This is a genomic window from Microbispora sp. NBRC 16548 (genome assembly GCF_030268985.1).
Taxonomy (GTDB): domain Bacteria; phylum Actinomycetota; class Actinomycetes; order Streptosporangiales; family Streptosporangiaceae; genus Microbispora; species Microbispora catharanthi.
The window spans coordinates 222,674-622,139 of record NZ_BSSF01000006.1; the positions used below are offsets into that span (position 1 = coordinate 222,674).

The window sequence follows — 399,466 nt, forward strand, 5'->3', positions numbered from 1 at the left end:
CTGGAAGGCGTACGGCGAGGTGCGCGGCTTGTAGGCGCCGCCGCGCAGCAGCGTCGCGCCCGCCGCCTTGGCCATCAGCGCGGCCTCCAGCGTCTGCTCCGGCGTCTCGACCGCGCACGGGCCCGCGATCAGGGTGACGGTGTCCGGGCCGATCGGCACGCCGCGCACGGTCACCGTGGAGCGCTGGGGGTGGTTCTCCCGGCTCACGAGCTTGTACGGCGTGGAGACCCGCACGACGTCCGCGACGCCCGGCATGGCGCGCAGGTTCAGCGTGGCGAACTGCTCGACGTCGCCGATGAGGCCGACGATCGTACGGTTCACGCCGCGGCTCGCGAACGCCTCCCCTCCGGCGGCGGCGACGAGGTCGGCGATCGCCTCGATGTCGTCCTGCGTGGCCTCGGGGGTCATGACGATGACCATGGTGACTCCTGTCGCTGTGAACGGTGCGGGTCCGGAAAACGACGAAGGCCCCGGGTCCGTGTGGACCCGGGGCCTTCGTTCGCCGTGGCTGTCAGCGCAGCGCATGGAGGCGATCGGTCCTCACGGGTCCGTCGCCATACCAAAACGACCAAGCGGTGCGCATGTGACGCAATATAGCGCACGCTTCCTTGATCGTGCCGCACCCGCACCTCCGGGGTCCGGTGCGGCCGTCCTCCGGGCGGATGGCAGGATGGCGTGCGTGCCGGAGAAACCTGAGGAGGAGACGCGCCTGCCACCGGGCCAGTACGTCCCACGCGGACGGCCCGTCGTCCACTACGGGCGGGTCCCGGCGTTCCGCCCTGAGACGTGGCGTTTCCAGGTGTTCGGCGCCACGGCCTCGGGCCGGGTCCACGAGTTCTCGTGGGAGGAGTTCTCCGCGCTGCCCAGGACGACGGTCGTCGCGGACTTCCACTGCGTCACCAAGTTCTCCCTCATGGGCAACGAGTGGGGCGGCGTTCCCACGTCGGAGCTGCTCGACCGCGTCCCCCCGGCGCCGGGCGTGCGCCACGTCATGGTCTGGGCCGAGTACGGCTACAGCGCCAATGTGCGCATGTCCGACTTCGACCGCCCGACGACGCTGTTCGCCACACACCTCGACGAGAACCCGCTGTCCCCCGAACGCGGCTATCCCGTACGGATCGTGGTGCCGCACCTGTACGCGTGGAAGAGCGTGAAGTGGGTGCGCGCGGTCGAGTACCTGACCGAGGACCGGCGGGGCTTCTGGGAGGATCGCGGCTACCACAACGTGGCCGATCCCTGGAAGGAGCAGCGCTACTCATATCAGGAGGACCCGGGCGACGGCCCTCCGTGAGGCCGCCGAGCGGCTACGGTGTCCGGCGTGTCTTCAGCCGTCTGGGTCGCGCTGTGCGCGCTCTGCGGGGTCTGCGGCGGCGCACTGGGCCGCGCCCTCGCCTGCCGCGGGCCGGCCCCCGGCGGGCTGCCGGCGGAGGCGACGCTCCTCGCCCTGCGCGTCGCCGGGCGGGCGGCGGGCTCGCTGCGCGCCGGGCTCACCCGCGGCTCCGCCCGCCGCGCCGCACGGCACCTGCGGACGTTGCTCGGCACCGCCGGCCTGGTGGTCGCCACGAGCGACCGCGTCCTGGCCAGGGACGGCACGGGTGTGCCGGCGGACGAGGCGGTCCTCGCCGAGGTGCGCGCGACCATGGCGGGCGGCAGGCCACGCCGCGCCCCCGCCGCGGGCGGCGACCGGCACGGGGTGGTCGTCCCCCTGACCGTGGAAGGGCGGGCGGTCGGCGCGCTCGCGGTGTACGACGCGGAGATCGGCGCCGCCATGGTGCGCACGGCGGCCGAGGTGGGCCGCTGGATGTCCGGCCAGCTCGAACTCGCCGAACTCGACGCCTCCCGCAGGCGGACCCTGGAGGCGGAGGCGCGGGCCCTGCGGGCGCAGATCTCGCCCCACTTCGTGTACAACTCGCTCACCACGATCGCCTCGTTCGTCCGGACCGATCCCGAGCGCGCCCGCGAGTTGCTGCTCGACTTCGCCGACTTCATCCGGTACGCGCTGCGCCGGGCGGCCGACTTCACCTCGCTCGCCGACGAGCTGAGCTGCGTGGACCGCTACCTGCTGCTGGAGCAGGCGAGGTTCGGCGACCGGCTGCGCTTCACCGTCCAGGTCGCCCCCGAGGTGCTGCGGGTCGACGTGCCGTTCCTGTGCCTGCAACCCCTGGTGGAGAACGCCATCAAGCACGGCATGCCGGGCGAGGTCCGGGTCGTGATCAGGGACGCCGGGCCGGAGGCGCACATCTGGGTCGAGGACGACGGCGTCGGCATGGACCCCGAGCATCTGCGGGCCGCGCTCGCCGAGGAGAGCAGCGGGATCGGGCTGAGCAACGTGGATGTGCGCATGCGCCACCTCTACGGCCAGGACTACGGGCTCATGGTCGAGACGGCGCCCGGCAAGGGGACCCGCATCCGGCTGCGCATCCCCAAGACCCGCCCCCGGGCCGTCCCGGCCCGCTCCTGAACCCCGCCGGTCGGCGAGTGCACCGCAGGACGGGGTCCTGCGGCGGTCACGGGCGGGCGAGCACGTGCCCCGCCAGCAACCCGCGTCTCCGATGACCGCGTCTCCGATGACCGTGGCCCCCGATGACGGTGGCCCCCGATGGCCGGGCCGGGCGCTCAGCCGGTCAGGAGCGGGAGCCGGAGGACGAACCGGGCGCCGCGCGGGGAGTCCTCGACGCACAGGCTGCCCTCGTGTGCCACCGCGATCGCCCGGCACAGGGCCAGGCCGAGGCCGCTGCCGTCGGGGTCGAGGCGCCGTCCCGCCTCCAGGCGGGTGAAGGGTTCGAAGATGCGCTCCCTGTCCTCCTTGCCGACGCCGTCGCCGTCGTCGAGCACCACCACCAGCGCCTGGGCGCCGGCGCGCTCGGCGCTCACGTCCACCTGGCCGCTGGCGTGGCGCTGCGCGTTCACCAGAAGGTTCGTCACGATGCTGGCCAGCTGCACGCGGTTGCCGAGGACCCGCACGTCCGGCTCGGCCCTGGCGTGCACCGGCACGCCCGTGGTGCGCGCCGCCTCGGCGCGTACGAGCGCCCCGAGGTCGACCGGCTCGGACGAGCACGGCGTGTTGCGGAGCCGGGCGAAGGCGAGCAGCTCGTCGATGATCTGCTGCATGCGGTCGGCGGCGGGCAGCGACCTGGCGATCGCCTGCCGTGCGTCGATCTCCGGGTAGAGCAGCGCCTCCTCCAGCCCGGTGCGCAGGCCGGTGAGCGGGGACTTGAGCTCGTGGGACACGACGGCGGCGAACTCCCGCTGCCGCGTCACCGCCGACTCCAGCCGGCTGAGCGTCTGGTTCGCGGCCCGGGCCAGCCGGGCGATCTCGTCCCGGCCGGACGGCTCCGGCACCCGCAGGGACAGGTCGTTGGCGTTGATCTCCGACATCCGCTGCCGGATCGCGTTGATGGGGCGCAGGATGCGACCCGTCGCCCGCCAGGTCGTCCACGTCCACAGAGCGGCCAGCAGCACTCCGCCGGCGCCGATGAGGAACTCCAGCCGCCGCCCGCGCAGGGCGGGCGGCTGGTCCGTGCCGGTGTAAACGAAGTGGGGCTCGCCCCGCCAGAGCTCCCAGGACTGCAACGACGGGACCCGGGCGGCGGTGAGCATGACGCACCGCTCGCTCTCAGGGCACTCGATCACGTCCCGGAAACGGTTCTCCTCCGTCGGCCGGACCGTGCTCAGCGGCCGATCGCCGGCCATGGGCCCGGCCGTCACCACCCGGCCCCGCGAGTCGACGAGCTGGACGAGCGGGACCCGCGCCGTCGGCGCCGGCGGCGGAACCTGCCCGCGTTCCATCAGGCCGATCCACTCGGTCGCGACCCGGCGGGTCTCCCCGTAGATCTCGGCTTCGACCCGGTGGCGGATCAGCAGGCACAGGCCTGCTGCGATCACGGCGGCGACGAGCACGGACACCACCGCCACGGTCAGCGTCACGCGCGCCTGGATGGAGTGGGAGAAGGGAAGGAACGTGGCCGGCCTGATGCTCATCGAAGTTCCTCGTTGGGCCTGTCTTCCTGTCAACGGTAAGCAGCCGTAGCAGACAAAAGGCCTTATAGACGGCAAAAGCCGAATAGCTCTACCTAGTCTTGGCGTGGAGGTTGCCTCGGCATCGGCCACGACGGTGGCGGAGAGTATCGGGAATGTCACCTACCGCTCGGTCACCCCTTGCGCGGAGGGCGGGGCACGCGGCACGGTGGACGCCATGCTGCGTGTCCTCGCGGTGGACGACGAGGTCCCCGCTCTGTCCGAGCTCGCCTTCCTGCTCCGCCAGGACGCCCGGGTGGAGCACGTGAGCACGGCGACCGACGGCGGGGCCGCCCTGCACGACATGGTCCAGATGATCGCCGACGGGGAGCGCCTCGACGGCGTCTTCCTGGACGTGCGCATGCCGGGCCTCGACGGCCTCGACCTGGCCCGGCTCATCGGCGGTTTCCCCACGCCTCCCCGCCTGGTCTTCGTCAGCGCCCACGACTGCGCCGTCCAGGCGTTCGAGCTGGAGGCCGTCGACTACCTGCTCAAGCCCGTACGCCCGGAACGCCTGGCGGAGGCCGTACGCCGGCTCTCGGCCGCCGTCGCGCCTCCCGGCACCGAGGAGGACCTGGAGACGATCCCGGTCGAGCTCGGGGGCCGCACGAAGTTCGTGGCCCGGCAGGACGTGTGCTACGCCGAAGCCCACGGCGACTACGTGCGCCTGCACACGGCGGACGCCGCCTACCTCGTGCGGATGTCCCTCGCGGCGCTGGAACGCCGCTGGGCCGGCGCCGGGTTCGTCCGGGCCCACCGCAGCACCCTCGTCAACGCCCGGCACGTCAGCGAGCTGCGCTTCGACGCCGGGCGGGTGGTCCTGCAGGTGGGCGGAGAGACGCTGCCGGTGAGCAGGCGGCACACCCGGCAGGTGCGCGAGCAGCTCGTCCGCCAGTTCCGTCCCTGAGCCTCCACGCGATCACCCCGCATCCCGCGGCGCCTCAGGAGCGGGCCGGGGACACGACCATGCCGCTCTCGAAGGCGCGGGTCACGGCGGCGGCGACGCCGTGCCGGGGGAGCAGCCCCTTCTCGGCCGCCTCCCAGCCCGTGTAGGTGAGGGCCCACAGCACCTGCTGGATCCACTCGGCGCTGACGCCGGGGTCGAACACCCCCTCGGCCTGGCCGCGCTCGATGAGGGTGACGGTGGTCGGCACCGACAGATCGGGCTCGAAGCAGGCCGTGAACTCCTCGAGCACCCGGGGGTCGCCGAACAGGAACGCCAGGCGGTCCCCGGCGTCCACCAGGGCGGCGATCAGTCTCCGCATCGCCTCGAGCGGCGGGCCCTGGTCGATGGCCGCCCCCGCCGTCGACCTCTCCACCACGCGGAAGGAGTCGACGACGGCCGCGTTCACGAGGTCCTGCCGGTCGGAGAAGTAGCGGTGCAGCGTGCTGCGGCCGATCTGGGCGGCTTCGGCGATGTCCGCGAGCGTCGCGCCGCGGTCGCGGGCGAGGACCGAGGCCGCCGCGGCGAGGATGGCACGGCGCGTACGGCTGCGCGTGCCCGATTCCCTGGTGTCGGTCACCCCCGGAAGGCTAGCAGCGCCTCCATTAGGAGGCGGTTGTGGTTGATAATGAGACATTAAAGTCTCATTATGGAGCCATGAACTCTTACTCTATCCTCGCTGAGGGGCTTGGCAGGCGCTACGGCGAGACCAGAGCCCTCAACGGGTTCGACCTGAGGGTCGCCGGCGGGAGCGTGTGCGCGCTTCTCGGCCCGAACGGCGCGGGCAAGACCACCGCCGTCCGCGTGCTGACCACGCTGGCGCGACCGGACTCCGGCCGCGCGCTCGTGGCCGGGTTCGACGTCGCGCGGCAGCCGGCCGAGGTGCGCCGCCGCATCGGCCTGGCCGGGCAGGAGGCGGCCGTGGACGAGATCCTCACGGGGCGGGAGAACCTCGAGATGTGGGGGCGGCTCCACCACCTCCACGCGGCGGCGGCACGCCGCCGCGCGGGCGAGCTCCTGGAGCGGTTCGGGCTGTCCGAGGCGGCCGACCGGCGGGTCAGGCACTACTCCGGAGGAATGCGGCGGCGTCTCGACCTGGCCGCCGCGTTCCTTCAGGCCCCGCGCGTGCTCTTCCTCGACGAGCCGACCACCGGGCTCGACCCCCGCAGCCGCACGGAGGTCTGGCGCACCGTGCGCGGGCTCGCGGACGCCGGCAGCACCGTGCTCATGACGACGCAGTACCTGTTCGAGGCCGACCAGCTCGCCCGGCAGATCGCGGTGATCGACGGGGGGAGGGTGATCGCGGACGACACCCCCGAGCGTCTGAAGTCGCTGATCGGCGGCGACCACCTCGACCTCGTCGTGCGCGATCCCGCCCGCCTCGGCGACGCCGCCACGGTCCTCACGGGCGTCGCGCAGGCCGAGCCCGTGACCGACGCGGACGCCCGCCGCCTGACCGCCCCCGTACGCGACCGCGTCGGGGCGCTCACCACGGTCGTACGCGAGCTGGAGCGGCGCGGCATCGAGGTCGAGGACGTCTCTCTGCGCCGTCCGACCCTGGACGAGGTGTTCCTGAGCCTGACGGCGGAGGCGGCGGCGTGAGCGCCCTGGCCGCCCCGGACGCGCCGCCCCGGTGGGGCGAGCGGCTGCGCTGGACGCTGTCGGACGCGTCGGTCATCGCCCGCACCAACCTCAGACACTGGGTCCGCAACCCGGCCGCCGTCCTCAACCTGACGCTGTATCCGATCGTCATGGTCGTGCTGTTCGGCTACGTCCTCGGCAGCGCGATGAACGTCGCGGGCGGCGGCGACTACCGCGAGTTCCTGATGCCGGGCATGTTCTCCCAGACGATGGCGATGGGGGTGATGACCACGATGACGGTGGTCAGCCTGCAGACCGCCCGCGGGGTGACCGACCGCTACCGCTCGATGCCGATCTCGCGGCCCGGCGTGGTGCTCGGCCGCGCCTTCGCCGACATCGTCAACTCGGTGCTCGAACTGCTGATCCTGCTCGGGTGCGGCCTGGTCGCCGGATGGAGCTGGCACCGGGGGATCGGCGACGCCCTGGCCGCCGTCGGCCTGCTCCTCCTGCTGCGCTTCGCGCTCATCTGGGTGGGGATCTACCTCGGGCTGGCGCTCACCCCGGAGGCGGCGAGCGCGGCCTGGCTGCCGCTGCTGCCGCTCACGATGCTGGCCAACACCTTCGTGTCCCCGGCGCTCCTGCCGGGATGGCTCGGGGCGATCGCGGAGTGGAACCCGCTGTCGGCGACGGTCGCCACGTGCCGGATGCTGTTCGGCAACCCCGGCTGGCAGGGCGATTCCTGGGCCGCCGAGCACGCCCTGACGCTGGCGATCGGCTGGCCGCTGCTGATCACGCTCGTCTTCCTGCCTCTGTCCGCCCGGCGCTACCGCCGCCTCGGCGGCTGAGCTGGGCACACTCGTCGGGGGCGCGCGGGCCGACCCGGGGCGTCTTCGCGCGCCCCGATCTACCGCTCGTCGTCTCCCGGGGCCCGCTCGTCGTGCGGGAGCGGGCCGCATGGCGCTAACTAGAGACCGCTCGTCCGAAGGGCCATCCCCCCGCCCAACTACACCTCGTAGTCTTTCGCACGTCGCAAGACACGCGGGGTAATCACAAAGTGAGCAGGTTGTCACCGAGTGGTTACCAAGCGGGGCCCTACTCGGGGGGGAAGGGCCCCGCCAACGCGTATCGGGGGGGGGTGCGCGGCGATCCGGCCATACGGGGGCGCCGGATCGCCGCGAACGCCCCGTCCCCGCTTTCCCCGCAGGGCGCCTGCCCCTGAACGCGGGGGGCCGCTGCCCCTGAACGCGGGGTGCGGCTACCTCGGAACGCCGGGTACCCGCCGCGGCGCGGTGACCGGCGGCCCCGGGGACGCGCCGGTCAGGCGCCGCGCAGCTTCTTGAGCAGTTCGATGTCCTCGCGGTGCTTTTCCACCTTGCCGGGCGTCTCGATGCAGATGGGCACCCCGGCGGCCGTGGGGTGGCGCATCAGCTCGCCGAACGCCTGGGCGCCGATGTGCCCGGCCCCGATGTTCTCGTGCCGGTCCCGCTTGGAGCCGCAGGGGTCCTTCGAGTCGTTGGCGTGGATCAGCTTGAGCCGGCCGGGGGCGACGTCGTTCAGGGCGTCCATCATCTCCTTCACCCCGCCCGGCGCGGCCAGGTCGTGCCCCGCCGCGAAGGCGTGGCAGGTGTCGAGGCACACGCCCACCTTGGGGTGGTGGTCGAGGGCCTCCAGATAGGGACCGAGGTCCTGCACGGTCGCGCAGAGCATCTGGCCCTGGCCCGCCATCGGTTCGAGCAGCAGGTCGGGGCCGTCGTCCGGAAGCTCGTCCAGCACCGGCAGCAGGCGCTCGTGGATCTGGCGCATCGCGGCCTCGCGCGACTGGCTCACGGCCGAGCCGGTGTGGACGACCACGCCGAGCGCGCCGGTCTCGGCGCCCCTGCGCAGGGTGTGGCGGATCACCGCGATCGAGTTCTCCAGGGTCTCCGGCGTCGGCGACCCGCAGTTCACGAGATAGGCGGCGTGCAGGAAGACCGGCACGCCCGACTCGCGGAGCTTGGCGTCCTCGGCGGGGTTGCCCTCGCTGAGCGCCCAGCCCCGCGGGTTGGTGACGAAAACCTGGATCATCTCCGCGCCGATGTCGGCCGCGTACTTCAGCCCGCCCTTGGCGAGGCCGCCGGCGACGAAGACGTGTCCGCCGATGAGAGTGGAAGGAGTCATGATGCCCCCAGAGTATTGGCACAGCGTATTGGCGCAGGACATTGGCGCAGGCTGGCGCCGCCCCCTTGTTGCCACAGCCCCTTTTGCGGCAGCCCCTTTGTCACAGCCCCTTTGTCACAACGTACAAAGCGGCGCCCGGAGCAGGGCGTCCGGTTCGGACTTCGCGCCGCTGGAATCGCCTCGGGCCCGGCGGTTGACTGACGGGCATGCGCGAACTCGGCCGGGAGGACCTGCGGTCCTGCTGCGCCTCCGCCAGGTGGCTGGAGGCGGTCGCCGCGCGCGGGCCGTTCCGGGATCTCGACGGGCTCCGCCGCGCGAGCGAGGCGGCTCTCGCGGTGCTCACTTGGGACGACGTGCTGGAGGCGCTGGCGGCGCACCCGAGGATCGGCGAGCGGCCTGACGGCGCGGGACGCGAGGCCGCGTGGTCGCGGTCCGAGCAGTCCGGGACCGCGGACGCCGGCCGGGAGGTGCTCGGCGCGCTCCGCGAGGGCAACGCCGCCTACGAGAGCCGGTTCGGTCACGTCTACCTGGTCTGCGCGACGGGCCGGGAGGCCGGCCAACTGCTGGCGCTGCTGAGGGACCGGCTCGGCAACGACGAGGAGACCGAGCGCGAGGTCGTCAGGGACGAACTTTCGAAGATCGTCGCGATGCGGCTGACCAAGCTCTGGGAGGGCCGGTGAGCCTTTCGACGCACGTGCTCGACACCGCCGCCGGGCGGCCGGCCAAGGACCTGTTCGTACGGCTGTCGCGGCGCGCCGCGCACGGCTTCGTGCCGGTGGCCGAGGGCCGCACCGACGGCGACGGCCGCATCCGGGACTGGACGCCGCTGGGCCGGGAGTGGGACCCGGCCGAAGATCCGCGCCCGGGCACCTACCGGCTCGTGTTCGACACCGGCGCCTACCTGGGGGACGAGGCGTTCTTCCCCGAGGTGAGCGTCGTGTTCGCCATCCGGGAGGCCGGCGAGCACTACCACGTGCCGCTGCTGCTGAGCCCGTTCGCCTACTCGACCTACCGGGGGAGCTGACGTGGCCGTTCTGGGGCCGAACAGGTATGGCAAGGCCGAGACAAGGGTCGTGCGGGTGACCCGGCACGGCGACGCCCACCGGATCAAGGACCTCACGGTCAGCACGTCGCTGTCGGGCGACATGACCGAGGTGCACCTGAGCGGGGACAACAGCGCCGTCCTGCCCACCGACACGCAGAAGAACACGGTCTTCGCGTTCGCCAAGAAGCACGGCGTCGGGATGATCGAAGACTTCGCGCTGCTGCTGGCCCGTCATTTCGCGGACTCTCAGCCCGCGATCCACCACGCGAGGGTCGCCGTCGAGGAGCACGCCTGGGAGCGCAACGGCGCGTTCGGGCACTCGTTCGTCCGCTCGGGCCGGGAGGTCCGCACCTGCGTGGCCCACCACGACGGGACGCGGTCCTGGGTGGTCTCCGGGCTGCGCGACCTCGTGGTGCTCAACACGACCAACTCCGAGTTCTGGGGCTTCGCCAGGGACGAGTACACGACGCTGCCGGAGACCCGCGACCGCGTCCTGGCCACCGCGGTGGACGCGGCGTGGCGGCACGCGGACGCCTCCCAGGACTGGGACAAGACCTACGAGAACGCGCGGGGCGCCCTGCTCGCGGCCTTCGCCGACACCTACAGCCTGTCCCTGCAGCAGACGCTGTACGCCATGGGCACGCGCGTGCTGGCCGAGTGCCCGGGGGTCTGCGAGGTGCGGCTGTCGCTGCCGAACAAGCACCACTTCCTGGTGGATCTCGCGCCCTTCGGGCTGGACAACGACGGTGAGGTCTTCTTCGCCGCCGACCGGCCGTACGGGCTGATCGAGGGCACGGTGCTGCGCGAGGACGCGCCCGCCGCCGGCCCGGCCTGGGAGTAGCCGATGGACTTCCTGCGACCGCTTACCTGGGTGGACGCCCTGGCGCTGAAGGCCGAGCGGCCCGAGGCCACACCGATCCAGGGCGGCACCGACGTCATGGTGGAGATCAACCTCGACAAGGGCCGCCCGGCCGCCCTGCTCGACCTCACGCCGATCCCCGAGCTCCGGGAGTGGTCGCGGGAGGGCGGCGAGATCCGCGTGGGCGCGGGCGTGACCTACTCCCGGCTGATCGCCGAGCTCGGGGCCGAACTTCCCGGCCTGGCCCAGGCGTCCCGCACGGTCGGCTCGCCGCAGATCCGCAACCGGGGCACGGTCGCGGGCAATCTCGGCGCGGCCTCGCCCGCGGGCGACAGCCACCCGCCGCTGCTGGCCTGCGGCGCGGTCGTGGAGACCGAGTCGGTGCGCGGCACCCGGCTGATCCCGATCGGGGAGTTCTACACCGGCGTGAAGCGCAACGCGCTCGCCCCCGACGAGCTGATCCGCGCCGTGCGCGTCCCGGCCGCCACAGGACCGCAGTACTTCTCCAAGATCGGCACCAGGAACGCCATGGTGATCGCGGTGTGCTCGTTCGCGGTCGCGCTGGACCCGTCCGTGCGCCGGGTGGGCACCGGCATCGGCTCGGCCGCGCCGACCCCGCGCCACGCCCCGCGGGCCGAGGACTTCGCGGCAGGGGAACTGGACTGGGATGGCCGCGGCCCGCTCGATCCCGGTGCGGCGCGCCGCTTCGGCGAACTCGTGGCCGCCTCCGCCGCGCCCATCGACGACGTGCGGGGCCGCGCCGCCTACCGCACACACGCGCTGGCCGTGATGGCGCGCCGCGCGCTCGGCTGGGCATGGGACGACTTCAGAGCCGGCGACCGCAGGGGGAGCGCATGAGGGTGAACCTCACGGTGAACGGCCGCCCGATGACGGCCGACGACGTGTGGGAGGGCGAGAGCCTGCTGTACGTCCTGCGCGAGCGGCTCGGCCTGCCGGGCGCCAAGAACGCCTGCGAGCAGGGCGAATGCGGCTCCTGCACGGTCTATCTCGACGACACCCCGGTCTGCGCGTGCCTGGTCGCCGCCGGCCAGGCGGAGGGACGCGAGGTGGTGACGGTCGAGGGCCTGGCCGCCTCCGGCGGCGGGCTGGACGGTGAACTCGGCGGCGGTCTGAACAGCGGCCTGAACAGCGGACTGAACAGCGGGCTGAACGACGTGCAGCGCGCGTTCGTGGACGCGGGGGCCGTGCAGTGCGGCTTCTGCACGCCCGGTCTCGTCGTCCAGGCCCACGCGCTGCTCGCGGGGTCCGACGGCGTGCCGCCGGACGCCGACATCCGGGAGGCCCTGGCCGGCAACCTGTGCCGCTGCACCGGATACGAGAAGATCCTCGACGCGGTGCGCCTGGCCGCCGCCCGCCGCGCGGGGACGGCCTAGGCCGCCGCCCATGACGAAACACGATCCCGCCATCGTCCGCCTCCGGGGGGTTCCGTTGCCCGAAAGCCCGCGTCCGGTCGTCATCGAGAACGCCTACGTCGTCCCCGTCGCCGGGGAGGAGAGCGCGTCCGGCCACGTCGTCGTGGAGGACGGTCTGATCACGGCGGTCGGCCCCGGCCCGGCGCCGCGCGTGCCGGAGGGGGCGGAACGCGTCGACGGCTCCGGCTGCCTGGCCACCCCCGGCCTGGTCAACACCCACCACCACCTCTACCAGTGGGCGTCCCAGGGGGTGACACCGGACGGCACGCTGTTCGAGTGGCTGGTGGCCAGCTACCGGCTGTGGGCCCGGATGGACGCCGAGGTGGTGTCGGGCGCCGCGACGGCGGGGCTGGCCTGGCTGGCCCTGTCGGGCTGCACGACCTCGACCGACCACCACTACGTCTTCCCCAAGGGCAGGGGAGACCTCTTCGAGGCGGAGATCGAGGCCGCGCGGCGGGTCGGGCTGCGTTTCCATCCCTGCCGGGGGTCGATGGACCGTGGCGCCTCGCGCGGTGGCCTGCCGCCGGACGAGGTCGTGGAGGAGGTCGACGAGATCCTCCAGGCCACCGACGACGCGATCCGGAAATATCATGATCCGTCGTTCGGGTCGATGCTGCGCGTCGCGGTCGCCCCCTGCTCGCCGTTCTCGGTCAGCGGCGAACTCATGACCCGCTCGGCCGACCTCGCCCGCGCCCACGGCGTACGGCTGCACACGCACGTGGCGGAGACGGCCGACGAGGACGAGCACTGCAGGGAGCAGTTCGGCGTGCTGCCCGTCGAGTATCTCGACCGGCTCGGCTGGCTGGGTCCCGACGTGTGGCTGGCCCACTGCGTCCACCTGACCGACAAGGACGTGCGGCGCTTCGCCGAGACCGGCACGGGCACGGCCCACTGCCCGTCGTCCAACGGCCGTCTCGGGGCGGGCATCGCCCGGATCTCCGACCTGCTGGCCGCGGGCGCGCCGGTCGGGCTCGGCGTCGACGGCGCGGCCTCCAGCGAGATGACCCCGCTCGCCGGGGAGATCCGCATGGCCGTGCTCACGCAGCGGGCCCGTTACGGCCCGCGCGCGCTGACCGCCCGCCAGGCCCTGGAGATGGCCACGCTCGGCGGCGCCCGCTGCCTCGGCCGGGAGGCCGAGATCGGCTCGCTGGAGCCCGGCAAGCTCGCCGACGTGGCGCTGTGGCGGCTCGGCGGCTTCCACGCCGCGATCGACGATCCCGTGGTCGCCTTCGCGTACGGCGCGACCCCGCCGCTCGCCCGGCTGCTCGTGGGCGGCCGGACCGTCGTGGACGACGGCGAACTGCGCACCGTCCCGGGAGAGGAGGCCGCGCGGGCCGGGGCCGACGCCCATCGCCGGCTGACCACCATGGATCATGTCTGAGGCGTTCCCGGACACGATCGAAGGGCCACAGGTGAGCCACACCATGACAGGACACGTCGTCATCGCACCGGACAAGTTCCGAGGGTCGCTCACCTCGCCCGAGGTGGCCGCGCACGTGGCCGCCGGGCTGCGTTATCCGGGATTGGGGAACGTCCCGGTCGTCGAGCTGCCGGTGGCCGACGGGGGCGACGGCACCGTGGACGCGGTCGTGGCGAGCGGGTTCACCCGGGTCGAGACGGAGGTGACCGGGCCGGCCGGCGATCCGGTCACCGCGAGCTACGCCGTGCGGAACGAGCCCGGCGCACGGGTCGCGGTGATCGAGCTGGCCGAGGCGTCGGGCCTGCGCCGGCTGCCGGGTCCGCCCGGAGGGCGGCCGGAGGAGCACGTCCCGGTGCCGCTGACCGCGACCAGCCGAGGCACGGGTGAGCTGATCGCCCACGCCGTACGGCACGGCGCGACGCGGATCGTGCTCGGCCTCGGCGGCAGCGCCTGCACCGACGGCGGCGCGGGGATGGCCCAGGCCCTCGGCGTGCGGCTGCTCGACGCGGCCGGGAACGACCTGCCGCCGGGCGGCGCCGCGCTGCGCGACCTGCACGCCGTCGATGCCTCCGGCCGCCTGAGCGGGTTCGAGGTGATCGTGGCGAGCGACGTGGACAACCCGCTGCTCGGGCCGTACGGCGCGGCGGCGGTGTACGGCCCGCAGAAGGGCGCGAGCCCGCAGGACGTGGCCGTGCTGGAGGCCGGGCTGGCCCGGCTGGCGGCCGTCGCCGCGCACACCCACGGCCTGGCCGGCGCCGCCGAGCACGACGGTGTCGTGCGCGCGATGGGCGTGGCCGGGCGGCCGGGGGCGGGCGCCGCCGGCGGTGTGGGCTTCGGCGCGCTGACGTTCCTCGACGCCGAGATCCGCCCCGGCATCGGCTATCTGCTGGATCTGGTGGAGTTCGACCGCCACGTGGAGGGCGCCCAGTTGGTGATCACGGGCGAGGGCGCGATCGACGAGCAGACCCTGCGTGGCAAGGCGCCGGTCGGCGTCGCGGCGGCCGCGGCCAAGCACGGTGTGCCGGTGGTGGCCGTCTGCGGGCGGCGCACCGTCGGCGACGAGGAGCTGCGGGCGGCCGGCATCGAGGCGGCGTACGCGCTGACCGACATCGAGCCCGACGTGCGGCGGTGCATGGCCGAGGCCGGGCCGCTGCTTGAGCGGCTGGCGGCGCGGATCGCCGCCGGACATCTCACGACATGAGGAGTGGCGCGTGGGGGAACCGTACGACCTGGTGGTGAGGTCCCGGCGGACCGTGACCCCGGAGGGGGAGCGCCCGCTCGCGGTCGCCGTGCGCGGGGGCGTGATCGCGGCCCTGCGGCCCTACGACGAGCCGCCGGCGGCGGAGGAGTCCGCCGACCTCGGCGACCTGCCGCTGCTGCCCGGGCTGGTCGACTCCCACGTGCACGTCAACGAGCCCGGCCGCACCCACTGGGAGGGCTTCGCGACCGCCACCAGGGCGGCGGCGGCCGGGGGCGTGACCACGATCGTGGACATGCCGCTCAACTCGCTGCCCCCGACCGTGGACGTGGCGGCGCTGGAGGTCAAGCGGAAGGCCGCCGAGGGCCGGTGCCACGTCGACACGGGCTTTTGGGGCGGCGCGATCCCCAGCAACCTCGCCGATCTGCGGCCCCTGCACGAGGCCGGGGTGATGGGCGTCAAGTGCTTCCTGTCCCCGTCCGGGGTGGACGAGTTCCCCCCGCTCGACCACGACGGGCTGCGGGCCGCGCTGGCGGAGGTGGCGGCCTTCGACGGCCTGCTGATCGCGCACGCCGAGGACCCCGGGCTGCTGTCCGACCCCGGCGGCCCCGCGTACGACGACTTCCTGCGGTCACGCCCGCAGGAGGCCGAGCGCCGGGCCGTCGAGCAGGTGATCGCCCTCGCGGCGGAGACGGGCGCGCGGGCGCACATCGTGCACGTGTCGGCCGCCGCCTGCGTCGAACCGCTGCGGGCGGCGCAGGCGGCGGGGGTGCGCGTCACCGCCGAGACCTGCCCGCACTACCTGACCCTGGCGGCCGAGCAGGTCACCGGGCCCGCCTACAAGTGCTGCCCGCCGATCCGGGAGGCCGCCAACCGCGACGCGCTGTGGCAGGCGCTCGCCGACGGCGTGCTCATGGGGATCGTCTCCGACCACTCCCCGTCGACGCCCGACCTCAAGGTGCCCGACTTCGCCGCCGCCTGGGGCGGCATCTCCTCGCTCCAGGTCGGCCTGCCCGCCGTGTGGACCGCGGCCCGCGCCCGCGGGCACGGCCTGGCCGACGTGGCCCGCTGGATGGCCGAGGGACCGGCCCGCCTGGCCGGCCTGCCGCACAAGGGGGCGATCCGGGAGGGCGACGACGCGGACCTCGTCGCCTTCGACCCCGACGCCGAGTTCACGGTGGACGTCGCGACGCTCCACCACCGCAACCCGGTGTCTCCCTACCACGGTGCGCGGCTGGCGGGCGTGGTGCGCACCACCTGGTTGCGCGGCACGCCCGTCGACTTCGCCAGACCGCGTGGCCGGCTGCTGACGAGGGGAGCCCGATGACCGGCTTCACCCGCCTGCCCGATCTCGCCCTGCGCACGTACGGCGGGTCGGTCGTGGCCGCCAACGACGAGTCGTTCGCCGAGCGGGAGGCCCTGATCAGGCCGGGACCGGCCGAGTTCCGGCCGCACACCTTCGGGGCCAAGGGCCAGGTCTACGACGGCTGGGAGACCCGGCGGCGGCGCGAGCCCGGCCACGACTGGGCGATCGTGCGGCTCGGCCTGCCGGGGATCATCAGGGGCGTGGTCGTGGACACCGCGTGGTTCCGCGGCAACTACCCGCCGTACGCGTCGGTCGAGGCGTGCGCGGCCGAGGGCCATCCCTCGCCGGACGAGCTGGACGGCTGGGTGGAGGTCGTGCCGAAGAGCCCGCTGAAGGGCGACACGGTCCACGAGTTCGCCGTGACCGATCCCCGCCGCTTCACCCATGTGCGGCTGAACATCTTCCCCGACGGCGGCGTCGCCCGGCTGCGGGTCCACGGGCGGGTCGTGCCCGACCGGGCGTTCCTGGAGGGCCTCACCGTCGACCTCGCCGCGCTGGAGAACGGCGGCCTCGTGACCGCGTGCTCCGACGAGTTCTACTCCTCGCCGAACAACGTCCTCGCGCCCGGACTGGCCCGCAACCAGGCCGAGGGCTGGGAGACCGCCCGCCGTCGCGACGGCGGCAACGACTGGCTCGTCGTCGCCCTGGCCGGGCCCGGCCGGGTGGCCGTCGCCGAGATCGACACGACCAACCTGGTGTTCAACGCCCCTGGCTGGGCATCGCTGAAGGGCGTGGACGCGGACCGGGCGCCGCTGGAGGACGAGGACGCCTGGTTCCCGCTGCTGCCCAGGACGCGCCTGCAGCCCGACACCCGCCACCGCTTCCGCCTCGACGACGACCGCCGGATCACCCACGCCCGGCTCGACATCTACCCCGACGGCGGCCTCGCCCGCCTCCGCCTCCTCGGCACCCTCACCCCCTGCTCCCCGCCCTGACGGCGGGCTTGACGATTCACGCTCAGGAGTGAAGCATTTTCTCTACACTCGCACGACGTGGAGGAATGGGAGGTCCGCGTAACCAACGACCTCCTTAGCTGGATTCGCAAGCTGGACGATCGATCACGGGTACAGGTCGTCGACGCCATCGACAGGCTGGCCGAGATCGGTCCTGGGCTGGGCCGTCCGCTGGTCGACAGAATTGAGGGATCCAAGATTCACAATCTGAAGGAGTTGCGTCCTGGTTCCGCAGGCCGTTCCGAGATTCGGATCCTGTTCGTGTTCGATCCGTGGCGCTCGGCCATCCTTCTTACAGGCGGTGACAAGTCCGGTGACTGGTCGGGCTGGTATCGCCGCGCGATACCTCAAGCTGAGGAGCTGTACGAGGAGTATCTGAGAGAACGGGAGGCGGAGGAGGACCACTCATGACCAACTTTCCCAAATGGCGCGACCTCCGTGCGGACATCGTCGCCGAATCCGGCGGTGAGGAGGCTGTCGCCGAAGCGCGGCGGCGCAATGAGGCGTACATAGACGGCCACCGGCTCGCGGAACGCCGCAGGGCGCAGGGCCTGTCCCAGGCCGAGGTCGCGGACCGCATGGGGGTCACCAAGAGCCGTGTCTCGCAGATCGAGCGTGGTGAGGTGTCCACGGTGGAGGCCATAGCCCGCTACGTGCAGGCGCTGGGCGGCAAGATCCAGATATCCGCGGTGTTCGGCGACGACCTCTACATCCTCAGGGGAGCCGACCCCGACGCCGCCTGATGCCGATCGGGTCCGTCTCGCTTCGTCACCGGAGCCGCTTGGCGCTCCTGTCTGGGCACCGCGCCGCCGGGGCGGTGCCGGGCGGTGCCCGTGAGCGGGGCGGTGGCCGCGAACGGGATTCGGTAAGGCTTCCGGATTCGGGGTGTTCGGGACGATCACGACTGCTGCGCCGCGTACCGGCGGACGACCGGTTCCAGGTGGTCGACGTGGGGCCCGCTGAGACGCGCGAGTTCGGCGGGGGAGTGGACAAGGGCGATCCGGTCCAGCTCCGGGTCGCGACCCAGAGCCGTCTCCGACGCCACGAGATCCGCGAATCGTTCGTGCAGGAACGACGCGGGCCGGGGCGGAGCGAGGAACAGGACACCGGCGCTTCCGTCCTCATCCCGGGTGACCAGCCACAGGGTCAGATCACCGGGCGCCGTGTCGACACCGATCTCCTCGGCCAGCTCCCGCGTCGCATGCTTGCGCAGCGCGGCCGTGTCGAGGAGCCCGTCGTCCTCGGGAGGTTCGGCGGAACCGCCCGGAAGTTGCCAGCGGCCCGGAGCGGCCGTCCACGGCGACATCCGCACCACCAGGAGGCGCCCGTCGTCCGACGGCTGCACGACGCTGACGAAGAGGGACGGCAGCCACACTGTGGCGCCCGGAACACGGCGCAGGGCATGGAGCCGGTAGGTCGTCCGTGCCCAGGTGATGACCAGGCCGTCCGGATCATCCCGTGCCAGCCCCGCGCATGACACGGCCGGTCCGTCGAAGAGGGCCGGATTGGCCCGCACCGCCTCATCCCACGCGCGGTTCACGGCCGCCTGCTCTTCGGGTGGGATCCGCGGCGCGGCGGCTTCGACGAGGCGGAGCCGGCGAGTCTCCAGGAGTTCGACGACGGAAGGTTCTGGCAGGGCCTCGCTCACCGGCTCATGTTCGCACGTACACCCCCCGCCGGCTGTGACTCGTACGGCACAGGGGGGCGCGTCCCGGCACGGCTCGTGTCTCCGCTCCGCCCTCGGCGACGCGTACGGCCAGGCGCCGCCGGCCGGTCGCGCGGCTCCGCGCCGGGAAGCGGCCTCGGACAACCGTGCGACCGGGCCGTACGCGACCGGATACCCGGCGTCAGTGCCAGATGGTGATGGTGGTGCCCGCGGGCTGCTGGCCGAGCGGGTTCTCGCCGATCACGCGCTGGGTGCCCACGCCGGCCAGCTTGCGGACGTTCACCTTGAAGCCGGCCGCCTTCAGCTCGTTCACCGCGTCCTTCACGAACTTGAACCGTACGTCGGGCACGTTGACGACGGCGGGCGGGTTCTGGGAGGGGTCGGCGGGGTTGATCTCCCACGGCCAGTGGAAGCCTTGGTCCGGCCCGCGTGACACGGTCATGTGCACGATCGCCCCGGACACCACCTCGGCGCCTCCGGGAGGGTCCTGCGCGATCACGGTGCCCGGCGGGGCGTCGTCGGTGGTCTCGTCGATCTGGACGTTGAAGCCCTTCTCGCGCAGGAACTTCTCCGCCTGGTCGCGCATCATCTGCGTGACGTCCGGCATCAGCAGTCCGGCGCTGACGACGAAGTTGACCGTGCTGCCCTTCTTGACGCGCTTGCCCACCGGCGGGTTGGTACGGATGACCTGGTCGCGGGGGACGGTGTCGCTCGCGCTCTTGCTCACCCGCCCGGGAGTCAGCCCGACCTCGGCGATCTTCGCCCGGGCGTCCGTCAGGTTGAAACTCTCGACCTTCGGCACGGGGACCGTCTCCGGGCCTGCCGACGGGATGAGGGTGAGCACCGAGCCCTTGACCACCTCGGCGCCCAGTCCCGGCTCGGTGTCGAGAACGATGTCCTTCGGCACCTTGTCGTCGAACCGCTCCTTGCCGATCCGGACCTCGAAGCCGGCCTGCTGCGCCACCTGCCTGGCGACCGTGACGGGCTTGTTCACCAGGTCGGGGACCTTCGTGTAGCGGCCCTGGGAGAACCACCAGCCGGTGAAGGCGACGCCGGCCAGCATGACGAGGGCCAGCGCGGCGACGAACCAGACGGGCCTGATCCTGCGTCCCCGGCGCCGCTCCGCCTCGGCCGCGCCGGTCAGCAGTTCCGAGCGCGGCTGGATCATCGTGTGACCGAGCGGTGACCCGGGCTCCGCGAGCGCGTGCTGGGCGGTGCCGAACGACGAGGCCCCGCCGGCCGGCGGCATGGTCCGGTGCGCGCCCGTCCGTATGCCGCTGTGGGCGCCGGTGTCCGGGGCCCCGTGCGGGGCGGCGTGCGCACCGGTGTGCCCGGTCCTCGGCAGCGTACGGTGCACCTCGACGGCGGCGACGAGCATGGCGGTCGCGTCCGCCGGGCGCGCGGCGGGGTCCTTGTCGGTGGCCGCGGCGACGAGCGCGTCGATCGGCGGCGGCAGTTCGGGCACGATCGAGGACGGCGCGGGGACGGTCTCGTGCACGTGCCGGTAGGCGATCGACATCGGCGTCTCGCCCGCGTACGGCTGCCGCCCGGTGAGCAGCTCGAACAGCATGATTCCGGCGGCGTACACGTCGCTGCGGGCGTCGGCCGTGCCGGTCGTGACCTGCTCGGGCGACATGTAGCCGATCGTGCCGATCATCATGCCGGTCTTGGTCTGGTTGGTCGCCTCGATCGCGCGGGCCAGGCCGAAGTCCACGACCTTCACCCGGCCGTCGTCGGCGAGCAGCACGTTCTCGGGCTTGACGTCGCGGTGGATGAGCCCGGCCTGGTGGGCCGCGCCGAGGGCGGCGAGCACCGGGATGACCATCTCCAGGGCCTCGCGAGCCGGGAGGCGGCCGCGGCGGCGCAGGACGTCGCGCAGCGTCCGCCCCGGGACGTACTCCATCGACAGGTAGACGTGCGCCCCGTCGGTGCCCTGGTCGAAGACCTGCACGATGTTGGGGTGCGAGAGGCTGGCCACCGACTTGGCCTCGCCGATGAACCGCCGCACGAACTGCGGGTCCTCGGCCAGCGAGCGGTGCATCACCTTGACGGCGACCGTGCGGTCGAGCCGGACGTCCAGAGCCAGGTAGACGGAGGCCATGCCACCCCGGGCGATCCGGGACTCGACGCGGTAGCGCCCGTCGAGCAACTGCCCCACGAGCGGGTCGGTTAGCGTCGTGTCCACTCGCCAGAGTTTACGGGTGATTTGCCGCCCGGCGTGTTCCCGAATCCCAAACCGAGACCTATTCGGCCGCCTACCGTGCGGTCCGAAAAGCCGTGCCGATTCCGAAAACCGGGCTTACCAGACGAGGAAATCGTACGCCTTCCCGCCCGCCCGCGCAGACGTCTCGGGACGGGCGGGCGAGGGGAGGGCGGCTGGTCGCGGCGATGGCGGATTCAGGACGGGCGGGCGGGAGAGGACGCCTCGGCGTAGCGGCGGCGTGGGATGCGCCCGGCGAGGCGGGCCAGCCGCCCGGCCGTGACCGCCTGCCGCATGGCCGCGGCCATCAGGCCGGGCCGGTGGGCCCGGGTCACGGCGCTGGCCAGCAGCACGGCGTCGCAGCCCAGCTCCATCGCCAGCGCGGCGTCGCTGGCCGTGCCGATGCCGGCGTCGAGGATCACCGGCACCGTGGCGGCCTCGACGATCAGCTCGATGCTGTGCGGGTTGCGGATGCCCAGCCCGGAGCCGATCGGAGCGCCGAGCGGCATCACGGCGGCGCACCCGGCGTCCTGGAGCCTGCGGGCCAGCGCCGGGTCGTCGCCGATGTACGGCAGCACCACGAAACCGTCGGCGACCAGCCGCTCGGCGGCGTCGAAGGTCTCGATCGGGTCGGGCAGCAGGGTCCGCTCGTCCGCGATGACCTCCAGCTTGACCCAGTCGGTCTCCAGCGCCTCGCGGGCCAGGCGTGCGGTCAGCACCGCCTCCCCGGCGGTGAAGCACCCCGCCGTGTTCGGCAGCACCTTGATGCCGCGGGCGCGCAGCAGGTCGAGCACCGAACCGCGGGACTCCGGGTCGAGCCTGCGCATCGCGACGGTCGTCAGCTCGGTGCCGGACGCCTCCAGCGCCTGGTCGAGCACCTCCAGCGACGGCGCGCCGCCTGTGCCCATGATGAGCCGCGAGGTGAACTTCTCCCCGCCCAGCACGAGGACGTCGTCGGTCATGCTCACCCTCCCTGCACGGCCGTGAGCACCTCGACGCCGTCGCCGTCGGCGACCTGGGTGGAGTCCCAGGCGCTCCGGCTCACGACTTCGCCGTTCAGCGCCACCGCGACCCCGGACGTGAGGGGCGTGAGGGTCCGTACGGCGTCGCCGATCGTGGCGCCGTCCGGCAGTTCGGCCGCGCCTCCGTTGATCGTGACTTTCATTGGCTGAATCTCCCTGGATCGCAGAACCGGGCGACCGGAGGCACCTCGTCGCCGGTGAGGAACGCGGCGACGGCGTCGGCGGTGATCGGGGACAGCAGCACCCCGTTGCGTCCGTGCCCGGTCGCCGCGAGCACGCCGGGCGGCCCGGCCGGGCCGATGAGCGGCAGGTTGTCGGGCGTGCCCGGGCGGAAGCCGGTCGTCGTCTCGGCCAGTTCGAGCTCCGTGATGCCGGGCACCAGTTCGCGGGCGTCGCGCAGCAGCTCGTACACGCCTCCTGCGGTGACCCGCGCGTCGAACCCCATCTCCTGGGTCGTGGCGCCCAAAGTGATCTCTCCGTCGCCCCGGGGGACGAGGTAGGCGGGGGAGCCGTGCACCAGCCCCCTGACGCACCGGGTGAGGAAGCCCCGGGGCCCGCGCAGCCGGAGGATCTCGCCCTTCACCGGGCGTACCGGCAGGCCGGGCAGCAGGGACGCCGACCACGACCCGGCCGCCACGACGACCTGACCGGCCGCGACGGCGCCGCCGGACTCCAGCCGTACGCACGGAGCGCCGGGCCCCGGGGCGTCGATCCCGGCGACGCGCTCGGTCACCAGCGTGCCGCCCGCCTTCTCGAACGCCGCGAGGAGGGCGCGCACGACCCTGCGGGGGTTGACCCACGCGTCGTCGCGGGCCAGCAGCCCACCGCGTACGGAGGGGGAGAGCATCGGCTCGAAGGAGCGGCACTCGCGCCCGGTGAGCCGCTCGACCCGCAGGCCGAGCGTCCGCTCGAAGGCCGCGAGGTCGTCGAGGACGGCCATGTCGTCCGCGCCGCGGGCGACCTCAAGCGTGCCCTCGGTCCGGTAGTCGAGGTCGTCGCCGGTCTCGTCCTCAAGCTCCGCCCGGAACGCCGGCCAGGCCGCCAGCGACGCGAGGCCGAGCCGCAGCAGCGGCTCCTCCGTGTAGGTCACCTCGCTGACCGGCGCGAGCATCCCCGCCGACGCGTGAGTGGCGCCGCCTCCTGGCGCGGGGTCGACCACCGCCACCGACAGGCCCCGCCGCGCGGTGCGCCAGGCCGCGGCCAGGCCCTCCACCCCGCCGCCCACGATCACGACGTCGTAGCCGGACTGCGCGCCGGATGGCGGTGTGCGGGACACAGCGCTCCCTTCGCCGGCATTACCCGGATCAGGTCGGGGCGGTCGAGAGCCTCACGCTCTCCTCTCAGCCCGGTCCGCCGGGCTCCCGCGCGTCTTACGCCCACAAGGGTAGTACGCCCCCCATGACGGCCGATCGCCGGATCGGCGGGTACGGGGCCGTCCGCGGGCGCATGATGGCGCGACGTGGATCGACCCGAAGGAGGTACCCCATCATGGCCACGATGCTGTACTCGGCCACCATGTCCCTGGACGGCTTCATCGCCGGGCCGGGCGGCGACATGTCCTGGCTGACCGAACATCTCGGGCCCAACCCGACCGTGGACGCGCTCGTCGGCGACATCGGCGCGCTGCTCGTCGGCAACCGCACCTTCCGCGGTGACGACCCCTACCGGGACACCCCCCAGGAGGGCGAGCCGTTCGGTGGCGGGTGGAGCGGGCCGCAGTTCGTGCTCACCCACGACGTCCCGGCCGCGCCGGTGCCCGGCGTGACCTTCGTGACGGACTTCGGCGCCGCCGTCGCGGACGTCGCCGCGCAGTGCCTCGACGCGGGCCTGCTCGACGAGATCCTCGTGTGCGTGGCGCCGGTCATGCTCGGCGACGGCGTCCGGCTGTTCTCCCACCCCGGCGGCGACCGGGTCAGGCTCGAACGGATCAGCCTCACGCACGTGCCGCACGCCACGAACATCTGGATGCGCGTGGTGCGGTGAGGACCCGGCTTCCTTCACAACGTGGGCCCCCGCGGAAGTGCGCGTCAATTGCCCAACTCGTTATGGGGGGCCTGTTGGCCAGGGCCCCCGTTGACAATCTATGGTCAAGCTGTGGATCACGTCGTGGTGGTGGGTGCCGGCCTGGCCGGCGTGCGAAGCATCGAGGCGTTGAGGGCCGGTGGGTTCACCGGCCGCATCACGCTCATCGGCGAGGAACACCATCGCCCCTATGACCGGCCGCCGCTGTCGAAGGCGGTGCTGCTCGGAGAGACCGACTCCACCGTGGTCGACTCCGATCTCGACGCCCTCGACGTACGGCTGTGCCTCGGCACGGCGGCCAAGGGCCTGCGCGACGGCGTGCTGGAGACGACCGAGGGCGAGCTGGAGTACGACGGCCTGGTCATCGCCACCGGCGCCACGCCGATCCGCCTGCGCGGAGAGGGCCACCAGCACGTGCTGCGCACGATCGAGGACGCGCTCGCGCTGCGCGAGCGGCTCGTCCCAGGCGCCCGCGTGGCCGTCGTCGGGGCCGGCTGGATCGGCGCCGAGGTCGCCACCGCGGCGGCCAGGGCGGGGTGCGCGGTGACCGTGGTGGAGGCGGGGGAGAGCCCGCTCGCCGTGGCGCTCGGGCCCGCCGTGGGCAGCCATACCACCGACTGGTACGCGCGGGCGGGCGTCGAGCTGCGCCTCGGCGCGATGGTCGGCACCGTGGACTCCGACGGTCTCACGCTCATGTCCGGCGCCCGGGTGCCGGCCGACGTGGTCGTCACCGGCGTCGGGGTGCGCCCTGCCGTCGACTGGCTGAAGGGGTCGGCGGTCCGGCTCGACGACGGGGTGGTGGTCGACGAGCACCTGCGCACGTCGCTGCCCAACGTGGTCGCGGTGGGCGACTGCGCGAACTGGTGGTCGCGCAGGTTCCGCACCCGGCTGCGGGTCGAGCACTGGGACACCGCGCTCCAGGCCCCCGACACGGCCGCCGCCACCCTGCTGGGCGAGGAGGCGGTCTACGACCCCGTGCCGTACTTCTGGTCCGAGCAGTTCGGTCACATGGTGCAGTTCGCCGGTCACAGGGAGGCCGGCGACCGCATGGTGCTGCGCGGCGACCCGCGCAGGGACGCGAAGTGGTCGGTGTGCTGGCTGACGGCGGACGACCGGCTCGCCGCGGTGCTAACCGTCGACCGGCCGCGCGACGTGGTGCAGGGCCGCAAGATCATCGAGAGTGGCCGGCGGCTCGACCCCCAGCGGGTCGCGGATGCGGCCGTGCCGCTCCGCGACTGCATTATGGCCTAATCGAGGTGTTTCCTGGCAGCTCGCCTGTGGTAATGGTGGACCCGTGACGCTTACTGTTGCGCAGATCGACCGGGAGACCGACCAGCTCGTAGGGGAGTGGCTCCCCCTCTCGGACGCCGCCAAGAAGCTGGCACTGAGCATCGGCCGTGCCAAGCAACTCCTCAAGGACAAGAAGCTCGTCGGCGTCCGGCGGGGCGGCGGCGAGCCGCAGATCCCGGCGGTGTTCATCGCGGACGGCGAGGTGCTCAAGGGCCTGCCCGGCACGCTCACGGTCCTGTCGGACGCCGGGTACGACGAGGTGGAGTCGATCCGGTGGCTGTTCACCCCGGACGACTCGCTGCCGGGGTCCCCGATCGACGCGATCGTGAAGGGCCGGCACACCGAGGTCAAGCGCAGGGCCCAGGCCCTGGGCTTCTGACCCCGCCGCCGCGTGGCATTGTGGTCGGGTGAACGACATCCGGCGACAGCGGCTCGCGCAGGCCAGGCTCTACCTCTGCACTGACGGCAGGAGGGACCGCGGCGACCTGGAGAAGTTCCTCGACGCGGTCCTGTCCGGCGGAGTGGACATCGTCCAGCTGAGGGAGAAGGGCCTGGAGGCGCGCGAGGAGCTGGACCTGCTGGAGGTCTTCCGCGCGGCCTGCGACAGGCACGGCGCGCTGCTGGCGGTCAACGACCGGGCGGACGTGGCCTACGCCGCCCGGCCCGACATCCTGCACCTCGGCCAGGACGACCTCCCGGTCCCGGTGGCCCGGGAGATCCTCGGTCCCGATGTGCTCATCGGCAGGTCCACGCACTCGGCGGCCGAGGCGTCGGCCGCGGCCGTGGAGCCGGGGGTGGACTACTTCTGCTGCGGGCCGATCTGGCCCACGCCCACCAAGCCCGGCCGTCCGGCGCCCGGCCCCGCGCTGCTGGAGCACGCCGCGCGCCTGGGCACCGACCGGCCGTGGTTCGGCATCGGCGGCATCGACCTGGGCAACCTCGACGAGGTGATGGCGCACGGCGTGCGCCGCGCCGTGGTCGTCCGGGCCGTCACCGAGGCCGACGACCCGGGGGCCGCCGCCGCCGCGCTCAAGGCCCGGCTGTCCGCCGTCCCGCTCTGAGCGGAACGCCTCCTCCGGGCCCGTCCCGTCGCCCGCGACGCGGCCCGGTGGCAGACGGCGGCCCGGTGGTGCTGACTCGGTGCGGCCGGCGGCCCGGTGGTGCCTGCTCGGTGGTGCCTGCTCAGTGCTGCCCACTCAGGGGCTGTCTGCTCGGTGCTGCCTGCTCAGGGCGGCCGCCGGTCCTGCCGACGCGTCGCGTCAGGTGCGGCGGGACGTGGCGGCCACGGCCAGGGCGGCCAGTGCCGTGCGGGCCTCCTCCTCGATCGGCGCCTGGTCGAGGGCGTGCAGCGCGTCGTCGAGGTAGCGCTTGATCATGCCTTCGCACGCGGCCAGCGCGCCGGTCTCCTCGATCACCGTACGCAGCCGCCCGACCCCCTCGGCGTCCAGCCCGGGGTCGCCGAGCAGGGCCCGTACGACCGCCGTCTGTGCGGGGGTGGCCGAGGCGAGCGCACGCGCGATCAGGACGGTCCGCTTGCCCTCGCGAAGGTCGTCCCCGGCGGGCTTGCCGGTCTCCGCAGGGTCGCCGAACACGCCGAGGATGTCGTCGCGGAGCTGGAAGGCGATGCCCACCTGCTGGCCGTACTGCACGCAGAGCCGGTCGATCCAGGCGTGCGGGGCCCGGGCGGCGAGGACGAGCCCGAGCCTGAGCGGCTGCTCGACCGAGTATTTGCCGCTCTTGTAGAGCGCCACCCGCAGCGCGCTGTCGAACGTGCTCTCGCCCTGCGCCTGTTCGAGCAGGTCGAGGTACTGCCCGCACATCAGTTCGGTGAGCATGTAATCGTGCAGCGGCTGAGCGGCGGCGATCGCCTCGGGCGCCAGGCCGCTGGTGCGCCACATCTCCCCGGACCACACCAGCAGCAGGTTGCCCAGCAGCACGGCCGTTCCCTCGCCGAACTGCCGCCCGGAGCCGTGCCAGCCCGCTTCTGCGTGCATCCGTTCGAACCGGCGGTGCGCCGACGGCATGCCCCGGCGCACGTCGCTCGCGTCCATGACGTCGTCGTGGATGAGCGCGCTGGCCTGCAGGAGTTCCAGCGAGGCGGCGGCGAAGTGCAGTCCCGGGTCGTCGCCTCCCCCGGCGGCGCGCCAACCCCAGTGACAGAAGGCGGGGCGCAGCCTTTTGCCGCCCGCTAGGAAGTCCTCCGCGGCGGACAGCAGGGTGGCCAGATGAGGGTCACCGAAGTGTGGTCGCTGCCGGTCGAGGAACTCCCGGAGTGCGCGGTCCACCTCCGTACGGATGGAATCGAGCGAGGCGGCGGAAGCGGTCATGCTCAGAGACTAACCGGGGTTGATCCGGGCACCCAGCAGCAGATCCCCTCCAAGTGGGCCAACTCACTCTGATAGGGCAAATGTCCACATAGCAAGACCGCGGGGGCCGTGAAAACCGCCATCGCTGTACCCTTGCCGGTATGGCTCTCGGTCTGCCCTCACGGCTCCCTGATCGCGTCCCGACGGTCCGCGAACTGCTGGCCGCGGGCGAGCGCTCGTTCTCGTTCGAGTTCCTCCCGCCGAAGACCGACGAGGGGGAGCGCCAGCTGTGGAGGGCGATCCGCGAGCTGGAAGCCCTGCGGCCGACGTTCGTCTCCGTGACCTACGGCGCCGGCGGCTCGACCCGGGACCGCACGGTGGACATCGTCGAGCGGCTGGCGCACGAGACGACGCTGACCCCCGTCGCCCACTTCACCGCGGTCGACCACTCGATCCGCGAGCTGCGCCACCTCGTCGGCAGGTTCGCCGACGCGGGCGTGCGCAACATCCTCGCCGTACGCGGCGACCCGCGCGGCGGCAACCCCCTGGACGAGTGGGTCAAGCACCCGGAGGGCGTCCTGTACGCCGAGGAGCTGGTGCGGCTGATCCGCCAGGCGGGCGACTTCTGCGTGGGGGTGGCCGCCTTCCCGTACAAGCACCCCAGGTCGGCGACCATCGAGTCGGACACCAGGTATTTCGTGCAGAAGTGCCGGGCCGGCGCGGACTACGCGATCACCCAGATGTTCTTCAGGGCGGAGGACTACCTGCGGCTGCGCGACCGCGTGGCGGCCCAGGGGTGCGACACCCCGATCATCCCCGGCATCATGCCCGTGACGCAGATGAGCACGATCGCCCGGTCGGAGCAGCTGTCCGGTGCGCCGTTCCCGCCGGAGGTGGCCGAGCGGTTCGAGGCCGTCGCAGACGACCCGGCCGCGGTCCGCCGCCTCGGCATCGAGCACGCCGTCGAGCTGTGCCGGAAGCTTCTCGACGAGGGCGCGCCCGGCATCCACTTCATCACCTTCAACCGGTCGAGTGCGACCCGCGAGGTGTTCCAGGCGCTGCACAGCGTGCCCGCCGCCGTGGCCGGCTGAGCCGGCCGGTCCCGTCAGCCTTCGCGGGCCCCGGGCTCGGGCAGCGGCAGGCGCACGCCGGCGATGACGTACTCCTCGTAACCGCCCGGGAAGACGAACCGGGTCATCAGGTCGGCGAACCCGACGTCCCGGTAGAGGTGCCGGGCCACGGTGGGAGCGTCGTGCGTCGACAGCACCGCCGTGCGCTCCGGGCGGCCCTCGCACAGCGTGTGGATCAGCCGCCGGCCGATTCCCCGGCCCTGATACTCGGGGCGCACGTGGATCTCGGCGATCTCCAGGGCGTCGCCGAACCACGCGTTCGCCACCACCGGCCCGGCCCGGTCCTGCAGCGCCCCGCGCACGACGTCGTGCCACCACTGCCCCTGGCCGCCGTGGAAGCCGTACGCGAAGCCGGCGATGCCGGAGTCCTGCGTGTCCTCCGCGAGCACGCAGTCGAAGTCGGGATAGGTGGCGTGGTTGCGCATGATCGCCATGCGGCCCGCGAGCTGGTCCGACGGCGGGCGCATGGCGACCGTGTAGATCTCCAGCACGGTGTCCAGCACCGCCCTGAACTCGTCGGGCCCCACCCGTCGCAGTTGGATCACTCGTCGCACACTAGCAAAACGACGCCGGGCCGGTCCGGCAGGCGTCACTCCACCTCGGCGGCCGTGCCCCCGGTGATGCGCAGCAGCTCGTCGTAGGACGTGGGGAAGACGGTGTGGGGGTGCCCCGCGGCGGCCCACACGACGTCGTGCTTGCTCAGCCAGGTGTCCACCAGCGTCCGTACGGGCGCGGGGTGCCCGACCGGGGCGACGCCGCCGATGGGCTGCCGGGTGTGCTCGCGGACGAACTCCGGCGTGGCCCGCCGCACCTTCGCCGCGCCCACGAGCCGCGCGATCAGATCGGTGTTCACGCGGTGGGCGCCGCTGGTCAGCACCAGCAGCGGCGCGCCGTCCGCGTCGAAGATCAGGCTGTTGGCGATCGCGCCGACCTCGCAGCCCAGCTGGGCCGCCGCCGTGGCGGCCGTCGGGGCGGCCTCGTCGAGTACGACGACCTCGCCCGTCACCGCGTGGGCCCGCAGGGCCTCCTGAACCCGGACGACGTTCGGATGCAACTTTTCTGCCACCCGGTCACTCTAAACGGATTGCCAGGACATACGCGGCCGATTATGGCCACTTACGATCACGCGGCTCACAATCGGACCGTAAGGTGAGTCCTTTGATCGAGAAACGGGCTTATGAGGGGGTTGGTCATGATGAGGGGTCGACGGCGGCTGCTCGTCGCGGTGGGGGCGGCGACGTTCGCGACTGCCTTCGCGGCGACCGGCGTGAGCGGCACGGCGCAGGCGCGCACCGCCGTGCCGGCGGGGACCGTCACGGCGGGGACCGCGCTCCCGGCGCTTCAGGCGTCCTCGGCGCTCCCCGCGCTCCCTGCGTTCCCGCCGCGAAGCGCCGTTCCCGCCCGCGCCACCGGTTACCCGCCGTTCACCGCCCCGGGCAAGACGCTCAAGCTCGGCGCCAAGGGCTCCGTCGTGAAGGCGCTGCAGGCCCGGCTCAAGGAGCTCGGGTACGTGCCCGGCAGCGTCGACGGCCGGTACGGCGGGGCCACGCTGACGGCGGTCTGGGCGTTCCAGAAGGTGCAGGGGATCACGCCGACCAGCACGGTCGCGGCCCGCACCTGGAGGGCGCTGGAGAACCCCCGGGCGCCCAAGGTCCTGGTGCCCAGGGGCAAGGCGACCCGCGTCGAGGTGAACCTGACCAAGCAGGTGATGGTTCTGTACCGGGGCGGTACGCCGGTTCTGATCAGCCACATCTCCAGCGGCAGCGGCATCCCCTACACGGAGTACGCCACCTGGAACGGCAAGCGGCAGCGGTTCTCCGGCAGCGCCCGCACGCCGACCGGCGACTACGCGACCACCTGGCGGGCCAGGGGCTGGCACCGGTCCTACCTCGGGCAGCTCTACAACCCCATCTTCTTCAACGGCGGCATCGCGCTCCACGGCGCGCTGTCGGTGCCGCTCTACCCGGCGTCGCACGGCTGCGTGCGGCTGCCCATGAACGTGGCCGAGATCCTGCCCGGCATGCTCGGCAAGGGTGTCCCTGTGCACGTCAGGGGCGCCTTCAGGCGCTAACGCCATCCCCGGAGGGGCCCCGCGCGAGGTGGTCGCGCGGGGCCCCTCCGCCGTCTCCGGCCCGTGTTTCGAACGTGGTCCTCGAACACATATTCGTTGACAGCCTTGACAGGGGACATGATCGAATCTATGTTCGATGGAGTGGGCGTGGGACTCGCGGCTCGCGCCCACCCCGTTGGATTCGTGCCTTCGTCGTCGGCGGAGACGGATGCGGCACGGCCCGCGGCGTGGGTCGGACGGGGAGAGGGGAAGCTCCTCGTCCGGCCGCCCACGGGAGCCTGAGAAAGCGTCGGGCGATCTCGAGCGGTTCGCGGGATCTCCCGGCCGGCGAAATTGTCGGTGCGATCTGCGACTGTGAAGTCACCGGCGACTTTCGCCGGAGTGCCACGACTCAAGGAGGCGGGCATGACTGAGCAGAACGACGATCAGAAGAGCGGGCCCCGGCTCTCGCAGGCGGTTCTGGCACACCTCGCGGACGCCAGGGCATGCCTCGCGGACGCCACCGTCGGGCCCACCCCCGCGGACCGCTACGTGTCGGCCCATCTGGCGGCCCTCCGTGCGGCCGCCGGGATCCTCGCGGCCCGTCCGCGGCCGATGGACGGCCGCAGGCGGCGGCTGCGCAGCGCCTGGGAGCTGCTCCCGGAGGCCGAGCCCAAGCTCGCGGACTGGGCGGCCTACTTCGCGGTGAGCGCGACCAAGCGCGCGGCGGCCGAGGCCGGCATGGTCCGAGCCGTCACGCAGAACGACGCAGAGGAGATCATAGCGGAGGCGGACAGGTTCGTCGGCGAGGTCGAGTCGATCCTCGGCCTGCCCGGCCGTCCCACTCTGCCCATGGCCGGCTGACCTCCGTCTCCGCCCATGGCCCCGCTCGTCCGTCCGGCACGGCCCAGGCGTCCACAGCGCCGGCGCCAGGGTCGGCCAGGAGCCGGGGCGCCCACCCGTGATGCCGGGCACGAGGCGCGCACCGGGGTGATCAGACGGGGTCGCGCTCCAGCGGGCAGCTCATGCACCGTGGCCCGCCGCGTCCGCGGCCGAGCTCGCTGCCCCGGATCGTGATGACCTCGATGCCGTGCCTGCGCAGGTGGTTGTTGGTCGTGGTGTTGCGCTCGTAGGCCACGACCACGCCGGGTTCCAGCGCCAGCACGTTGCAGCCGTCGTCCCACTGCTCGCGCTCGGCCGCGTGCACGTCCTGCGTCGGCGTGAGGACCTTGATGTCGTCAAGGCCGAGGGCCCGCGCGATCGCCTTGTGCATGTCCTCCGGCGGGTGGTCGGTGACCTTCAGCTCCTTGTCGGTGTCGCCCGGCTCCACCGTGTACGACGGGAGCATGCCGAGCCCGGCGTACTTGGTGAACACGCCCACGTCGACGTTGGTCATCACGGTGTCGAGGTGCATGAACGCACGGGTCTTGGGCAGATCGAGCGCCACGATGCGGGTCGCCGACCCCGCCCGGAACAGATTGGTCGCCAGCATCTCCACGGCCTGCGGCTGGGTGCGCTCGCTCACCCCGACGAGCACGACGCCGTTGCCGAGCACCAGGACGTCGCCGCCCTCGATGGTGGCCGGGGCCATGCGCACGCCCTCGTACCAGACGTTGAATCCGCCGGCGTCGGGGTTGCCGTATCCCGCGGCGAACAGCGGGTGCCACCGGTAGACCGCCTCGTAGTTGACGGTCTCCCGCCTGCGCGCCTTCTTGCGCATCGCGTTGATCGACACCCCGTCGTACACCCAGCAGGAGGTGTCGCGGGCGAACAGGTGGTTGGGCAGCGGCGGGAGGACGAAGTCGTCCATGCCGAGCGTGTGGAAGGCGATGGAGCCGGGGTCGCAGCCCAGCTCCATGATCTCGCGTTTGGTGATCCCGCCGGTCAGCAGCGGCGCGAGCGTGTCCGCGTCGAGGGCGTCGAGTGTGTTGCGGATCGCGTCGGCGGCCAGCGGGCCGAACCAGTGCTCGTCGACGCTGCCGTCGAGGATGTGCTTGCGCGCGTCGGGGATCTCGATCACCTCCCGCAGGAGGTCGCCGAGGTGGTGCACCGTGACGCCGCGCCCGGCGAGCACCTCGCACCACTCCCGGTGCTCCTCCAGCGCGCGGTGCACCCACAGCACGTCGTCGAACAGCAGGCCGTCCTTGTTGCCCGGGGTGAGCCGCTTGAGCGCGAGTTCGGGTATGTCGACCAGGACCCGGCGAAGCCTGCCCACCTCGGAGCCCACGTAAAACGTCATGTCCTGACCTATCCCCGCGTGGCGGGAATCACTCGCACCGGCGGCTCCCCCTTGCGGAGGCGCCGCCTGTGACCACGCCGGAGAGGACGGACATCGGCACGGGGAGCCGCGTACGAACCGGGCGAGAGGTCAGAAGGACTCGACGGCGCGGCGGGCCTCGGCGTCGAGCACACCCCAGTGGATGAACTCCTCGGTCAGCTCGACCGGCGACTTGTCATAGATGACCGCGAGCGAGCGCAGGTCCTCCTGCCGGATGGACAGCACCTTGCCGTTGTAGTCGCCCCGCTGGCTCTGAATGGTGGCGGCGTAACGGGCAAGCGGGCCGGCCTTGTCCTTCGGCAGCTGCGACAGCCGCTCCAGGTCGATGACCAGCTTGGGAGCGGGCGCAAGAGGGCTGGGGGCGGCTCCGCCCGGAAGAAGCTCCGACACCGGCACTCCGTAGAAATCCGCGAGCTCGGCGAGCTTCTGCACGGTCACCGCGCGGTCGCCCCGCTCATAGGAGCCCACGACGACGGCCTTCCACCGTCCGCGGGACTTCTCTTCCACACCGTGCAGGGACAGCCCCTGCTGGGTTCGGATGGCGCGCAGGCGTGCGCCCAGCGACTTGGCGTAGTCAGACGGCATCGTGTGGCCCCCGGCTTTCTATGACTCTTCTCACTTGATTGTGCGTCCTTGTCCTAAGCGTTCCGAACACCGGGGCTGGTGCCCGTGACCGGCACCTTCGGTGACCGCTGCGTCGGGTTTTACCCAGGAAGGTCGCGTGTTGTGGTTACGGACAGTGACGGTAAAGCCGACACTCCCAAAGGTCAAGCTGATTGGAAAAAAGAGCGTCAAACAGTGCTCTCACCGAAATCACCGACACCCGGCGCGATGCGGCTTCCGATCCCCGGCCCGCCCCTCGCCCGGCCCCCGAACGTCCCGGAACGTCACCAGAACGTCACCGGAAGGTTCCCGAAGATCCCCAGTTCGCCCTCGTCACGCCGAGGGCGAACGGCTCCTCCGCGGCCATCACCCCTGGCGGGAGGGGGGTTCGCAGACGGCCCTGATACTCTAAGCAGAACCGACACCCTTTTAAGACCCGTCCCGTGAGGCGGGAAAGGTGGTGACTTTTTCATGTCTGATGCCCGAAATCAGGCCCGTGCCGTCCTGGAGGGGCCCGACATCCACCGGGCGCTCACCCGGATCGCGCACGAGATCCTCGAACGCACCAGGGGCGCGGAGAGCGTCGTCCTGCTCGGCATCCCCACCCGCGGCGCCACTCTCGCGCATCGCATCGCCGGGCGCATCGCGCAGTTCGAGGGGATCAAGGTCCCCGTCGGCGCCATCGACGTCACGATGTACCGCGACGATCTGCGCCTGCGGCCCGCGCGCCCGCTCGGCCGCACCGAACTGCCGCCGGACGGCGTGGACGGCAGGACCGTCGTCCTCGTGGACGACGTCCTCTACTCCGGCCGCACCGTGCGCGCCGCGCTCGACGCGCTGAACGACGTGGGCAGGCCCAGGGCCGTCCAACTGGCCACGCTCGTCGACCGCGGCCACAGGGAGCTGCCGATCCGCGCCGACTACGTCGGAAAAAACCTGCCGACCTCCAAGAGCGAGAAGGTCAAGGTCTTCCTGGAGGAGACGGACGGGCGCGACGCGGTCGTGCTCATCAAGGAGGACGACCGATGAAGCGTCACCTGATCTCGACCGGCGACCTCACCCGCGACGACGCGCTCCTCATCCTCGACACGGCCGAGGAGCTGGCGCGGGTCTCGCAGCGGTCCATCAAGAAGCTGCCGACGCTGCGCGGCCGCACGGTGGTGAACCTCTTCTTCGAGGACTCCACCCGGACCCGCATCTCCTTCGAGGCCGCGGCCAAGCGCCTGTCGGCCGATGTGATCAATTTCTCGGCCAAGGGGTCGAGCGTGTCCAAGGGCGAGTCGCTGAAGGACACCGCGCTCACCCTGGAGGCCATGGGCGCCGACGCCGTGGTGATCAGGCACAGCGCCTCGGGCGCGCCGCATCGCCTGGCCACCTGGGTGCGCGGCAGCGTGGTCAACGCCGGGGACGGCACCCACGAGCACCCCACCCAGGCGCTGCTCGACGCCTTCAGCATCCGCCGCCGGCTGGGCCGGCTTGAGGGCCTTAAGATCGCCGTCGTGGGCGACGTGCTGCACAGCCGGGTCGCCCGGTCCAACGTGCTGCTGCTGCACACGCTCGGCGCGGAGGTGACGCTGGTCGCGCCGCCGACCCTGCTGCCGGTGGCGGTCGGGACCTGGCCCTGCCAGATCTCGTACGACCTCGACGCCGTGCTGCCCAAGTCGGACGTCGTGATGATGCTGCGGGTCCAGCTGGAGCGGATGAACGCGGCCTACTTCCCCTCGGCGCGGGAGTACAGCCGCCGCTACGGCCTCGACCGCGACCGTTTCGCCCGCCTGCACGACGACGCCATCGTCATGCACCCCGGCCCGATGAACCGCGGCATGGAGATCTCCGCGGAGGTCGCCGACTCGCCGCGCTCGACGATCGTCGAGCAGGTCGCCAACGGCGTGACGGTCCGGATGGCCGTCCTCTACCTGCTGCTCGGCGGTTCCGAGCCTGCGATCGGAGGCGCCGAATGAGCACGTACGACCTTCACGAGGGGACTGTGACCACCATCCTCATCAGGGGCGCCCGCATCCTGGGCGGCGCCCCGAGCGACATCCTGCTGCGCGACGGCGTCGTGGCCGAGACCGGCGACCTCGCGGGCGCGAAGGCCGACCAGACGGTCGACGCCGACGGGCTGGTCGCCCTGCCCGGCCTGGTGGACCTGCACACCCACCTGCGCGAGCCCGGCCGGGAGGACGCCGAGACCGTCGAGACCGGCACCCAGGCCGCGGCGCGGGGCGGGTACACCGCCGTCCACGCGATGGCCAACACCTCCCCGGTGGCCGACACCGCCGGCGTGGTGGAACAGGTCTGGCGGCTCGGCCAGGAATACGGCCACTGCGACGTGCAGCCCGTGGGCGCCGTGACCTCCGGCCTCGAGGGCCGCCAGCTGGCCGAGCTCGGCGCGATGGCCGACTCCGCGGCCCGGGTGCGGGTCTTCTCCGACGACGGCAAGTGCGTGTCCGACGCCGTGCTGATGCGCCGGGCGCTGGAGTACGTCAAGGCGTTCGACGGCGTCGTGGCCCAGCACGCCCAGGAGCCCAGGCTGACCGAGGGCGCCCAGCTCAACGAGGGCGAGGTGTCGGCCAGGCTCGGCCTGACCGGCTGGCCGGCGGTCGCCGAGGAGGCGATCATCGCGCGCGACTGCCTGCTCGCCGCGCACGTCGGCTCCCGGCTGCACGTCTGCCACGTCTCCACCGCGGGCTCCGTCGAGATCATCCGCTGGGCCAAGTCGAAGGGCTGGGACGTGACCGCAGAGGTCACCCCCCACCACCTGCTGCTGACCGACTCCTGCGCGGAGCGGTCCCCGCTCGGGCCGTACAACCCGATCTACAAGGTGAACCCGCCGCTGCGCACCGCCGAGGACGTGCGGGCGCTGCGCGAGGCGCTGGCCGACGGCACGATCGACTGCGTGGCCACCGACCACGCCCCCCACCCGGTCGAGGACAAGGAGACCGAGTGGGCCGCGGCGGCCATGGGGATGATCGGCCTGGAGACCGCCCTGTCCGTGGTCCAGGAGGCCATGGTCGAGACCGGGCTGCTCGACTGGGCCGGCGTCGCCGACCGCATGTCGGCGCGGCCGGCCGCGATCGGCCGCCTGGCCGGGCACGGCCGCCCGATCGAGCCCGGCGCCCCCGGCAACGTCACGCTGTACGACCCGTCGGTCCGGCAGCCCGTCGACCCTGCCGCGATGGCGTCGAAGAGCCGCAACACCCCCTACGAGGGACTGACCCTGCCCGGCCGCGTCGTCGCCACGTTCCTGCGCGGCCGCCCCACCGTTCTCGAAGGGAAGCTCGTATGACAGCCCTGCTCGTGCTCGAGGACGGACGCGTCTTCGAGGGAACGCCGTACGGCGCCGTGGGCGAGACGTTCGGCGAGATGGTCTTCAACACCGGCATGACCGGCTACCAGGAGACGCTCACCGACCCCTCCTACCACCGCCAGATCGTCGCGATGACCGCCCCGCACATCGGCAACACCGGTGTCAACGACGAGGACCCCGAGTCCCGCAGGGTCTGGGTCGCGGGCTACGTGGTGCGCGAGCCGTCCCGGATCCCGTCGAACTGGCGCTCCCGCAGGACGCTCGACGACTACCTGCGCGACCAGGGCGTGGTCGGCATCGCGATGCCCGGCACCCGCGCCCTCACCCGCCACCTGCGCGAGCGCGGCGCGATGCGCGCGGGCATCTTCAGCGAGGGCGGCGAGATCGCCGACCTGGTCGAGCGGGTGCGGCGCTCGCCCGGCATGGAGGGCGCCGACCTGGCCCGCGAGGTCAGCACGGCCGAGCCGTACGTCGTGCCGGCGGTCGGGCGCAAGCGCTTCACCGTCGCCGCGGTCGACCTCGGCATCAAGGCCATGACCCCGCAGCGGATGTCCGAGCGGGGCTGCGAGGTGCACGTGCTGCCGGCGACCGCCAAGGCGGCCGACATCCTCGCCCTCGACCCCGACGGCGTCTTCTTCTCCAACGGCCCCGGCGACCCCGCCGCGGCCGGGTACGCGGTCGAGTCCCTGCGCGAGGTGCTGGACGAGAGCGTGCCGTTCTTCGGCATCTGCTTCGGCAACCAGATCCTCGGCCGGGCGCTCGGCCTCGGCACCTACAAGCTGCGGTACGGCCACCGCGGAGTGAACCAGCCGGTGCAGGACCGCAGGACCGGCAAGGTCGAGATCTCCGCGCACAACCACGGCTTCGCCGTGCGCGCGCCGCTCGACGGGCCCTTCGAGACCCCGTACGGCGCGGCCGAGGTGAGCCACGTCAACCTCAACGACGACTGCGTGGAGGGGCTGCGCCTGCTGGACCGCCCCGCGTTCAGCGTGCAGTACCACCCCGAGGCGGCCGCGGGCCCGCACGACGCCGCGTATTTGTTCGACGAGTTCTGCGAGCTGATGGACAAGAAGGGGGCCAAGGGTGCCTAAGCGTACGGACATCAGGTCCGTCATGGTGATCGGCTCCGGCCCGATCGTCATCGGACAGGCGTGCGAGTTCGACTACTCCGGCACCCAGGCCTGCCGCGTCCTGCGCAGCGAGGGATTCCGGGTCGTCCTCGTCAACAGCAACCCCGCCACGATCATGACGGACCCGGAGTTCGCCGACGCCACCTACGTCGAGCCGATCACGCCGGACATCGTCGAGAAGATCATCGCCAAGGAGCGGCCCGACGCGCTGCTGCCCACGCTGGGCGGCCAGACGGCGCTCAACACCGCCGTGGCGCTGCACGAGGCGGGCGTGCTCGACAAGTACGGCGTCGAGCTGATCGGCGCCGACATCGACGCCATCCAGGCGGGGGAGAACCGCGAGAGGTTCAAGGAGATCGTCGCCAAGGTCGCCGCCGAGCACGGCCTCAACGCCGAGTCGGCGCGCAGCGTGATCTGCCACACCATGGACGAGTGCCTGCGCGCGGCCGGCGAGCTGGGCTACCCGCTCGTCGTCCGCCCGAGCTTCACCATGGGCGGCGCGGGCTCCGGCTTCGCCCACGACGAGCAGGAACTGCGCCGCATCGCCGGCGCCGGCCTCGACGCGTCCCCGACCACCGAGGTGCTCCTGGAGGAGTCGATCCTCGGCTGGAAGGAGTACGAGCTCGAGGTCATGCGGGACCGCAACGACAACGTGGTCATCGTGTGCTCCATCGAGAACATCGACCCGATGGGCGTCCACACCGGCGACAGCGTGACGGTGGCGCCCGCGCTGACGCTGACCGACCGCGAGTACCAGAACATGCGCGACGTCGCGATCGCGGTCATCCGCGAGGTCGGCGTGGACACCGGCGGCTGCAACATCCAGTTCGCGGTCGACCCGCAGACCGGCCGGATGATCGTCATCGAGATGAACCCGCGCGTGTCGCGGTCGTCGGCGCTGGCGTCCAAGGCCACCGGCTTCCCCATCGCCAAGATCGCCGCCAAGCTCGCGATCGGCTACACCCTCGACGAGATCCCCAACGACATCACCAAGGAGACCCCGGCGTCGTTCGAGCCGTCGCTCGACTACATCGTGGTCAAGGTGCCGAGGTTCGCGTTCGAGAAGTTCGCCGGGGCCGACCAGACGCTGACCACCCACATGAAGTCGGTCGGCGAGGCGATGGCGATCGGCCGCTCCTTCCCCGAGGCGCTGCAGAAGGCGCTGCGGTCGATGGAGAAGAAGGGGTCGTCGTTCAGCTGGGCGGGCGAGCCCGGCGACCTGGACGAGCTCCTGGAGGCCTGCCGCACGCCGCACGACGGGCGGCTGCGCACCATGCAGCAGGCCATCAGGGCGGGCGCGACCCCCGAGCAGGTCCACGAGGCCACGTCGGTGGACCCGTGGTTCGTCGACCAGCTCTTCGCGATCGACGAGGTCGCCCGGTCGATCACCGCGCTCGACCGGCCCACCCTCGAGCTGGCCAAGCGGCACGGCTTCAGCGACGCGCAGATCGCCGAGATCCTGGGCGTGCCGGAGCCCGAGGTGCGGGCCAGGCGCCACGAGCACGGCGTCCGGCCCGTCTACAACACCGTGGACACCTGCGCCGCCGAGTTCGCCGCACGCACGCCGTACCTCTACTCGACGTACGACGAGGAGAACGAGGTGCCGGTGGGGGACCGGCCCAAGGTGATCATCCTGGGCAGCGGGCCCAACCGCATCGGCCAGGGCATCGAGTTCGACTACGCCTGCGTGCACGCGTCGTTCGAGCTGGCCAAGGCCGGCTACGAGACCGTGATGGTCAACTGCAACCCCGAGACCGTCTCGACCGACTACGACACCTCCGACCGGCTCTACTTCGAGCCGCTCACGCTGGAGGACGTCCTGGAGGTCGTGCACGCCGAGCAGGAGACCGGGCCGGTCGTCGGCGTCATCGTGCAGCTCGGCGGCCAGACGCCGCTCGGGCTCGCCCAGGCGCTCAAGGACGCGGGGGTGCCCGTGGTCGGCACCTCACCCGAGTCGATCCACCTCGCCGAGGACCGGGGCGCGTTCGGGCAGGTCCTCGCCGAGGCCGGGCTGCCCGCGCCCAGGCACGGCACCGCGACGACCGTGGAGGAGGCGCAGGCGGTCGCCGAGGAGATCGGTTACCCGGTGCTCGTGCGGCCGTCGTACGTGCTCGGCGGCGCCGGCATGGCCATCGTGTACGACGAGGACACCCTCGGGGCGTACATGGCGAAGGCGGCCTCCGAGCACCCGGTGCTGATCGACCGGTTCCTCGACGACGCCATCGAGATCGACGTGGACGCGCTGTTCGACGGCGAGGAGCTGTACCTCGGCGGCGTCATGGAGCACATCGAGGAGGCCGGCATCCACTCCGGCGACTCCGCGTGCGCGCTGCCGCCGATCACGCTGGGCGGCTTCGACATCAAGCGGATCCGCGCGGCCACCGAGGCCATCGCCCGCGGCGTGGGTGTGCGCGGCCTGCTGAACGTCCAGTACGCGATGGCCTCCAACGTGCTGTACGTCCTGGAGGCCAACCCCAGGGCCAGCCGTACGGTGCCGTTCGTGTCCAAGGCCACGGCGGTGCCGCTGGCCAAGGCGGCGGCGCGGCTGATGCTGGGCGCGACGATCGCCGAGTTGCGCGCCGAGGGCATGCTGCCGGCCGACTACGACGGCGGCACGCTGCCGATGGACGCGCCGGTCGCGGTCAAGGAGGCGGTGCTGCCGTTCAACCGCTTCCGCGGCGTGGACACCGTCCTCGGGCCGGAGATGCGCTCGACCGGCGAGGTCATGGGCATCGACGAGTTCTTCGGCACGGCCTTCGCCAAGTCGCAGTCGGCGGCCTACGGCGCGCTGCCGACCAAGGGACGGGCGTTCGTCTCGGTCGCGAACAAGGACAAGCGGGCCATGATCTTCCCCGTGAAGGCGCTCGCGGACCTCGGCTTCGAGATCCTGGCCACGGAGGGCACCGCCGAGGTGCTGCGCCGCAACGGCGTCCGTGCCAAGATCGTGCGCAAGCACAGCGACGGCACCGGTCCCGACGGCGAGTCGACGATCGTGCGGCGCATCCTCGACGGGGAGGTGGACCTCATCGTGAACACCCCGTTCAGCAGCCCCGGCCAGTCCGGGCCGCGCCTGGACGGGTACGAGATCCGCACCGCCGCCGTCAACCGCGGCATCGCCTGCATCACGACCGTCCAGGGCCTGGCTGCCGCCGTGCAGGGCATCCAGCACATCGTCAGAGGCGACATCGACGTGTGTTCCCTCCAGGAACACGCCAGGAGGCTGCGAGACTAGCCCGGGACACGCGGAGGGCTTGGGCGCCCGGAGCCGCGCGAGCGGAGCGAGCGCCAGGAACAGGGAGCGGAGAGTGGCCGGCAGTCCGGTTCAGGTCACGGGCACGGTGCTGACGACGCGCCGCGTGGACGCCTACCATGCGCTCACCGTCGTCGCGCCGGGCATCGCCGACCGGTTCCGGCCCGGCCACTTCGTCACGGTCGCCGTCGGGGGCCGCGACTCCTCGCTGCTCACCCGGCGGGCCTTCACGATCCATGACGTGAAGCCGGACTACGGTGGCACGGTGGAGCTCGTCTTCGGCGTGCGCGGTGCCGGGACGGCCTGGCTCGCCGACCTGCGGGCGCGCGACACGCTCGACATGGTCGGCCCGCTCGGCCGTCCCTTCCCTCTGCCCCGCGACCCCTGCACCTGCGTGCTGGTCGGCGACGAGCACGGCGCGGCGCCGCTGTTCGCGCTGGGGGACGCGCTGCAGCAGCGGGGCTGCCGCATCGACTTCGTGCTGGGGGCGCCGTCGGCCGACCGGGTCTTCGGGGCGCTGCGGGCCCGCCGGATGGGCGAGACGACCACGCTGACGACGGAGGACGGCTCGCTGGGCATGCGCGGCAAGGTGACCGACGTGCTGCCCGGCGTGATCGCCGACGCGCGGGCCGACGCGGTCTACGCGTGCGGGCCGATGGACACGCTGCGCGGCGTCACGGCGGTCGCCGTCGAGCTCGGCATCCCCGTGCAGGTGGCCGTGGAGGAGTCCATGGCCTGCGGCATCGGCGTCTGCATGACGTGTGTGGTGCCGGTCATCGGCGACGACGGCGTGACCCGAATGGTCCGGGCCTGCACCGAGGGGCCGGTGTTCCGGGGCGAGCGGGTGCGGTTCGACGACGTCGGGACGATCCCGTTCGACGCGCTCGGCGCGCCCGGCGGACGGCATGTCTGAGCCGAGGCGGGGGAGGCGGCCGTGACCGCCGACCTGCGGACCTACCTGGCCCATGTGGAGCTGCCCAACCCGGTGCTGACCGCCTCAGGCTGCGGCGGGACCGGCCGCGAGCTGGCCCAGTTCTCCGACGTCCACCGGCTGGGCGCGTTCGTCACCCGGTCGATCACCATGGCCCCCCGCGCGGGACGGCCGACGCCGCGGATGGCCGAGACCCCCTCCGGGCTGCTGAACGCCGTGGGTCTGCAGGGCCCCGGCGTCGAGGCGTTCCTGGAGCGCGAGCTGCCCTGGCTGGCCGAGCGCGGGGCCCGCACGGTCGTGTCGATCGGCGGCGGCACCGTGACCGAGTACACCGCGCTGGCGCGGCGCCTGGCCGGCGTCGACGGCATCACCGCCGTGGAGATCAACCTGTCGTGCCCGAACGTCGAGGACCGCGGTAGGGTGTTCGCCCGCGACGGGGCCGCCGCGGCGGAGGTCGTGGCCTCGGTGCGCGCGGCCACGCCGTACGAGGTGCCGGTGATCGCCAAGCTGTCCCCGGACGTGGCGGACGTCGTCGCGGTCGCACGCGCGTGCGTGGACGGCGGCGCCGACGCCCTCGCGATGATCAACACCCCGGTCGGGATGAGCATCGACGTGGACACGATGCGCCCCTCGCTCGCGGCGGGCACCGGCGGCCTGTCCGGCCCCGCCGTACGGCCCCTGGCGGTGCGCTGCGTATGGCAGGTCCACGCGGCGCTGCCGGGAGTGCCGATCATCGGCATGGGCGGCGTCTCGACCGGCAGGGACGCCCTTGAGCTCGTCCTGGCGGGCGCCTGCGCCGTCGCGGTGGGCACGGCGCTGTTCCACGACCCCTACGCCTGCCCGCGGGTCCTGAGGGAGCTTGAGGAGCTTCTGCAGGAGCGCGGGTTCGACCGGCTCGCCGACGCCGTGGGCCTGGCCCACCGCCCGGCGGGCGCGCAACCACGTTCGCGATCAGATCTCGAGGAGAGTTCGCTTTGACCACGCCCGCTCCCATCGCCGTCGCCCTGGACGCGCCCGACCTGGAGACCGCGGCCCGCTGGGCCGGCCTGGTCACCCCGCACGTCACCACGGTGAAGGTGGGACTGGAGCTCTACCTGCGGTACGGGCCCGACGTGATCGCCTCGGTGCGTGGCGCGAGCGGCGTGCAGGTCTTCCTGGACCTCAAGCTGCACGACATCCCGAACACCGTCGGCGCCGCCGCCCGGGCGGTCGCCCGGCTCAAGCCGACGTACCTCACCGTGCACGCCGCGGGGGGCCCCGCGATGGTCAGGGCGGCCGTCGAGGGGGCCCCCAACACCCAGATCGCGGCCGTGACGCTCCTGACGTCGCTTTCTGAGGCCGATCTCCGCCAGATCGGTATCCAGGGACCCCCTGCGGACGCCGCGCGCCGTATGGCCGCCGTGGCCGTCGGGGCGGGCGCCCAGGCCCTCGTCTGCTCGCCCAGGGAGGTCGCCGCCGTACGCGCGGAGGTCGGTCCGGACGTGACATTGATCACCCCCGGCGTACGGCCCGTCGGCGCCGACACCCAGGACCAGGCGCGGGTGGCCACTCCGGAGGACGCGATCGCCCACGGGGCCGACCTCCTCGTGATCGGGCGGCCCATCACCGGGGCGCCCGACCCGGGTGCGGCGGCCGCCGCGATCGCCGCCGCGCTGCGCCGCGTGAGCCCCTGATCGGGCGCCGGGCGGCCTGCGGCGCCGTCACCATGCGTCATCCCGCTCCGGGCCTGCTGAGGCGGTTTTGATCTACGAAGAGTGACTTTTCCAATACCAAAAGTAGTAAAATCAATTTTGTAGTCCGAGAAACCGCCCTTGACGTTGCCGTTACGGCCAAGACCAGCTAGTTTCCCCTCCCGTCCGAGTACATCGACAAGAAATTCGAGGTGACCCGGCGTGGCTCTTCCTCCCCTGACCCCCGAGCAGCGCGCCGCAGCTCTTGAGAAGGCTGCCAAGGCACGCAAGGAGCGTGCCGAGGTCAAGAACCGGCTCAAGCACGGCGCGGTTTCTCTGGCTGAGGTGCTGAAGGATGGGCAGACCGACGACGTCATCGGCAAGATGAAGGTCTCGGCTCTGCTGGAGTCGCTCCCTGGCGTCGGCAAGGTCCGCGCCAAGCAGCTCATGGAGCGCCTTGGTATCGCCGAATCCCGCCGCGTGCGGGGTCTCGGCGCCAACCAGCGCGCCTCCCTGGAGCGCGAGTTCGGCGGCGCCGAGAGCTGATCTCGGCGGCGTACGAGCGAGTTTCACGGGGGTAACGGAGTGACCGACACGTCCCGGTCCGCTGGAGATCGGGCCCACGAGGCAGTCGCGACCAGCGGGTTCAGGACGCGCGGCGGTGACTCCATGCCTCGCCCGCGCCTGACGGTCCTGTCCGGTCCGTCGGGTGTGGGGAAGTCCACGGTCGTCGCCGAGCTCCGGCGGTCCCACCCTGAGGTGTGGCTGTCGGTCTCGGTGACTACCCGGAAGCCCCGTCCGGGGGAGCAGCACGGCGTGGAGTACTTCTTCGCCGGCAACGACGAGTTCGACGAGCTCGTCGCCTCCGGCGAGCTTCTGGAGTGGGCCGAGTTCGCCGGCAACCGGTACGGCACGCCCAGGCGGCCGGTGCTGGAGAAGCTGGCGGCAGGCGTCCCCGCTCTGCTGGAGATCGACCTGCAGGGCGCCAGGCAGGTGCGTACGACGATGCCCGATGCCCTGCTGGTGTTCCTGGCCCCGCCGAGCTGGGAGGAGCTGGAGCGGCGGCTGCGCGGCCGCGGCACCGAGCCTCCCGACGTGATCGCCCGCCGCCTGGAGGTGGGCCGGATCGAACTCGCGGCGGAGAAGGAGTTCGATCTCACGATCGTCAACACGTCCGTCAAGGGCGTGTGCCATCGGCTGATAACCTTGATGGGACACTCACCTAGCCAGGGGAATCACTGACGTGGCAAGCAGCTCCGCCTACGCGGAAGGCATCACCAACCCGTCGATCGACGCGCTTCTCGACATCGTCGACAGCAAGTACAGCCTTGTGATCATGGGTGCGAAGCGGGCGCGCCAGATCAACGCTTACTACTCTCAGCTCGGCGAGGGCCTGCTGGAGTACGTGGGGCCCCTCGTGGAGACCCACGCCCAGGAGAAGCCGCTGTCCATCGCCCTGCGCGAGGTCTCCGAGGGCCTGCTCACCTCTGAGCCCATCGAGGGCTGAGCACCACTCCGTCGATGACGTCTGTCGTGCTGGGCGTGAGCGCCGGCATCGCGGTCTACAAGTCCTGCGAGCTGCTCCGCCTGTTCACCGAGTCGGGTCACGACGTGCGCGTCGTGCCGACCCGGGACGCTCTGCGGTTCGTGGGCGAGCCGACTTGGGCGGCGCTGTCGGGCAATCCGGTGACCACCGAGGTGTGGGAGTCGGTGCACGAGGTGCCGCACGTGCGCATCGGGCAGTCCGCCGATCTGGTGGTCGTCGCCCCGGCGACGGCGGACGTGCTGGCCCGCGCCGCGCACGGCATGGCCAACGACCTGCTCACCAACACCCTGCTCACGGCGCGCTGCCCGGTGGTGTTCGCGCCCGCGATGCACACCGAGATGTGGGAGCACCCGGCCACGCGGGCGAACGTGGCGACGCTGCGCGAGCGCGGCGCGATCGTGATCGAGCCCGCCGTCGGCAGGCTCACCGGCGCCGACACCGGTCCTGGGCGGCTGCCCGACCCCGCCGAGATCTTCGAGGTGTGCCGGCGTGTGCTGGCGGGCCGGCGCGAGGACCTGACCGGGCGGCACGTCGTCGTCTCCGCCGGGGGCACCCGCGAGGCGATCGACCCCGTGCGCTTCATCGGCAACCGGTCTTCCGGGCTGCAGGGATACGCCCTCGCCCGTACGGCCGTCGCCCGGGGCGCGGAGGTCACGCTCGTGGCGGCGAACGTGACGCTGCCCGATCCCGCGGGCGCGAAGGTCGTGCGGGTGGAGTCGGCGCGGCAGTTGCGCGACGCGGTCCTCGCGGCGGCCGAGCACGCCGACGCGGTCGTGATGGCCGCCGCGGTCGCGGACTTCCGGCCCGTACGGCAGAGCGACACGAAGATCAAGAAGTCGTCCGCCGAGCCCGACCCCATCCGTCTGGTGAAAAATCCGGACATCCTGGCCGAGTTGGGAGAGGTCCGCCGGGCCAGGCTGGAGACGTACGCCGCGGGCGACGCGGCGGCGGGCGGCGGGCGCGAGACGGGCGAGGGTCCGGGCGCCGCGAAGGAGGCCGGGACGGACGGGCCGCGCCCCCGGGTGATCGTGGGATTCGCGGCGGAGACCGACGACGTCCTGGCCAACGGCCGGGCCAAGCTGGAGCGCAAGGGCTGCGACCTGCTCGTGGTGAACCAGGTCGGAGAGAACCTGGCGTTCGGCACGCCGGACAACGCGGCCGTCGTCCTCACGGCGGAGGGCGGGTCCGTTGAGATTCCGAGGGGTCCCAAAGAGGATCTCGCCGACGTAGTGTGGGATTTGGTGGCGCAGCGTCTCGCCTGACCTTCGCGTGGTGCCGGCGCGGGCGCCCGCCCCGCCCCCACAGGTCGTGCGTCGAGGGAGCGATCGCCATGCCGGTGTCCGCCACGATCAGGGAGCGCTGCCGGGCGATGCTCGGTCCCGGCGAGGACATCCGCTACGTGTTTCCCGCGGTGGCCCTGCCGCCTCCCGCCACGATCGGTTTCCTCGTCGTGGTGACGGACCGGTCGATCACCCTGCTGTCCACCAAGATGTTCAGCAGGGACGAGCCGTCAGGGGTGTGGGCGCGCTACCCCCGCCGCACCCGCCTCGGGCCGGTCGAGTTCGGGTCGGGGCCCCGCATCGAGATCGGTGGCATGACCCTGGAGGTCGACGACGAGTACGCCGCCGTGGTGGCGGCGGCGGACGCGGAGGCGTTCTCGCCCGGTGACCTGCCCAGAGATCCCCTGCCCGACCTCTGACACGCCGTCCGCGAGCGCGGCGGGTCTTCCCGCGGGCGGCCGACCCGGCGACCCGAACCCGGATGGCTTCGCGGCTCCGCAGCGCCTGGGGCTAGACTCGCGTGAGCATCGAGTGGCCGCGGTGGGGCTGGGCTCTACCGCCGGTCACTCATGGACGTCAGCAGCCGCTGCATGAGGAGCCCTGAGTTGTCCCGTCGCCTGTTCACCTCCGAGTCGGTCACCGAGGGCCACCCGGACAAGATCGCCGACCAGATCAGTGACGCGATTCTCGACGCCATGCTCAAGGACGACCCCAAGAGCCGGGTCGCCGTCGAGACGCTGATCACTACTGGCCAGGTCCACGTCGCCGGCGAGGTGACGACGGAGACCTATGTCGACATCCCCGCCCTGATCCGCGAGAAGATCCTCGAGATCGGCTACGACGCCTCCCACAAGGGCTTCGACGGCGCCTCCTGCGGCGTGTCGGTGTCCATCGGAGCGCAGTCGCCGGACATCGCGCAGGGCGTGGACGACGCCTACGAGCACCGCGCGGGCGAGGGTTCCGACGACTTCGACCGTCAGGGCGCCGGCGACCAAGGCCTGATGTTCGGCTACGCCTGCCGTGAGACCCCCGAGCTGATGCCGCTGCCGATCCAGCTCGCGCACCGGATGGCCCGGCGCCTGTCCGAGGTGCGGAAGAACGGCACGGTTCCCTACCTGCGCCCGGACGGCAAGACCCAGGTCACCATCGAGTACGACGGTGACCGGCCCGTCCGCCTCGACACCGTGGTCGTCTCCACGCAGCACGCTCCGGAGATCGACCTGCGGGAGATGCTGACGCCCGACATCCGCGAGCACGTGGTCGAGCCGGTGCTGGCCGACCTGGAGATCGAGACCGAGGGCTACCGCCTGCTGGTCAACCCGACCGGCCGCTTCGAGATCGGCGGGCCCATGGGCGACGCCGGGCTCACCGGCCGCAAGATCATCATTGACACCTACGGCGGCATGGCCCGGCACGGCGGCGGCGCCTTCTCCGGCAAGGACCCGTCCAAGGTCGACCGCTCGGCCGCCTACGCCATGCGCTGGGTCGCCAAGAACGTCGTCGCGGCCGGCCTGGCCGACCGCTGCGAGGTCCAGGTCGCCTACGCCATCGGCAAGGCCCAGCCGGTCGGTCTGTTCGTCGAGACGTTCGGCACCGAGAAGGCGCCGGTCAACGTCATCCAGGACGCGGTGCTCCAGGTCTTCGACCTGCGTCCTGCCGCGATCATCCGTGACCTCGACCTGCTGCGCCCGATCTACTCCGAGACCGCCGCCTACGGCCACTTCGGCCGTGAGGGCTTCTCCTGGGAGTCCACGGACCGGGCCGACGCCCTGCGTAAGGCCGCGGGTCTGTGACCTGCGCCTGACGAGCACCGCGATCAGCGTCGCACCGGGCGGCGCCCGCCCCTGAGGGTGGGCGCCGCCCACGCGTGCCCGGCGGATTCCCGGACGTCCACAGGCGGCGGGCGTACGTGTGATTGCGGCTCGCCGGGTCTGGTAGGACGGAGACGTGACCGAGCCGACCCGCGCCCCGCATCCTCAGGAGGCGCTCCTTCCGGCGCCCCCGGCCGCCCCGCAGCGGCCCACAGAGCGGACGCGGGGAGGCACAGAGCGGACGCGGGGCAGCACAGAGCGGACGCGGGGGGGCACAGAGCGGACGCGGGGGACGGCTGAGCGGGCGCGCGGAAGCGCAGGGCGGGCGGGCGCGTCCAAGGGCGCGCGCGAGGCGGCGCCGAACCTTCCCGTCGCCAGGGTCGTCGTGGACACGCCGCTGCCGCACCTCGACCGGCCCTTCGACTACCTCGTGCCCACCACGATGGACGCCGAGGCGGTGCCCGGCTGCCGGGTGCGCGTCCGCTTCGCCGGGCAGCTCGCCGACGGCTACCTGCTCGAACGGCTCTCCGAGAGCGAGCACGAGGGCCGGCTGTCCTTCCTGGAACGGGTGATCTCCCCGGAGCCCGTCCTCACCCCCGACATCGCGCGGCTGGCCCGCGCCGTGGCCGACCGGTACGCCGGGACCATGTCCGATGTCCTGCGTCTGGCCGTTCCGCCGCGGCACGCCCGGGTCGAGGCCGAGGCGAGGACCCCCGCGCGCCGGGCGGCTTCCCCCGACGCCGCCGACGGCGACGTACCCCCGCCTGCCGCCGAGCCCGTACGCGCGACGGCGGACGCCGGTGGCCCGCGGTCAAGCCCCATCGAGGGCGCGGGACCCACAGAGCAGGATGCGGGGCCCACGGAGCAGAATGGGGGATTCACCGAGCAGGATGCGGGATCCACAGGGCAGGATGCGGCCCACGAAGACGCGGCACCCGCGGCGGCGATCCACGCGGTGACGCTCCAGGGGGAGGCGACGCCAGGGGAGGCCGCGCCACACGAGGCGGCGCCACAGGAGGCGGGGCCACACGAGGTGGCGCCACACGAGGCGGCGGGGCGGCGGGCGGCGCGGGCCTACGGCGACGCCTGGAGGGCCTACCCGGCGGGTGCCTCCTTCCTGGAGGCGTTGGCCGAGGGGAGGGCGCCGCGCGCCGTGTGGACGGCCCTGCCCGGCACGGACGCCGGCGGGCCGTCGTGGCCGCACGCCATCGCGGCCGCCGCGCGGGCGACGCTGGACGGCGGCCGGGGCGTCGTCGTGGTGGTGCCCGACGGCAAGGACGTGGCGCTGGTGACCGCGGCCCTGGGGGAGACGCCGCACGTGGCGATCACGGCGGACCTCGGGCCCGCGGAGCGCTACCGGCGCTGGCTCAAGGCGTTGCGCGGCGAGATCGGGATCGTGGTGGGCAACCGCCCCGCGGCGTACGCGCCGGTGGCCCGCCTCGGGCTGGCGGTCGTCTGGGACGACGGCGACGACCTGCACGCCGAGCGTCACGCGCCCTACCCGCACACGCGGGAGGTCCTCGGCCTGCGGGCGCACCAGGCCGGGGCGGGCCTGCTCGTCGGCGGCTACGCCCGCACCGCCGAGGCCACGGCGCTCGCCGAGACGGGCTGGGCGGCCCCGCTCGTCCCCGACCGGACGGCGGTCAGGGCCCGGGCGCCCCGGGTGCGCCCGGCGGGCGACGACGCGGAGCTGGCCCGCGACCAGGCGGCCAGGGCGGCCCGCCTGCCCAGCCTCGCCTGGCGGGCGCTGCGGGAGGGACTGGAGCACGGTCCCGTGCTCGTCCAGGTGCCGCGCAGGGGTTACCTGCCCGCGCTGGCGTGCCGCCACTGCCGCGCCCCCGCCCGCTGCTCGGGCCTGCCGCCGGTGCGCCCGGTCCCGGCGTCCGGGGCGGCCGATCCCGTGCTCGCGGAACCTGTGCTCGTGGAACCTGTGCTCGCGAAACCCATGCTCGCGGAACCCACGGCCACCGGACCCGTGTGCTCGGGCCCGCTCGCGCTGCGCGGCGGGCACGCCGTGCCGTACTGCCGCTGGTGCGGCCGGATCGCGGGCGACTGGCGCTGCCCGTCCTGCGGCGGGACCGGCGTGCGGGCCGTCATCGTGGGCGCGCGGCGCACCGCCGAGGAGCTGGGCCGGGCCTTTCCTTCGGTGGCCGTGCGCACCAGCGGGCGCGACGGCGTGCTCGCGACGGTGAGCGGTGCCCCTGCGCTGGTCGTGGCGACGCCGGGGGCCGAGCCGGTGCCGGACGGCGGCTACGCGGCCGCCGTGCTGCTCGACGGATGGGCGCTGCTGGGCCGTCCCGACCTGCGCGCGGCCGAGGAGGCGCTGCGGCGCTGGACGAACGCCGCCGCCCTGCTGCGGCCGGCGGGGGAGCTGGTCGTCCTGGCCGACGCCGCGGTGCCCGCCGTGCAGGCGCTGCTGCGCTGGGACCCCGTCACCTTCGCCGAACGCGAGCTCGACGAGCGGGCCGAGCTGGGCTTTCCCCCGGCCGTGCGGATGGCGACGCTGACGGGCCCGGGCGCGGCGGTCAGGGAGACGCTGGCGGGCGCCGGGCTGCCTCCCGGGGCGCAGGTGCTGGGGCCGGTGCCGGTGGAGGACGGGCTGGAACGGGCCATGGTCCGGGTGCCGCGCCACCTCGGGTCCGCGCTGGCCCGCGCGCTCAAGGGCGCCTCCGGTGTGCGCTCCGCGCGCAAGGCGCCGGACGTGGTACGTGTGAACATTGATCCGCTCGACCTCATCTGACCGATTCGCCTCGCACAAAGCGAGCCGTTAGCGTGCCTCTGTGTCGATCGAATGGGTGAACCGGGCCGTCGACGGCCTGCGTGCCTGGGGGCGCGAGCGGAACGTCGAGGTCGACGTCGACGAGGTACGTCTGCTGTGCGACTACGCCAGCGACTACCTGGAGGTGAACGAACTGGGCGATTTCCGGCCGGGAACCTTCGAGGAGCTCCTGCTGGAAATCTATCCGCGCAAGGTCATCGCGCCGCCGGAGAGCGCGCCGGAGACGGTCGCCGCGGCGCGGACACTGGTCGAGTTCCTGCTGGACACGGGCGAGATCGGCAGCAAGACGGCCGCCCGGATGCGGGAGACCATCGACCGCATCGAGCCGGAGATGCCGCAGGCGCTCGCGGACACGTCCAAGTTCGGCATGGCCAAGAGCCTGTTCAGCGCCATCGGACCCGACTCCCTGGAGCTCGACTCGGCCCGGGGGGTGGGGGCACAGGGCACGGAGGACGGCGACGAGTGCGACTGCCCCGGCTGCGCGCCCCTGCCGCCCGTACGGCTCGCGCCGCGCGAGGAGGTGGCGCTGGCCGTGCGCGAGGTGCCGCTGCTGCGCGACGCCCACCGGGTGGTGACGTGGCTGGTGGAGGGTGGCCGCACGGTGACGACGCGCCGGTCGCTGCGGGTCAGGGACGCGCGGGCGTGCACGGCCGAGCTCGGCGTCGAGTGTCCGGAACCGGCGTGGCGTCTCGCGCTCGACCTGGGCCTGGCCCGGCTCGACGGCACGGCCGTCGTGGTCGCGGAGGACTTCCGAGAGCTGAACGCGCGCGGTGAGGACGAGCTGCTCGACCTGTGGCGGTCGGCGCTGGAGTTCCTCATCGAGAGGTCCGTGCCGCTCACCGGGGAGGCGGTGGTGGACGAGGGGATGTCCCAGATCCACGACCTGCTCTACCGGCTGCAGTCGCCCGTCCCGGTGGACGCGCTCGCCGACTACCTGCGCGAAGTGGCCGCGGGGCGGCCGGTCGGCAGGCTGGACGAGGCGCTGAGCGCTCTGGCGTACGCGGGAACGGTCCAGCGCACCGAGGACGGCCTGGCCCTGACCTCGCACGCCCTGTGGGGCCTGCGGGAGGTGTACGCCGGCATGGGCCTGGACGCGCCGCTCGCGCCCGCACCGGCCGAGGGCGACGCGAGCGGGCTGATCGCCGGCCTGATCGGCGACGGCACGGCGGACGAGGCGGCCGAGCGGGACATCGCCGAGTGGCTGTCGCGGCGCACCGCCGAGCAGGCGGCGTCGGAGCTGCTCGCCGCCGTGGCCGGCGCCCCGGCGGAGGTGCGCGGGGTCGCCGTGACCATCGTGGACCGGCTGGGCGTCGAGGCGGCGCCGGTCGTGCGGTCCTACCTGGACGACGCCGAACTGCGCCCGCACGCCATCCACTGGCTGTCCTCGCGGGGCCTGGACGCGCCCGCGCTCACCCCCGAGGAGGTCCTGTGGGTGAGCGTCGACATGCTCGCGCTCGCACTGCCCGCCGCCGAGGCCGACCCGGAGGGTTTCGCGGAGAACATCGCGGCCTCGGGGCCGCCCGCCCATCTGATCGAGGACATGTGGCGGGTGGACCACCCCGACGTGGTCGAGGTTCTCGAACTGCTCGGCAGCACGCTGCCGGACCAGGCGGCCGCCAAAGCCGCCCGGAAAGCGGCGTTCAAGGCTCGTTCGCGGGGCATCAGGTGACTGCTGTGCAGTAAGTTGCTGGAATGGCCGACAGCGACGTGCTCACCTTCCCGCCGGTCGACATCGCCCCCGACGAGCAGCTCGTCCACGCGGTGCGGGAGGTCCCGCTCGTGCGGGACGCCCGCCGCATCGCCGAGTGGGTCGGGGCCCGGTGCGCCGCCTCTCCCCGGGGTGTGTGCGAGGTGACCGAGCAGGGGCTGCCGCACCCCGCCGAGGCCGAGGCGGTCGTCGCCGAGCTGGGCCTGGAGGCAGCCAGGCTGCGCCTGCTGTGGGTGGTCGCGGTCAACGGCCGTCTCGTGGAGGTCACCCGGCAGGGCGCCCGTCCCGGGCCCGGGGTGCCCGACCCCATGGAGTTCTGGGACGGCGTGGTCATGGACGTGCTCGACCGGACCGAGGAGGGCCTGACCGGGTCGGCCGTCGTCGACGAGCACCTCACCGAGATCCTCGCGACGATCTACTCGGTGCGTGAGGGCATGCCGCTCGCCGCCTTGGCCGGCGGCATCCTCCAGGCCCACGAAGTGGGCTGCGAGGCGCGGCCTGCGGACCTGCGGCGGCTGCGGATGACCCTGCCGGGGGAGCTGGCGGCGGCCATGGCGCTGCTGGAGTACTGCGGGCTGATCGAGCTGAGCGGGGAGCTCGTCCGGCTCAGCCAGCCGGGCGTGTGGGCCGTGCGCCGCGACCTGCTGAGGGAGGGCCACGACGCGCCGTCGCTCGGGGAGGTGGCCGCGCTCGCGGAGCTGGGCGCCGCCGACCTCATCGACGCCATGCTGACCGGCCGGGCCTCCGCCAGCGCCGCCACGCTGTGGCTGGAGCGCCGGGTGCCGGAGGACGCGGCGCGCGAGCTCATCAAGATCGCCGCGTCGGGCAACGCCGCCCAGCGCGGCACCGCGGGGACCGTGCTCGAGGAGCTGGGCCCGGAGGCCGCGCAGGCCGTGCGGGAGGCCCTGGACGAGCCGATGATGTGGCGCTACGCCGCGGCCTGGCTGGGCGTGCGGGACCTGGAGGCGCCGGCCCTCGGCGAGGGTGACGGGGCCTGGGTGGCGGTGGACACCCTCGCCGCCCTGCTCTACATCGGCGCGCCGGTCGACTCGGTGGCCCATTTCGACCTCCTCGGCGAGGATCTGCTCACGCTGGTGCCCGAGATGGGCCGGGCCGACCATCCCGACGCCCTCGCGGTGCTGGAGATGCTCGGCAGGCACCATCCCGATCCGCTGATCGCGAAGACCGCCAGGAAGACGGCGATGAAGGTGCGTTCACGCCCGTAGACTGGGGTGATCCTCCTCGTGTACGTGACGTGAACGGAGCCAACCCTTGGCCATTCAGCCGATCCGCCTGTTCGGCGACCCGGTGCTGCGCACTCCGGCCGAGCCGGTGGTCGACTTCGACAAGGAACTGCGCAAGCTCGTCAAGGACCTGACCGACACGATGATGGACGCGCCGGGCGCGGGCCTTGCCGCGCCGCAGATCGGCGTCGGCCTGCGCGTGTTCACCTACTACGTGGACGATCAGCTCGGGCACCTCATCAATCCCGAACTCGACCTCGGCGGCGAGACGGACGAGGAGGGCGAGGAGGGCTGCCTGTCCTTCCCCGGCCTGACCTTCCCGACGCCCCGCGCGATCAGGGCGGTGGCCAAGGGCTTCACCATGCACGGCGAGCCGGTGACGATCGAGGGCACCGACCTCATGGCGCGCTGCTTCCAGCACGAGACCGACCACCTGGACGGCGTGCTGTTCATCGACCGGCTGGACGCCAAGCAGCGCAAGCTCGCCATGAAGGCGATCCGCGAGGCCGAGTGGAGCGGCCTGTCGGCACCGGTGGTGAAGATCTCGCCGCACGCCACGCAGGGAAGGGCCCTGTAGTGCGCCTGGTCTTCGCCGGCACGCCCGACACCGCGCTCCCGTCGCTGCGCGCCCTGCTGGACTCGCCCCGCCACGAGGTGGTGGCCGTGGTGACCCGGCCGGACGCGCAGTCGGGCCGGGGACGCAAGGTGCACCCCAGCCCGGTGGCCCAGCTCGCGGAGGAGTCGGGGGTCGAGGTGCTCAAACCGGCGAAGGCCGGAGACCCGGAGTTCCTCGACCGGCTGAGGGCGATCGGCCCCGACTGCTGCCCCGTGGTCGCGTACGGCGCCCTGCTGCCGCAGGCGGCGCTCGACATCCCCCCGCAGGGGTGGATCAACCTGCACTTCTCCGTGCTGCCCGCCTGGCGCGGCGCGGCGCCCGTGCAGCACGCCGTGCTGCACGGCGACGACGTCACCGGCGCCTCGACCTTCCGCATCGTGAAGGAGCTGGACGCGGGGCCGGTGTTCGGGGTGCTGACCGAGCGGATCCGTCCGGACGACACGAGCGGCGCGCTGCTGGCCCGGCTCGCGGAGGCGGGGGCGGGCCTGCTGCTGGCCACGCTCGACGGCGTCGAGGACGGCACGCTGGAGGCGCGTCCGCAGCCCGCGGACGGCGTCAGCCTGGCCCCGAAGATCACGGTCGAGGACGCCAGGATCGACTGGGCCGCGCCCGCGATGCGGGTGGACCGGTTGGTGCGGGCCTGCACTCCGGCTCCTGGTGCGTGGGCCGAGTTCCGCGGCCAGCGGGTCAAGATCGGCCCGGTGCGGCTCGCGCCCGACGCGGGCAAGCTCGCCCCGGGAGAGATCGCGGCCACGCGGAAGGCCGTCCTCGTCGGGACCGGCACCCACCCCGTGGAGCTCGGCGAGGTGCAGCCGCAGGGCAAGCGGCAGATGAGTGCGGCCGAATGGGGCCGCGGCGTCCGGTTCGCGGACGGTGAGACCCTGGTCTGAAGGGCCCTGCCCGCCGGGATCCCGGCCCCGGCACCGTGCCGGGCGGACGGCATGGCGGGTAGCGGAGAGTGGGCCGCCGAGCCGGAGCCGTCTCGGTGAGCGGCGGAGCCGAAGGCGGCGGATCAGCGAGTGACAGGGTCGTAGGCGGCAGCGTCGAAGGTGGCAGGGTCGAGGGTGACACCGTGAAGCAGGGCAGAGGTCAGGGCGGCGGCGGGCGGCGCGGCCAGGGGAGCGGCCAGGGCGGCGGCACAGGTAGCGGCACTGGTGGAGGCACAGGGCAGGGCCGCCCGGGACACGGCGGCAGGGCGGGCCACAGCGGGCAGGCCGCGCACGCGGCGAAGGCCGGGCAGCCGAGGCAGGGCCGCGGGCGCCCGCCCCGCGACGAGGCGCGCAACGCCGCCTACGACCTGATGCGGGCCGTCGACGAGCGCGACGCCTACGCCAACCTGCTCATGCCGACCCTGCTGCGGCAGCGGCGCATCACGGGACGCGACGCGGCCCTCGCCACCGAGCTGGCGTACGGCACGCTGCGCGGCCTCGGGACCTACGACGAGGTCATCGCCGCGTGCAGCGATCGGCCGCCTGAGGAGGTGGACCCGCCGCTGCTCGACGCGGTGCGTCTCGGCGTCCACCAGCTTCTGAGCACGCGGATCCCGCCCCACGCGGCGGTCAGCGCCACCATCGACCTTGTACGGCTGCGCGTAGGGCCGGGCCCGTCCCGCTACGCCAACGCCGTGCTGCGCAAGGTCGCGGGCCGCACGCTGGAGGAGTGGCTGGAGATCGTCGCCCCGCCGCGGGCGCAGGACCCGGTCGGCAACCTGGCGGTCACCTACAGCCACCCGCGCTGGATCGTCACCGCCCTGCGCGACGCGGTGGGCGGGGACGTGGACGAGACGGCCGCGCTGCTGGAGGCCGACAACGAACGGCCCCGCGTGGCGCTGGTGGCGCGGCCGGGACGGGCCACGGTGGAGGAGCTGGTCGCGGCCGGGGCCGAGCGGGCCGCCTACTCGCCGTACGCGGTCTACCTGCCGGAGGGCGATCCGGGCTCCATCCCCGCGGTGGGGGAGGCGCGGGCCGCGGTGCAGGACGAGGCCAGCCAGCTCGTCGCGCTCGCGCTGACCCGCGTGCCGCTCGACCGGGACTCCACCTGGCTGGACATGTGCGCCGGCCCCGGAGGGAAGGCCGGGCTGCTCGACGCGGTGGCCGCGCAGCGGGACGCCCGGCTGCTCGGCGCCGACGTGCAGTATCACCGCGCCCGGCTGGTGTGGGGCACCACCCGCGAGGCGAAGGTGATCACGGCCGACGGCACGCGGCCCGCCTGGCGGCCCGGCGCGTTCGACCGGGTGATGCTCGACGCCCCCTGCACCGGGCTCGGCGCCCTGCGCAGGCGGCCGGAGGCCCGGTGGCGGCGCGACCCGCGGAGCATCCCCGAGCTCACCGCGCTGCAGCGGCGGCTGCTCGACTCGGCGCTGGAGGCCGTCCGTCCGGGCGGCGTCGTGGCGTACGTGACCTGTTCGCCGCACCTGGCCGAGACCCGGGCCGTGGTGGAGGACGTGCGCGACCGCGTCGAGGTGCTGGACGCCCGCGCGTTCCTGCCCGAGGTGCCCGGCCTCGGCGACGGCCCGTACGCGCAGTTCTGGCCGCACCGGCACGGCACGGACGCGATGTTCCTGGCGCTGCTGCGCCGCTCCTGACGGGTGCCGTCGCCGCCCGCCGCGCGCAGCATCTCTTGGGCGACGGTGAAGAGCAGGCGCGCGATGGGCGACGAACGCGCGGATCGTTGTCATCGACCGCGGACGTGGGCGAGCATCTCATCCACTGAACCGGCAGGATCGCTGATCGGAAACTGCACCGCCCGGATGATCGCGTCGGGGTCGACCAACAGAGTGAGACGCTTGAAGCGGTCGACGCCGGCCGTTCGGAAGGTCGGCAGCAGCAGCCCAGCGGCGAGTCTGCTGTCCTGGTCGGACAGGAGGGGGTAGGGCAACCTCGCGTGCGTGACGAAGGCGGCCAACTGGTCGGGGCGCTGGGTGCTCACGCCTCGGATCGTGGCACCTGCCGCCTCGAAGTCGGCACACCGTGACGCGTAGGTGAGAGCCTCCGAAGTGCAACCCTTCGTCCCCGGGGTGTCGGCCCAACCGGGCGGGTAGCCCTGAGTGCCCGGGGCGAAGGCACCGGGGAAGAAGTAGAGCACAGTCCAGACGCCCGCCGCGTTGGGCGTGACCGGCTCGCCGTCATGTCGTTCCAGCACGACATCCGGCATTTTCCGGTTGACCAGCTCGTGCACGCGACGGCTCTCGGCGGCGCGGCGGCGGTCGTCTCCATCCCGCTGGCCTGGTGGCTGGACCGGCTGACGATCGCCCAGCTGGTGATCGTGGCCCTCGTGACGAGCTTCGCGAACGTCGTCTTCGACGTCGCCAACTCGACCTTCCTGCCGTCGATCGTGAGCAAGGAGCAGTTGCAGTCCCGTAACAGCCTGACGTCCGGCACCCACGCCACTACTCAGCTCGGTGGGCCGTCGGTCGGCGGCCTCATCGTCCAGGCGCTCGGGGCGGTGCCCACCCTCCTCGTCGACGCGGCCGGCTACCTTGTCTCAGCCCTGCTGCTGCGGACCCTGCCCGAACGCCGCGCGGAGGCCCCCGACCGCTGGCCACCGGTGCGCGCGATGATCCGCGAAGGCTGGCGCTTCGTCGTGCACCACCCGGTCATGGGTCCGTGCATGTGGGCCGCCACCGCGGCCAACACGGTCTGCGGGGCACAGCACGCGCTCTACGCGTTGTACCTCGTACGCGAGCTGCACGCCGAACCCGGCCTCGTCGGCCTGCTGCTGGCGGCGGACGGCGTCGGCACGCTGATCGGCGCGGCTTTGACGAACCAGGTCACGGCCAGGCTCGGCACCGCCCGCGCCCTGATCGTCGCCGGTTTCGTCGCGGTCGCCGGGGCGCTCGTCGTTCCCCTCGGCACCGGTTGGCAGGGCTTCGCCGCCTTCGCCGCGGGCAACGTGGTGTTCGCCGCCGGCGTCGTGATGCTCAGTGTGGTGACCCGCACGTACCGGCAGATCGCCAGCCCGCCCGACCTGCTGCCTCGGGTGATGGCCACGGTCCGCTTCGTCTCCTGGGGTGCGATCCCGATCGGCGGGTTGATCGCCGGACTGATCGCCGGGGTTCTCGGCGGCCGGGTCACCCTGATGATCTTTGTCGTCGCGGCCGTCTGCATACCGCTGGTCCTGCTGGCCTCATCGATCCGGCACCTGCGCGACCTCACCGACTATCGGCTGAGCGACGAATCCACCGGCTCGCCACCGCATCGTCGGCAGCTCGCCCCTGAAGTCCAAGCGGACACATCCAACCCGTGAAGCCCAGGTACGCGAAAGATGTCGAGATCACGCTCCGCTGCATCAGCGTGCGCGGTGCTCCGGCGGTGAACAGCGGCGTCCCGGCGCCCAGCGGCTGCCCAGCGGCGTCCCGGCGCCTGACCGTCGGGGCCGCCGGGGGACGGGCGGGACGGACGCCCGGGCGAAATAGACTGCAGGCACTATGGCCGTTCAGATCTCGCCCAGCATCCTGTCCGCAGACTTCGCCCGCCTCGCCGACGAGGCCGCACGGGTGGAGAACGTCGCCGACTGGCTCCACGTCGACGTGATGGACTACCACTTCGTGCCGAACCTGACGCTCGGCCTGCCGGTCGTCGAGTCGCTTCTGAAGACCACCTCGACGCCGATCGACTGCCACCTCATGGTCCAGGACCCGGACCGGTGGGCGCCGGACTACGCGGAGGCGGGAGCCGCCAGCGTCACCATCCACGCGGAGGCGGCCAAGGCCGCCGTGCGTACGCTGCGGGCGATCCGCGCCGCCGGGGCGAGGGCCGGTCTGGCGCTGAACCCGGCGACCGCCGTCGAAGGGTACGAGGACCTGCTGCCCGAGATCGACATGCTGCTCGTCATGACCGTCGAGCCGGGCTTCGGCGGGCAGCGCTTCCTCGACATCGTGCTGCCGAAGGTGGCGCGGGCACGGGCGCTGATCGACAAGTACGGCGGCGAGGTGTGGCTCCAGGTCGACGGCGGCGTCTCCGTGGAGACGATCGAACGCTGCGCCGAGGCCGGGGCCGACGTCTTCGTGGCGGGCAACGCCGTCTACGGCGCCGACGACCCCGCCCGCGCCGTCGCGGAACTCCGGAGCCTCGCCGAGCGGGCCACCCCGCCCGCCTGAGCGGACGCCCCCTGCCGGGGAAAGCCGCCTCCCTATCGATCCGTCAGGCCGTGCCGTACGGCACGGCCTGACGAGGCGGGCGCCCGATCGGCGGGCTCACTCACCGGCTGCGAACCCGTTGCTCGCGTCAGGCGAGGGCGGGGTCGAGGACCACGTCCTCGCCCTGCGTGGTGGGCGCCTCGGGGAAGTGGCAGGCGGTCAGGTGACCCTCGCGGTTGCCGCTGAGCCTGACCAGGGGTGGCACCTCGGTGGCGCACTTGTCCTGGGCCTTCCAGCAGCGCGTGCGGAACCGGCACCCGGACGGCGGGTTGATCGGCGAGGGCACGTCGCCGGCCAGGCGGATGCGCTCGCGCGGCTCGCTCGACACGTCCGGCTCGGGCACGGCCGACAGCAGGGCGTGCGTGTACGGATGCCGCGGCCGCTCGTAGATCGACTGGCGGTCGCCGATCTCGACGATCTTGCCGAGGTACATGACGGCGACGCGCTGGGAGAAGTGCCGTACGACGGCGAGGTCGTGCGCGATGAACAGGAACGCGATGCCGAGGTCGCGCTGCAGTTCCTGCAGCAGGTTGACCACCTGGGCCTGGATGGAGACGTCCAGCGCCGACACCGGCTCGTCGGCGATGATGAGCTTGGGATCGAGCGCCAGGGCCCGGGCGATCCCGATGCGCTGCCGCTGACCGCCGGAGAACTCGTGCGGGAAGCGGTTGAAGTGCTCGGGGTTGAGGCCGACGATCTCCAGCAGCTCCTGGACCCGCTTCTTGCGCCCGCCGGACGGGTTGATGTCGTTGACCTCCATCGGCCCGCGGATGATCGTGCCCACGGTCTGGCGCGGGTTGAGCGAGCTGTAGGGGTCCTGGAAGATCATCTGGATCTCGGGGCGGATCGGCTTGAGCCGCTTGCGCGAGCTGTGGCTGATGTCCTGCCCCCGGTAGAGGATCTTGCCCGAGGTGGGTTCGAGCAGGCGGGCCGCCAGGCGGCCGGTGGTGGACTTGCCGCAGCCCGACTCGCCCACCAGACCGACGGTCTCGCCCGCGCCGACCGCGAGGTCGACGCCGTCCACCGCGTGCACGGCCCCGACCTGACGCTTGATCAGCGTGCCGCCCCGCACGGGGAAGTGCTTGACCAGCTCCTTGAGCTCCAGCAGCGTCTCGTTCATGCGCGGTCCTCGGTCTTCGCGGTGCGGAGTTCCCTCTTCTGCTCGAGGGTGAGGTAGCAGGCGTCGCCGTGCCCGGTCTCCGGGGAGATCGACGGCCGCTGGTTGAAGCACAGCTCCGGCCCGGCGAGCTTCGGGTAGTCGCAGCGCGGGTGGAACGGGCAGCCGGACGGCGGGTTCAGCATGCTCGGGGGAGTGCCGCGCACCGGCCTCAGCGGGACGTCCACGGACGAGTTCAGGCGCGGCATCGACGACAGCAGGCCCCAGGTGTAGGGGTGGCGCGGCTCGCGCAGCACCTCGCGGACGGTGCCGCGCTCGGCCGCCCGCCCGGCGTACATGACCAGGACGTTGTCGGCGGTGCCGGCCACGACGCCGAGGTCGTGGGTGATCAGGATGATCGCGGTGCCGAACTGCTGCTGAAGCTCCTTGAGCAGGTCGAGGATCTGCGCCTGCACGGTCACGTCGAGCGCGGTCGTCGGCTCGTCGGCGATGAGCAGGTCGGGGTCGCACACCAGCGCCATCGCGATCATCGCGCGCTGCCGCATGCCGCCGGAGAACTCGTGCGGGTAGTGGTCCACCCGCGTCTCCGGCTGGGGGATGCCCACACGCCGGAGCATCTCGACGGCCCGGTCGCGGGCCTCCTTCTTGCTCGCGCCCTTGTGCTTGCGGTAGACCTCGCCGATCTGCCGGCCGATCGTGTGGAACGGCGACAGCGCGGTGAGCGGGTCCTGGAAGATCATGGCGACGCGGTTGCCGCGGAGTTTCTCCATCGTGCCGCGGCCCGCCGAGATCAGCTCCTGGTCCTCCAGCCAGATCTCCCCGCCGATCTTCGTGTGGGCGGGGTCGTGCAGGCCGAGGATGGCGAGGTTGGTCACCGACTTGCCCGATCCGGACTCGCCGACGATGCCGAGCGTGGTGCCCTTCTCCAGATCGAAGGACAGGCCGTCGACGGCGTGCACGATGCCGTCCTCGGTGCTGAACTCGACGCTCAGGTCGCGGACGGACAGGAACGGCCCGGGGCCGCGCGAGGTCCCCGGCTCGCCGCTCCACGACACGGTGGTCACTTGCTGCTCCAGTTCCCGGTTCGACTTGGTTGGGCGTTCGACGTGTTAGGCGGGGCTCAGCTCAGGCGGACCCGCGGGTCGATGAACGCGTAGAGCACGTCCACGACGATGTTCAGCAGGACGATCGCCGCCGCGCCCACGATGGTCACGCCGAGCAGCATCGGCAGGTCGGTGTTCTGCACGGCGCGTACGGCCAGCTCGCCGATGCCGTGGAGGCTGAACGTCTGCTCGGTGATGATCGCGCCGCCGAGGAGCGTGGCGAGGTCGACACCGAAGATCGTGATGATGGGGATCATCGCGCCGCGCCAGGCGAAGCGGAAGAACACCGACCGGCTCGACATGCCCTTGGCGCGCGCCGTGCGGACATAGTCCTCGGCGAGCTGCTCGACCATCTGCGAGCGGGTCATGCGGGTGTAGTTGGCGGTGAAGATGATCGACAGCACCACCCACGGCAGCATCAGGTGGGTGAACCAGTCCAGCGGGTTCTCGGTGATCGGCACGTAGGACGGGCGCGGGATCAGCTGCATGGTGTCCACCAGGTAGAACGCCAGCAGTGGCCCGACGAAGTAGATCTGGAGCGAGGCCCCGATGACCGACGAGGAGCTGGCGATCTTGTCGAGCGGCTGCCCGACCTTCCAGGCCGCGATCATGCCGGTGAGGATGCCGAACGCCAGGATGACCACCGAGGCGCCGAGGGTGAGCGACACCGTCACCGGGAAACGGTCGACGATGGCGCTGAAGACGGGCTCCTGGGTGGCGAAGGAGTAGCCGAGGCAGGGCGCCGGGCAGGAGCCGAACTGGACGAACTCCCGGCCCGCGAAGATGCCGACCAGCCAGTGCCAGTACTGCACGAACAGCGGCTCGTCCATGCCCAGGTTGTGCCGGATCAGCGCCAGCGTCTCGGGCTGGCAGATCTTGCCGCAGAACGCCCGGGCGGGGTCACGCGGGACGGCGTAGAAGAGGTAGAACGTGATCGCGCTGATGATCATCAGGATCACGAGTGCGCCGGCGACGCGGCGTACCAGATAGCTGGTCATGGTCTCGCACTTGCTCCTGAGGGCGGGACGGGCCTGGGGCCCGCCGCCCCGCGGAGGGGCGGCGGACCCGGGTTGCCGCTACTTGACGAAGATGTCGAGCGCCGACTGCTCGCCCTCGACCGGGTCGAACTTGACCCCGCCGAGGCCCGAGCCGTACAGGCCGAAGTAGGTCTGGTAGAACTCGGGGACGATCGCGGCCTGGTCCATGATCTGCCGGTCGATCGCGGCCCACGCCTTGCCCGCCTCGGCGGCGTCGCTGATCGCGTTGGCCTTGTCGATGGCGTCGTTGATCTCCGGCACGTTGAGGTGCGTGTAGTTAGGCTGGTTGTCGGAGATCAGGCGGCCGTCGTACTGCGGCTGGATCGCGGTCGAGCCGGTCGGCCAGTCGGCCGCCCAGCCGCCCCAGTAGATGTCGTACTTGTTGTCCACCGGGCCGATGGCGTCGTAGTAGGTGCCCGCGTTCAGCGGCTTGGCCACCACCTTGAAGCCGGCCTTGCCGAGCGCCTCCTTGATGGCGACGGTGACCTTCTCCTGGGTCGGCGTCTGGTTGTAGGCGTAGACCACGGTCGGGTTCGGGTCGCTCGCCTTGGCGAGCAGCGCCTTGGCCGCCTCGGGGTCGCCCTCGGGCTTCTGGAGCTTGTTGTACAGGTCGAACGCCTCGTAGCCGAGCACCGTCGGGCTCATGACCGTCGTGGCGATCTTGCCGGCCGAGATCTCACCACCCTGGAGCTGCTGGATCTGCTTGGACGGCCAGGCCGTGATGATGGCCTTGCGGACGTTGACGTCGGTGATCCGCTTGGTGTTGATGTTGTAGAAGGTCGTGAACGGCGTCAGGCCCTGCAGCGACCGCTTCATCAGCTCGGGGTCGTTCAGCACTTCCTGGGTGCGCTCGGGCGCGACCGGGTTGTGGAAGGTGAACGCCTGCTTGTCGTTGCCGGCGTCGGCCATGAAGCGCTCGGTGGTCTGCTGCGACTGAAGGCCGAACTCCATGTGGAACTTGTCCGGGTAGGCGTGCCGGATCGGGTCGGTCTTCGGGTCCCAGTTCTCGTTGCGCTCCAGGTCCATCGACTTGTCCGTGATGTGGCTCACGATCTTGTACGGACCCGAGGAGAACGGCTGCTTGTCGTACTTCTGCTTCGTGTCCTGCGCCTTGGGCACGGCGCCGTAGCCGGTCATGGCCACGGTGAAGTTGAAGTCGGGGTGCAGCCCGTTGAGGTGGAAGATCACCGTCTTGTCGTCCGGAGTCTCGATCGTGTCGAGCTCCTTGCCGTCGTACGGGCCCTTGTACTGGTCGCGGAACGGCTTCTTCGGGTCCGGGACCAGCCAGGTCTCGGCGTAGTCCGGGCCCTCGGTGATGAAGTCGGCGAACAGGCGCTCGAAGCTGTACTTGATGTCACCGGAGGTGATCGGCGAGCCGTCCTGCCACTTCAGGCCGTCCTTGAGCGTGAACTTCCACGTCTTGCCGTTGTCGGTGGTGGTGCCGGTGTCGGTGGCCAGGTCGCCGACGAGCTTGATGTTGCCCGAGTCGTCGTGCTTGTACGCCGTGAGCTGGCGGGTGAACAGGTGGGACACCGAGGAGTTGTAGTTCACGTAGACGCGGCCCGGGTCCAGGTGGCTGAAGTCGTCCCGGTCGATCATGTAGACCGTGCCGCCGGACTTGGCGCCCTGCACCTCGGGGGCGGGGCCGGTGGAGTCGGCCGCGGTGCCGACCGAGATGGCGCTGACGGCCTTGTTCTCCAGCGGCTTCTGGGAGGCGCCCCCCGCGCTCTGGGGCGCTCCGCCCCCTCCGCCCTTGGCGCAGCCGGCCAGGGCCAGCGCGCCCGCCGCGAGTACGGCCGTCATCGAGGCGATCCGCCTGCTATGGGATCTCATGTGGTCCTTCCTATGGGGGAGAGCGCGCGTGGTCAGCGCTTTGTCTTGGGGTCGAAGGCGTCGCGGATGGAGTCCCCGAGCAGGTTGAAGGCGACGACGAAGATCAGCATCGACACGCCGGGGAACAGGAGGTAGGTCACGTCGGAGTGGTAGACGTTCGCGCCCACCTGGAACATCCGGCCCCAGTCGGGGGTGGGTTCTGTCATGCCGACGCCGAGGAAGCCGAGACCGGCCTCGGCGCCCACGTACAGCGGGAGCGCGAGCGTGGCCTGGATGATGATCGGCGTCCAGAGGTTGGGCAGCAGTTCCTTGAAGATCACCCGCGCCGGCGACGCACCGGTGACGCGGGCGGCCTCCACGAACTCACGAGCCCGCAGCGACAGCACCTGGGCACGCAGCAGGCGGGCGATCGTGGCCCAGCCGAGGACGGTGAGGACGACGCAGATGGACACGTAACGCAGCCAGACCGGCGTCTCCTCCTCGGGCAGCACGAACGCCGCCTCGACGACCGGGAGGAAGACGATGAGGAAGAGCTGCGAGGGAAAGGCGAGCAGCGTGTCGATGACCCGCCCGATCACGTAGTCGGTCTTGCCGCCGATGTAGCCCGAGGTGATGCCCATCACGATGCCGATGATCGTGGACACCACGGTGACAATGACCGCGATGCTCAGCGAGGTGCGGATGCCGTACACGAGCTGCGTGAACACGTCGCGGCCCAGGCCGGGCTCCAGCCCGAACCAGAAATCGCCGCTCACGCCGCCGTTGGGCGCGATGGGATAGCCGAACTCGTTGAGCAGGCCGGGCTGGTTCTGGCCGTAGGTCGTGTACGGATCCTTGCCGTACAACGCCGCGATCACGGGAGCCAGAAGCGCGATCAGGAAGAACGCGAGCACGATGATCGCCGAGACCACGCCCGTCTTGTCGCGCCGGAAACGGCGCCACATGAGCTGGCCGGGCGAGCGGCCGACGACGGCGGAACCGGAACCGGCCGTGCCCGCGGTGTCCGCGGACTCCGCGGCGGCGTCGGTCGCGGTCGAGGAGGGGAACGTCATGGTGCGGTGCTCCCGGATGGACCATTAACGATCGGAAGAGATCCGACTATAGGGAACCCTGGCAACTAATTTTGCGGGGGTCAATCACTTGAGGCGGGTAGTTCGCCACTTGCTTGCTTCGTTGTGCAAAGTAAATCACCTTGTGTCCTGCGCCCGCATTGACCTCGGTATACGTGGCACGGAACACTACTTATTACACAAATGTTTTTGTGTCACAACTTTGTGACACAACTCGCACATGGTTGAGACCAACTGCATCTGGTTAACCGTGTGCCGCAGATCACCACAATCCCGCCCTAGGGCAACGAGCCGGGCACGGCTACACTGACGGGTAGCAGAGCAGCGTGCTCCGGGGTCGGTGTAATTCCGAACCGGCGGTGACACCCCTGTCCCCAGGGGTGACAGTCCGCGACCCGGCCGAAGCCATCGGCCGGTGGACCTGGTGAGATTCCAGGACCGACGGTGAAAGTCCGGATGGGAGGAAGCGCGCGAACGGTCGGCCGTGGTGCCGCCGGTCGGCCATGGTGGCCGCGCCGGCAGCGTAGGCCGTCCGTGCAGGTGATGCGAGGCCGCATCCCTAACGATCCCCGGGGCCCGCCGTAGACAACGGCGAGAGGAAGACCGGGGTGACCTCAGCGGACATCCTTCACATGCGGCGCGCGATCGCGCTCGCCGCCCGGGGCCTGGGCGGCACCAGCCCCAATCCCGTCGTCGGCTGTGTGATCCTCGACCCGTCGGGCGAGGTCGCGGGAGAGGGCTTCCACGCCTACGCCGGCGGCCCGCACGCCGAGGTCGTGGCGCTGCGCGAGGCCGGCGGACGGGCCAGGGGCGGCACGGCCTACGTGACGCTGGAGCCCTGCAACCACACCGGCAGGACCGGCCCCTGCTCCGGCGCCCTCCTGGAGGCGGGCGTGGCCCGGGTCGTCGTCGCCGTCTCCGATCCCAACCCGAAGGCCGCGGGCGGCGCCGCCGTCCTGCGGCGGCACGGCGTCGTGGTGGACGAGGGCGTGCTGGCCGCCGAGGCCGAGGAGGTCAACGCCGCCTGGCTGACCTACGTGCGGGCCGGCAGGCCGTACGTGACCTGGAAGTTCGCCGCCACCGTGGACGGCCGCTCGGCGGCCGAGGACGGCACCAGCCAGTGGATCACCTCGCCCGAGGCCAGGGCCGACGTGCACCGCCTGCGGGCCGAGTGTGACGCCGTCGTCGCCGGCATCGGCACCGTGCTCGCCGACGACCCCCGGCTGACCGTCCGGCTCACCGCCGGTGTCCCCGCCCCCCCGCGCGCGGCGCCCGTGCTGCGCGTGGTCGTGGACTCGGGCGCCCGCACCCCGGCCGCCGCCCGTGTCCTGGACGGCGAGGCGCCGACGCTGGTCGCCGTGGCCGAGGACGCGGCCGTCCCCGCCCACCTGTCCCCCCACGCCGTACGGCTCCCGCGGGTCCCCGGCGGGATCGACCTGCACGCCCTCCTGGCCGAGCTGCACGACAGGCAGGTCGTGAGCGTGCTGATCGAAGGCGGGCCCGCCCTCGCCGGCGCCTTCCTCCGCGAGGGCCTGGTCGACCGGGTCGTCGGCTACCTCGCCCCGGCGCTGCTGGGGGCGGGGGCGGCCGCGCTCGGCCCCGCGGGCGTCTCGACGATCACCGAGATCCACCGGCTGGAGTTCGCCGAAGTCACCCCCGTCGGACCGGACCTCAAGCTGGTCCTGCGTCCGAAGTCCCCTGTGTCTCCAAGTCCTGTGTCTCCAACCCCTGTGCCTCCGAAGTCCTCCGGCCCGCAGTCCCCTAAGGAGAGCTGAATGTTCACCGGAATCGTCGAGGAGCTCGGCGAGGTCGTGGCGCTCGAGCCGCGGGGCGACTCCGCGCGCCTCACGGTGCGCGGCGCGGTCGTCACCGCCGACGCCGGGCACGGCGACTCGATCGCCGTCAACGGCGTCTGCCTCACGGTGGCCGGCGCCGAGGGGGACTCCTTCACCGCCGACGTGATGAAGGAGACCCTCGACCGGTCCTCGCTCGGGGCCCTGAGCCCCGGCTCACGGGTCAACCTGGAGCGCGCCGTACGGGCCGACCAGCGGCTCGGCGGGCACATCGTGCAGGGCCACGTCGACGGGACCGGGGAGGTGCTGTCGCGCGAGCCCGGGGAGCACTGGGAGGTCGTGTGGCTCTCGCTGCCCGCGAACCTCGCCCGGTACGTCGTGGAGAAGGGCTCGATCGCGGTGGACGGCGTCAGCCTCACCGTGGCCGGCGTGACGGACGACTCCTTCTCCGTCAGCCTGATCCCCACCACCCTCGAACTCACCACGCTCGGCCGCAAGCAGCCGGGCGAGCCGGTCAACCTCGAGGTCGACGTGATCGCCAAGTACGTCGAGAAGCTCACCGCGGCGACCGCCAAGGGGGCGGCGGCATGAGCTGGACGGAGGCCGGGTTCGACGTGTTCGGGCAGCACGTCCTGTGGACCGACCTGGTGGGCAACGTGTGCGCGCTGGGGACGGTCTGGCTCGCGATCAGGAAGACGATCTGGACCTGGCCGGTGCAGCTCGTCGGTTCCGTGCTGCTGTTCGTGGCGTCGGTCAGCGCGCACATCACCGGCAACGCGCTCAAGCAGGTGCTGTTCGGCATCCTGGCGATCTACGGCTGGGTGAAGTGGTCGCGCGGCACGCGCGGCGGCGCGGAGCTGCCGATCCGCTCGGCGCGCGTCCGGGAGCGCGTGACGCTCGTGACCGTCATGATCGCCGGGACGGTCGCGGTCGCGCTGCTGTTCACCTTCCTCAACTCCCGCGGCTGGAACATCTCCTGGGCGCCGTGGCCGGACGCCTACATCTTCGTCGGCAGCGCGGTGGCGACCTGGGCGCAGGGCAAGGCGCTGGTCGACTTCTGGATCATCTGGGTCGCCGTGGACCTCGTGGGGGTACCGCTGGCGTTCAGCTCCGGGCTGGTGGTCTCCGGCCTCGTGTACGGATTGTTCTTCGTGATGGTGATGATCGGGTTCCGGGACTGGCTGCGCCAGTCGCGCGAGTTGCGGGCGGTGACCGCATGAGTGGGATCAGGCTGGACCCGATCGAGCGGGCCGTCAACGACATCAGGGACGGCAGGCCCGTCGTGGTGGTGGACAACGAGAACCGCGAGAACGAGGGCGACCTCATCTTCGCGGCGTCGAAGGCCACGCCCGAGCTGGTCGCCTTCATGATCCGTCACACGAGCGGCGTCATCTGCGTCGGCATGGAGGGCGCCACGCTCGACCGGCTCGGCCTGCCGCTGATGGTGCAGGACAACCGCGAGCGCCTGCGCACGGCGTACACGATCAGCGTCGACGCGAGGGACGGGGTGACGACGGGCATCTCCGCCGCCGACCGGGCCAAGACGATCAGGACGCTGTGCGACTCGGCCACCGAGCCGTACGAGCTGGTCCGGCCGGGGCACATCTTCCCGCTGCGCTACCGCGAGGGCGGCGTGCTGGTGCGGCCGGGGCACACCGAGGCGTCGGTGGACCTCGCCAGGCTCGCCGGGCTGACCCCGGCCGGCGCGCTCGCCGAGATCGTCAACGACGACGGCACGATGGCGCGCCTGCCCCGCCTGCGCGAGTTCGCCGACGAGCACGACCTCGCGCTGGTGTCGATCGAGCAGCTCATCGAGCACCGCCGCAGGTCCGAGCGGATGGTCACCCGGGTCGCCGAGACGCGCATCCCCAACCGCTACGGCGTCTGGCGCGCGTACGGCTACGCCAGCGCGCTCGACGGCGGCGAGCACCTCGCGCTGGTGTACGGCGACATCGACGACGGCGAGAACGTGCTCGTCCGGGCGCACTCGGAATGCCTCACCGGCGACGTGCTCGGCTCGCTGCGCTGCGACTGCGGCGTGCAACTCGACACGGCCATGCGCATGATCGCCGAGAACGGGCGCGGCGTGATCGTGTACCTGCGCGGCCACGAGGGGCGCGGCATCGGCCTGCTGGCCAAGCTGCGGGCCTACAGCCTGCAGGACAACGGCAGCGACACCGTCGACGCCAACCTGGAGCTGGGGCTGCCGGTGGACGCCAGGGAGTTCTCCAACGCCGGGCAGATGCTCGCCGACCTCGGCGTGAAGTCGGTGCGGCTGCTGACCAACAACCCGGCCAAGGTGCGCGGCATGGACGGGTACGGCATCAAGGTCCTGGGCCGCGAGGCCATGCCGGTGGCGATGAACCCGTACAACGAGAGGTATCTGACCGCCAAGCGCGACCGGCTCGGCCACGAGATCTCGGGCGACGTCCCCCGGGACATCCACGGCGAGCACTTCGGCAAGGAGGCCTCGTGACCGAGCGAAGCGAGCGAATCAGCGAACACGGCGGCTTCGGGCCGTCCGGCGAGGAGGGCGTATGAGTGGCGAGGGACGGCCGGACGCGGCGGCGGTGGACGCGGGCGGGCTGACCGTCGGCATCGTCGCCGCCCGGTGGCACGAGAAGATCACCGACCAGTTGCTGGCGCGGGCGGAGCGGGCGGCGCGGGACAGCGGCGCGGCCGTGGTCACGGCCCGTGTGGCGGGGTCGCTGGAGATCCCGGTGGTCGCGCAGGCCCTGGCCCGGCGCTGCGACGCCGTCGTCGCGCTCGGCGTGGTGATCCGGGGGGAGACGGCCCACTTCGACTACGTCTGCGACTCGGTGACCACGGGTCTGACCAGGGTCTCGCTCGACGAGTCGACCCCGGTGGGCAACGGGGTGCTGACCTGTGACACCCTTGATCAAGCGGTCGAGCGGTCCGGCGTGCCGGGCAGCAAGGAGGACAAGGGGTACGAGGCGACGATCGCCGCCCTGGAGACCGCCCTCCTCCTTCGCGGCCTCGCCGGCTGACCTCGCCCGAACCTCGTAGCCGCAGCGCTCGCATCCGCAGCGCCGAGCCGGGAAGACTTGACTGGTGATCACGCAGCATCCGCCCGCGGCCTCGCCGGCCGGGCACGCCGTACGCCGCCGCGCCGTGCCCACCCACGGGGGTGGTCATGTCTGACAGCGCGCCGCCGCTGCCCGTCACCTGGCGGCCCCGCGCCACGACGATCATCGCGTACGGCCTGGCGGCGGTGATGGTGATCGGCTCGATCCTGCTGGCCGTCGGCCTGCCGGAGCAGTTCAAGCTTCCCGACCGGCTGGGCATGGTCGCCTTCGGCGTGGCGGTGGCGTGCGTGCTGCACCTGCTCGGCCGCCTGCGGGTGCGGGCGGACGAGAAGGGGATCACGGTGGTGAACCCGCTGCGGGTCCACCACTTCGAGTGGGCCGAGGTGCTGGACGTCACCATGGTGGAGGGCGACCCCTGGCCCAAGCTGGATCTCGCCAACGGGATCAGCCTGGGCGCGATGGGCATCCAGAGCACCGAGCGGGAACGATCGCGGCGGGCGGTGGCCCAGCTCACCGCCCTCATCCGCGAGCGCGGCGAGGCCCCCGACCGCCTGTGACGGCGGCGCGGGGCCCGCCGGGCCGTCAGGCGCTCAGCCGTACGGGCTCGCCGGCGCCGAGCAGGCCCCGACGGCGCAGTTCGGGCAGCACGCCCTCGCCGAACCAGAAGGCCTCCTCCACGTGCGGGTAGCCCGACAGCACGAACTCCTCCACGCCGAGTGAGGCGTACTCCTCGACGAGGTCGGCGACCTCCGCGTGGCTGCCGACGAGCGCGGTGCCCGCGCCGCCCCGCACCAGGCCGACCCCCGCCCACAGCCCGGGGTGGATCTCCAGGTCCCTGACCCTGCCGCCGCGGCGGCCCCCCTGGAGGCCCTCTTGGAAGCCCCCGTGGAAGCCTTCGTGGAGCGCGAGCATCCGCTGTTGCCCCACCGACTCGCTGCGGGACAGGACGGCCCGCGCCGATGCGATGTCCTCGGGGGAGATCTGGTCGAGCAGCCGCCCGGCCTCCGCCCACGCCTCCTTGGAGGTGTCCCTCGTGATCACGTGCAGGCGGATGCCGAAGCGCAGCGTGCGGCCCTCGGCGGCGGCCAGTTCGCGCATCCAGTCGAGCTTGGCCGCGACCTGGGACGGCGGCTCGCCCCAGGTGAGGTAGACGTCCACGTGCCGGGCCGCGACCGGGCCCGCGGCGGCCGAGGAGCCGCCGAAGTACAGCTCGGGCACGGGGTCGGGCCGCTCGGCGACCGTCGCCCCCTCGACGTCGTAGTAGTCGCCGGTGAAGTCGAACGGGCCGTCCCACGCGCCGCGCACGATCGACAGGAACTCGGCGGTGCGCGCGTACCGCTCGTCCTTGCCCAGGTGGTCGCCGAACCGCCGCTGCTCGGCCGCCTCCCCGCCGGTCACCACGTTCAGCAGCAGCCGGCCGCCGGAGATCCGCTGGTAGGTGGCGGCCATCTGGGCCGCGAGCGTGGGGGACAGCGCTCCGGGCCGGAACGCGACCAGGAACTTCAGCCGGGTCGTCACCTGGGTCAGCGCGGCGGTGACCAGCCAGGCGTCCTCGCAGTAGGTGCCCGTGGGGGTGAGCACCGCCTCGAACCCGGCCTGCTCGGCCGCGCGGGCCACCTGCGCGAGGTAGTCGATCGTGGGCGGCCGGAACGCGGTGGCCGGCGACTGCCCGTGCACGCGGCGCAGGCCGTGCCCGCCGCCGGTGATCGACCTGCCGTCGCCCGAGGTGGGCAGGAACCAGTGGAATTTCATCGCTGCGCCTTCCTGACGACGTCGTTGAAGCGGTCGTCGACGAACTGGGAGAACGTGATGGTGCCCGGCACGAGGCCCTCGGCGGTGAACGCGTCGGCGATCTCCTGCTCGGAGGAGACGACCGAGTCGTCGATCACGACGGGGGTGGCGACGGCGTTGGCCACGGCCGCGTCCGCCACCTCGACAGGCAGGCCGGTCTCCCGCGCCCACACCTTCGCCCACTCGTCCAGGTGGGTGGCGGCCCAGTTCCGCGCCTTGGCCAGCCGGGTGAGGAAGTCGCCGATCGCGGCCCGCCTGCCCGCGTCGTCGAGCGCGGCGGGAGCGGCGACCTGGAAGCCCAGGCCGTTGACGATGCCCGCGCCGTCGACCAGGAGCCGGGCCTTGTGCTGGATCTCGGCCTGCGAGGTGAAGGGGTCCCAGATGGCCCAGGCGTCGACGGTGCCGGACGAGAACGCCGCCAGGGCGTCGGCGGGCTGGAGATACTGCGGCTGGATGTCCTTGAAGGACAGGCCCTCCTTCTTCAGGACCGCCAGCAGGTGGTAGTGGGCCGAGCTGCCCTTGGCCACCGCGATCTTCTTGCCCTTGAGCTGGGCAGGCGAGGTGATCGCGGACCCGTCGGGGACGAGTATCGCCGATCCCTTGGCGCTCTGCCGGTACGCCGCGACGATCTTGATCTTCGAGCCGGAGGCGGCGGCGAAGACGGGCGGGGTGTTGCCCACGCCGCCGATGTCGACCGCTCCAGCGTTGACCGCCTCCAGCAGCGGCGGCCCGGAGGTGAACTGCGACCATGTGATCGCGTAGGAGGTGCCGTCGAGCAGCCCGGCGGCCTTGAGCAAAGCCTGCGACCCGGCCTTCTGGTCGCCTACCCGGAGGGTGACGCGGCCCGTGGCCTGTCCGTCCTTCCCCCCGGACGCGCCCTGTGCCGTCGAGGCGCAGGCCGTGGTGACGGCCGCCAGGGCGATCAGCAGCGCGGCGAGCGGTCTCCTGGTCATGCGGGTCCTTCCGGGGTGACGCCCAGCGCGGAGAGCAGGGCCGCGCGCAGGGTGAGCAGGTCGGGGTGGTCGCGGTGCCGGGGGCGCGGCGCGGCGACGGTCCACTCGTGTGCGAGGCGCCCGCCGTCGAGCACCAGGATCCGGTCGGCCAGCAGCAGCGCCTCGTCCACGTCGTGGGTGACCAGCAGCACGGCCGGGCCGTGCGCCGCCCACAGGTCGAGCACCAGGCGGTGCACGGTGATCCGGGTCAGCGCGTCGAGCGCGCTGAACGGCTCGTCGAGCAGCAGCAGCCCCGGCTCGCGGACGAGCGCGCGGGCCAGGCTCGCCCGCTGCGCCTCGCCGCCGGACAGCGTCAGCGGCCACGCCCGCGCCCGGTCGGCCAGGCCCACCTCGGCCAGCGCCGCCTCCGCCCTGCCGGCCGGGTCGGGCGCGGTCAGGCCGAGTGTGAGGTTGTCGCGCACCCGCTTCCACGGCACCAGCCGGGGCTCCTGAAAGGCCACGGCCACCGAGCCGTCCACCTCCAGGCCGCCCTCGACCTCCTCGTCCAGGCCGGCGAGCGCGCGCAGCAGCGTGGACTTGCCCGAGCCGCTGCGGCCGAGGAGCGCGACGAACTCGCCCCGCCCGATCGTCAGGTCGAGGCCGTCGAGCACGGTGCGGTCGCCGAAGCGCCGGGTGAGCCCGCGCACGGTCGCCACCGCCGTGGCCGGCCGTACGGCGCCCGGGGCCTGCGCGCTCACCGTGGCACTCACCGGGACACTCACCGGGACACTCACTGTGGCACTCACCGGGACACTCACCGGGCCAGGAACTCGCGCCGCCATACCAGCGCCCTCCTTTCCAGGAGCCGGACCAGGGCGTCGGTGAGCAGGCCGAGCGCGCTGTAGACGAGCAGGCCGACCACGATCACGTCGGTGCGCAGGAACTCCCGCGCGTCGTTGATCATGTAGCCGAGGCCGGCGTCGGCGTTGACCTGCTCGGCCACGATCAGCGCCAGCCAGGCCACCCCGAGGCTCTGCCGCAGCCCGACGAGCGTCTGGGGGAGCGCGCCGGGCAGCACGATGTGCCGCACGAGCGCGGTCCGGCCGAGCCTGAGCGTCCGGGCGACCTCGGCGAGCTTGCCGTCCACGCCCCGGATGCCCGCGAACGTGTTGAGGTAGAGCGGGAAGGAGACGGCGAGCGCCACCAGCAGCACCTTGGGCGCCTCCCCGATCCCGAACCAGAGGATGAACAGGGGGATCAGCCCGAAGAACGGCAGCGCCCGGAGCATCTGCATGATCGGGTCGACGGCGTTCTCACCGGTCCGGCTCAGCCCGGCGACCAGTGCGAGGCCGACGCCCGCGACCGCTCCGGCGGCGAAGCCGAGGAGCACCCGTTCGAGAGACACCGCGATCGCCGTGGGCAGCGTCCCCGAGCGCACCAGGTCGAGCGCGGTCGCGGCGATCTGCGACGGGGCGGCGAGCAGCCGGGCGGGCAGCAGCCCGAGCACGCTGGCGAGCTGCCACAGCAGCACGACGACGAGGGGGCTGAGCCACCTGTGCCACCCCCTCCGCGGGCCGCGGGCCGTGGCGGAGCGGAGACGCGGCCGGGGATCCGCCCGGACCGCGCCCCCTAACTCGCCCTGGAGTTGGACGACGGACATGGACACACCTCGCTGTTGACGACGAAGGATTCGCCACCAGAGTTGCCCACATTTCCTACCAAGTCAATAGGTTTACTGGGCTGACGAGGCGCGGGCGGCGCGGGCGCCCAGCGCACGCAGATACGCGCGCAGCTCAGGCGGCTCGTGCACCTCGAACTCGCAGCCGAGCATGAGCAGACGCGACGCGAGCCACTCCAGGGTGTCGGCCGGTCCGCGCAGGCGGCAGCTGTGATCGTCGATCGGTTCGACGTCCCCCGCGGCGGCGCCGAGCCTGCCTGCCGCCTGACCGGCCGGAAGGCGCAGGGTCGCCACCACCTCGTAAACGGGTGCGGACGAGTAGAGCTTGGCGGCGACGAACTCGGCCGGGTCCTGTTCCGGCGGCACACGGGCCGGGAACCGTACGCCGGTCGGGTGAGGGTCGCCGATCCGGTCGGCGCGGAAGATCCGCCAGTCGTCGCGGTCGTTGTCGTATGCCAGCAGATACCACCGGCGTCCGGCCGTGACCAGGCGGTACGGCTCGGTCAGGCGCCTGGTCTCGGCGCCGTCGCCGGACCGGTAGGCGAAGCGCAGCCGCTCGCGGTTGGCGGCGGCCCCGGCGAGCACCACCAGGGTCCGCGGGTCGACGGGCGGCTCTGCTCCGGAGAGCATCGGCACGGTCGCGGCGGCGATTGCGCCCACCCGGTGCCGCAGCCGGGAGGGCAGCACCTGCTCCAGCTTGGCCAGGGCGCGCACGGACGCCTCGTCGATGCCGTCCACCGGATGCGCGGCGGCCGTGCGCAGGCCGACGGCGATGGCCACCGCCTCCTCGTCGTCCAGCAGCAGCGGCGGCATGGCCGCACCCGCGGCGAGCCGGTAACCGCCCACCGCGCCCATCGCCGCCTGGACCGGATATCCCAGCTCGCGCAGGCGGTCGACGTCGCGGCGGATGGTCCGGGGGCTGACCCCCAGACGCTCGGCCAGTTCGCTCCCCGGCCACTCGCGGGGCGTCTGCAGCAGCGACAGCAGAGCGAGCAACCGCGCGGACATGTCACTCATGGCACCAAGCATGCCCGGTCATGTAGGACAGACCGCGACCTACATGGCCCCTAGCGTCGATCCCGTCATCGCGACGCATCGGGAGAGACATGAGCACCGAGATCCGCCCATTCCGTATTGAGATCGCTTCGGCCGACCTGGACGACCTGAACGACAGGCTGGACCGCGCCCGGTGGCCCCGTGCGCTGCCCGGTGACGGATGGAGCCGCGGCGTCCCCGCCGCCCTCCTCCGGGAGCTCGCCCGCTACTGGCGCCAGGAGTACGACTGGCGCGGGCACGAGGCGCGGCTGAACGAGTTCCCGCAGTTCATGACCGAGATCGACGGTCAGGACATCCACTTCCTGCACGTTCGCTCGGCCGAGCCCGGCGCTCTGCCGCTCGTCCTCACGCACGGCTGGCCGAACTCGTTCCTGGAGTTCACCGAGCTCATCGGCCGTCTCGCCGACCCCCGTGCGTACGGCGGCGACCCCGCCCGGGCGTTCCACGTCGTGGTGCCCTCCCTGCCGGGTTTCGGCTTCTCCGCGCCGCCGCGCGGCACCGGCTGGACCGCGGCGCGCGTGGCGCGGACCTGGGCGGAGCTGATGCGTCGTCTCGGCTACGAGCGGTACGGCGCGCAGGGCGGGGATTTCGGGGCCTACGTCGCCCCGGAGGTGGCCAAGGCGGCGCCGGACAACGTGGCCGGCGTCTACATCGTCAGCGGTCTCGGCTTCCCCACGGAGAAGGACCTTCCGGAGATGACCGAGGACGAGCGGGCGGCCTATGCCCGGCTGATGGCACAGGACTGGATGAACGGCGTCGACCACCACGCGCTGCTGCGCGCGGCGCCGCAGACCTTCACCTACGGGTGGCACGACTCGCCGCTCGCGGCACTGGCCTGGATGACCCAGAAGTTCCACGAGTTCAACGCCTCGGGCAGGCCTCTCGAGGAGGTCGTCGACCGGGACCTGTTCCTGACCAACGTGAGCCTTTACTGGTTCACCGGGACGTTCGGGACGTCGGCCTGGCCCTACTACGAGAGCACCGGCTTCGGCTGGCCGGAGGGCCAGACCGTCGCGCCGACCGGCGTGTACAGCGGACCGCCCGGCATCCGCCGGCTCGCCGAACGGCACAACACCGTCCTCCACTGGCCGGAGGACAACCCGGGCGGCCACCACTTCATCGCGATGGACCAGCCGGATCACCTCGCCGCCGACATCCGCGCGTTCTTCGCCAAGGTGGGCTGACCGGCGCGGACCGGCCGCGCCGTCCTCACCCCGCCGCCTCACGGAGGCGACGCGGCCGCTCGTCAGGTGGACGCCCCGGCCAGGTGCGCGGGGCACCGGCCGGGCCCGGAGCGGCGTCTTCCGCGGCGGTCAGCTCGCGCCCGGGATGTTGACGTTCTGCTCCTTGAACTTGTAGCCGGTCTTCGCGGCGTCGCGCTGCAGGCCGTCTATCGAGGCCTTGCCGGCGTCGATGTCGGCCGGCGTGGCGGTGCCGTTGCGCAGCTTGCCGGTCAGCGCGGCGAACCGGGAGTTGACGCCCTCGACGGCCCTGCACAGGCTCGGATTGGCCGTGGCGAAGCTCTTGGCGACCTTCAGCTGGTGCAGGGCGAAGGCGCCGGCGATCGCGGCCTTCGCGATCGTGCGCTTGCGCTTCTCCGCTCCGGCCCTGAAGCCTCCGCTGCGCAGCGGTTTGTAGATGTAGCGGTGGAAGGCGCCGAGCGCGAGACCCGCGTGCAGCGCGAACCTGGTCTTGGCGAACTTCTTGACGTTGCCGCCGGTCGGGCACGGCGAGTTGTACTCGCTCTCGGCCGCGGTCGGCGTGACGAGCGCGGCCGGGCCGGCCGCGGCGGCGCCTCCGGACGCCGGGGTGGTGGTCGTGCCGCCGCCGCAGCCGACGAGCAGCGCCATCATCAGCACGGCCGCCGCCGCGAGCGCGGTAAGGGATCGAACAGTTCGTGCAGCCATCGTTTCCCCCTGTGACCCAGTGGATCGTATGGACCCTGTGGTTCCGCGGCGCACCGGCCCGCGCACCGTATGGCGTCCCGAATCCGGGCCGTCGCGGGTGTGTGATCGGCGCCCTTCGCCGCGACGCTCACGGGGTCGCGGATGTCGCGGGGCCGTACTGGCCCTCCAACGTGAGGGCGTTCTGGACGACGGTTGCCGCGAAGGTGGCGACTATGCGGGCTTTTGCCGGGTCGGGGCGCTTTCCATGCCGTGGCCGGACGGACATTTTGGGGCCGCCGCACGGTTGGTATGGCGAAAGCACGGAAGGCGCTGCGAATTCGCCGGGGGAATCCGGCCCGGCGTGGTCCGGTGCCTCGTGTGGACGTAGATCCCGCGCCAGCGGAAACCAGAGGCGGGACCATTCCGGAGCCGACCCGGCCCGTCATTCATCGATCCATGCCAATCGCCGGATCGGGATTCGCATCGGATTTTCCCTGGATCATCCCGCGTGGCGGGTGTTGGGCTGGACGCCTGCCGGAAGCGATTCGGACAATGGGGGAGAAAGGACCCGATCCGCCGCACCGCGGCTTGATCGAAAGGGAGAAAGGCCATGCGAGGTGGACGATTCAGCATGATCGTCGGCTCGGCGCTCCTCGGCACGATCGCGCTCTGGCCGGCCGCGGCGTCTCCGGCGTCGGCGTCGGCGGGCGTGGGTGGCGCGGCCGTCACACAGGCGGCTCCCGGTAATTCGTACGCGAAGCCGAAGCCGCCCAAGTGCACCTATCGATGCACGAACCACCGGAAGTTCAAATGCTGTCCCAAGTGCCAGCGAGTTCCGGGGAAATGCTAGGAGGTAACCCCTGCCGCGGCAGCCCCGGGGGACCGTCGGCGCGTTCTCCGGTCCTCTGTGATTCGCTCCGAATCCGCTACCGCCGTGCCGGCTGCCGTATCGCCGGGGACGGGCGGCGGCGAAGTGGCGGCCGGCGCCCCGGGCTATGCTCGCCCGGGACGACACCGGGGGACGGCCCCCGGACCCCCGCAGGGACCGATCGGGTAGTCCTCGCTTCGCTGCGGGTCACCCGACCGGCCCAGGGGAGGGGCGCATGGCGGTGCTGATCGACCGGCCGAACTGGCCGGGACCCCGGGGCCTGCTGTGGTCCCATCTGGTCAGCGACTCCTCGCTGGAGGAACTGCACGACTTCGCCCGCCTGCTCGGCGTGCCCGAGCGGGCCTTCGACCGGGACCACTACGACGTGCCGGAGACGGTCTACGACCGGGCCGTGTCCCTCGGGGCCGAGCCCGTCGGCAGCCAGGAACTGGTGCGCCGCCTGCGCGAGTCGGGCCTGCGCCGGCCGAAGACACGCACCTGATCTACATCGTAAAGGCGCGCGGTCGGGTGACCGACAGACAGTCGCCCGTGACGTCCCCGGGCTCGAACCGAACGGTGCGGCCCGTGGCGAGCGCCATGTATCTCAGCGGCCGGGTATCTCAGAGGCCGGACAGCTCGGCGGCGATGTTCTCGCGTGCCCGCGGCTCCCACAGGTCCCGGCCCACGGGAGTGCCGAACAGGCGGGGCTTGCCGAGCAACTCCCGCAGCACCCCGGCCCGTCCGGCCCTGAAGGCGGCGTCCGGCACGTGCCGGTACTCCTCGCGCACGGCCCTCGCGTACGCCTCGTAGGCGCCGGGCGGTGCCGCGAGGATCGCAAGATCGGCGTCGCACAGCACGGCCGCGTTCATGTCGCCGGGCTCGTAGGCATGCCCCGCCGTGAGCCGCACGAGCCGGGCCACCTCGCGCACCCGCTCCGCGGGCAGGCCGCAGGCGGGCAGCCGGGCCTGGGCGAGCTGGGCGCTGCGCTCCTCGTCCCAGCCCGGCCGTCCCTCGTAGACGGCGTCGTGGAACCACGCGGCCAGCCGTACGGCGTCGGCGTCCCCGGCCTGGGCGGCGAGTGGCTCGATCGCGGCCAGGACCGCCCGCAGATGGACCGTGGTGTGGTAACGCCGGTGCGGTTCGGCCCAGCGGGCGGTCAGTTCGGCGGCGAGCGCCCGCCCGGCCGGCGAGCCGGTGAGGCAGCCGGGCCGGGGCAGGCTCCGATCGTCGGTCATGCGCCGAACCCTAAGGGGCGCTGCGCGGGGTCTCTTCAGGCCGTGCGGGCCGCACGCTCGCGGGCGAAACCGAGGACCGCCGCGAGGAGGGCCAGGACGACGACCGCGCAGCCGTACACGGTGGCCGTGGCCCGCAGGCCGAGCGACGGCACCGCGATCCCCGCCGCGACGGCGGGCACGCTGAAGGCGAGGTAGCTGACGACGTAGACGGAGGCGAACATCCCGGCCCGCTCGGCGGGGCCCGCCAGCGTCGCGAGCGAGCGGAACGCGCCGAGGAAGGCGCTGCCGAACCCGCAGCCCGCCACGACCGTCCCGGCGAAGAACATCGGCGTGGACGCGGCGGCGAGCGCCGCCAGGGTCGAACCGGCGCCGGCGGCGAGCACCAGCGACCCGCCCGCCATGACCCGCCTCGGCGGCAGGTCGCGCACGACCAGCGACGCCACCGCTCCGGCGGCGGTGAGCGCGGTGACGACGAGCCCGCCGACCAGGCGGTCGGGGACGCGCAGCACGCCCGCGGTCAGCGAGCCGCCCAGCGACAGGTAGAGCCCGCCCAAGGCCCACGTGGCGATCAGGCAGGGAACGGCCGCCGCGAACGCGCCGCGGACGGGCCGGGGCACGGCCACCCGTGGGCGCAGCGAGACGAGCGCGTCCCGCCCCCGGCCGCGACGGGGCGCGACCGGCTCGGGCAGCAGCGCCATCGCGGCCGCCAGCAGGACGAAGACGGCCGTGAGCAGGACGAAGACCGAGGTCGTCGGGGTGGACGTGTAACGCACGAACAGGCCGGCGCCGAGCGCTCCCGCGGCCAGGCCGCCGGTCGGCGCGACACTGTTGACCAGCGCGCCCAGTTGACGGACGCGGCGCGACGCGGGCTGCAGGTCCACCAGGCCGGCGCTGATCGCGCCCGTCGCCGCGCCGGTGGCCAGACCCTGCACCGCCCTGGCCAGCAGCAGCGGCCCGACGCCGTCCGCCGTCAGGAACGCGACCATGGCGCCCGCCTCGGCCAGCAGGGCCGCGATCAGTACGGGCCTCCGGCCGACGTGGTCGGACAGTCCGCCGACGGTGAGCAGCGCGATCAGCAACGCGAGGGCGTAGACCGCGAACACGGCGGTCAGCGTGGCCGCCGAGAACCCCCAGCGCTGCTGGTAGAGCACGTACAGCGGGGAGGGGGTGCTCGCGGCGGCCATGAACGCCAGCAGGGTTCCGGCGAGCAGCCAGAACCCGGCCCTGCGGGAGATCCGGCCGCGCGCCGCCGCCCCCGCCTCTGCGGCCGTCTCCGTCATGGTTCGGGCCGTCACCGTCCCGGTCGCCGTTCCGGCGGCGTCGTCCCGCGGCCCGGGTGTGCGGCCCGGCGCCCGCGGGTCCGCCTCCAGGGTGTTCGTGGACGGAGCGCAGCCCCCCGAGTTCGTCATCTCGGCACTCCCATCGTTAACGGTTCCAGATTTTTCGAACCGTCACACCGTACGGCGGAGCGGCCGATAGTTCAACTATTATCGAACCATGCCTGGAGCCCGGGACCTACCGCACCCCGACGCCGCGAGCCTGGTGCTGACCGACGTGCTGTTCGCGCTCAGCGACCCCTCGCGGCTGGCGCTCGTACGGCGGCTCGCGCAGGGCCCGCTGGAGGTGGCGGCGTGCCAGCCCACCGGTGGAGAGGTGCCGAAGTCGACGCTGTCGCACCACCTGAAGACCCTCCGCGAGGCCGGTGTCGTCCGCAACGTGCCGGAGGGCAGGCAGCGGTACGTGAGCCTGCGCAGGGAGGACCTGGACGACCGCTTCCCCGGCCTGCTGGACGCCGTGCTCGGCACGACCGCGGAGGAGGGCCCGGGCGGATCTGTGTGATCGTGGCGACGCGGCGCCGTGTGACAGGCCCGGCTTTGGCGGATTCGGCCAGAGCCTCGCGGAACGCCCGCCACGTAGCCTGTCCGTGTGCTGCGGCGGACGACCACGATCTCGGACATCGACGCGCCGGCGAGGCTGGCGGAGCTGCTCGACCACCACGACTACCTGGCCGACGAGGGCGTGACGACCGCGGCCTACCTCGCCCTGAAGATGGGCCGGCCGCTGTTCCTGGAAGGGGAGGCGGGCGTCGGCAAGACCGAGCTGGCCAAGACGCTGGCGGCGATCCTGGACGCGCCGCTGATCAGATTGCAGTGCCACGAGGGGCTCGACGCGGCGCAGGCCATGTACGACTGGGACTTCCCGCGTCAGCTCCTGCATCTCAAGGCGGCCGAGGCGGCCGGCGTGGCCGACGTCGCCGCGCTCGAGGGCGAGATCTACGACCGGCGGTTCCTCATCGCCAGGCCGCTGCTGCGGGCCCTGGAGACGCAGCCCAGCGTGCTGCTCGTGGACGAGATCGACCGGGCCGACGACGAGTTCGAGGCGTTCCTGCTCGAGGTGCTGTCCGACTTCACGATCTCGGTGCCGGAGATCGGGACGATCAGCGCGGCGAGCCCGCCGGTCGTCGTCCTGACCTCCAACAGGACCCGCGAGGTGCACGACGCGCTCAAACGGCGCTGCCTCTACCACTGGCTGGAGCACCCGGGGTTCGACCGGGAGGTGGAGATCCTGCGTCGGCGCCTGCCCGGATGCGCGGAGCGGCTCGCGGCCGACGTGGCGCGGACGGCGGGCCGGATGCGCGAGGCCGGCCTGGTCAAGCCGCCGGGCATCGCCGAGACCCTCGACTGGACCGAGGCGCTGCTCACGCTCGGCGCGGTGGAGCTCGATCCGGCCCTGGCCGCCGCCACGCTGGGCGCGGTGCTCAAGCACCGGGAGGACCAGGAGACCGTCCGGGCCCGGGGGCTGCTCACGCCGGACGGCGGCCGTGGCTGACCGGGGCGGTGGCGGCCACCTCCCGGGCCTTCTCGCGCCGCCCGGTCCCGAACCTGTCGCGGTGTTGACCGGGTTCGCCCGGACGCTGCGGGCGGCGGGGGTCGCGGCCGACCACCATCGCACCCAGAGCTTCCTCGCGGCGCTCGGCCACCTCGACGCCGCCGACGGGCGGAACGTCTACTGGGCGGGCCGTCTCACCCTGTGCGCCGGGCCCGACGACCTGCCGCGCTACGACCGCTGCTTCGCGGCCTACTTCTCCGCCGCCTTTCGCGCACCGCGCCGCGTGCGCGCGACGGCCGTGTCCGTGACGCGCCCGGTGGCGGCGCCGTACGGCGGCGGGGAGCCGGAACCGGCGGGCGCGCCGGGCGCGCCCCCGGCCACGGCGAGCGAGATCGAGGTGCTGCGGCACCGGGACGTGGCGCGGATGAGCGAGGCCGAGCGGCGGGAGGTGCACCGCCTGCTCGCGCTGCTGCGCGGCACGCGGCAGCCGCGCAGGTCGCGGCGCTACCGCCCGGCGCCTCACGGCGGCGCGACCGACGCGCGGCGCACGGTCAGGGAGATCCTGCGGCACGGCGGGGAACCGGCCCGGCTGCGCCGCCGCGTGCACAGGGACCGCCCGCGGCGGGTCGTCATGCTCGTGGACGTCAGCGGCTCGATGGCCGCCTACGCCGACACGCTGCTGCGCTTCGCCCACGCACTGGTGCGCGCGGAGCCGGGGGCGACCGAGGTGTTCAGCGTGGGAACCCGGCTCACCAGGATCACCGCCGCGCTGCGCCACCGCGACCCCGGCCTCGCCATGGACGAGTGCTCGGCGGCCATCCCGGACTGGAGCGGCGGCACCCGGCTGGGCGAGGAGGTGCGGGCGCTGCTGCGCCTGCCCGATCCCCGGGGCGCGATCGTCGTGATCGCCTCCGACGGGTGGGAGCGGGGCCCGGCCGACCTGCTGGGCGCGCAGATGGCCCGGCTGTCCCGGCTCGCCCGCCGCGTCGTGTGGGTCAATCCGCACAAGGGCGACCCGGCGTACCGGCCGCTGACCGCGGGCATCCGCGCGGCGCTGCCGTACGTCACGGACTTCGTCGCCGGGCACAGCCTGGCCGCGTACGAGGACCTGGCCGCGCTGCTGGCCGGCGACCGGCCCGTGCGGGCAGTGCGGAGGGGAGGGGCCGATGCGTGACGTGCTGGACCAGGTGCTGCGCTGGTGGGAGCAGGGGCGGCGGTTCGGCCTCGCCACCGTCGTCGGCACCTTCCGCAGCGCGCCGCGCCCGCCGGGGGCGGCCATGGCGGTCCTCGACGGTGAGGCGGCCGGCAGCGTGTCGGGCGGCTGCGTCGAGGGAGCGGTGTACGAGCTCGCCGCGCAGGTCGTCGCCACCGGGACGCCGGTGCTGCAGCGATACGGCGTGAGCGACGACGACGCCTTCGCGGTCGGCCTGACCTGCGGCGGGATCATCGACGTGTTCGTGGAGCCGGTCTCGAAGGAGGACTATCCGGAGCTGGGGGAGGTCGCCGCGGACGTCGCCGCGCGGCGTCCGGTCGCGGTGGCCACGATCGTCGCGGGCCCCGGTCGCGTGGGGGCCCGCCGCGTGGTCTGGCCGGACCGGGCGGCGGGCTCGCTCGGCTCGGCCCGGCTCGATGACGCGGTGGACGACGACGTGCGCGGCATGCTCGCGCAGGGCCTGACCGGCGTGCGGCGCTACGGCCCCGAGGGCGAGCGGCGGCTGGACGAGCTGCGGGTGTTCGTGCAGTCGTTCGCGCCGCCGCCGCGCATGCTGGTCTTCGGCGCGATCGACTTCGCCGCGGCCGTCGCGCGGATCGGCCGCTTCCTCGGCTACCACGTGGTGGTGTGCGACGCGCGGCCGGTCTTCGCCACGGCCAAGCGGTTCCCCGAGGCCGATGAGGTCGTGGTGGCCTGGCCGCACGACTACCTGGCCGCCGCCGAGGTCGACGAGCGCACCGCGATCTGCGTGCTCACCCACGACCCGAAGTTCGACGTGCCGCTGCTGGAGGTGGCCCTGCGCACCCCCGCGGCGTACGTCGGGGCCATGGGGTCGCGGCGCACGCACGCGGACCGGCTGGCGCGGCTGCGCGAGGCCGGCCTGACCGAGGACGAACTGGCCCGGCTGAGGTCGCCGATCGGGCTCGACCTCGGGGCGCGCACGCCGGAGGAGACGGCCGTGTCGATCGCGGCCGAGCTGATCCAGCTGCGCTGGGGCGGCAGCGGCAGGCCGCTCACCGAGACGTCGGGACGCATCCACGGCGAGTCGCGGTGAGCGGTGCGGCGGTCGCCGGGCTGCTGCTGGCCGCCGGAGGCGGCAGCCGGTTCGGCGGGCCGAAGGCGCTGGTGGAGTTCGAGGGCGAGCGGCTGGCCGACCGCGGGGTGCGGCTGCTCGCCGAGGGCGGGTGCCGGCCGGTGCTGATCGTCCTCGGGGCCGCCGACGTGCCGGTCGCCGGCGCGGTCGTCGTGCGCAATCCCGGCTGGGCGTCCGGCATGGGGTCCTCGCTGCGGGCCGGGCTGCGCGCGCTCCCGCCGGCCGCCCCCGCGGTGGTGATCGCGCTGGCCGACCAGCCGCTGGTGCGGCCCGAGGCGGTGCGCCGGCTGATCGCGGCGTTCGAGGCCGGCGCCCGCGTCGCCGTCGCGGCGTACGGCGGGGCGCCGCGCAACCCGGTGCTCATCGCCCGCGAGCACCTGGCGGAGGTGGCCGCGCTCGCCGAGGGCGACGTGGGCGCGCGGCCCTTCCTGCGCGCGCATCCCGAACTGGTCACGGCCGTGCCCTGCGACGACGCGGGCGACCCCGCGGACGTCGACACCCCGGCTGACCTGCGACGACTGCATAAGGAGTGATTCGCCCGATTCGCCGCCCTTGGTGGGCTCCGTCACAATGATCGCGAAGAGCAGTCCGGCCGAGCGGGGAGCGCGTCATGACGGAGCAGGCGCCCGGCGGGTTCGACGTCACTCAGCCCAACGTCGCCCGCATGTACGACTACTACCTGGGCGGCAAGAACCACTTCCCGGCCGACCGGGCGGCGGCCGAGCGGGTCATAGAGCTGTCCCAGGGGCACGTACGGGAGGCCGTGCGGGAGAACCGCGCGTTCCTCGGCCGGGCCGTGCGCTACCTGGCGGCCGACTGCGGCATCCGCCGGTTCCTCGACCTCGGCGCCGGACTCCCGACGCAGGGCAACGTCCACGAGATCGCGCTGGAGGAGGCCCCCGACTCGCTCGTGACGTACGTGGACAACGACGCGGTGGTGGCGGCGCACGCGCGGGCGCTGCTGGAAGGCGATCCGCGTGTGCGCTTCCTGGAGGGCGACCTGCGCAGGCCCGAGGAGATCGTCGCCGCGGCGTCGGCGAGCGGTCTCACCTTCGACCGGCCCGTCGCGCTGCTGCTGGTGGCCTGCCTCCACTTCGTGCCGGACGAGGAGGACCCGGAGGGAATCGTGGCGGCCTACCGCGAACTGCTCCCCTCCGGGAGTCACATCGTCATCTCGCACGTCTGCTCCGACCTCGTCCAGGAGGCGATGGCCGCGGCGGGCGGCGTGTACGGCAGGGCCAACGCGCCCTTCGAGGCCAGGCCGGCGGCGCGGATCATCCGGTTCTTCGACGGGTTCGACATGGTCGAGCCCGGGCCGGTCCCGCTGAACGAGTGGCGCCCCGAGCCCGACGCGCTGCCGTTGCGCGGCGGCTTCCTGCCGGTGCTCGGAGGCGTCGGCCGCCGACCCTGACGATGGTCATGCCCGGTCCGCGCCACTAGCCTTGGGTTCGAATACGGAACATCATTCGGTTACTGGCGGGTTCACGCGCGGAAGGACGAAGCGGATGCGGATCGGGATGGCCCTCAACTACTCGGGGGGTTTCAAGGAGACCGTCGCCGAGCTGGCCGACTACGAGAAGGCCGGGCTCGACATCGTGTTCGTGGCCGAGGCGTACAGCTTCGACGCCGTCAGCCAGCTCGGTTACATCGCGGCGAGGACCGAGCGGCTGCAGATCGCCTCGGGCATCCTGCCGATCTACTCCCGCACGCCGGCCCTGCTGGCCATGACGGCCGCCGGTCTCGACTACGTCTCCGACGGGCGGTTCACGCTCGGCATCGGCACGTCGGGCCCGCAGGTCATCGAGGGATTTCACGGAGTGCCGTACACCGCGCCGCTCGGCCGCACCCGCGAGGTCATCGAGATCTGCCGCACGGTGTGGCGGCGCGAGCGGCTGCAGTACGCGGGCAAGCACTACACGCTGCCCCTGGAGGGCGGCACCGGCCTCGGCAAGCCGCTCAAGCTGATCAACCACCCGGTGCGCGAGCGCATCCCGATCGTGATCGCGGCCATCGGGCCGAAGAACGTGCAGCTGGCCGCCGAGCTGGCGGAGGGCTGGGAGCCCATCTTCTTCGTGCCCGAGAAGGCCGGCGACGTATGGGGCGCGTCCCTCGCCGCCGGGCGGGAGCGCCGGGACCCCGCGCTCGGCGAGCTGGACGTGATCGCCCAGGCCATGCTGGCGATCGGCGACGACGTCGACGACGTGCTGGAGCTGGGCCGTTCCATGGCCGCCCTCTACATCGGCGGCATGGGCGCCAAGGGCAGGAACTTCTACAACGACCTGGCCCGCCGCTACGGCTACGAGAAGGAGGCCGAGCAGATCCAGGACCTCTACCTGGAGGGCAGGAAGAAGGAGGCCGAGGCGCTCGTGCCCAGGGAACTGCTGGAGCGCATGTCCCTGGTCGGCTCGGAGGGGCACATCAGGGAGCGGCTCGCCGCGCTGCGCGAGGCCGGGGTCACCACGCTCAACGTCGCGCCCATGGCCCGCACCCACGAGGAGCGCGTCAAGCTCATCGAGAAGATCCGCGAGCTGGCCTCCTGACCGCCGCCTCCCCGGACCCCGCGCCCCGCCGCCGCCGGTGGGACGCGCGGGGAGGGGAGCCGGAAAGGCTCCGGCGGGGGCGGCGGTAGAGTCCGTCCGTGACCGATGCCGCAGGGACTCACGCCGCAGGGACTCACGCCGCACGCACCGGGACCACCGTCACGGGCGCCGCGGCGATCCACGCCGCGCGCCGCGCGCGGCTGGCCGGGGCGCTGCGCGAACACGAGGCGGCGGCCGCCCTCGTCACCTGGCCGGTCAACGTCCGCTACCTGACCGGCCTGGCGAGCTCGAACGCCGCCGTGCTCGTCACCGCGACGGGCGAGGCCGCGCTCGCCACCGACTCGCGCTACCTGGAGACGGCGCAGGCGGTGTGCTCGGGCGTCGAGGTGATCGAGGACCGCGACGTGGCGGGAGTCCTGCTCAAGCGGGGGCCGGGCGCGGCGCGGGTCGCGGTGGAGGCCGACCACATGCCGGTGGGGCTGTTCCAGCGGTTGTCCGCCGAGCATGCCGGCCTCAATCCGGTCGGCGGCCTCGTGGAGGCCGTCAGGGCCGTGAAGGACGAGGGGGAGATCGCGGCGCTGCGGCGCGCCTGCGCGATCACCGGCGAGGCGTTCTCCCTGGTCGTGGAGCGCATCGCCCCCGGCGTCACCGAGCGGGAGATCGCCCGGTGGCTGGAGGCCGCCATGGTCGAGCTCGGCGCCGACAAGCCGGCCTTCGACTCCATCGTGGCGAGCGGCCCCAACGGCTCGATCCCGCACCACTCGCCCTCGGACCGGCCGGTCGAGCGGGGCGACCTGGTGACCATGGACTTCGGCGCCCGCTACGACGGCTACCACGCCGACATGACCCGCACGGTCGCGGTGGGCCCGCCCGCGGCGTGGCAGCGCGACCTCTACGACCTCGTACGGCAGGCCCAGCGCGCCGGCCGCCACGCCGTACGGCCGGGGGCGACGGCGCACGAGGTGGACGCCGCGGCGCGCGACGTGATCGCGGAGGCGGGTCACGCCGAGCGGTTCGGCCACGGGCTGGGCCACGGAGTCGGCCTGGAGATCCACGAGCTGCCGTTCCTGGGCCCTGGCAGGACCGGTAGACTAGAGGATCGAGTTCCGATCACCGTCGAGCCGGGGGTCTATCTCCCGGGCAGGGGCGGTGTGCGCATCGAGGACACGCTGGTGACGCGTGGTGACGGGCCGGAGCTTCTCACACTGACGACCAAGGAGCTGCTCGTCCTGTAGGGCAGCCGCACGCGGGAGACGCTACGTGGCGACGACGAACGACCTGAAGAACGGACTCGTGCTCAAGCTCGACGGTGGGGAGCTGTGGACCGTTGTCGAGTTCCAGCACGTCAAGCCGGGTAAGGGCGGCGCGTTCGTCCGCACCAAGCTCAAGAACGTCATGTCCGGCAAGGTCGTCGACAAGACCTTCAACGCCGGCGTGAAGGTTGACGTGGCGAACGTCGACAAGCGGGACATGCAGTACTCCTACCTCGACGGCGACGACTTCGTCTTCATGGACACCGAGACCTACGACATGGTCAACATCCCGCGCGAGGTGGTGGGCACCGCCGCCAACTACATGCTGGAGAACACGACCGCGACCGTCGCCTTCAACGAGGGCAACCCGCTGTACGTCGACCTCCCGGCGGCCGCGGAGCTGACGATCTCGCACACCGACCCGGGCCTGCAGGGCGACCGCTCCACCGGCGGCACCAAGCCCGCCACCCTGGAGACCGGCGCCGAGATCAAGGTCCCGCTCTTCATCACGACCGGCGAGAAGGTCAAGGTCGACACTCGCACCGGCGAGTACCTCGGTCGGGCCTGACGTGTCGGCTCGGGGGAAGGCCCGCCGCCGCGCGCTGGACATCCTCTTCGAGGCCGAGGCCCGGCAGCTGAGCCCGCTCGACGTGCTCGCCGAGCGGGTGGAGCGGGCGGACCCGCCGGTCAACGAGTACAGCTCCTTCCTCGTCGAGGGCGTGGTGCGGCACCTGGACCGCATCGACGAGCTGATCTCGACGTACGCCGAGGGCTGGACCCTGGAGCGCATGCCGGCCGTGGACCGCAACGCCCTGCGCGGCGGGACCTACGAGATGCTGTGGTCGGAGGAGGTCCCGGAGGGCGTGGTCATCAGCGAGTGGGTGCACCTGGTCGCGGAGCTGTCGACCGACGAGTCGCCGCAGTTCGTCAACGGACTGCTGGCCCGCTTCAAGCAGCTCAAGCCGTCGCTTTCGCTCTGACCCCACGGCCCTCGGCCCGGTGGCTCCGGCAGTTCCGGCGGTTCCGGTGGTTACGAGAGGCCGACAGTTCCAAGAGGCCGGACAGGGAGGCCGCAAGTGCGTGACGCCACACGCCGCGCCGTCGTCTGGGAGGCGCTGCGCGCGCTCCTGGCCGAGCGGACGGCCGCCACCGGGCGCGACACGCTCGACATCGTGGACGCCGGCGGCGGCACGGGCGGCTTCGCCGTGCCGCTGGCCACGCTCGGACACACCGTGACCGTGGTCGATCCGACCCCCGACTCGCTGGCCGCGCTGGAGCGCCGCGCCGCCGAGACGGGCGTCGGCGTGAAGGGCCTGCAGGGCGACGCCGCCGACCTCGGCGACCTGCTGGACCCCGGCAGCGCCGACCTGGTGCTGTGCCACAGCGTGCTGGAGTACGTCGAGGACCCGGCGGGCGCGCTGGGCGCGGTCGGCGGCATCCTGCGGCCGGGCGGTGTGGTGAGCGTGCTGGCCGCCAACTCGGTCGCCGCGGCCGTCCACCGCTCCCTGGCTGGCAACTTCGACGAGGCGCGCCGGGTGCTGTCGGACCCGGCGGGCCGCTGGGGCGACCGCGACCCAACGCCGCGCCGCTTCTCCCGGGAGACGCTGGGCGCGCTGCTGGCCGGTGCCGGGTTCACCGTCGGCGAGGTGCACGGCGTGCGGATCTTCGCCGACCTCGTCCCGGGCATGCTGGCCGAGAGCGACCCCGAGGGCCTCGTCGCGCTGGAGCGGGCGGCGGCGACCCATCCCGTCCTCCGCGACGTCGCCACCCAGATCCACGTCATCGCCTACCGCAAGTAGAAAAGACGTTCGGATGTCGCGGTGGTCGGGTAGGGTGACCTCATGTCCCGGAACCAGCTGCTGCCTCGGGATCCGTCACCACCGCCGGACGGTCCGGCCGACGACAGCGGCTGCCCCATCCTGCACGTGGACATGGACGCCTTCTACGCCAGCGTCGAGCTGCTCGACCACCCGGAGCTGCGGGGCACCCCGGTCATCGTCGGCGCCACCGGCGCGCGGGGGGTCGTGCTGAGCGCCACCTACGAGGCCCGCAGGTTCGGGGTCCACTCGGCGATGCCGATGACCCGGGCCCGGCGCATCTGCCCGCAGGCCACGGTCATCCCGCCCCGCCACGCCAAGTACGCCGAGGTGTCCCGCGGCGTCATGGAGATCTTCCAGGCGGTCACCCCCGAAGTGGAGCCGATCGCCTCCGACGAGGCGTTCCTCGACGTCGGCGGGGCCCGCCGCAGGCTCGGCAGCCCGGCGGCCATCGCCCGGATGATCCGCGCGCAGGTCGCCGAGCGGTACGGCATCACCTGCTCGGTGGGGGTGGCGAGCACGAAGTTCGTGGCCAAGCTCGCCTCGCGCCAGTGCAAGCCGGACGGCCTGCTCGTGGTCCCGGCCGACCGGGTCGTGGAGTTCCTGCACCCGCTGCCCGTCGCCGCCCTGTGGGGCGTGGGAGAGCGCACCGAGCAGGCCCTCGTACGGCTCGGCATCCGCACCGTGGGGGACCTGGCCCAGGTGCCGGCGGCGACGCTCCAGCGCGAGTTCGGCGCCGTCGGCGCGCACCTGGCGGCCCTGGCCTGGGGGCGCGACGAGCGCCGGGTGGTGCCGCACGCGCCCGACAAGAGCATCGGCAACGAGGAGACGTTCCCGCACGACGTCGACGACCCCGAGACGATCAGGCGTGAGCTGCTGCGGCTGTCGGAGCGGGTCGCCGCGCGCCTGCGGGCCGGGGGGCACGTCGGCCGCACGGTCAGCGTCAAACTCCGCCGATCCGACTTCACGACCATCACCCGGTCGCGTACGCTGCGCGAGGCGACCGACGTCGCGAAGGAGATTTTCGACACATCATGCGAGCTCTACGAGGCCGCCGGGCTGGAGCGGGTGCGGTTGCGGCTGGTCGGCGTGCGCGTGGAGAACCTGCTTCCGGCCGCCGCGGCGACGCGTCAGCTGGGCCTGGGGGAGCGGGAGACCGGCTGGCGGGAGGCCGAACAGGCCATGGATCGGGCGGCCCGCCGCTTCGGTCCGGACGCGGTGAAGCCGGCATCGCTTGTTCGGCGTCCGTTTGGTCCAATAGGTCCATGACGTCACCTCCGGTTTGGACCGCGTTGGACGTTTTCTTTCGCCTACGTCTGAGGCCTCGTATTCTGGGGATAACCGACCGCGAGGTTCGGACACCCCGTGTCGTCCGTTGCCGTCTTCCCCTGAATGGGGCCGTCCTTGGGAGGCGCCGTGCCGCTGTCTGAGCACGAGCAGCGCTTGCTCGACCAGATCGAGCAGGCCCTCTATGCCGAGGACCCGAAGTGGGCGAACACCGTACGGATCAGCGATCCGCGCAGCCACTACAAGCGCCGCCTGGTGAAGGCCTCCATAGGCTTCGCACTCGGCGTGGTCCTGCTGATGGTCGGCGTCGTCGCGGCCCAGATCTGGCTCGGTGCCGCCGGCTTCGTGGTCATGCTGGCCACCTGCCTGTGGGGCCTGTCGAGCTGGAAGCGCATGAACGGGTTCGGTGACTCCCCGCCGTCCCCCAACCGCGGCCGCCGCCCTCAGCGCCAGCGCCAGAGCTTCATGGAGCGCATGGAGGAGCGCTGGCGCCGCCGCCACGACGAGCACTGATCCCCATCTGAGCCACCGCTCCCCATCCGAGGCAACGCCGGTGGGCCCGCGTCGCGGGCCCACCGAGTCGTCTGCGGCGACCGCCGATCATCCCCCGCGTCGCCTGCGGCTGTTCGCCGGCCGCGTGCCCCGCCCCGCTTGACCCGGCAGGGACCCGCCGCCCCGGCCCCACGTGATCCGACGCGCGGCTGCCGGGGGCCGGCCGCTCAGCGGCGGGCGCCGGTCAGGGTCCGCTCCCTCGCGGAGTCGCCGGCTCCGGCCGAGGTGCCGCCGGGGCGTTCCGGCGCCGTGGCCGTCCGCGTCGCGCCGGGCCGCGCCCGCCAGAGCCGCAGTCCCTCCAGCCGGTCGAACACGTCGAGCGCGCCCTCGCCGGCCGCCCGCACCCGCAGCAGAACGGATGTCGGAGCCAGCACGGCCCCCAGGCGCCGCCATCGTGAGGTCCTCGACGCCAGATCGCGCCTGATCCGGCGCAGGTCCGCGGGGACGGGCCCCGACGCCGAGGGCGTGGGAGCGTACCTGAGCCGCTCCTCGGACGTGACGACGCGGGTGAGCGACTCGGCGGCCTGCGGCCCGAGCGCGTACCGCTCGCCGATCCGGCGGCCGAGCGCGCGCGGCGTCTCGCTCGGCTCCCCGGCCATGCCCAGGTCCGTGAGCATGTCGCGCAGCTCGGCCCAGGCCGCGTGGGCTCCCGTCGCCGTCCGCGTCATCCGGCGAAGGCGCCGGCGGCGCACCACGAGCCGCGCGGCGGCGGGCAGCAACAGCAGCGCGAGCGCGGCGGCGGCGCCGATACCGATCTTGACGGTCATGGGCGTGCCCGGGTCGGCCGCGATGGCCGTGCCGTCGAGGTCGCGGTCGAGCTGGCGCGGGTTCGGCCGGGCCGGCCCGGCGCTCTGGCCGCTGTCGTCCTTCTCGTCCGCCGACGGCCCGCCGGACGGGCCCGTCGTGGGATCGTCCGTCGGCGTGACGGGCAGCGAGTACAGCGGCACCTGGGCCGTGCCCTGCCCGCCGGCCCCGGCGGGGGTGGGCTCGAACCGCAGCCAGCCGATCCCGTCGAAGAACAGCTCCGGCCACGCGTGGGCGTCGTGGGTGCGGACCGTCCACACGTCGCCGATCTTGGTGCCGCCCGTGTATCCGATCGACACCCGCGCCGGGATGTTGAGCAGACGCGCCATCACGGCCATCGCGCCGGCGAACTGCTCGCAGTAGCCGATGCGGTCGCGCAGCAGGAAGCGGGACAGCGCCTGCGCGCCCGATCCGGACGCGCGCACGTCGTAGGTGAACCGGCCGGCCCGGGTGAACCACTCCTGCAGCTCGACCGCGGCCTCGTACGGCGTGGCCGCGTCGGCGGTGACCCGGCGCGCGAGGGCGGCCACCCGGGGATCGAGCCCGTCGGGCAGCTGCAGATAGCGGTCGCTTTCCGGGAGGGTCACCGCCGTGCGCAGCTCGGTCATGGTGGGCTCCGGCTCCTCGGTCACCACCCGATACTCCAGCCCGGACGCCTCGTCCTCCGTGGAGAAGACCATGAGCGAGGATCGGTCCGCGCGCCAGTCGCCGTCCGCGTCGACCTGCCGGGCCGGGTACGGCAGCGGCAGGAAGTTGAGCTTGTCGATGTCCTCGCTCATCGTGACCCGCATCTCGGCGCGCTTCACCGACACCCCGGGGCGGAGCCCGGGAGTGGGCGGCAGCGGCCCTTCCGACACGCGGTCCTCCGAGAGCCCCCGCAGCGGGGACAGCGTCCACTTCGTCCCGTCGAAGATGTCGAGAGAGTAGATCCGCAGATAGCGCGGCACGTCGTCGCTGCTGGTGTAGGTGAGCACGGTCGCGTTGCCCTGCTGCCTGAGCTGGCCGCCGAGCTTGGCGATGGCGTCGGGGATGCCGATGTTGCCGCCGCCCCCGCCGAGGCCGTTGCCGACGCCGAAGCCGAACAGCGGATCGGGGGAGAGCGCCGGCAGCACCGCGGGCACCAGGACCGCCAGCGCGATCGCCGTCACGCCGATGCGCTTGCCGGAAAGGGCGAGCCGCTCGGTGTCAGGGGCGGCGCCACGCGCGGAGCCCGAGGAACGGCGCACCACGACGGCCCGGCCCCAGCGGCTAAGGCGCTCCCGCCCGTCGGCGACGAGCAGGCCGATGTAGCCGAACGCCGCGACGACGAACGCGATCCACCCGATCGGCTCCGTGATCACCGCCGCGGGCACGGTGAACAGGGCGAGCAGCGGCAGCCCGGCCAGCGCCGCCCGGCGCAGCCGCACCGCGAAGACGTCCACGAGCAGGGCGATCAGCGCCACGCCCACCGTGGTGAGCAGCGTGATGCCGGGGTTGTCCGGCACCGGGGCGGCGTACTGCTGGATGTCGTCGAACCCGGAGCCGACCAGCTCGGCGAGCCGGGCGAGCGAGTTCTTGGTGGGGACGATCCGCAGCAACGCCTCGTCCGGCGTGAAGACGAGCGTCAGGTAGAGCAGGGCCGCCACGGGCGTCACGGCGGGCGCCACCCACGGACGGGCGCCAAGGCGGGAGGCCACCGCCCCGGCCACGGTGGTGACGAGGATCGCCCCCATGCAGGACCAGAACCAGGTGCCGCCCTCGAAGAGCGGGTAAAGCGTGACCGTGACGGCCGCCGTGGCCAGCCCCGCCGCAACCGGCAGTTTCATTGCTTCTTATCCTCCGTCACGCCGGAGCGGCCGGCTCAGGCCGCGCTCCTCTTGTTTCCGGCCTCCGGCCACACGCCGGCGAGCGAGGCGCCGGCGGGCAGGTCGAGCACCCGCCACCCGGCACCGGTCAGGACCGAGCGCGCGGCCCGCGCCTTCTCGTCGGCGACGGCGTCCCAGGAGGCCCCGTTCCCGGAAGCGCGGTCCCAGGAGGCGAGGTCGAGCAGGACCGCGACGGCGGTCACGCCCGAACGCCTGAGCTGGGCGAGCGCTCGGGCCTCCTCCGGGTCGAGCGCCCCGAGGACCGCGATGATCAGCCCCTCCCCGCCGCCCTGGCGCAGCGCGCCGACGCCGTGCTCCAGCGAGCGCGCCGTGCTCTGCCGGATGACGGCGAGCGTGTCGAGCAGCGACCACGACTGGCCGGTGTCCACCACGTGCCGCGCGCCCTGGTCGGTGACCAGGCGCAGGGCGAGCCCCTCCGCGGACAGGTGCACGCCGATGGATGCGGCGGCCGAGACCGCGACCTCGAACGACGAGCGCGGCCCCTCGCCCCGGTGGGCGTGCCTGCGGGTGTCGAGCAGCAGCGCGCCCCGGCTCTGCAACTCCTGCTCCTCGCGCCTGACCATCAGCTCGCCGTGCCGCGCGGTCGAGCGCCAGTGGACCCGGCGCAGGTCGTCGCCCTGGCGATACTCGCGGGGCGCCACGTCGTCGTCGCCCGCCGCCGCGACCGACCGCGTACGGCTGTCGCCGCCGCCGCTGTGCTCGCCCGACAGGCGCACCGGCGGCAGCGGCACCACCTCGGGGGTGACCACGAGCGTGTCGGTGATGGTGAAGGAGCGGGTCAACTCGACCAGCCCGAACGGGTCGGCGATCCGCACCGAGAGGGGCCCGATCGGGAAGCGTCCCCGCAGGTCCGAGCTCACCTTGTAGTCGATCTCCCGGACGCCGCGCGACTCCATCCGGTCGAGGACGAACCTCGGCCGCGTGCCCAGCGCGTACTGCAGGGTGTCCTCCACCAGCAGCAGCCCGGTGGGCAGCCGGGTGACGTTCTCCAGCCGCAGGGTGACCGTGCTCTCCTCGCCGGCCTGCACCCGCGCCGGGCTGAGCCGCCGGGCGGAGGCCAGACGGTATCGCGTGCGCGCCACGACCATCGACGCGATCAACGGCATCGCGATGATCAGCACGGCCACGCGCAGCAGGTCCTGCTCCCCGAGGACGAGGGCGCACAGCAGGGCCGCCACGCCGGAGGCGAGGAACGAGCGTCCCCGCGGGGTCAGAGCCTTCAGCCCGGTCATGGGCCCTCCGTCACTTGCTCACTGTCACATCGCCGGGCGTACGCCCGGCTCACTCGCGTCCGCTACTTGGCGTCGGGGACGGGGACGCGCCGCACCAGCTCGCCGACGAGCTGTTCGGGGTGGCGGCGCTGCCCCTGCGCCTCCATGCTCGGCAGCAGGCGGTGCGCCAGCACGGGGACGGCCAGGTCCTGCAGGTCGTCCGGGATCACGTAGTCGCGGCCGGACAGCGCGGCGTGGGCCCGCGCGCTGCGCACCAGATGAAGGGTGGCCCGCGGGGAGGCGCCGAGCCGCAGGTCGGGGGAGTGCCTGGTGGCGGACACCATGTCGACGGCGTAGCGCTTGACCGGCTGGGAGACGTAGACCGCGCGGACGGCCTGGATCAGCGCGGCCACCTCGGCCGTGGTCGCGACCGGGTCCATCTTGTCCAGCGGCTGGGAGGCGCCGTGCACGTCGAGCATCTCCAGCTCGGCGGCCGGCTCCGGGTACCCCATCGCGATCTTGGCGGTGAAGCGGTCGCGCTGCGCCTCGGGGAGGGGATAGGTGCCCTCCATCTCGATCGGGTTCTGCGTCGCGATGACCATGAACGGCGACTCCAGCGCGTAGGTCACGCCGTCGACCGTGACCTGATGCTCCTCCATGCACTCCAGGAGGGCGGACTGCGTCTTCGGGGAGGCGCGGTTGATCTCGTCGCCGACGACAATGTTGGCGAAGACCGGTCCGGGCTTGAACTCGAACTCCCGCGTCTGCTGGTTGTACGCGCTGACTCCGGTGATGTCGCTCGGCAGCAGGTCGGGGGTGAACTGGACGCGCTTGACCGGGCAGTCGATCGAGCGCGCCAGGGCCTTGGCGAGCATCGTCTTGCCCACGCCGGGCACGTCCTCGATCAGCAGGTGGCCCTCCGCCAGGAGCACGGTGAGAGTAAGGCGGACGACGTCGCTCTTGCCCTCGATCACTGATTCGATCGAGTTGCGGATCCGGTGGGCGGTGTCGATCAGATCCTCGAGCCGGGCTGAAGCATCGGTGACGTCGGTAGTTACTGCCACCAGGCCTCCATGAGGGTGCGTCCCCGAGAATGGGGCGTTAAACGTTCCTTTTCCATTCTGTGTACTGACCCTATGTCCCCTCTGGTTCTAGGGCGACTTTGTCCGGAAATCCGGGTGAACTGCCCACAGTGTTGTGGCATCTCTTCACGGTCACGTGGCGCGTTCGTCCGAATCCCGTGACACGCGAAGCCCGGCCGTCCCGGCGCGCTCCACTTCCCCCCACCGGTTTCCTCCACCGGGCCCCGGCCGCCGCCGGGAACCCCGTACGCGCCGGGGTTTCCGTGGGCTCGACACGCCCGTGCGCGGGCCGGGGGGCGCCGCGGCGCCCCACTCCGACCCACCCCATTTCACCTGCGAAAACGCCGCCGATTTTGAATGCCGACACGCTCAGAATCAGTTGACGGTGGGGAGAAGTGGAGTATGGTGGTGCGCAGTGGAGGGCAGGGGCTATAGCGCTGAGCGCTCCACAAGGCACAGGAGGTGGGTCCGGTGTTCCTCGGCACCCACCACCCGCGCCTCGACGACAAAGGACGGCTGTTCCTGCCGGCGAAGTATCGCGAGGAGCTGGCGGAGGGTCTGGTGATCACCAAAGGCCAGGAGCGCTGCCTCTACGTCTTCCCCGTAGAGGAGTTCCAGCGCATCACCGAGGCCCTGCGCACCGCTCCGGTGACGGCGAAGGCGGTCCGCGACTACAGCCGTGTCTTCTTCGCCAGCGCGTCCGACGAGGTGCCGGACAAGCAGGGACGCATCACGATTCCCCAGACGCTGCGGCGGTACGCCGGGCTGGAACGTGACTGCGTCGTGATCGGCGCCAACACGCGGCTGGAGATCTGGGACGCCCAGGCATGGGACACCTACCTGGAGGCTCAGGAGCAGGCATTCTCCGATCTTTCGGAGGAGGTGCTGCCCGGGATTCTGTAGATCGGTCCTTTCTTTTGATCAATTGACCCGTCGGTGACGTTCGGCGAGGTCTCCACCCGCTCCCATGTGGCAGCTGATGCACCTTCCCCGGTGTCAGACGCCACGGCCGACGCGGATGGGGACCTGGCCGGACGGGTCGGTTCTCAGGGAACCGGCATGGGTGGGGGTCCGTTGGGTAGTCACCGGCGGCACAGCCGCGAATCCGCGAGTACTGCGGCGTAAATGGGGGTTGGAAGCGTTGTCGCACGAGCCCGGTCAGCCGGGTGGTCACGTTCCGGTCATGCTCGATCGCGTGCTGGAGTTGCTCGCTCCGGCGTTGTCCGGACCGGAGCCGGTGGCCGTGGACGCCAACCTCGGTCTCGGCGGGCACGCCGAGGCGCTTCTGGCCGCCCACCCCTCTCTCCACCTCGTCGGCATCGACCGCGACCCCACCGCCATCGAGCGTTCCACCGCCCGGCTCGCGCCGTACGCGGACCGGATCACTCTGGTGCGCGCCGTCTCCGACGAACTGGCCGACGTGCTCCGTGACGCCGGACGGCCCCGCGTGGACGCCGCGCTGTTCGACCTCGGCGTGTCCTCCCCTCAGCTCGACGAGGCCGAGCGCGGTTTCGCCTATTCCTACGAGGCCCCCCTCGACATGCGGATGGACCGCGAGCAGGAGCTCACCGCCGAGCGTGTGGTGAACACCTACTCCGCCGCGGACCTCACCCGCATCCTGCGCGACTACGGCGAGGAGCGCTTCGCGGCACGCGTCGCGAACCTCATCGTCAAGGAGCGCGCCAAGGACCCCATCACCAGCACGAAACGGCTTGCCGACCTGGTCCGCGCGGCGATACCCGCCGCCACGAGGCGGACCGGGGGCAACCCGGCGAAGAGAACGTTCCAGGCGCTGCGCATCGAGGTGAACGGAGAGCTGTCGGCGCTCGAGCGCGCGCTCCCCGCCGCGCTCGACGCGCTGGTGCTGGGCGGGCGCGTGGTCGTGCTCGCCTATCACTCCCTGGAGGACCGGCTCACCAAGCAGGTCCTCGTGGCGCGAACCAGGGACACCAGCCCCCCCGGGCTGCCGGTCCCCCTGGAGGCTCACCAGCCCCGGTTCCGCCTTCTGACGAGGGGAGCGGAGCTCCCGGACGACGAGGAGGTGGCCCGCAACCCGCGGGCGGCCTCGGCCCGCTTGCGGGCGGCAGAGAGGATCCGCGAGGGATGAGGACAGAGCAGGAGAGCAGGAGGGCGGCCGGGCGCACGGCCGCGCCGCCCCGCGTGCCCGGCCGGACCGCCGCGACGGCGGGCGAGGCCGTCGCCGCTCCGGAGAAGCGCCGCGTCCGCCCCGGCGCGCCCACAGCGGGCGACGACCGCACACGCGAGGCCGTCCCGGCTCCCCGCGGCGGCGCGGAGAGCCGTCGCGGGGAGGCCGCCCCGGCTTCCCGGCCTGGCGCGGACGGCCGGCTCCGCCGTGAGGCGGTCCCGGCCCCCCGGAAGGCTCGTACGGACGCGCGCCGGAGTGAGACGGCCGCGGCCACCCGGCCGGGTGGCGCGGCGTCCGCGGGATCCGTCGCGGCCCCGAAGCGCGACGGCTCCCGGACGCGTACGGCCGCCCCCGCCGCTTCCGGCACAGCCGCGCCCGGCACGGTCGGATCCCGCACGGCCACCCGTCCCGCGCCGTCCCGTGAGGCCCGGGGCCTCACCGAGGTCGCGCCCGCTCCGCGGCGCGTCCGGCGCGGCGGCTCGGAAACCCGGCCGGCGGCGACCGCGCGTGCCACAATGGCGCGGCGGGCGTTCCGGCGGCCGCCGCGTGCGCCCTTCGTGCTGCTCGTCGTGGGCCTCATGTGCGGCGGCCTGGTGACCCTCCTGCTGCTGAACGTGGTCCTCTCGCAGGACTCGTTCAGGCTGAGCGACCTGCAGTCGAGCATCGACGAGCTCCACGAGCAGGCCGCGGAGCAGGAGAACCAGCTCCGCCAGTGGACGCAGCCGGGCCCGCTGGGCGATCAGGCCGCGGCGCAGGGTCTCGAACCCGACACGTCGGCGCCGGACTTCATCGACGCGGGCGGCGGCGCGGCGGCGCAGGAGCAGGCCCAGAAGGAGGGCACGGACCGGTGAGAGACAGCGGCCGGAACCCGGGTCCCGGCCGCGGGGGTCCCAGCGGGCGAGGCGGTGGCCAGGGCCCGGGCGGTGACAGGAGGAGCCCGGGCTCCCCGGGGCGGCCGTCCCGTCAGGACGGGCCGCCGAAGCCCGGACGTCCCGGCAGACCCGCCGACCCCGGACGCGACGACGCGACGGGCGGCGCGACCGGCGGAACGGCACGGCGCGGCAGGACCGGCGGTGCCCCGGAAGGCGGAGGCAAGCAGGGCGGCGGCCGGGCGGACGGTGCGCGCGACGCCGCGGGCGGGCGCGACGACGCCCGGAGCGGCCGCACCGGCGAGTCGCCCGGGAGGCGCCGGCCGGCGCCGGGCGGATCGGTCCCGCCCTCTCGCACGCCGCGAAGGGGCGAGCCCGGCGTGCCCGGCGGCGGCCCGCGCCGCGCCGTCGCGCAGCACCCGGCCCCGGGTGAGGGGCGTCCGCGTGGCGCGCGCGCGAGCGGATCGGGCGACGACGGGGACCGGCCGCGTGGCGCGGGATCCGGGCAGTCGCGGGCGGGTGCGCCAGGAACCTCTGACCGCCCGCGTGGCGGCGCGCCGGGTCACGGCGCGCGGGGAGCCGCGTCCGGCGCTCCCGGCCGCCCACGCACCGCGGCCGCCGGCGACCCGCGTTCCGGTGCCCCAGGAAAGTCCGGCGCTTCCGGAAAGTCCGGTGCCGCCGGAAAGTCCGGTGCTCCCGGCAGACCCGGCAGACCCGGCGTCCCTGGAACATCGGGAACGTCCGGCGACGCCGTTTCGGCGAGGGCAGGGGCTCCGGGCAGGACCGGCGCACCGCGGCCGTCCGCGCCGGGAGCGCCCGGCGGGACCGGCGCGGGCCGTCCCCGCACCGGCGGCGCCCCGCCGCGCCCCCAGCGTCCCCTGGGACCGCACGGACCGCAGCGTTCTTCAGGCCCGCCGGGCCCGCCGCGTCCGCCCGCCGTGCTCCGGCTGGGCAACCCCGCCCGGCGGCTGAGGGCGGCGCTGGTGGTGATGGCGATCGTGCTGTCGCTGTTCGCCGGCCGGCTGGTCCAGCTCCAGGGCTTCGACTCCAAGGTGCTCCAGGCGAGGGCAGCGGAGCAGCGCGTGCGGCCCGAGACGCTGCCGGCGCGGCGCGGCTCGATCACCGACGCCGGGGGCCACGACCTCGCCGTGACGGTGGAGGCCAGGGAGATCTACGTCGACCCCAAGGACGTCGACCCGGACAAGCGCGACCTGGTCGCCACCACGCTGGCACGGGAGCTGAACAAGCCCAAGGAGGAGATCGCCGCCGCGCTGGCCAAGACCACCCAGCGGTACATCCCGCTGGCCCGTAACGTCGAGCCGCCGCGGGCCAAGCGCATCATGGGCTTCGAGCTCAAGGGCGTGGGCATGAAGGAGACCTACCGCCGCCTCTATCCCGGGGGCTCGCTCGCGGGCGGCCTGCTCGGCTTCGTCGGCGTCGACGGCAGGGGCCTGGAGGGCCTGGAGAGCGCGTACGACGACATCCTGGCGGGCAAGGACGGCAAGCAGAGCGTCGAGCTCGGCGCGAACCGGCAGCGCATCCCGATGACGCGCAGCCAGCGCGAGGCGCCGGTGCCCGGGCGGGACGTGCGCCTGACCGTCGACAGGGACATCCAGTGGGCCGCGGAGCAGGCGCTCGACCGGCAGGTCCGCGCGACGGGGGCGCGCAGCGGCAGCGTGATCGTCATGGACGTGCGGACCGGGCAGATCCTCGCCATGGCGAACGCACCCCAGGCCAATCTCAACGACTGGCAGTCGGACCCGGCCGAGGACCGCGCCAACCGCGCGGCGTCCGAGGTGTTCGAGCCGGGCAGCACCAACAAGGTGATCACGGCCGCGGCGGCGATGGAGGCGGGCGTCGTCACCCCCGACACCGTCTTCCGCGTGCCCGACCACATCCAGTGCGCCGACCAGCAGCTCAAGGACGCCCACCCGCACAAGCCCGAGCCGCTGACGTTCACCGGGATCCTCGCCGAGTCGAGCAACGTCGGCACGATCATGGTATCCGAGAAGATCTCCAGCCAGCGGCTGTACGACATGTTCCGGTCCTTCGGATTCGGCGCGCGCAGCGGATCGGGTGTCCCCGGCGAGCAGGCCGGCCTGCTGCCGCAGTGGCAGACATGGTCGGGCAGCCAGCGCTGTACGATCGCCTACGGCCAGGGCATCTCGGTCACCGCGCTGCAGATGGCCAGCGTCTACCAGACGATCGCCAACGGCGGAGTGCGGGTGACCCCCTCGATCGTGGCGGGCACCACCGACGAGCACGGCGCGTTCGTCCCCAGCCCCGCGGCCAAGGGCACGCGGGTGATCAGCGAGACCACCGCCAAGAAGATCGCGCTGATGCTGGAGGCCGTGGTGGGCCACGAGGGCACGGGAGAGGAGGCCTCGATCGAGGGCTACCGTGTCGCGGGCAAGACCGGCACCGCCATGCGATACGACGAGAAGTGCGCGGGATACTGCGGGTACACCGCCACGTTCGTCGGCTTCACCCCCGCGGACCAGCCCCGGCTGATGGCCCTGGCGGTCATCCAGGACCCGAAGAAAGACCACTACGGCGGCTCCGTCGCCGCCCCGGTGTTCAAGGACGTCATGACTTTCGCGTTGAAGAGCAGGAAGATCCCGCCGACCGGTACGAAGGCGCCCGCGATGGTCCTTCGCCCGTCGGAGTGACGGCGGAGTGACCGGAGCAGGAGTGGCCGGGGCGAGCGACGGAGGGGGGTACGCTCTCGCCGTGCGTTCCCCGTCGTCCATGCGTCCCGAGGCCGTCCAGGCCCGTCCGCTGTCCGCGCTGGCGTCCCTGCTCGGCACGTCGTCGGCCGTCCCGTCCCCCGGAGCGCGGGCGGTGCGCGGCACGGTCACCGGCATCACCCTCGACTCGCGCCGGGTGCGGCGCGGCGACCTGTACGTGGCCGTGCCCGGCAACGCCCGGCACGGCGCGGAGTTCGCCGGCGACGCCCTGGCGTCGGGCGCGACGGCGATCCTGACCGACGAGGAGGGCCGCGACCGGGCCGCCGCCACCGGGCTGCCGGTGCTCGTCGTGCCCGACCCGAGGGCGGTGCTCGGCGAGGTCGCCGCCTGGGTGTACGGCAGGCCGGCGGCCGGCGTCACGCTCATCGGCGTCACCGGCACCAGCGGCAAGTCCACCTCGACGTTCCTGCTGGAGGCGGGCCTGCGGGCGGCGGGTCACCGCACCGGCCTGGTCGGCGGCGTGGAGATCCGCGCGGGCGACGTGCGGTTCACCCCCGAGCTGACCACCCCGGAGGCGACCGACCTGCAGGGGCTGTTCGCGCTGATGCGCGAGCGGGGCGTGAGCGCGGCGGCCATGGAGGTCTCCAGCCACGCCCTGGCGCTCGGCCGTGTGGACGGCCTGTTCTACGACGTGTCGATCTTCACCAACCTCTCGCAGGACCACCTGGACTTCCACCGCGACCTGGACGACTACTTCGCGGCCAAGGCGCGGCTGTTCACCCCCGAGCTCAGCCGGGCGGGCGTGGTGAACATCGACGACGCCCACGGACGGGAGCTGGCCGCCACGGCCAAGATCCCGATCACCACGTTCTCCGCCGCCGGGGCGCCGGAGGCCGACTGGCGCGCCGAGGACGTGCGCCTCGGCTCCGCCGGCAGCACGTTCCGCCTGGTCGGTCCCGGCGGGGTCGAGGCCGAGGTGTCGGTGGCCCTGCCCGGCCCGTTCAACGTGGCCAACACGCTCGGCGCGCTGGTGGCGCTGGTGGAGGCAGGGGTCCCGCTGCAGGCCGCGGTGACCGGCGTCGGCGAGTTCGGCGGCGTGCCGGGCCGGATGGAGCAGGTGCCGGGCGCGGACGACGTCCAGGTGATCGTGGACTACGCGCACAAGCCGGGCGCGGTGGAGTCGGTCCTGCGCTCGCTGCGCGCCGTGCTGGACGACGGACCGGGAGGCCGCCTGGTGATCGTGCTGGGCTGCGGCGGCGACCGCGACCGCGGCAAGCGCCCGATGATGGGCGAGGCCGCCGTCCGCCTCGCCGACCTGGCCGTGTTCACCAGCGACAACCCTCGCACGGAGGACCCGCTCGCGATCCTCGCCGCGATGCTGGAGGGCGCGCTGCGGGTACCCATCAAGGAGCGGGGCCACGTGGTCGTGCAGCCGGACCGGGCGGCCGCCATCCGCCTGGCGATCGGCGGTGCGGCGCCCGGAGATGTGGTAGTTGTGGCCGGCAAGGGACACGAGCAGGGGCAGTATGTCGGGGGCGAGGTCGTTCCCTTCGACGACCGCGAGGTGGCCGCCGCGGCCATCGCGGAGCGGAGCCGGGCGCGGCGGGCGGCGCGAGAGGCCGCCGATGCGTGAGCCGGTGCCGGGCCGTGCCCTGGCGGCCGAGTTAGCGACGCGAAAGAGAGCAGGAAAGACACCATGATCCCGATGCCGCTGGCCCGGGTCGCCGAGATCACGTCCGGAGCGCTGAACGGGGCGGCCGACCCCGCGGCCGTGGTCCGGGGGCCCGTCGTGATCGACTCACGGGCGGCCGGACCGGGCTCGCTGTTCGTGGCGATCAAGGGTGAACGGGCCGACGGGCACGACTTCGCCCGGCAGGCCCGCGACGCCGGCGCCGCCGCCGTCCTCGCCACCCGGCCCGTCGAGGCGCCGGCCGTGATCGTGGGCGACCCGCTCGCGGCCCTGGCCTCCCTCGCCACCGCCGTGCTGTCGGAGCTGCCCGGCACGACCGTGGTCGGGGTGACCGGATCCGCGGGCAAGACCACGACCAAGGACCTGCTGGCCGGTCTCGCCGGCCGGCTCGGCCCCACGGTCGCCCCCGTCGGCTCGTTCAACAACGAGATCGGCCACCCGCTGACCGTCCTCAAGGCCGACGAGACCACCCGGTTCCTGGTCCTGGAGCTGAGCGCGCGCAACATCGGCCACATCGCCTACCTCGCGAGGATCGCCCCGCCGCGCATCGGCGTCGTGCTCAACGTCGGCACCGCGCACCTCGGGGTGTTCGGCGGCAAGGAGGCGATCGCGCAGGCGAAGGGCGAGCTCGTCGAGGCGCTGCCCGCCGACGGGGTCGCCGTGCTCAACGCCGACGACCCGCTGGTGCGCGCGATGGCCGGCCGTACGAGCGCGCGGGTGACCTACTTCGGGCGCTCGCCGGAGGCGCACGTGCGGGCGGAGGACGAGACGCTCGACGCGACCGGCCGCGCCTCGTTCACGCTGCGCACGCCGTCCGGCACCGCTCCGGTCCGGCTGCGCCTGTACGGCGCGCACACGGTCGAGAACGCCCTGGCCGCCGCGGCGGCCGCGCACGAGCTGGGGCTGCCGGTGGCCGACATCGCCGAGGAGCTGTCGGCGGCCGAGCCGCGCAGCCGCTGGCGGATGGAGGTCACCGAGCGGCCCGACGGCGTGACCGTGATCAACGACGCCTACAACGCCAACCCCGACTCCATGCGGGCCGCGTTCGGCAGCCTCGCGGTGATGGGGGAGGGGCGGCGGCGGTTCGCGGTGATCGCCGCGCTGCGCGAACTCGGCGAGGACAGTCCGGCGCTGAACGAGGACCTCGGGCGGCTGGCCGCGGGCGCGGGCCTGGAGGCGGTCGTCGTCGTGGGGGAGGACGCCGAGCCGGTGCTCCGGGGCGCGCCCGGCGCGATCCACGTCCCGGACGCCTCGGCGGCGGCGCGGGAGTTGTCGGACCGGCTCGCGCCGGGCGACGTGGTGCTGGTGAAAGGGCCGCGTGCGGCCGGACTCGAGCGGGTCGCCGAGGCGATCCTCGGAGGTGACGCCCGGTGAGGAACATCCTCATCGCGGGGGCGATCTCGCTGATTCTCTCCATGGTCGGCACGCCGCTGGCCATCCGGCTGTTCGCCCGCAGGGGCTACGGCCAGAACATCCGGGAGGAGGGCCCGTCGGGACACTACGACAAGAAGGGCACTCCCACGATGGGCGGCACGGTGATCGTCATCGCGTCGCTGATCGGCTACTTCGTGGCCCACGGGGCGACCGTCTTCTCGGCCGTCGGCGACCCCCCGACGGCATCGGGACTGCTGGTGCTGTTCCTGATGACGGGCCTCGGCGCGGTCGGCTTCCTCGACGACTTCATCAAGATCTACAAGCAGCGGAGCCTGGGCCTGCGCAGCGGCGCCAAGGCGGGCGGGCAGCTCGTCGTCGGGGCGATCTTCGCGGTGCTCGTCCTGCGGTTCCCCAACGCCTACGCCGTGACCCCCGCGGAGACGCGCGTGTCGTTCCTGCGGGACATCGGGCCGTCGATCGGGCTGATCGGGTTCATGATCTGGGTCGTGTTCTTCATCGTGGGCTTCTCGAACGCGGTGAACCTGACCGACGGCCTCGACGGCCTGGCCTCCGGCGCCACCTGCCTGGTCCTCGCGGCGTACGTGCTGATCGGCAACTGGCAGCTGCGCAACAGCTGCACGACGGTCGGCTTCGGCCCCAACTGCTACTGGGTGCGAGATCCGCTCGACCTGGCGGTGGTCGCTGCGGCGGTGCTGGGCGCCTGTCTGGGCTTCCTGTGGTGGAACGCCCCGCCCGCCAAGATCTTCATGGGTGACACCGGCTCGCTGGCCCTCGGCGGCGTGATCGCCGGCCTGGCCTTCACCACCCGGACCCAGCTCCTGCTCGTCATCCTGGGCGGCCTGTTCGCGATCATCACGATGTCGGTGATCATCCAGGTCGGGTCCTTCAAGCTGACCCGCAGACGCGTCTTCCGGATGGCGCCGCTCCAGCACCACTTCGAACTGTCGGGCTGGGCCGAGACGACGATCGTGGTGCGCTTCTGGCTGATCGCCGCCCTGTGCGTCGCCGCCGGTCTCGGACTGTTCTACCTCGAATGGATGCCGAAACAGTGAACGTCGTCGTCGCCGGCCTCGGCGTGTCGGGCGCCGCCGCCGCGCGGGCCCTGGCGGCGCGCGGCGAGCGCGTGACCGTGCTGGAGGCCGCGGACGGCGAGCGGCAGCGCGCGACGGCCGCCGAGCTCGCCGAGCTGGGCGTGGAGGTGCGCTTCGGCGAGCCCGCCCTGCCCGCCGCGACCTCGCTCCTGGTCACCTCGCCGGGCTGGCGTCCCACCCACCCGCTGCTCGTCGCCGCCGCGGACGCGGGCGTCGAGGTCATCGGGGAGGTCGAGCTGGCCTGGCGGCTGCGGCAGGAGCCCGCGGCCCCCTGGCTGGCGCTGACCGGCACCAACGGCAAGACCACCGCCGTCCGCATGCTCACGTCCATGCTGTCCGCCGCCGGGCACAAGGCCGTGGCCGTGGGCAACGTCGGCGTCCCCATCGTCGAGGCCGTCGACGGGCCGTACGACGTGCTGGCCGTGGAGCTGTCGAGCTTCCAGCTCCACTGGTCCTCGACCCTGGCCCCGCTCGCGGCGGCCGTGCTCAACGTGGCGCCCGACCACATCGACTGGCACGGCTCCATGGAGGAGTACGCCGCGGCCAAGGCGCGTATCTTCGCGGGAGCGGGGACGGTGGTCTACAACGCCGACGACGCGTCGTCGTCCCGCCTGGCCGAGCCGTACGCCTCACGGGTGGGCTTCACGCTCGCCGTGCCCCGGCCCGGGCAGCTGGGAGTCGTGGAGGACCTGCTGGTCGACCGGGCCTTCGTGGCCGACCCGGCGACCTCGGCGGAGGAGCTGGCCTGCCTCGCCGACGTGCGGCCGTTCGCGCCGCACAACGTCGCCAACGCGCTCGCCGCCGCCGCCCTGGCCCGCGCGTACGGCGTGCCGCCCGAGGCCGTAAGGCGCGGCCTGCGGGAGTTCACGCCCGACCCGCACCGGATCGCCCACGTGGCCCGGGTCGGCGAGGTCGACTACGTGGACGACTCCAAGGCCACCAACCCGCACGCGGCCGCCGCGTCCCTGGCCGCCTACGAGTCGGTCGTGTGGATCGCGGGCGGCCAGCTCAAGGGCGCCGACGTCGACGATCTCGTACGGCAGTCCGCACCCCGGCTGCGCGGCGCGGTGCTACTGGGGACCGATCGGGATGTGATCCGCCGCGCATTGGCGCGACACGCCGCGAATGTCCCCGTGGTGGACGTGCCGGGGCAAGACACTGGGGTCATGGACCGTGTCGTCGCCGAAGCCGCCCGGCTCGCCACCCCGGGTGACACCGTGCTGCTCGCCCCCGCCGGGGCGTCACTGGACATGTTCGCCGGATACGGAGCGCGTGGGGAGGCCTTCGCCCGAGCCGTGCGGCGGCTGGCGGCCCGGTGACGGGCCCCGCGACCGGCTCCGCCGGCGCCGCCACCGCGCGGAAGGAGCGTCAGGGGCCCGAGCCCGTCGGCTGGGCCGGCGCACAGCTCGCCGCGCTGCGCGAGCTGCTCGCGCGCCCGCTGACGTCCTACCACCTGGTGCTCGGCTGCAGCGCGCTGCTGCTGGCGCTCGGGCTGATGATGGTGCTGTCGGCGTCGAGCATCGAGGCGCTGCAGCGGACCGGCGACCCGTTCTACTGGTTCCTCAAGCAGGTCACGTCGGTGGCGATCGGGCTTCCCCTGATGTGGGTCTGCTCCCGGTTGCCGCAGCGGTTCTTCCGCCTGGCCGGCTATCCGCTGATGGGTCTGTCGATTCTCGGCCTGCTGATGGTCATCTTCCTCGGCCAGGAACTGCTGGGCGCCCAGCGGTGGATCGTCATCGGCCCGTTCTCGGTCCAGCCGTCGGAGCCGGCGAAGCTGGCCCTGGTGCTGTGGGGCGCCGACCTGCTCGCGACGCGGGCGCGCGCCGGCCGCATCGAGTGGCGCCAGCTGCTGATCCCGCTGATGCCGGGCGTGGCCCTGCTGGCCGTCCTGGTCATGCTGGGGCGCGACCTCGGCACGACGCTCGTGCTCATGATGATCTTCCTGGCGCTGCTGTGGGTGGTCGGCGCGCCGGTGCGGCTGTTCGGCGGGATCCTCGCGCTGCTCGCGCTGGCGACCGCCACTATGATCGTCGTCGAGCCGTACCGGCTCGGCCGCCTCACCGGCTTCATGCACGTGTGGGAGACCGCGCAGAACGAGGGGTTCCAGTCCGCCCAGGGACTGATGGCCATCGGCTCCGGCGGCTGGTTCGGCCTCGGGCTCGGCGCGGGCCGGCAGAAGTGGAACTACGTTCCGCACGCGGAGAGCGACTTCATCTTCTCGATCCTGGGCGAGGAGCTCGGGCTGATGGGGACGCTCGTGGTGGTCGCGCTGTTCGGCCTTCTCGGGTACGCCGGGCTGCGCATCGCCATCCGGACGAAGGACCCCTTCGTCCGGTTGGCGGCCGCCGCCGTCACCGCCTGGATCGCCGGTCAGGCCGTCGTCAACATCGGCGCGGTCATCGGGGTCTTCCCGGTCACCGGCATCCCGCTGCCCCTGGTGTCGTACGGCGGATCGGCGCTGCTGCCGACGCTCGCCGCGCTCGGCATGCTGGTGTCGTTCGCCAAACAGGAGCCCGGAGCGCCCGAGGCGCTGGCCGCCCGTGGCCCGGGACCGGTCGCGCGGGCTCTAAGCTGGCTTGGCCTGAACGGCCGCGCCGGGCGGCGGCCCGTGATCTCGCGGGCACCGGCCCGTCAGCAGGCGGCACGGTCGCGGACGGCACGAAGAGGAACGACAGGGAACGGACGCGGCAACATTCGCGAGAAGATCCGGGAAGACGTCCGCGAGAACATCCGCGAAGACGTCCGCGAGAACAGGGAGTGACATGAGGGTGGTCCTCGCCGGCGGCGGGACGGCCGGCCATATCGAGCCGGCGCTCGCGCTGGCCGACGCGCTTCGCCGGCTCGACCCGAGGATCGGCATCACCTGCCTCGGCACCGAGCGCGGCCTGGAGACCCGCCTGGTGCCCGCCCGGGGCTACGAGCTCGAACTCGTGCCCGCCGTGCCGTTGCCCCGCTCGCTCAGTCCCCAGCTCCTCACCGTGCCAGGCCGCCTCGCCGGGTCCATCGGCAGCGCCGCGGGCATCCTCGACAAGGTCGGCGCGGACGTCCTGGTCGGCTTCGGAGGATATGTCGCCACGCCCGGCTACCTCGGCGCCCGGCGGCGCGGCGTGCCGATCGTGGTCCACGAGGCCAACCCCCGGCCCGGCCTGGCCAACCGGCTCGGCGCCCGACTCACCGAGCACGTCTTCACCGGCCACCCGGACGCCGTGCTCCCGAACGCCGAGTACATCGGCATCCCGCTGCGCCGCGAGATCAGCATGATGGACCGCCTGTCGATGGGCGACAAGGCGCGGTCGTACTTCGGGCTGGAGTCCGACCGAGTGACGCTGCTCGTGTTCGGCGGCTCCCAGGGCGCCCGCTCGATCAACCAGGCGGCGCTGGAGGCCGCGCCCTACCTGCGGGCGGCGGGCGTCCAGGTGCTGCACGTGATCGGGCCCAAGAACACCGTCGAGGCGGAGCTCCCGCCGGGCGACCCGCAGTACGTCATCCTGCCGTACGTCGACCGGATGGACCTCGCCTACGCCGCCGCCGACCTCGTGCTGTCCCGCGCGGGCGCCATGACCTGCGCCGAGCTCACCGCCGTGGGGCTGCCCGCGGCGTTCGTGCCGCTGCCGCACGGCAACGGCGAGCAGCGCCTGAACGCCGAGCCCATCGTGCGGGCCGGGGGCGGTCTGATGGTCGACGACGCGAACCTGTCGGCCGCCTGGATCGTCCAGACGCTGCTGCCGATCCTGAACGACCCCGAGCGTGTGGTCGCGATGTCCGAGGCCGCATCGCGGATGGGCCGCAAGGACGCCGACATGGCGCTCGCCCGCAAGGTGCTGGAGATCGCTCACCGATGAGTCTCGTCAAGCTCGTGGATCCCGTCCCGGCGGCCGACCTGGGGCGGGTGCACTTCATCGGCATCGGTGGCGCCGGGATGTCCGGCATCGCCCGGATCCTGCTCAAGCGGGGCGTGCCGGTGTCGGGCAGCGACGCGCGGCCCTCCGAGCTGCTGGCCGAGCTGCGTGAGCTGGGCGCCGTCATCCATGTCGGCCACGCCGCCTCCCACATCAAGGAGGTGGACACGGTCGTGGTGTCCACCGCCATCCGCGACTCCAACCCCGAGCTGGGGGAGGCGTTGCGGCAGAACCTGCGGGTGATCCCGCGCGCCGCCGCGCTGGCCTCGGTCATGACCGGCCGCACCGGCATCGCCGTCGCCGGCACGCACGGCAAGACCACGACGACATCGATGCTGACCGTGGCCCTGCAGAAGTGCGGCGAGGACCCGTCGTACTGCGTCGGCGGGCAGCTCGTGACGACCGGGCTCGGCGCCGACGACGGCGCGGGCGAGGTGTTCGTGGCGGAGGCCGACGAGAGCGACGGCTCGTTCCTCATGCTCGCGCCGCGCATCGCCGTGGTGACCAACGTCGAGGCCGACCACCTGGACAATTACGGCGACCCCCAGGCCGTCCACGACAGTTTCGCCCGCTTCGTCGAGCGGATCGGGTCGCTGCTCGTGGTGTGCGCCGACGACCCGGGCGCCGCCGCCCTCGTGCCCGTCGCGCGTGAGCGCGGCCTCACCGTCGTCACGTACGGCGAGAGCGCCGGCGCCGACCTGCGCACGACCGACGTGGTGCCGCGCGGCCTCGGTGTGGAGTTCGGCGTGGAGCTCGGCCCCGCCGTGCCCGGGGGAGCGGGACGCGGCGAGGTGCGCCTCGCCGTGCCGGGCCGGCACAACGCGCTCAACGCCACCTCGGTGATCGCCGTGGCGCTCCACCTCGGCCTGCGCTTCGACGACGTCAAGGAGGGCCTGGCCGCCTTCACCGGGGCCAAGCGGCGGTTCGAGTCCAAGGGCGAGGCCGCGGGCGTGACGGTCTTCGACAGCTACGCCCATCACCCGACCGAGCTGACCGCCGACCTGCGTGCCGCCCGCGACGTCGTCACCGGCGACGGCCGGGTCATCGCGGTCTTCCAGCCGCACCTGTACTCGCGCACCCGGTTCTTCGCCGACGAGTTCGGCGCGGCGCTCGGCCTCGCCGACGAGGTGGTCGTGCTGGACGTGTACGGCGCGCGCGAGGACCCCGAGCCGGGGGTCTCCGGCGCGCTGGTCGCGGGGAAGATCCCGCTTCCCGTCGAGCGGGTCGTCTACGCGCCCGACCGGCAGGCCGTGCCGGCGCTCGTCGCCGGCCGGGCCCGTGCCGGGGACATCGTGCTGACGATGGGCGCGGGAGACGTGACGGAGCTCGGCCCGAAGATCGTCGCGGAGCTGTCCGCCCGGTGATACGGGCCGTGATCCGGAGCGTGGGGGACCGGTGAGGCGGGCCGTCCGGCGTTCGGCCCTCGCGACCCTGCTGACCGGCGGGGTGGTGGGCGTCGCCACGTGGGTCGTGTTCTTCTCGCCCGTCCTCGGCGTGCGGGAGGTCGAGATCACCGGCAACAGCCGGATCCCCGCCGAGCAGCTGCGGCAGGCCGCGGGAGTGCGCACCGGCACGCCGCTCGCCACCGTCGACCTCGCCGGGGTCGAAGAGCGGCTGCGGGCGATGCGCGCGGTCGAGTCGGCCACCGTCGACCGCGGCTGGCCGGGAACGCTGCGCATCAGCGTGGTCGAACGCGTCCCCGCCGCCGCCGTGCCCATGGGCGTGACGACCGCGGTGATCGACCGGTACGGCGTCGTCCTGCAGCAGGTGGCCGTGGCTCCGCCCCGGCTGCCGGTGCTGCGCGTCCAGCGGGCCGCCGTGGACGACCCCGCCACCAGGGCCGGGCTCACCGTGCTGCGGGCGCTGCCGGAGAGCGTCCTGCAGCGTCTGCGGGAGTTGCGCGTCTCCTCACCACGGTCGATCACGCTCAAACTCACCGACGGCCGTACGGTCGAATGGGGAGACGCGGGGCGCTCGGCGCAGAAAGGACGTGTCCTGCTGGCCGCCCTCGCCAAGCCGGGAACCAGCTACGATGTCAGCTCGCCGCAGGTGGTGACGGTCAAGTGAGATATCTCACGGGCCGTGGACGCATGATCCGGGACCGCCTTTCGGCAGGGCGTCGTGTGAATAGGACAGCGCGCGACACGCCGGACGGCCTTGCGGCGCGGTTAGTTGACCCTGGGGGACGCGCAACCCTACTGTCCGTATCAATCCTCAGGTTGACATAACTCTAAATCTCAACTTGAGGGTGAGAGTTCAGAAGACGGCGGGCCTTGCCCGCATGAAACGCAAACGAGCGGAAAGGCCCCTCGTCGTGGCAGCACCGCAGAACTACCTCGCGGTCATCAAGGTCGTCGGCATCGGCGGCGGCGGAGTGAACGCCGTCAACCGGATGATCGAGGAGGGACTCAAGGGCGTCGAGTTCATCGCCATAAACACTGACGCCCAGGCGCTGCTGATGAGTGACGCCGACGTGAAGCTCGACGTGGGGCGCGAGCTCACCCGGGGTCTCGGCGCGGGCGCCAACCCGGAGGTGGGCCGTAAGGCCGCCGAGGACCACCGGGAGGAGATCGAGGAGGTCATCAAGGGCGCCGACATGGTCTTCGTGACCGCGGGTGAGGGCGGCGGCACCGGGACCGGCGGCGCGCCGGTCGTGGCCAGCATCGCCCGCTCGCTCGGCGCGCTCACGATCGGCGTGGTCACCCGGCCCTTCAGCTTCGAGGGCAAGCGCCGGGCCATGCAGGCCGAGGCCGGCATCGAGACCCTCCGCGAGGAGGTCGACACGCTGATCGTCATCCCGAACGACCGGCTGCTCTCGATCTCCGACCGCCAGGTGAGCGTGCTCGACGCGTTCAAGGCCGCCGACCAGGTGCTGCTGTCCGGTGTGCAGGGCATCACCGACCTCATCACCACGCCCGGTCTGATCAACCTGGACTTCGCCGACGTGAAGTCGGTCATGTCCGGCGCGGGCTCGGCCCTCATGGGCATCGGCCACGCCAGGGGCGACGACCGGTCGGTCGCCGCCGCCGAGATGGCGGTCTCCAGCCCGCTGCTGGAGGCGAGCATCGACGGCGCCCACGGCGTGCTGCTGTCCATCGCGGGCGGCTCCGACCTGGGCCTGTTCGAGATCAACGAGGCGGCCCAGCTCGTCAGCAACGCCGCCGCGCCCGACGCCAACATCATCTTCGGCACGGTCATCGACGACGCGCTCGGCGACGAGGTGCGGGTGACGGTCATCGCGGCCGGGTTCGACGAGCCCGAACCGGCCAAGGCGGTGGCCGCGCCGCTGTCGCGGCCCCAGCAGGCCCGTCCGGCGCCGGCCGCGCCCGCGGCCCGTCCCGCGCCCGCCCCGGCCAAGCCGGAGCCGCGTGCGGAGCCCGCGCAGCAGCCGGTGCGTCCGATGAGCAGCGTGGCGCAGCCCGCGCCGGCGCAGCCCGCGACTCCGCCGGTGACCCAGCTTCCGATGAACGCGCTTCCGGCGAACCCCGTGCCGCCGCCGGCCCAGCCCGCGAGCCAGCCGGTCCAGCAGGCGACGTCGCAGGCCGCGTCCGCGCCGCAGGCCCAGCAGGCTGAGCCGGTCACGCCGTTCCCGCGCGACGCGGCGGCCGACGGCGGGCGCGACCAGGGCGCCACCGGGCCCCTGTCGATCCCGCGCCCGACTCCCGAGCCGCCGACCCCGATCACCTCCAGGACCGCTCAGCCGGGTCCCCGGCGTCCGGTGGTGTTCGAGGAGCAGGAGGAGGAGCTCGACGTGCCGGACTTCCTCAAGTGACGCTGGACGTCCGTGCGGCCGGGGGCGCGGTCCGTGGGTGACCGGCGCGAGGAACTGGCCGCGGCGCTGGACGAGGTGGAGCGGCGCATCGACGACGCCTGCCGGGCCGCGGGCCGGTCGCGGTCGGAGATCACCCTGATCGCGGTGACGAAGACCTACCCGGCCTCCGACGTGCGGCTACTCGCGGAGCTGGGCGTGTCGAACGTCGGCGAGAACCGCGACCAGGAGGCGGCGGCCAAGGCGGCCGAGTGCGGCGATCTCGGCCTCACCTGGCATTTCATCGGCCAGTTACAGACGAACAAGGTCCGCTCGGTCGCCTCCTACGCCCACATGGTCCACTCGGTGGACCGCCCCCGTCTGGTGGACGCGCTCAGCCGCGAGGCCGTACGCGCGGGGCGCGAGGTGGACTGCCTCATCCAGGTCGACCTCGACGCCGCTCCGGGTGAGGGCGGGGCCGGGCGGGGCGGCGCCGCGCCGCAGGAGGTGCCGGCGCTCGCGGGGCTCGTCGCGAAGGCGGAGGGGCTGCGCCTGCGGGGGGTCATGGCGGTCGCCCCGCTGGGGGAGGACCCGGCCGCCGCGTTCGCCCGGCTGCGGGCCGTCGCCGAGCGGGTCCGCGAGGAACACCCCGCCGCCGATGTGATATCGGCCGGGATGAGTGGAGACATCCCCCAGGCTGTGGCGAACGGCGCGACACACCTGCGAGTCGGTACGGCGTTGCTCGGCCGCAGAAAGCCCTTCGTCAGGTAATGTCCCCCAAGTGGACCATGGTGTCCGCGCTCAGGTAGAGGTCGATCAGCGGTGAGCTCCAAGGGGGGTACGGCTACCGCCCTGGCCTTCCGAAGGGACCTTGAAGGCACCAGCAAAGCGGAGGACGACGAGCGATGGCCGGCGCGATGCGCAAGATGGCGGTCTACCTCGGTCTCGTGGAGGACGACCGCTACGAAGACAGGTACGCGGCAGAGTACGGCACCGACGAGGAGTACGGCGACGAGGAGTTCGAGTCGCCGCGGCGCGGCTTCGCCGGCCCCTCGGGCACGCACTCCGGGCCCCTTGAGCGCGAGGACGACACCGAGACGGCCGTCCCCGCTCCGCGTCCCCCCACAACCGTGCTGGAGCGCCGTACGACCGATCTGGCGCGCATCACCACCCTGCATCCCCGCACGTACAACGAGGCGCGGACGATCGGCGAGCACTTCCGCGAGGGCACGCCGGTCATCATGAATCTGACAGAGATGGTCGACAGCGACGCCAAGCGCCTTGTCGATTTCGCGGCAGGTCTCGTCTTTGGCCTACACGGCAGCATCGAACGTGTTACCAACAAGGTGTTCCTGTTGTCCCCCGCCAACGTTGAGGTGACCGCCGAGGACAAGGCCAGAATCGCGGAACGCGGCTTCTTCAACCAGAGCTAGAGTTCCATACATGAACAGTGACCGGCTGAGCGGTGCCCGTGCGGCCCGAGGGCGGCTGGACCGAGGGGAGGCGGGGCTCGACCGTGGGGATCATTAGCGAGATCTTGGTCATCGCCCTGACCCTCTTCCTGGTTCTGCTGATCGGCAGAATGATCATAGATACGGTGCAGGCGTTCGCCCGCGCCTGGCGGCCCACCGGGGTCGTCCTGGTGCTGGCGGAGGCGGTTTACACAGTGACCGACCCGCCTCTCAAGTTCCTCCGCCGTTTCATTCCGCCCCTCAGGTTGGGTACGGTGGCCTTTGACCTGAGCTTCACAGTGCTGTTCATTGTGGTTTTGGTCTTGATCCAAGTCGTGAACGCGCTTCGTTGATCGGGTACCGTCCGACCGGACAGACTCCAAGCGCGCCAAGGAGACCCAAATGCCGTTGACGCCCGCCGATGTGCGGAACAAGCAGTTCAGTACCACCCGGCTGAGGCCGGGGTACGACGAGGAGGAGGTCGACGCGTTCCTCGACGAGGTCGAGGCCGAACTGGACCGCCTCATCCAGGAGAACGAGGAACTCCGCGCGAAGCTGGCCGAGTGCCTCAGGGGCAAGGTTCCCGGGGGCATGGGCATGCCCGGCTCCATGCAGATGGCGCCCGCTCCCGTGGCCGAGCCGAAGCCCGAGATGATGGCTCCCCAGCCGGAGCCGATCAAGCCTCCGGAGCCGGCCCGTCCCGAGCCGGTGCCCGTCGGCATGGGCCTGCCGCCCGCCGAGGACAACATGGACACCGCGGCCCGCGTGCTCGCCCTCGCCCAGCAGACGGCCGACCAGGCGATCGCCGACGCCCGTCGCGAGGCGGACGAGACCGTGACCCGCGCCCGGCGTGAGGCCGACGACATCCTCGGCAAGGCCCGCCGCCAGGCCGAGCAGATCATCGGCGACGCCCGCGCCCGCGCCGAGACGCTGGAGCGCGACGCCCAGGAGCGGCACCGCCAGGCCATGGGCACCCTCGTGCAGACCCGCGACGAGCTGGAGCGCAAGGTCGAGGAGCTGCGCAGCTTCGAGCGCGAGTACCGCAGCCGTCTCAAGCTGTACCTGGAGAACCAGCTCGCCGAGCTGAACGTCGCGGGTGAGGGCAGCGGAGGCTTCCCGATCGTGGGCGCCGCCCCGGCCATGGCCCACGCCGTCGCCCCCGGTCCCCAGCAGATGACCGCCGCCCCCAACCCGTTCGGCCAGGAGCCCTCGCAGCACTCCGGCGCCTTCCCCGGACCCGACGGCCCCCACAACGACCGCCGGTAAGCAGTGGCGGGTCCTCACAGGGACCCGATAGCTCGGAGAACCCCCCGTGATCCTCATCAGTGCCGCACTGGTCCTCGCCGCAATCGTCCTGCTCATCGCGGGCGTCGTGCTGGGGACACCCCCTCTAGTGATGTGGTCGATCGTCGTCAGCGTGCTGTCGGCGGTCTGCCTGCTGATCGGGGCACTGCTGAGACGCCATGAGCTGTTCCCTGCCGGTGGGCGTGCCGCCGAGGGAACCGCTCCCACCCCCCAGGGTTCGTCCGTGCCCCAGCTCGCGCACGTCGGTGCCGTGAGCGGGGCGTACGGCGGAGCCCTCGCCGGGGCACCGGCGCATCCGGTGGCGACGCCCATGGTGGCGGCCCCGCCGATCACGCATCACGGGGCATTGCCCCCGCAGGCCTTCCCATCTCCGCCGCCCCAGCGGACGGGACCGATCATGCGGCCGCCGGCCGGCTCCGGCCGCGGCCTCGCCCCCGACGCGATCGTTCTCGTGATCCCCGGGCGCAAGCGCTTCCATCTGGCCACCTGCCGCCAGCTCGCCGGGCGTGAGACCGAGGAGCTCACGCACGAGGAGGCCCGCGAGGAGGGCTTCACCCCCTGCACCACCTGTCTCCCCGAGATCTCCACCCGTACGGCGGAGCCGGAGGAGGCCCCTCTCCGCGACAACGCGGCTCGTGACGAGAGCCTGCGCGCGGAAGCCGCCCCCAAGACCACCACGCCTTCGGCCGCAACCTCCGGCACGACCGGCCAGGAAGCGTCCCGTTCCACGCCCGCTGATCGCGAGCCGCCCGTCGCGCGGTTCCCTCAGCCCGGCGTCCCGGGGCCGCGCCTGCCCGAGTCGTCCGCCCCTGAACCGTCCGGCCCCGAATCGTCCGGCCCCCAGTCGTCCGTTCCCGGTGCGTCAGGCCCTTCCACGGCCGGCCCGTCCACGCCCTCCGGCGGCAAGCCGTCCGACGACGAAGCGCGCGAAGAGCCCGGTGAGACGGCGGAGAAGGCGTCAGGGAAGACCACCGACGCCGGCGAGGCCGACGAGGGAGACGGTCCGGCGCGCGACACGGCTTCCAAGGCCGACGCCGGGACCGAGGGCGACGAGCACACGCCGGTGGACTGGTTCGGCCGGAGCGCCTCGCCGGAGTCCGGCGCCGAGACGACGGCGCCGCCGCGGCCAGCCGCCTCCACGCCGCCGTCCTCGCCTTCCGATTCCTCCTCCGCCGCGTCTTCAGGGTCGTCGTCCGGATCCTCCGCGCCGCCCCGGCCTTCTGCCACGTCATGGTCCGCACCGGCCTGGTCTCCGCCGGCGGCAGGATCGGCGTCGGGCCAGGCGGACGACGAGACGGACGACTCACTGACCGACACCGCGGAGCACGACTGGTTCAGGCCCGGCGGGGTCCCCCTGCCGTGGGACCCCGCACGGTCCAAGGCGGCCGGGGAGGCGGGGAAGGAAACCCCGTCGTCGGGGGACGGCGAGTCCGACGGACCTGCGGCCGCGGACAAGGCTCCCGGTGCGGGTGCGGGTGCGGGTGCGGGTGCGGCCTCGCCGCAGAAGGCCTCCTCTTCCCGGGCGGACGACGAGCAGGCCCGTGACGACCAGAGCGACTCCGGCGACGCGGACGCGCAAGCGGCGTCCCGTCCGGAGAACGTCCCCACGCCCCCGCGTGCGAGGACCGGAAAGCCGGTGGAGCCGGCAGAGACCCGCGGATCCGGGCGCGCCGGATCCGCGGCCTCGGCCGGCTCCACCACCGGCTCCACCGAGGAGGAGGACGGCGCCCGGCAGGACGACGGCGCCTCCGGAGCGGCCCCCGCAGGGAAGGCGGCCACGCCCGGGCCCGGTGGCACGGACGAGGACAGCACGGACAAGGGCGGCGAGGACCGCGGCGGGTCCGGGAGCGAGACCGGTGAGGATCGCGCGGACGACGCGGCGGAGCCGTCCGCGGACGGGGACACGCGGGTGCGGGTCATGGTCGGCACGCGGCGCTACCACGAGGCCGGTTGCCCCCTGATCAGCGGAATGGGCGACTCGGGCATCGAGACCATGACACGGGCCGAGGCCGACGAGGCCGGCCTCACCCCCTGCTCGGTCTGCCAGAACGGCTGAGACGCGGCCTGCGCATTCGACGCGGCGCGATGTGGGTGCGCCGCTCTTTCCGCCTCGGCATGGTTACGTAGGCGCCCCTCGCGGGCTGCCGCGGCGGACGGCCGGACCGGTCGCTCGAGCAGATCGACGTCGAAACCCAAGCGTTCAGCGACTCGTGACAGCCCGTCCGGCCCCTGTCCTCCCTGGAGGAACAGGGCGAAGGTTCGAGCACCTATGCCGAGTTCGCCGTGCTGTCGGCCTGGGCCCGTATGCCCGAGGGGCTGACGTTCGAAGAGGCGGCCGGGTACCCCTCCGCGGTGGAGACCGCGCTGCGCATCATCCGCCAGGTCGGTGTGCGGCCCGGGCAGACGGCTGATCAAGGGTTTTGCCGGTGGCTGGGCGATGACACACGCCGATGGGGCCGGTCGGCGACCGGCCCCATCGGCTGCGGGATCAGGCCTTGCGCAGGCGGAAGGACAGACCGAGGTCGGCGTCCTCGTGGACCGGCAGGTCCTCGTCCGGGACGCCTTCGGTGAGGCTCGCCGCCAGCACCTCGTCGGCGACGGCGTCGCCGCCCTCGCGCAGCGCCTCGGCCAGCTCACCGTCGGCCGACCACCACAGGTGGATGCGGTCGGTGATGGACAGGCCGGTGGACTTGCGGGCCTCCTGGACGAGCCGGATCACGTCGCGGACCAGGCCGGCCCGGCGCAGTTCGTCGGTGATCGCCAGGTCCAGCGCCACGGTCTCGCCGGTGCCGGTGTCCACCGCGCCGGTCTCCACGGCCCAGCCCGACTTCGGCTGCTCGGTCACGATCACGTCGTCCGCGTCCAGCTCCACCGTGCCCAGCTCGGCGGCCTCGACCGTCGCGGAGCCGCCCGAACGCAGGGCCCGGGCCAGCTCCGCCGCGTCGGCGCCCGACACGGCCGCGGCGACGAGCTTGGTCTGCGAGCCGAACCGCTTGCCGAGGCTGCGGAAGTTGGGCTTGACCGTGAACGTCACCAGGTCGGCGGAGAACCCGGAGAGGTCCTCCAGCCGCTGGACGTTGAGCTCGTCGGCGATCAGGTCGCGCAGCTCGCCGGGGAGCGCGGCCCAGCCGGGGGCGCCGACCAGGGCCCGGCCGAGCGGCTGGCGGGTCTTCACCGACGACGAGGCGCGGGCCGACCGGCCCAGCTCCACCAGGCGGCGCACCAGCGCCATCCGCTCCGACAGCTCGGGGTCGAGCAGCGTGGCGTTCACCTCCGGCCAGGTGGACAGATGCACCGAGGCCGGGGCGTCCGGGTCGCGCAGCACGTCCCAGAGGTAGTCGGTGAGGAACGGCACGAGCGGGGCCATGAGCCGGGTGACGGTCTCCAGGCATTCGTACAGCGTCGCGAAGGCCGACGCCTCGCCGGACCAGAAGCGGCGGCGCGAGCGGCGGACGTACCAGTTGGACAGGTCGTCCAGGAACTCGGTGAGCCGTCGCCCGGCCCGGGCGGTGTCGAACTCCTCCATCGACGCGGTGACCTCGGCCACCGTGCGGTGCAGCTCCGCCAGCGCCCACCGGTCGATCAGCGGCCGCTCCGCGTACGCCGGGGCCTCGGCCATCCGGGCCGGGGACCACGACTCGGCGTTGGCGTAGAGCGCGAAGAACGACGCGGTGTTCCAGTAGGTCAGCAGGACCTTGCGGACGATCTCCTCCAGCGCGGCGTGGCCGATCCGCCGGGGCGCCCAGGGGGACCCGGAGGTGGCCATGTACCAGCGCAGTGCGTCGGCGCCGTGCTGGTCCATGAGCGGCATGGGCCGCAACACGTTGCCCAGGTGCTTGCTCATCTTGCGGCCGTCCTCGGCGAGGATCAGGCCGAGGCAGAGCACGTTCTCGTACGACGACCGGCCGAACACCAGCGTGCCGACGGTCATCATCGAGTAGAACCAGCCGCGGGTCTGGTCGATCGCCTCGCAGATGAACTGGCCGGGGAAGGAGTTCTCGAAGACGTCCTTGTTGACCAGCGGCGCGCCCCACTGGGCGAACGGCATGGCGCCCGAGTCGTACCAGACGTCGATCACGTCGGGCACCCGCCGCGCCTCCGCCCGGCACAGTGCCCCTGACGCGTCTCCGACACGATGCCGACAGGGGAACGTGACGTCGTCGACGAACGGGCGGTGCGGGTCGAACCCGGTCAGGTCGCGGCCCGCCAGCTCGCCCAGCTCCTTCAGCGAGCCGACGCAGGTGACGTGTTCCTCGTCCTGCGAGCAGACCCACAGCGGCAGCGGGGTGCCCCAGTAGCGGGACCGCGACAGCGCCCAGTCGACGTTGTTGCGCAGCCACTCGCCGTACCGGCCGTGCTTGATCGTCTCGGGGAACCAGTTGGTGCGCTCGTTCTCGGCGAGGAGCCGGTCCTTGATCGCGGTGGTCCTGATGTACCAGGACGGGAGCGCGTAGTAGAGCAGCGGGGTGTGGCAGCGCCAGCAGTGCGGGTAGCTGTGCTCGAAGTGCTCGCCGCGGAACAGCAGCCCGCGCTCGCGCAGGTTCTCCGTCAGCGGCTCGTCGGCGTCCTTGAAGAACATGCCGCCCACGAACGGCACGTCCGGCAGGAAGCGCCCGTCCGGGCCGATCGGATTCACCACCGGCAGGCCGTAGCGCTTGCAGACGGTCATGTCGTCGGCGCCGAAGGCGGGGGCCTGGTGGACCAGGCCGGTGCCGTCCTCGACCGTGACGTACGTGCCGAGCACGACGTAGTGGGCGCCCTCGATGTCCACCAGGTCGAAGGGGCGCCGGTAGGCGGTGCGCTCCAGCTCGGAGCCCTGGTAGGTGGCCAGCACCTCGGCGTCCTCGCCGAGGACCCGCCGCAGCAGCGGCTCGGCCACCACGAGCACCTCGTCGCCGCGCCGGGCCGCGACGTACGTCACGTCGGGGTGCACGGCGACCGCGGTGTTGGACACCAGGGTCCAGGGAGTGGTGGTCCAGATCAGCAGCGAGGCGTCCATCTCGGCCAGGGGGCCGGAGACGACGGGCATCCGCACGTACACCGACGGGCTGGAGACGGTCTCGTAGCCGCCGGGCTGGCCGAGCTCGTGGTCCGACAGCCCGGTGCCGCAGCGGGGGCAGTACGGCGTGATCCGGTGGTCGCGGAACAGCAGGCCCTTGTCCCAGACGACCTTGAGCGACCACCAGACGGCCTCGACGTACTGGGGGTCCATGGTGCGGTAGGCCTGGGACATGTCGACCCAGTAGCCCATCCGCTCGGTCATCTCCTCGAACGCGTCGACGTTCCGCAGCACCGACTCGCGGCAGCGCGCGTTGAACTCGGCGATGCCGTACGACTCGATCTCGGGCTTGCCGGAGAGGCCGAGTTCCTTTTCGACGGCGACCTCGACGGGCAGGCCGTGGCAGTCCCAGCCGGCCTTACGGGGCACGTGGTAGCCGCGCATCGACTTGTAGCGGGGGAAGACGTCCTTGAAGACGCGGGCCTCGACATGGTGCACCCCGGGCATGCCGTTGGCCGTGGGCGGGCCCTCGAAGAACACCCAGGAGGGGCCGTCGGCGTTCTGCTGCAGCGAGCGCTCGAAGACCTTCCCGTCCCGCCAGCGTTCGAGGACCTCGTGTTCGAGGGCCGGCAGGTCGACCTGCGCGGGAAGTGAGCGGAAATATTGGGAAGACATCGTCGGGCGGGACCTCCACGCGGTGGCTGTGACAGCGCTGCTGACATGGCGTGAAGGGACGAAGCCGGAGACGGCTCCGCGGTACCACCCTTCTTGACGCCCGGCCGGTGCCGGACGCCCTCTCGTTTTGCTCTCCGCTGCCGGTTCTACTCGGCCGGGACGGCCTTTCTTCCGGCGGCTCCGGGGTGATCTTTCCCTTCGCGGCCCGCCCCGGGCTCACACCGTCCCCGGGTCGCTGAGCGGGCGGATGCGGAGGTACTCGTCCCCATCAACGCCTTGCAGACTAAGACGATAACGCAACCCGGCCGGAAGGGCTTCCCGATATGCGGGTGACGTCCCGGGTGAGACCCGGCTCGTCGCGGGAATACGTGGGAGGAACACGCGGAGACCCCGCGATTGTTGTGAGGGTGTGCGGGTGGCCACCGGCGGCCGGTGGAAGGGCGACGGAGGCCGCCCCGCGGGCCGTCGCCTCGGGATCCGGGGCATGGGTCCCGGTGGCACCGCCCGCGACAAAGTGATCGAAATAGAGGGCGACGAGGAGGAGCCGGCCGAATGCGCCACCCCGGTTACGGGTGGGGTAAAAGCCTCAGCGAGTCCGTTGCCGATCCGTTATCGGCGACTTATTCTGCCCGGACCGGCTCGAATCACACCCGCTCGAAGGGCGTCCGGGGCTCGACGGGTTCTGGGCGAAGGGGAGGCCCGCAATGACGACGCGCACGGCGAGAACCGCCATCAGTGACGACGTCTGGTCCGACGAGGAGCTCGCCGAGGTCCGTGAGCGGCTGCGGCACGAGATCGAGGAGTTGCGCGCCGACATCGCCCGGGCGGAGGAACAGCTCGCGTCCGGAGACGTGAGCCAGGGCGCGGGGGACGATCCGGCGGACGCCGGGGCCAAGACGTATGAGCGTGAGCGTGAGATCGCCCTTACCCTGAATGCGCGCGACCTGCTCGCGCAGAACGAGCGGGCGATCGCCCGCGTCGAGGCAGGGACTTACGGAGAGTGCGAATCGTGCCACAAGCCGATCGGCAAGGAACGCCTGCGGGCATTCCCGAGGGCGACGCTGTGCGTAGCGTGCAAGCAGCGGGAGGAGCGCCGCTGAGCGGCGAACCTGCGCGGCCCAACCGGGCGCGGAGGATCGCTCTCCTCGTCGCCGTGGCCGCGGTCGTTTACGCGCTCGACCAGGTCAGCAAGTTCCTCGTCGTGGAGTTCCTGGAGCACGAGGAGCCTCTCACCGTTGTGCCCGGCGCGCTGGTGCTGACCGTGATCCGCAACGCCGGCGCCGCCTTCAGCATCGGCACCGGCATGACGATCGTGTTCACGATGATCGCGCTGGCCGTCGTCGTCGCGATCGTGCGTACGGCGCGGAAGCTGCACAGCCTGCCCTGGGCGATCACGCTCGGCCTGCTGCTGGGCGGGGCGGTCGGCAACCTGACCGACCGCATCTTCCGGTGGCCGGCCCCGTTCCAGGGGCATGTGGTCGACTTCATCCAGGTGTTCCCGGTCACCCGGTTCCCGGTGTTCAACCTCGCCGACTCGGGCATCGTGTGCGGCGGCGTGCTCGCCGTGTTCCTCGCCTGGCGCGGTTACCAGATCGACGGCACCCGCCAGACGGACGAGCCCGTCGAGGACCACACGCAGGACCACGCGCAGGACCACGCGGAGGGCGAGGCGGGCAAGCAGGCCGGCGAGCCGGCGGGGGAGCGGGCCGATGGGTGACCAGCGCAGCCTGCCCGTGCCGGACGGCCTGGAGGGCGAGCGCCTCGACGCCGCCCTGGCCCGGCTTTTCGGCTTCTCCCGCACCCGCGCGGCCGAACTGATCGCCTCCGGGGACGTGCTGGTCGACGGCGCCGTCCCGGCCAAGTCCGACCGCGTCCACGCCGGTGCCTGGCTGGACGTCACGATCCCGCCGCCGCCCGCCGCGCCGATGCCCGTGGCCGAGCCCGTGCCGGGCATGGCGATCCTGTACGAGGACGACGACGTCGTCGTGGTGAGCAAGCCGATCGGTGTGGCGGCGCACCCGACCGTCGGGTGGACCGGCCCCACCGTGATCGGCGGCCTGCTCGGCGGCGGCCACCGGGTGTCCACGAGCGGCGCGGCCGAGCGGCAGGGCATCGTGCACCGGCTCGACGCCAACACCACCGGCGTCATGGTCGTAGCCAAGAGCGAGCGGGCCTACTCGCACCTCAAGCGGGCGTTCAAGGAACGCACGGTCGACAAGCGCTACCACGCGCTCGTCCAGGGGCACATGGACCCGCTGCGGGGCACCGTGGACGCCCCGATCGACCGGCATCCGTCGGGCGACGGGCGATTCGCGGTGGTGGCCGGCGGCAAGGACTCGGTCACGCACTACGACACGATCGAGGCGTTCCGGGCGGCGTCGCTGCTCGACATCAAGCTGGAGACCGGAAGGACCCACCAGATCCGGGTCCACATGGCCGCGCTCAGGCACCCGTGCGTGGGCGACCTGCTGTACGGCGCCGACCCCACCCTCGCCGCCCGCCTCGGAGTGGGCCGGCAGTGGCTGCACGCGGTCTCGCTGTCGTTCGAGCACCCGGCGACGGGGGAGTGGATGACCTTCACCAGTGACTACCCCGCGGACCTGGCCAACGCGCTGGAGATCCTCGCGGACGAGGGCTGACGCCGCGCTCCCGCCCATTGCCCGCCCGGATGGCAGCCCCGCGGCGCTTCGTGACGGCGCGGTCAGGCGGTGACGGCGCGGTCGGGCGGTGACGGCGCGGTCGGGCGGTACGGACGTCGGCGGGAGGTCAGGCATTCCAGTCGTTTTCCGGCTGGGTGTAGCCGTCGGGGATGTCACCGGTGTCGTCCGTGGCGGCCTCCTGACCCCCGCCTTTTCCCTGGCCCCCACCCTTGCCCTGGGACGGCTTGACGCTTCCGCCGCCGTTCCCGGGCTTGGACGTGGGGGGCGTCCCCTTGCCGGATCCCTTGCCTGTCTGCTTCCCAGGGGGAGATCCCTTGGGCGCGGCCCCGGTGGGCTTGTCCTTGGGCTTTCCCCTGCCGGGCTTCTCGGGTGACCTCCCGGGGGACCTGTCGGGCGGCCCCCCGCGTTCCTCCGTACGGTGCCCGCCGGCGGCGCCGCTCCCGGTGTTGGCCACCGGCTGGGTGTCCGTCTTGCCTGCCTCGCGGCTCTCTGTCCGCTTTCCGGTCTTGGGGGCCTCGGCGGTCCTGGTCGCGAAGACCGTCACCGTGGGCGTGCTCACCACGGCGGTCCCCCTCGGGTCGGCCGGAAGCCTGGCGGTGGTGAACGCGACGGCGCCGGCCGCCAGCCCGACGAACGCGACGAGTGCCCCGGAGCCCGCCGCCAGCGCCCAGGGCCTGCGGCGTCGGCCCACCAGTACGGGCGCGGGCACCGGGACCGGCGTCGGGGTGCCCTCGCCGAGGGGCACGGGCGCGGACACGGGCATGGATGCGGGAGCCGAAGGCGTGGTGTCGAAGATGGGCATGAGCCGGGCGAGCCGGGGCGGCTGCCGCGGACGCGGCACGACCGGGTCGGTCACCTGGCCGGTGGCCACGGCGTGCAGGTGCTGCGCCGCGTAGTCCGTGGTCATCCTGCGGGCCGGATCCTTGATCAGCAGGCCCTCGATCACCGGTGCCAGCGGCCCGGCGTTGTGCATCGGGCCCGCCTCCTCGTACATGACGGCGGCCAGGGTCGCCAGCGCGTGACCACGGTGGAACGGCGAGCGCCCCTCGACGGCCATGAACAGCGTCACTCCGAGCGACCACAGGTCCGACGCTCGCTGTGCCTGCTGTCCCGCCGCCCGCTCCGGTGCGATGAACGCCGGGGTGCCGATCAGCATGCCGGTGCGGGTGACCGGCGAGTCGTCCTCCATCGCGGCGATGCCGAAGTCCGTCAGCACGACCCGGCCGTCGTCGGCGAGCAGCACGTTGTCGGGTTTGACGTCCCGGTGCAGCACCCCGTTCACGTGGGCGACGCGCAGTGCGGCCAGCACCTGGGACCCGATCTCCGCCACTCGCCGCGGCGGCAGGGGGCCCTCCTCGCGAATGACCGATCCCAGCGTCCGGGACGGGATCAGTTCGAGGACGATCCAGGGGTAGCCGTTCTCCTCGAAGGCGTCGTACACTGCCGCCACGCTCGGATGGCTCAACCGCCCGGCGGCCCTGGCCTCGCGGAAGGTCCTGATGGTGAAGACCTCCCGCTCCGGACCGGTGAGCTCGGCCGACGCGAGCAGCTCCTTGACGGCGACCTCTCGTTCGAGCACCTGGTCGACGGCCCGCCACACGGTGCCCATGCCGCCCCGCCCCAGCGGCTCGATCAGGCGATAGCGTCCTGCCACGACACGTTCGGAGGTCTGCGCTTCAGCCATGGTTGTCGCGCTACCCCTCTTGGGCGAACGCATGCGACATCGTTACTCTTCTGGGGCGAAATCCCCCTTGACCTGCGGATCTTCACCAAATCGTTATTACGGCTGGAAGGTGCGCGCGAAGGCGTTGAAGTAGGACAAACCGGATGTCCATCGGGAGTCGGCGACCTGCCAGTAGAGGGCGACGCAACGGCCGTCGTCGAGCCTGAAGGCGCGGTCGAGCACCCGCACCTTGCCGGCGTCGGTCGTGTGGGTGAACTCCCAGTCCGCGGCGGGAACACCGAGGTATCTCCTGGACGTCAGGCCGATGCGCTCGTAGCCGCGCAGGTAGCCCTTCTTGGTCGAGGCCGCCTCGACCGTGCGCAGGGCGGCCACCGGGTCCGTGGTCTCCCAGGGGGTGAAGTCGACCTGCAGGTAGTCCCGCCCACCCGGGTCGTGGAAGCGCACGCGGGTGGCCTCTCTTTGGAACGGGACCCAGCCGGCCGGCAGGGCGATCGAGAAGCCCAGCGTGTCGCGGTGGGTCTTCCACCCCTTGGGCAGCGTGCCCGTCGCCGGCGTGGAGGGTTCCGGCGACGGCTCCTCCGAGGGCTCCTCTGTCGGCTCCTCCGTCGGCTCCTTCGACGGGGGCGCGGACGGCTCGCCGGAGGCGCTCTGACCAGTGTTCCCCGACGTGTGATCGGAGCCCGAGGTGGGATCGGTCCCCGTAGGCGTGAGGTCCTCGGCGACGGTTCCGCTGCCGGCCAGTGTGCGGTAGCCGTACCAGCCGCCCGCGACGACGGCCACGAGCAGCAGCGGTAACAGGACGAACAGGGTCACCTTGGCGGCGGAGCCGCGCCCCGGAGGGCGCGCACCCGGTGCGGGGTACGCGCCGGGGTGGCTTCCCGGCGGGACGGCAGGTCCGCCGGGACCCGCGTGGCCCGTCTGGACCCCTTGGCCGCCCGGACTCGTGGGGTAGCCCGCCATGCCCGCGCCGCCGGGGCCGGTCGGCCCCGGGTGACCGGCGGGCCCGGGCCAGGAGGCGGAGCCGCCGGACTGGTGCGGGCCGCCGTACGACTGGTGGGCACCGTACGACTGGTGGGCGCCGTACGGCTGCGGGGGGCCGGCCGGGCTCTGGCTCCAGGATCCGGGCTGCCCCGGCTGTCCCGGGACGGACGGCCCGCTGTCCATGCTGTTCCAGCCGGAGGGGGTCTGCGGCCACGGGCCGGCGGGCGGCTGCGACGGCCCGGACGGGGTGCCGCTCCACGCGCCGGGCTCGGGCCGGTTCTTCAGGAGATCGGATGCGGCGGCGTGTCCCGGGCCGGCCGCGATGGCGGCGTTGAGCAGGGCGGCGGCCTCGGCCGCGCCGATGCGCCGGGCCGGGTCCTTGCACAGCAGGCCTTCGAGCACCGGCGTCAGGGCGCCCGCTCGCTGGGGCGGGGCCGGGTCGTCGTGCAGGATGGCCGCCATCGTGGCCACGGGGGAGTTGCGGTCGAACGGGGTCCTGCCCTCGACCGCGGCGTACAGCGTCGCGCCGAGCGACCAGAGGTCGGACTCCGGGGTCGCGGGGTGGCCGTTCAGCCGCTCGGGCGGCATGAACGCGGGGGTGCCGGTGATGCCGCCGGTCATGGTCAGCCCGGTCTCCTCCGGCATCGTCGCGATGCCGAAGTCGGTCAGCACCACCCGAGTCTCCCCGTTGAGCAGCACGTTCTCCGGTTTGACGTCCCGGTGCAGCACTCCCGCGGCGTGCGCGGTGCACAGCGCGTCGAGCACCTGCAGGCCGATCGCGGCGACCCGGCCGGGCGGGAGGGCGCCCTGCTCGCGCAGCACCTGGCCCAGCGACCGCGACTGCACGAGTTGCATCACGATCCAGGGGCGGCCGTCCTCCTCGATCACGTCGTGGACGACGACGACGTTCGGATGGTCGATGCGGCCCGCCGCCCGCGCCTCGCGGATGGTGCGCCGGTTGAACGTCTCCCTGTCCTCCTCGGAGGTGGGGTGGTAGAGCACCTCTTTCACGGCCACCGTGCGGTCGAGCAGGTCGTCGTGGGCGCGCCAGACCACGCCCATGCCTCCGCGGCCGATCGGCTCGAGCAGGTGATACCTGCCCGCCACCCGACGCTCCTCGTCCACCCTGTCCTCCTCGAAACCCCCTGAATGGTCCCACAGCCCGGCGCGCGGCCGTCCGTCTTCGATCTCACGACATCGCGCCGGCGATGGAACTCGCGCGCCGCGCGGCGGACTGTGACCGCCGCTGACGCGGGCGAACCCGATGCGCAGTCGTTATCGGACGTTATAAAAGGAGGATTCGGTCAGTCGCTCCCACATTGACTTGCGAAAACGCCATTGCTCACAGTTTCCCATTCGGCGTAGTTATGTTTCGCGGCGTCTTGTCCGGTTTATTCCCTTCTAATACTGTCCGCAGTGACTTTGTCGTTTCCCGGACGGGTGCTCCCCCCGAGACATCCCCGTCCCCCCGCCTGGAGGCGAGATGCGGTTACGCACGACGTTGTGCGGAAGATCCCCCTACGGCATGGCGCTCGGCGCCGCGATCCTGGTGTCGGCAGCGCTCACGCTGACGCCCGCGTCCCCCGCGCGGGCCGACCCGGCCGACGCCCGCCAAGCGCCCGGACGGTGCAGCACCGACCCGAACGCCCACCTGGGCACGGTGCCGGCCCCCGAGCAGTTCTTCGGCTTCCCGCTGGGCAAGGGACAGCCCCGGGTGCTCACGACCGAAGAGATCGACAAGTACGTGGAAGCCGTGGGAGGCGCCTCGGACCGCGTGATCACGGGCACCGTGGCGCACAGCGTGACCGGCCAGGACCTGCCGTACGCCATCGTGTCCGACTCCCACAACATGGTCCCCGGGCAGCTCAAGAAGATCGCGGACCAGATCCGCTCGCTGCGCGACCCGAGGTCGCTGCGGGCCGACAAGGCGGCGCGCATCGCCGACGACTCGCCCGCCATCGTCTGGATCGCCGGCAATGTGCACGGCGGCGAGAAGAGCGGCGCCGACGCCGCGCTCAAGACCCTGTACGAGCTGGCGAGCGGCCTGTCCTGCGACGTCGCCAAGCGTAACGACAACCTGGTCACGGTCATCATGCCGACCCAGAACCCGGACGGCCGCGACGCGAGCCGCAGGACGAACGAGTACGGCTTCGACCTCAACCGGGACTGGTTCGCCCGCACGCAGCCGGAGACCGACGGCAAGATCGAGATGCTGCGCCGGTATCCGGCGCAGGTCTTCGTCGACGCGCACGAGATGGGCGGGCGGCAGTACTTCTTCCCGCCCAACGCCGACCCGATCCACCACGAGATCGCCGACCAGCCGGTGAACTGGATCAACCGGATCGGCGCGGCGAACGCGGCGGGCTTCGGCTACAACGGCGCCTGCGGCGGCGCGGTCACCGCCGAGTGCTACTTCAACTACGCGACGTACGACCTCTTCTACATGGGCTACGGCGACAGCGTCCCGGCCGCGGGCTTCGGCGCCGCCGGGATGACGTTCGAGAAGGGCAGCTCGTCGGCGGTCGAGGACCGGGTGCAGCAGCAGTTCAACACCCAGTGGGCGACGACCGGATGGGCCGCCGACAACAGGCGCGAGGTCCTGAACGGCTACTACTCGATCTGGCAGACCGCGCTCGCCGAGGGGGCCGCCGGCGCCCTGGAGCCGAACGAGGTCGTCCAGCCGGCGAACACCGTCCGGTTCCCGGTGCCCGAGATCACGATCCGGTCGTACTTCCTGCTGCCCGACCGGCAGATCGGCGACGTGCGCCGGCTGGTCGAGCGGCTGCGCCGCATGGACGTGGAGGTCTACCGGGTGAAAAAGCCCGTGAAGGTGCCCTCCGCGCGGGTCTTCGGCGGCCGGACGGCCAGTGACGTGACGGTCCCCGAGGGGGCCTACTGGATTCCGATGGACCAGCCGCAGAAGCACTGGATCCAGGCGGTCATGGGGGAGGACCCGTACGTCCCGTTCCCCTACTTCTACGACGTCTCCTCGTGGAGCAACCCGCTGCTCGCGGGCGTGAACACCATCTCCACCGGCGACGAGCTGTCGCCGAAGGCCGACCTCGTCAAGGACGTCGACGGCGGCGTGGCCTCCGCCGCGCCCCGGGGCGGGTCGTACTCCTACCCGATGGACTCGGCAGCCGCCTCCGAGCTGACCTTCCGGCTGCTCGGCGCGGGCGTGCCGCTCACGCGTGACGATCGGACCGGGGTCGTCGGCCTGCCCGCCACCGCCATGAACCGGGGCGAGCTGGACAAGCTGGCCCGCTCCCTGGGCGTGACGGTCGAGGGCGGCGGCGCCCCGGCCTCCGGCGCCGCGCTGCGCACGCCCGACGTCGGCCTTTTCGCCGGCACCGGCGTCTCCACCACCTCCGGCTCGTACGGCGAGGCCCGCTACGTGCTCGGCGACCGCTGGGGCCTCGGGCTGACGCCGGTGACCACGGCCGACATCAACGGCAACACCCCGGCCTTAACCGGGCGGACCGTCCTGCTCGTCCCGGACGGCAGCAGCGCGAACGGCGGGCTGACCGCGCAGGGCCTGGCCAACCTCAGGCAGTGGGTGGCCGCGGGCGGCACGTACGTCGGGCTGCGCAACGAGGGCACCCGGGTCGCCAGGGCCGCCGGCCTCACCTCCACGACCGAGAAGGCCAAGCCGACCGGCTACCAGGTCATCGGCTCGCACTTCCGGGTGGACGTGGCCCAGGGCAGTCCGGTGTCGCTCGGCCGCCCGGCGGAGGACTTCCAGTTCAACAACGGCGACCCGATCCTCAACCCCAGCCAGACCGGGGTGAACGTGCTCACCTATCCCTCGGACGACACGTTCTGGTCCAACGGCTACACGGTGGGCGCCGAGGCGCTCAAGGGCACGGCCTCTCTCGTCGACGAGCCGACCGGCGCGGGACACGCCCTGCTGTTCGCGTACAACCCGCTGTTCAGGGCGTACAACGAGAACGGCATCCACCTCCTCGCCAACGCGCTGCTGTACCCGGCGGGCGCCGCGCAGGCGCCGCACGCGTCGCCTCAGGCGAAGCAGCGCATCGCTTCGGCACAGCCGGAGACGGAGTCCCTGCGCAGCGCCGCGGCGGCGGCGCAGGAGCCGCCGAACCTCGGCGGGGAGTGGCGGCCGATCGTCATCCAGGTGGCCGACGCCGACCTCGCGCGGACGCAGGCGGTGGTCGAGCGCTACACGGACACGGCGCTGACCGCGTCCGCGGACGGCTCGTCCTACATCACGATCCCGAACCCCGACGGACTGTCCGCCGACGAGCACCCGTTCGTCCGCGACCTGGTCCGCGACCTCGGCGCGGCGGGCATCCCGCTCCGCTCCGTCGTCGCCTGATCCTCCGCAGGAAACCGGGCCGAGCGGCCGCCCCCGGCCGCTCGGCCCCATGAAAGGACTTCCATGACATCGTCCCGTTCGCGCCGGGCGGCGCGGCTCGGCGGTGCCGCCCTCGCGGCCGCGCTGCTCACCGCGACCCAGGCGACCACCGCTCTCGCCGCTCCCGGGAACCCGGGGGAGCCGCGCTACTCCGCGGGCGCCCCCTCGCTCGGCGACCCCTACTTCCCCGACCAGGGCAACGGCGGCTACGACGTCCGGCACTACGACGTCACGTTCACGTACGACCCCGCCACCAAGGTCATGGACGCGACGACGGTGATCACCGCGGTCGCCACCCAGGACCTCGACCAGTTCGACCTGGACTTCCGCGGCCCGCAGATCACGTCGCTGAAGGTGGGCGAGCACCCGGCCGCCTACCGGCGGGACGGGCAGGAGCTCGTCGTCACCCCGCGGCCGAAGCTCAAGACCGGGGAGGCCTTCACGGTCACGGTGACGTACGCCGGGACGCCGCCGGTCGTCACCGACCCCGACGGCTCCATCGAGGGCTGGGTGCCGACCGACGACGGCGCCTTCGTGCCGGGCGAGCCGCAGGGCGCCCCGGCGTGGCTGCCGGCCAACGACAGCCCCGCGGACAAGGCGACGTTCACCTTCCGCGCGACGGTCCCCGAGGGCGTCACTGTGGTCGGCAACGGCCGCCTGGTGTCCACGACGACCGCGAACGGCAAGACGACGTTCGTCTGGAACTCGGCCGAGCCGATGGCGACCTACCTCGCCACGGTGACTTTGGGGAACTTCGTCGTCAACGAGACGACCACGCCCGGCGGCATCCCGGTCTACACGGCGGTGGACCCGCGTCTGGTGACCCAGTCGGCCGCGGCCGTCGCCCGGATCCCCGACATCCTGGACTACTTCTCCTCGATCTTCGGGCCGTACCCCTTCAACCAGGCGGGCGCCGTCATCGACCGCGCGCCGGACGTCGGCTACGCCCTGGAGAGCCAGACCAAGCCGATCTTCTCCAGCGCGCCCGGCGTCGGCACGATGGCGCACGAGCTCGCGCACCAGTGGTACGGCGACAGCGTGAGCGTCGGCAAGTGGTCCGACATCTGGCTGAACGAGGGCTTCGCGACGTACGCGACCTGGCTGTGGACCGAGCACACCGGGGGCGCCACCGCGCAGCAGACGTTCAACGGCTCCGGCAACTACGGCCGGGCGGCGACCTCGTCGTTCTGGCAGATCGTCACGGCCGACCCCGGCCCCGAGGACATGTTCGGCAACGTGCCGTACAACCGCGGCGCGATGACGCTGCACGCGCTGCGCGGCAAGATCGGCGACGCCGCCTTCTTCACGCTGATCAAGGACTGGGCGACGGAGCACCGGTACGGCAACGCGGGCACCGCCGACTTCATCCGGGCGGCGGAGAAGGTCTCGGGCATGGACCTCAAGGCGTTCTTCGACGTGTGGCTGTTCCAGAAGGGCAAGCCCGCCTCCTGGTGAACCGTTCCGGCGGCTCCCCGGCAGGGGAGCCGCCGGTCTTTTCGGGTGGCGCGTTCACGAACGCAGGTGCAGGGCGAGCTGGATTCGGTCGCGCAGGCCCAGCTTGCGCAGCACGCTGGACACGTGGTTCTTGACCGTGCCCTCGGTGATGAACAGGCGCGCCGCGATCTCCCTGTTGGCGGCCCCGGCGGCGACCATCCGCGCCACCTCCACCTCGCGAGCCGACAGCAGCTCCTGCCCGCGGAAGGCGACCGGGCTCACCGGCAGGTGCCGCAGCTCGGCGACCAGGCGGGCCGCGACCGGGCTGCCCAGCACGGTCTCCCCGCGGCTCACCCGGTGGACGGCCGCGACCAGGTCCTCCGGCGAGCAGTCCTTCAGCAGGTAGCCCGTCGCGCCGCCGCGCAGCGCGCCGAAGATGAACTCGTCCTCGTCGAACGTGCTGAGCACGACGACCGCCACCTCCGGATGTTCGGCGGCGAGGCGGACGATCAGCTCCACGCCGTTCATGCCCGGCATGCGCATGTCCACGAGCGCCACGTGCGGACGGCGGTCGCCGATCACCCGCAGCGCCTCGTGGCCGTCGGCCGCCTCGCCGACGACCTCGATGCCGTCCTCGACCTCCAGCAGCTTGCGCAGCCCCTGGCGCAGCAGCGCCTGGTCGTCCACCAGCACGACCCTGACCGGCGTCATGCCCGCACCCCCAGCGGCAGCTCGGCGCGCAACTCGAACCCGCCGCCCGGCCTGTTGCCGCCGGCCAGCGTGCCGCCGAGCGCCCTGGCCCGATCCGCCAGCGACGTCAGCCCGAAGCCGCCGCGCGCCCGGTCGTCCCTGCCCGTTCCGTCGTCTCTCACCACGAGCGCCACCTGGTCGTCGCCGAACGTGAGCGTGCCGTGCACGTGCTCCGCCTTCGCGTGCCGCAGCGCGTTGGTGAGCCCCTCCTGCAGCACCCGGTAGAGGACGAGCTCGGTGTCGGCCTCCAGACGCCGCTCCTCGCCCCGCACCTCGAAGCTCACCGTGATGCCGGTGCCGTCGAACGACGCCGCGAGCCGTTCGAGCGCGGCGCTGCCGACGCGGCCGTCCAGCGCGAGCGGCCGCAGCGCGCGCACCCAGCGCCGCGCGTCGGCCAGCGCCTCCACGGTGAGCTCCTTGGCCTGGCGGACCTCCGCCCAGGCGGACTCGGGGCGGCGCTCGCGGAACCGCTCGGCGTTCTCCAGGCCCATCTTGATGACGGTCAGGTGGTGGCCGACCGAGTCGTGCATCTCCGCCGCCATCCGCGCCCGCTCCTCGGCGACGGCCAGCTCCCTGATCCGCTCCAGCAGACCCTGGGCCTCCTCCCGCCTGCGCCGCGCCTCAAGTATGGACGCCACCATGCCAAGGACGAACGCGGAGAACACCGCCATCGCGGTGGCCTGGACGATGCCGTCGGCGATCGTCGACCCGAAAAGCGGGGGCACGAACACGGAACCGACCACGACGCAGGACAGGATGGCGGTCGCGACGCGCATGCCGTACAGGAAGGCGAGGTTGGCCACCGCGATGAGGATCAGCGGCAGGTGGGTCTGCCGCGAGCCGGTCAACCCCAGCATGATCGTCGCCGCCAGGAACAGCGGGGCCACCCAATGACGGCCCCGCGCCGGATTCCAGGGCAGCGTCGGCCAGAGCACCGCGAGCAGCGCGACGTTGGCGGCGAAGAGCACGTACTCCAGCGGGGTGGCGGCGGCGGTCGCGACCGCCTGCACGAGGCCGGCGGTCAGGAGTGTCATCATCGCCCAGAACACGACGTTGAACAGGAACGGCCGGTCCGCGTCGCGAAGCCAGTCGAAACGCGCCATGACTCGACCCTAGAGCGATTCGGATCGGACGCAATCGCCCATCGGAACCATGACCGCGGTCATGCCCGCGTCTATCCGCCGCTCGATGTGCCGGCGAGCGGGGGCCCGCGCCCGCCCGTGCGTACGGGCGGGCGCGGCCGGGTGTCAGCCGGTGGTGCAGGAGATCGGCGACGGGACGTCACCGGCGCCGTTGGCGGTGAAGCCGAACGACGTGGACGCGCCGGCGGCCAGGCTGCCGTTGTAGCTCACGTTCTTCGCCGTGACGGCGGCGCCCGACTGGGACACCGTGGCGTTCCACGAGGAGCTGATCGTCTGGCCGTTCCGGTACGACCAGCCGACGGTCCAGCCGAAGATCGCGGTGGTGCGGGTGTTCGTCACCGTCACATCGGCCTGGAAGCCGCCCGGCCAGGAGTTGACCACCTTGTACGTCGCCGAGCACCCCGAGCCGCCGGGCGTGGGAGAGGCCGAGGGCGAGGCCGACGGGGAGGGCGACGGAGAGGGCGACGGCGTACGCGAGGGCGAGGCGGACGGCGAGGGCGACGGCGACGCGGTGCCGCCGCCGGACGCCTTCAGGACCGTGATGGAGTACGGCGGGAGCGTGATCGAGGTGGCGGACGACGCGGTGCTCGTGCTGATCGAGGTGGCGCCCTTGCGCCACTGCACGACGGTGGCCGCGCCGCCCGGGGAGAAGCCGGAGTAGGACAGCGAGACCGTCGTGGAGTTGTTCAGGTCCTTGTTGACGAGCACGACGTTGACGCCGCCGGAGGTCTTCACCGCGTGCGCGGCGAGCAGCGAGCTGGACGAGGACGCCTTGACCAGCGTGTCACCCGGCGAGCCGGCCCTGCCGACCATGGCCAGGCCGTAGTACGGCGGGAGCGGCGTGTTCACCGCGGGCTCCCCGGAGCTGCCCGAGGACAGGATGCCGAAGTCGTTGTAGTCGGTGGTCCCGTCGTCGTTGGTCTTCGGGCTGCTGCTGGTGCCGTTGTGGAGGCTCCACCAGTCGACGTTCATCACCCCGTTCTCGAACCAGGTGAGGTAGCTGTCCGCGGCGCCCAGGGCTGTCGTCGCGCTGTTGAGCTGGTAGTTGAGGTTCGCCTCTGTGACCGCGATGCCGATGCTCGACGCCCTGCTCCCGGCGTACTTGCCGAGAAGGGAGCGAATCGTGCTCACCATGGGGGCGATCTGCGAGACCTTCGTCAGGCTGTCGGCCGCCGACGTGGCGCCCGGGTACCAGTGGACGATCACGAAGTCGGCCTTGTCCTGCACGATGGACATGACCGTGTTGTTCCAGTCCGCGCTGTCGCCCGAGCCGACGACGCCGTCCGGCCAGCCGCCCGGGGTGGTGAGCACGACGCCCACCTTGATCGAGGAGTCCACGGCCTTCATCGCCGAGATGTACTGCAGGACGTTGTTCGCGTACGCCCTCGGGCTCTTGTCGGCGTGGTTGTCCTGCTCCCAGCCCGAGCCGTAGTGGCCGTTGCCGTAGACCTCGTTGCCGATCTCCCAGTATTTGACGCCGTACCCCTTGGTGACGTTGGCGTACCGCACCCAGTCGGCCGCCTCCTGGGCCGTGCCCGTTCCGTAGTTGGCGATGACGACGGGCTGCGCGCCGGCCGAGCGCACCGTGCTCACATAGGTGTCGAAGTCGGTGCCCGGGGCGACGTAGCCGCCCTCGGTGGTGTGCGTCTTCCAGTGGTAGATGTCGCCGTACGACCCGCCGGGGTAGCGGACGGCGGTGAAGCCGGCGTCCCGCAGCAGACCCGAGATGGGGGAACTGTTCATGTTCCCGTCGTAGACGGCGACGTTGACGCCGTGCCCGGCGGCGGGGATCGTGCCGAGGCTCGTGCCGGTGTTCACCGTCACGGTGGCGGAGGTCGCGGCGGAGGCGGGCGCGGTGACGGCCGTCGCCGCCACCAGGGCCGACGCGGCGGCGAGCGCCGCCGACGTCAGCAGGGCCAGGCCGGCGCGCCGCCGGCGGGTGAGCGAGCCGTGCATGGGGAGCTCCTTCGAGCGGTCGCGCTGTCGCCCTCTCCGGGCGCAGGTCGAGCCGCATCCTTTTCCTCGCCGTGCCGTACGGTCAACGCTCAGGCGGCCCGCAAGGCCCTGACCTGCGGCTGATTTCGTATGGACTTGCAACTTTCATCGGCGAGCGGGGCCGGGCCCTGCGGCCGTCGCCGGAGCGGACGGGGCGACCGGGGTTCGGCCGGGGGCACTCGTGAATGAATCGCATGCCGTTCCCATGCAAATCATTCCTATTGTCGTCGGTGTCGGAGAAACCGGCCCCTCCCGAAAGGGAGGAAAACCAACGGAAAGAGGTGTGAGAATGATTCGGACTCTCGGGTCGCTCACCGACCGCATGCTGAGCACGGTGGTTCCCGCGGCGGAGGCTCAGGCCGTGGCCAAGTGCGTCCCCATCGGTACCGAGCAGGTCAACTGCACCGGCGGATATCCCTTCACGATGGCGACCGTCACGAAGAAGATCTGCGTGGACTTCGAGGCCAAGACCATCACCCTGCAAACGTCGGGCGGCTGCTGACCGACCGGAATCCGGCGGGAAACCGGAGCGGGACCGCGATGAAACGACAAAAGCGCGATTCGCGGTTCCGGTGGTGATTCGCCGGCGATTCCGGTGAAAGGTCACACCGGTCCGCGTAATCGCAGTGCGCGGTGAACACGCCGCCCGGATCACACGAGGTGCGATCCGGGCGGCGTTTGTGTCCATTCCCGATCCGCTGCCCGAAAGGAGTCACCGTGGAGTACGTCCTGATCTGCTGCCGCCTTTTCGTGGGCGCCGTGTTCGCCGTCTCGGCGCTGAGCAAGATGCGTGGCCGGGGCGCGTACGCCGCTTTCCTGGACGCGACCGGCGCGCTGGCGCCGTGGGTTCCGCCGCCGGCACGGACGGTGACGGGACCGGTGGTCGTCGCCGGGGAACTGGCCGTGGCCGTGCTGCTCGTCCCGCCGGCCACCGTCGTGGCCGGGTTCGCGGTCGCGGCGGCGCTGCTGGCGGCGCTCACCGCGGCCATCGCGTCGGCCCTGCTGTCACGGCGGCGCGTGCCGTGCGCCTGCTTCGGCGGTGGTTCGCCGTCGCCGGTGGGCCCGGCCCACCTGGTCCGCAACGGTGTGCTGCTGGCCGGCTCGCTGACCGGCTCGGTCCTCGGCCTCGACGCCCCCGGCGCCGTGCCGGAACCGGCCGGCGCCGTGGCCGCCGCGTTCCTCGGCCTGGTGGTGGCCGGCCTCGTCCTGCTCACCGACGGCATCGCCGGTCTGCTCCGGCCGTCGGGCGCGTGAATGCCAATTCCTGAGACGTGGGAGTCCTCGTGTCGATCTTCGCAGTGTCGTTCGCCGGCCTTGTCGGCGTACTGAACCTCCTGCTCACGGCCGGTGTGATCCGCCGCCTGCGCGCGTATGACATCCTGCCGGCCGCGCGCTCCGATCCGGGGCGCTGGCGAGTCGTGCACAAGCCCTCGCGCACGATGCGTGCCGCGGGCGAGCGCGTGGGCGCGTTCCACGGCCACACCGTGCGCGGTGAGCCGATCGGCGAGGAGTTCTTCGCCCGATCAACCACGCTGGTCGGGGCCTTCACCGCGGGCTGCCAGGCGTGCGAGGAGCGACTGCCCGAGTTCGCGGAGTTCGCCGCGGCCTTCCCCGGCGGTGGCACCCAGGTGCTGGCGCTCCTTGTCGGCGACGCCCGTGACCTCGCCGACAAGGTCCGGCAGCTGGAGCCGGTCGCCACCGTGGTGGTGGAGCCGGACCGGGGCGGCCCGGTGGGTGAGGCGCTGGGCGTCAGGGCGTACCCGGCGCTGGCGCTGGTCGACCCGGGCGGCGTGGTCAGCGCCTCCGGGGCCGGCATGGAGCACCTGTTCCTCGATCCGGCGGAGGTGTGACGGTGGGCGGGATCATCGAGGCCCTGCGGCTGACCTGGCGGGCCGGCCGGCTGCACACGGGCGTGTTCACGGTGTTCACGGTGCTGGGAGCGGTGGCGCCGGTCGCGGGGGCGTGGCTGACCAAGCTGCTCCTGGACGGCGTCACGACCGGGGGCGGCGCCGGGGCGGTGCTCGGGCCGGGTGTGGCCCTGGCCGCCGCCGGGCTCGTCATGGCGCTGGTGCCGCACGTCCTGCGGTACGCCTCGGCCGAGACCGGGCGCCGGGTCGGCCTGCTGGCGCAGGAGCGGCTGTTCGCGGTGACCGAGCGGTTCGTCGGCATGGCCAGGTTCGAGGACCCGGCCTTCCTCAACCGGATGCGGATGGCGCTGCAGCACGGCGGCACCACCCCGGGCGTGGTCGTCTCCGGCGCGCTGTCCACGGCCGGCGCCGTCATCACCGGGCTGGGGTTCCTCGGCTCGCTGCTGGTCCTCTCGCCGTGGATGCCCGTCCTGGTGCTCGCTTCCGCCGTGCCGGTGCTGGGCCTGGAGCTGCGGCTGGCCCGGCGCAGGGCCTCGCTTTACTGGCGGCTGAGCCCGGTGGAACGCCGGGAGATCTTCTTCCGGGACCTGCTGACCGACGCCCAGGCCGCCAAGGAGATCCGGCTGTTCGGCATCGGCGCCCACCTGCGCGAGCGCATGTCGGCCCAGCGCCGCAGGGCCGACGGCGAGAACCGGCGGCTGGACCGCAGGGAACTGGGCGCCCAGGGGCTGACCGGCATGATCGGGGCCGCGGTGGCGGGCGGGGCGATGATCTGGGCCGTGCTCGCGGCGGCGGGCGGGCGCATCACCGTCGGCGACGTCTCCCTGCTGGTGGCGGCGGTGGCCGGGGTGCAGGCGGCGGGCCTGGCCGTCGTCAACGGGATCGCCCAGTCGCACCAGCAGCTCCTGCTCTTCACCCACTATCGCGAGGTCCTGGCCGCCGGGCCCGACCTGCCGGTGCCCGCGCACCCCGGGAAGGTCGCTCCGCTGGCCCGCGGGATCGAGTTCCGCGACGTGTGGTTCCGTTATTCGCCGGGTCACCCCTGGATTCTGCGGGGCGTGAACCTCACCATCGCGTACGGTCGCACCGTGGGGGTGGTCGGCCGCAACGGCGCCGGCAAGAGCACCCTCGTCAAGCTGCTGTGCCGGATGTACGACCCGGAGCGGGGCGCGATCCTGTGGGACGGGGTGGACCTGCGCGACCTGGACCCGGCCGAACTGCGGTCCCGGATCAGCGCGGTCTTCCAGGACTACATGGAGTACGACCTGACCGCCGCGGAGAACATCGGCCTGGGGGACCTGGCCCACCTCGGCGACCGGGACCGCATCGCCGCCGCGGCCCGGGACGCCGGGGCCCACGAGTTCGTCACCGCGCTGCCGGACTCCTACGACACCCTGCTGTCCCGGCTCTTCTTCCAGGGGGACGACCAGGAGGACGGCGACACCGGCGGCGAGACGGGGGTCACCCTGTCCGGCGGGCAGTGGCAGCGGCTGGCGCTGGCCCGCGCGCACCTGCGGGCGGGGCGCGACCTCATGATCCTGGACGAGCCCAGCTCCGGCCTGGACGCCGAGGCCGAGCACCGCATCCACCACTCCCTGCGAGAACGGCGGGCGGGCCGGACCAGCGTGCTCGTCTCACACCGCCTCAACACCCTGCGGGACGCCGACACGCTGGTCGTCCTGGCGGACGGCGCGGTCGCCGAGCAGGGCACGCACGAGGAACTGATCGCACTCGACGGCGTCTACGCCGGCCTGTTCCGCATGCAGGCCGAGGGCTATGCGGAGCCGTCGCCCCCGCAGGCCGAGGACCTGCTGGAGCTGGTTCGGGGGAGGTTCGGCCTGTGACCGCCGCACCGCTGCCGCTCCTCCTCGCCCTTGTCACCGCCATCGCCGCCACCGCGGCCGCGGGCCTGGTCTGGGCGCGCAGGAGGCTGCTGATGGTGAGCGTCTCCGGGGACAGCATGCGCCCCACGTACCGGTCCGGCGACCGGGTGCTGGTGCGGCGCGTCCCCGCCCGCCGCCTCCGCCGGGAGGACGTCGTCCTGGCCGACGTGGCCAGTCTCGTAGCGGAGCGCGCGGGCCTCATGCCGAGCCAGGTCACTGTGGATCCCGGGGCCGGCTACGTGGTCAAGAGGGTCGCCGCGATCCCGGGGGACCCCGTCCCCGCCGAGGTCCCCCGTCAGGCGGACGAGACCGCCGTTCCACGGGGGGCCTTCGTCCTGCTCGGCGACAACGCCGGACACAGCATGGACTCCCGCCACTTCGGATACGTCCCCGCGGCCGGCCTCGTCGGGAAGGTGGTCCGCGTGCTCCCCGCGCGGGCGCCGGGCGACCGGAGGGACTGAGCGACCGGGGATTGGGGACCCGGGGCGGGAGAGACGTGGAAGGGCCGCGAGGCGGAACGCCTCGCGGCCCTTCCTGCGCGACCGGCCTCTTCAGGCCGGGATCTAGAAGAAACGATCTGGAAGACACGATCTAGCAGGCGGCCTCCGGCTGGGGGACGACGGCGCCCCGGACGGCGTCGTCGTCCCGGCGGAGCACGGCGAGGTGGAGTTCGTGCAGCTCGGCCGACGGGTCGAGGCCGAGCCGGCCGCCGAGCACCGCCGTGGCGCGTCCCCAGGCCGAGATCGCGCCGGCCACGTCCCCGCCCAGGTAGTACGCGCGCATCAGGTGCGCCCAGGAGGTCTCCCGGAAGGGGGCGTCGGCCAGCACCTCCAGGATCTCGGGGATGAGGTCGGCCGTGCGGCCCAGGCCCAGGCGAGCCTCCACCAGCCGCTCCCGCACCGTCAGATGCAGCTCGCCGAAGGCCGTGAACCGGGATCGCAGCAGCTCCGAGGCGGTGCAGTCCTGCCCGATCGGCCCCTGCCACAGCCGGAGGGCCCCGGTGAGCGCTTCCTCGGCCGCGTGGGGCCGCCGGGCGCGCAGCCGGGCGAAGCCCTCGGCGGCGAGCCGCCTGAACATGACCGCGTCCACCTCCTCGGGCACGGTCAGCAGCCGGTAGCCGCCCTCGCCGCCGCCTCCCCGAAGGGTGATCAGGCGGTCGCGCAGCCCCAGGGCCGCCAGCCGGTTGCGCAGCCGGGCGATGTGGAGTCTCAGGTTCTTACGGGCCGAGCCGGGCGGGTCCTCCCACAGGTATCTCATCAGTTGCTCCACCGGCACCGAGCGTCCCTCTTCGAGCAGGAGCGCGGCGAGCAGCCCCCTGACTGGGGCCGATCCGATGGTCATGGGCGCGTCGTCGTCGCCGACCTGAACACGTCCCAGCAGGTGGAAGAGCATGTCGTGGCCTTTCTCTGGCTATCGATTCGGCGGCCTTCGTGAAGGCCGGTTCACTGCCCGGCCAGGAGGGGAGCTCGTGCTCGCCTTCCGCGCGCACCGGCCCGCGGCGTACGCGGACGCCGTGCGGGAGGGGAAGGGGCCGAGACGGCCGCCGGGAGGGGCAGGCGGCGACGGAGGCGCCCGGCTTACGGCAGCGACCCTGTGCTGCGGCCTGTGCTGTGCTGCGACCCTGTGCTGCGACCCTGTGCTGCGACCCTGTGCCGCAGCCCCATGCCGTGGCCCTGTTACGGAGCCCTGTGCCGTGGCCCTGCCGAGGGGCCCATCGGAGGGCAGGCGTCGACGTCGACGCCGGCGGGCGGTCCGCCTTCTCGTGTGGCCATGGCCGACGCGTCGCTCCCAGCGCGTCCACGTTGACGGCCTGGCCGGCTGTTCCCATCCTGCCGGTGCACGAGACGGACGAGGATAGCCAGTTGCAGGGCATTCACGGTCTTTAGTGGACAGGTGCGCCTGCCGCGTCAGCAGGGGCACGGGACCAGATGGTCCAGGCAGCGGCTCATCTTCCCCAGCGCGCGGGACAGCACCGCCTCGGTGAGGTGGTTGTGACTGATCAGGAAACCGTTCCTGGCGGGAACCAGGCCACTCCACTCGTACCGCGCGGTGGCCGGCGCCACGATCCCCTTCGTTTCGAATGCCCGGATGACGTGGTCGACGTGCACTTCGGGGCGCAGTTCGACGTACACGTGTGACCCGGACTGGGCGCCGCTCAGTCGCTCCACGGCCGGGTGGCGGGCCAGGGTGTCCACCACGAGTTGCCGTTTGGCCTGATACGCGTGGCGCAGCCGGTCGACGCGGACGCGGGTCTCGGCCGAGGCGAGCATCTCGGCCACGGCGCGCTGCGCCACCGCCACGGTGCCCGACTGCCGCAGCGACAGGTGCTCGGCCAGCTGCCGCAGCCGGCGCCCGCGGGCGAGGATGTACCCGGTGCACACCACGTCCGGGAGCAGCCGGCACAGACAGCCCACGTAGACGACGTCGTCGGTGCGATCCCGGCTCAGGTCCCACAGCGACTGCGGCCGGATCGTCTCGCTGAAGTCGTGGTCCCGGTCGTCCTCCACGATCAGCGCCCCGCGCGCCGCCGACAGCTCGACCAGCGCGCGCCGCCGCGAAAGGGACAATTCCACTCCCAGCGGCATCTGGTGGGAGGGACGCACCACGACCGCCCCCACGGTGCGGGGCACGGTCTCCACCAGCGCCCCGTCCGCGTCCACGGGGACGGGCACGGTGGTGACGTCGTGCTGGCGCAGCAGCCGGATCACCGTGGGCAGGCAGGGGTCCTCGACCGCCGCGACGGTGCCCGGCTGTATCGCGACCGCCGCCACCAGGTCCAGAGATTGGCGGACCCCGGTCGTGATCAGCACGTTCTCCGGATCGGCCTCCAGCCCGCGCACCGCGCGCAGGTGCGCCGCCACCGCCCGGCGCAGCACCGTCTCGCCGGGTATCTCCACCGCGCCCGGAATGCGGTGCGCGGCCCGTCGCCACGCGGCCCGCCACACCGGCACCGGGAAGTCCTCTCCGGACGGCTGGTCGGGGGACAGGTCGACGAGCGTCGTCCGGCGGGCCCGGTCCGCGGGAGGCATTCCTCCGCCCGGCTCCCCGGCGGCCTTCTCCGGCCGGGCCCGCCTGACGTAGGTTCCCGACCGCCGCCTGCTCTCGACCAGGTCCCCGGCTTCCAGGATGCGGTAGGCCTCCTGCACCACCGGCCGCGACACCTTCAGCAACTCGGCGAGGGTGCGGCTGGACGGCAGGCGCGTGTCCGGCGGCAGACGGCCGTCCAGGACGGCCTGCCTCAGCTGCCTGGCCAGTTGTGCCGCCATCGACTCGGAAGAGCCACGTGCCAGCTCGACATAGATGGCCAGAGTCGTCGCCGTCCGCATCATGCCCCTTCGGCTCGCCATAACTACGGTTCTCGCGCAGGCCGGCGGGGTGAAGGATCGAAAGGCCGTGCCGGCTCCGCGGGAACGGCCACTCCGGCGTCGCGGTTCCCGGGCCAGGCAATCTCAGATGACTTTCAGTTCGCTTACAGAAGCGTTGCAAAAAGCGGGAGGCCTTGAATGCGCCGCACCGGGACACCCCGGCCGGTCGGGGGAGGAACCGACGATCAGCTCGTGGTCGGGCACCACTCCCGCTGACGCCTCGACGACGGCGGCTCCGGCGGCGTAGCCGGCGGGTGCCGGCTACGCCGTGACGGTCAGGAAGAGCGGTTGGCGCCCGCCGGGGTGTTCACGCCGACGGGTGTGGAGGCCGTGGGACGGTCGGCCTGGCAGCGCTGCTTCTCCGATGCGGTCATCGGGCCGGTGCGCTGGTAGACGCGGTCGGACAGTTCGGTGGCCGGGTAGTCCACGACGGTGTACAGGCGCCACTCGGTGTTCGGGTCGGCGGGAGCGGGATCGGCCGCGAACCAGCCCTCGGTGCGCCGGCGGCCGGCCTGGGTCTCGATCCAGGAGGCTTCGGAAGGCTGGAGAGCCTCGTTCACCGTGTGGGTGCTCGTGGTGGTCCACGTGGGTTGGTCGCGGTTCCGGCGGTGAACTGCTGGGCCATGGCGCTGGGCGTGCCGGTGGTGCCGGGCAGGCCGGCGCCTGCGGGCAGGTCCCCGTAGGAGCGCCCGGCGAAGGTGACCGGGCGCGTGCGGGTCAGCGCGTTGCGGGTGCAGTTGATATAGGTGTCCCCGTTGATCTGGGCCGGCTCGTAGTAGGCATACGAATACTCTTTCTCCGGCGTGAAGACACACCTGCCCGGAGCGCCGTTGCAGTAGTTCACCGCCTCGGTCACCGGCCTGGCGTCGTTGCCGTAGAAGGCCTGGGAGGGTGGCAGGGCGGTCTTGGGAATGGTCTTGTCGACCGGTGGCGGGACCTGGACCGCCCGTACGCCGGCGATCATCGGGCCGCAGTTGCCGTTGGCGTTGGCGGGAGCCGGCACCTTCGAGGTGAAGGTGAGCAGTGGTTCGTGCTCGGAGGCGGTGAAGGTGTAGGTCTGCCCGGTGCGCCACACCCCCTTGCCGAGGGTGTTGAGCTTCTTGTCCGGGTCGGGGGCGGTGGTCCGCTCGCTGACCTCGCCCCCGGCGCCCTCGACCGTGTACGACTGGCCCTGGGCGACCGAGGCCGGTGTGCAGGCGGCGGCGATTCCGGGGCTGTCGTCGAAGGTGACGGTTACCTGGGCGCCCGCGCGTACCCCACGCAGCCGCTGCTTGAAGCCGTAAGCGGCGGCAGGGAAGCGCAGCATGACGGCCGTCTTGCCGTCCGGATGACCCGAGTCCGCGCCCGCGTAACGCCCGACCCCTGCGGCGGTGCCGGATCCGGCGGTCGAACCGACCGACCAGCCCTGCACCGGGCCCCAGTTCACGCTGCCCGCGGGAATGGCGGGGAGGGCGAAGTCGCCGTTGACGACCGCGACCGGCCGGCTGCCCGCGCTGCCCGAACTACCCGGTGCGTCGGCGTACGCGGGCTGGACGGCCGCGGGCATGCCGAGGCAGAGGGCCGCGGCGAGGCCGGCGGCCGGGACCATGCCGATCCCGGCACGGGTCTGCACGATGTTCACGATGATCTCCATCACAAGAGGCTGGCGGGACGGTCAGGACGGCCGGAACGGAAGCATGGTCCGCTCCCTGAGCCGGGCGCCCGGCGGCAGCGCGGAGACGGGTGTCAGCGCGTCGACGCGGCGGGCGTTGACGTTGTCGTCCGCGGCGGTCTTGGCGTGCGGGTGCACCTGCTCGCAGGTGTTTCCGCCCACGACGAAGGTCTCGGCGACGAAGGTGCTGGTGTTGACCGTCGAGGGACCGGTGACCACGACGTTGCGCACCGACAGGCCGTTCGGCGCCGTGATCGTCCCGGCGACGCGCTGCATGGCGGCGCTGGCGCCGAACACCAGGGCGTCGCCCGGGCGGACCTTGGTGGTGTAGGTCGTGGACTCGGTTTGCTCGCTGGTCCACGTGTGCTGGTAGGCGAGCTTGAACGCGCCCTCGAAGGCGCCCTTGAGCCCCAGGGAGCCGCCCACCTTGCCGCTGCCGTTCGCGCCGGCCTTGGCGCCGAAGGTCGCGCTGGGGCCCTGCTGCTTGTTCGGAGTGTCGAAGCTGCCGCTGCCTTCGGCGTTCACCGCGGCGGAGACCTCGCCGGAGGCGTTGAGCTGCCCCTCCACCGCGATCTTTCCGGTGATCTCGCCGCCGAGGTTGTCGGTGCTGCCGGTGCGCAGCGTGATCTGACGCGTCACGGTGATCTCGTCGTCGGTGCAGTTGACGGCGGCGTTGCCCAGCGACTTGACGGCGCTGTAGAAGTCCCCGGAGCCGGCCTTGTCGACGGCGAACCGGCATGCCCCGGGGTGCGCCGCGCAATACCCGGTCACGGGGCGCACGGACGGCAGCGGCGTGTCACCGTCGAACGCCTGCGCGGCCGGCAGGTCCGGCTCAGAACCGGCGAACGCCGCCATCGGAAGGAACGTGACCAGGGCGGCCGCGGACAGCACCGGCATCCGCCGGGTCAGAGTTGTCATGGCGCTCACTTGTTCATCAACTCGCACAGGCCGGTCAGCGACGGCGAGCCGTCGTTGGCTTCGAACGCGGCGGGCAGCTCCGCGGCGAACGTGTCACAGGTGGCGTTCAGCGCCGACGTGGCGTTGTCGGTCGGCGCGGGCTGAAAGGTGGTGAGTTCCCGCTGGACGTTGTCCATGCCCGCCTGCTGCTCGGTGCCGTCGCCGATGAGGTTATGCATGCACTGCTTGCCCTGGGCGGACCCGGGAGGGCACTGATCGGTCTTGTCCTTGGCGGCGGCGATGTCCTTCTTGGCCGCCTCGGCCTCCTTCTTGGCGTCCTCGCGGCCGGAGTCGACGCCCTCCCGGTCCTGTCCGGAGGCGCCGCAGGGCTTCGGCTCCCCGTTGGGGCAGGGCTCGTCGTCCTCCGGTGGATCCGGCTGCGCGATGTTCTGAGCGGCCTGGGCGGCGGTCGTCGTTCCCGCGTAGGCGGGGGCCAGGGCGCAGGCGGCGACGACCGCCGATGCCAACGTGAGCATGGCGACAGAGCCAGGTAGGCGAAGATTGCGCATGTCCTTCTTCCGGCATTTGTGGACGGATCACTCAGGCGTCGAACGGACGCACAGCTGCAGAACGTAGTCACGCGCACCCGGAAAGTAAGATCACCACGCCGAGCATCTCGGCCCTCACTCGGTAATCATCCGAAGAGGCGCGACGCCCTGAGACGGGGACGTTCAAAAGGCGACCTGCTGGTCGTCAAGACCTGCGAGGGTTCACCCCTCCAGGACCGGTCGCGCCGGGACGAGGTCTCCGAGACCAACGTCGTGACGATCCGTCACGGCGTACGAAACCCGCGGAACGTCACGCGCCTGCGGACCACGAAGCCGAGCCGCTCGTAGAGTGCGATCGCGTTGACGTTGGCCTCGGCCACGTGAAGGAACGGGCGCTCGTTCCGAGCCGTGATACGTGTGACCAGGGCGCGCACCAGACGGGAGGCATGACCTCGCCCGCGGGCTTCGGGGGCGGCGCAGACGGCGCTGATCTCGGTCCACCCAGGCGGGCGGAGCCGTTCGCCCGCCATGGCGACCAGGGCGCCGTTCTCGCGGACACCCAGATAGGTGCCGAGCTCGTGCGTCCGGGGCCAGAACGGCCCCGGCCGGGTCCGCGCGGTGAGATCGAGCATCTCGGGCACGTCGTCGACGCCCAGCTCGGCTATCCGCGAGCCGGACTCGGCGTCGGCGCGACCCGGGTGGGTGCCCGCGGGCCAGATCATCTGGAAGCCGTCGAGAGTGAAGACCGGCTCCCAGTCCGCGGGCGGGGTCGCCGGGCAGCTGAACAGGTCGGCGAATTCGCCGCGGCCGAGCAATCGCGCGAGGTCGGCCCACTCCGCCGGATCGGGGTCGGCGGACACCGTGGAGAAGGTCGCGACCTCCGGCAGGTAACCGGCCGCCCGGCCGAGCCGGCGGGCCAGGTGCGCGTGGCGGCCGCGGAGCGACTCACCGACCGGGTCGTCGAGTGCGACGGCGTCACGGTCGACCATTGTGCGGTGCCTTTCGTGTCTGCGCGCGCGAGCGTCGGTGACCAGCCGTCGACAGGGTCGTGACCGGGGGTTCTCGCAGCCGCAGTGTAGTCAGGCGGGTTCCTGTCCTCGCCCGGGAGGGGTGCCGCCCGATCGGCGCGAAGCGGCCGATCGCGCGCTCGCGGGGGCTTGAACCTCACGCCGGGGGAGGTCGTAGCGTTTCGGGCGTGATCGAGGCAGACGACGCCGGACGGCGATGGTCGATCGGCGAGCTGGCGCGGGCGACCGGGATGACGGTGCGCGCGCTGTACCACTACGACGAGATCGGGCTGCTGAGCGCGAGCGAGCGTACGCCCGCCGGGCACCGCCGATACACCGAGCGCGACCTGCGGCGGTTGTACCGCGTCCGCGCCCTGCGGGCGCTCGGCCTGTCGCTGGAGGAGATCGCGGGTGTTCTCGACGGCGCGGCGGACGACCCCGAGTCGATGCGCGAGCTGCTGACGGCGCAGTTGCGCAGGCTCGACGAGCACGCCGAGCTGATCGGGACGCTGCGTCAGCGGATCCGTGGCCTGCTCCGGCAGGCCGGCGACTCGTCCGGCCCCGATCCGGAACGGTTGATGACCACATTGGAGTTGATGTCGGTGTTCGAGACCTACTTCACCGAAGAGCAGCGCGAGCGGCTGGCCGAGCGCAGGAACGCGCTGGGCGGCGATGGCGTCGAAGCGGCCAGACGCGAGTGGGCGGGGCTGGTCGAGGAGGGCCTGCGGCTCGTGGAGACCGGCGTGCCCGCGGAGGACGAGCGCGCCCGGGACCTCGTACGCCGCTGGGACGCGCTGGCGGGCGGGTTCCACCCCGGCGGACCGGACGGCGAACGGACCAGGGCGGCGGCCCGCAGGATGTGGCGGGACAACAGCGCGGAGATCGGCCGGAGCCTGCCCTGGCCGGCCGAGCGGATGGCGGGCCTGGTGGCCTACCTGGAACAGGCCCGCCAGCCCGGCTGAGCCCGTACGCCACTGCGAACATGGGGCCGGCCGCGCCGGGTCGCGGACGTCCTTAGGACGGGGTGAATCTTTCACCCGTTCCGCCGCGTCTCCCGAGCACCGGATCCGGCGGGGAGGGGGAGCGTTGACCGGCCGGAAGGAGCGCGCCTACCGTGCGGGTCGCACGCCCCCGTCCCTGTCGTCCGCCGGAGGTCCCGTGTTCCGCACCGCCGCAGCGCGCCTCGTCCCCCTGGCCGCCGCCGCCCTCGTGGCGGCCACCGCGCTCCCCGCCTCGGCCGAGGTCATCGACCCCGCTCCCATCGGCCCTCACCAGTACTTCTACGGTTTCGTCAATGGCCAGACCGGTCACGCGACCATCAAGATGGCGTGCTTCGGGCCGGTATTCCCAGGACAGACCGGTCATCCGCTCGCCGGGCAGAGCGTGGAGGTGCGGCCGCTCGCGATCTCGTCGTCGGCGGCGAACGCCGGCTACACCGGCAGCGGCGGCACCACGATCGCGGTGGACCTGGGCGACCCGTCGACCGTCGCGAGGGCGCTCGCGCTGCGCTACTACGGGGTCAAGGCCGAGATCCCGGTCACCGCGACGCTGCCGTGCTACGGCTCCGGGAAGGTGACGTTCACGGCCGTGCCCACCAGTTGGACCGCCCGTGAGGCGACCGTCCTGGTCGACTACGTCGGCCAGCCCTGACCCGCATCGCGTCGCCGCCGTGCCGTGACTCCGGGCACCCGAGTACGGGTGCCCGGAGTCACCGGCGTGACACGCCCGCCCGTCCTACTTCGCCGGCTTGAAGGTGGAGGCGATGGTCTCGAAGAGATCCTTCTTCTTCTTCCAGTCCTTGTCCTGGGTCTTGTAGAGCAGCGCGTAGCCGTTGTGCTTGTCGGTGACGAAACCACGGTCGATCACACGTGACCGGTAGCGGCTGTCGCCGAAGGTGAACTCCCAGTCGGCCGCGGTCTTCCAGTACCCCTTGACCTCTCTGATCTCGATGAGCTTGTAGCCGGGGAAGTTCTGGCTCATCCCGGGCACATCGCGCCGCCAGACCTTCAGAGCGTCCGACTCGGGGCTCGTGGTGTGGTGGACCTCGAGATACGTGTGCGAGTCCCCGCGGAAGCGGACCTCGCCGTTGCCCCTGCCGTCGACGTGCCACCCCTTCGGCAGCGCGAGCGAGAACCCGCTCGAGTGCTTGTACTTGTGCCAGCCCTTGGGGACGCCGGCGGGCTCGGAGGTCTTGGGGCTCGGAGAGGGCTCGGGGGACGGGGACGTCGCCTCGTCCGAGGCGGACGCGGACGGCTCGGCGGAGGTCGGCGCGGCGGAGGAGGGCTTCTCGGTGGTCTTCCCCGTCGCGGCCGGGGCCGCGTCCGACCCGCCGGCGGGGTCGCCTGCCGAGTCGCCCTCGCCGGCCATCAGGCCGAGGTAGCCCGCCACACCCGCGATGACCAGCAGCGCGGGGATGAGGATCAGCGCGACCTTCAGCATGCCGTTCGACGACCGCGGCGAAACCGCGCCGGTGGACACTTCGTGCCACGCCGCCCCGCCCTGCGGGGGCACCGTCGCAGGCGCCTGCCTCAGCCCGGCGATCGGGCTCCCGGCGCCGGCGATCCCGGCCGCGCCCGAGCCGTCCTGCGTCCGGTCCGCCGTGGCGCGGGCCGCTCCGGCGCGGTCGCCCGCCCGGTCCGTACGGCTGTCGCTCCCGCCCGCAGCGCCGGTGCCGGTGGCGCCGGAGGAGGCGGACGACGCCGAACCCGCCGCGCCCTTCGATCCGGTGGTCCCTCCCGCGGTGCCCTTCGGCGTCGCACTCGCGCCGGAGGCCGCCGAGGACTGGGACGCCGAGGGCCGTGACGCCGAGGACTGGGACGCCGAGGACTGGGACGCCGAGGACTGTGGCGTCGTGGGCGGGCGCTCGCCGGAGGAGGCGCCGGAACCCGTCGTCTTCCCTGAGGCGGCCGAGCCCTCCGGCGCCTCGCGGTCCTCCGTGCCGGAGGCCGCGCCCGAGTTGACGGCGGGGGCGACCTTGACGGTGCCGTCGTCGGCGCTCGCTTCCGCCGCCGGACCGGCTTGCCTGCCGGGCTTCTCCTTCGCGGGAGCGCCGCCCGAGGGCTTCGTACGGGCGGGCGGGGCGGCCTGCGCTCCCGTCTCCGGCATGGTCGCCGGCGCCTTCCCGGCCTTCTCCTGAGCCGGGCCGTCCCCCTGCTCCGGCGCCCCTTCGTCGCGTATCACCGGGAGGGGCGAGGTGATCTCGCCGGGGCCCGCGGCCTCGCTTGCGGACCCGGCCCCACCGCGCCCGGCCGCCGCTCCCTTGCCTGGGGCGGGCGCATGGCCCGCCCCCGCCGCCTCGCCGCCCTCCGCGGGACGCTCGTCCCGCCGGGCGGAGGACGCGGGCGGGGGAGACACGGGCGGGTACGGCGCCGCGCCCCGGGACGCCTTGCCCTGCCGCGAGGCGGGCGTCTCGGGCTTCGCGGCCTCCGGCGTCGCGGGCCGTGGCGAAGCAGGCTCGGCGGCGGGCCGCGACGGCGGCGGGGACAGCTCCCGCGACGCGCGCTTGAGCAGCCGGGTCAGCTCGTCGTAGCCGGGCCGGTCGGCGGGCTCCTTGGCGAGCATCCGCAGGAGCACGGGACCCAGCGCGCCCGCGCGCCGCGGCGGGGCAGGGTCGTCGTTCAGCACGGCGTGCATGGTGGCCATCGCCATGCCCCGGTCGTGCGGGGGCTTGCCCTCCACGGCGGTGTAGAGCGTGGCGCCGAGCGACCACAGGTCCGATTCGCGCTGCGCGGCCTCGCCGCGGAGCCGTTCGGGGGCGATGAAGGCGGGGGTGCCGACGAGGCCGGTGCGGGTCATGGTGGAGTCGGCTTCGAGCCTGGCGATGCCGAAGTCGGTCAGGACCACGCGGGCGTCATCGGTGAGCAGCACGTTCTCGGGCTTGACGTCGCGGTGCAGCACGCCCTGGCGGTGGGCGGCGCGCAGCGCGTCCAGGATCTGCAGGCCGATCTCGACGGTGCGCTCGGGGGACAGCGGGCCGTCCTCCCTGATCACCTGCCCGAGCGAGCGGGACGCCACCAGCTGCATGATGATCCAGGGGCGGTCGTCCTCTTCGATCACGTCGTGGACGACCACCACGTTCGGGTGGGTGAGGCGGCCCGCGGCCCGGGCCTCGCGCATGGTCCGGCGATTGAGGTCGCTGAGCTCGTCGCCCATGGCGCTGTCGTAGCGGACCTCCTTGACCGCGACCGCGCGGTCCAGCAACTGGTCGTGGGCGCGCCAGACGACGCCCATGCCACCCCGGCCGATCGGCTCCATCAACTGGTACCGGCCTCCGACGAGCCGGCCTTCCGCACGCGACACTCGAACCCCTTCCTGGACCCATGAATCGTCCCACGGATGGCAAAGGGATCAACCGCGTCCATGACTGGCGATCCCGAAATCCGAGACAGATCGGTTCGAGTCGTGGCCCGTCGCTGCTAAGGTCCTTGTTATGGGTAGGTACAGCTCGTTTACAAGGCCGGCTCCGGGAGGGCCGGTCGCGTGACGTGAGCTAGCGACCATCCGGAGCCGGCTTGAGGCAGGGACGCCAGCGTCTCTGCCTTTTTCGTTCTCTCGGAAGTCCGATCTCAGCGAATCCCCATGGCATACGGCCGGTTCCGCGGGGCCGGCCCACGGAGGAGCCCACATGTCGAAGGCAGCCCAACTCGACCGCGACGCCGTACGGATCGGCGACCTCGTGATCGGCGACGGGCGCCCCGTTGTGGTCATCGGGGGCCAGGACGCCCGCTGGCTGCGCCTGCGCGGCGACGGCGGCCCTCCCGTCAACGGAGCGGAGACCGTGCAGGACCTGCCGGGGGACCCTTCGAGGGACGGGTCTTCAGGGGACGGGGCGGTCGCCGAGGCCAGGGCGCGCTGGGCGGGCCCGCTGCTGGTGGAACCCGCCACGATCGCCGACCTGCCCGCCGTGGCCCGGCACGCAGACGGAGTGGTGGTCGGGGCGGCCTGGGCGGCCGACCCCGATCTCGTCCGCGCCGCGGCCCGGCTCGGGCTTCCCGTCGTCCTCCAGCGGGGAAGTGTCCGGCATGGGCGCGCGGCGACGCTGGAGGAGTGGCTGGCCGCGGTGGACGACTGCGCGGCCGAGGGCAACGAGGCGGTCGTGCTCTGCGAGAGCGGGGGCCGCGGCGAACCGGAGGACGCCGCGCCCGACCTCGGGCTCATGCGCGCCGCCCGGGAGCGCACCGGCCGCCCCGTGCTCGCCGGGCTGGGCGGCGACGGCGGGCTGGCGGACGCGGCGGTGGCGGCGGGGGCGGACGGCCTGCTGGTCGGCCCGGGCGCGCCCGAGCGGGCCCTCGCGGCGGCGCACGAGGCGGCCACCGTCATGGCGGCGCTCGTACGGCCTGACGATCCCGAGACCCTCGGCGCGGCCCGGGCCGCGATCGACCGGGTGGACGCGGCCCTCGCCACGCTCCTCGAACGCCGGGCCGCGCTGGCCGGGCGGATCCAGCGGCTCAAGCCCGTCGGCGGGTTCCGCGGGCGGGACATGGAGCGCGAGCGGCGGCTCGTCGCGGCCATGGCCCGCCGTGCCCCCAGCCTCGGCGCGGGGCTGCTCGCCCCCATCATGAACGCCGTGATCGAGGCCGGGTTGCGCCTGTCCGAGGAGAGGCGGGACGGCGAGGAACGGAGATAGGATTCTGTTTCACCTGAGTCCCACTGGTTCGCGATCACGGCGTAGGCTCTGGACCGCGGTCCGGTGACGATGGGGGTCTCATGGGTGATTCGTTTGTTCATCTGCACGTCCACACCGAGTATTCGATGCTCGACGGAGCGGCGCGGCTGAAGCAGATGTTCAAACTCGTGGGCGAGCTGGAGATGCCCGCGATCGCGATCACCGACCACGGCAACATGCACGGCGCCTACGACTTCTACAAGCAGGCGACCGCCGCCGGGGTGAAGCCCATCCTGGGCATCGAGGCCTATGTCGCGCCCGAGTCGCGCATGCACAAGAAGCCGGTGCTGTGGGGCGAGCCGCACCAGAAGAGCGACGACGTCTCGGCGGGTGGCTACTACACCCACATGACCATTTGGGCGCGGAACAAGGCCGGGCTGCAGAACCTGATGAAGCTCAGCTCGCGCGCCTACACCGAGGGCTTCGTCCGCAAGTGGGCCCGGATGGACGCCGAGATCCTCGCCGAGCACGCCGAGGGCCTGATGGCCACGACCGGCTGCCCGTCCGGAGAGGTGCAGACCCGGCTGCGGCTCGGCCAGTACGACGGGGCGCTCAAGGCGGCCGCGAGATACCAGGAGATCTTCGGGAAGGACAACTACTTCCTGGAGATCATGGACCACGGTCTCGACATCGAGCGCCGGGTCCGCGACGGCCTGATCCGGATCAGCCGCGAACTGGACATCCCGCCGGTGGTCACCAACGACTCCCACTACACGTACGAGTCGGACGCGGCCGGCCACGACGCGCTCCTGTGCATCCAGACCGGCAAGCAGCTGAGCGACCCCGACCGGTTCCGGTTCGACGGCAGCGGCTACTACGTCAAGAGCGCCGACGAGATGCGGGCGGTCGACTCCTCCGACATTTGGCAGGAGGGGTGCCGCAACACCCTGCTGGTGGCCGAGAAGGTCGAGCCCGAGGGCTTCTTCCCCTACCACAACCTGATGCCGACCTACCCGATCCCCGAGGGGCTGACGGAGGAGGAGTACTTCCGGCAGCAGGTCTGGGAGGGCATGAAGCGCCGTTTCCCCGGCGGGGTGGACGAGGAGCACCGCGTCTGGGTCGAGAACGAGATCGGCGTCATCCTCCAGATGGGCTTCCCGAGCTACTTCCTCGTGGTCGCCGACTTCATCATGTGGGCGAAGAACAACGGCATCCGGGTCGGTCCTGGCCGTGGTTCGGCCGCCGGCTCGCTGGTCGCGTACTCGCTGGGCATCACCGACCTCGACCCGATCCCGCACGGCCTGATCTTCGAGCGGTTCCTCAACCCCGAGCGCGTCTCGATGCCCGACATCGACATCGACTTCGACGAGCGCCGGCGCGCCGACGTGATCCGCTACGTGACCGAGAAGTGGGGCGCCGACAAGGTCGCCATGATCGCCACGTTCGGCACCATCAAGGCGAAGGCGGCCGTGAAGGACGCCGGCCGCGTCCTCGGCTACCCGTACGCGCTGGGCGACCGCATCTCCAAGGCGTTCCCCCCGGCGGTGATGGGCAAGGACATCCCGCTGTCGGGCATCTTCGACTCCGACCACCCGCGCTACAACGAGGCGGGCGAGCTGCGCAAGCTGTACGACGAGGACGTCGACGTCAAGGCGACGATCGACCTCGGGCGCGGCCTGGAGGGCCTGATCCGGCAGACCGGCGTGCACGCCGCGGGCGTCATCATGTCGGCCGAGCCGCTGACCGACCACATCCCGATCATGCGCCGCGACTCGGACGGCGCGATCATCACGCAGTTCGACTACCCGACCTGCGAGACGCTCGGCCTGCTGAAGATGGACTTCCTGGGCCTGCGCAACCTCACGATCATCGACGACTGCCTGAAGATGATCGAGGGCAACACCGGGAACAAGATCGAGCTGCTGGAGCTCCCGCTCGACGACACCAGGACGTACGAGCTGCTGGCCAAGGGCGACACGCTCGGCATCTTCCAGCTGGACGGCGGCGGCATGCGCACGCTGCTGCGGCTGATGAAGCCCGACAACTTCGAGGACATCTCCGCGGCCCTCGCGCTTTACCGGCCCGGCCCGATGGGCGCCAACTCGCACACCAACTACGCCCTGCGCAAGAACGGCCAGCAGGAGATCATCCCGATCCATCCCGAGCTGGAGGAGCCGCTCAAGGACATCCTCAACACGACCTACGGCCTGATCGTCTATCAGGAGCAGGTCATGGCCATCGCGCAGAAGGTGGCCAACTACACGCTCGGCGGCGCCGACCTGCTCCGCCGCGCGATGGGCAAGAAGAAGAAGTCCGAGCTGGACAAGCAGTTCGAGTTCTTCGAGAAGGGCATGAAGGAGAACGGGTTCTCCGCCGCGGCCATCAAGGCCCTGTGGGACATCCTTCTCCCGTTCTCCGACTACGCCTTCAACAAGGCCCACACCGCCGGCTACGGCCTGGTGTCCTACTGGACCGCCTATCTCAAGGCCAACTACCCGGCCGAGTACATGGCGGCGCTGCTGACCAGCGTCAAGGACGACAAGGACAAGTCGGCGCTCTACCTCAACGAGTGCCGCCGCATGGGCATCAAGGTGCTCCCGCCGGACGTCAACGACTCCGACTTCGACTTCACCCCGCGCGGCACCGACATCCGGTTCGGCCTGTCGGCCATCCGCAACGTCGGTGCGAACGTCGTGGACGGGATCATCGCGGCGCGCAAGGAGAAGGGCAGGTTCACCGACTTCAAGGACTTCCTGCGCAAGGTCCCGGCGGTCGTCTGCAACAAGCGCGTCATCGAGTCGCTGATCAAGTCGGGCGCGTTCGACTCGTACGGGCACGTGCGCAAGGGCCTGCTGATGGTGCACGAGCAGGCCGTCGACGCGATCATCGACATCAAGAAGAACGAGGCGATCGGCCAGGACTCGCTGTTCGGCGCGATCGACGGCGGCGAGGACCAGACCTTCGACGTGCAGATCCCGCCGGGGGAGTGGGACAAGACCACGCTGCTGCAGTTCGAGCGGGAGATGCTCGGCCTGTACGTCTCCGACCATCCGCTGTTCGGCGTCGAGCACATCCTGTCGGCCGGCGCCGACTGCTCGATCGCCGCGCTGCAGGACGACAGCCGCCCCGACGGGCAGGTCGTCACGGTCGGCGGCATCCTGTCGGGCCTGCAGCGGAAGGTCACCAAGAAGGGCGACACCTGGGTCCTCACCATGCTGGAGGACCTGGAGGGCTCGATCGAGGTCATGATCTTCCCGTCGGCCTACCAGCTCTGCGCGACCGTGCTCGCCGAGGACGCGATCGTCTTCGTCAAGGGCAGGATCGACAAGCGGGAGGACGTCGCGAAGATCATCGCGATGGAGGTGACCGCGCCGGACCTCACAGCCGAGTCGGGCGGGCCGCTGGTGGTGAGCATGCCGATCAACCGCTGCACGCCGCCCGTCGTCGGCCGGCTCAAGGAGGTGCTCACCACCCACCCCGGGACCACGGAGGTCCACCTCCAGGTGCACAACGGGCCGCGTACGACGGTCATGCGGCTGGACGACCGGCTCCGCGTGAGCCCGTCTCCCGCCCTGATGGGCGACCTCAAGCAACTGCTCGGCCCGGCCTGCCTGGCCGGTTGACCGGCCGCCCGGACGACGACGTGACGAGGCGGGCCGTCCTGCGGCCCGCCTCGTCGATCCTCTTGCGGCGCCGTGCGGAGGAGATGGAACGGCGACCGCTCCGGCCTCGACGAGGACCCCGGAGGCTGATCCCCGCCGTTTGGCGGCTCAGCCGATGTTGCAGCCGGGGATGAGCACGTCGCCGAGGCGTCCGTCGTCGCCGCGCAGCACGGCGTGCGGGAGGTCGTCCACCCAGTCGCGGACCTGCTCGGACTCGTCGGCCGTACACGCCTCCCGGCCGGGCGGCTCCGTACGGTCGGCCCGCGACAGGGCACGCACCTCCCGGCACTCTCGCCCGGCGCCCAGATCCTCGAAGATCGACAGCGCCTCGGCCAGGCTGCGGCGGGCCTCCTCCGGCCCGGCCGCGAGGCCGAGCGCCGTCAGCGCCCGGGCCCGGTGGTAGGAGTCGCCCAGCTCTTCGAACAGCGTGACCGCGCGCCGGCCCCACGCCAGAGCGGACGGTCCGTGGCAGGCCGCGCACCTGTTCCGGTAGGCCGTGGACAGGTTCATGAAGATCAGCGCCTGCGCGTGGAGGTCGTCGAGGTCCCGCGCCGCGGCGAGGGCGGCGCACAGCTGCCAGAGGATGTACGTGGGCGTGCGGTCCGGGCGGCCGGCCAGGTAGGTGAGCGCGAGATTGACCCGCGCGTGCATGAGAGCGGTGCGGTTGCCCAGCCCGAGGCCGTCGAGACGCTGGAGCAGCGTGACGGCCTCGGTCAGCACCTTTGCCGCCTCCGGGTGGCGCCGCCTCGCGCGCAGGGCATCCCCCAGCGCGACGGCGGCCTGCGCCCTGCCGCGAAGGTCGCCCGCGAGAGCGCAGATGCGGCGGTCGCGGCGGTGGCACGCCTCCGCCTTGGCCAGGGCCCCCATCCGCAGGTACGTGAGCCCGAGGTTGTGCAGCACCGGGCTGCGGGCGCGGTCGTCGCGCGCCAGGCCGAGGGCCCTGCGCAGCTGGGCGGCGGACTCGTCGTAGCGGCGGGCGAGGCGGTAGGCGTTGCCCAGGGTCATTGCGGCGGCGAGCTCGGCGTGACGTCCAAGCCGTCCGGCCGCGTCCACGGCGGCCAGCGCCGTGGTGATCCACTCACCGGTGCGCTGCCGGAACTCGAAGTAGGGAGCGAGGTCCACCGCGAGCGCGTGCGATCGCGCCCGGTCGCCGCGTCCGGCGGCGGCGGTGACGGCCGCCACGAGCGTGCGTTCCTCGGCGTCCAGCCACGTCACGGCCTCCTCCCGGGAGGCGAACTCCTCCCGCCGGGCCTGCGACTCTCGCTGGAGCTGTGCCTCCCGCTGGAACTGTGCCTCTCGCTGGAGCTGTGCCTCTCGCTGGAGCTGTGCCTCCCGCCGGGCCTGTGCCTCCCGCCGGGCCTGTGCCTCCCTCCGGGCCTGTGCCTCCGGCAGGGACAGCCACGCTCCGGCCGCACGGGCCCGGGCGCAGAAGTGGTCGAGCAGCCGGTCGCCCGCCTCCTCGTGCCGGTCGGGCCTCGCCTGGTCGCGGGCCCGCTCCTCGGCGTACAGGCGGACGAGGTCGTGCATGCGCCACCGGCCGTACGCGCCGCCGCGCTCCACGAGATGCGCGCGGTGCAGGGCCTCCAGCAGGCGGCGGGCACCGCGCGGCTCGCGGTCCGCGACGACGGCTGCGGTCTCGACGGACAGGTCGGGGCCGGGGACGGCGGTCATCAGCCGGAACATCCGGGCCTCCTCCGCCTCCAGGTGGCGGTAGGACAGCTCGAAGGCCGCGCGCACCCCACGATCCTCGTACGACAGCTCGTCGAGCCGGGTCGCGGCCTCCTCCAGGTCCTCGGCCATCGCCCGCAGGGGACGGGCGGGATCGGCGGCAAGGAGCGCGGCCACGATCCGCACGGCCAGTGGCAGCCCTCCGCACAGACCGGCGATGTCCGCCGCCGCGGCGGGCTCCCGGGCGACCCGGGTGTCGGCGTCGCCCAGGGCCAGGACAAGCGCGCGGGCCAGGAGTTCGACGGCCGCGCCGGGCGCGAGCATGCCGAGATCGAGGAGGCGCGCCCCCACGTCCAGCGTGTGCCGGGAGGTGATCAGCGCCTTTCCCGTGCCGGGCAGCAGCGGCCTGACCTGCTCGGCCGAGGAAGCGTTGTCGAGGACCAGCAGGATCGGCCGGCCCTGCTCGGCGTACGCGTCCAGCACCGTCGCGAACAGCCGGGACCTGTCCTGGGTGCCGGAAGGGACGCGTTCGGGGGCCAGCCCCAGCGCCCGCAGCAGCTCGCCGAGCACCTCGCCCGGCCGCGCACCGCGTTGCCGCCCTTGTGTGGCCCGATCGTGGTTGGGACCCTCGTCCCGGCCGTGCTGTTCCGCGTGGCTGGGGACGTCGCAGTGGCACGGGAGGCCGGCGTAGCCCCGCAGGTCGGTGAACAGCACTCCGCCGGGAAACCAGCCGCGCTCCCGGGCGAGGTGCGCGGCCTGCAGGGCGAGCTCCGTCTTGCCGGCTCCGCCGAGACCCGTGACAAGGGCGGCGCGCGGGCGGTCCGGCTCGGTGCGCGTACTGGCACCGTTGTCCCGAGCGGGGTCGAGCAGGCCGAGCAGCATGGACAGCTCGTCGTCCCTGCCGGTGAACGCCTCCGTCCGCGGGGGCGCCCCGGAAAGCGCCGGGGTCACCTGCGGGGGAAGCCGCACGGTGACGGTGTGGCCCTGGATCACCGCGTTGAGGAAGAGCCCGCCGCTGATCGTGTTGCGGGTCGCGGCCACCCGTTCAGTCCTTCCCCGCGCGCTCGTCCGGCACGGCCGGGCGGGGACCGGAGACGACCGGACCGCTGATCGTGTGCCCCTGAATGACCGGGCCGTGGATCGTGCCGCCGCTGATCTCGTTGTGCACCGCGGCCCGCACGTCGCGGTCCACGGCGTTGTCCACGGCGTTGTCCACGGCGTTGTCCACGGCGTTGTCCACCGTGCCCGCGCCGCTCGCCGGTGCGGGTGGCTCCTGCCGGGTCAGCAGCAGCCCCCACACCCCGACGACCAGGCCCGCCATGCCCACGAAGAGCCCGACGACGCTCGCGAGTTTGTCGGCCTTGTCGAGCCCCACCATGGAGAGGTACACGGCGAGCGCCGAGCCGGCGCCGAGCGCGGCGATCCCGCCGGCCCATGTGAGAACACGTGTGAGAACACGTCCGCGCATTCCCCCATCATCGCTCCCCGCCTCCCTGCGCGGCAGGCGCAATGGCGGGCGCGGCATCATCCGCTCAGTCGTGGCGCCGTACGCGGTGGGCAGGGGGGTGGCGTCGAGCCGGTGATTCGGCTCGACGGGTTCCCCGGCCTCGCGCCGGATGCTTCGCCGCGTGCGCCGCGCCGTGGGTCGCGCCGTGGGTCGCGCCGTGCGCAGCGCCGTGGGTCGTTCGCGGGTGCGTGCTCTCGCGGCTCACCGCGCTGTGCCGGCCCCGGGGCGTGCGGGGCGGGCCCGCAGCGCTGCGTTCTGTCGTCCCGTGGTCGGCCGTCCCGTGTTTCGGCGTCCCGCGCTCCGCCGCGCCGTGTCGTGCCGCGTCACGTCGGGCTTTGGCGCGCCGGACGGCGGGCGGCGCCGCTGGGGGAGCGGCGCGGGGGCGGGCGAGACTCGCCCAGCCCGTCCTGCCGGTCGTCGCCGGCACGCCGCTGGGCCCTCGGCGAAGTGGCGCACGGGGCGAGGTGCCACGGGCCACCGAACGGGCTCCGGTGGCGACCGGCGAGTTGCGGGTGGGGTGGACCGCGGTGGAGCGACGCGGAGGGGCAGCGGGAGCAGCGGGGGCGGCGGGGGCGGCCCGGACGGCGGTGGGGGTGGTCCTGCCTCCGGCCAGGGGGGTGGTCCTGGCGCTGCCGGACGCCTGCTCGCCGCCGCTCGCCGCGCCGTCCTCGTCCTTCTCGGAGGCCGAGGCGCTGTCGCCGTCGTCGTGCTTCCCGCGCTCGGCCTCCCGCTTCTTCTTCTCCTTCTCGCGCTGCTTCTCCAGCGCCTCCTTCAGGCCGGGCGTGAAGCCGCCGCCGAACCGGGCCATGTCCGGCGGGACGAAGCCGTACGCCGGGGTGTCCCGCAGGGCCGCGTGCATCGAGTCCACCCAGATCGGGCCGGGCAGCGAGGCGCCCTGCACCGCCCCGTAGTAGCGGCCGCCGATGGTGACGCCGGTGAGCGGATAGCGGTAGGAGCCGCGGATGTCGCCCACGCTGACGGCGGCGGCGAGGCCGGGCGTGTACCCGGCGAACCAGGCCGAGGTGTAGCCGTTGTTCGTGCCCGTCTTGCCCGCTGCGGGCCGGCCGATGGACTGGCCGCGCATCGTGCCCTTGGTGAAGACTCCCGTGAGCACATGGCTCACCGCGTCGGCGACCGCGGGTTCGAGCGCGGTCACGCAGGCGGGCGGTATCTCGGTGCGGGTGCCGTCGCGCTCCACGACGGCGGTGACGGCCATCGGCCGGCAGTAGCGGCCGCGGGCGGCGAACGCCGCGTACGCCGCCGCCACGGTCGTCGGGTCCATCTCGTTGGCGCCCAGCGTGAACGTCGGCACCTCGTGGAGCGGCGCGCCGTCCGCCCGCCTGATGCCGAGCGACTTGGCCGTCTGCACGACGTCGCACAGGCCGACCTCGCGCTCCAGCCGCATGTAGAAGATGTTCACCGACTGCCAGGTGCCCATCTCCAGGCTGTACGGCCCGCCGCCGCCCTCCCCGCCCGCGTTGTGGATGACCGTGTTCGGGTCGTTGACGGCCCTGCCCGAGCAGTCGCGGTAGCCGTACGACGGGACGTACGCGCCGGGGATCGTGAAGCCGTCGCCGAACCGCATTCCCTGCTTGAGCGCGGTGGCCAGCGTGAACACCTTGAACGTGGACCCCGCCTGCAGGCCCAGCCCGCCGCCGTGCGCGGTGTCGGCCGCCAGGTTGTAGGTCGTGCTGGGCCCGAGGTCGCGGTCGTGCGGGTTGCGCCCATAGCGCTTGCTCACGGCCATCGCGCGGATGCGCCCGGTGCCCGGCTCGATCATCGTCTCCGACGCCACCTGGTTGTCGCGGGGCCTGACCCGGGCGGCGATGGCACGCTCCGCGGCCCGCTGCGCGACCGGGTCGATGGTCGTCCAGATGGTCAGCCCGCCCCGCTGGAGGCGCCGCTCCCGGTCGGCCCTGGTGTATCCGAATGCGGGGTTGGTGAGCACCTCGCGCTCCACGTACACGCAGAAGAAGGGATGGGCGCTGCCGGCGCAGCCGCCGGGCTCGGGGCGCAGGTGCAGCGCCAGCGGCTCGGCCGCGGCGGTGCGCGCCGCGTCCTTGCCGATCACCCCGAGCTCGGCCATCCGGCCCAGGACCAGGTCGCGCCGCGCGCGCAGCCGGTCACGGCGCTCGTCGCCCAGGGAGGGATCGGTGTCGTACGGCGTGCGCACGGCGCCGGCGAGCGTCGCGGCCTGCGTGAGCGAGAGGTCGGCGGCGTCGACGCCGAAGAACCGCTTGGCCGCCGCCTGGACTCCGAACGCCCCCGCGCCGAAGTAGGCGATGTTGAGGTAGCGCTCGAGGATCTGGTCCTTGGTGTATTTGCGCTCCAGCGCCAGCGCGTACCGCAGCTCGTCCAGTTTGCGGCGGAACGAGCGGACGAGGGCCTGCGCGCGCTCCTGCTCCGACTCGGCCTGGGTCAGCATGATGTTCTTGACGAGCTGCTGGCTGATGGACGAGCCGCCCTGCCGGATCCCGCCGGCCCGGGTGTTGGTGACGAAGGCACGCAGCGTGCCCTTGAGGTCCAGGCCGCCGTGCTCGTAGAAGCGGGCGTCCTCGATGGCCACGATGGCCTGGCGCATGACCGGGGCGACCGCGCTCAGCGGCACCGACTGCCGGTTCTGGTAGTAGAACTGGGCGATCTGGTGCCCGTTGCGGTCGAGCAGCCGTGTCACCTCGGGCAGCGGCTCCTCGCGCAGGGGCGCGGGCAGGTCGGTGAGGGTGGACGCGGCGCTCCTGGCCGCCAGGCCGGCCCCGCCCGCGAAGGGCATCACCAGCCCGGCGACCAGGGTGCCCCCGGCCGCGCCGCACAGGCTCAGGGCGAGGACGGCGCGCCCGAGGTTGACGTGGCCGACAAGACGAGAGGTCACGGGATATCAGTGCGACCTCTGGCGTTTCTCCAAACCCGGGGGCCGCAAAGCTTTACGTGAGCCTGTTGATCTTCAACCCGAGGGAGGTGAACTGTTCGAACGGTCTGTGGTAACCGCGTTCGATGTGGTTGACGCCCCGCAGGGTCGAGGTGCCCTCGGCCACGGCGGCGGCCAGCACCGCGGAGAACCCGGCGCGGATGTCGGGGAGCGTGACGTCGGCCCCGCGCAGGTTGGAGATTCCGCGCACGACCGCCGAGTGCTTGGCGTTGGTGTCGTGGTAGCGGCACGCCGGTCCGCCCAGGCACTGGGCGAACACCTCGATCTCGCATCCCATCTTCTGCAGCGCGGGCACGTACACGAGCCGGTTCTCGAACACCGTCTCGTGCAGCACCGACATGCCCTCGGCGCGGGTGAACAGCACCATCAGCGGCGTCTGCCAGTCGGTCATGAAGCCGGGGTGGGTGTCGGTCTGCACCGCCGCGGCGCGCAGGCCGTCCGGGGCGGAGGCGCACAGCCACTCGTCGGTTATCTCGAACCGCGCGCCCATCCTCGCCAGCGTGGTGATGGCGGTGACGAGCCGGTCCTGGTGGCAGCCGTGCACGCGCACCTCGCCGCCCGTCACCAGGCCCGCCACGAGGTAGGAGAACGCCTCGATGCGGTCGCCGGCCAGCCAGGTGGAGGCGCCGTGCAGCCGCTCGACGCCCTCGATGACGATGCGGCGGTCGGGGCTCAGCTCGATCATCGCGCCCATGCGCTGGAGGAACAGCGCCAGCTCCACCACCTCGGGCTCCATCGCCGCGCCCTTGATGACGGTCTTGCCCTCCGCCAGCACCGCCGTCATGAGGATCGTCTCGGTGGCGCCCACGCTGGGGTAGGGGAGCGTGATGCGGCTGCCGCGCAGCCGGGCCGCCTTGGCGGTGATGCCGTTGTCGCCGACCTCGATCTCCGCGCCCATCGACCGCAGCGCCTCGACGTGGAAGTTGACCGGCCGCCTGCCGATCGGGTCGCCGCCGACGAGGGGGACGAACGCCTCGCCCGCCAGGTGCAGCAGCGGGCCGAGCATCAGGATCGGGATGCGGTTGAGCCCGGTGTACTCCTCCGGCACCCGCGGCCGGATCTCGCTGCCCCGCTCGATGGTGATCTCACCCGGCGTGATCTCCACGTGGATGCCGAGGGCTTCGAGCATGGCGGCGGTGAGTCCCACCTCGCCGACCTCGGGGGCGTTGTGCAGCGTGCTCGGACCCGTGCCGAGCATCGCCGCCACCATGTGTTTCGAGACCGCGTTCTTCGATCCCCGGACCTCCACGTCCCCCCTCAAGGGGCCGGACGGGTCGATCTGCCATACCTCTTCGCTCACTCGGCCTCCTTGGCCCACACCGATGCCGTGTGTCCCCTGCACCCGGCTTCAGCAAGAGTAACGGGACCGGCCCCGATCACCACGTGGGTACTATCGGGACGGTGCGGCATCTGAGGGGCAATCTGGCGACGATCGGCCTTACCGTCCTCGTGCTCGCCCTCCTCGGGGTGGTCGCCGGATACGTGTGGTCGGCGCTCGCCCCCGCCGCGCAGTACGTGCTGATCGACGGGACGCCGCATCTGGCCGATCCCGAGACGCAGTCGCTCATCGAGGCCGACGGCTGGTTCGCCGTGGTCACCGGCGCGTTCGGCCTGGTCTGCGGGATCGCGGGGTACGTGCTGTCGCGAGGCAGGCCGGTCGAGGTCCTCCTGGGACTCGCCGCCGGCGGGCTGCTCGCCGGATACGTCGCGATGCTGATCGGCGGCACGGCCAAGGGCGGGGTCCAGGCGGCGGGACCGGGCGGCTACACCACCACGACCTCGCTGGACCTGACCGCGCACGGTGTGCTGTTCGCCTGGCCGCTCGTGGCCACCGCGGTCTTCTGGGTCATCGAGTTCGCCGTGACCTACAACGAGAGAAGCCGCTGAGCCCTGCCGCTGAGCCCTGCTGCTGAGCCCTGCCGCTGACCCTGTCGCCTGAGCCCTGTCGCTCTGAGCGCTGCCGCCTAAGCCCTGCCGAGGGCCGGCCCGGTCCGCCAGAAGCCGGTCGCCCGCTCGAAGGCGTGCCCGAGGCGCAAAACGTCCATGTCGGCCCACGGCCTGCCCACGATCTGCAGGCCGACCGGAAGGCCGTCGGGCGTGAAACCGCACGGCACCGACATCGCGGGCGCGTGCAGCACGCTGATCCAGTAGCACGACCGCATCCAGGCCAGGTAGTCGGGCATCTCCACCCCGGCCACCTCCGTGACGTACGGCTGCTCGACCGGGAACGGCGGCACCTGGCTGACGGGCGCCACCAGGAAGTCGTAGCGGCCGAAGAACTCGCGCATGCGGTGGAACAGGCCGGTGCGCAGCCGCTCGGCCCTGGCGAGGTCGGCCCCGGTGACCTTCCGCCCCTGCTCCACGTTCCAGGCGACGTTGGGGCCCGCCTCGGGGAGGTCGCCGAAGTTGAGCGCGTAGTACCACGACCGGTAGATGCGGAACGCCTCCTCGGCGCCGGACAGGTCCAGGTCCACCCGCTCGACCTTGGCTCCCAGCGCGGCCAGCGTCTCGGCCGCCCGCGCCGTCGCCGCGGCCGTGCGGGGGTCGACAGGAAGGCCGCCGAGGTCGGGGCTGAAGGCGACGCGGACTCCGGCGAGGTCCATGTCGAGGGACGCCGCGAACGCCGAGCCGTCCTCGCGGATCGAGAAGGGCGAGACCGGGTCGAACCCGGCGATGGCCGACATGAACAGCGCCAGGTCGCCGGCCGTGCGGGCCATCGGTCCCGGCACGCTGAGCGTGAACCAGGCCGCCGTCGCCGACTTCGCCGGCACCCGCCCCGGGGTGGGCCGCAGGCCCGCCACGTTGCAGAACGACGCGGGGTTGCGCAGCGACCCGCCCATGTCGGAACCGTCGGCGAGCGGCACCATCCGGCACGCCAGCGCCGCCGCCGCGCCGCCGCTGCTGCCGCCCGCGCTCTTCGCCAGGTCGTATGGGTTGCGGGTCGCCCCGAACACCTCGTTGACGGTGTGCGAGCCGGTGCCGAACTCCGGGGTGTTCGTCTTGCCCAGCGCGATCCCGCCCGCCTCGCGGATGCGCCGCACGAGCGGGTCGTCCTCGGTGGGGACGTGGTCGGCGAACGCCCGCGAGCCGTACGTGGTCCGCACGCCCGCGGTGTCGGCGAGGTCCTTGTGCGCGACCGGGATGCCGTGCAGCGGGCCGCGCACCAGGCCGCGCCGCAGGTCCTCGTCGGCGCGTGCGGCCTGGTCGAGCGCCCGCTCAGGGGTCAGCGTCACGACGGCGTTGACCCGCGGGTTCGCCTCCTCGACGCGCCGCAGGCACGCCTCGGTCAGTTCGACCGCGCTCACCTCGCGCGCCCGCAGCAGCGCGGCCATCTCCGTCGCGGTGAGGTCGACCAGCTCGTTCACGTTTCCCCCGTTCGGTGCGGTTCCCGGCCAGTCTTATGGCCGGTGAGCCGTACGGGCGATGGCAACAGTAGACAGGCTCAGAGCTTCGCGATGGGGGCGGTCACGGCCTGGGCGAGCCGGATGAGGTTGCCCGGCGCCGTCTCGATCTGCAGGCCGCGCCGACCGGCGGAGAAGTAGATCGTCTCGAAGCCGAGCGCGGACTCGTCCACCACGGTCGGGAGCCGCTTGCGCTGCCCGAGCGGGCTGATGCCGCCGACCACGTAGCCGGTGACCCGCTCCACCTTGGCCGCGTCGGCCATCGCCGCCCGCTTGCCCTTCAGCGCCGCCGCGAACGCCTTGAGGTCGAGCTTGCCCGCCACCGGAACGACCGCGACCGCCAGGCCCGCCTCGGTCTCCGCCACCAGCGTCTTGAAGATCCGCTCGTACGGCAGCCCGAGCGCGTCGGCCGCCTCCTCGCCGTACGCCTGGGCGTTCGGGTCGTGGTCGTAGGGGTGAAGGGTGAACTCCGCCTTCACCTGCGTGAGGGCGACCGTCGCCGGAGTGCTCTGGCCGCCCTTGCTCTTGGTCTTGCTCACGACCGCAAGCCTAGTGCGGACGCTCCTCCCCGCTTCGCCCCCTGTGGACAAGTCCGCGATCTCGAACGGAGACGGCGCACGTACCCCACGGGTCTCCGCCTGCCGTACGGGGAGCCGTAGCGCTTGTGAAGGGCCATCACCCAAAGCCCGAAGCTACCCGGGACCCAGATGACGCCTGGGACCAACGCGCTGGTCACGAGAGACCAACGAATGGCCCGGCGGCACGGTGCCCGGCTGGTTCCGTGGACGACCCGTCAGGGCAGGACGGAGCGCACGGCCTCGGGGGAGCGGGCCACCACGGCCGTGCCGTCGTCGGCGGTGATGATCGGCCGCTGGATCAGGATCGGGTGGGCGGCCATGGCCTCGATCCACCGAGCCCGGGACGCCCCGTCGCGCGGCCACGACTCCATGTCCAGCTCGGCCGCGACGGGCTCGCCGAGGCGGGCGACGTCCCAGGGCTCCAGCCCGAGGCGGCGCAGCACCTCGGCGAGCTCCTTCGCGCTCGGCGGGTCCTCCAGGTAGTGCCGGACCGTGTATCCGGCGCCCTCGGCGTCGAGCAGCGACAGGGCCGACCGGCACTTCGAGCAGGCCGGGTTGATCCAGATCTCCATGCGGCCATTGTCCCGCTGTCCCGCCCGCCGGCGCGCCGGGCTCCGCGGCGGCGGTCTCAGCCCAGTGAGATGGTGATCGGACCGCCCCGCGGGTCCGCGCCGGACAGCAGGGACGACGGCACCCGGAACACCCGGCCGGGGGAGACCGGCCACGGCAGGGTGCGGCGGGCGATCTCGCGGCCGTCCTGCGTCACCACCACCCTGGCGACGGCGCGGTGCTCGTCCGGCCACAGCAGGATCCGGTGACGGGGCGGCGCGCCCGCACCCGGCCTGACCAGGCCGGGGGAGACCCATCGGAACGGCGCCTCGGCCCGCAGCGGAATGCCCGAGCCCGGTGTGCCCGAGCCTGTCGTGCCCGAGTCCCGTGTGTCCGAGCGCCCGGTCACGTACGCCAGGACGTGCCGCACCACGTGGCGGCCGTCGAGGGCCGCCACGTCGGCGGTGTCCACGGGGTGGACGAGGTTGCCGACGGCGAACACGCCGGGACGGCTGGTCGCCAGGGTGTTGTCCACGACGGGGCTCCTGCTGCCCGGGTCCATCGCCAGCCCGGCCGCCCGGGCCAGTTCGTGGTCGGGGACCCAGTCGCCCGTGAACACCACCGTGTCGCAGGGCACTGTGCGGCGCTCGCCCGTGCGCAGGTCCTCGACCTCGACCGACTCCACGGCGTCGCGGCCGCCGATCCGCACGACCCGGGTGGAGGTGGCGACCGGCACGCGCAGCAGGGCCCGTCCCGGCACGCTGAACGCCGCGTACGACTCGGCGCGGGCGTGCTCGCTGGTCATCAGCACCGTGCGGCAGCCCGCCTCGCGCAGGGTGAGCACGGCCGACCAGCTCACCAGCTCGGCCCCGACGACGACGGCCCGGGTGCCGACTCTGCCGTGGTGCAGGTGGACCACGTTCTGGAGCTGCCCGGTCGTCAGCACGCCCGGCGGGCGGTCGCCCGGCACCATGCGAGCCGTACGGGGACGTTCCCTGGCGCCGGTCGCCAGGACGACGGCGCGGGCGTCAACCCGCAGGCGGCCCTCCGGGGTGGTGACGTCGAGGGCGTGCATCCCACCCCCGCCGGTGGCCGTGGCCCATCCGGTGACCATGGCCGAGGTGCGCACCTGCGCCCCGGCCTCCAGCGCGCGGTTGGCCAGCAGGCGGGCGTACGCCGGGCCGGTCATCACCGTGCGCAGGTCGCGCAGGCCGTAGCCGGTGTGGTCGCTGTGCCGGGGGATGCCCCCCGCCTCGCGCTCCCGGTCGAGCACCAGGACCCGCAGACCGGCCGCCGCGAGACCGGCGGCGGCGGTCAGGCCGGAGGGGCCGCCGCCCACCACGGCGACGTCGGTGACGAGGTTCATCGCGACTCCTTCGTGAGAGCGAGGCGCCGGCCGATCTCGGCTCCGCAGAAGAAGCCCTGGCAGCGGCCCATCATGGCCCGGGTGCGGCGGCGCAGGCCGTCGATGTCGGCCGGGGGAAGCGGGGAGGCGAGGGCGTCCCTGATCTCCCCGGCGGTGACCCGCTCGCAGAAGCAGACCACGGTCCCGTACGCCGGGTCCCCGGCGATGAGGTCGTCGCACATGTACGGCCGGGGGAACGCCTCGCCGATGTTGGGCATCCGGGGCGGCCCCGGCGGATCCTCGCGTACGGAGGTGACGAGGCCCGCCTCGGCCAGCAGCCCGGCGGCGTGCTCGGCGAGCGCCATGGACGAGGTCAGCCCGGTGGACCGGATGCCGCCGAGCACGAGATAGCGCTGCGCGGCGTCGAGGTGCACCTGGTAGTCGCCGTGCTCGGTGGCCGCCCGCAGCCCGGCGTAGGAGGCGGTGACGTCCTCATTCATCAGGGTGGGCATGAGCGCGAGGCCCTTGTCCACCAGGAACGCGAATCCCTCCTCGGAGGTGGAGGTGTCGGTGCGGTCGCGCAGGTCCTCGGCGGTCGGGCCGAGCATCACGTTGCCGTAGATCGTCGGGCTGATCAGCACGCCCTTGCCGCGCGAGCTGGGCACGGGCAGCACGATGCGGTTCGCCAGCGGTCTGGCCATCTTGTCGAAGACCAGCAGCTCGCCCCGGCGCGGCGTGACCGTGAACCGCTCGTGCCCGAACAGGCGGTCGACGCGGTCGGAGCCGAGCCCCGCGGCGTTGACGACCCAGCGGGCCCGCAGCGGGCCCCGGTTCGTCACCAGCACGGTCTCCCCGTCGCCGTCGCGCTCGACGCCCTTGACCCGCGTGTTCAGCAGCACGGCGGCGCCCCGCGCCAGCGCCTCGGTGGCGAACGCGAGCGTGGTGGTCCACGGGCAGATGATCGACTCCCCGGGCACGGTCAGCCCGCCGAGCGCACCCGGGCCGAGGGCCGGGACCAGCCGGTAGACCTCGTCCGCGCCGACGATCTCGCACTCCCGGTAGCCGTTCTTCACCGCCTTGTCCGCCAGCCCGGCAAGCGTGGCCAGCTCCTCGTCGGTCCAGGCGACCAGCAGCGCACCGGTCCGCTCGACGGGGATACCGGCCTGCTCGGCGTACCCGCCGAGCAGCTCGTACCCCCGCCGCACCAGGCGCGACTCCAGCGTGCCCGGCGTCGCGTCGAAACCGGTGTGCAGGATCGCGGTGTTGGCCTTGCTGGTGCCGTCGCCGACGTCCGAGCGCGCCTCGACCAGCGCGACCGACAGGGCACGGCCATCCGACGACTGGCGCCCGGCCAGCTCGCGGGCCACGGCGGCGCCCACGACGCCGCCGCCGACCACCGCCACGTCGACCGTCCCGTCCGGCAGCGGCCCGGACCTGCTGACTTTTCCGCTCACGCGTCCCTCCCCGTCTCGATCGCCGCGCGGACGCCCCGCCGCCAGCGCCTCATGAACTCCTGCGCCCGCTCCGCCGGCCAGCGCGGCTCGTACGTCGTCGCCGGGGCCCACGCGGGCACGGCGTCCGCCACCGTGAGCGAGGGGGTCACGGCGAGGCGGGCCAGCGCGGCGGCGCCGAGTGCGGTCGCGTGCGGCGACGGATAGACGTCCACCGGCGCCTGCAGCAGGTCGGCCTGGGCCTGCATGAGAGCGGCCGACCGGGTGAGCCCGCCGTCCACCCGCAGGCGGGCCAGCGGACGGCCGAGGTCGGCCGCGACGACCGCGGCCAGGTCGGCCACCTGGGCGGCGATGCCCTCCAGGACGGCGCGGATCAGGTGACCGGGCCGGGTGGACAGCGTCATGCCGAGGAACGCGCCGGTCGCGTCGGGCCGCCACCAGGGCGCGGCCAGCCCGGCCAGCCCTGGGACGAACAGGGCGCCCTCGGCGTCCGGCGCGGCCAGCGTGTCCAGGTCGGAGGCGTCGCCGACGAGGCCGAGGCCGTTTAGCCACCGCACCGCGGAGGCCGCCGTGTAGACCTGCCCGTCCACGCAGTAGGGCGTGGCCCCCCTGGCCCGCCACGCCACCGACGTGGTCAGGCCGGAGGCCGAGCGCACGGCCCGCTCGCCGGTGTTGGCGAGCAGGAACGCCCCGGTGCCGTAGGTGCACTTGGCCTCGCCGGCCGACAGGCAGCCCTCGGCCAGCAGCGCGGCCTGCTGGTCGACGACCAGTCCGCCGACCGGGATCTCCCCGCCGAAGGCCCGGGTCGTCCCGACCACCTCGTCGCAGGCGACGATCGCGGGCAGCCGCTCGCCGTCCAGGCCGAACAGTCCGAGCAGCTCCCCGCTCCACTCGACCGCGTCGAGGTCGAGCACCGCCGACCTGCTCGCGGTCGCCGCGTCGGTGACGAACTCCCCGGTCAGACGGTGGACGAGCCAGGTGTCGCTGGTCGTCACCACCCCCTCGCGGGTGAGGTTGCGGCGGATCCACGCCATCTTCGGGGCCGAGAAATACGGGTCGAGCACGAGCCCGGTCAGCTCGGCGATCCTCTCGGCGTGCCCGGCGAGACCGGCGCACACCTCCTCGGCCCGCCGGTCCTGCCACACCAGCGCGGTGGTCAGCGGCTCGCGGGTCGCCGGGTCCCAGGCCAGCACGGTCTCGCCCTGGTTGGCCAGCGTGACCGCGCCGACGGGCACGCCCGCCGCCTCGATGGCCTCCCGCCCGGCGGCCAGCACCGAGCCGAGCAGTTCCCGCGGGTCCTGCTCCACCCGCCCGCCCGGCAGGTAGGCGGGGCGGACCGGCGCCTCGGCCAGCGCGAGTACGGCGCCGTCGCCGCCTACCACGACCGCCTTGGTCCCCGAGGTGCCCTGGTCGATCGCCAGTACGGCAGGCGCGCTCACAGCGAGTCCGTCGATTCGCCGGGCTCCCTCGTCAGGCGCTCACGCCCGCGCGCCCACACGACGGCGAACACGACCGCGCCGAGCACGAGCGAGCCCAGGGCGTACACCTGCGCGGTGCGGAAGTCGGACGGGATGAGGAAGATCGCCAGCTCGATCACCAGCCAGATCACGGCCCCCGCCACGACCAGCGGCTCCCACTTCCCGAGGCGGAAGTCGTCGGGCCGCGGCCGGTGCCGGCGACGGGTGGCGAGGTAGAGCGCGACCGTGCCGGCGTACAGCAGGGCCGGCATGAGCGTGCCCGCTCCGAGGAGCTGCGACAGGGCGTCGGCGTTGCCGGAGAAGGCGAGCACGATGGCGATCGACGCGCCGGCCGCGAGCACGGTGGCCCAGGTCGGGCCGCCGGTGGCGCGCGGCACCCGGCTCAGCGCCGTGGAGAACGGCAGCCGGCCGTCGCGGGCCATCGCGTGGACCAGGCGGCTGCAGCTCACCATGATGACCAGGCCGCAGGCGAAGATCGCAAGGCTCACGACGACGAGGAAGGCCCGCGCCACCCCGGCGCCGAGGACGTTCTCGACCACCTGGGCGACGGGCGCGGAGGAGGCGGTGATCGCCGCCACGTCGTTCCCGAGGGCGGCGGTGATCACGACGAGGAACAGCATGCCGAGGGCGACACTGAGCAGGATCGCGCGGACCATCGCCCGGGGCACCACCTGCTTGGGGTTGATCGTCTCCTCGGCGAGGTTGGCCGCGGACTCCCAGCCGACCAGCGTGAACGCGCCGAGCAGGGCCGACAGCATGAACGGCCCGAGCCAGCCGAAGTAGCCGTCGCCGGAGACGGCTCCGGTGGAGGTGAGGTTGGACCATTCGGCGTGCCCGCCGAAGATCGCGAATCCGGCGATCAGCAGGGTCAGCCCGATCATCGCGATCACCTCGGCGCTGACCGCGAGGTTGTTGATCTTCGTGGTGATCGGCGTGGACCAGATGATCAGGGCCATCTGGACGACCAGCACGACGAGCGTGGTGAGCGCGCCGGCCATGGGCGTGTACTCCCAGCCGAACAGCGGGAACAGCGCCACCTGGGCCAGGCCGTAGTCGACCGCCACCGCGACGATCGCGAGGAACGCGAACGACACCCAGCCGAACCACCAGCCCAGCACCGGCGAGGCGAGCCTGCTCGCCCACTGGTAGCTGTAGCCCGACAGCGGGATGCGGCTGGCCAGCGCGCCGTACAGGAGGGCGACCGCGACCGTGCCCGCGCCGACGATCGGCCAGGTCCAGATGCCCGCGGGCCCGCCCGAGTTGAGCACGGTGCCGTACGTCGTGAACAGGCCCGTGGTGATCGAGATGAAGGAGAACGCGACGGCGAAGGACTCGAACGACTTCAGCGTGCGCGAGAACTGCTGGGCGTACCCGGCGTGGGAGATGGCCGCGTCGGCCTGATCCGTGCCTTTTCGATCAGGGCCGTTCTGGTTCGGGCCGACGTGATCATTGCCGGGGGAGCGCGTGGAAGGATGGGTCATGGATCGTCTCCTGGCTGGAGCTGGGGAGATTGCAACGGTCCGGGCCCGGCGGCGTGGCCGCGCCGCCGGGCCTCCCTACGGGTTGATCATCTCGGCACCCGCCCTGACCAGGGCGGATGCGAGCGCGGGAGAGGGTTCTCCGTCCGTGATGAGGCCGGACAGGTCGTCCAGGGCGCACACGCGGTAGGCGGCGACCCTGCCGTGCTTCGAACTGTCGGCGAGCACGTACGTCCGGGCGGTGTTGGCGAGGATCACGCGCTTGGTCGCGACCTCGTCCAGGAAGTAGTCGGTGAGCCCGGCTTCGGCGTCCACCCCGCCCGAGCCGAGGAACGCCACGTCGGCGCGCAGGTCCTGGAAGAACCCCAGCGTGTGGGCGTTGGAGACGGCGAGGTCGCCCTGCCGGACGCGCCCGCCCGCCACCAGCACCTCCACGCCGGGACGGCCCGCGAGTTCGGCCGCCACCAGCAGCGAGCAGGTGGCGACCACCCCCCGGAAGGACGGGGGGACGGCCCTGGCGACGTGGACGGCGGTGGTGCCGACGTCGATGATCACGGTCTGGCCCGGCCGCAGGAGCTGCGCCGCGAGCTCGCCGATCACGGCCTTCGCCTCCGACTGGCTGGTCGAGCGCTCCAGGTAGGACAGCTCCTCGCCGGTGCCGGACGGCGCCGAGGTGGCCCCGCCGTGCACGCGGACGAGCAGCGCCCGGCGCTCCAGGATCGCCAGGTCGCGCCGGACGGTCTCGTGGGAGACGCCGAGCAGCGCGGTCAGGTCCTCGGTGCGCACGGTCCCCTTCCGCCCGAGGGCTTCGATGATCCGCTGGTGGCGCTGTGCCGGAAGCAAGAGATCCGCCTTTGACCGAATGTGACTGCTATTGCCCGAGAGTGTGGATTAGTGCCCGAAAACCTGTCAAGGGGCGGGCCCGGAAAACGGGCGGCGGAGAAGAATCCCAGCTCCCGAGTGGTGCGCGCGCGGGTGAAACGTCCGTCCCGAATGCTGGACACACGCTGATCCGTCCCTGGTCGTCCGTAGACTGGGACGGTGATTTCCCGTATCGACCTGCGCGGGTCCCTTCCTGCCGACCTGCGCGACGTGCTGCCCCGCGCCGAACTCGACGTCGAGGCCGCCCTGGAGAAGGTGCGGCCCATCTGTGAGGACGTACGCCATCGTGGCGCGGCAGCCGTACGGGAGCTGACCGCGAGATTCGACGGCGTCGAGCTGGAGTCCGCCCGGGTGCCCGCCGAGGCGATCACCCGCGCCCTGGAGGACCTGGACCCGGCCGTGCGCGCGGCGCTGGAGGAGTCGATCCGCCGTGCCCGCCTGGTCCACCGCGACCAGCGGCGCACCGACACCACCACGCAGGTCGTGCCCGGCGGCACGGTCACCGAGCGCTGGGTGCCGGTCGACCGCGTGGGGCTGTACGTCCCCGGCGGCCGGGCCGTCTACCCCTCCAGCGTGGTCATGAACGTGGTCCCCGCCCAGGAGGCGAGCGTGCCCTCGCTGGCCGTCGCCTCGCCCCCGCAGAAGGAGTTCGGCGGGCTCCCGCACCCCACCATCCTCGCCGCCTGCGCGCTGCTCGGCGTCGACGAGGTGTACGCCGTGGGCGGCGCCCAGGCCGTCGCGATGTTCGCCTACGGCACCGAGGAGTGCCGCCCGGCCACGATGGTGACCGGTCCCGGCAACATCTGGGTGGCCGCGGCCAAGCGCCTGCTCAAGGGCCGCATCGGCATCGACTCCGAGGCCGGGCCCACCGAGATCGCGGTCCTCGCCGACGAGACCGCCGACCCCGTTCACGTCGTGGCCGACCTGATCAGCCAGGCCGAGCACGACGTCATCGCCGCCTCCGTGCTGGTCACCACCAGCGTGGAGCTGGCCGACGCGGTGGAGAAGGAACTGCCCGGCCAGGTGGCCGCCACCCGGCACAGCGAGCGGATCACCGAGGCGCTCGCCGGCCGTCAGTCGGGCATCGTGCTCGTCTCGGACATCGAGGACGGGCTGAAGGTCGTGGACGCCTACGCCGCCGAGCACCTGGAGATCCAGACGGCCGACGCCCGCGCGGTCGCCGCCCGGGTGCGCAACGCCGGCGCGATCTTCGTCGGGCCGTACGCGCCGGTGTCGCTCGGCGACTACATGGCGGGCTCCAACCACGTGCTGCCGACCGGCGGCTGCGCCTGCCACTCCTCGGGGCTGTCGGTGCAGACGTTCCTGCGCGGCATCCACGTGGTGGACTACAGCCGCGAGGCGCTGGCCGGGGCCGCACCGTACGTGTGCGCGCTCGCCGACGCCGAGGACCTGCCCGCCCACGGCGCCGCGATCCGCGCCCGCTTCGACTGGGAAGTGCCCGCATGACGACCCTCGACGACCTGCCGATCCGTGACGACCTGCGCGGCAAGCAGCCCTACGGCGCGCCGCAGCTCGACGTGCCGGTGCAGCTCAACACCAACGAGAACCCCTACCCACCGTCGGCCGCGCTGATCGACGACCTCGCCCGTGCCGTACGGCAGGGCGCGGCGACGCTGAACCGCTACCCCGACAGGGACGCCGTCGAGCTGCGCAAGGACCTCGCCGACTACCTCGGCCACGGGCTGACGGCCCGCCAGCTGTGGGCGGCCAACGGCTCCAACGAGATCATCCAGCAGATCCTCCAGGCGTTCGGCGGCCCCGGCCGCTCGGCCATCGGGTTCGAGCCGTCGTACTCCATGCACCCGATCATCGCGGGCGGCACGAACACCCGCTGGACCGAGGGCCTGCGCGAGGAGGACTTCGCGATCGACCCCGACGCCGCCGTGGCCGCGATCGAGGAGCACCGCCCCGACGTGGTGTTCCTGACCTCGCCGAACAACCCGACCGGCACGGCCCTGCCGCTGGAGGTCATCGAGCGGATCCTCGCCGCCGCGCCCGGCATGGTCGTGGTGGACGAGGCGTACGCCGAGTTCGCCCGCACGGGCACGCCGTCGGCGCTGACCCTGCTGCCCGGCAACCCCCGGCTGATCGTGACGCGCACCATGTCCAAGGCGTTCGCGATGGCCGGCACCCGGCTCGGCTACCTCGCCGCCGACCCGGCGGTGGTCGACGCCATGCTGCTGGTCCGCCTGCCCTACCACCTGTCCACGCTGACCCAGGCGGCGGCCCGGGTGGCGCTCGCGCACCGCGAGGAACTGCTGGGCACGGTGGACACGCTGCGCGCCGAGCGGGACGCCACCGTGGACTGGCTGCGGGGGCGTGGCCTGGTGGCCGCCGACTCCGACGCCAACTTCGTGCTGTTCGGTACGTTTGCGGATCGGCGGTCCGTGTGGGAGGGACTGCTCGATCGCGGGGTGCTGATCCGGGAGACCGGTCCCGCGGGCTGGCTGCGCGTGTCGATCGGCACGCCGGAAGAGATGGCGGCGTTCCGCGCCGCGCTGGAAGGGGTCCTCGCATGACCGAGATCGACGAGCGCCGCGGCCGCGTCGAGCGCACGACGAAGGAGACGTCGGTGCTGGTCGAGGTGGGCCTCGACGGCACCGGGATCGTCGACGTCTCCACCGGCGTCGGGTTCTACGACCACATGCTCGCCCAGCTCGGCAAGCACGGCCTGTTCGACCTGACCGTGAAGACCGAGGGCGACCTGCACATCGACGCCCACCACACGATCGAGGACACCTCGATCGCGCTCGGCGCGGCGTTCCGCGAGGCCCTGGGCGACAAGTCGGGCATCCGGCGGTTCGGCAGCGCCTCCTGCCCGCTGGACGAGGCGCTCGCGCAGGTCACGGTTGACCTGTCCGGCCGGCCCTACCTCGTCCACACCGAGCCCGAGGGCATGGCCCCGATGATCGGGCCCGACTACGACACCACCATGACCCGGCACATCCTGGAGTCGTTCGTCGCGCAGGCGGCGGTCTGCCTCCACGTGCACGTGCCGTACGGGCGCAACGCCCACCACATCGTGGAGGCGCAGTTCAAGGCGCTCGCGCGGGCGCTGCGCGAGGCGTCGGAGCGGGACCCCCGGGCGACCGGCGTGCCCAGCACCAAGGGCGTCCTCTGATGACCTTCGCGTCCGGCGGGATGATCTTCATCGGCCTCTTCCTTATCGGCGGGGTCATCTCGGGCATCCGGCAGGGCCTCAAGCTGCTGGCGGCGCTCGCCGGCGTCGGGGCCGCCATGGCGATCACTGCGGGAGTGATGTGGTGGCAATGAGCAGACGGGTCGTCGTTCTCGACTACGGCTCGGGCAACCTCCGCTCGGCCGAGCGGGCGCTGGCCCGGGTGGGGGCGGACGTCACCGTCACCGCCGACTTCGACGCGGCCCTCGAGGCGGACGGGCTCGTCGTCCCCGGCGTCGGGGCGTTCGCCGCGTGCATGGAGGGGCTGAAGGGCGTGCGCGGCGACCAGATCGTCGGCCGCCGCCTGTCCGGCGGGCGCCCGGTGCTCGGGATCTGCGTCGGCATGCAGATCCTGTTCGAGAAGGGCGTCGAGCACGGCGTCCACACCGAGGGCTGCGGCGAGTGGCCCGGCACGGTCGAGCGGCTCGACGCGCCAGTGCTGCCCCACATGGGGTGGAACACCGTGACCGCGCCCGAGGGCAGCGTGCTGTTCCGCGGCCTGGAGGAGGGGACGCGCTTCTACTTCGTCCACTCCTACGGCGTGCGCCACTGGCGGCTGGAGGCCGGCGACGGCTTCCGCGAGCCGCTGGTGACCTGGGCCGAGCACGGCGTGCCGTTCGTGGCCGCCGTCGAGAACGGTCCCCTCATGGCCACCCAGTTCCACCCGGAGAAGTCCGGGGACGCGGGGGCCGTGCTGCTGTCCAACTGGCTGAGCACGCTGTGAGCGTGTCCGGCACGCGAAATCTCGAGGCAGCGGTGCGACACTGGGAACCGGCGGGGCTGCGGCGCGTACGGCCGGCCAGGCCGTGACCGGACCCGAGCGGGAGGCCCGATGAGCAAGGAACGGGCCCGCCGGAGGGCGGAGCGCGAAGCCGAGCGCGAACGCCTCGAAGCGGCCCGGGCCGAGCGCGAGGCGAGGGCCGCCAGACGGCGCGAGATGCGCGAACGGCTCGTCGGGCCCGTCGCCGGGGCCGTGGCCGCGGTGCTGCCGCGGCCGGCCAGGCCGGTGCGGGTGGCCCGGCAGCGCGGGTATCTCGCCCGCCGCCGCCGCACGGAGAACGCCGTCGTCGTCGTGCTGTGGTTCCTCGTCCAGGTGCTCGCCTGGATTCTGCTCGACTCGTGGATGGCCCGGCTGGGCGTGTTCCTCGGCTCGATCCTGCTGCTCCCGGTGCTCGTCACCATCGTCTTCGACCGGAGGTCATGACCAAATGTCGCTCGTATTGCTCCCAGCCGTCGACGTCGCCGACGGCCAAGCCGTCCGCCTCGTGCAGGGCGAGGCGGGGACGGAGACCTCGTACGGGGATCCGCTCGCCGCCGCCCTGGCCTGGCAGAAGGCCGGCGCGGAGTGGATCCACCTGGTCGACCTCGACGCGGCGTTCGGCCGGGGGAACAACCGCGAGCTGCTCGCCTCCGTCGTCGGCGCGCTCGACGTGAACGTGGAGCTGTCCGGCGGGATCCGCGACGACGCCTCGCTCGAGGCCGCGCTGAGCACCGGTTGCCGGCGGGTCAACATCGGCACCGCCGCGCTGGAGAACCCGGAGTGGTGCGCCAAGGCGATCGCCGAGTACGGCGACCGCATCGCGGTGGGGCTCGACGTGCGCGGCACCACGCTGGCCGCCCGCGGCTGGACCCAGGAGGGCGGCGACCTGTGGGAGGTGCTCGACCGGCTGGAGTCGGAGGGCTGCCCGCGCTACGTCGTCACCGACGTCACCAAGGACGGCACGCTGCGCGGTCCCAACCTCGACCTGCTGCGCGAGGTCTGCGCGCGGACCGGCCGCCCGGTCGTCGCCAGCGGCGGGGTGTCCTCGCTCGACGATCTGCGGGCGATCGCGACGCTCGTGCCGGATGGCGTCGAGGGCGCCATCGTGGGCAAGGCGCTGTACGCCCAGGCGTTCACGCTGGAAGAGGCCCTCGCGGCGGTGAAGAGCGCATGAGCACCCAGATGCCGGACGGGCGGATCTCCTCCGGCGGCCCGTGGGAGGACCGTTACGGCTACGCCCGCGCGGTCGTCGCCGGGCCGCACGTGCTCGTGTCCGGCTGCACCGCCACCGTGGGCGGTGAGGTCCAGCACGTGGGCGACGCCTACCAGCAGACGCTCACCGCCTTCTCCATCGCGCTGGACGCCGTGGAGAAGGCCGGCACCACCCGGGCCGACGTGGTGCGCACCCGCATGTACGTGGTGAACGCCGACGACTTCGACGCGGCGGGCAAGGCCCACGGCGAGATCTTCGGCGACGTACGGCCCGCGTGCACGAGCGTGCAGGTCGCCGGGCTGGTCGACGCGCGCATGCTGGTCGAGGTCGAGGTCGAGGCCTACCGGCCGGTGGAACGCGGCAACGATGAGGACTGAGCGATGACCGTAGCGGTGCGGGTGATCCCCTGCCTGGACGTCGACGCGGGCCGGGTCGTCAAGGGGGTCAACTTCGAGAACCTCAGGGACGCCGGCGATCCGGTCGAGCTGGCCGCGCGTTACGACGCCGAGGGGGCCGACGAGCTGACCTTCCTCGACATCACCGCCTCCTCGGGCGAGCGCGAGACCATGCTCGACGTGGTGCGCCGTACGGCCGAGCAGGTGTTCATCCCGCTGACGGTCGGCGGAGGCGTGCGGTCGGCCGACGACGTGGACCGGCTGCTCCGCGCGGGCGCCGACAAGGTCGGCATCAACACCGCCGCCATCGCCCGGCCGGAACTGCTGACCGAGACCTCGCGCCGGTTCGGGTCGCAGTGCATCGTGCTGTCGGTGGACGCGCGCCGGGTGGTCGACGGGCCGCCCACGCCCTCCGGGTTCGAGGTGACCACCCACGGCGGGCGCCGGGGGACCGGCATCGACGCGGTGGAGTGGGCCCGGCGCGGGGAGGAACTCGGCGTCGGCGAGATCCTGCTCAACTCGATGGACGGCGACGGCACCAAGTCGGGATACGACCTGGAGATGCTGCGGGCCGTACGGGCGGCGGTGAGCGTCCCGCTGATCGCCTCCGGCGGCGCCGGGCGGCTGGAGGACTTCCCGCCCGCGGTGGACGCCGGGGCGGACGCCGTGCTGGCCGCCTCGGTCTTCCACTTCGGCCAGCTCAAGATCCACGAGGTCAAGGACACGCTGCGCGCGGCCGGTCACCCGGTCCGCTGAGCGCCCACCGGGGGCCGGGATCCGGCCCCCGGTCGGTGGGTCCTCAGTCGATGTCGACGATCGCCGTGGGGTAGGCGTCGGGGCCGGTGCCGAGCGAGGAGGACGCCATCGACTGGTACTGCCACTGTCCCTGGAAGGAGCCGCCCTGGCCGCACCCGTTGTCGCTCCAGCAGGTCGTGGCGGCGGAGGCGTCGTGGGCCGGCTGAGCCGCCGCGAGGCCGACGGCGGCGAGGAAGGCCAGGCCCAGCAGGCTCGGGAAACGCTTGGCACGCATAGCTGTCTCCTGTCCGTCGAGGGATCATGCGGCGCTCCGGAGTCCGCCCTCCTCAATGGTCGGCCGAACATCACGCAACCGTCCATACCAATCACCCCAAATAGGGCGATAGTGGGCGAAAATCGGCATGCGCGATTGTGTGGCCTTTTATCGGGATCTCTTCTGCGGACGGCGGATGTGCGGGCTCTCCTGCACGAGCCCTAGAGTTGCCGGTGATCATCGTCTCGCCACCCGGAGGAACATGTGTCCGGCCCCACCTCGCTCGACGACGTCCGCCGCCGGATCGACGAGCTCGACGCCCGTCTGACGACGCTGCTGGCCGAGCGGCAGCGTCTCGTGCGCGCCGCCGCCGCTTTCAAGACGGACGAGCAGGCCGTACGGGCTCCCGACCGGGTGGAGCGGGTCGTGACCGCGGCGCGGGAGCGCGCGGAGCGCGAGGGGCTGTCGCCGGAGGTCGCCGAGGCCGTCTGGCGGGCGATGATCGGGGCGTTCGTGGAGTACGAGCTCACGGAGCACCGGCAGCGCGGATAGCACTCGCCGTGCGCCCGTTCTCGTTCACGGGAGCCCTGTGGAACACGCGGGTGTGCGAACGGGACGTGGGGGCAGAGGTGTCGACCTGGGGGTGAGCCGCTCGCCGGTCATGAGGGGATGCGAAAGGAGAGGCCGGCGGAGCAAGGGCGGATGCCCTGCCGGCCTGTGCGCGGAGAGCCTCGGGGCTCTGGCTGTCACTACGATTCGATAGTTGTTGGTCGCTGCCTGTGGTTGTGGTCGGGGTCACCTGTGGGAGAGCGGGGACGGGCGGTCCGCGGCCTCAACTCAGGACCGAGGTGAAGAAGGTCGCCAGTCGGCTGGCTCCGGTGTTGACCGTGTCGAACACGCCTCGCACGGCGCCTGCCGCCGCGTGCGGCTGGCTGTAGAGGTAGAAGACCACGAACGCGATGGCCGCGTACGTAAGAACCTTCTTCACCTTCATCGGGGGGCCTCCTGCAATCGGTATCCCGGTTGTTTGTACCCGGCGGCAGTGTTGATCATAACTAGCCGAGAGGACATGAGGCCGTTCCGCCCTCATCGTGAGACGGCGGGATCGACGGCCTTCTCGCGGCGCGTCCAGGAGTCCTCGCGGGCCTGGCAGGACGCCGCCGGCAAAGCCAGGAAAGAACGCGGCGCAGTCCGGAAATACGCGGTCCGGCCCGCGAAGAGCGGGGCTCGGCCCGGAAAGAGCGGGGCTCGGCCCGGAACGAGCGCGGTCCGGCCAGGGAAGAGCGGGGTTCAGCCCGAGAGGAGCGAGGTGAAGAACGCGGACAGGCGTTCGGCTCCCGTGGTGATGCCCCCGAACACGTTCCTGACCGCGCCGGCGGCGTTCGCGGGCTGCGTGAACAAATAAAAGATCACGAACGCGATGGCCAGGTAGGTCAGGACCTTCTTGAGGTTCATCCGGGGCTCCCAAACGCTCCCACACATCGTGCGCTGGTCTCATGCTGCCCCATTGCACGACGTTTACGTGGAGAATTCCGGACAACTCCCGCGACTTCGTCCTCAGGGCCCCAATCGGGCCTCCTGGAGGAGGGCGACCGCCGCGGCGTCCCCGTCGTACGTCACCCGGGCGTGCGCCTGCCGTCCGAACGCGAACAGCAGCAGCTCCGACGGCTCGCCGGTGACCACCACGGCGGGCTCCGCCATCCGCCCGGCGGTCTTGGCCCCGTCGGGACGGCGGAGCACGACCCCGACAGGAGCCTTGCGCAGGAAGAGCCGGGCGGTGCCGCGCAGCCGGTTCCAGAACGCCTCCTGCAGGTCCCGCGGGATGACCCGCGGCTCCCAGCCGGCCTGCGCCCGGCGCACGTCCTCATGATGGATGAAAAGCTCCACCGTGTTGACGATCTCGTCCAGGCGAGGGACCAGCCCGTACGGCGTCCAGCGCGGCGGGCCGTGACGGACGAGCCCGACCAGCTCGGGATAGGGGTGGCTCCGCTTGATGCGCTCCTGCACGGCGGCGGTGTAGCCCGCCAGGAACGGCAGCGCGATGCCGGGCGCGGCGTCGAGCCGGCGCTCGCGCAGGACGAGGTGGGCCGTGAGGTCCCCGGTCGCCCACCCCTCGCACAGCGTGGGCGCCTCAGGACCGAGGCGGTCGAGCAGGTCGCAGAGCGCCGCGCGCTCCGTCTGGGCGTGTGTCACTGCAACCTCCGGAAGAAGCCCGGTCCCTTGGGGCCGGGAGGAATTCGGACCCCGTCAGGGGCGGCCCGGCGAAGCCGGGACGGCCCTGAGCGCGAAGCGTTCACGACTTTGCTCCTTTTGCTGACCATGTGAAAAAGGAGATAGTAAAATCCGAACATGCGTACGGCGTACAAGGTGCGGGTCTACCCCACCCCCGAACAAGTAGCGGTGCTGAACCGCACGTTCGGCTGCGTACGCCTGGTCTGGAACACGGTTCTGGCGTGGCGGCAGACCCGCTACCGTGCCGAGGGCGTGAAAACCTCTTATGCGCAATCGGACCGGTACCTGACGGAGCTGAAACGCGGTGGCGACCGCGACTTCCTGTACGAGGTCTCCAGTGTGCCGTTGCAGCAAGCGTTGCGGCACCAGCACACCGCCTTTGTGAACTTCTTCGCCGGACGCGCCCGCCCCCCGCGGTTCAAGTCCCGCCACGGCCGCCAGTCCGCGAGCTACACCCGCTCGGCGTTCCGCTGGCGCGACGGCCGACTGTTCCTGGCGAAGGTGGACGACCCAATCGAGTTGGTGTGGTCCTGGCCCGAGGTCGACCCCGCCACGATCAACCCGGCCACGGTGACCGTCTCCCGCGACAGCGACGGTCGCTGGTACGCCTCCCTGGCCGTGGAGGCCGAGACCGAACCCCAGGTCGACACCGACCCCGGCTCGGCGGTCGGTGTCGACCTGGGGGTGAAGGATTTTGCGGTGACCTCCGACGGTGAGCGGATCGCCAACCCGCGCCACCTGGAGCGTAAGGCGAGGAATCTGGCCCGTTACCAGCGCAGGATGGCCCGCAAGCAGCGCGGGTCGAACAACCGGGCCAAGGCCAGGGCGAAGGTCGCCCGCGCGCACACCAAGGTGCGGGATGCCCGCGCCGACTTCCTGCACCGCACCTCCACACGGCTGGTCCGCGACCACGACCTGATCGTGATCGAAGACCTCAACGTGCGCGGCATGGTCCGCAACCGGTCTCTGGCGCGGGTCATCTCCGACTGTGGGTGGGGCGAGTTCCGCCGCCAACTGGAGTACAAAACCCGACGGTATGGACGGCGCCTGGTCGTGATCGACCGCTGGTTTCCCAGCTCGAAGACGTGCAGCGCGTGCGGGCACCTGCTCGCCATGTTGTCCCTGTCCACCCGGCACTGGACGTGCCCGGGATGCGGCACCCGGCACGACCGGGACGTCAACGCCGCCAAGAACATCCTGGCCGCTGGTCGAGCGGTGTCTGCCTGTGGAGCTGACGTGAGTCCGCAAGGGTCCTCCCTTCGGCGGTCGGCGGTGAAGCAGGAAACCCAGCCCGCGAGGGATGGGCTCCTCCGCCACTAGCTTCAGGCGGGGGAGGAAGTCAAGTGATCAGCCTATGCGTCCGTCATCCCGTCCGGACCGGTGGCCGAGCATCACCGAGGAATAAACCGATTGATCAGGATGATAGGGAGTAACTAGGACTGTCGAGCAGATGCTGCCCGTCGCAGCGATCCGCGAGACACGACTAGGACCAAGGGCTTGGGCGGCGTCGGTCCGGTGACCGATCCGGTGGCGTCCCCGAGTGAGTAACGTCCCCCTCCGGGGCGCTCGCAGGGAGCGGCCCCGGCTGGTCCCCCGATCGGAAGGAACGCACCGCGTGCCGACGAAGGAGTCTCCCGCGCGGCCCGGCAGCTCAGTCATGCTCCAGGGTCTCAAGGTCATCGGCGTGGCGATCAGAACCGAGCCGAGGATCTTCACCGGCGCGGTCCTCGCCAGCGCCCTCTACGGCGCGATGACCGTCGTCTCGTCCTGGGCGCTCGGCTGGGCGACCGACAACGCGGTGCTGCCCGCGTTCAGGGACGGCGCGGCGAGCACCGGCGCGCTGGTCGTGGCGGCCCTGCTGATCGTGGGCGTGGCGGTGCTCAAGGCCGCGGGGATCATGGGCCGGCGCATCTTGGCCGGGATCCACCAGTACCGCATGCAGGCCCACTCACGCCGCGCCGTCACCCGGCAGTATCTGCGGCTGCCGCTCGCCTGGCACCACCGTCACCCGACCGGACAGCTGCTGTCCAACGCCAACTCCGACGTCGAGGCGGCCTGGGGGCCGCTCGCCCCGCTGCCGATGGCGGTGGGCGTGGTCGTGATGCTCGTGACGGCCGCCGTGGCGATCGTGCTGGTCGACCCGGTGCTCGCCGTCGTCGGCTTCCTGATCTTCCCGGCCGTGGCCGTGCTCAACCTGGTCTACCAGCGCAGGCTTTCACCGCTCGCGATGCGGGCCCAGCAGCTGCGGGCCGAGGTGAGCGAGGTGGCGCACGAGAGCTTCGACGGCGCGCTCGTCGTGAAGACCCTCGGCCGGGAGGACGCGGAGACCGCGCGCTTCCAGGCGAAGGCCGACGCGCTGCGGGACGCGAACGTCGCCGTCGGCCGCGTCCGCGGGCTGTTCGACCCCATGCTCGAGGCGCTGCCCACGCTGGGCGTGCTCGCCGTGCTGCTCGTCGGGTCGCTGCGGCTGGAGTCCGGTGGCGTCGCGGCCGGCGACCTGATCCAGGTCGCCTATCTGTTCACCCTTCTCGCCTTCCCCGTGCGGGCGCTCGGCTGGGTGCTGGCCGAGCTGCCGCGCAGCGTCGTCGGCTGGACGCGGGTCAGGGACGTCCTCGACGCCACCGGCTCCATGGAGTACGGCACCGCCCGCCTGGACGCCTCCGGCCCGGCCCGGGTGGAGACCGAGGGCGTCTCCTACGCGTACGTGCCGGGGAGCCCGGTGCTGAGGGACGTGGGCTTCGCCGTCGCGCCGGGCCGTACGATCGCGGTCGTCGGGCCGACCGGGGCGGGCAAGTCGACGCTCACCCAGCTGCTCGCGCGCCTGATCGACCCCGGCGAGGGCGTCGTCCGCGTCGACGGCGTCGACCTGCGCGAGGTGGCCAAGGGTGAGGTGAGCGCCTCGGTGGCGCTCGTCCCGCAGCAGACGTTCCTGTTCGACGACACCGTGCGCGGCAACATCGCGCTCGCCGGGCAGGTGCCGGACGAGCGGGTCTGGGCCGCGCTGCGGCTCGCGCAGGCCGACGGCTTCGTCAGCGCGCTGCCGTCCGGCCTGGACACCCGGATCGGCGAGCGCGGTGCGACGCTGTCGGGCGGTCAGCGCCAGCGCCTCGCACTGGCCCGCGCGCTCGTGCGCGAGCCCCGGCTGCTCATCCTTGACGACGCCACCTCCAGCGTCGACCCGCAGGTCGAAAAGCGCATCCTCTACGGCCTGCGCGACGGCGCCGCCGAGGCCACGGTGATCGTGGTCGCCTACCGCATGGCGACGATCGCGCTGGCCGACGAGGTCGTCTACCTGGAGCAGGGCGTGGTCGCCGACCACGGCACGCACGAGGAGCTGCTGGTCCGCTGCGCGGGCTACCGCGACCTCGTCACCGCCTACGAGCGCGAGGAGGCCGAGCGGGCCGCGCTCGACACCGATGAGGAGGTCGTCGCATGACGCACGGCCCGAAGCCCTTGACGAGGAGTGTGACGCGGTGACCGCCGTGACCGACCCTGCGACCGGCACGGCCACAGGAGAGACCTCGTCCCTGCGGTCGGCCGACCGGGGCGCCCTGGAGACGCTCAGGCAGGGCCTGCGGCTGTCGCCGGAGTTCCGCCGCGGGCTCGCCGGGACGCTCGTGCTGGCCGTGCTGGCCACCCTGGGCAAGGTCGTCGTGCCGATCGCCGTGCAACAGGTGATCGACCGCGGCCTGCGCTCGGGCGTGCCCGACCTGCCGTTCATCCGGAACGCGGTGGTCCTGTGCGCGCTCGCCGTCGTGCTGACCGCGCTGTGCGGCTACCTCATGAACGTCCGGCTCTACCGTTCCACCGAGTCGGGCCTGGCGGCCCTGCGCGGCAAGGGCTTCCGCCACGTGCACGACCTGTCGGTGCTGACGCAGAACACCGAGCGGCGCGGCGGCTTGGTCTCCCGCGTGACCGGAGACGTCGACCAGATCAGCACGTTCATGCAGTGGGGCGGGCTGATGGTCATCGTGTCCGCCGGCCAGCTGGTGGTGGCGACGGTGCTCATGGCCGTCTACTCCTGGCAGCTCACGCTGATCGTGTGGGCCTGCTTCCTGCCGCTGGTGCTGGCCCTGCCCCGGTTCCAGCGCCTGGTGGCCGGGGCGTACACGCGGGTGCGCGAGCGCGCCGGCGACGTCCTCGCCGCCGTCAGCGAGTCGGTCGTCGGCAGCGCGGTGATCCGGGCGTACGGCTCGGAGGACCGCACGGCCGAGCGGATCGACACCGCGGTGGACGGGATGCGCGCGGCGCAGACCCGAGCCCAGAAGATCGTCGGGTTCACGTTCCCGGCCACCGAGCTGATCGCCTCGATCACGGTCGCGCTGGTGGTCGTGGCCGGGGTCTGGCTGGGCGTCGCCGACTCGATCACGGCGGGGCGGCTCATCGCGTTCCTGTTCCTGATCACGCTGTTCATCAGCCCGCTGCAGACCGCGACCGAGGTGCTGAACGAGGCGCAGAACGCGATCGCCGGATGGCGGCGCATCCTGGGCGTGCTCGACACCCCGGCCGACGTGGCCGACCCGGAGAACGGCGCGGTGCTGCCACGCGGCCCGATCTCGGTGCGCTTCGACGGCGTGGGCTTCGCCTACCCCGGCGGGCCGCCCGTCCTCCACGACGTGTCCGTCGAGATCCCGCCGCGCACGCGGGTCGCGGTGGTGGGGGAGACCGGCTCGGGCAAGACGACCTTCGCCAAGCTGCTCACCCGGCTCATGGACCCGACCTCCGGCCGGATCCTCGTGGACGGGACCGACCTGCGCACGGTCAGCTTCTCCTCGCTCAGGGAGCGGATCGTCATGGTCCCGCAGGACGGGTTCCTGTTCGACTCGACGCTTGAGGACAACATCCGCTTCGGACGGCCCTCGGCGACCCGGGAGGAGATCGCCCGGGCGCTGACCGAGCTCGGCCTGGCCGACTGGCTCGACGGCCTGCCCGCCGGCCTGGACACCCCGGTCGGCCAGCGGGGCGAGTCCCTGTCGGCCGGAGAGCGGCAGCTCGTCGCGCTCGCCCGTGCCTACCTCGCCGACCCCGACCTGCTGCTGCTCGACGAGGCCACCTCCGCCGTGGACCCCGCCACCGAGGTGCGCCTCGCCCGTGCCCTCGACGGCGTCACCCGCGGTCGTACGGCCATCTCGATCGCGCACCGCCTGTCCACCGCCCAGGCGGCCGACGAGGTCATCGTGTTCGAGCACGGCCGGATCGTCCAGCGCGGCCCGCACGCCGTCCTGGTCGAGCAGCCCGGCGTGTACGCCGACCTCTACGCCTCCTGGACCACCGCCACCACCGCCCGCTGATCTTCCGCCGGAGCCGGAGGACATCGGCCGACGTCTTCCGGCTCTGATCAGGCCCGCAAGGCGTCGGCGAGGCCCATCGGGTTCCAGTAGTCGCGCAGGAGGAGGATGCGCCCGTCGCGGATACGGAACACCTGCACCGACCGGGCCTGATAGGGGGCGCCCGTCGCGGTCACCACGGCCCTGGTCTCGAGTTCGACGACGAGCACCTCCGGATCCGTCGTCTCGTAGACGCTCGTGGTCCACATGTCCTCGATCCGCATCGCCGCGGTCGCCTGCCCGGAGGAGAAGGCACGGATGGCCTCTAGGCCCTCGACGCGCACGGGCATCCCCGGCGGGGCGAACGGCAGCTCGATCACCCCGTCGGGGGCGAACAGATCGGCGAAGCCGACCAGGTCGCCGTCGAGGATCAGGGCGCGTCTGCGGGCGAGGACGTCTCGCGGGGTCGGCCGGTCCATGGGGCCCTCCGTTCGTTGAACGCGCGTTTACTAAACGACCGTACAACGAAATGTGGAAAGGGATCAATCACGCCGTAGAATCGACCGGTGACCGAGGCCGGAGCCCGCCTGACGCGGGCGGAGCGACGCCGCAGGACCGAGGCGCGGATCCTCGAGGCGGCGGCTCGCCTGTTCGCCGAGTCGGGATACGCGGACACGACGATCCGGGCCGTCGCCGCGGCCGCCGGGGTGAACCCCGGGCTCGTCATGCACTACTTCGGCTCCAAGGAGGAGCTCTTCCTGCGCGTCGCCCGGGCCCGGCCGTCCGGGCCTCTGGAAGGCGAGCCGGAGCAGGTCGTCGAGGAGATGCTCGACCGGCTCGCCGCCTCGATGGCCGACGAGCCGGTCGAGTCGCTGGCCGTCCTGCGCTCGATGCTGACCCATCCGGGAGCCTCCGAGGCCGCGGCCGAGGGGGCGGCCCGCCACCGGGCGCAGCTCGCCGAGGCCATCCCCGCCGCCGACGCGGGCGTACGGGCGGCGCTGATCAGCGCGGTGCTCATCGGCGTGGTACTCGGGCGGCACCTGCTGAAGCTCGAAGAACTGCGCGACGCGCCTCCCGAGCAGATCGCCGCCCTGCTGCGCCCCTGCCTGCGGTCCTTGACGGGCGCGGACGGCTGATCCGTCCAGGCGCCCTTCAGTGGGTCTGCGGGTCGCCGCCGGCTGCTGGGCACGGTCTGCCCGATGAGACGCGTGTTCGCTGATCGGGATCGAATATAAGGGTGGATTCGGTCAGGAACATTCAGGTGATTTGGAACGTTACCGGGCTGATTCTCGAACTCTGAATGTTCGGCTTGTACGATCGACTTCCCTCAATGGGCACCTACGGGTACTGGAGCAGGATCATGTTTGAGGCCGCTGCAGAGATATCCACAGAAACCCTGCCTTTCCTGGTGAGCGACGAAGAAAGCGGTACGGCGACGGCCGAAGGGGAGATGGGGATCTTTGGCCGGAGCGAGGGGGCGCTCTCCGTGCGGCAGATCCCTGTGGCAGTGCTGCGGGAGAACCTGCGGCGCACCGTCGGCAGTCTGCGGGAGTTGTTCGATGAGATCGCCGCGGCGGAGGGGGGTCTGCCGCTGAAGGAGGCGCAGATCACGTTCGAGGTCACTGCGAGTGGTGGAATCACCATCGTCGGAGCGAACGCCCAGGCGGCCGGTAAGGGCGCCATCACGCTGACGTTCGGCCGGTGACCGCGGCAGGTGAGGGCTCTCCCGGGGGGAGCCGGTTCCGCGCTCTGCTGATCGGCGTACCTCACTATGTCGATGAGGCGATCAAGGACCTCCCGTTCGTCGAGAGCGATATGGCCGCCCTGGAAACAGTGCTACGCGGCGTCGGGTATGAGGTGCAGGTCCACGATGTAGGCCGGACCGACCGGGACAGCATCGACACCGCGGTCGAACTCTTCATCGCCGACGCGATGCCGGGACAGACGCTGCTCATATATCTCAGTGGGCACGGCGTGCACCACTCGGGCATGGATTATCTGGTCCCTTTGGGCGCTTCGACGCGTTCGCGGGACTTCCCCTCCCGTTGTGTGCCGATCGCCTTCGACCGCTACGTCGAGCACAGCCGAGCGGGCGACGTCCTCGTTGTCATCGACGCATGCCGGGAGGGCATCGACCTGCGTGAGATGGGCACCGTGAACGCCGCGAGCTGGTCCGATCGCCGGGTCGAGCGAACCGGCTCACGGCGGTTCGCCTACGTGTATGCCTGCTCCCCCGGGGAACGCGCACGGTATGTGACGGCGGGCGCCGCGACGTTCAGCTTGTTCTCCCGTGCGCTGACGGAGATCGTGGGAAACGAGGACGGACCTCGGAGTCTGTCCCAGATCAAGCCGGCTCTGCAGGACGCCCTCGACAGCCTCACCTCAGAGTCCAAGGTGCCGAGACAGCTCATCAGGGTCCTGACCGAGACGGACACCGACGGCTTCGTCGTCTTCTCCCGCGCAGGGCAGCGCGACCGGGATGCCGGGCGAAATGACTGGGGGACCCTGGCTCGTGACCATGTCGCCTGGAAACAGGTGGGCGACGGTCGTGGCGCCGAGGATCTACGTGAGGCCACCATCGCCCTGGTCGAGCATTTGGCGGCGAACTGGAAGCGCGACATCAGGGCGCTCAACGGTGATCCATGGCGAGATCGGCACCTCGCCCTGCGGATGAACTCCAAGATCCGCTGGCTGCTTCAGACGGTGCTCAACCCCGAAAAGCTGGAGCTCTCCCCGGCGGAGGCGGCGCTGTTGGTCGCCTTCCCGTTCCTGCACGAGTCGTTCTGGGCCCGACATGCCGCCCGGTTATGCCATGTGAATCCGGCTGACCTGGCCGGCGACGGTTCCGAGGAGGGCGAGCGGTTCCGGCGGTTCGCAGCCGGCCACGGACGATTGCTGCGCCGGGCCAGGCGCGCGGCTGAGGCCGGAGACTCTCCCGTCGTCTCAGCCGTCGGCTGGTGGCTGTTCCACCGCTGGCTGGCGCGTCAGCCTGACTGCTATCAGCCCAGACACGTCTCCGATCTGCTCGCATCAGACGTGGCGAAGAGCGGGGACGCCGGCATGTTCGTCGGAGAGGTCTTCGCGCCAGACCGGATGCTGGAGATGCTACGAGTCCTTCGGATGGACGCGGCGTTCCTCACCCGCTCGGATCGCACGTCCGCGTTGAGCCCGGTCCGGCAGGTCGCCGGAGGTACGGAGAACGAGCAGGGCGTGCGCGAGCAACTGCTCGGCTACCTGCTCACCGCCGCATACCTCTTCACCGTGGACCCCTCCGGATTGCCCGAGGTAGTGGTCGATCATCTTGGGATCAGCTACGCGGTCGACATCGCCGATGTGCACTCCACGATAAGGGAGGCGAAATGGGTCGCCCAGGGCCGGACCAGGATTTTGGAAGCGCGCTGCACCCATCCCGCGGTTGAGCTTGCTCTGCGCGAGCACGCCGGCCATATCGACACGCTGCTCACCGAGATCGATACCACCACGGGCGACAGTGGGCCCCTGGCGCCCCTGACCGACATGCCCGTGCATGTGACCGGGGACCGGGTACAACCGGTGACTCTGGCTGACGGAAGCCGAGCGTACGACTCGTCGGGCTTCCGGTTCAGGCTGGCTGACGACCGGATCCAGGAACTGCTCATGGGTGCGCAGCTTTACGGCGACCCGGCGCTGGCCGTCCGTGAGTTGTACCAGAATGCGCTCGACGCCTGCCGATACCGGCAGGCGAGGGGAGACTATCTGCAGGCCACGGGCACGCGCCTCGCGCCATGGACCGGTGAGATCGTCTTCACCCAGGGGGTGGATGAGCAGGATCGGCCGTACCTCGACTGCACCGACAACGGCATCGGGATGGGGATCCGGGAGCTCCTGAGCGTCTTCTCCCACGCCGGAGTCCGCTTCACGGATCTGCCGGAGTTCATCGAAGAACAGGCCCAGTGGAAGGAAGCGGGTGTCACGCTCTACCCGAACAGCCGATTCGGCATAGGCGTCCTCAGCTACTTCATGCTGGCCGACGACATCACCGTGACCACCTGCAGGTTCGACCGGACCGGCAGGCCTGGCCGCATCCTCGAAGTGCAGATCGCAGGACCCGGCGCCTTGTTCCGAGTCCGCCCCCTCGGCCCGGGAGATCACTCGTTCACCAGGGTCCGTCTTCATCTGCGTGACACAGGAACGCCGGTGTCGTGCGTCGATCTGCTCCGCCGTATCCTCTGGATTTCCGAGTATCAGGTGACCGCCACCGATCCGTACGAAACTCATGTATGGCGGGCCCGCGAGCTGTCCGACATCGCCCCCATCGGGTCCGACGACCCTCTCGCCGAAGGCGCCCAACGTACTGCCAAGGACATCGACGCGACCTCGACCCCCGAGGTTTGGTGGTGCGCTTCCTCCGGTGCCGTTCTCGCCGACGGATTGTGGGCGGGAAGGCATCTCTTCGGCGCGGTCGTCAACCTCACCGGACCTCACTTGCCGCGACTCACCGTTGATCGCAAGCAGATGCTCGCCTTCAACGAGGCGGAAGTGAAGCGACTGCTACTGCAGGAAGCCACAGCGCTCACGCTGGAAGGGGCCACCGTACTGACCCACGAGTGGCTGTCTGTCCTGGTCAATCACGACCCGGTGCTGGCCGATGCGATCTTCGAAAAGGCTCTGGCCGTACCTCGCCGACCGTGGATCGTCGCCGAAGAGGAGGTCGACATCGCCGTCGTCGGCTGTTTCTCCCACGACGCTTACCTATTCGGAGGAACTCGTGCCTTCCTCTCCTACAGCGGAACAGGCGTGTCGAGCTATCGGAGGAGACACATACCGGAATGCGTCTCCACCTGGCGCGCGAGCGTCTGGAGTAAAGCGGGACTGATCCGCGGCATGTCGGTGGCGTCACCTTCTGACGTCGTGGTGGCCCGGCCTTCGGACTTCCTCCTGGTGAGTCATGACCCCGGGCATGGGGACGTCGGGGAAGACAGGGTGATTTTCAAGGATTCATCCGCTTCTGCCTGGCTGCTCGATCAAGATCCGGTGGCAACAGGACATCTGATCGCTGCCGCGGCGGCGACGAGGCGGAGCCCGGCCGCTGTGGGGGCTCGGCTGAAGTTGCTCGGTTTTTCGGTGCCGGATCTCGCGGGTCTGCCCGGCGACTTCGATCCTGCGGATCCCGTCGTCATGAGCAGGGATCTTGACGGTAGCCCGCCGTGGTTGGCCGTTGATCAATCTGTGCCACTTGAGCACGTGATCGCTGCCGCGGCGGCGACGAGGCGGAGCCCGGCCGCCGTGGGGGCTCGGCTGAAGTTGCTCGGTTTTTCGGTGCCCGATCCCGCCGGTCTGCCCGGCGACTTCGATCCCAGTGATCGCACCATCTTCAGTGCCGGGTTCAACGGTAGCCCGCCGTGGTTGGCCGCTGATGAGGCGGTGCCGTTGGGGCATGTTGTCGCCGGTGCGGTGGTGACGAGGCGGAGCCCGGCCGCTGTGGGGGCTCGGCTGAAGTTGCTCGGTTTTTCGGTGCCGGATCTCGCGGGTCTGCCCGGCGAGTTCGATCCTGCGGATCCCGTCGTCATAAGCAGGGATCTTGACGGTAGCCCGCCGTGGTTGGCCGCTGATGAGGCGGTGCCGTTGGGGCACGTGATCGCTGCGGCCATGCATTCTGGGAAGAGCCCGGCCGATGTGGTGGCTCGGTTGAAGGCGTTCGGTTTTTCGGTGCCGGATCTCGCGGGTCTGCCCGGCGAGTTCGATCCTGCGGATCCCGTCGTCATGAGCAGGGATCTTGACGGTAGCCCGCCGTGGTTGGCCGCTGATGAGGCGGTGCCGTTGGGGCACGTGATCGCTGCGGCCATGCATTCTGGGAAGAGCCCGGCCGATGTGGTGGCTTGGCTGAAGTTGCTCGGTTTTTCGGTGCCGGATCTCGCGGGTCTGCCCGGCGAGTTCGATCCTGCGGATCCCGTCGTCATGAGCAGGGATCTTGACGGTAGCCCGCCATGGTTGACCGCTGATGAGGCGGTGCCGTTGGGGCATGTTGTCGCCGCCGCGGTGGCGACGAGGCGGAGCCCGGCCGATGTGGTGGCTCGGTTGAAGGCGTTTGGTTTTTCGGCGCCGGATCTCGCGGGTCTGCCTGACAACCTCGATTCCGGCGATCGCACCATCTTCAGTGCCGGGCTTGACGGTAGCCCGCCGTGGTTGGCCGTTGGTGAAGCGGTGCCGCTTGAGCGCGTGATCGCCGCCGCGGTGGCGACGAGGCGGAGCCCGGCCGATGTGGTGGCTCGGTTGAAGGCGTTCGGTTTTTCGGTGCCCGATCCCGCGGGTCTGCCCAGCGACCTTGATCCTGCGGATCCCGTCATCATGAGCAGGAATCTTGACGGTAGCCCGCCGTGGTTGGCCGTTGGTGAAGCGGTGCCGCTTGAGCACGTTGTCGCCGCCGCGGTGGCGACGAGGCGGAGCCCGGCCGCTGTGGCGGCTCGGTTGAAGGCGTTCGGTTTTCCCGTGCCCGATCCCGCGGGTCTGCCCGGCACTCCCGACGCCACCGATCTCACCGTCATCAGCCGGGATCTTGACGGATTTCGGCCGTGGCTGGCCACTGATCAATCCGTGCCACCTGAGCATGTGATCGCCGCCGCAGCGGAGACGAGGCGGAGCCCGGCCGCTGTGGCGGCTCGGTTGAAGGCGTTCGGTTTTCCCGTGCCCGATCCCGCGGGTCTGCCCGATAACCTCGACTTCAACAATCTCACGGTCGTCAGCCGGGATCTTGACAGAGCTTCACCGTGGCTGGCGACCGATGAACCGGTGTCATTGGGGCATGTGATCGGCGCCGCGGTGGCGATGGGGCAGAGCCCGGCCGCTGTGGCGGCCCTGCTGAAGGCTCTCGGATTCTCCGTGGCCGATCCCTCTCATCTGCCCCAGGACCTCGATTCCACCGATCGCACCATCGTCAGCACGGAACTGACCCGCGGTTCACCCTGGCTGTCGACCGATCGGCCGGTGTCACCCGGGCACGTGATCGCTGCCGCTGTGGAGACACGGCAAAGCCCGGCCGAGGTCGCGAGACGACTGGTCGCACTGGGATTCACCCTGTCTCCACTGATCAAAGTTTTTAATGAGCCCGAGCGCCTCGGCCCTTCCTGATCACCTTGCAGGCGTCTTCCCGGATCGCCCTTCAGTGGGTCTGCGGGTCGCCCCCGGACAGGCGCTGGGCCAGGTAGATCGGGATCACCGACAGCAGGATCAGCGCGGCGGCCACCACGTTGACCACCGGCGCCTGGTTGGGCCGGAACAGGTTCTCGAAGATCCAGATCGGCAGCGTGCGGACGCCGGCCCCGGCGGTGAACGTCGTGACGATGATCTCGTCGAACGACAGCGCGAAGGCGAGCAGCCCGCCCGCGAGCAGTGCCGAGCGCATCATCGGGAACGTCACCAGGCGGAACGTGGTGAACGTGTCCGCGCCGAGATCGGCCGACGCCTCCTCCAGGTTCAGACCCATGCGGCGCAGCCGGGCCAGCACGTTGTTGTAGACGGTGACCACGCAGAACGTCGCATGGCCGACGATCACGGTCAGCAGCCCGAGGGGGAGGCCGAGCACGGTGTGGAAGGTGTTGCTCAACGCGATGCCGGTCACGATGCCGGGCAGGGCGATGGGCAGCACGATCACGAGTGAGACCGCCTCCCGGCCGAAGAACCGGTAGCGCTGCACCGCGAAGGCGGCCATCGTGCCGAGCACGAGCGCGATCGCGGTCGCGCCGAGACCCGCCTGGACCGAGGTCCACAGCGCGTCGCGCAGGCCGGCCGAGTCCCAGGCGGCGCCCCACCAGCGCAGCGTGAACCCGGCGGGCGGCCAGGAGAAGGTCCGGTCGGAGTTGAACGAGTTGAGCAGCACCACGGCCAGCGGCACGTAGATCACGGCCAGGCCGGCTACCAGCGCCGCCCGCAGCAGCGTCCGGGACGTACGAGAGAGGTTCACCGGGCCTCCCTCGCCGGCCGGACAACCAGGTCGCTGTGCTTGCCGGTTCGTTCGTATCGCTGTCTCACAGATTCTCCAGCGCGCCGGTGCGGCGTACGGCCGCGAGGTAGACCAGCATGATCACGACGGGGACGGTGGCGACGGCGGCGGCGAAGGGCAGGTTGTTGGCCGCGCCGATGTTGTCGTAGACCACGTTGCCGATGAGCTGGGTCTTGCCGCCGACGATCTTCACGGTGATGTAGTCGCCCAGCGAGAGCGAGAACGTGAAGATCGACCCCGCCACGGCGGCGGGGAAGGTCAGCGGCCAGACCACGGTGCGGAAGGTCCGCCATCCGCGGGCGCCGAGGTCGCCGGCCGCGTCGAGCAGCGGGTTCGGCAGCCGTTCGAGCCCCGCGTAGATCGGCAGGATCATGTACGGCAGCCACAGGTACGACAGGGTCACCACGGTGGCGGTCAGGCCGTAGCCCCAGCCGAGCACGCCGTCCGAGGACAGCATCACCCGCCACGCGTACGCCTTTACCAGGTAGGACGCCCACAGGGGGGTGAGCACGGCGATCACCAGCCAGCGCTGGGCCCGCGGCGAGGCCAGCTTGGCCATCGCGAACGCCATGGGGAAGGCCACCACCAGGTCGATCAGCGTGACCGCCGCAGCCACGCCGATCGACCGCAGGGCGACAGTGCGGTAGACCTCGCCGGTGACCAGGTCGGTGAAGTTGGCCCAGGTGAACACCTTGACCACGTCGCCGGTGAACACGTCGGTCGACCAGAACGCGGTGACGAGAAGGGCCGCGAGCGCGCCCAGGTAGGCCAGCCCCAGCCAGGCCAGGGGCGCCGACAGCAGCAGCGACAGCCGCACCCCGGCGTGCCGGTGCAGGAACGAGGCGGCCCGCCTCCGCATCCCGGGGGAGGCGGCCGTCGTGGTGATGGTCGTCATCGTCTTCTCTCCGTGCGGCCGAGGGGGACGGCCGTGCGGCCGTCCTCCGGGGGAGCGCTCAGCCCTTGATCTCGGTCCAGGCCCGGGTCCACTCGGAGTAGTCGGTGCACTTGACGTCGGTGCGCCCGTCGAGGCACTGCGCGATCGGCGTGGTCCAGTAGTGGACCTTGGAGAAGTACTCCTCGTCGGTCGCGTGGTAGGTGTCGCAGAACGACTTGTCGGAGGTCTGCTCGCACGCCTTGGCGTTGGACGGCGCCTCGCCGAACCACTCGGCCACCTGCGCGTTGGCCTTGGGGGAGATGATCCAGTCGAGCCACTTGTAGGCGCAGTTGGGGTGCTTGGCCTTCGCGGCGACCATCCACGTGTCCGACCAGCCGGTGGAGCCCTCCTTCGGCAGCGTCGTCTCGACCGGCGCCTTGTCGGCCTCCACCAGGTTGGCGATCACCTGCCACGTCGTGCCCACGACCGTGTCGCCGGACTTGAACGACTGCACCGCCTTGGTGTAGTCGGACCAGTACTCGCCGATGTTCTGCTTCTGCTGCTTGAGCAGGTCGGCCGCGGCCTGGAGCTGCTTGTCGTCCAGCGCGTACGGGTCCTTGATCCCCAGCTCCGGCTTGGCCGACATCAGGTAGAGCGCGGCGTCGGCGATGTAGATGGGCGAGTCGTACGCCGTCACCTTGCCCTTGTACGGCGAGCCGGGGTCGAACACGACGCCCCAGGAGTCGGGGGCCGGCTTCACGGTGTCCGTGCGCCACATGAGCAGGTTCGCGCCGCGGCCGTGCGGGATGCCGTACGCGACCCCGTTGACCGAGTTCCACGGCTTGAGCTTCAGCCCGTCGAACACGTCCTTGTAGTTGGGCACGAGGTCGGTGTTGACCGGCGCGACCGTGCCCGAGGCGATCAGGCGCAGCGAGGCGTCGCCCGAGGCCGAGACGGCGTCGTACTCGCCGGTCTTCATCAGGTTGACCATCTCGTCGGAGGTGCCGGCCGTCTTGGTGTTGACCGTGCAGCCCGTGGCCTTCTCGAACGGGTGGACCCAGTCGACCTTGGGGTCGTTGGAGCCGTCCTCCGCGTAGCCGGCCCAGGCGACGAGGTTGACCTGCCCCTCGCCGGGGCCGAGGGACTTCAGGGCCTCGATCTTCGGCGGCGTGAAGGCGCCGCCGCCGGGGGCCGCGGCCGAGCCGCCGCCGGCGGTGGACGACCCGCCGCCGCAGCCCGCGACGGCGGCGAGCGCCAGCGCGGCGGTGACGACGAGAGAAGGCCTGGCGAAACGCGGACGGGGGGACCGCATCGTGGTTCTCCTTGCTGTGAGTGGTGCTGTGGGCGCGGTGGCGGAGCTCAGCCGGCGGCGACCGGCTCGGCGGGGGCGTCGATGGGGAACTCGTGCCGGCGGTTCCACACGAGGCGGACGCGGGCACCGCGCAGGCCCGTCACGTCCATGGACGACGCCTGCAGGTTCTGCTGGAGGGCGATCAGGCGCCCGCCCGCGTCGAGGTCCACGACGAACCGGGTCGCCGGACCGGCGTACACGACCTCGCGGATCACGCCGGCGGCCTCGTGCTCGTCCGGTCCCGGCGGCTCCTCGCCGAGGACGACGCGCAGCTTCTCGGGCCGGACGCTGAAGGTGCCCTCCCTGTCCAGCACGGCCCGCGCGGCCGCGCCGGAGATGAGGTTGGAGGTGCCGACGAAGGAGGCGACGAAGGCGGTGGCCGGGCGCTCGTACACCTCGGCGGGGGTGCCGACCTGCTCGATCCCGCCCTGGTTGAACACCGCGATCCGGTCGCTCATCGTCAGCGCCTCCTCCTGGTCGTGGGTCACGAACAGGAACGTGATGCCGACCTCCCGCTGGATCGCCTTCAGCTCGACCTGCATCTCCTCGCGGAGCTTTAGGTCGAGCGCGCCGAGCGGCTCGTCGAGCAGCAGCACGCGCGGCCGGTTGACCAGCGCGCGGGCCAGCGCGACCCGCTGGCGCTGGCCGCCGGACAGCTGGGCCGGGCGCCGCTTCTCGAAGCCCTCCAGCCGCACCGAGCGCAGCGCGGCGAGCGCCCGCTCGCGCCGCTCCGCTCTGGGCACCTTCTTCACCCGCAGGCCGTACTCGACGTTGTCGAGCACGCTCATGTGGGGGAACAGCGCGTAGTCCTGGAAGACCGTGTTCACGTCCCGCTCGAACGGCGCGAGCCGCGTGACGTCACGCCCGCCCAGCTCGACCGTCCCTGCGGTGGGCGACTCGAACCCCGCGATCATGCGCAGCACGGTGGTCTTCCCCGAGCCGGACGGCCCGAGCATCGCGAAGAACTCCCCGTCGGCGACGTCGAGGTCGATCCCGGCGACCGCCTCGACCGGCCCGAAGCTCTTGCGCAGGCCGCGGAGACTGACTGCTTGGTCTGGCATGACCTGAAACATATGGAGTTAAATGTTTCACGTAAAGACCTGATCAGGTATCACTGTTGTCAACTTTCGCGGATGGCGATCTTTCGCGGACGGCGTGGGCGAACAGGAGTGCGACCGTGAACATGGCCCGCCTGGCCGTCTTCTCACCTGTGGACAGCACCGCCAGGGTGGACGTCGTCGTCCGGCGGCTCGCCGACGCGATCGCGGTCGGCCTGCTCGCCGACGGAGAGCAGCTGCCCAGCGAGGCGGAGCTCGCGGGCAGGCTCGGCGTCTCCACCGTGACCCTGCGGGAGGCGCTCATGGCGCTGCGCCAGCGGGGGATGGTCGAGACGCGGCGCGGCCGGGGCGGCGGCAGCTTCGTACGCCTGCCCGCCGGGCTCGACCCCCTGGCGCGGCTGCGCGCGTTCGCGGCCGACGAACTGCGCGACTTCGGCGACCACTACGCGGCCGTCGCCGGGACGGCGGCCAGGCTCGCCGCCGAGCGCTCGCTTCCCTCGGACGTCGCGCCCCTGTGGCGCACCCTGGACGAGATGGACGCCGTCGCCGCCGCACCGGAGTCGGCCGGGTCCGCGGAGGCGTGCGCCCGGCTGCGCAGGCTCGACGGCCGGTTCCACATCGAGGTGGCGGCTGCCTCGCAGTCGGCCCGCCTCACTCAGGAGGAGATCCGGTTACAGGCTGACATCGGACCGTTGCTCTGGCTTCCGCACGAGGGCCTGAGCGGGCACGATGAGACGGCGGCACAGCATCGCGCCATCGCCGGGGCCGTCGAGCGCGGCGACGGCGAGCAGGCCAGGGCCGTCGCCGAGCGGCACGTGCTCGACGCGACACGACACCTCATCGAGCTTCGGCTGCGGCTGCGGGAGTAAGAAGCATGAGCACACCGGCGTCACTTGTGCAGGCCGGGCACGACCACGCCGCCGCGGCGGTGGCGCGGGTGCGCGAGGCGGCCGAGGGCGTGTTCGAGGCGCTGCGCGAGGTCCGCGACGCCGCCGTCGCCTGCGTCCTGCCCGCGGGCGGCACGCGCCGCCCGGTCGTGGCCGACCTCGCGGCGCTGCGCCCGCTGCTGTGGGCCCGGCTGCGCGGCGGCGCGCTGCCTGCCCGTCTGCCCGCCCATCTGCCGGCCCACCTGCCGGCGCTGATCGCGGGGATCGGCTTCATCGCCGCGCCCGGCCTGCTGGCCGACGCGCCGTGGTACCTCGAATGGTGGCAGGAGAACCCCTCCGGCGACCCCGTGCAGCTGCTGCGGGACATGGACCCGGCGAGCAGCGCCTTCTACGACTACACCCACTGGGACTGGTACGCCGGCCCGTCCTCCGGCGCGGAGCGCACGATCTGCGGCCCGTACGTCGACTACCTGTGCACCGACGAGTACAGCCTCACGCTGTCGGTGCCCGTGCTGGCCGGAGGGAGCTTCGCCGGGGTGGCCGCGGCCGACGTGTTCGTCCGGCGGTTCGAGGCCGCGGTGCTCCCGGCGCTGCGGGAGATCCCCGGCCCGGCGTTCCTGGTCAACGCCGAGGGCCGGGTCGTCGCGTCCAACACCGCGAGCCGGGTCGCGGGATCGGTCTACCGGGGCGGCCCGCGCGACGGGGACCACGTCGTACGCCGGGTGGGCGACCTGCCGCTGTCTCTGGTGACCGCGGCGGCCGGCGGGGCCGTGTAGCGCAGCGAGGAGGCAGGGTGCGGCAGCGGGGGAGGCACGGTAGCGGCAGCGGGGGCGGCGGGGTAGCGGCAGCGAAGGAGGCAGGGCGCGGCGGCGGGGGCGGCCGGGACCTGCGGCACAATTGGCCTCATGGCCCTCGACCCGAAGATCGCCGACCGGCTGAAGCGCACCCCGGACGGCCTGGTGCCCGCGATCGTCCAGCAGCACGACACCGGCGAGGTGCTCATGCTCGCCTGGATGGACGACGAGGCGCTGCACCGCACGCTCACCACCGGCCGGGCGACCTACTGGTCCCGCAGCCGGGGGGAGTACTGGGTGAAGGGCGACACCTCCGGCCACGTGCAGTGGGTCAAGCACGTGGCGCTCGACTGCGACGGCGACACGATCCTGCTCAAGGTCGACCAGGTGGGGGCGGCCTGCCACACCGGCGACCGCACCTGCTTCGACGCCGACGCCCTCGACGTGAGCGGCGCGCCGTGACCGCTCCCGCGCCCGCCCGCGACCAGGCGCGTACGGCGCGGCGCTCGCTGCTCGCCTGGCTGGCCGCCTGCGCCGTGGGAGGCGGCCTCGCGCTGTCGGCCGCGGGCCGCGTGTGGGTCACGCTCGGCACGGCGGGAAGCCCCGCAGGAGCGGGCGGCGGCTCCCTCACCGGCAACGACCTGGTCGCATGGCTCACCCCCGCGGCGCTGGCCGCGCTCGCCGCCGTGCTGGCCGTACTGGCGACCCGGGGGGTCGCGCGGCGGGTGACGAGCGTGGTGGTCGCCCTCCTCGGCGCGGCGGTCGCGGCCGGGGCGTGGGACGGCACGCGCGGCGCGACGATCGCTTCCGTGGCCGCGCAGCACATGACGACCGCGGTGACGTCCTCCGGTCACATCTCCCTGGAGTCGCGCGCCTGGGTCTGGCCGGTGCTGACCGCCGCGGGCGGGCTCGTCCTGGCCGGGGCGGGCGTGGCGGCCGCCGTCCTGAGCGTGCGCTGGCCCGGCATGTCGAGCAGGTACGAGCGAGGGGCCGGGCGTGCGGGCACGGGCGGAGCCGCCCGGGTGAAGGACGCCGACAGGGCGATGTGGGACGCGATCGACGAGGGCGAGGACCCCACCGCGTAGCCGGTCCGCCGGCGGGGGAGCCCTCCCCGCGCGCGTTGGATCGTTCCCACCTCAGATTACAAATTGTCCACAAAGCGGATTATCGCCCGCCCGGCCGCCCTGCTGCCGATAGGCTTCGCGCCGACCTCTGATCATCGCACAGGAGACCGAATGAGCCACGGGAGCCGGCCGGGCGGCACGGGCGGCCACTGCCGCCCGTCGGGCCGGGGTGACCGGCCGCCGGCCTCCGACGGCCGTCGCCATCCGCTCCGGCCGGTCCGCACCGGCGCCGGCCACCCTCCGGCGCCGGCGGGAACGGCATGGTCGTCGCGTCGCTCCTCCCCGGCATCCCCGGCCCGTCTCCATGCGGTGCTCCGCGGATCCTCGGGGTCGTCTCCGGTCTCGTCGCGCTGAAGAAGATCCGAGACTCCTTTTCCCCCACTCACGCAGGAGCATCACATGACGTACGGCAACGACCCGGGCTACAACCCGGGTGGTTACCCCCAGAACCAGCCCGGCCAGCCCGGTCAGCCCGGCCCGCAGGGCGGGTATCCCCCGCCGCAGGGCGGCTACCCGCCGCCTTCCCAGGGCGGCTACCCGCAGGGCGGCGGTTACCCGCCGCCGCAGGGCTCGTACCCGGCCCCGCCCGCCGGTGACCAGTACGGCGGCCAGTACGGCGGCGCGTACGGCGCGCCCGGCGGCTACCCGGCGCCCGAGCTCGCGCACTGGGGCCTGCGCGTCGGCGCCACGCTGATCGACGGCCTCATCGTCGGCGTCCCCACCTGGATCCTGAGCATCATCGGCAGCGCCCTGAGCGCCGGATCTGTGGACCAGGAGACCGGCCAGGTCGGCTCCGGCTTCGGGATCGGCCTGGTGCTCTCCCTCGTGGCCATCGTCGTCGGCCTCGGCCTCGGCCTGTGGCTGAAGCACAAGGAGGGCACGACCGGCCAGACGGTGGGCAAGAAGGTCGTCGGCATCCAGACGGTCAAGGAGCAGACCGGCGAGTACATCGGCTTCGGCATGGCCGTCGTCCGGTACATCTGCCACATCGTGGACGGCCTGCCCTGCTACATCGGCTACCTGTGGCCGCTCTGGGACGCCAAGCGGCAGACCTTCGCCGACAAGATCGTCGGCACGGTGGTCGTGCGCGCCCCGCGTTAGGCTGACCTCCATGGAAGTGACCGGACGGCGCGCGTGGGACCGGGTGCGGTCGCTGCGCGCGCCGTTCGGCGCCGCGGCCGTTCTGACCGCGGCGGTGACGTACCTGGCGGTGGTCGACCCGCACGAGCCGGGCCACTACCCCGTCTGCCCCCTCTATTACCTGACCGGCCTGTACTGCCCCGGGTGCGGCGCGCTGCGCGCCGTGCACGACCTCGCCCACGCCGACCTCGCCGGGGCGGCGCGGATGAACCTGCTCTTTGTCTTCTGCGTCCCTGTCGTAATCACGTTGTGGGCCCGCTGGGCGTTACGATCATGGCAGGGACGGCCCGTGCGCCCGGACATCGCGCGCCCCGCATACCTGTGGGGACTCCTCGCCGTCGCGGCCGTCTTCGGAGTGGTGCGTAATACGCCTTTCGGGCAATTCCTCGCACCGTGAATCGACCCGGTGGCGGATCGACGCGAGACGGGCCGATACCATCGCAGGGCAGGACACGCAGAGCAGCCGACCGGAGGGACCCTTACGCGTGAGCGAGCGGACAGGCAAATCGCGCGAGCTCCGAGCCGAAGGCGAGGAGGACGCGTGAGTGTTCTTGAGGACATCATCCTGGGCGTGCGGGAGGACCTCGAGGAGCGGCAGCGCAACGTGCCGATCGAGGAGCTCAAGCGGCTCGCCGCCCGTGCCCCCGAGCCCCGGGACGCCTACGCGGCGCTCGGCGGCGACCGGGTGTCGGTCATCGCGGAGGTGAAGCGGTCGAGCCCCTCCAAGGGCGCGCTCGCCGCCATCGCCGACCCCGCCGCCCTCGCGGCGGACTACGAGGAGGGCGGCGCCCACGTCATCAGCGTGCTGACGGAGCGGCGCAGGTTCGGCGGGACGCTCGACGACCTCGCGGCCGTGCGCGCGGCCGTGGACATCCCCGTCCTGCGCAAGGACTTCATCGTCACCTCCTACCAGCTGTGGGAGGCCAGGGCGCACGGTGCGGACCTCGCCCTGCTCATCGTGGCGGCCCTCGACCAGCAGGCGCTCGTCTCGCTGATCGAGCGGGCCGAGTCGATCGGGCTCGCCCCGCTCGTCGAGGTGCACACCGAGGAGGAGCTGGTCCGCGCGGTCGACGCCGGCGCGAAGATCATCGGCGTGAACGCCCGCGACCTCAAGACGCTCGAGGTGGACCGCGAGGTGTTCGCCAAGCTCGCGCCCAAGGTGCCGGACGGCGTCATCAAGGTGGCCGAGTCCGGGGTGCGCGGCCCCCACGACCTGCTCGCGTACGCGCGGGCGGGGGCGGACGCCGTGCTGGTAGGCGAGAGCCTGGTCACGGGCAGGGACCCCAAGGCGGCGGTCAACGACCTCGTGACCGCGGGCGCCCACCCGGCCTCCCGGCAGGACACCGGCTCCGAGAGGCACTCGTGAACGACAGCGCAGCGGAAGGAGGCCGCGTGACCGCGACGGAGGGGACCATCCTCACCTCCGCGGACCTGGCCGGCAACGGGGTCCACGGAAACGACCCGGACGTCCACGGCAAGTTCGGCAGGTTCGGCGGCAGGTATGTGCCGGAGGCGCTCATCCCGGCCCTCGACGAGGTCGCCGCGGAGTACGAGAAGGCCAAGACCGACCTGGACTTCCTGCGCGAGTTCGACCACCTGCTGCGCACCTACGCCGGTCGTCCCACGACACTGACCGAGGTGCCGCGCTTCGCCGAGCACGCGGGCGGTGCGCGGATCCTGCTCAAGCGCGAGGACCTGACCCACACGGGCGCGCACAAGATCAACAACGTGCTCGGCCAGGCGCTGCTGACCAAGCGGCTGGGCAAGCGGCGCGTCATCGCGGAGACCGGGGCGGGCCAGCACGGCGTCGCCACCGCCACCGCCGCGGCGCTCATGGGCCTGGAGTGCGTCATCTACATGGGCGCGGTCGACTGCGAGCGCCAGGCGCTCAACGTCGCCAGGATGAAGCTCCTCGGCGCGACGGTCGTGCCGGTCACCAACGGCAGCCAGACCCTCAAGGACGCCATCAACGAGGCGTTCCGCGACTGGGTCACCAACGTCGACCACACCCACTACCTGTTCGGCACCGTCGCCGGTCCGCACCCGTTCCCGGAGATCGTGCGGGACTTCGCCCGGATCATCGGCGTCGAGGCCCGCCGTCAGGTGCTCGAGCTCACCGGCACGCTGCCGGACGCGGTCTGCGCCGCCGTCGGCGGCGGGTCGAACGCCATCGGCGTCTTCCACGCCTTCATCGAGGACGAGGACGTCCGGCTGTACGGCTACGAGGCCGGCGGCCGGGGCGCGGGGACCGGCGAGCACGCGCTGACCCTGACCGAGGGCAGCGTCGGCGTGCTGCACGGCGCCCGCACCTACGTCCTGCAGGACGAGGAGGGCCAGACGATCGAGTCGCACTCGATCTCGGCCGGCCTCGACTACCCCGGCGTGGGCCCGGAGCACGCGTGGCTGAAGGACACCGGCCGGGCCACCTACGAGGGCGTGACCGACGAGGAGGCCATGGAGGCCTTCGCCCTGCTCGCCCGCACCGAGGGCATCATCCCGGCCATCGAGTCCTCGCACGCGCTCGCGGGCGCGCTGCGGCTGGGCCGCGAACTCGGCCCGGACGCCGTCATCCTGGTGAATCTGTCGGGCCGCGGTGACAAGGACATGGGCACCGCCATGAAGTACTTCAACCTCTGATCAGCATCGATAGGGCATCCCGATGACGACACTCCACGCGGTGTTCGACAAGGCCCGCGCCGAGGACAGGGCCGCGCTCGTCGGCTACCTGCCGGCCGGCTTCCCGACCAAGGACGGCGCGGTCGCCGCGGCGACCGCGATGGTCGAGGCCGGCTGCGACGTGATCGAGATCGGCCTGCCGTACTCCGATCCGCTCATGGACGGCCCGACCATCCAGGACGCCGTGCACCGGTCGCTGACCAACGGCACCCGCATCGCCGACGTGCTGCGCACCGTCGAGGGCGTGGCGAAGTCGGGGGCCGCGACGCTGGTCATGACGTACTGGAACCCGATCGACCGCTACGGCGCCGAGTGCTTCGCGCGCGACCTCGCCTCCGCGGGCGGCGTCGGGACCATCACGCCGGACCTGACGCCCGAGGAGTCCGAGCCCTGGCTCGCCGCGAGCAAGGAGGCCGGCATCGACACGGTCTTCCTCGTCGCGCCCAGCTCGCCCGACGAGCGGATCGCCCGGGTCGCCGCCTGCTGCACGGGCTTCGTGTACGCGGCCTCGCTGATGGGCGTGACCGGCGCCAGGGAGACCGTCGGCTCGGCGGCGGAGGGCCTGGTCAAGCGGACCAAGGCGAACACGCCGCTGCCCGTCTGCGTCGGCCTCGGCGTCGGGAACGGCGCCCAGGCCGCCGAGGTCGCGGCGTACGCCGACGGCGTCATCGTCGGGTCCGCCTTCATCCGGCGCCTGCTCGACGCGCCGGACGAGAAGTCCGGTCTTGCGGCGGTACGCGAGCTCGCGTCCGAACTCGCCCGGGGCGTCCGGCGCTGAGCCGCCCTGGGGTTTCCTTCCCGTACATGCGCCGTGAGCAGCTAAGATGAGGCGGCTTACCATGCTCTTATCCAGCACATGGTGAGGTTGAGTCCCGGTACTGTTCAGTCGGTGTTGCCTACCGGGCGAGGAGACTCATGGTTCAGTTGGCATCCGGCGCCTCGGTGTCCGAACGGTTACAGCCCGCGAAACCCGTGCTCTCCTGGGTCACGACCGCCGCACGGGTCGTGCTCGCCGGCGTACTGATCGTCGCCGGGGCGCTCAAGATCGGAGCGCCCGCGTTGTCGGTGCAGGCGGTGCGGGCCTACCAGCTCCTGCCGGACTCGGTCGCGCAGGTGGTCGGGTACGGCCTGCCCGTCCTGGAGATCATCACGGGCCTGCTGCTGCTCGTCGGCCTGTTCACGCGCGCGGTGGCGGCCGTCGGCGGGGTGCTGATGGTGGCGTTCGTCATCGGCATCGCGTCGGCCTGGGCCAGGGGGCTGCGCATCGACTGCGGCTGCTTCGGCGGTGACGGCACGCTCGCCGCGGGTCAGGACCCCAACTACTTCTGGGAGCTGATGCGCGACCTCGGGCTGCTGGTCTGCGCGGCGTGGATCGTGGTCAGGCCGGCGGGCCGCCTGTCGCTGGACTCCGCGCTGGGCTTCACGGGAGAGCGGGAAACGGCGGACGAGGACGACTCGGACGGCGGCGAGGACGACGGTGCGTGACCGCGGACGACCGCGGGACGTCGCCGTGAGAACAGCCAGGGGGGAAGCTTCGTGAGCAAGCGGACGAGTGAGGCGGCCAGGGCCCGGATCGCGGCCCAGCGGGAGACCTTGCGCAAGCAGGAGCAGCGCAAGCGCATCACGATGATCGTCACCATCGCGGTGATCGTCGTGATCGCCGCCGCTTTCACGGTGTGGTCGGTGCGGCAGGGGGCCGCGGAGGAGGCCTCCGGGGGCGTCGCTCCGGTCACCGTGGAGAAGGACGGGACGGTCGTGATGGCCAAGTCCGGCGTGACCAAGCCCGTGGTCGACGTGTTCGAGGACTTCCAGTGCCCGGCGTGCAAGCAGTTCGAGGAGACCAGCGGCTCGACGCTGAAGAACCTGGCCGCCGAGGGCAAGGCCAAGGTCGTGTACCACCCGATCACGATCTTCACGCAGGAGCCGACCAAGGGTAACTCGCTGCGCGCGGCCTCCGCCGCCCGCTGCATCACCGACGGCCGGCAGTGGCTGGCGTTCCACGACGCGCTCTACAAGAACCAGCCGAGCGAGACTGTGACCGGCTTCAGCGCCGACGAGCTGATCAAGTGGGGCAAGGATGCCGGCGTCACCGCCGAGGACTTCGACAACTGCGTAAGGCAGCAGCGCAACGTCGCCGCGCACCAGCAGTTCTCCGCGCAGACCATGAGCGCGCAGAAGCTGACCGGCACGCCGACCGTCAAGCTCGACGGCAAGGAACTCGACACCAACGTCGCCTTCGTGCCGAGCTCCCTGCGCGACGCGGTGGAGAGCGCAGGCAAGTGACCTCCCGCCGGGACGGCCCCACGCGGGCCGTCCCGCGCCCGGCCTTCGCCGGCCAAGAATCGGGCAAGGGCCGCGTGGTTCTCCCCTGACGGGGGTATCGAGCGCGATGTCACAAGCACAGGGCGGGGGAGAGACCGGTCCGACCGGACTCCCGCCCGCGCCCGCCGCGAGCGGTTCCGCCGCGATGAGCCGAGCGAGGAGGCGCCGTGCCCGCCCACACCGGTGAGAAGGCCCGCAAGACCGGCGTCTTCCACTGCGCCGTCTGCGGGGAGAAGGTGTCGGTCCACGAGGGCGACACGATCCCGAAGTGCCCGAACGGCCACACCGAGTTCGACAGCCGCACCCACGAGCCGGACAACCGGTCGTGACCGAGCGGCGGCCGATGCCGGTGCCGCCGGGCCGATGAGCGGGCGCGACCTCCCCGGGGATCAGGCCGGCGGACAGGCCGGCGTCGCCCGTGTCGTCCTGCGGCCCATGGGCAGCCCGCTGCCGCTGGGGTTCCTCGGGCTCGCCCTCGCCACGACCGCCTTCGCCGCCCTGGAGCTCGGCTGGGTGCCCGCCGTGCAGGGGCGCGTCGTCGCCCTGGCCGCGCTGCTGTTCACCGCGCCGCTGCAGTTCCTCGTCTCCGTGCTCGGCTTCCTCGCCCGTGATTCGGTCGCCGGGGCCGCGATGGGCGTCCTTTCCGGCACGTGGGCGGTGATCGGCGGCGTCACGCTCACCTCCGCGCCCGGCACCACCAGCGCGGCGCTGGGCGTCGTCCTGCTCACGGCCGCCGCGGCGATGCTCGTGCCGGCCCTCGCGGGCCTGCCCAAGCCGGTGGCCGCCGCCGTGATGGCCATGTCCGCCACCAGGTTCGCGATCACCGCCGTCTACGAGCTCACCGCGTCCGCGGGATGGAGGACCACGGCGGGCGTCGCCGGTCTGGTGCTCGCGGTCATCGCCTACTACGCCGCCCTGGCGTTCGAGCTGGAGGACGCGCACGGGCGTGCGCTCCTCCCCGTGGCCCGCCTCGGCCGGGCCCGTACGGCGCTGCGGGGCGACCTGCGCGACCAGACGAAGGGGCTGGCGCGCGAGGCGGGCGTGCGCGAGCAGCTCTGACGCTCGCCGGAGAGGTCTTCGGACGGCCGCGCGCGCCGGGTTTCGCCTCCGCGGCCGTGGTTAGCATGCCCGCATGCCGTACGACGACCTGTCTTCCCCCACCGAACCCGCGGGCGCCGCGAGGAGGATCCACGGGGCGATGATCGCCTTCGCGGCGGGCGACGCGCTCGGCGTGCCCTGGGAGGGCCGCCCGCTGCGGAGCATCGACCCGGCCGAGGTCGTCCGGCTGCCGGCTCAGGACCGGGGGTGGCCGCGCGGTTCGACCTCCGACGACACCGCGCAGATGGTGCTGGTCGCCCGGTGCCTGGCCGACACGGACGGGCGCCCGGCCTCCATGGACTTCCTGACCCGTCTGGCCGACGCGGCGCCCGGGGTGCGCGGCCTCGGGCCGACGACGAGGCGGGCCCTCGCGCACTTCCACGCCACGGGGGAGCTCCCGGCGCCATCGGCCGGCGACCTGCCCACCAACGGCGCGGCCATGCGCATCGCCCCTGTCGGCTGGGCCGTGCCGTCCCGTCTACCGGAACGCCGCCGGAGGCTGTGCGAGGCGCTGTCGGCCGCGACGCACCGCGCGCCGACGGCCGTGGCGGCGGCCTGCGTGATCGCGGCCATGGCGTCGTGCGCGGTCGAGGGGGTGGGCGCGGCCGATCTGCCGGCCGCCGCCGCGGCCGAGGCCCGCTGGGCGGGCGAGCACTACGCGCCGATGGACGCCGTGGCGGACGCCGCCCGCGGCCGGTGGTCGCCCCCGTCCGAGGGCGTCTCCCTCGACGCCGTGGAGACGGCCGCCGCGGTGGTCCACGTGATCCGCGAGGCCCCCGACCTGGCCGCGGCGCTTCCGTACGCCGTGTCGCTCGGCGGGGACACCGACACGGTCGCGGCGCTCGCGGGCGGCGTCCTCGGCGCGCTCGACCCCGAGGGGGTCACCGCACTCGGCTGGCTGGGGCTGGTGGATCTCGGCGAATACCCGGGCCTTGGGGAGCTCGCGGCACGCCTGGCCGCCCTCCGCGAGACGCCTGCCACCGGGCCCTGAGCGGGGTGCGGCGGATGGTCGGCGCAGGTCGCGGGGCGGATGCCCGCGCCTCGCTCCGGACCCACCCTCTCTTGCGGTAACGTCACGTTACATGCCCCTCCTCGCCTCGATTCCCAGCCCGTCACAGGGGGTCTGGAATCTCGGACCGATCCCGATCCGCGCGTATGCGCTGTGCATCGTGCTCGGCGTCATCGTCGCCGTCTGGATCGGCGAACGCCGGTGGCGCGCCCGCGGCGGCGCCCCCGGGACGATCACCGATCTCGCGGTCTGGGCCGTGCCGTTCGGCCTCGTCGGCGGACGCCTTTATCACGTCATCACCGACTGGCAGATCTACTTCGGCTCGGAAGCGCCCAAGCGGCCGATCGACGCTCTGTACATCTGGGAGGGCGGCCTCGGCATCTGGGGCGCGATCGCCCTCGGCGCGCTCGGCGTCTGGATCGCCTGCCGCCGGCGCGGCATCTCCTTCACCGCCATCGCCGACACCCTCGCCCCCGGCGTCGCCGTGGCACAGGCCATCGGCCGGTGGGGCAACTACTTCAACCAGGAACTGTTCGGCGGCCCCACCGACCTCCCGTGGGGCCTGGAGATCGAGCCGGGCCGCCCGGGCACCATCCCCGGCGCGACCACCTACCACCCGACGTTCCTGTACGAGTCGCTGTGGGACCTCGCGCTCGCCGGCGTGCTGATCCTGGCCGCCCGCCGGTTCGGCCTGCGGCACGGCCGGGTGTTCGCGATGTACGTCGCGGGCTACACGCTCGGCCGGTTCTGGGTAGAGGGGCTGCGGGTGGACCCCGCCCACCACATCCTCGGCCTGCGGCTGAACCAGTGGACCTCGGTCGTCATCTTCCTGTGCGCGCTGGCGTACCTGTGGCTGGCCCGCAACCGCACGGGCGAGGAGCCGCTGGGCGCGCAGACCGGCGACGCCGGCGGAGACCACGCCGACCCCGCCCACGGGCGGGACCAGGCCGACGAGCCGGAACTCCTGCGCGACGACGCGAGGGAGGATCGGGAGACACGAGGCGGCGCCGACGATCCGGCCCCACCGGACGGCGACGCGGGCTCCGGCAAACCGACGGCGACCGCGGGAGCGGGCGCCGCGAGCGACGGCGCGGCGGCGGAACCGGAGGCCGGCCAGCGATGACGAAGGCCACGACGGGGGCGCGGGCCGAGATTCACCACGAGCACCGGGACGTCAACGGCGGCTGGTTACGCCCCGCGGTCTTCGGCGCCATGGACGGGCTGGTCTCCAACTTCGCGCTGATCGCGGGCGTCGCCGGGGGCACCGCGGAGACCAGGATCGTCGCTCTCGCCGGCATCGCCGGCCTGGCCGCCGGAGCCTTCTCCATGGCGGGCGGCGAGTACGTGTCGGTCGCCAGCCAGCGCGAGCTCGCCCAGGCGGAGATCGACGTCGAGCGCCGGGAGCTGGAGCGGCACCCCGAGGCCGAGGAGGCCGAGCTCGCCTGGATGTACGAGCAGCGGGGCGTCGACCCGGAGACCGCCAGAGAGGTCGCCCGGCAGATCTCCCGGAACCCGGAGGAGGCCCTGGCGGTCCACACGCGGGCCGAGCTGGGCGTGGACCCCGACGACCTGCCCTCACCCGTGCTGGCCGCCGTGTCGTCGTTCCTGTCGTTCAGCATCGGCGCGCTGATCCCGCTCCTGCCCTACCTGCTGGGCGTGCGGGGGCTGTGGATCTCCGCCGCGGTGTCGATGGTCGCGCTGTTCGCCGCGGGCGCCGTGGTCTCCCGGGTGACGGCCCGCAGCTGGTGGTTCAGCGGCCTGCGCCAGCTCGTGGTGGGGGCCGTGGCGGCGGCGCTGACCTGGGGCCTGGGCTCGCTGATTGGAACCGGCGGTCTATGACCAAGCGCAAGCGCCGGTCGTCCGCGCCGGCCGAGGGGCGGACCGGGGCCGCCCTCGCCGAGCTGGGGCTGGACGACCGGCAGCAGCGTGTGGTCGTGTGGTCGGTCACCGCTGTGGGAGTGCTGGCGATCGCCCTGGTGCTGACGCTGGTGGTCAACGCGATCGGCGGCGGGCAGTCGCAGCCGGCGCAGGCGTCGGGTGAGGTGTCCGGGGAGGGCCTGCCTGCGTCCTTCCAGTCCTGGCCGTCCCTGAAGGAACTGGCCCCGATCGCCGACAGGAAGGCCGACACCGCGGCGCTGACCGTCCAGGAGGTGTTCGGCGCGCGGACGCTCACGGCCGGGAAGGTCACGCTGCGCAGGCTGGCCAGCCGCCTGGACCAGGCCTGCGCGGGCGCCGTCTGGGGAGCCGACCTCGCCGAGGCCTTGGCCGAGGCCGGATGCGGCCAGGCCGTCCGCGGCCTGTACGCCACCGCCGACGGGGTGTACGTCGCGCAGTACACCCTGTTCAACCTCGCGGACGTCGCGGCGGCCGAGTCGCTGGCGAAGTCGCTGGCGTCGCTCTACCGGGGCGCCTGGGTGCAGCCGCTGGAGTCGCCGCGGGCGAAGTTCGGCGCCTACAGCGAGGGAAACGCCTACGTCCTGGGGCACTACCTCGGTGTGGCCTGGATCGGCCGGGCCGACGGCGCGGAACCGGGGGAGAAGGACGACTTCATCATGCTCGGCCTGGCCGTGCGGGAGGCCGAGAAGGCGGTCTTCCGGCGTGTGGTCAAGGTGGCCGGGGTGCCGTCGGACCCCGCGCAACCGCCGGGCCCGGCCGACACCGCCCAGCCCTCCGAGGAGCCCCCCTCCGATCCCGGCGCCTCTCCCGCCGTGTCCGCGCCCGGCGCGAGCACGTCCGCGCAGCCGTCCGCCCCCGCCGCCCGATAGACGAGCGGGATAGACCAGCGCGACAGATCCCGCGCGATCTGCCCGGCCCGGCCTCGTCAGGCCGTGGTGGGAGCGCCGATTCGCGCCCTCATCCGGGCGAGGCGGTGGAGGGGGAGTTCCAGCGGGGTGGCGTCGAGGGCCCACGGCGCGGCCTCCTCGACGGCGGCCCTGGCCTGCCGCTTGGTGAGCCCGGCCGTCCCGGTCGGGCCGGGTTCGGTGAGCGCCTCGCGCCAGGCGTTGGCGACCTTCCCATGGGCGCTGTCCATGATCCTGCGCACCACCCGCTCCGGACCGCTGTCGGGGGGCGAGAGCCGTACGGCGTCGAGGACGTGGCCCTCGGCGGCCAGGCGATAGACGGGGGCGAGCAGGGCGGCGAGCGCGGGCAGGTCGGCGACCGGGCCCGGCGTGAGCACGCGCACGTGCCGGGCGCGCGTCGCGAGCAGCAGCCGGGGCAGCGCGGCCTCCAGCCCGGCAGGCACGGCGATCGCCACCCTCTCGGGGTCGGCGGCGTACGGCTTGGCCAGCAGCGTGGCGAGCCGGGTGCGCGGCACCTGCGGCAGCAGGCCGCGCGGCCAGTCCCCGGCGAGCAGGTCCGGTCCGAACGCGGTCACGGCCGCCTCGTCCGGCGGCGCCGCAGGGGCGGACTCGACGGCCTGGGGGCCCTGGGTATAGATGGCCGTGGCGAGTCGGTCGAGCCGGGCGGCGATCGCCGGCCACGTCTTCGTGGTGGGCCGCAGCACGTACAGGTCCGCCGCGCTGCCGATCGCCTCCGCCCCGTGATACCGGTTGAAGTGCGGAAATATCGCCTCGTGCAGCAGGTTGAGGTCGAAGAGGGCTTTTTGCACCTTCAGTGCGAGCATCGGGGTGCGCTCCGAGGCGCCGTACGCCACGACGATCCGTCCCTGGTCGCGGTCGCGCAGGCCCTCGGCGGCGCGGGCGGCGAACAGCCCGATCCCCTCGGGCGTGTACGGCGGGTCGGTGATCGCGAGGTCGGCCCAGCCGCGCAGCGACGGCGGCAGGCCGAGGCGCAGGTCGCTCCAGCGGGTGCGCACCCCCAGGTCCTGGGCGTCGATGTACTCGAGGATGCGGTCGTCGATGTCGGCCACGGCGACCTCGACCTCGGGGTGGACCATCCGCACGGCTAGCGAGGTCAGGTCGTGGTCGCCGACGCACAGCAGGCGGGCGCCGGGCAGCCAGAACCGCCGCCCCAGCAGGAGGGCGCGGCGCAGCACGGTCTCCGCGGTCGCGGAGACGTGGTCGAGGGCGTGCCGCCCCCGGGGGGCCCCGGCGATCAGCGTCTCCAGGCGTTCGAGCGTCTCGGCGTGCGCCGCGACCATTCCGGCGACCGGATTCCCAAGACCGGAAATATCCGTATCAACCCCGACGTTGTAGCGGTTGACCTGATCAATGGGAATACGGACATGGTCGCCGCTGTGCTCAAGGGGGAGCACTCGCAGCAGCGACTCGATCGTCCGCCGCGACGTGGCGGTCTCCCGGACCAGGTCGGCCAGGGTCCACCAGCGGCCGCCGGACAGGAGCGCCAGCGCTCCGCGCAGGCGCAAGCCGTCCACGCCGGCCTCCGCCAGCAGTTCGTCGATCGCCTCATGACCACTCATGCGCAAACCATATCCACGGCGCTGACCTGTGAAGGTTCGCGAAGCGGACCTGGGGGGCACTATTCCGGCAGCGTGTTGTAATCTCTAAGCACCACAACCGCAGCAGGGCCAGCGTCGTCCCTCTGTTCCACGCAGACGTTGACGACGGGAGTGACTACATGCCTGCTGCCCGCCTTGGCCTTTCCGGAGGTCTCCCCGAGCCCCAGGGACTCTACGACCCCGGTTTCGAGCACGACGCCTGTGGCGTAGCCATGGTGGCCGATGTCGCGGGCCGCCGCAGCTACGACATCGTCGCCAAGGCACTGACCGCGCTCCGCAACCTCGACCACCGGGGTGCCAGCGGCAGCGAGCCGGACACCGGCGACGGCGCGGGCATCCTCACCCAGATCCCGGACGCGTTCTTCCGTGCGGTAGTGGAGTTCCCGCTGCCGGCCGAGGGCGCGTACGCCGCGGGCGCCGCGTTCCTGCCGCTGGACGAGCAGGCCAGGCAGACCGCGATCGGCCTCATCGAGCAGATCGCCGCCGAGGAGGGCGTGACCATCCTCGGCTGGCGCGACCTGCCGGTGGACCGCGACCTGCCCGGCGCCACCGCGCGGGCGGTCATGCCGCACTTCACGCAGCTGTTCGTGACCTCGCCCGGCGGCGAGACCGGCGTCGACCTCGACCGGATCGTGTTCGCCTTCCGCAAGCGGGCCGAGCACGAGGCGGACGTCTACTTCTCCTCGCTGTCCTCGCGGACCATCGTCTACAAGGGCATGCTGACCTCGCTGCAGGTCGAGCCGTTCTTCGCCGACCTGTCCGACGAGCGCTACGTCAGCGCCATCGCGCTGGTCCACTCGCGCTTCTCGACCAACACCTTCCCCTCCTGGCCGCTGGCCCACCCGTACCGGTACGTCGCCCACAACGGTGAGATCAACACCGTGCGCGGCAACCGCAACTGGATGCGCGCCCGCGAGGCCATGCTCGCCACCGGCCTGATCCCGGGCGACCTGCGGCGGCTGTTCCCGATCTGCGACCCCGACGGCTCCGACACCGCCTCGTTCGACGAGACGCTGGAGCTGCTGCACCTCGGCGGCCGGTCGCTGCCGCACGCCGTGCTGATGATGATCCCGGAGGCGTGGGAGAACCACACCGAGATGGACCCGGCCCGCCGGGCCTTCTACGAGTTCCACTCCACCCTCATGGAGGCGTGGGACGGCCCCGCGTCCATCACCTTCTCCGACGGCACGCTGGTCGGCGCGGTCCTCGACCGCAACGGCCTGCGCCCGGGCCGGTTCTGGGTCACCGACGACGGCCTGGTCGTGCTCGCCTCCGAGGCGGGCGTGCTGTCCGACATCCCGCAGGAGAAGGTCGTCCGCAAGGGCCGCCTGCAGCCGGGCCGCATGTTCCTGGTGGACACCGCGCGCGGCCGGATCATCGAGGACGACGAGATCAAGGCCGAGCTCGCCGCGTCCCAGCCGTACGGCGAGTGGCTGCACGCGGGCCTGGTCCGCTTCGAGGAGCTGCCCGAGCGCGAGCACGAGCACCCCACCCACGAGGCGCTGGTCAAGCGGCAGCAGACCTTCGGCTACACCCAGGAGGAGCTGCGGGTCATCCTCACGCCGATGGCCAAGAACGGCGCCGAGCCGATCGGCTCGATGGGCACCGACACCCCGGTGGCCGTGCTGAGCGAGAAGCCGAGGCTGCTGTTCGACTACTTCAGCCAGCTGTTCGCGCAGGTCACCAACCCGCCGCTGGACGCCATCCGCGAGGAGCTCGTCACCTCGCTGCAGTCGACGATCGGCCCCGAGGGCAACCTGCTCGAGCCCGGCCCGGCCTCGTGCCGCCGGCTCGTGCTGCCCTACCCGGTGATCGACAACGACGAGCTCGCCAAGATCATCCACATCAACGACGAGGGCGCGCTGCCCGGCTTCCAGCCGTACGTCGTGTCCGGCCTGTTCGACGCGGCCGGCGGCGGCGAGGCGCTGATGCGGCGGCTGGAGGAGATCCGCCAGGAGGTCTCCCGGGCCATCGAGGACGGCGCGCGGATCATCGTGCTGTCCGACCGCGGGTCCTCCCGCGAGAAGGCGCCGATCCCGTCGCTGCTGCTCACCGGCGCCGTGCACCACCACCTCATCCGGGAGAAGTCCCGCACCCGGGTCGGGCTCGTGATCGAGACCGGCGAGGCCCGCGAGTGCCACCACATGGCCCTGCTCATCGGCTACGGCGCCAGCGCGATCAACCCTTACCTCGCCCTGGAGACGGTCGAGGACATGATCGCCACCGGTCAGCTCGACCTCGACCCGCGCAAGGCCGTGCGCAACCTGATCAAGGCGTACGGCAAGGGCGTGCTGAAGGTCATGTCCAAGATGGGCGTGTCCACTGTCGCCTCCTACACCGGCGCGCAGATCTTCGAGGCCCTCGGCCTCGGCGCCGAGGTCATCGACCAGTGCTTCGCCGGCACCACCTCCCGTCTCGGCGGCGTCGGCTTCGACGTGCTCGCCAAGGAGGCGCTGGAGCGGCACGCGCGGGCCTACCCCCGCGCGGAGAACCCGCACCGGCGGCTGGAGGTCGGCGGCGAGTACCAGTGGCGCCGCGAGGGCGAGCCGCACCTGTTCAACCCGACCACCGTCTTCAAGCTGCAGCACTCCACCCGCACCCGGCGGTACGAGATCTTCAAGGAGTACACGTCCCTGGTGGACGGGCAGTCCGAGAAGCTCATGACGCTGCGCGGCCTGTTCACGCTGCGTCCCGGCGGCGCGCCGGTGCCGATCGACGAGGTCGAGCCGGTCGAGTCGATCGTCAAGCGGTTCTCCACCGGCGCCATGTCGTACGGCTCCATCTCCATGGAGGCGCACGAGACGCTGGCCATCGCGATGAACCGGCTCGGCGCCAAGTCGAACACCGGTGAGGGCGGCGAGGACCCCGAGCGGCTGCACGACCCCGAGCGGCGCAGCGCGATCAAGCAGGTGGCCTCCGGCCGCTTCGGCGTGACCAGCGAGTACCTCGTCAACGCCGACGACCTGCAGATCAAGATGGCGCAGGGCGCCAAGCCCGGCGAGGGCGGCCAGCTGCCCGGCCACAAGGTGTACCCGTGGATCGCCAAGACCCGGCACTCCACGCCCGGCGTCGGCCTGATCTCGCCGCCGCCGCACCACGACATCTACTCGATCGAGGACCTGGCCCAGCTCATCCACGACCTGAAGAACTCCAACCCGCGCGCCCGCGTCCACGTGAAGCTGGTCGCCGAGGTCGGGGTCGGGACCGTGGCGGCGGGCGTCAGCAAGGCCCACGCCGACGTCGTGCTGATCTCCGGCCACGACGGCGGCACCGGCGCCTCCCCGCTGACCTCGGTCAAGCACGCGGGCGCCCCCTGGGAGCTCGGCCTGGCCGAGACCCAGCAGACGCTGCTGCTCAACGGCCTGCGCGACCGCATCGTCGTCCAGGCCGACGGCCAGCTCAAGACCGGCCGCGACGTGGTCATCGCGGCGCTGCTCGGCGCCGAGGAGTACGGCTTCGCCACCGCTCCGCTGGTCGTCTCCGGCTGCGTCATGATGCGGGTCTGCCACCTCGACACCTGCCCGGTGGGCGTGGCCACCCAGAACCCCGAGCTGCGCAAGCGGTTCACCGGCAAGCCCGAGTTCGTGGTGAACTTCTTCGAGTTCATCGCCCAGGAGGTGCGCGAGTACCTCGCCGAGCTCGGCTACCGCTCGCTCGACGAGGTCATCGGGCGGGCCGACCTGCTCGACACCACCCGGGCGGTCGAGCACTGGAAGGCCTCCGGCCTCGACCTGTCGCCGATCCTGCACCAGCCGGAGCTGCCCGAGGGCACCCCGCGCCGCAAGGTCGTCGAGCAGGACCACGGGCTCGACAAGGCGCTGGACAACACGCTGATCCAGCTCGCCGAGGGCGCGCTGAACTTCGGCGACCCGGTCACGCTGGAGCTGCCCATCCGCAACGTCAACCGCACGGTCGGCACGATGCTCGGCCACGAGGTGACCAAGCGGTACGGCGGGGCCGGCCTGCCGGACAACACGATCGACGTGTCGTTCACCGGCTCGGCGGGCAACTCGTTCGGCGCGTTCGTGCCGCGCGGCGTCACGCTGCGGCTGACCGGCGACGCCAACGACTACCTCGGCAAGGGCCTGTCGGGCGGCCGGATCGTCGTCCGCCCGCACCCCGACGCGCCGTTCGAGGCCGAGACGCAGGTCATCTCCGGCAACGTCGGCCTGTACGGCGCGACGTCCGGCGAGGTCTTCGTCCGCGGCGTCGTGGGCGAGCGGTTCTGCGTGCGCAACTCCGGCGCGACCGCCGTCGTGGAGGGCGTGGGCGACCACGGCTGCGAGTACATGACCGGCGGCCGGGCCGTCGTCCTCGGGCCGACCGGCCGCAACTTCGCCGCCGGCATGTCGGGCGGCGTCGCGTACGTGCTCGACCTGCGGCCCGAGCGGGTCAACCGCGAGATGGTCGAGCTGGAGGCGCTGGACGACGACGACACCGAGTTCCTGCGGGAGATCGTCGAGAAGCACTTCGCGGAGACCGGGTCCACGGTGGCCAAGGCGCTGCTCGCCGACTGGGACGCCGCGCTCGGCCGGTTCGGGAAGGTCATGCCGACCGACTACAAGCGGGTCCTGCGGGCGCGGGCCGCCGCCGAGGCCGAGGGCCGCGACATCGACGAGGCGGTCATGGCCGCCACCCACGGGTGACGCCGATGCGAATCATCACGACCGTTTCCATGCAGGGATAGAGGGGGGTAACACCGTTGGCTGACCCGAAGGGGTTCCTGACACACGGGCGCGAGCTGCCGGCGCGCCGCCCGGTCGACGTTCGCATCCGCGACTGGCGCGAGGTCTACGAGGACTTCCCCCGGCCCGCCCTCACCAAGCAGGCGGCCCGCTGCATGGACTGCGGCATCCCGTTCTGCCACAACGGCTGCCCGCTCGGGAACCTCATTCCCGAGTGGAACGACCTCGTCTACCGCGACGACTGGCGCGAGGCGATCGAGCGGCTGCACGCGACCAACAACTTCCCGGAGTTCACCGGCCGCCTGTGCCCCGCGCCGTGCGAGTCTGCGTGCGTCCTCGGCATCAACTCCGACCCGGTCGCGATCAAGCGGGTCGAGGTCGAGATCGTCGACCGCGCCTTCGCCGAGGGCTGGGTCACGCCGCAGCCGCCCGCCGCCAAGACGGGCAGGAAGGTCGCGGTCGTCGGCTCGGGCCCGGCCGGCCTCGCCGCCGCGCAGCAGCTCACCCGCGCCGGGCACGACGTGGTCGTGTTCGAGCGGGCCGACCGGATCGGCGGGCTGCTCCGCTACGGCATCCCCGAGTTCAAGATGGAGAAGCGGCACGTCGACCGCCGCATCGCCCAGATGGAGGCCGAGGGCACCGAGTTCCGCACCGGCGTCGACGTCGGGGTGGACGTCACCGTGGCCAGGCTCCGCGAGGAGTTCGACGCCGTCGTGCTGGCGGGCGGCGCCACGGCCTGGCGCGACCTGCCGGTGCCCGGCCGCGAGCTCGAGGGCGTCTACCAGGCGATGGAGTACCTCCCGCCCGCGAACAAGACCCAGGAGGGCGACTACGCCGAGTCGCCGATCTCGGCCGAGGGCAAGCACGTCGTCGTGATCGGCGGCGGCGACACCGGCGCCGACTGCATCGGCACGGCGATCCGCCAGGGGGCCCTGTCGGTCACGCAGCTGGAGATCATGCCGAGGCCGCCGGAGACCCGTCCGGGCAGCCAGCCGTGGCCGACCTACCCGATGCTGTTCAAGATGGAGAGCGCGCACGAGGAGCTGGAGGCCGGGGCGGGCGACCGCGTGTACGCGGTGTCCACCACCGAGTTCGCCGGCGACGGCGAGGGCAACGTGCGGGCGCTGCGCCTGGTCGAGGTCGAGGGCCCGGCGTCGGGCTTCGCGCCGATCCCCGGCACCGAGCGGGAGATCCCGGCCGAGCTGGTGACGCTCGCGATGGGCTTCCTCGGCCCGGAGAAGGGCCCGCTGCTGAACGACCTCGCGGCGCTGTCCGGCGACCCGGAGTCGTTCTTCGACCCCCGGGGCAACGTGGCCAGGAACGCGTCGTACGAGACGTCGGTCGAGGGCGTGTTCGCGGCCGGCGACATGGGCCGGGGCCAGTCGCTGATCGTGTGGGCGATCGCCGAGGGCCGGTCGGCGGCGGCGGCGGTGGACCGCTACCTGAGCGGGCGGACCGTCCTGCCCGTTCCCATTCCGCCGACCGCGAGGCCCCTCGTCTGAGATGTGACCCGCCGCCGTGGTCCCAGGGGACCGGACCACGGCGATCGGGGCGTAGGGGATAAAACGGGCATATCCAAGTTCGGTGGCCGGGTTGCGAGCGCGTACGGCTGCCGGGAGGATGCTGTGCCCGGATCGAGGGGCCTCCGCACCAGGGGCCCGCAACCGAGGAGGATCGTTGTACGCACGGGGGCGGCTCGCCGGGGCCATCATGTCCATCACCATGCTCGGCGGGCTGGGGGTAGCGGCACTGCCGGGGGCGGCGGCCGCGGCCGAGCCCGCGCAGAACTATCTGGTCTTCTACAAGGACGGCGGCTCGGCCGCCGCGCAGCGGGCGGCCGAGGCGGCCGGGGGAACGGTCCAAGGGCGGGACGACAAGCTCGGCTACCTCGTCGTGCGCGCGTCCGACCCCGAGAAGATCGGCGCCGACCCCTCCGTGGTCGGTGTGACGCTCGACCGCCCCATCGGCAAGACCGCCGGCGCGCCCGCCACATCCGGCGCATCTGTTTCTGCCGGCACGCGGCGCACGGAGCACGTCCGGTCGGCGCCGGGCGGCGACCCGCTCTCGGGCCGCCAGTGGGACATGAAGATGATCGGCGCCACCCCCACCGGGTCGTACGCCAAGGCCCGGGGCAGCCGCAAGGTGCTGGTGGGCGTCATCGACACCGGCGTCGACGGCACGCACCCCGACATCGCGCCCAACTTCAACCGGGCGCTCAGCCGCAACTTCGTCGTCGACCAGCCGACCGACGAGAACGGCAAGACGCTCGACGGGCCCTGCGAGCACACGGGCTGCAAGGACCCGGCCGACGTCGACGACGACGGCCACGGCACCCACGTCGCGAGCACGATCGGCTCGCCGATCAACGGCCTCGGCGTCAGCGGGGTCGCCCCCGACGTGTCGCTGGTCAACCTCCGCGCCGGCACCGACTCGGGCTTCTTCTTCCTCAAGCCCACCATGGACGCCCTGGAGTACGCCGCCGACGTCGGCGTCGACGTGGTCAACATGAGCTTCTACGTCGACCCCTGGACGTTCAACTGCGAGAACAACCCGAGCGACACGAACAGGGAGCGGCTGGAGCAGCGGGCGATCCTGGAGGGCATGCGCCGCGCGGTCAAGTACGCCCGCGCGCACGGCGTCACACTCGTCAGCGCGATCGGGAACGAGGGCCTCGACCTCGGCAAGGTGAAGAGCGACACCTCCAGCCCCGACTTCCCGAAGGGCGCGGAGAAGAAGCGGGTCGTCGACAACACCTGCATCAACGTCCCGGCAGAGCTGGACGGCGTCATCTCGGTGTCCTCCGTCGGCCCCGGCGGGCGCAAGGCGTCGTACTCCGACTACGGCGTCGAGCAGACCGACATCGCCGCGCCTGGCGGCGACATGTTCGACGGCGGCACCGATTTCAAGGGCGCGAGCCGGGAGATCCTGGCCGCCGCCCCCGAGAACGTCCTGCGCGCCAAGGGCCTCATCGACGCCGCGGGCAAGCCGAAGACGTCCTCGGTGATCCGCGACTGCCACGACGGCAAGTGCGCCTACTACCAGTACATGGAGGGCACCTCCATGGCCGCGCCGCACGTCACCGGGGTGGCGGCGCTGATCATCGGCCGGTTCGGCAAGCCGGGCAAGGGCGGGCTCCAGATGGACCCCGCGCAGGTGGAGCGCCTGTTGTACGCGGCGGCGACGCCGAAGGGCTGCCCGGCGCCCCGCACCTACCGGTACGGCACGGGCGAGAGCCAGCTCTGCGAGGGGCCCACGGCGAAGAACGGCTTCTTCGGCCACGGCCTGGTGGACGCCGCCAGGGCCGCCACCGTCGCGCCCTGAGTCGCTTCCTGGGCCCCTTCCCGGGGCCTCGTCCCGGGCTCGTCCCCACCTGAGTACGCGCCTGAGTAGTCCACCGGATGCCCGGCGAGCCACCGCGGCCTACCCTCCTTCGCGGAGGAGGGCAGATCATGATCTACCGGCTCGTCTGGCAGGCCACGATGGTGGCGCATTTCCTCGTCATCGCCTACATCGCCCTGGGCGGCTTCCTCGCCTGGTGGCGGCCCCGGCTGATCTGGCCGCACCTCGCGCTGTGCGCCTGGGGGCTGGTGCAGCTCGCCGGGCTCGTGGAGTGCCCGCTGACCGCGCTGGAGAACTGGGGGCGGGCCAGGGCGGGGGAGACCGGCCTGCTGCCCGGCGGCTTCATCGACACCTACATCGAGGGCGCCGTCTACCCGGAGGCGTACGTCTGGCACGTGCGGCTGGCGGTGATCGCCGTCGTGCTCGCCTCCTGGGCGGGTCTCGCGATCAGGATCCGCCGACGCCGCACACGTCCTGCGCGTACGACAGGAACGTCTGCTGCACCGGAGCCGGGGGCGTCGCGATGAGGTAACGTCTCTCGCCGCCGCCCACGGTGCCGTAGATCGGGAACAGGTAGGCCTTCTTGGCCTCCGCGAACGCGTGCCAGTCGCAGCGCATGGGGGTGACCTCCACCGGGATCTCCAGCCGCGTGGCGTCCGCCGCGAGCACGGCCACCGGCCTGCGCTTGCCGGAGCGGGGGAGCATCGTGTAGTGCGTGGTGGCGCCGAGGTCGTCGATGGTGACCGGCTCCGATCCGCCCTTCCTGGTGACGACGAGGTTCCCGTGGAGGGTCCGGCCCGCGCGGGTCCAGGTGTCCCCGAACGTCACGTCCACCGACCGGCGCAGGATGTAGGCCCCGCACTCGGCCTTCACCAGCCCGTCCAGCGTGGGATCGGGGTGATGGACCGGGAACACCACCTTGCGCGGTGTCCCGTCGCCGACCTGGACGTGCGCCACCACTGTGGCCGGGCGCACCGGCGGGATCTTCGCCGGGTCGCAGCGCGCCTCGCCGTACGGGATCCGCAGGTCAGTGCGCGGCGTCCTGCCGAGGGTGGTGTCCAGGCGGGTCGGCGGGAGCGTCGCGAACGAGCCGGTCACGAGCTGGACGTCCTGGAAGCGCACCTGCGTGCCGGTGTCGTTGCGCACGGACACCTCCAGCTCGTGAGACGTCTCGTCGCTGCGCCACTGGTTCAGCGATACCGAAACACCCGTCGGCGGCGCGGTCGATTCGGTACCCTGGCCTCCGCACGCGGCCAGGGTGAACAGCGCCGTTATTACCCCCCAAGTCCGGGTACGTCCCATGGCTGCCAAGGCTAGGGCACGCGGATGATCGCGTGAAGTGTCTGAACATTTAGCGACAGCTGTGTGCGCCGTCACTGCAAGTGGTCTGTACCAATTAGGGTAGTGCTGTGAGTCGTCGAGCAAAGATCGTCTGTACCCTCGGGCCCGCCACCTCCTCGCCGGAGCGCCTACGCGAGCTCATCAAGGCGGGCATGAACGTCGCCCGCTTCAACCTCTCGCACGGCAGCCATGAGTTGCACAAGGAGGTGTTCGACCGGGTCAGAGCCGCCGCCGACGAGCTGGGCTGCGCCGTGGGCGTCCTCGCCGACCTCCAGGGCCCCAAGATCCGCGTCGGGCGTTTCGCCTCCGGTCCCGTACGGCTCGGCTTCGGCGACGTCTTCACGATCACGACTGAGGACGTCCCCGGCGACCGGGACCTCGTCTCCACGACGTACGCGGGCCTGCCGGGCGACGTCAAGCCCGGCGACACGATCCTCGTGGACGACGGCCGGCTGAACCTCGAGGTGACCGCGGTCGAGGGGCCGCGCGTCGTCACCCGTGTCGTCATCGGCGGCATGATCTCCGACAACAAGGGCCTCAACCTCCCCGGCGTCGCCGTCAGCGCTCCGGCGCTCACGGAGAAGGACGAGGAGGACCTGCGCTGGGCGCTGCGCACCGGCTTCGACATGATCGCCCTGTCGTTCGTCCGGTCGCCGGACGACGCCGCGCTCATCCACGCGATCATGGAGGAGGAGGGCGTCAGGCTCCCGCTCCTCGCCAAGATCGAGAAGCCGCAGGCCGTCGACTGCCTCGAGGAGATCGTGGACGCCTTCGACGGCGTGATGGTCGCCCGCGGCGACCTCGGCGTCGAGCTTCCGCTGGAGCAGGTGCCGATCGTCCAGCGCCGCATCATCGAGCTGTGCCGCGAGAAGGCCCACCCGGTCATCGTGGCCACCCAGATGCTCGACTCGATGATGAGCGCTCCCCGGCCCACCCGGGCCGAGGCGTCCGACGTCGCGTACGCGGTGATGGACGGCGCGGACGCGGTGATGCTGTCCGGCGAGACCTCGGTCGGCACCTACCCGATCGAGTCGGTCTCCACGATGGCCCGCATCGCGGTCGCCGCGGAGGGCACCACGCTGCAGGCCACCCACACGCTGGAGCGCCTGCCCGAGACGACCGGCGGCGCCATCGCCCGAGCCGCGGCCGAGGTCGGCGCGATCGTCGGGGCCAAGGCCCTGGTGGCGTTCACGATGTCCGGCGAGACCGCCCGGCGCCTGGCCCGCTACCGCTCGCCGATCCCGCTGCTGGCGTTCACCTCCAACCCGCAGGTGCGCGGCCAGCTCGCGCTGACCTGGGGCGTGGAGACGTTCGAGGTGCCGTTCGTGCACCACACCGACGACATGGTCCGCCAGGTGGAGGCCTCGCTGCTGTCGCTCGGCGTCTGCGAGAAGGGCGACAAGGTCGTCGTCGTCGCCGGCTCGCCGCCCGGCAACCACGGCTCCACCAACGCCCTGCGCGTCCACACGATCGGCTCGGCGGTCGCCCACCCGTCGACCTGACCCCGGCGGCCGGGTTCCCCCGGGCCGCACGGCCTGGGGCACCCGGCGGCGGGAGAAAACCCCTTGAAGGCGCGGCGCCCTTCGACGGAGCATGGCAGGAGCGAGTCGACCTTTCCTGTCAGATGCCGGAGGAGCGCTGCGCCCGTTGATGGACTCCCCTCAGGCACCGGACTCCCCTCAGGCGCCGGACTCCCCTCAGGCACCTGGGCCCGACGCGAGTGACGACGCTGATCGCCGGACGTCGTGGCGCTCGCTGTGGCGGTTGCGGTCCTACCTGCGCCCCTACGTGCCCAGCCTGGTGGTGTCCTGGCTCGCCGCGCTGCTGGGGATCGCCGCGGCCACGGTGATCCCGCTGGTGAGCAAGGAGATCATCGACGGCCCGGTGGCCCACGGCGACCTCGGCGGACTGGTCCCCCTCGGGCTGCTGGCCCTCGGCCTCGGCGTCGCCGAGGCGGTCCTCACGTTCGCCCGCCGCTGGTCCCAGGCAGGGCCGGTCCTCGGCCTCGAGACCGCGATCCGCGACGACCTCTACCGGCACCTCCAGCGGCTGCCGATGAGCTTCCACGACAGATGGCAGTCGGGCCAGCTGCTGTCCAGGGCGACGACCGACCTGTCGACGATCCGCAGGTTCCTCGGCTTCGGCGTCCTGTTCCTGATCATGAACATCCTGCAGCTCACCGCGGTCACCGTGGTGCTCCTGCGGATGTACTGGCCGCTCGGCCTGCTCGTCGCCGTCTCCGCCGTCCCGGTCGTGGTCCTGGCGCTGCGCTTCGAACGGCGCTACATCGTCATCTCCCGGCAGGTGCAGGACCAGCAGGGCGACCTCGCCACGCTGGTCGAGGAGTCGGCCGTGGGAATCCGCACGGTCAAGGCGTTCGGGCGGCGCGAGCACGTCTTCGCGAAGTTCGCCGCCGCCGCCCGCGAGATCCGCCGCACCTCGCTGGCCAAGGTGCGGCTGGCCTCCCGGTTCTTCACCTTCCTCGAAGTCGTGCCGAACGTCACGCTCGCCCTGGTCCTGCTGCTCGGCGCGATCGCGGTCGGCGCCGGCGCGCTGACGCTCGGCACCCTGGTCGCCTTCACCACGATGGTCCTCCAGCTCGTCTGGCCGGTCGCCTCGCTCGGCTACATCCTCGCCATGGGCCAGGAGGCCATGACCTCGGCCGACCGGGTGGTCGAGGTGCTCGACACGGTGCCCGCGATCAGCGGCGGCCCGGCCGTCATCGAGCGTCCGCGCGGCCACGTTCGTTTCGAGGGCGTCGGGTTCCGCTTCCCCGGCGCCGACCGGCCGGTGCTGCGCGACGTGTGGCTGGAGGTGCGGCCGGGGGAGACCGTCGCCCTCGTGGGGGCCACCGGGTCGGGCAAGACGACGCTGACCGCGCTCGTGCCCCGCCTGCTCGACGTCACCGCGGGCCGCGTCACCGTGGACGGGCACGACGTGCGGGACCTGTCGCTGACCTCGCTGCGCTCGGTGGTCGCCACGGCGTTCGAGGAGCCGACGCTCTTCTCGATGAGCGTCCGCGAGAACGTGACGCTCGGCCATGGACACGCCACCGAGGAGGAGATCAGGCAGGCCCTGGAGATCGCGCAGGCGACCTTCGCGTACGACCTGCCGTGGGGGCTCGACACCCGCATCGGAGAGCAGGGGATGTCGCTGTCGGGCGGTCAGCGGCAGCGGCTCGCGCTGGCCAGGGCGGTCCTCGGCAGGCCGCGGGTGCTCGTCCTCGACGACACCCTGTCGGCGCTCGACGTGGAGACCGAGGCGCTGGTCGAGGAGGCGCTGCGGCGGGTGCTCGCCGAGGCGACCGGCATCGTCGTGGCGCACCGCGCCTCGACCGTGCTGCTCGCCGACCGGGTGGCGCTGCTGCGCGACGGCACCGTCACCCACGTCGGCCGCCACGGCGACCTGCTGTCGGCCGTGCCGGAGTATCGCCAACTGCTCGCCCAGGACGCCGACCTCGACCCCGAGGGATCGATGCGATGAGCCAAGAGACCGGCAGCGACGCGGGGAACACCGAGCGAGCGGGACGTGAGCGTCCCGATGGCGACGCGAGAAGCACGGAAACGTGGCGCGGGGTCGCCGCCGAGAACCGGGACGAGATCTCCGAGCACGTCTCCCTGCTGCTGCGCACCCGGTCGCGCCGCCTGCTCGGCGACCTGCTGCGCCCGCACCGCCGGGCCATCGGCGTGCTCACGGCGGTCATCGTGGTGTCCAACGCCGCGGGCCTGGCCCTGCCATACCTGGTGAAGGCGGGCATCGACGACGGCATCCCGCCCATGGTGCGCGGGCAGGGCGCGGGCACGTTGCTCGCGATCGTCGGCGCGGTGCTGGCCGCCGCGCTCACCCAGGCGCTCACCCGGCAGGCGTTCCTGCAGATGTCGGGCCGGATCGGCCAGGACATCCTGCTGGAGCTGCGCCGCCGGGTCTTCGACCACTTCCAGCGCCTGTCGCTGCCGTTCCATGAGAAGTACACCTCCGGGCGGGTCATCTCCCGGCTCACCTCCGACGTGGACGCCATCGCGGAACTGCTCGACTCCGGTTTCGACGGCCTGGTCACGGCCGTGCTCACGTTGTGCGGCACCGCGGTCATGCTGCTCGTGCTCGACGTGCGCCTCGGCCTGGTGGCGCTGCTGCCGCTGCCGGTCCTGCTGCTGTTCACCCGGTGGTTCCGCCGCCAGTCGAGCGTCGCCTACCGCCGTACGCGGGAGGCGGTCGCGCTGGTCATCGTCCACTTCGTGGAGTCGATGACCGGGATCCGCGCGGTGCAGGCGTTCCGGCGGGAGCCGCGCAACCAGGAGATCTTCGAGCGGCTCAACGCGGACTACCGCGCCGCCAACACGCGGGGCATGCGCCTGGTCGCCGTGTTCATGCCCGGGATCAAGCTGATCGGCAACGTCACCGTCGCGGCCGTCCTGCTGTACGGCGGCCTGCTCGCGCTGCGCGGCACGGTCACGGTCGGCGTGCTCGCCGCCTTCCTGCTCTACCTGCGCCAGTTCTACGAGCCGATGCAGGAGATCAGCCAGTTCTACAACGCCCTGCAGTCGGCGGGGGCGGCGCTGGAGAAGCTGTCGGGCGTGCTGGAGGAGCGGCCCTCGGTGGCCGAGCCCCGCCGCCCGGCGCCGCTGCCGCGCGCCGCCGGGGCGTTGCGGTTCGAGGCCGTCCGGTTCGCCTATCCCGACGGCCCGCCGGTGCTGCCGCTGCTCGATGTGGTGATCCCCGCCGGGCAGACCGTGGCCGTCGTCGGCACCACGGGCGCGGGCAAGACGACGCTGGCCAAGCTCATCGCCCGGTTCCACGACCCGGTCGCCGGGCGGGTACTCCTCGACGGCGTGGACCTGCGCGAGCTGGACGAGGACACCCTGCGCCGGCACGTGGTGATGGTCACCCAGGAGAACTACCTGTTCAGCGGGACGGTCGCGGACAACGTGCGGTTCGGGCGGCCGGGCGCGCCGGATTCGGAGATCGAGCGGGCCGCCGAGGCCATCGGCGCCCACACGTTCGTCTCCGCGCTGCCCGACGGGTACGAGACCCAGGTCGGCAAGCGCGGCGGCCGCATGTCGGCGGGGCAGCGGCAGCTCGTCGCGTTCGCCCGTGCGTTCCTCGCCGACCCCGCCGTGCTGATCCTGGACGAGGCCACCTCCAGCCTCGACGTGCCCAGCGAGCGCCTCGTGCAGCGGGCGCTGCGGACGATCCTCGCCGACCGGACCGCACTGATCATCGCCCACCGCCTGTCCACCGTGGAGATCGCCGACCGGGTGCTCGTCATGGAGCACGGCCGGATCGTGGAGGACGGCCCGCCGGACCGCCTGATCGCCGGCGCCGGCCGGTTCGCCCGCCTCCACCGCGCCTGGCTCGACAGCCTCGCCTGACCTCCTGCCATTGGCGGCTACTCCCGGCGTCGCAGCGCGGGGCAGCCGGGGTGATCCCGGTGGGGTAGCGGCAGATGACTCCGTGGGTGGGACGCCGTCGAAGTCCGGCTGGACGACGATAGCCGTTCATGGGAACCCCATTCAGGTACATCCACGGGGCGGCGTTGCTGGCCACCGGCCTGCTCGCGGGCGCGTTCGCGTACGGCGCGGCCAACGTGATCCCCACGTTCGGGGCCGTTCCGCTGGGTGTGCGCCTGACCTTCCACACCACGATGATGAAGGTCAACGAGCCGGTCATGCAGAGCGCGATGGCGCTGGCCATCCTCACGACCTTCGGTCTGGCGATCGCCGGCCGCGGCCGGGCGCGCCGGCTGGCGCTCGGCGCCGGTGCGCTGGCGCTGACCTCGCTGCTCGTCACCGTGTTCGGCAACGTCCCGCTGCATGCGCGTTTCCGGGAATGGGCTGCCGGTCCGGTCCCGGATGGCTACGCCGAGATCTTCCGGCGATGGGAGCTGTTCCACGATCTGCGCACCTTGACCGCGTTGGCCGCTTTCGTCTTGATCGTCACCATCGCCGTCGTCAACCGGCCCTCCAGCCGCTAAGGAGAACAGTCATGTTCCGTCGCCGTCCTGGTCACCGTGCCGCCGGACCTCCCGAGCTCGGCGAGGTGGACAACCCCGAACCCGAGGACATGCTCACGATGAGCGTGTGCGAGGTGGTCTGATGCCCGGCTTCCACGCCTTTCTGACGCGCCTGCCGTACGAACTGGCCTTCAGCCGGGAGGACCCGGCCACGATCGTGGACCGCTACTACACTCCCGACCTCGAATATCGCAACGACGGCATCGTCCTCGACCGGCAGCGGCTGATCGACCACGCCCGCCCGGCGCGGAGGAACGCCCGCGCGCTGGAGATCGAGGTCCACGACACGCTGATCGACGACGACCGGGCCGCCGCCCGCTACACCATGACCGTCCTGGCCAGAAAGGACACCACCCTGCAGATCGAGGTTCACCTGTTCGCCCGGTTCGCCCCCGACGGACGGGTTCAGCGCGTCGACTCGATCACACGGACGGTGAAGCCGTGAACCTCACTCTGATCGGCTCCACCGGCCGCACCGGCCGCTACGTCCTGGCCGAGGCGCTGCGCCGCGGCCACCGGGTCACCGCCTTCACCCGCAACGCCGCCGCCCTGGAGGCGCGGCCGGATGCCGTCGTCGAAGGCGACGGCCGCGACCTGGACAAGATGCGCGCGGCCGTGGAGGGCGCGGACGCGGTGATCTCCATCATCAACGGCGGCGACAGCAGCGACCCGCATCGCGCGGCCGAGGCCACCCGCACCATCATCCAGGCCATGACCGATTCCGGGGTCGAGCGGCTGATCGTCACCACTCCCTACCCGATCGTCGCCCGCAAGCCGTTCCTGCTCATCTGGCTGCTGCGCCGCCTGCTGGCCACCCCCTACGCCGACGCTCGCGACCTGGAGCAGGCCGTGAGCACCAGCGACCTGGACTGGACCATCGTCCGGCTGACCCGGCTCACCGACCGGCCCGCCGCAGGGTCGGTCGTGATCCGCCGCGAGCTGCTGGCCACGCCGCGTGCCCTGACCCGGGCGGACGTGGCGACCACGCTGCTGGACATCGCCGAAGAGGGCCACCTGAGCGGAGTGGCCGTCAACGTCCACGGTCGCTGAAACCACTAACTGGGGGGACGGGAGAGGAGGCGTTCCATGGCGGGGCGCAGGGGCGGGCCGATCTCCACGGGGCGGCGGGTGTGCCGGTCGACGAAGACGTGCGTGAAGTCGCCCTCGGCGACCAGCGTGTCGCCGGCGAACAGCGCGAGCTCGTAGCGGACGCTGGAACGGCCGAGGTGTCCGATCCGCAGGCCCACGCTGATCACCTGCGGGAAGGACACCGAGGCCCGGTAGGAGCAGCGCGACTCCACGCACAGCCCGATCGCCGGGCCCCGGTGGATGTCCAGCCCGGCCTCCTCGATCAGCCAGGTGTTGATCACGGTGTCCATCAGGGAGTAGTGCACGACGTTGTTGACGTGCCCGTATACGTCGTTGTCCTTCCACCGGGTGGGCACGTCCCGCCAGTGGGGATACGCCGTCCGGTCGTTCGCAGGCCCGTTCACAAGCCCGTTCACAAGCCGAGGTCCCGGCCGATGATCTCGCGCATGATCTCGTTGGACCCCGCCCAGATCCGGGTCACCCGGGCGTCCGTCCAGGCCCGCGCCACGCGGTACTCCTTCATGTAGCCGTAGCCGCCGTAGAGCTGCACGCAGGCGTCGATCACCTGGTTCTGCACCTCGGCGGTCCACATCTTGGCCTTGGCCGCGTCGACCGCCGTCAGCTCCCCGTCGGTGTGGGCGGCCACGCACTGGTCGACGTACGCCCGGGTCACCTCCACCTTCGTCACCAGGTCGGCGAGTGTGAACTTGTTGTACTGGAAGCTGCCGATCGCCTGGCCGAACGCCTTGCGCTCCTTCACGTACGACAGGGTCTCGGCGAGCACGGCGGCGGCGTGGGAGATGTTGGTGACGGCGCTGCCGAGCCGCTCCTGGGGGAGGCGCTCCATCATGGCGACGAACCCCCGGTCCACCTCGCCGATCACGTTGCCGGCGGGCACCCGCACGCCCTCGAAGAACAACTCGGCCGTGTCGGCCTCCGGCTGGCCGACCTTGTCCAGTTTGCGCCCCCGGTGGAAGCCGGGCATGCCCTCCTCGACCGCGAACAGCGTGATGCCCTTGGCCCGCTTCTCCGGGCTCGTCCGGGCCGCCACCACGACGAGGCCGGCCTGGTAGCCGTTGGTGATGAACGTCTTGGAGCCGTCGATGATCCAGTCGGAGCCGTCCCTGACGGCGGTCGTGCGCAGCGCCGCCAGGTCCGACCCGCCGCTCGGCTCGGTCATGCCGATCGCGGTGATCATCTCTCCCGAGCAGAACGGCGGCAGCCAGCGCTTCTTCTGCTCGTCCGTCGTCAGCTCCACCAGGTAGGGCGCGACCACGTCGAAGTGGATGCCGAAACTGGACGCCAGAGCCATGCCCACCCCGGCCAGTTCCTCGGTGAGCACGGCGTTGAAGCGGTAGCCGCCCGCAGCCGCGCCGTCGTACTCCTCGGGGACCTCCAGGCCGAGGAATCCCTGCAGCCCGGCCTCCCGCCACACCTCGCGGTCGATCAGCCGGCGCTCGATGAACTCCTCGGCCCTCGGGGCGACCGAGCGGATCACGAACTGCCGCACGGAGTCGCGGAAGGCCTCGTGGTCCTCGCCGTAGATGGTGCGTCGCATCGATTCTCCAGACGATTGTTCGGTATCGGGATACTAGTGTCCCTCTTTCCGATCTTTGCCCCGTCGCGTCGCCCAGACCGGCACCTCGCTGCGTTGTCGTCGTCGCCGATGACGCTGTCATCGGCTCCTCCTCCGCCTTGCGATGCACCACTCTGGACACCGCTCCTTCCGGGCAAATCTCGTCAATCGCGACACCTGCGAGTAACCTCATGGGCGTGGGCACGGGCCTGTCCGCGTCAGCCCACCGGCACCGGGTAGTCCTTCGCCAGCTCCGAGACCTCCGCCTCCCTGAAGACCACCGCGCCGCCGAGCGCCGCCTTGTCGGGCTTGAGCACGTACGACGACCGGGAGGCGGGCTTGTCGAAGAACGTGAAGTTCATCGGAGTGCCGAGGTCGCCACCGAAGTTCGGCTGCGAGCGGTGCGCGTTCAGGACGCCCTCCCGGGTGAAGTCCTTGGCCTCGCATGCCTTTCTCATCGCCTCGTCCACGATCATCGCCGCGCTCCAGCCGGTGGGCACGCCGCTGTCGAGCGTCTCGCCGGGATACTTCGCCTGGTAGTCGGCCACCAGCCGCTGCATCGCCGGATTCTTCGCGCTGACCGGCGTCCCCGCCGACACGTAGGAGAAGTCCTTCAGCAGGGCCGGCCCGGCCGGGGTCGCGAGAAGCTGCGGAGCGTAGGCCGAGTTGCTGCCGACGAACGGCACGTCCATGCCCTTGGCGAGGGACACGCCGACCAGCGAGGCCGTCTGCCGGGGCCCCACAGAGACGAGCACGGCCTTCACCCCGGCCGCCTTGAACGCCGCCACCTGGGCGCTCATGTCCTGGTCGGTCGCCTTGATCTTCTGCTCGACGATCTGCAGGCCGAGCTTGCCCGCGGCGTACTTCGAGCCGTTGAGCGAGCTCTCGCCGTAGTCGCCCTCGAAGTACAGGTGCCCGATCTTGTCGCCGGACTTGATCCCCTTCTCCTTCGTGAGGAACTCGACGGCGTTGATCATGTCCACGTCGTACGTCGTGCCGGTCACCTGGATGGCCCGGCTGCCGAGCAGCGTGGTCGCCCACGCCATCGGGATCGTGAGCAGCTTGTCGCCGTCGATGCGCCGCTTCAGCGCGGTGATCATGGGGGAACCGATGAACTGCACGATCGCCGCCGACTTGGGCGCGACCTCGGTGTAGGCGGCCACCGCCTTCTGCGTGTCGTAGCCGTGGTCGCGCACGACCAGCTCGTACTTGCGGCCGCAGACCCCGCCGCCGGCGTTGACCTGGTCGAAGTACAGCTGCTGCGCCTGCGTCTGGCTCTTGCCGAACGACGCGTAGGGGCCGGTCAGGTCGGTGAGCGCGCTCACGGTGATCGTGGTGGCCGTGACGCCGGGGCCGGTCTTGACCCCGTCACCGCCGGCCGCCGCCCCGGCGCCTCCGCCACCGCCCGTGGCCTTGCCGCTGGCGCACCCCGCCGCCGAGGTCGCGACGGCCAGGGACAGCAGGGCTAACGCCGCGACGCCGGCGCGGGTGCCGATTTTGCCCATCTGAGCTCCTTGAGTCGAACGCGGCCGAGCCGCGTGGCGAGCCCGACCAGACCGCCGGGCAGGAACAGCACCACCGCGACGACGGCGGCGCCGTAGAGGATCCGCGCGGTCTCGGCGGGGGAGACCCCGCCGGAACCCGGCTCGGCCACCAGCGGCAGGGCGTCGCTGTAGCGCGTGAGCAGCTGGGGGAGCAGGGAGACGAACGCGGCCCCGACGACCGCGCCGGCGACCGATCCCAGGCCGCCGATCACGATCATCGCGAGGTAGTCGAGCGACAGCAGCATGCCGAAGTAGTCCGGCACGACCTGCTGGAAGACCAGGGCGACCAGCACCCCGGCGAGCCCGCCGTACATGGACGACAGGACGAACACGCCCGCGCGGTATCGGGCGACCGGGACGCCCATGACCCCCGCGGCGATCTCGTGGTCCCTGATCGTGTTCATCGCCAGGCCGGGACGGCCGCGCAGCACGCCCCTGGCGAACACCGCCGCGCCCGCGAGCAGCGCGATCCCGAGGAACCACAGCCGTTCGAGCGAGCCGAACGGCACGTTCAGCACCACCAGCTCCGGGGTGTCGGCGAAGACGAACCCGAACAGCTCCATCGGCGGCACCGGCCGGCCGTTGAAGCCGCCGGTCACCGGCTCGGCGTTGAACAGGATGTGCTGACCGACGAAGATCAGGGCGAGCGTGGCGATGCCCAGGTAGGCGCCCTTGAGGCGGCCCGCGATCGGGCTGAACAGGCCGCCGGACACCCCCGCGACGATCACCGCCGCCAGGGCCGCGAGCGGCGTCGGCAGCCCCAGGTCGGACGACAGGAAGACGTAGGAGTACGCCCCTACCGCGAGGAAGAAGGCATGTCCCAGGGACAGTTGCCCGGTCGCCCCGGTCAGCAGGTTGATCCCGATCGCGCCGATCGCCGCCGACATCGCGAACAGCCCCGCCTGCAGCCAGAACCCCTCCAGGTAGAAGGGCACCGCGACGGCTCCCGCGAGCACCGCGATACACAGCGCGGCCCGGAGGGACCGCGCCCAGGACCACAGCGCGGCCCGGAGGGGCCGTGCCCTGGACCACAGCGCGGCCCGGAGGGACCGGGGCGTGTCGCGTGCGGGCGTCGCGGCCGTGGGCGTGGGTTCAGACACGGGCCGGCTCCTTCGTGCCGAACAGCCCGGAGGGCCGCAGCAGCAGGATCACGATCATCACGAGGAACGGCGCCGCGTCGCCGATGCCGCGGCCCAGGAAGGCGAGCTCGCTCTGGTAGCCGCTCATCAGCGTCTCGGTGACACCCACGATCAGCCCGCCGGCCAGCGCGCCCGTGGTCGAGTCGAGCCCTCCGAGGATGGCGGCGGGGAACGCCTTCATCGCCGCCGCGGCCGTGCCCCTGTCGAGGCCCGGCGTCGGGAAGACGCACAGGAACATCGCCGCGACCGCGGCCAGCGCCCCGGCGACGGCCCACGCGCTGAGCGAGACCCGGCCGAGCCGCACGCCCATCAGCGCGGCGGTCTCCGCGTCCTCGGCCGTGGCGCGCATCGCCACGCCCCAGCCGGTGAACTTGAAGGCGAGCAGGAACGCCACGATCAGTGCGGCGGCGACCGCGAGGGCCACGACGCGGGTCTCCGCGACCGTCACCGGGCCAAGACGCAGCACCCGGTCGCCCCAGGGGTCGCCAAGGGCGAGCACCTCGGTGCCGATCCGGCGGGTGAGCTCGGTCGTGAGCAGGATGTCCACGCCGATCGTGACGATGGCCAGCACGCCGCGCGAGCCGACGTGCGCCCGGCGCAGGATCAGGAACTCCACCAGCGCGCCGACCAGCGCCGCCGCCGCGATCCCGGCCGCCAGCGCCGCCCAGAACCCGATCAGCGGGTGCAGCCTGGCGATCACGTAACCGCCGGCCAGCAGCAGCGACGCGTGCATGAAGTTGACCACCTCGGTCGCCTTGAAGATCACCACGAAGCCGAGCGCGATCAGCGCGTACACGGCTCCGACCGAGATCCCGTTGACGAGCAGCTCCAGGAAGACCGCCATCACGCCTCCCCCCGCTCACCGGAGGGGCCGCCGAAGTCGCCCAGATAGGCGCGGATCACCTCGGGGTCGCGCTGGACCTCCTCGGGCGGCCCGTCCGCGATCCGCCTGCCGAAGTCGAGCACGGTCACCGCGTCGGCGATCCGCATGACCATGCCCATGTCGTGCTCGACCAGCAGGATCGAGATGCCGAGGCTCTCGCGCACCGACTCGATGAGGCCGGCCATCTCCCGCCGCTCGCCGCCGTTCATCCCCGCCACCGGCTCGTCCAGCAGGAGCAGCCGCGGCTCCATGCACAGCGCCCGGGCCAGCTCCACCCGCTTCTGCACGCCGTACGGCAGCAGCCCCACCGGGATGGACAACGCGTCGCCGACGCCGGCGAACTCCGCGATCTCCGCGACGCGCGCGCCGTGCCGTACGGCCTCGCGCCTGGCCGAGGGCAGCCGCAGGCCGGCCGAGACGAAGCCGGCACGGGTCAGGCGGTGCCGGCCGAGCATGAGGTTGTCGCGGACCGTCAGGTGCGGCGACAGGGCGATGTTCTGGAACGTCCGCGCCACGCCCAGCGCGGCCACCTGGTGCGGGCGCAGCGAGGTCAGCTCGGCGCCGCCGAAGCGCACGCTGCCCGAGGTGGCGCGGTAGACGCCCGACAGCACGTTGAAGCAGGTGGACTTGCCCGCGCCGTTCGGGCCGATCAGCGCGTGCACGCTGCCGGGGGCCACGGTGAAGCTCACCGCGTCGAGCGCGGTGAGCCCGGCGAAGCGCACCGTCACCTCGCTGACCACGAGTTCCGCCGGGCCGTCGCCGCTGGCCGTACCGACCGGTTGGTTTCTCACGGGTATGCGGCGGCGCCTCGTCGGGTGCGTGCGCGGTACGCCGTGGCGGTGGGTCATGCCGTCCATCTCGCCAGCCTGGTCCTTTCGTGCCTCTCGAGCCTCTCCTGCCCCTCATAACCGGGGCCGAGGTCGGTACCGACCGGTCGGTCTGTCTCGGGCATGCCGACGCCGAGGTAGCGGCGGCGCACCTCGTCGCCGGCCGCGAGGTCCGCCGCCGGTCCCGACAGCGCCACCTCGCCCACCTCCAGCACGTACGCCCGCTCGGCCAGCGCGAGCGCCATGGCCGCGTTCTGCTCCACCAGCAGCACCGACGTCCCCTGGGCGTTGATCTGCCGCACGGTGTCGGCGATCCGGGCCGCCATCAGCGGCGCGAGCCCGAGCGTGGGCTCGTCCAGCAACAGCAGCGAGGGTCCGGCCATGAGCGCCCGGCCGATCGCCAGCATCTGCTGCTCGCCGCCCGACAGCAGGCCCGCCCGCTGGTGGGCCCGCTCGGCCAGCACGGGGAAGAGCTCGAGCACCCGCTCACGGGCCGCCGCGGCGCGCCTGCCCGGCACGCCCAGCGCTCCGGCGCGGAGGTTCTCCGCCACCGTCATCCGGGCGAACACCCGCCGTCCCTCCGGCACCTGGACCACGCCGCGCCGTACGACGGCCGAGGCCGCCACTCCGTCCAAGCGGAGTCCGCCGAAGGCGACCGTCCCCGACGTGATCGCGCCCCGGTGGAACCGCAGCGTCCCCGACACGGCGCGCAGCAGCGTCGTCTTGCCCGCGCCGTTCGCGCCGAGCACCGCGGCCACCGCACCCCGGGGCACGGCCAGGTGGACGCCCCGCAGAGCGCGCACGGGGCCGTACCGGACCTCCAGGCCCCTGATCTCGAGGCCCCCACTCTTCGGGTCCGCAGTCCTCGGGGCCGCAGTCTCCGGGCCGTCGATCTCTGGGCCGCTGGTCCCCGGGCCCGCCTCACCAGACATCCGCGCCTCCTGTGACTTCGATGAAGGCACACCCAACCCACCGTGGTCGAGGGCCGTCCTGCGCCGGGAGTCAAGTCGGGACCCCAGCCCATGCCCGCCGGTCGTGCCCTGTGCTCCAGCACAATCCCGCATCACGAAACGAAAACCGAACCTTGTTCCGGACGCTGCCGGCTGGCACATTCGGGGCATGAGGTCCAGGACGGACTCCGAGGTCCGGGAACTGCTGCGGACCTCCGCCGCAGGCCTGCTGGAACGGCTCCCCGAGCTCGCCGACGAGCTGGTGAGGCGCGGCAGGGAAAGCGACGAGGCCTACCGCATGACGGTCCCCTACGAGGACCACTGGAAGAGCACCCACGAGGGGCTGCGCGTCGGCATCACCGCGATCCTGCAGCTCCGGCACGAGCGGCGCGACGTGGCGTACGCCCAGACGGTGGGGCGCAGGCGGGCCGAGTTCGGGCTCCCGCTGGACTCGCTCATGCGCAGCTACCGCCTGGCCGCGCAGGTCACCTGGAACGGTGTCATCGACATCATCGGCGACCAGGGCCAGGAGCGGCTGCCCGCCCTGCTGCGCAGCGCCACCCACGTGTGGCACGCCATCGACCGGCAGGCCGTGGCGGCGGCCGACGCCTACCGCCGCCGGGAGAACGAGCTGCTCGGCCGGACCAACCAGCGCGTCAACGCCATGCTCGACGCCCTCCTGGAGGGTCGCGCCGACCCCGCCGTGGCCGGGGTGGCCGCCGACGCCCTCGGCCTGCCGGAGCACGGTCGCTATGCGGTCGTCACAACACGGCTGCCCGCGCAGCCCGACCGCGTGCACCGCCCCGACGAGATCGGCGGGCTGCGCTTCCTGTGGCGCATGCGCCCGGACCTGGAGATGGCGGTGGTGTACCTCGGCGACAGGGAGCTGGACGACCTGGTCGCCGCGATCACCCCGGTCGTCTGCGCGAGCGCCGGCGTCAGCCCGGTGGTGGAGAGCCTCGCCGACCTCGGCACGGCCCGCCGCCTGGCGGAGGTGGCCATGCGCACCTGCTCGGGGACCGCGCCGGAGATCGCGCGGCTCGACCGGCGGCTGCCCGCGGCCCTGGTGGTCTGCCAGCCGGAGCTGGCCGGGCACCTCGCGGGCGGCGTCCTCGGCCCGATCATCGCCTCACCCGACGGCGGCGTGCTGCTCGCGACGCTGGAGGCGTGGCTGCGCTGCGAGGGGTCCGCGGCCCGGGCGGCGGCAGAGCTCTACTGCCACCGCAACACCGTCTTCAACCGCGTGCGCCGCATCGAGCAGCTCACCGGCAGGTCGCTGGCCCGTCCCCTGGACGTCGTCGAACTCTCCCTCGCCCTCGACGCCGTCCGCCTCCTCCCCGGCGGCTGATTTCCTGCGTGCGCGAGCGGTTGCTGGGTCTGAGGGCCGGCAGGAGCCGGAGGATCCACTGGCGGGACGAATCCGCCGCTCGTCGAATGCTCATCACTCAGGTGGTGGCGAGGATGCCGTTGCGGGCAATGGTTGTAGTCGACATATATCCGGAAAGCGGCAAAGCGGAACGAGTGAGGCGTCTCTGTCTGGACCGGCTCCTGTGCGAGTTGTCTCAGCAGAAGGTGGAGACGGTCTGTATCGAGGCGCGGGGCCAGTGGCATGACAGACGAGACCGCGCATTGGTGGACGCGCTTCGAGGGGCTGGTCGAGTCGAGCGTGGCCTGCGAGCGGAGTGGAGGAGATCGGTGGACGAACCGCTGCTCTGGCTCGCCGACGTGCTCGTGGGCAGTGTCGTGTGGTGGCTCGGCGGCGAGGGCGAGAGCTTCGACATCCTCGGGCCGAGGATCGAGTTCCTGTAACCGCTCCTTGTGGCGTCCGGCTCTGAAACCGCGAAGGCCGGGCGCCCGATTCCATCGGGAGGTCCCGGCCTCACTTCCGCGGCCCCAGCGGGGCCCGGCGGTCACAGTATGTCGCCGCTGGTCGCTGGCGCGCAACCGTGGCCCCATCGTCGTCGCTCTGACGGCTTCTTAGGGGGTCGCTATTCGTGCAAGTGCCCCGAGTGGGATTCGAACCCACACTGAATGGATTTTGAGGCCATCGACTCTGCCGATTGGTCTATCGGGGCTATTTCCGGATTTGTCCGGTTTTGGCAATGGATGCCACGCAGCAGTCGATCTTGCTTGGAGATCGCTTGGGGCATCCCCTGCCGTGGTCCTAATGTAGCGGACGTCGGTAACCTCTTGTGCGTGAGTACGCAGCGGCGAGTGGTGATCGCGGAAGATGAGGCGCTGATTCGCCTCGACCTGAAGGAGATGCTCGAAGAGGACGGTTACGCCGTGGTCGGCGAGGCCGGCGACGGCGAGACGGCGGTCAAGCTCGCCATGGAGCTCCGGCCCGATCTGGTGATACTGGACGTCAAGATGCCCGTGCTCGACGGGATCTCCGCGGCCGAGCGCATCGTCTCCGAACGTATCGCGCCGTGCCTCATCCTCACCGCGTTCTCCCAGCGCGACCTGGTCGAGCGGGCCAGGGACGCGGGCGCGATGGCCTACCTGGTCAAGCCGTTCACCAAGGGCGACCTGGTGCCGGCCATCGAGATGGCGGTCAGCCGGCACGAGGAGATCGCCGCGCTGGAGAAGGAGGTCTCCACGCTGTCGGAGCGGCTGGAGACAAGGAAGCTCGTGGAGCGCGCGAAGGGCCTGCTCATGGCCCAGCACGGGTGGACGGAGCCGCAGGCCTTCCGGTGGATCCAGAAGGCGTCCATGGACCGGCGCATGAGCATGCGCCAGGTGGCCCAGATCGTGGTGAACGAGAACGGCGGCGAGACCCAGCCGCCCGCCTGAACGTCGCCCTGCTGATCGCGGAGGAGAAGACTCCTGGTCAGGGGCCGTCCCGCTAAGTTGAGGAGTTATTACGACTCCGCATCCAAGTGCGGACAGTTCTGATGCATCCCTGGTCGGGCCATGCCTCGTCTATGTACCTTTCAGCCAGTCGATCGGGACCAGTCGGCAGCGCTGACGATTCCCGGGCCTGGATGAAGGAGATGCTTCATGATCCGCATTGCCCCCCTCGGGCGGGCGCTGGCCGTCGCCGCGGCCGCCAGCCTCGCGCTGACGGCCTGTGGCGGTGGTGAGGACAGCGCCGCGCCGGCCTCCTCGGCGCCGGCGGCCCAGTCCTCCGCGCCCGCTGCCGCCACCGCCCAGGGCGATGGCGTTCTCACCGTCGGCACGTTGCTGCCGCAGACCGGCTCGCTCGCCTTCCTCGGCCCGCCGGAGTTCGCGGGTGTCGGGCTGGCGATCAAGGAGATCAACGACGCCGGTGGTGTCCTCGGCAAGCCGGTGACCGAGATCGACACGGACTCGGGTGACACCTCGACCAACATTGCGTCCCAGTCTGTCGACAAGTTGCTGCAGCAGAAGGCCGACGTGGTCATCGGTGCCGCCTCGTCCTCGGTGTCGCTGTCGGTCATCGACAAGATCACCGGTGCCGGTGTTGTCCAGATCTCGCCGGCGAACACGTCCGACCAGTTCACCACGTACAACGACAAGGGTCTGTACTTCCGTACGGCTCCGCCGGACGTGCTGCAGGGCCGTGTCCTCGGTGACCTCATCCTCGCCGACGGCAACGACACGGTCGGCATCCTGGCCCTTCAGGACGCGTACGGCACCGGCCTCGCGGAGAACGTGCAGAAGGCGGTCGAGGGCGGCGGCGGCCAGGTCGTGGAGAAGGTCGTCTACGACCCGAAGGCGGCCGACTACTCGGCGGACGTCGCCAAGATCAAGGAGGCCAACCCGAAGGCCGTCGCGCTGATCGGCTTCGACGAGACCAAGAAGATCATTCCTGAGCTCGTCAAGCAGGGCCTGACCGCCAAGAAGGTGAAGTACTACTTCGTCGACGGCAACCTGTCCAACTACGGCACGGGCAAGGACGGCTTCCCCAAGGGCACGCTCGACGGCGCCAAGGGCACCCAGCCGGGCGCCCAGGTCTCCGACGACTTCAAGGAGAAGCTGAAGACGGTCGACCCGAACCTGAAGGACTACAACTACGGCCCCGAGTCGTACGACGCGACCATCCTGACCGCGCTCGCGGCGGTCGCCGCCAAGAGCGACGCGCCCAAGGACATCGCGGCCCATCTGGCTGAGGTCTCCACGGGCGGGGAGAAGTGCAAGGACTTCAAGTCCTGCAACGACCTGCTGTCCGCGGGCAAGGACATCGACTACGACGGCGCGTCCGGCCCGATCGAGTTCAACGAGGCCGGTGACCCGGCCGAGGCGACGATCGGCATCTACCAGTACGGCGCCGACAACACCAACAAGAACATCGCCTTCAACACCGGCAAGATCGCCGGCTGATCGCGAGCACGAAGGGCCCGCTCCCGTGGAGCGGGCCCTTTCCGCGTTCCGGGACCTTCCGCCGTCGCGGGGGGCGTCCCAGGCGTCTCGCCGCGCGGGTCAGGAACGGCCGCAGGCGGTGAGGACGGCTGCGGACGCCTTGCGATACCGGCGCAGCAGGTCCGTGCGCCGGGAACCGGCCGTGTCGGCCCGGGAGAGGGTCTCGGCGAGGCCGTCGACGGTCGCGACGGCGGCCGAGGCCGAGGCCGGCAGGTGGGGGCCGTACATCGCCAGCGTGCCGCGCAGATAGCCGAAACGGCCGCGTACGTCCCCGTCCCAGTGCTGGGCCTCCTCCTGCCCGGCGGGCAGCAGCGACAGCCCCAGGTAGCCGATGGCGGACACCACGCGGGCGCAGGGGTCGTCTCCGGCCTTCGCACCGGTGACGTAGACCGCGCCGCTGGTCTTCCCGGACGCGGTCCCCAGGGACGACACGGCGGCCGACACGGCGGCCGACGAGGCTTTGGGCTCCGGGGACGGCGACTGGCAGGCGGACAGGCCCACCGCGAGCGCCGAGACGACCAGTGCCGTGCGGAGGGGGGTTCGGGTCATACGGCTCATTGTCGCCCCGCTGGTTGCCGATCAGGTGGAAATACGGTCACAGACATACGACGAGGGCCCCGGCGGGATCCGCCGGGGCCCTCGCGAGAGCGGCTCAGGCCCGGGCGAGCGTGCCCAGGTAGAGCTGGATGACCTTCGGGTCGTTGATCAGATCGCGACCGCTGGCCATGTAGGCGTTGCGGCCCTGGTCGAGCACGTAGCCCCGGTGGCAGATCTGCAGGCAGCGGCGCGCGTTCTGCTCCACCATGATCACGGTCACGCCTGCCTTGTTGATCTGCTGGGCCTGGATGAAGACCAGGTCCTGCAGCTTGGGCGACAGGCCCGCGGACGGCTCGTCAAGCAGCAGGACCGACGGCTCGGTCATGAGCGCCCGGCCCATGGCGACCATCTGCCGCTCACCGCCGGACAGCGAGCCGGCGCGCTGCTTGCGGCGCTCCCGGAGGGCGGGGAAGATCTCGCAGACGAACTCGAACCGCTCCTTGAACTTGCCGGGCACCTGGAAGGCGCCCATCTCCAGGTTCTCCTCGATGGTGAGGCTGGGGAAGACGTTGTTCGTCTGCGGGACGTAGCCGACCCCGCGGGCCACCAGCGAGTGGGCCTTGAGGTTGGTGATGTCCTCGCCGTTCAGGGTGACCGAGCCGGTGCGCACCGGCACGAGCCCGAACAGGGTCTTCAGCAGGGTCGACTTGCCGGCGCCGTTCGGGCCGATGATCCCGATCAGCTCGCCCTTCTTCACGTACAGGTCGGCGCCGTTGAGGATGTTGACGCCGGGGATGTAGCCGGCGTACAGCTCGTCGGCCCGCAGCAGCGCGTTCTCGGCTCCGGCGAGGTGGTCGGAGCGGTCGACGACGGCCGCCCGCGAGACGGCCGCGGCGCCGTCCTCGTCCGCCGCCGAGACCGGCTCGGCCACGCCGGTGCCGTCCGTCGCGGCGACGTCGTCCGGCGTGCCCGCGCGGTCCGCCTCGGCGGCCTCGTCCGGCGTGGGCGCGCGGTCTGGCTCTGCGTGGTTTTCCGGCGTGGGGGCGGTCATGCCTTCTCCTCGATCTCGGACTCCAGCTCGGCCTCGGCCTCCTGCAGTTGCTCCTCGAACTCCTCGGCGGACATCGGCGCGTCGTGGTGGGCGCCCAGGTAGGCGTCGATAACGCGCGGGTCCGACATGATGGTGTCCGGCGGCCCCTCCGCGATCACGGCGCCCTGCGCCATCACGATCACCCAGTCGCTGATGTCGCGGACCATGTCCATGTCGTGCTCCACGAAGAGCACGGTCATGCCCTCCTCGCGCAGGTCCTTCACGTGACCGAGGAGCGACTGGGTCAGGGCCGGGTTCACACCCGCCATGGGCTCGTCCAGCATGACCAGCTCGGGGCCGACCATCAGGGCCCGCGCCATCTCCAGCAGCTTGCGCTGGCCGCCCGACAGCGAGCCGGCGAAGTCGTCGCGCTTGGCGTCGAGCTTGAAGCGCTCGAGGAGCTCCTCGGCGCGTTCGGTGATCTCGTCCTCCTGGCGGCGCCAGCTGCCGGGGATCAGCGCGCGGAAGAAGTTCTCGCCGCGCTGGTTCTGCGCGCCGAGCCGCATGTTCTCCATCACCGTGAGCTTCGACAGGGCCTTGGTGAGCTGGAACGTGCGGACCATGCCCGAACGGGCCACGCGGTGGGCGGGCACGCCCTTGAGCTGCTTGCCGTTGAAGGTCCACGACCCCTCGTCGGCGCTGTCGAAGCCGGTGAGCTGGTTGAAGAACGTGGTCTTGCCGGCGCCGTTCGGGCCGATGAGCGCGGTGATCGACCCGCGCTGGACCTCCACGTGATCGACGTCGACGGCGGTGAGGCCGCCGAACCGGCGGACGACCTTGTCGACGACGAGGATGGGGTCGGGCTTGGCGACCCCCGGCTCGCGATCGAGGCCCGCGAAGGCGGCCAGCGCCGCCGCCTTCTTCGTCGTGGTGCTGTCAGCGTGCATCGAGCGCGATCTCCCTCTTGTCACCGAAGATGCCCTGAGGCCGGAAGATGAGCAGGAGCATCAGGCCGAGACCGACCAGCATGAAGCGAACCGCGCCGATGTTGTTCACGGTGAACAACGAGGGGAGCATCCCCGCGCTCACGGCCTCGCTGAGCGTGTTCCCCACGAAGACCAGCAGCACCCAGAAGAGCGCGGCGCCGACGACGGGGCTGAAGACGCGGGCCGCGCCGCCGAGGATCACGATCGTGTACGCGTAGAAGGTGAACTCCGTGCTGAACAGGTCGGGCTGCACCGACGCCTGGCCGAGCGCGAACAGGAAGCCGCCGAGGCAACCGACCACGCCGCCGAGCACGAGCGCCTGCATCTTGTAGGAGAAGACGTTCTTGCCGAGGCTGCGCACGGCGTCCTCGTCCTCGCGGATGGCCTTGAGCACGCGGCCCCACGGGCTCTTCATGAGCAGGTAGACCAGCCCGCAGGCGATCGCGATGAGCACCCAGCCGACGGTCAGCACCCACGTCACCCGCTCGTTGAAGCTGATCGGGCCGATGCCGTACGTGCCGGGGGAGTAGGGGTTCATCGCGAAGAAGTCGCCGGAGAAGTTCTGCCGGCCGTCCGAGCCGCCGAAGACGCTGCTGAACTTGACCGACCTGAACACGAGCCGGACGATCTCGGCCGCCGCGATGGTGACGATGGCGAGGTAGTCGGCGCGCAGCCGCAGGGTGGGGATGCCGAGCAGGAAGGCCAGCACGACGGTGGCTGCCAGGCCGATCAGGATGCCGAGCCAGAACGGCAGGTGGAAGGTGGCCACGGTGACGGCCATGCCGTACGCGGCGACGCCGAGGAAGGCCGCCTGGCCGAAGTTGAGCAGCCCGGCGTAGCCGAACTGGATGTTGACGCCGATCGCGGCGAGCGCGTAGACGACGGTCTCCAGGCCGATCGAGGCCTTGACCGTGGTGACGAAAATGGTGTTCCAGTCCACGTGTGGTCTCCGATCAGCCGATGCGCTCGCGCCGGCCGAGAATGCCCTGCGGCCGGAAGAGCATGACGAGGATGAGCACCAGCAACGCGCCGACGGTCTTCAGCTCGGTCGGCACCACGACGGTGGACAGCTGGATGAACAGGCCGACGACGATGGAGCCGACGAGGGCGCCGAAGGCGGTGCCGAGCCCGCCGAGGGTGACCCCCGCGAAGACGAGCAGCAGGATCTGGAAGCCCATCTGGAAGCTGACGTTCTGCGACAGGCCGAGCATGACGCCCGCGAGCGACGCGACGGCGCCGCCGACGGTCCAGATGATCCGGATGACGCCGTCGACGTTGATGCCGGAGGAGGCCGCCAGCGCGGGGTTGTCGGCGACGGCCCTGGCGGCCTTGCCGAGGCGGGTCTTGAGGAGCGCGAGCCCGACGATCACGAGCACGGCGAGCTCGATGCCCATCGCGATGAAGTTCTTCGGCGCGGCGGAGATCGGGCCCACCTGGATGCCGGGCTGGGCGTTGTAGTCCGCGTACGGAGCGCCCTCGCCGCCGAAGAAGAACAGGAAGACGTAGCGGAGGAACAGGGCCAGGCCGATCGAGATGATCATCATGGCGACCAGGCTGCTGCCCCGTTTGCGCAGCACTCCCCAGAAGAACCGGTCCTGGGTGTACCCGAAGACCCCGCCGATCACAACCGAGATCACCGCGGCCCAGATGAGCGGGATTCCCAGGACCACGTTGAAGAAGTAGGCGCACATGGCGCCGAATGTGAGCAGCTCGCCGTGGGCGAAGTTGGTGAGCCCGGTGGTGCCGAACACCAGCGACAGGCCCATGGCCGCGAGGGCGATGATGAGCCCGAGGTTGAAGCCCTCGAAGGTGAGCTGGGCGACCCGGTCCCAGAAGGAGGAGGAGTCCGACGATGCCTGCGCGGCGCCCCCGCCCTGCTTGCCTGCGGGCGCGAGGGCGAACAGGACGTTGCGTTCGCTGCCCTCGTAGACCTGCACGTCCAGGGTGGCCCGGTTCTGGAACTTCAGCCCGATGTCCTTGGGGAGCGTCGACTGGTCAAGTGTGACCTTGTATCTGCCCGCCTTGGGGACCGGCACCTCCCACTTGCCGTCCGCACCCGTGGTGGCGTCCCCGACGGGTTTGCCGTCTTCGCCTGCCACGCTGATCTTCACGCCGTTCACCGGCTGGCCTTGGTTTTGGAGTGTGCCCTTCAAAGCCTCCCCGTCCGCCCAGGCGGGGGAGGAGAGCAGAAAGACGAGTCCACCCAGGAAGGCCGTGAACGCGATCACGGCTCTGCGCAATGGTGCTCCCTCTGTTCAGGTCATGGCGGGGTCGTGCCCCCACTGCGGACGCGCAACATCGGCGAGGTTGCTGCGATGTTGTGGCCGGAGCATAAGCCTGAGACGCCCGTTTCGGGGTCGTTCGTCACCAATTGGTGACCATGGTGTGTCACTGACGTGAGAAAGGGTTCGCAGGTCAGGGCATGTAAGGAGTCAACCGCCGGGTCGGTGCTGTAGAAGAGCATGAGCCCGTGGGAGGACCTTTGGGACCGTACACAGCTTCCCCGGCTCCGCACGTTGTCTACTCGGTCTTCCCACGGGCTCTGGAGCCACAACGGTAGCGACCGGAGCGACTCCGGTGCAAAGAGAGTCGCAAGCCGTTCCGGTATGAGGCCCAATGCGTCGTAAGGGGTTTTCGTAGTGCTTACCCGCCCGGCTCGCGGGCGCGCACGGCCCCCGAGCCGGGCGGCCTCAGCGAGCGTCCCTGAGCATGCAGGTCAGACGGGCCGTGCAGACCGCCCGGCCCTCGTCGTCGGTGATCTCGATGGCGTACGTCGCGAGGGTGCGCCCGCCGTGCACGCGGGTGGCGACGGCGGTGACGTGCCCCGAGGTGGCGGAGCGGTGGTGGGTGGCGTTGATCTCGATGCCGACGGCGATCCTGCCCGCGCCGGCGTGCAGGGCGGCGCCGGTCGAGCCGAGGGTCTCGGCCAGCACGCAGGACGCGCCGCCGTGCAGAAGCCCGTGCGGCTGCGTGTTGCCCTTGACGGGCATGCGGCCGACGACCCGCTCGGCGCTGGCCTCCAGGATCTCGATGCCCATCCGCTGGTGCAGGTGGTCCCCGGGCGCGTTCATCGACGACACGAACTCCTCGGGATTCGTCAAGGTCAAGGGGACGCCTCCTGTGGGAAGAGCACGGGTTTTCTGTCGTACAGGGAGACTAGGCTGCGGATGTGCCGAAGAGTGAAGCGACCCCCACCCGTCCGTGTCTGCTGCTCCTGGACGGGCATTCTCTTGCTTATCGCGCGTTCTACGCGTTGAAGGACGCGAACCTCATGACCACCGACGGTCAGCACACCGAGGCGGTGTACGGCTTCACCTCGATGCTGGCCAACATCCTGCGCGACGAGCAGCCGAGCCACGTCGCGGTGTGCTTCGACCGGAGCGAGCCGACCTTCAGGCACGAGGCGTACGACGGCTACAAGGCCAACAGGACGGAGACCCCCGAGGACTTCCGCGGCCAGGTGCAGCTCATCTTCGAGCTGCTCGACGCGCTGCGGATCCCCCGCATGTCCGTGGCCGGCTTCGAGGCGGACGACCTGATCGCGACGCTGGCGACGCGGGCCTCGGGCGAAGACATGAACGTGCTCATCGTGACCGGCGACCGCGACGCGCTCCAGCTCGTGGACGACAGGGTCACGGTGCTGATGACCAGGCGGGGCATCAGCGACATGACCCGCTTCACCCCCGAGGCCGTCATGGAGAAATACGGCCTCACCCCGGCGCAATATCCGGACTTCGCGGCCCTGCGCGGCGACCCGAGTGACAACCTGCCGAGCATCCCGAGCGTGGGGGAGAAGACCGCCACCAAGTGGATCTCCGAGTACGGCTCGCTGGACGAGCTGGTCCGGCGGGCCGACGAGGTGAAGGGCAAGGTCGGCGACAAGCTCCGCGAGCACCTCGGCCAGGTGATCCACAACCGGATGCTGACCGAGCTGAAGCGCGACGCCCCGGTCGACGCCGAGGTGTCCGCGCTGACCATGGGCCTGTGGGACCGCGAGGAGGTCAACAAGCTCCTCGACGCGCTGCAGATCCGCGGCGAACTGCGCGAGCGCCTGTTCAAGACCCTCGGCACCACGGAACCGGAGGCGGGCGAGGGCTTCGAGCTGGAGGTGACCGTGCTCGAGCCGGGCCAGGTGGCCGGCTGGCTGGCCGCCCTCCCCGAGGACCGCGCCGGGCTGGCCTTCCAGGGCGCGTACGGCAGCGGCACCGGGCGGTTCGAGGGCCTGGCGATCGCCTCGCCGGGAGGCGCCGCCTATCTCGACCCCACGCGCCTCACCGAGGAGGACGAGGCGGCGCTGCACGCCTGGCTGGCCGACGACGACAGGCCGAAAGCCGTGCACGACGCCAAGGGGCCGCTGCTCGCACTGTGGGCCCACGGGCACGACCTGCGCGGTCTCACCTGCGACACGGCGCTCGCCGCGTATCTCGCGATGCCGGGGCAGCGGTCGTTCCCGCTCGACGACCTGGTCCTGCGCTACCTCCACCGCGAGCTGCGGGCGGAGTCCGCGCCCGGCGGGCAGACCTCCCTGTTCGAGGACGCCGACGAGGGCGTGGCCCGGGATCTGGCGCTGCGGGCCCAGGCCGTGCGCGACCTGGCCGACGCGCTGGAGTCCCACCTGTCCAAGCGCGGCGGCACCCGGCTGGTGACCGAGGTCGAGCTCCCGCTGGTGCGGGTGCTGGCCGAGATGGAGCGGGCCGGCATCGCCGCCGACCGGCAGTACTTCGCGGCGCTGGAGGCCGAGTTCGGCGCGGCCGTCAAGCAGGCGGTCGAGGCCGCCCACCAGGCGGTGGGGGAGCAGTTCAACCTCGGCTCGCCCAAGCAGTTGCAGGAGATCCTGTTCGGCAAGCTCGGCCTGCCCAAGACCAAGAAGATCAAGACGGGCTACACGACCGACGCCGACGCGCTCGCCTGGCTGGCCCAGCAGACCGACAACGAGCTGCCGGTGATCCTGCTGCGCCACCGCGACCAGACCAAGCTGCGCACCACGGTCGAGGGCCTGATCAAGGAGATCGCCGACGACGAGCGGATCCACACCACGTTCAACCAGATCGTGGCGGCCACCGGGCGGCTGTCGAGCGAGAAGCCCAACCTGCAGAACATCCCGATCCGCACCGTCGAGGGCCGGCGCATCCGCAAGGGCTTCGTGGTGGGGGAGGACTACGACACGCTGCTGACGGCCGACTACAGCCAGATCGAGCTGCGGATCATGGCCCACCTGTCCCGGGACGAGTCGCTGATCGCGGCCTTCGAGTCGGGCCACGACTTCCACCAGGCCACCGCGTCCCGCGTCTTCGACCTGCCCCCCGAGCAGGTGGACGCCGACCTGCGCGCCCGGATCAAGGCCATGAACTACGGCCTGGCCTACGGCCTGTCCGACTTCGGTCTGTCGGGGCAGCTCAACATCCCCGTCGCGGAGGCCAGGGCGCTCAAGGAGGAGTACTTCGAGGAGTTCGGCGGCGTCCGCGACTACCTGGAGTCGATCGTCGCCCTGGCCCGCAAGGACGGCTACACCGAGACCATCCTCGGCCGCCGCCGCTACCTGCCCGACCTGACCAGCGACAACCGGCAGCGCCGGGAGATGGCCGAGCGGATGGCGCTCAACGCGCCCATCCAGGGCTCGGCCGCCGACATCATCAAGGTCGCCATGCTGAACGTGCAGAAGGCGATCGAGGGCATGCGGTCCCGCATGCTGCTCCAGGTCCACGACGAGCTGGTGTTCGAGGTCGCGCCGGGCGAGCTGGAGGAGCTGACCGAGGTCGTGCGCACGCAGATGTGCCGGGCCTATGACTTGAGCGTGCCGCTGGAGGTCAGCGTGGGCGTCGGGACCACCTGGGAGGACGCCGGCCACTGACCGCGGCCCGAGTCGGGGTTCGCCGGGCTCGTCACATTGGGCTCATCGCACTGGGCTGGTCACACCGGGGTGGTCACACTGGACTGGTTCGCCGGGCGACGGGTCAGGGGTGGCCGGTCGGACGGGTGGGCCTGTGGTCCCGCCCGGCCAGGGCCAGGCCCGCCTGCTCGACCTCCAGCAGGCTCGCCTCGTGCCGCTCCGTGTCGTACGCCGCCCGCCCGCCGCGCAGTCCGAACAGGCGCTTGCTGAGCGCGATGTAGAGCACGGCCGCGATGTTGATCAGGAGGATCACGATCCGGAACGGGCTCACCTTCTCGGCGATCTCGTAGATCTCCACCGGGATGAACGCCGAGGTGACGATCACCGAGAAGTACTCGCCCCATCGCCTCAGCAGCCACAGGCCGATCCCCTCGGTCAGCAGCAGGGCCGCGAGGGCGAGCAGGGCGAGGAAGATCCAGGTGAGGGTCGTCGTCCGCGCGCCCAGCGCGGTCCGCAGCGTGTGCACCACGCCCGACTGGTCGAGGTTCCACCCGAGCTTGTGGGCCAGCGGCTCGACCAGCGGGAGGTCCTGGTCGAACGCCCGCCGTACGGCGTCGTGGTGGGCCCGGAACCGCCACACGCCGTACGCTCCCGCGATCACGAGAACGGCCTTGGCCCAGCGGAAGACCGCGATCAGCCGCAGCACGGCGGCGTCCCGCAGTGCCCGGCCCCGCAGCACCACCGGTGCGTCGCCGGCCGGTCCGGCCCCGCGCGGAGGGCCCAGGGTGAAGTCGCCGCAGCGCAGGCAGCGCCACGCCTCGCCCAGCGCGGTCTCGGCGCGCAGGCGGCTCCGCAGCGCCTCCTCGTCCGGGGCGTACGTAACGTGCCCGTGCCGTCCGCAGGCACGCAAGCTCCAGTCCACAGGAAAATTGCAACACATGTGAATACGGACACGTCGGGCAGTAAGGTCAAATAACTGTGCGCAACCTTGCCCGAATGACTGCAATCGCCAATGTCGTCGTTGTCGTGATCGGTCTTGTCGCGCTCGTGCTGCTGCCCCGGTCCACGGGCGAGGAACGGTCACAGGTGCGGGCGCAGCCGCGGTCGCCGTCGCCCTCGCCCAGCGCGGCCCCGCCGAAGGCGACCGCCGAGTCGGCCAGGAAGGTCAAGGCGAACGAGGCCGGCCTGGTTCCCGTGATCATGTACCACCGCATCCTGCCCAAGCGGCTGGCGTCCATCGACCGGACCCCCGCCCAGCTGCGCAAGGAACTGGAGCGCCTGGCCAAGGACGGCTACGTGCCGATCACCGCGGCCGAACTGGTGGCTAGAAAGATCGACATCCCGGCCGGGACCCATCCGGTCGTCCTGACCTTCGACGACGGCCACCCCAGCCACTTCGCGATGGACCAGAACGGCATGCCGAAGAACGACACGGCCGTCGGCATCATCTACGAGGTCGCGGCGAAGTACCCGAACTTCCGGCCCACCGCCACCTTCTGGGTCAACCGCGACCCCTTCGGCCTGCGCGACCGGGAGCGGCAGAAACAGGCGGTGAAGTGGCTGGCCGACCACGGCTTCGAGGTGGCCAACCACACCTACTCCCATCCCGATCTCCGCCGGCTCTCCAACAAGCGGGTCAGCGAGCAGATCGTCCGGCAGGAGCGGCTGCTGAAGAAGATCGGCGCGCCGGACTCGACGACCTTCGCGCTGCCGTACGGGTCGCAGCCGAGGAAGCTGAGCAGGGCGCACGACGGCACATGGGACGGCACCCGCTACCACTTCGACGCCGTCTTCCTGGCCGGGGCGCAGCCCACGGTTTCGCCCTACGCGAAAAGTTTCCCGCGATACGCGATCCCGAGGATCCAGTCCAATGGAAAACACGGCGACTGCCGGCGCTGGTGCACGACCTACTGGCTCGACTGGCTCGCCAAACATCCAGGAGAGCGTTATACGTCGGATGGGGATCCGGCCCGAGTGTCGGTGCCGCGTAAACTCCGGGCAACGCTCTCGCCGGCCCGGGCGAAGTCGGTGATCACGTACTAGGCGTTCGTCTGGTTGCCTCGGATTGACCCAGCTCGCTCCGTCTCATATGCTGATCGCTGCGCTGTGGGCTCGCGCGCGTCACGGACGGAGCGGGCTCGCGCTCGGTCATCTGGTGGCTACCAGGAAGCAGCATCATCCGGTGAACGAAAAACGGCCCGCCGCGCTTCTGTCACAACGACATCTGTCCGGTTCGGAGCAATTCCACACATGACGAGCAGCACTGAGGCCACCTCGAGCACCCCGCAGGTAGCGGTCAACGACATCGGTTCCGAGGAGGCCTTCCTCGCCGCGATCGACGAGACCATCAAGTACTTCAACGACGGAGACATCGTTGAAGGCACCGTTGTCAAGGTCGATCGAGACGAGGTCTTGCTCGACATTGGCTACAAGACCGAGGGCGTTATCCCGTCGCGCGAGCTCTCGATCAAGCACGATGTCGACCCGGCCGAGGTTGTCGAGGTCGGAGAGCACGTCGAGGCCCTGGTTCTCCAGAAGGAGGACAAGGAAGGCCGCCTCATCCTGTCCAAGAAGCGCGCCCAGTACGAGCGCGCCTGGGGCACGATCGAGAAGATCAAGGACGAGGACGGCATCGTCACCGGCACGGTCATCGAGGTCGTCAAGGGTGGCCTGATCCTCGACATCGGTCTGCGCGGCTTCCTCCCCGCCTCCCTGGTGGAGATGCGCCGCGTCCGCGACCTGCAGCCGTACGTCGGGCGCGAGCTCGAGGCCAAGATCATAGAGCTGGACAAGAACCGCAACAACGTGGTCCTGTCCCGCCGTGCCTGGCTGGAGCAGACGCAGTCCGAGGTTCGCCAGACGTTCCTCAACACCCTTCAGAAGGGCCAGGTCCGCAAGGGCGTCGTGTCCTCGATCGTCAACTTCGGTGCGTTCGTGGACCTCGGCGGCGTCGACGGCCTGGTGCACGTGTCCGAGCTGTCCTGGAAGCACATCGACCACCCGTCTGAGGTCGTCGAGGTGGGCCAGGAGGTCACGGTCGAGGTTCTCGACGTCGACATGGAGCGCGAGCGGGTCTCGCTGTCGCTCAAGGCGACGCAGGAGGACCCGTGGCAGCAGTTCGCCCGGACCCACCAGATCGGTCAGGTCGTGCCCGGCCGCGTCACCAAGCTGGTGCCGTTCGGTGCCTTCGTCCGGGTCGAGGAGGGCATCGAGGGCCTGGTCCACATCTCCGAGCTGGCCGAGCGCCACGTGGAGATCCCGGAGCAGGTCGTGCAGGTCGGCGACGAGATCTTCGTGAAGATCATCGACATCGACCTGGACCGCCGCCGCATCTCGCTGTCCCTCAAGCAGGCCAACGAGGGCGTCGGCGCCGAGGTCGAGTTCGACCCCACGCTGTACGGCATGGCGGCGACCTACGACGACCAGGGCAACTACATCTACCCCGAGGGTTTCGACGCCGAGACCGGCGAGTGGCTCGAGGGCTTCGACAAGCAGCGTGAGGAGTGGGAGCGGCAGTACGCCGAGGCCCAGGCCCGCTTCGAGGCGCACCGCTCGCAGATCGAGAAGGCCCGCCAGGAGGAGGCGGCGGCCAGCGAGGCCGCTCCGTCGTCCTACAGCGGCGAGACCACCTCCGCGCAGTCCGGCGGCGGCGGCGCCCTCGCCTCCGACGAGGCCCTCGCCGCCCTGCGCGAGAAGCTGGCGGGTGGCCAGAGCTGACACCCGGTCTCCCGACCGGAGGTCCAGCCGAGTCCTCCACAGCATCACGAAAGGCCCCGCTTCGGCGGGGCCTTTCCCCTTTCCACGGTCCGTCGCGAGCAGGGGGACACCTTCCGCCGGTCGCCGGGGGCAGGTGTGCCGATAGGGTGGCCCTCGTGGTGGAGATCGCGAGGGCCGTGCCCGCGGACGCGGGGGAGCTCCTCACCCTGCAGCGGGCCGCGTACGTGACCGAGGCACAGCTTTACGGCGACCCGTTCATCGCGCCGCTCGTCGAGTCGCTCGACCAGGTGCGTACGGTGATCGAGACGGCGGTCGTGCTCAAGGCGACGGACGGCGGGCGGCTGGTCGGCGCGGTCCGGGGCCAGATGTCCGGTTCGACCTGCCTGGTGGGCCGTCTCGTGGTCGCGCCCGACCGGCAGGGGCAGGGGATCGGCAGCGCGCTGCTGGCCGCGATCCACGAGGCCGTGCCCGAGGCGGCGGTGTTCGACCTGTTCACGGGGCACCTGTCGGAGGGCAACCTGCGGCTCTACCGCCGGCTCGGTTACCGGGAGACCCAGCGGGAACGGGTGCAGGACCACCTGACGCTGGTCCACCTGCGCCGGGAGCCCCAGCACCAGTCCGCCCGATAAGCTGCGGGACGTGCTGAAAGTTGGGCTCACGGGTGGCATAGGTTCGGGCAAGAGCGAGGTGTCGCGCCGGCTGGCGGCGCGCGGCGCCGTCGTCGTCGACGCGGACAAGATCGCCAGAGAGGTCGTGGAGCCCGGCACCCCCGGGCTCGCGGAGATCGTCGAGGTGTTCGGCGAGGACGTGATCCGCCCCGACGGCACGCTCGACCGGGAACGGCTCGGCGCGATCGTCTTCGCCGACGCCGAGAAGCTGAAGGTCCTCAACGGGATCGTCCATCCGAAGGTGGGCGAGCGCAGTGAGCAGCTCCAGCGAGAGGCCCCGGACGACGCGGTCGTCGTCTACGACGTGCCGCTGCTGGCCGAGAACAACCTGGCCCCCCTGTACGACGTGGTGATCGTCGTGGACACACCGGACGAGGTGCGGCTGGAGCGTCTGCTGCGGTTTCGCGGCATGCCGGAGGCGGACGCTCGCGCCCGGATCGCCGCCCAGGCCTCCCGCGAGGACCGGCTGAGGATCGCCGACATCGTGATCCGCAACGAGGGTTCCCTGGGCAACCTGGACGCCCAGGTCGACAAGGTCTGGCAGGACCTGAGCGCCCGGGTCTCCCCGAAGGGCTGACCGGGCTGTCTATGCCCAGGAAGTCTCATCGACGTCCTGACCCCCCTGCGAATCTACAGTGTAAAGCCGACGTCCTTGCGCCCCGCGATCGCGCTCGGCGGCGCCTTCCACCCACGACCGGTAGGCGTCGAGGACCAGGCCGTGGAAGTGATGCACGCCGTGCTCGGACAGCCCTGAGCCGGACGGGTCGTATACGATGCGGCCCTGCTCGAAGGCCGGAGTGTTCATGCCCCGCTGGACGCTCTCCACGATGGTGATGTCCTGCTGCTGCAGCACTTCGTCGATGTATCGCACCGCCTCCACCTCGGCGTCCATGAGCTCGGCCGTCTCGAAGTAGAAGTCCCAGGTCTCCAGGGTGCGGGCGGGACCGGCCGGAATGATCTGCAAGACCATGAAGTTGCCGCGACCGGGGTATCGCAGCAGACAGGTGTTGGGCCACAGCCACCACACCGCGTGCTGTGTGACCGACGCACCCGCGACGTCGTACGCGGCGTTCTCCTGCTTGCCGGCCTCGGCGAAGTGGCTCGACCAGATGCCGTGGGTCTTCACCTCGTAGGTGTCCATGTCGACGAGGTCGACGAACTCCTTGTGGGCGATGTGACAGTGGTAGCACTCCAGGAAGTTGTCGACGACGTTCTTCCAGTTGGACGCGATGTCGTAGGTCAACCGCTTCGCATGGGTCAGTCCGGCCACGTCGGGGGCCCACCTGGCGATGTCGGCCGCCAGATCCCCGGCCTGCTCGGCCAGGGGAGCGGCGCCCGGATCCAGGTTCACGTAGACGAAGCCGCCGAACTCCTCCACTAGCACCTGGTCGAGGCAGATCTCGCTCTTGTCGAAGGTCTCCATCTTGTCGGCGCGACGAGCCGCCTTCAGCTGCCCGTCCAGGCCGTAGGTCCACGCGTGGTAGGGACAGACGATGTTGCGCGTGGTGCCGGAGCCGGCGAGCAGCTCGTGGGCGCGGTGCTTGCAGACGTTGTAGAAGGCGCGCAGCGCTCTGTCACGGTCGCGCACGATCGCGATCGGCATGCCGGCCACGGTGGCCGACACGTAGCTGCCGGGCGACGAGAGCTTCTCCACGTGGCAAATCCACTGCCAGGTGCGGGCGAAGACAGCCCGGACGTCGACGTCGAGCCACCGCGGGTCCGTGTACGTCTCCGCCCGCAGCGACATCGATCGTCCTGGGTCCTTGTGGAATCCGGTGCCGACGCGGCGTACGTCGGCCATCGTGACTGGTGCCATGCCGGGAGCATACGAGGGCCTGAACGATCGTTCAATATGTTCCTGGACGTTCGTTCAAAGTCGCCGGTCAGCCGGCGAGTGCGATCTCCTCGCAGCGGGCGACGCTCCTGCTGATCGAGGCGCGGTCGAGCCCCAGCAGGGCCGTGAGCCACAGACCGTTCTGGATGACGTCGATGTCGGCGGCCCGCTTGCCGCACTCGTCGGGTGACAGCTCGGGGCGAGCCGCGCCGATGAGGGCGGCAAGCCCGGCGCGGTAGCGTTTCTGAGCCTCCGTGTTGATGCGCTCGAAGTCCTCGTGGGCCTGGGCGAGCGCCCAGAGCTGAAGTCGCAGGGACAGGTACTCCGTCGTCAGGAACTCCGGGTCGGCCACCCGTGTCAGCGCGGCACGCAGCCGCTCTTCCGGTTCGAGGGCGAGGTCCGGCTCGACCAGTGCGATGTCCTGCTCCTCGATGCGGTGCAGGGCCGCACGGATCAGGCTCGTCTTGTCCTCGTAGTGGTAGTTCACCAGCCCCAGCGAGACCCCGGCCTCACGTGCGACGGCACGCATGCTGACCCCGGATATGCCCTGCAGGGACAGGAGTCGAAGCACCGCCTCGAGGATCAGCGCCTGCCGGTCGACTTTCTCATCGGCGTCCATCGCGCGCACGGGCCTCGGGCTCACGTCCACAACCTTAGTAGTGGCAGGAAGGTCGAGAGCGGCCGTCGCTCGCATCGAGGCCCCAACCGGTCTTCCAGTGACACGCCCTGTCTTGACGCATCTGGCTAATGCCATTAGCCTTTCAGCTATGCACTTGAGCCTGGAGGATGGCGTGACCGAGTTCCTGAAGATCGGCGAAGGCGAGATCGCGTACGACGTGACGGGGGAGGGCCCGCTGGTCGTGATGGTCCCCGGCATGGGGGACAGCCGGCGCGCCTACCGTTTCCTCGCCCCGGCGCTGGCCGCCGCCGGATATCGCGTGGCGACCATGGACCTGCGCGGGCACGGCGAGTCGAGCCTCGGCTGGGACTCCTACACCCGCACCGACACCGCGGACGACATCGTCGCCCTGATCGAGCACCTGGGCGGGCCCGCCGTGGTCGTGGGGCACTCGTTCGCCGGGGGAGCGGCCACCATCGCGGCCGCGAAGCGGCCCGAGCTGGTCGGCGCCCTCGTGGAGGTCGATCCCTTCACCCGGGCCCAGAAGCCCGACCTGGGCGGGCTGCTGAGCAACGGCCACTACCGCAAGGGCATGACGCGGCTCATGGGCGTGGCGCTCCTCCGCAGCACCGGGCTGTGGAAGAGCTACCTCGACCACGCCTATCCCGGTGTCAAGCCCGCCGACTGGGCGGACTATCTGGCCGCCCTCGAAAGCGACCTGCGCAGGCCGGGCCGGATGGCCGTGGTGAGCGCGATGGGCGCGTCCGCGCCCACGGACGCCGGCGCCCACCTCGACGGCATCCGCTGCCCCGCCCTGGTCGTCATGGGCACCCGCGACCCCGACTGGGCCGACCCCCGGGCCGAGGCGGACGGCGTCGTGGCCGGGATGCCGCAGGGGCTCGGCGACGTGGTGATGATCGACGGCGCCGGGCACTACCCGCACGCGCAGCACCCCGACGAGGTCGCCGCCGCGATACTCGCGTTCCTCAAGCAGCGGGTCCGTGGCTAGGGCTGCACTGTCCCCGGACGCCGTCGTCGACCTCGCGCTGCGGATCGTGGACGAGGAAGGCCCCGACGCGCTCACCCTGTCCTCGGTCGCGGGGCGGGCGGGTGTCGCCACCCCCTCCCTCTACAAGCACGTACGCAACCTCGCCGAACTACGCGTCCTGGTGTCCGGGCGGGTGATGGGCGAGCTGACGGAGGTCGCGAGCGAGGCGGTGCTCGGCCGGTCCGGCGACGAGGCGGTGCGCGCCCTGATGGACGCCTGGCGCTCCTACGCCTACCGGCATCCGCACCGCTACTCGGCGATGATCCAGGCGCCGCGGCCCGAGACGGCCGAGACGGGAGACCGGCTGGTCGGAATCATGCTCGCCGCACTGCGATCGTACGGGCTGGAGGGCTCGGCCGCGATCCACGCGGTCCGCTGCCTGCGCGCCGCGATGCACGGCTTCGCCGTCCTGGAGGCGGTCGGCGCGTTCCAGCTCGCCGAGGACCTCGACGAGAGCCACGCCCTGCTGGCCCACATGGTCGTCTCCGGGCTCCGCACCCCCCGCGAGCACTGAACCCTCCCGTCGTCAGAACGGCTCGTCGAGGGCCAGCCGCCTGACCTCGGGCAGGTATTCGTCCAGCTCGCCGGGCTCGAACCGGCACATGCCGATCACGTACCAGAACTGGCCCGTCACGTCGCCTTCCAGCTTGTACAGCCCGCCGGGCGAGAACGCGGCCCATCCCTCCGGCAGGCCGAGCAGCGTGGCGCGGCGTTCGCGCCGGGGGACGTCCCACAGGATCACCACGCCGTCGTCCCCGGCGCTGGCGAGCAGGTCGCCGGAGGGGTGGAACGCGACCGACCAGATCCGGCGGCCGTGACCGGCGAGGGCGCCGACACGCGCGCCGGAGGCCGGGTCCCACAGGTGGACGGCGAGATCGTCCCCGGCGGTGGCCAGCAGGTCGCCCGACGGGCTGAAGGCCGCCGTCCACAGCCGCCCGCCGCCGGCGAGGACGTGCAGGCACTCGCCGGAGGCGACGTCCCACAGGCGGGCGGTGCCGTCGTTGCTCGCGCTCGCCAGCAGGTCGCCCGACGGGGAGAAGGTCACCGCGTACACCCGATCGTCGTGCCCGCTCAACGTCGCCGCCCACTGGCCGGTCGACACGTCCCACAGCCGCACGTTGCGGTCGTCGCAGCCGGTGGCCACGAGCCTGCCGTCGGGGCTGAAGGCGATCGACCTGACGCGCCCCCGGTGCCCGGCGAGGTTGGCGACCTGCCGCCCGGAGGGGCGGTACCACAGCCGTACGCTGTCGTCGTCGTTCGCGGTGGCCAGCAGTTGCCCGTCGGGGCTGAACGCCTCGGCCCACACATGGTCGGTCTCCACGTTGAGCTCGCGCTCGTACGTCCCGGCCACCGGGTTCCACAGGTAGACGCCGCCGTCGTTGCTGGCGGTCGCCAGCAGCGAGCCGGCCGGGCTGAAGACGGCCGACACCAGCCGGTCGGCCGCCCCGGTGAGCGAACGCAGGCGGCGGCCCGTGACCGGGTCCCACAGCCGAACGTAACCGTCGTTGCCGCAGGCGGCGAGCATGCCGCCGTCGGCGGAGAAGCGGACCGACGTGATGCGGCGGCCGTGGCCGCGCAGCGTCTGGACGCACTGACCCGTGTGCGGGTCCCACAGGCGGGCGGTGCCGTCGTTGCTGCAGGTCGCGAGCTGCCGGCCGTCGGGGCGGAACGCGAACGGCCACACGGAGCCCCGGTGCCCGGTCAGCTCGGCCCGCGCCTGCCCGGTGCGGTGGTCCCAGATCCGTACGACCCCGTCGCTGTCGCCGGTCGCCAGCAGCTCGCCGGTGGGGTCGAACAGGACCTGGTAGACGGCGCCGCGGTGCCCCGGCAGGCTGCCGGCGGCCGCGCCCGTGGCCGGGTCCCACAGCCGTACGGCTCCCTCCGTGTCGCCGGAGGCGAGCAGCCGGCCCTCGGGGTGGAAGGCGAGCGAGTAGATCCGGCCGGGGTGACCGGTCAGCTCGTGCAGTGGGACGCCGGTGCGGGGGTCCCAGACGCGCAGCACGCCCTGGCCGTCCCCGGCGGCCAGGCGGGTGCCGTCGGGGCTGAGGACCAGGCGGTAGACGGCTCCGCTGTGGCCGTGGAGGTGGTGGCGCACCTGCCCGGTGGCGAGGTCCCACACGCGGATCGCGCCCGCGCTGTCGCCGGTCACCAGCAGCCCCGGCAGGAACACGGCCGTGTAGATCGGGGCGGTGTGGCCGGGCAGCTCCCATGCGAGTTCCCCGGACGCCCAGACCCGCATGATCCCGTCCGCGCCGCCGGCCGCGATCAGGTCGCCCGAGGTGACCACGGGCCACACTCCCTCGGGATGGCCGCGCAGGACGTGCGTCGGCTCTCCGGTGGCAGGGTCCCACACCCGGACGGTCCCGTCGTTCGCGCCGGTCACCAGCCCGGTCTCGCCGTAGGCGACCTTGTAGACGCGGCCCCGGTGGCCCTGCAGCGTGCGCAGGGCGGACCCGGTGACGCTGTCGCAGACCAGGACGCCGCCGTCCTCCCCGCCCAGGGCGATCACGCCGCCGCCGGGGTCGTAGGCGACCGGTTCCGGCAGGCGGCTGCTCTCGAAGTGGTAGCCGTACGGCACGCCGACGACGGCGGGGGCCAGCTCGCCGCCGACCCGCCCGCCGACCCGCCCGCCGTCCGTGCCGGGGACGGCGGGCGCCACGGCCGCGCCGCGCAGCTCCGGTGCTCCCCGGGGGACGCCGGTGACGTCGATGAGCGCGGCCCGGTCCCAGCGGCTGCCCTCGACCGCGACGTCCCGCAGGTCGGCGCGGGCGAGCCGGGCCCGGGTGAGGTCGGCGCCGCGCAGGTCGGCGCCCACCAGAACGGCCTCGTCCAGGCGCGCCCCGGCCAGCCGGGCGTTCCTGAGCACGGCGTGGGACAGGTCGGCCCCGACGAGCCGGGTGTCGGTCAGGTCGGCGCCGGTGAGGTCCACGCCCTGCAACTCGCGGTAGGACAGGTCCTCGCCGCTGAGCCGGGCTCCGCGCAGGTCGGTCCTGGCCGAGGTGCGCAGCCTGGTGGTCACCTTGATGGCGTTGGCCCGTGCGACGTCGCCGGCGCCGGGGGAGGCGAGCGTGCGGGCCGCCCACGCCTGCAGCCGTGAGGCGTCGGCCAGGTCGCACAGGAAGTCGACGGCCAGCGCCGACAACGGCCGCAGGCCGAGCCCCGGCGCGTGGCCGGCGTCGAGCGACCCCGCGAGGTGCCGGGCCACCAGCCACTCCACGACCGAGGCGTGGATGAACCCGAACAATCCCTCGTCGGTGCGGACCAGCAGGCTGCCGGCCCCGACGGCGTGCGCGGCCTGCTCGGGCGTCAGCCGCGCGGGCCCCTGCCCTCCCGTGGTCCCGGCGCCGTCCGCATCGGCCGGGCCTGTGCGCTCCAACTGCTCGGGACTGGCCCCCGGCACGTACGGCACGCGGCTCTGCGTGTCGGCGGCCAGGCCGGTGAGCGTGTCGGCGACCTCGGCCAGCTCCGCCGGCCGCAGGTAGGTCTCGCCGGTCTGCCACAGCCGCAGCGCGAGCGTGGTCGCGGCCCGCCACAGCTCCTCGCGGGTCAGCCCGCCGGGGGCTCCGGCCACGCCGCGTACGCGCTCCTCCTCGAAGGCCAGCCAGGTGTCGAGGATCTCCTGGTAGAGACCGGCGGCGCTGATCGCCTCCCCGGCCCGGGCGACGGCGCGCAGCCTTTCGGCGGGCAGGTCGGCGATGAAGCTGAGCATGCGGGGGTTGTGCGCCAGGCCGAGCAGGTCGCCGATGCCCGTGAGCAGGGCCATCCGGTCGTCGGCCGCCTGCTGCGAGCCGTACCGGTTGACCAGGTAGGCGCGGATCTGCTCCTCGGTGAACTCCTCGATGCTGAGCACCCGGCGGTTCGGCAGCAGACCGACCTTCTCCCCGAGGGCGGTCATCACCTGGCTGCGCGACTTGAAATGCTGGGTGCGCCCGGCAACGACGATCTTCGCCTTGTCCTCCGCCGCGCGCAGCAGGGTGTCGAGGTGGTCGGCCGCCCGCTCGTACGTCACCCGGGTGACCAGTTCGTCGAAGCCGTCGAACAGCAGCACGATGCGGCCCTGGCGCAGCATGTAGTGGAACGCCTTGAGGTCGATCAGCTCCTCGCCGTGGTTGGCGAGGTGCGCCGCGACCAGCCCGGCGACCGAGTGCGCCTTGTCGAGGGCGCGTAGCTCGATCAGGATCGGCGTGAGGTGCGGCAGCTCGGCGGGGATGCGCCTGGCCACCTCGTGCAGCGAGAACGTCTTGCCCCGGCCGAAGTCGCCGAGCACGAGCGCGAACCGCCCGTGGTCGGCCGCGAGCAGCCGCAGCAGCTCGTCGGTCAGGTCGTCGCGCACCTCGCCGCCGGTCCGGTCGAGCTCCCTGAACCGCTGCGGCACGTACAGCTCCGGCGGGTAGCGGCGGTCGCCGCGCAGCCTGGCCGTCTGGCCGGCCACGTAGGACGACAGGTCGAGCAGGCCCTGGAACTCGGTGAAGCTGCGCAGCCGCAGCCCGCGCCGCAGCGCGTCGTCGCGTAACGCCCGGGACGGCTGCGGTCCCTGGTAGACCAGCTCGGCGGCGTGCTCCAGCCCCGCCGCGTGGACGTGACCGAGGAACGCCTCGACCCGCGTCTGGTCCAGCTCCCCGGCGTGCGCGCCGATCAGGACCTGGCGGACGAACCCGTCCTCGGGGTGGGTGACGAGCAGGCGCGGCGGATCGCCCGCCACACGGCGGATCTTGGCCCGTTCGAAGCGGGTCTCGCAGACCTCGGCGATCCGGTCCAGCAGCAGGTCGGCCGGGCCCGCGGGCTCCTCCGGCTCCCGCGCCGGCGGCTCGGGAGCCGCCGCGGCGGGGGTCTGCGGCCGCCAGCCGCGCCAGCCGTACGGCAGGGTCTCGGGGTCGCCCAGCTCCGGCCGGTCCCGGGTCCACCGGCGCAGCCCCTGCGGCGTGACCTGGAGGATCTGGTGACGGCCCGGGGCGAGCGCGGGCACGCACGGCAGCCCCTCCAGATCCCAGACCTCCTCCGGTCCGCCGCGCCGGGCGTCCCGCCCGTGGACGAGCAGGTCGAGCCGGGAGCCGAGCAGCCGTTCGAGGGTGGCGGCGTCGCGCAGGCCGGGGCGCGGGGGATGGGCGACGGCGCCGATCCGCAGCCATCCCTCGAACGGCCGCAGCCGTTCGGCGAACCACGCCGCCTGGGCCTCGCCCACGAAGCCGTAGTCGTCCTCCTCGCGGTGGCTCATCGCGATCGTGGAGTTGATCCCGGCGACGACCGTGCGCAGCTCGGGCAGCTCGAACAGCGTCCACGGCTGGGCGCTGTCGAAGGCCGGGCCGTCGAGGCCCTGGTAGAGCTCGCCGAAGAGCGTGGAGAAGTGCCGCCACTTCGGCCAGTAGGGCGGCTGCGGGCGCACGTCGTCGGCCTCGCAGGTCGCGAAGTAGGCCCGGCAGGCCGCCTTGGTGACGTCGCGGGGCCCGGGGACGACCACGAGCCGCCCGGGTTCCAGCCCCAGCAGCACGCGCAGCCCGGTGAGGAACGCCAGCGCCTGCTCGCACTCGCGGATGCTGCCCGACTCGGTGAGGTCGCCGGTCACCATCAGGAGGTCGGGCCTGGGCACCCCGGCGTCGGCGAGGCGGGTCAGGTCGGCCCACACGCTCGCCTGCAACTCGCCCGCGTCGAGCGGCTCGTCCGCCTCGGCCAGGCCGCGCCCGAACCGCGGCCCGGCGACGTGCAGCACGGTCACCGAGGAGGCGCCGCCCGCGCGCTCGGCCGTCGGGAACGCCGGCTCGCCCGCCGGGGTGCGCCGGGCCCGGGGCACGCGTACGGCGGGGGGCGCGGGGTCGGCGGGCGGCTGAAGGGCGTGCGCGCCCGGCCCCGCCGGGAACCGGGGCGGCTCGGCCGGCTTGGCCCGGCCGGCCAGCGCCTGCCGGATCCGGGTCAGCAGCAGCCGCCGCGCCTCGGCGGGGTCGGTCACGCCGAGGAGGTCCACCCAGGTGATCGTGGACAGCAGGCCGTCGAGAGGGCAGTCCTCCAGCCGGACCGTCACGAGCTTGTTGGACGGGTTGTCGGGATCGGCGCGCAGCGCCGCCTGCCATTCGAGCCTGCCGTAGCGGGAACCCAGGTAGTTGCGGGTGAGCACCGCGACGACCAGGTCGGCCTCGCTGACCCCGCGGTCCATGAAGTCGATGAAGTTGGTGCCCGGCACGAAGTCCCACGCCTGCAGCATCGTGCGATAGCCGGCGGCTTCGAGCTGCCAGGCGATCCACGTCGCCCACCGCTCGTCGGCGGGGGAGTAGCTGACGAAGATCTCGGTCCGCGCGTCCCCCCGCCCCGTGTGCGTCATGGAGCCCAGTATTCCCGCTGCCACCGACGGTTTGGAGGGGATCGATCATCTCGGTGGGCGGCGAGATAGGGTGTGCGCGTGGCGACCGGGCTGCGGAGACTGAGCGTTCTCGACTGGATCAGGTTCGGGCTGCTCGCGGCGGGCCTGGTCTTCGTGGCCACCGGCCTGCTGCCGGCCGAGTCGGCCAGGGACAGCATCGAACGCATCGCCCCCCTGCTGCTGTTCCTCGGCGCGGTGATCGTGCTGGCGGAGCTGACCAAGGAGGCGCAGGTCTTCGACGTCATCGCGACCCGCATCGCGATCGTCGGCCGGGGGAGCTACGCCGTTCTCTTCCTGCTCTGCACGGCCTTCGCCTCGCTGGTCACGATCGTCCTGAACCTGGACACGACGGCCGTGCTGCTGACGCCGGTCATGCTGGCCCTGGCGCCGCGCGCGAAGATCGCGCCGCTGCCGCTCGTGATGACCACGGTCTGGCTGGCCAACACCGCGAGCCTGCTGCTGCCGGTCTCCAACCTCACCAACCTGCTCGCCATGAACCGGGTCGCGCTGACCACACAGGAGTTCGCCGCGCGGATGTGGGCGCCCCAGGCCGTGTCGATCGCGGTGACGATGGCGTTCCTGTGGGCGTTCTACTGGCGGCGCGGCGAGCGGGGCGAGGACCGCTACGTGCCGCCGCCTCCGGTGCCGGTGGCCGACCGGGTGCTGTTCGGCGTCGCCGGGGTCGCGTGCCTGCTGTTCATCACCGCGATCCTGGCCGGCGTGGAGATCGGCGTCGCGGCTCTCGTCGCGGCGGTCGCGGTGGTCGCCGCCTTCGCCTGGCGCGACCGCGCGAAGCTCGTGTGGGGCCTGATCCCCTGGCGGCTGCTGGTCTTCGTCACCGGGCTGTTCCTCGTGGTCCCGACGCTCAGCCGCCTCGGCCTGGCGGACGTGATGCGCGCGCTCATCGGCGTGGGCGGCGAGGGGGACGGCGCCTACCGCGCGGCCGCCGCCGGAGCCGCGCTGTCCAACGTGCTCAACAACCTCCCGGCGTACGTCGCGGGTGAGCAGGTCGTCCCCGCGGCCAACCACTCGCAGCTGTTGTCGCTGCTCGCGGGCACCAACCTGGGCCCGGTGATCACGCCGTGGGGCTCGCTCGCGACGCTGCTGTGGTTCGAGTGGTGCCGGCGGGGGGACGTGCGGGTGCCGCTGGCGAAGTTCGTCGTCACCGGCGCGGGCCTCGCCGTGACCGGTCTCGCCGCGACGGTGACCGTCCTGATCCTCACCGCCTGAGGCGCCGCCCGAGGGCCGCCCCGGCCGGGCCCCCGACGCTCGCGGATCGTTCAGCCGCGGGGCGCCCCCGCGTCGTCGTAGCGTCGCCGTGCCCGTTCGACGTGCTCGATGTTGGCGGCGGCCCACTCGGCGATCTGGGCGAAGAGGGGGGAGAGGGTGCGGCCGAGCTCGCTGATCTCGTATTCGACGCGCGGCGGCACCTCGGGATGGTAGGTGCGGACGACCAGGCCGTCGCGCTCCAGTTGGCGCAGGCGCTGGGTGAGCACCTTGGGGGTGATGTTCTCGATGCGCCGCTCCAGCTCCACGAACCGCTGGCGGCCGAAGGCCTGGAGCGACCAGAGGATAGGCGAGGTCCACCGGCTGAACACGATGTCGACGACCGGGGAGATCGGGCAGGCCAGCTCGGGGTCGGTCGTGGCGTCGGCCGCCGGCCGGCTCGTCTCGGTCGCCATGGGTTGCACCCCTCTGAGGTAGTTACTTTCCTCTAGGTACCTACTATACGGAGGCTGTTAGCGTCGCCGTCATCGCGAGAAGCCACAGGGAAAGACGCGGGAGTTGATCATGATTGTGGTGACGGGTGCGACCGGGAACGTCGGTCGGTCACTGGTGCGGGCCATGGCGGAGGCCGGGGAGCGGGTGACGGCGGTGTCGAGGGGGACAGCTCCGGTGAACCTGCCGAGGGGGACCGGACACGTGCGGGCCGACCTGGCCGCGCCGGAGACCCTGCGGCCCGCCCTCGACGGTGCCGAGGCGCTGTTCCTGCACGACGGCGGCACGGGCGGCGTCGGGCTCGACCCGAGAGCCATCCTGGACGTGGCCCGGGCCGCCGGGGTCCGGCGGGTGGTGCTCCTCTCCTCGCAGGGCGTGGTGACCAGGCCGGAGTCGGCGTCGCACGGAGGCGTCATGCGGGCGGTCGAGGAAGCGGTGCGCGAGTCGGGCCTGGCCTGGACGATCCTGCGGCCCGGCGTGTTCGCGTCCAACGCCTACGCCTGGGCGGGGTCGGTACGCGCCGAGCGGACGGTCGCCGCGCCGTTCGGCGACGTCGGGATCCCGGTGATCGATCCGGCGGACATCGCGGAGGTCGCGGCCGTGGCCCTGCGCAAGGACGAGCACGCGGGTCGTGCCTACGAGTTGAACGGGCCGGCGGCCGTCACACCCCGGCAGCAGGCGGAGGCGATCGGCGCGGCCCTCGGCGAGCCGGTGCGGTTCGTGGAGCTGACCCGGGCCGAGGCGCAGGCGCGGATGGCCGCGTTCATTCCGGAGCCGTCCCTGGAGACCTCGCTGGCCGTCCTCGGCGAGCCCAACGCCGCCGAACTGCGGCTCAGCCCGGACGTCGAGCACGTGCTGGGCCGCGCGCCCCGCCCCTTCGCCGAGTGGGCCCGCCGCAACGTCGAAGCCTTCCGGTAGACAGCGACAAGGCCGCCTCCGGCGCTTCGGTCACCGGGCGGCCGGCGGCTATGGGCGCCGGTGAGAACGACACGGCGGAAAGTTGTGGGAATCCTCATTCGCCGTACGGAGGGTCTTGGTATGGGATCGATCCGTGACAGATGAACAGATTCCGCCTCGGCGGCGCTTCCCCGCGGCGGACGTCGCCAGGGTCAGCGTCTTCGCCGCGCTGATCGCCGTGCTCGGAATGCCGGGCGCGCTGAACATCTTCGGCGACGCGGTGCCGATCACGTTGCAGACGCTCGGCGTCATGCTCGCCGGGGCGATCCTCGGCACGTGGCGATCTGCCCTCGCCGTCGTGGTCCTGCTCGTGCTGGTCGCCGCCGGGCTGCCCCTGCTGGCCGGCGGACGCGGCGGGCTCGGCGTCTTCACCGGGCCCTCGGCCGGCTTCCTGCTCGGCTGGCTTCCCGGCGCGGCCCTGACCGGATGGATCGTCGAACGCGGCGGGCGCACGCCGTCCACGGTGCGGCTGGTGACCGCCTGCCTCGCCGGCGGCGTCGGCGTGGTCTACCTGTGCGGCATCCCCGTGCAGGCCCTGGTCACCGGGCTGTCCCTGGGCAAGACGGCGCTGCTCAGCGCCGCCTTCCTGCCCGGCGACCTGGCCAAGGCGGTGCTGGCGTCGATCGTGGCGAGGGGCACCCAGCGGGCCTACCCCGACGCGGTCCCCGCGGTGCACCGCGAGCGGCTGCGGGCAGGGGGGCGGTGACGCGCCCGTGCCGGTAGCCGCGCAGGTGATGCGACACGCTTCGGCCAGCCCGGACCGGATCGCGGTGTCCGGTCCCGGAGGCGACCTCGGCTACGCCGAACTCGCGGCCCGGGCCGGCCGCGCCGCCCGCGGTCTCGCCGACGAGGGCGTCGGGCGCGGCGCGCTCATCGCCCTCGGCCAGGCCGACCCGGTGGCCCTGCTCGTCGCCGTGCTCGCCGCCGACCTGGCGGGAGCCACGCCGCTGCTGTGCGACCACGCCTGGAGTGAGGAACGGCGGGCGCAGGTCATGGCCGCGGTGCCGGTCGCCGCCCGATTCGACGCCCCGCTGCCGGAGGCGGACGGCCCGCCCGTACGGCACCGTCCCGCGCCGGACGACCTCACCTGGGCCTGCTTCAGCTCCGGCAGCACCGGCAGGCCCCGCGCCGTGGTGCGCGGCCGGGCCTCGTGGACCGGGTCGTTCGGCCGGCTCGACGAGATGACCGGGATCGGCCCCGGCGACGTCGTGCTGATCCCCGGTCCGCTGGTCTCCTCCCTGTACGGCTTCGCCGCCGTGCACACCCTGGCGGCCGGCGCGACCGCCGTGGTCCCCGGCCGGTGGTCCCCGTCCCTGCTGGCGGATCAGTTGCGGCGGGCCACCGTTGTGCATGTGGTGCCCCACCGCCTGCCGGCCGTGCTGGACGCCCTGGAAGCCGGCCACGATGCGGCCGGAGGCCCGCTGCGCACCGCCGTGGTCGGCGGGGCCGCCCTGGACGCCGCCGCCAGGACCCGGGCAGCGGCGGCCGGAGTGCGTGTGGTCTCCTATTACGGCGCCACCGAGCTGTCGTTCGTCGCCGTGGACGCCGACGGCGCCGGGCTGCGTCCGTTCCCCGGCGTCGAGATCGACGTCAGGGTGCCGCCCGGGCAGGTTCTGGGCGAGGTGTGGGTGCGCTCCCCGTGGCTCTGCGAGGGTTACCTGGCCGGTGCGACCGGCCCCCTGCGGCAGGATGACGGCGGCTGGATGACGGTCGGCGACCTGGCGGAGCCGCGCCGGCCCGGCGAGCTCCTGCGGCTGCGCGGCCGGGGCGACGGCGCGATCCAGACCGGCGGCGCCACGGTGGTGCCCGAGGACGTCGAGGAGGTGCTGAGGAAGGTGCCGGGAGTGGACGACGTGGTCGTGGTCGGCACGCCGCACCCCTACCTGGGCGCCGTGGTCACCGCGGTCGTCGAGGGCGAGGACGTGGTGAGGGCCGCGCTGGAGGCGGCGGCGCGCGCCGAACTCGACCCGGCACAGCGGCCCCGGCGCTGGTACGCCGCCGCGTCCCTGCCCCGGACCCCGACCGGGAAGCCGGCCCGCGGCCTGGTCGCCGCCCGTCTGGCCGCCGGCGACGACCCCGGCCTGCGGCGGCTCGCCTGACATGGACGAGCACGCGGTCGTCGTGGCGGCCCGCCGCACCCCCATCGGCACCGCCGGCCACGCGTTCCGGAGCCTGACGGCCGACGGACTCGCCGCGCCCGTCATCGAGGCGGTCGCCCGCGACGTGGCGCCTCTCGGCGTCCCGGTGGACGACGTGGTGCTGGGCAACTGCACGGGGCCCGGGGGCAACCTCGCCCGGGTCTGCGCGCTGGCCGCCGGGCTGGGTCACGAGGTGCCCGGCGTCACCGTCGACCGGCAGTGCGGGAGCGGGCTCGCCGCGATCCTGCTGGCCGCGCAGGCGGTCCGCTGCGGCGAGGCGGACCTCGTCGTCGCCGGGGGCGTCGAGAGCGCCTCCACCGCTCCGCTGCGGGTTCGCCGGGGGGAGGGCGAGCCGGGCGTGCCGTACGAGCGGGCGCCGTTCGCCCCGGAGGGGCACCCCGACCCGGACATGGGCCCGGCCGCCGAGGCGCTCGCCGCCGCGCGCGGCGTGACCAGGGAACGCCAGGACGCGTACGCCTGCCGGAGCCACGCCCTGGCGCTGGCCGCACGGGAGGCCGGGCGGTTCACGCGCGAGATCGTCCCGATCGGCGGCCGGACGGACGACCAGCGGCCGCGCGTGCTGCGGCCGCTGTCGCTGGCCCGGCTGCCCGCCGCGTTCGTGCCGGGCGGTACGGTGACGGCCGGCAACTCCTCCCCGGTGAGCGACGGCGCCGCGGCCGTCGCGGTCGTGCCCGAGCGGCTGCGCGCGGCGGCCGGCCTGCCCGGTCTGCGCCTGCTGGCCGGCGCCGTCGCCGGCTGCGACCCCGCGCTCCCCGGGTGGGGACCGGTGCCCGCCGTACGGCGCGTGCTGCGGCGGGCCGGAGCGGACCTGGAGAGGGTGGCGGCGGTGGAGATCGTGGAGGCGTTCGCTGCGCAGGTGCTCGCGGTCACCGACGCGCTCGGCCTCGATCCTCTCGGCGCGGACGCCGGCCGCGTGTGCGCCGACGGCGGCGCGCTCGCCCTCGGCCATCCCTGGGGCGCGAGCGGAGCGGTGGTGGTGACCCGGCTGTTCAGCCGGCTCCTCGGGGCGCCGCCGGGGACGCTGGGCCTGGCGGCGGTCGCGGTCGGCGGCGGTCTCGGGATCGCCGCCCTGTTCGAGGTGGTGTGAGTGATCCGGCTGGAGGACGTCCATGTGCGGCTCGGGCAGCGCGAGGTGCTGCGCGGCGTCACGGCCTCGCTGACCGAGCGCCGCGTGGGCGTGGTCGGGGCCAACGGCTCGGGCAAGAGCACGCTCGCCCGCCTCGTCAACGGCCTGGTCCTGCCGTCCTCGGGCACGGTGACGGTGTCCGGGCTCGACACTCGCCGCCACGCGGCCCGCATCAGACGCGGTGTGGGATTCCTGTTCACCGACCCGGACGCGCAGATCGTGATGCCCACGGTGGCCGAGGACGTGGCCTTCTCGCTGCGCCGGAAGGGGCTGACGCGCGAGGAGGTCGAGCGCCGGGTGCGGGAGATCCTGGAGAGGTACGGCCTGGGGGAGCACGCCGACCACCCCGCGCATCACCTGTCCGGCGGCCAGAAGCAGCTGCTCGCCCTCTGCTCGGTCCTGGTGCTCGAACCGGAGATCCTGGTCATGGACGAGCCGACCACGCTGCTCGACCTGCGCCACTCCCGGCAGGTCGCCGCGCTGCTCCGGACTCTTCCGCAGCAGGTGGTCGTGGTGACCCACGACCTCCCGCTGCTGGAGGACTTCGACCGCGTGCTCGTGATCGACGAGGGGCGCATCGTCGCCGACGCCGAGCCCGCCGCCGCGATCGGCCACTACAGGAAGATGATGGCGTGAGCGGACTCACCGGCGCCTACGTGCCCGGCGGCTCGCTCCTGCACCGGCTGCCCGCCGGGGCCAAGCTCGCCGGGCTCGCCGTGTCCTGCACGGCGCTCCTGCTGCTGCGCTCGCCCGCGGCGCTCGCGGGCGCCGCTGCCGCCGTCGTGCTGCTGTACGCCGTCTCCGGCGTCGGCGTCGCGGCGGCCTGGGCGCAGGTGCGGCCCGTTCGCTGGTTCGCCATGGCCCTGTTCGGCGTGCAGCTGGTGTTCGCGGACCTGCCCACGGCGGCGTCCTCGACGCTCCGGGTCGTGCTCGCCGTCGCCCTGGCCGGGCTGGTCACCCTCACGACGCGCACCAGCGCCCTCATGGCCTGCCTGGAGCGCTGCCTCGCGCCCGCCAGGTTCGCCGGCCTCGATCCGTTCCGCCTGTCGCTGCTGCTGTCTCTCACGCTGCGCAGCGTGCCGGTGATCGCGGATCTGGTCACCCGGGTGCGGGAGGCCCAGCGCGCGAGAGGGGTCGAGCGGAGCCCGCGTGCCTTCGCCGTCCCGCTGGTGGTGGGCGCCCTGCGGCACGCCGACGCGCTGGGCGAGGCGCTCGCCGCGCGTGGTCTCGACGACTGAACGGGCCTCGACGACTGACTCGGGTCGGCGGCGAGTCAGAGCGGCGGCAGGGCGGGCGCCAGGCGGCGGGCCTCGGCGACCAGGTCGAGTAGGTCCCCGACCAGGGCGGGCGGCGCGGCGACGAAGCTGCGGTCCTCGGGCGGGCCCTCGGCGGACGCCTCGAACGGCCCGCCGTCGAGCGTGCGGATCTCCACACCGGCCTCGCGTGCGATCAGGGCCCCGGCGGGCAGGTCGAGTCCCTCCGCGCGGTAGCCGATCATGCCGTCGATGTCGCCCCGCGCGAGCATGGCCCAGCACATCAGCGGCGCCCAGAGCTGGAGCACCCGCCGGGCGCGGGCGTCCATCGTCATCTTCAACGACCGCACCGCCGGGTCCAGCCGGGAGACCCCGTGGCCCTGCGTCCAGGCCAGCACCGGCCCGTGCCGGAGGTCGCGGCTCGGCGGCCCGGTCAGCGGCCCCGCCGGCCCGCGGGCCCCGGCGCCGCTGACGGCCGACCAGGTGCGGCCGGAGAGCGGCTCGTGAACCACCCCGAGCACCGGGCGGCCGCCGGCGCACAACGCCAGGCCCACGACGTACGCGGGAAGGCCGATCGCCACGTTGTTCGTGCCGTCGAGCGGGTCGACCAGCCAGGTCCATCCGCCGTCCGGACGATCACCGCCGTGGACGCCCGACTCCTCGGCCACGATCCGGTGGGAGGGGAACTCGGCCCGGATGCGGTCGAGGATCAGCTTCTCTGCGGCCAGGTCGAGGTCGGTCACGACGTCGCCCGACCCGCCCTTGTCGTGGACGGCGACCGCTCCCGGCGCACTCTCGCGCAGCACGGCCCCGGCGGCCAGGGCGGCCTCGACGGCTACCCGCCTGGCGTGTTCGAGGTCCACAGGCTCCTCCTGGCCAGCTCGGCGGCACGTGCGGTCTCGGCGTCGTCGAGGCGTTCCCGCCTGACGTGGTGGAGGGGCGTGGCGAGCGGCCCGAGCGACAGGTCCCCGAGGCCCGGCCGGCCGCGGCCGAGCGCCACGGTGGCGGCCTCGCCGTCCTCGGGGATGACGCTGCTGTGGAAGTCGCCCGCGACGAGCGTGTAGGTGTCCCCGGCGCCGAACAGCTCGGCGCGCCCCGGGGCGTACGCCACGGTCCTCGGGGTGGGGCGCACGACGTCGCCCGACGGCGTGCTGACCACCTCGAAGACGCGGTGGGTGGGAGACCGGGTGGTGTCGGTCACCACGGCGTGGACGTTGCGCACCTGGCCGTACAGGACGTGGCTGACCAGGTCCCAGCTGTGGCAGTGGACCTGGGAGGTGGTGCTGCGGGCGCGCCGCGCGGCGGCGGTCCACACGTGCACGCACACCCCGAGGTCTCCCTCGCGGACCAGCGGCAGGCAGAGGAACCCCAGCGGATGCCGCACGCCCCGCACGCCCGACCCGCGCGAGCCACCCTCTGCGATCTCGCCGAGCACGCCGAGGGCCCACTCGCGGACTCCGCCGCCGGCGAGCACGTCGAGCACGTCCCCATACCTCATGGCGCGTACGGATCCTTGGCGCGCAGCGCCTTGCGGGTGACCTCGACCACGTCGCGGTCGGTGAACGACTTGGGCAGGGGGAGGTCGACGCGGTCGAACAGCCTGCGGACCTCCTCGACGGTCGGCTCGTCGCTCAGCGGCACCGACCGGTAGCGGTCGATCGCCACGCGGCGGGCCTGCTCGAAGCTCGTGCGCAGCTCGGTGCCGCAGCTCTCGTAGAAGAACGAGCCGCTGAAGGCGATGATGGCCCGGTTGGGGTCCTCGGACGTCATGATCAGGGCGCGGCCGGACATGTCCCAGCGGAAGGTCGTCATGACCGGCGAGAGCCCCACCGCGATGTCGAGCAGGCCGTACCGCTGGCGATACCAGAACGCGGCCAGGACGCTCGCGTACGACTCCTTCCTGGCCCGGTCGGTCGTCCACAGCTCACCGGTGCCGTCCGGGCGGTCCGACAGCGACCTGCGGTAGTGCGCGTAGCTCTCGCACACCGCCTCGTCCGTCGGGTCGATGATCTCCAGGCGGACCGTGAGGTGCCGCTTCTCGCGCCGTGCGGCGGCCACGCACTCGGGCAGCGTGACGGCGCGCATGTAGGTGCCGGTGCCGCCCTTGAACGTCCAGCGGTCGGTGCCCCTCCGGGCGTCCGCGTGCGCCTGCGCGATCTCGTGCTGGCTGCCCAGGATGCGGATGACCGCCATGTCCTCCAGGGCCCGGCGGGTGCCCGCGACCAGGTCCTCCAGCTCTTCGAGGCGGTCCAGGCGCTCGGGCAGCCGCGCGAGGACGCCGGAGGTCGCGTGCATGGCCTCCTCGACGGGCTCCTGCCGGACCCGGTCGCGCAGCAGCGCGGTCGCGACCAGGGCCAGGACGACCAGTGTGGTGCCGCTGACGAGCTGCGTCTTCACCTCGTCGGAGATCACGCGATCGGGCAGCACGCCGAGGACGCCCACCGCCACGGCCAGGACGAGGGCGATGGCCCCGTCGACGTTCTTGGCCGCCCACGCGAGTGACTGGCCGACGGCACTTCGCAACCCCGCCATAGGTCAGCCCCGCCATCCCGTCAGTGTCGGCCCCGACTCGAATCGTAACGACAGGGTCATGGTCCGGCAAAGGCTTCGCCGGGTGGGGCTCGGCGTTCTGGAAGCGAGGGGCGGAGGGGGCATCGGGACCGGAATTGTCGGTCGCCGCGCGTAGGTTATGCATGTGAACCGGAGCGGGCGCGAGTGTCTCTGTGCGCCCGCCCGCGCCGGTGGACGGGGCGAGTGAGGAGCTGAGCGGCGATGACATCCATGATGGACCTGAAGCGGAAGGTCGCGCCCTTCCAGGTCGTCACCGACATGACGCCGTCCGGCGACCAGCCCACGGCGATCGCTGACCTGGAGCGCCGGGTCAGGGCCGGGGAGAAGGACACGGTCCTGCTCGGCGCGACCGGCACAGGCAAGACCGCGACGGTGGCGTGGCTCATCGAGCGGGTGCAACGCCCGACGCTGGTCATGCAGCCGAACAAGACGCTCGCCGCCCAGTTCGCCAACGAACTGCGCGAGATGCTGCCCAACAACGCGGTCGAGTACTTCGTGTCCTACTACGACTACTACCAGCCCGAGGCGTACGTCCCGCAGAGCGACACCTACATCGAGAAGGACTCCTCGATCAACGAGGAGGTCGAGCGGCTGCGCCACTCGGCGACCTGGTCGCTGGTGTCGCGCCGCGACGTGGTGGTGGTCGCCTCGGTCTCCTGCATCTACGGCCTGGGCACGCCTCAGGAGTACGTCGACCGGATGGTCGGGCTCAAGGTCGGCCAGCAGATCGAGCGCGACCAGCTGCTGCGCAGGCTGGTCGACATGCAGTACACCCGCAACGACCTGTCCTTCACCCGGGGCACGTTCCGGGTGCGCGGCGACACGGTCGAGGTCATCCCGGTCTACCAGGAGCTGGCCGTCCGCATCGAGATGTTCGGCGACGAGATCGAGAAGCTGGCGACGCTGCATCCGCTGACCGGCGAGGTCATCGCCGAGGACGACGAGCTGCACATCTTCCCCGCCTCCCACTACGTGGCAGGTCCCGAGCGGATGGAGCGGGCGATCGCCGGCATCGAGGCGGAGCTGGCCGAGCGGCTCGCCGATCTGGAGCGGCAGGGCAAGCTGCTGGAAGCCCAGCGGCTACGCATGCGCACCACCTACGACATCGAGATGATGCGCCAGGTCGGCACCTGCGCCGGCATCGAGAACTACTCGCGGCACATCGACGGCCGCGAGGCGGGCACCGCGCCGCACACGCTGCTCGACTTCTTCCCCGACGACTTCCTGCTCGTGTTGGACGAGTCGCACCAGACCGTCCCCCAGATCGGCGCCATGTACGAGGGCGACGCCTCGCGCAAGCGGACGCTGGTCGACCACGGGTTCCGCCTGCCGTCCGCGATGGACAACCGCCCGCTGAAGTGGGAGGAGTTCCTGGAGCGCATCGGCCAGACCGTCTACCTGTCCGCCACACCGGGTCCGTACGAGCTGGGCCGCAGCAAGGGCGATGTGGTGGAGCAGGTCATCCGCCCCACCGGCCTGGTGGACCCCGAGGTGATCATCAAGCCCACCAAGGGCCAGATCGACGACCTCATGGAGGAGATCCGGGCCCGGGCGGAGCGGGACGAGCGGGTCCTGGTCACCACGCTGACCAAGAAGATGGCCGAGGACCTCACCGACTACCTGCTCGACAACGGCATCCGGGTCCGCTACCTGCACAGCGAGGTCGACACGCTCCGCCGGATCGAGCTGCTGCGCGAGCTGCGTATGGGCGAGTTCGACGTGCTGGTCGGCATCAACCTGCTGCGTGAGGGCCTCGACCTGCCCGAGGTGTCGCTGGTGTCGATCCTCGACGCCGACAAGGAGGGCTTCCTGCGTTCGGAGACCTCGCTCATCCAGACGATCGGCCGCGCGGCCCGCAACGTGTCCGGCCAGGTCCACATGTACGCCGACAAGATCACCCCGAGCATGGAGCGGGCGATCGAGGAGACCAACCGGCGCCGGGCCAAGCAGATCGCCTACAACGAGGCGCACGGCATCGACCCGCAGCCGCTGCGCAAGAAGATCGCCGACATCCTGGACAGTCTGGTCCGCGAGGACGCCGACACCGCCCAGCTTCTCGGCGGCGCCGGGCGTCAGCAGTCTCGCGGCAAGGCGCCGGTGCCGGGCCTCGCGTCCCGCGGGGCCGGCCAGCACGCTAAGGCGATCGCGGGGGAGATGCCGCGGGCCCAGTTGGAGTCGCTGATCGAGTCGCTGACCGAGCAGATGCACAACGCCGCCGCCGACCTGCAGTTCGAGGTGGCGGCCCGGCTGCGCGATGAGATCAAGGAGCTCAAGCGGGAGGTTCGCGACATGCGCGAGGCCGGCGTGAAGTGACGGCTCAGCGACCGCGCGACCACCGCCCAGCGAGCGCGCAGTAACGCCGCCTGAGCACGGCGAGCACTCATGATCGGGCGATGAGCGTACGGTCGGGTGGTGACCTGCACTACCGAATCGTGACCGCCCGGGCCCGTCGGCCCGGGCGAGCCGCGCAGGCGGCATCCCCCAATCGGCATCTGTGCCGCGAAATTTCGGCGAATTCCAGTGAATTGTGCGCTGGAACCGCTGATAAGCGAAGTGTGGAAGCCGGTTGGAGTTTTTGCGTACTTATCCCACTGAAAACGCTGTCGGCTGCGAGGAAATGAGCGCGGCGCAGCTCCGGGTGCGGTTGACCTGGTCTGTTGCGGGGAAGGCATTCGTCGGCGCGCGGATTCACGTCCACGCGTCATGGGAGCGGCCTATTCGAGCGGTTCCCGTCGGGCGAATCCGTCTGTGGCAATCGGGGAAATCATGCGTTCGACGACCACCGCGTCCAGCCCTGCCGCCCGCCTCGTGCTCACCGCGGGGTCGGTGACCGCGCTCCTCGCCGGTTGCGGCGAGGTTCCGGCGCGGTCGTTCGCCGCGGTGCCGGTGAGCAGGCCGGTCACGTTCGGCCTGGTTACGACCAGCCCGTCCGTGACGCCCGCACCGTCGCCGATGCCCAGCCCGTCGGTGACGCCGAGCGACCTCGCCGGGTGCCGGGACGGCGACTGCGAGGTGCGGGTGCGTGAGGGAGACAGCATCCCGATCGACCCGAAACGGGGCGTGGACGAGATCACCGTGGTGGGCCTGCGGGGAAACGCCGTCAGGCTCGCCTTCACCGGCACCTCGACGGTCGTCGACGGCGCGAACATCAGCATCAGCCGGAGCTGCTACAACGACCGCTGCCGGGTCAGGGGAGCGGTGACGATCAGCACGACCAGGCCGGGCCGCATCGGCGACGTCGCTCTACGGGTCGCGCAGGTCGCGGGTGACGCCGCCGTGCTGGGGCTCGAGCCTGCCCCCCAGGAAGGCGACTGACCCGCACTCCGGCCCGAGGGCCGGCCGGAGCCGACGCGATGTCTCGTCGCCCGGCTCACCCCGTTTCGCTCGTCCTCACGCCGCTCGCAAGGGCTCCGCACCCGTGGAGCCGGGACCCCTGGCCATGCTCGCCACCGCTACGCCCTCACCCGGGTCCATTCCACACGGCTGATCGGTCCCACGCATGGCGGCGGCACCACTCCTGACCAGGCACGACGGTTCCCGGCGCAATCCTGGATGTGTAGTATCCAGGTTATGCGGATGAGTGAGGGCGTCGAGTGGGCGATGCACTGTTGCCTGACGCTGGCGTGGCTCGGCAACGAGGTGCCGGTTTCGACGGCGAAGCTCGCCGCCGGGTTCGAGCTGCCGTCCGCATACCTCAACAAGCAACTCCAGGCGCTGGCCAAGGCCGGGATCATGACATCCACTCCGGGGGCGAGGGGCGGGTTCCGGCTGGCCCGGCCCCTGGAGGAGATCACGGTCATGGACGTCGTCACGGCGATCGAAGGACCTGGCGAGGCGTTCCAGTGCACGGAGATCCGGCGGCGTGGGGCCGGGGCGGAGAGGCCCGAGTGGCAGTTCCGCACCCCGTGCGCGGTCTCGACCGCGATGCGCAAGGCCGAGATGGCGTGGCGGCGAGCGCTTGCCGCGCAGACTCTGGCCGACGTGCAGGCCGCGGCGGACCGTCGTGCGCCCCAGGCGGGGGAGGCGATCCGGCGCTGGTACGCGCAGAACTGATCGTCCGAAATAGAACCATTCGCCGGCACTAGGGAGGGGAAACCGGATGTGAACCCGCACTCCATACAAGCGCGCTCCACGATCGCCGCGGCAGGGCTCTTGCTGGTGGCTCTGGTCGTGGGAGGCGTCGCCCTCGACCTGGCGATCCGCTACAGAATCCAGAACGAAGTCTTCTTCGCGGCCGAGCAGGCCGCCGCACGATGGAGCGCGGCGGCGCGCAACGGCGCCGTGCCGCGTCCGATCCCCACCCTCACCGACATCACCCTCGTCCAGCTCGTGGACGCCCGCGGCAGGGTCGTCGACTCCAGCCGGGAGGCCGCGGGCATGCGGCCGCTCAGCACGCTGCGGCCTCCAGCCGACGATCGCCTCCAAGAGCGCACCGAGTGCCCCGGGCAGGACCGGTGTGTCATGCTCATGGCCAATCGGGTCTCTCCCGCGGCGGACTCGCCGGTCGTCTACGCCGGCACGGCGCAGCCGTCCCTCCTGGCCACGCACACTCTGGAGTACGTCATCGCCGCGGGCGGTGTCCTGATCTTGGTTCCGGTGGCCTGGATGACGTGGTGGGCGGTCGGCCGGACCCTTCGCCCGGTGGAGCGGGAGCGTCAGTTCGCCTCCACCACCTCCCATGAGCTCAGGACGCCGATCGCCGGCCTGCGGGCACGACTGGAGGAGGCTCTCCTCTACCCCGACGACGTCGACCCGCGCGACACCATCCAGGGAGCCTTGCGGGCCACCGGCCGGCTCGAAGCGATCGTCGACGACCTGTTGCTGCTGACCCGGCTGCGCGGCGCCGATGCGGCGCCGCCGGAGCTGGTAGAGCTCGGCGCGCTGGTGACGGAGGAGGTGTCGGCCCTGGGCTCCGGAGTGCCGGTGCGCGTTCGGGCGGTCGGCGACGTGCGAGTCCGCGGCTCCCGGATCCAGTTGGCCCGAGTGGTCGGCAACCTCTTGAGCAACGCGCGGCGGCATGCGGTCAGCGCCGTCACGGTATCGGTCGAGTCCGTGGACGGCCAGGCTCTTGTAGCGGTCACCGACGACGGGGCGGGCGTCCCCCCGGCGGACCGCGAGCGTGTCTTCGAACGTTTCGTCCGCCTGGACGAGGCACGTCGCCGGGATACCGGCGGCAGCGGACTCGGCCTCGCCATCTCTCGCGACATCGCCCGCGCCCACAAGGGCACCCTGCGCATCGAGGACTCGCCGGTAGGCGCCCGGTTCGTTCTGATGTTGCCGCTGGCGGGAACGGCGGGAGCCGCAGGGGAGTGGACCGTCGCGCCCCGGGGAACCGCCGTCAAGCCCAGGTGGAACATCTGGCCCGCGCGCCGACCGCCAGGCCGGTCCATGAGCGCGACCGCGTCGGGTGACGCCTGGGAGTGATCCTTTCGAGCGGGTGACGCTGCTGCGCCGGCGCGCGGCATGGCGTTTCCTGCCGTGACTTGGGTTCATGCGTTTCCCCTGCGCACCGTTGTTGACACGGTATCGGGAAGGGACCTTCGCGCCCGCCGTCGAAGAGGTCACGCCGTGATGTCCCTCAGGCGGATCGGGCGACGGAAAACCGTTCGCCCGTGGCGAGCGGCACACCTAGCCTGGTGGCCGGGTCGATCACGACGACCGGCGCGGCCCGGCCGGTCCGCGCCCATGACGCCATCCCCGGCGACGACCCGCCCGGTGCGGCGGACGCGCGGGGGACGTCCACCGGGAGGTGGTCATGCGACCTGCGGTGGGGGAGCCGCTGCGGCGGTGTCCGTCCTGTGGCGGCTGGGAGTACGGCGGTGCCCCCGATTGCCCGCGATGTGCGGAGCTGGTCGACGCCATCGTGGACGAGGGCTGGCGTGACTTCCTCCTGCGCGAGTTCGGGGGCCGTGTCCCGCCCGACGGTGAGCGGGCGATCGCCGAGATGGTGGCCGACGAGCCGGACCGGCATGACTGGCGCGTGGTCGACGCCGCGCTCGACCGCCTGGCCTGTGACGAGTGCGGCGGCCCGCTGGGCCGCCGGGCGGGGTGCCCGCGCTGCGACGTGGCGCACGGCATGCGTTACGTCGCCAGGGAGACCGACCGTCCCGGGGTGCCGCCGGGAAACGAGCACGCGATCCGGGTGAACGTCTCGGTGGTCCGGCGGCCCGAGGGCATCTCCACGCCCGAGGTGCTCGCCAGACGCCTGCTCCTGCCCGCCATGCTGGCCGGTTTCCTCCCCACGAGAGAGCAGGCGCAGCGCCTGGGCGCGCTGGTGAAGCGCGGTGCTCGGGCGGAGGATATCGCCACGGCGATCGACGAACTCGCCGCCGCGACAGGCTGACGGCGCCTCCGGACATCGGCCGGGCGGCCGGGCAGACCGGCAGCACCGAGCCGCCGGTCCGGTGCCCGCGCCCGGCTCACGCCCGTGGGTGTCGCGAGCCCGATTCGCGGTAGTAACCGGGGACACGACGCCGGGGCCGTCCGTTGACGGGAAGGCGGGATCGTCCCGCCGTCCGGAGGAGGTTGCTCATGTTCGCGGCGCTCACCGGGCTCGGACTGTCGACCGCGGCCGGGCTCAACGCGTACATCCCGTTGCTGCTCGTCGGCGTGCTCGCGCGGATCACCGACGCCGTGCGGCTGCCGGCCGAGTACGCCTGGCTGTCCGACACCTGGGTCCTCGCGATCGTCGCCGTGCTGCTGGTCGCCGAGTTCGTCCTCGACAAGGTGCCCGTGGTCGACCACGTCAACGACATGATCCAGACGGCGGTGCGGCCCGCGTCGGGCGGTGTGGTCTTCAGCGCCACGGCGGCCGCGGCGAAGGTCGACAACTCGGCGTGGATGGCCGATCACCCGGCGGTCGGCTGGCTGCTGGGCATCGCCGTCGCGCTCGCCGTGCACGTGATCAAGGCATCGGCGCGGCCGGTGGTGAACGCGACCACGGCGGGCGTGGGCGCGCCGGTCGTCAGCACGGTCGAGGACGTGGGCTCGCTCGGCATGAGCCTGATCGCGATCTTCCTGCCTGTTCTGGTGGTGGTGGCGCTGGCCGTGCTGGCGTTCGTGGCCTGGCGGCTCATCCGCAGGGTGCGGCGCTACCGGGCGGCCCGCCGCGCCCGGGCCGCCGCGCCGCCCGGCTGACCGGCGCTCGCGGCACCCTCGCCTCGCGGCCGACGCTCGGCAGGGTGGGTCAGCCGATGAACGGGCTCAGGTCCAGGTCGATGTCCACGTCGAAGCCGACGTAGGTCGTGAGGCGCTTGCGGTGGATCCCGGTCGGCACGTACGCCTTGACGCTCGGCTCCAGCTCGAACGTGTACGCGACCGCCTGCTCGTCCTCAGGCTCTATTCGCCAGAGGTATTTGATGCCGGCATTGGAATACTTGATCGGCTTCGTCACCCTGTCCCTGTCCGCCGATTCGGGAGACACCACCTCGACGACGAGGTGGACCTCCTCGGGGCGGTAAAAGGTTCTTCGCAGATCGGAAAGTGCTTCCTTCTTGACGACGAGGACGTCGGGTTCCGGCCGCTGCCGTGGCCCCAGCGTTATCGACATCTCGTTCGCGACCCCGAGGTGATTCGGGGGCCGGATGCCGAGGTCGTGGTGGGCCAGCAAACTGACCATCAGCATGTGGAATGCGGTCTGGGGGGACCTCATGATGAGGGAGCCGTCGATCAACTCGACATGCCGGGGCGCGTCAGGGGGAAGGTGGTCGAGCATGTCGGCGGTCCATCCGCCCGGCGGACCGGGGTAAAACCACTCGGGGAAAGCTGCGGTCATCCGGCGTCCTCCTCTCCCTAGGGCAATCACTAGGCATGACAATCCTGCCACCCACCGTAGTCATAGGCGACTCATTCAGCGAGATGTCGCCGGTGTCCGGCTAGGCCGTACGTGACTCGCGCTCGGGCCGGGGGCGGGGGTCGGCGGGAAGGGGAGAGGTGAGGCGGGCGGCCGAGGGGCTGTGCCAGCCGAGGTCGGGGGAGTGCCGCCGGACGACCTTGGCGGGGACGCCGGCGATGACCGAGTGGTCGGGGAACTCCCCGCGCACCACGGCGCCGCCCGCCACCACCGATTGGCGGCCGATGCGCGTCCCCGGCAGGATGATCGCCCCCGTCCCGATCCAGGATCCCGAGCCGATGGAGACCGGCTTGTTGCGCGGCCACTGCCGCCCGATGGGCGTCTCGGGGTCGTCGTACACGTGGTTCTGGTCGGTGATGTAGACGTAGGGGCCGGTGAAGACGTCGTCGCCGATGTCGATGGACTGGTGGCCGACGATGTGGCTGCCCCTGCCGATCGAGCAGCCCCGTCCGATCCGCACGATCGAGTCGGGCCCGAGGTCCACGCCGGGGCCCATGCCGGCGGAGATCGACACCCGCTCCCCGACGAGCGTGTGCGAGCCGATCTCGATCCATTGCTCGCCGAAGATGGCGCCCTGGGGGAAGGACAGGCACACTCCCTCGCCCATGCTGCGGAACCGGTAGCCGCCCGGGGCGGCCGGGCTGATCGCCGCGGCCTCCCGCACATAGGCCCACCCCCGGTGGACCAGACGGCCGACGGCGCGCTTCACCAACGACATAACGTGACAAGTTACCGTTAGGTCGGCTTGTCCGCTATGGCGGGTTAGTGCACGTGGCAAGCCCAATGTTGCCCGACGTTTGATATTCTGAGAGCCCGTGGGCATCGCGGCGTCCAAACCGGACGGCCGGATCGACATCGACCACGGGAGCTCTTCTTGCGCAGCGCCGCACAAACCAAGCATCTGTTCGTCACCGGCGGCGTCGCCTCCAGTCTCGGCAAGGGACTCACGGCCTCCAGCCTCGGTCGTCTCCTCAAGCTTCGCGGCCTTCGCGTCACGATGCAGAAGCTCGATCCCTACCTCAACGTCGACCCCGGCACGATGAACCCCTTCCAGCACGGCGAGGTGTTCGTCACCGACGACGGGGCCGAGACGGACCTCGACATCGGCCACTACGAGCGCTTCCTCGACACCGAGCTGCACGGCTCCGCCAACGTCACCACCGGCCAGGTCTACTCGAACGTGATCGCCAAGGAGCGGCGCGGCGAGTACCTGGGCGACACCGTCCAGGTCATCCCGCACATCACCAACGAGATCAAGGACCGCATCCGCGGCATGGCGGGCCCGGACGTCGACGTGGTCATCACCGAGGTCGGCGGCACGGTCGGCGACATCGAGTCGCTGCCGTTCCTGGAGGCCGTCCGGCAGGTCCGCCACGAGGTCGGCCGCGACAACGTCTTCTTCCTGCACGTCTCCCTGCTGCCGTACATCGGCCCGAGCGGGGAGCTGAAGACCAAGCCCACGCAGCACTCGGTCGCCGCGCTGCGCAGCATCGGCATCCAGCCCGACGCGATCGTCTGCCGCTCCGACCGCCCGATCACCACCTCGCTCAAGCGCAAGATCAGCCTGATGTGCGACGTGGACGAGGACGCCGTGGTCTCCGCCGTCGACGCGGCCTCGATCTACGACATCCCGAAGGTCCTGCACACCGAGGGGCTCGACGCGTACGTGGTGCGCCGGCTGGGCCTGCCGTTCCGCGACGTGGACTGGACCGAGTGGGACCAGCTCCTGCGCCGGGTCCACCGCCCGGCCAAGGAGGTCACGATCGCGCTGGTCGGCAAGTACATCGACCTGCCCGACGCGTACCTGTCGGTCACCGAGGCGCTGCGCGCCGGCGGCTTCGCCAACGACGCGCGGGTCAACATCCGCTGGGTCAAGAGCGACGACTGCGAGACCCCCGAGGGCGCGGCCCGCGAGCTGGACGGGGTCGACGGCGTGCTGATCCCCGGCGGCTTCGGCGTGCGCGGCATCGAGGGCAAGGTCGGCGCCGTACGGCACGCCCGCGAGCAGCGCGTCCCCCTGCTCGGCATCTGCCTCGGCATGCAGTGCATCGTGATCGACGCGGCCCGCAACCTGGCCGGGATCGAGGACGCCGACAGCACCGAGTTCGACCCCGAGACCATCAACCCGGTCATCTCCACCATGGCCGACCAGAAGGACGTCGTCGCCGGTGAGCGCGACATGGGCGGCACCATGCGGCTCGGCCTCTACCCGGCCAAGCTCGTGGAGGGCTCGCTGGCCCGCCGTCTGTACGGCAAGGCCAAGGTGGAGGAGCGCCACCGGCACCGCTACGAGGTGAACAACTCCTATCGGGAGCGGCTGGAGAAGGTCGGCATGGTGTTCTCCGGCCTGTCGCCCGACGGCCGCCTCGTCGAGTACGCCGAGCTGGCCACCGACCAGCACCCGTTCTTCATCGGCACGCAGGCCCATCCGGAGTTCCGCTCCCGCCCGACCCGGTCGCACCCCCTGTTCAAGGGGCTGGTGCAGGCCGCGCTGGAGTACGCGGGCCGGCGGGAGAACGTGGCGAAGGCGGGCCGGGCCAAGTGACCGCGGAGAACACGGTGAACGTCGAAGACGCCGAGGAGTCCTGGAACGTCGTCGCCTCCGCCGAGCGCTTCGCCGGGCGGATCATCACGGTGCGCACCGACACGGTGGAGATGCCCGGCGGGGTGACCGCCGACCGCGACTATGTCGTCCACCCCGGCTCGGTCGCGGTACTCGCCCTCGACGACGAGGACCGCGTGCTGCTGATCCGCCAGTACCGGCATCCGGCGCGGCGCCTGCTGTGGGAGCTGCCGGCCGGCATCCGCGACGTGCCGGGCGAGCCGCTGGTGGAGTGCGCGGCGCGCGAGCTCGCCGAGGAGGCCGCCTACCGGGCGCGCACGTGGCACACGCTGGTCGACCTGCGCACCTCCCCGGGCATGTCGGACGAGCGGATCCGGGTCTTCCTGGCCCGCGACGTGGAGCCGATCCCCGACGAGGAGAACACGTACGTGCGCCACCACGAGGAGACCGACATGCCGGCGGCCTGGATTCCCCTGGGTGCGGCGGTCGACAAGGTGCTGAGCGGAATGATCCACAATTCTCCTGCCGTCGCCGGTATCCTCGCCGCATACGCTGCTTCCGCCGACGGATTCAAGGGCCTTCGTCCCGCCGACGCGCCGGAGGCATGAGTCCGTAGGGAGACGTCCTGAGCGAGCCCGAGGCGGTGCTGTCCAGCTACCTCGCCCATCTGGCGGTGGAGCGGGGGCTGTCTGCCAACACGCTCGCCTCCTACCGGCGCGACCTGCGCCGATACGTCGGACATCTCCGGGCGCGCGGGCTCGAGACGTTCGCGCAGGTCGCGGAGTCGGACGTGGTCGCCTTCCTCGCCGCGCTGCGGGAGGGCGACGAGGACCACCCGGCGCTGGTCGCCAGCTCGGCGGCCCGCGCCGTGTCGGCCGTACGCGGGCTGCACCGCTTCGCCCTGCGCGAGGGGGTGGCCGGGCACGACCCGGCTCACGAGGTGCGCCCGCCGCGCCAGCTCCGGCGGCTCCCCAAGGCGATCACCGTCGCGGAGGTCGAGCGGCTCATCGCCGCCTGCGGCCCGGAGGACTCGCCGCTCGCCCTGCGCAACCGCGCGCTGCTTGAGGTCCTGTACGGCACGGGCGCCCGGATCTCGGAGGCCGTAGGGCTGGCGGTGGACGACGTGCCCACGGGGCCGGTGCACGACGAAGACCATGACCACGACGGGGACCAGGACCAGGTGTGGCTGCGCGGCAAGGGCGGGCGGACTAGGATTGTGCCGCTCGGCCGCTTCGCCCGCCAGGCGCTCGACGCGTACCTGGTCAGGGCCAGGCCCCGGCTGGCGGCGCACGGCCGGGGGACGCCCGCGCTGTTCCTCAACGCGCGGGGCGGGCGGCTCACGCGGCAGGGTGCCTGGGAGGTGCTGCAGGCGGCGGCGGAACGAGCCGGACTTTCCGGTGTATCGCCGCACATGTTGCGCCATTCGTTCGCAACCCACCTCCTGGACGGGGGCGCCGACGTTAGGGTTGTCCAGGAGTTGCTCGGCCACGCCTCGGTGACCACCACGCAGGTGTACACCCTGGTGACGGTCGACAAGCTCCGCGAGGTCTACGCGGCGGCGCATCCCCGTGCGTTGCATTAGAAGGCCCATCTCGGCGGCCTTTGGCGCGCCGCCTTGCCGACCACGTGCCTACCCTTTAGATTCGATCAGGTTCTAAGGCCGTCAGGGAGGACCAACAGGTGACTGCGACCACAGAGGGGACGTGGGTGGGGGCTCCCGGTGCGATCGGGCCTACCGGCCGTCCCCGTCCGGTGTTCCCCGAGCCGACCCCGCCGGAGTCGCACGGACCCGCGCGCATCGTCGCGATGGTCAACCAGAAGGGCGGCGTCGGCAAGACGACGACCACGATCAATCTGGGCGCCGCGCTCGCCGAGGTCGGCCAGCGGGTGCTGCTCGTCGACTTCGATCCGCAGGGCGCGCTGTCGGTCGGTCTCGGCATCGACCCCCGGCCGCTCGAGGCGACGGTCTACGACCTGATCATGGAGGAGCCCGACGTCACGGTCGAGGACGTGCTGATCGACACCACCGTCGAGGGCATGCAGCTCCTGCCGAGCAACATCTTCCTGTCGGGCGCGGAGATCCGGCTCGTCAACGAGGTGGCCAGGGAGTACGCCCTGCAGCGGGCGCTGGAGCCCCTGCTGCCGTACTACGACATCTGCCTGATCGACTGCCAGCCGTCCCTCGGCCTGCTGACGGTCAACGCGCTGACCTGCGCGCACAGCGTGATGATCCCGCTGGAGTGCGAGTTCTTCGCGCTGCGCGGCGTGGCGCTGCTGATGGAGTCGATCGGCAAGGTCCAGGAGCGGCTCAACAAGAACCTGGAGATCGACGGCCTGCTCGCCACCATGTACGACCCCCGGACACTGCACGCCCGCGAGGTGCTGCAGACGATCATGCAGGGCTTCGGCGACAAGGTGTTCCACACCGTCATCAACCGGACGGTGCGCTTCCCCGACGCCACCCTGGCGGGGGAGCCGATCACGCAGTTCGACCCCGGCTCGATGGGCGCCACCGCCTACCGCGAGCTGGCCCGCGAGCTGCTGGCCAGGTGGCCCGCCCGCGTCTGACAGTGATGCCGGTAGGTGCCGCGCGATCGCGCCGGTAGGAGACAATGGCAGGTGTGACGACCGGCCAGGAGACCGACCAGGGGAGCGAGGAGAGCGCTCCGAGCGGCTTCCAGGTGCACCTCGACGTCTTCGAAGGGCCGTTCGACCTGCTGCTGGGGCTGATCTCCAAGCACAAGCTGGACATCACCGAGGTGTCCCTGCACCAGGTCACCGACGAGTTCATCGCGTACATCCGGTCGCGGGGCCCGGAGTGGGACCTCGACCAGACGAGCCATTTCCTGCTCGTCGCGGCGACCCTGCTCGACCTCAAGGCGGCCCGGCTGCTGCCCACCGGAGAGGTCGAGGACGAGGAGGACCTCGCCCTGCTGGAGGCCCGCGACCTGCTGTTCGCGCGTCTGCTGCAGTATCGGGCGTACAAGGAGGTCGCGAAGATCTTCGCCGGCCGGATGGCGGAGGAGGCGCTGCGGTTCCCTCGCGCCGTGCCGATGGAAAAGCGCTTCGCCGACCTGCTGCCGGAACTCGTGCTCGGCATCGGGCCCGAGCAACTCGCCAAGATCGCGGCACGGGCCTTCACCCCCAAGGCGCCGCCGTCGGTGTCGGTCTCGCACATCTACCAACCGCTGGCCAGTGTCAGGGAGCAAGCCGCTATTCTTGTCGAGCGGCTGAGGCGGCTGCACACGGCGACCTTCCGGGCGCTGACCGCCGACTGCTCGGGAACGTTCGAGATCGTCGCCCGCTTCCTGGCCGTCCTTGAGCTGTTCCGGGAGGCCGCGGTCTCCTTCGAACAGGTCGAACCGCTCGGCGACCTGTACGTCACCTGGACGGGAACCGCCGACGGCGACGTCACGGTGGGCGACGACTACGACGAGGGCCGGCGCGAGGAACGGCCCGCCGAGGCGGCGGACGCACGGGACGAGTGAGGCGGCCCGCCAGGGCCGACCACTGGAGGCCGTGCCGAACCAGGACGCCGAATGAGCGGCGCGGCGGAGACGTGACCCGTACGACGAGCGAGGAGCGATGGAAGCGAGCGACACCCCCGGTTCCGGCGACGACCTCTCCGGCTCCGTCGGCGATGTGACGGAGCGGGACGGCGGCGCGCTCGCGTCCGGCCTCGGATCGCCGGATCCGGCCCCCGTTGCCCGGGAGTCCGAGGCGGAGCCGCCGGGCGAGGGGGCCACGCTCGCCGCGGCCCTCGAAGCGATCCTGATGGTGGTGGACGAGCCGGTCGCCGAGGTGACCCTCGCTCAGGTGCTGGAACGCCCGACGGTGGAGGTCGCCGCCGCGCTCCGCGCGCTGTCGGAGGAATACACGGCCGCCGGACGGGGTTTCGACCTGCGAGAGGTGGCCGGAGGCTGGCGCTTCTACACCAGGGCGGAATACGCCGCGCTGGTGGAGAGGTTCGTCAGGGACGGCCAGCAGGCGCGGCTGACGCAGGCCGCGCTGGAGACCCTCGCCGTGGTCGCCTACCGGCAGCCGGTCAGCCGGGCCCGGGTGGCGGCGGTGCGCGGCGTGAGCAGCGACGGCGTCATGCGGACGCTGGTCGCACGCGGCCTCGTGGAAGAGGCCGGAACCGACCCGGAGAGCCAGGCAGTGCTCTACCGGACGACGAGTTACTTCCTGGAGAGACTGGGGCTGCGGAGCCTCGACGAGCTTCCCGAACTCGCCCCGTTCCTCCCGGACGACGTGGAAATTCTTGAGGAGCAGAAGTAGTGAACAACAGGCGTGGCACCCCGTCCGGTGAGGGACGCGGTCGGAGCCGGAGCACCGGTCAGCAGGGCGCGAGCCCGCGTGGATCCCGTGGCGGATCCGGCGGCTTCCGCCCCCAGGGCGACCGGCGCGGCGGTTCCCGCGTCCCTGGTTCCCGGTCCGGGTACGGTTTCGACTCCAGGTCCGACTCCCGGCCCGACTCCCGGCCCGACTCCCGGTCCGACAGGCCGGACTCCAGGCGGTTCCGCGACGAGGAGGCCCCGCGCGGCGACCGGTACGGCGACCGCCGTTCCGGTGACGGCCGCGACGACCGCTCCCGCGGCCGTTACGGTGACACCGGTCGTCACAATGACACGGGCCGTTACGGTGACACCGGCCGCCGCGACGCGCGTTCCGGCGGCGAGCGGTATCGCGACGACGACCGGACCCCCTTCCGCGGGGAGCGGGGCGGTTCTCGCGGCAGGTACGGCAGGCCCGAGGGCGGCCGTTCCGGCGATCGTGACGGCGGCCGTGGCTTCGATCGCGGGTCAGACCGCGGGTCCGGCCGTGGGTTCGATCGCGGGTCAGACCGCGGGTCCGGCCGTGGGTTCGACCGCGACGGCGGCCGTGGCTTCGAGCGTGACTTCGACCGTGATCGCAATTCCGGCCGGGAGCGCGGTGCCCGGGACGCCTTCTCCGGCGACCGTCCGTCGTTCCGTGCGGAGGGGACCGGTTCGCGCGGCCGGTACGGCAGGCCGGAGGGCGGCCGGGACCGGCCGCGTGACCGCGACGGCGGTTACGAGACGACGCGTGAGCCCAGGCGGGCGGCCTTCCGCGACGAGGAGCGCGGCGACCGTGGGGCACGGAGCGGACGCGGCGACCGTGAGGGATGGAGCGGACGCGGCGACCGTGAGACAGGTGGCGCGCGGGGCGACCGTGGTACACGGAGCGAGCGCGGGGACCGTGAGGCACGGAGCGCGCGGCCCGAGCGCGGCGACTTCCGCTCGGCGCGCGGCGGCGGCAGGGGCCGTGCGAGCCGCGACGAGGTGCAGACGATCGGCCGCCTGGGCGGCGGGCGCGGCCGGTTCGGCGGCGCCGGAGCCGGCGGAGGCTCGCGCGGCGCGGCGCGGCCCGCGGGAGGTTTCAAGAGCCCCGGCGCGAGCGGCCCGGCGAGCAACCCGTTCAAGACGTCCCGGCAGCCGCTGCGCGACCCGGACTTCTACGACGAGGACTACACCGACGAGCGCGACACGACCGAGGTGCCGGGCGGTGAGCGGCTGCAGAAGGTGCTCGCCCAGGCCGGGGTGGCCAGCCGGCGGGCGTGCGAGGAGATGATCGGCGAAGGCCGGGTGTCGGTGGACGGACAGACGGTGCGCCGCTACGGCGCGCGCGTCGATCCCGCCAAGCAGGTCATCCGGGTCGACGGCAAGCGCATTCCGACGTCCTCGGAGACCGTCTACTACGCGCTCAACAAGCCGATCGGCGTGGTGAGCACGATGGACGACCCCGAGGGCCGGCCGTGCCTGAACGACTACGTGCAGGACCTCGCGCCCCGGCTGTTCCACGTGGGACGTCTCGACACCGAGACCGAGGGCCTGCTGCTGCTGACCAACGACGGCGAGCTGGCTCACCGGCTGACCCACCCGAGCTACGGCGTGCAGAAGAAGTACTGGGCCAAGGTGCCCGGTCCCATTCCGCGCGACCTGCACAAGGTGCTGCGCAAGGGCGTGGAGCTGGAGGACGGCCTGGCCAAGGTGGACGAGTTCCGGGTGGTGCAGGAGCACGGCCAGCAGGCGCTGGTCGAGGTCGTCCTCCACGAGGGCCGCAAGCACATCGTCCGGCGGGTGATGGAGACGGTCGGGCACCGGGTGATCGACCTGGCCCGCATCGAGTTCGGCCCGGTCAAGCTCGGCCGGCTCAAGCCGGGAACCATCCGGACGCTCACCGTGCAGGAGATCGGTGAGCTGTACGCGGCGGTCGGCCTGTAGCCTTTCCGCGCGGCGGACGAAAGTCGCAAGCCGGGCAGAATTGGCTGAAAGTCACGTAGATGGGCCGGGCTTGTCTCCGCAGGAGACCGGCCCGTCCCAGCGAGAGGGGAACGACATGGTGCGGGCGATTCGCGGAGCCATCCAGGTCGACGGCAACGATCGTGACGCGATCCTCGCCGGGACGACCGAGCTGGTGACCGAGGTGATGGGGCGCAACAACCTCACGACCGACGACGTCATCAGCGTGATCTTCACGTGCACGCCCGACCTCACCGCCGAGTTCCCCGCACTGGCCGCGCGCAAGCTCGGGTTCCACGACGTGCCCCTGCTGTGCGCGAGCGAGATCGACGTGCCGGGCGCGCTTCCGCGCGTGGTGCGGCTGATGGCCCACGTGCAGACCGACCGTCCCCGGCAGGAGATCCAGCACGTGTACCTGCGCGGCGCCGTGGCGCTGCGCGTGGACATCGCCCAATGAGCACCCCCCGATAGGCATCGCCCATCGAGCATCGCCCGGTTGGCGTCGCCCGGCAGGACCACGCCGGGACGGCGGGGTCGGTGAACCATCACAATCCACCCACGAGACATCCGTCGCGGGACAGCGCACCTGGGGACGGCGACGGCAGGAAGAGCACGATGACTCCCATCGAGGACGCCGGGATCGGCAGTGTGGTCGTTGTGGGGACGGGCCTCATCGGCACGTCGATCGCACTGGCGCTGCGGCAGCGGGACGTGCGGGTCTTCCTGGCCGACCGGGACGCGGGAGCCGTACGGCTCGCGCGTGAACTGGGCGCGGGGGAGGACTGGACCGGCGAGCAGCGGGCGGATCTCGCGGTCGTCGCCGTGCCGCCCCAGTTCGTCGCGCAGCAACTGCTCGACCTGCAAAAGCGCGACAGCGCCCGCTTCTACACCGATGTGGCGAGCGTGAAGGCGCTCCCGCTGGCCCAGGCCGCCCAGCTCGGCTGCGACCTGACGACGTACGTCGCGGGGCATCCGCTGGCGGGCCGCGAGCGGTCCGGCCCGGCGGCGGCCCGCGCCGACCTGTTCCTCGGCCGTCCGTGGGCGTACTGCCCGACGGACGAGGCGTCCCCGCGGGCGGTGGCCGCGGTGGAGCGGCTGATCTCGCTGTGCGGGGGCAACGCCGTGCGGGTGGACGCGGCCGAGCACGACCGCGCCGTCGCGGTCGTCTCGCACGCCCCGCACGTGACGGCCGCCGCGGTGGCGGCCCGGCTGGCGGAGGCGTCGGAGACGGCGCTCGGGCTGTCGGGGCAGGGCGTGCGCGACGTGACCCGTATCGCCGCCAGCGACCCCGCGCTGTGGACCGGCATCCTCGAGGGCAACGCGCTGCCCGTCGCCGAGGTGCTGGAGGCGCTCGTGGACGACCTGAGCGCCGCCGCCCGCTCGCTTCGCGCGCTGGCGGGCGACGGCGCGGCCATGGGGCAGGTCACCGACCTCCTGTCGCGCGGCGTGCGGGGGACCGGCAGGATTCCCGGCAAGCACGGCGGTCCGGCGCGGACGTACGCGGTGGTCCAGGTGCTCATCGGCGACCGTCCCGGCGAGCTGGCCCGCCTGGTCCAGGCCGCGGGCGAGACGGGCGTCAACATCGAGGACATCCGCCTGGAGCACGCCACCGGACTGGAGCTCGGCGCGGCCGAACTGTACGTCCGCCCGGAGGCGGCGGAAGCGCTCACCCACGGCCTGCGCGAGCGCGGTTGGCAGGTGCCGGGCTGACCCGGTCTCCCGGTAAGGCCGGTGATGTCAGACCGGCCACCGGCCCCGCGGCGGGGGCGGGAGCGGGAGCGATGTAGCGGCGCAGGTCGGGGATCGCCCAGGCGATCGCCGACACGGTGACCACGGTGAGCAGCCCGCCCGCACAGATGACGACGCGCGGGCCGGACAACGCGCCCACGGTGTCGTGCAGGGGCGCGCTGGTGAGACCGTGCAACGCGGCGCCGGCGGAACCGTGCAGCAGATTCGCGATCTGCGGCCCTCCGACCAGCACGACGGTGAGCGCGCCCTGCACGCGCCCGCGTACGGCGTCGCCGGTGTGCGCCTGAATGATCGTGGTGCGGAAGGTGCTCAGCACGAAGTTGACCGCGCCGCCGAGCACGAGCGCCACCAGCGCGATCCACAGCTCGGCGGCCAGGCCGACGAACACGACGGCGATCCCCCACGCGACGGCGGCGCCCGCCACGAGGGCGCCGTGGCGCCGCGCGCGGGTGAACGTGCCCGACAGCAGCCCGGCCGCGAAGACCCCGGCGGGGTAGGCCGCGTAGAGCAGTCCCGTCTCCGTGCCGCCCCCGGCCGTGCCGCCGAAGACGTGACGGGCCAGCTCGGGGAACAGCGCCGACGGCATGCCGAAGACCATGGCCGCGAGGTCCACGGCCAGCACCGCCACCAGCAGCCTGTCGGCCGCCAGGTATCGGAACCCGGCCAGCATCCGGCCGGCCGCCGAGGCTCCTCGGCCGCCCTTTTCCGTGCCCGCGGCGGGAGGCGGCAGCGGCGGCAGCATGGCGACCGCCCACACCACGGCGAGCAGCGCGACGGCGTCGAACAGGTACAGCGTGCCGAGCCCCACAACCGGGACCAGCACACCGGCGAGCATCGGCCCCAGGACCGATCCGCCGTAGCGGACCAGCGAGCTGAGGCTGTTGGCCGCCGGCAGCAGCTCGGCCGGGACGAGGCGGGGCACGGTGGCCCCCGTCGTCGTCAGGACCGTCCCGTAGGTCAGCCCCTGGAAGGCCACCGCCACCAGCAGGACGGGGACGGAGCGGCCACCCAGGACCGCCTGGAGCCACAGCGCCGCGTACGTCAGCGCCAGACCGAGGTCGGCGGCGAGCAGCATCGTCCGCCGGTCCATCACGTCGGCGAGCGCGCCACTCCACACCGCCGCCGCGACCAGCGCGGCGAACGACACCCCCGCGGCGGCTCCCACGGCCGCCGACGAGCCGGTGACCGTGAACAGTTGCGTCGGCACCGCGACCACGCTGAAGGAGCCGCCCACAGCGCAGATCACCGAGGCGGCCCACATCCGGCGGAACGCCGGGATGGCCAGCGGCCGGCAGTCGACGGTGAAGGTCCACGCAGAGGCCGGCCTGGAGGAACAGGTGGAAGAACGGGGCGGCCGCACCGTCGTGGCGCTCATCGCCCGGCCCCGCCGTCGCCGGCGGCCGGGGACCCCTCCGCCGCCGTGTCAGCCACCGCGTCGGCCACCGGGTCAGCCGCGGTGTCGGCGACCACGTCGGCGACCACGCAGGCCACGTTGTCGGGGGCGCCGGCGGCGTACGCCCGGTCGATCAGCTCGTCGACGACCTGCCGCGGACCGCAGGGACCGGCGAGGGTCTCGCGCAGCACGCCGACCGGCACGACACCCGGCAGGCCGTCCGTGCAGAGCAGGTAACGGTCGCCGGGGACGGCCTCGTGCATCGACAGATCAGGCAGGGAGGATCCGGTGCCGGTCAGCGCGCGTACCAGAAGCGAGCGCCGGGGGTGGGAGACGGCCTCCTCCGGGGTGAGCCGGCCCTCGTCGATCAACGACTGCACGTACGAGTGGTCGTGGGTGATCTGGAACAGTCCCCCGTCGCGGAAGAGGTACGCCCGGCTGTCGCCGATGTGCACCAGCGCCAGCCGCGACCCGGACCACACGAGCGCGGTCAGCGTGGTGACCGCCTCTCCCGAGGGTGTCGAGGCGGCGATGTCCCGGATCGCCCGCTCGGCGTCGCCGACGGCGTCGGTGAGCGCGCCGAGCAGGTCCTCGGGGAGCACGGACAGGGTCTGCAGGCGCTTGAGCGCGTCGACGGCCGCCGCGCCGGCGCGGTCGCCGCCCGGGCCGCGCATCCCGTCGGCCACCGCCAGCAACCGCTCGCCGGCGTACGCGACGTCCTCGTTGCTCGTCCGCACCGGTCCCGGCTCCGACCGGGCGGCGTAACGGATCCCCGGCATGGTCGTGGTGTCCTTCACGGCGCTGCCCCTTCCCGACAGGTGGTCGACGAGGAAGGCGGCGAGCCGCCCCCGGGCCTCGGTCTCGGCCGTGACGTGCCGCCAATAGGCGGACACCTCCTCGGCCGCGTCCGGCACGGGCAGGTCGCACACCCGCCGGATGCGCTCCAGAGGCATGCCGAGCCGCCGCAACCAGGCGATCAGGCGGGCCCGCTCCAGCTGGGCCGGGTCGTAGTAGCGGTATCCCGACTCGCCGTCCACCGCGGCCGGCCGCAGCAGCCCGACCTCGTCGTACAGCCGTAACGCCTTGGGCGACAGCCGGGCGGCCCGTGCGAACGTCCCGATGGTCAGCAGCTCCCGCACCACTCCTCCTCGTCCCGGCCGCCATGGCCGGTGCCGACGATGCTGGGGCTTCACCCAGGGGCAAGGTCAACACGCGGAGGAAGCTACAGGAGGATGCGCAGGGGCCCAGAACGAGCGCGGAACGAGCGCCGAACCGGCGCGCGGAAGGCCCGATCTCAGAGGCTGGTGACCGCCTCCTCGGGGGACGGCGCCACGGGAGCGTGCTCCGGCAGGCCGTGCCGCCGCCACCATCGGGCCAGGGGCCGGGGCGCCCACCATGCCCGTTCGCCGAGCAGCCGCATGCTGGCAGGCACCAGCAGGCCGCGCACGATCGTCGCGTCCACGGCGACCGCGATCACCAGGCCGACACCGATCATCTTCATGATCGTCACGCTGGAGAAGGCGAAGCCCGCGACGGACACGGCGACGAGGAGGGCGGCGCTGGTGACCACCCCGGCCGTCCTGGCCAGCCCGCGCGCCATCGCCTCCGCGGGATCGGCCCCGCGCTCGCGTTCCTCGCGTACGCGCGACAGGAGGAACATCTCGTAGTCCATCGCCAGCCCGAAGGCGATCGCGACGATCAGCACGGGGAAGTTCACGTCGACGGCCCCGACGGGCTCGAAGCCGAGCAGCCCGGCCAGCCGGCCGTCCTGGAAGATCAGCTTGATGGCGCCGAAGGACGCCGACAGCGACAACAGGTTCAGCAGCACCGACTTGATCGGCAGAATCACCGAACCGAACGCCAGGAACATCAGGGCGATCGACACGACGGCCACGAACAGCGCCATCCACGGCAGGCGGGTGACGACCATGTCCACGATGTCCACTCGCGAGGCGGGCATCCCGGTGAACGACGCGACGGCCCCGGCCGGAGGCGGCACGGCCCGCAGGTCCTCGACCATCCGCACGGCCGCGCGAGACATCGGGTCCATCGCGTAGCCGAGGGTGATCCTGGCGAGAGTGCCGGTGGTCCCGGTGACGGCCGCGCTCTCCACTCCGGACACGGCGTCCAGGCGGGCGGCGTAGCCGTCCAGCGCCGCCCTGTCCAGGGCGCGCGGCGCCTCGACGACGGCCGTCACGATCTTGGCGGGGTCGGCGGTGAAGCGCTCGGCCAGTTCCCGGGTCACGGCGCGCGCGTCGGCGCCGGAGGGCAGCACCCAGTCGCCGGGCCTGGCCCAGTTCACACCGAGGAACGGCAGGCCGAGCGCCACGAGCACCGCGACGACGGCGAGCGCGCTCGCGAGGGGCCGCCGCATGACGGCGTGGGCCAGGCGATACCACCGCATGCCTGAGGCGGCGGGCCGGGCGCGGCCGAGCCCCCCTTGGCCGGCCTGCCTGCCGAGCCCCCTTCGGCCGACCCGTCGGCCGATGGCCGCCAGCAGCGCGGGCAGCACGGTGAGTGAGGTCAGCACGGCCAGGACGACCGTGGCGGCGCCCGCGTACGCCATCGACAGCAGGAACCGCGAAGGGAACACCGCGAGGCCCGCGAACGACAGCGCCACGACCGCGCCGGAGAACGCGATCGTCCGGCCCGCCGTGGCCGTCGTCCGTTCCACCGCCGTCGCGACGGACGCGCCCCTGCCGAGCTCCTCCCTGAACCGGGTGACCGCGAGCAGCGCGTAGTCGATCGCCAGGCCGAGGCCGAGCACCGTGACGACCTGGATGGCGAACGTCGAGACGTCGGCGACCAGCGTGACCAGGCGCAGCACCGCCATCGTGCCGAGCGCGGCGACCACGCCGACGGCCAGGGGCAGTGCCGCCGCCAGGAGGCTGCGGAAGACCACCGCCAGCAGGATCAGCAGGATCGGAACCGAGATCGCCTCGGCCAGGCCGATGTCGCGCGCGATCGTGCTGTTGACCTGGTCGGTCATCGCGGTGAGGCCGCCGAACCGCACGGTCGGGCCCTCGACCTCGAACCTGTCCCGGATGCCGCGCAGGGCCCGTACGCGCTCCTGGTCGTCGGGGGAGCGGAACTGCACGGTGACGTACGTCGCGTGCCGGTCCTCCGACACGAAGCCGGGTGAGCCGGTCGACCAGTACGACTCCAGCCGCACGACGTCCCGGCGGGGGAGCGCGTCGAGGGCCCGGCGCACGGGCCCGGCGAAGGCGGGGTCGTCCACGGTGAGGTGGTCGCTTTCGTACAGCACGACGACGTCGGCCGTGTGACGGCCCAGCGGTCCGGCGAGCAGCCGGTCGGCGTGCGAGGACGGGCTGCCGGGGTCGTCGAAGCCCGCGCCGCCACCGAGGCGGCCGAAGACGCCGGCGCCCCACACGCCCGCGACCACGGTGAACAGCAGCGCGCCCAGCAGGATCAGGCGACGGTGACGGACCGCGGAGCGGCCCAGAGCGCCGAACATGTGCTTCCCTCAATTCGATAGTAGAGAGTGCCACTATCCATAATTGATCGATAGCGACGCTATCCATATCCGTGGGTGCGGGCAAGCCCCGGGCCTATCCTGTGAGGGTGCGGCGAGGGAGAGGGACATGCGGATCGCGGAGCTGAGCAGGCGGACCGGGGTCCCGATCCCCACCATCAAGTACTACATGCGGGAGGGGCTGGTCCCGCAGGGAGAGCGGACCGGCCCCAACCAGGCGCGATACGGCGAGGAGCACGTCAGGCGGCTTCGGCTGGCCAGGGCGCTGGTCGAGGTCGGCGGGCTGCCGGTGGCCTCGGCCCGCGAGGCGCTCGCGCTGATCTTCTCCTCCGGCATCTCGGACTTCGACGTGCTCGGCAAGGCCCAGTACGCGCTGACCCCGCCCAGGGAACGCGCCGAGGACTACGCCTGGGACGAGGCCGCCGCGCAGGTCGACGAGTTGATCGCCCGGCGGGGCTGGCAGGTCAAGCCGGGCAATCCGGCCAGGCGGACGCTGGCGGACGCGCTGGCGACCCTGCGGCGCCTCGGCGAGGACGACTACCTGGACCTGCTGGAGACCTACGCCGAGACCGCCGAGCACCTGGCGGACACGGAGGTGCGGGCGATCAGCCGGCGGGGCGACCTGCACGCCATGGCCGAGGCGATCGTGATCTGGACCGCTCTCGGCGATCCCGTGCTCGCCTCCCTGCGCCGCCTGGCCCAGGAGGCGCAGGCGACCCGTCTCCTCGGCGGGGCCGAGGAGACCGCCTGAGAGCCGTCTCGCGGGTGCTGCCGGCGAACGCGAGATGATCGCGCGGAAGGCCCTGTCCCGCCGCCGATGCATGCTTTCCGGCGGTATCCCGGTAGCCTCGGGGACGACGATTCGAAGGGGAGAAGGAGAGCCGGTGTCGGGTCTGGTCGTCGCCATGGACGGTCCCTCGGGATCGGGCAAGTCGAGTGCCTCGCGGGGCGTCGCGCGGGCGCTGGGCCTGCGATACCTCGACACGGGCGCCATGTACCGCGCGGTCACCTGGTGGATGCTCCAGCGGGGCGTGAACCTGGAGGACGCCGCCGAGATCGCCGCGAGGTCCGCCGAGCCCACACTGGTCATGAGCACCGACCCCGACGCGCCGGGCGTCACCGTGGACGGCGTCGACGTCAACGGGCCGATCCGCGGCCCCGAGGTGACCGGCGCGGTGTCGGCCGTGAGTGCCGTGCCCGAGGTGCGCCACCGGCTGGTGGCCCTGCAGCGGGAGATCATCGCCGAGTCCCTGCCTGGCGGCGGGATCGTGGTCGAGGGCCGCGACATCGGCACCGTGGTCGCGCCGGACGCGCCCGTCAAGATCTACCTCACGGCGAGCGCCGAGGCGCGCGCCCTGCGCCGTACGGCCGAGCTGAACGGGACGACCGTGGAGGCGCAGAGGGCCGCGATGGCCCGGCGCGACACCCTCGACTCGACGCGCAAGGCCGACCCGCTGGCGATGGCCGCGGACGCGGTGGAACTGGACACGACGCCGCTGGACCTGGACGAGGTGATCGCCGAGGTGCTCCGGCTCGTCAAGGAGCGGGTCTGACGCCCGCACGCACCGCCTGACCGCTTCCCGCGCCGCGTCCGCCGCGCCGGAGTGGGCCACGCGGTGCGACGTACGAACGAGCCCGGCCCCGGAAGCGGTCCGCCGGGAGGCCTCACGGGAGGCCGGGGAGAACGGGAAGAGCAGCCGATGAGGCAGGGTATGGACGTGACGGGGGAGTACGACGAGGACGAGGGCGGCTGGATCGAGGCCGAGCTCGCCGAGCTTTCCACAGAGGAGGCGGAGCGGGAGCCCGACTCGGGCCCGCTGCCGGTCGTCGCCGTGGTGGGGCGCCCCAACGTCGGCAAGTCGACACTGGTCAACCGCATCATCGGCCGTCGTGAGGCGGTCGTGGAGGACGTGCCCGGCGTGACCCGCGACCGGGTCACGTACGAGGCGACCTGGCGGGGCCGGCGGTTCACGCTGGTCGACACCGGCGGCTGGGACCCAGACGCGACCGGCATGGCCCTGCGCATCGCCGAGCAGGCGCAGATCGCGGCCGAGCTGGCCGACGTGATCCTCTTCGTCGTGGACGCCAGTGTCGGGGTCACCGACTCCGACGAGGCCGTCGGCGCGGTCCTGCGCCGCTCGGGCAAGCCGGTCGTGCTGGCCGCCAACAAGGTCGACAACCAGCAGATGGAGCTGGAGGCGACCGGGCTGTGGTCGCTCGGCCTGGGCGAGCCGCACCCCGTCTCCGCCCTGCACGGCCGCGCCAGCGGCGACCTGCTCGACATCGTGCTCGACGCGCTGCCCGAGACGCCGCCGCAGACGTTCGGCGAGCGGCGGGGCCCGCGCCGGATCGCCCTGCTGGGCAAGCCCAACGTGGGCAAGTCGTCGCTGCTCAACAAGCTCGCCGGGGAGGAGCGGGTGCTCGTCGACCCGATGGCCGGCACCACCCGCGACCCGGTCGACGAGCTGATCGAGCTGGGCGGCACGACGTACCGGTTCATCGACACGGCCGGCATCCGGCGGCGGGACCGCGAGCTGAAGGGCGCGGACTTCTACGCGGCGATGCGCACGCGGGCCGCGCTGGAGCGGGCGGAGGTCGCGGTCGTGCTGATCGACGCCTCCGAGGTGCTGACCGAGCAGGACCTGCGGATCCTCGGCCTGGTCATCGAGTCGGGCCGGGCGATGGTGGTCGCGTTCAACAAGTGGGACCTGGTCGACGAGGACCGGCGGTACTACCTGGAGAAGGAGATCGACCGGCAGCTCGTCCGCACGCCCTGGGCGCTGCGGGTGAACATCTCGGCGAAGACCGGCCGCCACGTCGAGAAGCTGGCCCCGGCCATCGAACGGGCCCTGGACTCGTGGGGCACGCGGGTGCCGACGGCCCGGCTCAACCAGTTCCTCACCGAGCTGCTGCAGGCCACCCCGCCGCCGGTGCGCGGCGGCCGGCAGCCGAAGATCCTGTTCGCCACCCAGGCGTCCACGGAGCCGCCGAAGTTCGTGCTGTTCACCTCGGCGTTCCTGGAGGAGACCTACCGCCGGTTCCTCGAGCGCCGCATCCGCGAGGAGTTCGGCTTCGCGGGCTCTCCCATCGAGGTGACGATGAAGATCCGCGAGAAGCGCAAGAAGAAGTAACGCCCGCCCGGTCCCGCGGCCTCAGTCTCCGCCGCTGGTTCTGGCGGCGGCCGACAGCAGGGCGAGCGCCGCCTGGCGGGCCTGCTCGCCCGTGCCGGCCGCGCCGTGGTGCGCGGCGACGACGGTGGCGCCCTCGACCAGCATGAGCAGCTGGCGCCCCAGGAGGGACGGATCGGCGGCTCCTGCGCGCTCGGCGATGCCGGTCAGCAGGTCGAGGTAGCGGTCGAGGTGGCGCGTGGTGATGGCGCGCACGGCCCCGACATGGTGCTGGGCCGACGCGTTCACCATCGCGCAGCCGCGGAAGACGGGGTCCTCGTACCACTCTCGCAGCGCGTCGAACACCGCGGCGAGCTGGTCGCGAGGGTCGTCCCCCGCCGCCGCGGCGGCGTCGGCCAGCCAGCGGGTCACCCGTTCGCTGCGCGCCAGCAGCATGGCCTCCACGAGGCCGTCCTTGGTGCCGAAGTGCCGATAGAGCGTCTCCTTCGACACGCCGACGAGGGCGCACAGCTCGGCGACGCCGACGCCGTCGAGCCCGCGCTCGTACAGCACGGCGGTGGCCGCCTCCAGGATGGCGGCGCGGGTGCGCTCCGGGTCGATCGTCGAGCCCTTGGGAACCGGCATACCCAGATGGTACCGATCGGTTCGATGCACTGCTACGCTCCGGGATCGTACCGATCGGTTCGATCTCAAGGAGTCCGTCATGCCCGACCTCCTCGCCATCGGCACGCCGGCCCGGCGGGAGACGTGGCCGGCGGCGCGGCTGGCTCTCGGCACCGCGTCGGCGCTCGGGCTGGCGCGTTTCGCGTACGGGCTGCTCCTTCCGGCGATGCGGGACGAACTGCACTGGTCACTGGCCGAAGCAGGGGCGATGAGCGCCGCGAACGGCCTGGGCTATCTGCTCGGCGCGCTGGTGACCGCGGTCGTCGTACGCCGCCTGGGCACGGCGGCCACCTTCCGGTGGGGCATGGTCCTCACCGCGCTGGCCTTAGCGGTCACCGCGACGAGCGACGCCTATCCGGTGCTGCTGGCGGCGCGAGCCGCCGCCGGGGTGGCGGGCGCCGCGGTGTTCGTCACCGGCGGCGTCATCGCGTCGCGCCTCGCCGCCCGCGCCGCCTCCGGGGCGCCCATCACCGTGTACTTCGCGGGCGCCGGGCTGGGCATCGTGGTCAGCGGCGCCGGCATCCCGCCGCTGGGCGACCACCTTCACCTGGCCTGGGCCGGCCTGGGCGTGGCCGCCGGGCTGGCGGCGCTGCTGAGCTGGACCGCCGCCCGGGCCGACGGGGAGGCACAGGCGGGGGAGAAGGCGCAGGCGCGGGAGGAAGCGCAGGCGGGGGGAGAGACGCAGGCGGGGGGAGAGACGCAGACCGCCACCGCCGGGCGGGTCCACGTGCGGCCACTGTGGGGGATCGCCCTGGCCTACCTGCTGTTCGCCGCCGGTTACATCACCTACATCACCTTCCTGTCCGCCTACCTGGCGGACCGGCACGCGCCGCTCGGGCAGGTGGTGCTCACCTGGACGGCGCTCGGCCTGGCCGTGGTGGCGGCGCCCGCGCTGTGGAGCCGTCCGACCGCGGAGTGGCCCGGCACCCGGGCCCTGGCCGTGCTGCTCGGTCTTCTGGGCGGTGGCGCGGCGCTGGCGATGGCGGCGCCCGCGCCGCCGGTCATCCTCGCCTCCGCGATCCTCTACGGGGCGACGTTCATGGGCGTGCCCGCCGCCGTCACCGCGCTCATCAAGGCGAACACCCCGCCCGCCGACTGGACGGCCACCCTGGCGGCGTTCACCACGATCTTCGCGGGCGGGCAGACCGCGGGCCCGTGGCTCGCCGGACTCGTCGCCGACCACACCTCGACCGCCGCCGCCCTGGCGTGGACCGCGGTCCTGTGCGCCGCCGCGGCTGTGATCGCGGCGTTTGCCAATCCCTCCCGCCGGGCCAGAGCGGGTTCGGCCGAGAAGACACCCGACGCGGACGCGTCCACGAGATAGTGAGGCACACCATGACCACGTTCGTCCTGATCCCCGGCATGTGCCACGGCGGCTGGTGTTTCCGCGAGTTGTGCGAGGGGCTGCGTCACCACGGGCACCGGGCCGTCGCGCTGACGTTGACCGGGCTCGCCGAACGCGTCCACCTGCTGGACGGCGCAGTGAACCTCGACACGCACATCCGGGACGTCACCGGGGTGCTGGAGGCCGAGGACGTCCGGGACGCCGTGCTGGTCGGCCACAGCTACGGGGGAATGGTGATCACCGGCGTCGCCGACCGCCTGCCCGGCCGGGTGGCCGGTCTGGTCTACCTGGACGCCGTTGTGCCGGGGGACGGCGACTCCTGCTGGAGCCTGGTCTCCGACCGGGAACGGCAGTGGTACGCCGACGTGGTGGAGACCGGCCACGCGACGCGACCGCTGCCGTTCTTCGACCCCCGGGCCACCCCCCACCCGATCGCCTCGCTGCTCCAGCCGCTCCGGCTGACCGGCGACCCCGCGCGCATCGGGCGCCGAATCTACGTGTACGCGGCGGGCTGGGAGGGCGAGTCGCCCTTCACCCCGACGTACGAGCGGCTGCGCGAGGACCCCGCGTGGACGACGTACGCGCTGGGCGGCGGGCACAACCTCATGCGCGACGCCCCGGAGGACCTGCTCAAGATCCTGGTCGAGGCCGCCGGGGCCCGTTGGTAGGGACTGCCCTACCCCCGGGACTGCCGTCCGCCGGATCGATCCGCGGCGGGCGGGTCAATAGCGTTGGGGACATGCGCCGATTCTTCTCCCGCCTCGGCGGCGACACGGTCTATATCCTCGTGGGGTTCCCCCTTGCGATCATCACGTTCTGCCTCACGGTGGCCGGCCTGTCGGCCGGCACCGGCCTGCTGGTGGTCTGGCTGGGCGTCCCCGTCCTCGCTCTCACCCTCCTCATCGCCCGGGGGATGGGCGACGTCGAACGGCTCCGCATGCGCGCGGTGCTGGGCAGGGACGTGCCCCGGCCGCGATATCCCACATCGCCGCCCGGGGCGGGCGTGTTCCGGAAGACCGTCACCCCGCTCGCCGGGGGCCAGCCCTGGCTCGACGTGCTGCACGCGCTGCTGGCCTTCCCGGTCGCGATCGTCGCGTTCTGCGTGACCGTCACCTGGTGGGCGCTGGCTCTCGCCGGGCTGACCTATCCGCTGTACGGCTGGATCACCTCGAACATCCCCGGCAACACCGAGCTGCCCGAGCTCCTCGGCCTCGGCCAGGGTTACGTGATCAACTGCGTCTTCTACGGTGCGATCGGCGTGGTCGCCGCGATCACCCTCTATCCGGTCGTCCGCTCCTGCGCCTTGATCAAGGCGTCGCTGGGCCGGGCGCTGCTGACCGGCGTCGCCGAGCTGCAGGAGCGCATCGACGACCTCACCGAGGGCCGTCACGCCGCCGCCCACGCGGAGGCGAACGCGCTGCGCCGCCTGGAGCGCGACATCCACGACGGACCCCAGCAGCGCCTGGTCCATCTGGCGATGGAGCTGTCGCGGGCCCAGCGGGAACTGCGGAAGGACGCCACGGCCGCGCACGACACGATCGGCAAGGCCATCAGCGCCACCCGGGAGACCCTGGACGAGCTGCGGGCGCTGTCGCGCGGCATCGCCCCGCCGATCCTCGCCGACCGCGGCCTCGCCCCCGCGCTCGCCGCCCTGGCCGGCCGCTGCACGGTGCCCGTTGAGCTGGACGTCCAGACGGTCGAGCGGTATCCCGCGCTCATCGAGAACACGATCTACTTCGTGACCGCCGAGTCGCTCACCAACGTGGCCAAGCACAGCAGGGCGACGTCCTGCTCGGTCGGGCTGACCAGGATCGGCGACACGCTCATCCTCACGATCGGGGATGATGGGGTCGGCGGCGCACACGTCGCCAAGGGACACGGCCTGTCCGGCCTGGCCGACCGGTTGCGGGCCGTCGACGGCGAGCTGTCGGTGCGCTCGCCGGCGGGCGGGCCGACACTGATCACGGCGGAGGTTCCGTGCGCGTAGTGGTGGCCGACGACGCCGTCCTCATCCGGGAGGGGCTCGTCCGCCTGCTGGAGGAGTTCGGCTGCGAGGTCGTCGAGACCGTGGGCACGGGGGAGGACCTGGTCAAGGCCGTCGTCGCCCACCGGCCCGACGTGTCGGTGGTCGACGTGCGGATGCCGCCGACGTTCACCGACGAGGGCCTGCGCGCCGCCGTCGAGGCTCGGGAGAAGGTGCCGGGCACGCCCGTGCTGATCCTGTCGCAGTACGTCGAGGTGTCGTACGCGGACGACCTGCTGGCCGACGCCCGCGGGGCGGTCGGCTACCTGCTGAAGGACCGCGTGGTCGACGTCGAGGAGTTCATGGACGGCCTGCGGCGGGTCGCCGCGGGGGGGACGGTCTTCGACCCCCAGGTCGTCGCCCAGCTGATGGTGCGGCGGCGGCGGGACGACCCGCTGGCGTCGCTGACGCCGCGTGAACGCGAGGTCCTGTCGCTGATGGCCGAGGGCAGGTCGAACCCCGCGATCGCCCGCCGCCTCGTCGTCACCGAGGGCGCGGTGGAAAAGCACATCCGCGGCATCTTCACCAAGCTCGGCCTGTACGCCGAGGACGGCGACCAGCACCGCCGCGTCCTCGCGGTGCTGGCCTACCTCCGCTCCTGACCGCACGCGCCGGGCGGTGGTCACACCGCCACGTGCGCGCCGGCGGACGCCGCGACCGGCACGCCCTTGACCAGGGCCCGGGCCCGCCGCACGACGACGACGGCCACGGCGAGGATCGCCACGCCGTCGAGGGCGTGGAAGCCCATGACGACCAGGCCGGCCGTGGTCGTCGCGGTGTCCGTCGTGCCGGCGAGCTCCGCCAGCGGGAAGATCACGAACAGCTGCGCCGCCGCCAGCGTGAACGGCAGGATCGACAGGCCCGCGACCTTGCCGCCCGCGCGGGCGGCCAGGGCCGTGATCGCGGTCAGCAGCGAGACGAGCGGGATCACCAGCGAGCCGTTCGTGACGTGGTAGTTGATGGCGGCGTCCGGGTCACCCGGCGCCGGGTGCGGGGCCTCGAACGCGCCGAACGTGGCGAGGTAGAACTGGGCGAGCACGACGACGAGCTGCAGAACGGCGAAGCCGAAGAACACCTTACGCATACGGGGCCTCCTCAGTCGGAAAGGGGTGAGCCCCGGGGGTTCTGCGGGGCGGTGGCGAGAGCCGGAACGGTACGCCGCAATGGTGGACCGTCCGTGTCCCGGGCACCCGGGACATCCGCCCCCGCCCACCGGGAAGTTCGCCCGCAGGAAGCCCGCGAGACCCGATCCGCCCTGCCGCCGAGGCGTCCGGGACTCCATCAGAGGTGTCCGGGACTCCGCCAGAGGCGGCCTGTGGGTTCGCCCGTCGAACCCGCGCCCGCAGACGCGCGGGCGCGGGCTTGTCAGCGGACCCAGGGCGGCACGAGCCGGTCGGTCCCCTTGGGCGCGAGGTCGCAGGCGTCCGCGGCGGTGATCCCGCCGGGGTTGTAGACCTCGCAGCCGGCCGGCGCGGCCACGATCGCGCTGAAGCCGGACTCCGCGCCGGCGTGCACCCGGCGGCTCACGTCGGCGGGCATGACGACGGTGTCTCCGGCCTCGACGGCGACGGTCTCGCCGTCGAGTTCGACGGTCGCGCCGCCGGTGAGGAAGGTCCACACCTGCTCGCCGTCGCTGGCGTGGTGGGGACCGCTGTTTCCGGCCGGCATGTCCACCCGCCAGACGGCCTGGGTGGCGCCTCCCTGGGTGGGCGAGGCGAGGGTGGTCATGACGCCGTTGGGAGTGGTGTTCGTGCGGCTGTCGGCGGAACGGATGACGGGCATGCGTGACTCCTGGGTGACAGGGCGGGCCGGGCGCCGGACGGGTCGCCGGGCCGGTCCGCCGGGGGAAGGGTGGGAGAAGGAGGAGGGAAGGAGGTCAGGCGATCCAGGGCGGCACGCCGTGCACGGTGCCGTCGGGCAGGACGGCTCTGGCCCCGCCGGGGGCGGTGACGACGGCGGTGAAGCCCTCATCGGCGCCCGCCGTGACGCGCCGCGGGGTCGAGGGCGGCATGACCACGGTGTCGCCGGGTGCGACCGTGAACGTCTCGCCGCCGAGTTCGACGGTGGCGGTGCCGCCGAGGAACGTCCACACCTGCTCGGCGTCGAAGTCGTGCAGCGGCCCGCTCGTCGCGGGGGTCGCCTCGACGCGCCACACGGCCCGCGTGGCACCGCCCAGGGTGGGCGAGGCGAAGGTGGTCATGACCCCGGCCGGAGTCTCGGATCTGCGGCATCGGGCATGGCGGATGACAGACATCGCCGGCGGCTCCTAAGATAGACAACGTTGTTGTCGGTAATAGTGAACCAGGTTGTCTATCCATGTCAATCGACCCGCCCGGCTTCGAGCTGCCCCTGCGGCTCTTCCTCGGGTTTCGCGTTCTCATCGACGAACTGCACGCCGAACTCGCCCGTCAGGGGCATCCGCACGCCCGTCCCATGCACGGATTCGTCATGCAGGCGATCGGCACGGAGGGCACGACCGCGGTGGAGCTGGGCCGCACGCTGGGCGTCAGCAAGCAAGCGGCGGGCAAGACCATCGAGACACTCGAGCGCCTCGGCTACGTGGAGCGCGCCCGCGATCCCCGCGACACGCGCCGCAAGATCGTACGGCTCACGCCGTGGGGGGTGGACGTCCTGGCGCGCTCGGCCCGGATCTTCGACGACCTGCGGGCGCGCTGGGCCGCCGTCATCGGGGACGAGCGGCTCAGGGACCTGGAGGCCGACCTGCGGAAGGTGACGCCGCAGGACGTCTTCCGCCTCGACGTGCCCGGCTGGTTCGGCGCCTGACCCGGCAGGGGTGCGGGATCAGGCGCGGCGGCGGGGCAGGGCCAGGGACGCGGCCGCGCCGAGCACGCACAGGCCGCACGTGATCAGGAAGATCTCGGTGTACTCCGCGTGCAGCGCCGCCTGGACCTTCGCCGTGTAGTCCGCGAGCCTGCGGGCGTACTCGGCCGCGTCCACCCCGAACGGGAGCGGCGTGTCCAGGTGCGCGGTGAGCGACTGGAACCGGTGGAAGCCCCAGGCCGACAGCGCGGCCACGCCCAGCAGCATGCCCATCATCCTGGCCACCACGACCGCCGCCGACGCCACGCCGTGCTGTGCCGCCGGGACCAGGCGCAGCACCGCCGACGAGACCGGGGCGATCACCACCCCGAGGCCGAGGCCGGCCACCACGAGGTCGACGTCCATCAGCACGCCGGCCGAAGCCGGGTCGAGCGGCCACCGGGAGATCAGCCAGTAGCCCGCGGCGGCCACCGCCATCCCCGTCACGGCCACCGGGCGCTCGCCGAACCGCCGCACCAGGATCCCGCCGAGGAACGCCGCGACCGCCAGCGCAGCGAGGAACCGGGTGAGCACCAGAGCGCCGCCCACCGCGTCCTTGCCGAGCAGCGTCTGCGCGGCGAGTTGCACGTCGACCAGCGTGACCAGCAGCGCCGCCCCGGCCAGCAGGCTCACCGCCAGCGTGGCGAGCAGCGGTGTCCTGGGCACGCCCGTCAGGTCGAGCAGGCGGACCGGGGAGCGGATCTCCCACAGCACGAACAGCACCGCCGCGACCGCCCCGGCCGCCACGCACGGCAGCCCCCAGGGTGGCAGCACGGCCGTGTCGGGGGAGGGGTTGTAGAGCCCGGCGACCAGCAGGCCGAGCGCCAGCGCGAGCAGGACGCCGCCGCCCGCGTCCACCTTCCCCACGTCCGCCTTTCCCCCGTCTGCCTTGCCCGTGCTCGCCTCGCCGGAGGGCCGGCCGTACGGCTCGCGCCCGCCGGGGACGGCCGCCTGCACGGCGACGGCGGCCAGGAGCGCGAGCGGGAGGTTGACCCAGAAGATGCCGCGCCATCCGGCGAGCGCGGCCAGGCCCGCGCCGTACAGCGGGCCGAGCACGCTGCCGAGCTCCTGCGCGGCTCCGACCGCCCCGAGCGCCACCGGCCGGGTGCGCTCGTCCCACAGGTCGCCGATGAGGGCCATGGTGATCGGCAGCAGCGCGCCGCCCGCGACGCCCTGGAGCGTACGCCCCGCGACCAGGGCGGGGACACTCCCCGCCAGGGCGGTGACGAGGGAACCGGCGGCGAACCCGGCCAGGCAGGCGTGGATCAGCGCGCGCCTGCCGTACCGGTCGGACAGGCGGCCGAGCAGCGGCATCGCCGCGACGTAGCCGAGCAGGAACCCGGTCACGACCGGGGTCGCCCGCTCCAGATGGTTCAGCGGCACGCCGACGTCGGCGGCGACGTCCACGAGCACGGTGACCACGACGTACGCGTCGAGCGCGGCGAGCAGCACGGCGGCGCCGCCGACGCCCAGCGCGAGACGCCGGTGCCGCGTGGAGGGCCCGGCGGTCCCGGTCGACCGCGTCTGCCCGGCCGCGCCGATGGCGCCGGTGGCGTCGGTGGCGTCGGTCATGACGCGGGCGGGGCGATGGTCACGGGGGCGTCGTAGTCCCCGAGGGTCACGGCCACGGAGCCGCCGGTGAGCGGCAGGTCGAGCTTGAGCAGGCGGCTGGTGGCCTTGTCGATCCAGATCGTGCCGGTGACCCCCTGCTGCACGCCGGGGACCAGCTTGGCCAGCACCTCCTGCGACAGCGCGGCCGTCACCCGGTAGGCGGCGGCGTCGCCGACCTTCTCCTCCGCCTGCGTCTGGACGTCCTTCGCGGTGGACAGCAGGTCGGGTACGCCGGTCAGCACGGCGGAGGGGTTGTAAAGGGCCATGAGCTGCTGCCGGGTCATCGTCTGGAAGCCGCCGGTGGGTCCCTTGAAGTAGACCTTGTCGCCGACGAGCACGAACTCGATCTCCTGCAGTCCCGCGATCTCGATCTGCAGGGTGCCCTTGGCGTCGCCCTCCCGGGTGAGGCTGCCCTCGGCGTGCCGGACCGGTACGGCGGGCTTGTCCTTGGTCTCGATCGTGAAGGCGACCGTCTTGATCGTCCGCATGGCCTCGGCCGAGCGCTTCAGCAACGCCGGACCGTCCGGCAGGGCCGTCTCGCTCTTCGCGCTGCAGGCGGTCACGAGCAGCAGGCCGGCCACGACGAGCCCGAGGATTGTTCGCACAGCCGGATCGTAGCGAGCGGGCGGGGCCGGCACGCGCTCCCTAGGGAATCGGTTTGGCGCGGCCTGTCGCGGGAAGTCGGGGCCGGTGCTCATCCCCCGCCGTCCCGCAGCCTCCTCACCGGGCGCCGCGGAGCGCCTGGAGACGATCGACGATCGGTGTGTAGATCTGCTCCAGGGTGGAGACCTGCTCGGGGGTCATCAGATCGATGAAGTGCCGGCGGACGCTCGCCACGTGGTCCGGCGCCACCCGCTGGATCGTCTCCCAGCCCTGGTCGGTCAGCACGGCGAACGTGCCGCGCCGGTCGTCCTCGCAGTCCTGCCGGGTCACCAGGCCGGCGGCCTCCATCCGGGAGATCTGGTGGGACAGCCGGCTGCGCGACTGGATGGTGGCGTCGGCCAGCTCGCTCATGCGCATGCGGCGGCCGGGACTCTCCGAGAGGTTCACGAGGATCTCGTAGTCGTTCAGCGACAGCCCGATGGCCTGCAGCTCCCGGTCGAGCTGGTGGAAGAGCAGGCGGTGGGCGGCCAGATGGGCCCGCCAGGCGCGCTGCTCCTGCGGGGTGAGCCAGTGAGGGGCTTCCATGACGACCAGCATAAGATCACTTGAACGAACGGAGCGGAATGCCTGACAGCGAGAACGGTGAGAGTCTCGGCACCGTCGTGGTCGCGGGCGCGGCCAACCTCGCCATCGCGCTCGCCAAGCTGGTTGCCGGCCTGATGAGCTCCTCCTCGGCGATGCTGTCGGAGGCCGCGCACTCGGCGGCCGACACGGCCACCGAGGTCGTGCTGTTCGCCGCGATCCGGCACGGCGAGCGCCCCGCCGACTCCCGCCATCCGCTCGGGCACGGACGGGCCGCCTACCTGTGGGCGATCGTGGCGGCCTGCTTCACGCTGGTCGTGGGGGCCGGGTTCTCGCTGACGCACGGCTGGCACACGATCACCGCGGGGGAGAGCCTGGGCGACATCCGCGTGTCGTACCTCGTGCTCGCGGTGTCCTTCGCGATCGAGTCGGTCTCCCTCTGGAAGGCCCTGCGGCAGCTTCGCGGCGAGGCCCGCCGCTGGCAGGTGAGCCCCGGGCGGCTGCTGCGGCGCACCTCCGACACCGTGCTCAAGGCCGTCGTGCTGGAGGACTCCGCCGCGCTGATCGGCATCGCGACGGCCGGCGTCGGCCTGCTGCTGTCGCAGCTCACCGGCTCGGCCGTGTGGGACGGCGTGGCGTCGATCGTCATCGGGCTGCTGCTGCTCGGCGTGGCGCTGACCCTGATCAGGACCAACGCCTCGCTGCTCATCGGCCAAGCGGCGCCGCGCGGGTTGCAGGAGGAGATCCGCGGCGAGCTGGCCGCCCATCCGGAGGTCGAGGCCGTCGTCGAGCTGGTCACGGTCATGATGGGCCCCGGCCAGGTCATGGTCGCGGCCAAGGTCGACTTCCGCGACGAGACGTCCGGGCAGCGGCTCGAGCTCGCCTCCGACCAGGTGGAGCGACGGCTCACCGAGCGGTTCCCGGAGATCCGGCAGGTCTTCCTCGACCCCACCCCGGGGCGGTCAGCCGCCAAGAAGGCGTAGTTTGGCGGGCTCGTCGGTGACCGCGGAGGCGATCACGGTGCCGGCCGTCCACTCGACGAAGTGACGGCCCCGCCATTCCAGCGGGATCGACAGCCCGTCCTCCAGCGGCAGGGCCGACAGGTCCGCCTCGCGCAGCCGGTCGAGCGTGAGCTCTCCCCGTTTGACCAGCGCCTCCTTGCGTACCCACTGCCGGATCAGCCCGCGGTTGTCGTCGCCGACCAGCTTCGCCTCCGCGGGGGTCAGCGCGAGCTCCACCAGCCTCTCGTCGGCCGGGCCGTTCGTGGCGTGCTCGGCGTCCACGCCCACCCGGCCGGACCCGGCGACCGCGCAGACGTAGCCCGAGGTGTGCGCGAGGCTGATCGACACCTCGGGGGCCTCGGCCAGCCAGGGCCGCCCGTGGGCCTGCCCGCAGCCCTCGCAGCGCTGCACCACGGTCAGCATGCAGGCGCGGGTGCCGAGCAGCTCCGCGGCGCAGTGCCGTACGAGCAGGTGGGCGGCGACGAAGTCGAGGCGGTCCCGCTTGCGGGTGAAACGCCCGGCGCGCTCGCGCTCGGCCTCGGTCAATGTGCCGGCGACCATGTCCAGCACGTCGTCGGTGTGGCCGGCCACGGCCAGTGGGGGGCGCACGAGGCCACTGTAGGGGAGCGATGTGACGATCACGTGAACTGGGGTCCAGGACGTCACGGCCGGCGTTCCCGCGACCCACGGTTCCCCTGGTCTCGCCTCCGGATAACGGCATGCGCGTCGATCGGCGCTTGTAGCATCACGCCCAGGGGCCGATTCCGAAGTCAGCGAACTTCCACCAGGGACGGGACGTTGAACACACAGCCCGAACGCTCCGCCGAGGTTCTGGTCCGTGATGTCGTACGGAGGGTCGTGGCCGACTGCGCGCCGGAGGAAGCGGTCGTGGTCGAGGGGCTGCTGCGCTACAGCGACGCCGAGGTGCTGGCCCGGCTTCGCCGGCGCGGGCACGGGCGTGACCCGCTCGGCTTCGGCCTTGCCGACGTCGTTCCGCTGGTGGCCCCGCTGCTGTGGTTGACGCTGGAAAGCGTCCGCCAGAAACTGGCCGACGCAGCCGTCGACAGGGCGGCGCGCGGCTCGGCGTCACTGTGGCGGCGCCTTCGGCGCCGCAAGGCGAAGCCCGAAACCATCCCTCCCCTCACGCGCGAGCAGCAGGCGATGGTCAGGCAGATGGTCCTCGACGCGGCCGCCGAGGCCGGGCTGTCGCCGATCCTGGCCAAGCGGATCGCCGACGGCGTCGTCGCCGGCCTGGCGCTGGCCGAGCCGGGCGAGTCCCACGGAGAAGCCGATGTGAGGGAGACGCCGTGACCACCGTCGAGCCTGTCCGGGCCAGGCTCGACGAACGGATACTCGGCGCCGGCACGAACTCCCGCTTCGCTCTGCTGCTGCTCCTGCTCGTGGCCGCCAGCGGTTACATGCTGGTGTCGACACTGACCGTGCTCCGCCTCGGCGGCTACCAAGGGTGTGCGCTGGCGGCCGGCGTCGACTGGGACTCCGCCCACGCGCTGGCGACGGCGACCCGTCTGACGGGGCAGGCGCTGGCGTTTCTCCCCTGCGTGGCCCGGCACGCACCACCTCCGCCGTTGTGGCAGATCCTGGCCGCGCCCGCGGTGGTCGTCGCCGCCGCGGCGGCGGCCACAGTCCTGCTGCCGCTGTGGAAGCAGCGCCCCGGCCGCTGCATCCGTCTGAACCTTGTCCCCGGCGGCTCCGAGATCGCCGCGCGCGTCGAGGAACTGGCCGCGGGCCGCGTCGCGCGGGTGCCGGAACTGTTCTTCGCGCCGGCCGTGGCCACCAGGAGCGCCACGGTGTTCGGCACCAACGGCCGCCCCCGGCTGCTTCTGCACGGCGGACTGGTCGCCTGCCGCACCACCGACCCGCGGACGTTCGACGCCGTCGTCCTGCACGAGCTCGGCCACGTCGCCAACCGGGATCTCACGATCACCTACGCCACCGTCGCCCTGTGGCGGACGTTCGTCGTGCTGGTGATCATCCCGTACCTGCTGTGGTGGTCGGGACTGTGGCTGCTCGGCATCGCGGCCGGCGTCGGCCCGACGCTCACCGCCGTGATCACGCGCTATCTGGCCGTTCCCGTGGTCATCGCCATCGTGATGCACTTCGCCCGTGCGGACGTGCTGCGCAGCAGGGAGCTGTACGCCGACCTGACGGCCAGGCGGTGGGGCGCGCCGCTGGAGCACGTCTGGGCCGCGAGGCCCACGCCGGCCGGGCGCCGGGGTCCGCACCGGTGGGCGAGCGTCCTGCTGGACCAGGTGCGCACCCACCCGAGGTGGGAGATCCGCCGCGACGCCCTCGACGACCCGGCGCCGCTCTTCGCGGTGAGTTCGCTGTTGATGTTCCTGGCCGGCACCAGCGCCACGCTGATGAACTTCCACCTGATGGGGCACGTGGCGCCGCACGTCGCCGACCTGAGCGACTGGCTCGGGCAGGGCCTCGCCGCCGTCCCGGCCGCCGTGGTCGCGGCGGCCGCCACAGCGGTGCTGTGGCGGGCGGTGGTCCGCGCCGCCGTGCTGGGCCGACCGGCTCCCACCGGGGTGCGGGCCGGGCTGTGGCTGGGCCTGGGGTTGGCCACCGGATCGCTGGTCAGCGGCCAGGTCATCGGGAACCTGTGGCCGCCCGGCAGATGGTGGGTGCTGGCGCTGGTCGTCGGTGTCGCGGTCGCCTTGACGTGCTGGACCTGTCAGTGTGCTCGCCTGGCCGCCGCGTCCTGGCCGGGCCGGTCGCTGCGATGGCCGCTGGCGCTGTGCCTGATCGCGGGCTGGCTGATCCTCGCGGCGTGGTTCGCCTGGTGGAACTACTACGGCGCGATGTACGCCAGCGGATTCTGGTACGACCCGGCGGGCCTGCGACGGACCATCGTCAACTGGTTCCCCGGTATGGGCACCGCCCACCCGGACACGACCGCCGTCATGGCCCCGACGATCACCGTGCTGCGATACGCGGCGTACCAGCCGCTCACGCCCGTCGCCGCCGTCGCGGCCTGGGTCACGCCCTTCGTCCTGTGGGCCGCGGGCGCCGCCGTACGCGGCCCCGGCTGGCTGCGCTCACTGGGCGACGCCGGCGGAGACCGCGCAGCGGCGGATGCCACTGCTCCCGTGGCATGGCGGGCGCCCGCGCTGCGGCAGGCCACCGCACCCGCGCTGCTGGGAGCGGTCATCGCGACCGCCGGCGTCGCCGGCGTCCAGGCATGGCTGCACACCCTGCACGCGGCGCCGGGGCAACGCGGCGGCATGTACGCCTTCAGTTACGCGATCTGGTCACTGTGGGCGATCGCCTTCGGCGCACTCGTGGCCGCCCTGGTCGCGGCGGCCTCGGCTCGGTTCCGCCTGCCGGCCGCGCTCGTCGCCGCGGGGATCGGCGCGCTGCTCGGCCTGGGCGCCGCGACCGCGCTCATCTCTGTCGACGGATGCATCCAACCGCTGAACGTCCTCAACGACACCTGCTCCTGGCGTCCCGCCTGGCGGCAACTGCAGGGCGGGAACACGTTCGGCCTCGTCGCGCACAGCACGCTGCTCATGGCCCCGGTCATCGCGGTGGCGGCCGCGGCATCGGCGGCCCTGTTCCGTCTCGCCCGGCGGGCGGTCCACGCGAAGGACGGCACACCGGCGCCCCCGCCGGTCGCGGTCACCGCGCACGCCCTGACCGGAGGACGGTACGCCGGCGCGGTGCTGTCGGCGGCGGGCATACCTTGTGTGGCTCTCGCGACCGCGGCCGTGCTGATGGCGGGCGACGCCGAAGCGCAGTTCGCGACAAAGGCGCAATCAGTGACGGCCGACATGCAGACCGCCTTTCAGCAGACGGCGGGTCTGCCGGTCCTGCCGGTCTCGCGGGACATGCGTCGGCGGCAGGTCCACGCCTGGTATCGGCTCGGTGGCCGATACCTCCTCGACCACGCCACGCGCAACGGCCGGTGGATCGTGACGCTGATCCAGTCGGCGGTGCGCGACCGCCGGCTGGAGATCACCGCTGATCTCATGGCCAAGGTGCGGCCGGCGTGCCAGAGCATGGTGAACGTGGCCTCCTGGGAACCCGTCTACTTCCAGGTCCCCGACCCGGCCGCGCAGGCGTCCTGGCACCAGTTCGGACTGGACGTCCGGAGCGCGGGTCCGGCGTGCCTACAGGCCGCCGATCGCACAGACGCCGACGCGTTCGGCACGTCCATGATCGGACTCCTGGCCGCGGCGGAGAAGGCCATCGACACCTCGATGCGGATCGATGCGGTCATCGACGACCCATCCGACCCCGTCTACAAGGGCGAGCCGGAAGAGCCGCCTCAGCCCCGTCTCTGAGCCGCGGCCGGCAACCCCGGGACCGTGCACTGCCGGCCGGGTGATCGCCGGCCTGCGGCGCCGGAAGGGGGCGGTCACCCGGTCAGGGCGGCCATCCACGCCTCGATCTCGTCGGCGCGGCGGGGCAGCGCGGCCGACATCAGGCGGGCGCCGTCGGCCGTGACGACGAGGTCGTCCTCGATGCGGACGCCGATCCCGCGCAGCTCAGGCGGCAGCGTCAGGTCGTCGGGCTGGAGGTAGAGCCCCGGTTCGACGGTCAGCACCTGGCCCTCCTCAAGCACGCCGTCGAGGTAGGTCTCCGCCCGCGCCCGGGCGCAGTCGTGCACGTCGAGGCCCAGCATGTGGCCGCTGCTGCACAGGGTGTAGCGCCGGTGCAGGCCCGCGTCGGCCTGCGCCCGGGTCAGCAGGCCCCACTCGCGCAGCCCGTCGGAGATCACCCGCATGGCGGTCTCGTGGAACTCGCGGAAGCGCACCCCCGGCCGCAAGACGGCGATGGCGGCCGTCTGCGCCTCGTAGACCAGGTCGTACACCTGCCGCTGCACCGGGCTGAACCGGCCCGACAGCGGCAGCGTGCGGGTGACGTCGGCCGTGTAGAGGTTGTCGCCCTCGACCCCGGCGTCCAGCAGCAGCATCTCGGCGGGGTCGAGCCGTCCGTCGTTGCGGATCCAGTGCAGGACGCACGCGTGCGCCCCGGAGGCCACGATCGACTGGTAGCCCACGGCGTTGCCCTCCAGCCGCGAGCGCAGGCCGAAGACGCCCTCGACGTACCGCTCGCCGCGCGGGTGCGCGAGGGCCGCGGGCAGCGCGCGCACGACGTCCTCGAACCCGCGCGCGGTCGCGTCCACCGCCTGCTGCAGCTCCGCGATCTCCCACTCGTCCTTGACCAGCCGCAGCTCCGACAGGACCGCGGCCAGTTCGGCGTCGCGGTCGTCGCCGGCGGGGGAGACGAGCGCATCGACCGAGGCGTCCACCCCGCGCAGCACGCGTGCCGGTCCGCTCAGCGCTGCCGGCAACGTGTCGATGTGCGCGCACTCGATCTGGTACGCCGCCTCGGCCTCCGCGAGGTCGAAACGGCGGCCCACCCAGAACTCGCCGTACCGCCGGTCGCGGTAGAACTCCTGCGACTCGGCACGGGACGGGCGAGGGTGCAGGAACAGGCGGGCGTCGCCGGACGGCTCGATCATCAGGACGTCGTCGGGCTGCCGGCCGCCGGTCAGGTAGGCGAACGCGCTGTGCGTGCGGAACCGGTGGTCGTCGTCGTTGCTGCGGGCCTGCAGCGTGCCCGAGGGGATGACGAGCCGCTCGCCGGGCAGCCGTTCGGAGAGCCGCGCCCGCCGCTTGGCGGCGTACGCGGCGACCGGCAACGGCGCCACGTCCTCGTGCGTGTCGGCCCAGCCGCCGCGCATGAAGTCCGCGAGCGCGTCTGAGATGGGGAGATCGTGGCTCCCGGTGTTGAGCTTCTCGGCCATCCTCTGCCCCCAGGGTGCGGTGATATTTCGCCATCGTAGGGGTGGGGGCCCTTGACGAGGTAGGACGACCGCTGTTGCCTGGGGAAACAGGATTCGCCGCTCCGGCCGGCCGGCGGGAGCGGAAGCGGGGACATGTCCCCCGGGTGCCCCTGAGAGGCGGTGTCGATGCTCATCGGGACGATCTTGCAGAGTAAGGGAACAGGTGTGGCGACCGTTCCTCCGCACGCCACGGTGTCCGAGCTTCTCGCCCGGCTGGCCGAGCTCAACATCGGCGCGGTCGTGGTCTCCGAGGACGGGTTGTCCATCGCGGGCATCGTGTCGGAACGCGACGTCGTGCGGCGGCTCAACGAGCACGGCGTCGCGCTGCTCACCATGCCCGTATCGTCGATCATGACTGTGGAGGTGCGCACCTGCGGCCCGGACGCCAACGTCGACGACCTGCGCCGCACCATGACCAACCACCGGATCAGGCACGTGCCCGTGGTCCGCGACGGCCGGCTCGCCGGCATCGTCAGCATCGGCGACGTCATCAAGAGCTCGATCCAGGAACTGGAGAGCGAACGGGAGGCCCTGGTCGACTACATCAACGGCTGACGCGAGGCCCCGCCGGCGTGGGGCGCGGTCACCCGCCTCGCCCCGCGTCCTGCGGCGAGCGGCGATTTAGACTCGCTTCCGTGAAGCTGAAGCTGGACCTCCACGACATCTACAACAAGGGCAGCGAGATCGACAAGGCGCTGCACGGCATCATCCAGGAGGCCGTACGCAAGAAGGCGACCCAGGTGGAGATCATCCCGGGCAAGGGGTCCGGCCAGCTCAAGAAGAAGGTGCTGCGCTTCCTGGAGCAGAAGGAGATCAAGGCGCTCTACCACCGGATCGACAAGGACTCCAAGAACCACGGACGTCTGTTCGTCTACTTCCAGTGGAAGTAAGAGCACCGCGCGTCTACCAGGGTAAACGTCATATGGATCTCCCCGAGGGCACGACCAGGGCACTCGGCCCGGTTTGCTCTTGAGTGAAGAACGCGTCCATGGCCTTGCTCGCCCGGTCGGCTGCGTTCGGCATCAGGTGGGTGTACGTCCGGAGCGTGAACCCAGGGTCGGCGTGACCGAGGTATTCAGCGACCGTGCGAATGTCCACCCGGCACCGAGCCACGCCGACGCCGCGGTGTGCCGCAGCACATGGCATCCGTGGTCGCGGTGTGACTTCCGGCGCTCTCCCTTCGCCGGCGGCGGCACGATGCCCGCACGCTCAAGACCGACACGCCACGTGTGGTTGAACGTGTTGCGATGCAGGGCACCGCCGTTCGGGCCGGGGAAGAGAAGCTCCACCGTCACCAGGTCGCCCCCGGGCTTGCCCTTCTCGACCCACGGCATCGTGACTGCGACTGGCGGCTGCTGGGCGATGTGCGCGCTCAGCCGCAGGCCGAGCGACTCAGGCAGGGGCACAGTCCGGGTCTTGCCGCGCTTGGGCGGTGAGAACACCGGGTGTCCGCCGATCAGCCGAACCTGACGGTTCACATGCACCATGCGGCCGAGGAAGTCGATGTCCTCGACGGCTCACGCCGAACAACTCGCCCTGCCGATGCCCGCATCCTGCGCCGAGAAAGACCATGGGGCCATACAGTTCGCGAAGTGCTCGAAGCGCCCGGTCTGGCCGCTGCGGCCTGCGTCGTAGGCATGCCCCCCGACCGTGCATGAACCTATCGCTGAGCTCTGGAGGGCACCACACCCTCGCGCTAAGCTCCACAGACAAAGACAAACGTGATGGCGAGCGCCTCGAGAGCTACTCCTACGATAATCGCCCACTTGCCGATCAAGTACCATTTCTTCTTACGCGCCCAGACACCATCTGCTCCCGCCCAGAGTTGTCGAGCGTGGCTGGCATCAGCCGAGGCGAGACATCTCACTATCCCCATTCTGGCTAGGTGGACAGCGCGGACATAGCGGAAGTAAGCCGCGCCTGCCAAGAGTAGGACGAGGAGCCCCGCAATCATCATGGCTCGCAAGATCAGCGGCTGTCCGAAGATCAGTTTCTCTGGGAGTTGCGTCAGCAGTAACGCCACGATAGCCAAGGCCACAGTCACATTGAGCGTGACATGCCTCGCGTCCTCTCCAGTGACTTCGATAAGGCTCTTGATGTACTCGCATCGAAGCTCTTCAGAACCTTCTAAGTCACTCAAGTCCTCAGGAAAGATGATCTCGTTCGCCAACTAAACCTCCATGGGATTCTCCATGTAATCGCGTCATAGGCCGCTAAGGTTACGAACTCTTCTCGTCGTCGCACCGCTCATGACCTCCGGCAGACCGGCCTCCGTCGTTGCCACCGTGTTCAACAAGGCATGTCCTGGGACTGGAGACGGCGTCCCCGGGCTTGCCCCTCCGTCGCCGGCCCGCTCCCGCTCCGCGGTGGGTCGACGGCAAACGGGGTAGACGAGGACCCGAGCGCTGGCGGAAGCGTCCGCGACTTGCAGTCCTGTTCACTTGCCTCGGTCAGGCTCGTCCCAAGTGGACCGGCGGATCAGGGTCAAGCTGGTTTGGCCAAGGCGGTGCTCAATCTCCTCCGGTCGGCTTGTCCCTTCCACTCGAACGAGAGTGAGCGCATCGGGGTAATCCGGCTCGGCAAGCTCGTCCATTTCCGCGTTTCGCTGGACTGACGTTCTCTCCTCCCCAAATCCGCCAGTGGAAAGAAGGTAGTCACCGCCGCGATACCAGCTCTCATGCCGCTCAAGGGTCACCCCCAGCGCCGACGTCAACTCGGCCGCGACCGACTGTAGGTCGCCATTACTGACAAAGATGAGGTCAGTGAAGTTCGCCACTTCGCTATCGTGCCAGGCGTCGGCGAGAGGGTGCGGCCCTGTTCCGTCTCTGTTCCGGCGCAGCGCGGGAGATCTCCAAAACTGTTGGCAACCGCTAGAACATGAAATCCCAGCTCAGCCCTGACTTCGGAGAGCAGCCGCAGGTCAGAGCAACGCTGGGAGCAGAACCCGGCCTACAGGCCGACTTGTCCGCTGTCACTCCTCTGGTCTGCTTTTTGTCGGCAGGCGCGGGCGCTCGATCCGGTGACCCCCAGCGCGACAGCGTCGGCCATCTGTCTTTCGGCAAGCCGTGCAACTTGCTGAGAGCCGTTTTGCCGTCAGCAGGCGCGGCCGGTGCGAGCATCGCGAGAGGCAGAAGCGATCACCACATCTGGGGGAAGAATGCTTCGAAAACTGATCGTGACAGGGGGCGTGGCCGTAGCGGCATCAACAGCCGCCACGGCCAATGCCTGGGCAGGCGAGGTGTCGGCGTTTCCACCGGCACGGGCGGTCATCGCCACTCCGCCGGCCGGGCAGGCGCCCGGTGAGTGTAGTCCCGGATCGCCGTGTGCGGCAGTCAACTGTGGTCCTGGCCGCGTCTGCGTGCCCTCTCCCAAGCAGTGCTTCACCACACCGTGCCCGCAGTACGACTGCGTGCCCGCGTCCTCCATTCCCCGCTCGGATCGCCGGCCTCCTCACCCCGGCTCACACCCGGGCCGGTGGTGGCCCCGTGGCCCCGAGCAGCGACCGCCCTATCCGCACCACCGGCAAACGGCGGACCGCTCAGAGAACTCGCCTGCCGGCACTCCTGGTGACCCGGCGCGGAACATCGGACTGGCAATCGACCTTCAGCTGTGAACCTGGCTCGTCGAGCCCACTCTGTTACAGCACGTAGCCGGCGATCATGTGGCTGAGGCGGATCACGTCGGAGTTGCCCTTGAACTCGAAGCGGACTTTGCCCAGGCCGCTGAACCAGAGCTCCAGTTCGGCGTCGAGGTCGAAGGTCCCGGCGGTCTCGACCGACCATGCCTGGATCTTGCTGTAGGGCAGGGAGGAGAAGTCGCGCTTCTTGCCGGTGAGCCCCTGGACGTTGACCGCGATGATGCGCTTGTCGGTGAAGACGACGAAGTCCCGGACCGTTTTGTAGGAGGAGACGATCTGTTCGCCGTGGAGCAGGAGAGGAGCCACGGCCGGGCCGACCTCTTGCGGATGGCACGGATTCAGCTTGAAGAGGGAGCCGTTGTTGAAGTCGATCATCTTACGAGGTTAGCTGCGGAAAGGGCGGTCTGCCGGTCACGATGGGACGAATCAGCCGATGAGGAGGACGCGTGATCAGGTTCCGCTTCGTGCTGACACCCTTGGGCAGGGTCGCTCCATGGGGTCATGAGGATCGGGCACTGCACTGGTTCGAACTGACCGATGGCTGGTATTGGATCGAGCTGGCCGATCACGAGTTGTTGCGCTACACGCCGGACACACGTGGCCAGCGCCCCTATGTCGACTACTACCTGGCTCGCCTGTGGGAAGACGTCATCGAGATGACACCGGCCGTCCTCGAACCGGTGCCGGCCGATCTCTTCGATTTCGTCGCCGGAGATCCCGGCGCCTGGGTGCCCGTGAACGGTGATGCGGCGTCGACCGCCGCGGTCTGGTACGACGAACACACCGTGGATCTCGGCTACATCCGGCGCCCGCCCCGCATCAGGGCGTGGCGTACCGTCAGCGACGATCTCGACGTGGTGACAGTGACGTGGCGGCATGACGACGACGGCGATATCCGGTTCACGGCCCCTCCATCCGGCCAGGTCGTCATTTCATCTGACTCGTTCCTCGCCGCCGTCCGGCGATTCGACCATGAACTCATGACCGCCATGGGGCGGAGAATCAGGGCGTTGGAACGGACCGGGCCACCGAGTGGCATCCAACTCGATCTGGAGCGATTACGCGCCGAGCACGCCGATCGAATGACATGGCTTGCGAGAGGCCTGCAGAATGTGCCGGAAACCGACTGGACCGCCGTCCGCGCCGGAGCAATAGAGCTTCGCCAGGGGTTGACGGTCCGGGAGTGACCTCGATGCTCCGGAACGCCCCATGGCGAATACGTGTAGGACGTCGGAGCCGCTGCCTTCGGATAGGCCGCTGACGGCGCGTGACGCCATGGCCCTGGCGGCGCCGGAACTCAAGCCGCTGATCGGACCGACGCCTGATCACGCCCACGTCGCGCGAGGAGGAGACAGGATCACGGGTGGACGTCTCGACCCTTCAACAGGCGCTGGACACCGTGTTCGATCAGGCGCTGGTCTATCACGCGTACACGGACTACATGCGCGACTACGAGATGATCCTCTACCTCACGGCCGATCCCGTGGCCGGAGTCGCGCCCATCTACCTCCGATATCTCTTCCGCTACTGCGTCGAGGTTCGCACATGCACCTCCGTGCGCAGGGATGTCTGGCGGGAATCCCTCGGCGATCGGTTACTGGGCGACCCGGGCACCATCGACCAGGACGGATACGTCTGGGGCGTGAAGTGGCAGTGCCTCTATCCCGGCGGGACGATCGTGCCCGACTCGCAGCAAGCCCGTAAGTGGTCGGAAGCCCTTGGCATCGATTTCCACGAAGTCCGCTTCGAGACCAACGGCCACGACATCACACTCGTGTTCTCCGATCTCCAGGTGACCGAGCTTCCGATCGGCTACACGCCTTTCACAGTGACCGGAGACTGACGCGGGCTGGACGGCTCAGGCAGGGCGGCGACATCCCGTGTCGGCCGGGAAGTTTTATCCAGAGCCGACGCTGCGCCAGGTCATTGATCGCCTGGCCGGGACTCTCGAACGGACCGCGGCGGCGGCCACCGCCGCGGTCGCGCCGACGACGTCGTGTCAGCCCGGGTTCTCAGAGCCAGAAGGTGTCATGGCGGAGGTAGAACTCCGCCTTCTCCTCTTCGCTCATGTCCGCGAGCGTGAGCAGCCCCTCGAAGTAGCCCTCTCGTGGCGCGCCGGGAGCGAAGTGCAGCAGCATCGACGCCGGCTCTCCCGACTCGTTCCGGAACGCGTGTACGCCACCCTCCGGGACGTGCACGAAGTCACCGGGGCCGGTGTCGATCCAGCGCCGCCCGTCGTAGATCCGCACGGTGCCGGAGAGGATGTAGAACGACTCGGAGATCGACCGGTGGAAATGCGCCGCCGGGCCGCTGGGCTTCGGTCCCATGTCCCAGCGGTAGAGCCCGAACTGCCCATTGGTCGTCGCACCGGTCGCCAGGTAGTGCACCGTGGTTCCGCTCGGGTAGTCGAGCTCGGGCGTGGCGTCCGGGCGCCGGTACGACGCCGTCGGCTCGCCCGTGTCACCGTGATAGGCCGGCGGTGGATACGTCAATGGTCGTCCTCTCCTCGGATTCGAGTCGCTCGTCGGGTCGTGGACCGAGCCGTTCGACCGACACGAGCTGATGAAGGTCAATCGTCGTCGCTCGTGGTGCTGAGTCCTTCGTACGCCTCCCTGCATCGCTCGGTGTCGCCGGGTGCGCACAGCAGCACTCGCAGACTGAAGTCGACAGTACGCTGACGGCCCGCCGAGGTGTAAGTGATGCGTACACCGTCGGCTCCTGCGGTGGCGTCGCCGGTCTTCGCGTACTGCAGGGCGAGCTCGGTGTGGAGGGGGTTCTCCTCGCAGACAACGGTGACCGCGGGACTGCGGGCGGGGAAGCCGAGCTCGGTCAGCGGCTTCTCGGCGTTGCCGAGCATGGGGCCCGTGTGCGGCCGGGACGAGAACGCCTGCAACACGATGTCGTTGTACGGCTTGATCAGCTCGACCCTGGTGATCGTGACAGAACCGGGCCGGTCCAGGCACATGTCCCAGCCGCCCAGGGAGTAGGGGCGGCGGGCGACCGTGTCGTGCAGCATGACCTCCCCGTCGGGCCCGTCTGTGCCGGAGCCCCCGTTGACGATCAGGCGTGGGTCGAAAGCCCCGCAGCCCGAGGTCATGGCGGAAACCACGGCCATCGGCAGGATCAGGCGGGTGAGGGCACGCATGAGGAGACTCGATACCCCCGGACTCCCGCCGCACACGCGCCGGGAGGGCGGTCATGGAGTGGGAGCCGTCCGTGACGGCGAGCCGCGCCGAGTCCCGGAGTCAGCCGGTCGAACAGGCCGCACAGGCGGACGAGGACGGCGTCCGCGGTGGCCGGGTCCGAGTCCTCTGTCCTCTCCCACAGGTCCTGTAGGGTCGCCAGGAAACCGGGGGCGTCCTGAGTCTCCGCGGCACGGTAGAGGTCGTCGCACCGTTGATCGATCATCCGGTCGAGCACCGCACGATGCTAGGGCAGGGCGGAGCTCAGCGGCTGGCGAGTGCCGACATGTCGGAGAGGGCGGGTTCTTCGCGGACGGCATCGACGCGTGGAGCGCCTCCAGTGCGAGGTTCGTTTCGGCGGCCCCCGAGACGGCAGGCGAGGCAGTCGCCGTGGCCCGTCATCGGGTCCTTCACCCGCCAGTCCCACTGCTCCGGGGGGCGGGGGCCGCTGGGCTTGCCCCAGCCCGTCAGGTGCAGGGCCCAGGTGGCCAGACCACTCAGGACGATGACGCCGATGCCGAGCCAGACGCCGAGGGACGAGGTGGCGCACATCGCCACGCCCACCGTCGTGCAGCCGCACAGCACGACGACGCAGCCGGTCCAGCCCGCGACCGTGTGCCCGAGATCGACGTCGTCGTGCATGCCGCTCATGATTCTCCTCAGTGGTGAGATAATTATCTCACGAACTAAACATCTTAGATTCTAAGGAGATTGAGGATGGACGGCAAGCCGCGCCCGGAGGCGACGCCCGAGCAGGCTCTCGCCGGCATGGATCAGCTGATCGCGCTCAGCCTGGTCGGGCAGCACGACATCGCCCAGCGGCTCGGACTGAACGTCACCGACGTCACCTGCCTCGGTTTCATCCTGGCGGCGGGGGACGACCCGATCAGCGCGGGCGCGCTCGCCGAGCAGGCCGGCCTGACCACGGGTGCGGTGACCGGCGTGCTGAACCGGCTGGAGAAGGCCGGGTACGCGCACCGGCAGCCGGACCCCGAGGACCGCCGCCGCGTGCGCGTCGTCGCCGATCCGGCCGCGGCCGCCACCGCCGCGGCCGTCTACGAACCCTTCTACCGGCGGTTGAACGAGCTGTTCGCCGACTACACGCCCGCGGAGATCGCCGTGCTGTCCGACTGGTTCACCCGTGCGGGCGACCTGATGCGGACCTACCTGGAGGAGATCCGGCGCGACCAGCTCGCCGCCATGCCCCGCGCGCGGCGCACACGGAGCCGTTGAGGCCGCCGCGCCCTGCCCGCGCCCTGCCCGCGCCCTGCCCGCGCCCTGCCCGCGCCCTGCCCGCGCCCTGCCCGCGCCCTGCCCGCGTCAGTGCTCGTCGACGACCCGGCCGTTCAGAGCGGTGGCGTCCTTGGTCAGGGCCATGGTCAGCGGCGCCTCCGGGAAGGTGGGCAGGGCGGCGAGCGCGGCGCCCATCTGCTCGCCGCTCTCCCAGTGCCAGGTGTCGGTGTAGGTGCCATCCTCGAGCTGGACCAGCACGGTGCGGGTGAGGCCGGGGTGCCCCTCCCTGATGGTCGCGATCAGCGAGCTCCTGCGGGCCAGGAACTCCTCCAGGTCGGCCTCGGGGACGGAGTAGCGGTGCGAGCGTACGGCGGACATGTCGGTGTCTCCTTCTGTGCGTGGGGGTCGGGGGAGGGGACTCACCAGCTGCCAGCGATCTGCCGGACCGGGGCGTTCAGGCGGTTGAAGAGGTTGGTGACGGCGGTCATCAGCAGGATCGAGGCCAGCTGCTTCTCGTCGAAGTGGTCGGCGGCGTTGTCCCAGACCTCGTCGGAGACGGCGTCGGCGCGGTCGGCCAGCCGGGTCGATGCCTCCGCCAGCTCCAGTGCGGCGCGCTCGGCGTCGGTGTAGTAGGGGGTCTCGCGCCAGGCGGAGACCAGGCCGATGCGCTCGTCGCTCTCGCCGAGCTTGCGCAGGTTCTTCAGACCGGCGTCGACACAGTAGCTGCACCCGTTGATCTGGCTGACCCGCAGGTGGATCATCTCCATGAGCTCCTGGGGAAGACCTTGCGACTGGGCGGCCTTCATCAGCTCCATGATCGGCTTCATCGCCGCGGGGATGATCGTGGCGGGGTTCTTCATCCGGGCTTCCATCGTGTTCCCTCCGTATCGGTTCTGTGAGATCCGTCTCGGTTCGTGTGAGATCAGAGTGGCGGCCCGGATTGATACATTCGCTATGCGCGCACGATGTGATCGTGATGGGGGGACGATGCTGCGCTTCACCCTTCTCGGTCCCGTCCAGATGGTCGTCGACGGTGCGCCCCTGCCAGGAATCGCCCCACGTCATCGGGCTGTCCTGGCCTACCTGCTGCTCAACTCCGGCCGGGTGATCGGCATCGAGCGGCTGATCGACTCGATGTGGGGCTACGACCGGCCCGACACCGCCCGCTCGCAGATCCACGCCTCGATCACCGCGATCCGCAAGGTCCTGCGCGGTGCGGGAGCCGCAGGGCTCCTGGAGACGCGTGCCGGCGGCTACGTCGCGCGGCCGGAGCCCGGACAGGTCGACGCGCAGGAGTTCACCGAGCTCGTGGCCGCCGGCGAGCTGCGCAAGGCCCTGGACCTGTGGAGCGGCGATGCGCTGGAGGACGTGCACGCGCATTACGTCACCGGCGTCCGGGAGCTCTGGAACGACCGGCGGCTGTCGGCGTACGAGCGCCTGGTGGAGGGCGAGCTCGCCGCGGGGCGACACGGCGATCTGCTCGACGAGCTCGCCGCCCAGGTGGCCGCCAACCCGCTGCGCGAGAAGCTCAACGGCCATCTCGTCCTGGCCCTGCACCGCGCGGGGCGGCAGCCCGACGCCCTGGCCGCCGCGCGCGCCTACCGTACGGCTCTCGCGGACGAACAGGGCCTTGACCCCGGACACGCCTTCACCGAACTGGAGCGGGCGGTCCTGGCGGACGATCCGGCCCTACGCCAGGCCGACCCGGCACCGGTGGCTCCCGCCCAGCCGTCCCGCTCCACCTTCCTGCCCTACGACATCCCCGATTTCTCCGGACGGACCGCCGAACTGGGGCGGCTCGCGGACGGGCATCACCACAGGCACGACGGGCCGGCGGTCGTCACGATCGACGGTATGGCCGGGATCGGCAAGACCGCTCTCGCCGTCCACGTGGCCCACCGGCTGGCCGCCCGCTATCCGGACGGCCGGCTCTTCATCGACCTGCAGGCCCACACGGCGGGCCGGGAGCCGATCGACGCCGCCGCGGCGCTGGAGACACTCCTCCGCCAGCTCGGGGTGCCCGCCGACCGCATCCCGGTCACCCCGGCCGAGCGGAGCGCCCTCTGGCGCGCCGAGCTGGCCGATCGCCGGGTGCTCGCCGTGCTGGACAACGCTCTCGACGCCGAGCACGTGCGCCCCCTGCTGCCGGGACGCTCCGGCACCCTCGTCCTGATCACCAGCAGGCGGCGGCTCGTCGACCTGGACGGCGCCCAGGCGTTGTCGGTCGACGTGCTGGGGGAGGCGGACGCCGCCGAGCTGTTCGAGCGGATCGTGGGCGAACGCGCTCACCAGGAGCCGGACGCCGTACGCGAGGTGCTGCGGCTGTGCGGGCACCTCCCGCTCGCCATCCGCATCTCCGCCGCCCGCCTCCAGCATCGCCTGCGCTGGACCGTGTCCTATCTGGCCGGGCGGCTGCGGGACCATCGCCGGCTCCTGGACGGGGTGTCGGCGGCCTTCGCCCTCTCCTACGAGCAACTCCACGAGGACGAGCAGCGCATGTTCCGCCTGCTCGGGCTGGTGCCGGGGCGCGACATCGACGTCTGCGGCGCGGCCGCGCTGGCCGGGATCTGCGCGGACGAAGCCGAGGAGCTGCTCGAAGGCCTCCTCGACGCCCACATGCTCCTGCAACTCGAACCTGGCCGCTACACCTTCCACGACCTGCTCCGCGAGCACGCCCGCTCGCTCGCCGAGGACGACGGCGCCGTCATGCGGCTGCTCACCTACTACCTGCACCGCTCCCGCGCCGCGATGGACCGGCTCTTCCCGTACACGGTCGGCCAGCGGGAGGGCATCCCCCAGCCGGCCACCCCGATCGCGCCCATCCGCGACGCCGCGGAGGCCATCGCCTGGCTCGACGCCGAACGCTCCAACATCATCGCGACCGCCGTCCACGGACCCGAGATCTGCCTGGGCATGCTGGCCCTGGCGACGCGCCCCTACCTCGACCGGCACGCGCATCACGACGACGCGCTCACGCTGCACACCCTGGCGCTGCGGCGCAGCCGCGCGCTCGGCGATCCCGAGGTCCAGGCGCGAGCGCTCACCGACCTCGCGCGGACCTACTGGCGGCTCGGCGAGTACGAGCGGGCGGAGGAGCATGCCCACCAGGCCCTCGACGCGTGCGAGGAGGCCGGCGAACGGGCCCGGGCACTGCTCACCCTGGGGAACGTGGCTCTGCGCCGCGGCCGGGACACCCAGGCGGAGCACTACCTCAAGCAGGCGCTCGACCTCACCCGCATCGGCGCCGACACCTGGGGCGAGGCCAACGTGCTCGGCATCCTCGCCCTCCTCCTCGACCGGGCCGGCCGCCCTGAGGAGGCCCGGCGCCATCTCGACCTGGCGCTGGCACTCCACCGCAAGGTGGGCGACCCGGCGGGAGAGGCGGCGATCCTCGACCACCTCGGCGTCGTCCTCCGGCGCCAGGGCGAGCTCGCCCAGGCGCGCATCCGCCACGAGCAGGCCGCGGTGGTCTACCGCACCCTCGGCAACACCGCCGACGAGGCGGCCGCGCTCAACGGGCTGGCCGAGGCGGCGGGCGACCCGGCTCGGGCGGTCGAGGAGCACACGGCCGCGCTCGCGCTCGCCGACCTCGCGCGCAACCGGCCGGAGCAGGCGCGTGCCCACGACGGGCTGGCGCGCGCCCACCTCGCGCTCGGGCACGCGGAGCAGGCGTGTGAGCATGGGCGGCTGGCTCTCGGCCTCTACGGCGAGCTCGGTGTTCCGGAGGCCGAGAAGGTCCGCGACTTCCTGGAGAGCGCCGGAAAGTCCGAAAGGCAGGACCGCCCCGCGCCCGTGGGGTCGTGACCGCTCCGCCGCAGGACGGCTCCGGCCGCACGTGCCCGGACTCCCGCGCGTCCGTCAGCCGCCGAGCACCGCGCTGAGAGCCGTCAGCGCCTCGGCGGCGTCGTCGCCGGTGGCGCGGAGTGTCACGGTCTGCCCGTTCGTGGCGCCCAGGCCCATCAGCGACAGCACGCTGCGCACGTCGACCGAGCGGGAGCCGTACGAGAGGGTGACGGCCGAGGTGAAGGCGGCGGCGGTCTGGGCGAGCGCGCTCGCGGGGCGGGCGTGCAGGTCCTCGGTCAGGACGATCGCGCGCTCGCCCGCGCCGGCCTCGGGGGCCGCGGGCTCAGAGTTTGCCGTGGGCCCGGGGGTTGCCGTGGGCTCAGAGCTTACGGACATGCCACGCCTCCTCGGCCGCCGCCAGCACGCCGTCCAGCGAGGCCCCACCGCCCGCCGCGACGACCGCGGAGATGGCGCCCTCCACGAACGGCACGTCGGCGATCACGACGTCACCCGGGGTCTGCAGCAGCCTGGCGGTGAGCACCGAGCTGCCGAGGTCGGGGATCAGCACGACGCCGTCCCCCCGGTCCACCTCCTCGATGGCGGCGGTCACCCGGTCGGGGCTGGTGCCGAGACCGCCGTCCTCGGTGCCTCCCGCCGCCGCCAGCGGCACCTGCGCGCCGCCGATCTGCCTGGCCAGCGCGGCCACCTCCGTGGCCAGGCCGCTGCTGTGTGAAATGAGTACGATGCCAACCATTCGTTATTCCTGAAGATCGTTCGGCATAATCGAAAAGTGATCCAGTCGGTGGAGCGCGCCGCGCTCATCCTGAAGGTCCTCGGGTCAGGCACCCCCCGGCTCGGGGTCACCGAGATCGCCGAGCGGGTCGGCCTGGCCAAGCCGACCGTGCACGGGCTGCTGCGCACGCTCGCCGCCTGCGAGCTGGTCGTGCAGGACCCCGACACCGGGAAGTACGCGCTCGGGCCCGCCGTGCTGCAACTCGGAAACGCCTATCTGGAGGGGTCGGAACTGCGGGCCAGGAGCCTGCTGTGGGCCGACTCCCTGGCCCAGCGCGTCAACGAGGCCGTCTGGATCGGCACGTTGTCGGGGAGCCGGGTGATCGTGCTCCATCACGTGTTCCGGCCCGACGACGTCGTGCAGATCCTGGAGGTGGGCGCGGCGATCCCATGGCACGCCTGCGCGCTCGGCCACGCCATCGCCGCCCACGACCCGCGCGGGGACGAGCTGCTGTCGGACGACCTCGCCCCGCTGACCGGGCTCACCAGGACCGGCCGCGACGACCTGGAACGGGCGCTCGCGGAGGTGCGCCGCCGGGGGTACGCGGTCGAGGACCAGGAGGCGGCGCTGGGGGACGCGGGCGTCGCCGCGCCCGTATTCTCCCGGGACGGCTCGGTGGCCGGCGCCGTCGCCGTGGTCGGGCCGGTCGAGCGGGTGCTGGACCCGGCACGGCGCGAGGACATCGCGCTGGCCGTGCGCGAGACCGCGCGGGCGCTCTCGCGCGACCTCGGCGCGCCCCGCTCCGCCGTGCCCGGCGGCCCGGCCGCCTGACCGGTCCCGGCTCCGCGCGGTCCGGCCGCGGCTCGCGGTCATCGGGAGGCGGCCGCCTTCAGCGCGCCGAACAGCAGAGCCGTCGAGGCGGCGCCGGGATCCTCGTGCCCGACGCTGCGCGGGCCCAGGTAGCTGGCCCGCCCCTTGCGTGCCTGCAACGGGACCGTCGCCCTGGCGCCCTGCTCGGCCGCGACGGCCGCTGCCTCCAGCGCCTCCTCTGGCTTCAGCCCGTCCCGTACGGCCTGGGCCAGCGCCTGCGCGGCCGGGGCGAGGGCGTCGACCATGGTCTTGTCGCCCTCCGCGGCGGCGCCGAGGCGCTGGACGCCGGACAGGGCCGCGTTCAGGCCCGTGCTCAGCTCGGCCGGCGAGATCTCGGCGGCCTCGCCGAACGCCTTGCCCATCTCGCGGAAGGCGGTGCCGTACAGGGGGCCCGAGGCGCCGCCGACCTTGCGGATGAGCGTGGAGCCGACGAGGACGAGGAGCGCGCCCGGGGTCTGCGGGGAGGCGCCGGCCAGCGCCTCCTGCGCGGCGGTGAACCCGCGGTCGAGGTTGGCGCCGTGGTCGGCGTCGCCGATCGCGGCGTCCAGTTGGGTGAGGTGGTCGCGCTGCGCCCGCACGGCGGCGGCGATCTCCTCGATCCAGGCGGCGAAGAACTGGGTGTTCACGAGGGGACTCCAGAGGTTCGGATGGCGGTCAGCGGCCCCAGCGCAGCGCGGGTGTCTCCACCGGCGCGTCCCAGAGCCGGGTGAGCTCGCCGGTCAGCGAGCACGTCGTCACCGAGAAGCCTTGCATGTCGAGGCTGGTCACGTAGTTGCCGACCAGGCTGCGCACGGCCGTCGCGCCCTTCTCCCGCAGGTACGCCTCCACCTCGGCGAAGACGATGTACAGCTCGATGAGCGGTGTCCCGCCCATGCCGTTGACCATGACGAGCGTCTCGCCGGACAGCGGCAGGTCGGCGTCGATCGCGTCCATGGCGGTGCGGACGATCTCGCGGGCCTCGCGCATCGGGGCCCGGGTCCGCCCCGGCTCGCCGTGGATGCCGATGCCGAGCTCGATCTCCGTGTCGCCCAGCTCGAAGGTGGGCTTGCCCGCGGCCGGGACCGTGCAGGGCGTCAGCGCCACCCCGAACGAGCGGCTGCGCTCGTTGACCTCCCGGGCGACCCGCGCCACCTCGGCCAGGGGCGCTCCGGTCTCGGCCAGCGCGCCGGCGATCTTCTCGACGAACAGCGTGGCCCCGGTGCCCCGGCGGCCCGCGGTGAACAGGGAGTCCTGCACCGCCACGTCGTCGTTGACGAGCACGGTCGCCACCTCGACGCCCTCGTCGCCGCTGAGTTCGGCGGCCATCTGGAAGTTCAGCACGTCGCCCGTGTAGTTCTTCACGATGTGCAGCACGCCCGCGCCGCCGTCCACGCCCTTGGTCGCCTCGATGAGCTGGTCGGGGACGGGGGAGGTGAAGACCTCTCCTGGACAGGCCGCGTCGAGCATGCCGTAGCCGACGAACCCGCCGTGCAGCGGCTCGTGTCCTGAACCGCCGCCGGAGACCAGGCCGACCTTGCCCGGCCGGGGGGCGCCGGCGCGGAAGACGACCTTGTTCTCGAGGTCGACGCGGAGCGAGGGGTGCGCCGCGGCGATGCCGCGCAGCGCGTCGGTGACGACGGAATCGACACTGTTGATGAGCTTCTTCATGATGCGGTCCCTACTGCCGTGGTCGTGCTCTCCAGCTTCGTCCTTCCTCGCGAGGCCGCAAGCGCCGTGTAGGCGAGTGCCCCGAGCAGCCCGCCCGCGAACTCCCCGATGAAGTAGGCCGGCAGCTGGTCCCAGCTCACCGCGCCGCCCCAGGCGGCGTTCACGAGGAACGGGCCCGCGTAGCGGGCCGGATTGATCGCGGCCCCGGTCACCGGGCCCACGATGACGATGACCGCGAAGACGATCGAGCCGATCGCCATAGGCGCCCATCCGGCGGCGGCCCGCCGGTCGAGCACGCCGAAGACGACGAAGACCAGGATGAACGTGCCGATCGCCTCGATCAGCGTGCCGCGGGCGAAGCCGACCTCGGCGGCGTACGCGGTCACGCCGCCGCCGGCGGCCCCGGCCGCGTCCGCGCCGAGCGTCGCGAAGATCCCGAGTGCGCCGGCGACCGCCCCGGCGACCTGCGCCACGATGTAGCCCGGCACCTCACGCCAGGGGAAGCGGCCGGTCGCGGCGAGGGCGACCGTGACCGCCGGGTTGATGTGGGCGCCGGAGATGTGCCCGATGGCGTACACGGTGCCCACGATGACCAGCATGAACGCGAAGCTGATCATTCCGAGCTGGGCCATGGAGAAGGGTGCGTGGGAGCCGGTGGCGATGACCCCGGTGGCCGCGGCGGAGCCGGCGCCGACGTACACGAGGAAGGCGGTGCCGAGCAGTTCTGACAGGAGTTTCTGGAACGTGGAGGGGGGTGAGTCGTTCATGAGACCGTCCAGAGTTTGAACATCGTTCGATAATGTCGAACGCGGTTTCATAGAAGTTAAATCTGGAGGCCACCCACGTCAAGGGCCGCAGGGCTGTGAAGGGTCAGCGGGTGAGGGAGCGCAGCGCCCGGGCGACCCGGCGGTAGCCGCCTCGGGCCCGGATCGCGAGATGCGCGCCGAGGGCGACGGCCGGACAGCACAGCACGACCGCCAGCAGCACGGCGGTGCCGTAGTCGTCGGGGCGCCCGGCGCTCCAGCCCCGGAACGGCAGGTAGATCGCGGCGAAGGTCAGCGGCGCCGCGACGATCGAGCTCAGTCCCCGCATACGGGAGTATGCGGCGATGGCGGCCAGTGCGACGCACCCGCCCACCACGAGGAGCGCGCCCAGGACCGTGAACGGCAGCCCGTAGATGCCCGGCGGGCCCTTCACCGTCATGTAGAGGCCCACCCAGGTGAGGAACCCGGCGGCCGAGAAGCCGAGCGGCGACCTCCGCAGGCACCCGGCGAACGCCAGCGCGGCCAGCAGCACGGTCAGCGCGGTGAGGTAGGCCGTCCCCGTCTCCGCCTCGATGCGCTCGCCCGCGTTGAAGAGGGGTGCGGCCGACTGCTCGGACAGGTCGTCGTATCCCCGGAAGCCGAGCCGGTGCCATCGTCCGCTGACGTCGCGCAGCGCCACGCCGTCGCGGCCGTTCGCCACGGCGACGAGGTGTCCCCGGGGCGCCGGCAGGACCGCCACGGCCGTGGACGCCGCGGTGTCGGAGCGAAGAGGGCTGCTCTCGTATCGGCTCCGGTACAGGTAGTGCTGCCGGCCCGGTGAGACCTCCCAGGCCGTCGCCCAGGTGCGCCCTCCGTCGTCGGACTGCTCGACCTTGAGCAGAGGCGGGGCCACTCGGTAACAGCGCCTCGGCTCGCCGGGCACACAGGCTGTCGTCCGCGACGATCTCTCGGACGGCGGGCTGGTCCAGCGATGCCACGACCGGCCCTGGTCGCTCGTGGCAAGCCCGTCCAGGCCGTAGCCGAGGTACACGACGATCACGGCGTCGTGCGCCTCCACGTGCACGGCGGACGGAAAGGTCGGAGCCGCAGCGGTTGCAGTGACCGCGAAAACCGCCGCGGGCAGGGCGACCAGCAGCCGGGCGCGGCGTGCGGAACGGCCGGGGCGGGAGGATGGCCGCACGGCGTGCCGCCGGACGATCCAGGCGAGGCCGAGGGCGGGAAGGACGAGCAAATCGGTCGGGTCCGCGACGACGCCGGCGGAGGGGGTGAACAACGCCCAGGCGTCGGCGGCCACGCGCGCTCCGAGCGGCGTGGTCTTTACGAGGGCGAAGACCGCGCCGGTCAGCGCGATCGCCGTCAGGGCGGCCCGCCTGTCCGCCTCCCCGCACTCCACTGCGGCGCTCCGCGAGGCGCCGCCACCAGCGCGAGCGACGGTGCGCCGTACGGCGAGGGTCGCGGCGAACGCCAGCAGCGGCGGGGCGACCAGCATCCCCGCGACGTCGCTCAGCTTGCCGGTGACCACGCCCGGCCATAGGCGCTTGAGCAGGTGGTCGTTGACGAGGAGAACGGCGATCGCGGCGAGTGTCACGGGATGGCCGAGCCAAGCCGCGGCGGTTCCAGTGCCCCGAGAGCTCACCGCCACCTTGTCTCCTCCGTCTGGCTTCGCCTACGTGGTTTGGACGATCATCGTCGTCGTACGGTTCACCCGCGTCCGATATGGCGTTCCGGGGGGCGCGTGTAGGAGGATCACAGGGGCCTGACTGTTGGGGAGGCGTTGATGTCGGTGTTGCGGGATCTGGTGGACGGCATCCGGGGCGGGGGGATCGAGGTGCTCGACCTCACCGCGCCGCTGAGCGACACGACGCCGATCCTGCTGTTGCCCGAGCCGTTCGGGCAGACGGTGCCGTTCTCGATGCAGGAGATCAGCCGGTACGACGACCGCGGCCCGGCCTGGTACTGGAACAACTTCACCACGGGCGAGCACACCGGCACGCACTTCGACGCGCCCGTCCACTGGGTGACCGGGCGCGACGGCGAGGACGTGTCGCAGGTGGCTCCCGCCAAGCTGATCGCCCCCGCCGTGGTGCTCGACTTCAGCGCACAGTCGGCCGCCGACCCCGACTTCCTGCTGGAGGTCGACCACGTCAAGGCGTGGGAGGCCGAGCACGGGCCGCTGCCCGACGGCGGCTGGCTGCTGTACCGCACCGGCTGGGACGCGCGCGCCCACGACCAGGCGGAGTTCCTGAACGCCGACGAGACGGGGCCGCACACGCCGGGCATGTCGCCCGCCTGCGCCCGCTACCTCGCCGAGGAGACGCCGATCACGGGCATCGGGACGGAGACCGTCGGCACCGACGCGGGCGCGGCCCACTCCTTCGACCCCGCCTTCCCCTGCCACTCCTACCTTCTGGGTGCCGGGAAGTACGGCCTGACCCAGTTGCGCAACCTCGACCGGCTGCCGACGACCGGCGCGGTGGTGATCGCGGGCCCGCTGCCGATCGTCGGCGGCTCGGGCAGCCCGGTCCGCGTGCTCGCGCTGGTGGAGCGGTGAACGTCGCGGAGGCCGTCGGCGCGGCCCTCGCCGCCCTCGGCGTACGGGCGGCCTTCGGCGTCGTCGGCAGCGGCAACTTCCACGTCACCAACGCCCTCGTCGAGCACGGCGTGCGGTACGTCGCGGCGCGGCACGAGGGCGGGGCCGCCACGATGGCCGACGCCTACGCCCGGATGAGCGGCACGGTCGCCGTGCTCACCGTCCATCAGGGGCCCGGCCTGACCAACGCGCTGACCGGCGTCACCGAGGCGGCCAAGAGCCGCACCCCGCTGCTCGTGCTCGCCCCGGAGGTGACCTCGCCCACCTCCAACTTCCGCATCGACCAGACCGCGCTCGCCGAGGCCGTGGGCGCGCACTGCGCCAGGGTCGGGTCGGCCGCCACGGTCGTGGACGACACCGTGATGGCCTTCCTCGCCGCCCTGCTCGGGCGCCGTACGGTGGTGCTCAACCTGCCCCTCGACGTGCAGGCCGAGACGCTGCCCGACGAGGCCGCCGAGGCCGTACGCGAACTGCTGGCCGGCCGGGGCGGCGCGCACCGCGACGTGGCGAGCCGCGTGCCGGCGGCGTGGGGGCTGACGTTCCCCATCGAGTCCGGGGACGACGAGGAGCCGGAGGGGCTCACGGCGGAGCCGTCCGACGAGCTGACGCGGTTCGCGCGGATGCTGGCGGAGGCGGAGCGGCCGGTCTTCGTGGCCGGCCGGGGAGCCCGCGGCGCGCGGCGGGAGCTGGAGGCCCTCGGCGAGCGGGTGGGGGCGCTGTTCGCCACCTCGGCGGTCGCCAAGGGCCACTTCCACGGCAGCCCATGGGACCTCGACGTGAGCGGCGGCTTCGCCACCCCGCTCGCGGCCGAGCTGATCCGCGGCGCCGACCTCGTCGTCGGCTGGGGCTGCTCGTTCACCATGTGGACCACCCGGCACGGTGCGCTGATCGGGCCGGAGACCAGGGTCGTCCAGGTGGACCTCGACCCCGACGCGCTCGGCGTGCACCGCGAGATCGGCCTCGGCGTGGTCGGCGACGTACGCGAGACCGCGCGGGCGGTCGCCGCCCTGCTCGGCGAACCGGGGGCGGGGGGCGACACGGGGACGCGCGGCTACCGCGCTCCGGAGATCGCCGAGCGCATCGCCCGCGAGGGGCGCTGGCGTGACGTGCCCTACGAGGACCTGAGCGCGGAAGGGCGCATCGACCCCCGCACGCTGACCATCGGGCTCGACGACCTGTTCCCGCAGGAGCGGCTGGTGGCCGTCGACTCGGGGAACTTCATGGGATATCCGTCGATGTTCCTCACGGTCCCGGACGGCGGCGCGTTCTGCTTCACCCAGGCATACCAGTCGATCGGGCTCGGCCTGGCCACCGCGATCGGCGCGGCCGTCGCGCGGCCCGACCGGCTCGCGGTCGCCGCCCTCGGCGACGGCGGGGCCCTGATGGGCGTCGCCGAACTGGAGACGGTCGTACGGCTCGGCCTGCCGATGGTGGTCGTGGTCTACGACGACGACGGGTACGGCGCGGAGGTCCACCATTTCGGCCCGCACGGGTTCCCGCTCGGCGCGGTCACCTTCCCGCCCGCCGACATCGCGGGGATCGCGCGGGGCTTCGGCTTCGAGGCGGTGACCGTACGGCGGGAGGAGGACCTGTCGGGGGTCGCCGAGTGGCTGAAGGGGCCGCGCGACAAACCCCTGCTCGTTCACGCCAAGGTCACCGCCGACCGGCCGTCGTGGTGGCTGGAGGAGGCCTTCCGCGGCCACTGACCGCGGTCGCACTCGAGTCCGGCGGTACGACGGCCCGGTTCGTGTTCGGTAAGGCTGTGGTCACTCTTCATCAAACGGGCGAGAGTGACGCATGTGCGGGTGCCGCCTCGGGGTACCAAATCCCAAAGCGGCCGAGACAGGGTTACATCGGTCGCGAGCCGCGCAGGGCCTCGCCCCTGACCGGCGGCACATCCGGCTGCCCGCGGACCGCGTGAGGCGCGTGGCGAGCGCCCGTCCGCACGAGACCTCCCCGCTGAGCCGGGGCGACGAAGGGCAGGCCGAGCCGAGAGAAAGGTACGCCGAAATGTCTTCGAGCGCAGAGCAGACCTTCGTCACGCGCGGCGGCCAGGCCGCGCCGATCGCCGACGAGACCTCGGTGCGCGACCTCTGGTCGCGGCTCAGCGTCTCACTGGAGCGCGACCACGCGCTGCGGGCGCGCTTCGCGACGGACCCCATGGCGGTCCTGTCGGAGCAGGGCCTGTCCCGGGATCTCCAGGAGGAGACGACCGACGACACGGACGGAAGCAAGACCAGGTCGGGATACGGCTGCACCTACCGTCGCTGTCCTGACTAGGACACGCGCGGCGAGAGGTCGCCGATGGACAGGTCATCGCCCGCCGAGCGGTTCCACGCTCGGTACGCGCTGGCTCTCCAGGCGTTCGCCGCCGGGCTGCCGGGGGACTGGTCGACCCGGGTCCACCGGGACGGCCCGGTCTCCTGGCGGACGTGCGAGCCCCCGAAGCGGCTACCGCGCCAGGGGTGGAAGCTCCACGTCTCCGCCTCGGCGGCGGACGCTCTGGACCTGCTGGACGTCGTGCTCCCCGCGCTGGTCGGCGCTGGAGCGGCGTTCAAGCTGCCGGAGGACGTGTCGTCGATCCTCCGGATCAACGCCGGGCTCGCCGGCCGCGCGCAGGTCGGGAAGATCGTCACGGTGTACCCGGCGTCCGATGACGCGCTGGCCGCGCTGATCGACCGCCTCGACGCGATGTGGCGTCCCGCGCGGGCACCCGCCGTACCGTCCGACCTGCCGGTCGGCTCGATCAGCGAGGCCCTGTTCATCCGCTACGGCGAGTTCGAGCCGGGGGAGGTGATCGTCGACCCCGACGGCGTCCCCCGTGCGGCGCTTCGCGCGCCCGACGGAAGCCTGCATCCGGACACGCGTGACACCCGGGGCCGCCAGCCGGACTGGGCCATCCCTCCCGTGCCGCCGGCCGACCGGCCCGTGACCACCGACCCCGACGGGCCGATCGAGATCGACGGCGCCACCTATCTTCCGCTGAAACTGCTGGGGGCGGACGCCCGCGGGTTCGTGGCCCTGTGCGTACGGCCCGCCGACCAGCGGCTCGTGGTCATCCGGCACAGACGACGGGGTGTCGAGGGCGACGAGTTCGGCGACGACGTGGTGACCAGGCTGGAGAACGAGAGGCGGGTGCTCGACCGGCTGCGTGGCTCGGGCCTCGTCCCCGAACCGCTTGCGTACGACCCGTCGGCCGGCTGTCTCGTCGTCTCCGACGAGGGAGGCGGCAGGCCGGAACGGCTTCCCGCTCAGGAGCGTCTCGATCTCATGCCGGCACTCGCCGCGGCCGTGGCCCGGTTGCACGCGAGGGGCGTCGTACACCGGGACCTGAAACTGTCCAACGTGCGGGTGGGGCCGCGCGGCCTGCGCCTCGTCGATCTCGAACTGGCGGCGCCGGTCGGGACGGAGCGCCCGGTGCCGTGCGGCACCGACGGGCACACGCCGCCGGAAGGTCCCTACGCGGCGGCGGCACCGCCGTACGACGTCTACGGCCTCGGCTCCTGCCTGGCCCACGCCGTCCTGGGGCACTGTCCCGGTGTCCTGCCGGAGCAGGGCAACGCGGGCCGTCAGATCGGTCTGCTCCTGTGGCACGGGCAGCGGGCGGCCGCCGCAGTCGTGCGTGCGTGCCATCACCCCGATCCCGCGCGGCGGCCGGCCGCGGACCAGATCGCCGAACGGCTGAGAGAGGCTTTGCCCGCCATGCGGGCCGAGCGCGCGGCCGGCCCCGGCGCGTACGGCTCACCGGACCTGCGCTGGGCACGCCGTGCCGCCATGAGTGCCGGCCTGGCCGCCCGGCGCTTCATGGCGTCCCGTCGCGACGCCCACCGCCGGCCCGGCGACTGCCCGGAATACGAGTGTGAGGGCCTGCACTCGGGCGCCGCCGGGGTCGTCGTCGCGCTGGCGACGCTGGACACCGCCCTGGGAACCCGGCAGTTCACCGGCGACGTCGCGGACGCGGCCACATGGCTCGCCGAGCGTCCGCCGTCCCCCGTGCACGGGCTCTTCACCGGCGACGCAGGTGTGGCGGTGGCGCTGGCCCTGGCAGGGGCACGGCTGGGCCGGACGGACCTGGTCGTCGCCGCGCGACGGCGCTTCGAGCACGCGGCGGCGAGCCAGGCCTGCGGCTACGACCTGTTCTCCGGAGCGGCGGGGATCGTGTTCGCGGGCTGCCTGATCGACGCCGCCCTGGACGCCGAATGGGCTCGTGAGCTGGCCGGACGACAGGTCGGCAGGATCGTCGAAGCCGCCCGGCAGGCAGGCGGACTGACCGGCTGGCCGTCCGGCCCGGATCCGTCCGGTCCGGTGTATCTCGGTGCCGCCCACGGCACGGCCGGCGTGGCGGCGGCCCTCGCGACCTGGGGCAGGTCCACGGGCCGTACGAGCGTGGCGGCGTTCGCCGACGACGCTTTGCGCGGCATCGCCGCCCACGGGCTGACGGAGGACGGGTCCACCATCCTCGCCACGACGGCCGGTGAGCACCGCGTGGCGGAGCACTGGTGCCACGGGGTGGCGGGCTTCCTGTGGTGCCTGCTGCACGCGCGCACGCGGGACGCCGAGGTCCGGGAGGCGGCCGTCGCCGCGTTCGACCAGGCCACTCCGTTCCTGGACAACCCGACCATGTGCCACGGGCTGTCGGGCGTGCTGGAGACGTGGCGGATGCTGCAGGCCCTGCCCGGGCATCGCGACCGGGCACGCCGCCGCGTCGCCCACCTGACCGGAACGCTCCGGCTGCTGCGGCATTCCCAGGACGGCGAAACGGTGTGGTCGTCAGACAGGCCGTCGGTCGTCACCCCCGACCTGTGGGTGGGATTTCTGGGCCCGGCCGTCCAACTGGCCCTCGCCGCCGCCGGATCGGCCGACTCGCTGCTCTCCCCGCATTGGGTGCGGCGCTGCGCCCGACTCGCGCGCTGAGCCTGGATGCACCCGCCCCGCTCATGGCCACGCTCGACAGCGAGAAGTGATCGGACGTCGGCCGGGGGCCCGCACGCGGCGGGCCTCCGGTCCGATCTCACCTCCGCCTCATCCGAGAGGTCAGGGGCTGGTACAGGTGGCGGTCGGCGTGGCCGCGGTGCCGTTGCCGGTGAAGCCGAACGTCGTCGACCCGCCCGCCGCGATGGAGCCGTTGTAGTCGGCGTTGCGGACCGTCACCGAGGAGCCGGACACGGTCTGCGTGCCGTTCCACAGACTGCTGATCGTCTGATCACCCGGCCAGGTCCACTTCACCGTCCAGCCGTTGACCGCCGAACTGCCCGCACGGACCGTCACATTCGATTGGAACCCGCCCGGCCAGCTGTTGACCGTCTCGATCGTCGCCGAACACGCACCCGTCACCGGAACCGACGGAGACGCCGAGGAAGACGCCGAGGAAGACGCCGAGGGAGACGCCGACGGCGAAACCGACGGGGACGCAGACGGGGACACCGACGGCGTCGCGCTGGGCGACGGCGTGCCGGCCGAACCGATCTGGCCGTTGAAGGTGAGCTTCACGACGTAGGCGAGAGCGGAGTAGGGCTGGTTGGGCAGCGTGATGTGCAGGCCGCTCCCGTCCTGGTTGCGGTTGGGCAGGTTGATGTAGGTGCCGGCGGTGTTGCCGATCATCTCGACCCTGCTCAGGTTCGACAGGTTGACCTTCCCGTTGGCCAGCGAGGCGAGGTTGAGGCTCGCGCCGTTGCCGGGCCAGCCAAGCACCGTCGCGTACAGCACGGTGTTGTCCTTGCTGCGGGTGTAGCGGATGTCCTGGGCGGTGCCGGCCCGCGGCGTCGTGAACGACCCGCCGCCCATCTTCGTCGGGCCCTCCCCGTACGTGGTCCAGGCGCGCGTGGAGTAGATCGACTCACCGTTGCGCTTGAGGTACGTGCCGATGGCGTTCAGCACGTCCTTCTGGCCCTGCGGGATGGTCCCGTCGATCATCGGGGAGATGTTCAGCAACATGTTGCCGTTCTTGCTCACCCGGTCGATCAGCGAGTGCAGCATGGCGGGCGCGCTGTAGTAGCTGATCCCGTTGGTGTAGGACCAGCTGGAGGCGCTGATGGCGTCGTCGGTCAGCCAGTACGGGTACTGGATGCCGGCCGGTACGGGCAGCTGGGGACGACGTAGGAGCCGCGGAAGCCGAGCCGTTCAGGCTCGGGATCGTGAGAAGAGCTCCGGTGAGTAGAGCGCTGCCGGCGAGCGCGGTGCGTCTGCGAAATGCCGACGCCATGGTGGGGGGCACACTGACTCCTGAAGAGTATCGATGAGACGACCATGACAGTCCGACGCGTCAGAGAGGCACTTCTCGCACCCTGTCCTGACGGGCGTGCGAACCCTTGGCGAGGCACCACGCCCCCCGGCCCCGGGGGTCGTCCCGCGAGCGGGACCTGAACCGCGGACGGCGGCCGGAAGTTACGGGCGGGTAGGTTACGGTTTCAGCATGGCTGAGATCGTGTACCCGCCGGTCCTGCGGACCGCGCTGACCGCCTTCAAACTGCTCGACCTGAGGTTCCGCATGGAGGGCACGGAGCGGATACCCCGCAGCGGCGGCGCGGTCCTGGTGAGCAACCACGTCAGCTACCTCGACTTCATCTTCGCCGGCTTCGCCGCCCACCCCGCCGGGCGGCTGGTCCGGTTCATGGCGAAGAAGGAGGTCTTCGCCCATCCCGTGTCGGGCCCGCTGATGCGCGGCATGCACCACATCCCGGTGGACCGGTCGGCCGGGGCGGGAGCCTACGACGCCGCCGTACGGGCCCTCAAGGACGGTGAGATCATCGGCAACTTCGCCGAGGCGACGATCAGCAGGTCGTTCACGGTCAAGGAGATCAAGAGCGGCCCGATCCGGATGGCGGTCGATGCCGGGGTGCCCGTGATCCCGGCCGCCCTGTGGGGCGGCCAGCGGCTGTGGACCAAGGGCCGGCCGCGCAAGCTGCTGCAGCGGCATGTCCCGATCACGATCCTGGTCGGCGAGCCGATGCTTCCGGGCCCGGACGACGACATCGCGACGCTGACCGGCGACCTCCGGCGGCGGATGGCGGACCTGCTCGACGAGGCCCAGCGGACCTACCCCGACCAGCGGCGGGGCGTGTGGTGGCAGCCCGCCCACCTCGGCGGCACCGCGCCCACCCCGGAGGAGGCGGCCGCGCTGGACGCCGCCTCCCGGCCCCGCCGCGAGTAGGGCTCAGGACGTCTGTCCGGTTCCGCAACACGGCCGTTACGCCGGAGGGTTGACCGGCGGTCAAGGGACGGGGATAACTGAGCCGTAGCCGAGCCTGGGGGACTCGCAACCCGTACCTTGGAGCCGTGGATGAGCATCGTGCCCCCGCCCCCGCTGGTCGGACGCGCCACTGAGCTGCGGACTCTCATCGACGCGGTGACCCGCCCGCCGGCGGTCGTGCTGGTGGAGGGCGAGGCGGGCATCGGCAAGACCCGGCTCGTCCGCGCCGCGCTCGACCGCCTGCCGTCCGGAGACCGGGCCGTCCTCCTCGGCTACTGCCACCAGATCCGCGAGCCCTTCCCGTACGGGCCGGTCTTCGAGGCGCTGCGGGACATCAGGGGCCGGCTCCCGGCCGCACACCGGCTCAACCCGGTCACCGGCGCGCTCCGCGCCCACCTTCCCGAACTGGCCGGCGCGCTGCCGCCGTCGCCGCAGCCCCTGGACGACCCGCGGGCCGAACGCCACCGGGTCTTCCGCGCGATACGCGCCCTGCTGGCGGCCGTCGGACCGGCCGTGCTCGTCGTCGAGGACCTGCACTGGGCCGACGACGGCACGCTCGATCTGCTGCGCTTCCTGACGGGGCAGCCGCCGCAGGGGCTGGCGGTGGTCGCGACGTGCCGCCGTGACGGCGTCGCCGGTCCGCCGCTCGGCCGGGCCTACCGGCACCAGCCGGACACGGCCAACGTCGTCGTGCGGCTGGCGCCGCTGGACGCGTCCGGCGTGGCCAGCCTGGCCGGTGCGCTGCTGGAGCGGTCCGACCTGTCTCCCGGGTTCGTCACGCGGCTGCACGAGCGCACGGCGGGCATCCCGTTCGTGGTGGAGGAGCTGGTCCGATCCCTGCCCGCCTCGCTGCCCGGCGCGGACGACCCGGACGCGCTCGACCGCGCCGTCGACCGTGCCGGCGCACCGCTGCTGCTGCGCGAGGCGATGGCCGAGCGGATGGCCGGTCTTTCCCCGGCGGCGGCCGGAGCGGTCAGGGCGGCGGCGGTGCTGCGGCTTCCCGCGGGTGAGGAGCTGATCACCGCGGTCGGCGGCGACCCGGCCGCGCCGGGTTCCGCCGGGCAGGGCACCGCCGCAGGACCGGGTGTCGCCGGGCTGGGCTCCGTCGGCTTGGGCTCCGTCGGCCTGGGCTCTGTCGGCCTGGGCTCTGTCGGCCTGGCTGAGGCGCTGCGCGCCGGGGTCCTGCACGAGCACCCCGGCGGCCGGTACGGCTTCCGCCACGCGCTGGCCCAGCAGGCCGTCTACGACGTCATCCCCGGCCCCGAACGCCGGTCGGCGCACGTCAGGGCGATGGCCGCGCTCGCCGCGACGGACGCGCCGCCGCTGGTGCAGCTGGCCTTCCACGCCCGGCAGGCCGGCGACACCGACGCCTGGGTGCGCCACGGGACCGCCGCCGCCCAGCAGGCCGCCGCGCTGGGCGACACCGCCCTGGCCGTGGAGGTGGTCGAGGGCATGCTCGACGACCCCGACCTGCCGGTGCGCGACCGGGGCCCGCTGGTGCTGATGCTGAGCCGCTTCGCGGCGACGGGCCTGTCGCACCAGCGGGTGGTGCGGCTGCTGCGCCAGGTGCTGCGGGGCGACTTCCTCTCCCGGGACGTGCGGGGCGAGGTGCGGCTCAACCTCGGCGTCGTCCTGTCCAACCAGGCGGGCGACGCCGCCGCGGGGCGGCCGGAGATCATGGCCGCCCTCGCCGAGCTGGACGACCGGCCGACGCTGGCCGCCCGCGGCTGGGCCAGCATGGCGATGCCCGAGTGGGGCGCCGAGTCGCTGGCGGAGCACGCGGAGTGGATGGCCCGCGCGGAGGCGCTCGTCGCCACCGCCGACAACCCGGAGCTGTCGGCCGCGGTCCTGGCCAACCGGGCCTCCTTCGAGATGACGACCGGCTCTCCGGGCGCGTTCGACGTCGCCGCGAGGCTTCCGGCCGGGGACCCGCGCACGGGGGTCCGGCGGGAGGTCGCCCGGGCGTACTGCAACCTCCACGACTCGGCGACGACCGTCGGGCTCTACGCGGCGGCCGAGCGGTTCGCCCGGGAAGGGCGGCGGCTCGCCCTGGAGACCGGCGCGCAGTATCCGGCCTTTCTTCTCGACGCCTCCGCGATCCGCAGGGAGTGGCTCACCGGGCGGTGGGACGGGCTGCGCGACCGGGCGGCGTCCCTGGGGGAGTCGGCCACGGAGACGCCGCTGATCGCGGTGGACCTGTGGCTGGTGCTCGGGCTGCTCGCCCTGGCGACGGGCGAGTGGGAGGAGGCGGTCAGGCAGTTCCACCGCGCGGGGCTGGACGCGCCGGAGGCCCGCAACGTCCCGGTCGTGACGGCCGCCGCCGGGGGGCTCGTCGATCTGCACCTCGCCCGGGGAGCGGGGGACGAGGCCGTCGCGGAGGCCGAGCGGGCGGTCGCCCGGCTGCGCCGCAAGGGCGTGTGGGTGTGGGGCGCGGGCCTGGTCCCGTCGGCCGTCGCCGCGTTCGCCAGGGCCGGGCGCATGGAGACGGCGGCGGAGCTGGTGGACGAGTACGCCGCCGGGATCGCGGGCCGGGTGGCGCCCGCCGCGCACGCCGCGCTCGACGCCGCCCGCGGCGCGCTCGCCGCCGCCGAACCGCGGCACGCCGACGCCGCCGCCTTCTTCGCCCGGGCCCGCGAGGCGTACGCCGCCCTGCCCCAGCCCTACGCGGCGGCGCGGTCGGCCGAGGGCGAGGCGCGGTCCCGGCTCGCGCTCGGAGACGGCGCCGCGGCGGCGGGCTACCGGGAGGCCGCGGAGTCGTACGCCCGGCTCGGCGCCACGCACGACGCCGCCCGGTGCAGGCGGGTGCTGCGCGACATCGGAGTGGACGTCCCGCTCCCGCGCGGCGGGCGGCGGGGCGCCGGCGCGCTGTCGCAGCGGGAGCGGGAGGTCGCCAGGCTCGTCGCGCTCGGCCGGACCAACCGCGAGATCGCCGACGTGCTCTTCCTGTCCACGCGCACGGTCGAGACCCACGTCGCCACCGTGCTGCGCAAGCTCGGCGTACGGTCGCGGACCCAGATCGCACCGCCCGCCTGACCGGCCCCGGGACGTGGAAACCCCCGGGACCGTGCGGTCCCGGGGGCTGCGCCGCCGTCACTCAGAGCGTGATGCTCCACGAGTCGAGGTAGCCGGTGTCGTAGTAGTACTGGTCGCGGACCTCAAGGGTCCAGGTGCCCGCCGCCGTCTGGGTGACCGGGACGGAGTAGGTCCTGGTGCCGAAGGAGGTGCAACTGGAGCCGCCGCTGGACTTGACCGTGTACCAGGTGCCGTTCGGGCCCTGGAGCCTGATCCGCAGGTCCTCGGCGCAGGTGTGCGAGATCGTGATGCTCAGCTGCACCGGGGAGGCCGCCGTCCCCGTGGCGGTCGAGGTGATCGGGCTGGTGATCGTGGTCAGGTCGTTGATCGTGTAGTCGGTGCCGTTGGTGAACGTGCGCCCGCCCGAGGTGCCCGACACCGTCAGCGTGTACGACGCGGTGTGGCTGCCCGAGGAGCCGCTGCCGGTGACGGTGACGGTGTACGTCCCCGAGGGCGTGGACGCGCTGGTGGAGATGGTCAGGGTGGAGGAGCCGCCCGAGGTCACCGAGGACGGGCTGAAGCTCGCGCTCGCCCCGGACGGGAGCCCGGAGGCGCTGAGGCTCACCGTCTGCGCGCTACCCGAGGTGGTCGACGTCGCGACCGTGGCGGTGGCCGACTGGCCGGGCGTCACCGTGCTCCCGGTGGGGCTGAGCGACAGCGAGAAGTCGTTGCCCGACGAGCTGCAGCTCGCCTCGCCCGACTGCGCCGGCACGCCGACCGCGTTCCAGGCCGCCTTGGTGGCCGCGCACTCGGCGCTGCTCGCGCCGTACAACTCGACCGCCGCCGCCAGCGACGCGGTCCTGACGTTGACGTACTTCCAGGTCGAGGTCTTACGCTGCAGCGCGCCCAGGTAGATCTTGCCGGCCTTCTGGATGCCGACGCCGCTCACCGAGGAGGGACCGCCCGAGCAGATCGGGCTGTTCGGCTTGCCGCCGCCCGGCGAGGAGCCCTCGGCGAGCAGGTAGAACCAGTGGTTGAGCGGGCCGGCCGCGGAGTGGACCTCCGTGCTCGGGATCGAGGAGGAATAGCAGTTGGGGTCGCCGGCGAGGGACGGGTTGTACATGTAGCGGATCGGCCCGTCGCCGACGAGGTTGACCTCCTCGCCCACCTGATAGTCCGGCGGGTCGTTCGGGTTGTTGGCGTACGCCTCGGTGAGCGAGCCGAAGATGTCGCCGGTGGCCTCGTTCAGTCCGCCGTTCTCGTTGCCGGACCCGGCCGCGCCGGGCGTGGTCTGGAAGATGGCGTGGCCGAACTCGTGCGCCACGACGTCGATCGTGGTGGCCTGGCGGGCGTTGTCCTGCGAGTGGCCGAAGTTGGTGTAGCTGCCGTTCCAGTAGGCGTTGACGTCGGACAGGCCCACGCGGGCGGGGAAGCCGCCGCCGCTGCCGTTGATGCCGTTGCGGCCGAGCCAGTCGCGCAGCATGTCCCACTCGCGCTGGACGCTGTAGAGCGCGTCGACGCAGGCGGTCTCCAGGTTGGTCCCGCTTCCGGTGCCCCAGGAGTCGTCGGTGCCGGTGTAGGCCGAGCCGTTCTGCCCGCCGCACTTGATGCCGCTGCGGGTGGAGTCGGTCATCGAGTAAGAGGTGCCGGAGCCGCTCGTGTTGATGGTGACCGTGCCGTAGTAGTAGCCGTTGCCGGTGCCCGCCTTCACCTGGTCGTAGGAGTCGGCGATCTCACCGGTGGTCGCGTCGACGAAGACGTGCTGGATGCTCGGCTTGCCGTCGGCGATGCCGGAGACCAGCGCCTCCCACGCCAGGCGCGGCTTGCCTCCCCAGGCCAGGACCACCAGGCGCGGGGCCGCGGTGTCGTCGACCCGCGACAGCACGGTCTTCGCCGTCGAGGTGGCGGTCTCCGCGGTGACCGTCGGCGAGGTCGGCACGCCCAGGGGAAGGGCGCCGGACGCCGCCTCGGTGTCGCGTACGCGCCCGCCTGCGTCGGTGACCACGACCGCGTCGCCGCCCACGATGGGCAGGCCCTTGTACGCGCGCTCGTAGGTGACGTAGTACATGCCGCCGCCCGGTGTGACGGCGGTGCGCCGGTAGGTCTCGTTGGGGGACACGCGCAGGTCGTCCAGGCCGCTCGCGACGGCCTGGTCGGCGGCGGCCGCGGCCCGCTGCGCCGGGTCGTCGGCGAGGGACCTGACCGCGCTCTCGCTGCCGGGCGGGGGCTTGGCCGCGGCGACGGTGGGGGGTACCACCACGCTCGTCACGGCCAGCGCGCCGGCCGCCGCGAGCAGTGCTGTGCGCCTCATGGGCGTCTTCCTTTCTCTGCCTCCCACGTGGCGTCCGCCTTGTGGGCGGGCGCCGGCGGTCGCGCCTCCGGGAGACCAGCCCGGGCGGCGGACACAGTGGGATTTGGGGGGTGATGAGAGAAATGGATGGTGCTTTCCGCTGTGGCGGGCACGAGCGGAGACGTCTCTCCCATGGCGGAGACGGCTGGGAGAAAGAGGGGAGTTCTACGTCACGGGACTCCTCGTTTCGCCGACCCGGCCGGGGAAACCGGCCCGTGCGCGACGTTAGAACCATGGTCCGGACGCGAACATCCGTAGCGATATCCGTACATCTACGGAAAAGCGACGGCCTTTGTGCGTAGGGCGTAAGAAGACGGCCACCACGTGGGGAAGGGGAGACGAGACGGACGGGCGAGGAGCGCTAGGTTCGACGCCATGGAAAGGATGACCGAGGCGGAGTGGCGCGAGTTCGCCATGAGCGGCACCAGGACCGGCAAACTCGCCATCACCAGGGCGGACGGGCGGCCGCACGTGACGCCGATCTGGTTCGCGCTCGACGGGGACGACGTGGTGTTCACCACCCACGAGAGCGGAGTGAAGGCCAAGGCACTGCGCCGCGATCCCCGGGCGACCCTGTGCGTCGACGACCAGGCCCCGCCGTACTCGTATGTGATGGTCGAGGGAGAGGCGACCCTCTCGGACGACCTCGCCGAGGTGCGCCACTGGGCGACGGTGCTCGGCGGCCGCTACATGGGGGAGGCCCGGGCCGAGGAGTACGGCCGGCGCAACGGCGTCCAGGGGGAGTTCCTCGTGCGGCTGCGCGTCGGCAAGGTCGTCGCGTTCAGGGACGTCGCCGGCTGACCGCCTGCGACGAGGGCTGGCCGCCGCCCCGCCCCGCCGCGCGTCGGCGGCTCTCGGCGGGGCCCCGGCCGGATGCGCCTACTCGTCCTTCTCGGACGTGTCGCCCTTGCCGGGTTCGGCCATGCGGCGGTGCACGGCGGCCTTGGCCGTGTCCGGGGTGACCCGGCCCGCCACGCTCTGGACCTTGTTCATGAGGGACCCGGCGACGACCTTGTCGTCGCCCTTCATCAGCGCGTCGAAGCCCTGCCGGGCGACCTCGGCCGGGTCGTCCTTCTTGCCCGAGCCCACCCGCGTGTCCTCCATGCCGGCCCGCTCGAAGAACTCGGTGTCCGTCGGGCCCGGCAGGAGCGAGGTGACGGTGACCCCGGAGTCCTTCAGCTCGCTCCGCAGGGCCTCGGCGAACGAGTGGAGGAACGCCTTGCTCGCGGCGTACGCGGCCTCGAAAGGCCCGGGCGTGAGCGCGGCGACCGACGACGTGAACAGGATCTTCCCCTTGCCGCGGGCGGTCATGGCGGCGACGGCGCGCTTGGCCAGGTGCACCGAGGACGTGACGTTGAGCTCGACGAGCTTCAGCTCGGCCTCCAGGGAGGTCTCGCGAAAGGCGCCGCCCACCCCGACGCCCGCGTTGACCGCCACGGCGTCGACGGGCCGTCCGGCCGCGACGGTCGCGGTCCACAGCCGCTCGACCTCGTCGTAGTGGGTGAGGTCGGCGCGTACCGGTATGACCTGCCCGCCGTACTCCTTCAGCGACTCGGCGGCGGTGTCGAGCTCCGCGTCCTCCGCCGTGACCACCACGTCGAAGCCGTGCTGGGCGAACTGCCTGGCGAGCTCATACCCGATGCCGCTGGAGGCGCCGGTCACGAGGGCCAGCGGCCGTTCCGTCGTCGTCATCTCTCCTCCTTCTCGTCGTCTCGTCCGTCCGCTCCGCGCATGGCGCGGACCGCGAGCGCCAGCGTGGCGCCGTACGCCACGTGCGCCGCGGCCATGACGACCGGGCGGCCGCGCGCGGGGTCGCGCGAGGCGGGCGGCAGGATGTTCAGTGCGGGCACCCAGCCCTCGTAGGCGCCGAGCCAGATCAGCAGGGCGTAGCCCACCCCGAGGGGAACGCCGGCCCTGCGCCCGCGGGTGAGCAGCGTGAACGCCGCGCCGCAGCCGGCGCCGAACCCCAGGTGCGCGGCGGCGCCGAGGACGCTCTCGCCGGGTTTGGGCCGGTGCCGCCGGCCCGGCAGAGCCGCCCTCACGATGTGCTTGGGCGGCTGGCCCGGCATCAGGCCGCTCTTCTGCCCGGCGAGCATCACCGCGCTCATCGTGAGGGTGGACAGCGCTCCGGCGGCCGCGCCGCGTACGAGTCGGCGGATCAAGGATCTCCTCCAGGAGGCTTCTACAGACGCCGGGAGAGCTTCTCTGCGAGTCCCGCGGGGTCGGCGACCGTTACGGTCAGGCCGGGGTGACGCAGCAGCCCGAGCGGCTCGCCGCCCCGGATCGGCTCATGGAACCGCACGCACAGCCCTTTGCGGGCGTTGGTGGCGAACGTGAGGCCGCGGTCGGCGAGCGACACGTGGACCCCGATCGCCCGGAACGGGGAGTAGGGGCCGGTCGTCTCGACGCCGGAGACGTTGGCCAGCGGGGTCTCGATCACCCAGGGCCCGAAGCGGACCCGCAGCGTGCCTGGGCCGACCAGGGCCCCGGCGGTGTCCGGGCGGATGCCCAGGACGGACAGCAGGGGGGCGAATCGGGGGTCGAAGTCGAACGCGAAGCGTTCCGGCTTGCCCGCGGTGGTGTCGTCGGCCATCGCTACCCCTCCCGGCACCTCGGTCGTCGACGGGCCCGGCCGGCGGGTCTCGGCGCGGAGATGCGGCGCCTCGCCCCCGGTCGCGGCGGCTCCGTCTCCGGCGACGTCCCACCGGGACAGAGCGCGTAAATGCCGCCATACCCCCTCGGTCGGGATCAAACAGGGCCTTCGCGCCGCGAAGCCCCGGCCGGGGGAGGACCGGGGCTCCGGCGACCGCCTGCCGTACGGCGGCGGACGGACGTCAGTCCGTGCTGATGGCGCCCACGAGGTCGCCCACCGGACGGTCGGGCAGGGCGCGGGCCACGTCGGCCAGCGCGACGATCCCCACCAGCTTGTGGCCGTCGATGACGGGCAGGCGGCGGACCTTGTGCGTGGCCATCGTGCTCAGGATCTCGGCCGCGTCGTCGTCGGCGCCGATCGTGACGGCCTCGCCCTGGGCGAGCTCACCGGCCTGGCACGACTTGGGGTCCTTGCCCTGGGCCAGCACCTTCACGACGATGTCGCGGTCGGTCAGCACGCCCTTGAGCCGGTCGTCGGTGCCGCAGATCGGCAGCGAGCCCACGCCGAGGCGCGCCATCTTCTGCGCGGCGTCCAGGACGGTCTCGTCCGCGTTCACGCACTCGGCCCGGGGGGTCATGATGTCGCGAGCGGTCGTCATGCCTTCTCCTTTCTTTCGCGTGCGGTACGCGCGGCCGGGGGACCGGCCGCGCGAAGGGACCAGGTTCACACCCCGGCGCCCACGCCCGCCGCCTACCCCCGGCTGCGCGGAGTACACGGCGCCCCCGAACTCACGCGTGATGGGCTGGCGGGGACGGGGGACGGCGACTGGTGATTTCCCTGATGCCGTGACCGGTCCTGATCGCGAGACTCCTGTCATCCCCCACGGCAAGGAGATCTCATGCGTAGGATCGTCGGCCCCCTCATCGGCATCCTGGCCCTCCTCGGCTTCTTCGCCCCCGCCGCCCCCGCGCAGGCGGCCACGCACAACCCCGTCGTCTTCGTCCACGGCTACACGGGAAACAGCACCAACTTCGCCACCCTGCAGGCGTACCTGGTGGCCAACGGCTGGTCCGCCGGCCGGCTGTACGGCTACAACTACAACTGGGCCGGGTCGAACGTGATCAGCGCCCAGGGCCTGGCCGCTTTCGTCAACCAGATCAAGGCCAGCACGGGCGCGTCCAAGGTCGACATCGTCAACCACTCGATGGGCGGCCTGGTGACGCGGTACTACCTGCAGAAGCTCGGCGGAGCGGCCAACGTCGACCACGTCGCCTCGCTGGCCGGCGCCAACCACGGCACGACCTACGCCAGTGCCTGCACCATCAACATCTCGTGCATCGAGATGCTGCCCGGCTCGGCGTACATCGTCTCACTGAGCGGCGACGAGACGCCCGGGTCGGCGAAGTACGGCACCTGGGTGTCGCCCTGTGACGGCATCATCATCCCCTACACCAGCACCCGGCTGTCCGGGGCGGACAACCACACCCTCGCCTGCGTCGACCACCTGTCGATCCTGAGCAACATCCAGGCGATGTCCGGCATCCGCGACCTGCTCAACAGCTGATCGCCCCTCTTCCCGGCCGGGCGGCCCGGTGGCCGCCCGGCCACGCGTCCCCGGTTGTAACGGCCCTGCCACGATGGCGGGGAAATCGCCGTTCTCGTGCCGTTTCGCGGGCACCCTGGGGTCAGGCGGGAACGGGGAGCCGGAAAGCGGGGGCGGGATGGCGTGGGCAGCCCGGGCGGCCGCTGTCGTCATGGCCGTGGTGTCTCCGGTGCTCGTGGCCGCGGCGATGCTGATCTCCGCGGGGATTCCGGCGGAGTGGCGGCTGCCGGTGATGAACACGCCGCTGTCGGCGGCGGGGGTGACCTTCCCGGCGGTCGGCGCGTTCCTCGTCGCGCACCGGCCCCGGTTCAAGCTGGCATGGCTGATGTGCGCGGGCGGGCTCGGCGGCGCCGTCTACGATTTCTGCCAGGCGACGATGCTGGCGTCCGCGGCGCGCGGAGATCTCACGTCGGCGGGGTTCCTGAGATTGGCGGCGTATGCCGGCTGGGCGGTGAGCGGGCTCCTGCTGGAGATGCTGCTGCCGCTGTACTCCCCGGACGGCAGGCTGCCCTCGCCGCGCTGGCGGGCGGTGGTGCTGCTGGGTGCGGCGTCCATCGCGACCGAGACGGCGCGCCAGTTCATGCGGCCGGACCCACCGGCCGAGGGCTACCCGTTCCCCGCCGTCATCCCCAACCCGCTGCAGATCCCCGCCCTGACGCCGTACGTCCCGGCGGCGGGGGCGCTGGCCTGGACGGGGATCCTGGTCACGCTGCCGCTGGCGGCGCTTTCGCTGCTGCTGCGCCTGCGCCGGGCCGATCCGGTGGGCAGGCGGCAGATCGGCTGGCCGCTGTTCGCGTTCGCCGGGTACATCGTGTTCATGCTCGTGGGCATAGCCGCGCCGGAGCTGACCTGGCTGTCGATCGTCTGGGCGGCGCTCATCCCCGTCCTGATGGTGTTCTCGGTGATGCGATACCGGTTGTACGGCATCGACACCGTCATCAGCCGGACCTTCGTCGCCGCGGGGCTGCTGGCCGTGGTCGGCGGGGTCTACTTCGGCGCGGCCGCGCTGTCGAGCCTGATGGTGTCCGGGTACGACCAGGTCGCCGGGCTCGCGTCCGCCCTGCTCACAGGCGCGTTCTTCCAGCCGCTGCGCCGGGTGCTGCAACGTGCCGTCGACCGCCTGCTCTACGGCCCGGTGGGCGACCCGCGCGTGCTCGCCGAGCGGCTGGTCCGCGAGGTGCGCCGGGGTGATCCGGCGCAGGCGCTCGCGCCGGTGATCGGCGTGCTGCGCGAGGGCCTGGCGGTGCAGGGGATCGCGGTGGAGGTGACCGGCGGCGAGCCGGGGCACCAGGTGGTGAGCACGGTCAGCGGGCAGGTCGGCGACTCCCCGCGTGAGGTGCCGTTGATCTGGCACGGCGAGCGGGTGGGGCGGCTGCTGGTCGGCCCGCCCGCCCCGCGACGCTTCCCCGCCGCGCACGACGAACGGGTGCTGGACACGCTGGTCCCGTACGCGGCCGACGTGGCCCACGCGGTGCGGATGGCGGCCGACCTGCAGCGTTCCCGGGAGCGCATCCTGGCAGCCCGGGAGGAGGAGCGGCGGCGGCTGCGCCGCGACCTGCACGACGGCCTCGGCCAGACGCTCGGCGAGCTGGCCATGACCGTCACCATGGCCCGCCTCAGCCTGAAGACCTCCCCCAAGGCGGCGGACGGGCTGCTGCGCGACTTGCGCTCCGGCATGGACGCGGTGACGGGTGACCTCCGGCAGCTCGTGTACGGCCTGCGCCCGCCCGTCCTGGACGATCTGGGCCTGGCCGCCGCCGTACAGGCGCTGGCCGGGCCGGATGATCCCGAAGGCCCCGCCACGGCGGTGAGCGCCGAGGGCGACCTGGCCGACCTGCCCGCCGCCGTCGAGGTGGCCGTCTACCGGATCGTGCAGGAGGCGTTGACCAACGTCCGGCGCCACGCGCGGGCCACCCGTGTCCGGGTCGAGCTGCGCCGCGAGCCCGAGGCGCTGCGCCTGCTGATCGCCGACGACGGCGTGGGCCTGCCGCCGGAGCGCCGCTCGGGCGTCGGCCTGACCTCCATGCGCGAGCGCACGGCGGAGCTGGGCGGGACCTGCCTCGTCACCGGCGAGCCGGGGGCGGGCACCACGGTGGAGGTCACGCTCCCCGTCCCGGCGGCCGGCGCGGCGCCTGGACACGAGCCGGCGGCGCTCTCACCGACGCACCAGGCCGGCTGAGCCATACGCCGCCTTCGTCCCTGTGGTTCACTGTGGATCATGGGAGGGACACGGGTCCGGGACGCGCGGGCCGCGGCGGCCCGATGGGTCGACCGCGAGGCCGCCTCCGCCGCGAACTTCGCCGGGGCCTATCTGACCGGGTCGGCGGCCTGGGCCGATCCCGACGCGGTGCTGCCGCCCACGTCGGATGTCGACGTGGCGGTCGTGGTCACCGATCCCGTCCCGCCGCCCAAGCTCGGCAAGGTCCTCTGGGAGGGCGTGCTCGTCGAGGTCACGTACGTGTCCTGGGACGGGCTCGCCTCGGCGCACGACGTGCTGGCCTCCTGCCACCTGGCCGGCGCCTTCCGCACCGACACCGTGATCGCCGACCCCACCGGGCGGCTGGCCCGGCTCCAGGCCGCCGTCGCGGCGGGCTTCGCCGAACGGCGCTGGGTCCGTCTGCGGTGCGAGGACGCCGAACGCCGCATCACCGGCGGGCTCGCGGCGCTCGATCCCCGCAAACCGTTCCACGACCAGGTCACCGCCTGGCTGTTCCCGGCCGGCATCACGACCCACGTGCTCCTCGCCGCCGGGCTGCGCAACCCCACCGTCCGGCTGCGCTACCCGGCCGTCCGCGAACTCCTGCGGGCGTGCGGCCGGACGGACGTCTACGAGGAGTTGCTCGGCCTGCTCGGCTGCGCGCACCTGACCCGCGAGCGGGTCACCGCCCACCTCGCCACGATGACGAGGGCCTTCGACGCGGCGGCGGCCGCGGCCCGCACGCCGTTCCCCTTCTCCGCCGACGTCACCGCGGCGGCCCGGCCGGTGGCGGTGGACGGCAGCGCCGACCTCGTCGCGCGGGGACTGCACCGCGAGGCCGTCTTCTGGATCGCCGCGACGTACGCCCGGTGCCTGAAGATCCTCACCGCGGACGCGCCGGGGGAGACGGGCCACCTCGCCGGGTTCGCGGACCTGGCGGCCGACCTGGGCGCCGGGTCGCCGGACGACCTGCGGCACAGGGCGAGCGAGGTGACCGCGTACCTGCCCCGCCTGCGCGCCGTCGCCGAGGAGATCATCGACGCGAACCCCGAGATCCGGGACGGGTCAGCTCCCGGCGGGTGACGGGCTCGGCGAGACGGCCGGCGAGGAGCTGGGCGAAAGGGACGGCGACGGGCTCGGCGACGCGCCCGGCCAGGGGGAGTAGGTGCTCCTCCACGCTCCGGGCGGCAGGACCGGGACGTCGACCCGGGTCGCCCCCGCGTTCTGGAACCGGAACGTCACGGGGATCGTGCCACCGCTGCCCAGGGGGCGGGTGAGACCGGCGAGCAGCACCTGGGGGAGGGCCGTCCCGCCGACGTACTTCCCGCCGGGGACCTCCAGGCCGCCGGCGGGCAGGCGGGCCTCCCGGAACACGCCCCCGGTGTCCACCGACACCAGACGGTCGGTGCGGCCGCTCTCGTTGAGCAGCATCATGTACATCGGCATGTCGGTCCCCGGCGGGGCGGGCTGCTGCGAGCCGATGATGAAGGCGTTGCGGAGCAGCAGACCGGGCAGGTTCACGTTCGCCCCCTCGTTCTGGGGCATCGTCTGGGTGTAGTAGTCCTGCTTGATGTCGCCGCAGGCGGCGGTGACGGCCGCGGCCGCGATGCATAGAGCCGCCAGGATCCTGCGCATGTCGACCTCGGCTCGCTCGGGGCGTCTTTCGAGGCTGGGTACCCCCTATGTCGGTTGTTTAGCACCGGAAAATTATGCGAGCCTCGGGACGAGGAGGAATCCCCGAGAAAGCGAAGGAAACGCATGCAGCTGATCTCCCCGGAGAAGGCCGGGTTCGCGCCGGACCTGCCCCTCCGGCTGGACGCCCTCGTACGGCGGGGCGGCGCTCCGGCCCTGCACGGCGTCGTGGTGGCCCGGCACGGCCGCGTCGTCCTCGAGTGGTACGGCGGCGGCGAGGACTACGTAATGAACACTCCGCTCGGCCACGTGGACTTCGGACCGGACACGCTCCACGACCTGCGCTCGGTCACCAAGAGCCTGGTGGCGCTGCTGTACGGCCTGGCGCTGGAGTCCGGCCAGGCGCCGGACCCCGGCGAGCCGATCCTGTCGGTCTTCCCCGAGTACGCCGATCTGGCGGCCGATCCCCGCCGGGCCGGGCTGACGATCGGCCACGCGCTGACGATGACGATGGGCCTGGAGTGGGACGAGAGCGCGCCCTACACCAGCCCGGCGAACAGCGAGATCGCGATGGAGCTGGCGCCGGACCGCTGCCGCTACGTGCTGGAGTGCCCGTTCGTGGAGGAGCCGGGCGAGCGGTGGCGCTACAGCGGCGGTGCCGCGGCCCTCGTCGGCGCGATCGTGGAGAAGGGCACGGGCCTGCGCCTTCAGGAGTTCGCCCGCACCGCGCTGTTCGAGCCGCTCGGCGCCGGGGCCTTCGAATGGTCGGTCGGCTCCGACGGGAGCGCTCTGGCCGCCTCCGGCCTGCGCCTGACGCCGCGCGGCCTCGCCCGGATCGGGCAGGCGGTGCTGGAGCGGGAGGTCGCCCCCGGCTGGATCGGGGAGATGCTGCGCCCGCGTGTGCTCGCCTGGGAGGGCGTCTCCTACGGGTACATGTGGTACGCGGGCCCGGACGGCCGGGCGTCGGCCTTTGGCAACGGCGGCCAGCGGCTGTTCCTGCTGCCCGATCTCGGCCTCGTCGTGGCCGTCACCGCCGGCGACTACAACGGGGCGGGCCAGGACACGGCGCCGAGGGCGGTCCTGGAGGACGTCGTCCTGCCCGCGATCATGTGAGGAGCCGCCAGATGATTTTCATCACCGCCAAGTTCCGGGTGCTGCCGCAGTACGCCGACCAGTGGCCGGAGATCACCCGTGAGTTCACCGAGGCGACCCGGGCCGAGCCGGGCTGCCTGTGGTTCGACTGGTCGCGCGGCCTCGACGACCCGGCCGAGTACGTCCTCGTCGAGGCGTTCCGGGACGACGAGGCCGGTGCGGCGCACGTCGGGTCGGAGCACTTCCGGACGGCCCGGCGGACGCTGCCGCCCCACCTCGCCGAGACCCCGAGAATCGTCAACGTCACGATCCCGCAGGACGACTGGTCCCTCCTCGGCGAGATGGCCGTCCCCACCGAGGAGTGAGACGAACCCAGAAGGAAGATCCCGGCCGGGAAGGCGCGTGGCGGCGTGCGCTTTGCCCGGGCATCGGACCACGGGTGTACATCCACGGTCTACTGATGCCGCGGCTGATGCCACCGAAGGTCCGATGTGGCCCGGGTGACAGCTTTCTAGGTTTGTTCGTCATGACGACTGACCACATCAGTGCGCGGCAGGTGGTCGTGCGGCTCAACGATGTCCATAAGCAGTACGGCGAGGCCAAGGCGCTGGACGGGGTGGAGCTGGAGATCCGCGCGGGGGACGCCGTCGCGGTGATGGGGCCGTCTGGCTGCGGCAAGTCCACACTGCTCAACATGGTGGCCGGGCTGGACCACCCCACCTCGGGAACGGTCCAGGTGCACGGCCAGGACCTGGGGACGTTGAACGAGACCGGCTTGGCGCTGTTCCGCCGTCGGCACATCGGCATGATCTTCCAGTTCTTCAACCTGCTCGACGATCTGCCGGCGCTGGACAACGTGGCCCTGGCCGCACAGCTCACCGGCGTTTCGGCCGGGCGGGCCCGCGGGCGCGCGCTGGAGCTTCTGGGCGACCTCGGCCTCGCCGATCGTAGGGACGCCTATCCGGCACAGCTGAGCGGCGGGGAGCGGCAGCGGGTCGCCGTGGCCAGGGCGTTGATGAACCGTCCGGCCCTGCTGCTGGCCGACGAGCCCACCGGCGCCCTGGACAGCCGCTCGGGCGAGCAGGTGATGGACCTGCTGAACGATCTCCACGGGATCGGGCAGACCCTGCTGATCGTCACGCATGACCCGCGGCTGGCCACTCGGTGCGCCGGCCGGCTGGTCGAGCTCGCCGACGGCAGGGTGACCGGCCAGAGCACGCTGGAGCCGGCCGTATGAGCGCCGTGTGGCGCGCCGCGCGCGCGGCCGTCAGACGCCGCAGGATCCAGACGATCGTCATCGCGTTGGTCGTCTTGTCCTCCACCACGACGATCCTGCTCGCGCTGGCACTGCTGGCCTCCGCCTCGGCGCCCTTCGAGCGGGCCCACGCCCGGCAGCACGGCGCCCATGCGGTGGCGATCTTCGACGCGGCGAAGGCCACGCATGCGCAGTTGGCCCAGACCGTCAGGCGGCCCGGTGTCCAGGCCGCCGCGGGACCCTTCGATCAGGCCGTCATCGACATCCCCGAGGACTGGCTGTGGCGGCCGCCCGGCCCTCTCACCGTTGTAGGCCGCGCCGATCCGGCAGGCCCGGTAGACCGTCTGGACCTCTTGACGGGCCGCTGGGCCGACAAGCCCGGCGAGATCGTCGTCAACTGGCCCATTGACGGCACGCCCGGCGCGGATTTGCTGGGCTCGAAGCTCCATGCCACCGGGATACCGGCGCTCACCGTCGTCGGCTTCGCCGTCAGCATGAGCAGGTCCGCCGACGCCTGGGTCTCACCCGAGCAGATGAGCGCGCTACGGCCGGCCTCCGCGCAGATGCTCTACCGCTTCACGGCCTCCTCGACCGACCGGCAACTCCATACCGCGCTGGCCACGGTCACCGCGCAGTTGCCCCCCGGCGCCCTCACCACCCTGCAGTCCTACCTCAGCCTCAAGCGGGCCTTCTCCGCAAAAGCCGACGCCTACCTGCCGTTCATGACGGTGTTCGGTGTGATCGGCCTCGTGGTCTCGGTCCTGATCGTCGCGAACGTGGTCAGCGGTGCGGTGGTCTCGGGGTACCGGCACATCGGCGTGCTCAAGGCCCTGGGCTTCACGCCGAACCAGGTGGTCGCGGTCTACCTCACGATGGTCTGCGTTCCCGCGGTCGCCGGCGCCGTCCTGGGCGTCCTGCTCGGCACCCTGCTGTCGGAACCCATCCTGCGAGTCGCGTTCGCCTCAGCGGAAACCGGCACAGCATCCATCGGCCTGAACCCCTGGCTGCCTGGCGCCTGCCTGCTCGGCATGCCCGTCCTTGTCGCCCTCACTGCGCTGATTCCTGCTCTGCGCGTGCACCGGCTGTCAGCCGCGCGGGCGATCAGCGCGGGCAGCGCACCGCAGACTGGGCGCGGGCTGCGCGTTCAGCACATGCTGGGCGGCACCCGGCTGCCGCGCGCCATCAGCCTGGGGCTGGGGCAGCCGTTCGCCCGCCCGGCCCGCACCGTCCTGACCCTGATGGCCATCGTCTGCGGGGTCACCACCGTGACTCTGACGACCGGCCTGACGATCACCATGGACGCGTACTGGAAAGCGGGCCGCACTGAAGGAGCCGCTCAGATCGATGTCCAGACCGGCACAGCCGCGAGCGACCGGCCCGTCCCGCACCTCAGCGACAGCCAGATCGAGACACTACTCAGATCCCTTCCCGGCGCGGATCGAGTGACCGCCCGCGCACTGCTGCAGGTACGCATCGAGGGGTTCACACAACTGCGCTTCGTCAACTTCTACCGCGGCGACACCTCGGCCTTCTCCGCCCAGATCGTCAAAGGACGCTGGGCAAGCGGACCAGGTGAGGTCACCGCCGGACCGGCGTTCCTGAGCCAGCACGGGCTGACGATCGGTGACCAGATCACCCTGCATGCCGGCGGCAAGCAGGCTCGGGTGAGCATCGTCGGTGAACTCATGGACGGCAACCCGCGAGCTCTGTACTCTCACTGGGAGACCCTGGCCAGACTCGCCCCGGGCACCAAGGCCGTCGACTACACGGTTCAGCTCACCCCCGGCGCCGACCCCCAGGCCTTCATCAGGACGGTCAAGGCGGCCGACCCCGGCCTCTACCCGGCGCCGGGCAACTCCGGAAGCTTCGCCACCACGGCGGTCGTCGGCTTCTCCTCGCTGTTCACCGCGCTGCTGACCATCGTGGCGGCGCTCGGCGTCTTCAACACCGTGCTGCTGGCCACCAGGGAACGGCGCCGCGATCTGGGCACGCTCAAGTCGATCGGGATGACACCGCGGCAGGTCGTGACCATGACGGTGTCGTCGGTGGCGTCCCTGGGCGTCGTCGGCGGCCTGCTCGGCATCCCCGCCGGAATCGTCGCGCACCGGCTGCTGGTGGACAACGCCGTAGTGGTCACGTTTCCGGAATCCATGAAGGACGTCTGGCACATGCCGCAACTGGCCGCCCTGGCGCTGGCGGGCGTCGCGATCGCCGTACTCGGCGCACTGGTCCCGGCCCGCTCGGCCGCGCGCATGACAGCCGCCAAGGTCCTACGCAGCGAGTAGATCTCCAAGATCGCAGCAGGCACAACCAGGCTCGAGAAGACCATCAACGCCCCAGGTCGACCGGTCGGCTGCGGTCGTCGTGCCCGGGGGCGGCGTCGAGTGTGCCGGCCCAGCTGGCGAGGAGGCGGAGTTTGTCTTCGGACTCGCTGCCGGGTTCGGTGCCGTAGGCGACCAGGGTCAGGTTGTCGGCGGTCAGGTCGAGGGATTCGTAGGTGAGGTGGAGGTCGCCGACGACGGGGTGGTGGAAGGGCTTGGTGCCGATGTGGTGCTGGCGGACGTCGTGGCGGGCCCAGCGGGCGCGGAAGTCGTCGCTGCGGGTGGACAGCTCGCCGATGAGGTCGGCGAGGTCCTTGTCGTAGGGGTCGCGGCCGGCTTGGGCGTGCAGGAGTGCGACGGTGTCGTTGGCGGCGCGTTCCCAGTCGCCCCAGAACTGATGGGAGCAGGGGTCGAGGAAGATGAACCGCGAGTGGTTGGGGGTGGCGCCGCGGGCCGCGCCGATCATAGGGGCGTACAGGGCGCGGCCGAGGGCGTTGGTGGCCAGGACGTCGCCGCGGCCGTTCATCACGAACGCGGGGGCGTCGGTCATGGCGTCCAGCAGCCGCTGCACGGTGGGCCGCACCTGCTGCGGGGTGGGGCGGCGCCGGCGGCGCCGGGCGGGTCCGGCGGCACGGGCGAGGTCCTCCAGGTGGGTGCGTTCCTCGTCGTCGAGCCGCAGGGCGCGGGCCAGTGCGTCCAGGACGCTGTCGGAGACTCCGGACAGGTCGCCGCGTTCCAGGCGGGAGTAGTACTCCACGCTGATCCCGGCCAGCTGGGCGACCTCGGCGCGGCGCAGGCCGGGGACCCGGCGGGTGCCGTAGGAGGGCAGCCCGGCCTGCTGCGGGCTCATCCTGGCCCGGCGGGAGGTCAGGAACTCACGGATCTCGGTGCGGCTGTCCACGTCTTCAGGCTAGGTAACCTTCCCGAGTGCAGGGATGCCCTGCCAGTACACCTTTCACCGGTGCCTTCCTCCCCCTCCGGCCGGCGCTTTGGATGGGTGGTGGCCACCTCGCCCAGCCAAGTGAGCACCAGCCAACTGAGCCCAGCCAAGTGAGCACCAGCCCACTGAGCACCGGCCCAGTGAGCATTTGGGGGGCGGGCCCTTACCTGAGGAGCAATCATCATGCGTGTTCATGCCTACGCCGCGCCGGCCGCCGCCGAGCCGCTTGCCCCCACGATCATCGAACGGCGTGACGTCGGCCTCAACGACGTGCTCATCGAGGTCGAGTACGCCGGCATCTGCCACTCCGACATCCACACCGTCAACGGCGACTGGGGACCCCAGCCCTATCCGCTGGTCCCCGGCCACGAGATCGTCGGCATCGTCACCGAGGTCGGCGCCGCCGTCACCCGGCACCGGGTGGGTGACCGGGTCGGAGTGGGCTGCATGGTCAACGCCTGCGGTGAGTGCGCCAACTGCCGCAACGGCGACGAGCAGTACTGCCTGGACGGGATGGTGGCCACCTATGGCGGCGTGGACCGGGACGGCACCATCACCCAAGGCGGCTACTCCACGCACGTCGTCGTCGACGCCGACTTCGTCCTGTCGGTGCCCGAGGGCATCGACCCGGCGGCCGCGGCGCCGCTGCTGTGCGCCGGCATCACCACCTACTCGCCGCTGCGCCGCTGGGGGGCCGGTCCGGGCAAGAAGGTCGCCGTCGTCGGCCTCGGCGGGCTCGGGCACATGGCCGTCAAGATCGCCCACGCCATGGGCGCCGAGGTCACCGTGCTCTCGCAATCCTTGAAGAAGCAGGAGGACGGCCTGCGGCTCGGGGCCGACCACTACCACGCCACCGGCGACCCCGACACGTTCGAGCAGCTCGCCGGCCGGTTCGACCTGATCGTGAACACGGTCAGCGCCCGCATCGACCTCGACGCCTACCTCGGCCTGCTCGCCGTCGACGGCACCCTGGTCAACGTCGGCGCCCCCGCCGAGCCGTTGAGCCTCAACGTGTTCTCCCTCATCGGTGCTCGACGCTCCTTCGCCGGGTCGATGATCGGCGGCATCGCCGAGACGCAGGAGATGCTGAACTTCTGCGCTGAGCACCGCATCGGCGCCGACGTCGAGCTGATCTCGGCGGACCAGATCAACGAGGCCTACCAGCGTGTCCTGGCCTCCGACGTCCGCTACCGGTTCGTCATCGACACCGCCACCCTCGGCTGACGCGCACCGCGACCGAGCCCGGTACAAGCAGCGGGCGTCACCGAGCGGGTCAGCAGCAGGGCCGCTGAGCGACTCACTCCTTCTCGGCAGGCGCGGTGGCCACTCTTCGCGTGGTCGTCCCGCGTACGACGTGATGCCCTCGGAACCCGCACCGGGGTTCCGAGGGCATCGCGATCCGTCGGCAGCCGAGGTCGCCGAGATTTCCAGCCTTGCCGAGACGAGCGGTGCCGGGAGGCGCCGAAGCGTCAGTGACGGTGGGGAACCTTGACGACGACGGTGTCCTCGGGTGCGATGGGACGCCCGTCGGCGGCCTGGATCCGCAGAGGGGCCAGCGGCCGGGCGGACAGCCGGTCCACCAGTTCGGAATGCGGCTCGTCCTCGGCGAAGAAGTGGCCCTCGCCCCACTGCCGGAGGGCGACGATCACCGGGAAGAGCCCCCGGCCCTTGGGGGTCAGGACGTACTCCTGGTAGGCGCTTCCGTCGGAGGCCGGCACGACCTCGAAGACGCCGCCGGCGACGAGGGCGCGCAGCCGCGCGGCGAGGATGTTCTTCGCGACGCCGAGACTGCGCTGGAACTCGCCGAAGCGGCGATGTCCGTCGAAGGCGTCGCGCACGATCAGCAGTGACCACCAGTCGCCGATGGCGTCCACCGAGCGCGCCACGGGGCAGTCGCTGTCGTCGAAACGGGTCCGTCTCACCACGATCGTCCCTCTTTCTCGCACCCCCTTGGTTGCAACATGCTACCAGCTGCCCGTAATCTCGCGTCTGGTAGCAACTTGAAACCAGGAGGGGTAATGGCCACGTGTGAGACCACGGACGGGCACGAGACGCAGACCGCGAACGCGGGCCCCGTACCACGCGGAACCACCGTGCTGTTCGCCCTGGCCGCCGGTACGGCCGTGGCGAACGTCTACTTCGCGCAGCCGCTGCTGGCCACCCTCGCCCAGGACTTCGGGATCGGGCAGGCGGCGGCCGGCGCCATGGTCACGGCGACCCAGCTCGGCTACGGACTGGGCCTGTTCCTGCTGGTGCCTCTCGGCGACGTGCTCGACCGGAGAAAACTGGTGACCACGCAGTCGCTGCTGCTGGCCGCGGCGCTCGCGGCCCTGGGCGCCGCCGCGCACGCGCCCGTGCTGTTCGCCTCCGCCGCCGCGGTCGGCTTCCTGGCCGTCGTCACCCAGTCCCTGGTCGCCTACGCCGCCGCGCTGAGCACGCAGGCCCGCCGAGGTCGCGTGGTGGGCCAGGTCACGAGCGGCATCGTGCTCGGGATCCTGCTCGCCCGCACAGTTTCCGGGTTGCTGGCCGATCTGGCCGGCTGGCGCGCCGTCTACCTCGCCTCGGCCGCGGCGATGCTGCTCCTCACCCTCGCCCTGCGGCGGGTCCTGCCGCGCCGGTTCGCGGCGCCGCCCCGCATGCCCTACCGCCGGCTGCTGGGTTCCACCGTCGCGCTGTTCGCCGCGGAACCCCTCCTGCGCACCCGGGGCGTGCTCGCCCTGCTCGTCTTCGCGTCCTTCAGCACGCTGTGGAGCTGCGTGGCCCTGCCGCTCAGCGCTCCGCCGCTGTCCCTGACCCACACCGCCATCGGCGCCTTCGGTCTCGCCGGCGCCGCCGGCGCCGCGGCCGCCGCACCGGCCGGGCGGCTGCACGACCGCGGCCTCGGCGAGCGGACCACCGGGGGAGCCCTGCTCCTGCTCGCGGTCTCCTGGATCCCCCTGGCCCTCACCCAGCGGTCCCTGTGGGCTCTCGCGCTCGGCGCGGTCCTGCTCGACCTGGCGGTGCAGGCCGTCCACGTCACCAGCCAGAGCATGATCTACGCCCACCGCCCCGATGCGGGCAGCCGGGTCATCGGCGGCTACATGATGTTCTACTCGGCCGGAAGCGCCGCCGGGGCGCTGGCCTCCACCACCGTGTACAGCGTCGCCGGCTGGGGCGCCGTCTGCCTGCTCGGCGCGGCCTTCAGCCTGGCGGCCCTCGCCGTCTGGGGACTGTCCGCACGCTGGTCCCGCCCCACGACGCACGGATGCCCTCGGAACCCCGCATCGGGTTCCGAGGGCATCACGGTCCGTCAGTAGCCGAGGTCGCCGAGGTCGGGCTGCTGCCAGCCGCCCTGCGGCACGTCGCCCTTGTACGGCCCGCTCACGACCGGGGGCACGAAGGTCTCCTTGATCGTGCGGGCGTTGACCCAGCGGATCAGATTGAAGATCGAGCCGGCCTTGTCGTTGGTGCCCGAGGCGCGGGCCCCGCCGAACGGCTGCTGCCCGACGACCGCGCCGGTGGGCTTGTCGTTGACGTAGAAGTTGCCCGCGGCGAAGCGCAGCCGCTCGGTGGCGTCGTCGATCGCGTACCGGTCCCGCGCGATGACCGACCCGGTCAGCGCGTACGGCGCGACGCTCTCCATCTGGTCCAGCACGGCGTCGTACGCGGTGTCGTCGTAGACGTGGACGGCGAGGATCGGGCCGAAGTACTCCTTCGAGAAGACCTCGTCCGTGGGATCGGCGCACTCCAGCATGGTCGGCCGGACGAAGTAGCCGGCCGAGTCGTCGTAGGAGCCGGTGAGCACCTCGATCGAGTCCGCCGACCGCGCCCGGTCGATCGCCTCCCTGTGCTTGGCGAAGGCCCGAGCGTCGATCACCGCGCCCATGAACGTCGACAGGTCGCCCGACACGTCGCCCACGGTGAGCGACTCGGCCGCCGAGACGAAGTCGTCGCGCATCCGGGTCCACAGCGAGCGCGGCACGTACGCCCGGGAGGCCGCCGAGCACTTCTGGCCCTGGTATTCGAACGCGCCCCGCAGCAGCGCGGTCGCCAGCACACCGGTCTCCGCGGACGGGTGGGCCAGGATGAAGTCCTTGCCGCCGGTCTCGCCGACGAGCCGCGGGTAGCCCCGGTAGCCCGCGATGTTCTCCCCGACGGTGCGCCACAGGTGCTGGAACGTGGCCGTCGAGCCGGTGAAGTGGATCCCGGCCAGCTCGGGATGGGGCAGGGCGACCTCGGAGACGGCGGCGCCGTTGCCGGTGACCATGTTGATCACGCCGGGCGGCAGCCCGGCCGCCTCCAGCAGCCGCATGGTGAAGTGCGCCGAGAACTGCTGCGTCGGCGACGGCTTCCACACCACGACGTTGCCCATCAGCGCCGCCGCCGCCGGCAGGTTGGCCGCGATGGAGGTGAAGTTGAACGGCGTGATCGCCAGGACGAAGCCCTCCAGCGGCCGATACTCCATGCGGTTCCACACGCCCGGCGCCGACTGCGGCTGCTCGGCGAGGAGCCGCCGGGCGTAGGCGACGTTGAACCGGAAGAAGTCGATCAGCTCGCACGCGGCGTCGATCTCGGCCTGCTGCGCCGACTTCGACTGGCCGAGAATGGTGGCCGCGTTGAGCGTGGGCCGCCACGGGCCACTGAGCAGCTCGGCGGCCCTGAGGAACACCGCGGCGCGCTCCTCGAACGGCAGGGCCCGCCAGCGCGGCGCGGCCTCCAGCGCCGCGTCCACCGCCGCCCGCACGTCGGCCGCGGTGGCGTCGGCCGTACGGCCGAGCACGGCGGCGTGGTTGTGCGGCTGCACGACGTCGATCGGGGCGCCGCCGGCCATGCGCCGCTCGCCGCCGATCGTCATCGTCAGGTCGAGGGACGCCCCCGACAGCTCCTTGATCCGGGTCTCCAGGGCCGCGCGCTCGGCGCTGCCCGGTCCGTACGCGTGCACCGGCTCGTTCGCCGGCACCGGGACGTCGGTGATCGCATCCATCATTTACCCCTCAGAGCGCGAAGGAAGAAGGCGACGTTGGCCGGGCGCTCGGCGAGGCGGCGCATGAAGTAGCCATACCAGTCGTCGCCGTAGGGGACGTAGACCCGCACCCGCGACCCGGCCGCGGCCAGCGCCGCCTGCCTGTCGGCCCGGATGCCGTAGAGCATCTGGAACTCGTAGTCGTCCGGGCCGCGCCCGGCGCTCACCGCGAGCGACTCGGCGATCGCGATCAGCCGGTCGTCGTGCGTGGCCACCATGGGATAGCCCGTGCCCGACATGAGCGCCCGCAGGCACCGCACGTACGCGCGGTCGACCTCGGCCTTGCTCTGCCAGGCCACCGAGGCGGGCTCGGCGTAGGCGCCCTTGACCAGCCGCACCCGCGACCCCGCGAGGTCGCGGCAGTCGGCCTCGCTGCGGAACAGGTAGGACTGGATCGCCACGCCCGTCTCCGGGAAGTCCTCCCGCAGCGTGCGCAGCACGCCGAGCGTCGCGTCGACGGTGGTGTGGTCCTCCATGTCCAGGGTGACGGTGGAACCGCACTCCCGCGCCGCCGCGCAGATCTGCCGCGCGTTCTCCAGGGCCATGCCCGGATCGAGGGCCTGGCCGACGGCCGACAGCTTGACCGACACCTCGGCCCGGGCGCCGAGGCCGAGCGGCCGCAGCTCCTCAAGCAGCGAGACGTACGCCTTGGCGGCGGCGACGGCGGTTCCGGGGTCCCGGACCTCCTCGCCCAGATGGTCGATGGTGACGGACAGCCCCGAACCGGTCAGGCGGCGCGTCGCGGCGACGGCGTCCGTGGTGGACTCCCCGGCCACGAAACGGTCGACGACCTTGCGCGTGAGCGGGAGCCCCGACACGGCCCGGCGGGCGAGCGGGCTGCGTGAGCCCGCGAGAAGCAGGGAACCGAGCATGGCCTCAGGCTAAATCCGCACGTCACGGAAGTTCCACGGACATCCGCCACAGTATTTTTCGACAAATGCACAAGAATGTCAGCATGCAAGACATCGCCGATGAGATCTCCCGGCTGCTCGACGCCTCCGTGACGCTGGAGGACCGCTCGTTCAACCTGCTGGCGTACGGCGCGCAGAGCGGGGACATCGACCGCGTGCGGCAGGAGTCGATCCTGCGCAGGCACGCGTCCGACGAGGTGCGGGCCCACTTCGAGGCGTACGGCATCGCCACCGCGACGGGCCCGGTGCGCATCCCCGGGCTGCCCGGCCTGCTCGGCCGCGTGTGCGTGCCGCTACGGCACGGCGGGGTGACCTACGGCTACCTGTGGGCGCTCGAATCCGGGGCGCTCACCGACGAGCGACTGGCCGCCGTCGCGCCGCTGGTCGGCCGGGCGGCCGCGCTGCTGGCCACGCAGGCCCGCGGGCGGCACGCCCCGCTGCGCCAGTTCTTCTCGGCCGACCCCGCGGTCCGCGCCACCGCCGGGGTGGACGTCGAGGGACCGGTGACGGCGATGGCCGTGCGGACGCCCGCGGAGGTCCCCGGACCGCCGCGCACGCTGCCGCGCGGCGTGCTCGCCGACCCGGACGTGGCCGGCACGGCCGTGGACGCGCCGCTGCTCGCGGTGCTGGCGCCCGCCGCGCAGGCCGCGCACGTCGCGCGCCTCCTGCACGGCCTGTACGGCATGGCCGCCGGAGTCGGGGGCCCGCGCGACGACCCGGGGGAGGCGTGGCAGAGCTGGCGGGAGGCGCTGCTGGCGCTGCGGGTGGCCGAGCACGTCGAGCGGCACGCCCCGGTCGCCGACTGGAGCGCGCTCGGCGTCTACCGGCTGCTGGCCCGGCTGTCCCCGCGCGACCTGGCCGACCTCGCCGCCGAGTCGGTCGCCCTCACGCCCAGGATCGCGGCGAGCGTGGAGGCATACCTCGACCACGCCGGGCAGGTCCAGGAGACGGCGGCGGCGCTGGGCGTACACAGGCAGACGCTGTACTACCGCCTGGGCAAGGCCGGGCACCTCACGGGGCTCGACCTCGCCGACGGGGAGGACCGCCTGCTGCTCCACCTGTCGCTGAAGGCGGCGGCCCTGCTCCCGCCTCACCCGTGAAGGGGCTACCCGATCCTGGTCATGTTCGACTCGTAGCCTCCGCCGCCGGGGTAGTTCCAGCGGCCGGTCATGGCGTCGCCGTCGGCGGTGAAGGTGCCCCGGAAGTACGCCGGAGACCCCTTCTCGCCGAACCAGATGGTCAGCGTGTCGCCGTCGAGTTCGTAGACGTAGTCGAGGGTGTCGCCCCCGCTGCCGTAGTAGCGCGACTTGATGTCCTCACTCGGCTTGTCGGCCCCGTAGGACCTCTCACGGCCGATGACCTCGAGGCCGACGATCGGCTGGCCGTCCTGCTCCATCCGGATGTCCTGGATGAGGAAGAATCCCCCCTCCATCCAGCGGTAGGTGACCGTGCCCTCCGCGCCGCCGGTCACGCGCCATGAGCCGACCAGCCGGTCCAGCGCCCTGACCTGCTCGTCCGGCTGCGTCGTCTCGATGATGTCCGGCATGGTGTTCCCCTTCTCCGTTGGTGGCGTTCTGCGATACCGCTCGTACGACGGCGCGGGCCGGGAAAGGGAATCGGTCCGCACGGTCATCCCGCATCACGATCCGGTAACGGCCTGTTCGACGGAGAGCGGCAGGCCGAACAGGGGCAGCAGCTCGGGGCCGAAAGTGGTGATCTCCGTGATGAGGCCGTCCTCGGCGCACAACACGTCGATGTTGACCGCGGTGTAGGAGGTCTCACCGGGCCGCCGCACGTAGTTCGCCACCGCGGGCTGCCGGTTCACCGCGAGCGGGACGCAGTGCCACTCGCCCCAGCGCTCCTCGCCCTCCAGGACCGGGCGCCACATGTCGAGCACGGCCGCCCGCCCGTCGTACACCAGGGCGGCGGGCGGCATGGCCTGCAGGACGTCCTCGCGCAGCAGCGCCGCCAGCGCCGTCAGGTCGGCGTTCCTGGAGGCGGTGACGTAGCGCTCCAGCAGGTCGAGCTCGTCGCGGCTGGGCCGGGTGGCCGCGGACCAGTCCGCCCGCCGCCTGGGCAGCCGCCCGCGCAGCGTCGCGCGGGCGCGCTGCAACGCGCTCTTGACCGAGGCGACGCTCATCTCCAGCGCCTCGGCGGTCTCGGCCACCGGCCGGCCGACGACGTCACGAAGGATCAGCACGGCCCGCTGCCGCGGCGGGAGGTGCTGGATCGCCGCCAGGAACGCCAGCTCGACGGTCTCCCGGGCGATGGCCACCGCGTCCGGCGCACCCTCGTCCGGCGCCGCCAGATCAAGCAGCTCGTCCGGATAGGGCTGGAGCCAGGGGACGTCGGCCGCGGCCGGACGCCCCGGGCTCTCCGAGACGTCCGCCGCCACCATCTCGCGGGCGCGGGCCGGGCCGGACAGCGCGTCCAGGCAGGCGTTCGTGGCGATCCGGTACAGCCACGCCCGGAACGTCGAGCGTCCCTCGAAGCTCTCCCGGGCCCGCCAGGCCCGCAGCAGCGTCTCCTGCACCAGGTCCTCGGCGTCGGTGAACGACCCGAGCATCCGGTAGCAGTGCACCCGCAGCTCGTGCCGGTGACGCGCGGCGTGCTCGCCGAACACGGCCTCGTCGCCCGCCCGGACCGCCTCCGCCGCGGGTTCGGCCCTGGAATCCGCCGTGGGTTCCGCTGTGGGTTCCGCTGTGGGTTCCGCCGAGGGATCGGCTGGGGGTTGCCCGGCCGTGCCGTGCCGTTCGCTCACACCCGCCCCGCGTCTCCGTCACGCATCCGAGATCATCCGGTAAGGCTACCGCTCCGGAGCCCGGTAGACCCGCACCCAGTCGACGTACACCGTGCCGACGGACGCGTCGTTGCGCAACACCAGGCCCATCTGGGATCGGGGGACGTACGGGCCGGTGTAGTTCCACACCTGCCTGCCGTCAAACCAGAAGGTCACCCGGCCGGGCAGCCAGTCGACGGTGACCGTGTGCCACTGGGTGAAGTCGGCCGCCATCGCGGCCTGGGCCAGTTCCCGGCCCTGCCGGACGGACAGCTCCACGCGCCGCCCGCCCGCGATCCCCGCCACGCCGATCGCCGCGTCCTCCGTCCCCGCGCCGTCCGTCTCGCCGAACTGCGAGACGTCGTCCTGCGGCCCGGCGTATTCCGAATCGTCGCGCCACGAGTCGTCGTATCGCGAGTCGTCGTATCGGGAGCCGTCGCGTTGCGAGTCTCCGTTCTGGGCGGCGCCCGACGGGGCGGACCGCAGCAGCGCGACGGGAAGCGCGCCCCCCTCGGCCCGCAGGCGGACCTCCCAGCGGCCGTACCGCTGGACCGACGTTCCGGACAGGTCCACGTCGCCGCCGCCCCCGGCGAGGCGCAGCGCCTGCCCGCCGAAGTCCTCGGCCAGGGCCGGGTCGCCCCAGCCGCCCGCGGAGGCGCCGGACGAGCGGGGCGGTGTAGCGGACGGCGTACGCGACGGCGGGGAGGACTCCCGCGCGGCCCCGTTCGCGCCTCCGGGGATCGCCCGGGCAGGCGCGCGGTCCGCCCGGGGCACGTCTTCCGGTTCGATGGCGTCCACCACGACCGGCCGGTCGGCGGTGCGCACGGGCCGCGCGAGCCGCATCGGCGGCTCGGTCTCGGTTCCGGTCGTGGGCGCGGGTGTCGCCTGCGGGCCGGACGAGAGGCCGGGAGACGGAAGGGGGGAGGGGCGCGGCGAGGGGGCCGCGGGGACGTCGCCGATCTTCTCCGCGACCGTGGTGTCGCCGATCTTCTCCGCGGCCTCGTCGCCGTTCCGGCCGGCGTCCTCTCCGGCGGGTGCGGCGGCGGCGGTGGCGGTCTGCGTCGCGCTCAGCCCCGCCGCGTTCGCGTTGCCCGGCAGCGCGCCGGGCGAACCGGGGGAGGACGCCGACCCTTGTGCGGTGGACTCGCTCCCGGCGTTGAACACCTTCGTGGAGTCCCCGCTTGAACAGGCCGTGGCGGCGGCGATGAGCATCGCCGCCGCCACCGCTAAACCAGGCCCATGACGTGACATGAGCCGAGTTAATCACATGATTTCACTCAGATAACGGCCTAAATCCGGTAATATCGCTTGCCTTTACGCGCACGTCTTCTCGTAAACGCGGAGCAGTTCCATGCTGATTCGCTCGACCGAATAGCGGGAACGGGCGCGGTCGGCGGCCGCGTAGCCGATGGCCGTGCGCAGGGTGGCGTCGCCGAGCAGGCGGCGGATCCGGTGGGCGATCTCCAGCGGGCGGTCGGGCCGGGTCAGGAATCCGGTCACGCCGTCCACCACCGAGTCGAGGTGCGCCCCGGCGGCCGAGGCGATGACCGGAATGCCGCAGGCCATGGCCTCCAGCGCGGCCGTGCCCGTGGGGACGGTCGGCGGCAGCGACAGCACCAGGTCGGCGCTGCGCATGAGCTTGGGCATCGCGGTGTGCGGGACCATCCCGAGCATCTCCACGCGGTCCGCCACGCCGTGCTCCCCGGCGAGGGCGCGCAGCCGCTCGACACTCTGGTCGTCGCCGCCCGCGATCACCAGCTCGGCCTCCGGTACGGCCCGCAGGGCGTGCACGGCCCAGTCGGCGCCCACGTGCCCCACGTGGAGGAGGCGGGGCCGCTCGCCCCTCGGGAAGGCCGGGCCCTGACGGCGGAAGCGCTCGATGTCCACGCCGTGCGGGACGACCGAGATGTTGCGGCGCGGCACGCCCATCCGGATCAGCTCGGACTCCTCGTCGGCGCAGGCGGCGATCACCGCCCTGGCCCGGCGGCCGATCGCGCACTCCAGCCGCCGCACCGGCGCGGCGCTCCGGGCGTCGTCGTAGTGACTGTGGAAGGTCTGGGTGACCGGCACGCCCAGGCCCTCGGACCCGGCGATGGCGGCCAGGCCGCTGGACCACGAGTAGGCGTGGATGATGTCCGGGCGGTGCTCCCGCCACCTGCGCCGCAGGCCGTCGCTGAAGTCCGAGATGTAGGGGAGGAGGTCGCTTTCCGACAGCTCCACGTCGGGTCCGGCGGGCACGTGCTCGACGCCGTCCCCCTGGACCTTCGAGCGGGTGTAGACGGTCACCCGGTGGCCCCGCCCCAGCTCACGGGCGATGGCGGGAGTGTCGGGAGTCAGCTCGTGCGCGGAGACGATTGCGATATCCATGGCACACCTCAAGACAGGAAGGCGTCTGAAAGGGTGTGCCTGCGTCCTAGGCACGATCGATGTAGAGGATGTTTACCTTACTCTGATTCGCGCTAAACGCCTAATCGGGAAAAATCATGCGGACTCCTGCAGCCGCGCCGTGGCCGCCTGCAGTCTGATCCGGCAGCCGCCCTCCTCCTGCCGAATGTCCAGGTAGTCGCAGATCTGGCGGGCCACCCACAGGCCGTCCCCGGGCCGCTCGTCCGGGCCCGGAGGAGTGAAACCGGCGAGCGGATCACACTCCGTCTCCCGGCCGGCCCACAGGTCGCACACCAGCGCCCCGAACGTCTCCCACATCCGGGCGGTCACCGGCAGGCCCAGGTAGCGGGCCGCCTCGTGCACGGCCACGCACAGCATCGCGGCCCTGTCCTCCGCCAGCCCGTGGAGCCGGGCCTGCTCGCCGGCGAAGCGCCGCACACGCCGCAGGTGACCGATCGTCGCGACCGCCGCGTCTCGGGGAATCTCCGGCAGCGGCTCGCGGTCGCACTCGCCGATGAAGCGCGCCGGGTCGGCGTACGTGGGGGAGGGCCGCCGCTCCCGGCCGCCGACGCTGATCGAGGGGTGGGTGCGCAGCGCGTCCTCGACGACGCCGGGACCGGCCGTCCTGGTGTCGTACGGGCAGATCATCCACACGCCCGTGCCGGCGAGGATGACGTTGAGCCCCGACTCCATCCGCTTCCAGGTCACGACGTCGCGGGCCGAGCGGCCCGCCCACACCGGCTCGGCCAGAACGCGGACCCGCCCGCGCGCCGCGTTGCGCTCCCAGTAACGCAGGAATGCGGCCGCCCGCTGCGCGGTGCGGCGGCCGAAGTACGCGCTCTCGGCGTAGTCGACGCGCCGGGCGTCGTGGCCGAGCGCGGCGCCGAGGAGATCGAGGTTTCCCGCTGTGGTGGTGACCATCACCGGCTCGCCCTTGTCCAGCCCGTCCCGGACGAATGGCACGGCCATCCCGAGGAACTCGTCGTCGGAGCCGTACAGTCCGGCCTCGTGGATGAACTCAGTCATGCGACCGCCCCCACGTATCGCATTCACCTCAGTCCACCACGTCGCCGAGGCGGCGGCAAATCCCGTCAGCGGGAGCGGCGCAGCGTGAGGACGGTGATCTCGTCGACCGCGTGGCTGCCGCAGAAGGCCCGGTGGTCCTCCTCGATGGCCTTGACGACCGCGCCCGGGGGCTGCCCGGCGCAGCGGGCGAGGGCCTCGGTGAGCCGCTGCTCGCCGTAGTTGTCCCCGGCGGGGCTCTGCGAGCCCACCAGGCCGTCGCTGTAGAGGACGAGCGTCTCCCCGGCCGAAAGCGTGAGCTCCTCCGTCGCGGGGACCGAGCCCTCCTCGAACCCCAGCGGAACGCCGCCGCCCTCGGAGAAGCGGACGCCGCCGCCCGGCTGGATCAGCGCCGTGGGATGGTGCCCGGCGGAGGCGAGCCGCACCTTGCGCCCCCGCACGAAGCCCGCGGCGGCCATCACGAACAGGCCCGTGTTCTGCGCGACGAGCGCGTCGTTGACCTTGTGCAGGGCCTGCCCCGGGTCGTCCTCCCACACGCTCAGCACGCGCAGGCCGTTGCGGACCATGGCGATGACGGCGGCCGCCTCCTCGCCGCGTCCCGCCGCACTGCCGATCACGAAGCCCCATCCGTTCTTGACGGGGAACACGTCGTAGAACTCGCCGCCGATGGCGCGCATGCCGGAGCCGGGGTGGTAGGCGGCGGCGATCTCGAAGCCGGGGATCTCGGGGAGCGTGCGGGGGAGCACGCCGGTCTGCAGGGTGTCGGCGGCCTGCGCCCGGCGTTGGAACCCCTGCTGGGCACGCATCGCCAGGCCGAGGTGCAGGCCGATCTCCTCCAGCAGGCCCAGGTCGGCCAGGCCGAACGGCGGCCGGTCGCGCAGCCGCACCAGCGTGAGCACGCCGCGCGCCTCGCCGTCGGCGCGGATCGGCACACTGAGCAGCGAGCCCGCGCGCATCGCCTGGAGCGCGTCGCCGCCGAGCAGGGAGTCGTCGGTCAGCATCTCGTGGACGACGCCGCTCTGCGTGGTCATCACCTGCTCCACGACCGGAGCCAGCGCGGGCGGGGCCTCCTCGACCGTCCGCTGCAGCCGCCCGACCGGCTGGTCGCTCGGCCCGATGACGACCGACCGGACCAGGCCGCCGTCCCTGGCGACGTCGGCGATCACCCAGTCGGCCGTCTCCGCCGCCAGCAGGCGGGCCGCCCGCAGCAGGGCGACGGGCTCGCGCAGGCTCTCCTCGTCGAGCAGCAGCCCGGTCAGCCGCGACAGCAGCTCGTGCCGCCTGGCCGCCGCCAGGACCGCCGCGTCGTCGGGCACGCCCGCCTGTGCGGCCGGCTCGGGCAGCTGGACCTCGGTGGGCAGCACGACCCCGGCGATCATCTCCTGCGGCTCGCCCGGCATGCGCAGGCGGCTCAGCACCAGCCGTACGGTGTGGGCGCGGCCCTGGTGGGCCAGCCGGGTCTGGAACGAGGCGCTGTCGTCGCCGTGGAGGACGGCGGCGAAGCGCTGCCGGAACGCGGCCCGGGCGGTCACGTCGACGAGCAGGGGGAAGGCGCGGCCCAGGAGGTAGCCGGCCGGGCTGCCGAGCAGGCGCGTGGTCTCGTTGTTGATACGGCGCACCGTGCCGCCCGTGTCCATGATGATCACTGGGATCGGCAGCGCGCGGAAAACCTGGCGCAGCAGCTTCTGCTCGCGCTGGCTGCCGCCGTCCCTGCGCCTGCGGTTGCGCGCCAGCTCGCTCAGGGCCTTGCGGACCAGTTCCTCGGCGGCGTCCAGCTCCCGTAGCATCGCACCCGGATCGGGATCTTCCCGTAGGGTGGCGATGCGGTCGGCGAGCCCGCTCAACGCGCGCTCGAGCTCGGCGGTGTCGGGCAAGCTGCCCCCCTCTCTCGACGTAGACGCTACGCCAAACCCCGGGTCTAATCGATCCAGCCTGGATTAACCCGAAAACTATGGGAATGGTCTTTCTACCATGGAGACGACATCCATTCTCGCGCGTGACCTCGCGGCGCTGGGCCGTGTGACAGAGGGCACGTCGGCCGAGAGCGTTCTGCGCGGCATCACCGAGGCGGTCGCGCGCGGCGTCCCCGGATGCGCCGGCGGCACCGCCGAGCTGTGGATGGAGGAGCGCGTGCTGCTGGCCGCCTCCCACAGCGAGCTCACCGTGCTGATCGACCGCGAGCGCGACCTGCGCGAGGGCCCGTCGAGGGAGGCGCTGTCCACCGGGCGCCCGGTGGCGATCCCCGACGTGATGCGCGAGTCCCGCTGGTCCCGCTACGCCGCCACCGCCGTGCGGCACGGGGTGCGCTCGGTCCTCGTCGTGCCGATCGCCGTGGAAGGCGCCGTCGTGATCATCGGCCTGTACGGCGTGCGCCCCGGCGTGTTCAGCTCAGGCGGCACGCTCATGGCCCTGCTGCGCGAACAGGTCACCGTGGCGCTGGCCAACATCTGGGAGTTCGACGACGTCCTGACCGGCGCGGCGCAGATGCAGGAGGCCCTGGCGGGCCGGTCGGTGATCGACCAGGCCAAGGGCATCATCATGTCGAAGAGCGGCTGCTCCGCCGAGGAGGCGTTCGAGGAGCTCAGGCGGGTGTCGCAGCACCACCAGGTCAAGGTGGCCGACCTGGCCAAGCTCCTGGTGACCGAGCACCAGCAGAAGCACGGGGGAGCCGCCCCGGCCTGAGCGGGGCCGTACGGGCGGCCGGCGGCCGGCACGGGGTGGCAGCGGAGGGTGGCGGCGCGGGGTGGCGGCGGGGCGTGGCGAACTCTAGGCGGCGAACGCGGCCAGAGCCTCGTCGAGGGTGTCGAACAGGGGCAGCCGTTCCGACAGGCCGGTGACCCACATGACCTTGGAGTTCGGGTATTGCACGGAGATCAGCGCGAAGTTGGCGCCGGCCGTGGTCGAGCGCTGCCAGTGATGCACGATCAGGCCCAGCGCCCGGGAGTCCATGAACGTCACGCCGCCCAGGTCAAGGATCATGCCGGGACCGTGGTCGTCCGCCGCGGCGTCCAGGTAGTCCGAGAACTGCTCACGTGTCGTGGCGTCGAGGACACCGTTCACATGGATCACCACGATGTCCCCCGCCATGCTGGACGTCAGGGACAGCAGTCCGTTGTTAGACACCTCGCGCCTCCTCTGCGGCAACATTACTGGTGCCGAAGGGGTGGTGATACTCCTGATTTTGGGGCAATATACTGAAGCAGAGGTCCAGCAGAGGGCCTCGTCTCGATACTGTAGCGAGGCGTGCCTTCTGCGTGGTCACCCCAGCGCGTAGGCGCCCTCGCGAGAAAATACGAGGGGACTGCGCAGATGGCTGCCGAGGTCCGTGCAGAGACCGTCAGCAATCCGACCGCCGAAGAGCTCCTGGCCGAGCTGGCCGAGGACGGACTGTCCGAGGAGCGGCGGGAACGCCTCCGTGAGAAGATCGTAGAAATGCACCGTCCGATGGCGAGGGACATCGCCCGGCGGTACCTCAACCGTGGCGAGCCTATGGAAGACCTCCTCCAGGCCGCGTACGTCGGCCTCATGAAGGCCATCAACGGCTTCGACCCCACCCTGGGCCACAGCTTCCGCGGGTACGCCATGGTCACCATGACGGGCGAGGTCAAGCGGCACTTCCGAGACCGCACCTGGGCCGTCCGGGTGCCCCGCCTCTACCAGGAGCGCCGGGCCGAGCTCAACCGGCACGTCGCCGACATGACCCAGGAGCTGGGCCGGTTCCCCACCGTCGCCGAGCTCGCCAAGAAGATGGGTCTGTCGGAGGAGGACATGCTCCTCACCATGGACGCCTCCGCGGCGTACAGCACCCTCTCCCTGGACGCGCCGATCGGGGCCGACGACGACGCCGCCGCCCTCGGCGACGTGATCCCCGAAGAGGACGACGCACTCGACACCCTGGTGGACGCCGAGGCGCTGAAGCCTCTCATCGACCTCCTCCCCGAGCGGGAGAAGAACATCCTCCTGCTGCGTTTCTACGGCAACATGACGCAGGCCGAGATCGCGGCGGAGTTCGGCATATCGCAGATGCACGTCTCACGGATCCTCCGCAAGACCCTCGACCAGCTCCGGGCGGAGCTCGTCGCGGGATGAGAGGATGCGACGATGCCCGGGACACCGTCTGTGCCAAGGCGGTGTCCCGGGGTATCTTCGTCCTGCCCACAGCCCATAGATCCTGAGACGGCCAGATTTCCGGCGGGAGGCGTGTACCGGGTGAAAGATGACGGCGTTCCCGCGCACGTCACCAGAGCGGCGAGGGAGCGTGCCTTCTCCTTAGCCGATCTGCCCGATCTGCGGGAGTTCGCCGCCGCCGAGGCGCTGCGTCGCGACATGCGGGAGGACGCGATCGGCGACTTCCTCGTCGCGCTCAACGAGGTCGCCACCAACGCGGTCACCCACGGGTCGACCAAGGCGCGGCTGGGCATCTGGCGTGACGGGCCGGCCCTGGTGGTCGCCGTGCACGACGACGGCCGGGAGTGGCGTCTCGAGGGCGAGCCGGGCCACGACCCGCCTCCGGAGGACGCGACCAGCGGCATGGGGCTCTGGGTCGCGCGCATGTTGAGCAACGACCTCCAGGTCACCACCGGTCCCAGGGGGACCACGGTGACGATGCGTTTCCTCCTTGAGTAGGGGTAGGGGACAGCCATGGCTGTCCCACGGATTCTGATCGTCGGCGGCGGATACGTCGGCATGTACACAGCACTCCGCCTGCAACGCAGGCTCCGCCGCGGCGAGGCACTCGTGACCGTCGCGGACCTCGACTCCTACATGACCTACCAGCCCTTCCTGCCGGAGGCGGCCGCGGGGAACATCGAGGCGCGGCACGTCGTCGTCCCGCTCAGGCGGGTGCTGAACAAGTGCCAGATCCTCAGCGGGCGGGTCACCCAGGTGCGGCTGGGCGACCGCAAGGCGGAGTTCACCCCGCACGAGGGGCCCGACCTCACCATCGAATACGACTACCTGGTCGTCGCGCCGGGCTCGATCTCACGGCTGCTTCCGGTGCCCGGCCTGGCCGAGCACGGCATCGGCTTCAAGACCATCGAAGAGGCCATCGCCCTGCGCAACCACGTGCTCGGTTGCCTCGACATCGCCGCGTCCACGCCGGACGCGGAGGTCCGCCGCAAGGCCCTCACCTTCGTCTTCGTCGGCGGCGGCTACGCCGGCGTGGAGGCCCTGGCCGAGCTGGAGGACATGGCGGCGGGCGCGCTCAAGTACTTCGCCGGGCTGCGCCGCGAGGACATGCGCTGGATCCTCGTCGAGGCCACCGACCGCATCCTGCCCGAGGTCGGCCCGGACATGGGCAAGTGGACGGCCCTGCAGCTGCGCGAGCGGGGCATCGAGATCCGCATGGGCACGCTGCTGAAGTCCGCGGAGGGCTGCCGCATCGTGCTGAGCGACGGCGAGGAGTTCGACGCCGACACCCTCGTCTGGACGGCCGGCGTCAAGCCCAACCCGCTGGTCGGCGCGGGCGACCTGCCACTGGACAAGAGGAGCAGGATCAGGGTCGATCCCTACCTGCGCGTGCACGGCACCGACTTCGCCTTCGCCGCGGGCGACTCCGCCGCCGTCCCCGACCTCACCCGGCCGGGCGAGTTCTGCCCGCCCAACGCCCAGCACGCCGTACGGCAGGCCAAGACGCTGGCCGACAACCTGCTCGCGGCGCTGCGGGGGGAGGCCCAGCGGCCGTACCGGCACAAGTACGCGGGGTCGGTGGCGAGCCTGGGACTCTACAAGGGGGTCGCGCAGATCTACGGCCGGGAGCTTCGCGGCTTCCCCGCCTGGCTGATGCACCGCACCTATCACCTGACGCGGATGCCGACCTTCAACAAGAAGACCCGGATCCTCATGGACTGGACGCTCGGGCTGTTCTTCCCCCGGGAGATCGTCTCCCTGGGGGCCATCGAGGAGCCGCGCAAGGAGTTCACCCTGTCCGCCCGCTCGTGACCCGCAGTGGGGGAGCGCCGCGTGACCCGAGGCCACGCGGCACTCCTCAGCCCACTTCCGTGGGGGTGTCGTCGCCGGCCAGGGCACCGGCGAATTGGGCCGAGTAGAGCCGGTGGTAGGCGCCCCGGGTGGCGAGCAGTTCGTCGTGGGTGCCGTGCTCGACGATGCTCCCGGCCTCCATCACCAGGATGAGGTCGGCGTCGCGGATGGTGGACAGCCGGTGGGCGATGACGAAGCTGGTCCTGTCGCTGCGCAGCGCGGCCATCGCGTGCTGCACCAGGACCTCGGTGCGGGTGTCGACCGAGCTGGTCGCCTCGTCCAGGATGAGCAGGGACGGGTTGGCGAGGAAGGCGCGGGCGATGGTCAGCAGCTGCTTCTCGCCGGCGCTGATGTTGCCGCCCTCCTCGTCGATCACGGTGTCGTACCCGTCCGGAAGGGTGCGGACGAACCGGTCGACGTACGTCGCCCGTGCCGCCGCCTGGATCTCCTCCTCGGTGGCCCTGGGGTTGCCGTAGGCGATGTTGTCGCGGATCGTCCCGCCGAACAGCCAGGTGTCCTGGAGCACCATGCCGATCTGGGAGCGCAGGTCCTCGCGTCGCATCGCCGTGATGTCGACGCCGTCGAGGGTGATGCGGCCCGCGTCCAGCTCGTAGAAGCGCATGATCAGGTTGACCAGCGTGGTCTTCCCCGCGCCGGTCGGACCGACGATCGCGATCGTGTGCCCGGGCTCGGCCACCAGCGACAGGTCCTCGATGAGGGGCTGCTCGGGGTCGTACCTGAAGGACACGTGCTCGAACTCGACGCGCCCCCGCCGGGTGGCGGGCAGCACCGGGTCGGCGGGGTCGGGCTTCTGCTCCTCGGCGTCCAGCAGCTCGAAGACCCGCTCGGCTGAGGCCACCCCCGACTGCAGCAGGTTGGCCATCGAGGCGACCTGGGTCAGCGGCTGGGTGAACTGCCGGGAGTACTGGATGAACGCCTGGACGTCGCCCAGGCTCATCGACCCGCCGGCCACCCGTACGGCGCCGACGACCGCGATGGCGACGTAGTTGAGGTTCCCGATGAACATCATCGAGGGCATGATGATCCCGGAGATGAACTGCGCGCCGAAGCTCGCCGTGTACAGGGCCTCGTTCCGCTCCCGGAACACCTGCTCGACCTCCGGGCCCCGCCCGAAGACCTTCACGAGCTCGTGGCCGGTGAACGCCTCCTCGATGTGGGCGTTCAGCGTGCCGGTGTGGGCCCACTGGGCGACGAACTGCTTCTGCGAGCGCTTGGCGATCTGCCCGGTGACGATCATCGTGACCGGGATCGTCACCAGCGCGATCACCGCGAGCAGCGGCGAGATCACGAACATCATGACCAGCACGCCGATCACGGTGAGCAGCGAGCTCAGCAGCTGGCTCAGCGTCTGCTGCAGGGTCTGGGACACGTTGTCGATGTCGTTGGTGACCCGGCTGAGCAGCTCGCCGCGCGGCTGGCCGTCGAAGAACTTCAGCGGGAGCCGGTGCAGTTTGTCCTCGACGTCGGCCCGGAGGCGGAACACCGTGCGCTGCGTCACGTCGTTGAGCAGCCGGCCCTGCAGCCACATGAACAGCGACGCCGCGACGTACAGCCCCAGCACCCAGGCCAGGACCGTGGCCAGCGCGCCGAAGTCGATGCCGTGACCGGGAACGACGTCCATCCCTGAGAGCATGTCGGCGAAGTCGCCGTGGCCCGAGGCGCGCAGGCCCTGCACGGCCTGCTCCTTGGTCGTTCCCGCGGGCAGCCGTCCGCCGATCACACCACTGAAGATCACGTCGGTCGCGCGGCCGAGCAGCTTCGGCCCGATGACGGAGAACACCACGCTGATCACGGCGAGGCCGATCACGGCCAGGATCCTCGGCCGTTCCGGGCTCAACCGGCGCAGCAGCCGCCGGACGGAGGGGCCGAAGTTCATCGACTTCTCCGCCGGCATCTGCCCGCCGCCGAAGGGCCCGAAACCGCCGCCTCCGGCGGGCCGCGGTCGTGCCGGTGCTGTGGGCCGTGCCGTGGGCCGGTCGCTCATACCGCACTCCCCGCGGTCAGTTGGGACTCGACGATCTCGACGTACGTCGGGCAGGAACCGAGCAGCTCGTCATGGGTGCCGATGCCGACGACGACGCCGTCGTCCAGGACGACGATCTGGTCGGCGTCGGCGATGGTGGAGACCCGCTGGGCGACGATCACCACGGCGGCGTCGGCCGTGTACGGGCGCAGAGCGGCGCGCAGCCTGGCGTCGGTGGTGAGGTCGAGTGCCGAGAACGAGTCGTCGAACAGATAGATCTCGGGTTTGGCGACCAGCGCGCGGGCGATGGACAGGCGCTGGCGCTGCCCCCCGGACACGTTCGTGCCGCCCTGGGAGATCGGCGCCTGCAGGCCCTCGGGCATCGCCTCGACGAAGTCGCGGGCCTGGGCGATCTCCAGCGCCTCCCACAGCTCCTCGTCGGTGGCGACCGGGTTGCCGTACCGCAGGTTGCTCGCCACGGTGCCGGTGAACAGATACGGCTTCTGCGGCACCAGGCCGATGCGCGTCCAGAGCATCTGGGGGTCGAGGTCGCGTACGTCGGCACCGTCGATCAGCACGGCGCCGGACGTCGCGTCGAACAGCCGGGGCACCAGGGAGACCAGGGTCGTCTTCCCCGACCCGGTGCTGCCGATGACCGCGGTGGTCTGTCCCGCGGCCACGCGGAAGGAGACACCGGACAACACCGGCGCCTCCGCGCCCGGATAGCGGAACTCGACGTCACGCAGCTCCAGCTCGGCCCGGCGGTCCACCTGCCGTACGGGATGCTCGGGCGGGCGCACCGACGACTCGGTGTCCAGCACCTCGGCGATGCGCTCCGCGCAGACCGCGGCGCGCGGGATCATGATCGAGATGAAGGTGGCCATCATCATCGACATGAGGATCTGCATCAGGTACATGAGGAACGCGGTGAGGGCGCCCACCTGCATCTCACCGCTGTCCACCCGGGCGGCGCCGAACCACAGCACGGCGACGCTGGAGGCGTTGAGGATCAGCATCACGGTGGGGAAGATGAGCGCGGTCAGCCGCCCGACGCGCAGCGCCGTCCCGGTCAGCTCGTCGTTCGCCTGCGCGAACCGGCGGGTCTCCTCACGCTCCCGGACGAAGGCCCGCACCACGCGGATGCCGGAAAGCTGCTCGCGGAGCACCTGGTTCACCACGTCGATGCGGGTCTGCATGGCGCGGAACTGCGGGACCATGCGGAAGACGATCAGCCCGATCGAGACCAGCAGCACCGGGACGCAGACCAGCATGAGCCACGACAGCCCGACGTCCTGACGCAGGGCCATGATGATGCCGCCGACCCCCATGATGGGCGCCGCGACCAGCATCGTGCAGGTCATCACCACGAGCATCTGGATCTGCTGCACGTCGTTGGTGTTGCGGGTGATCAGCGACGGAGCCCCGAACGCGGCGACCTCCCGCTGGGAGAACCCGCTCACGCGGTGGAAGAGCGCCGACCGGACGTCCCGGCCGAACCCCGCCGCCACCCGGGCACCGTGATAGACCGCCGCGATCGAGCAGGCGATCTGCACGAGGGACACGGTCAGCATCCAGCCGCCGGTGGCCAGGATGTAGCCGGTGTCGCCGGTGGCCACCCCCTGGTCGATGATGTCGGCGTTCAGGCTGGGCAGGTACAGGGAGGCGATGGTGCCGACGAGCTGGAACAGCACCACCGCCGTGAGCGCGGGCGAGTAGGGCCGCAGATACGTGCGGAGCAGACGGCTCAGCACGGTCGTGGTCCAGGGGAGCGTCGCGGGGAGGGCAAAATCATGCGGAACACGCTATATGAGCAGCTAGCTCACTCACCCATGATTTTCAGCAGGAGCGAACAGGGCACCCGCGTCCGCCCTCCTGCGCGGGTGACAGGGCCGTACGAGGGCCGTCAGGCGGGGGCGGGAGCGTGGCCGGATGTGTGCTCGGGATCGAGCCCGCCGATGGTGATATCGGGGGTGAGGTCGGCGGCGTGACCGGGGGTGAGGTCGCGGGTGAGGTCGGCCAGGGCGACGACGCCGACCGGGCGGCCGTCCACGACCACCGGAAGCTGGTGCACGTCCTTCTCGCGCATCAGCCGCGCCGCCTCGGCCACGTCCTGGTCGGGGCCGACGGTCACCACGTCGCAGGTGCACAGCGTCGCCAGCGGGGTGGTGGCGAGGTCCCTGCCCTCCGCGACCGCGCGTACGACGATGTCCCGGTCGGTCACCAGCCCGCACAGCCGGCCGTCCCCGATCACCAGCACGTCGCCGATCCCGCGGTCGCGCATCAGCTTGGCGGCCTTGACCACCGAGGCCTCCTCCGGCAGCGTGACCGGATCGCGCGTCATGACCTCTTCCACCTTGTGGGGCATCTCGGTCTCCTGAGGGGCCGGTGGGGCGGATTCTTGCGGTTATACGGTTTATACGGTTATACGGCTCTGCGGTCTCGCGGGAGGTGCGCTCCCACGAGACCGCTTCGCGTTTTCAGGAACGTTGTTTTGGGAGACGTTCGGGTCGCGGGGTCAGCGACGGACGCGTCCGCCGCGCCAGCCGCCGCGCCAGGAGTTCACCCCGGCGGTGCCGACGCCGGCCTGGTGCAGAGACAGCAGGCACAGGCCGAGGGCGAGCAGCGCGGTCAGGCCGATGCCGATGCTCGCGTTGAGAAGGTCGAGGAGGAAGGCGATCCCGAAGACGACCGCCGCGGCGATGGCGAGCATTGTTACCTCACTTCCGGGTCAGGTGGGCCAGTAACGCGTGGTACTCGTGCAGGGCCAGGCGCAGCGCCTCGGTGTCGCCCCGCTCGTTGTCCTTCCACTGGTCGAGCAGCGACTGCCGGCGGCTGGTGAGGGCCGACAGGGCCTCCTCCACGAGCGCGTCCGCCTGCTCGACCGACTGACGGGGATCGTCGACGAAGCCCGTCTTGATCTCGCGCCACCGGCTGTCCAGCGCCTCGTCCAGGACGGACGCCGCGCCGGAGGCGGCGGTGGTGGTCGTGACGGGGTAGGCCACCGGGCCGTCGACGGTGGCGCCGGTAGTGGCGGCCGTGGTGGCGTCGCCGGCGGGCACACCGTCCCGGGCATAGCCGGTGCCGTCCGTCTCAGGGTCGCGGTGCGCGTCGTCGCCGTAGATGTCGTACGCGCCGGTCGTGGCGTCGTCGGACGGACCCGCCTGGGTGCCGGGCTCGGTGTAGTCGTCCGTACGGCGGCCCGCGACGAGGCGGTCGCCCTCGGCCGTGTGCCTGCCGCCGGTCTGGGGCGACGTGAGGACGTCGTCGCCCGCCTGGCCGTACGGCTGGCGGAAGCGGGAGCCGTCGCCGTCCGCGTCGGTCGTTCCGTCCGTCTGCGCGTCACCGCCGGTTTCCGGTGTCGTGTCCCGCGGGTACGCGCGGTCGCCGGCGTCGCGTGCCGTGCCGTCCGCGTAGCCGGCGGTGTACGCGTCGCTGGGGGAGTAGACCGGACCGGGACCCTCGTGCTCGTCCCGCCCGGCGTCCGCGACAGCCCTCTCTCTGCGTGCCTCCTCCTCGAGGGGCTCGGGGGTCTCGGGGGTCGGCTGCTCGGCGACGTTGTCGCGCTCGTCGTACCTGTTCGTCCGCATGGTCATCGCCCCGCCTTCCGTACGTCCGCGTGGTAGCCGTTCGCCGAGGCGCCGTCGTAGCCGTCGGTGGTGTAGGCGGCACCGTTGACGTGGTCGTTCAGAGCAACGTCGGCGCCGTCGCCGAGAAGCTCCTGGAACAGCGCGCGGTAGTGGACCATCGCCTGGCGGAGTTCCTCCGTGGTGGCCTCCTGCCGGGCGGCGCGGCTGCTGATGTCGTGGGCATTGCGGTAGTGGTCGAGCGTGGCGGCGTGGGCCACCGACAGGTCGCTCAGACGCTGCTCGAACTCGTCCGTGGGATAGCCGCGCTCGGCCATCACCGCGGTGACCAGCGCGTCCGCCTCGGTCACGGCGAAGCCGGGAGCGTCCACGAAGCGCTCCTGCACCTCGGCCCACTTCCTCGCGTACCGTTCCCGGGTCTGCGGGTCGAGCGGGCGGATGTCCAGCTTGGCGTGGCGCTCCTCGCGGGCGAGCAGTTCCTGCTCGGCCTCTTTACGGCTGTCGCTCTCCCGCACCGCCCGTTCGTACTCGGGTCCGAAACGGTCCTGCAGGTGGCGCCTGCGGTTGCGTGCCGACACAAGGTAGCCGACTGCCAGGATCACCAGCACGGCGACGATCACGACGGCCACCCATGCTACGGCGGTCATATCTGCCTCCAGGGGTGAGTGCGTTGTTCATCCGCACTGCCCGGGAAAGCGGTCTTCACGCCTTGCGTAATCGCGGATTCTGCGGGTAAAGGGCGGTTGACCAGCAGAGGAGGTAGCCATGGGCTTCGGGGCCAGTCTCGCCTTCATCGCGGTCGGCGCGGTTCTCGCGTTCGCCGTCAAATGGGACGTTCCTGGAATCGACCTTCAAATGATCGGCTGGATTCTCATGGCCGTGGGGGTCGTCGGCATGGTGTTGACCGGTCGCTACACCCGGCGCCCGCGGACCGAGGAGACGGTGGAGACCATCGAGCCGGACACGATGTACACCGTGGACCCGGCGGCCGAGCCGCACGTCCACGTCCAGGAGACCGAGTCGCACACCGCCGTCCATCCGGGCGAGCGCCACGTGCACGTACGCGAGGAGACCACGCCCCTGCCGCGCGACGGTGTGTGAGCCGTACGGTCAGGGACCGGTGCCCGCCGCGTCCGCGGCTTCGCGGGCCTCGGCGAGGACCCGGGCGACGTGTGAGTCGTCCCCGGCGGGCACCTCGTGGAAGCCCCGCTCGGGGTCGTAGGCGATGTCGAGCCCGTTGTCGACCAGCCGGTTCGCCCACCGCAGGGCGGTATTGAGCCTGTCCTTGGGGATCCGGCGGCCCTGGGCCGCGGCGGAGAGGTTCCGCAGGTTGGTGGCGGGGCCGCTCTGGCCGTGCTCGCGCCGGAGCTTCCACGGCAGGGCACGGCTGTGGTCCGTCATCGGCTTGGACAGGCCGGCGGCTCGCTTCGCCTGCAGGATGCCCGACTCGGTGACACCGAAGTGCTCGGCGAGACGGGCGTTGGGCCACCCTTCGGCGGCCAGCCGGACGAGTTCTTCCTGGTCGATGCGCGCCTTCCTCCCCATGATCGCCAGCCTAGGCCCACTGGCGCGGTTCGTGTACGCACGAGGGCGGAAACTGCGCTAAGGTTTGGGTGTGCCCGGGGAGACCAGGGCAACGGGACGTAGCGCAGTTTGGCAGCGCACTTGACTGGGGGTCAAGGGGTCGTGGGTTCAAATCCCGCCGTCCCGACACTGTTTTAGCAGATCAGAGGCCTGATCACTCTCCAAGTGATCAGGCTCTTTTGATGTCTGACCGTCGTTTGACCGTGAAGCTGGACGTGCCGACCACTCCCGACCGGTACCCCTCAATACCGGAGCTGACCAGGGGATCCACGGTCAACGAGACTGCTCCAGCCCGGTGTGTTCAAATGAACCGCCCCACCCGGCGCCGCCAGGGTTGCCCGTTTTCGCCGGCGGCGCGGAGCGTCGCGATGGGCGATCGGGGACGCAGCGGTTCACGGGCCTGATATGGCAATGTGGCCAACCGGGCGGGGCCAGACCGGGTCCAACTGCATGAGACCTCAGAACGGAGAGGATCATCCAGACCCGACCAGACCGATGGCAAGGAAGTTGACCGGCCTCGCCCTGGCGATACTGACGATCTTCGCGGTCGCCGCGCCCGCGCACGCGGACCCGGCGTACGCCCAGTCGGTCGCGCACGCCCAGCCCCGGCACTCGATCCGCTGCGCCTCGCTCGACGCTTGCACCACCAAGGAGGGCTCCTCGGTGCCCTGCAGGTCCTCGCCGCTCGACCTGATCGACGGCACCCACATGCGGCTCAAGGACGCGATGGTGAAGGCGCTCGGCGCCAAGGGTAACCGCACCCTGCAGACCGCGTGGGAGGCCTACCGCCAGCTCTTCACCAGCAACACCCAACGCGCCCAAGCCCTGCAACATGGCTGGAGTACTACAACACCCGACGACGTCCCACCGCACTGGACGGCCTACCACCGATCAGCCGACTGTCACCAACGCCATGACCGGGTATACCTAGGATCGGCAGAGTGACCGTCCCCGCCATGCGGGCCAGCGCCCGCGTTTTGCTGGTCGACCGCGACGACCGGCTCCTGCTGTTCCGTTTCCGTGCCTCCGACGATTTGCCCGCCTCCCACTTCTGGGCCACGCCCGGCGGTGGTGTCGACGACGAAGAGACCCTTTCTCAGGCGGCGGTGCGTGAACTCTTTGAGGAGACCGGTCACATCCTGGCTCCGCAGCGGCTGGGCCCGGTGGTGGCCGTCTCTTCTGGTCCTGCCCGATTCGGCGAGCTCACCCTGCACGCTGTCGATTCGTTCTTCTTCACCCGCGTCGACCGTCTGACCTTGGCTCCCTCCGGCCTCGAAGCTCACGAACGCGAGGCGATTGCCGCACACCGCTGGTGGACTGTCCAGGAGCTTCAAACCACCTCCGACCTCGTCTTCCCCGTCGGCATCGGCGCGCTTTTGCCCCGGCTGCTTGCCGGTGACCTCCCCTCCGAACCGGTGCGCCTGCCCTGGCGGCCGGCCACCGCCCAGTGAGGTCCCCGAGCCAGAGGCATCCGGTATCGCGTGCTCACCTGCTCCGGAACGCGCTGTCAGCTCAGGCTGCCCTGAACCTGCCGCAACCGGTAGCGATCCAGGGGTGCTCTCATCACATAGTCAAAGCACAGGTGCAGCTTTGGAAATCAGGAGACGGCTGTGCTAGGTAGCCTTGTCACGTGAGCGATCTGAAGCTGTTCCGGATTCAAGACGGCAAGGCAGCTGAGCTGCAAGGGAACGCCTTCGCCGTCGAGGTATCGTTACAGCGCCTGATCGAGAACAACATGGAGACGCTGTTCGGCGTACGGTTCCTGGAGACGGAGTACTCCACCGGGACCAAACATCGCGGCCGCATCGACTCACTCGGCATCGACGAGAACGGCTCTCCGGTCATCTTCGAGTACAAGCGCGCCAGCAACGAGAACGTCATCAACCAAGGGCTTTTCTACTTGGACTGGCTCCTTGACCATCGAGGCGAGTTCGAACTGCTGGTCATGCGGAAGCTCGGGACGCAGGCCGCAGAGGAGATCGACTGGAGCAACCCCCGGCTCGTGTGCGTCGCCGGCGACTTCAACCGCTATGACGAGCACGCGATCATGCAAATGAACCGGTCGATCGAGCTGATCCGATACCGGGACTTCGATAGTGAGTTGCTCGCTCTTGAGCTGGTCGCGTCCCGCAGTGGCGCGGGCGGGTCCGGGGACAACTCGCCGTCGAAGACCGGCGGCAAAGCACCGACGCAGTACAAGACCGTGACCGAATCCCTCGCGCAAGCACCGCAGCCGCTCGCCGACCTGTACGGCCAACTGGAGGCTTTCATCGAGGGGTTGGGGGACGACGTCACCAAGAAGGTCCTGAAGTTGTACTTCGCCTTCCGCCGGATCAAAAACTTCGCATGTGTCGAAATCCACCCCAAATCCCAGGCAATTCTGGTCTTCGTGAAGGTCGATCCGGACAGTATCGAACTGGAGGAGGGCTTCAGCCGCGACGTCCGGAACATCGGCCATTTCGGCACCGGTGACCTGGAGCTTCGCATCCGCACCCACAACGATCTGGAAAAGGCGTTCCCCCTGATCCAGCTCAGCTATGGAATAAGCTGACCTTTTCGGAAGGTAACCGGTAATTTGCCTTCGCCGTCCAGGTGGCCGCGGTCGCTATGTCGGGTACCGAACCCTGTAGCGCCGATCTCACCCCCGAACGCCCGTTGATCATTCTCCGTTCTAGTCGTATACGTCGCACCGCGGCCGCTTCCGCAAAGGCTGCTAAGCACCGGCTTGACCTACAGGAGATTTGGCCGAGTCAGCCTGCCGCTGGGCGAGGGCAACCGTACTGGCACCCGCCGCCGCGGCGGCGCAGGTGCGATCAGATTAAATCGCAACCCGATTCCTCGATTATGGTGGAGCACCAATTAGAAGAGTCGAGGTCATCGCCCATCCGTCCATGAAAACAGCTTCCCGGCGTTGATCGACAGGGTAGTGGTAAGTCCTGTTGATATCAGGTCGAGCATCCGTAAGATGCGGGGAGACCAGAGATCGCCTAGAGAGCCGAACCCACGTGACTCGATCCGCTGGCAATACCGGCCATGAGAGGTCGGCACGTTGACTTCGACGCAGCGTTTCCGGCATGTCATACCTTTTATCGCCGCCCTGGTGACTGCGATAGCGGTCTTCGCGGGCATCGTGGCCGGGGTCAACGACGGCGACGGCTTGGGGCAGGAGCAGTTCATCTTCGCGATAGTCGCGTCGATGCTGTCTGGCGGTATCGCCTTCTGGCAGGTGAAGGACCAGGTCGGGAAGCAGCGGCAGGAGTTACCGACAGCGAACGGCACACATCTTCCCCAGGCAGGACGGCTGTACCAGCTTCCACCCGATATCGAGGACTTCACTGGCCGGGCAGAGGACGCCGCCGAACTCGCGCGGCTGCTCATCTCTCGGAAAGCTGACACGGCGGTCGTCGTGACCGCCCTTTCCGGCAAGGGTGGCGTCGGCAAGACCACGCTCGCGCTGCACGTCGCGCACCGGGTCCGCAACCAGTTCCCTGACGGGCAGTTGTATGTGAACCTCCGCGGCGCCGAGGCGCAAGTGCTTGACCCCGCGGAGGTCCTCGGCCGGTTCCTCCGAGAGCTGGGCGTCGACTCGGCGAGTATTCCTGAGCACCTGGAGGACCGGGCGCGGATGTATCGCGCGCAGCTTGCCGACCGGCGGATTTTCCTCTTGCTGGATAATGCGCTCAGCGAACAGCAAATACGCCCACTGCTCCCGGGAAGCGCGAGCTGCGCCGTCCTGATCACGAGCCGGTCCCGGCTGGCTGCGCTGTCCGGAGCGCATATCCACGCCCTCGACGTGATGACCGTCGAACAGGCCCTGGATCTGCTCCGGCACATCGTCGGTAGGGCGCGGGTGGCCGCGGAACCCGAGGCCGCGAGTGAGATCGTGCGACTGTGCGGACGCCTTCCCCTCGCGCTCCGCATCGCGGGGGCCCGGCTGGCATCCCGGCAGACCGACCGGCTGGCCGGCTTCGCCGCACGACTCCGCGACGAGCAGCACCGATTGGACCTACTCAAGATTGGGGATCTGGAGGTGCGTGCCAACTTCGCACTCAGCTATCAGGGATGCGACGAGGAACTCCGACGAGCGTTCCGGTTGCTCGGTGTCCTGAAGGCTGCTGACTTCTCTGCCTGGACACTGGCTGCGCTGGCTGGCGTATCGCTGCGGGCGGCCGAGGAGATGCTGGAACGCCTTGTCGACGCCGAACTGATCGAGATCGGCGGCGAGGACCGGACGGGAATCCGGCGCTACCGCTTCCATGACCTGCTGCGTGTTTATGCTCGCGAGCGACTCGCCGAAGAGGAGAGCGAGGCGGACCGCAATAAGGCGCTGGCCCGGCTGCTGGAGTTTTACATCGCACTGGCGACCAATATCTCGGTGCTGCTCGAACCCGGCGGGTACGGCGAGCCCGCGCATGTGGACCCTGCGCTGCTCCGAGCGATCCACCGCGATCCCCGCGAGTACTTTCTCACCCACGAGACGACATTCCTTCTCGGTGTCGAACTTGCCGGTGAGGCGGAGCTATGGCGGCATGCCTGGCGACTGACCAGGGCGCTTCCCATCACATCGCTCTGGCCGTCCGACTGGTCCACCTGGGTGCGTGTGCACCTGATCGGACTAGATGCCGCGCAGCGAGACGGCAGCCGCGAGGGCGAAGCCGAGATCCGCTGCCAGATGGGCGCGATCCACCGAGCGCAGGGCAACTACGCCTCCGCCGAACAGCATCTGCGCGCATCGGCCGAGATCGCCGAGGAGATCGGCGATGAACTCAGAGGTGCGATCGCGCTGAGCGTGCTCGGTGACACTTATCGCTACACAGGCAGCCTCGATCAGGGGGTGCACTGCTTCACGCAGGCATTACACGTGTTCCGCCGACGCGACATTCCGCGGTACATCGCTTGGGCGCTCAACGGCCTTGGAGATCTCCAACGCGGACAGAGCAAGTGGCAGGAAGCGATCGACAGCTTCACTGAGTGCATTCAGATCTTCGACCAGCTAGGTGACCGGCTGGAGTCCGCTCGCGCCCGAGTACGGTTCGGCATTGTCTACCGGGATCAGTGCCTGTACGGGGAGGCAGAGCGCCTCTACCTGAACGGCCTCGGCGTGATCCGCGAGTCCGGTGATCGCCGCTGGGAAGCGCGAACGCTGCGCCAACTCGGGGTCCTGTGGCGCAACATGGGCCGTACCAAACAGGCGATCAAAGCGCTGAACGAGGCACAGGAAATCTTCGAGGAACTGGTAGACCGGCGTGGTGTCGCCGTCGTCCTCCGCAACAAGGGGGACGCTTACCGGCGCGCCGGTGACTATAAGGCGGCGCTGGAGTGCCTGGAGGACGCCCTGGCTCGCTTTCAAGAACTCGGGGATCGCCGCTGGCAGGCCCGCTCACGAATGAGCATTGCCGACACGATCCAACATGCCGCGCGGTGGGAGGAGGCGGACGCCCACCTGAAGGCCGCATCCGAAATCCTGCGGGAGATCGACGATCGTCCCGGCCAGGCCCGTGTCCTGCGTACCTTCGGCCTCTTCCATGCCGGACAGCGGCATTGGAAGCAGGCTATCGAGGCCTACCAGGAGTCGCGGATGATCTACGAGTCACTCGGCGACCGTGCCTGGGCCGGTCGAACGATGGCCGAGGAAGCGGCAGTCCATCAGGCGATGGGTGATGAGGAAACATGGCGTGACCTGCGGCAGCGGGCCGAACAGATCTGCCGTGATTGTGGTGCCCGCACCGACGACGAGGTCGGGCTCTGGCTCACGTCGTGGTGACCTGCGGATGTGACTCTGCGCGGCAGGGCAAAAGGAGAAGCAGTGGAATCTACGCGCTACGAGCAGACCCTGGCCGGGCACGACGGGCTTGCCGCCGCCATGGCTGTGGCCTCGGCGCAAGCCCGCGCCGCCGTCCCCGTGTCCTCGCCACATGAGAGAGCGATCCGAGACATAGCCACCGGAGTCGCTGCGCCCGTCCTGGTCGGCTACGTGATATGGCTGCTCCGCACGGCGCAGGACCGCCACTTGCACCGGTTGTGCTTTCTGTCCCGCGATGCCCAGGTCTTCTCCGAGATCGCCACGCGCCTGGCTCCTCGGCTAGGGATCCGGCTCCCGATGAGCTACGTGTACAGCAGCCGTCGCACGTGGAGCCTGGCTGCCTCCGACCCGTACGGGTTGGAGAAGGCCGACTGGCTGTTCAACAGCTTCATGCGCTCAAACGCGGCCGACGTGTGCGCTCGCCTCGGCCTCGACATCGAGGAATTTACGGGAACACTGGCCGCCGCCGGTGCCTCGCTCTCGCCGTCGGCCCGAGCCGACGACCCAGAGCAGAATGCGGCGTTGCGGCGGTTCGTGGCGATGCCTGAGGTAGCGGAGGCGATGCGGCCGCGTATCGAGCAGATGCGGCAACTCGTACGCGACTACGCCATCCAGGAAGGCATCGCCTCGGGGAGCACAGGCCTTGTCGATGCCGGCTGGACCGGACGGATGATCGGCGCCCTGCACTCGGTCCTGACGTCCGCCGATTTGCCCGTGCCTCAGACTTTCTTCTGGGGACACGAGCCGCGCGCATCCGGCTGGACCGATTCAGAGTTCATCACCGCGTATATATACAACACCGTTGCCGAGCCAGGAGTGCGGTGGCGAGTACCCGACGTTCCATACATCGTGGAGACATTCTGCATGGCAGACCACGCCATCGTGTCCGGCTTCGAACGTACGCCGGAGGCAGGACGGATCGAGGCGGTGCTTGAGAAGTCCAATGCGCCTGTCTTCGCGTGGGGATTCGATGTCTACCGCGCTGCGATCTACGCCTTCTGCTCGGCGCTTTCGCTTTCCCACGCCGGTGACGACATCCGCCCGGTGCTTTCGTCCCTGCTGTACGACTTCTGGATCACGCCCACAGAGGAGGAAGCCGCAGCGTGGGGGGCGTACCCCTACGACTCCGACCCCCTCGGCAGGGCCACCCTGCCGCTAGCCCGCGCTTTCACCGAGCAAGAACTGAACCCCCTACTCCACGGCGACGGCTCGTTCGAACAGGGAAACCGGGCGTGGCTGCAGGGATCCCTCGCGCTAAGCGGTCCGGCTGGAAGGCAGGCGGCCGCCATGCTGTCTCCTCAATACGCCACACTCGGCAGCCCCGCCACCGACTGACTGGTGCAACGGCGGTCCGGTGTCTTCAGGAGTTCGTGTTCCCGCTAAGGGAACAGCCCGTGGTGCGCGGCGGCGATATGTGTGAGGGCGGCTCTATCGGTCAAATAGGGTTCACCCTCATTGAGGACATCCAGGCCGCAACCGTGGCCCTGCGCACCCACGAACCCCCGTCTATGACGTCGAGAGGGTGTTTCACAGAGTATGGGCCGCTGTCGTCCTCGGGACACTGGATATTGGGATATCCCTGCTTCCTGTCTTTACTGATCAAACAACACAAGGCGTTCGAATCTCACTAATCGTCGCTGCCATCGCCCCTCTTTCAATCGACGGGCGTGAATGTGTCTAACCGTGTTGATGCAACTGTCCATAAGCTCCTATCCGAAGAAGGTCGCAACCATAAGCGATTTGATTAAGTTGGGCTCCAATTGGACGACTTGTGTGACGTCGTTGGGGATCGATGGCACCGCCCCGTAAGCACTGCTAACCGAGCACCGCTTCCAGATAGCGCTGTTTCCAGATCCCTGCGAGAGTGGAAACGGGAAACAACGGTACCGGCCTTGTCTGAGCGGCCGCTCCTGTCGCAACCTTGGGGAGTCGGCTGTTCGGCCTGGAAAGGACGGAGGTCCAGACAGTGCGACAGCCGATCCAGTTCGGACAGGAGCTTCGGAGGCTGCGAATCGCCTCAAATCTCACTTTGACCGATCTCGCGAATCGGGTCCATTACAGCAAGGGTCAGCTCAGCAAAGTGGAGCGAGGGCTCAAAGTGCCGAGTCGGGACCTCGCCCGCCTCTGCGACGCCGCGCTCAACGCCGGGGGTGCCCTGGTGAAACTCGCGCCGGCAATGCAGACCAAGGTAGCTGAGGTACGGGCAACGGAGGGCGCCGACGAGGAGGTGTGGCTGATGCAATTATCCGCGGACGGTCAGAGTTGGTTCCAGCCAATGGGCCGACGACAGGTCCTCGCCGCCGGGGTCGCATCTATCGCCGGTATGAGCATCGGCGGCACCGAGGGTGACGTCCCCTCGGGTGGTGTAACTCCAAGCTGTTGATGCAAGCCCCGGACATGGGGCGAGCCATCGTGTGACGGTCAGCGAGTTCCCGACCAAAGGTTCTCGCGGAGGACACCACACGATGGCTCTGGACCAGTCTGCCCTGCTCAACCTGCTGGAGTCTTTGAAAGCCGCTGACGCCGACGACGTCATCCGCCAAGCGCTGCAAGCCGTCCTGCAAGCGCTCATCGAGGCGGAGGCGACCGCAGTCATCGGCGCCGCGCCACACCAGCGCACCGAAGCCCGGACCGCCCAGCGCAACGGCTACCGCGACCGGCTGCTGACCACCGCCGCCGGCGACCTGGAACTGAAGATCCCCAAACTGCGGCCCGGGTCGTTCTTCCCCTCCCTGCTGGAACGCCGCCGCCGCATCGACCAGGCGCTGTTCGCCGTGGTCATGGAGGCCTACCTACAGGGGGTGTCCACCCGCAGCGTCGATGACCTGGTCAAAGCCCTCGGCGCCGAGACCGGGATCTCCAAAAGCGAGGTCTCACGCATCTGCGCCGACCTGGACAGCGAGGTGGCCGCCTTGAGCCGGCAAGGACACCGGGTCTCCGCCCCGACGGTAGGCAGGCTGCTGAAGGAGCAGGGCTTCAGCCTGCAGGCCAACGTCAAGACGCTGGAGGGCGCGCAGCATCCCGACCGGGACGTGCAGTTTCGCTATATCAACGACCGAGTCAAGGAGCATCAGAGCGCCGGGCAGCCTGTGATCAGCGTCGACACCAAGAAGAAGGAGCAGCTCGGGCAGCTGCCCAACCCCGGGCGGCAGTGGCGCCCGAAGGGCGACCCGGTCGAGGTCGAGGACCACAGCTTCTTCTTCACCGGCCCGGATGTCCCGCATGCCATCCCTTACGGCATCTACGACCTGGCCACCGACCGGGGCTGGGTCAACGTCGGAGTCGACCACGACACCTCGGCGTT

The 399,466-nt window shown here is 71.9% G+C and carries 361 protein-coding genes, 2 tRNA genes, 4 pseudogenes and 2 riboswitches; of the genes and pseudogenes, 223 read left to right on the forward strand and 144 right to left on the reverse strand.

Annotation, left to right across the window (positions count from 1 at the left end; genetic code table 11):
* A pseudogene (locus QSK36_RS18395) lies at positions 1-420 on the reverse strand (3-deoxy-7-phosphoheptulonate synthase); the annotation flags it as partial.
* A gap of 250 nt (positions 421-670) precedes the next feature.
* Between QSK36_RS18395 and QSK36_RS18400 the strand changes: the two are divergent.
* Together QSK36_RS18400 and QSK36_RS18405 are read left to right on the forward strand one after the other, a co-directional pair.
* A complete protein-coding gene (locus QSK36_RS18400; protein WP_285783288.1) occupies positions 671-1,291 on the forward strand; it encodes a sulfite oxidase-like oxidoreductase in 621 nt (206 codons plus the stop codon).
* 27 nt (positions 1,292-1,318) lie between these two features.
* A complete protein-coding gene (locus tag QSK36_RS18405; protein WP_285783289.1) occupies positions 1,319-2,461 on the forward strand; it encodes a sensor histidine kinase in 1,143 nt (380 codons plus the stop codon).
* 155 nt (positions 2,462-2,616) lie between these two features.
* Here the strand turns inward: QSK36_RS18405 and QSK36_RS18410 are convergent, their stop codons facing one another.
* Positions 2,617-3,981, reverse strand: a complete 1,365-nt coding sequence (locus tag QSK36_RS18410; RefSeq protein ID WP_183539509.1) for a sensor histidine kinase — start codon at positions 3,979-3,981, stop codon at positions 2,617-2,619.
* 214 nt (positions 3,982-4,195) lie between these two features.
* Here QSK36_RS18410 and QSK36_RS18415 point away from each other — a divergent pair, with 214 nt between their 5' ends.
* Positions 4,196-4,924: a LytR/AlgR family response regulator transcription factor gene (locus QSK36_RS18415; protein ID WP_183539511.1), complete on the forward strand. Its 729-nt coding sequence runs from the start codon at positions 4,196-4,198 to the stop codon at positions 4,922-4,924.
* 34 nt (positions 4,925-4,958) lie between these two features.
* Here the strand turns inward: QSK36_RS18415 and QSK36_RS18420 are convergent, their stop codons facing one another.
* A complete protein-coding gene (locus tag QSK36_RS18420) occupies positions 4,959-5,540 on the reverse strand; it encodes a TetR/AcrR family transcriptional regulator (RefSeq protein ID WP_285783290.1) in 582 nt (193 codons plus the stop codon).
* A 77-nt stretch (positions 5,541-5,617) separates the two neighbouring features.
* Here QSK36_RS18420 and QSK36_RS18425 point away from each other — a divergent pair, with 77 nt between their 5' ends.
* Together QSK36_RS18425 and QSK36_RS18430 are read left to right on the forward strand one after the other, a co-directional pair.
* Positions 5,618-6,562, forward strand: a complete 945-nt coding sequence (locus tag QSK36_RS18425; RefSeq protein WP_285783291.1) for an ATP-binding cassette domain-containing protein — start codon at positions 5,618-5,620, stop codon at positions 6,560-6,562.
* Positions 6,559-7,386: an ABC transporter permease gene (locus QSK36_RS18430; RefSeq protein WP_285783292.1), complete on the forward strand. Its 828-nt coding sequence runs from the start codon at positions 6,559-6,561 to the stop codon at positions 7,384-7,386. The genes QSK36_RS18425 and QSK36_RS18430 overlap by 4 nt, the downstream gene beginning before the upstream one ends.
* Positions 7,387-7,858: 472 nt before the next feature.
* Here QSK36_RS18430 and QSK36_RS18435 read toward each other — a convergent pair whose 3' ends face one another.
* On the reverse strand, positions 7,859-8,698 hold the full coding sequence (locus tag QSK36_RS18435; RefSeq protein ID WP_182897269.1) for a deoxyribonuclease IV: 840 nt from the start codon (positions 8,696-8,698) through the stop codon (positions 7,859-7,861).
* A 206-nt stretch (positions 8,699-8,904) separates the two neighbouring features.
* Here QSK36_RS18435 and uraD point away from each other — a divergent pair, with 206 nt between their 5' ends.
* Genes uraD through QSK36_RS18490 form a run of 11 tightly spaced genes read left to right on the forward strand, consistent with a single transcriptional unit; the run spans position 8,905 to position 17,715 of the window.
* A complete protein-coding gene (gene uraD / locus QSK36_RS18440; protein WP_183539518.1) occupies positions 8,905-9,378 on the forward strand; it encodes a 2-oxo-4-hydroxy-4-carboxy-5-ureidoimidazoline decarboxylase in 474 nt (157 codons plus the stop codon).
* Positions 9,375-9,722 (forward strand): hydroxyisourate hydrolase, encoded by a 348-nt coding sequence (uraH, locus tag QSK36_RS18445; protein WP_139574500.1) that lies wholly within the window; start codon positions 9,375-9,377, stop codon positions 9,720-9,722. The genes uraD and uraH overlap by 4 nt, the downstream gene beginning before the upstream one ends.
* A gap of 1 nt (position 9,723) precedes the next feature.
* Positions 9,724-10,584 (forward strand): factor-independent urate hydroxylase, encoded by an 861-nt coding sequence (pucL, locus tag QSK36_RS18450; protein ID WP_139574499.1) that lies wholly within the window; start codon positions 9,724-9,726, stop codon positions 10,582-10,584.
* A 3-nt stretch (positions 10,585-10,587) separates the two neighbouring features.
* Complete coding sequence (locus QSK36_RS18455) at positions 10,588-11,460, forward strand: FAD binding domain-containing protein (protein ID WP_183539522.1); 873 nt, start codon at positions 10,588-10,590, stop codon at positions 11,458-11,460.
* On the forward strand, positions 11,457-11,996 hold the full coding sequence (locus QSK36_RS18460) for a (2Fe-2S)-binding protein (RefSeq protein ID WP_285783293.1): 540 nt from the start codon (positions 11,457-11,459) through the stop codon (positions 11,994-11,996). Before QSK36_RS18455 ends, QSK36_RS18460 begins: the two co-directional genes overlap by 4 nt.
* A gap of 10 nt (positions 11,997-12,006) precedes the next feature.
* Positions 12,007-13,416, forward strand: coding sequence for an 8-oxoguanine deaminase (locus tag QSK36_RS18465; protein WP_285783294.1), 1,410 nt, complete (start codon positions 12,007-12,009; stop codon positions 13,414-13,416).
* Between the two features lie 43 nt (positions 13,417-13,459).
* Complete coding sequence (locus tag QSK36_RS18470; RefSeq protein WP_285783295.1) at positions 13,460-14,656, forward strand: glycerate kinase; 1,197 nt, start codon at positions 13,460-13,462, stop codon at positions 14,654-14,656.
* A gap of 10 nt (positions 14,657-14,666) precedes the next feature.
* The gene (gene allB / locus QSK36_RS18475) at positions 14,667-15,980 is read left to right on the forward strand and encodes an allantoinase AllB (protein WP_285783296.1); all 1,314 of its coding nucleotides are present in this window, start codon (positions 14,667-14,669) and stop codon (positions 15,978-15,980) included.
* Positions 15,977-16,954 carry an allantoicase gene (gene alc, locus QSK36_RS18480; protein ID WP_285783297.1) on the forward strand — a complete coding sequence of 326 codons (978 nt, stop codon included), beginning with the start codon at positions 15,977-15,979 and terminating at the stop codon, positions 16,952-16,954. The genes allB and alc overlap by 4 nt, the downstream gene beginning before the upstream one ends.
* 57 nt (positions 16,955-17,011) lie before the next feature.
* Positions 17,012-17,383, forward strand: coding sequence for a type II toxin-antitoxin system RelE/ParE family toxin (locus QSK36_RS18485; RefSeq protein WP_502883325.1), 372 nt, complete (start codon positions 17,012-17,014; stop codon positions 17,381-17,383).
* Entirely contained in the window at positions 17,380-17,715 is a 336-nt protein-coding gene (locus tag QSK36_RS18490; protein WP_183539536.1) for a helix-turn-helix domain-containing protein, read from the forward strand. Before QSK36_RS18485 ends, QSK36_RS18490 begins: the two co-directional genes overlap by 4 nt.
* Before the next feature lie 155 nt (positions 17,716-17,870).
* Here QSK36_RS18490 and QSK36_RS18495 read toward each other — a convergent pair whose 3' ends face one another.
* The 5 genes from QSK36_RS18495 to thiO all read right to left on the reverse strand — a co-directional run bounded on the left by QSK36_RS18495 (position 17,871) and on the right by thiO (position 23,136).
* Positions 17,871-18,620 (reverse strand): NUDIX hydrolase, encoded by a 750-nt coding sequence (locus QSK36_RS18495; protein ID WP_221264017.1) that lies wholly within the window; start codon positions 18,618-18,620, stop codon positions 17,871-17,873.
* 199 nt (positions 18,621-18,819) lie between these two features.
* Complete coding sequence (gene pknB, locus QSK36_RS18500; protein ID WP_183539538.1) at positions 18,820-20,823, reverse strand: Stk1 family PASTA domain-containing Ser/Thr kinase; 2,004 nt, start codon at positions 20,821-20,823, stop codon at positions 18,820-18,822.
* Positions 20,824-21,035: 212 nt separating this feature from the next.
* Positions 21,036-21,800, reverse strand: a complete 765-nt coding sequence (locus tag QSK36_RS18505) for a thiazole synthase (protein WP_139574491.1) — start codon at positions 21,798-21,800, stop codon at positions 21,036-21,038.
* Positions 21,801-21,802: 2 nt separating this feature from the next.
* Positions 21,803-22,003: a sulfur carrier protein ThiS gene (thiS, locus tag QSK36_RS18510; RefSeq protein ID WP_139574490.1), complete on the reverse strand. Its 201-nt coding sequence runs from the start codon at positions 22,001-22,003 to the stop codon at positions 21,803-21,805.
* On the reverse strand, positions 22,000-23,136 hold the full coding sequence (gene thiO / locus QSK36_RS18515) for a glycine oxidase ThiO (protein WP_285783298.1): 1,137 nt from the start codon (positions 23,134-23,136) through the stop codon (positions 22,000-22,002). Before thiO ends, thiS begins: the two co-directional genes overlap by 4 nt.
* Positions 23,125-23,235: riboswitch (TPP riboswitch) on the reverse strand. (Overlaps the previous gene by 12 nt.)
* A 113-nt stretch (positions 23,236-23,348) precedes the next feature.
* On the opposite strand from thiO, the gene QSK36_RS18520 reads away from it, so the two are divergent.
* The 4 genes from QSK36_RS18520 to thiE all read left to right on the forward strand — a co-directional run bounded on the left by QSK36_RS18520 (position 23,349) and on the right by thiE (position 26,233).
* Positions 23,349-23,843 (forward strand): dihydrofolate reductase family protein, encoded by a 495-nt coding sequence (locus tag QSK36_RS18520; protein ID WP_285783299.1) that lies wholly within the window; start codon positions 23,349-23,351, stop codon positions 23,841-23,843.
* Between the two features lie 111 nt (positions 23,844-23,954).
* Positions 23,955-25,133, forward strand: coding sequence for an NAD(P)/FAD-dependent oxidoreductase (locus tag QSK36_RS18525; RefSeq protein ID WP_183539543.1), 1,179 nt, complete (start codon positions 23,955-23,957; stop codon positions 25,131-25,133).
* A gap of 43 nt (positions 25,134-25,176) precedes the next feature.
* The gene (locus tag QSK36_RS18530; RefSeq protein ID WP_139574487.1) at positions 25,177-25,551 is read left to right on the forward strand and encodes an Rv2175c family DNA-binding protein; all 375 of its coding nucleotides are present in this window, start codon (positions 25,177-25,179) and stop codon (positions 25,549-25,551) included.
* A gap of 28 nt (positions 25,552-25,579) precedes the next feature.
* Positions 25,580-26,233 carry a thiamine phosphate synthase gene (thiE, locus tag QSK36_RS18535; RefSeq protein ID WP_396779503.1) on the forward strand — a complete coding sequence of 218 codons (654 nt, stop codon included), beginning with the start codon at positions 25,580-25,582 and terminating at the stop codon, positions 26,231-26,233.
* Between the two features lie 198 nt (positions 26,234-26,431).
* On the opposite strand, the gene QSK36_RS18540 is transcribed toward thiE, so the two are convergent.
* Entirely contained in the window at positions 26,432-27,499 is a 1,068-nt protein-coding gene (locus tag QSK36_RS18540) for a polyprenyl synthetase family protein (RefSeq protein WP_139574486.1), read from the reverse strand.
* A 140-nt stretch (positions 27,500-27,639) separates the two neighbouring features.
* Here QSK36_RS18540 and metF point away from each other — a divergent pair, with 140 nt between their 5' ends.
* Positions 27,640-28,569, forward strand: coding sequence for a methylenetetrahydrofolate reductase [NAD(P)H] (metF, locus tag QSK36_RS18545; protein WP_183539547.1), 930 nt, complete (start codon positions 27,640-27,642; stop codon positions 28,567-28,569).
* Between the two features lie 14 nt (positions 28,570-28,583).
* Here metF and QSK36_RS18550 read toward each other — a convergent pair whose 3' ends face one another.
* Positions 28,584-29,153: a GNAT family N-acetyltransferase gene (locus QSK36_RS18550; RefSeq protein WP_285783300.1), complete on the reverse strand. Its 570-nt coding sequence runs from the start codon at positions 29,151-29,153 to the stop codon at positions 28,584-28,586.
* A gap of 44 nt (positions 29,154-29,197) precedes the next feature.
* Positions 29,198-29,674 carry a YbaK/EbsC family protein gene (locus QSK36_RS18555; protein WP_285783301.1) on the reverse strand — a complete coding sequence of 159 codons (477 nt, stop codon included), beginning with the start codon at positions 29,672-29,674 and terminating at the stop codon, positions 29,198-29,200.
* A gap of 126 nt (positions 29,675-29,800) precedes the next feature.
* Between QSK36_RS18555 and QSK36_RS18560 the strand changes: the two genes are divergently transcribed.
* Positions 29,801-30,679, forward strand: coding sequence for a L,D-transpeptidase family protein (locus tag QSK36_RS18560; protein WP_285783302.1), 879 nt, complete (start codon positions 29,801-29,803; stop codon positions 30,677-30,679).
* A 405-nt stretch (positions 30,680-31,084) separates the two neighbouring features.
* Positions 31,085-31,522 (forward strand): SAV_6107 family HEPN domain-containing protein, encoded by a 438-nt coding sequence (locus QSK36_RS18565; protein ID WP_076432068.1) that lies wholly within the window; start codon positions 31,085-31,087, stop codon positions 31,520-31,522.
* 130 nt (positions 31,523-31,652) lie between these two features.
* On the opposite strand, the gene QSK36_RS18570 is transcribed toward QSK36_RS18565, so the two are convergent.
* Together QSK36_RS18570 and bldD are read right to left on the reverse strand one after the other, a co-directional pair.
* Positions 31,653-32,897: an arginine deiminase gene (locus tag QSK36_RS18570; RefSeq protein ID WP_139574482.1), complete on the reverse strand. Its 1,245-nt coding sequence runs from the start codon at positions 32,895-32,897 to the stop codon at positions 31,653-31,655.
* Between the two features lie 129 nt (positions 32,898-33,026).
* Positions 33,027-33,521, reverse strand: a complete 495-nt coding sequence (gene bldD, locus QSK36_RS18575) for a transcriptional regulator BldD (RefSeq protein WP_030508976.1) — start codon at positions 33,519-33,521, stop codon at positions 33,027-33,029.
* A 489-nt stretch (positions 33,522-34,010) separates the two neighbouring features.
* Between bldD and pyrR the strand changes: the two genes are divergently transcribed.
* From pyrR to QSK36_RS18675, 20 genes are all read left to right on the forward strand, one after another.
* Positions 34,011-34,568 (forward strand): bifunctional pyr operon transcriptional regulator/uracil phosphoribosyltransferase PyrR, encoded by a 558-nt coding sequence (gene pyrR, locus QSK36_RS18580; RefSeq protein ID WP_139574481.1) that lies wholly within the window; start codon positions 34,011-34,013, stop codon positions 34,566-34,568.
* A complete protein-coding gene (locus QSK36_RS18585; protein ID WP_139574480.1) occupies positions 34,565-35,500 on the forward strand; it encodes an aspartate carbamoyltransferase catalytic subunit in 936 nt (311 codons plus the stop codon). Before pyrR ends, QSK36_RS18585 begins: the two co-directional genes overlap by 4 nt.
* Complete coding sequence (locus QSK36_RS18590; protein ID WP_221264020.1) at positions 35,497-36,828, forward strand: dihydroorotase; 1,332 nt, start codon at positions 35,497-35,499, stop codon at positions 36,826-36,828. Before QSK36_RS18585 ends, QSK36_RS18590 begins: the two co-directional genes overlap by 4 nt.
* A complete protein-coding gene (gene carA / locus QSK36_RS18595; RefSeq protein WP_142556694.1) occupies positions 36,825-37,940 on the forward strand; it encodes a glutamine-hydrolyzing carbamoyl-phosphate synthase small subunit in 1,116 nt (371 codons plus the stop codon). Before QSK36_RS18590 ends, carA begins: the two co-directional genes overlap by 4 nt.
* A complete protein-coding gene (gene carB / locus QSK36_RS18600; RefSeq protein WP_285783303.1) occupies positions 37,933-41,211 on the forward strand; it encodes a carbamoyl-phosphate synthase large subunit in 3,279 nt (1,092 codons plus the stop codon). Before carA ends, carB begins: the two co-directional genes overlap by 8 nt.
* Before the next feature lie 73 nt (positions 41,212-41,284).
* Positions 41,285-42,142 carry a dihydroorotate dehydrogenase electron transfer subunit gene (locus QSK36_RS18605; protein ID WP_285783304.1) on the forward strand — a complete coding sequence of 286 codons (858 nt, stop codon included), beginning with the start codon at positions 41,285-41,287 and terminating at the stop codon, positions 42,140-42,142.
* Positions 42,143-42,163: 21 nt separating this feature from the next.
* Complete coding sequence (locus QSK36_RS18610; RefSeq protein WP_182897245.1) at positions 42,164-43,138, forward strand: dihydroorotate dehydrogenase; 975 nt, start codon at positions 42,164-42,166, stop codon at positions 43,136-43,138.
* Positions 43,135-43,833 carry an orotidine-5'-phosphate decarboxylase gene (gene pyrF / locus QSK36_RS18615; protein ID WP_183539571.1) on the forward strand — a complete coding sequence of 233 codons (699 nt, stop codon included), beginning with the start codon at positions 43,135-43,137 and terminating at the stop codon, positions 43,831-43,833. Before QSK36_RS18610 ends, pyrF begins: the two co-directional genes overlap by 4 nt.
* 219 nt (positions 43,834-44,052) lie before the next feature.
* Complete coding sequence (mihF, locus tag QSK36_RS18620; RefSeq protein ID WP_030450375.1) at positions 44,053-44,376, forward strand: integration host factor, actinobacterial type; 324 nt, start codon at positions 44,053-44,055, stop codon at positions 44,374-44,376.
* A 123-nt stretch (positions 44,377-44,499) separates the two neighbouring features.
* Positions 44,500-45,072 carry a guanylate kinase gene (gmk, locus tag QSK36_RS18625; RefSeq protein WP_182897244.1) on the forward strand — a complete coding sequence of 191 codons (573 nt, stop codon included), beginning with the start codon at positions 44,500-44,502 and terminating at the stop codon, positions 45,070-45,072.
* Between the two features lies 1 nt (position 45,073).
* Positions 45,074-45,337 carry a DNA-directed RNA polymerase subunit omega gene (gene rpoZ, locus QSK36_RS18630; RefSeq protein ID WP_030508986.1) on the forward strand — a complete coding sequence of 88 codons (264 nt, stop codon included), beginning with the start codon at positions 45,074-45,076 and terminating at the stop codon, positions 45,335-45,337.
* Positions 45,338-45,351: 14 nt separating this feature from the next.
* Positions 45,352-46,638: a bifunctional phosphopantothenoylcysteine decarboxylase/phosphopantothenate--cysteine ligase CoaBC gene (coaBC, locus tag QSK36_RS18635; RefSeq protein WP_285783305.1), complete on the forward strand. Its 1,287-nt coding sequence runs from the start codon at positions 45,352-45,354 to the stop codon at positions 46,636-46,638.
* A gap of 68 nt (positions 46,639-46,706) precedes the next feature.
* Positions 46,707-47,075: a hypothetical protein gene (locus QSK36_RS18640; protein WP_079320031.1), complete on the forward strand. Its 369-nt coding sequence runs from the start codon at positions 46,707-46,709 to the stop codon at positions 47,073-47,075.
* A gap of 186 nt (positions 47,076-47,261) precedes the next feature.
* Positions 47,262-48,449 carry a methionine adenosyltransferase gene (metK, locus tag QSK36_RS18645; RefSeq protein ID WP_139574472.1) on the forward strand — a complete coding sequence of 396 codons (1,188 nt, stop codon included), beginning with the start codon at positions 47,262-47,264 and terminating at the stop codon, positions 48,447-48,449.
* Between the two features lie 403 nt (positions 48,450-48,852).
* Complete coding sequence (locus tag QSK36_RS18650; RefSeq protein ID WP_285783306.1) at positions 48,853-51,207, forward strand: primosomal protein N'; 2,355 nt, start codon at positions 48,853-48,855, stop codon at positions 51,205-51,207.
* Positions 51,208-51,247: 40 nt separating this feature from the next.
* A complete protein-coding gene (locus tag QSK36_RS18655; RefSeq protein ID WP_285783307.1) occupies positions 51,248-52,915 on the forward strand; it encodes a hypothetical protein in 1,668 nt (555 codons plus the stop codon).
* Between the two features lie 23 nt (positions 52,916-52,938).
* Entirely contained in the window at positions 52,939-54,180 is a 1,242-nt protein-coding gene (locus tag QSK36_RS18660; protein WP_183539579.1) for a hypothetical protein, read from the forward strand.
* Positions 54,181-54,226: 46 nt separating this feature from the next.
* Positions 54,227-54,775: a peptide deformylase gene (gene def / locus QSK36_RS18665; RefSeq protein WP_139574469.1), complete on the forward strand. Its 549-nt coding sequence runs from the start codon at positions 54,227-54,229 to the stop codon at positions 54,773-54,775.
* A complete protein-coding gene (gene fmt, locus QSK36_RS18670; protein ID WP_285783308.1) occupies positions 54,775-55,704 on the forward strand; it encodes a methionyl-tRNA formyltransferase in 930 nt (309 codons plus the stop codon). The genes def and fmt overlap by 1 nt, the downstream gene beginning before the upstream one ends.
* A 410-nt stretch (positions 55,705-56,114) precedes the next feature.
* Positions 56,115-57,398 (forward strand): RsmB/NOP family class I SAM-dependent RNA methyltransferase, encoded by a 1,284-nt coding sequence (locus tag QSK36_RS18675; protein ID WP_221264094.1) that lies wholly within the window; start codon positions 56,115-56,117, stop codon positions 57,396-57,398.
* Between the two features lie 89 nt (positions 57,399-57,487).
* On the opposite strand, the gene QSK36_RS18680 is transcribed toward QSK36_RS18675, so the two are convergent.
* Complete coding sequence (locus QSK36_RS18680; protein ID WP_285783309.1) at positions 57,488-57,991, reverse strand: peroxiredoxin; 504 nt, start codon at positions 57,989-57,991, stop codon at positions 57,488-57,490.
* Here QSK36_RS18680 and QSK36_RS18685 point away from each other — a divergent pair.
* On the forward strand, positions 57,986-59,059 hold the full coding sequence (locus tag QSK36_RS18685; protein ID WP_285783310.1) for an MFS transporter: 1,074 nt from the start codon (positions 57,986-57,988) through the stop codon (positions 59,057-59,059). The two genes, QSK36_RS18680 and QSK36_RS18685, sit on opposite strands and share 6 nt — an antisense overlap.
* Before the next feature lie 181 nt (positions 59,060-59,240).
* The gene (gene rpe, locus QSK36_RS18690) at positions 59,241-59,912 is read left to right on the forward strand and encodes a ribulose-phosphate 3-epimerase (RefSeq protein ID WP_183539585.1); all 672 of its coding nucleotides are present in this window, start codon (positions 59,241-59,243) and stop codon (positions 59,910-59,912) included.
* Positions 59,913-60,039: 127 nt separating this feature from the next.
* On the opposite strand, the gene QSK36_RS18695 is transcribed toward rpe, so the two are convergent.
* From QSK36_RS18695 to QSK36_RS18715, 5 genes are all read right to left on the reverse strand, one after another.
* Positions 60,040-61,071, reverse strand: a complete 1,032-nt coding sequence (locus QSK36_RS18695) for an ABC transporter ATP-binding protein (RefSeq protein WP_183539587.1) — start codon at positions 61,069-61,071, stop codon at positions 60,040-60,042.
* The gene (locus tag QSK36_RS18700) at positions 61,068-62,132 is read right to left on the reverse strand and encodes an ABC transporter ATP-binding protein (RefSeq protein WP_285783311.1); all 1,065 of its coding nucleotides are present in this window, start codon (positions 62,130-62,132) and stop codon (positions 61,068-61,070) included. The genes QSK36_RS18695 and QSK36_RS18700 overlap by 4 nt, the downstream gene beginning before the upstream one ends.
* Positions 62,133-62,188: 56 nt before the next feature.
* Positions 62,189-63,169 carry an ABC transporter permease gene (locus QSK36_RS18705; RefSeq protein ID WP_183539590.1) on the reverse strand — a complete coding sequence of 327 codons (981 nt, stop codon included), beginning with the start codon at positions 63,167-63,169 and terminating at the stop codon, positions 62,189-62,191.
* Positions 63,170-63,247: 78 nt separating this feature from the next.
* Complete coding sequence (locus QSK36_RS18710; protein ID WP_183539592.1) at positions 63,248-65,041, reverse strand: ABC transporter substrate-binding protein; 1,794 nt, start codon at positions 65,039-65,041, stop codon at positions 63,248-63,250.
* Between the two features lie 32 nt (positions 65,042-65,073).
* Positions 65,074-66,093, reverse strand: a complete 1,020-nt coding sequence (locus tag QSK36_RS18715; protein WP_142556737.1) for an ABC transporter permease — start codon at positions 66,091-66,093, stop codon at positions 65,074-65,076.
* 340 nt (positions 66,094-66,433) lie between these two features.
* A riboswitch (FMN riboswitch) is annotated at positions 66,434-66,585 on the forward strand.
* Positions 66,586-66,719: 134 nt separating this feature from the next.
* Here QSK36_RS18715 and ribD point away from each other — a divergent pair.
* The 6 genes from ribD (at position 66,720) to QSK36_RS18745 (ending at position 71,508) form a co-directional block, all read left to right on the forward strand.
* Entirely contained in the window at positions 66,720-67,886 is a 1,167-nt protein-coding gene (gene ribD, locus QSK36_RS18720; protein WP_285783312.1) for a bifunctional diaminohydroxyphosphoribosylaminopyrimidine deaminase/5-amino-6-(5-phosphoribosylamino)uracil reductase RibD, read from the forward strand.
* Positions 67,887-68,495, forward strand: a complete 609-nt coding sequence (locus QSK36_RS18725; RefSeq protein ID WP_285783313.1) for a riboflavin synthase — start codon at positions 67,887-67,889, stop codon at positions 68,493-68,495.
* Positions 68,492-69,124: a nicotinamide mononucleotide transporter family protein gene (locus QSK36_RS18730; protein WP_285783314.1), complete on the forward strand. Its 633-nt coding sequence runs from the start codon at positions 68,492-68,494 to the stop codon at positions 69,122-69,124. The genes QSK36_RS18725 and QSK36_RS18730 overlap by 4 nt, the downstream gene beginning before the upstream one ends.
* Complete coding sequence (locus QSK36_RS18735) at positions 69,121-70,380, forward strand: bifunctional 3,4-dihydroxy-2-butanone-4-phosphate synthase/GTP cyclohydrolase II (RefSeq protein WP_183539597.1); 1,260 nt, start codon at positions 69,121-69,123, stop codon at positions 70,378-70,380. The genes QSK36_RS18730 and QSK36_RS18735 overlap by 4 nt, the downstream gene beginning before the upstream one ends.
* A 61-nt stretch (positions 70,381-70,441) precedes the next feature.
* Entirely contained in the window at positions 70,442-70,912 is a 471-nt protein-coding gene (gene ribH / locus QSK36_RS18740) for a 6,7-dimethyl-8-ribityllumazine synthase (RefSeq protein ID WP_183539599.1), read from the forward strand.
* Between the two features lie 146 nt (positions 70,913-71,058).
* Positions 71,059-71,508: a PH domain-containing protein gene (locus tag QSK36_RS18745; protein WP_285783315.1), complete on the forward strand. Its 450-nt coding sequence runs from the start codon at positions 71,059-71,061 to the stop codon at positions 71,506-71,508.
* A gap of 25 nt (positions 71,509-71,533) precedes the next feature.
* Here QSK36_RS18745 and QSK36_RS18750 read toward each other — a convergent pair whose 3' ends face one another.
* The 5 genes from QSK36_RS18750 to QSK36_RS18770 form a co-directional block, all read right to left on the reverse strand.
* Positions 71,534-72,703, reverse strand: coding sequence for an LLM class flavin-dependent oxidoreductase (locus tag QSK36_RS18750; RefSeq protein WP_183539603.1), 1,170 nt, complete (start codon positions 72,701-72,703; stop codon positions 71,534-71,536).
* Positions 72,700-73,695 (reverse strand): ABC transporter substrate-binding protein, encoded by a 996-nt coding sequence (locus QSK36_RS18755; protein WP_183539605.1) that lies wholly within the window; start codon positions 73,693-73,695, stop codon positions 72,700-72,702. Before QSK36_RS18755 ends, QSK36_RS18750 begins: the two co-directional genes overlap by 4 nt.
* The gene (locus QSK36_RS18760; RefSeq protein WP_285783316.1) at positions 73,692-74,444 is read right to left on the reverse strand and encodes an ABC transporter ATP-binding protein; all 753 of its coding nucleotides are present in this window, start codon (positions 74,442-74,444) and stop codon (positions 73,692-73,694) included. Before QSK36_RS18760 ends, QSK36_RS18755 begins: the two co-directional genes overlap by 4 nt.
* A 44-nt stretch (positions 74,445-74,488) precedes the next feature.
* Positions 74,489-75,334 carry an ABC transporter permease gene (locus QSK36_RS18765; protein ID WP_183539609.1) on the reverse strand — a complete coding sequence of 282 codons (846 nt, stop codon included), beginning with the start codon at positions 75,332-75,334 and terminating at the stop codon, positions 74,489-74,491.
* 72 nt (positions 75,335-75,406) lie between these two features.
* Entirely contained in the window at positions 75,407-76,369 is a 963-nt protein-coding gene (locus tag QSK36_RS18770) for a helix-turn-helix transcriptional regulator (protein WP_285783317.1), read from the reverse strand.
* A gap of 89 nt (positions 76,370-76,458) precedes the next feature.
* On the opposite strand from QSK36_RS18770, the gene QSK36_RS18775 reads away from it, so the two are divergent.
* A complete protein-coding gene (locus QSK36_RS18775; RefSeq protein ID WP_285783318.1) occupies positions 76,459-77,592 on the forward strand; it encodes an epoxide hydrolase family protein in 1,134 nt (377 codons plus the stop codon).
* A 129-nt stretch (positions 77,593-77,721) separates the two neighbouring features.
* Here QSK36_RS18775 and QSK36_RS18780 read toward each other — a convergent pair whose 3' ends face one another.
* Complete coding sequence (locus QSK36_RS18780; RefSeq protein WP_285783319.1) at positions 77,722-78,315, reverse strand: hypothetical protein; 594 nt, start codon at positions 78,313-78,315, stop codon at positions 77,722-77,724.
* A 1,082-nt stretch (positions 78,316-79,397) separates the two neighbouring features.
* On the opposite strand from QSK36_RS18780, the gene QSK36_RS18785 reads away from it, so the two are divergent.
* Complete coding sequence (locus QSK36_RS18785; protein WP_182897222.1) at positions 79,398-79,664, forward strand: DUF4031 domain-containing protein; 267 nt, start codon at positions 79,398-79,400, stop codon at positions 79,662-79,664.
* A gap of 118 nt (positions 79,665-79,782) precedes the next feature.
* Here QSK36_RS18785 and QSK36_RS18790 read toward each other — a convergent pair whose 3' ends face one another.
* Positions 79,783-80,397 (reverse strand): HD domain-containing protein, encoded by a 615-nt coding sequence (locus tag QSK36_RS18790; protein WP_285783320.1) that lies wholly within the window; start codon positions 80,395-80,397, stop codon positions 79,783-79,785.
* A gap of 35 nt (positions 80,398-80,432) precedes the next feature.
* Entirely contained in the window at positions 80,433-81,806 is a 1,374-nt protein-coding gene (locus QSK36_RS18795) for an MFS transporter (RefSeq protein WP_285783321.1), read from the reverse strand.
* Between the two features lie 88 nt (positions 81,807-81,894).
* Between QSK36_RS18795 and QSK36_RS18800 the strand changes: the two genes are divergently transcribed.
* The 13 genes from QSK36_RS18800 (at position 81,895) to QSK36_RS18860 (ending at position 92,942) form a co-directional block, all read left to right on the forward strand.
* Complete coding sequence (locus QSK36_RS18800) at positions 81,895-82,236, forward strand: ArsR/SmtB family transcription factor (RefSeq protein ID WP_285783322.1); 342 nt, start codon at positions 81,895-81,897, stop codon at positions 82,234-82,236.
* A gap of 87 nt (positions 82,237-82,323) precedes the next feature.
* On the forward strand, positions 82,324-83,226 hold the full coding sequence (locus tag QSK36_RS18805) for an AAA family ATPase (protein ID WP_285783323.1): 903 nt from the start codon (positions 82,324-82,326) through the stop codon (positions 83,224-83,226).
* A gap of 61 nt (positions 83,227-83,287) precedes the next feature.
* On the forward strand, positions 83,288-84,400 hold the full coding sequence (locus tag QSK36_RS18810) for a vWA domain-containing protein (protein WP_285783324.1): 1,113 nt from the start codon (positions 83,288-83,290) through the stop codon (positions 84,398-84,400).
* Positions 84,393-85,493 (forward strand): XdhC family protein, encoded by a 1,101-nt coding sequence (locus QSK36_RS18815; RefSeq protein WP_183539622.1) that lies wholly within the window; start codon positions 84,393-84,395, stop codon positions 85,491-85,493. The genes QSK36_RS18810 and QSK36_RS18815 overlap by 8 nt, the downstream gene beginning before the upstream one ends.
* Positions 85,490-86,065, forward strand: coding sequence for a nucleotidyltransferase family protein (locus QSK36_RS18820; protein ID WP_183539624.1), 576 nt, complete (start codon positions 85,490-85,492; stop codon positions 86,063-86,065). Before QSK36_RS18815 ends, QSK36_RS18820 begins: the two co-directional genes overlap by 4 nt.
* A gap of 77 nt (positions 86,066-86,142) precedes the next feature.
* Positions 86,143-86,943, forward strand: a complete 801-nt coding sequence (locus QSK36_RS18825; RefSeq protein WP_182897216.1) for an SAM-dependent methyltransferase — start codon at positions 86,143-86,145, stop codon at positions 86,941-86,943.
* Positions 86,944-87,037: 94 nt separating this feature from the next.
* A complete protein-coding gene (locus QSK36_RS18830; RefSeq protein WP_183539628.1) occupies positions 87,038-88,072 on the forward strand; it encodes an LLM class F420-dependent oxidoreductase in 1,035 nt (344 codons plus the stop codon).
* A gap of 98 nt (positions 88,073-88,170) precedes the next feature.
* Positions 88,171-89,307: an aminopeptidase P family protein gene (locus QSK36_RS18835; RefSeq protein WP_352240512.1), complete on the forward strand. Its 1,137-nt coding sequence runs from the start codon at positions 88,171-88,173 to the stop codon at positions 89,305-89,307.
* A 25-nt stretch (positions 89,308-89,332) separates the two neighbouring features.
* Positions 89,333-89,893 (forward strand): elongation factor P, encoded by a 561-nt coding sequence (efp, locus tag QSK36_RS18840; protein WP_139574438.1) that lies wholly within the window; start codon positions 89,333-89,335, stop codon positions 89,891-89,893.
* A gap of 1 nt (position 89,894) precedes the next feature.
* Complete coding sequence (nusB, locus tag QSK36_RS18845) at positions 89,895-90,305, forward strand: transcription antitermination factor NusB (RefSeq protein WP_182897213.1); 411 nt, start codon at positions 89,895-89,897, stop codon at positions 90,303-90,305.
* 96 nt (positions 90,306-90,401) lie between these two features.
* Entirely contained in the window at positions 90,402-91,124 is a 723-nt protein-coding gene (locus QSK36_RS18850; RefSeq protein WP_182897212.1) for a methyltransferase domain-containing protein, read from the forward strand.
* A 42-nt stretch (positions 91,125-91,166) separates the two neighbouring features.
* Complete coding sequence (locus tag QSK36_RS18855) at positions 91,167-92,411, forward strand: DNA polymerase IV (protein ID WP_182897211.1); 1,245 nt, start codon at positions 91,167-91,169, stop codon at positions 92,409-92,411.
* Between the two features lie 147 nt (positions 92,412-92,558).
* Positions 92,559-92,942, forward strand: a complete 384-nt coding sequence (locus tag QSK36_RS18860; RefSeq protein WP_285783325.1) for an SCO2097 family morphological protein — start codon at positions 92,559-92,561, stop codon at positions 92,940-92,942.
* A gap of 206 nt (positions 92,943-93,148) precedes the next feature.
* Here the strand turns inward: QSK36_RS18860 and QSK36_RS18865 are convergent, their stop codons facing one another.
* The 3 genes from QSK36_RS18865 to QSK36_RS18875 all read right to left on the reverse strand — a co-directional run bounded on the left by QSK36_RS18865 (position 93,149) and on the right by QSK36_RS18875 (position 97,925).
* Positions 93,149-95,590, reverse strand: a complete 2,442-nt coding sequence (locus tag QSK36_RS18865) for a transglutaminase TgpA family protein (protein WP_285783326.1) — start codon at positions 95,588-95,590, stop codon at positions 93,149-93,151.
* A 35-nt stretch (positions 95,591-95,625) separates the two neighbouring features.
* Positions 95,626-96,882 carry a DUF58 domain-containing protein gene (locus QSK36_RS18870; RefSeq protein ID WP_285783327.1) on the reverse strand — a complete coding sequence of 419 codons (1,257 nt, stop codon included), beginning with the start codon at positions 96,880-96,882 and terminating at the stop codon, positions 95,626-95,628.
* 62 nt (positions 96,883-96,944) lie between these two features.
* Positions 96,945-97,925, reverse strand: coding sequence for an AAA family ATPase (locus QSK36_RS18875; protein WP_285783328.1), 981 nt, complete (start codon positions 97,923-97,925; stop codon positions 96,945-96,947).
* 489 nt (positions 97,926-98,414) lie between these two features.
* On the opposite strand from QSK36_RS18875, the gene mraZ reads away from it, so the two are divergent.
* From mraZ to QSK36_RS18965, 18 genes are all read left to right on the forward strand, one after another.
* Positions 98,415-98,846 (forward strand): division/cell wall cluster transcriptional repressor MraZ, encoded by a 432-nt coding sequence (gene mraZ / locus QSK36_RS18880; protein ID WP_079318531.1) that lies wholly within the window; start codon positions 98,415-98,417, stop codon positions 98,844-98,846.
* A gap of 280 nt (positions 98,847-99,126) precedes the next feature.
* Positions 99,127-100,050, forward strand: a complete 924-nt coding sequence (gene rsmH, locus QSK36_RS18885; protein ID WP_183539638.1) for a 16S rRNA (cytosine(1402)-N(4))-methyltransferase RsmH — start codon at positions 99,127-99,129, stop codon at positions 100,048-100,050.
* A complete protein-coding gene (gene ftsL / locus QSK36_RS18890) occupies positions 100,047-100,940 on the forward strand; it encodes a cell division protein FtsL (RefSeq protein WP_285783329.1) in 894 nt (297 codons plus the stop codon). The genes rsmH and ftsL overlap by 4 nt, the downstream gene beginning before the upstream one ends.
* 956 nt (positions 100,941-101,896) lie before the next feature.
* On the forward strand, positions 101,897-103,627 hold the full coding sequence (locus QSK36_RS18895; protein WP_285783330.1) for a peptidoglycan D,D-transpeptidase FtsI family protein: 1,731 nt from the start codon (positions 101,897-101,899) through the stop codon (positions 103,625-103,627).
* A gap of 79 nt (positions 103,628-103,706) precedes the next feature.
* Positions 103,707-105,278 (forward strand): UDP-N-acetylmuramoyl-L-alanyl-D-glutamate--2,6-diaminopimelate ligase, encoded by a 1,572-nt coding sequence (locus QSK36_RS18900; RefSeq protein ID WP_285783491.1) that lies wholly within the window; start codon positions 103,707-103,709, stop codon positions 105,276-105,278.
* A gap of 63 nt (positions 105,279-105,341) precedes the next feature.
* A complete protein-coding gene (locus tag QSK36_RS18905; protein ID WP_285783331.1) occupies positions 105,342-106,709 on the forward strand; it encodes a UDP-N-acetylmuramoyl-tripeptide--D-alanyl-D-alanine ligase in 1,368 nt (455 codons plus the stop codon).
* A complete protein-coding gene (gene mraY / locus QSK36_RS18910) occupies positions 106,706-107,782 on the forward strand; it encodes a phospho-N-acetylmuramoyl-pentapeptide-transferase (protein ID WP_139574426.1) in 1,077 nt (358 codons plus the stop codon). The genes QSK36_RS18905 and mraY overlap by 4 nt, the downstream gene beginning before the upstream one ends.
* Entirely contained in the window at positions 107,764-109,140 is a 1,377-nt protein-coding gene (gene murD / locus QSK36_RS18915) for a UDP-N-acetylmuramoyl-L-alanine--D-glutamate ligase (RefSeq protein WP_139574425.1), read from the forward strand. Before mraY ends, murD begins: the two co-directional genes overlap by 19 nt.
* Positions 109,137-110,582: a putative lipid II flippase FtsW gene (gene ftsW, locus QSK36_RS18920; RefSeq protein WP_352240517.1), complete on the forward strand. Its 1,446-nt coding sequence runs from the start codon at positions 109,137-109,139 to the stop codon at positions 110,580-110,582. Before murD ends, ftsW begins: the two co-directional genes overlap by 4 nt.
* Before the next feature lies 1 nt (position 110,583).
* A complete protein-coding gene (gene murG / locus QSK36_RS18925; protein WP_139574423.1) occupies positions 110,584-111,663 on the forward strand; it encodes an undecaprenyldiphospho-muramoylpentapeptide beta-N-acetylglucosaminyltransferase in 1,080 nt (359 codons plus the stop codon).
* Positions 111,660-113,084, forward strand: coding sequence for a UDP-N-acetylmuramate--L-alanine ligase (gene murC / locus QSK36_RS18930; protein ID WP_285783332.1), 1,425 nt, complete (start codon positions 111,660-111,662; stop codon positions 113,082-113,084). The genes murG and murC overlap by 4 nt, the downstream gene beginning before the upstream one ends.
* A 31-nt stretch (positions 113,085-113,115) precedes the next feature.
* Positions 113,116-113,787: a cell division protein FtsQ/DivIB gene (locus QSK36_RS18935; protein ID WP_285783333.1), complete on the forward strand. Its 672-nt coding sequence runs from the start codon at positions 113,116-113,118 to the stop codon at positions 113,785-113,787.
* Positions 113,788-114,034: 247 nt separating this feature from the next.
* Positions 114,035-115,492, forward strand: coding sequence for a cell division protein FtsZ (gene ftsZ / locus QSK36_RS18940; RefSeq protein WP_285783334.1), 1,458 nt, complete (start codon positions 114,035-114,037; stop codon positions 115,490-115,492).
* A gap of 33 nt (positions 115,493-115,525) precedes the next feature.
* Positions 115,526-116,239, forward strand: coding sequence for a YggS family pyridoxal phosphate-dependent enzyme (locus QSK36_RS18945; RefSeq protein ID WP_183539652.1), 714 nt, complete (start codon positions 115,526-115,528; stop codon positions 116,237-116,239).
* 134 nt (positions 116,240-116,373) lie between these two features.
* Positions 116,374-116,901: a cell division protein SepF gene (locus tag QSK36_RS18950; protein WP_139574418.1), complete on the forward strand. Its 528-nt coding sequence runs from the start codon at positions 116,374-116,376 to the stop codon at positions 116,899-116,901.
* 83 nt (positions 116,902-116,984) lie between these two features.
* Positions 116,985-117,272 carry a YggT family protein gene (locus QSK36_RS18955; protein WP_139574549.1) on the forward strand — a complete coding sequence of 96 codons (288 nt, stop codon included), beginning with the start codon at positions 116,985-116,987 and terminating at the stop codon, positions 117,270-117,272.
* A 49-nt stretch (positions 117,273-117,321) separates the two neighbouring features.
* Entirely contained in the window at positions 117,322-118,185 is an 864-nt protein-coding gene (locus QSK36_RS18960) for a DivIVA domain-containing protein (RefSeq protein WP_079318308.1), read from the forward strand.
* Positions 118,186-118,231: 46 nt separating this feature from the next.
* Complete coding sequence (locus tag QSK36_RS18965) at positions 118,232-120,280, forward strand: hypothetical protein (RefSeq protein WP_285783335.1); 2,049 nt, start codon at positions 118,232-118,234, stop codon at positions 120,278-120,280.
* A gap of 432 nt (positions 120,281-120,712) precedes the next feature.
* On the opposite strand, the gene ileS is transcribed toward QSK36_RS18965, so the two are convergent.
* Positions 120,713-123,898 (reverse strand): isoleucine--tRNA ligase, encoded by a 3,186-nt coding sequence (gene ileS, locus QSK36_RS18970; protein ID WP_285783336.1) that lies wholly within the window; start codon positions 123,896-123,898, stop codon positions 120,713-120,715.
* Between the two features lie 704 nt (positions 123,899-124,602).
* On the opposite strand from ileS, the gene QSK36_RS18975 reads away from it, so the two are divergent.
* The 3 genes from QSK36_RS18975 to QSK36_RS18985 are packed head-to-tail and all read left to right on the forward strand — an operon-like array spanning position 124,603 to position 126,537.
* Positions 124,603-124,998 (forward strand): TraR/DksA family transcriptional regulator, encoded by a 396-nt coding sequence (locus tag QSK36_RS18975; protein WP_139574410.1) that lies wholly within the window; start codon positions 124,603-124,605, stop codon positions 124,996-124,998.
* Positions 124,999-125,051: 53 nt separating this feature from the next.
* Positions 125,052-125,615, forward strand: a complete 564-nt coding sequence (lspA, locus tag QSK36_RS18980) for a signal peptidase II (RefSeq protein ID WP_285783337.1) — start codon at positions 125,052-125,054, stop codon at positions 125,613-125,615.
* Positions 125,608-126,537 (forward strand): RluA family pseudouridine synthase, encoded by a 930-nt coding sequence (locus tag QSK36_RS18985; protein ID WP_139574408.1) that lies wholly within the window; start codon positions 125,608-125,610, stop codon positions 126,535-126,537. Before lspA ends, QSK36_RS18985 begins: the two co-directional genes overlap by 8 nt.
* 127 nt (positions 126,538-126,664) lie before the next feature.
* On the opposite strand, the gene QSK36_RS18990 is transcribed toward QSK36_RS18985, so the two are convergent.
* Together QSK36_RS18990 and QSK36_RS18995 are read right to left on the reverse strand one after the other, a co-directional pair.
* Positions 126,665-128,242: a serine/threonine-protein kinase gene (locus tag QSK36_RS18990; RefSeq protein WP_285783338.1), complete on the reverse strand. Its 1,578-nt coding sequence runs from the start codon at positions 128,240-128,242 to the stop codon at positions 126,665-126,667.
* A gap of 96 nt (positions 128,243-128,338) precedes the next feature.
* A complete protein-coding gene (locus QSK36_RS18995; RefSeq protein WP_285783339.1) occupies positions 128,339-130,348 on the reverse strand; it encodes a serine/threonine-protein kinase in 2,010 nt (669 codons plus the stop codon).
* Positions 130,349-130,706: 358 nt separating this feature from the next.
* On the opposite strand from QSK36_RS18995, the gene QSK36_RS19000 reads away from it, so the two are divergent.
* On the forward strand, positions 130,707-133,559 hold the full coding sequence (locus QSK36_RS19000) for a M14 family zinc carboxypeptidase (protein ID WP_285783340.1): 2,853 nt from the start codon (positions 130,707-130,709) through the stop codon (positions 133,557-133,559).
* Between the two features lie 63 nt (positions 133,560-133,622).
* On the forward strand, positions 133,623-135,053 hold the full coding sequence (locus tag QSK36_RS19005; protein WP_285783341.1) for a M1 family metallopeptidase: 1,431 nt from the start codon (positions 133,623-133,625) through the stop codon (positions 135,051-135,053).
* 54 nt (positions 135,054-135,107) lie between these two features.
* Here the strand turns inward: QSK36_RS19005 and QSK36_RS19010 are convergent, their stop codons facing one another.
* From QSK36_RS19010 to QSK36_RS19020, 3 genes are all read right to left on the reverse strand, one after another.
* Positions 135,108-135,743, reverse strand: coding sequence for a response regulator (locus QSK36_RS19010; protein WP_285783342.1), 636 nt, complete (start codon positions 135,741-135,743; stop codon positions 135,108-135,110).
* Entirely contained in the window at positions 135,740-136,885 is a 1,146-nt protein-coding gene (locus QSK36_RS19015) for a sensor histidine kinase (RefSeq protein WP_183539669.1), read from the reverse strand. Before QSK36_RS19015 ends, QSK36_RS19010 begins: the two co-directional genes overlap by 4 nt.
* A gap of 144 nt (positions 136,886-137,029) precedes the next feature.
* The gene (locus QSK36_RS19020) at positions 137,030-138,880 is read right to left on the reverse strand and encodes a cellulose binding domain-containing protein (protein WP_285783343.1); all 1,851 of its coding nucleotides are present in this window, start codon (positions 138,878-138,880) and stop codon (positions 137,030-137,032) included.
* Positions 138,881-139,208: 328 nt separating this feature from the next.
* On the opposite strand from QSK36_RS19020, the gene QSK36_RS19025 reads away from it, so the two are divergent.
* The 5 genes from QSK36_RS19025 (at position 139,209) to QSK36_RS19045 (ending at position 143,131) form a co-directional block, all read left to right on the forward strand.
* On the forward strand, positions 139,209-139,421 hold the full coding sequence (locus tag QSK36_RS19025; RefSeq protein WP_285783344.1) for a hypothetical protein: 213 nt from the start codon (positions 139,209-139,211) through the stop codon (positions 139,419-139,421).
* A 215-nt stretch (positions 139,422-139,636) separates the two neighbouring features.
* Positions 139,637-140,173: a MauE/DoxX family redox-associated membrane protein gene (locus QSK36_RS19030; RefSeq protein ID WP_285783345.1), complete on the forward strand. Its 537-nt coding sequence runs from the start codon at positions 139,637-139,639 to the stop codon at positions 140,171-140,173.
* Between the two features lie 29 nt (positions 140,174-140,202).
* Positions 140,203-140,769, forward strand: coding sequence for a TlpA family protein disulfide reductase (locus QSK36_RS19035; RefSeq protein ID WP_285783346.1), 567 nt, complete (start codon positions 140,203-140,205; stop codon positions 140,767-140,769).
* Between the two features lie 2 nt (positions 140,770-140,771).
* Complete coding sequence (locus QSK36_RS19040) at positions 140,772-142,631, forward strand: ABC transporter ATP-binding protein (protein ID WP_285783347.1); 1,860 nt, start codon at positions 140,772-140,774, stop codon at positions 142,629-142,631.
* Positions 142,628-143,131 (forward strand): S26 family signal peptidase, encoded by a 504-nt coding sequence (locus QSK36_RS19045; protein ID WP_285783348.1) that lies wholly within the window; start codon positions 142,628-142,630, stop codon positions 143,129-143,131. The genes QSK36_RS19040 and QSK36_RS19045 overlap by 4 nt, the downstream gene beginning before the upstream one ends.
* A gap of 130 nt (positions 143,132-143,261) precedes the next feature.
* Here the strand turns inward: QSK36_RS19045 and QSK36_RS19050 are convergent, their stop codons facing one another.
* The 7 genes from QSK36_RS19050 to QSK36_RS19080 form a co-directional block, all read right to left on the reverse strand.
* A complete protein-coding gene (locus QSK36_RS19050) occupies positions 143,262-144,062 on the reverse strand; it encodes an AfsR/SARP family transcriptional regulator (RefSeq protein ID WP_285783349.1) in 801 nt (266 codons plus the stop codon).
* 515 nt (positions 144,063-144,577) lie between these two features.
* Positions 144,578-146,017, reverse strand: a complete 1,440-nt coding sequence (locus QSK36_RS19055) for an aminotransferase-like domain-containing protein (RefSeq protein WP_285783350.1) — start codon at positions 146,015-146,017, stop codon at positions 144,578-144,580.
* Positions 146,018-146,310: 293 nt separating this feature from the next.
* Positions 146,311-146,595, reverse strand: coding sequence for a hypothetical protein (locus QSK36_RS19060; RefSeq protein WP_285783351.1), 285 nt, complete (start codon positions 146,593-146,595; stop codon positions 146,311-146,313).
* Positions 146,592-147,668 carry a hypothetical protein gene (locus QSK36_RS19065; protein WP_285783352.1) on the reverse strand — a complete coding sequence of 359 codons (1,077 nt, stop codon included), beginning with the start codon at positions 147,666-147,668 and terminating at the stop codon, positions 146,592-146,594. Before QSK36_RS19065 ends, QSK36_RS19060 begins: the two co-directional genes overlap by 4 nt.
* 21 nt (positions 147,669-147,689) lie before the next feature.
* Positions 147,690-148,604 (reverse strand): hypothetical protein, encoded by a 915-nt coding sequence (locus tag QSK36_RS19070; RefSeq protein WP_285783353.1) that lies wholly within the window; start codon positions 148,602-148,604, stop codon positions 147,690-147,692.
* 5 nt (positions 148,605-148,609) lie between these two features.
* Entirely contained in the window at positions 148,610-149,119 is a 510-nt protein-coding gene (locus QSK36_RS19075; RefSeq protein WP_285783354.1) for a hypothetical protein, read from the reverse strand.
* 296 nt (positions 149,120-149,415) lie between these two features.
* Complete coding sequence (locus tag QSK36_RS19080) at positions 149,416-150,120, reverse strand: GNAT family N-acetyltransferase (RefSeq protein ID WP_285783355.1); 705 nt, start codon at positions 150,118-150,120, stop codon at positions 149,416-149,418.
* 206 nt (positions 150,121-150,326) lie between these two features.
* Between QSK36_RS19080 and QSK36_RS19085 the strand changes: the two genes are divergently transcribed.
* Together QSK36_RS19085 and QSK36_RS19090 are read left to right on the forward strand one after the other, a co-directional pair.
* A complete protein-coding gene (locus QSK36_RS19085) occupies positions 150,327-151,100 on the forward strand; it encodes a MerR family transcriptional regulator (protein ID WP_285783356.1) in 774 nt (257 codons plus the stop codon).
* A 124-nt stretch (positions 151,101-151,224) separates the two neighbouring features.
* The gene (locus tag QSK36_RS19090) at positions 151,225-151,788 is read left to right on the forward strand and encodes a hypothetical protein (protein ID WP_285783357.1); all 564 of its coding nucleotides are present in this window, start codon (positions 151,225-151,227) and stop codon (positions 151,786-151,788) included.
* Positions 151,789-151,872: 84 nt separating this feature from the next.
* Here QSK36_RS19090 and QSK36_RS19095 read toward each other — a convergent pair whose 3' ends face one another.
* A complete protein-coding gene (locus QSK36_RS19095) occupies positions 151,873-154,437 on the reverse strand; it encodes a serine/threonine-protein kinase (RefSeq protein ID WP_285783358.1) in 2,565 nt (854 codons plus the stop codon).
* 325 nt (positions 154,438-154,762) lie between these two features.
* Between QSK36_RS19095 and QSK36_RS43715 the strand changes: the two genes are divergently transcribed.
* Together QSK36_RS43715 and dnaE are read left to right on the forward strand one after the other, a co-directional pair.
* Entirely contained in the window at positions 154,763-155,764 is a 1,002-nt protein-coding gene (locus QSK36_RS43715) for a chorismate mutase (protein ID WP_183539706.1), read from the forward strand.
* A gap of 80 nt (positions 155,765-155,844) precedes the next feature.
* On the forward strand, positions 155,845-159,366 hold the full coding sequence (gene dnaE / locus QSK36_RS19110) for a DNA polymerase III subunit alpha (protein ID WP_285783359.1): 3,522 nt from the start codon (positions 155,845-155,847) through the stop codon (positions 159,364-159,366).
* A gap of 147 nt (positions 159,367-159,513) precedes the next feature.
* Here dnaE and QSK36_RS19115 read toward each other — a convergent pair whose 3' ends face one another.
* The 4 genes from QSK36_RS19115 to murA form a co-directional block, all read right to left on the reverse strand.
* Positions 159,514-162,114, reverse strand: coding sequence for an ATP-binding protein (locus QSK36_RS19115; RefSeq protein ID WP_285783360.1), 2,601 nt, complete (start codon positions 162,112-162,114; stop codon positions 159,514-159,516).
* Positions 162,115-162,118: 4 nt separating this feature from the next.
* A complete protein-coding gene (locus QSK36_RS19120; RefSeq protein ID WP_285783361.1) occupies positions 162,119-162,541 on the reverse strand; it encodes a hypothetical protein in 423 nt (140 codons plus the stop codon).
* Between the two features lie 64 nt (positions 162,542-162,605).
* On the reverse strand, positions 162,606-165,449 hold the full coding sequence (locus tag QSK36_RS19125) for a transglycosylase domain-containing protein (RefSeq protein WP_285783362.1): 2,844 nt from the start codon (positions 165,447-165,449) through the stop codon (positions 162,606-162,608).
* Between the two features lie 52 nt (positions 165,450-165,501).
* Positions 165,502-166,806 (reverse strand): UDP-N-acetylglucosamine 1-carboxyvinyltransferase, encoded by a 1,305-nt coding sequence (gene murA / locus QSK36_RS19130; RefSeq protein WP_139574388.1) that lies wholly within the window; start codon positions 166,804-166,806, stop codon positions 165,502-165,504.
* Between the two features lie 101 nt (positions 166,807-166,907).
* Between murA and QSK36_RS19135 the strand changes: the two genes are divergently transcribed.
* Positions 166,908-167,393, forward strand: coding sequence for a hypothetical protein (locus QSK36_RS19135; protein ID WP_285783363.1), 486 nt, complete (start codon positions 166,908-166,910; stop codon positions 167,391-167,393).
* 77 nt (positions 167,394-167,470) lie between these two features.
* Here QSK36_RS19135 and QSK36_RS19140 read toward each other — a convergent pair whose 3' ends face one another.
* From QSK36_RS19140 to QSK36_RS19175, 8 genes are all read right to left on the reverse strand, one after another.
* Entirely contained in the window at positions 167,471-168,871 is a 1,401-nt protein-coding gene (locus tag QSK36_RS19140) for an amidase (RefSeq protein WP_285783364.1), read from the reverse strand.
* A 77-nt stretch (positions 168,872-168,948) separates the two neighbouring features.
* Positions 168,949-169,446 (reverse strand): Cys-tRNA(Pro) deacylase, encoded by a 498-nt coding sequence (gene ybaK / locus QSK36_RS19145; RefSeq protein WP_139574385.1) that lies wholly within the window; start codon positions 169,444-169,446, stop codon positions 168,949-168,951.
* A 254-nt stretch (positions 169,447-169,700) separates the two neighbouring features.
* Positions 169,701-170,057 carry an arsenate reductase family protein gene (locus QSK36_RS19150; protein WP_285783365.1) on the reverse strand — a complete coding sequence of 119 codons (357 nt, stop codon included), beginning with the start codon at positions 170,055-170,057 and terminating at the stop codon, positions 169,701-169,703.
* A 56-nt stretch (positions 170,058-170,113) separates the two neighbouring features.
* On the reverse strand, positions 170,114-171,400 hold the full coding sequence (locus tag QSK36_RS19155; RefSeq protein WP_285783366.1) for an NAD(P)/FAD-dependent oxidoreductase: 1,287 nt from the start codon (positions 171,398-171,400) through the stop codon (positions 170,114-170,116).
* Entirely contained in the window at positions 171,397-172,833 is a 1,437-nt protein-coding gene (locus QSK36_RS19160; RefSeq protein ID WP_285783367.1) for an NAD(P)/FAD-dependent oxidoreductase, read from the reverse strand. Before QSK36_RS19160 ends, QSK36_RS19155 begins: the two co-directional genes overlap by 4 nt.
* On the reverse strand, positions 172,830-174,269 hold the full coding sequence (locus QSK36_RS19165) for an FGGY family carbohydrate kinase (RefSeq protein WP_285783368.1): 1,440 nt from the start codon (positions 174,267-174,269) through the stop codon (positions 172,830-172,832). The genes QSK36_RS19160 and QSK36_RS19165 overlap by 4 nt, the downstream gene beginning before the upstream one ends.
* Positions 174,266-175,789 (reverse strand): amino acid permease, encoded by a 1,524-nt coding sequence (locus tag QSK36_RS19170; RefSeq protein ID WP_182897160.1) that lies wholly within the window; start codon positions 175,787-175,789, stop codon positions 174,266-174,268. Before QSK36_RS19170 ends, QSK36_RS19165 begins: the two co-directional genes overlap by 4 nt.
* A gap of 75 nt (positions 175,790-175,864) precedes the next feature.
* On the reverse strand, positions 175,865-176,629 hold the full coding sequence (locus QSK36_RS19175; RefSeq protein ID WP_285783369.1) for a DeoR/GlpR family DNA-binding transcription regulator: 765 nt from the start codon (positions 176,627-176,629) through the stop codon (positions 175,865-175,867).
* Positions 176,630-176,827: 198 nt separating this feature from the next.
* Here QSK36_RS19175 and hisD point away from each other — a divergent pair, with 198 nt between their 5' ends.
* The 9 genes from hisD (at position 176,828) to hisF (ending at position 182,991) form a co-directional block, all read left to right on the forward strand.
* Positions 176,828-178,135, forward strand: coding sequence for a histidinol dehydrogenase (gene hisD / locus QSK36_RS19180; protein ID WP_285783370.1), 1,308 nt, complete (start codon positions 176,828-176,830; stop codon positions 178,133-178,135).
* A complete protein-coding gene (locus QSK36_RS19185) occupies positions 178,132-179,208 on the forward strand; it encodes a histidinol-phosphate transaminase (RefSeq protein WP_285783371.1) in 1,077 nt (358 codons plus the stop codon). The genes hisD and QSK36_RS19185 overlap by 4 nt, the downstream gene beginning before the upstream one ends.
* On the forward strand, positions 179,205-179,810 hold the full coding sequence (gene hisB / locus QSK36_RS19190) for an imidazoleglycerol-phosphate dehydratase HisB (RefSeq protein ID WP_183539729.1): 606 nt from the start codon (positions 179,205-179,207) through the stop codon (positions 179,808-179,810). Before QSK36_RS19185 ends, hisB begins: the two co-directional genes overlap by 4 nt.
* Positions 179,810-179,962, forward strand: a complete 153-nt coding sequence (locus QSK36_RS19195; RefSeq protein ID WP_179155475.1) for a CG2302 family histidine operon protein — start codon at positions 179,810-179,812, stop codon at positions 179,960-179,962. Before hisB ends, QSK36_RS19195 begins: the two co-directional genes overlap by 1 nt.
* Positions 179,959-180,591: an imidazole glycerol phosphate synthase subunit HisH gene (gene hisH, locus QSK36_RS19200; protein ID WP_183539731.1), complete on the forward strand. Its 633-nt coding sequence runs from the start codon at positions 179,959-179,961 to the stop codon at positions 180,589-180,591. Before QSK36_RS19195 ends, hisH begins: the two co-directional genes overlap by 4 nt.
* 108 nt (positions 180,592-180,699) lie before the next feature.
* Positions 180,700-181,071, forward strand: a complete 372-nt coding sequence (locus tag QSK36_RS19205) for a hypothetical protein (protein ID WP_183539733.1) — start codon at positions 180,700-180,702, stop codon at positions 181,069-181,071.
* Between the two features lie 4 nt (positions 181,072-181,075).
* Complete coding sequence (priA, locus tag QSK36_RS19210) at positions 181,076-181,801, forward strand: bifunctional 1-(5-phosphoribosyl)-5-((5-phosphoribosylamino)methylideneamino)imidazole-4-carboxamide isomerase/phosphoribosylanthranilate isomerase PriA (protein WP_183539734.1); 726 nt, start codon at positions 181,076-181,078, stop codon at positions 181,799-181,801.
* Entirely contained in the window at positions 181,798-182,217 is a 420-nt protein-coding gene (locus QSK36_RS19215; protein WP_221264029.1) for a RidA family protein, read from the forward strand. The genes priA and QSK36_RS19215 overlap by 4 nt, the downstream gene beginning before the upstream one ends.
* A gap of 3 nt (positions 182,218-182,220) precedes the next feature.
* Positions 182,221-182,991, forward strand: a complete 771-nt coding sequence (gene hisF / locus QSK36_RS19220; protein ID WP_139574373.1) for an imidazole glycerol phosphate synthase subunit HisF — start codon at positions 182,221-182,223, stop codon at positions 182,989-182,991.
* Positions 182,992-183,034: 43 nt separating this feature from the next.
* Here the strand turns inward: hisF and QSK36_RS19225 are convergent, their stop codons facing one another.
* Complete coding sequence (locus QSK36_RS19225) at positions 183,035-183,265, reverse strand: hypothetical protein (RefSeq protein ID WP_183539736.1); 231 nt, start codon at positions 183,263-183,265, stop codon at positions 183,035-183,037.
* Positions 183,266-183,508: 243 nt separating this feature from the next.
* Between QSK36_RS19225 and QSK36_RS19230 the strand changes: the two genes are divergently transcribed.
* Positions 183,509-183,796, forward strand: a complete 288-nt coding sequence (locus tag QSK36_RS19230; RefSeq protein WP_079319720.1) for a chorismate mutase — start codon at positions 183,509-183,511, stop codon at positions 183,794-183,796.
* A 280-nt stretch (positions 183,797-184,076) separates the two neighbouring features.
* Here QSK36_RS19230 and QSK36_RS19235 read toward each other — a convergent pair whose 3' ends face one another.
* From QSK36_RS19235 to QSK36_RS19245, 3 genes are all read right to left on the reverse strand, one after another.
* On the reverse strand, positions 184,077-184,238 hold the full coding sequence (locus QSK36_RS19235; RefSeq protein ID WP_167748136.1) for a hypothetical protein: 162 nt from the start codon (positions 184,236-184,238) through the stop codon (positions 184,077-184,079).
* 296 nt (positions 184,239-184,534) lie between these two features.
* Positions 184,535-184,699 (reverse strand): hypothetical protein, encoded by a 165-nt coding sequence (locus tag QSK36_RS19240; protein ID WP_182897153.1) that lies wholly within the window; start codon positions 184,697-184,699, stop codon positions 184,535-184,537.
* A gap of 102 nt (positions 184,700-184,801) precedes the next feature.
* Positions 184,802-185,437 carry a TIGR03085 family metal-binding protein gene (locus tag QSK36_RS19245; RefSeq protein WP_285783372.1) on the reverse strand — a complete coding sequence of 212 codons (636 nt, stop codon included), beginning with the start codon at positions 185,435-185,437 and terminating at the stop codon, positions 184,802-184,804.
* Positions 185,438-185,593: 156 nt separating this feature from the next.
* Here QSK36_RS19245 and QSK36_RS19250 point away from each other — a divergent pair, with 156 nt between their 5' ends.
* The 3 genes from QSK36_RS19250 (at position 185,594) to QSK36_RS19260 (ending at position 190,767) form a co-directional block, all read left to right on the forward strand.
* Positions 185,594-186,796, forward strand: coding sequence for an RNA-guided endonuclease InsQ/TnpB family protein (locus QSK36_RS19250; protein WP_183539961.1), 1,203 nt, complete (start codon positions 185,594-185,596; stop codon positions 186,794-186,796).
* Positions 186,797-187,133: 337 nt separating this feature from the next.
* The gene (locus tag QSK36_RS19255) at positions 187,134-188,912 is read left to right on the forward strand and encodes an ABC transporter ATP-binding protein (RefSeq protein ID WP_285783493.1); all 1,779 of its coding nucleotides are present in this window, start codon (positions 187,134-187,136) and stop codon (positions 188,910-188,912) included.
* The gene (locus tag QSK36_RS19260; protein ID WP_502883326.1) at positions 188,893-190,767 is read left to right on the forward strand and encodes an ABC transporter ATP-binding protein; all 1,875 of its coding nucleotides are present in this window, start codon (positions 188,893-188,895) and stop codon (positions 190,765-190,767) included. Before QSK36_RS19255 ends, QSK36_RS19260 begins: the two co-directional genes overlap by 20 nt.
* Before the next feature lie 47 nt (positions 190,768-190,814).
* Here QSK36_RS19260 and QSK36_RS19265 read toward each other — a convergent pair whose 3' ends face one another.
* Positions 190,815-191,222, reverse strand: coding sequence for a nuclear transport factor 2 family protein (locus QSK36_RS19265; protein ID WP_285783373.1), 408 nt, complete (start codon positions 191,220-191,222; stop codon positions 190,815-190,817).
* A gap of 87 nt (positions 191,223-191,309) precedes the next feature.
* Between QSK36_RS19265 and QSK36_RS19270 the strand changes: the two genes are divergently transcribed.
* The 3 genes from QSK36_RS19270 to QSK36_RS19280 all read left to right on the forward strand — a co-directional run bounded on the left by QSK36_RS19270 (position 191,310) and on the right by QSK36_RS19280 (position 197,850).
* Positions 191,310-191,879 (forward strand): TetR/AcrR family transcriptional regulator, encoded by a 570-nt coding sequence (locus QSK36_RS19270; RefSeq protein WP_183539746.1) that lies wholly within the window; start codon positions 191,310-191,312, stop codon positions 191,877-191,879.
* Positions 191,880-192,073: 194 nt separating this feature from the next.
* Positions 192,074-192,448: a Pepco domain-containing protein gene (locus QSK36_RS19275; protein ID WP_183539748.1), complete on the forward strand. Its 375-nt coding sequence runs from the start codon at positions 192,074-192,076 to the stop codon at positions 192,446-192,448.
* The gene (locus QSK36_RS19280; RefSeq protein ID WP_285783374.1) at positions 192,445-197,850 is read left to right on the forward strand and encodes a wHTH domain-containing protein; all 5,406 of its coding nucleotides are present in this window, start codon (positions 192,445-192,447) and stop codon (positions 197,848-197,850) included. Before QSK36_RS19275 ends, QSK36_RS19280 begins: the two co-directional genes overlap by 4 nt.
* A gap of 31 nt (positions 197,851-197,881) precedes the next feature.
* On the opposite strand, the gene QSK36_RS19285 is transcribed toward QSK36_RS19280, so the two are convergent.
* The 4 genes from QSK36_RS19285 to QSK36_RS19300 form a co-directional block, all read right to left on the reverse strand.
* On the reverse strand, positions 197,882-198,682 hold the full coding sequence (locus tag QSK36_RS19285) for an ABC transporter permease (protein ID WP_285783375.1): 801 nt from the start codon (positions 198,680-198,682) through the stop codon (positions 197,882-197,884).
* Positions 198,683-198,746: 64 nt separating this feature from the next.
* Positions 198,747-199,616: an ABC transporter permease gene (locus tag QSK36_RS19290; protein WP_285783376.1), complete on the reverse strand. Its 870-nt coding sequence runs from the start codon at positions 199,614-199,616 to the stop codon at positions 198,747-198,749.
* Positions 199,617-199,674: 58 nt separating this feature from the next.
* Complete coding sequence (locus QSK36_RS19295) at positions 199,675-200,907, reverse strand: ABC transporter substrate-binding protein (protein WP_183539759.1); 1,233 nt, start codon at positions 200,905-200,907, stop codon at positions 199,675-199,677.
* Between the two features lie 47 nt (positions 200,908-200,954).
* The gene (locus QSK36_RS19300) at positions 200,955-202,007 is read right to left on the reverse strand and encodes an ABC transporter ATP-binding protein (RefSeq protein ID WP_183539761.1); all 1,053 of its coding nucleotides are present in this window, start codon (positions 202,005-202,007) and stop codon (positions 200,955-200,957) included.
* A 122-nt stretch (positions 202,008-202,129) separates the two neighbouring features.
* On the opposite strand from QSK36_RS19300, the gene QSK36_RS19305 reads away from it, so the two are divergent.
* The 17 genes from QSK36_RS19305 (at position 202,130) to QSK36_RS19385 (ending at position 215,819) form a co-directional block, all read left to right on the forward strand.
* Positions 202,130-202,873: a FadR/GntR family transcriptional regulator gene (locus tag QSK36_RS19305; protein WP_183539965.1), complete on the forward strand. Its 744-nt coding sequence runs from the start codon at positions 202,130-202,132 to the stop codon at positions 202,871-202,873.
* A gap of 5 nt (positions 202,874-202,878) precedes the next feature.
* Positions 202,879-203,667 carry a cache domain-containing protein gene (locus tag QSK36_RS19310; RefSeq protein WP_285783377.1) on the forward strand — a complete coding sequence of 263 codons (789 nt, stop codon included), beginning with the start codon at positions 202,879-202,881 and terminating at the stop codon, positions 203,665-203,667.
* Positions 203,668-203,796: 129 nt separating this feature from the next.
* Positions 203,797-204,147, forward strand: coding sequence for a phosphoribosyl-AMP cyclohydrolase (gene hisI, locus QSK36_RS19315; protein ID WP_285783378.1), 351 nt, complete (start codon positions 203,797-203,799; stop codon positions 204,145-204,147).
* Entirely contained in the window at positions 204,144-204,770 is a 627-nt protein-coding gene (locus QSK36_RS19320; RefSeq protein WP_285783379.1) for a Trp biosynthesis-associated membrane protein, read from the forward strand. Before hisI ends, QSK36_RS19320 begins: the two co-directional genes overlap by 4 nt.
* 438 nt (positions 204,771-205,208) lie before the next feature.
* The gene (locus QSK36_RS19325; RefSeq protein WP_182897144.1) at positions 205,209-205,910 is read left to right on the forward strand and encodes an RDD family protein; all 702 of its coding nucleotides are present in this window, start codon (positions 205,209-205,211) and stop codon (positions 205,908-205,910) included.
* Between the two features lie 10 nt (positions 205,911-205,920).
* Positions 205,921-206,346: a DUF2752 domain-containing protein gene (locus QSK36_RS19330; protein WP_182897143.1), complete on the forward strand. Its 426-nt coding sequence runs from the start codon at positions 205,921-205,923 to the stop codon at positions 206,344-206,346.
* A gap of 144 nt (positions 206,347-206,490) precedes the next feature.
* Positions 206,491-207,315, forward strand: a complete 825-nt coding sequence (gene trpC / locus QSK36_RS19335; RefSeq protein ID WP_183539771.1) for an indole-3-glycerol phosphate synthase TrpC — start codon at positions 206,491-206,493, stop codon at positions 207,313-207,315.
* 65 nt (positions 207,316-207,380) lie between these two features.
* Positions 207,381-208,586 (forward strand): tryptophan synthase subunit beta, encoded by a 1,206-nt coding sequence (gene trpB, locus QSK36_RS19340; RefSeq protein ID WP_221264113.1) that lies wholly within the window; start codon positions 207,381-207,383, stop codon positions 208,584-208,586.
* A gap of 22 nt (positions 208,587-208,608) precedes the next feature.
* The gene (gene trpA / locus QSK36_RS19345; protein WP_285783380.1) at positions 208,609-209,403 is read left to right on the forward strand and encodes a tryptophan synthase subunit alpha; all 795 of its coding nucleotides are present in this window, start codon (positions 208,609-208,611) and stop codon (positions 209,401-209,403) included.
* Between the two features lie 137 nt (positions 209,404-209,540).
* A complete protein-coding gene (locus QSK36_RS19350) occupies positions 209,541-210,110 on the forward strand; it encodes a DoxX family protein (protein WP_139574354.1) in 570 nt (189 codons plus the stop codon).
* A 51-nt stretch (positions 210,111-210,161) separates the two neighbouring features.
* On the forward strand, positions 210,162-210,908 hold the full coding sequence (locus QSK36_RS19355; RefSeq protein WP_285783381.1) for a DsbA family protein: 747 nt from the start codon (positions 210,162-210,164) through the stop codon (positions 210,906-210,908).
* A 206-nt stretch (positions 210,909-211,114) separates the two neighbouring features.
* Positions 211,115-211,276, forward strand: a complete 162-nt coding sequence (locus QSK36_RS19360; protein ID WP_285783382.1) for a zinc ribbon-containing protein — start codon at positions 211,115-211,117, stop codon at positions 211,274-211,276.
* A gap of 34 nt (positions 211,277-211,310) precedes the next feature.
* Positions 211,311-212,006, forward strand: a complete 696-nt coding sequence (locus QSK36_RS19365) for an acetate uptake transporter family protein (RefSeq protein ID WP_285783383.1) — start codon at positions 211,311-211,313, stop codon at positions 212,004-212,006.
* Between the two features lie 73 nt (positions 212,007-212,079).
* Positions 212,080-213,036 carry an ADP-ribosylglycohydrolase family protein gene (locus tag QSK36_RS19370; protein ID WP_285783384.1) on the forward strand — a complete coding sequence of 319 codons (957 nt, stop codon included), beginning with the start codon at positions 212,080-212,082 and terminating at the stop codon, positions 213,034-213,036.
* A 91-nt stretch (positions 213,037-213,127) separates the two neighbouring features.
* Positions 213,128-214,177, forward strand: a complete 1,050-nt coding sequence (lgt, locus tag QSK36_RS19375; protein ID WP_183539778.1) for a prolipoprotein diacylglyceryl transferase — start codon at positions 213,128-213,130, stop codon at positions 214,175-214,177.
* The gene (locus QSK36_RS19380) at positions 214,174-214,893 is read left to right on the forward strand and encodes a VIT1/CCC1 transporter family protein (protein WP_183539780.1); all 720 of its coding nucleotides are present in this window, start codon (positions 214,174-214,176) and stop codon (positions 214,891-214,893) included. The genes lgt and QSK36_RS19380 overlap by 4 nt, the downstream gene beginning before the upstream one ends.
* On the forward strand, positions 214,890-215,819 hold the full coding sequence (locus QSK36_RS19385; RefSeq protein ID WP_183539782.1) for a hypothetical protein: 930 nt from the start codon (positions 214,890-214,892) through the stop codon (positions 215,817-215,819). Before QSK36_RS19380 ends, QSK36_RS19385 begins: the two co-directional genes overlap by 4 nt.
* Before the next feature lie 56 nt (positions 215,820-215,875).
* Here QSK36_RS19385 and QSK36_RS19390 read toward each other — a convergent pair whose 3' ends face one another.
* Positions 215,876-217,435, reverse strand: coding sequence for a bis-aminopropyl spermidine synthase family protein (locus QSK36_RS19390; RefSeq protein ID WP_183539784.1), 1,560 nt, complete (start codon positions 217,433-217,435; stop codon positions 215,876-215,878).
* A gap of 158 nt (positions 217,436-217,593) precedes the next feature.
* On the opposite strand from QSK36_RS19390, the gene gltB reads away from it, so the two are divergent.
* The 4 genes from gltB to QSK36_RS19410 all read left to right on the forward strand — a co-directional run bounded on the left by gltB (position 217,594) and on the right by QSK36_RS19410 (position 226,025).
* Positions 217,594-222,120 carry a glutamate synthase large subunit gene (gene gltB / locus QSK36_RS19395; RefSeq protein WP_285783385.1) on the forward strand — a complete coding sequence of 1,509 codons (4,527 nt, stop codon included), beginning with the start codon at positions 217,594-217,596 and terminating at the stop codon, positions 222,118-222,120.
* Between the two features lie 56 nt (positions 222,121-222,176).
* A complete protein-coding gene (locus QSK36_RS19400; RefSeq protein ID WP_285783386.1) occupies positions 222,177-223,661 on the forward strand; it encodes a glutamate synthase subunit beta in 1,485 nt (494 codons plus the stop codon).
* Positions 223,662-223,836: 175 nt separating this feature from the next.
* Positions 223,837-225,480, forward strand: a complete 1,644-nt coding sequence (locus tag QSK36_RS19405; RefSeq protein ID WP_285783387.1) for a S8 family peptidase — start codon at positions 223,837-223,839, stop codon at positions 225,478-225,480.
* Positions 225,481-225,608: 128 nt separating this feature from the next.
* Entirely contained in the window at positions 225,609-226,025 is a 417-nt protein-coding gene (locus QSK36_RS19410; RefSeq protein ID WP_139574346.1) for a DUF2784 domain-containing protein, read from the forward strand.
* On the opposite strand, the gene QSK36_RS19415 is transcribed toward QSK36_RS19410, so the two are convergent.
* The gene (locus tag QSK36_RS19415) at positions 225,946-226,800 is read right to left on the reverse strand and encodes a hypothetical protein (RefSeq protein WP_285783388.1); all 855 of its coding nucleotides are present in this window, start codon (positions 226,798-226,800) and stop codon (positions 225,946-225,948) included. The genes QSK36_RS19410 and QSK36_RS19415 overlap by 80 nt on opposite strands.
* 107 nt (positions 226,801-226,907) lie before the next feature.
* Here QSK36_RS19415 and pyk point away from each other — a divergent pair, with 107 nt between their 5' ends.
* The 6 genes from pyk to QSK36_RS19445 all read left to right on the forward strand — a co-directional run bounded on the left by pyk (position 226,908) and on the right by QSK36_RS19445 (position 233,899).
* Positions 226,908-228,341 (forward strand): pyruvate kinase, encoded by a 1,434-nt coding sequence (pyk, locus tag QSK36_RS19420; protein ID WP_183539792.1) that lies wholly within the window; start codon positions 226,908-226,910, stop codon positions 228,339-228,341.
* 148 nt (positions 228,342-228,489) lie between these two features.
* Positions 228,490-230,322: an ABC transporter ATP-binding protein gene (locus QSK36_RS19425; RefSeq protein WP_183539794.1), complete on the forward strand. Its 1,833-nt coding sequence runs from the start codon at positions 228,490-228,492 to the stop codon at positions 230,320-230,322.
* Positions 230,319-232,208 (forward strand): ABC transporter ATP-binding protein, encoded by a 1,890-nt coding sequence (locus QSK36_RS19430; RefSeq protein WP_285783389.1) that lies wholly within the window; start codon positions 230,319-230,321, stop codon positions 232,206-232,208. Before QSK36_RS19425 ends, QSK36_RS19430 begins: the two co-directional genes overlap by 4 nt.
* A 128-nt stretch (positions 232,209-232,336) precedes the next feature.
* The gene (locus QSK36_RS19435) at positions 232,337-232,810 is read left to right on the forward strand and encodes an anthrone oxygenase family protein (RefSeq protein WP_285783390.1); all 474 of its coding nucleotides are present in this window, start codon (positions 232,337-232,339) and stop codon (positions 232,808-232,810) included.
* Positions 232,811-232,931: 121 nt separating this feature from the next.
* Positions 232,932-233,294 (forward strand): nuclear transport factor 2 family protein, encoded by a 363-nt coding sequence (locus tag QSK36_RS19440; RefSeq protein WP_285783391.1) that lies wholly within the window; start codon positions 232,932-232,934, stop codon positions 233,292-233,294.
* A complete protein-coding gene (locus tag QSK36_RS19445) occupies positions 233,291-233,899 on the forward strand; it encodes an NAD(P)-dependent oxidoreductase (RefSeq protein ID WP_285783392.1) in 609 nt (202 codons plus the stop codon). The genes QSK36_RS19440 and QSK36_RS19445 overlap by 4 nt, the downstream gene beginning before the upstream one ends.
* A 5-nt stretch (positions 233,900-233,904) precedes the next feature.
* Here QSK36_RS19445 and QSK36_RS19450 read toward each other — a convergent pair whose 3' ends face one another.
* The 7 genes from QSK36_RS19450 to QSK36_RS19480 all read right to left on the reverse strand — a co-directional run bounded on the left by QSK36_RS19450 (position 233,905) and on the right by QSK36_RS19480 (position 240,839).
* Complete coding sequence (locus tag QSK36_RS19450; RefSeq protein WP_285783393.1) at positions 233,905-234,342, reverse strand: acyl-CoA thioesterase; 438 nt, start codon at positions 234,340-234,342, stop codon at positions 233,905-233,907.
* An 8-nt stretch (positions 234,343-234,350) separates the two neighbouring features.
* Positions 234,351-235,496 carry an acyl-CoA dehydrogenase family protein gene (locus QSK36_RS19455; RefSeq protein ID WP_285783394.1) on the reverse strand — a complete coding sequence of 382 codons (1,146 nt, stop codon included), beginning with the start codon at positions 235,494-235,496 and terminating at the stop codon, positions 234,351-234,353.
* Between the two features lie 236 nt (positions 235,497-235,732).
* Positions 235,733-237,019, reverse strand: coding sequence for an ABC transporter substrate-binding protein (locus tag QSK36_RS19460; protein ID WP_285783395.1), 1,287 nt, complete (start codon positions 237,017-237,019; stop codon positions 235,733-235,735).
* Entirely contained in the window at positions 236,980-238,059 is a 1,080-nt protein-coding gene (locus QSK36_RS19465; RefSeq protein ID WP_502883327.1) for a branched-chain amino acid ABC transporter permease, read from the reverse strand. Before QSK36_RS19465 ends, QSK36_RS19460 begins: the two co-directional genes overlap by 40 nt.
* A 91-nt stretch (positions 238,060-238,150) precedes the next feature.
* The gene (locus QSK36_RS19470; RefSeq protein WP_285783396.1) at positions 238,151-239,041 is read right to left on the reverse strand and encodes a branched-chain amino acid ABC transporter permease; all 891 of its coding nucleotides are present in this window, start codon (positions 239,039-239,041) and stop codon (positions 238,151-238,153) included.
* Complete coding sequence (locus QSK36_RS19475; RefSeq protein ID WP_285783397.1) at positions 239,041-239,871, reverse strand: ABC transporter ATP-binding protein; 831 nt, start codon at positions 239,869-239,871, stop codon at positions 239,041-239,043. Before QSK36_RS19475 ends, QSK36_RS19470 begins: the two co-directional genes overlap by 1 nt.
* A gap of 53 nt (positions 239,872-239,924) precedes the next feature.
* Positions 239,925-240,839 (reverse strand): ABC transporter ATP-binding protein, encoded by a 915-nt coding sequence (locus QSK36_RS19480; protein ID WP_285783398.1) that lies wholly within the window; start codon positions 240,837-240,839, stop codon positions 239,925-239,927.
* A 187-nt stretch (positions 240,840-241,026) separates the two neighbouring features.
* Between QSK36_RS19480 and QSK36_RS19485 the strand changes: the two genes are divergently transcribed.
* On the forward strand, positions 241,027-242,205 hold the full coding sequence (locus QSK36_RS19485; RefSeq protein WP_285783399.1) for a PucR family transcriptional regulator: 1,179 nt from the start codon (positions 241,027-241,029) through the stop codon (positions 242,203-242,205).
* Positions 242,206-242,858: 653 nt separating this feature from the next.
* Here QSK36_RS19485 and QSK36_RS19490 read toward each other — a convergent pair.
* Positions 242,859-242,932: transfer RNA gene (locus QSK36_RS19490), tRNA-Leu, on the reverse strand.
* 139 nt (positions 242,933-243,071) lie between these two features.
* Between QSK36_RS19490 and QSK36_RS19495 the strand changes: the two genes are divergently transcribed.
* Together QSK36_RS19495 and QSK36_RS19500 are read left to right on the forward strand one after the other, a co-directional pair.
* A complete protein-coding gene (locus QSK36_RS19495) occupies positions 243,072-243,650 on the forward strand; it encodes an ANTAR domain-containing response regulator (protein WP_182897729.1) in 579 nt (192 codons plus the stop codon).
* Between the two features lie 207 nt (positions 243,651-243,857).
* On the forward strand, positions 243,858-245,159 hold the full coding sequence (locus QSK36_RS19500) for an ABC transporter substrate-binding protein (RefSeq protein ID WP_285783400.1): 1,302 nt from the start codon (positions 243,858-243,860) through the stop codon (positions 245,157-245,159).
* Between the two features lie 99 nt (positions 245,160-245,258).
* On the opposite strand, the gene QSK36_RS19505 is transcribed toward QSK36_RS19500, so the two are convergent.
* The 6 genes from QSK36_RS19505 to QSK36_RS19530 form a co-directional block, all read right to left on the reverse strand.
* Positions 245,259-245,747, reverse strand: coding sequence for a hypothetical protein (locus QSK36_RS19505; protein ID WP_285783401.1), 489 nt, complete (start codon positions 245,745-245,747; stop codon positions 245,259-245,261).
* A gap of 103 nt (positions 245,748-245,850) precedes the next feature.
* Positions 245,851-246,786, reverse strand: a complete 936-nt coding sequence (locus QSK36_RS19510) for an ABC transporter ATP-binding protein (RefSeq protein WP_285783402.1) — start codon at positions 246,784-246,786, stop codon at positions 245,851-245,853.
* The gene (locus QSK36_RS19515) at positions 246,783-247,712 is read right to left on the reverse strand and encodes an ABC transporter ATP-binding protein (RefSeq protein WP_139574329.1); all 930 of its coding nucleotides are present in this window, start codon (positions 247,710-247,712) and stop codon (positions 246,783-246,785) included. Before QSK36_RS19515 ends, QSK36_RS19510 begins: the two co-directional genes overlap by 4 nt.
* Positions 247,702-248,691: a branched-chain amino acid ABC transporter permease gene (locus QSK36_RS19520; protein ID WP_139574328.1), complete on the reverse strand. Its 990-nt coding sequence runs from the start codon at positions 248,689-248,691 to the stop codon at positions 247,702-247,704. Before QSK36_RS19520 ends, QSK36_RS19515 begins: the two co-directional genes overlap by 11 nt.
* 13 nt (positions 248,692-248,704) lie before the next feature.
* Positions 248,705-249,991 (reverse strand): branched-chain amino acid ABC transporter permease, encoded by a 1,287-nt coding sequence (locus QSK36_RS19525; protein ID WP_285783403.1) that lies wholly within the window; start codon positions 249,989-249,991, stop codon positions 248,705-248,707.
* Between the two features lie 450 nt (positions 249,992-250,441).
* Positions 250,442-250,822: a PaaI family thioesterase gene (locus QSK36_RS19530; protein WP_182897727.1), complete on the reverse strand. Its 381-nt coding sequence runs from the start codon at positions 250,820-250,822 to the stop codon at positions 250,442-250,444.
* Between the two features lie 98 nt (positions 250,823-250,920).
* Here QSK36_RS19530 and polA point away from each other — a divergent pair, with 98 nt between their 5' ends.
* Positions 250,921-253,602, forward strand: coding sequence for a DNA polymerase I (polA, locus tag QSK36_RS19535; protein ID WP_183539821.1), 2,682 nt, complete (start codon positions 250,921-250,923; stop codon positions 253,600-253,602).
* A gap of 103 nt (positions 253,603-253,705) precedes the next feature.
* On the opposite strand, the gene QSK36_RS19540 is transcribed toward polA, so the two are convergent.
* A complete protein-coding gene (locus tag QSK36_RS19540; protein WP_220504873.1) occupies positions 253,706-254,503 on the reverse strand; it encodes a DUF2127 domain-containing protein in 798 nt (265 codons plus the stop codon).
* Between the two features lie 74 nt (positions 254,504-254,577).
* Between QSK36_RS19540 and QSK36_RS19545 the strand changes: the two genes are divergently transcribed.
* From QSK36_RS19545 to coaE, 4 genes are all read left to right on the forward strand, one after another.
* On the forward strand, positions 254,578-255,624 hold the full coding sequence (locus QSK36_RS19545) for a polysaccharide deacetylase family protein (protein WP_285783404.1): 1,047 nt from the start codon (positions 254,578-254,580) through the stop codon (positions 255,622-255,624).
* A gap of 207 nt (positions 255,625-255,831) precedes the next feature.
* Entirely contained in the window at positions 255,832-257,298 is a 1,467-nt protein-coding gene (gene rpsA, locus QSK36_RS19550; protein ID WP_139574324.1) for a 30S ribosomal protein S1, read from the forward strand.
* A gap of 155 nt (positions 257,299-257,453) precedes the next feature.
* Positions 257,454-257,927 carry a GNAT family N-acetyltransferase gene (locus QSK36_RS19555; protein ID WP_285783405.1) on the forward strand — a complete coding sequence of 158 codons (474 nt, stop codon included), beginning with the start codon at positions 257,454-257,456 and terminating at the stop codon, positions 257,925-257,927.
* Between the two features lie 10 nt (positions 257,928-257,937).
* Complete coding sequence (gene coaE / locus QSK36_RS19560; protein WP_285783406.1) at positions 257,938-258,543, forward strand: dephospho-CoA kinase; 606 nt, start codon at positions 257,938-257,940, stop codon at positions 258,541-258,543.
* 9 nt (positions 258,544-258,552) lie between these two features.
* Here coaE and QSK36_RS19565 read toward each other — a convergent pair whose 3' ends face one another.
* Positions 258,553-259,782 (reverse strand): aromatic ring-hydroxylating oxygenase subunit alpha, encoded by a 1,230-nt coding sequence (locus QSK36_RS19565; protein ID WP_285783407.1) that lies wholly within the window; start codon positions 259,780-259,782, stop codon positions 258,553-258,555.
* A 67-nt stretch (positions 259,783-259,849) separates the two neighbouring features.
* Positions 259,850-260,443 carry a TetR/AcrR family transcriptional regulator gene (locus tag QSK36_RS19570; RefSeq protein ID WP_285783408.1) on the reverse strand — a complete coding sequence of 198 codons (594 nt, stop codon included), beginning with the start codon at positions 260,441-260,443 and terminating at the stop codon, positions 259,850-259,852.
* Positions 260,444-260,567: 124 nt separating this feature from the next.
* Between QSK36_RS19570 and QSK36_RS19575 the strand changes: the two genes are divergently transcribed.
* The gene (locus QSK36_RS19575) at positions 260,568-261,428 is read left to right on the forward strand and encodes an alpha/beta fold hydrolase (protein WP_285783409.1); all 861 of its coding nucleotides are present in this window, start codon (positions 260,568-260,570) and stop codon (positions 261,426-261,428) included.
* The gene (locus QSK36_RS19580) at positions 261,421-261,981 is read left to right on the forward strand and encodes a TetR/AcrR family transcriptional regulator (RefSeq protein WP_285783410.1); all 561 of its coding nucleotides are present in this window, start codon (positions 261,421-261,423) and stop codon (positions 261,979-261,981) included. The genes QSK36_RS19575 and QSK36_RS19580 overlap by 8 nt, the downstream gene beginning before the upstream one ends.
* Before the next feature lie 12 nt (positions 261,982-261,993).
* Here the strand turns inward: QSK36_RS19580 and QSK36_RS19585 are convergent, their stop codons facing one another.
* Positions 261,994-267,780 (reverse strand): WD40 domain-containing protein, encoded by a 5,787-nt coding sequence (locus tag QSK36_RS19585; protein WP_285783411.1) that lies wholly within the window; start codon positions 267,778-267,780, stop codon positions 261,994-261,996.
* A gap of 78 nt (positions 267,781-267,858) precedes the next feature.
* Here QSK36_RS19585 and QSK36_RS19590 point away from each other — a divergent pair, with 78 nt between their 5' ends.
* Complete coding sequence (locus tag QSK36_RS19590) at positions 267,859-269,049, forward strand: ArsB/NhaD family transporter (RefSeq protein WP_285783412.1); 1,191 nt, start codon at positions 267,859-267,861, stop codon at positions 269,047-269,049.
* A gap of 50 nt (positions 269,050-269,099) precedes the next feature.
* Here QSK36_RS19590 and QSK36_RS19595 read toward each other — a convergent pair whose 3' ends face one another.
* Complete coding sequence (locus QSK36_RS19595; RefSeq protein ID WP_183541119.1) at positions 269,100-269,501, reverse strand: winged helix-turn-helix transcriptional regulator; 402 nt, start codon at positions 269,499-269,501, stop codon at positions 269,100-269,102.
* Between the two features lie 109 nt (positions 269,502-269,610).
* Here QSK36_RS19595 and QSK36_RS19600 point away from each other — a divergent pair, with 109 nt between their 5' ends.
* The 6 genes from QSK36_RS19600 to QSK36_RS19625 all read left to right on the forward strand — a co-directional run bounded on the left by QSK36_RS19600 (position 269,611) and on the right by QSK36_RS19625 (position 275,018).
* A complete protein-coding gene (locus tag QSK36_RS19600) occupies positions 269,611-270,456 on the forward strand; it encodes an NAD(P)H-binding protein (RefSeq protein ID WP_183541122.1) in 846 nt (281 codons plus the stop codon).
* Positions 270,457-270,589: 133 nt separating this feature from the next.
* The gene (locus QSK36_RS19605) at positions 270,590-271,201 is read left to right on the forward strand and encodes a biotin transporter BioY (protein ID WP_285783413.1); all 612 of its coding nucleotides are present in this window, start codon (positions 270,590-270,592) and stop codon (positions 271,199-271,201) included.
* Positions 271,202-271,229: 28 nt separating this feature from the next.
* On the forward strand, positions 271,230-272,594 hold the full coding sequence (locus tag QSK36_RS19610; protein WP_285783414.1) for an AMP-binding protein: 1,365 nt from the start codon (positions 271,230-271,232) through the stop codon (positions 272,592-272,594).
* Between the two features lies 1 nt (position 272,595).
* Positions 272,596-273,741, forward strand: a complete 1,146-nt coding sequence (locus QSK36_RS19615; RefSeq protein WP_285783415.1) for a thiolase family protein — start codon at positions 272,596-272,598, stop codon at positions 273,739-273,741.
* A complete protein-coding gene (locus tag QSK36_RS19620; RefSeq protein ID WP_183541131.1) occupies positions 273,742-274,416 on the forward strand; it encodes an energy-coupling factor ABC transporter ATP-binding protein in 675 nt (224 codons plus the stop codon).
* Positions 274,413-275,018, forward strand: coding sequence for an energy-coupling factor transporter transmembrane component T family protein (locus QSK36_RS19625; RefSeq protein WP_285783416.1), 606 nt, complete (start codon positions 274,413-274,415; stop codon positions 275,016-275,018). Before QSK36_RS19620 ends, QSK36_RS19625 begins: the two co-directional genes overlap by 4 nt.
* A gap of 35 nt (positions 275,019-275,053) precedes the next feature.
* Here the strand turns inward: QSK36_RS19625 and QSK36_RS19630 are convergent, their stop codons facing one another.
* The 3 genes from QSK36_RS19630 to QSK36_RS19640 are packed head-to-tail and all read right to left on the reverse strand — an operon-like array spanning position 275,054 to position 277,565.
* On the reverse strand, positions 275,054-275,896 hold the full coding sequence (locus tag QSK36_RS19630; RefSeq protein WP_285783417.1) for an inositol monophosphatase family protein: 843 nt from the start codon (positions 275,894-275,896) through the stop codon (positions 275,054-275,056).
* Positions 275,869-276,531 (reverse strand): hypothetical protein, encoded by a 663-nt coding sequence (locus tag QSK36_RS19635; RefSeq protein ID WP_285783418.1) that lies wholly within the window; start codon positions 276,529-276,531, stop codon positions 275,869-275,871. Before QSK36_RS19635 ends, QSK36_RS19630 begins: the two co-directional genes overlap by 28 nt.
* Positions 276,528-277,565: a hypothetical protein gene (locus QSK36_RS19640; protein WP_183541144.1), complete on the reverse strand. Its 1,038-nt coding sequence runs from the start codon at positions 277,563-277,565 to the stop codon at positions 276,528-276,530. The genes QSK36_RS19635 and QSK36_RS19640 overlap by 4 nt, the downstream gene beginning before the upstream one ends.
* A 240-nt stretch (positions 277,566-277,805) precedes the next feature.
* Between QSK36_RS19640 and uvrB the strand changes: the two genes are divergently transcribed.
* The 6 genes from uvrB to QSK36_RS19670 all read left to right on the forward strand — a co-directional run bounded on the left by uvrB (position 277,806) and on the right by QSK36_RS19670 (position 284,741).
* On the forward strand, positions 277,806-279,917 hold the full coding sequence (uvrB, locus tag QSK36_RS19645; protein WP_285783419.1) for an excinuclease ABC subunit UvrB: 2,112 nt from the start codon (positions 277,806-277,808) through the stop codon (positions 279,915-279,917).
* A 453-nt stretch (positions 279,918-280,370) separates the two neighbouring features.
* Entirely contained in the window at positions 280,371-280,919 is a 549-nt protein-coding gene (locus tag QSK36_RS19650) for a hypothetical protein (RefSeq protein ID WP_285783420.1), read from the forward strand.
* A gap of 255 nt (positions 280,920-281,174) precedes the next feature.
* Complete coding sequence (locus QSK36_RS19655; protein WP_225898597.1) at positions 281,175-281,657, forward strand: RrF2 family transcriptional regulator; 483 nt, start codon at positions 281,175-281,177, stop codon at positions 281,655-281,657.
* Between the two features lie 105 nt (positions 281,658-281,762).
* Positions 281,763-283,028, forward strand: coding sequence for a sensor histidine kinase (locus QSK36_RS19660; RefSeq protein ID WP_285783421.1), 1,266 nt, complete (start codon positions 281,763-281,765; stop codon positions 283,026-283,028).
* Between the two features lie 331 nt (positions 283,029-283,359).
* Complete coding sequence (locus tag QSK36_RS19665; protein WP_285783422.1) at positions 283,360-283,947, forward strand: hypothetical protein; 588 nt, start codon at positions 283,360-283,362, stop codon at positions 283,945-283,947.
* 188 nt (positions 283,948-284,135) lie between these two features.
* On the forward strand, positions 284,136-284,741 hold the full coding sequence (locus tag QSK36_RS19670; protein ID WP_285783423.1) for a DUF4126 domain-containing protein: 606 nt from the start codon (positions 284,136-284,138) through the stop codon (positions 284,739-284,741).
* A 49-nt stretch (positions 284,742-284,790) separates the two neighbouring features.
* Here QSK36_RS19670 and QSK36_RS19675 read toward each other — a convergent pair whose 3' ends face one another.
* Both QSK36_RS19675 and QSK36_RS19680 read right to left on the reverse strand, forming a co-directional pair.
* A complete protein-coding gene (locus QSK36_RS19675; protein WP_183541158.1) occupies positions 284,791-285,378 on the reverse strand; it encodes a Uma2 family endonuclease in 588 nt (195 codons plus the stop codon).
* Positions 285,379-285,478: 100 nt separating this feature from the next.
* On the reverse strand, positions 285,479-286,174 hold the full coding sequence (locus QSK36_RS19680) for an acyltransferase (protein WP_183541161.1): 696 nt from the start codon (positions 286,172-286,174) through the stop codon (positions 285,479-285,481).
* A 156-nt stretch (positions 286,175-286,330) separates the two neighbouring features.
* On the opposite strand from QSK36_RS19680, the gene pyrG reads away from it, so the two are divergent.
* From pyrG to QSK36_RS19725, 9 genes are all read left to right on the forward strand, one after another.
* Entirely contained in the window at positions 286,331-288,001 is a 1,671-nt protein-coding gene (gene pyrG, locus QSK36_RS19685) for a CTP synthase (protein ID WP_183541164.1), read from the forward strand.
* 14 nt (positions 288,002-288,015) lie between these two features.
* A complete protein-coding gene (locus QSK36_RS19690; protein WP_285783424.1) occupies positions 288,016-288,627 on the forward strand; it encodes an NUDIX domain-containing protein in 612 nt (203 codons plus the stop codon).
* Positions 288,628-288,662: 35 nt separating this feature from the next.
* Positions 288,663-289,601 (forward strand): site-specific tyrosine recombinase XerD, encoded by a 939-nt coding sequence (locus QSK36_RS19695; RefSeq protein WP_285783425.1) that lies wholly within the window; start codon positions 288,663-288,665, stop codon positions 289,599-289,601.
* A 98-nt stretch (positions 289,602-289,699) separates the two neighbouring features.
* Positions 289,700-290,587: a ParA family protein gene (locus tag QSK36_RS19700; RefSeq protein WP_406540574.1), complete on the forward strand. Its 888-nt coding sequence runs from the start codon at positions 289,700-289,702 to the stop codon at positions 290,585-290,587.
* Positions 290,588-290,631: 44 nt separating this feature from the next.
* Positions 290,632-291,507 carry a segregation and condensation protein A gene (locus QSK36_RS19705; protein WP_183541167.1) on the forward strand — a complete coding sequence of 292 codons (876 nt, stop codon included), beginning with the start codon at positions 290,632-290,634 and terminating at the stop codon, positions 291,505-291,507.
* A 97-nt stretch (positions 291,508-291,604) separates the two neighbouring features.
* Positions 291,605-292,297 (forward strand): SMC-Scp complex subunit ScpB, encoded by a 693-nt coding sequence (gene scpB, locus QSK36_RS19710; RefSeq protein ID WP_285783426.1) that lies wholly within the window; start codon positions 291,605-291,607, stop codon positions 292,295-292,297.
* Positions 292,297-294,261, forward strand: coding sequence for a pseudouridine synthase (locus QSK36_RS19715; protein ID WP_285783427.1), 1,965 nt, complete (start codon positions 292,297-292,299; stop codon positions 294,259-294,261). The genes scpB and QSK36_RS19715 overlap by 1 nt, the downstream gene beginning before the upstream one ends.
* 115 nt (positions 294,262-294,376) lie before the next feature.
* On the forward strand, positions 294,377-294,736 hold the full coding sequence (gene aroH, locus QSK36_RS19720; protein ID WP_139574295.1) for a chorismate mutase: 360 nt from the start codon (positions 294,377-294,379) through the stop codon (positions 294,734-294,736).
* A gap of 158 nt (positions 294,737-294,894) precedes the next feature.
* On the forward strand, positions 294,895-295,989 hold the full coding sequence (locus QSK36_RS19725; protein WP_139574294.1) for a prephenate dehydrogenase: 1,095 nt from the start codon (positions 294,895-294,897) through the stop codon (positions 295,987-295,989).
* Here QSK36_RS19725 and QSK36_RS19730 read toward each other — a convergent pair.
* The 3 genes from QSK36_RS19730 to QSK36_RS19740 all read right to left on the reverse strand — a co-directional run bounded on the left by QSK36_RS19730 (position 295,946) and on the right by QSK36_RS19740 (position 300,896).
* On the reverse strand, positions 295,946-297,403 hold the full coding sequence (locus QSK36_RS19730; protein WP_285783428.1) for an MFS transporter: 1,458 nt from the start codon (positions 297,401-297,403) through the stop codon (positions 295,946-295,948). The genes QSK36_RS19725 and QSK36_RS19730 overlap by 44 nt on opposite strands.
* Positions 297,400-298,560 (reverse strand): MerR family transcriptional regulator, encoded by a 1,161-nt coding sequence (locus tag QSK36_RS19735; protein WP_285783429.1) that lies wholly within the window; start codon positions 298,558-298,560, stop codon positions 297,400-297,402. Before QSK36_RS19735 ends, QSK36_RS19730 begins: the two co-directional genes overlap by 4 nt.
* A 155-nt stretch (positions 298,561-298,715) precedes the next feature.
* Positions 298,716-300,896, reverse strand: coding sequence for an MMPL family transporter (locus QSK36_RS19740; protein ID WP_285783430.1), 2,181 nt, complete (start codon positions 300,894-300,896; stop codon positions 298,716-298,718).
* Positions 300,897-301,023: 127 nt separating this feature from the next.
* Between QSK36_RS19740 and QSK36_RS19745 the strand changes: the two genes are divergently transcribed.
* The 3 genes from QSK36_RS19745 to der all read left to right on the forward strand — a co-directional run bounded on the left by QSK36_RS19745 (position 301,024) and on the right by der (position 304,045).
* Positions 301,024-301,665 carry a MerR family transcriptional regulator gene (locus QSK36_RS19745; protein WP_285783431.1) on the forward strand — a complete coding sequence of 214 codons (642 nt, stop codon included), beginning with the start codon at positions 301,024-301,026 and terminating at the stop codon, positions 301,663-301,665.
* 154 nt (positions 301,666-301,819) lie between these two features.
* Entirely contained in the window at positions 301,820-302,467 is a 648-nt protein-coding gene (gene cmk / locus QSK36_RS19750) for a (d)CMP kinase (RefSeq protein WP_285783497.1), read from the forward strand.
* Between the two features lie 159 nt (positions 302,468-302,626).
* Complete coding sequence (der, locus tag QSK36_RS19755; RefSeq protein WP_205825697.1) at positions 302,627-304,045, forward strand: ribosome biogenesis GTPase Der; 1,419 nt, start codon at positions 302,627-302,629, stop codon at positions 304,043-304,045.
* Positions 304,046-304,066: 21 nt separating this feature from the next.
* Here the strand turns inward: der and QSK36_RS19760 are convergent, their stop codons facing one another.
* Positions 304,067-304,666 carry a TetR/AcrR family transcriptional regulator gene (locus QSK36_RS19760; RefSeq protein ID WP_285783432.1) on the reverse strand — a complete coding sequence of 200 codons (600 nt, stop codon included), beginning with the start codon at positions 304,664-304,666 and terminating at the stop codon, positions 304,067-304,069.
* A 79-nt stretch (positions 304,667-304,745) separates the two neighbouring features.
* Between QSK36_RS19760 and QSK36_RS19765 the strand changes: the two genes are divergently transcribed.
* The 4 genes from QSK36_RS19765 (at position 304,746) to QSK36_RS19780 (ending at position 308,675) form a co-directional block, all read left to right on the forward strand.
* Positions 304,746-306,029 (forward strand): YbfB/YjiJ family MFS transporter, encoded by a 1,284-nt coding sequence (locus QSK36_RS19765; RefSeq protein WP_285783433.1) that lies wholly within the window; start codon positions 304,746-304,748, stop codon positions 306,027-306,029.
* A gap of 11 nt (positions 306,030-306,040) precedes the next feature.
* Positions 306,041-306,718, forward strand: coding sequence for an alpha/beta fold hydrolase (locus QSK36_RS19770; RefSeq protein WP_285783434.1), 678 nt, complete (start codon positions 306,041-306,043; stop codon positions 306,716-306,718).
* A 71-nt stretch (positions 306,719-306,789) separates the two neighbouring features.
* The gene (locus QSK36_RS19775; protein ID WP_183541194.1) at positions 306,790-308,037 is read left to right on the forward strand and encodes a sensor histidine kinase; all 1,248 of its coding nucleotides are present in this window, start codon (positions 306,790-306,792) and stop codon (positions 308,035-308,037) included.
* The gene (locus QSK36_RS19780) at positions 308,028-308,675 is read left to right on the forward strand and encodes a response regulator (RefSeq protein ID WP_182897076.1); all 648 of its coding nucleotides are present in this window, start codon (positions 308,028-308,030) and stop codon (positions 308,673-308,675) included. Before QSK36_RS19775 ends, QSK36_RS19780 begins: the two co-directional genes overlap by 10 nt.
* A 20-nt stretch (positions 308,676-308,695) precedes the next feature.
* Here QSK36_RS19780 and QSK36_RS19785 read toward each other — a convergent pair whose 3' ends face one another.
* The 3 genes from QSK36_RS19785 to QSK36_RS19795 all read right to left on the reverse strand — a co-directional run bounded on the left by QSK36_RS19785 (position 308,696) and on the right by QSK36_RS19795 (position 310,327).
* Positions 308,696-309,157: a DUF6220 domain-containing protein gene (locus QSK36_RS19785; RefSeq protein ID WP_183541200.1), complete on the reverse strand. Its 462-nt coding sequence runs from the start codon at positions 309,155-309,157 to the stop codon at positions 308,696-308,698.
* A 281-nt stretch (positions 309,158-309,438) separates the two neighbouring features.
* On the reverse strand, positions 309,439-309,855 hold the full coding sequence (locus tag QSK36_RS19790; protein WP_183541202.1) for a cupin domain-containing protein: 417 nt from the start codon (positions 309,853-309,855) through the stop codon (positions 309,439-309,441).
* Positions 309,856-309,949: 94 nt separating this feature from the next.
* Positions 309,950-310,327 carry a cupin domain-containing protein gene (locus QSK36_RS19795; RefSeq protein WP_285783435.1) on the reverse strand — a complete coding sequence of 126 codons (378 nt, stop codon included), beginning with the start codon at positions 310,325-310,327 and terminating at the stop codon, positions 309,950-309,952.
* A gap of 62 nt (positions 310,328-310,389) precedes the next feature.
* On the opposite strand from QSK36_RS19795, the gene QSK36_RS19800 reads away from it, so the two are divergent.
* Positions 310,390-310,857, forward strand: coding sequence for a MarR family winged helix-turn-helix transcriptional regulator (locus QSK36_RS19800; protein ID WP_183541205.1), 468 nt, complete (start codon positions 310,390-310,392; stop codon positions 310,855-310,857).
* Positions 310,858-310,875: 18 nt separating this feature from the next.
* Here the strand turns inward: QSK36_RS19800 and QSK36_RS19805 are convergent, their stop codons facing one another.
* The 3 genes from QSK36_RS19805 to QSK36_RS19815 form a co-directional block, all read right to left on the reverse strand.
* A complete protein-coding gene (locus tag QSK36_RS19805) occupies positions 310,876-312,465 on the reverse strand; it encodes an MFS transporter (RefSeq protein WP_285783436.1) in 1,590 nt (529 codons plus the stop codon).
* A complete protein-coding gene (locus QSK36_RS19810) occupies positions 312,462-313,109 on the reverse strand; it encodes an LppX_LprAFG lipoprotein (RefSeq protein ID WP_285783437.1) in 648 nt (215 codons plus the stop codon). Before QSK36_RS19810 ends, QSK36_RS19805 begins: the two co-directional genes overlap by 4 nt.
* A gap of 115 nt (positions 313,110-313,224) precedes the next feature.
* Positions 313,225-313,692 carry a MarR family winged helix-turn-helix transcriptional regulator gene (locus QSK36_RS19815; RefSeq protein WP_225898598.1) on the reverse strand — a complete coding sequence of 156 codons (468 nt, stop codon included), beginning with the start codon at positions 313,690-313,692 and terminating at the stop codon, positions 313,225-313,227.
* A gap of 38 nt (positions 313,693-313,730) precedes the next feature.
* Between QSK36_RS19815 and QSK36_RS19820 the strand changes: the two genes are divergently transcribed.
* Positions 313,731-314,672, forward strand: a complete 942-nt coding sequence (locus QSK36_RS19820; RefSeq protein ID WP_139574275.1) for a cation diffusion facilitator family transporter — start codon at positions 313,731-313,733, stop codon at positions 314,670-314,672.
* On the opposite strand, the gene QSK36_RS19825 is transcribed toward QSK36_RS19820, so the two are convergent.
* Positions 314,652-315,299 (reverse strand): 4'-phosphopantetheinyl transferase family protein, encoded by a 648-nt coding sequence (locus tag QSK36_RS19825; RefSeq protein ID WP_183541232.1) that lies wholly within the window; start codon positions 315,297-315,299, stop codon positions 314,652-314,654. The genes QSK36_RS19820 and QSK36_RS19825 overlap by 21 nt on opposite strands.
* A 189-nt stretch (positions 315,300-315,488) precedes the next feature.
* Between QSK36_RS19825 and QSK36_RS19830 the strand changes: the two genes are divergently transcribed.
* Positions 315,489-316,001, forward strand: coding sequence for a hypothetical protein (locus QSK36_RS19830; RefSeq protein ID WP_285783438.1), 513 nt, complete (start codon positions 315,489-315,491; stop codon positions 315,999-316,001).
* Positions 315,998-318,997, forward strand: coding sequence for a M48 family metalloprotease (locus QSK36_RS19835; protein WP_285783439.1), 3,000 nt, complete (start codon positions 315,998-316,000; stop codon positions 318,995-318,997). The genes QSK36_RS19830 and QSK36_RS19835 overlap by 4 nt, the downstream gene beginning before the upstream one ends.
* Before the next feature lie 74 nt (positions 318,998-319,071).
* Here QSK36_RS19835 and QSK36_RS19840 read toward each other — a convergent pair whose 3' ends face one another.
* Positions 319,072-320,466, reverse strand: a complete 1,395-nt coding sequence (locus QSK36_RS19840; RefSeq protein ID WP_285783440.1) for an aminopeptidase P family protein — start codon at positions 320,464-320,466, stop codon at positions 319,072-319,074.
* A 165-nt stretch (positions 320,467-320,631) separates the two neighbouring features.
* Here QSK36_RS19840 and QSK36_RS19845 point away from each other — a divergent pair, with 165 nt between their 5' ends.
* Positions 320,632-321,060 carry a CBS domain-containing protein gene (locus QSK36_RS19845; RefSeq protein WP_285783441.1) on the forward strand — a complete coding sequence of 143 codons (429 nt, stop codon included), beginning with the start codon at positions 320,632-320,634 and terminating at the stop codon, positions 321,058-321,060.
* A gap of 80 nt (positions 321,061-321,140) precedes the next feature.
* Positions 321,141-321,395: a Smr/MutS family protein gene (locus QSK36_RS19850; protein WP_030509549.1), complete on the forward strand. Its 255-nt coding sequence runs from the start codon at positions 321,141-321,143 to the stop codon at positions 321,393-321,395.
* A 132-nt stretch (positions 321,396-321,527) separates the two neighbouring features.
* On the opposite strand, the gene QSK36_RS19855 is transcribed toward QSK36_RS19850, so the two are convergent.
* The 4 genes from QSK36_RS19855 to QSK36_RS19870 form a co-directional block, all read right to left on the reverse strand.
* On the reverse strand, positions 321,528-321,992 hold the full coding sequence (locus tag QSK36_RS19855; RefSeq protein WP_352240562.1) for a site-specific integrase: 465 nt from the start codon (positions 321,990-321,992) through the stop codon (positions 321,528-321,530).
* Positions 321,993-322,201: 209 nt separating this feature from the next.
* The gene (locus QSK36_RS19860; RefSeq protein ID WP_183541250.1) at positions 322,202-322,675 is read right to left on the reverse strand and encodes a hypothetical protein; all 474 of its coding nucleotides are present in this window, start codon (positions 322,673-322,675) and stop codon (positions 322,202-322,204) included.
* A 267-nt stretch (positions 322,676-322,942) separates the two neighbouring features.
* Entirely contained in the window at positions 322,943-323,281 is a 339-nt protein-coding gene (locus QSK36_RS19865) for a hypothetical protein (RefSeq protein WP_285783442.1), read from the reverse strand.
* An 861-nt stretch (positions 323,282-324,142) separates the two neighbouring features.
* On the reverse strand, positions 324,143-324,517 hold the full coding sequence (locus QSK36_RS19870) for a PH domain-containing protein (RefSeq protein WP_183541256.1): 375 nt from the start codon (positions 324,515-324,517) through the stop codon (positions 324,143-324,145).
* Between the two features lie 71 nt (positions 324,518-324,588).
* On the opposite strand from QSK36_RS19870, the gene QSK36_RS19875 reads away from it, so the two are divergent.
* Together QSK36_RS19875 and QSK36_RS19880 are read left to right on the forward strand one after the other, a co-directional pair.
* Entirely contained in the window at positions 324,589-325,329 is a 741-nt protein-coding gene (locus QSK36_RS19875) for a DUF5984 family protein (protein ID WP_285783443.1), read from the forward strand.
* 176 nt (positions 325,330-325,505) lie between these two features.
* Positions 325,506-325,985, forward strand: a complete 480-nt coding sequence (locus QSK36_RS19880; RefSeq protein ID WP_285783444.1) for a YxiG-like protein — start codon at positions 325,506-325,508, stop codon at positions 325,983-325,985.
* Positions 325,986-326,154: 169 nt separating this feature from the next.
* Here QSK36_RS19880 and QSK36_RS19885 read toward each other — a convergent pair whose 3' ends face one another.
* From QSK36_RS19885 to QSK36_RS19895, 3 genes are all read right to left on the reverse strand, one after another.
* Positions 326,155-326,634: a cupin domain-containing protein gene (locus QSK36_RS19885; RefSeq protein ID WP_183541265.1), complete on the reverse strand. Its 480-nt coding sequence runs from the start codon at positions 326,632-326,634 to the stop codon at positions 326,155-326,157.
* A gap of 77 nt (positions 326,635-326,711) precedes the next feature.
* The gene (locus QSK36_RS19890) at positions 326,712-327,287 is read right to left on the reverse strand and encodes a hypothetical protein (RefSeq protein ID WP_285783445.1); all 576 of its coding nucleotides are present in this window, start codon (positions 327,285-327,287) and stop codon (positions 326,712-326,714) included.
* Between the two features lie 301 nt (positions 327,288-327,588).
* On the reverse strand, positions 327,589-327,975 hold the full coding sequence (locus tag QSK36_RS19895) for an HGxxPAAW family protein (protein WP_285783446.1): 387 nt from the start codon (positions 327,973-327,975) through the stop codon (positions 327,589-327,591).
* A gap of 66 nt (positions 327,976-328,041) precedes the next feature.
* Here QSK36_RS19895 and QSK36_RS19900 point away from each other — a divergent pair, with 66 nt between their 5' ends.
* Positions 328,042-328,557 carry a MarR family transcriptional regulator gene (locus tag QSK36_RS19900; protein ID WP_285783447.1) on the forward strand — a complete coding sequence of 172 codons (516 nt, stop codon included), beginning with the start codon at positions 328,042-328,044 and terminating at the stop codon, positions 328,555-328,557.
* An 87-nt stretch (positions 328,558-328,644) separates the two neighbouring features.
* On the opposite strand, the gene QSK36_RS19905 is transcribed toward QSK36_RS19900, so the two are convergent.
* Together QSK36_RS19905 and QSK36_RS19910 are read right to left on the reverse strand one after the other, a co-directional pair.
* A complete protein-coding gene (locus tag QSK36_RS19905) occupies positions 328,645-328,935 on the reverse strand; it encodes a hypothetical protein (protein WP_139574263.1) in 291 nt (96 codons plus the stop codon).
* Between the two features lie 41 nt (positions 328,936-328,976).
* Complete coding sequence (locus QSK36_RS19910; RefSeq protein WP_182897057.1) at positions 328,977-329,429, reverse strand: carboxymuconolactone decarboxylase family protein; 453 nt, start codon at positions 329,427-329,429, stop codon at positions 328,977-328,979.
* Between the two features lie 115 nt (positions 329,430-329,544).
* On the opposite strand from QSK36_RS19910, the gene QSK36_RS19915 reads away from it, so the two are divergent.
* Positions 329,545-332,361 (forward strand): AfsR/SARP family transcriptional regulator, encoded by a 2,817-nt coding sequence (locus tag QSK36_RS19915; protein ID WP_285783448.1) that lies wholly within the window; start codon positions 329,545-329,547, stop codon positions 332,359-332,361.
* 54 nt (positions 332,362-332,415) lie between these two features.
* Here QSK36_RS19915 and QSK36_RS19920 read toward each other — a convergent pair whose 3' ends face one another.
* Positions 332,416-332,736 (reverse strand): HPr family phosphocarrier protein, encoded by a 321-nt coding sequence (locus QSK36_RS19920; protein ID WP_285783449.1) that lies wholly within the window; start codon positions 332,734-332,736, stop codon positions 332,416-332,418.
* Entirely contained in the window at positions 332,720-333,094 is a 375-nt protein-coding gene (gene dhaM / locus QSK36_RS19925; protein ID WP_285783450.1) for a dihydroxyacetone kinase phosphoryl donor subunit DhaM, read from the reverse strand. The genes QSK36_RS19920 and dhaM overlap by 17 nt, the downstream gene beginning before the upstream one ends.
* 36 nt (positions 333,095-333,130) lie before the next feature.
* Between dhaM and QSK36_RS19930 the strand changes: the two genes are divergently transcribed.
* Positions 333,131-333,904 carry an IclR family transcriptional regulator gene (locus QSK36_RS19930; protein WP_182897056.1) on the forward strand — a complete coding sequence of 258 codons (774 nt, stop codon included), beginning with the start codon at positions 333,131-333,133 and terminating at the stop codon, positions 333,902-333,904.
* A 38-nt stretch (positions 333,905-333,942) separates the two neighbouring features.
* On the opposite strand, the gene dhaL is transcribed toward QSK36_RS19930, so the two are convergent.
* The 4 genes from dhaL to QSK36_RS19950 form a co-directional block, all read right to left on the reverse strand.
* Positions 333,943-334,569 carry a dihydroxyacetone kinase subunit DhaL gene (gene dhaL, locus QSK36_RS19935; protein ID WP_183541280.1) on the reverse strand — a complete coding sequence of 209 codons (627 nt, stop codon included), beginning with the start codon at positions 334,567-334,569 and terminating at the stop codon, positions 333,943-333,945.
* Between the two features lie 28 nt (positions 334,570-334,597).
* Positions 334,598-335,590 carry a dihydroxyacetone kinase subunit DhaK gene (gene dhaK / locus QSK36_RS19940; protein WP_183541283.1) on the reverse strand — a complete coding sequence of 331 codons (993 nt, stop codon included), beginning with the start codon at positions 335,588-335,590 and terminating at the stop codon, positions 334,598-334,600.
* Entirely contained in the window at positions 335,587-336,357 is a 771-nt protein-coding gene (locus tag QSK36_RS19945) for an MIP/aquaporin family protein (RefSeq protein WP_285783451.1), read from the reverse strand. The genes dhaK and QSK36_RS19945 overlap by 4 nt, the downstream gene beginning before the upstream one ends.
* Positions 336,358-336,460: 103 nt before the next feature.
* A complete protein-coding gene (locus QSK36_RS19950) occupies positions 336,461-337,996 on the reverse strand; it encodes a hypothetical protein (RefSeq protein ID WP_285783452.1) in 1,536 nt (511 codons plus the stop codon).
* A gap of 135 nt (positions 337,997-338,131) precedes the next feature.
* On the opposite strand from QSK36_RS19950, the gene QSK36_RS19955 reads away from it, so the two are divergent.
* The 4 genes from QSK36_RS19955 to QSK36_RS19970 all read left to right on the forward strand — a co-directional run bounded on the left by QSK36_RS19955 (position 338,132) and on the right by QSK36_RS19970 (position 343,858).
* Entirely contained in the window at positions 338,132-338,905 is a 774-nt protein-coding gene (locus QSK36_RS19955) for a cyclase family protein (protein ID WP_139574254.1), read from the forward strand.
* Positions 338,902-340,650 (forward strand): thiamine pyrophosphate-binding protein, encoded by a 1,749-nt coding sequence (locus QSK36_RS19960; protein ID WP_285783453.1) that lies wholly within the window; start codon positions 338,902-338,904, stop codon positions 340,648-340,650. Before QSK36_RS19955 ends, QSK36_RS19960 begins: the two co-directional genes overlap by 4 nt.
* Positions 340,651-340,954: 304 nt before the next feature.
* Entirely contained in the window at positions 340,955-341,224 is a 270-nt protein-coding gene (locus QSK36_RS19965; protein ID WP_139574252.1) for a hypothetical protein, read from the forward strand.
* Between the two features lie 24 nt (positions 341,225-341,248).
* Complete coding sequence (locus QSK36_RS19970) at positions 341,249-343,858, forward strand: class III lanthionine synthetase LanKC N-terminal domain-containing protein (protein ID WP_285783454.1); 2,610 nt, start codon at positions 341,249-341,251, stop codon at positions 343,856-343,858.
* 120 nt (positions 343,859-343,978) lie between these two features.
* Here the strand turns inward: QSK36_RS19970 and QSK36_RS19975 are convergent, their stop codons facing one another.
* Positions 343,979-345,028 carry a cellulose binding domain-containing protein gene (locus QSK36_RS19975; RefSeq protein ID WP_352240596.1) on the reverse strand — a complete coding sequence of 350 codons (1,050 nt, stop codon included), beginning with the start codon at positions 345,026-345,028 and terminating at the stop codon, positions 343,979-343,981.
* A 328-nt stretch (positions 345,029-345,356) separates the two neighbouring features.
* Between QSK36_RS19975 and QSK36_RS19980 the strand changes: the two genes are divergently transcribed.
* Both QSK36_RS19980 and QSK36_RS19985 read left to right on the forward strand, forming a co-directional pair.
* A complete protein-coding gene (locus QSK36_RS19980) occupies positions 345,357-346,094 on the forward strand; it encodes a lysophospholipid acyltransferase family protein (RefSeq protein ID WP_285783455.1) in 738 nt (245 codons plus the stop codon).
* 129 nt (positions 346,095-346,223) lie between these two features.
* Positions 346,224-349,166: a helix-turn-helix transcriptional regulator gene (locus tag QSK36_RS19985; RefSeq protein ID WP_285783456.1), complete on the forward strand. Its 2,943-nt coding sequence runs from the start codon at positions 346,224-346,226 to the stop codon at positions 349,164-349,166.
* A gap of 61 nt (positions 349,167-349,227) precedes the next feature.
* Here the strand turns inward: QSK36_RS19985 and QSK36_RS19990 are convergent, their stop codons facing one another.
* Positions 349,228-351,456, reverse strand: coding sequence for a M4 family metallopeptidase (locus QSK36_RS19990; protein ID WP_285783457.1), 2,229 nt, complete (start codon positions 351,454-351,456; stop codon positions 349,228-349,230).
* A 414-nt stretch (positions 351,457-351,870) separates the two neighbouring features.
* Here QSK36_RS19990 and QSK36_RS19995 point away from each other — a divergent pair, with 414 nt between their 5' ends.
* On the forward strand, positions 351,871-352,296 hold the full coding sequence (locus QSK36_RS19995) for a PPOX class F420-dependent oxidoreductase (RefSeq protein WP_285783458.1): 426 nt from the start codon (positions 351,871-351,873) through the stop codon (positions 352,294-352,296).
* Between the two features lie 78 nt (positions 352,297-352,374).
* On the opposite strand, the gene QSK36_RS20000 is transcribed toward QSK36_RS19995, so the two are convergent.
* From QSK36_RS20000 to QSK36_RS20015, 4 genes are all read right to left on the reverse strand, one after another.
* Positions 352,375-353,187, reverse strand: a complete 813-nt coding sequence (locus QSK36_RS20000; protein ID WP_285783459.1) for an SDR family NAD(P)-dependent oxidoreductase — start codon at positions 353,185-353,187, stop codon at positions 352,375-352,377.
* Entirely contained in the window at positions 353,184-353,657 is a 474-nt protein-coding gene (locus tag QSK36_RS20005; protein ID WP_285783460.1) for a DUF6789 family protein, read from the reverse strand. Before QSK36_RS20005 ends, QSK36_RS20000 begins: the two co-directional genes overlap by 4 nt.
* Before the next feature lie 20 nt (positions 353,658-353,677).
* Positions 353,678-354,088, reverse strand: a complete 411-nt coding sequence (locus tag QSK36_RS20010) for a hypothetical protein (protein ID WP_183541311.1) — start codon at positions 354,086-354,088, stop codon at positions 353,678-353,680.
* A 241-nt stretch (positions 354,089-354,329) separates the two neighbouring features.
* Positions 354,330-354,746: a CBS domain-containing protein gene (locus QSK36_RS20015; protein ID WP_182897043.1), complete on the reverse strand. Its 417-nt coding sequence runs from the start codon at positions 354,744-354,746 to the stop codon at positions 354,330-354,332.
* A 240-nt stretch (positions 354,747-354,986) separates the two neighbouring features.
* Here QSK36_RS20015 and QSK36_RS20020 point away from each other — a divergent pair, with 240 nt between their 5' ends.
* The 3 genes from QSK36_RS20020 (at position 354,987) to QSK36_RS20030 (ending at position 358,971) form a co-directional block, all read left to right on the forward strand.
* Positions 354,987-355,652 (forward strand): esterase/lipase family protein, encoded by a 666-nt coding sequence (locus QSK36_RS20020; RefSeq protein WP_139574242.1) that lies wholly within the window; start codon positions 354,987-354,989, stop codon positions 355,650-355,652.
* Positions 355,653-355,809: 157 nt separating this feature from the next.
* Positions 355,810-357,870 (forward strand): sensor histidine kinase, encoded by a 2,061-nt coding sequence (locus QSK36_RS20025; RefSeq protein ID WP_285783461.1) that lies wholly within the window; start codon positions 355,810-355,812, stop codon positions 357,868-357,870.
* Between the two features lie 39 nt (positions 357,871-357,909).
* Positions 357,910-358,971, forward strand: a complete 1,062-nt coding sequence (locus QSK36_RS20030; protein WP_285783462.1) for a hypothetical protein — start codon at positions 357,910-357,912, stop codon at positions 358,969-358,971.
* Here the strand turns inward: QSK36_RS20030 and QSK36_RS20035 are convergent.
* Positions 358,954-359,523 carry a copper chaperone PCu(A)C domain-containing protein gene (locus QSK36_RS20035; RefSeq protein ID WP_285783463.1) on the reverse strand — a complete coding sequence of 190 codons (570 nt, stop codon included), beginning with the start codon at positions 359,521-359,523 and terminating at the stop codon, positions 358,954-358,956. The genes QSK36_RS20030 and QSK36_RS20035 overlap by 18 nt on opposite strands.
* A 123-nt stretch (positions 359,524-359,646) precedes the next feature.
* Between QSK36_RS20035 and QSK36_RS20040 the strand changes: the two genes are divergently transcribed.
* From QSK36_RS20040 to QSK36_RS20055, 4 genes are all read left to right on the forward strand, one after another.
* Positions 359,647-360,633: a serine hydrolase domain-containing protein gene (locus QSK36_RS20040; protein ID WP_183541324.1), complete on the forward strand. Its 987-nt coding sequence runs from the start codon at positions 359,647-359,649 to the stop codon at positions 360,631-360,633.
* A gap of 11 nt (positions 360,634-360,644) precedes the next feature.
* Positions 360,645-360,977: a putative quinol monooxygenase gene (locus QSK36_RS20045; RefSeq protein WP_285783464.1), complete on the forward strand. Its 333-nt coding sequence runs from the start codon at positions 360,645-360,647 to the stop codon at positions 360,975-360,977.
* Positions 360,978-361,138: 161 nt separating this feature from the next.
* Entirely contained in the window at positions 361,139-361,849 is a 711-nt protein-coding gene (locus tag QSK36_RS20050) for an ABC transporter ATP-binding protein (protein WP_285783465.1), read from the forward strand.
* Positions 361,846-364,152 carry an ABC transporter permease gene (locus tag QSK36_RS20055; RefSeq protein WP_285783466.1) on the forward strand — a complete coding sequence of 769 codons (2,307 nt, stop codon included), beginning with the start codon at positions 361,846-361,848 and terminating at the stop codon, positions 364,150-364,152. Before QSK36_RS20050 ends, QSK36_RS20055 begins: the two co-directional genes overlap by 4 nt.
* Positions 364,153-364,195: 43 nt before the next feature.
* On the opposite strand, the gene QSK36_RS20060 is transcribed toward QSK36_RS20055, so the two are convergent.
* Positions 364,196-365,089 carry a helix-turn-helix transcriptional regulator gene (locus QSK36_RS20060; RefSeq protein WP_285783467.1) on the reverse strand — a complete coding sequence of 298 codons (894 nt, stop codon included), beginning with the start codon at positions 365,087-365,089 and terminating at the stop codon, positions 364,196-364,198.
* 219 nt (positions 365,090-365,308) lie between these two features.
* On the opposite strand from QSK36_RS20060, the gene QSK36_RS20065 reads away from it, so the two are divergent.
* Positions 365,309-366,352: an NAD(P)-dependent alcohol dehydrogenase gene (locus QSK36_RS20065; protein ID WP_285783500.1), complete on the forward strand. Its 1,044-nt coding sequence runs from the start codon at positions 365,309-365,311 to the stop codon at positions 366,350-366,352.
* A 245-nt stretch (positions 366,353-366,597) separates the two neighbouring features.
* Here QSK36_RS20065 and QSK36_RS20070 read toward each other — a convergent pair whose 3' ends face one another.
* Positions 366,598-367,050: a winged helix-turn-helix transcriptional regulator gene (locus QSK36_RS20070; RefSeq protein WP_240808895.1), complete on the reverse strand. Its 453-nt coding sequence runs from the start codon at positions 367,048-367,050 to the stop codon at positions 366,598-366,600.
* A gap of 96 nt (positions 367,051-367,146) precedes the next feature.
* Between QSK36_RS20070 and QSK36_RS20075 the strand changes: the two genes are divergently transcribed.
* Positions 367,147-368,424 carry an MFS transporter gene (locus tag QSK36_RS20075; protein ID WP_285783468.1) on the forward strand — a complete coding sequence of 426 codons (1,278 nt, stop codon included), beginning with the start codon at positions 367,147-367,149 and terminating at the stop codon, positions 368,422-368,424.
* On the opposite strand, the gene pruA is transcribed toward QSK36_RS20075, so the two are convergent.
* Together pruA and QSK36_RS20085 are read right to left on the reverse strand one after the other, a co-directional pair.
* Complete coding sequence (gene pruA / locus QSK36_RS20080) at positions 368,418-370,091, reverse strand: L-glutamate gamma-semialdehyde dehydrogenase (RefSeq protein WP_285783469.1); 1,674 nt, start codon at positions 370,089-370,091, stop codon at positions 368,418-368,420. The genes QSK36_RS20075 and pruA overlap by 7 nt on opposite strands.
* Positions 370,091-371,002 carry a proline dehydrogenase family protein gene (locus QSK36_RS20085; protein ID WP_285783470.1) on the reverse strand — a complete coding sequence of 304 codons (912 nt, stop codon included), beginning with the start codon at positions 371,000-371,002 and terminating at the stop codon, positions 370,091-370,093. Before QSK36_RS20085 ends, pruA begins: the two co-directional genes overlap by 1 nt.
* An 83-nt stretch (positions 371,003-371,085) precedes the next feature.
* Between QSK36_RS20085 and QSK36_RS20090 the strand changes: the two genes are divergently transcribed.
* On the forward strand, positions 371,086-372,141 hold the full coding sequence (locus QSK36_RS20090; RefSeq protein WP_285783471.1) for a PucR family transcriptional regulator: 1,056 nt from the start codon (positions 371,086-371,088) through the stop codon (positions 372,139-372,141).
* A gap of 5 nt (positions 372,142-372,146) precedes the next feature.
* Here the strand turns inward: QSK36_RS20090 and QSK36_RS20095 are convergent, their stop codons facing one another.
* The 6 genes from QSK36_RS20095 to QSK36_RS20120 form a co-directional block, all read right to left on the reverse strand.
* Positions 372,147-372,587 (reverse strand): hypothetical protein, encoded by a 441-nt coding sequence (locus tag QSK36_RS20095; RefSeq protein WP_285783472.1) that lies wholly within the window; start codon positions 372,585-372,587, stop codon positions 372,147-372,149.
* A gap of 93 nt (positions 372,588-372,680) precedes the next feature.
* Positions 372,681-373,802 carry an RNA polymerase subunit sigma-70 gene (locus QSK36_RS20100; RefSeq protein WP_285783473.1) on the reverse strand — a complete coding sequence of 374 codons (1,122 nt, stop codon included), beginning with the start codon at positions 373,800-373,802 and terminating at the stop codon, positions 372,681-372,683.
* Positions 373,803-373,847: 45 nt separating this feature from the next.
* Positions 373,848-375,044 (reverse strand): glycoside hydrolase family 16 protein, encoded by a 1,197-nt coding sequence (locus tag QSK36_RS20105; RefSeq protein WP_285783474.1) that lies wholly within the window; start codon positions 375,042-375,044, stop codon positions 373,848-373,850.
* 90 nt (positions 375,045-375,134) lie between these two features.
* A complete protein-coding gene (locus QSK36_RS20110; protein WP_183541347.1) occupies positions 375,135-376,187 on the reverse strand; it encodes a glycosyltransferase in 1,053 nt (350 codons plus the stop codon).
* Between the two features lie 114 nt (positions 376,188-376,301).
* A complete protein-coding gene (locus QSK36_RS20115; RefSeq protein WP_183541349.1) occupies positions 376,302-377,231 on the reverse strand; it encodes an anti-sigma factor RsbA family regulatory protein in 930 nt (309 codons plus the stop codon).
* Positions 377,232-377,296: 65 nt separating this feature from the next.
* Positions 377,297-379,102, reverse strand: a complete 1,806-nt coding sequence (locus QSK36_RS20120) for a SpoIIE family protein phosphatase (protein WP_285783475.1) — start codon at positions 379,100-379,102, stop codon at positions 377,297-377,299.
* A gap of 97 nt (positions 379,103-379,199) precedes the next feature.
* Between QSK36_RS20120 and QSK36_RS20125 the strand changes: the two genes are divergently transcribed.
* Complete coding sequence (locus QSK36_RS20125) at positions 379,200-379,910, forward strand: GAF and ANTAR domain-containing protein (RefSeq protein ID WP_183541351.1); 711 nt, start codon at positions 379,200-379,202, stop codon at positions 379,908-379,910.
* 84 nt (positions 379,911-379,994) lie between these two features.
* Here QSK36_RS20125 and QSK36_RS20130 read toward each other — a convergent pair whose 3' ends face one another.
* Entirely contained in the window at positions 379,995-380,351 is a 357-nt protein-coding gene (locus QSK36_RS20130) for an STAS domain-containing protein (protein WP_285783476.1), read from the reverse strand.
* Between the two features lie 186 nt (positions 380,352-380,537).
* On the opposite strand from QSK36_RS20130, the gene QSK36_RS20135 reads away from it, so the two are divergent.
* The 3 genes from QSK36_RS20135 (at position 380,538) to QSK36_RS20145 (ending at position 383,168) form a co-directional block, all read left to right on the forward strand.
* Positions 380,538-381,317, forward strand: coding sequence for a SigB/SigF/SigG family RNA polymerase sigma factor (locus QSK36_RS20135; RefSeq protein WP_139574223.1), 780 nt, complete (start codon positions 380,538-380,540; stop codon positions 381,315-381,317).
* A 120-nt stretch (positions 381,318-381,437) separates the two neighbouring features.
* Positions 381,438-381,854: an ATP-binding protein gene (locus QSK36_RS20140; protein ID WP_285783477.1), complete on the forward strand. Its 417-nt coding sequence runs from the start codon at positions 381,438-381,440 to the stop codon at positions 381,852-381,854.
* 15 nt (positions 381,855-381,869) lie between these two features.
* Positions 381,870-383,168 carry an NAD(P)/FAD-dependent oxidoreductase gene (locus QSK36_RS20145; RefSeq protein ID WP_183541355.1) on the forward strand — a complete coding sequence of 433 codons (1,299 nt, stop codon included), beginning with the start codon at positions 381,870-381,872 and terminating at the stop codon, positions 383,166-383,168.
* 46 nt (positions 383,169-383,214) lie between these two features.
* Here the strand turns inward: QSK36_RS20145 and QSK36_RS20150 are convergent, their stop codons facing one another.
* The 6 genes from QSK36_RS20150 to QSK36_RS20175 all read right to left on the reverse strand — a co-directional run bounded on the left by QSK36_RS20150 (position 383,215) and on the right by QSK36_RS20175 (position 389,422).
* Positions 383,215-385,212, reverse strand: coding sequence for an ABC transporter ATP-binding protein (locus QSK36_RS20150; RefSeq protein ID WP_285783478.1), 1,998 nt, complete (start codon positions 385,210-385,212; stop codon positions 383,215-383,217).
* Positions 385,209-386,942: an ABC transporter ATP-binding protein gene (locus tag QSK36_RS20155; RefSeq protein ID WP_285783479.1), complete on the reverse strand. Its 1,734-nt coding sequence runs from the start codon at positions 386,940-386,942 to the stop codon at positions 385,209-385,211. Before QSK36_RS20155 ends, QSK36_RS20150 begins: the two co-directional genes overlap by 4 nt.
* A gap of 152 nt (positions 386,943-387,094) precedes the next feature.
* Entirely contained in the window at positions 387,095-387,556 is a 462-nt protein-coding gene (locus QSK36_RS20160; RefSeq protein WP_183541360.1) for a CBS domain-containing protein, read from the reverse strand.
* A gap of 150 nt (positions 387,557-387,706) precedes the next feature.
* Positions 387,707-387,901: a hypothetical protein gene (locus tag QSK36_RS20165; RefSeq protein ID WP_030509495.1), complete on the reverse strand. Its 195-nt coding sequence runs from the start codon at positions 387,899-387,901 to the stop codon at positions 387,707-387,709.
* 7 nt (positions 387,902-387,908) lie between these two features.
* The gene (locus tag QSK36_RS20170) at positions 387,909-388,784 is read right to left on the reverse strand and encodes a hypothetical protein (RefSeq protein WP_285783480.1); all 876 of its coding nucleotides are present in this window, start codon (positions 388,782-388,784) and stop codon (positions 387,909-387,911) included.
* Positions 388,781-389,422: a hypothetical protein gene (locus tag QSK36_RS20175; RefSeq protein ID WP_183541369.1), complete on the reverse strand. Its 642-nt coding sequence runs from the start codon at positions 389,420-389,422 to the stop codon at positions 388,781-388,783. The genes QSK36_RS20170 and QSK36_RS20175 overlap by 4 nt, the downstream gene beginning before the upstream one ends.
* A 118-nt stretch (positions 389,423-389,540) precedes the next feature.
* Between QSK36_RS20175 and QSK36_RS20180 the strand changes: the two genes are divergently transcribed.
* Complete coding sequence (locus QSK36_RS20180) at positions 389,541-389,876, forward strand: DUF6458 family protein (protein WP_079319766.1); 336 nt, start codon at positions 389,541-389,543, stop codon at positions 389,874-389,876.
* Positions 389,877-389,885: 9 nt separating this feature from the next.
* On the opposite strand, the gene QSK36_RS20185 is transcribed toward QSK36_RS20180, so the two are convergent.
* Complete coding sequence (locus QSK36_RS20185; RefSeq protein ID WP_285783481.1) at positions 389,886-390,320, reverse strand: hypothetical protein; 435 nt, start codon at positions 390,318-390,320, stop codon at positions 389,886-389,888.
* Between the two features lie 92 nt (positions 390,321-390,412).
* On the opposite strand from QSK36_RS20185, the gene QSK36_RS20190 reads away from it, so the two are divergent.
* The 9 genes and pseudogenes from QSK36_RS20190 to QSK36_RS20230 form a co-directional block, all read left to right on the forward strand.
* Positions 390,413-390,486 (forward strand) — tRNA-Pro (locus QSK36_RS20190).
* Positions 390,487-391,112: 626 nt separating this feature from the next.
* Positions 391,113-391,276: pseudogene (locus QSK36_RS20195) on the forward strand (integrase core domain-containing protein); the annotation flags it as partial.
* 24 nt (positions 391,277-391,300) lie between these two features.
* Positions 391,301-391,810, forward strand: a complete 510-nt coding sequence (locus tag QSK36_RS20200) for an NUDIX hydrolase (protein WP_285783482.1) — start codon at positions 391,301-391,303, stop codon at positions 391,808-391,810.
* A gap of 179 nt (positions 391,811-391,989) precedes the next feature.
* Entirely contained in the window at positions 391,990-392,910 is a 921-nt protein-coding gene (locus QSK36_RS20205; protein WP_285783483.1) for a DUF5655 domain-containing protein, read from the forward strand.
* A gap of 549 nt (positions 392,911-393,459) precedes the next feature.
* Positions 393,460-396,123, forward strand: coding sequence for an ATP-binding protein (locus QSK36_RS20210; RefSeq protein ID WP_285783484.1), 2,664 nt, complete (start codon positions 393,460-393,462; stop codon positions 396,121-396,123).
* A 42-nt stretch (positions 396,124-396,165) separates the two neighbouring features.
* Positions 396,166-397,497 (forward strand): hypothetical protein, encoded by a 1,332-nt coding sequence (locus QSK36_RS20215; RefSeq protein WP_285783485.1) that lies wholly within the window; start codon positions 396,166-396,168, stop codon positions 397,495-397,497.
* Positions 397,498-398,128: 631 nt separating this feature from the next.
* Positions 398,129-398,545, forward strand: a complete 417-nt coding sequence (locus QSK36_RS20220) for a helix-turn-helix domain-containing protein (RefSeq protein WP_285783486.1) — start codon at positions 398,129-398,131, stop codon at positions 398,543-398,545.
* An 82-nt stretch (positions 398,546-398,627) separates the two neighbouring features.
* Positions 398,628-399,017, forward strand: a pseudogene (locus QSK36_RS20225) (transposase); the annotation flags it as partial.
* Between the two features lie 57 nt (positions 399,018-399,074).
* Positions 399,075-399,466 (forward strand): annotated as a pseudogene (locus QSK36_RS20230) (ISAzo13-like element transposase-related protein); the annotation flags it as partial.

What these genes read in the sequence shown, in the direction of transcription:
- QSK36_RS18400 (WP_285783288.1), top strand. Translation starts at nt 671, where the DNA reads ATGGCGTGCGTGCCGGAGAAACCTGAGGAGGAGACGCGCCTGCCACCG.
- QSK36_RS18410 (WP_183539509.1), bottom strand. Translation starts at nt 3,981, where the DNA reads ATGAGCATCAGGCCGGCCACGTTCCTTCCCTTCTCCCACTCCATCCAG.
- QSK36_RS18415 (WP_183539511.1), top strand. Translation starts at nt 4,196, where the DNA reads ATGCTGCGTGTCCTCGCGGTGGACGACGAGGTCCCCGCTCTGTCCGAG.
- QSK36_RS18425 (WP_285783291.1), top strand. Translation starts at nt 5,618, where the DNA reads ATGAACTCTTACTCTATCCTCGCTGAGGGGCTTGGCAGGCGCTACGGC.
- QSK36_RS18435 (WP_182897269.1), bottom strand. Translation starts at nt 8,698, where the DNA reads ATGACTCCTTCCACTCTCATCGGCGGACACGTCTTCGTCGCCGGCGGC.
- uraD (WP_183539518.1), top strand. Translation starts at nt 8,905, where the DNA reads ATGCGCGAACTCGGCCGGGAGGACCTGCGGTCCTGCTGCGCCTCCGCC.
- QSK36_RS18455 (WP_183539522.1), top strand. Translation starts at nt 10,588, where the DNA reads ATGGACTTCCTGCGACCGCTTACCTGGGTGGACGCCCTGGCGCTGAAG.
- QSK36_RS18460 (WP_285783293.1), top strand. Translation starts at nt 11,457, where the DNA reads ATGAGGGTGAACCTCACGGTGAACGGCCGCCCGATGACGGCCGACGAC.
- QSK36_RS18465 (WP_285783294.1), top strand. Translation starts at nt 12,007, where the DNA reads ATGACGAAACACGATCCCGCCATCGTCCGCCTCCGGGGGGTTCCGTTG.
- QSK36_RS18470 (WP_285783295.1), top strand. Translation starts at nt 13,460, where the DNA reads ATGACAGGACACGTCGTCATCGCACCGGACAAGTTCCGAGGGTCGCTC.
- alc (WP_285783297.1), top strand. Translation starts at nt 15,977, where the DNA reads ATGACCGGCTTCACCCGCCTGCCCGATCTCGCCCTGCGCACGTACGGC.
- QSK36_RS18490 (WP_183539536.1), top strand. Translation starts at nt 17,380, where the DNA reads ATGACCAACTTTCCCAAATGGCGCGACCTCCGTGCGGACATCGTCGCC.
- QSK36_RS18505 (WP_139574491.1), bottom strand. Translation starts at nt 21,800, where the DNA reads ATGACCGACGACGTCCTCGTGCTGGGCGGGGAGAAGTTCACCTCGCGG.
- thiS (WP_139574490.1), bottom strand. Translation starts at nt 22,003, where the DNA reads ATGAAAGTCACGATCAACGGAGGCGCGGCCGAACTGCCGGACGGCGCC.
- QSK36_RS18520 (WP_285783299.1), top strand. Translation starts at nt 23,349, where the DNA reads ATGGCCACGATGCTGTACTCGGCCACCATGTCCCTGGACGGCTTCATC.
- QSK36_RS18540 (WP_139574486.1), bottom strand. Translation starts at nt 27,499, where the DNA reads ATGACCGCTTCCGCCGCCTCGCTCGATTCCATCCGTACGGAGGTGGAC.
- metF (WP_183539547.1), top strand. Translation starts at nt 27,640, where the DNA reads ATGGCTCTCGGTCTGCCCTCACGGCTCCCTGATCGCGTCCCGACGGTC.
- QSK36_RS18560 (WP_285783302.1), top strand. Translation starts at nt 29,801, where the DNA reads ATGATGAGGGGTCGACGGCGGCTGCTCGTCGCGGTGGGGGCGGCGACG.
- QSK36_RS18565 (WP_076432068.1), top strand. Translation starts at nt 31,085, where the DNA reads ATGACTGAGCAGAACGACGATCAGAAGAGCGGGCCCCGGCTCTCGCAG.
- QSK36_RS18570 (WP_139574482.1), bottom strand. Translation starts at nt 32,897, where the DNA reads ATGACGTTTTACGTGGGCTCCGAGGTGGGCAGGCTTCGCCGGGTCCTG.
- bldD (WP_030508976.1), bottom strand. Translation starts at nt 33,521, where the DNA reads ATGCCGTCTGACTACGCCAAGTCGCTGGGCGCACGCCTGCGCGCCATC.
- pyrR (WP_139574481.1), top strand. Translation starts at nt 34,011, where the DNA reads ATGTCTGATGCCCGAAATCAGGCCCGTGCCGTCCTGGAGGGGCCCGAC.
- QSK36_RS18585 (WP_139574480.1), top strand. Translation starts at nt 34,565, where the DNA reads ATGAAGCGTCACCTGATCTCGACCGGCGACCTCACCCGCGACGACGCG.
- QSK36_RS18590 (WP_221264020.1), top strand. Translation starts at nt 35,497, where the DNA reads ATGAGCACGTACGACCTTCACGAGGGGACTGTGACCACCATCCTCATC.
- carA (WP_142556694.1), top strand. Translation starts at nt 36,825, where the DNA reads ATGACAGCCCTGCTCGTGCTCGAGGACGGACGCGTCTTCGAGGGAACG.
- gmk (WP_182897244.1), top strand. Translation starts at nt 44,500, where the DNA reads ATGCCTCGCCCGCGCCTGACGGTCCTGTCCGGTCCGTCGGGTGTGGGG.
- coaBC (WP_285783305.1), top strand. Translation starts at nt 45,352, where the DNA reads ATGACGTCTGTCGTGCTGGGCGTGAGCGCCGGCATCGCGGTCTACAAG.
- QSK36_RS18640 (WP_079320031.1), top strand. Translation starts at nt 46,707, where the DNA reads ATGCCGGTGTCCGCCACGATCAGGGAGCGCTGCCGGGCGATGCTCGGT.
- QSK36_RS18660 (WP_183539579.1), top strand. Translation starts at nt 52,939, where the DNA reads ATGGCCGACAGCGACGTGCTCACCTTCCCGCCGGTCGACATCGCCCCC.
- QSK36_RS18675 (WP_221264094.1), top strand. Translation starts at nt 56,115, where the DNA reads ATGCGGGCCGTCGACGAGCGCGACGCCTACGCCAACCTGCTCATGCCG.
- rpe (WP_183539585.1), top strand. Translation starts at nt 59,241, where the DNA reads ATGGCCGTTCAGATCTCGCCCAGCATCCTGTCCGCAGACTTCGCCCGC.
- QSK36_RS18695 (WP_183539587.1), bottom strand. Translation starts at nt 61,071, where the DNA reads ATGAACGAGACGCTGCTGGAGCTCAAGGAGCTGGTCAAGCACTTCCCC.
- QSK36_RS18705 (WP_183539590.1), bottom strand. Translation starts at nt 63,169, where the DNA reads ATGACCAGCTATCTGGTACGCCGCGTCGCCGGCGCACTCGTGATCCTG.
- QSK36_RS18710 (WP_183539592.1), bottom strand. Translation starts at nt 65,041, where the DNA reads ATGAGATCCCATAGCAGGCGGATCGCCTCGATGACGGCCGTACTCGCG.
- QSK36_RS18715 (WP_142556737.1), bottom strand. Translation starts at nt 66,093, where the DNA reads ATGACGTTCCCCTCCTCGACCGCGACCGACGCCGCCGCGGAGTCCGCG.
- QSK36_RS18725 (WP_285783313.1), top strand. Translation starts at nt 67,887, where the DNA reads ATGTTCACCGGAATCGTCGAGGAGCTCGGCGAGGTCGTGGCGCTCGAG.
- QSK36_RS18730 (WP_285783314.1), top strand. Translation starts at nt 68,492, where the DNA reads ATGAGCTGGACGGAGGCCGGGTTCGACGTGTTCGGGCAGCACGTCCTG.
- QSK36_RS18735 (WP_183539597.1), top strand. Translation starts at nt 69,121, where the DNA reads ATGAGTGGGATCAGGCTGGACCCGATCGAGCGGGCCGTCAACGACATC.
- ribH (WP_183539599.1), top strand. Translation starts at nt 70,442, where the DNA reads ATGAGTGGCGAGGGACGGCCGGACGCGGCGGCGGTGGACGCGGGCGGG.
- QSK36_RS18745 (WP_285783315.1), top strand. Translation starts at nt 71,059, where the DNA reads ATGTCTGACAGCGCGCCGCCGCTGCCCGTCACCTGGCGGCCCCGCGCC.
- QSK36_RS18750 (WP_183539603.1), bottom strand. Translation starts at nt 72,703, where the DNA reads ATGAAATTCCACTGGTTCCTGCCCACCTCGGGCGACGGCAGGTCGATC.
- QSK36_RS18755 (WP_183539605.1), bottom strand. Translation starts at nt 73,695, where the DNA reads ATGACCAGGAGACCGCTCGCCGCGCTGCTGATCGCCCTGGCGGCCGTC.
- QSK36_RS18765 (WP_183539609.1), bottom strand. Translation starts at nt 75,334, where the DNA reads ATGTCCGTCGTCCAACTCCAGGGCGAGTTAGGGGGCGCGGTCCGGGCG.
- QSK36_RS18770 (WP_285783317.1), bottom strand. Translation starts at nt 76,369, where the DNA reads ATGAGTGACATGTCCGCGCGGTTGCTCGCTCTGCTGTCGCTGCTGCAG.
- QSK36_RS18775 (WP_285783318.1), top strand. Translation starts at nt 76,459, where the DNA reads ATGAGCACCGAGATCCGCCCATTCCGTATTGAGATCGCTTCGGCCGAC.
- QSK36_RS18780 (WP_285783319.1), bottom strand. Translation starts at nt 78,315, where the DNA reads ATGGCTGCACGAACTGTTCGATCCCTTACCGCGCTCGCGGCGGCGGCC.
- QSK36_RS18785 (WP_182897222.1), top strand. Translation starts at nt 79,398, where the DNA reads ATGGCGGTGCTGATCGACCGGCCGAACTGGCCGGGACCCCGGGGCCTG.
- QSK36_RS18790 (WP_285783320.1), bottom strand. Translation starts at nt 80,397, where the DNA reads ATGACCGACGATCGGAGCCTGCCCCGGCCCGGCTGCCTCACCGGCTCG.
- QSK36_RS18795 (WP_285783321.1), bottom strand. Translation starts at nt 81,806, where the DNA reads ATGACGAACTCGGGGGGCTGCGCTCCGTCCACGAACACCCTGGAGGCG.
- QSK36_RS18800 (WP_285783322.1), top strand. Translation starts at nt 81,895, where the DNA reads ATGCCTGGAGCCCGGGACCTACCGCACCCCGACGCCGCGAGCCTGGTG.
- QSK36_RS18815 (WP_183539622.1), top strand. Translation starts at nt 84,393, where the DNA reads ATGCGTGACGTGCTGGACCAGGTGCTGCGCTGGTGGGAGCAGGGGCGG.
- QSK36_RS18825 (WP_182897216.1), top strand. Translation starts at nt 86,143, where the DNA reads ATGACGGAGCAGGCGCCCGGCGGGTTCGACGTCACTCAGCCCAACGTC.
- QSK36_RS18830 (WP_183539628.1), top strand. Translation starts at nt 87,038, where the DNA reads ATGCGGATCGGGATGGCCCTCAACTACTCGGGGGGTTTCAAGGAGACC.
- QSK36_RS18855 (WP_182897211.1), top strand. Translation starts at nt 91,167, where the DNA reads ATGTCCCGGAACCAGCTGCTGCCTCGGGATCCGTCACCACCGCCGGAC.
- QSK36_RS18865 (WP_285783326.1), bottom strand. Translation starts at nt 95,590, where the DNA reads ATGAAACTGCCGGTTGCGGCGGGGCTGGCCACGGCGGCCGTCACGGTC.
- QSK36_RS18870 (WP_285783327.1), bottom strand. Translation starts at nt 96,882, where the DNA reads ATGACCGGGCTGAAGGCTCTGACCCCGCGGGGACGCTCGTTCCTCGCC.
- rsmH (WP_183539638.1), top strand. Translation starts at nt 99,127, where the DNA reads ATGCTCGATCGCGTGCTGGAGTTGCTCGCTCCGGCGTTGTCCGGACCG.
- ftsL (WP_285783329.1), top strand. Translation starts at nt 100,047, where the DNA reads ATGAGGACAGAGCAGGAGAGCAGGAGGGCGGCCGGGCGCACGGCCGCG.
- QSK36_RS18900 (WP_285783491.1), top strand. Translation starts at nt 103,707, where the DNA reads ATGCGTCCCGAGGCCGTCCAGGCCCGTCCGCTGTCCGCGCTGGCGTCC.
- QSK36_RS18905 (WP_285783331.1), top strand. Translation starts at nt 105,342, where the DNA reads ATGATCCCGATGCCGCTGGCCCGGGTCGCCGAGATCACGTCCGGAGCG.
- murD (WP_139574425.1), top strand. Translation starts at nt 107,764, where the DNA reads ATGGATGCCGAAACAGTGAACGTCGTCGTCGCCGGCCTCGGCGTGTCG.
- murG (WP_139574423.1), top strand. Translation starts at nt 110,584, where the DNA reads ATGAGGGTGGTCCTCGCCGGCGGCGGGACGGCCGGCCATATCGAGCCG.
- murC (WP_285783332.1), top strand. Translation starts at nt 111,660, where the DNA reads ATGAGTCTCGTCAAGCTCGTGGATCCCGTCCCGGCGGCCGACCTGGGG.
- QSK36_RS18950 (WP_139574418.1), top strand. Translation starts at nt 116,374, where the DNA reads ATGGCCGGCGCGATGCGCAAGATGGCGGTCTACCTCGGTCTCGTGGAG.
- QSK36_RS18960 (WP_079318308.1), top strand. Translation starts at nt 117,322, where the DNA reads ATGCCGTTGACGCCCGCCGATGTGCGGAACAAGCAGTTCAGTACCACC.
- ileS (WP_285783336.1), bottom strand. Translation starts at nt 123,898, where the DNA reads ATGTCTTCCCAATATTTCCGCTCACTTCCCGCGCAGGTCGACCTGCCG.
- QSK36_RS18975 (WP_139574410.1), top strand. Translation starts at nt 124,603, where the DNA reads ATGACGACGCGCACGGCGAGAACCGCCATCAGTGACGACGTCTGGTCC.
- QSK36_RS18985 (WP_139574408.1), top strand. Translation starts at nt 125,608, where the DNA reads ATGGGTGACCAGCGCAGCCTGCCCGTGCCGGACGGCCTGGAGGGCGAG.
- QSK36_RS18990 (WP_285783338.1), bottom strand. Translation starts at nt 128,242, where the DNA reads ATGGCTGAAGCGCAGACCTCCGAACGTGTCGTGGCAGGACGCTATCGC.
- QSK36_RS19000 (WP_285783340.1), top strand. Translation starts at nt 130,707, where the DNA reads ATGCGGTTACGCACGACGTTGTGCGGAAGATCCCCCTACGGCATGGCG.
- QSK36_RS19005 (WP_285783341.1), top strand. Translation starts at nt 133,623, where the DNA reads ATGACATCGTCCCGTTCGCGCCGGGCGGCGCGGCTCGGCGGTGCCGCC.
- QSK36_RS19010 (WP_285783342.1), bottom strand. Translation starts at nt 135,743, where the DNA reads ATGACGCCGGTCAGGGTCGTGCTGGTGGACGACCAGGCGCTGCTGCGC.
- QSK36_RS19015 (WP_183539669.1), bottom strand. Translation starts at nt 136,885, where the DNA reads ATGGCGCGTTTCGACTGGCTTCGCGACGCGGACCGGCCGTTCCTGTTC.
- QSK36_RS19020 (WP_285783343.1), bottom strand. Translation starts at nt 138,880, where the DNA reads ATGCACGGCTCGCTCACCCGCCGGCGGCGCGCCGGCCTGGCCCTGCTG.
- QSK36_RS19025 (WP_285783344.1), top strand. Translation starts at nt 139,209, where the DNA reads ATGATTCGGACTCTCGGGTCGCTCACCGACCGCATGCTGAGCACGGTG.
- QSK36_RS19050 (WP_285783349.1), bottom strand. Translation starts at nt 144,062, where the DNA reads ATGCTCTTCCACCTGCTGGGACGTGTTCAGGTCGGCGACGACGACGCG.
- QSK36_RS19055 (WP_285783350.1), bottom strand. Translation starts at nt 146,017, where the DNA reads ATGGCGAGCCGAAGGGGCATGATGCGGACGGCGACGACTCTGGCCATC.
- QSK36_RS19065 (WP_285783352.1), bottom strand. Translation starts at nt 147,668, where the DNA reads ATGGAGATCATCGTGAACATCGTGCAGACCCGTGCCGGGATCGGCATG.
- QSK36_RS19070 (WP_285783353.1), bottom strand. Translation starts at nt 148,604, where the DNA reads ATGACAACTCTGACCCGGCGGATGCCGGTGCTGTCCGCGGCCGCCCTG.
- QSK36_RS19075 (WP_285783354.1), bottom strand. Translation starts at nt 149,119, where the DNA reads ATGCTCACGTTGGCATCGGCGGTCGTCGCCGCCTGCGCCCTGGCCCCC.
- QSK36_RS19080 (WP_285783355.1), bottom strand. Translation starts at nt 150,120, where the DNA reads ATGGTCGACCGTGACGCCGTCGCACTCGACGACCCGGTCGGTGAGTCG.
- QSK36_RS43715 (WP_183539706.1), top strand. Translation starts at nt 154,763, where the DNA reads ATGTCGAAGGCAGCCCAACTCGACCGCGACGCCGTACGGATCGGCGAC.
- dnaE (WP_285783359.1), top strand. Translation starts at nt 155,845, where the DNA reads ATGGGTGATTCGTTTGTTCATCTGCACGTCCACACCGAGTATTCGATG.
- QSK36_RS19120 (WP_285783361.1), bottom strand. Translation starts at nt 162,541, where the DNA reads ATGCGCGGACGTGTTCTCACACGTGTTCTCACATGGGCCGGCGGGATC.
- QSK36_RS19150 (WP_285783365.1), bottom strand. Translation starts at nt 170,057, where the DNA reads ATGGAGATCTGGATCAACCCGGCCTGCTCGAAGTGCCGGTCGGCCCTG.
- QSK36_RS19155 (WP_285783366.1), bottom strand. Translation starts at nt 171,400, where the DNA reads ATGAACCTCGTCACCGACGTCGCCGTGGTGGGCGGCGGCCCCTCCGGC.
- QSK36_RS19170 (WP_182897160.1), bottom strand. Translation starts at nt 175,789, where the DNA reads ATGACCCATCCTTCCACGCGCTCCCCCGGCAATGATCACGTCGGCCCG.
- QSK36_RS19185 (WP_285783371.1), top strand. Translation starts at nt 178,132, where the DNA reads ATGACGACCCTCGACGACCTGCCGATCCGTGACGACCTGCGCGGCAAG.
- hisB (WP_183539729.1), top strand. Translation starts at nt 179,205, where the DNA reads ATGACCGAGATCGACGAGCGCCGCGGCCGCGTCGAGCGCACGACGAAG.
- QSK36_RS19195 (WP_179155475.1), top strand. Translation starts at nt 179,810, where the DNA reads ATGACCTTCGCGTCCGGCGGGATGATCTTCATCGGCCTCTTCCTTATC.
- hisH (WP_183539731.1), top strand. Translation starts at nt 179,959, where the DNA reads ATGAGCAGACGGGTCGTCGTTCTCGACTACGGCTCGGGCAACCTCCGC.
- QSK36_RS19205 (WP_183539733.1), top strand. Translation starts at nt 180,700, where the DNA reads ATGAGCAAGGAACGGGCCCGCCGGAGGGCGGAGCGCGAAGCCGAGCGC.
- priA (WP_183539734.1), top strand. Translation starts at nt 181,076, where the DNA reads ATGTCGCTCGTATTGCTCCCAGCCGTCGACGTCGCCGACGGCCAAGCC.
- QSK36_RS19215 (WP_221264029.1), top strand. Translation starts at nt 181,798, where the DNA reads ATGAGCACCCAGATGCCGGACGGGCGGATCTCCTCCGGCGGCCCGTGG.
- hisF (WP_139574373.1), top strand. Translation starts at nt 182,221, where the DNA reads ATGACCGTAGCGGTGCGGGTGATCCCCTGCCTGGACGTCGACGCGGGC.
- QSK36_RS19225 (WP_183539736.1), bottom strand. Translation starts at nt 183,265, where the DNA reads ATGCGTGCCAAGCGTTTCCCGAGCCTGCTGGGCCTGGCCTTCCTCGCC.
- QSK36_RS19235 (WP_167748136.1), bottom strand. Translation starts at nt 184,238, where the DNA reads ATGAAGGTGAAGAAGGTTCTTACGTACGCGGCCATCGCGTTCGTGGTC.
- QSK36_RS19240 (WP_182897153.1), bottom strand. Translation starts at nt 184,699, where the DNA reads ATGAACCTCAAGAAGGTCCTGACCTACCTGGCCATCGCGTTCGTGATC.
- QSK36_RS19250 (WP_183539961.1), top strand. Translation starts at nt 185,594, where the DNA reads ATGCGTACGGCGTACAAGGTGCGGGTCTACCCCACCCCCGAACAAGTA.
- QSK36_RS19255 (WP_285783493.1), top strand. Translation starts at nt 187,134, where the DNA reads ATGCTCCAGGGTCTCAAGGTCATCGGCGTGGCGATCAGAACCGAGCCG.
- QSK36_RS19260 (WP_502883326.1), top strand. Translation starts at nt 188,893, where the DNA reads ATGAGGAGGTCGTCGCATGACGCACGGCCCGAAGCCCTTGACGAGGAG.
- QSK36_RS19265 (WP_285783373.1), bottom strand. Translation starts at nt 191,222, where the DNA reads ATGGACCGGCCGACCCCGCGAGACGTCCTCGCCCGCAGACGCGCCCTG.
- QSK36_RS19275 (WP_183539748.1), top strand. Translation starts at nt 192,074, where the DNA reads ATGGGCACCTACGGGTACTGGAGCAGGATCATGTTTGAGGCCGCTGCA.
- QSK36_RS19290 (WP_285783376.1), bottom strand. Translation starts at nt 199,616, where the DNA reads ATGACGACCATCACCACGACGGCCGCCTCCCCCGGGATGCGGAGGCGG.
- QSK36_RS19295 (WP_183539759.1), bottom strand. Translation starts at nt 200,907, where the DNA reads ATGCGGTCCCCCCGTCCGCGTTTCGCCAGGCCTTCTCTCGTCGTCACC.
- QSK36_RS19300 (WP_183539761.1), bottom strand. Translation starts at nt 202,007, where the DNA reads ATGCCAGACCAAGCAGTCAGTCTCCGCGGCCTGCGCAAGAGCTTCGGG.
- QSK36_RS19305 (WP_183539965.1), top strand. Translation starts at nt 202,130, where the DNA reads ATGGCCCGCCTGGCCGTCTTCTCACCTGTGGACAGCACCGCCAGGGTG.
- QSK36_RS19310 (WP_285783377.1), top strand. Translation starts at nt 202,879, where the DNA reads ATGAGCACACCGGCGTCACTTGTGCAGGCCGGGCACGACCACGCCGCC.
- hisI (WP_285783378.1), top strand. Translation starts at nt 203,797, where the DNA reads ATGGCCCTCGACCCGAAGATCGCCGACCGGCTGAAGCGCACCCCGGAC.
- QSK36_RS19325 (WP_182897144.1), top strand. Translation starts at nt 205,209, where the DNA reads ATGACGTACGGCAACGACCCGGGCTACAACCCGGGTGGTTACCCCCAG.
- QSK36_RS19330 (WP_182897143.1), top strand. Translation starts at nt 205,921, where the DNA reads ATGGAAGTGACCGGACGGCGCGCGTGGGACCGGGTGCGGTCGCTGCGC.
- trpA (WP_285783380.1), top strand. Translation starts at nt 208,609, where the DNA reads ATGACGACACTCCACGCGGTGTTCGACAAGGCCCGCGCCGAGGACAGG.
- QSK36_RS19350 (WP_139574354.1), top strand. Translation starts at nt 209,541, where the DNA reads ATGGTTCAGTTGGCATCCGGCGCCTCGGTGTCCGAACGGTTACAGCCC.
- QSK36_RS19365 (WP_285783383.1), top strand. Translation starts at nt 211,311, where the DNA reads ATGAGCGGGCGCGACCTCCCCGGGGATCAGGCCGGCGGACAGGCCGGC.
- QSK36_RS19370 (WP_285783384.1), top strand. Translation starts at nt 212,080, where the DNA reads ATGCCGTACGACGACCTGTCTTCCCCCACCGAACCCGCGGGCGCCGCG.
- lgt (WP_183539778.1), top strand. Translation starts at nt 213,128, where the DNA reads ATGCCCCTCCTCGCCTCGATTCCCAGCCCGTCACAGGGGGTCTGGAAT.
- QSK36_RS19380 (WP_183539780.1), top strand. Translation starts at nt 214,174, where the DNA reads ATGACGAAGGCCACGACGGGGGCGCGGGCCGAGATTCACCACGAGCAC.
- QSK36_RS19385 (WP_183539782.1), top strand. Translation starts at nt 214,890, where the DNA reads ATGACCAAGCGCAAGCGCCGGTCGTCCGCGCCGGCCGAGGGGCGGACC.
- QSK36_RS19390 (WP_183539784.1), bottom strand. Translation starts at nt 217,435, where the DNA reads ATGAGTGGTCATGAGGCGATCGACGAACTGCTGGCGGAGGCCGGCGTG.
- gltB (WP_285783385.1), top strand. Translation starts at nt 217,594, where the DNA reads ATGCCTGCTGCCCGCCTTGGCCTTTCCGGAGGTCTCCCCGAGCCCCAG.
- QSK36_RS19410 (WP_139574346.1), top strand. Translation starts at nt 225,609, where the DNA reads ATGATCTACCGGCTCGTCTGGCAGGCCACGATGGTGGCGCATTTCCTC.
- QSK36_RS19415 (WP_285783388.1), bottom strand. Translation starts at nt 226,800, where the DNA reads ATGGGACGTACCCGGACTTGGGGGGTAATAACGGCGCTGTTCACCCTG.
- QSK36_RS19425 (WP_183539794.1), top strand. Translation starts at nt 228,490, where the DNA reads ATGGACTCCCCTCAGGCACCGGACTCCCCTCAGGCGCCGGACTCCCCT.
- QSK36_RS19430 (WP_285783389.1), top strand. Translation starts at nt 230,319, where the DNA reads ATGAGCCAAGAGACCGGCAGCGACGCGGGGAACACCGAGCGAGCGGGA.
- QSK36_RS19435 (WP_285783390.1), top strand. Translation starts at nt 232,337, where the DNA reads ATGGGAACCCCATTCAGGTACATCCACGGGGCGGCGTTGCTGGCCACC.
- QSK36_RS19440 (WP_285783391.1), top strand. Translation starts at nt 232,932, where the DNA reads ATGCCCGGCTTCCACGCCTTTCTGACGCGCCTGCCGTACGAACTGGCC.
- QSK36_RS19455 (WP_285783394.1), bottom strand. Translation starts at nt 235,496, where the DNA reads ATGCGACGCACCATCTACGGCGAGGACCACGAGGCCTTCCGCGACTCC.
- QSK36_RS19460 (WP_285783395.1), bottom strand. Translation starts at nt 237,019, where the DNA reads ATGGGCAAAATCGGCACCCGCGCCGGCGTCGCGGCGTTAGCCCTGCTG.
- QSK36_RS19470 (WP_285783396.1), bottom strand. Translation starts at nt 239,041, where the DNA reads ATGGCGGTCTTCCTGGAGCTGCTCGTCAACGGGATCTCGGTCGGAGCC.
- QSK36_RS19480 (WP_285783398.1), bottom strand. Translation starts at nt 240,839, where the DNA reads ATGTCTGGTGAGGCGGGCCCGGGGACCAGCGGCCCAGAGATCGACGGC.
- QSK36_RS19485 (WP_285783399.1), top strand. Translation starts at nt 241,027, where the DNA reads ATGAGGTCCAGGACGGACTCCGAGGTCCGGGAACTGCTGCGGACCTCC.
- QSK36_RS19500 (WP_285783400.1), top strand. Translation starts at nt 243,858, where the DNA reads ATGATCCGCATTGCCCCCCTCGGGCGGGCGCTGGCCGTCGCCGCGGCC.
- QSK36_RS19505 (WP_285783401.1), bottom strand. Translation starts at nt 245,747, where the DNA reads ATGACCCGAACCCCCCTCCGCACGGCACTGGTCGTCTCGGCGCTCGCG.
- QSK36_RS19510 (WP_285783402.1), bottom strand. Translation starts at nt 246,786, where the DNA reads ATGACCGCCCCCACGCCGGAAAACCACGCAGAGCCAGACCGCGCGCCC.
- QSK36_RS19515 (WP_139574329.1), bottom strand. Translation starts at nt 247,712, where the DNA reads ATGCACGCTGACAGCACCACGACGAAGAAGGCGGCGGCGCTGGCCGCC.
- QSK36_RS19530 (WP_182897727.1), bottom strand. Translation starts at nt 250,822, where the DNA reads ATGAACGCGCCCGGGGACCACCTGCACCAGCGGATGGGCATCGAGATC.
- QSK36_RS19545 (WP_285783404.1), top strand. Translation starts at nt 254,578, where the DNA reads ATGACTGCAATCGCCAATGTCGTCGTTGTCGTGATCGGTCTTGTCGCG.
- rpsA (WP_139574324.1), top strand. Translation starts at nt 255,832, where the DNA reads ATGACGAGCAGCACTGAGGCCACCTCGAGCACCCCGCAGGTAGCGGTC.
- QSK36_RS19565 (WP_285783407.1), bottom strand. Translation starts at nt 259,782, where the DNA reads ATGGCACCAGTCACGATGGCCGACGTACGCCGCGTCGGCACCGGATTC.
- QSK36_RS19575 (WP_285783409.1), top strand. Translation starts at nt 260,568, where the DNA reads ATGCACTTGAGCCTGGAGGATGGCGTGACCGAGTTCCTGAAGATCGGC.
- QSK36_RS19585 (WP_285783411.1), bottom strand. Translation starts at nt 267,780, where the DNA reads ATGACGCACACGGGGCGGGGGGACGCGCGGACCGAGATCTTCGTCAGC.
- QSK36_RS19595 (WP_183541119.1), bottom strand. Translation starts at nt 269,501, where the DNA reads ATGGCGACCGAGACGAGCCGGCCGGCGGCCGACGCCACGACCGACCCC.
- QSK36_RS19600 (WP_183541122.1), top strand. Translation starts at nt 269,611, where the DNA reads ATGATTGTGGTGACGGGTGCGACCGGGAACGTCGGTCGGTCACTGGTG.
- QSK36_RS19610 (WP_285783414.1), top strand. Translation starts at nt 271,230, where the DNA reads ATGCGACACGCTTCGGCCAGCCCGGACCGGATCGCGGTGTCCGGTCCC.
- QSK36_RS19615 (WP_285783415.1), top strand. Translation starts at nt 272,596, where the DNA reads ATGGACGAGCACGCGGTCGTCGTGGCGGCCCGCCGCACCCCCATCGGC.
- QSK36_RS19635 (WP_285783418.1), bottom strand. Translation starts at nt 276,531, where the DNA reads ATGAGGTATGGGGACGTGCTCGACGTGCTCGCCGGCGGCGGAGTCCGC.
- QSK36_RS19640 (WP_183541144.1), bottom strand. Translation starts at nt 277,565, where the DNA reads ATGGCGGGGTTGCGAAGTGCCGTCGGCCAGTCACTCGCGTGGGCGGCC.
- uvrB (WP_285783419.1), top strand. Translation starts at nt 277,806, where the DNA reads ATGACATCCATGATGGACCTGAAGCGGAAGGTCGCGCCCTTCCAGGTC.
- QSK36_RS19650 (WP_285783420.1), top strand. Translation starts at nt 280,371, where the DNA reads ATGCGTTCGACGACCACCGCGTCCAGCCCTGCCGCCCGCCTCGTGCTC.
- QSK36_RS19655 (WP_225898597.1), top strand. Translation starts at nt 281,175, where the DNA reads ATGCGGATGAGTGAGGGCGTCGAGTGGGCGATGCACTGTTGCCTGACG.
- QSK36_RS19665 (WP_285783422.1), top strand. Translation starts at nt 283,360, where the DNA reads ATGCGACCTGCGGTGGGGGAGCCGCTGCGGCGGTGTCCGTCCTGTGGC.
- QSK36_RS19670 (WP_285783423.1), top strand. Translation starts at nt 284,136, where the DNA reads ATGTTCGCGGCGCTCACCGGGCTCGGACTGTCGACCGCGGCCGGGCTC.
- QSK36_RS19675 (WP_183541158.1), bottom strand. Translation starts at nt 285,378, where the DNA reads ATGACCGCAGCTTTCCCCGAGTGGTTTTACCCCGGTCCGCCGGGCGGA.
- QSK36_RS19680 (WP_183541161.1), bottom strand. Translation starts at nt 286,174, where the DNA reads ATGTCGTTGGTGAAGCGCGCCGTCGGCCGTCTGGTCCACCGGGGGTGG.
- QSK36_RS19705 (WP_183541167.1), top strand. Translation starts at nt 290,632, where the DNA reads ATGGCAGGTGTGACGACCGGCCAGGAGACCGACCAGGGGAGCGAGGAG.
- scpB (WP_285783426.1), top strand. Translation starts at nt 291,605, where the DNA reads ATGGAAGCGAGCGACACCCCCGGTTCCGGCGACGACCTCTCCGGCTCC.
- aroH (WP_139574295.1), top strand. Translation starts at nt 294,377, where the DNA reads ATGGTGCGGGCGATTCGCGGAGCCATCCAGGTCGACGGCAACGATCGT.
- QSK36_RS19725 (WP_139574294.1), top strand. Translation starts at nt 294,895, where the DNA reads ATGACTCCCATCGAGGACGCCGGGATCGGCAGTGTGGTCGTTGTGGGG.
- QSK36_RS19730 (WP_285783428.1), bottom strand. Translation starts at nt 297,403, where the DNA reads ATGAGCGCCACGACGGTGCGGCCGCCCCGTTCTTCCACCTGTTCCTCC.
- QSK36_RS19740 (WP_285783430.1), bottom strand. Translation starts at nt 300,896, where the DNA reads ATGTTCGGCGCTCTGGGCCGCTCCGCGGTCCGTCACCGTCGCCTGATC.
- QSK36_RS19745 (WP_285783431.1), top strand. Translation starts at nt 301,024, where the DNA reads ATGCGGATCGCGGAGCTGAGCAGGCGGACCGGGGTCCCGATCCCCACC.
- cmk (WP_285783497.1), top strand. Translation starts at nt 301,820, where the DNA reads ATGGACGGTCCCTCGGGATCGGGCAAGTCGAGTGCCTCGCGGGGCGTC.
- der (WP_205825697.1), top strand. Translation starts at nt 302,627, where the DNA reads ATGGACGTGACGGGGGAGTACGACGAGGACGAGGGCGGCTGGATCGAG.
- QSK36_RS19760 (WP_285783432.1), bottom strand. Translation starts at nt 304,666, where the DNA reads ATGCCGGTTCCCAAGGGCTCGACGATCGACCCGGAGCGCACCCGCGCC.
- QSK36_RS19765 (WP_285783433.1), top strand. Translation starts at nt 304,746, where the DNA reads ATGCCCGACCTCCTCGCCATCGGCACGCCGGCCCGGCGGGAGACGTGG.
- QSK36_RS19770 (WP_285783434.1), top strand. Translation starts at nt 306,041, where the DNA reads ATGACCACGTTCGTCCTGATCCCCGGCATGTGCCACGGCGGCTGGTGT.
- QSK36_RS19775 (WP_183541194.1), top strand. Translation starts at nt 306,790, where the DNA reads ATGCGCCGATTCTTCTCCCGCCTCGGCGGCGACACGGTCTATATCCTC.
- QSK36_RS19785 (WP_183541200.1), bottom strand. Translation starts at nt 309,157, where the DNA reads ATGCGTAAGGTGTTCTTCGGCTTCGCCGTTCTGCAGCTCGTCGTCGTG.
- QSK36_RS19790 (WP_183541202.1), bottom strand. Translation starts at nt 309,855, where the DNA reads ATGCCCGTCATCCGTTCCGCCGACAGCCGCACGAACACCACTCCCAAC.
- QSK36_RS19795 (WP_285783435.1), bottom strand. Translation starts at nt 310,327, where the DNA reads ATGTCTGTCATCCGCCATGCCCGATGCCGCAGATCCGAGACTCCGGCC.
- QSK36_RS19800 (WP_183541205.1), top strand. Translation starts at nt 310,390, where the DNA reads ATGTCAATCGACCCGCCCGGCTTCGAGCTGCCCCTGCGGCTCTTCCTC.
- QSK36_RS19805 (WP_285783436.1), bottom strand. Translation starts at nt 312,465, where the DNA reads ATGACCGACGCCACCGACGCCACCGGCGCCATCGGCGCGGCCGGGCAG.
- QSK36_RS19815 (WP_225898598.1), bottom strand. Translation starts at nt 313,692, where the DNA reads ATGGAAGCCCCTCACTGGCTCACCCCGCAGGAGCAGCGCGCCTGGCGG.
- QSK36_RS19820 (WP_139574275.1), top strand. Translation starts at nt 313,731, where the DNA reads ATGCCTGACAGCGAGAACGGTGAGAGTCTCGGCACCGTCGTGGTCGCG.
- QSK36_RS19840 (WP_285783440.1), bottom strand. Translation starts at nt 320,466, where the DNA reads ATGGCCGAGAAGCTCAACACCGGGAGCCACGATCTCCCCATCTCAGAC.
- QSK36_RS19845 (WP_285783441.1), top strand. Translation starts at nt 320,632, where the DNA reads ATGCTCATCGGGACGATCTTGCAGAGTAAGGGAACAGGTGTGGCGACC.
- QSK36_RS19855 (WP_352240562.1), bottom strand. Translation starts at nt 321,992, where the DNA reads ATGGTGCATGTGAACCGTCAGGTTCGGCTGATCGGCGGACACCCGGTG.
- QSK36_RS19870 (WP_183541256.1), bottom strand. Translation starts at nt 324,517, where the DNA reads ATGATCGACTTCAACAACGGCTCCCTCTTCAAGCTGAATCCGTGCCAT.
- QSK36_RS19890 (WP_285783445.1), bottom strand. Translation starts at nt 327,287, where the DNA reads ATGCGTGCCCTCACCCGCCTGATCCTGCCGATGGCCGTGGTTTCCGCC.
- QSK36_RS19895 (WP_285783446.1), bottom strand. Translation starts at nt 327,975, where the DNA reads ATGAGCGGCATGCACGACGACGTCGATCTCGGGCACACGGTCGCGGGC.
- QSK36_RS19900 (WP_285783447.1), top strand. Translation starts at nt 328,042, where the DNA reads ATGGACGGCAAGCCGCGCCCGGAGGCGACGCCCGAGCAGGCTCTCGCC.
- QSK36_RS19905 (WP_139574263.1), bottom strand. Translation starts at nt 328,935, where the DNA reads ATGTCCGCCGTACGCTCGCACCGCTACTCCGTCCCCGAGGCCGACCTG.
- QSK36_RS19910 (WP_182897057.1), bottom strand. Translation starts at nt 329,429, where the DNA reads ATGGAAGCCCGGATGAAGAACCCCGCCACGATCATCCCCGCGGCGATG.
- QSK36_RS19915 (WP_285783448.1), top strand. Translation starts at nt 329,545, where the DNA reads ATGCTGCGCTTCACCCTTCTCGGTCCCGTCCAGATGGTCGTCGACGGT.
- QSK36_RS19920 (WP_285783449.1), bottom strand. Translation starts at nt 332,736, where the DNA reads ATGTCCGTAAGCTCTGAGCCCACGGCAACCCCCGGGCCCACGGCAAAC.
- dhaM (WP_285783450.1), bottom strand. Translation starts at nt 333,094, where the DNA reads ATGGTTGGCATCGTACTCATTTCACACAGCAGCGGCCTGGCCACGGAG.
- dhaK (WP_183541283.1), bottom strand. Translation starts at nt 335,590, where the DNA reads ATGAAGAAGCTCATCAACAGTGTCGATTCCGTCGTCACCGACGCGCTG.
- QSK36_RS19945 (WP_285783451.1), bottom strand. Translation starts at nt 336,357, where the DNA reads ATGAACGACTCACCCCCCTCCACGTTCCAGAAACTCCTGTCAGAACTG.
- QSK36_RS19955 (WP_139574254.1), top strand. Translation starts at nt 338,132, where the DNA reads ATGTCGGTGTTGCGGGATCTGGTGGACGGCATCCGGGGCGGGGGGATC.
- QSK36_RS19965 (WP_139574252.1), top strand. Translation starts at nt 340,955, where the DNA reads ATGTCTTCGAGCGCAGAGCAGACCTTCGTCACGCGCGGCGGCCAGGCC.
- QSK36_RS19970 (WP_285783454.1), top strand. Translation starts at nt 341,249, where the DNA reads ATGGACAGGTCATCGCCCGCCGAGCGGTTCCACGCTCGGTACGCGCTG.
- QSK36_RS19980 (WP_285783455.1), top strand. Translation starts at nt 345,357, where the DNA reads ATGGCTGAGATCGTGTACCCGCCGGTCCTGCGGACCGCGCTGACCGCC.
- QSK36_RS19985 (WP_285783456.1), top strand. Translation starts at nt 346,224, where the DNA reads ATGAGCATCGTGCCCCCGCCCCCGCTGGTCGGACGCGCCACTGAGCTG.
- QSK36_RS19990 (WP_285783457.1), bottom strand. Translation starts at nt 351,456, where the DNA reads ATGAGGCGCACAGCACTGCTCGCGGCGGCCGGCGCGCTGGCCGTGACG.
- QSK36_RS19995 (WP_285783458.1), top strand. Translation starts at nt 351,871, where the DNA reads ATGGAAAGGATGACCGAGGCGGAGTGGCGCGAGTTCGCCATGAGCGGC.
- QSK36_RS20000 (WP_285783459.1), bottom strand. Translation starts at nt 353,187, where the DNA reads ATGACGACGACGGAACGGCCGCTGGCCCTCGTGACCGGCGCCTCCAGC.
- QSK36_RS20010 (WP_183541311.1), bottom strand. Translation starts at nt 354,088, where the DNA reads ATGGCCGACGACACCACCGCGGGCAAGCCGGAACGCTTCGCGTTCGAC.
- QSK36_RS20015 (WP_182897043.1), bottom strand. Translation starts at nt 354,746, where the DNA reads ATGACGACCGCTCGCGACATCATGACCCCCCGGGCCGAGTGCGTGAAC.
- QSK36_RS20020 (WP_139574242.1), top strand. Translation starts at nt 354,987, where the DNA reads ATGCGTAGGATCGTCGGCCCCCTCATCGGCATCCTGGCCCTCCTCGGC.
- QSK36_RS20025 (WP_285783461.1), top strand. Translation starts at nt 355,810, where the DNA reads ATGGCGTGGGCAGCCCGGGCGGCCGCTGTCGTCATGGCCGTGGTGTCT.
- QSK36_RS20030 (WP_285783462.1), top strand. Translation starts at nt 357,910, where the DNA reads ATGGGAGGGACACGGGTCCGGGACGCGCGGGCCGCGGCGGCCCGATGG.
- QSK36_RS20035 (WP_285783463.1), bottom strand. Translation starts at nt 359,523, where the DNA reads ATGCGCAGGATCCTGGCGGCTCTATGCATCGCGGCCGCGGCCGTCACC.
- QSK36_RS20040 (WP_183541324.1), top strand. Translation starts at nt 359,647, where the DNA reads ATGCAGCTGATCTCCCCGGAGAAGGCCGGGTTCGCGCCGGACCTGCCC.
- QSK36_RS20045 (WP_285783464.1), top strand. Translation starts at nt 360,645, where the DNA reads ATGATTTTCATCACCGCCAAGTTCCGGGTGCTGCCGCAGTACGCCGAC.
- QSK36_RS20050 (WP_285783465.1), top strand. Translation starts at nt 361,139, where the DNA reads ATGACGACTGACCACATCAGTGCGCGGCAGGTGGTCGTGCGGCTCAAC.
- QSK36_RS20055 (WP_285783466.1), top strand. Translation starts at nt 361,846, where the DNA reads ATGAGCGCCGTGTGGCGCGCCGCGCGCGCGGCCGTCAGACGCCGCAGG.
- QSK36_RS20075 (WP_285783468.1), top strand. Translation starts at nt 367,147, where the DNA reads ATGGCCACGTGTGAGACCACGGACGGGCACGAGACGCAGACCGCGAAC.
- pruA (WP_285783469.1), bottom strand. Translation starts at nt 370,091, where the DNA reads ATGGATGCGATCACCGACGTCCCGGTGCCGGCGAACGAGCCGGTGCAC.
- QSK36_RS20085 (WP_285783470.1), bottom strand. Translation starts at nt 371,002, where the DNA reads ATGCTCGGTTCCCTGCTTCTCGCGGGCTCACGCAGCCCGCTCGCCCGC.
- QSK36_RS20090 (WP_285783471.1), top strand. Translation starts at nt 371,086, where the DNA reads ATGCAAGACATCGCCGATGAGATCTCCCGGCTGCTCGACGCCTCCGTG.
- QSK36_RS20095 (WP_285783472.1), bottom strand. Translation starts at nt 372,587, where the DNA reads ATGCCGGACATCATCGAGACGACGCAGCCGGACGAGCAGGTCAGGGCG.
- QSK36_RS20110 (WP_183541347.1), bottom strand. Translation starts at nt 376,187, where the DNA reads ATGGATATCGCAATCGTCTCCGCGCACGAGCTGACTCCCGACACTCCC.
- QSK36_RS20115 (WP_183541349.1), bottom strand. Translation starts at nt 377,231, where the DNA reads ATGACTGAGTTCATCCACGAGGCCGGACTGTACGGCTCCGACGACGAG.
- QSK36_RS20125 (WP_183541351.1), top strand. Translation starts at nt 379,200, where the DNA reads ATGGAGACGACATCCATTCTCGCGCGTGACCTCGCGGCGCTGGGCCGT.
- QSK36_RS20135 (WP_139574223.1), top strand. Translation starts at nt 380,538, where the DNA reads ATGGCTGCCGAGGTCCGTGCAGAGACCGTCAGCAATCCGACCGCCGAA.
- QSK36_RS20145 (WP_183541355.1), top strand. Translation starts at nt 381,870, where the DNA reads ATGGCTGTCCCACGGATTCTGATCGTCGGCGGCGGATACGTCGGCATG.
- QSK36_RS20150 (WP_285783478.1), bottom strand. Translation starts at nt 385,212, where the DNA reads ATGAGCGACCGGCCCACGGCACGGCCCACAGCACCGGCACGACCGCGG.
- QSK36_RS20160 (WP_183541360.1), bottom strand. Translation starts at nt 387,556, where the DNA reads ATGCCCCACAAGGTGGAAGAGGTCATGACGCGCGATCCGGTCACGCTG.
- QSK36_RS20165 (WP_030509495.1), bottom strand. Translation starts at nt 387,901, where the DNA reads ATGCTCGCCATCGCCGCGGCGGTCGTCTTCGGGATCGCCTTCCTCCTC.
- QSK36_RS20170 (WP_285783480.1), bottom strand. Translation starts at nt 388,784, where the DNA reads ATGACCATGCGGACGAACAGGTACGACGAGCGCGACAACGTCGCCGAG.
- QSK36_RS20175 (WP_183541369.1), bottom strand. Translation starts at nt 389,422, where the DNA reads ATGACCGCCGTAGCATGGGTGGCCGTCGTGATCGTCGCCGTGCTGGTG.
- QSK36_RS20180 (WP_079319766.1), top strand. Translation starts at nt 389,541, where the DNA reads ATGGGCTTCGGGGCCAGTCTCGCCTTCATCGCGGTCGGCGCGGTTCTC.
- QSK36_RS20185 (WP_285783481.1), bottom strand. Translation starts at nt 390,320, where the DNA reads ATGGGGAGGAAGGCGCGCATCGACCAGGAAGAACTCGTCCGGCTGGCC.